This is a genomic window from Pseudonocardia sp. ZF1, assembly GCF_056835605.1.
In genome coordinates, this window is the sequence record NZ_JAJNBY010000001.1 from 1810686 (window position 1) to 2265553 (window position 454868).

Genomic DNA, 454868 nt, shown 5'->3' on the forward strand with positions numbered 1-454868 from the left:
GTCCGCCGCCTGCAGGCGCAGTGGGAGGTCGTCAAGGAGAAGGCGAACAAGACCGGCCCGGGCGCGCCCAAGGCCCCGACGCTCCTCTACGAGGAGCCGGACATGCTGGTCAAGGTCGTCCGCGACCAGTTCAACGAGGACTTCTCGAAGCTGATCGTGTCCGGCGCCGACGCCTGGGACACCGTGTCCGGCTACGTCGGGCACGTCGCGCCCGAGCTCACCGACCGGATGCACCGCCACACCGGCCCGTCCGACGTCTTCACCGAGTACCGGATCGACGAGCAGCTGCTCAAGGCGCTGGACCGCAAGGTCTGGCTGCCCTCGGGCGGCACCCTGGTGATCGACCGGACCGAGGCGATGACCGTCGTCGACGTCAACACCGGCAAGTTCACCGGCTCCGGCGGCAACCTCGAGGAGACCGTCACCCGCAACAACCTGGAGGCGGCCGAGGAGGTCGTCCGCCAGCTGCGGCTGCGTGACATCGGCGGGATCATCGTCGTCGACTTCATCGACATGGTGCTCGAGGCGAACCGGGACCTGGTCCTGCGCCGCCTCACCGAGTGCCTCGCCCGGGACCGCACCCGCCACCAGGTCGCCGAGGTGACCTCGCTCGGCCTGGTCCAGATGACCCGCAAGCGGGTCGGCGGCGGGCTGCTGGAGCACTTCTCCACCACCTGCGAGCACTGCCGCGGGCGGGGCGTGATCGTCTCGACCGACACCGGGCCGGACCACCAGCACGGCCGTTCCGGCAACGGCGCGCAGCACGGGAACGGCTCCGGCAACGGGAACGGCAACGGCGGCGGCTCCGGCAACGGGTCCGGCTCCGGGAACGCCGGCAACGGCGACTCCGACGGCGGCGGGCGTCGCCGTCGTCGCCGCGGCGGCAACGGCAACGGCGAGTCCGGCAACGGCGAGTCCGGCCACGCCGCCTCTGGCAACGGGGACGCCGACCGCCACGACGCCGACCGCCACGCGCCCGACCGCAACGGCTCCGGGCACCGCAACGGTGCCGACCGTGCCGAGGACCGGGACGGCTCCGGCGAGACCGGGCGCGTCGACGCCGCCGCGGGTGCCGCGGCCGTCGCCGCGGGCAGTACCCCGAAGGGCGACGACGGCGCGGCCGCCGGGTCCACCGGGGTTTCCGTCCCGGCCACGGCCGACACCACCGTCACCGACGCCGCACCCGCACCGGCCCCGGCCGACGACGAGACCGTCGTCGCCGAGCCGCGCGGTGAGCTGACCGGTTCGGCCGCCCCGGTGGTCGCCGAGCCCACCGGGGCCCCGCAGGCCGCGACACCGGCCCAGGACGTGGCCCCTGCCCAGGACGTGGCCCCGGAGCCGGCGGGGACGCCCCCTGCCGCCCCGGAGCCCGACGCACCCGCACCGCGCCGCCGCCGGGTCAGCCGCTCCGGCGGCGCCCCGGTCCGCGGTGGTGAGGCGGTGGTCATCACGACCGCCTCGACGCCGGAGGAGTCCGCTCCGCCGGCGGCCACGACGGCACCGGCCGACGCGGGAACGGCGGCCGCTCCGGCCGTCGCCGCGCAGCCGGAGCCCGCCGCGGCCGTCACCCGTACCCGCCGTCCACGCCGGGCGGCCTCCCGTCCGGCGGGTCCGCCCCAGGACGGAGGGTGACGGCGACCCCGGCGGAGAGCACTCCGACGGGGTCGCGTAACCTTGACCGACAGAAGCCACGCCTCTGCACACGACAGTGTTCGGCACGGGGGCCGTGGTGTGCGCGCCGGGGACCGGCGCGAGCTGTGAAAGCCCGAGCGCACCAGATGCGCCCCCGATGTTCAGGAGTCGTGCGTCAGCGATGTACGCGATCGTCAAGACCGGCGGCAAGCAGTACAAGGTGGCCGTCGACGACGTGGTCACCGTCGAGAAGCTCGACGGTGAGCCCGGCGCCGAGATCATTCTGCCCGCCGTTCTGCTCGTCGACGGCGACCAGGTGACCACCGACGCCAGCGGCCTCACCTCCGCGGTGACGGCCACCGTCGTCGAGCAGACCAAGGGTCCGAAGATCCGGATCCACAAGTTCAAGAACAAGACCGGGTACCACAAGCGTCAGGGGCACCGTCAGCCCCTGACGAAGGTCCAGGTCACCGCGATCGGCAAGTAAGGAGCCCGCGTCATGGCACACAAGAAGGGTGCGTCCAGCTCCCGTAACGGTCGCGACTCCAACGCCCAGTACCTGGGTGTGAAGCGTTTCGGCGGCCAGTCGGTCAAGGCCGGCGAGATCCTCATCCGTCAGCGCGGCACCGCCACCCACCCGGGTGTCAACGTCGGGCGCGGCAAGGACGACACGCTTTTCGCCCTCGCCGCCGGGACCGTCGAGTTCGGTTCCAAGCGCGGCCGCAAGACCGTGAACATCGTGCCGGCCGAGGTCTGAGCGACCCGCCAGCACAGCGACGCCGACGGCGGGTCACCCCGGTAACGGGGGGCCCGCCGTTCGTCGTGTCACCACCCACCGCGGCCCCGCCGCGGTTACGACAACGACAGGAGCACCGTCATGTCCCGGTTCGTGGACCGCGTCGTGCTGCACGCGACCGCGGGTGCCGGGGGCAACGGCTGCGCCTCGGTACACCGCGAGAAGTTCAAGCCGCTCGGCGGCCCCGACGGCGGCAACGGCGGCCGGGGCGGCTCGGTCGTGCTCGTCGTCGACGCGGGTGTGCACACGCTGCTCGACTACCACCACCGCCCCCGTGCGGAGGCGAAGAACGGCACGCAGGGGCAGGGTGCGTTCAAGCAGGGCGCGAACGCCCCGGACCTGGAGCTGCGGGTCCCCGACGGCACCGTCGTTCTCGACGCCGGTGGCGAGGTCGTCGCCGACCTGGTCGGTGTCGGCACCCGGTTCGTCGCCGCCGAGGGCGGACGGGGCGGGCTCGGCAACGCCGCGCTGTCCTCCGCCGCCCGCAAGGCCCCCGGCTTCGCGCTGCTCGGTGAGCCCGGCGACGAGGTCGAGCTGACCCTGGAGCTGCGCAGCCTCGCCGACGTCGGCCTCGTCGGGTTCCCCAGCGCCGGCAAGTCCTCGCTGGTGGCGGCCCTGTCCGCGGCCCGCCCGAAGATCGCCGACTACCCGTTCACCACCCTCGTGCCCCAGCTCGGCGTGGTCAGCGCGGGGGACGACACCTTCACCGTCGCCGACGTCCCCGGCCTCATCCCGGGTGCCGCCGAGGGCCGCGGCCTCGGCCTGGAGTTCCTGCGCCACATCGAGCGCTGCTCGGTGCTGGTGCACGTCGTGGACTGCGCGACCTTCGAGACCGAGCGCGACCCGGTGTCCGACATCGAGGCACTGGAGACCGAGCTGGCGCACTACGCCGAGGCTCTCGGCACCAGCGCGCTGGGGGAGCGGATCGACCAGCGCCCGCGCCTGGTCGCGCTCAACAAGATCGACGTCCCGGACGCCGCGGACCTGGTCGACATGGTCCGCGAGGACCTGACCGAGCGCTTCGGCTGGCCGGTGTACGCGATCTCCACCGCGTCCCGGGCCGGGCTGCGGGAGCTGAGCTTCGCGATGGCCGAGCGGGTCGCCGCGGCCCGTGCCGCGCGCCCGGAGGCCGAGCCGAGCCGGATCGTGCTGCGCCCGCGCGCCGTCGACGACACCGGCTTCACCATCACGCCCGACCCGGAGCTCGACGGCGGGTTCATCGTGCGCGGGGAGCGCCCCGAGCGGTGGATCCGCCAGACCGCGTTCGAGAACGACGAGGCCGTCGGCTACCTCGCCGACCGGCTCGCCCGGCTCGGCGTGGAGGAGGCGCTCGCCAAGGCCGGAGCCGTCCCCGGCTGCCCGGTCACCGTCGGCCAGGTCACCTTCGACTGGGAGCCGTCCACCCCGGCCGGCGTCGCCGCCCTGCTCACCGGGCGCGGCACCGACATCCGGCTGGAGGGCAACGACCGGGTCGGCGCCGCCGAGCGCAAGCGCGCCCGGGGCGCGCGCCGGAACCACCTGTCCGACGCCGAGCTCGCCGCGGGCGCCCGCTACTCGTCGGACCACGAGATCGAGGAGTGAGACCCGCGTGAGCACGCGCGCCGCACTGGGTGCGGCGAAGCGGATCGTGGTGAAGGTCGGGTCGTCGTCGCTGACGAGCCTGACCGGTGGTCTCGACCCGGCCCGGCTCGACGCCCTGGTCGACGCCCTGGTGGGGCGTCGCGCCGCCGGTGCGCAGGTCGTGCTCGTCTCCTCGGGGGCGATCGCGGCCGGCCTCGCGCCGCTACAGCTGCGACGCCGGCCGCGTGACCTGGCGACCCAGCAGGCCGCCGCGTCGGTCGGGCAGCTGCTGCTCGCCCACGCCTACTCGGCGTCGTTCGCCCGGCACGGGCAGGGCATCGGGCAGGTGCTGCTCACCGCCGACGACATGATCCGCCGCTCGAACTACCGCAACGCCCAGCGCACCCTGGAGCGGCTGCTGCAGCTCGGGTCGCTTCCGGTGGTCAACGAGAACGACACCGTCGCCACCGCCGAGATCCGGGTGGGCGACAACGACCGGCTCGCCGCGCTCGTCGCGCACATCGTCGGCGCCGACGCGCTCGTGCTGCTCTCCGACGTCGCCGGCCTCTACGACGGCCACCCGCGCGACCCCGGGACGTCGCTGATCACCGAGGTCGACGACCCGGCCGAGCTCGCGGGGGTCAGCGTCACCCGCCCCGGGTCGGGACTGGGCACCGGCGGCATGGCCACCAAGGTCGAGGCGGCCGCGATGGCGTCGGCGGCCGGGATCCCGGTGCTGCTGACCTCCGCCGACCGGATCGCCGATGCCCTGGCCACCACCGAGGACGGCCCGGAGGGCGGCACCGTGTTCCGCGCCGCCGGGACCCGGATGGGTGCCCGCCGGTTCTGGCTGCGGCACGCCGCCGACGTCCGTGGGGCCCTCGACCTCGACGACGGCGCGGTCGAGGCCGTCCGCCGCCGTCGCCGCTCGCTGCTCGCCGCCGGGGTGCACGGCGTGTCCGGTGACTTCGACGCCGGCGACGTCGTCGAGCTGCTCGCCCCCGGTGGACGGGCCATCGCACGGGGTGTCGTCTCCTACGACGCGACCGAGCTGCCGCACATGATCGGCCGCCGGACCCGCGAGCTGCCGCCCGAGCAGCGGCGCGAGCTCGTCCACGCGGACGACCTCGTTCTGCTCTAGACGGCGGCAGGGCACAATGCCCGCATGTCGGCCGACCGCGCCCGTTCCGCGCTGGTCGCGTCCCTGGTCCGCGACGGCCGGGTGCGCACCCCCGCGGTCCGCGCGGCACTGGAGACGGTGCCGCGCCACCTGTTCCTGCCGGCCCTCGACCCCGGCGGGGCCTACGCCGACGTCGCCGTCCCGATCAAGGTCGACGACGGCGTGACGGTCAGCTCGGTCTCCCAGCCGTCGATGGTCGCGATCATGCTGGAACAGCTGGAGGCCGGGCCGGGACACCGGGTGCTGGAGATCGGTGCGGGGGCCGGCTGGAACGCGGCGCTGCTGGCGGAGCTGGTCGGTCCGGACGGGGCCGTGACCACCCTCGACATCGACGACGACCTGGTCGCCGGGGCCCGGGCGAACCTGGACGCCGCCGGGTACGACGACGTCGACGTCGTCGTCGGGGACGGGGCGCTCGGGTACCCGCCCGCGGCGCCCTACGACCGGATCGAGCTGACCGTCGGCTCCACCGGCGTCCGGCCGGAGTGGGCCGCCCAGCTCGCGCCCGGCGGCCGGCTGCTGCTGCCGCTCACGGTGCGCGGCAGCCAGCTGTCGGTGGCGTTCGCCCACACCGCTCCGGGACGGCTGCACTCGCGGTCGGTGCGCAGCTGCGCGTTCGTCCGGCTGCGCGGGGAGGGTGCCGACCCGGGCGCCGAGGTCGCGCTGCCGGACGGCCGGTGGCGGGTGCAGCCCGCCTGCGGCTCCGATGACGCCGACGTCCCGGACCCGCGGGCGCTGGCCCGCGCGACCACGGGTGCGGGCTCCGACCGGCCGGTGGCCGCGGCGGGCACGGTGGCGGATCTGTGGGACGGGCTCGGGCTGTGGTGCGCGGTCGCGGACCCGGGGGTGGTGCGGCTGTTCGGCCCGGCCGAGGGTGGGGCGGCACCGGCGCTGTTCGACCTCGGTGGTGTCCGCGCGACGCTGGGCCTGGTCGCGGGCGACGGGTGCGCGGTGCTGCTGGCGAACCCGGAGGCGACGGTGCGGGCCTGCGGGCCGGACGGTGACCGCGCCGCCGAACGGCTGGCCGGGCTGGTCGCGGGGTGGGTCGACGCGGGCCGGCCGCACGCGGCGGACCTGCGGATCGAGGCGGTCGTCCCGTCGCTCGCCGGTCCCGGTGGCGGTGCGGAGCGCGGGTCCGTTGTGGACCGGGCCGGGCCGGCGGACGTGGTGGTGGACGGCGCGGGTACCCGGCTGACGCTGCGCTGGGGCCCGGCCTCGGCCTGACACGCGGGGACACGGCCCGGAGCCGGGCCCGGGGCGACACGGTCCCGCACCGCTGCGGCGGCGCGGAGCCCGTGGCCCGGTGCCCCGGCCCACCCGGCGTCCCCGGGCGGGCCGCCGGCGGACCCCGCGCCCGCCGGCGGCCGGCCCGCGGTGACCGGGGCACGGTGCTCACCGGGACCGGGTCGTCCGCTTCGGACCCGTCGTCTTCGTCGTGGTCCGCGGCGCCGCGGTCGCCCGGGGTGCCGGGGTCCGCGCGGCGGTGGTCCGCGGTGTGCCCGGGGACCGGGCGACGACCGTGCGGTGGTGGTCGTGGTCGTGGTCGTCGTCGTCGAGCGCGGAGACCGGCACCCACCGCGGCCCGGCCGGTGACACGACCGCCTCGGGCGCCGGGCAGACGGCCGGGTCCACCTCGAGGTAGTCGTCGCCGTCGGCCTCCAGGACCCCGCACACCTGCCGTTCCGGTCCGGTCGAGCAGGCGGTCAGCGGGGCGCCGGCGACGACGACCAGTGCGAGTGCGGAGAGCCAGGTCGCGGTCCGCACGGCTCAGACCTGCTCGACGTCGAAGTTGACCAGACCGCCCTGGATCTCGGTCACGGTCGCGCGGACGTCGATCGAGTCCTCGCCGGAGGTGACGCGGCAGCCGACGGCCTGGCCGGTGGTGGGGGCGAGGTCGCCGTCGCAGGTGGTGGTGTCGATCGGGACGCCGGCGTTCTGCGCGACGAGCGAGCCGACGGTGTCCTGCAGCAGGGCCTTCGGCACCGCGCGGGGCTCGGTGGTGATGTCGAAGGAGACGTTGTCCCCGTCGACGGCGGTGACGGTGACGACCGCGCCGACCGGCTGGCCACCGGAGTGGAACTCGCAGGTCCGGCTCGCCCCGACGGTCGCGTCGAGGTCGGTGGCGCAGTCGGCCTTCCCGTTGTCGAGGGAGACGCCCTGCGCGCCCAGCTTGCTGACGATCTGCTGCTCGACGCTGTCCGCCGGGACGGAGGCGAGGCTGCAGGCCGTGGTGCCGAACAGGACGGTGCCGGTCGCCGCGGCGACCAGGCCGAGCCGGGCGAGGCTGCGCAGGGTGGCGTTCATAGTGTCTCCTCGGGTGGTGGCCCCGGCGGCCCGGGCGGCCGGTGGGGCGAACACCACGAACTCTGCGGTGGGCCACTGGCACTCCACTTGCAGCGGCCTTGCAGGGTCCTGCACGCGGTCCCGCGGAGCGCGGCTCAGGCGCTCCGGCCCACCACCACCCGGGTGGCGACGGTGCCGCCGTCAGCGAGCTCGTCGAGGACCGCGGCGATCGCCGCCCGCCCACCCGCGACGCCCTCGGTGAACGCGGTGGCGTACCGCTCCGCCGAGCCGCCGAGCGCGGCCCGGACCAGGGCGACGTTGCGCTCGGAGTCCTGCGGGTCCATCTCCTCGGGCCGGTAGCCGACCTCGCCGCCGACCGCGGACACCGCCCCCAGCAGCCGGGCGCCCCGCGCTCCGTCGCCGGACTGTCCCAGCGCGCCCGCGAGCGTGTGCACCGCGACCAGCCAGGACGTCACGTCGGGTTCGCCACCGAGGAACCGCACGAGCGACTCCGCCTCGTCCAGCGCAGCCGGATCGCCGCGGTCGAGCAGGGTCTTCACCAGGTGCCAGCGCGAGGACCCGTCGGCGAACCCGTGCCCGGCCCGCCGCGCCACGGCCACCGCGGACCGCAGCACGTCCAGCGCCGTCGCCGTGTCCCCGCCGAGGCGCGCGAGGTGCCCGGCGGCCATCAGCGTCTCGGACTCACCGGGGCCGTCCCCGGCCGCGCGCGAGACCGCGAGTGCCTCGCCCAGCAGGGCCTGCGCGGCCGCCGGGTCGGCCGCCGCGGCCAGGTAGGCGCGGAACGCCAGCCCGCGGGCGACCTTCGTCGGGTGCCGGGCCGGGTCCATCCGTTCCAGCCCGGCGGCGACGTCGGCGGCCGCACCGGCCGGGTCGCCGGCCAGGTAGCGCAGGGGACCGGAGGCGAAGTGCGCCAGCCCGACGGCCTCCGGGTCGGCGTCCGGCCCGGCCGCGGCCAGCGTGGCGGTGGCCCACCCGATGCCCTCGGCGACCCGGCCGAAGCGGTACCAGTACCAGCCCATCGCCCCGGCCAGGCGCAGCGCGTCGTCGACCGCGGCGGCACCGCCGTCGGCCAGCGCGGCACCGAACGCGGCCCGCACGTTCGGCTGCTCGGCGCGGACCCGCCCGAACCAGCGGGCCGCGTCGTGGCCGAGCCACGCGGCGTCGGCCTCGGTGACGACGTCGAGGACCCAGCGCCGGTGCGCGGTGCGGGCCGCGGTGCGCGCGGCGTCGTCGAGCAGGGTGTCGCCGAAGGCCCGCAGGGTCTCCAGCAGCGCGAACCGGCGGGGGCCCGGCGCACCGGTGTCGACGCCGACCAGGGACTTCGCGACGAGCGTGGCCAGCCCGTCGCGGACCGGCACCCCGGCGACGGCGGCGGCCGCGGCCGCGTCGAACCCACCGGTGAACACCGACAGCGCCCCGAACAGCCGCCGGTCGGCCGGGCCGAGGTCGTCGACCGACAGCGCGATGGTGTGCTCCAGGCTCCGGTGCCGGGCGGGGGTGCCCCGGCCGGCCCCCACGAGCAGGGAGAACCGGTCGTCGAGGGCGTCGGCGATCTCCCCGACCGACAGGGTGCGGCTGCGGGCGGCCGCCAGCTCGACGGCCAGCGGGAGCCCGTCGAGCCGGGCGCAGACCTCGGCGACGCGGGCCCGGTCGTCGCCGGTGGGGGCCGCACCGGGGGCCGCGGCCGACGCGCGGTCCAGGAACAGCTGCTCGGCCGCGGCGGAGGACAGCGGCGCGAGCTCCAGCAGCTGCTCACCGGGCAGGTCGACGGGCTCGCGGCTGGTCGCGACCACCCGCACGCCGGGGCACGCGGGCAGCAGCGTGGTGAGCAGCTCGGCGACGGCGTCGAGGACGTGCTCGCAGTTGTCGAGCACCAGCAGGCCGGGGCGGCCGGCCAGGGCGGCGGCGAGCTGGTCGGCGCCCTGGGCGGTGAGCACCCCAGCGGCCTCGGCGACGACCGGGGCGAGCAGCGCGCCGGAGGTCCCCGGGGCGAGGTCGGCGAGCTCGGCCCACCACACCGGACCGCCCGCGTCGGCGGCGAGCGCCAGCGCCACGCGGGTCTTGCCCACCCCGCCGGGGCCGACGACGGTGACGAGCCGGTGGGCGTCGAGGGCGGCGCGCAGCCCGGCGAGGTCGTCGTCGCGGCCGAGCAGCGCCGTCGACGGCACCGGCAGCGGCCTGCGGGTGGTCCCGGCGGCGGGCGCCGGGGCGTCGGCGGCGGGGGCCCGGCGCAGCAGCTCCGGGTCGTGGGCGAGCACCGCCCGCTCGGTCGCGGCGAGGCCGGGCCCCGGGTCGACGCCGAGCTCCTCGGCGAGCAGGTCCCGCGCGGTCCGCAGGACGGCGAGGGCGTCGGCCTGGCGCCCGGCGCGGTAGAGCGCGCGGGCCCGCAGCTCCCACGCGCGCTCGCGCAGGGGGTACTCGGTGGTGAGCGCGGCCAGGTCGTCGAGCAGCGTCACGTCCTCGCCGGTGGCGAGCGCGGCAGCGGCCCGGTCCTCGCGGATCCCGGCGCGCAGCTCGGTCAGCGCGGCCACCTCGGCGGCCAGGAAGGCACGGTCGGCGAGGTCGCCGAACGGGGTGCCGTCGCCGGTGGCCAGCGCCAGGTCCAGCACGGACACCGCCTCGTGCGGGCGTCGCTGCGCCAGCGCGGTCGCGCCGCGGGCGGCGAGCTCGCGCATCGCCCACACGTCGACCTGCTCGGGCCGGACGGCCAGGGCGTAGCCGCCGCTGCCGCGGACCAGCACCGTCGCGGCCCCGCGGGCCGAGCGGCCGGGCTCCAGGACACCGCGCAGCCGGGCGACGTAGGTGTGCAGCGCCTGCTTCGCGGCCGGGGCGGGTTCGGAGTCCCAGACGGCGTCGATGAGCAGGTCCTCGGTGGCCGGACGCCCGGCCGCGACGACGAGCGCGGCGAGCAGTGCCCGCGGGCGCGGCCCGCCGAGCGCCAGGTCGTCGCCGTCACGGCTCGCCCGCACACCACCGAGGACCGAGAGCTGCAGTGACGACGCCTGCGGGGAGACCGCCTCCGCAGGCACGGCAGGACCGGACATACCCCGACCCCACGAAGATGATCCGGATCTCCGGAATCATCTGCTCTGATGATGCGTGGCCGGTCAGCCGCGCGGCTCCAGGTGGACCAGCGGGATCTCCCGGGTGGTGCTGCGCTGGTAGCCGGCGTAGTTGCGGTACTTCCCGGCGATCTGCGGCCAGAGCGTCGCGCGGTCGGCCGGGTCGGCGATCCGGGCGCGCATGGGCACGCGTGGCCCGCCCTGCACGGCGACCTCGACGTCCGGGTCCGCACGCAGGTTGAGGAACCAGGCGGGGTGGCGGTCGTCGCCGCCCCGGGAGGCGACGACGACGTAGCTCCCGTCACCGTGGACCGGTGCCGTGAGCAGCACCGTGCGCGGCTCGCCGGAGCGCCGGCCGCGGGTGGTCAGCTCGACCACGGGCATCCCCATCGCCGAGTGGCCGACCTTCCCACCGGTCAGCCGGATCAGCAGACGGTGGCCCGCGTTCATGGCCTTGAGGGCGATGTCGGGTGGGTTCACGACCCCGAGCCTACCGGCGGGTAGCCGGGCTCGTCAGCTCGTCGCGACCTTCTCCAGCGCGGGCTGCAGCCCGTCGAGCAGCCAGCCCACAGACACCACGTTCGGCGCCTGCAGGGCGATGGCCTGGTCCAGCGTCACCGGTGTGTAGGTGCCCTGCCGCACCGCGCGCACCCGGCGCACCAGCTCGTCGCCCTCGAACCTCGCGCGGTCGCCCGCCCCCGCGAAGGTCATCAGGAGCAGGTCGGCCTCCGACAGCCTGCCGACCTCCTCGTAGGACACCCCCACCGTGCCCGGGGCCAGCGCGTCGCTCGCCGGCGCCTCCCGGAACGACGCCGGCACCTCCAGACCCAGCGACCGCAGGAACACCGTGGACTGGTTCTGCTCGCCGACCACCATCGGCAGGATCTCCCCGCGCGCCTGCCCGTAGAGGTAGGTCCTCCCCGCGAGCCCGGGCAGCCGGTCACGGGTCTCGGCGATGCGGCGGTCCGCCTCGGCGATCAGCGTCTCGACGGCGTCCCCGCGGCCCAGCGCCCGACCGATCTGGCGGGCGTCGTCCTGCATGGAGGAGGTGTACAGGCCCTCGGCGTAGGTGACGGTCGGCGCGATCCGCGACAGGGCCTCGTAGCCCGCCCGGTCGCTGATCTGGAACGCCGAGACCCCGAGGACCAGGTCGGGCCGGAACGCCGCGATCTGCTCCAGCGGCAGCGTCCCGTCGGGCTCGATCGCCAGCACCTCGGGCGGGAGGGGGTCGAGGTAGGGGAGCACGGGACCGCTGTCGCCGGAGCTGCGGACCGCGCCGACGACCGGTGCGCCGACGGCCTGGGCGACGGCCAGGTCGTTCATGCCCAGCGCGACGACCCGCTGCGGGGGTGCGGGCACCGTCGTCTCGCCGAAGGCGTGCCGGACGGTCACCGGGAACGCGGCCCCGTCGGGCGGCGTCGCCGGGGCGGTGCCGGTGCCGCCGGGGGACGCGCCGCAGCCGGTCAGGACCAGGGCCGCACCGAGCAGCGCCGCGAGCAGCGTGGTTCCACGGGGCCTCATCGTTCTCCTCGGATTAGGTGAGGCTCACCTTCTATCAGAGAACGGGCGCGGCGAGGAAGTCTCACCCGGCGGACGGAACTGCTCCGGCCGGCTCCCTGGCCCGGGCGATCTCGATCCTGCCGGTCGGGGAGCGGGGCAGCTCGTCGACGACGACCACGCCGTCGTCCGCCGTGGGGTCCGTGCCTTCCTGGAGTCCCTCGACGACGTCGGGGTGGTCGGCGAGACCGGTTCCGGCAAGTCCACGCCGGCCCGGTCGCTGATCCAGGCGCCGCGCCCGCAGTCGGGCGAGATCGAGTTCCAGGACGTCGACCTGATGGGGCTGCGGCGGCGGGACCTGGTGCGGGCCCGGCGGTCGCTGCAGATGGTCTACCAGGATCCGCTCGGTTCGCTGAACCCGCGCCGGCGGGTCGCCGAGCTGGTCGCCGAGCCACTGGTCGGCTACCGGGGGGCACCGCCGCTGCGCGCCCGCCGCGTCGACGAGCTGATCAGCGTCGGACCGGACGCCTGCGCGGACCGTCTCGTCCCGAAGGACATGATGCGAGCCGTCCTGCACTCGGCGCCGGGCGTCCCCGAGGAGCGGATCGAGATCGGCTATCCCGGCGAGACGCTCGAACCGGGCGGCGAGTGACCGCATGATGGTGCGGTGCACACCGATGTGACGACCGTCCCCGACCGCGACGAGCCGGGAGCGGCCGCGCTCGTCGCGGTGTGTGCGGACGGCCTGGTCCTGCTCGACGCCGACGGCCGGTTCCGTTCGCTGAACCCGGCCGCCCTCCGGCTGCTCGGCCGCCCGGCCGACGAGCTCGTAGGCGTCCGGGCGCCGTTCGTCCCCGCCCCGGTGGGCCCGTGCGGGACGCGGACGGTGCGCTGGACCGGGGCCGACGGGTCGGCCCGCGACCTACGGTACCGGGCCGCGCCGGACGGCACCGGCGGCCTGGCCGTGTGGTTCAGCGACGTCACCGACCTGCTGGCCCGGCAGGAGCGGCTGACCGCGATCGTCCGGGCCGCCTCGGGGGTCGCCGAGGCGGGGTCGCTGGCTCGCACGCTGGACGCCATCGCCCGCGAGATCATCGGCACCGCGCACATCGCGGCCGCCCAGATCCTGGCGGTCGACGACCCGGCGGCCGACCTGCAGGTGCTCGGGATGGCCGGGTTCGGCGCGGCAGCCGACTTCGTCCGGCGGCTGCGGGCCTGCCGGGAGGGCGGCGCGGACATCCGGTTCCTGGAGGCGTACACGCGGGGCGAGGCGGTCGTCGTCCCGCACCGCCGGGCGGCGATCATGGCGGACCCGGCGTGGGAGCCGCTGCACGAGATCATGGACCGGCCGGACTGGGACGGGTTCGTCGCGATGCCGATGGTCGTCCGCGGCACCACCGTCGGCGTGATCAACGCCTACTACGAGCCGGACGAGGCACCGGACCCGTCGTCGCTGGCGTTCCTAGAGGCGATGGCCGCGCACGCCGCCGTCGCCGTGGACACCGCCCGGCTGGTGGCCCGTTCCCGATCCGACGCCCGCACGGCGGAGCGCCGCAGGCTGGCCCGGGACCTGCACGACTCGGTGGTGCAGCAGCTGTTCTCGATACGCATGCAGGTCTCGGCACTGCAGGGTCGCCTGGACCGCTCCGACCCGGACCCGGCCCGCGTGCTGGGCGCCGCGACCGAGCTGTCCGCGATGTCCGCCGACGCGCTGGACGACCTGCGGCTGCTGGTGCGCGAGATGCACCCGGCCGCACCGCGTGACGGTGACCTGGTGGAGGCGGTCCGCACGCACGCCTCCGAGGTGCGGTCCCGGACGGGCCTGCGGGTGGACGTCGTCGCCCCGGAGGACCCGCGGCTGGGCCCAGGGGTCGCCGACGACCTCTACCGGACCGTCCGGGAGGCCCTGCACAACGCCGTCAAGCACGCCGGGGCGGACACGGTGCGGGTGCGGATCGAACGCTGCGACGGCGACCTGGTGGTCGAGGTCGCCGACGACGGGTCCGGGACCCGGCCCGCGGATCCGCCGGCCGGGGTGCCCGGCGGCCTGGGGCTGGTGTCGATGCGTGAGCGGGCCGAACGGTGGGGCGGCGCCTGCTCGGCGGGCCCGCGCCCGGACGGCGGTTGGACGGTCCGGACCGTGCTCCCGGTCGCGGGCCTGGACGAGCAGGAGACCTGAGGTGCCCCGTTCCGCGACGGCCGCGCTGGCCAACGTCGACCTGAACCTGCTGGTGATCCTGCGCGAGCTGTTGCGCGAGCAGAACGTCACCCGGGCGGCCGAGCGGGTCGGGGTGACCCAGCCCGCGGCGAGCGCCGCGCTCGCCCGGCTGCGCAGGCACTTCGACGACGACCTGCTCGAACGCACCCGCGGCCGCTACGTTCTGTCCCCGCTGGGGCGCCGGCTCGCCCTCCAGGTCGAGCCGCTCTGCCTCGGTCTGGAGCGGTTGTTCGCGCCGGAGGAGCCGTTCCGGCCGGAGATCTCCGAGCACGAGTTCACGGTGATGACCACCGACTACGTCCTGGCGGCGATGGGCGAGTCGCTGTCGCGCGTGGTGCACGAGGCCGCACCCGGGGTACGGCTGCACGTCCCGGTCGTGAAGGGCAGGCTGCCCGGCGACCTGCCGGAGACGCTGCGCACGCTGGACGGGATCATCTCCGCGCCGAAGGCCGAGTTCAAGGTCGACGAGCTGTGCGGCCAGGAGCTGTTCCGGGACCGCTGGGTGTGCGTCGTCGACGCGGAGAACCCGGTGCGGGACCGGATCGAGCTGGCCGACCTCGAACGTCTGCCGTGGGTGATCCCGAACCAGCCCGACCCGCAGTACCCGGCGAGCTCCCCGCTCGCGCCCCTGCTCGCGATGCTCGGCACCCGGCCGCGGGTGGCGGTCCGGGTCGACAGCTACGCGGCCACCCCGTGGTTCGTCGCCGGGACCGATCGGGTCGCGGTCATGCAGGGTCGGCTCGCCGCCGGTTTCGCCGACCGTCCCGACCTGCGGATCCTTCCCTGCCCGGGGGACCCGCCGCCGATCGTGGAGATCTTCTGGTGGCACCGGCTGCGCTCCGACGACGCCGCGCACACCTGGCTGCGCGCGATGCTGGACACCGCCTCGCGCTCGTTGCGCCCCGGTCCATAGACGCGGTGGATGATCCGCATCCGAACTTCCTCTTTCCGTCCGGGGTGACCTGCGACATAGCGTCGGGAGCATGCGGATCGTGGTGGCCCGGGTGGACGACTTCCCGCCCGGCGAACGAAGGATCGTGACCCGTGGACGGCGCTCCATCGGGGTCTTCCGGGTCGGTGACCGGTTCTACGCGCTCAACAACCACTGCCCCCACCTGGGCGGACCGTTGTGCCAGGGCCGCACGCAGGCGCGGGTCCGGTCGAGCACACCCGGACGGTACGAGCGCGACGACGAGCACGCCCTGATCGCGTGCCCCTGGCACGGCTGGGAGTACGACCTGGCCACCGGGCAGTCGTTCCTCGGCCCGGGGGAGCCGCCGGCCCGGAGCTACGAGGTGAGTGTCGAGCCCGCCGACGTGTCCACTGCGGAGCCCGCGCCCGGGGAGCGCAGGCCCGGCCCGTTCGTCGCCGAGACCTTCGACGTGACGGTGGAGCGGTTCGGCTCGGGCGACCACGTCGTCGTCGACACCACGCCGCGGCCCGCCCGCACCGTTCCGAGCCAGGGGGAGAGTTCGTGACCACCGCACCCGAGGCGCCCGCGGCGCCGGCCCGCCGGCGTACCGGCTTCACGATCGTCGACACCGACATCCACCCGGCCTGCCCGCCCGGCGAGCTGATGCCGCGCCTGGACCCGGCCGCCCGGCGCCGCTACGAGCTGTTCGGCAGCCGCGTCCCCGCCCCGCCGGACGTCTACCCGCGGGTGCGCAACTCCGGCTACCGGCTGGACGCCTGGCCGGAGGGCGCCTTCCCGGGCAGCGACCTGCAGCTCGTCCGCGACCAGCTGCTCGACGAGTTCGACATCGACCACGGCGTGCTCATCCCGCTGCAGTCGCACAGCTGGGGCGCCGAGACCCCGGAGTTCGCCGCGTCGCTGTGCCGGGCTCTCAACGACTGGGTCGCCGAGTGCTGGCTCGACCGCGAGCCGCGGCTGCGGTCGTCGATCGCGGTGTCGCTGGAGTCCCCGGAGCTGGCCGCGGCGGAGATCCGCAGGCGCTCGGGCGACCCGCGGTTCTGCCAGGTACTGCTGGCCACCGGTGGCGAGTCCGGGTTCGGCAGGCGCCGGTACTGGCCGATCTACGCGGCCGCCGCCGAGGCCGGGTTGCCGATCGCCGCGCACACCGGCGGGCTGGAGCAGCACCGCGGCGCGGGCTGGCCGTCGTTCTACCTCGAGGAGCACGTCTGGAACGGCAACATGATGGGCGCGCTGGTCACCAGCCTGCTCTGCGAGGGCGTGCTCACCGAGTTCCCCGAGCTGCAGGTGGTCTGTGTGGAGGGCGGGCTGGCCTGGGCGGCGCCGTTGATCTGGTCGCTGGACGACGGGTGGGCGGCGCTGCGGGAGGACGTCCCGCACCTGGACCGGCCGCCGTCGGAGATCCTGCGTGAGCACCTGTGGTTCACCACGCAGCCGATCGAGGAGCCGCGCGACCCGGCGGACCTGGCCACGGTGATCCGGCATCTCGGCCTGGGCGAGCGGATCATGTTCGCCTCGGACTACCCGCACTGGGACTTCGACTCGCCGACGGCGGCGCCCCGGCTGTTCCCGGCCGACCTGCGTGAGCCGATCATGGGATCGAACGCCTGCCGGCTCTACGGCCTGCCCGAGCGGGTGGTGTCGTGAGCGCCCCGGTGGTGGGGGTGGTGGTCGACACCGACGTCCACTGTGTCCCGTCGACACTGTCCGACGTGGTCGCGCACATGGACCCCTACTGGCGCGACTACACCGCCGACGGCGGGGTGTCGCTGTCGCCGACCCAGGGCGGCGCCTACCCGCCCGGCATCGGCCCGGGTGGCCGGCCGCTGTCCGAGGTCGGCGAGCTGGGGGAGCGCGTGCTCTCCCCGGACGGCACGGACCTCGCGATCCTGACCTGCACCAGCACCTTCCAGACCAACCGCAACCCGTACTACGAGGCGGCGCTCTGCCGGGCGCTCAACGACTGGCTCCTGGAACGGTGGCAGGCCCACGACCCGCGGCTGCGGGTGGCGATGGTCGTGCCGACCCTCGACGTCGACGCCGCGGTCGCCGAGATCCACCGGATCGGCGACCGGCCGGAGGTCGTCACCGCACTGCTGCCGGTCCGCAACGACACCCGCTGGGGCAACGTCGGGAACCGGCCGGTGCTGCGTGCCGCCGCGGAGCACGGTCTCGTCGTCACCCTGCACGCGTGGGGGCGTGCAGGGCAGGCGCCGTCGTCGAGCGGGATGACCCACAGCTACCTGGAGGACTACCTGGCCAACGGGAACGTCGTCGCGCAGGGGCAGCTGGTGAGCCTGGTGACCGAGGGCGTGTTCGCCGAGCTCCCCGGACTCCGGGTCACCGTCGCCGAGTGCGGCTCGACCTGGCTCCCGACGCTGCTGTGGCGGTTCGACAAGGACTGGAAGGGCGTCTGGCGCGAGGTGCCCTGGGTGGACCGGCCGCCGTCGGAGATCGTCCGTGAGCACGTCCGGTTCACCACGGCGCCGATCCACCTGCCGTCCGACCCGGTGCAGGCCCGGGAGGCGGTCGACCTGCTCGGCCCCGAGCTGCTGATGCACGCCGGGGACCACCCGCACGACCACGGGCCCGGTGCCGACCGGCTCGCGGCCGTGCTGGACGGCGACGAGCTGGCCGCGGTGCGCGGCGGGACGGCCGCCGCGTGGTACCGGCTCGGGTGAGCGGGATCGGGCTGCCGGGGAGCCCGCAGGACGTCCCGACGCCGTCCGGGGGGACCGTGCGGGTCCGGCAGGCGGGGGAGGGCCCGCCGGTGCTGCTGCTGCACGGGTGGCCGCAGACGTCGGTGATGTGGCACCGGGTGGCCCCCGGCCTGCTCGACGGCCGCACCCTGGTGCTGGCGGACCTGCCCGGCTACGGCGACAGCGCACTCCCGGCGGGCGCCGCCGTCGCGGTGTCGGGGAAGCGGACGATGGCCGCCGACCTGGTGGCGGTGATGGCGGCCCTCGGGCACGAGCGGTTCGCCGTCGTCGGGCACGACCGGGGTGCCCGCTGCGCCTACCGGATGGCGCTGGACCACCCCGGCGCGGTGAGCGCGCTGGCGGTGCTGGACGTCCTCCCGACGGCCGACGTGCTGGCCCGCGCCGACGCCGGGTTCGCCCGGGGGGCGTTCCACTGGTTCCTGCTGTCGCAACCGGCGGACCTGGCGGAGCGGCTGGTGGCCGCGGAGCCCGACGCGATCCTCGGACGGGGTCTGGCGGAGGTCTGCGACCCGGCGGCGCTCGCCGCGTACGCGTCGGCGTGGGCGCGCCCGGAGGTGGTGCACGGGATGTGCCAGGACTACCGGGCCGGGTTCGACGTCGACGCCGCCGACGACGAGGCCGACCGCGGCCGGCGCACGATCACCGCGCCGACACTCGTCCTGTGGGGGCGCCGCGGCCCGCTCGGGCGGGCACCGGCGGTGCTGGAGGACTGGCGGGTCTGGGCCCCGGCCGCGACCGGGCGGGCACTGGACGCCGGTCACCTGCTCGCCGAGGAGGCACCCGACGGGGTTCGGGCGGAGCTGGCCGCCTTCCTCCCCACGACCAGCCGGTACCGACTCCGCCACGAGCAACCGGGGAACCCGGGACCGCCACGGATCGCAACGACGCGAGGAGACGTGAGCCATGACCACCACATCCACCAGGAGCGTCCGGGGAGCCCGCCGCGTGGGCCGGACCTGCGCCGCGGTACTGGCCGTCTGTGCGGTACTGGCCGCCTGCGGCGGGAACGACGGGGGTGACGCCGGCGAGCCGGTCACCTTCCTCAACGTGCTGCCGATGGAGAGCCTGTCGTTCGCCCCGGAGATGATCGCCGACACCCGGGGACTGTTCGAGGCGCGCGGGCTGGACGTCACGTTCGAGGCCACCCAGGGCTCCGCTCCGGCGATCCAGACGGTGCTCGCCGGCGGCGCGCAGCTGACCCGGATCGGCGACATCGAGACGATGATCGCCGCCGGTGAACGCAACGCACCGCTGCTCGCGTTCGGCGAGCCGATCCACACCGGCACCATCCGGATGATCTCCACCGAGGCCTCTCCGGTCACCCGGGCCGAGCAGTTCCGCGGCCGGCTCGTCGGGACCCCGTCGGAGGGCGGCACCAGCTCGATCACCCTGGACCTGGTGGCCGGGTCCGCCGGGGTGCCGCCGGAGGAGGTGTCGCGTCAGGTCGTCGGGCTGAGCCCCGGCGTGTTCGACCTCCTGACCTCGGGCCGGGTCGACTCCTACATCGTGTCGCTGGACACCTCCGTGCTGCTCGACCACACCCGCCCCGAGACGGTGGTCTACGACCCGAACCAGGACATCGACGCCGGCGCCCAGATGTACGTCACCTCCGCCGCGCAGATGGCCGACCCGCAGACCCGCGACCGGCTGGAGCGCTACGCCTCCGCCGTCGAGGAGGCCATGCAGTTCATCGTCGACGACGAGGCCAACGGCTTCGCCGAGACGATGCGGCTGATCGACTCCGAGTACGAGGTCCCCGCGCTGGGCGATCCGGACGTGGCGAAGGCCGCGCTGGCCGCCTACGTGGACGCCTACACCTCCGGTGACACGTTGCTGGGGATCTCGCCGCAGCGCTGGCAGGCCGCCTACGACGAGATCGTCGGAATCGGTCAGCTCCCGCCCGGCCTCGACCCGGCCGCCTGGCTGGACACGACCCTGACCCCGGCTCCCGCCCGCTGACCCCGGACCACACCGCCCGCTGCTCCCGCCGCCCGTCCGCCGGTCCGGCCGCGGTGTCCGGGCGCCGAGATGCGGCTCAGCGGGCTCCGGGGTGCCGGGGACCCCGCTGAGCCGCATCTCGGTGACGCTGTACCGAGCCGAGCCGAGCCGAGCCGAGCCGGTCCGGTCAGCAGGCGGCGGCGCGGGTGCGGGCCTCGGCGATCTCCGCGGCGGTGAGCAGCGGCAGCCAGGCCGACTCGCGGGCCGAGCCGACCAGGTTCTGCCGCACCCGCATCAGCGCCACCGGCCGCCCGTCGGGCGCGATCCGCAGGTAGGGCCGCGGGTCGGCGACGCCGAGCGGGCTCCACCCCCGCAGCAGGACGACGTCGCCGACCGCGATCCGGCTGCGGTGCAGCACCTCGGCCCGGTCACGCTCGGAGTGCTCGGTGAGCGTCCCGCCTCCGGCGAGGACCACCCACGCGGTGCACCCCAGGTAGAAGCGCCGCTCCCGGCGGGGCTCCGTGGCATGCCGGGTCACCCGGCCGACCTCGGTCGGGGCGAACGGTGATGCGAGGTGCCGGGACTCCGCCAGCCGCGCGAGGCGCTGTGCGACGTCCGAGGTCACCGGGCGGCGCGCCGGTACGAGGCCGCAGATCCGTCCGTCCGCCGCGGCCTCGGCGCTCAGCGCACGGAGGTCGTCGTCGCCGACGGTCCCGGGCACCACGACGAACCGGCGGCCGAACAGCGAGCCGGGAACCGGGTCGGCGAAGGAGCGGCTCATGGGTGCTCCTCCTCCGGCGGAACGGCGACGGCGCCGAGCCTAGGAGCGGTCTCCGGCCCGGGCGAGCCGCTGCTGACCCGGTCCGGCTACGTCGTTCGTCGCGGTGGCCGCATCCTCCGGCGGACGGGGCACCGCCCGGGACGGCCCGGCCGGGGAAGCGCCGGCCGCCGATCACCCGGCGACGGCCAGCACGAGCGGCAGCACCTCCGGAGCCCCGGCCCGCCGCAGCGCCCGCGCGGCGACCGTCATCGTCCAGCCCGAGTCGACGACGTCGTCGACCAGCAGCACCGGCCCGTCCACCCCGGACAGGTCCGGCACGGTCGCGCTGTCGAGCCCCTCCCACACCGCGGCCAGGCGCTGGGCGGAGTTCTCGGTCGCCGCGGGGCGCTCGCCGGTGGGGGACAGGGTGCCGAGCAGCGGCAGCCTGCCGATCTCGGCGATCCGCCGGGCGAGGTGGTCGAGCTGGTGCGGGCGGGTGCGTGAGCCGATCCCGACCACGCCCACCGGGCGCTGTTCCCAGCCCCACCCGGCGAGCACCCGGACCAGCGCGTCGAGCACGTCGGCCGGCACCGGGTCGTCGCCGCCGGTCACGAGCTCGCGCAGCCGGGTGCCCCACCCGATGTCGGACAGCCGTCCGATCGCCCGGCCGGACGCGGCCTGCTCGCCCGCGCCGATCCTCCCGGACAGCGGGACCCCGATGTCCTTCATCCCGGACGGCCACATCCTCCGCGGCGCGACCTCGATCCCGGGCCGGGTCAGGCGCTCGGCGGCGGCCTGCTCGCCGTCGGCGGACACCTCGTCGGACCAGACGGTGCCGGTGCAGGTGTCGCAGCGCCCGCACGGCGTCGGGTCCGGGTCGTCGAGCTGGCGGCGCAGGAACACCAGCCGGCACTCGGTGGTCGCGATGTAGTCGAGCATCGCCTGCTGCTCGGACCGGCGGGCGGAGTTCACGCGCTCGTGTCGCTCGGTGTCGTAGACCCACTCCTGGCCGGTCGCGACCCAGCCGCCCTTGACCCGCTTCGCAGCGCCGTCGGCGTCGAGGACCTTGAGCAGCATCTCCAGCCGGGTGCGGGACAGGTCGACCCGGGTCTCGATCGAGGCGGTGGACTGCGGCCGGTCCGACAGCACGGCGAGGGTCTGGCGGACCAGCGGCTCGGGCGGGAACGCCAGCGACGCGAAATAGGCCCAGATGTCGCGGTCCTCGCGGCCGGGCAGCAGCACCACCTCGGCCCGGTCCAAGGCACGCCCGGCACGGCCGATCTGCTGGTAGTAGGCGACCGGCGAGGCGGGCGCGCCGAGGTGCACGACGAACCCGAGGTCGGGCTTGTCGAAGCCCATGCCCAGCGCGGAGGTCGCGACCAGGGCCTTCACCCGGTTCTCCATCAGGTCGGACTCGGCGGCCAGGCGGTCCTCGGGGTCGGTGCGCCCGGAGTAGGAGCGCACGGCGACACCGCGCTCGCGCAGGAACTCGGCGACGTCGTCGGCCGCCTGGACGGTGAGCGTGTACACGATCCCGGCGCCGGGCATCTCGTCGAGCCTGGCCGCGAGCCAGGCCAGCCGCCGCGCCGGGCTCGGGAGCCGGACCACCGCCAGGCGCAGCGACTCGCGGTCCAGCGAGCCGCGCAGCACCAGTGTGTCCTGCTGGTCGCGCCCCATGCCGAGCTGCTCGGACACGTCGGTGACGACCCGGTCGTTCGCCGTCGCCGTGGTCGCCAGCACCGGGATCCCCGACGGCAGCTCGGCGATCAGCGTGCGCAGCCGCCGGTAGTCCGGGCGGAAGTCGTGGCCCCAGTCGGAGACGCAGTGCGCCTCGTCGACCACCAGCATCCCCGCGCTCGCCGCCAGCTCCGGCAGCACCCGGTCCCGGAAGTCGGGGTTGTTGAGCCGCTCCGGGGACACGAGCAGCACGTCGACGTCGCCGTTCGCGATGTCGGCGTAGACCGCGTCCCACTCGTCGGCGTTCGCCGAGTTCACCGTGACCGCCACGATCCCGGAGCGGATCGCGGCGTCGATCTGGTTGCGCATCAGCGCCAGCAGCGGCGACACGATCACCGTCGGCCCGGCGCCCTGAGCGCGCAGCAGCGCGGTCGCCACGAAGTAGACCGCGGACTTGCCCCAGCCGGTGCGCTGCACGACCAGCGCGCGGCGGTGCTGGGCGACGAGCGCCTCGATCGCCCTCCACTGGTCCTCGCGCAGCCGGGCCTGCGGGCCGGCCAGCTGCTGCAGGACGGTCTCGGCGCGCTCGCGCAGGTCGGTGCTCGATGCGGTGGTCACGGCACCCATGGTGGACCCGACCCCCGACAACGACCCGACGCGGGCCGCAGGGGTGTGAGCCGGGCCACCCGTCCGACGCGCGGCGGGCCGGGCGTGCAGGATGATCGCGTGTCGTCCGACAGCCCCGCCCACCGCCCGGTCTTCGGCTCCGTGGCGGACGTGACCGCCCGGCTCGCCGATGCCGGCTACCTGGCCTCGACCGCCGTCGCGACGACGGTGTTCCTCGCGGACCGGCTCGGCAAGCCGCTGCTCGTCGAGGGCCCCGCAGGCGTCGGTAAGACCGAGCTGGCCAAGGCCGTGGCCGCGGCGACGGAGTCCGGGCTGGTCCGCCTGCAGTGCTACGAGGGCATCGACGAGGCCCGCGCGCTCTACGAGTGGAACCACGCCAAGCAGCTGCTGCGGATCACCGCCGGTCAGCGCGGTGACGACGGCGCGGACTGGGACGCCACCCGCGACGACGTGTTCTCCGAGGAGTTCCTGCTCCCGCGCCCGCTGCTCACCGCGATCCGGCGCACCGACCCGACCGTGATGCTGATCGACGAGATCGACAAGGCCGACGTCGAGGTCGAGGGCCTGCTGCTGGAGGTCCTGTCCGACTTCCAGGTCTCCATCCCCGAGCTGGGCACGGTCACCGCGAACCGGCGCCCGTTCGTGCTGCTGACCTCGAACTCCACCCGTGAGCTGTCCGAGGCGCTCAAGCGCCGCTGCCTGTTCCTGCACCTGGACTTCCCCGACGCCGACCTGGAGCGGCGGATCGTGCTCACCCGCGTCCCGGAGCTGACCGAGCAGCTCACCGACGCCCTGGTGCGCACCGTGCGGGTGCTGCGCGCGATGGAGCTGCGCAAGGCCCCCAGCGTCGCCGAGACGATCGACTGGGGCCGCACCCTGCTCGCCCTGGGCCTCGACACCCTCGACGACGACGCCGTCCGCGCCACCCTCGGTGTCGTGCTGAAGCACCGCTCGGACGCCGACAAGGCCGCCGCCGAGCTGCGGCTGAACTGAACGGCCCAGTCACGCACCGCTGATTGACTGTCAAGGTCTGCACCCCTATGGAGTGAAGATCGGATCGATCGGGGCACCGGGCGTAACCGGGACGCGTGGCGCGAGTTGTTCCGGTTACACGCTCTCCAGCGACCGGAGGTCCACCGATGACCGCCCTCCCGGAACTGCCCCGCACCGCCCGCCGCCTGCTGCGCGCCGGACTGGCCGCCGGCGCCGTGCTCGCGCTCGGGCTCTCCACCGCCGGCACCGCGTCGGCGCAGGACGGCGCCCCGGACGCCGGCGTGCACCCGGGGGTCATGACCCGTACCGGACCCGAGGGCGCGCAGTGCACCGCGAACTTCGTCTTCACCGACGGGTCCGCGACCTACCTGGGGCAGGCCGCGCACTGCGCGGGCACCGGCGGATCCACCGAGGTGGACGGGTGCGAGGCCGGGTCGCTCCCGCTCGGCACCCCGGTCGAGGTCGAGGGCGCCGCCGCACCGGGCCGGCTCGTGTACTCCTCCTGGCTGAGCATGCAGGAGCGGGGCGAGACCGACCCGGAGACCTGCCGGTTCAACGACTTCGCGCTGGTCGAGCTCAGCCCGGACGACGCCGCTCGCACGAGCCCCACGGTGCCGTTCTACGGCGGCCCGACCGGGGTGGCCGCCGACGGCGTCGCGACCGGCGGGATCGTCTACGGCTACGGCAACTCCTCGCTGCGCCAGGGCGTGCGCGCGCTGAAGCCGAAGACCGGCACCTCGACCGGTACCGGGGGCGGCGGCTGGACGCACACCGTCGTCACCGTCCCGCCCGGCGTGCCCGGTGACTCCGGCTCGGGCTACCTGACCGCCGACGGCCGCGCCCTCGGCGTCCTCTCGACGCTGAACCTGGCTCCGGCTCCCGGCACGAACGGCATCAGCGACCTGCGGAAGATCCTCGACTACGCCAACGGCCCCGGCGGCCACGGCGGAGCACTGCGCCTGGTCGAGGGCGACCGTCCCTTCACCCCGCAGCCGGTGCCGATCGACCCCGCCTTCTAGGCGGAGGACCCCCGCGGTGTGGGACCGCGGTGCACCCCGGCGCTCCGGTCGTGGCTCGGCGGCTCGACCGGAGCGCCGGTGTACGTGCTCGGCGACGACTCCGGAGGGGTCGACCCCGTCCGCACCCGGTAACCCGGACCCGGCGCGACCACCGCGACCTACGCCTGGAGCCTGGGGACGGTGGGCCGGCCACCCTCGCTGATCACGCCCGCGTCACGCATGATGGACCGGTGACGACCCCGCCCGCCACCGCGCTCGCCCCCGAGCACGGCCTGCCCGGGCACCTCGTCGACTTCGTCTCCGCGCTGCGCCGCCACCACGTCGCGGTCGGCCCCGGGGAGACCGTCGACGCGGCCCGCGTGCTCGGCGCCCTGGACCTGCTGCACCGCGACCAGCTGCGGGAGGGGCTCGCCGCGGCGCTGCTGCGCCGCTCCGGGCAGCGCGGCACCTTCGACGCGCTGTTCGACCTGTGGTTCCCGCCCGCGCTGGGCGCCGGGTCGTCCGACGTCGACGTCCCGCGGATCGACGACGAGTCCGGGGAGGGTACCGGCCCGGTCGACGTCGACGCGCTGCGCGAGATCCTCGCCGACCTGCTCCGCGACGGCGACGAGGAGACCCTGCGCGAGCTCGCCCGCGCCGCCGTCGACGCGATCGGGACCTCCGGTGCGGCCGGGCAGGGCGTCCGCGGGCAGACGGCGAAGCCGAACTGGTCGGCCTACCAGGCGCTGGGCGCGCTGTCCCCGGACACGCTGCTCGCCCGGATCCTCGACGGGCTGCGGGAGGAGGGCGACACCGACTTCGTGTCCGAGGTCCGCCGCCGCGAGATCCGCGACCGCATCGCCCGGTTCCGCGACGTCGTCCGGGAGGAGGTCCGTCGCCGCACCGCCGAGCAGCGCGGCCGCGAGCAGATCGCCCGCACCACCACCCCCACCCAGACCGACCAGGTCGACTTCCTCACCGCGAACGCCACCCAGCTCGCCGACCTGCGCCGTACCGTGCAGCCGCTGGCCCGGCGGCTCGCGTCGCGGCTGTCGGCGCGGCGGCGCCGCTCGAACCGCGGCCGGCTCGACCTGCGGCGCACGCTGCGCCGGTCGATGTCCACCGGCGGTGTGCCGATGGACCCGGCGCACAAGGTGCGCCGTCCCGGCCGCCCCGAGCTGGTGCTGCTGTGCGACGTGTCCGGGTCCGTCGCCGGGTTCAGCCACTTCACGTTGCTGCTGGTCCAGGCGCTGCGCGAGCAGTTCTCCAAGGTGCGGGTGTTCGCGTTCATCGAGCGCACCGACGAGGTCACGCACCTGTTCGAACCCGGCGCGGAGCTGTCCGGGGTGATGCAGCGGGTGCTGCGCGAGGCCACGCTCACCGCGTTCGACGGGCACTCCGACTACGGCAGCGCGTTCGGCGACTTCCTGGAGCACCACGGCGACGCGCTCACCCCGAGGACGTCGTTGCTGGTGCTCGGCGACGGCCGCACCAACTACCGCGACCCCAACCTGCGGGCGCTGGCGATGATGGCCGGGCGGGTCCGGCACGCGCACTGGCTCAACCCCGAGCCCGAGCGCAGCTGGGGCTCCGGCGACTCGGCCGCCACCCGCTACGGCGAGGTGCTCCCGATGCACGAGTGCCGTACCGCCGCGCAGCTCACCGACGTCGTCCAGGCGCTGCTGCCGGTCTGATCCTCCGGGCGATCACCCCGGAAGGGCTGACACCGGCGTCGCCGCGTCCTAGATTGCCGGGGTGCAGGAGGTCACGGTCCGGGTCCTCGGCCCGCTCCGTGTGACGGCCGGCGGCGCGGCGATCGAGGTCGGCTCCGGCCGCCGCCGCGAGTTGCTCGCCCGGCTCGCCGCGGCCGGCGGCGAGGTCGTCGCCGTCGACACGCTGGTGGAGGACCTGTGGCAGGGCGCCCCGCCCGCGCAGGCGCACGGCGGGCTGCAGGTCCACGTCTCCCGGCTGCGACGGGTGCTCGAACCCGACCGGTCCCCGCGGGCGGTTCCGACGGTGCTGGTCAGCCGCCCACCCGGCTACGCGCTGGCACTCGGCCCCGACGGGCTCGACACGCGCGCCTTCACCGACCTCCTCGACCGCGCCGCCGCGGCCGCACCGGACCGGGCCGACGCCCTGCTCGGCGAGGCCCTGGCGCTGTGGGACGGTCCCGCCTACGCCGAGTTCGCCGACGCCGCCTGGGCGCGCGCCGAGGCCGAACGCCTCGACGAGCTGCGTCAGGTCGCGGTCGAGCGGCGGGCCCGCGCACGGCTGCGGCTGGGCCGGGCCGACGCCGTCGTCCCGGACCTGACGGCGCTGGCGGGGGAGCACCCGCTGCGCGAGGACGCGGTCGGGCTGCTGGCCGTCGCGCTGTACCGCACCGGCAGGCAGGCCGACGCGCTGGCCGTGCTGGCCCGCACCCGGCGCCTGCTCGCCGCCGAGCTGGGTGTCGACCCCGGCCCCGGGCTGCGCGCGATCGAGGCGGACGTGCTCGCCCACCGCGACCCCGGTGGCGGCACCGGCGGGGGAACCGGTGTCGGTCACGCCGGCCGCGCCGACGCGCCCGCGACCGGGACCGCACCGCGTCCGCCCGGACCGGCGGACACGTCCCCGCGGACCCCGGCCCTGCTCGGACGGGCGGCCGAGCTCGGCAGGCTCACCGCCGCCGCGGAGCGGGCCCGCGGCGGCGGGCAGCTGGTGCTCGTCGCCGCCGACGCGGGCGCGGGCAAGTCCACGCTGCTCGCCGCGTTCGCCGCCGCCGCGACCGCCGACGGCTGGACGGCCGTCACCGGCCGGTGCCCGGAGATCGACGGCGCCCCGCCGGCCTGGGCGTGGCGGGAGATCGTCGACGCGCTCGTCACGGCGCACGACCCGCCCGCCGACCTGGTCGAGCGGCTCGCCCCGCTGCGGTCCCCGGCCGGGCCCGGCGGCGCCGAGGTCACGTTCTGGCTGGCCCGGGCGGTGGTGGAGCTGCTCGCCGTCGCGGGGCGGGAGCGGCCGCTGCTGCTGGTCCTCGACGACCTGCACCGCGCCGAGTCCGAGACCCTCGCCCTGCTGCGCGCGGTCGTCGCCGGGGTCACGGAGCTGCCCGTGCTCGTCGCCGCGGGCCTGCGCCCGGCCGAGGCGGGTGCCGAGCTGCAGGCCGCGCTCGCCGCCCTCGCCGAGCCCACGGCGGACCGCATCGAGCCGGCGCCGATGACCGCGGGCGACGTCGCCGGGATGCTGGACCGGCACGGCGTGCCCGCCGCCGCGCCCGAGCTGGTCGCCCGGATCACCGAACGGACCGGCGGGAACCCGCTCTTCGTCCGCGAGCTGGCCCGCCTCGTCGCCGCCGAGGGCCCGTCCGCCGCGGCCGACGCCGTCCCGGCCGGGGTCCGCGAGGTGCTGCGCCGGCGCCTGGCCCGGCTGCCCGCGATCACCCGCACCGCGCTGGCCCGGGTCTCGGTGCTCGGCCGCGACCTGGACACCGACGACGCCCTCGACCTCGCCGCCACCGCCGACGGCGCCGACCCGCTGGACGCCCTGGAGCCCGCGGTGCTCGGCGGGATGCTGCTCGAACCCGGGCCGGGACGGCTGCGGTTCTCCCACGACCTGGTCCGCGACACCCTCTACGGCGACATCCCGCAGCTGCGGCGCGCCCGGCTGCACGCCGCGGCCCACGCGATCCTCACCCGCAGGCGGCCCGACGACCCGGTCCCGCTGGCCCACCACGCACTCGCCGCCGGGTCCGCCGTCGAGCCGGACCGTGCCCTGGCCGCGGTCCGTGCCGCCGCCGCGGCCGCCGCCGGGTTCGGCTCGCACCGCGAGGCCGCCCGGTTCTACGGCCGCGCCGTCGAGCTCGCCGGACGGGCCGGGACCGGCGTCGACGACGAGCTCGCCCTGCGCTGCGCGCTGGTCGCCGAGCTCGCCCGCGGCGGCGACGGCCACACCGCCCTCACCGAGCGCCGGACCGCCGTCGACCAGGCGACGGCCGCCGCACCGCAGTGGCTCGGCGCCGTCCTGACCAGCTACGACACCCCGGTCAGCTGGACCATCCGGCCGGGCCAGAACATCGACGCCGAGCTGATCGACCTCATCGAGACCGAGCTCGCGGCGACCCCGCCCGACGCCGTCGACCGGCGGGTGCGGCTGCTCGCCGCCCTGGTGTTCGAGATCGAGGGGCACGACGACGACCGGGTCCGCTCCGCCTCGGCGGAGGCCATGGCGCTCACCGGGCGCGGCGTCGACCCGCTGCTGCGCTGCCGGGCGCTCAACGCCCGGTTCTTCGCCGTCCTCGCCCCGGACCTGTGGCACGAGCTGGCCCCGGTGGGGGAGGAGCTGGCCGAGCTCGGCGGCCGGGCCGGGCACGCCGGCTACCGCACGCAGGCCCACCACCTGCAGCTCATGGTCGCCGCCGGCCGCCACGACCTCGACGCGGCGACACGGCACGCGGAGGCCGCCGTCGCCGGGGCCCCGGGCGGCCAGCTGGAGTTCACGCTCGGCTGGGCCTACATCTTCTCGGCGCTGCGCGCACTCGTCGCGGGGGAGCTGGACACCGCCGAGGAGCGCTACTCCGAGCTCGCGACCCGGCTGGTCGGTGCCGGCCAGGTCAACGGGGCGCTGATGGGACTGCTGGGGCGGTTCGTCGTGCGGTACGACCAGGGCCGCCTCGGCGAGCTGGTCCCCGAGCTCGAGGCGCTCCGCGACGCGCTGCCGCCGACCTTCGGTGACTTCCTCGCGCTGGCCCACCTGCACGCGGGCGACCCCGTCCGGGCCCGCGAGGTGTGGGTGCCGGACGCGGAGCTGGCCCGCAGCTACTACTGGCTGATCTGGACCTGCGTGCGCGCCGAGGTGGCGGTCGGCCTGGCCGACCGGGACGTCGCCGCGCGGTACCGGGAGCAGCTGCGCCCGTGGACGGGCACGGTCGCGGGGCTGTCGTCGGGCACGATCGCGCTCGGCCCCACCGACCTGGTGCTCGCCGGTCTGGAGGGGCTGCTCGACCCGGCAGGCGGCGGCCGGGTCCACCACCTGCGCGAGGCCGAGCGGGTCGCGGCGGAGCTGGGTGCCCCGGTGTGGCGCGACCGCGCCCGGCGGCTGCTCCCGGCGGCCGTCGCCGACCACTCGACGGCACCGGCTCCCGGGGCTCAGGACGTGCCGAACACCAGCGCACAGCGCCTGCGGTAGCCGCCGCGCAGCAGCCGCTCCATCAGCACGACCACCGGCCCGGCCTCGCGGCGCATCCCGGCCCACTCCTGCGGGGTGGTCACGGCGACGATCCGCGGCAGCATGAACCGCAGGCCCGGCCCGGACTTCTGCACCTGCGCGACGACGGCGTCCCAGTCGTCGGCGGGCACGTGGCGCTCGATCACCGGGAACAGGTCGCGCTCCTCGGCGTCGAGGTGCTCGTCGATCTCGTCGCGGACGACGGCGAGCCGGTCGGCGAGCACGCCCGCCGCCTGCGCCCGGGCCGGTCCCTGTGACGCGGCGACGACGGCGGCCGCAGCCTCCCGCACCGCGGCGAGCAGCGGGTCGAGGCGGCCGTGGTCGTCGCTGAGCTCGTCCAGGTCGACGGCGTGCCCGGCGTGCCGGGCGATCACCGGCCAGGCGATGTCGTCCTCGGCGGTGTGGTGGCCGTGGATCTCGTGCTCCAGGTGCTCCAGCCAGGTCCGCAGCGCGCGGGCGCGCCGGTCCGGGCAGGGCGCGCCGTCGGCGATCGCGCGGGCGGCGTCGGCGAGCCGGTGCAGGTCGACCCGCATGACGCGGTGGGCGAGGGTGATGCCGACCAGGTCGGCGGTACGGGTGTCGCGGGCGGTGGTCACCGGGATCTCCTACGGGTTCGGGGCGGTCGGTCTCTCGACACCGCAGACGGTGCGCCCACCCGCCGGCCGGGGACTTGCACTTCACTTGTGCCACCGTTCGCCCGGCCCTTGACCGGCCGGCCAACCAAGAGTAGACCGGAGGTATCCCCACAGGGACCTCACAGGAGAAGGTGACTGACGATGGCTGGGACCACTGGTCGTACCTGGCAGCGGTGGCAGGACTGGGCCGCTCTCGTGATCGGTGTGCTGACGGCCCTCTCGCCTCTCGTGACGACGACGAACGCCGCCGCCGCGTGGACGATGGTCGTACTGGGCGTGGTGCTCGCCGCCACGTCGCTCTGGTCGCTCGCCGTGCCCGGCTCGGTGGCGAGCGAATGGGTGCACGGTGTGCTCGGCGTGCTGCTGTTCCTCGCCCCCTGGGTGATGGGCTACAGCGCGCTGACCGGGGCGTCGTGGACGTCCTGGGTGGCGGGCGTCCTCGCGGTCGTCGTGGCGGCCTCGGCGCTGCCCGCGGCGAACGCGGAACACCGCACGCTCGCCATGCACTGACCGTCCGGCAGCACGACGACCAGGTGAGGGGCCGCGACCCGTAGGGGTCGCGGCCCCCGCCGCGTCCGGGAGAGGATCGCACCGTGGACCACGAGCTCGACCCGGACGCACCCGCCCGGGACCGCATCCTCGACGCGGCCGAGGGGCTGTTCGCCGAGCACGGCTTCGACGCGACGCCCACCTCGCGCATCGCCGAGCGTGCCGGGGTGCCGAAGGGGCTGGTGCACTACTACTTCCGCCGCAAGCCCGACCTGCTCGAAGCGCTCGTCGAACGGCTCCCGCACCCGGTGCGCGGGGCGGACGTCGCCGTCGCCGGGGACGTGCTCGCCGGGCTGCGTGCGCTGGTCACCGCGCTGGACCGGGCGCTCGACGCGTCCTCGGTCCTGTCCCACCTGCTGTGGCGCGAGGCCGACACCCACCCGGTCGTCCGGGACGCCCTGCTGCGCCGCTCCGGCGAGCTGGAGGACGCGGTGCACGAGGTGCTGCACACCGGCGGCGGGGCACCGGATCGGATCCGCGGCGCCGCCCGGCTGCTGGCCGCGGCGATCGGGCACCGCTACGCCCTGGACCGGCACGGCGACGACGCCCGCACCGACATGGAGGCCGAGCTGTCCTTCGTCGCCGCGGGCCTGTAGCGGCGCCCCCGGAGCGGGGGTCAGGGCCAGGGGCGCCAGGGCGCGCCGGACTCCTCGTAGCGCGGGACGGTGTGCCTGCGGTCGGCGAGCCGGTGCAGCGCGTGCGCGGCCCACGTCCGCCATCCGACCAGCACCAGTACGACGACGATCAGCCCGGCGGTGAGCGGGCCGGCCCAGCCGAGCGGCCCCGAGGCGTTGACCGCCGCCATGACCAGCGGGCCGAGCAGCGCGAACACCGCGCCCGCGACCTGCGGGAGCCGGGCGTCGGCGAGCACGTCGACGGCGATCAGCCTGCGCTGCTCACCGTCCGGGGTGCCTCCCGAGCGCAGCACCTTCCGTGCGGCCGCGCGGTCGCGCACCAGTCCCATGTCCGGCCCGCGGGACGGGGCGACCCGCACCGGGATCCGCGACGCCGACAGCCACAGCAGCACCACGCCGAGCAGGCTCAGCAGCCCGCCGACGACGATCGCGGCCAGCAGGTGGTCGGCGCGGGCGTGGACGTCGGTGGTGATCGAGTAGACGACGCCGAACCACGCCGCCGCGACCCCGGCCGCGACCCGGCCGATGACGACGGCCCGCAGGGACGGCGGTCGCACGGTCGGCCACGGCCCGGCCGGCGCGACGGCGGCCGGCTCGCCGGGCCGGTCGACGGGACGGCTCTCGGGCACCGGCGGTGCGGGCGGGGACAGCACCGGGCCGGGTGCACCCGGGGGACCCGCGGGCGGCGGGGCCGCGGACTCGTGCAGCCGCTGACGTCCGCCGGGCGCGGGCGGAGGGGCCGGGGCCCGGGCGCGGGGGAGCGGGGGCCGGCGTCGCGGTCGGCCCGGTCGCCGGTGTCCGGAGCACGCATGGTCGCGACGCTACCCGCGGGTCCGGACGCTCCGGCCGGGGTGTCCGGACCCGCGCGACGGGTGCGGCCCCCGGGGCGCCGAACGAGCGATGCGGATCACGCAGAGACGACAATCAGGTCAGGTTAGGCTCGCCTTCCCAAGTCGAAGGAGGCCTGCCGTGCCGCGTGCCGCAGCACCCCTGTCCGCCCGTTCCGTGAGCCGTCGCGGTGTCCTCGCCGGCGCCGCCGGTCTGCTGGTCCTCGCCGGGTGCGGGACCCGGCCGCAGGACGGGCAGGGCGCCGAGGGTGTGGCCGCGGAGGGCTACCCGGTGACGGTGCGGCACGCGCTGGGGGAGACGGTCGTCCCCGACCGGCCGCAGCGCGTCGTCACGCTGAGCGCGGCGAACACCGACGTCGCGCTGGCGATGGGGGTGCTGCCGGTCGCGATCCCGCGCACCGTCTACGGCGGCGACGCCGAGGGTGTGCTGCCCTGGGTGCGCGACGCGATCACCGCGCACGGTGGCGCGTTTCCGCAGGTCATCGGCTCCGACGACCTGTCGGTGACGCCGATCGAGCAGGTCGCTGCGGCCCGGCCGGACCTGGTGCTGGCCACCTACTCGGGGCTGACGCGGGCCGAGTACGACCAGCTGTCCGCGATCGCCCCGACCGTCGCCTACCCCGACGCCCCCTACTCCACCGGCTGGCAGGACCAGACCCGGATCGCCGGTCAGGTGTTCGGCGACCCGGCGCGGGCCCGGCAGCTGATCGACTCCACCGGGCAGCGCCTGCGCACCGCGGCCCAGCGGTACCCGCAGCTGGCGGGCGCCACGTTCGTCTACACCGGCGGGATGGACTCCGGGGCGCTCGGTGTCTTCCGGGCGGGCGACGTCCGCGTCCAGCTGGTCACCGACCTCGGGCTCACCCTGGCGCCCTACGTCGAGCAGAACGCGCCGGGCGGTGGGGAGGTCTACTACACCGTCAGCGGTGAGCTGCTCTCGCGCGTCGAGTCCGACCTCGTCATCGGCTTCTTCGCGACGCCGGCCGAGGAGCAGGCCTTCCGGACCGCGCCCGGCGTCGGGCTGCTGCCGGCGATGGCCCGTGGCGGGTTCGCCCCGGTCGTCGGGGCCGACCGGGTGGTGGCGAGCTCGGCGCCGTCGGTCCTGTCGATCCCGTGGGTGCTCGACGCGTACCTGCCGATCCTGGCCGCCGCCGCCGCTCGCTCGCGCGGCTGATCCGGTCACCCACCTGCCGTAGTCGACATCTGACTATCAGTTATCTCCGCAGGTGACGCGAACGGGTGAATGCGCGTTGCGGGCGCGGTCGCCCCTCGTTGAGTGGGCAAGACCGTTTGCGACGGTCTAACGACCAACCATGGAGGTTGTGAGATGCGGAAGTCCGTTCGCGGCGCGCTCGTCGGCGCAGCGCTGCTCCCCCTGGCCGTCGCGGCGCCCGCCGCGGCCTTCGCCGGCACCACCGGCTACGACGAGGGTGGCAAGGACAAGGGTCACTCGAAGCACGAGGGTGACAAGGACAAGGGCCACCACAAGAAGCACGGTCACCACAAGAAGTGGGACCACAAGAAGCACGACGACAAGAAGCACGACCTCGCGCTGCCGGCCCCGCTGGACAGCGTCGTCGACATGATCACCGGCGCCACCGGCGGCGACCTGCCGTCGGCGCCGGCGACCCCGGTCGGCTGACCGACCCCGGTCCCGCGACGGGCCGGTCCGGACCCTCGAGGGGTGTCCGGACCGGCCCGTCCGCCGTTGCGGGGCCGGTGCCGTACGGGCGGGTCAGATCACCGGCGCCGGGTCCTGCGTCGGTGGGTCCTTCAGGATCGTGTCGCCCTTGACGAACCACGCGACACCGAAGGCGAGGATCGCGACGGCCTCCAGCCAGAACAGGGTGTGGAACCGCTCGGCGACGGCGTCGGGCACCAGTGCCGCGTCCAGTGCGGCCAGCACCAGGCAGATCACGATCGTCGCGCCGCAGACCCGGTAGACGAGGTTGCGGGCGGCCTTGCTCCGCGTCCCGGATCCGCCGCGGGTGAACAGCACCAGGCAGAACCAGGCCAGGCCCGCGAAGAACACCGTCGCCGCGGCCAGGTGGAGGTACCCGACGACGGTCGCCGCCGTCGTCGCCGCGCCGTCGGGCCGGGTGGGCAGCAGTGCGACGGCGATCGCCGCCGTCCCGGTGATGTTGGCGAGCCGGTTGTCCGGCCGCTCGTAGCGGTAGCAGAAGAGGAACACGCCGACCGCGCACAGCGAGCCGACGAACACGTCGCGCATCGGCGAGTAGTAGTAGCGGCTGATGGAGTCCCGCAGCCCGTCGCCGCCGAGGGCCAGGTCGCCCGTCACCAGCACGAACGGGAGCAGGATCCCGATCACGCCGACGGCACGCCGCAGACCCAGGTAGGACAGCACGGCACCGTCGGCACGCGAGGACATGACGAAGATCGTCGCAGAGACGTCGCTCGAACTCTCGTTCGATCGGGCGTAGCGTTCGGGAGGTGGACGTCGGCGGGCAGGCTTCGCTCTTCGCGACCGGGGGTGTGGCCCCGGCGTACCGGCACGAGCTCAGCGGTGGGGCGTGGGTCGACGTCGCGGTCGGCTGGGCCCCCGATGCGGACGAGCTGTTCGCGCTGCTCCGCGCGACCGTGCCGTTCCGCGGCCACCGGCGCCGCATGTACGACCGCGTGGTCGACGAGCCGCGCCTCACTCACCGCTGGGTCCTGCCCGACGACGCGGTGCCCCACCGGCTGCGCGACATGGGCCGGACGCTGGGGGAGCGCTACGGCCACGACTTCACCCAGATCGGCGTGAACCTCTACCGCGACGGCGCCGACGGCGTGGCCTGGCACGGCGATCGGGTCGCCCGCGAGCGGCCCGAGGCCGTCGTCGCGCTGGTCGCCCTCGGCGCGACGCGGCCGCTGCGGCTGCGCCCGACCGGCGGCGGGGCGTCGGTGTCGTTCCCGCTCGCCTCGGGCGACCTGCTGGTCATGGGCGGGACGTGCCAGCGGACCTGGCAGCACAGCGTGCCGAAGGTGGCGCGCAGCGGTCCGCGCATCAGCGTCCAGTTCCGCCACCTGTATCCGGGGATGCCGCCGGGTGGGCGACCGACATAGTCTGCGTCGATGCAGCGCAAGATCGGCGTGATGGGCGGGACGTTCGACCCCGTCCACCACGGCCACCTCGTCGCCGCCAGTGAGGTGGCGGACCGCTTCGCCCTCGACGAGGTGATCTTCGTGCCGACCGGGCGACCGTGGCAGAAGACCGGCCGCGACGTCTCGCCGGCCGAGGACCGCTACCTGATGACGGTCATCGCGACGGCGTCGAACCCCCGGTTCTCGGTCAGCCGCGTCGACGTCGACCGTGACGGCCCCACCTACACCGCGGACACCCTCGCCGACCTGCACGCCACCATGCCCGACGCGCAGCTGTTCTTCATCACCGGCGCCGACGCGCTCCAGCAGATCCTGTCCTGGCGCAAGGTCGACGAGCTGTTCCGCTACGCGCACTTCGTCGGCGTGACCCGGCCCGGGTACGAGCTGGCCGATGGGCACCTGCCCCAGGGGTCGGTGACGACGGTCGAGGTGCCCGCGATGGCGATCTCGTCCAGCGAGTGCCGGGCGCGCGTGGGTGCGGGGCGGCCGGTCTGGTACCTCGTGCCGGACGGGGTGGTGCAGTACATCTCCAAGCGCAGTCTCTACCTGAATCCGGACGTCTGACCTGCGGTTCCTCCCACCGGCACTGCGCCCGAACGGCTCCGTACGGGGCTCGCCGGTCCGTGGGTCGAACTAGCGGACCCTCCTGCGCCTCCCGCGGCCGTGGCGTCGCTGTCCGCGTCGTGGTTCGGCGATGGCGAGTGCGATCTCCCGTGCGGCGTCGTCGACCGCGCGGTCCTCACCGACGTCGACGCTCACGGTGGCCCGCCACCTCCGTGACGACCGGTGCGGCGAGCTCGACTGCGAGCAGCAGGTCATGGAACCGGTGCGGCCGGCCCAGGGTCGCGCGGGTCGCGAGCCGTCCGATCCCCCCGAGGGCCATCAGCCCGGCGAGGAGCCGCATGCGGTCCAGGTTCGGTTCGTCGTCGGCCACTGCGTCGAGCCAGGCGACTCCGTAGCCGGCGAAGACAGGCCCCATGAGGCGGACGTGCGATTCGACCGTCGCGTCGTCGGTCATGCCCGGCTCCCCGCGTGTTCCGCCGACGAGCTGGATCCCACCGATCGCGATGCATGCCCACCCGGTCAGACGTCCCACGGTTCGCAGCGTCGACATGAGGTGATCCTGGCACGAGCGGCGGCAGTGGTCGGACCGGATATCGACGGACCGTAGGGGGAGGCGGGCGTCAGCTGTCCAGGACTGTGCCCGATGTCGACGATCGCAACGGGGTCGATGTACCTGGCTCTCTCATAACTCGCGGACGAGCCGGGCCGGGTTCCCTGCGACGAGAACGCGGTCGGGCACATCCCGCGTCACAACGCTTCCTGCCCCGACCACGGCATCCGCCCCGATGGTCACGTCAGGGCAGACGATGACCCCGGCGCCGAGCCAGGTGTTGCTCGCGATGCTGATGGGGAGAGGACGTTCCCATCCCTCGCGACGGCGGTCACGGTCGTCGACGGGGTGCTGTGCCGTGAGGAGTTGGGTGCGCGGTCCGATGCGGACGTCATCGCCGATGGTGATGGCGGCGTCGTCCATGAAGAGGGCGTCGTGGTTGACGAAAGCGCGGTCGCCGAGCGAGATGTGGGTGCCGTAGCTGCACAGGAAGCGGGGCAGTACCACCACGCCGCCGCCGACGTGTCCGACGATGTCGCGGAGGAGCATGGCGCGTTCGTCGTCGTCATCGGCGCCGGTCGCGTTGAACCGGTCGAGGAGACGCCAGCAGCGACGTCGGTGCTCGGCCAGGTCGGGTTCGTCGAGGTACCAGTCGTTGCGGAGCATGCGTTCCTTGTGCTCGCCCACGCTTCTGATCCTGCGTCCCGAGGGCCTTCGGGTACAAATCCGGTACATGCCGGCCCGGCCGGCGAGGCCCGACGACGACCGGTCACCACCACGGGGCCGGGGACCGCCGGGTGGACGGGAGCTCGGCCGGCCTGTCGGTGCGCCGGGTGTGATCGCCACGGTGGAGGTGCCGGTGCACCTCTGCACCGTGCCCGGGGAGGAGTGCGGATCCTGCCCCATCCGCCCCGGGCGACGGCAAGGTCCCGTCGATCAGTACAGGAGTGCTGTGCGCGCCCCACGCGAGCGCGCTCAGGTACTGATGGACAGGCGACCGGCCGGCCACGCGGCGGGCCTGAACCGGGGTGCGGGTTCAGGTCCGCTGCAGCTCCAGCACCGGGATGGTCCGCTCCGTCGAGCGCTGGTACTCGCCGAACTGCGGCTCCACTGCGACCTGGCGGGCGTAGACCTCGTCCCGCTCGGGACCGGTGACCTCCCGCACCCGCACGGGCAGGGTCTCGGTGCCCAGCTCGACGCGGGTGCCGGGGTTCGCCAGGAGGTTGTGGTACCAGTCCGGGTTGGTGTCGGCGCCGCCCTTACTGGCGAAGATGAAGATCCGCTCGCCGTCGAGGAGCGGGACCAGGGGCGCGATCCGCTCGGTGCCGGACCGGGCTCCCGTGTGGTGCACCAGCAGGAGCGGCTTGCCCTCGAACATGCCGCCCGCCCGTCCTCCGGTCTCCCGGAACTCCTCGATCACGGCGCGGTTCATCGCCGCCAGGTCGAACGGGGCCGACGCGTCACTCATCTCGTGCTCCTCCCACGGGTGTCCGGCGCCGTCGGCACCGCTCCGGTCACCCTCACCCCGTCGTCGGCCATTCCGGCGGGCCGCAACCCGATCGACGGACCCGGCCGCGTCGGGTACCTGGGAGCCGTGGAGCCCGTCGGTTCGTGCGCCTGTCCGACGGGCTCGTGTGCCGGTTCCACCGCGAGGCGTCCGACGCGGACGGGCGACCGGTCCACCGGCGGCCGGACCGGGTCGTGTGGCGCCGGTGGCTCGACGGTGCCGGCTGGTGCGTCGTCGACGGCGAGGGCCGGCCGAACGGGTGGCCGGTCGGCGCACGGGCCCGGGGGAACCGCTATCCGGCCGCCTCCATGGCCACGTCGCTCCCGCGCCACTCCGCCGCCAGCTCCTCCAGCGGCACCCCGAGCGCCTCGCCCAGGCACACGATCGTCCCGAACCCGGGCGACGGCAGCCGTCCGGTCTCGAGCTTGCGCAGCGTCTCGGGGGAGATGCCGGCCGCCCCCGCGACGTCGACCGGGTCGCGGTCGCCCCGGGCCCGGCGCAGCAGCGCGCCGAGACGGCGGCCGGCCTCGATCTGCTCGGGCGTGAGGGGCTGACGGACCATGCGTCGAGCGTAGGGTCGATATTACTGTACCGGCAAGCCGTGACCGTCCGGTATAGTAATACCGTGATCGAACTGAAGACACCGGCCGAGATCGACCGGATGCACACGACCGGCCGGTTCGTCGCCGAGGTGCTCACCGAGGTCGGCCGGATCGCCGACGTCGGTGTGAACCTCCTCGACATCGAGCAGCACGTGCGCGGCATGATCGCCGAACGCGGCGCCGAGTCCTGCTACTGGGACTACGCCCCGTCCTTCGGGCGCGGCCCGTTCCGCAACGTCATCTGTCTGTCCGTCAACGACGCCGTGCTGCACGGGCTCCCGCACGACTACGTGCTGCGCGACGGCGACGTCCTCAGCGCCGACATCGCCGTCAGCATCGACGGCTGGGTCGCGGACTCCGCCCGGACGGTCGTCGTCGGCACGACGGCCGACGAGGGCGACCTCCGCGTCATCCGGGCCACAGAGGACGCCCTGGAGGCCGCGATCGACGCGGCCCGGCCGGGCAACCGGCTCGGCGACATCTCCGCCGCCATCGGCGGGGTCGCCCGCGACTACGGCTACCCGGTCAACACCGAGTTCGGCGGGCACGACCTCGGCCGCACCATGCACGGCGACATCCACATCCCGAACGCCGGGCGGGCCGGTCGCGGCCTGACCCTGCGCCCGGGGCTGACCCTCGCACTCGAGCCCTGGTTCGCACGGACCACCGACAAGATCGTGTTCGACCCGGACGGCTGGACGATCCGCTCCGCCGACGGCTCGCGCACCGCGCATTCCGAGCACACCGTCGCGATCACCGAGGACGGCCCCACGGTGCTGACCCGCCGCGGGAAGGACTGACCGGCCCGTGCGTGTCGCCCTCGACGCACTGACCGTGCCGGTCCCGCCGGCCGACGCCGAGCGGACCCGGGCCTTCTACCGTTCCCGTCCGGCGGGCCGCGGCCCCGCCGACGCCGACGAGCTGCGCGCGGTCCGGGCCGCGGCCGCCACGCCACCGCGCGCGGTGCCGCCCGCGGTGGGGGACACCGCCGTCGCCGACGGCCGTCGGGTGCCGGTGCGGATCTGCCTCCCGCCGGGCACGGCGCGCGGGGTGCTCCTGCAGATCCACGGCGGCGGCTTCTACCTGGGCTCGGCCGCGCGGGACGACGTCGGGAACCGGGCGCTGTCCGAGGCGCTCGGCGTCGCGGTCGTCGCCGTCGACCACCGGCTCGCCCCGGAGCACCCCTGGCCGGCCGCCCCCGACGACTGCGCGACCGCGGCACTGTGGCTGCTCGACCGTGCGCCGGAGCTGTTCGGCACCGACCGGGTCGCGTTCACGGGCGTCTCCGCCGGGGCCACCCTGGCCGTGACGACGCTGCTGCGGCTGCGCGACCGCGGCCTGGCCGACCGTGTCGCCGGGGCCGAGCTGCGGTACGGCACCTACGACCTGAGTGCCCGCACCCCGGCCGGTCGCCGCATCGCCGAGGAGTACTTCCTGCGCGCCTACGCCGGCCACGTCGCCGACCGGACCGTCCCGGACCTCTCCCCGGTGTTCGCCGACCTCACCGTCCTGCCGCCGCTGCTGATGACGGTCGGTACCGACGACGTACTGCTGGAGGACAACCTCGCGATGGCCGCCCGGCTCGCGACGGCCGGGGTCGAGGTCGACCTGCGCGTCCACCCGGGCGTCCCGCACGGCTTCGCCGGGCACGACACCCCGGTCGCCGCAACCGCGCTGCGGTACGCACGGGACTGGCTGTCCGCCCGGATCGACGGCGCGTCCCCGCCGCCCGGCGTGTGACGACCCGACCCCGCACACCGTGCCCCGACCTCGCAGCCACTGCGCGGGCTGCGAGGTCCGGGAAGCCTCTGCGAGGTGCGACGCCGCGACCCGACCGATCACGGTGAGTCATGCAACGCGTGTTCCCGGTCTACGGAAGGTGAGCCCGGTGGGCGGACGTGAGCCACCGTCCGCGACATCGATCTTCCTGCGGCACACGAGAGACGGGAACGCAGTGCCTGCGACCCGGCCCCGCGCGTTACCACCGTATGAACTCCGACGACCTGACCATGCCCATCCTCGACCCCGCCCAGCTCGCCGAGCTGCGCCGCAGCACCGACCCGGCCCCCGCCGAGGCGCCACCGAACGCCGCGGCCTGGCTGCTGATGATGGTGCTGGGACTCGGCATCGTCGTGACGATGCTGGGGCTCGTCGTCGCCTGGAGCTGAGCACGGCCCGGTCGGGATCTTGTGCCACGCGTCACAAGGGAGAAGAGTCGTCCCGGTCCGCGTCTTCGACGGAGCAGGAGCGTGACAGCAGTGACGACCGGGACGACAGCGCAGCCGACGGCGATCGAGAATCCCTACTACACCCACGAGTTCCACGGCGACTACGACCTGATCAGCTTGGGGGAGTTCGCGCTGGAGGAGGGCGGGGTGATCCCCGACCTGCAGCTCGCGGTGGCCACCTTCGGCACGCTGAACGCGGCGAAGGACAACGCGATCCTCGTGACGACCTGGTACTCGGGCACGCACCAGATCTTCCGCGACGTCTACATCGGCCCGGACCACGCGCTGAACCCGGAGCGGTACTTCATCGTCGTGGTCAACCAGATCGGCAACGGTCTGTCGACCAGCCCGCACAACGCCTCGGGCGCCAACGCGGGCATCGCGATGTCGAACTTCCCGCACGTCCGCATCGGCGACGACGTCCGGGCCCAGGAGCAGCTCCTGCGCGAGCACTACGGGATCGACCGGCTCGCGCTGGTCGTCGGGGGCTCGATGGGCGCGCAGCAGACCTACGAGTGGATGGTCCGGTTCCCGCAGAAGGTGCGCCGCGCCGCGCCGATCGCCGGGACCGCGCAGAACACCCCGCACGACTTCCTCTACACGCAGGCCCTGGTCGAGGCGATCACCTCCGACCCCGGCTTCGCCGGCGGCAACTACCGCAGCAACACCGAGGTCGAGGCCGGGCTGAAGCGGCACGCCGGCATCTGGGCGGTGATGGGGTTCTCCACGGAGTTCTGGAAGCAGGAGGTGTGGCGCGCCCTGGAGTTCGAGTCCCGCGAGGCGTTCATGGCCGGCTTCCTGGAGCCGTACTTCACCGCGATGGACCCCAACGACCTGCTGTGCATGGCGTGGAAGTGGCAACGGGGCGACGTCGCCCGCCACACCGGCGGGGACCTCGCCGAGGCGCTCGGGCGCAACGAGTCCGTCGCCCGGGTCATCCCGATCAACGAGGACATGTTCTTCCCGGTCCGTGACCACGAGGCCGAGCTGGAGCTGACCCCGCACGCGACGATCCGCGTCGTCGACGACCTGCTCGGGCACCTCGCCCTGTTCGGCGTCGCGCCCACCTACATGCCGCAGATCGACCAGTACCTGCAGGAGCTGCTCGACAGCCCGGCGTGACCACGGACCCGGACCGTCCCCGACCCGCCCGTTCGGGGACGGTCCGGCGCACTCCGGACACATTCGTGGCAGATACTGCCAACAAATCGTAGGCTGGGGTTCACCACCACGACCCCAGGAGTGTCGATGACCCTCGCCACCGAGCGTCCCCGCCTGCCGTTCACCCGACCGAACCTGCTCGACCTCGCGCCGTTCTACGAGGTCCTGCGCCGCGAGGCACCGATCGCGCCGGTGACCACCCCGGCCGGGGACCCGGCCTGGCTGGTGACCCGGTTCGCCGAGGTCCGCGAGCTGCTCGGGGACAAGCGGTTCGGCCGGTCGCACCCGGAGCCGGAGAAGGCGTCGAGGATCAGCACCGCCGCCGTCCAGGACGGGCCGACCGGCACCTACGAGAACGAGGCGGAGGAGCACGGCCGGATGCGCCGGCTGCTCACCCCGGCGTTCTCCGCCAAGCGGATGCGGACGCTGTCCGGGCACGTGCAGGAGCTCGTCGACGGCTACGTCGACGCGATGGTCGCCGAGCACGACGCCGCGGGCCGGGGTGCCACCGTGGACCTGCACACCCACCTCGCCTTCCCGCTGCCCGTCGCGGTCATCTGCTCGCTGCTCGGCGTCCCCGAGTCCGACGGCGAGTACTTCCGCGCCCTGTCCGACCGGATGGCCACCTTCTCCGGGGAGGACGCCCACGCCGCCCGCGAGGAGTTCGGCCGCTACATGGCCGGGCTCGCCTAGGGCAAGCGCGCCGAGCCGGGCGAGGACGTCATCACCGACCTCGTGCAGGCCCAGGCCGAGGACCCCGGGTTCGGCTACCCGGAGATGGTCCGGCTCTGCGTCGGGCTGCTGTTCGCCGGCCACGAGACCACGGTGAACCGGATCGGGCTCGGCATCCTGTTCCTGATGACCAACCGCGACGAGTGGGACAGGCTCGCCGCGGACCCGGACGGCCGGGTCGACGCCGTCATCGAGGAGGTCATGCGCCTCGGCGCGCCCGGCGACCTGGGGCTGCTGCGCTACGCCCACGAAGACGTGGAGATCGCCGGGGTCACGATCGCGCGCGGCGACGCGGTGATCCTCTCGGTCAACGCCGCCAACCGCGACGTCGACGTCTTCGACCACGCCGAGACCTTCGACCCCGACCGCACCGAGCGCGGGCACGTCGGCTTCGGCCACGGGCCGCACTTCTGCATCGGCGCGAGCCTGGCCCGCACCGAGCTGCGCGCGGTGTTCGCGACGCTCGCCCGCCGGCTCCCCGGGCTGGACCTCGCCGTCGGCATGGACGAGCTCGACGTGCGCACCGACCACATCACCGGCGGCGTCCGCAGCCTGCCGGTCCGCTGGTGAGGGGGGGACCGCGATGAAGGTCGAGGTCGACCAGCACGCGTGCGTCGGCTCGGGACAGTGCCTGCTCACCGCCCCGGACGTGTTCGACCAGCGCGACTCCGACGCCGTCGTCGAGCTGCTCACCGACACCCCGCCGGACGGCCAGGAGCAGGCCGTGCGCAACGCGGCGCGCGGCTGCCCGGCGTCGGCGATCACCGTCGTCGACGGCTGAGCGGAGCGATGAGTCCGGGACGCCTCCGCGGTCGACCCCGGTGTACGACGCACCGACGACCGTGGAGGCATCTCCCGTGCGCACCCTCGCGATCACCCAGAACATCACCCTCGACGGCGCCGTCGAGTTCCTCGGCGACTGGTTCGACCCGACCGCCGGGTCGGGAGGAGACGACGGCGGCGACATGCTGGCCGAGCTGCACCGCCAGGACTCCGCGTCCGACGCGACCCTGCTCGGCCGTCGCACGTTCTGTGACTTCCGCGGCTTCTGGCCCGCGCAGACCGACGACGCCACCGGCATCACCGACTACCTGAACCAGGTCGACAAGTACGTGGTGTCCTCCACGCTGACCGACCCGGAGTGGCAGAACTCGACGATCCTGTCCGGGGACCCGGTGGCCGAGGTGGCGGCGCTCAAGGAGCAGCCGGGCACCGACATCGTGCTGACCGGCAGCATCACGCTCTGCCACACGCTCATCGCCGCCGGGCTCGTCGACGAGTTCCGGCTCTTCCACCACCCCGTGGTCCAGGGTGCCGGCAGGCGGCTGTTCCCCGACGGCTGGAACGCCGAGGGGCTACGGCTCCTCGACGCCCGCTCGTTCGGCGGCGGGATCGTCTACACCGCTCACGCGCCGCGCTGAGCCGTCCGCGCTGCCAGCAGCTCCCGGCCCGGGCCGGACAGCTCCGCGACCGCGTCCGCCCGCCCCGCGGCGGCCATCAGCAGCGCCTCGGCGGGCCCGGCGACCTCCGGCCCGTCACCGTGGCGGAAGTCGAGGTCGGTCGCGACCAGCCGCAGGCCCGCGACCCGCCTGCGGGCGCCCAGCGGCGGTGCCGTCATCGTGAACGGCAGCGCGGCGGCGAGCCGGTCGGCCGGGACGCTGCGGTGCAGCCCGAGCGGGCGGCGGATGTCCTGGTGGTGGATCAGGGCGTCGGTGAGCCCGATCCGCCCGCCGAAGGCGGCGGTGACCCCGCGTGGACGCAGATGCGCCCGTACGGCCGCCACCACCTCGGTGACCGGGCGATCGGCCCACTGCGCGACGACGAGGTCGTTCGGGTCGCGGCCGGTGGCCCGGGCCCGCACCACGGTGCCGAGGAACCCGCGCAGCCCGGCCACGTCGTAGCCGATCAGGTGTGCGACGACGTCGCGCACCCGCCAGCCGGCGCACAGAGAGTCCGACACCCACTGGCCGGGCGTGAGGGTGTCGAGCAGGCCGGCCAGGTCGGCGCGCTCCGCGGCGGCGAGGTCGTGCACCGGGCCGCGCCTCACTGCGCCGTCTCCTCCCGGGAGGCGGCCCGCTCGACGCGGTGCCGCACGTACCGCGACACCACCAGCCCGCCCACGACGGCGACGATCAGCCCGATCCAGGAGAACCGCTTCAGCCAGGTCTCGGCGACGATGCCGAGCAGGTAGATCAGGGCGACCGTGCCGCCCGCCCACAGCACCGCACCGGTGGCGTTAGCCGCGAGGAACGCGGGATAGCGCATCTTCATCGTCCCGGCCAGCGGCCCGGCCAGGATCCGCAGGATCGCCACGAAGCGGCCGAACAGCACCGCCCACACCCCGTGCCGGTCGAAGATGCGGCGGGCGACAGTGAGGTGGGCCGGGCCGAGGTGCTTCGGGAAGCGACGGCCGAGCCGGTCGAGCAGACCGGTGCCGTAGCGGCGCCCGACCGAGTAGCCGATCGAGTCACCGACGATCGCGCCCGCCGTCGCCGACGCCGCGACGGCGACCGGGTCGATGTGGGACCCCGGGCGCGCGGCCAGCAGCGCCGCGCCGACCAGCACGATCTCGCCGGGGAGCGGGACCCCGATGCTCTCCACCCCGACCACACCCGCGCACAGGAAGTAGATCGCGAGCGGGGGGATCGCCATCAGGAGCATGTCGACGTGCACCACTCCATCATGCACACGTTCCGGTGGTGCGGTGACGGCCCGGTGCGGGCATCATGCGCGGGCGTGAGCACACCGCTGGAGCAGGTCTTCCTGGCCGCCCACGACGACCTGCCCCGTGAGGCGCCGGGATCGGAGGAGACGACGGCGCTGCTGCTGCGGCTGGCCGGTGACCTGCCCGAGCGGCCGCGGATCGTCGACATCGGCTGCGGGACGGGCCCCTCGACGCTCCCGCTGGCCGCGGCGACCGGTGGTGAGGTCGTCGCCGTCGATCTGCACGAGCCCTTCCTCCGGCGGCTGCGGACCCGCGCCGCGACGTCCGGGCTGGGGGAGCGGGTGCGTCCGCTCGTCGCGGCGATGGACGACCTCCCGCTGCCCGACGGCGAGGCCGACCTCGTCTGGTCCGAGGGAGCGGCCTACATCATGGGGTTCGACGCCGCGCTGGCCGGCTGGCGGCGCCTGCTCGCCCCGGGCGGTGTGCTGGTCCTCACCGAGGCCGAGTGGACGACCACCGAGCCGTCGCCCGGCGCGCGGGAGTTCTGGGACAGGAGCTACCCGGGGATGCGGACGACCGCGGAGAACGTCGCCGCCGCGGAGCGCGCCGGGTACACGGTGCAGGCGGTCTACCTGCTCCCCGACTCCGACTGGGACGCCTACTACCGGCCGCTGGCCTGCCGGATCGCGACCCTGCGTGAGGACGGCGTCGACCCGGCGGCGCTGGACGAGGTGGGCGACGAGATCGCCGTGCGGGAACGGTTCGGCGCCGAGTACGGCTACACCGGCTACGTCCTGCGTCCGCGCTGACCCGGCGTCCGGACGTGGTCGTACGCCCCCGCACCGACGACGACCTGCCGGGCTGCGTCGCGGTACTGCGTGCCGTGCACGCCGCCGACCGTTACCCGTCGACCTGGCCGGCCGACCCGGCGGCGTTCCTCTCCCCGCCGGGACTGGTCACCGCACTGGTCGTCACGGTGGGGGAGCGGGTCACCGGGCACGCCGCGCTCCTCACCGACGATGTCGACGCCGCGGGCGACTCCGGTGCGCTGCGGCTGACCCGGGTGTTCGTCGACCCGGCGGTCCGTCGTGCCGGACATGCCCGCGCCCTGCTGGCGGGCGTCGCCGCCGCGCTGGCGGCCCGCGGCCGCGACGGGGTTCTCGACGTCGTCGAGTCCGTCCCGGCCGAACGCCTCTACCGGGCGGCCGGCTGGGTCCGCACCGGGACCGCGTCCGCCGGGTGGCGGTTCCCGGACGGCCGCGAGCCGGTCGCCGCGCTCTACCGACTACCGGTCACGCAGCGCCGAAAGGGTGACGACACAGCGCAATAGTCGACCATCGGTCACGCTACGCTGCGCCGATCGGGCTACGGTGATCCTCGTGATCGAGGTCCCCACCCCGACGGTGGCCGGTCTGCTGCTCCGCGCGGTGCCGCAGCCCGTCCGCCGGGACGCCCACGCCGCGATGCACACCCTCGCCCCGTGGGGCGCGGTGTCGGCGCAGCTCGTGCAGGACTCCGGCGGCGGCGTCGCCGACCACGACGTGCACGTCGACGGCGACCCGGTCCACATCCCGTTCCGGACGTCGTTCCCCTGGCCGTCGTCGGCCGTGCTCGCCCGGATGGGCACGCGCCGCCGCGCCGTCGTCGCCGCGTGGATGTCGCGCAGCGAGAACGCCGGGCACCGCCAGCGCGCCGTGCGCGACCTGCTCGGCGTACACGAGGCGTGGGTGGTGCCGTTCGTGGTCGCCCCCTGCGGGGAGTACGTCCACGAGATCGGCGCCGACGTCGACCGGTTCGTCCGCACCGAGCTGGGCCGCCACCCCGTGCTCCGGTACGCCTACGCCCGCTTCGTGCGGGACAACCCGCGCTTCCTGGCCACCACGCGGCACCGCGCGGTGACCTTCCGCCACCTGGACCACCGGTGGCCGCACCGGGGCGACCCGGACCGGACCTACCCGCAGCTCGCGGCGCTCGACGCGCTGTCCGCCCTCGCCTATCGGGGAGGTCAGGACTACCCGGGGGACCCGGCGCCGCCGCGGGTCACCGCGGCGGCGTCCTGAGCGCTCAGGCGGACGGGGCCGCCGCCGTGACCTCCGCGGTGCCGCGGTCCAGCACCACCTCGCCGTCGACGGCGGTCCGGAACGCGACCGTGCCGTCGCCGGTGTCCCACACCGAGACGGTCAGGGACTGCCCGGGCACGACCGGGCGGGTGAACCGGGCGTCCATCGCGACGAGGCGACGGGCGTCGCCGTCGCAGACGGTCGCGACCAGCGCACGCGTGGTGAACCCGTAGGTGCACATGCCGTGCAGGATCGGCCGGTCGAAACCGCCCTTCGCGGCGAACTGCGGGTCGCTGTGCAGCGGGTTGCGGTCCCCGGTCAGCCGGTACAGCAGGGCCTGGCCGGGCGTGGTCCGGTAGGTCACCTCGTGGTCGGGCGCCCGGTCGGGGACGGGGCTCGGCGCGCTGTCACCGCGGGGGCCGCCGAAGCCGCCCTCGCCGCCGAGGAACAACGTCTTCGTGCTGGTCAGCACCGGTTCCCCGGTGCCGGCGTCGACGGCCTCGGCCTCGGTGCGCACCAGCGCCCCGGACCCCTTGTCGAGCACCTCGGTGACCGTCGCGGTCACCCGGACCCGCCCCTCCACCGGCAGCGGGCCGACCACCCGGAACGCCTGCTCGGCGTGCACGACGCGCGAGGCGTCCACGTCACCGAGGTCGACCTTCGCGCCCGCCGTGACGATCTCCGCGAACGACGGCAGCACCGCCGTCCGCACGCCCCCGGTGTTCTCCGTGGTCAGCGACAGCTCGGCGGTGGGGTCCTCACCCCCCGCGCCGACGGCGACCGCGTACAGGAGCACGTCGTCCCGTGCCCACGCGAAGCTGACCGGTTCGCACTGCGTGCCCTCGAGATCGGGCGCCAGGGGCATGGGGAGTCTCCTTCGACGTTCCACCGTGAGGCGGAAACCTATCCCGCCCGGTGCCCGCCGCCCAAGCCCCCGGTGCCCGGCTGACACACTGTCGAGGTCAATCGTGGTCGTGAAGGGAAGAGTGTGGTGACGGCATCACCGGAGGCGGTCGAGCTGGCGAAGGTGGCCGCGGCCGCCGCGGCCGACAAGAAGGCCGTCGACATCGTCGCGCTCGACGTGTCCGACCAGCTCGCGCTGACCGACTGCTTCGTGCTGGCGTCGGCGGCCAACGAGCGTCAGGTCCAGGCCATCGTCGACGAGGTCGAGGAGAAGCTGCGCGAGCGCGGCAGCAAGCCGACCCGGCGCGAGGGCGACAACGACAACGGCTGGGTCCTGCTGGACTTCAACGACATCGTCGTGCACGTCATGCACACCGAGCAGCGCGGCTTCTACGGCCTGGACCGGCTCTGGAAGGACTGCCCGGCGATCGAGGTGCCCGACCCCCAGGGCGCCCCGGACGGCACTGCATGACGCTGCGCCGGGTCACCCTGCTGCGGCACGGGCAGACCGAGTACAACTCCGTCGGCCGGATGCAGGGGCACCTGGACACCCGGCTGACCGACGCCGGGCGCGCGCAGGCCGCGGCCGTCGCGCCGCGGCTCGCGCAGGAACGGTTCGACCGGATCATCACCTCGGACCTGACCCGCGCCCACGACACCGCGACCGCCGTGGCCGAGGCCGTCGGGCTGCCGCTGTCGGTGGACAAGCGGCTGCGGGAGACCCACCTCGGGGACTGGCAGGGACGCACCATCGCCGAGATCGGTGCCGACGACCCGGGCGCGATCGCCGAGTGGCGGTCCGACCCGCGGTTCACCCCGCCCGGCGGGGAGTCCCGGGTCGACGTCGTCGTCCGGTCGCTGCCGGTCGTCGAGGAGCTGGACCTCGAGTACGCCTCCGACCCGGAGGAGCGCTCCGTGCTGCTCGTCGCGCACGGCGGCATGATCGCCGGGATGGTGTGCGGGCTGCTCGACCTGCCGCAGTCGTCCTGGCCGGTGATCGGCGGGCTGGGCAACACCCGCTGGGCCGTCGTCGCCCGTCGTGACGACCACCCCCGCTGGCGCCTGTCGGGGTACAACATCGGTGCCTGACCTGCTGGTCGTCGGGGACTCGCTGGCCTTCCACGGGCCCGAGCGGCCCTGCCCGGCCGACGAGCCGAGGCTGTGGCCCAACATCGCCGCCGCCCGGCTCGGGGGCCGGGCCGAGATCGTCGCGCGTGCCGGGTGGACCGCCCGGCACGCCTGGTCGGCGATCACCGGGGACCCGCGGGTGTGGGCGGCGCTGCCGCGGGTCGGAGCGGTCGTGCTCGGGGTGTCCGGGATGGACTCGCTGCCGTCCCCGCTGCCGACCGCGCTGCGCGAGCTGATCCCGGTGCTGCGGCCCGCCCCGCTGCGCCACGCGGCCCGCAGCGCCTACCGGCGCGCCCAGCCGCGGCTGGCCCCGGCACTGGCGCGGCTGCCCGGCGGGGGCCCGGCGACCCTGCCGCCCCGCCTCACCGCCGCCTACCTGGAACGCTGCCGCGCCGGGGTGCACGCGCTGCGCCCCGGGCTGCCGGTGGTGGCGCTGGCACCGTCGGTGCACCGCGCCGCCGACTACGGCCTGGCCCACCCGCACCGCGCCGCCACCGACGCCGCGATCCACCGCTGGGCGGCCGGCGCCCCGGCGGTGACGGTTCTCGACGTGCCCGCCCTGGTCGGCGAGCACGTCCTCGGTGGACACGGCAACCCCGACGGGCTGCACTGGGGCTGGGCAGGACACGCCGCCGTCGGGGAGGCACTGGCCGGGCTCCTCGCGGCCGCGGGGGACCGGCCGTGACCCTGCTCGGCATCGACCTCGGCACCACCTCGGTCAAGGCGGCGGTGTTCACCGGCGACGGCGTCCGGGTCGCCACGGCCCGGGCCGCCCACCCCACCGCGCGGCCCGCACCCGGGCACGCCGAGCAGGACCCGCACGACTGGTGGTCCGGGCTCACCGAGGTGGTCGGCGCGCTCGGCCCGGCACTGGCCGGGGTGACGGCGGTCGGGGTGTGCGCCCAGGTCAACACCCACCTGTTCGTCGACGACGACGGTGCCCCCGTGCACCCGGCGATCACCTGGCAGGACGGCCGGTGCGGCCCGGTCGCGGCGACCCTGACCGGGCGGCTCACCCCCGCCGACCGGGCCCGGGTCCGGGGCGGGCTGGGCACCGTCGACGCCTCGCACGCGGCCGCCCGCGCCGCCTGGCTCGCCGCGCACCGGCCCGACGCGTGGGCCCGCGCACGGAGGCTGCTCGCCCCCAAGGACTGGCTGCTCGAGCGGCTCACCGGCATCGCCGTGGCCGATCCGTTGTCCTCGACCGGGCTCCTCGGCCCCGACGGCCGGTACCCGGACTGGCTCGACCTGCTGGTCCCCGGGCTGCGCGCGATGCCGGCGCCCCTGGCCGACCCGGCGTCGGTCGCGGGGGAGACCACCGGCGCGGGCGGGCTCCCGGCCGGGCTGCCCGTCGCGGTCGGGACGATGGACGCCTGGGCGGCGCTGCTCGGCGGCGGGATCGCCGCCCCCGGCGACGCGATCGACATCGCGGGCACCTCGGAGGTCCTGGCCCTCGCCGCGACGCCCGGCGGCGGCGCCCCGGGCATCGTCACGTTCCCGTCGTGGCGCGGGCTGCACGTGCACGCCGGGCCCACCCAGGCCGGCGGCGACGCCCTGACCTGGGCGTCCGCGGTGCTCGGCGTCGCACCGGGCGAGCTGTTGGACCGCGCCGCCTGCCCCGACCCGGGCCAGGTCCTGTTCCTGCCCCAGCTCGCCGGGGAACGGGCCCCGCTGTGGGACCCGGACCTGCGAGGGCACTGGCTCGGCGCGGGCTTCGCCACCGGGTCCGCCGAGCTGGGCCGCGCCGTGCTGGAGGGCGTCGCGCACGCCGCCCGGCACGTCCTGGGGCCGCTGGAGGCCGCCGCCGGACGTCGCGCCGACACGATCGCCGCCTGCGGCGGTGGTGCGGCGAGCGACCTCTGGTGCCAGATCAAGGCCGACGTGCTGGACCGGCCGCTGCGCCGCACCGCCGAGCGCGACGCCGGGGTGCTCGGTGCCGCGATGCTCGCCGCGCTCGCGACCGGCGACGCCGCCTCGGTCGGCGAGCTCGCCGGGCGCATGGTGCGCCTCGACCGGGAGTTCACCCCCGACCCGCGCACCCGCGGTCGCCTCGACGACGCGCACGGCCGCTACCTCGCCGCGCAGCGGGCACTGGCACCGCTGTTCCGCCCGACGGGTGGATAGGGTCCGGCCGTGCCCCCCTCGCCGGTCGCCGTGGTCACCGACTCCACCGCCCACCTGCCGCCCGGCGTCGCGGAACGGCGGGGCATCCACGTCGTCCCGCTGGAGGTGCGGCTCGGTGAGCGCACCGCCCGTGACGGTGTCGACGTGTCCGCCGCCGAGCTGATCACCGCCCTCGCCGACCGCACCCTGCTGGTGCAGACCTCGCGCCCGACCCCGGCCGCGTTCGCCGAGCGCTTCACCGCCCTGCTCGACGACGGCGCCCCCGCCGTCGTGGCCGTGCACCTGTCCCGGGAGCTGTCCGGCACCTGGGACGCGGCCCGGCTCGCCGCACAGGAGGTCGCCCCGGACCGGATCCGGGTCGTCGACTCCGGCGCCATCGCGATGGGTCTGGGCTTCGCCGTGCTGGCCGCCGCCGACGCCGCCGGGGCAGGTGCGGCCCCCGAGGACGTCGAGGCCGTGGCCGGTGCCGTCGCCGCACGGGCACGGGTCCTGTTCGCCGTGCAGGACCTGGAACGGCTGCGCCGTGGCGGGCGGATCGGTGCCGCGTCCGCGCTGGTGGGCACGGCCCTGTCGGTCAAGCCGATCCTGCACCTGCGCGACGGCCGGATCGCGCCGCTGGAGAAGGTGCGGACGACCTCGCGCGCGACCGAACGGCTCGTCGCGCTCGCGGTCTCCGCGGCGGGCCTGGGGGCGCACGTCGCCGTGCACCACCTCGGTGCCGAGGACCGGGCCGAGGACATCGCCGATCGGCTGCGCGAACAGCTGCCCGACGCCGCCGGGATGCACGTCTCCGAGGTCGGCGCGGTGATCGGGGCGCACGCGGGACCGGGGCTGGTGGGGGTCGTGGCGGTGCCGGCGGGCTGACCGCCTCGTCGAGGGGGGCCGGCTCCGGCCGCCCTGCCACGGGCCGACGGGCCCCGCCGGTGTGTAGCACGGACCGCCGACGGTCCGGCCCCGTGACGGCCCACGGGATGCCGTCGGTCCCCAAGCGACGGATCCGTCCACAGGCCGGACACCGGCCGGTCGGAACGGGGGTCACGGACCTAGCGTCGGATGCGTGACCAGGACCGACACCGCCCTCGACCCGGCCCGGCGGCTCGCCGGGATCGGGAGGCGCGGGCGGCCGGACACGGTCGCGGACCGGCTCGAACCCCCGACGGTCCCGTTGCCCGCGCTGCCGGTGCCTCCCGGCCCGGCCGGGTCACGCCCCGGACGACCGCCCGCACCCGGGCCACTCCCGCCGCACGATGTCAGCGGTGCCGTTCCGCCGGGTCCGATGCCGTCCGCCTCCCGACGCGACACCCCGCACCGTGCGACACCTGTCCGGCACGCCGACCCCGACGCCTCGCACGGTGCGGGACCGGAGTGGCCCGCCGACCCGCAGGGCGCGAGGCCGGTGTGGACCGCCGACCCCGACGCCGGCCACCCCCTGGCCCTGCTGGCCCGGGGCGACCCCGCCCCGCCCGAGGAGACTCTCGCCGACGACGGCCCGCACGGCGGACGCCCCTCCTGGCTGCGCCGCCGGGCCCAGCGGTGGCTGCCGTCGTCGCTGGCCGGGGCGCGGGTCGACCCGGGCCGCCCCGGTGCGCTCGGTCTGGTGGCGGTGGTGCTCGTCGGTGCGCTCGTCGCAGGGGTGGGGGTGTGGCTCGACCGCCCCACCGTGCAGCCCGTCGGCGGCCTCCCCGAGGTGACGGCGTTGCCCGGCGAGGCAACGGCCGGGCCGACGGACCGGTCGGCGGACGCGGGCGCACCGGCACCCGTCGCGGCGGCCCCGGTCACCGCGGGGCCGCTCGTCGTCAGCGTCGTCGGACGGGTCGCCCGGCCCGGCCTCGTCCGGGTGCCCGACGGCTCGCGCGTCGCCGACGCCCTCGACGCCGCGGGGGGCCCGCTGCCCGAGGTCGACCTCGGCGTGCTCAACCTGGCGCGGCGGCTCGGGGACGGCGAACAGATCGCGGTCGGCGTCCCACCGGCCGCCGACGCCGCCCCGGTCCTGCCCGCCCCGGGCTCCGAGCCCGCGTCGGGCACCGAACCGGGCGCCCCCGCCCCGCCCGGCGCCCCCGGCGGGAAGATCGACCTGAACACCGCGACCGCGTCCGACCTCGACGCCCTGCCCGGCGTCGGCCCGGTCACCGCGAAGAAGATCATCGACTGGCGCAGCGCCAACGGGCGCTTCAGCCGGGTCGAGCAGCTGCGGGAGATCGACGGCATCGGCGAGCGCCGCTTCGCCCAGCTCCAGGAACTGGTGCGGGTGTGAGCCGCGCCGGAGCCCGCCGGGCGGACCCGGTCCACGGGGAGCACGACGACGAGCACGACGAGCAGGCCGAGCGTCCCGCCCCACCCGACCTGCGCCTGGTCCCCGCCGCGCTCGCCACGTGGGCCGCCGTCCTCGCCGGGCTGCTCGGCGGCACCACGGGTGGGATCACCGCCGCCGTCCTCGCGGCGCTCGCCGTGCCGGTCGCGCTGCTCCGCGCCCGGACCAGCGCCCGTGCCGCGGCACCGTCGTCGATCGTGCTCGCCGCGGCCGGGTGCGCCCTCGTCGCGGCCGTCCTGGTCACCGTCCACGCGGCCGCGCTGGCGTCGCACCCGCTGCGGGCACCCGCCGACCGCGGTGCCGCCGCCGAGGTCCGCGTCCGGCTCACCGACGACCCCCGGCTCCTGCGCAGCACCACCGGCGGCGGCGACGAGTCCGGCGCCGCCCGGGCGCTGGCGCTGGTACCCACCGAGCTCGTCACGGCCACCGTCGGCGGGGACCGGGCGACCACCGGCGGGAAGCTCCTGCTCCTGGCCCCGGCGGCGAGCTGGACCGGGCTGCTCCCCGGCCAGGAGGTCTCCGCCGCCGGGCTGCTCATGCCCGCACAGCGCCCCGACCTCACGGTCGCCGTGCTGAAGGTCCGGGGTGCGCCGCAGGACGTGACCGCGCCGCCCTGGTGGCAGACCGGTGCCGGGGCGCTGCGCGACGGCCTGCGCGACGCCGCGGTCTCCGCGCTGCCCGAGGCACCCGCGGGGCTGCTGCCCGGGCTCGCGATCGGGGACACCCGCGCCCAGCTCGCCGAGACCGAGCAGGACTTCCGCACCGCCGGGCTCGCGCATCTCACCGCCGTCTCCGGGGCCAACGTCGCGATCATCACCGGGGCGGTGCTGCTCCTCCTGCGCCTGTTCCGGACCGACCCGCGGATCGCGGCCGCGGCCGCGATGCTGGCACTGGTCGGGTTCGTCGTGCTGGCCCGGCCGTCACCGTCGGTACTGCGGGCGGCGGTCATGGGCGGGGTGGTGCTGATCGCGTTCGCGGCCGGCCGCGCCCGGTCGGCGGTGCCCGCGCTGGCGGTGGCCGTGCTCGGCCTGCTGCTGGCCGCCCCCGCCCTGGCCGTCGACGCCGGGTTCGTGCTCTCCGTCGTCGCCACCGGTGCGCTGGTCCTGCTCGGCCCGGGCTGGACGGCGGCGTTGCGACGGCGCGGGCTGCCGTCCGGACCGGCCGAGGCACTGGTCGTCCCGGTCGCCGCGGCCCTGGCCACTGCGCCGGTGATCGCCGGGCTCAACGGGGGAGTCGGGCTGGTCACCGTGGTGGCGAACCTGCTCGCGGCCCCCGCCGTCGCCCCCGCGACGGTGCTGGGCGTGCTCGGTGCGGTGCTGTCCGCGGTGAGCCCGGCCGCCGCATGGTGCTGCGCCTGGTTGGCGGGACCGTTCGTGTGGTGGCTGGTGGTGGTCGGGGACCGGGCCGCCGCGGTGCCCGGTGCCACCGTGCCGTGGCCCGCGGGGGCGGGCGGCGCGCTGCTGCTCACCGGGGTGCTGGTCGTGCTGCTGGCGATGGGCCGGGTGCCCCGGCTGCGGGCGCTGTTGCTGGCCCTGCTGGTCGGGCTGCTCGTCGTCCTCGTCCCGACCCGGTTCGCGCCGCCCGGATGGCCGCCCGCCGGGTGGCGGATGGTGGCCTGCGACGTCGGTCAGGGCGACGCGCTCGTCCTCGCCACCGGTACCCCCGGGCACGCCGTCCTGGTCGACACCGGGCCGACCGACGACGCCGTCGACACCTGCCTGAACCGGCTCGGCGTCCGGGTCCTGGAGCTCGTGGTCATCACCCATTTCCACGCCGACCACGACGGCGGACTCGCCGGCGCGCTGCGTGGCCGCGCCGCGGGCGGCATCGCCGTCGGGCCGGTACGGGAGCCGGCGTCCGGGCTGCGTGACATCACCCGGCGTGCCGAGGAGGCCGGTGCCCCGGTGGTGGGGCTCGCGCGCGGGATGGCGCTGGGCTGGCCGGAGCTGCGCCTGCAGGTCCTCGGTCCGGTCCACCCGGCCCTGACGGTCGACGGCAGCGACGGGACGGCGGTCAACGACATCTCGCTGCTGCTGCGCGCGACCACCCCGGCCGCGACGATCCTGCTGACCGGCGACGCCGAGCTGGTCGCCCAGGACGACCTGCTCGACTCCGGGGCCGACCTGCGGGCGGACGTGCTGAAGATGCCCCACCACGGGTCCCGCAAGGTGGTCCCGCGGCTGATCACGGCCGTCGCGCCGCGGGCGGCGGTGATCAGCGTCGGCAACGGCAACAGCTACCGGCACCCCAACGCGGAGCTGGTGGACCGGCTCGCCGGGGCAGGGATCGTCGTCGCACGCACCGACCGGTCCGGCGACCTGGCCCTGACCGGCGACGACCCGGCCGGGCTGGCGGTGGTCGCGCGGGGCGACCCCCGTCCGGCGCCCGGCCGGCGGGGCCGGTCAGCCCCGGTTCGCCAGCGCCTCGCGGACCGCGGCGGACGTCGACGGCACGGTCGCCGTCGGGCCGACCTCGCCGGAGACGGCGTCGAGGGTCTTGAGGCCGTCTCCGGTGATCATGAGGACGGTCTCGGCGTCGGGGTCGAGTGCCCCGGCCTCGAGCAGCTTCCTGGTGGTCGCGATGGTGACCCCGCCCGCGGTCTCGGCGAACACGCCCTCGGTGCGGGCCAGGAGCCGGATGCCGGCGACGACCTCCTCGTCGGACACGTGCCCCACCGAGCCGCCGGTGCGGCGCACCGAGTCGAGGACGTACGGACCGTCGGCCGGGTTCCCGATCGCCAGCGAGCGCGCGATGGTGTCCGGCTTCTGCGGCTGGATCACGTCGTGGCCGGCCTCGAAGGCCCGCGCGACCGGCGAGCAGCCGGTGGCCTGGGCGCCGAACACGGTGTACGGGGTGGGCTCGACCAGACCCAGGGTGCCGAGCTCGGTGAACCCCTTGTCGATCTTGGTGAGCTGGGAGCCGGAGGCGACCGGGACGACGACCTGCTGCGGGAGCCGCCAGCCGAGCTGCTCGGCGACCTCGTAGCCCAGGGTCTTCGAACCCTCGGCGTAGTACGGCCGGACGTTGACGTTCACGAACGCCCAGTCCTCGTGCTCGGCGGCCAGCTCGGTGGCGAGCCGGTTGACGTCGTCGTAGTTGCCGTCGACGGCGAGCAGGGTGCCGCCGTAGACGGCGGTGGTGACGATCTTCGCCTGCTCCAGCGAGGACGGGATCAGCACGACCGAGTCCCAGCCCGCGCGGGCGGCCGCGGCGGCGACGGCGTTGGCCAGGTTACCCGTCGAGGGGCAGCACAGCACCGAGAAGCCGAGCTCACGGGCGGCGGCGAGCGCGACGGCGACGACGCGGTCCTTGAACGAGTGCGTCGGGTTGCCCGTGTCGTCCTTGATCCAGATCTTGCGGACGCCGAGCGCGCGGGCCAGGTTGTCGGCCTCGATCAGCCGGGTCAGGCCGGGCTCGGTGTTCGCGTGCTGCTCGACGGTCGACGGCACCGGCAGCAGGTCCTTGTAGCGCCAGATCGACTTCGGCCCGGCCTCGATGGAGGCGCGGGTGACCGTCGGGAACTCGTAGGCGACCTCGAGGGGGCCGAAACAGCGCGGACACGCGAACTCCGCGGCGAGCGGGATCTCGTGGCGGCACTCGCGGCACGCGAGAGCGCGCGCGGAACCGAGGTCGTAGGCGGAGGTGGTTTCGGGCGCAGCAGTGAGAGTCACGAGATCTCCTCATCTGTCCCGCCGGACGTGGCGGGCCGGAATTGGCACCGTGTTCGTCGACGTCCTCGCCACGCGGAATGCGCAGGTCTGGGCGGATCGTCGTGCGACGCCGGTTGCCGGGGCTTCAACGGGCCGTTCCCTCTGCCCCTCTGGATGAGCCATATGCGGTTGTGGTGCTCCGGACGCCGGGCGCCGGAATCGACGACGACCGTACGCGAGCGGGCCGCCCCACCGCCAGACGGCGTCCTCCGGTCGGGACGCGGCTCACCCGTTGTCGGAGGTGTGGGCCACCATGGGGGGTGTGAGCAGCACGAGCGAACCGGGCCCGCTGCAGCTGGTCGTCGGGGACGAGGAGTTCCTGGCCGAGCGGGCGGTGTCCGACCTGGTCCGGCGCGCACGGCAGCGCGATCCGGAGACCGAGCTGCGCCGCTTCCGCACCTCCGAGGTGGCACCCGGCGAGCTGGCCGGGCACCTCAGCCCCTCGCTCTTCGCGGAGGGCAGGGTGATCGTGCTCACCCACGGTCAGGACGCGAACAAGGACATGACCGCCGCCATCGCCGACTACGTGAAGGACCCGGCCGACGGGATCGTGCTCGTGGTCCAGCACGCCGGGGGGGCGAAGGGCAAGGCGGTCCTGGACCTGATGCGCAAGGCCGGGGCGCACACCGTCACCTGCAACCGCATCACCCGCGCCGACGAGCGGTCGGACTTCGTGCGCGACGAGGTCCGCCGGCACGGCGGCACGATCACGCCCGGGGCGCTCGCGGTGCTGGTCGAGGCGGTCGGGTCGGACCTGCGGGAGCTGGCGGCCGCGGCCGGGCAGCTCGTCGCGGACACCGGCGGCGCCGTGGACGAGGCCGGGGTGCGGCGCTACCACCGCGGCCGGGCCGAGTCCTCGGGCTTCGCGGTGGCCGACGCGGCGGTCGCGGGGGACCGGCGGGCGGCGATGGAGGCGCTGCGGTGGGCGCTGGTGCTCGGTGTCCCGCACGTGCTGATCGCCGACGCCCTCGCGGACTCGGTGCGCACCCTGGCCAAGGTCGGCTCGGCCGGGCGGGGCGACCCGAACCGGCTGGCCGGGGAGCTGGGCATGCCGCCCTGGAAGATCCGCAAGGCCCAGCAGACGGTCCGGCAGTGGCGGCCGGAGCAGCTCGCCGTCGCCATCGCGGCGACGGCGCGGGTGAACGCCGACGTCAAGGGCGTCGCCGCGGACGCGGAGTACGCGTTGGAACGGGCCGTACTGGCCGTCGTCTCCGCGCGCACCCCGCGCTGACCCGGCCGGACCCCCGAGCGCTCCGACACCGCCCGGGGCCCGGAAACACGACGACGGCGCCGCCCGGGTGGGGCGGCGCCGTCGTCGGAAGAACCGGGGTGGCTCAGGCCTGGACGTCGTTGAGACGCTTGGCCAGGGCCGACTTGCGGTTCGCCGCCTGGTTCCGGTGGATGACGCCCTTGCCGGCCGCCTTGTCGAGGGCCTTGGCCGCCTTGCGCTGCAGCTCCACGACGTTGTCGGCGCCGGAGTCGGCGGCCTCGCGGAAGTGGCGGATCGCGGTCTTGACCGACGACTTCACCGACTTGTTGCGCTGCCGGCGCTTCTCGTTGGTCTTGACTCGCTTGATCTGCGACTTGATGTTGGCCACGTCTGCCTCTGGTCTTCCTGCCTGCTGGTCGGCTGGTGAGTGTTCTCGTCCGGGTCCGCTCCGGCGGCACCGAACAGCATCACTGGAGAGAGGGTCCAGGCCGTTTCGGGCGAGCACGCCGAGCGCTCGACGCACAAGGTTACCAGCGGCGTCGTCGCGCTCTGTGCCGGGTCACCAGACGCGGTAGGGCAGGAACTTCCCGTTGAGGGTGATCACAGCCCGGTCGCCCTTGGGGTCGGGCACCCGCTGCAGGTCCAGTTCGAAGTCGATGGCCGAGACGATGCCGTCGCCGAACTCCTCGCGGACCAGCTCCGAGATCGTCGTTCCGTACACCTGGACCATTTCCGAGAGCCGGTAGACCAGTGGATCGGTGAGGTCCACCGCGGACGCGCCGCGGACCGGCGGGAGGGTGAGCGCATCGACGACGTCGGGGTCCAGGTCGAGCAGTGAACCGACGGTCTCGGCCTGCTCGCGGGTCAGCGTCTGCTGCCCGAGCAGGGCCGAGGTGGACCACTCGACCGGGTGGCCCAACGCCTCGGCGATCTTGTCCCAGGTGAGGCCCAGCTTCTTCTTGCGGGCCAGCACGACGCGGGCGGCGCCCAGTCGGTCGAGCGGGGGGACGGGGGTGACCGACACGGTGACTCCTCCGGGTGGGGGTGGCTGACCGTTCGATCGTGCGCGATCGGTGGGCGGGCGGCAACGCCGGGACGCGTCGCGTGAACGGCGTGTGACGATCTGCGGTGCCACCACGGCGGTCGCCCGGCCCGACATGGGACGATGGGTCCCAGTGCCCCGAGCCCCGAGTGCCCTGAGCACCCGAAGTGCCCGAAGCCCCACGCATGAGCGAAAGCCGAGTACAGCCGAGTGACGACGTACGCCGACCGCACGTTCACCCCGCCGGAGCGCATCCGGAACTTCTGCATCATCGCCCACATCGACCACGGGAAGTCCACCCTGGCCGACCGGATGCTGCAGGTCACCGGGGTGCTCAGCGCACGTGACGCCCGGGCCCAGTACCTGGACCGGATGGACATCGAGCGCGAGCGCGGCATCACGATCAAGGCGCAGAACGTGCGGCTGCCGTGGACGGCGAAGAACGCCGACGGCGTCGAGACCGAGCACGTGCTGCACCTGATCGACACCCCGGGCCACGTCGACTTCACCTACGAGGTGTCCCGGGCGCTCGAGGCGTGCGAGGGCGCGATCCTGCTGGTCGACGCCGCGCAGGGGATCGAGGCGCAGACCCTGGCCAACCTGTACCTGGCCATGGAGAAGGACCTGCACATCATCCCGGTCCTCAACAAGATCGACCTGCCGGCGGCGGACCCGGAGCGCTACGCCGCGGAGATCGCGCACATCACCGGCTGCGAGCCGGAGGACGTGCTGCGGTGCAGCGCCAAGACCGGTGAGGGTGTGGAGGCGGTGCTGGACGCCGTCATCGCGCAGGTCCCCGCTCCGGTCGGCGACGCCGACGCCCCCGCCCGCGCGATGATCTTCGACTCGGTCTACGACACCTACCGCGGCGTCGTCACCTACATCCGGGTCGTCGACGGCAAGCTCTCGCCGCGCGAGAAGATCAAGATGATGTCCACCGGTGCCGAGCACGAGCTGCTCGAGATCGGGATCGTCTCCCCGGAGCCCAAGCCGTCCGACGGCCTCGGCGTCGGCGAGGTCGGCTACCTCATCACCGGGGTGAAGGACGTCCGTCAGTCCAAGGTCGGCGACACCGTCACGTCCAAGCGCAACGGGGCCACCGCGCCACTGACCGGCTACCGCGAGCCGCAGCCGATGGTCTACTCCGGGCTCTACCCGATCGACGGCTCGCAGTACCCCGACCTGCGTGAGGCGCTGGACAAGCTGCAGCTCAACGACGCCGCGCTCACCTACGAGCCGGAGACCTCGGCCGCGCTGGGCTTCGGCTTCCGCTGCGGCTTCCTCGGCCTGCTGCACCTGGAGATCACCCGCGAGCGGCTCGAGCGCGAGTTCGACCTCGACCTGATCTCCACCGCACCCAACGTCGTCTACCAGGTCACCACCGACGACGGCGAGGAGATCGAGGTGACCAACCCCAGCGACTGGCCGGTGGGCAAGGTCGCCGAGGTCCGCGAGCCGATCACCAAGATCACCATCCTGGCGCCGTCGGAGTTCGTCGGCACCATCATGGAGCTCTGCCAGAGCCGGCGCGGCCAGCTCGGCGGGATGGACTACCTGTCCGAGACCCGCGTCGAGCTGCGCTACACGATGCCGCTCGGCGAGATCATCTTCGACTTCTTCGACAACCTGAAGTCCCGCACGCGCGGCTACGCCAGCCTCGACTACGAGGAGGCCGGCGAGCAGGTGGCCGACCTGGTCAAGGTCGACATCCTGCTGCAGGGCGAGGCCGTCGACGCGTTCTCCGCGATCGTGCACAAGGAGTCGGCGTACTCCTACGGCACCTCGATGGCGACCAAGCTGCGCGAGCTCATCCCGCGCCAGCAGTTCGAGGTGCCGATCCAGGCCGCCGTCGGCGCCCGGATCATCGCCCGGGAGACGATCCGCGCGATCCGCAAGGACGTCCTCGCCAAGTGCTACGGCGGCGACATCTCCCGCAAGCGCAAGCTGCTGGAGAAGCAGAAGGAGGGCAAGAAGCGGATGAAGACGATCGGCCGCGTCGACGTCCCGCAGGAAGCCTTCGTCGCCGCGCTGTCCACCGGCGGCGGGACGGCCACCGAGAAGCCCAAGAAGTAGCTCCCGGACGCGAAGCGGGCCCGACTCCCGGCTGGGGGTCGGGCCCGACGTGTACGTGGTGGGGGCGGGGAGCGCGGGGGCGGTCTACATGACCGAACCCGCCCGGGGCCGGGGATCGGCCCGTCGCACGGCGCGGGCCGGGCGGCGGGGGCACGGCGCGGCGACAGGATGCGCTGCACCCGCTGGCAGACGGACTCGACGACCGTCCGTCCCTCGGCCGACAGGTGCACCAGCACGCGGCGCCGGTCGAGCGGGTCGGCCGACCGGTAGGCCAGCTTCTTCTCGACGAGGCGGTCCACGATCCGGGTGGCCGTGGGGGCGGGCAGCGACGTGTGTCCCGCGACCTCACCCATGCTGCGGCCGGTGCCGCGGGCGAGCATCAACAGGACCCGCCAGCCGTCACGGCTGACGTCCGTCGAGGACGGGTTGGTGGACAGGGCTGTGGCCACGGCGTGGTCGACCCGGTCCAGGAACTCGACGACACCCGCGGCTCCAGGCGTCGGGGCAGCCATGGTGGCAGTCCCCGACGCCCGTCGACTGAAAGGCTCGGTCACGATGACGCACTGTACTTGCCGAACGGGCGAAATCCGACCCTGTCCTGGGCAAACGTCCCCCGAGCGCCGGGCGGTCGTCACGCAGCGATGACCGACAGGCCGACGACCAGCGATTACGTAGACCGCTTGACGTTCACCAACGACATCACGACTGCATCACACCCGGATCACGTAACGCTCTAGCGGGTCAGGACGATCTTCCCCGCCGTGCGCCCCGCGGCCATCGCCTCGAACGCCTCCTTCGCGGAGTCCATCGGCAGTTCTGTCCCGATCTCCGGCGCGATCCCGGCCGTCGCCACGAAGTTCATGAGATCCGCGAGCTCCTGGCGCGTCCCCATGGTCGCGCCGACCACCTCGAGCTGGAGGAAGAACAGCCGCTGCAGGTCCGCGGGCGGGTTCGGACCCGAGGTGGAGCCGCAGACGACGATGCGGCCACCGGGTCGCAGCGCCCGCATGGAGTGCTTCCAGGTGGCCTCGCCGACCGACTCCATGACGGCGTCGACCTTGCCCGGCAGCTTCGCCCCGGACTCGAACGTGGCGTGCGCGCCGAGGCGCTCGGCCAGTGCGCGCTTCTCCTCGTCGCGGCCGGTGACCCACACCTGGAAGCCCGCGGCGCGGCCCAGCTGGACCAGTGCCGTCGAGACGCCGCCGGAGGCGCCCTGGACGAGCACCGTCTGGCCCGGCTGCAGGCCCGACTTGGTGAACAGCATCCGGTACGCGGTCAGCCAGGCGGTGCCCAGGACGGCGCCCTGGCCGGGGGTGAGGCCCTTCGGGGCGGGGACGGCGTTGCGCGCCGGGACGATCACCTTGTCGGCCATCGTGCCCTGGTGGCGCTCGGTGAGCAGGGTGCGCTTCGGGTCGAGCGTCTCGTCGCCGCGCCAGTCAGGGTCGCCGATGATCGGGTAGAGGACGACCTCGGTGCCGTCGTCGAGGGTCCCGGCGCCGTCGCAGCCGAGGATCATGGGGAACTGGTCGGGTTTGATGCCGACCCCGCGCAGCGTCCACAGGTCGTGCATGTTGAGGCTGGCGGCGGAGACGTTGACGGAGACCCAGCCGTCGGGGACCTCCGGGTCGGGCCGCTCGCCCACGACGAGGGAGTCGAGGGGAGCATCGGCGTTGGGCTCCTGCGCATAGACAGCGAACATGGCCCCGAACCTAATGCCTGGGCCCGGGGACTACCGTGTGGAGTGTGCGCACGATCATCGACGGCTGGGACGCGTTCGAGCTGTGGCTCACCGGCCTGCCGTTCGTGGCGCAGGTCGTGTTCGTGACGGTGGTGGTCCTGCCCGCGTGCGCGCTGGTCGCGATCGGTGCCGACCGCGCCACCCGGCGCTTCGACACCCCCCGCGGGCGTCGCGACGGCGGGGCCTGAGCGCTCAGACCGGCTGGGCCGCGAGTGCGGCCAGCGCCTCCGAGCAGCCCGCGTCGACGCGCAGGTCCGCGAGCTCGTCGCCCCGGGTCGCCCCGCGGTTGACGATCACGACCGGCACCTCCGCCCGGTGCGCGGCCCGGACGAACCGCAGCCCCGACATGACGGTGAGCGAGGACCCGGCGACGAGCAGCGCGCCGTCCTCGGGGGTCAGCGCGGCCACCATCGCGTAGCAGCGCGCCACCCGGTCCTTCGGCACGTTCTCCCCGAAGAACACGACGTGCGGTTTGAGGACCCCGCCGCAGGACGCGCACGGCGCGATCCGGAAGCCGTCGGTGATCTCCACCGCGGCGTCGCCGTCGGGGGCCGTCTCGACCTGCGCGCTGTGCGCCTCGGTGAAGCCGGGGTTGAGCGCGGTGAGCCGGGCCTGCAGCGCGTCGCGCGGGGTGATGCGGCGGCAGTCCAGGCAGACGACCTCGTCGATGCGCCCGTGCAGGTCGACCACGCCGCGGCTGCCGGCCACGGAGTGCAGGCCGTCGACGTTCTGGGTGATCAGCCCGTCGACGACGCCCGCCGCCCCCAGTGCGGCCAGCGCGCGGTGCCCGGGATTGGGGTCGGCGCGACGCATCCGGGCCCAGCCGACGTGGCTGCGCGCCCAGTACCGCCGCTGCGCGGGCTCCCCGGACACGAACTCGGAGTAGGTCATCGGGCTGCGCGGTCGTGAGCCCGGGCCGCGGTAGTCCGGGATGCCGGAGTCGGTGGACAGCCCGGCCCCGGTGAGGACGACGAGGCGCCGCCCGGCGAGCAAGTCCAGTGCCGCGCCCGGGTCGGTGCTGACGACGGGGACGCTCATGCCCTCCAGGGTAGGCGCGCCCGGTGGCTCCCCGCCCCTCGGCGGCCCGCCCCACCTCCGCACCTCGCCCCGCCGCCGCGGAGCCCACTTCGCCGAGCCGCAGCAGGACCCCCGCCCGCAGTGGTCGCGGCACACCCCCGTTACCCCCCCGGGGCCTCCGGGCCGTCCTGGCCGAGCCACGGCCCGCTTCGCCCAGTGGCACACCGTGGACCCGTCGGGGCCGGTCCCGGGTCCGTGGTGTGCCACTCGGCGCACGCCGGCGACCGGACCGGTTCGCGATCGCACACCGGCGACGCCGAACGGCCCCGCCCGGCGCGGTGTCCCCGGATCCTGCGTCGGTGGACGTGCCGGGGTGGCCCCTCATCTTCCGTGGCTCGGCCGCCGTCGGCGCGGGCCTCGTAACGGCGCGACGGCTGCAGGGCCCGGCGTTCGTCCGGGTGCTGCCCGACACCTGGGCCGCCCGGCACCTCGTCCCGCTCGGACACGCCGACCGGTGCCGGGCGGTGTTCCGCTGGTCCGGCGGTCGCGGGGTGATCGCGGGATGGGCCGCGGCTGAGCTGTCCGGCGCACCGTGCGCGCCGGCCGGGGCGCCGGTCGACGTGGTACTCCCGGTCCGGGCCCGGGCCCCGGCGGGGGTGCGCGTGCGCCGCGACCGGCTGCACCCCGGTGAGATCGGGTGGTGCGACGGGGTCCGGGTCACCACGCCGCTGCGGACCGCGTTCGACCTGGCCCGGGGTCGCGACGAGACCGCCGCCGTCGTCGCGGTGGACGCGCTGGCGTTCCGGCACGGGTTCGCTCCGGACCTGCTGCTGAACTTCGCGGTCCGCTACCGGGGGCTGCGCGGAGTGGCCGGCGTTCCCGGCGTCCTGGGGCTCGCCGACCGGCGCGCCATGTCCCCGCCCGAGACCCGGCTGCGGTTGCTCCTGGTCCGGGCCGGCCTGCCGCGACCTGAGGTCCAGCACCCGGTGCTCGACGACGCCCGGCGCCGCGCGGTGTGGCTCGATCTCGCCTATCCCGCGCCGCGCGTCGGCATCGAGTACGAGGGCGCCGACCACACCGGCCCCGACCGGGTCCTGCGCGACGCCACGAGGGTGACCCGCCTCGTCGACGCCGGGTGGCGGATCTACCGCTACACCCGGCTCGACCTGCGCGACGAGCCCGGGCGCATCGTCGCGGAGATCGGCCGGGCACTGGACCACGCACCGACGAGTGGTACGCCGTGAACCCGCCCGAGGGGGTCCGAGGTGCCCGGTGTGCCACTCGGCTGTCCGGGCCGGGACGGACCCGGGCCGTGGCGAGCCGGGCCGGCGCGAGGCGAGCCGGGCCTGGTCGAGCCGGAGCGGGCCTGGGCCGGGGGCGCGGGGCTCAGCCCTCCGGCACCCAGGACGGCGTCCGCTTCTCCCCGAAGGCCAGGATGCCCTCCTGCCCCTCCTCGGAGGCGAAGTACGAGGCGGACAGCGTGTTCATCGCGGCGAAGTCGTCGCTCATCGTCGCCGGGCGCTCGCGGCGCAGCATCGCCTTCGCCCCGGCCAGGGCGCCGGGCGCACCGAGGCGCAGCATGCCGGTGTAGCGGGCCACCTCGTCGTCGAGGGTCTCCGCCGGGACGGCGCTGTTGATCAGCCCGACGGCCGCCGCGCGCCGCGCGTCGAAGGTCTCCCCGGTGAGGAAGAGCTCGTGCGCGGCGCGGGCGGACAGCCGGGGCAGCACGGTCACCGAGATGACCGCGGGCACCACCCCGATCCGGACCTCGGAGAACGCGAAGGTGACCGACTCGGCGGCGACGGCGATGTCGCACGCCGCCACGATCCCGACCCCACCGGCGCGGGCCGGGCCCGACAGCCGGGCGACGACCGGCTTGGGGGAGTCCCACAGCGTCGTCAGGATCCGCGGCACCTCGGTGACGCCCTGTTGCTCGGCGCCCGCGCCACGGGACTCCTTGAGGTCCATGCCCGCGCAGAACACCGTGCCGGTGTGGGTCAGCACGATGACCCGCACCGCGTCGTCGGCGATCGCCGCGTCGAGGTGCGCGATCAGCTCCCGGCGCAGCTGCGCCGAGAGTGCGTTGCGGTTGCGCGGGGAGTCCAGGGTGATCGTCGCGATCCCGGCCTCGACGGCCAGGTGGACGAGCTCGGGGGAGTCGACAGTGTCTGCCACCCCCGCAGACTAGGACCTCAGGCCTTCGTCCAGGTGCTGGTGATCGACACCCCGGCCAGGGCGAACAGCTGCGACACCGGGCAGCGGCGCTCGGTCTCCCGGGCCAGCTGCGCGACCTGCTCGTCGGTGCCGTCGGTGGTGATCACGGCGTCGACCCGCAGGTTCTGGAAGGTGGTCTCGCCGTCGCGGTGGGTCCCGGTGGTCATCGTCGTCGGGTTGAAGTCGGCGGCGACGTCGAAGCGCACGTGCTCGATCGTGATGCCGAGCTCCTTCGCGACGATCGAGCTGGTGACCTGGTTGCACGACGACAGCGACGCGAGCGTGTAGGCGAGCGGGCTGGGGTGCTCGTCCTTGCCGCCGAAGGCGGGGTAGGCGTCGGTCTCGATGACGTAGCCGGCGCCGTCGACCGCGACGGTCTGCGCGACGCCGGTGCCCTGGCCGCTGACGGCGAAGGTGACGAGAGGCATGGGTGAACTCCTGTACGAGGGCTGCGGGGGGACGGGGTCAGGAGCAGGGACAGAGGGCCCCGGCCGTCCGGCCCAGGTCGATGTGCAGCCTCCGCACGAGCACGATCACCGGATCAGTGAACCGCACCGAACGGTCGTGCGCGACGTGACGGAGCCGACCGAACCGGCGACGCCCGCGGTCCGATGGGCGCGGTGGCGCCGGTCGCCGGGAGAGGGCTAGGCTCGAAACGGAGTTGGCTCCGTTTACGAGAGGACATGCCGTGAGGATCGGACTGCACATCGCGGACTTCACCTACCCGGCCGGACCGGCGGGCCTGGCCGACGACCTGTCCCGGATCGCCGTCGCGGCCGAGGAGCAGGGCTTCTCCCGGGTGAGCGTCATGGACCACCTCTGGCAGATCCGGCCGGTCGGGCCGGTCGAGACCGACATGCTCGAGGCCTACACCGTGCTCGGCTACCTGGCCGCCCGCACCGAGAAGGTCGACCTGCTGGCCTGGGTGACCGCGGTGACCTACCGCGACCCCGGCCTGCTGGTGAAGGCCGTGACCACCCTGGACGTGCTGTCGAAGGGCCGCGCGATGCTGGGTGTCGGCGCCGCCTGGAACGACGAGGAGGCCACCGGGCTCGGGCTGTTCTTCCCGCCGACCGCGGAGCGGTTCGAACGGCTGGAGGAGACGCTGCGCATCGCCCGTCAGATGTGGAGCGACGACGACGGCCCCTTCGAGGGGACCCACTACCGGCTCGGCGCCACGCTGAACACCCCGCAGCCGCTGCGCAGGCCGTATCCGCCGATCCTGATCGGCGGCGGTGGGGAGCGGAAGACGCTGCGCCTGGTCGCGCAGTACGCCGACGCGTGCAACCTGTTCGGCGGCCCCGAGCTGGAGCGCAAGCTGGACGTGCTGCGCACCCGCTGCGAGGAGGTCGGACGCGACTACGACGAGATCGAGAAGACGGTCATGGCGCGGCTGGACCCGGCCGACCCGAAGGCCGCGGTCGAGGAGCTGCGCGGCTACGCGGCACTCGGTGTGCAGCACGTGCACACGGTGGTGCCGGACGTGGCGACGATCGAGCCGCTGCGGGTGTTCGGGTCGGAGATCATCCCGGCGGCGGCCGAGCTCTGACCCGCGTGGGTCAGCTGCCGGGTTGGCGGGGCATCGTCCGCAGGATCGCCACCTGTTGGTCCAGCTCGGCCGCGATCAGCTCGGCGTGCAGGGCGGCGGAGGCGCCGTCGTGCGCGGCGAGCGCGCGGTGCCGGCGCACCAGGTCGTCGATCGAGTCCAGCAGCCGGTCCACGGTCGAGCGGCCGGCCTGGCGTGCCGGGAGCTCCACGGGTGCGGGAGCCTCGGGCAGGGGGTGAATCAACTCTGCGGTCATGCGACGTTCTCCGTTGAACGTGTCGGGATCGGGGCGTGTCATGCGCAGTCGTTCCTGGTCTCTCGAGCTCCGTTGTACCCGCTTCAACGCGCTTTTACTGCGCGTAGAACAGGGGTGCGACGCAGGACACGGTGACCGGATGCGCCTACGCGGTGACCGGTCGTGATCATGGCCCGTCACCGGCCCGCCGATGCGGTCGGCGGGCGAACGGAGGGTGGTCGTCGCGGCAGCCGTGGAAACAGCGGGTGACGGGACGGTGGCGGTTCGTCGCGACGTCTGTACCCGAACGGGTGACCCGGCCTAGCGTCCGGACCATGATCATTCGACCGGATGCGCGGTCCGGGACGCGTGCCCTGTTCGTCGGGGCACTCGTCGCCGTTCTGGCCGCCCTCGGCCTCGCCCTGCCCGCCGCGGCCGCCGCCGCACCCGCTCCGGCCGTGCCGGCCGCCGTCGCCGCTCCCGTCGCCCCGGCCGCCGTGCCGGGTGAGCAGGAGTCCGGGCTGCCGGTGCGGGCGCTGTCGTCGCTGCCGTCCCAGGCCACCGACACCTACCGGCTGATCCGCTCGGGCGGGCCGTACCCGTACAGCCAGGACGGGACGACCTTCCAGAACCGGGAGGGGATCCTGCCCGCGAAGTCCTCGGGCTACTACCAGGAGCTCACCGTGCCGACCCCCGGCGCGAGCACCCGCGGCGCCCGGCGGATCGTCACCGGATCGGGCGGGGAGTACTACTACACGGCCGACCACTACGCCTCGTTCGTCGTGGTAGACGTCTCGAGGTGAGCACCCTTCCCCGTGAGAGCGCCGGAACCGCCCCCGCCGTCGACGCGGCCCGGGGGCGGGCCGGTGGCTCCGGTCTCGTCGCCGTCGTCGAAGGGGTCGCGGACCGCGCTGCGGTCCTGTCCGCCCTCGGCCGGGCGCTGAGCTTCCCCGAGTACTACGGCCACAACCTCGACGCGCTGGCGGACTGCCTGGGCGATCTGTCCTGGCTGCCCGCCGGACCCGTCGAGCTCGTCGTCGCCGACGGTCCGCTCGCCGCGGCCGACCCCGGCACCCACGCGACGGTCCTGGAGATCCTCGCCGAGGCCGTCGCCGCGACGGCGGGGACCGACCGGCCGCTGCACGTCACCCTGGCCGGCCCGGCCGCCTGACGACCGTGCCGCCACCGGCCCGCGCTCACGGACGGGGTGCGGAATCCCGGAGGCCCGGTGCGGTGTTGAGGCAGGTGGACCGACCGTGGCGGGTGGCCACGGCGAGGGAGGCGACCTACCGTGGCATCCATGGGTCTCCGGCTGGTGAGGCGCAGGCACGTCGACCTGTGCCGCCTGCGGTGGGCGCCGTGAGGGGTCGTCCCCCTCCGCCCGCCGACCCAGGAGCGCCCCGATGTCCCGTAGCCCGCACGCCCCGTCCGTCGTGATCGTCGGCGCCGGCCCCCGAGGGGCCGGCGTGCTGGAGCGCATGGTCGCGAGTGCGCCCGAGCTGCTGTCCGACGCCCTCGCCGGACCCGGCGTCGACGTCCACCTCGTCGATCCGTTCCCGGCCGGGGCGGGCCGCATCTGGCGGCACGCGCAGTCCCCGCTGCTCGCGATGAACTCGATGGCCGCCGACGTCACGATGTGGACCGACTCCTCGGTCGTCTGCGACGGCCCGGTGGCGCCCGGCCCGTCGTTCTGGGACTGGGCGCAGGACCTGCGCGAGCACGGCGACCCGCGGGCCGAGCTCGGACCGGAGCTCGCCGACGAGCTGGCGCAGGTCACGGCGTCGACGTTCCCGTCGCGGCGGCTGCAGAGCCACTACCTCGCCGCGGTGCTGCGCGAGGTCGTCGGCCGGGCGCCGGCCGGGATGCGGGTGCACGTGCACCGCACCACCGCCGAAACCCTCGACGAGACCGACGGCAGGCAGGTCGTGACCCTCGCCGACGGCACCGTCCTGCGCGGCGACGCCGTCGTGCTCGCCTCCGGGCACCTCGACGCCACCCCCACCGACGACGAGATCGCGCTCGCCGCCCGCGCCGACGAGTTCGGCCTGCGCTACCTGCCCCCCGAGCAGACCTCCGACTCCGACCTGTCGGTGATCGCGCCGGGCGAGACCGTGCTGGCCCGCGGGCTGGGGCTGGCGTTCGTCGACCTCGTGGTGCTGTTGTTCGAGGGCCGCGGCGGGCGCTTCGTCCCCGACCCGGACGACGCCGACCCGGGCCGGCTGCGGTACGAGCCGTGCGGGCGGGAGCCGGTGGTCGTCGGCGGGTCCCCGCGCGGCGCGACCTACCACTCCAAGACCCACTACCAGCTACGGGGCGGGCTTCCGCCGCTGCCGCGGTTCCTCGGCCCCGACGTCACCGACGACCTCATCGCCTCCGGCGGCCCGGTCGACGTCGCCACCCGGGTGTGGCCGCTGATGGCCAAGGAGATCGGCTGGGGCTGGTACCACGAGCTGTTCGTCGGCCACCCCGACCGCGTCCGCGCCGGGTGGGACGAGTTCGCCCGGCGGTTCTCCGCCGTCGCGCACGGCTCGCCCGAGGAGGCGGCGCTGATCGCCGAGCTGGTGCCCGACCCGCTCGACCGGCTCGACCTGACCGCGCTGGACCGCCCGCTCGACGGCGTGCACGCCCCGGACCTCGAGGCGCTGCAACCCCTGGTGCGCGAACGCATCGCCGAGGACCTGCGCCAGCACGTCGACGAGCGGCACACCCCGCACCTCGGCGCGTTCGTCGCGATGCTGTCGGTCTACACCGAGACCACCCGCCTGGCCGGGTCCGGGGTGCTCTCGCCGCGCTCGCGGGCGAGGGACATGCCGTGGTGGCAGTCGTTCTTCAACTCGGTCGCGTCCGGCCCACCCGGTTTCCGGGTCCGCCAGATGCTCGCCCTGTCCCGTGCCGGGTACCTGCGGTTCCTCGGCGCCGGGATGAGCGTCGACATCGACGCCGACGGCTTCCACGCCACCAGTACCACCCTGGCCGGGGCGGCGCCGGTGACGACCCGGGTCCTGGTCGACGCCCGGCTGCCCGACCCGAGCGTCTCGCGCACGGTGGACGGGCTGCTGGGTGGCCTGCTCGCCCGCGGCGAGGCCGTCGAGGAGGTCCTCCACGACGACGACGGTGCCCCGCTGCGCAACACCGGCCTGTTGTCGGTCCGTCCGGCCGACGGCGCGCTGCACACCGCGGACGGCGGGGTGCACGAGCGGCGGTTCGCGGTCGGGCCGCACACGACGGTCAAGGTCGCCGGGGCGTTCACCCGGCCCGGGATGAACGCGCAGAGCCTGCGCTACAACGACGCCGTCGCCCGCGCCGTGCTGAGCGCCCTGCCCGGCGCCGCGTCCCGCGCCGTCCCGGCGGCCTGAGCCGTTCCCGGGGGAGCGGGACCTGGTCGGGGTCAGTCGCGGGCGCCGACCGGCTCGGGGACCCGCTCCGGCTCGGCGACGGCCGGGCGGCGGCGCGGCAGCAGGACGACGGTCACGACGAGGGCGGCCGCCGTCGCCACCAGCACCCACGGGCCGGGGACGCCGAGCAGCGCGAGCGCCGAGGCGAGCAGCACCGCGGTCACGACCGGCTTGATGAGCCGGCCGGTGCCCCCGGAGGACAGCCGCGCGCCGAACCACACGCCGGGCAGGGCGCCGACGAGCAGCGCCGCGGCGAGACCGAACTGGACGTCGCCGAAGAACAGGTGCCCGACCGTCGCGGCGGCGACCAGCGGGATCGCCTGCACGATGTCGGTGCCGACCAGCCGCGACGGGTGCAGCTGCGGGTAGGCGAGCAGGAGCATCGCGATGATCAGCGACCCGGCGCCGACCGAGGTCATCCCGACCGCCAGCCCGCCGACGACGCCGATCAGCACCGTCCGCAGCGGGCGGACGTCCACCGGCGCGTCGACGTCGACGGCGTTGCGGCTGCCGCGCCGGTCCATGACCTGCCGGAACAGGGTGGTCAGCACCGAGGCGACCAGCGCGATCCCGATGAACACCTTGAGCCGGTCCTCGACGCCGACGCCCTTCCCGATCATCCCGATGACCACCGCGCCGGCGAACCCGGCGGGGACTGCGCCGAGCACCAGCCACCCGGTGAGCCGCCAGTGCACGGTGCGCCGCCGGGCGTGCACCGCGGCGCCGACCGGCTTCATGACCAGCGAGGTCAGCAGGTCCGAGGAGATCGCGGTGAGCGGGTTGACCTTGAACACCAGGACGAGCAACGGGGTCAGGAGCGCACCGCCGCCCATGCCGGTGAGGCCGACGAGGAAGCCGACGAGCAGGCCGGCGAGCGCGAGCGAGGGGTCGAACATGATCCTGCTTCCTGCGCACGCCGGGCGTGCGGGAGCGTCCGCGACCCGTGGGAGGGGTACGCGGTACGTGGTGGGAGGTCGGTCGGGGAGGTGTCTCAGCCCCGACGACAGAACTCGTCGAACGCGTCGAGCCGGCGCGACGGCCAGAACCGCTCGAGGTGCGCGACGAGGTGCCAGGAGACCGCCGGGTCCGACTCCGCGCGGCGGTCGGACGCGAGGGTCCGGTCGGCGGGGGCGGCGGTCGTGGTCACCCGTCCATGGTGGAACGGATCGAGGGGGTCGACAAGTCGTCGTCCGCTGGTCGGGACGACGGGAAACCTGTCCGGACACGTGGCCGTCGCGGGTCGCTGACCTGCGGGGACGTACCGTGGTGGGCGCCGCTCCGGCGCGTCCGGGTGACCCGGGCCACGACCGCCCGGTCCGGACACCCCGCCCGGCACGACACGGCCCCCGCACCCGGAGCGGGTGCGGGGGCCGTGGACGGCGCGGAGCGGTCAGCCGGCGGCCGGCACCGCCGCGAGCGGGTCGCCCACCAGACCGGCGGCGAGCGTGTTGCCCGTCGGCGGGTCGATCAGCAGGAACCCGCCGGTGGTGCGGACCCGGGCGTAGGAGTCGACCGGCAGCGGGTCGGCGACGCGCAGCGACACCCGGCCGATGTCGTTGATCTCCAGCTTCTCCGGCGCGGCGGCGTAGGACACCGTCTCGGTGTCCAGCCGCGACCCCAGCGCCCCGACGATCACCTGGGTGGTGCGGGTGCCGTGCTTGAGCAGCAGCCGCGCGCCCGGGAGCAGCGGCTTCTCGGCCAGCCAGCACAGCGTCGCGTCGATCTCGGAGGTGACCTCCGGGACGTCGGACGCGGCCGCGATCAGGGCGCCGCGGGGGGCGTCGATGTCGTCGGCGAGCAGCACCGTCACGCTCAGGCCCGCCCCGGCGGCGGCCAGCGGGCCGTCGGCGGTCCGGACCTCGGAGACGGTGGTGCGGTGCCCCTCGGGCAGGACGACGACCTCGTCGCCCGGACGGACGGTGCCCGAGGCGACCTGGCCTGCGTAGCCGCGGTAGTCGTGCAGGTCACCGAGCGAAGCGTCAGCGGAGCGGGACTCGGCACCGTTCCTGGGGCGGATCACGTACTGGACCGGCATCCGGAACGGGGCGTCGGCGTCGGGGCCGTCGACCGGGACCGACTCCAGGTGCTCCAGCAGCGTCGGCCCGGTGTACCAGGACGTGTTCCCGCTGCGGAACGCCACGTTGTCCCCGACCAGCGCGGACACCGGGATGACCTGGACGGCGTCGTCGGTGAAGCCCAGCGAGCGGGTCAGCTCGGTGAACTCGCGCTCGATGTCGGCGATCTTCGCCTGGTCGTACTCGATCAGGTCGATCTTGTTGATCGCCAGGACCAGGCGCGGGACGCGCAGCAGCGACAGCACCGCGGCGTGCCGGCGGGTCTGGGAGACGACGCCGTTGCGGGCGTCGACCAGCAGCACCGCCAGCTCGGCGGTGGACGCGCCGGTGACGGTGTTGCGGGTGTACTGGACGTGGCCCGGGGTGTCGGCGAGGACGAACTCCCGGGTCGGCGTGCCGAAGTAGCGGTAGGCGACGTCGATGGTGATGCCCTGCTCGCGCTCGGCGCGCAGGCCGTCGACGAGCAGCGACAGGTCCGGCGTCGACATCCCCTTGTCGACCGAGGCGCGCTCGACGGCCTCGATCTGGTCGGCCAGCACCGACTTGGTGTCGTAGAGCAGGCGCCCGACCAGGGTGGACTTGCCGTCGTCGACGGAGCCCGCCGTGGCGAAGCGCAGCAGGGACCGGGAGGTGGTGTCGGCAGTGCCCGTCATCAGAAGTAGCCCTCCTTCTTCCGGTCCTCCATCGCGGCCTCGGACAGCCGGTCGTCGGCCCGGGTCGCGCCACGCTCGGTGAGCCGCGACGCGGTGACCTCGGCGATGACCTCGTCGAGGGTGGTGGCGGTGGACTCGACGGCGCCGGTGCACGAGCCGTCGCCCACCGTGCGGTACCGGATGGACCTGCGCTCCAGCCGCTCGCCGTCGCGCGCCCCGCCCCAGGGGCCCTCGGCGAGCCACATGCCGTCGCGCTGGAAGACCTCGCGCTCGTGCGCGTAGTAGATCGACGGCAGCTCGATGCCCTCGCGCCGGATGTAGCGCCAGACGTCGAGCTCGGTCCAGTTGGAGATGGGGAAGACGCGGACGTGCTCACCGGCGGCGTGCCGTCCGTTGTAGAGGTTCCACAGCTCCGGGCGCTGCTTGCGCGGGTCCCAGCGGCCGAACGCGTCGCGCAGGCTCATGATCCGCTCCTTGGCCCGCGCGCGTTCCTCGTCGCGCCGGCCGCCGCCGAACACGGCGTCGAAGCGGTGCTCGGCGATCGCGTCGAGCAGCGGCTGGGTCTGCAGCGGGTTGCGGGTGCCGTCGGCGCGCTCGACGAGCCGCCCGTCGGCGAGGTAGTCCTCGACGCGGGCGACCTCCAGGCGCAGCCCGTGCTGCGCCGCGACCCGGTCCCGGAACTCGATGACCTCCGGGTAGTTGTGCCCGGTGTCGACGTGCAGCAGGCCGAAGGGCACCTTGGCGGGCGCGAACGCCTTGATGGCCAGGTGCACCAGCAGGGTGGAGTCCTTGCCGCCGGAGAACAGGATCACCGGGCGGTCGAACTCACCGGCGACCTCGCGGAACACGTGGATCGCCTCGGACTCCAGCGCGTCGAGCGCGTCCAGGGCCGGGGTCGTGACGGCGGCGGTCACGGCGGTCTCCTCCAGGGTCGTCATGCGTGCAGCCCGCACTCGGTCTTGGCACGCCCGGCCCAGCGGCCGGAGCGGGGGTCCTCGCCGGGCTTCGGCTTCGCGGTGCAGGGCGCGCAGCCGATGCTCGGGTAGCCGGCGTCGACGAGCGGGTTCACCAGGATCCCGTGCTCGGCGATGTAGGCGTCCATGTCCTCGTCGGACCACGCGGCGATCGGGTTGATCTTCACCAGGCCGAACTTCTCGTCGTAGGTGACCAGCGGCGTGTTCGCCCGGGTCGGGGCCTCGACGCGGCGGACGCCGGTGACCCAGGCGTCGTAGCCGGACAGCGTCCGCTCCAGCGGGACGACCTTGCGCAGCGCGCAGCAGCGGTCCGGTTCGCGGGCGAACAGGTCCTTGCCGTACTCGGCGTCCTGCTCGGCGACCGTCTGGTCCGCCTGTGCGTTCACGATGCGCAGCCGCGGGTAGACGGCGTCGACCGCGTCGCGGGTGCCGATGGTCTCCGCGAAGTGGTAGCCGGTCTCCAGGAACAGCACGTCGACGTCCGGCCGGGCCCGCTGGGCCAGGTCGACCAGGACGGCGTCCTGCATGTTGGAGGCGACGATCAGCCGGTCACCGAAGGTCTCCGCGGCCCAGGCGAGCAGCTGCTCGGCGGTCGCGTCCGGGCCCAGCTCGGCGGCACCGCGCTCGGCGGTGGCGCGCAGGTCGGTCTCCAGGGCAACACTCATGATTCCGCTCCCGAGGTCTCGGGGACGCCGATCCCCACGAAGGTCACGACGAAGGTGCGCAGGCAGCCCGCGCACCACCAGGCGGCGCCGGGGACCTTCTCGGACCGCTCGGCCGGGCGCAGGTCCTCCTCGCCGCAGTACGGACAGTGGAACGGCGTGACGCGCCCGCTCACTTCAGGTCCTCCTCGTCGGCCCGCAGGACCCACTGGGCGAACCGCTCGTCGCCGTCGCGCTGCTCGGCGAAGCGGCGCACGACGCGCTCGACGTAGTCACCCAGCTCGGCGCTGGTGACCTTGAGCCCGCGCAGCTTGCGCCCGAAACCGGAGTCCAGCCCCAGCCCGCCGCCCAGGTGGACCTGGAAGCCCTCGACCTGGTTGCCGTCCGCGTCGGTGACGATCTGGCCCTTGAGGCCGATGTCGGCGACCTGGGTGCGGGCGCAGGCGTTCGGGCAGCCGTTGAGGTGCAGCGAGATCGGCACGTCGGGCACGACGTCGGCGAGACGCTTCTCCAGGTCCTCCACCAGCCGGATCGCGCGTTCCTTGGTCTCGACGATCGCGAGCTTGCAGAACTCGATGCCGGTGCAGGCCATCGTGGAACGGCGCCAGGTCGACGGCCGGGCCGGCAGGCCGAGCCGGTTCAGGTCCTCGATCAGCCCGTCGAGCCTGTCGTCGGCCACGTCCAGCACGACGATCTTCTGGTACGGGGTGAACCGGATCCGGTCCGACCCGGCGCGCTCGGCGGCGTCGGCGACGGCGAGCAGCGTCGTGCCCGACACGCGGCCCGACGGCGGGGCGACGCCGACGTAGTTGCGGCCGTCCTTCTGCTTGTGGACGCCGACGTGGTCGATGGGCCGCTCGGGGACCGCCGGGGCGGGGCCGTCGACGAGCTTCCGGCCCAGGTACTCGTCCTCCAGGATCTGGCGGAACTTCTCCGGGCCCCAGTCGGCGATGAGGAACTTGATGCGGGCGCGGTGGCGCAGGCGGCGGTAGCCGTAGTCGCGGAACACCTGGACGACGCCGTGCCACACGTCGGGGACCTCGTCGAGCGGGACCCAGGCGCCGAGCCGCTCGGCGATCCGCGGGTTGGTCGACAGTCCGCCGCCGACCCACAGGTCGAAGCCGGGGCCGTGCTCGGGGTGCTCGACGCCGACGAAGGAGATGTCGTTGATCTCGTGCGCGACGTCCTGCTGCCAGGAGATCGCGGACTTGAACTTGCGCGGCAGGTTCGACAGCTCCCGGTCGCCGATGAAGCGGCGCACGATCTCGTCGATGGCCGGGGTCGGGTCGACCACCTCGTCGGCCGAGACGCCGGCGACCGGGGACCCCATGACCACACGGGGGCAGTCGCCGCAGGCCTCGGTGGTCTGCATGCCCAGCGGCTCGATCAGCTTCCAGATCGCCGGGACGTCCTCGACGCGGATCCAGTGGTACTGGATGTTCTCCCGGTCGGTGACGTCGGCGGTGTCGCGGCCGTAGCGCTGCGAGACCTCACCGAGCGCACGCAGCTGCTCGACCGAGACCGAGCCGCCGTCGAGGCGCACGCGCATCATGAAGTAGGAGTCGTCGAGCTCCTCGGGCTCCAGCGCCGCGGTGCGGCCGCCGTCGATCCCGGGCCTGCGCTGGGTGTAGAGCCCCATCCAGCGGAACCGTCCGCGCAGGTCGGCGGGGTCGATCGAGTCGAAGCCGCGCCGGGCGTAGACGTTCTCGATCCGCGCGCGCACGTTCAGCGGATTGTCGTCGCGCTTGCTGCGCTCGTTGGGGTTCAGCGGTTCGCGGTGGCCGAGCTTCCACTGCCCCTGGCCCTTCGGGCGGCGGGGTGCGGTCTTCGAGGGCGCCATGTGGTGGGTGCTCCGATGTCGGGCGGACCGGGCACACCCCGGCCCGGGACAGGGCACGGAGCGGCCCGGGGCGGTTCGGGAGGGGCCGTCGGGTCAGCGACGACGACAGAGCGCGCTACGGGTCCGGTTCAGGTCCACGTGGCGACGCGCCACGAGGCGGAGACGGAGTGCGGGCACGGATACAGGGTGCCACGGTGTCCGGACCTGCCACAAAGTGATGTTCGCATCCTGGGAGGGGTGGGCGGATAGGTCCGGACGTTCGCCGCGCGGTGTCCGGTTCACCCGGAACCACCGGGGTCACGGGCCCGGTGGAACCCGTCGTCCACCGCGGGGCCCCCGGGTGCCACCCCGTCGCGACCGGCCCGTCCCGCGCGCCCCGGACGTGCCGGGGAGCGGTCCGGGCCCGAGGTGCGCCCGGCACCCACCGGCCCGGCGGTGGCACACTCGCCGGACGTGACCCCCGTGCCGCCGGCCTTCGGGCTCTACGTCCACGTGCCGTTCTGCGCGACCCGCTGCGGCTACTGCGACTTCAACACCTACACCGCCTCCGAGCTCGCGGGCGACGCCGCGTCCCCGGACGGCTGGCTCGCCGCCGCCCGCGCCGAGATCGCGCTCGCCGCCCGCACGGTGGGGGACCGCACCGTGGAGACGGTGTTCGTCGGCGGCGGCACCCCGTCGCTGATCGGCGCCGACCGGCTCGTCGCGATGCTCGACGCGGTCCGCGAGCACCTCCCGCTCGCCGACGACGCCGAGGTCACCACCGAGTCCAACCCCGAGTCGGTCTCGCCGGAGTTCTTCGACCGGCTCCGGGCCGGCGGGTTCACCCGCATCTCGCTGGGCATGCAGTCCGCCGCCCCGCACGTGCTCGCCGTACTGGACCGCACGCACACCCCGGGGCGCGCCGTCGCCGCCGCCCGGGAGGCCCGGGCCGCCGGGTTCGGCCACGTCAACCTGGACCTGATCTACGCCACCCCCGGCGAGACCGACGACGACCTGCGCGCCTCCGCCGACGCCGTCCTCGACGCGGGGGTGGACCACGTCTCGGCCTACGCGCTGATCGTCGAGGACGGCACCGCACTGGCCCGCCGGGTCCGCCGCGGGGAGCTGCCCGCCCCCGATGACGACGTCGCCGCCACTCGCTACGAGCTGCTCGACGCGCGGCTGCGCGACGCCGGGCTGTCCTGGTACGAGGTGTCGAACTGGTCGCTGCCCGGCGCCGAGTGCCGGCACAACCTGGGCTACTGGCGCGACGGCGACTGGTGGGGGATCGGCCCCGGCGCCCACTCCCATCTGGCCGGGACGCGCTGGTGGAACGTCAAGCACCCGGCGCGCTGGGCGGGCGCGCTCGCCGCGGGGGAGACCCCCGAGGGCGGTCGCGAGGAGCTCACCGCGGACGAGCGGCACACCGAGCGGGTCATGCTGCGGCTGCGCCTCGCCGAGGGCATGGCCCTGACCCTGCTGCACGACGGCGGTCGTGCGGCCGCCGCCCGCGCCGTCACCGACGGGCTGCTGGACCCGGCGGCGCACGCCGCGGGCCGCGCGGTGCTGACCGACCGCGGACGGCTGCTGGCCGACCGGGTCGTCACCGACCTGCTGATCGCCGACGACACCCCGGCCGCCGGCACCCCGGCGGGGGCCCGGTGAGCCCGCGCCGCCGGGCGCTGCTGGTCGTCGCCGCACTGCTGGTCGCGCTGGGCGTGGTGGCCGCCGTCGTCGCGGCCCTGCCCGAGGGGGCCCGCGGAGCCGGCGGGCCCGTCGCCCAGGACCGGCCGGGCCCGGTCCTGCTCGTCCCCGGCTACGGCGGCGACCGCACCGGCCTGGAGGTCCTCGCCGGGGCCCTGCGCACCCAGGGCCGCGACGCGCGCGTCCTGGCCCTGGACGGCGACGGCACCGGCGACCTCGACCGGCAGGTGGAGGTCCTGGACCGCGCGGTCACCGTCGCCACCGACGCCGGGGCGCCGTCGGTCGACGTCGTCGGCTACTCCGCGGGCGGCGTCGTCGCGGGGCTGTGGGCGATCCGCGACGACGGCCCGGCGCGGGCCCGGCGGATCGTGTCGATCGGCTCCCCGCTGGCCGGGACGACGGTGGCCGGCTCCGCCGCGGCCGTGGCCCCGGAGGCGTGCCCGCAGGCGTGCCGTCAGCTCGCCCCGGGGTCGGCGCTGCTGGGGGAGCTCGCCGGGGCCGGGATGGTGGTGCCCTGGCTGTCGGTGTGGACCGACCGTGACCAGGTCGTCACCCCGCCGACCTCGGCCCGCCTCGACGGTGCGGTCAACGTGGAGCTGCAGCAGCTGTGCCCGGGCTCGACCGTGGGCCACGGCGGCCTGCCCGCCGACGACGCCGTGATCGGCCTGGTCGTCCGTGCCCTGTCCACCGCACCGATCGACGAGGCCCCGGCCGCCTGCGGCACCCTGCGCGCCGCGGGCTGAGACGGCCCGGCGCGGCGGGCGGTCAGCTCGCGATGTCCTTGGTCGCCAGGTTCGCCCACGCCGCCCCGACGGCGACGGCGACCCAGCCCGCCTGCACCCACGCCCCGGTGCGGGCGGCGTCGTAGAGGACCGGGTCGCGGTAGAGGTCGATCCAGGCCAGCCAGTGCGCCGTCGGCAGGAAGTCGACGAAGGCGGCCGAGGCGTCGAGGGCCTGCAGCGACGCGCTGGTCACCACGACCGCGAGCACCGCCAGCGCCGCCGCGAGCGGGGAGTCGGTCAGGGTGGAGAAGAAGATCCCCAGCGCGCCCAGGGTGAGCATGCACAGCGCCAGGTAGGCCACGGTCAGCCCGGTCCGGGTCGCCAGGTCCACCGGTTCGATCACCGTCCCGGACAGCGACGCGACCGAGCCGGGCCCGGCGTCGACCGGGGGCAGGGTGAGACCGCCGGTGGCGGTGGTGGTGCCGGTGCCGAACACCGCGATCCCCACCGCGTAGGACGTCAGCACCACCAGCGTCACCGCGGTGACCACGAAGAACGCCACCGACACCAGCTTCGCCACCAGCAGCCGCAGCCGCCCGACCGGCCGGATCAGCAGGTAGCGCAGGGTCCCCGCGGCGGCCTCCCCGGCGACGGTGTCCCCGGCGACCACCGCCACGGTGATCGGCAGCAGGATCGGCAGCACCAGCGCCAGCGCGAACGCCGGGAAGATCTGCCCGTTCGTCGCGACCGCGGACAGGAACGCCGGCCCCTGCCCGGGCGGCGGGAGGATCCCGGTGGCCGACACGACCACCGCGACGAGCGCCGGCAGCGCACACAGCAGCAGCCAGCACAGCCACACCCGGGTGCGGCGCAGCAGCAGCGCCAGCTCGACGAGGATCACCGCGCCACCCCCGGCCCGGCCGTCGCCACCCGGTCCGAGCCGTCACCGGTCCGTTCCAGCACCACCTGTTCCAGGGTGCGGCGCTCCGGTTCCAGCGACGCCACCGGCACCCCGGCCCGCACCAGGTGCGCGTTCAGGTCGGCGGGGTCGACGGCGCGGACCACGAGCCGGTCGCCGTCGGCGGACTCCAGCGCCCGGCCGAGCACCCGCGCCGCGGCCGCCGGGGCCGGGGTGCGGACGACGACCCGGCCGGTCGGCGCCCGCAGCTCGTCGAGGTCCTGGGTGAGCACGAGGTGCCCGGCGTCCATCACGCCGACCCGGGTGCACAGCGTCTCCACCTCGGCGAGCAGGTGGCTGGACAGCACCACGGTCGTGCCCCGTTCGTTCAGCGCGGTCAGCAGGGCGCGCATCTCGCCGATGCCCCGCGGGTCCAGGCCGTTGGTCGGTTCGTCGAGCAGCAGCAGCTCCGGTGCGCGCAGCAGCGCCGAGGCGATGCCCAGGCGCTGGCGCATCCCCAGCGAGTAGGCCCGCACCGGGCGGCGGTCGACCCCGCCCAGGCCGACCTGCTCCAGGGCCTCCTGCACGCGTCGTCGCCGGTCGGCGGGCCGGTGCAGCGGGCCGCCCACCGAGCCCGCCGCGTCGAGCAGGGTCAGGTTCGCCCGGCCCGACAGCCCCGGCCATGCGGCGGGGGACTCGACCAGCGCACCGACCCGCGGCAGGACCGTGCGGGCGGCCCGCGGCATCGGCGAGCCCAGCACCTCGATCGACCCCGAGGTGGCGTGCACCAGCCCGAGCAGCATCCGCACCAGCGTCGTCTTGCCGGAGCCGTTCGGGCCCAGCAGCCCGAACCGGGAGCAGGCGGGCACCGCCAGGTCGACGCCGTCGACGGCGGTGACCCGGCCGAACCGCTTGGTCACCGCGTGCGTCGCGACCACCGGGCCGTTCACCGGCGGGTCCCCATCAGCTCGACGGCGGCGGACTCCAGCACACCGGGCCGCACCGTCCCGGCCAGCAGCACCCCGCGCCGCCGCCGACGGGCGACGACCAGGCTGAGCAGGGGCGTCGCCACCCGGGCGGCCGAGCCGCCGGGCAGGCCCGCCACGTCCACCCCGCCCGCGGCGGCCGAGCCGCGCACGATCCCGTCGACGACCTCCGGTGCGGCCGGGACCAGCACGAACCGGCCGACCCCGGTGCCGTACACACCGACCCCGGGCAGCAGCTCGGCGGCCGGGACGTCCCCGGACACCGGCAGCTCCACCCGGTCCCGGCCGGCGAGCCGGTCCGGCGGGGGCACCGCGCCGACCCCGCGCAGCGAGCCGGTCAGGTCGTCGGGACGGGCCCGCACCCGCTCCGCCGACGACGGCGGCGCCGGGACCAGCGCCGCGGCCGGCGGCGCGGCGGCGTCCACCGCCTCGAACGCCGTCTCCAGGAGCGGGCCCGCGCCGTCCCGGGCGGCGATCTCGACCGCGACCGGGAGGGCGCCGTCGCCGACGGGGACCGACCACACGTCGATCCGCCCGGCCAGGCTGTCCGGGTCGGCCGGGGTCACCCGCAGCCCGGCCGCGGCCCGCCCGGCGACCCGCCGTGCCGGCAGCGCCGTCACCGGGTCGTCGGGGGTCGCGCCGAGCAGCCGGCGGGCCAGGTCGGCCGGGGCGAGGTCCGAGGCCCGCGGGAAACGCACCGGGGCGAGCGGGGAGACCGTGGTCAGCCGGTCCGCGCCGTAGTCCCAGATCCGCTCGACCTGTCCGTCGCGGTAGGTGTCGACCTCGCCGACCGGGGTCAGCTCGTCGACCCGCCAGCGGCCCGCGTCGGCGACCTGGACGCGGATCCGGGTGGTCGTGGACAGCAGCCGGGCCGCGGACCCGATCGGCGCGACGGTGGGCAGCCCGAGCCGGCCGGTCGCCGTCGCCAGGCCGGAGTGGGGGACGACACCCGCCAGGATCCGGGCCCGCAGCGCGGCCGGGTCCGGGGTCCCGGCGACGTCGCCGACGGGGAGCCAGCGGTCGGTCGTGCCCACCGCGACCAGGGCGACGGCACCGGCACCGACGAGCAGGGAGCGCCGGCCGAAGCGGCGTGCGGACATCACCCCACCCACCGTGCCACGCCGCGTGCCCCGGCCGCGCGGCCACGACGGCGCCTAGAATGGACGGGGCACACCGGGGGAGGTGCGAGGAGATGAACGCCGACGAGCGGCGGTTCGCCGTGCTGCGGGCCATCGTGGCCGACTACGTGTCGACGCAGGAGCCCGTGGGGTCGAAGGCCATCGTCGACCGGCACAATCTCGGGGTGTCGAGCGCGACGGTGCGCAACGACATGGCCGTCCTCGAGGAGGACGGCCTGATCGCGCAGCCGCACACCAGCGCGGGCCGGATCCCCACCGACAAGGGCTACCGCCAGTTCGTCGACCGGATCTCGCAGGTCAAGCCGCTGTCGTCGGCCGAGAAGCGGGCCGTGCAGACGTTCCTGGACGGCGCCGTCGACCTCGACGACGTGCTGCGCCGCTCGGTGCGGCTGCTCGCGCAGCTGACCCGCCAGGTCGCCGTCGTGCAGTACCCGACGCTCACCCGATCCACGGTCCGCCACCTCGAGGTCGTGCAGCTGACCCCGGCCCGGCTGATGCTGGTGCTGATCACCGACTCCGGGCGCGTCGACCAGCGCGTTGTCGACCTGGGGGACGTGCTCGCCGACGCCGACGTCGCCCGGCTGCGCGAGATCCTCGGCAACGCTCTGGGCGGTCGCAAGCTCGCCGAGGCCTCCGCGGCCGTGGCCGAGCTGCCGGAGACGGCTCCGGAGGACCTGCGCACCCCGCTGCTGCACCTCGCGACGGTGCTCATCGAGACCCTCGTCGAGCACCCCGAGGAGCGGATGGTGCTGGGCGGCACGGCCAACCTGACCCGCAGCCACGCCGACTTCCCCGGCTCGCTGCGCCAGGTCCTGGAGGCCCTGGAGGAGCAGGTCGTGGTCATGCGGCTGCTCGCGGCCTCGCAGGACTCCGGGCTGGTGACGGTCCGGATCGGCGAGGAGAACGAGGCCGAGGACCTGCGCACCGCGTCCGTGGTCACGGTGGGGTACGGATCGGGTACCCCGCTGGGCGGGATGGGCGTCGTCGGGCCGACCCGGATGGACTACCCGGGCACGATCTCGGCGGTGCATGCGGTCGCCCGGTACGTGGGTGAGATCCTGACCGGTCGGTAGACCTTTCATCGTCGTTGTACGTACTTCACTGAGGAAAAGAGCCAGGTGGCACGCGACTACTACGGGATCCTGGGCGTCGAGCGCGGCGCCGACGCCTCGGAGATCAAGCGGGCGTACCGCAAGCTCGCCCGTGAGCTGCACCCGGACGTCAACCCCGACCCCGCGGCACAGGAGCGGTTCCGGGAGGTCAGCGCCGCCTACGAGGTGCTGACCGACCCCGAGAAGCGCCGGGTCGTCGACCTCGGCGGCGACCCCCTCGACGCCCGCGGCGGGGGTGGTGGCGGCGGTGACCCGTTCGCCGGGTTCGGCGGGTTCAGCGACATCATGGACGCGTTCTTCGGCGGCACCGCCGGCGGCGGACGCGGGCGCGGCCCGCGCAGCCGGGTCCAGCCCGGCGCCGACGCGCTGATCCGGATGGAGCTGACGCTGGAGGACTGCGCCGCCGGTGTGCAGCGCGACCTCGCCGTCGACACCGCGGTCCTGTGCACCCAGTGCCAGGGCTCCGGCTGCGCCGAGGGCACCCACCCCACCGCCTGCGACACCTGCGGCGGCTCCGGCGAGATCCAGAGCGTGCAGCGCTCGTTCCTCGGGCAGGTCGTCACCGCACGGCCCTGCCCGACCTGCCGCGGGTTCGGCGAGGTCATCCCCGACCCCTGCCGCCAGTGCGCGGGCGACGGCCGGGTCCGGTCGCGGCGCACCGTCGCCGTCAAGATCCCGGCGGGCGTCGCCGAGGGCATGCGGGTGCGCCTGTCCGGCCAGGGCGAGGTCGGCTCCGGCGGCGGTCCCGCCGGTGACCTCTACGTCGAGGTGGAGGAGGCGCCGCACGAGCTGTTCACCCGCGACGGCGCCGACCTGCACTGCACGCTCCCGCTGCCGATGACCGCGGCCGCGCTCGGCACCACGTTGCCGTTGCCGCTGCTCGACGGCTCGGTCGCCGAGATCGACGTCGAGGCGGGCACCCAGCACGGCACGGTCCGCACGCTGCGCGGCAAGGGCATGCCGCGGCTGCGCTCCACCGGGCGCATCGACGGCCACGGCGACCTCCTGGTGCACGTCGAGGTGGCGGTGCCGACCCGGCTGGACAAGGAGCAGACCGACCTGCTGCGCCGGCTCGCCGAGCTGCGCGGGGAGGAGCAGCCGGACCTGATCGGCGGCTCCCGCAACGGGCACGGCCTGTTCTCCAAGCTGCGCGACAGCTGGACCGGACGCTGACCCGGTGACGACGGCGCCGTTGTTCCTGGTCGACGACGTCGGGTCCCTCCCGGGCCCGGGCTCCGACACGGTGCTCGACGGCCCGGAGGGGCGCCACGCCGCGACCGTGCGACGGCTGCGCCCCGGCGAGGCGCTGGTGCTGTCCGACGGCCGGGGCGGGCTCGCCCGCGCCGAGGTCGTCGACGTCGCCGGGCGGGACGCGCTGACCGTGCGGCTGCACGAGGTGACCCGGGTGCCCGCACCCGCGGTCCGCGTCGTCGTCGCGCAGGCGCTGGTCAAGGGCGACCGCGGCGAGCTCGCCGTGGAGACCGCCACCGAGGCCGGCGCCGACGGGTTCGTCCCCTGGAGGGCGGCCCGCTGCGTCAGCCGCTGGGACGACGGCCCGCGCGGCGCGAAGGCCCTCGAACGCTGGCGGTCCACCGTCCGCGAGGCCGCCAAGCAGGCCCGCCGCCCGTGGCAGCCCGACGTCGCGGGCCCGGTGACCACCGCGCAGCTCGCCGCCCGGGTCGGTGCCGCCGACACCGCGCTGGTGCTGCACGAGTCCGCGGGCGAGGACCTCGCCTCGGTCGCGCTGCCCGCGGCGGGGGAGGTGCTGCTCGCCGTCGGACCGGAGGGCGGCGTCGACGACGCCGAGCTCGACCGCCTCACCGAGGCCGGCGCCGTCCCGGTCCGGATGGGGCCCGAGGTGCTGCGGGCCTCCACCGCGGCCTGCGTCGCGCTCGGCGCGCTCGCCGTGCGCACCGGCCGCTGGGCCCGCTGAGCCCCCTCGCCGACCCGCCCCGGATGCCCCCAGGGGAACTTTCGGGGCTTAGAGCGCTACGAGGGTGACCCTGGGAGCAGGGCACGGAGGGACCGACGCGCGTCACGATCCGGCGAACCGGTCGTCGGGGACCGGGCGCGGGTGTCATCATCCGCCGCGTGAGTGACCACGCTCCCCGGATCGGACGCCGCGCGCTGCTGGCCGGCCTCGCCGCCACCCCGCTGCTCGGCGCCTGCGGCAACGACGCCCCCGCGGCCCCGCGGCGGCCCCCGCGCGACGAGACCGCCCCGCGGACCGAGCGGATGGCCTACGGCGGCCAGCCCGACCAGTTCGGCGAGCTGACCTTCCCGGCGAGCCGGGACCTGCCCCGCGGCACCGTGATCGTCGTGCACGGCGGTTTCTGGCGGGCCGGCACCGACCTCACGATCATGCGCCCGGTCGTCGACGCGCTGGTCGCGGCGGACTTCGCGGTCTGGAACATCGAGTACCGGAAGGTGGGCGCCGGCGGCGGCTGGCCCTCCACCTTCGACGACGTCGCGATGGCCGCCGACCACCTCGCCACCCTGCGCTCCACCCGGCTCGACCTGCGCCGGCTCGTCGTGCTCGGGCACTCGGCGGGCGGACACCTCGCGGGCTGGCTGGCGATGCGCGCGACGCTCGCCCCCGGCGACCCGGGCGCGACGCCCGTGGTCCGCCCGGCCGGGGTGGTCTCGCTGGCCGGGGTGCTCGACCTGGCAGGCGGGACGCTGCTCGGCGACGGGGCCGTCGCCGACCTCGTCGCGGCGACCCCGGGCGCCGACCCGGCCCGCTTCCGGGCGACCAGCCCGCTGGAGGCCGTCCCGCTCGGCGTGCCGTCGGTGTGCGTGCACGGCACCGCCGACGAGGTGGTCCCGCTCTCCCAGAGCGAGGACTTCGTCGCCGCCGCGACGGCCGCCGGTGACCGGTCGGAGCTCGTGCGGGTCGAGGGCGCGAACCACCTGCAGCTCATCGACGTCGCCCACCCCGGCTGGGCCGCCGCGCTGCAGGCCGTGGAACGGCTGAGCACCCCCGCCTGATCCGCGGGGAGAATCCCCGGGTGCCGTCGGCGGTCCGACCGGTACGATCGGTGCAGTCCGGCGACCCGACGTACGAGGCAGGCGAACACACTCTTGACCGGCACCGAACCCGGCCCCACCCCTCGGACCGACGAGCGGTCCGACGTAGCACCGGGCGGGACCGTCCGGTCGAGGATGGCCGTGCCGGACACCGCCCTCCTGTCCCTGCTCGGCTCGCGTGACGACAGCCTGCGCGCCGCCGAGGAGGAGCTGACCGCCGACGTCCACGTCCGCGGCAACGAGCTGACCCTGTCCGGGGACCCGGGCGACGTCGCGTTCGCCGAGCGGGTCTTCACCGAGCTGATCACCCTGGCCGAGCGCGGCCAGCTGGTCGGCGCGGACACCGTGCGCCGCACCGTGCAGATGCTCTCGGCGGAGAACACCGCCGACGAGCGCCTGGGCGAGTCCCCGGCCGAGGTGCTGAGCCTGGACATCCTGTCCCGGCGCGGGAAGACCATCCGGCCCAAGACGCTCAACCAGAAGCGCTACGTCGACGCCATCGACGCGTTCACCATCGTCTTCGGCATCGGCCCGGCCGGTACCGGCAAGACCTACCTGGCGATGGCCAAGGCCGTGCAGGCGCTGCAGGCCAAGCAGGTCAACCGGATCATCCTGACCCGGCCCGCGGTCGAGGCGGGGGAGCGGCTGGGCTACCTGCCCGGCACGCTGTTCGAGAAGATCGACCCGTACCTGCGCCCGCTCTACGACGCGCTGCACGACATGATCGACCCCGAGTCCATCCCGAAGCTGATGGCCGCCGGGACGATCGAGGTCGCGCCGCTGGCCTACATGCGCGGCCGCACCCTCAACGACGCGTTCATCATCCTCGACGAGGCGCAGAACACCACGCCCGAGCAGATGAAGATGTTCCTCACCCGGCTCGGCTTCGGCTCGCGGATCGTGGTGACCGGCGACATCACCCAGGTCGACCTCCCGGGCAACGCCCGGTCCGGCCTGGCCGTCGTGCAGGACATCCTCGACGGCGTCGACGACGTGCACTTCTCCCGGCTCGAGAGCGCCGACGTGGTCCGGCACCGCCTGGTGTCCGACATCGTCGACGCCTACGCCCGGTTCGACGCGTCCGAGCACCGCGCGGCCGCCGTCGGCAACGGCGCACCCCGCAACGGCCCCGCGCGGCGTCCCGACCGGCGGCGGTGACCGGGGGGCGGGTGGCACCGGGACCGTCGGTACGGCCGTCTAGGCTGCCCCCTACATCCGTATCGGCGAGCAGGGGCAGGGCAGCGGCGGCGTGAGCATCGAGGTCGTCAACGAGTCCGGGATCACGGTCGACGAGGCGCAGATCGTGTCGGTCGCCCGGTACGCGCTGGACGCGATGAAGGTGAGCCCGTCCGCCGAGCTGGCGATCACCGCCGTCGGGCTGGACGCGATGGAGGAGCTGCACGTCCGCTGGATGGACGAGCCGGGCCCCACCGACGTCATGGCGTTCCCCATGGACTCCCTGTCCGAGGACACCCGGCGCCCCGACGCGCCGGACCTGGGCCCCGCCCTGCTCGGCGACGTCGTGCTCTGCCCGGCCTTCGCCCGGGACCAGGCGCGCAAGGCCGGGCACACCCTGGCCGACGAGCTGCACCTGCTGACCGTGCACGGCATCCTGCACCTGCTGGGGTACGACCACCTCGAGCCCGAGGACGAGCGCGAGATGTTCGCGCTGCAGAACCGGCTGCTGGTCCGCTGGCGGTCCGACCGGGCCGCCGAGCGCGCCCGGGACGCCCAGAAGCGCAGCGACGACCGCCTGCTCGGTGCCGCCGGCTTCGAGGACGAGTCCGGCCGGTGACCGGTAGACCCACGACCACGTTCTCCGAGGAGCAGAAGTGACCACCGTCTGGCTGATCGTCGCGACGGTCCTGCTCGTGCTGCTGGCCGGGGTGTTCGCCGCCGCGGACTCGGCCCTCATGTCGATCTCGCGGGCCCGGGTGGACGCCGTGGTGCGCGCCGGCCGCGCCGGCGCGAGGGCGCTCGCCGCCGTCGTCGCGGACCGGCCGCGGCACGTCAACCTGCTGATGCTGCTGCGGGTCACCTGCGAGACGGTCGCGATCATCCTGCTGGCCGTCGCGCTCGCGCCGCTGTTCTCCGCCACCTGGATCGGGCTGCTGCTCACCGGCGTTCTCATGGTGCTCGCCAGCTACGTCCTGGTCGGGGTCGGCCCGCGGACGCTGGGCCGCCAGCACCCGTACCGGATCGGGCTGCTGCTCGCGGGCCCGATCCGCGCGATCGGCGTCGTGCTGTCCCCGCTGGCGAAGCTGCTGATCCTGCTGGGCAACGCGATCACCCCGGGCCCCGGTTTCCGCGACGGCCCGTTCTCCACCGAGGTGGAGCTGCGCGAGCTCGTCGACATGGCCAGCAACCGCGGCGTGGTCGACGAGGGCGAGCGCAAGATGATCCACTCGGTGTTCGAGCTGGGGGAGACCCCGGTCCGCGACATCATGGTGCCGCGGCCCGACCTGATCTGGACCGAGCGCGACACCCCGGTGGAGAAGGTGCTGCGCCTGGCGCTCAAGAGCGGCTACTCACGCATCCCGGTGCTCGGCGAGGGCGTGGACGACGTCATCGGCATCGCCTACCTCAAGGACCTGGTCCGGGCCCGCGAGGAGGCCCGGCGCGGGGAGCGCGAGGTCCCGCTGCTCGACATCCTGCGCCCCGCGGCCTTCGTGCCGGACTCCAAGCGCAGCGACGACCTCATGCGCGAGATGCAGCGCACCCGCAACCACATGGCCGTGGTCGTCGACGAGTACGGCGGCACCGCGGGCGTGGTGACGATCGAGGACATCCTGGAGGAGATCGTCGGCGAGATCACCGACGAGTACGACACCGAGGAGGTGCCCGAGGTCGCCGAGGCCTCCGACGGCGCCTTCCGGGTCTCCGCCCGGCTGCCCGCCGAGGACCTCGAGGAGCTGTTCGCCGGCCGGTTCCGCGGCACCCCGCGCGAGGACGAGCTGCACGAGGCGCTGGAGAACGCCGACGTCGACACCGTCGGCGGGCTGCTCGCCCAGCGGCTGGGCAAGGTGCCGCTGCCCGGCGCCACCGCGGAGCTGGACGGCCTGCTGCGGCTGCAGGGCGAGGGCGGCAAGGACGCCCGGGGCCGTGTCCGCATCACCTCGGTGCTGGTCAGCCCGCTGGACCCGGCCGAGACCGAGGACACCGACCACGACGAGCCGCGCGGGGACACCCGGGAGTCCGACGTGCCCGACCACGTCGCGGGCGACCCCACCGAGCACGCCGGCGCCGACCGGCACTGACCTGGCCGCCCCCGCCACGGGGAGCGACCGACGGACGTGACCGTCCCGCCACGGGTGGGACGCGAGGAGGACCTGATGGCTGCCCGCACGACCATCCCCGCGGAGCGTGCCCGGTGACCGGGCTGCCCGCGACACCGCGCTACGACCTGGTCGTCGTCGGCGGTGGGATCGTCGGCCTGGCCACCGCGTACGCCGCCACCCGCAACGGGCTCAGCGTCGCCGTCGTCGAGCGTGAGCAGCGCCTGGCGAACCACCAGACCGGCAACAACTCCAACGTCGTGCACTCCGGGCTGTACTACGCGCCGGGCGGCTACAAGGCCCGCCTGGCCGTCGCCGGGTGTGCCGAGACCATCGCGTTCTGCCGCGAGCACGACCTGCCGCACCAGGTGTGCGGCAAGCTCGTCGTCGCGACCGAGCCCGAGGAGCTGCCCCGGCTCGACGAGCTGGCCCGCCGCGGCGACGTCAACGGCGTGGAGAACCACCGCCTCGACGAGCACGGCATCCGCACCTACGAGCCCGACGTCCGCGGTCTCGCCGCGCTGTGGGTGCCCTCGACCGGCATCACCGACTACCGGCTGGTCGCGGAGAAGCTGGGCGAGCTGGTGGAGAAGAACGGCGGCGAGGTCCACCTGGGCCGCACCGTCACCGGGTTCGCCCGCCGCCCGTCCGACGTCGTCGTGCGCACCACCCGCGGTGACCTGCTCGGCACCCGCGCGGTCGTCTGCGGCGGCCTGCGCTGCGACGAGCTCGCCCGCCTGGCCGGCGCCGATCCCGGGGTGCGGATCGTGCCGTTCCGCGGCGAGTACTCCGGCTTCTCCGAGCGGGCCGCCTCGCTGGTCCGCGGCCTGATCTACCCGGTGCCCGACCCGGCGTTCCCGTTCCTCGGGGTGCACGCCACCCGCGGCATCGACGGCACCGTCCACGCCGGCCCGAACGCCGTGCTCGCGATGGCCCGCGAGGGCTACGACTGGCGCACGGTCAGGCCGAAGGAGCTGCTGGGCACGCTGACCTACCCCGGCATGGTCAAGGTGGCGCGCACGCACTGGCGCTACGGCATCGGCGAGGTCCGCCGCTCGCTGTCGACGCGGGCGATGGTCCGCCAGATCCAGCGGATGCTGCCCGACGTCACCGCCGCCGACCTGCACCCGGCCGGCGCCGGGGTGCGGGCCCAGGCGGTGAAGGCCGACGGCACCCTGGTCGACGACTTCCTGTTCCTCGACCAGGCCGGTCCGGACGGCGCGGGCCGCCCCGGCTCGATCCTGCACGTGCTGAACGCACCGTCCCCGGCGGCGACGGCGGCCCTGCCGATCGGCCGCGAGATCCTCGACCGGCTGGGTGCGGCGTGACCGGCGCACAGCCCGAGGGCTTCCGGTCCGGGTTCGCCTGCTTCGTCGGCAGGCCCAACGCCGGCAAGTCGACGCTGACCAACGCGCTGGTCGGGGAGAAGATCGCGATCACCTCCTCGCGCCCGCAGACCACCCGGCACGCGATCCGCGGGATCGTGCACCGCCCGGACGCCCAGATCGTCCTGGTCGACACCCCGGGGCTGCACCGCCCGCGGACCCTGCTCGGGTCGCGGCTCAACGACCTGGTGCGCGAGACCTGGTCCGAGGTCGACGTCGTCGGGTTCTGCGTGCCCGCGAACGAGAAGGTCGGCAAGGGCGACCGGTTCATCGCCGAGGAGCTGCGGCGGATCGCCGCGCACACCCCGGTGGTCGCCGTCGTCACCAAGACCGACACCGCCCGCCCCGAGCAGGTCGCCGAGCGGCTCACCGAGGTGTCGGCCCTGATGGAGTTCACCGACGTCGTGCCGACCTCGGCGCGGTCGGGCTTCCAGGTGTCGCTGCTCTCGGACCTGCTGGTCGGACTGCTGCCGGAGGGCCCGCAGCTCTACCCGGACGGCGACCTCACCGACGAGCCGACCGACGTGCTCGTCGCCGAGCTCGTGCGGGAGGCGGCGCTGGAGGGCGTGCGCGACGAGCTGCCGCACTCGATCGCCGTCGTCGTCGAGGAGACGATCGAGAAGAAGGACCTCCTGGAGATCTACGCGATCATCTACGTCGAGCGGTCCAGCCAGAAGGGCATCGTGATCGGCAAGGGCGGTGCCCGGCTCAAGCAGGTCGGCAGCGACGCCCGTCGCCAGATCGAGAAGCTGCTGGGCACCCGGGTGCACCTCGACCTGCACGTGAAGATCGCCGAGGACTGGCAGCGGGACCCGAAGCAGCTGCGCAAGCTGGGGTTCTGAGCAGGACCTAGACTGGGTGCGTGGCCCAGCTCTACCGCGACACCGGGATCGTGCTCCGGGTGCAGAAGCTGGGCGAGGCGGACCGGATCATCACGATGCTGACCCGCCGGCACGGCAAGATCCGGGTGGTCGCCAAGGGCGTGCGCCGCACCCGGTCGCGGTGGGGCGCACGGCTGGAGCCGTTCAACCACGTCGACGTCCAGTGCTACACCGGGCGCACGCTGGACGTGGTCACCCAGGCCCAGACCGTCGACGCATTCGCCCCGGCGATCGTCGCGGACTGGTCGGCGTACTCCTGCGGCTGCGCGATCCTGGAGACCGCGGACCGGCTGGTGTCCGAGGAGGGTGAGCCGAGCCTGCGGGTGTACCTGCTGCTGCTCGGCGCCACCCGGGCGCTGGCCGACGGCGCCCGTGAACCGGCCCTGGTGCTCGACGCGTTCCTGCTGCGGGCGATGAGCCACGCGGGGTGGGCGCCGTCGCTGTCGGAGTGCGCGCGCTGCGCCACCCCCGGCCCGCACCGGTCGTTCACCGTCGCCGGGGGCGGCATGGTGTGCCCGCGCTGCCGCCCGCCGGGCTCGGTGACCCCGGCGACCGAGACGGTGGCCCTGCTGTCCGCGCTGCTGCACGGCGACTGGGACACCGCGGACGCCTCGGGCACACCGACCCGGCGTGAGGCCAGCGGCCTGGTCGCGGCGCACCTGCAGTGGCACCTGGAGCGGCAGCTGCGCTCGCTGCCCCTGGTCGACCGCCGCGCCCGGGTCCGGCCCGCCGCCGCCGTCGCACCCGGGGTGCCGGGGCCCGCCCCGGAACCGCCGGACGGCGGAACCGCGACACCCCCGGACGCGCTCCCCGGCTAGTTCGGTCGGACTTGTGTCCGGTGTGGGGTGCCGTGAGCGGGCCGTCCGCTCCGTCGAGCGGTTGACGTACGGGCGTGCCGGCCCTCTCGGTGCCGCCGGTCGCGTCGTACGGGACTTCCGCCGACTCCACCGGGTGATCATCGCTTTCGACGGGCAACCGGTTCCGCCGTCTCGTTACGCTCCTGTGATCGAGGGGACCCCAGCCCCGTCGGAGAGGCAGTCGTGAACCGACCCCACACCCCGCCGCCGGACGACGACCACACCGGTCGCACCCACCGTCTCCCGGCCGCCACGCAGCGCATCCCGGTGCCGCCGACCCAGCAGTTCCCGGTCCGCACCGAGGCGATGCCGGAGTCCCCGCAGGACGGGCCCACCCGCGCGATGCGTCAGGTCCGGGCCCGCACCGAGGACGGCGCGTGGCCGGCCATCCCGATGCTGCCGGTGATCCGGCCCGACGAGTCCGAGCCGATGTCGGAGGCCGACCGGATCCGCGGGCACCGCGGGATGCGCCGGCTGCGCGAGACCATCGAGCGGCTGGAGGACCCGGCCGTGCCGGCCTGGCCGCAGCCCGACCACCGCGACTGAACCCGTCCGCCGTCCCCGACGTAAGGTCGGCGACGTGCCGTTCCAGCCTCCCGCACCGCACCCGTCCGGTGCCCGGCCCCCGGCGATCCCGCCGGAGCTGGTGCCACGCCACGTCGCCCTGGTGATGGACGGCAACGGCCGCTGGGCCAACGCCCGCGGCCTGCCCCGCACGGAGGGCCACAAGCGGGGCGAGGCCTCGCTGATGGACGTCGCCCGCGGCTGCATCGACCTGGGCGTGCGCTGGCTGTCGGCGTACGCGTTCTCCACCGAGAACTGGCGGCGCAGCCCCGACGAGGTCCGGTTCCTGATGGGCTTCAACCGCGACGTGATCCGCCGCCGCGTCGACGAGATGGACGCGATGGGGGTCCGGGTCCGCTGGGCGGGCCGGCGCCCGCGGCTGTGGCGCTCGGTGATCAAGGAGCTGGAGATCGCCGAGGAGCGCACCCGCGGCAACGACGTGCTGAACCTGACCATGTGCGTCAACTACGGCGGCCGCGCCGAGATCGTCGACTCCGTGCGGCAGCTCGCGCGCCTCGCCGCGGAGGGCCGGATCAACCCCGACAAGATCGACGAGCGGATGCTGGCCCGGTACCTCGACGAGCCGGACATGCCCGACGTCGACCTGTTCGTGCGCTCCTCGGGGGAGCAGCGGACGTCGAACTTCCTGCTCTGGCAGAGCGCCTACGCCGAGATGGTCTTCCTGGACACGCTGTTCCCGGACTTCGACCGCCGCCACATCTGGCAGGCGATCGAGATCTACGCGCGCCGGGACCGGCGTTTCGGGGGAGCTTCCGAGCGTCGCGGAGCGGACGCGAGCATCGACACGGCCGCCGCCGCCGTCCCGAACGATGGAGTGACACCGTGACCACCGATGTGATCTCCGGGATGCTCACCACCGCCAAGGGGGCGCTGGAGCGGTTCCACGACGTCACCACCGACGACGACGGCGCGCTGACCTTCGCCCACGGCGGCGTGCTGTGCGTGGTGCAGGGCACCGAGCTGGAGGAGGGTCTGCCCGTCCTCAACCTGACCTGCGTCGTCGCGTGGGACCTGCCGGAGTCCGCCGACCCGGAGCACGACGTGCCGCGCCGGGTCGGCCTCGGGGTGGGGGAGGGCCTGTTCGGCACGCCCCGGGTGGTGCGCGGCGAGCGCGGCTGGGACGTGACCCTGCGCTACGCCTTCCCCGCGGCCGGGCTGGGCGAGGGGCCGATGGGCACCCTGCTGATGCTGGTCGTGTCCTCGGCGTCGAGCATGCGCGCGGAGCTGGTCGAGAGCTGAGACCGCCCGGCCGGGGGCGCACCCCCGGCCGTGGCCCGGTCACTTCTTGCGGTTGGTCCCGAGCTCCTCGGCGATCGGGTTGACCGGGTCGGCGTCCGTGCCGGACTCCGACAGGCCCGAGGCGTTGTGTCCGGTGCGTCGCTGCCGGCGCAGCTGCTCGGTCTCCTCGCGGGTCTCCCCGTCGGTGTCGCCCGCGGTCTGCGCGGCCGGGTCGTCCTCGCGCAGGTCGGTGGCGGAGACCACGGCACCGATCGAGGTGTAGTACTCCTCGGCCGGGACCGCCCGGAGGGCCTCGACCGTCGCGGCGTCGGCGCCGTTGCGCTCGGCGGTCCACGCCAGGTCGTCCTTGGAAGCGGGGAACTCCAGACCGTGCAGGGCGCTGCGGACGGCGTCGGCGGTCGTCGTACGGGCTGTCATGGGTCACCTCTCGTCGTGGACGTTCGGTGACCGGGTAGCCGGTGTGCGGCCGTCCATGCACGGACGGCCGCACCCGTCAGCCGTCGGTGTCCGTGGTCTCCCCGGCGGCGTCCCCGGAGTCGCTGAGGTGCACGATCGGCAGTGCCGCCAGCTGGCCCGCGGTCATCGCGTGCGCCACGCCCAGCACGTCGTTCTGGGCCTTGGTCATCCGCGCGTCCACCAGCCCGGACAGGCGGTAGGCGACCCGGCCGAGCAGCCGCACCGTGGTCTCGTCGACCTGGGGGCGCGGGGTGGAGACGACCGCGACACCGCGCGGGGCGCCGTCGTTGGACTGGGCGACGCCGATCTCGTAGGACTCACGCGGGTTGACGTGCCGCGACGCGTAGTGGTCGCGCAGCGTCGCCATCATGTCGTGGAACCCGGTGACGTCACCCTCGAGCTCCAGGGTGGACAGGTCGTCCTTCGTGAGGGTCTTCGTGCGGCCGGAGAAGCAGCGCACGTAGCCGATCACCGCACCGGTCCACAGTGCCTCGACCAGGGCCGGGTCGGCGGCCACCCGGACCGGACCGGACTCCGGACCGCCGAGCGCGGTCACCAGGTGCTCGCAACACTGCAGCACGTACTGCAGGTCGTCGAACACCGCCGCCAGCTGGGCAAGCTCGCCGGACTCCGGGACGTCGATCCGCCGTACCGTGCCCGGGGCGGGTTGCGTGTCGGTCATCGTTCAGACGCTATCCGGGGTGGCGACGGTCACGGTGTCTCCTTCTGAGACGGTCTGCTAGCTTCGGCGGCGAAGGTCACGAGTGCCAGCGCGAAGCCCCGGCTCGCTGGACGGCAACCCTCCTCCGCGGTGGGGTGCCCCGGGTGATGACCGGGCCGACGCGACACCCGCAGTCGGCAAGCGCGGATCCGTGCGCCACGCCGGGTCCCCGAGATCGGCCGGAGGCCCGATCATGACCCTCGCCCTGTCGCGTCCCGTCCAGCACGCGCTGCCCCGTGTCGTCGGCGCGGACCTCACCGTCCCGCTCGTCGACGGCAGGTGGGCCCGCTACTGCGACCTCGACTCCGCCGCGTCGGCGCCGGCGCTGGAGAGCGTCGCCGCGCACGTCGCGCAGGTGCTGCCCTACCACGGCAGCGTGCACCGCGGCGCCGGCTGGACCTCGAAGGTCTGCACCGCCCTGGTGGAGAACGCCCGCGCCGACGTCGCCCGGTTCGTCCGGGCCCGCGCCGACGACGTCGTGGTGTTCACCCGCAACACCACCGACGCGCTCGGCCTGCTCGCCCGCGCCGTGCCCGGCCCGGTGGTGACCCTCGACCTGGAGCACCACGCGACGCTGCTGGCCTGGCGGGGCGGTACCGGCGGCGCCGAGCACCGGGTCGTGCGGGCCGGCCACGGTATCGCCGCGACCCTCGACGCACTGCGGGCCGAGCTCGCCGCCCGTCCCGACGCCGCGCTGGTCGCGGTCACCGGTGCGTCCAACGTGACCGGCGAGCTCCTCCCGGTCGCCGAGATCGCCCGGATCGCGCACGCCGCGGGCGCCCGGCTGTGCGTCGACGCCGCGCAGCTCGCCCCGCACCGGCGTGTCGACCTGGCCGGGTGGGGCGCGGACTACGTCGCACTGTCCGGGCACAAGCTCTACGCGCCCTACGGTGCCGGGGTCCTCGTCGGCCGCCGGGACTGGCTCGACGCCGCCGAGCCGCACGTCGCGGGCGGGGGAGCGGTCCGGTCGGTCGGCGTCACGGCCGACGACGCCGTCGACGGCCCGGGCGGCACCGTCACCGAGTGGCTGCCCGCGCCGCAGCGCCACGAGGGCGGCACCCCGAACGTGCTCGGCGCCGCCGCGCTGGGCGCGGCCTGCCGCACCCTCGAGGACCTGATCGACGACGCCGTGCCCGCCCACGAGCGCGAGCTCGCCGCCCGGCTGCGCGCGGGCCTGGCGACCGTTCCCGGCCTGCGGATCCTGTCCTGCTTCGACGACGGGCCCGACGCCGACCGCACCGCGACCGTCTCGTTCACCCTCGGCGAGCTGCCCGCCGGCCTCGTCGCGGCGGCGCTGTCCGCCGAGTACGGCATCGGCGTCCGCGACGGGCGGTTCTGCGCGCACCCGCTGCTGGAGCGGCTCACCGGCGGCCGCGATGCGGTGCGCGCCTCGCTGGGCCTGCGCACCGGCTCCTCCGACGTCGACCGGCTGGTCGACGCGCTGACCGACCTGGCGCGGCGCGGTCCGGCCTGGACCTACGCCCTCGTCGACGGCCGGTGGGCGCCCACCCCGGACCCGCGCCCGGCCGACCCGTTCGCCCGGGACCGGGAGCTGCCGGCCGTCCCCGGCTGCGGGGACTGAGCCCCGGGCGTCAACCCGCCGAGCAGCGGCCGCAGAGGCCGAAGATCTCCAGGGTGTGCGACACCTCGGTGAAGCCGTGCTTCTGTGCGACCGACTCGGTCCAGGACTCCACCGCGGGGCCCTCGATCTCGACGGCGGCGCCGCACCGGCGGCACACCAGATGATGGTGGTGGTGTTCGGTCTCGCAGCGCCGGTAGACCGCCTCACCGGACGCGACCCGCAGCACGTCGACCTCGCCGCCGTCGGCGAGGGTCTGCAGCGTCCGGTAGACCGTGGTCAGACCGATGCCCTCACCGGCGCGCCGCAGCTCCTCGTGGATCTCCTGGGCGGACCGGAAGTCCTCCAGACGGTCGAGCAGCGCGGTGACGGCGGCCCGCTGCCGGGTGGCGCGGATGCCGCGCGGCCCGGCGGTGGACCGCTGCGTGATCGTCGCCGCGGTCGTCCGGTCGGTCGTCTCCGTCACGTGTCCTCCTCGACGTGGGCGACGGCGTCCACCACGATGTGTGCCAGGTGGTCGTCCACCAGCGAGTACAGCACCTCACGGCCCTTCCGCTCGCCCTCGACCACCCCGGCGGCCTTGAGGACCCGCAGGTGCTGGCTGATCAGGGGCTGGGTGACCCCGAGCGCGTCCACCAGGTCGTGCACGCACCGGGAGTGTTCCAGCAGCTGCAGGACGATGGCGATCCGGACCGGTGCGGCGAGTGCCCGCAGCAGGTCGCCCGCGGCGGCCAGGGTGCGCGGGTCGCGGGTCGGGCCGGGCTCGGGCGCGGGATGGTGGTCGTCGTCCGCACCCGGGCCGGCTCCCGGTGCGTGCGTGGTCTGGGCTGCGGCAGACATGTGGTGGACCCGTCCGTTCCCCGGAGGCGGCGGCCACACCCCCCGGCGCTGCTGTGCCGTGCCGGCCGCACCCGACATGGTAGGCGTGTTCGTTATCGTCGCGTCGTGCTGCTGGTCTGCCGCTTCCGCGTGTCCCCCTCCGAGGAGGCCGCGTTCACCGCGCGCGCGGCCCGCGCGCTGGAGCTCCTGGCCGCCCGGCCGGGCTGCCGCGGGGGTGAGGCGGGCCGGGCGATCGAGGACGCCGGGCAGTGGGTCCTGACCGTCCGCTTCGACTCCGTCGACGCCTACCGGCGCGCCCTGGGCCCGTTCGAGGTCCGTGAGCACGTGCACCCGCTGCTGGCCGAGGCCGACACGACCACGGAGGCGACCTACGAGTCCCTGATCACGGTGGCCGCCGGCGCCGCCCCCGTCCACCACCCCAGCCTGCTGAGCTGACCCCGACCTCGCACATCGTCCTGCGACCTCGCAGCCGCTGCAGACGGTGCGAGGTCGCAGGGACGATGTGCGAGGTCCGGCGGGGCCGGGTTGTCCACAGCACGCGCTCGACGCCCGGCGCGAGCCGGGACCGTCCACGGCCGGACGGGTGACGGGCTTCCCCCGCTCCCGGTGCACGGCGACGGTGGGGACATGGACCCCGACCCGCGACCGGCGCACGGTTCGCCCGCCCCCGTGCTGCGCCGGGACCTGGTCGCGGCGGGCGTGGGCGACGACGAGCTCCGCAGGCTCCGGGCCTCGGGCCGACTCGTCCGGCTGCGCCGCGGCGCCTACGTCGGAGCCGGTGACCTCGGACGGGTGGAACGACACCGGCAGACGGTGCGTGCGGCGGTCCGCACCCTGTCCCCGGACGCGGTGTTCAGCCACGTCTCGGCGGCCGCGATGCACGGGATCGGGCTGTGGCGGGTCCCGCTCGACCGGGTGGAGGTGACCAGGAACCGGCGCAGCGGTGCGCGGACGGCGCCGTCGGCGCGGGTCCATGCGGCGACGCTCGCCGCGGACGAGATCACCGTCGTCGACGGCGTCCCGGTGACGACGGTCCCGCGCACGGTCGTCGACCTGGCCCGCGCTCTGCCCTTCGTCGTGGCGGTCGCGGTCACCGACGCGGCGCTGCACGCCGGAGCCGTCACCGCCGACGAACTCGCTGCAGCCGTGGCCCGGTCCGCGCGACGTCCCGGTACCCCGGCCGCCCGCCGGGTGCTCGCCGCGGCCGACGGCGGCGCGGACGGCCCGGGGGAGACCCGCAGCAGGCTCCTCCTCCACTCCTGCGGCCTGCCCGCAGCGGCCACCCAGCAGGAGCTGCGGGATCCGGCGGGACGGTTCCTCGGCCGGGTCGACTTCTGGTGGGAGCAGGCCCGGGTGGCGGGGGAGTTCGACGGGCGCATCAAGTACGGCCGGCGGCTCGACCCCGGCGGCGACCTCGAGGAGGTCCTGTGGCGGGAGAAGCTGCGGGAGGACGCGATCCGGGCCGAGGGAGTCGCTGTGGTGCGCTGGGTGTGGGGCGACCTGCGCAGCGCGGCGTCGTTCGCCCCGACCGTCGCCCGCCTGCACCGTGCCCTGGACCGTGCCGCGTGAGCGCTCGACCTCGCAGACCGTTCTGCGACCTCGCAGCCTCTGCGGGGTGTGCGAGGTCGCAGGAACCTGTGCGAGGTCGGCCGGTCGGAGCCACCGCGGCGGGGGTGGGGCGGGGCAGGGGTGGGGATGCATGGCGGGTCGGTAATCTGGGACGCCCCGTATCCGGGGGACCTCCGAACCACCTTCTCTGGAGTGCCGCCAGTGGCCAGCAAGCCCACCTCCGCCAAGATCGAGACCATCGTCGCGCTGACCAAGCGGCGCGGATTCGTCTTCGCCTCCGGTGAGATCTACGGCGGTACCCGGTCGGCGTGGGACTACGGGCCCCTCGGCGTCGAGCTGAAGGACAACATCAAGCGCCAGTGGTGGAAGACCATGGTGACCGGCCGCGACGACGTCGTCGGCCTGGACTCCTCGGTCATCCTGCCGCGCCAGACCTGGGTCGCGTCGGGCCACGTCGGCACCTTCTCCGACCCGCTGGTCGAGTGCGAGTCCTGCCACAAGCGCTACCGCGCCGACCAGCTCGCCGAGGAGTTCGCCGAGCGCAAGGGCCGCGACCCGGAGCAGGCCGACCAGAACGACCTCTCCGAGGTCCCCTGCCCGAACTGCGGCACCCGCGGCCGGTTCACCGCGCCCCGCGAGTTCAACATGATGCTCAAGACGTTCCTCGGCCCGGTGGAGTCCGAGGAGGGGCTGCACTACCTGCGCCCGGAGACCGCGCAGGGCATCTTCGTGAACTTCCTGAACGTGCAGACGACCTCGCGCAAGAAGCCGCCGTTCGGCATCGGTCAGATCGGCAAGAGCTTCCGCAACGAGATCACCCCGGGCAACTTCATCTTCCGCACGCGCGAGTTCGAGCAGATGGAGATGGAGTACTTCGTCGAGCCCGGCAGCGACGAGGAGCTGCACCAGTACTGGATCGACGAGCGCACCCGCTGGTACACCGACCTGGGCATCTCCTCGGAGAACCTGCGGCACTACGAGCACGCCAAGGAGAAGCTCTCCCACTACTCGAAGCGCACCGTCGACATCGAGTACCGGTTCAACTTCACCGGCCAGGAGTGGGGCGAGCTCGAGGGCATCGCGAACCGCACCGACTTCGACCTCACGGCGCACTCGAACCACTCGGGCGTCGACCTGTCGTTCTACGACCAGGCCTCCGACACCCGGTACAAGCCGTACGTGATCGAGCCCGCCGCCGGCGTCGGCCGGTCGATGATGGCCTTCCTCATCGAGGCCTACACCGAGGACGAGGCGCCGAACGCGAAGGGCGGCGTCGACAAGCGCGTCGTGCTGAAGCTCGACCGGCGGCTCGCCCCGGTCAAGGCCGCGGTGCTGCCGCTGTCGCGCAACGCCGACCTGTCGCCGAAGGCGAAGGACCTGGCCGCGCAGCTCCGGAAGAACTGGAACGTCGACTTCGACGACGCCGGCGCCATCGGCCGCCGGTACCGCCGCCAGGACGAGATCGGCACCCCGTTCTGCATCACGGTCGACTTCGACACCCTCACCGACCAGGCGGTGACGATCCGCGAGCGCGACTCGATGGCGCAGGAGCGGGTCGCCCTCGACCAGGTCGAGACCTACCTGGCGACGCGCCTGCTCGGCTGTTGAGCAGGCTCCGGACCGACGAACGCCCCCGCCCGGGACCCGGGCGGGGGCGTTCGTCGTGAGTGGGTCAGCGCCGGTAGGCCAGCAGCTGCACGCCCAGCTCGGACTCGGCGCGGCGCACCTCCTCCAGCTGCTCGGCGGTCAGCGCGGCGTAGGGCGACTCGGGCCGGTAGGCCACGAGCGGGCCGCCGATGCGGTCCTCGAGCTGCTTGAGCCTGGCCAGCGCCGTGTCGTCGAGATCGGCGGGACGCAGCGTCGGAGCGGTCATCACAACCTCCGTGGGTGATCGGGAGGCGACCCAGAGTAGGACCGCCCCGGACCGGGCGCAGCTCGGGTACCCGGTCCGGGGTCGCTCCTACACCGGCTCGGGGAGGAGCCGTTCCACCAGGTCGGAGAGGGTGACGATGCCGACCGGGCGGTCGTCGGACTCCACCAGCGCGAGGTGCGCACGCTGCTCACGCATCGTGTTCACCGCAGTGTGGTACTGCGTGTCCGCCGACAGGGTGAGCACCGGGCGCATCAGGTCCCGGGCCCGGGTCCCCGGGGCCCGCGTCAGGGTGTCGCGGACGTGCACGTACCCGATCGGTGTGTCGCCGTCGCGGACGACCAGCCGGAGGTGACCGGTCCGGCGACAGGTCGCCTGAATGGCGGCGACGTCGTCGTCCGCGGCGACCCCGGAGGGCTCCCGCGCGAGCTCGCCGAGCGGGGTCCGCTCCAGCTCCAGCGCCGTGACCAGCTGGTCACGGCGCCCCTGGTCCAGGGTGCCGGTCTTCGCCGAGTGGTCGACCAGCTGGCGCAGGTCGTCGGCGTTGCGGCCCGAGGCCATCTCGTCCACCGGCTGGACCCCGCACAGCCGCAGGCAGCGGTTGGCGGCACCGTTGAGCAGGAGCAGCACCGGCCGGGCCACCACCATGAACCCGCGCATCGGGATCGCCAGCATGATCGCCGAGCGCTCCGGGTGCGAGATCGCCCAGGACTTCGGCGCCATCTCCCCGACGACCAGGTGCAGGAACGTCACCACGATCAGCGAGATGACGAACGACGCCACCCCGGCGACCCCGGCGGGGATGCCCCAGCCCTCCAGGACCGGGCGCAGCGCGTAGTCCACGGCCGGCTTGCTGATGGCGCCCAGTCCCAGCACACAGAGCGTGATGCCGAGCTGGGACCCGGCGAGCAGCACGGAGATGTCCTTGGAGCTGCGCAGGGCGGCCCGGGCGGCGGCCGAGGTCTGTGCGGCCTCCTCCAGCCGGTAGTTGCGAGCCGCGATCAGGGCGAACTCGATCGCGACGAAGAAGGCGCTCGCCCCGATCAGGACGATGGTCGCGATGATCTGGAAAGCACTCATGCCCGCACCTCCCGCTCGTCGCTGTCCTGCTCGGAACCGGCGATCACCGGTCCGGTCCACTCCAGGCGGACCGCCGACGGGACCCGCCGGTCGACCTCCTGCACCACCAGGCGCAGGGCGCGGTCCTCGTCGTCCGGGCTCTCGGCCGGGATCGTCACGACGACCGCGTCGCCGGCGTCCGGCAGCCGCTGCAGCTCGGCCATCACCAGACCGCCGACGGTCTGGTAGTCGCCCTCGGGCAGCTCGGCGTCGATCAGCCTGCCGACCTCGTCGACGTGCCGGTCACCCGGCACGACCCAGCCGTCGTCGGACCGCAGTGCCTGGTCCGTCCCGGCCTGGTCGTGCTCGTCGGTGATCTCACCGACGAGCTCCTCGGCGACGTCCTCGACGGTGATGACACCGGCGAGGCCGCCGTACTCGTCGAGCACGCAGGCGAGCTCCTCGTCGTCGGCACGCAGCTGGGCCAGCACCTGCGGCAGCGGCAGGGACGAGGGCACCAGCACCGGGGCCCGCATCAGGTCCGACACCAGCACCTGGTCGAACGGCCGGTCGTCGCGGTCGGCGAGGGCCAGCACGTCCTTCAGGCAGACCACGCCCACCAGCTCCAGCGCGTTCTCGGTGTCCGTCGCCTCGGCGGGCGGCCCGAGCACCGGGTACCGCGAGTGCTGGACGGCCATCTGGCCGACCAGGCTCTCGACGGTCGCGTCGGCGCGGACCCACGACACCCGCGGCCGCGGGATCATCGCGGCCCGCGCGGTGCGGTCGCCGAAGTCGACGGCGCGGTCCAGCAGCACCGCGAGCTCCGGGTTGAGGTCACCCGAGTCCTTCGAGTCGTCGATGATCGCCTCGAGGTCGCGCGGGGTGGCCGAGTGCTCGACGTCGTGCACCGGCTCGATCCGCAGCGCGCGCAGCAGCAGGTTGGAAGCCGCGTCGAAGATCCGGATGATCCACCCGAACAGCGCCAGGTAGGTCTTGGTGGACAGCGCCAGCCAGCGGGCCACCGGCTCCGGCCGGGCGATCGCCAGGTTCTTCGGGAACAGCTCGCCGAACACCATCTGGACGACGGTGGCGAACAGCAGCGCGATCACGGTGCCGATCGCGACACCGACGCCGAGCGGGACGTCGACCAGGCCCAGCAGCTCACCGATGCCGTTACCGATCAGCGGCTCGGCGACGTAACCGACCAGCAGACCGGTGACGGTGATGCCGAGCTGGGCGCCCGACAGCATGAACGAGGTGCGACGGGTGATGTCGAGGGCTCGGGACGCTCCGGTGTCGCCCTCGGCCGCACGGGCCTTGAGCCGGGAGCGGTCGACGGCCATGTAGCCGAACTCCTGGGCCACGAAGTAGCCGGTCAGGGCGGTGATCGCGAGGACCACCAGGATGCCCAGGAGGATGCCGAGGATCGTGCCGATCACCGGGAGGTCACCGCCCGGGTCTCGGGCCCGGCCGGGATGTGCACGGCGTGGGCGGGGACGAGGACGATGCGGGGTCGCCGGCCGTCACGGGGACGGTCGGCGCGCGGACTGCAGGTGGGGTCCATGACTCCTGACTCGCGGTCTGATGGGTGTTCGACGCGTACAACGCGTGCCGGAATCGTACGGTTCCGGAACGCAGCCGTCGCGGTGGTCACCCTGTGATAGCCCGAACGGCGGTACCGGTGTTTGGTGCAACGCGGGAGCGGGTCATCCCCGTCCGTGATCACGTCTCGCCTGGAACAGGCCGGTCCGCCCTGGTTCGGGACGGTGATGGGGACCGGGATCGTCGCGGTCGCGACCACCTCGTTCCCGGTGCCGGTGCCGGGCCTGCGCCTCGTGGGGACCGTGCTGTGGCTGCTCGCGGCGGCGTTGCTGGTGGCGCTGGGCGTGCTGGTCGTGCGGGCCGGGGCGGCGCGACGACGGCGTGGTGACCGCCCCGACCCGTCGGACCTGCCGTTCCTCGGTGCACCCGGCCTGGGGATGCTCACCGTCGGCGCGGGGGCGGTCGAGCTCGGTCCCGGCCTGTTCGGCGAGCCGGCCGCGGCCGCACTGAGCTGGACGTTGTGGTCGTCGGGCACCGTGGTGGTGCTGGTCGTCGCGGTGTGGGTGCCGTTCCGCTGGATCAGCAGGCCCGGATCGGCCACCGACCCGGCGCCCGCCTGGATCATGCCGGTGGTCGGGCCGATGGTCGCCGCCGCCGACGGCGCGCTGCTGATCGGACACACCCCGGGCCCGGCTGCGGCGTCGACGATGCTGCTGGTCTGCGTGGCCCTGTTCGGGCTGGGCGTGGTGTCGGCGCTGGCCCTGCTGCCACGGGTGCTGGCCCGGCTCGGCACGGCCGGGCTCGCCCTGGCCGACACCCCGACCGTCGTCATCGTGCTGGGGCCCTTCGGGCAGTCGGTGACGGCGGCGAACCTGCTCGCGGGACAGGCGCAGGGGCTGCTGGCCGAGCCGTTCGCCGGCGTCGCGATCGGTGCGGGACTGCTCTACGGCGCGCCCGCCTGGGGCTTCGCGGTCGGCTGGACGGTGCTGTCGGCGGTGCTGATCGGCCACTCCCTGCGCCGGGGGATGCCCTTCAGCGCCTCCTGGTGGGCGGTGACCTTCCCGTTCGGCACCCTGGTGACCGGCACGAACGCGCTCGCCGCGCGGACGGCGCTGCCCCCGGTCGTCGGGGCGGCGGTGGTGCTGTTCGCGGTACTGGTCCTGGTCTGGATGGTGGTCGCGGCCGCCACCGTGCGGTCGGCACTGTCCGACGTCGCCGACGAGATCGGGCCGGCGCGACGGTCGGTACGGGCCTGACCCCGGACACGGTCCTCGTGGGCGGCGCGCTGTGGCCCGTTCTCAGCTCACCGTCAGGTCCCGTCGCTACCCTGGCTACCGTGAGCACCTCGGCGACCTCCTCCGCGGCACGGCCACCGGCCGACCCCCGTCGTGACCTGGGCGCGGCCCTGCGCCGCTGGGCGGTGACCGGCGGCCCGGGGATCGGCGTCGTCCGGGTGCTCGACCGGCACGGATTCGGCTCCGTCGAGTCCGGCCAGCTGGTCGCGGGCACCACCGACGGCGAGATCGGCGGCCTGCTCTACCTCGGCGCCCTCGACGACTCCGCGCACCCGCTCGCCGCCGAGGCGGCGTCCGGGACGGCCACGGTGCGCGAGGCGCACGTCGGGGAGTCCTCCGCGGTCGCGGCCGGGCTCGCCTGCGCCGGTGGGGCGACGCTGCTCGCCCACCCGCTGCCCGCTGCTCCCGCCGCCGCGCTGGGGGAGGCGCTGGAGGCCGGTCGGCCCGCCGCGCTGCTGTCGGTCGTGGACACCGGCGCGGCCCTCGTGCTGACCGGGCCCGGTCTGGAGGAGTCCACCGGTGACCTCGGCCGGGTCACCGCCGCGGCGGCCGAGCAGGCCCGCGCCCTGCTGCGCCGCGGCGCCACGGCCACCGAGCGGCTCGACGTCGACGGCACCGCGGTCCTGGTCGACCTGCTGGTGCCGGTCCCGTCGGTGCTGGTCGTCGGGGAGGGTGCGCTCGGGGCCGCCCTGCACGCCCAGGCGGGCCTGCTCGGCTGGAGCGCCCGCACCGTCACCACCGTCGACGACGCGCGCGCCGCGGTCGCCGCCTTCACCGAGGCCGACGTGCTGGTGCTGCTCGACCACGACCCGGCCTTCGACGCGGCCCTGCTCGACGGCCTCGCCCACGGCCGCGGGTTCCTCGGGGCGCTCGGGTCGCGGCGCACACAGGCCGCGCGCCGCGAGCGGCTGCTCGCCGCCGGGGTCACCGAGGACGCCCTGGCCGCGGTCCACGGGCCGGTCGGTCTCGACCTCGGTGCCCGCACCCCGGCCGAGACCGCGGTGTCGATCGTCGCCCAGGTCGTGGCGCTGCGCGCCGGGCGCTCGGCGTCGGCGCTCGCCTCCTCCGCCGGTCGGATCGGCGGATGACCGGCACGTCGTCGCGGCGCGGGCTCGGCGGCGCACCGCCGGAGCCCGGTCCGGACCGGCGCACCGTGCGCCGCCCGGTGCGGACCGGCATGACCTGGGGCGCGCGGCTGCTCGTCGGCGGGCTGGTCATGCTCGTCGCGGTGGTCGGGGTGACCGCGCTGCGGGTCTGGCAGGTCGCCCGGGTGGACGACCAGCGCCCCAGTGACGCGGTCGTCGTGCTCGGCGCCGCCCAGTACAACGGCGAGCCCAGCGCGGTGCTGGCCAACCGTCTCAAGCACGCCGAACAGCTGTGGCGCGACGGCGTGGCCCCGCGGATCGTCACCGTCGGCGGCGGGCGGACGGGGGACCGCTACACCGAGGCCGAGGCCAGCCGGGACTGGCTGATCGAGCAGGGCGTGCCGTCCTCGGCGGTCGAGGCCGTGCCCGAGGGCGCGGACACGCTCGGCAGCCTGCAGGCGGTCGCGGCGACCGCGCGGCAGCAGGGCTGGTCCTCGGCGCTGCTGGTGTCCGACCCGTGGCACAGCCTGCGGGCCCGCACCATGGCCCGCGACGCCGGGCTGAAGGCCTACACCTCCCCGACCCGCAGCGGCCCGATCGTGCAGACCCGTGAGACGCAGCTGCGCTACATCTACCGCGAGACCGGTGCCCTGTTGTTCTACGAGCTGACGCACGCCTCGGTCGACACCGCGAGCAGCGGTCTGGGATGAGCGTCCAGCACGCCCCGGCCGATCCGGGTTACACCGCCGCCGACGCCGAGCGCCGCCACCCCGAGGCCCCGAAGGGGTCCGGGCTGGGGGAGCGCGGCCGCGTCGAGCGGCGCAGCCCCTACTCCCGGGACCGGGCCCGGGTGCTGCACTGCGCGGCGCTGCGCCGGCTCGCGGGCAAGACCCAGGTGGTCGGGCCGGGGGAGGGCGCCGAGGTCAGCGGCATCCCGCGGACCCGGCTGACGCACTCGCTGGAGGTCGCCCAGATCGGCCGCGGCGTCGCCGAGGAGCTGGGGCTCGACCCGGACGTCGTCGACGCCGCCGGGCTCGCCCACGACATCGGCCACCCGCCGTTCGGGCACAACGGCGAGCGGGCGCTCGACGTCGCGGGTGCGGAGTGCGGCGGGTTCGAGGGCAACGCCCAGACCCTGCGCATCCTGACCCGCCTGGAGCCGAAGGCCCGCTCCGGCGACGGTCTCGTCCCCGGTGGGCTCAACCTGACCCGGGCGACGCTGGACGCCGCCACCAAGTACCCGTGGGCGCGCCGCGGCGCGGAGCGCAAGTTCGGCGCCTACGCCGACGACCTGCCCGCCCTGGAGTGGCTGCGCGCCGGGGCCCGGCCGGGGGTGCGGAGCATGGAGGCCCAGGTCATGGACTGGGCCGACGACGTGGCCTACTCGGTGCACGACGTCGAGGACGCGGTGCACGCCGGCCGCATGGACCTGGCCGTGCTGTCCTCGCCCGCCGAGCGCGCGGCGCTCGCGGTGGAGGCGTCGCTGCGCTTCGGCGAGGACGAGGGCGCCTGCGCCGAGGCCGCCGCCCGGCTCGACGCGCTGCCGGTGGTCCGCGCGGTCCGCGGGTTCGACGCCGCCACCGCCGCGGGCGACGACCTGGTCGCGATGAAGCGGATGACCTCCGAGCTGGTGGGCCGGTTCGCGCTGGCCGCCACCGACGCGACCCTGGACACCTACGGCGACGCACCGCTGGCCCGGCACCGCGCCGACCTGGTGGTCCCGGTCGTCGCGGCGGCGGAGGTCGTGGTGCTCAAGGCGCTGGCCACCCGCTACGTGATGAGCGACCCGCGGCGGCTGGAGATGCAGTCCCGCCAGCGCGACCTGCTGCACGACCTCGTCGCGGCGTTGTGCGCCCGGGGGCCCGACGCCCTGGACCCGGCCCGCGCGGAGGACTGGGCGGCCGCCCCCGACGACCGGGCGCGGCTGCGCGTCGTGATCGACCAGGTCGCGACGCTGACCGACCCGCAGGCGCACGCCTGGCACCGCACGCTCTGCCGGCCCTGAGACCACACCGGCCCCGGGACGCCGACGGCCCCGCCGGCCGGTCGGACGGCGGGGCCGGGTCGGCAGAGGTCAGCGCAGGGTGATCGCGGGCTTCGCCGCGTCGGCCTCGCTGGTCACGGCGCGGGTCGGGCAGGTCCCGAGGACCCTGTTGATCGCGTCGCGCTCGGCGCCGGTCACCCACAGCTTGTACTTCTTCTTCACCGCGACCTGCCGCGCGACGTAGGCGCAGCGGTAGCGGCTGTCCGGCGGGAGCCAGGTCGCGGCGTCGCCGTCGCTCTTGCGGCCGTTGGTCGGGCCGTCGACCGCGATCAGGTTCAGCGGGTCGTTCCCGATCTTCTCCCGGGTGGCCGCGTCGAGCTGCTGGGCGCCCTTCTGCCAGGCGTCGGACAGCGCGACGACGTGGTCGATCTGCACCTTCTCGCTGGTGCCCTGGCCGCGGGTGAACGCGATGGTGGTGCCGGTGTAGGAGTCGCGCAGCGACCCGGTGAGCACGACGCAGTTGTGCGTGCCGGCCTTGAACGTCTCGCGGTCCATGTCCCGGGCGAGGACCTGGTTGCGCTGGTCGCAGCCGTCGCGGTCGATGTCGGCCCAGGTGCGCCCGAACTGCTGGCGGTTGTAGCCGGTCTTCGGCGCCCGGCCCTTCACGGCCAGCGTCTTCAGCGTCGTCGACGCGCTGCCCGCGGCCGCGCCCTCCACGGTGCCGGGCGTCGCCGGCGCCGCGACACCGACGTCGACGACGCCGGTGTCGAGTGCCGCGTCCAGCACGTCCACGAACGACCCGGGGGATCCGCACCCGGCCATCACCAGCATCGTCGCGAGCAACCCGGCGACCCGCACACCTCGAACACGCACACCGGAGATGTTCGCGAATGCGAACGCCGGAACCACGTCAACACGCCGCGTGTTCGTCACTCAGGGTGAAGAGACTTGCCAGGAAGGGGCCGGTCCGTGCACAGGGTCGGGCCGTCGGTGGGTCCGTGATCACGCTCACCGACCTGCGGTCCATCACTGCCGGGGTGGAACCCGAGCACGCCCGGGCTACGCGTGCTCGTCGCGACGGCGTCGCCGACCGGCCCGCCGCCGGGCCCGGTACGCGGCCGGGCCCGGCGGCGGAGGTCAGGCGTTGATCGCCGGCCGGTCGGAGTCGTGCCCGGACTGCACGGCGATCGTCCGCGGCTTGGCCGCCTCGGCGACGGGGATGCGGATGCGCAGCACCCCGGCGTCGTACGACGCGTGGATGGCGGACGTGTCGAGGTTGTCGCCGAGGAGCAGCTGACGGGCGAACACGCCGTAGGCACGCTCGGAGGCGACCCACTCGACCTGGTCGGTGGTCCCGGTGTGGGTGGGCCGGCGTTCCGCCTTGACCGTCAGGGTGCTGCGCTCGACGGAGAGTTCGACGGCGTCCGGGTCGATGCCGGGCAGGTCGAACTCCACGACGAACTCGTCACCGTGACGCCAGGCGTCCATCGGCATCGCCGCCGGGCGCGACCAGGTGCCGCCGGACTCGAACGCCTGCGTGGCGAGCCGGTCCAGGGCCCGGAACGGGTCGGTACGCAGCAGCATCGTGAACCACTCCCTTCCAGCCGTGCCGGTCCGCGACCGGCCGGCTGTCTCCTCGTCGTCCTTCGTCGGGTCGGTACTCCGGAGAGGAGCTCCGGATATCTCTAGTTATAGCTAGAGATTTTCGGCTGTCAAGGGATCGGGCGGTCGGTGTTGCCGAGCTCGGTCTGCAGCTGCGCGAGCTCCGTGCGGAGACGCTCGATCTCGCGGTGCGCGGCGCCGAGGCGGTCCTCGCTGTCGGCGAGCTCCCCGCGCAGCCGGTCGATCCACGACGCCGACCCCAGCGGGTGTCCCTCGTCCAGCAGGGTGCGCAGGCGGGCGGCCTGCTCCAGCTGGTTGCGCGAGTAGCGGCGGTGCCCGCCCGCGGAGCGGAGCGGATTCACCACGCCCGCGCTGTCCAGGCTGCGCAGGAAGGCGGGCTCGACCTCCAGCAGGTGCGCGGCCTGGCCCATCGCGACGGTCGGGTAGTCGGGGTCGTCGAGTCGGTCCAGTGCCATGGTCGGTCCTCCCTCGCGGTCCGCGGCGCACTCCCGGGCGCCCGGGCCGGTCATCCGTCGACCCCGAGTGTAGCCACTCGGTGGCGAAAATATGACCCGTGCGCTACAGATATGAGAGACGACGATCCGGGAGGAGAGCGTGATGAACGAGAGCAGGGTCCGCACCGACCGTCCCCGGGAGGACGTCCTCCGCGTCCGTGTGGAGGGCGAGCTGGACGCGGCGGCGGGCGCGTCACTGTTGCGTCAGGTCGACGCGCACCTCGCCGTCGCCGGCGCCGGGTGGGCGCCGGTGCGGCACGTCCTCGTCGACCTGGGTACCGGGGTCACCGCGCGCGGGTCGCGGGCGCTGCACCACCTGCGGTACGTGGCGCGGAACCGTGGCCTGGACGTCCGGCTGATCGGCGCCGCACGCGTCGCGCCGCGCATGGTGCCGGGCGCCCGGGCGGTCCTGCACGGGATGCGCAACCACCCGGACCTGGCCTCGGCACTCGCCGAGCTGGAGCCGCCGGCCGTCGTCGCGGCCTGACCGGACCTCGGGTGAGGCTCCCGCCACCCCGGCTTGCCCCGATCGTTAGCACTGCGATGGAGTGAGGGCGTGACCTCCTCGCGTTGGCTCGTCCCGGTGCTGGCCGTGCTCTTCGTCCCGCTGTGGGCGTCCGGCTTCATCGCGGGCAAGATCGCGACCGGGTCGACCGACGTGCCCGCGGTCCTGCTCTGGCGGTTCGTGATCGCGCTGGTCGTGATGCTCGCCGCGGTCGCGGTACTGCGACCGGGCCTGCCGCGCGGCCGGGCCTGGCTGCACCTCGCGGTCACCGCGTTGCTGCTGCAGGTCGGGCAGTTCACCTTCGTCTACAGCGGGCTCGCCTCGGGCGTCCCCGCCGGGCTCTCGAGCCTCATCCTCGGGATGGCGCCGCTGCTGGTCGGGCTGCTCACCCCGTTGCTGCTGTCCACCCGTCTGGGCGTCGGACCGGTGCTGGGCCTGCTGATCGGCGCCACCGGCGTCTACGTCGTGCTGGCCGACGACCTCGGCGCCGGTCTCGGCGGCAACCTCGTCTTCCCGGTGCTGGGCATGCTGTCGCTGGCGGCAGGCACGCTCTACCAGAAGCGGTTCAACGACAGCACGCCCGTGGTGACCAGCGTCGTGGTCCAGATGGCGACCTCGCTGGTCGCGACCCTGGCCGCCTGGCCGTTCCTCGGTGCGGACTGGCTGCCCCGCGCGCCGTCGGGCTGGGCGGCCGTGGCCTTCCTGGGAGTCGTGAACTCGGCGGGCGCCTTCGTGCTGATGTTCGTGCTGCTGCGACGCCGCTCGACGGTATTCGTGTCGTCGCTGCTCAACCTGGTCCCGGCGACGACGGCGCTGGTCGCCGTGCCCGTGCTCGGCGAGCCGCTCACCGTGCAGGCGCTGCTGGGCCTGGGCATCGCCCTGGTCGGCATGTTCGTCGGGCTGGGCCGGGTGCCCGGCCTGCGCGGCCGCCGGGTGGTCGCCGACACGGCCGTCGCCGCCCCGTCCGGTCGGCCCGACGGACACACCGTCGCACCGGCGGCGGGCGGACCGGGGCGCCGGGCCACAGGCGCCTAGACTGGCCCGCGTGGCAGGACGGATCCGGGACGCCGACATCACCGAGGTCCGCAACCGCACGCGGGTCGAGGAGATCGTCGAGGAGTACGTGGCCCTCCGCCGCGCCGGGGCGGGCTCGCTGAAGGGCCTGTGTCCGTTCCACGACGAGAAGTCCCCGTCGTTCACCGTCCGCCCCTCGCACGGCACGTTCCACTGCTTCGGCTGCGGCGAGCACGGCAGCGTCATCGACTTCGTCATGAAGATGGAGGTCATCGGGTTCCCCGAGGCCGTCGAGCGGCTCGCCGAGCGGTGCGGGGTCCGGCTGACCTACGAGGGCGGCGGGTCCTCGGTGCAGCGCGACCGCGGCACCCGCAGCCGCCTGCTGGAGATCAACAAGAAGGCCCAGGCGTTCTACGCGGAGCAGCTGGCCACCCCCGCCGGACGCGCGGGGATGCAGTTCCTCGCCGACCGCGGCTTCGACGCCGCCGCCGCCGAGAAGTTCGGCTGCGGCTACGCCCCGGCCGGCTGGGACACCGTCACCAAGCACCTGCTGTCCCAGGGGTTCGCGCTCGACGAGCTGATCAAGGCCGGCATCTCCAAGGAGGGCAGACGCGGTGCGATCGACCGGTTCCACCGGCGTCTGCTGTGGCCGATCCGCGACCTGGGCGGCGACGTCGTCGGCTTCGGCGCGCGCCGGCTGTTCGACGACGACGGCATCGAGGCCAAGTACCTCAACACCTCCGAGACGCCGGTCTACCGCAAGACCCACGTGCTGTTCGGCCTCGACCAGGCCAAGCGGGAGATCGCGAAGACCCGGCAGGTGGTCGTCGTCGAGGGCTACACCGACGTCATGGCGATGCACCTGGCCGGGGTGACCACGGCGGTCGCGTCCTGTGGGACGGCGTTCGGCACCGAGCACGTCTCGGTCATCCGCCGGCTGATCGGCGACGACTCCTTCGACCGCGGGGAGGTCATCTACACCTTCGACGGCGACGCGGCCGGGCAGAGCGCCGCGATGAAGGCGTTCGAGGGCGACCAGAACTTCGCCGCGCAGACCTTCGTCGCCGTCGCCCCGGACGGCCAGGACCCCTGCGACCTGCGCAACAACCACGGCGATGCCGCCGTGAAGGACCTCGTCGCCCGGCGCGAGCCGCTGTTCGAGTTCGCCATCCGCACCGAGCTGCGCAGCCACGACCTCGCCAGCGCCGAGGGCCGGGTCGCGGCGCTGCAGCGGACCGTCCCCCTGGTCGCGCAGATCAAGCGGGAGGACCTGCGCGACGAGTACGCGCGGCGGCTGGCCGGCTGGGTCGGCTGGGACGACATCGCCGTCGTCGTGCGACGGGTGCGCGAGAGCGCCGGGGTGCCGCCCGAGGGGGGCCGCTCCCGGCGTCGCGCCCCGCTGCCCGCCCCGAGACGTGACGACACCCAGCTGCACCTGCAGCGCGAGGCGCTCAAGGCGGCCCTGCAGATCCCCGGCGTCGTCGGGCCCGGCTTCGACGAGCTGCCCGAGGCCGGGTTCACCCACCCGCAGCTGGCCGCGGTGCACCGGGCGATCATGGCCGCGGGCGGGGTGTGCGCCGGGCTGGACGGGTCGGACTGGCTCGACGCCGTCGTCGCCGAGGGTGCGGGCGACGACGTGAAGCGCCTGGTCAGCGAGCTGGCCGTGGAGAACCTGGAGCTCCCCAAGCGCAACACCGACGAGGTCCGCTACGTCAACGGCGTCCTCGCCGGGGTTCGGCTCGGCCTGGTCGAGCGCGAGATCGCCGACCTCAAGTCGCAGCTGCAGCGCACCAACGCCGAGACCGACCACGACGAGTACATGGACCTGTTCGGCGTGCTCGTCCCGCTGGAGCAGTACAAGATCCAGCTGCGCGAGCAGGCGTCCGGGGTCGCGTCGTGACGGGCTTCTGGGCGCGGCTGCTCGGCCGCGAGCCGGTGCCCGACGCGGTCGCCGACGCCCTCGCCGACTCCGAGGCCGTCGTCGCCACCACGCAGACCCCGGACGGGATGCTCGTGGTCACCTCGTGGGGGATCTGGCCGCCCGGTGGGGAGCGGCTGGGCTGGCACGAGATCGCGAAAGCCACCTGGGACAAGGTCAGCCTGGTCGTGACGCCGACCTCGGCCGAGCAGATCGCCCCCGGCACCGAGCTGCTCACCGACGGGCGCCCGCTGCGGTTCCGCCTCGTCGAACCGGGGAAGGTGCCGCAGGCCGTGCAGGAGCGGGTCACCCAGTCCATCCGCACCCGCAACCGCCGTGAGCTGCCCGGGGGAGGGGTCTGGGTGCTGCAGCGCCGGGTCCCCGGCCGCGACGGGCTGGTGCTGCAGGTCCGGCCCGACCCGGGCACCGACCCGGTCGCCGCCCGGAGGCTGGCGGAGGGCATCGCCGCACGACTCCCGGAGGAACCGTGACCACGACCAGCTGGGACCCGGAGCTCTACCGCGCCTTCGACGACCACCGCTCGCGCCCGTTCCTGGACCTGCTGGCCCGGGTCGGGGAGCCCGACCCCGCGCTGACCCGGGTCGTCGACGCCGGCTGCGGCCCCGGCCACCTGACCGGGCTGCTCGCCCGGCGGTGGCCGACGGCGACGGTCGAGGCGTTCGACTCCTCCCCGGACATGGTCGCCGCGGCCCGCGCCGCCGGCGTCGACGCCACGCAGGTCGACGTGCGCGACTGGACCCCGCCCCGCGACACCGGGGTGCTCGTGACCAACGCGGTGCTGCAGTGGGTGCCGGAGCACCCCGACGTGCTGCGCCGCTGGGTGGCCTCGCTCGCGGCCGGCGCGTGGATCGCGGTGCAGGTCCCCGGCAACTTCGACGCCCCGTCCCACGTGCTGACCCGCGAGGTCGCGACGCTCCCGCAGTGGCGGGACCGGATTCTGCTGCGCGGCACCGAGACCGTGCTCGACCCGCTCGGCTACGCCGACATCCTGGCCGCCGCGGGCGCCGACGTCGACGCCTGGGAGACGACCTACCTGCAGCGGCTCGACGGCGACGACGCGGTCCTGCGCTGGATCTCCGGCACCGCCCTGCGCCCGGTCCGCGACGCCCTCGACGACGACGCCTACGACGCGTTCGTCCGCGAGCTCGCGCCCCGGCTGCGGGCGGCCTACCCGCCGAGCGCCGACGGCGGCACCTGGTTCCCGTTCCGCCGCGTCTTCGCGGTGGCCCGCACACGCTGACCCGCCCGTCCCGTGACCCGGGGACGGGGCACGGGACGGGGCGAGCCCTCAGTGCCCGGTGCTCGGGCCGCCGCGCACCTTGTCGAGCGCACCCTCGACACCCGCCCGCGCGACGCCCGCGGCGCCCTGCACCGCGGGGTGGTCCGCCGCCCGGTGATAGGCACGGACGAGCTGTTCGTAGCGCTCGTGACCGGCTCTGGTGCCGAGGACGTACCCGACGGCGACACCCACGAGGAATTTGACCATTCCCCTCACCTCCGACCGCGACCGTACCCGGCCCGCGGCCGTTGTCCGACCGCCACCCGGATGGGGCTCCGACCTGCGGGAACAGCGGCCGAACGGGGGGTTGCGAGAGGGCTGTCGGGGGTGTTGTAGAGTTCTTCTCGTCGCCGGGAACACCACCCGGAACGGCATGAACGGTCCTCCGTAGCTCAATGGCAGAGCACCCGACTGTTAATCGGGCGGTTATTGGTTCGAGTCCAATCGGAGGAGCATTTCCCCGAGGTCAGACCGTGACCCGGGGTGGCAACTCACGATCGACCCCCAGGAGACCCACACCGATGGGTTCCGGGGGTCGACGTCGTTCCGGCGACCTCCAGGCCCCCTCGCCCCGGTCGTGGCCAGGTGAACCCACGTCTGCCCACACGACCGCGGTGGATCGGACGCGAGAGCGGTCGGAGCCGAGCTGCGATCAGGGGCGGGTGTGCGCGAAGATCATGGCCCCCGGGACGTCCTCATCCGGCCGGATGACGAGGTGGGCGTCGATGGTGAACCCCGCGTCCCGCAGCCGGGCTGCCACCGTGCTCGGCCGGCGGTGGTGGTTCTCGATGGAGACCGGTCGACCCGTGTAGCCCTCGGACGTGTGCCGGGTCTCGTCGCCGACGTGGAAGCCGACGAGCAGCGGTGCTCGGGGTCGCAGCACTCGGTGGAACTGTCCGAACACCCCGGGTAGGGCGTGGTCGGGCACGTGGACGATCGACCAGAACGCCACGAGGCCGGCGACCGAGCCGTCGGCGAGGTCGAGGTCGAGGTCGGTCATCGTCCCCACCTCGAAGCGGAGCCCGGGGTGGTCGCGGCGTGCGATCGCGATCAGCTCGGGTGACAGGTCGATACCGAATGCGTCCACTCCGGCGTCCTGGAGGTGGCGGGTGACGTAGCCGGGGCCGCAGCCGACGTCGGCGACCGGGCCGCCACCGGCCCTGTGCACCGACTCGGCGAACAACCCGAGGCCCGCGCGCAGGTAGGGATTGTCGTCGAGCAGGCCACGGACCTTCTCGGCATATCCGGCGGCGTCGGTGTCGTACGACGAGCGGGTATCGGACAGCCAGGTGTCGGACATGGGCGACACGGTAGGCCGCTCACGAGCAGTTGTGGCGTCGTGCTGCGGACGGGAGGGCAGGAGAGGGAGTGCACCGAGACCGTCACGCGCCGGGAACCGTCGGATCTGGACGGGATCCCGGCGGACAGGGTCGTCCGCCTCGACCGTGAGATCGTCGCCGACGGTATGTGGAGCGCCGCTCGGGAACGGTTCGCCGAGGCCGGTCCGGGGACGACGCTCCGGGTGAGCGAGAACGAGTACCGGTTCAGCAGCCTGTCCATGCGACTGGCGGCGCCACTCCTGCGCGGCGTCTTCCGCCGGCAGTCACGACTGCACATGCAGGACGTCGCGGCATTCGCCGAGCGGGGGGCCGACGTCCGCGAAGCGGAGGGCCGACCGCCGCGCGCGCGAGGGTGCACGGGCCCGCCGGGGCGGTGTAACGCGGTACCGCGGCGATCCGACATCGGGACCGCAACCACCCACACCGGACGTGGAGGACCCCGCGATGTCGACGCTCGTGCTCAAGCTCGCCCAGGCGATCGGGATCGTCGTGCTCGCCGTCCTCGTCGTCGGCACGGTGATCGGCGTCCTGCAGTGGCTCGTGGTCGCCGCCGGTCTGGTCGCGCTGCCGGTGGCGGGCATCTGGTTGTACTCCCGCCTGTCCGGCCGTCCGACGGCGCGCCCCGCGCGGCGGTCGGCCCCGCGGCCCACCCGCGCCGACCGTGCGGTCACGGCCCGTCGGGCCGAGTTGGAGGGCCGGGCGGTCTACGACGCGGTGGGCCGCTGCGGGTGGTGCGGCTCGGGGACACGGCACCAGGACCGGTACGGGTTCCCGGCCACGCCCCTCGCGTTCCACCGCGGCGAGATCGACGCGATGCTGTAGCCGTCTCAGCCCACGTCGCGCGCCCGGAGCGGCGCCTCGTGCGGGTGCATCCGCTGCTCCTCCGGGGACAGTGCCAGGCTGAGGATCCGGGTCGGACGGATCCGGATGATCGCCCTCGACGCCGTCGGCTGCCCCGCCGAGTCCGGCGGCTCGGTCAGCGCCTCGCCTCGTCCGCGGACCTCGACGAACCGCACCCGCCACGGGTCGGTCGAGCTGGAGTCGGGTCGAGGTCAAGCCGCCCGCGCCCGGGCGACGGCGGCACGCGCGTCGGCCAAGGGGACCCCGAGGGTCAGCAGGTGCCCGAGGGCGACGTCGGCCTCGTCGCCGTCCCACCGCCCGTCCTCTGCGGCGTGCTGGTAGGCCATCGACCCCGCCTGCAGCACCTCGGCCAGCACCGGGGCCGTGACGTGCCGGGAGAACACACCGGCCCGCTGCCCGTTCTCCAGCAGCCGGATCATGATCGTGTGGAACGGCGCCATCGCGGCGCGGATCTCGTCGTCGGCGGTCCGGCGGGCCAGCGCGATGACCGGGCCGTAGCGGCGCGACGTGCTCCAGGTACGCAGGAGGGTGGCCGCGAGCTCCCCGGCCGGGTCGGAGGTGTCGGGGTCGACCTCGCCGACCTGCTCGACGAAGTCCGCCGACGCCGCCCGGACGAGCGCGACGACGAGGTCGTGACGGCTGGGGAAGTGGCCGTAGACGGTGCGTCGCACGACGCCGGCGCGGCTCGCGACCTCGTCGAGCGAGGCGTCCGGGTCCTCGCGCAGCACGGCCTGTGCCGCGTCGAGGATCGACCGCCGGTTGCGCTCCCTGGCCGAGAGGCGCCCCTCCATCCCATTCATCACGCGTGCAATTTTGCACGAGACGTGCAATCGTGACCAGGGAGCCCGGTGGACGAGGACAGGACGAGGAGCCGACGATGACGATCGACCACGACACCCGGCCGGTGGTGCTGGACCAGGACTTCTTCGACGATCCCGATGCGCTCTACCGGGAGCTGCGCGACGCGCGTCCCGTCGCCCGTGCGACCGGCCCGAACGGGCTGACGTTCTGGATGATCACCCGCTACGACGACGCCCGCGCCGCGCTGAACGACCCGCGGCTGCGGAAGGACTCCCGGCGGCTGCCCGAGGTGCTGCAGCGGCACGGCGCGACCTCGTTCCGCCAGTTCGCCGACTCGCTCGTCGGGCACATGCTCAACGCCGACCCACCGGACCACACCCGGCTGCGCAAGCTGGTCGGGCGGGCGTTCACCGTCCGCGCGATCGCCCGGCTGCGGCCGCGGATCGAGCAGATCGCCACCGAGCTCGCCGACGCCGCCGAGCAGGCGGGTCCCGAGCTGGACCTGCTGGACCACTTCGCGTTCCCGCTGCCGATGACGGTCATCTCCGAGATCCTCGGCGTCCCGGGGGAGCGGCGCGAGGACTTCCGGCACTGGTCGAACCTGCTGCTCTCCAGCGGCCCCGACGAGGAGCGCGCCGCGGCCGCCGCGTCGATGGCGCAGTTCCTGTCCGAGCTCGTCGCCGACAAGTCCGCCCATCCCGGCGACGACATGCTGTCCGAGATCGTCCGCGCCTCGGAGGACGGCGACTCGCTCAGCTCCACCGAGGTCACCGCGATGGCGTTCCTGCTGCTGGTCGCCGGGCACGAGACCACGGTCAACCTCATCGGCAACGGCATGCTGGCGCTGCTGCGCGACCCCGACCGGCACGCCCGGCTGCGCGCCGACCCCGACCGGGTGCCGCAGGCGGTCGAGGAGTTCCTGCGGTACGACGGACCGGTCAACCTCGCCACGATCCGCTTCACCGACGAGCCCGTCGAGTACTCCGGGGTGACGATCCCGGCCGGCGAGGTCGTGCTGGTCTCACTGATCGGGGCCAACCGCGACCCCGGGCGCTACCCGGACCCGCAGCGGTTCGACCCCGATCGCGACACCTCCGGGCACCTCGCTTTCGGCTACGGCATCCACCACTGCCTCGGCGCCCCGCTGGCCCGCCTCGAGGCCGACGTCGCGTTCCGGACGCTGCTCGCGCGGTTCCCGGACATGGCGCTCGCCGGCGCCCCCGGGCAGTACCGGGAGAGCACGCTGATCCACGCGCTCACGGCGCTCCCGGTGCGCCTGAACGCATGACCGGTACCCGGTTCAGCCCGCGCTGAACTGCTCGTTGCCGATCACCCGGAACAGTTCCAGTCGTCGTCCGGTCTCGCTGCGCGGCGCCGCGGTGAGCACGAGCAGCGCCTGGGACCGGTCCTCGGTGAACAGCGCCTGGCAGTCCACCTCCAGCTCGCCGAGCTCCGGGTGCAGCAGCGTCTTGTGGTCGGCGAACCGGCGCCCGACCTCGTGCAGCTCCCACAGGGCGGCGAACTCGGGGCTGCGCTCCGACAGCACCTCCACCAGCTCCCCGGCCCGCGACCGGGGCCCGAGCATCGCCAGTGCCGCCCGCAGCGTCGCCACCTGCGCGCGGCTCTGGCGGGGCCGGTCGTCGGGCGGGTACATGCGCCGGACGTCCGGGTCGGTGAACCAGCGGAAGACCTCGCTGCGGGCGAGCCCGGTGTGGTGGGTGTGGTCGCCGAAGAGCGCCCGGGCCATGTCGTTCTGCACGAGCGTCTCGCCGAGCACGGTCAGGATCAGGGCGGGGCTGTCGTGCAGCCGGTCCAGCACCCGCAGCAGTGCCGGGGCCACGTGCTCGGACACCGGGCCCGACACCGGCGCGTTGCGGCCCGCGCACCGGAACAGGTAGTCGCGCTCCTCGGTGCCCAGCCGCAGTGCCCGGGCCAGCGACGCCAGCATCTGCTCACTCGGCTGCGGGCCGCGCTGCTGCTCCAGCCGCGTGTAGTAGTCGGTTGACATGACCGCGAGCGTCGCGACCTCCTCGCGGCGCAGCCCCGTCGTGCGCCGGCGCGGCCCGTCGGGGAGCCCGACGTCGCCGGGGCGGAGGCCCGCGCGGTGCCGGCGCAGGAAGTCGGCCAGGGCTGCTCGGTCCACGGCATCGAGTATCCGTGGGCACCCGCCGGGCGACCAGGGACCGGCGATCCCCCGATGACCGGTCTCTGCCGTCCCGTCCGCCGCGCGGCGACGGTGGGGACATGCAGATCACCGGACGCACCGTCTTCATCCCCGGCTCGACGAGCGGCATCGGACTCGCCCTGGCCCTGGCGCTGCACGAGCGCGGCAACACCGTGGTCCTCGGCGGCCGGCGGCGCGACCTGCTCGACGAGCTCGTCGCCGCCCGCCCCGGCCTCGACGCCGTCGAGATCGACACGGCCGACCCGGCGAGCGTCACGACGGCCGTCGCCGAGGTCCTCGACCGGCACCCCGACCTCGACGTGCTCGTCGCGATGGCCGGGATCATGCGGGTCGAGGACTGGCACGGCCCCGAGGGCTTCCTCGCCTCGGCCGAGCAGGTCGTCACCACCAACCTGCTCGGCCCGATCCGGCTGATCGGCGCGCTCGTGGAGCACCTGCGGGGACGGCCGGTCGCGTCGGTGGTCACCGTGTCGTCCGGTCTGGCCTTCGTACCGCTCGCCGCGACGCCCAGCTACAACGCCACCAAGGCCGCGGTGCACATGCTCACCGAGTCGCTGCGCCTGCAGCTCGCCGACACCACCGTCGAGCTCGTCGAGATCGTGCCGCCGTCCGTGGCGACCGAGCTGCTCCCCGGCCAGCGGGACAGCCCGATCGCGATGCCGCTCGACGACTTCGTCGCCGAGGTCCTCGCACTGCTCGAGGCCGGAGCGCCGGGCGGGGAGGTCCTCGTCGAGCGGGTGCTTCCGCTGCGCCGCGCCGAGGCCCGCGGCGAGTACGCCGACGTCGTCGCCCGGCTCAACGCCGCCGACCCGCACTGACCACCACACCGCACCCGACCGTGCACCCGGAACAGGAGACACCCGTGCCTTTCGCCAACCTCAAGGTCCCCGCGGGCCTGCTCGACGCCGACGCCAAGCGCGAGCTCGTCGAGCAGGTCACCGACCTCTACGCCGCCGTCTTCGGCGACGAGGTCCGCGCCAACACCATGGTCCTCGTCGACGAGGTCGCCGACGGCGGCTGGGGCATCCGCGGGCAGGTCCTGACCCTCGCCGACCTGCGGGGACGGTGACCGTCCGGCCCGCCGCCCACCCCGGACGCGGCCCGGTCCCGCGTCCGTCCGGGGTGGGCGGCCCGGCCCGTAGGCTGACCGCGCGACGACGGGGGAGGGCGCCATGACGGCACCGGGCCGGGCTCGGCAGGAACGGATCTACCGCGAGGGCGTCGCCGGCGCCCGGCCCCGGGTCCCGACCGGTCCCGACGAGCTGGAGCGCCGCGGGCGGCGGGCCATGAGCCGGCGCGCCGACGCCTACGTCACCGGCGGCGCGGGCGCCGAGACCACGATGCGCGCCAACCGGGCGGCGTTCGCGCGCCGGGAGATCGTGCCGCGGGTGCTGCGCGACGTCGGCGAGCGCGACCTGACCGTCGAGCTGTTCGGTCGCACGCTGCCCGCCCCGCTGCTCCTCGCCCCGATCGGCGCGCTGGACCTGGTCCGGCGCGGCGCCGACCTCGCCGTCGCCCGCGGGGCCGCGGCCGCCGGGGTCCCGATGGTGATCTCCAACCAGGCAGGGACGCCGATGGAGGACATCGCCGCGGTCGGCGGCCCCACCTGGTTCCAGCTGTACTGGTCCACCTCCGACGAGCTCGTCGACAGCTTCCTGCGCCGCGCCGAGGCCTCTGGCTGCGACGCCGTCGTCGTCACCCTCGACACGACGATGCTCGGCTGGCGCCCCCGCGACCTCGACCTGGGCCACCTGCCCTTCGCCCGCGGCATCGGGATCGCCCAGTACACCTCCGACCCGGTGTTCCGCGGCCTGGTGGAACAGACCCTCGCCGCGCCGTCCACCGGTGCGCCGCCGAAGGTCACCCCGCAGGCCGTGCGCACCCTGCTCGAGATCACCCGCAACGCCCCCGGACGGTTCCGGGACAACCTGCGCTCGCCCGTCCCGCGGGCGGCCGTGGAGACCTTCCTGCGGGTCTACTCGCGACCGCGGCTGTCCTGGGAGGACCTGGCGACCCTGCGCTCGCGGACCCGGCTGCCGATCCTGCTCAAGGGGGTCCTGCACCCCGACGACGCCCGCCGCGCCGCCGACGCCGGTGTGGACGGTGTCGTCGTGTCCAACCACGGGGGCCGCCAGATCGACCACGCGGTCGCCTCGCTGGACGCGCTGCCCGGTGTCGTCGACGCCGTCGGTGACGCGCTGCCGGTGCTGCTCGACTCCGGGGTGCGCACCGGCGCCGACGTCGCGACCGCGGTCCGGCTCGGCGCCCGCGCCGTGCTGCTGGGGCGCCCGTTCGTGCACGGGCTCGCCCTGGACGGGGCCCGTGGCGTCGCGCAGGTGCTGCAGAACGTCGTCGCCGAGCTCGACCTGGTCTGCGGGCTGGCGGGGGCCACCACCCCGGCCGGGATCGAGCTGCGCGAGCGTCCCTGACGGGTCACCCGGCGGTGCGGTCCGGCGCGCCCGGCCGCCCGGGCCGTGGCACCGTCGGATCATGACGCGCACGACGGCCACCCGTACCCGCCAGGACGTCGCCCGCCTCGCGCTCGGCGCGATGTTGGTGTTCGCCGGGACCTCGCACCTCACCGTCGCCCGCCGCGAGTTCCGCGCCCAGGTCCCGCCGTGGGTCCCGATGGACACCGACGACGTCGTGCTGCTCTCCGGGGCCGCCGAGATCGCGCTCGGCGCCGCGCTGGCCGGCCTCCCGAGGGAGCGCCGCCGGGTCGGCGGCCTGGCCGCGGCGTTCTTCACCGCGATCTTCCCGGGCAACGTCTCGCAGTACCGCAACCGCGTCGACGGGTTCGGCCTCGACACCGACACGAAGCGCGCCGCGCGGCTGGCCGGGCAGCCGCTGCTGGTGGCGTGGGCGCTCTACGCGGGAGGGCTGATCCCGCGCCGGTGAGCCGGTGCCGGTCCGCCGCCGGCCGATTGTCATGATCACCGGATGGACGCGATGGTGCGGATCGGGCTCGTCGAGCTCGCGCTCGGCGCGATGCTGGGCTGGGCGGTGGTCGTGTCGGTGACCCGTCCCGACGCGTGTCGGCGGGTCGGGATCGTGGAACCACGCCGGCTGCTGCAGGCGCACCTCGACTTCGTGCTGATGGGGCTGATCCTGGTCGCCGTCGGGCTGGCCGCGCCGGACCTGCCGGGGTGGCTCGTGGCCGTGCTGGTGTTCGGGACGTGGGTCAACCCGGCGCTGTTCCTGCCGATGGCCTGGGGACCGGACGTCGTCCGGCACCCGGTGTTCCGGGTCGTCAGCGGACTGTCCTTCGTCGCGACCAGCGGCGGGCTGGTGCTGGCCGCGATCCTCGGCTGAGCGCGCCGGGGCCCCGGAGAAACGGGCGAACGGGACGCCCGGCGCGACGCGCCGGTACCCGATCGCACGTCGCCTGTAGCACGGCGGGGTCCGGTACGGCTAATGTCCACCCCGTAGGAACCGGCAAGACGCGAGGAGACATCCGGATGCCACAGGGAACCGTCAAGTGGTTCAACGCGGAGAAGGGGTACGGGTTCATCACGCCGGACGGAGGCGGGCAGGACCTGTTCGTCCACTTCAGCGCGATCCAGTCCTCCGGATACCGCAGCCTCGACGAGGGGCAGACCGTGACCTTCGAGGTCACCCAGGGTCAGAAGGGTCCGCAGGCGGACCAGGTCGTTCCCACCTGACCGCCTGATCCGACGCCGACGCCCGGGGTGCTCACGCGAAGCACCCCGGGCGTCGTCGTGTCGGGGGTCAGGACGCCAGGCGGGTCTCCAGCCCGGCGACGACCAGCTCGACGCGGCTCAGCGTCCAGCTGCGCGGCGGGTCGTCGATCCGGTCCCGGAACACCGACCGGATCTGGGCGTCGAACGGCTCGGCCGACTCCAGCACCTGGTCACGCCGGCGCGCGTCCCCGATGCCGGAGGAGTTGGCCGCCAGCCACGGCTGCATTCCCATCTGGATGGCGGTCGAGGCGCCCAGCGCCGCGTCCTCGGCGGTGAAGCCCGCCTCCAGCAGCCGGTCGGTCAGTCGCCGGAACGCCGACATCATCGCGTCGGGGGACTCCGGCAGCCGCACCATCGCGGGGGCGAGGCCCGGGTGCTCGGCCATCACGTCGAACGTCGCCGCCGCGAACGCCAGCATCTGCTCCTGCCACCGGCCCTCGTCGGTCGCGGGGAAGACGTCGTCGGTCACCACGTCGTCCACGAGCGCGGCGACGAGCGCCTCCAGGCTGGGGAAGTGGCGGTAGAACGTGGAGTACTTCACGCCGACCCGGGCGGTCACCGCGCCGACCGTCAGGTCGGAGAAGCCGAGCTCGCGCGCAGCGGCCAGCAGTGTCGCGCGGTCGGTCAGTGGCGGACGGCCGGTGCGCCGTGCCGGTCTGCTCTCGGTCTCGGTCACGCCCGCATGCTACTGCCCGTGCCCACGTCCGGGACAGGCTAGTCGCGGTTGGTCTGACGACTACCTGTGACCTGGCCCATCTCTCGTTCGTTGAGCGGTCGTTCGTTCGGCCGGACGGACGTGCGGTGGTCTCGCAAAGCGGATCGCCCATGACGGAGTGTCACGGCGGGACGGGCGCTCCGGCGACGATCCGGCCCAGGGTGCTCAGGCTCGGCGAGCCGGGGTCCCAGTAGCCGCCGTGCGCGGCGGCGAACGCGGACTCGTCGTTCGGGGTGGCCGGGTCGTCCGGGCGCGGGAGCGCCGACCCGGGGGCCGAGTCGAACACCCGTGCACCGAACCCCGGTGCCGCCGGGTCCGGGCCGTGCAGGAGCCCGGTCGGGGCGAGACCGCGCGAGGTCGCGAAGACCTCGACCCCGGGCACTCGACCGATCGGGTCGTGCCGCGCGGTCGTCGCCCAGACGTGCCCGGGTGCGGTGCCGAGCTCGGAGGCGTGCCCCGCGCCGGTCCCGGGGCTGCCGACGAACACGACGTCGTCGGCGGCGAGGCCGCCCCGGGCGGCGTTCCCGAGCACCGTCGAGCCGTAGGAGTGCCCGACGACGGTCAGGTGGACCGGTCCGGCGTGCCCGGCCCGCAGACCGTCCTGGAAGGACCGCAGGTCCCCGGCGGCGGCGCGGGCGGCAGCGGGGTCCGCAGCCGCGAGCAGGTCCGGGGGAGCGTCGTAGCCGGTCCACAGGACCGCGGCGACGGCACCGTCCGGTGCGGCCGCCCGGGCGGCCGCGCGGGTCGCCTCGACCCGTGCCAGGTCGCCGGGCACCGTGCCCCAGCCCGCGGTCGTCCCGGGGACGTGGGTGAGCACGTGCGCGGCGCGATCCGGGTCGCCGACGGCGAGCACGAGCCGCCCGCCCGTGTCCCCGCGCTCCAGGCGGAGCAGGTACGCGTCGCCGGCGTCCAGGCGTCGGCGGATGGTCTCCAGTCCGGCCGAGGCCCGCCGGGCGCGGTCCGCGCCCGCGGTGTCCCCGGCCCGGTCCAGCAGCGCCGCCCGGGCCCGCAGCCGGGAGAGCTCGGCGTCGAGCAGGACCCGGTTCGCCCGGTCCCGGTCGGCGACCGGCACGCCGTCCAGCCCGCCGACGAGCCCGGACCGGGTGTGCAGCAGCTGCTCCCGGTCGGCCCCGGGCAGCCCGGTCCACCAGGACCGCACGGCGCCGGCGTCCGCACCGGCGGGCGGCGCCGCGGCGGGCGCGACCGGGCGGGACACCGCCGCGGGGGCGGGGCGGAGCGCGTCGAGCGCTGCGGCCGTGGCGTGGTCGGACCGGGTGGCGGCGCCGACGGCGTCGGCCACCGCGGCGGACAGGCGGACCAGGTCCGCCCCGAAGCGGGCGACCAACGCGGGCAGCCGCCACACACCCGGCGGGTGCGCGGCGAGGCCGGCGCACAGTGTGCCGCGCTCGAGGTCGACGACGAACTGCGGGTGCACCGCCAGCGCGGCGACGACGAGCCGGCGCTGGGCGTCGAGTACCTCACCGGCGTGGGTGCCCAGCACCTGCGCGGCGCGGGACGCGGTGCCCGCGTCGGCACGCAGCCTGCGCACCTGCTCGGCGCGGGCGAGCGCGGCCGCGTCGGCGTCGGCGCCGCTCCACGACTCCGGTGCGGAGTGTTCCAGCTCGGCCGCGCGGTCGGACAGGGCCCGGGACACCCCGTCCCAGGTGCCGGCGCGGCGCAGCCACGCGCCGGGGTCGGCGGCCACGAGGTCGCCCAGCGCGGGCCCGGCGCTCACGAGGCGCGTCCGGTGAACGCCACCGCCGCGTCGTCGTCGGCGGCGCGCCAGGCCGCGGCGGCCGCGCGCAGGGCCGACGCCGTCGACGCGGTGTACCCCGCGTGCTCCCGGACGGCCCGCACCATCGCGTCCTCCCAGGCCGCGGCGGCCGCCCCGGCCGCGAAGCCGGGCACCGGCACGGCGGGGCCGACGAGCGCCGCGTCCCCGGTGAGGGCCTCGGCGACGCGGTCGAGCGCCGTGGCGGCGGCGTCGAGCGCGTCCGGGTCGGAGCGCGCCACCCCGCCCGTTGACGGGTGCGGTCCGGGGCGGGCCCGGCCGCTCGTCCACGGCGCTACCGCTGGGTCTCGGTCGTGCACCGCGGCACCTCCGTCGTCGGTGGCGGGCCCGCCCGGCCCGCCCGCGTCGGGGGGAGTGTGCGTGCCGCGCGCCCCCGGCACGGGCGTTCCGGGGAAACCGGCACGGGGCTCTCGATCATGACCGGTCGTCGTGAGACCATCTGCGCCGGTCGGGAGCAGCGGGCCGGGCCCCGAGCGGCGCCCGGCCGGGGAGAGGAGCGTCGTGGTCGGCGTCCAGCGGGTGATGACGGTGTCCACCCCTGCCGAGACGGTGCTCGGTTACCTGGCCGACCACGGGCACAGCGAGATCTGGGACCCCACCGTGCGCTCCAGCACCCGCTCCGACGGCGGCGGCCCGGTCGCGGTCGGCGCCGCCTGGCACACGGTGTCGGTGTGGGGCGGACGGGAGAGCGAGCTCGACCACACGCTGCGGGAGCTGACGGCCGGTCGGGTCGTGTTCGTCGGGGAGAACCCGACGGTCACCGCGACCGAGGAGATCGTCGTCGAGCCGGCCGAGGGCGGGGGGAGCGTCGTGAGCTTCCACGCCCGGGTGCGACTCAAGGGTCTGCTGAAGCTGGCGGCGCCGTTCCTGCGGCGCGAGTTCGAGCGGCACGGCGACGAGCTGGAGCGCACCCTGCCGCCGGTGCTGGAACGCCTGCAGGGGCCCGCGCCGGCCCCGCCGCCGTAGGCCCGCGGCTCAGCGGTCGCGCCAGAACCCCATGCGACGGCTGATCTCACGCCCCGCGGCGACGACCTCCGGGGTGATCCGCTCGATCCGCTCGGCGGAGAGCCGGTAGGCGGGCCCGGACACCGACAGGGCGGCCACCACCGCACCACCGTGGTCCAGCACCGGCGCGGCGACGGCGTTGAGGCCGGTCTCCAACTCCTCCAGCGACCACGCGTACCCGTGCCGGCGGACCCGGCGCAGCTCCTCGACGAGTGTGTCCCGGCCCTGCTCCGGCACAGTGTCCGGCATCGTCCCCGGGTCGTCGAGGACGACCGAGGCGAGGAGCACCTTGCCGCTGGAGGTGTTGTGCATCGGGGTGATCCGGCCGAGCCAGTTGAACGTGGTGACCATCGACGGGCCGCGGGCCTGGTCGACGTTGACCGCCCACCCGCGGTCGGGGATGGCGATGTTGACGGTCTCGCCGAGCCGCTCAGCGAGCGTCTCGCAGACCGGGTGGCCCTGGGTGGTGACCTCCAGGCGCTCGGCGACACGGCCGGCGAGCGGGATCAGCCCGAACCCGAGGCGGTACTTGCCGCGGTCGGCGATCTGCTCGACCAGTCCGCGCTCCTCCAGCGCCCCGAGCAGCCGGAACGCGGTCGACTTGTGGACGTCGAGCGAGGCGGCGAGCTCGCTGACCCCCGCCTCGCTGCGGTCGGCCAGCAGGGTCAGCAGGGTGATGGCCCGGTCGACCGACTGCACCCCGGGCTCCCGTCCGCGCACCGTGTTGCTCATCGCGCAACCCTAACCCCGGCAATCGGTACGTCGCCACGGGGGCGGCCGGAAAGCGTGACCGTCTCCCCGCGCAAGGACGCCGGCCCGGGTTTGCACATCGACCGGTTCCCGGTGAAAGCTCGCGCCGTGCCGAGCCTCTACATCGACGGAAGCTGGACCACCGGGTCCGCCGGGACCGCCCCGGTGGTCAACCCCTACGACGCCTCGACCGTCACCGAGGTCGACCAGGCAGGGCCCGACGACGTCGACCGTGCCGTCGCCGCCGCGCGCCGTGCCTTCGACGACGGGCCGTGGCGGCGGACCACGACCGGCGAGCGCGGTGCGCTCCTCGGGCGGATCGCCGACCTGCTGGTCCGCGACCGGGAGAGGATCGCCCGGCTGGAGACCCTCGACACGGGCAAGACGATCGCGGAGGGCCGCCAGGACGTCGACGACGTCACCGCCGTCTTCCGCTACTACGCGGGGCTCGCCGACAAGGACGCCGGGCGGATCGTCGACACCGGCAACCCGGCGGTGGTGTCGCGGATCGTGCACGAGCCGGTCGGCGTCTGCGCCCTGATCACGCCGTGGAACTACCCGCTGCTGCAGCTGTCCTGGAAGGTCGCCCCGGCGATCGCCGCGGGCAACACCATGGTGATCAAGCCCAGTGAGGTCACCCCGCTCACCTCGATCGTGCTGGTGGAGCTGTGCGAGGAGGTCGGGATCCCGGCCGGCGTGGTGAACATCGTGCTCGGCGACGGGCCGTCGGTCGGTGCCCCGCTGACCGAGCATCCGGACGTGGACATGGTCAGCTTCACCGGCGGCCTGTCGACCGGCCAGAAGATCATCCGTGCGTCGGCCGAGACGGTGAAGCGCACCGCCGTCGAGCTGGGCGGGAAGAACCCGAACATCGTCTTCGCCGACACCGACTTCGAGCTCGCCGTCGACTACGTGATGCTCGCGGTGTTCCTGCACTCCGGCCAGGTCTGCTCCGCGGGGGCCCGGCTGATCATCGAGGACTCGGTCGCCGACGCCGTCGTCGACGAGGTGGTGCGCCGCGCGCAGCTGATCCGGCTCGGCAACGGTCTCACCGACGGCGTCGAGGTCGGCCCGCTGGTCTCCGCCGCGCACCTGGCCAAGATCGAGGACTTCGTCGCGGCCGCCCGTGCCGAGGGCGCCACGATCCGCTGCGGCGGCGCCCGGCCGGACGACCCCGACCTGGCGAACGGCTACTTCTACCTGCCGACGGTCATCACCGACCTGGCGCCGGGATCGCGGCTGATCCGCGAGGAGACCTTCGGCCCGCTGCTGACCGTCGAGCGGTTCCACACCGAGGAGGAGGCCGTCCGCCTGGGCAACGACACCGAGTACGGGCTGGCCGGTGCGGTGTTCACCGCCGACATGGGCCGCGCCCACCGGGTCGCGTCCGCACTGCGCCACGGCACCGTCTGGATCAACGACTTCCACCCTTACTTCCCGGGCGCGGAGTGGGGCGGCATGGGCCGGTCCGGCAACGGCCGCGAGCTGGGACCGACCGGGCTGGCCGAGTACCAGGAGATCAAGCACGTGTGGACCAACACCGCTCCGCAGCCCCAGGGATGGTTCTCGGGCCGCTGAGGCCGCCATGATGACGCGACGCAACGGCCCAGGAGGTCCACGATGACCGTTCCCGAACCGACCCGGCGGGACCCGTCCCCGGACGCGGACGGCGACGGGGGAGGGCTCGCCGAGTTCGGCTACAGCCAGACCCTCGACCGCAGCATCGGCAAGTTCGCCAGCTTCGCGGCCGGGATCAGCTACATCTCGATCCTGACCGGCACGTTCCAGCTGTTCTACTTCGGCTTCGGCACCGGCGGCGCGGCCTACTGGTGGTCCTGGCCGATGGTGTTCGCCGGCCAGTTCATGGTCGCGCTGTCCTTCGCCGAGCTGGCCGGGCGCTACCCGGTCGCCGGGTCGGTCTACAACTGGTCCAAGCAGCTGGCCGGGCCGACGGTGTCCTGGCTGGCCGGCTGGATGATGTTCACCGCCTCGGTGGTGTCGCTGGCCGCGGTCGCACTGGCCGCGCAGCTGACGTTCCCGCAGATCTGGTCGGGCTTCCAGATCATCGGCGACGCCTCCGACGCGGGCGACGCCGCGGTCAACGGCGTGCTGCTCGGGGCGATCCTCATCGTGCTCACCACCGTGATCAACGCGGTCGGTGTCAAGCTGATGGCACGGATCAACTCCACCGGCGTGTTCATCGAGCTGATCGCCGCGGTCGTCATCGTCGTGGCCTTGCTGCTCAGCATCCGTAACCCCGTCTCGGTGCTGTTCGAGACCCCGGCCCCGGCCGCCGGCGGCGGTGGGTACTTCGGCACGTTCCTCGTCGCGGCGCTCGCCTCGGCCTACGTCATGTACGGCTTCGACACCGCCAGCTCGCTCGGCGAGGAGACGGTGGACCCGCGCCGGACGGCCCCGGCGGCGATCCTGCGCGCGGTGGTCGCCTCCTTCGTGCTCGGCGGGCTGATCCTGCTCGGCATCATCCTGGCCGCCCCCGACCTGGCCGACCCGCGCCTGGGCAGCAAGGACGGTGGCGGGCAGATGGTGCTGCTGGAGGTCGCCGGCGGCACGATCGGCCGGATCTTCCTGATCACCATCAGCATCGCGGTGATCGTCTGCCTGCTCGCGGTGCACACCGCCGCGATCCGGCTGATGTTCGCGATGGCCCGGGACAACGCGCTCCCCGCGGGCGCGGTGCTGGCCCGGATCGACCCGAAGCACAAGACGCCGGTCGTCCCGGCGATCGTCGTCGGTGTCGTCGCGGTCCTCATCCTGGTCGCCAACATCGGCGTGCCCGAGGTGTTCACCGCGGTCACCAGCGTGGCGATCATCATGATCTACATCGCGTACCTGCTGGTCACGGTGCCGATGCTGGTCCGGCGACTGCGCGGGCACTGGCCGGACGAGGGTCAGAAGGGGTACTTCTCGCTGGGACGCCTGGGCCTGCCGGTGAACGTGCTGGCGGTGCTGTGGGGCGCGTCGATGGCGATCAACCTGGCCTGGCCCCGTGAGGAGGTCTACGGCACCGGGTGGCTGCGGTTCGTCGCGTTCCTGTTCATCGGCGTCGTCGCGCTGGCCGGGCTGACGTGGTTCCGGCTGCGCGGCCGGCACGGGCTCGGCTGTCTGCCCGAGCACCGGGCGAAGGAGATCGAGCAGGGCATGGGGGAGACGGCATGACCGACCGGTTCGACTACGTCGTGGTGGGGGGCGGCTCGGCGGGCTGCGCGCTCGCGGCGCGGCTCTCCGAGGACCCCGCCGTGCGGGTACTGCTGCTGGAGGCGGGCCCGTCCGACGTCGGCGACCCGAACATCCTGCGGCTCACCGACTGGATGGCGCTGCTCGACTCCGGCTACGACTGGGACTACCCGGTCGAGCCGCAGGAGCGCGGCAACTCCCACATGCGCCACGCCCGCGCGAAGGTCCTCGGCGGCTGCGGCTCGCACAACTCCTGCATCGCCTTCTGGACCCCGCGCGAGGACCTCGACGAGTGGGCCGCGTCCGGCCTGACCGGCTGGTCCGCCGACGAGTGCTGGCCACTGATCCGGCGCCTGGAGACCAACGACGGCGACTGGGACGGCCACGGCCGCTCCGGCCCGGTCAACCTCATGCAGATCCCCGCGAAGGATCCCTGCGGCGACGCCGTGCTGGCCGCCGCCGCGCAGGTCGGTATGCCGACGGTGCGGTTCAACGAGGGCCACACCGTCACCGACGGCGCCGGGTACTTCCAGATCAACTCCTTCCCCGACGGCACCCGCGCCTCGGCCTCGGTGTCCTACCTGCACCCGATCCTGGACTCGCGCCCGAACCTGGAGGTGCGCACCGACTGCTGGGCCTCGCAGGTGCTGTTCGACGGCACCCGCGCCACCGGCGTCGAGTACCAGCGGGGGATCGGCCCCGGCCGTGAGACCGCGCACGCCGAGCGCGAGGTGATCCTCTCCGCGGGGGCGATCGACACCCCGAAGCTGCTGATGCTCTCGGGCATCGGCCCGGGGGAGCACCTGCGCGAGTTCGGCATCGAGGTCCGCTCGGACCTGCCCGGCGTCGGCTCGAACCTCGACGACCACGTCGAGGGCCTGGTCTTCTGGGACGCGGCGAAGCCGATGGTCACCGAGTCGACCCAGTGGTGGGAGATCGGGCTGTTCCACCGCACCGACCCGGCCCTGGACCGGCCGGACCTGATGATGCACTACGGCTCGGTGCCGTTCGACATGAACACGCTGCGCTGGGGCTACCCGACCACCGACAACGGGTTCTGCCTCACCCCGAACGTCACCCGCGGCCGGTCCCGGGGCACCGTGCGGCTGCGCACCCGCGACTTCCGCGACCGGGCCCGGGTCGATCCGCGCTACTTCACCGACCCCGAGGGCCACGACATGCGGGTGATGACCGAGGGCGTCCGGCTGGCCCGCCGCATCGCCGAGCAGCCGCAGCTGAAGGAGTGGATCGCCGCCGAGCTGGCACCCGGCCCGGACGCCGTGACCGACGACGAGCTCGCCGACTACATCACCAAGACCCACAACACCGTCTACCACCCGGCGTGCACCGCACGGATGGGCACCGACGACGACCCGGGCGCCGTCCTGGACCCGCAGCTGCGGGTCCGCGGGGTGCAGGGCCTGCGGGTCGCCGACGCGTCGGCGATGCCGTTCCTGCCGGCGATCAACCCGAACATCACCACGATGATGATCGGGGAGAAGTGCTCGGACCTGGTGCGGGCCGCGCACGCCGGCTGACCGCTCAGCCCTCGCCGACGACCTCCACCGTCGCGTGCAACGGGGTGTCGGCCACGGAGAACCCGAGGTGCAGGTCGTAGGTCCCCGGCTCGGTCGCCCACGTCCCGCCCGCACGGTGGCGGAACGCCCGCCGCGACACGGCCACGGTGGCCATCGTCGTGCCGGGGGCGGCGTCGACGACCGCCCAGCCGGCCAGCCAGCGGGCGGGCCGCTCGACGTCGGAGCCGGGTCGGGACAGGTAGGCCTGCACGACCTGGCGGCCCGCCCGGTGACCGGTGTTGGTCAGGGTGACCGTCACCGCGACCCCGTCGGCCGACCAGGGCCCGGCGACGGCGTCGTCGAGGGCCCAGGTGGTGTAGCCGAGCCCGTGCCCGAAGGGGTACGCCGGCGTCTCGCCGTGGCGCAGCCAGTTGCGGTGCCCGACGTGCACGCCCTCGTCGTAGCGCAGGACGCCGCCGGTCGGGCGCCCGGACAGCACCGAGCGCTCCTCGCCCGTGGCGGGCCAGGTGGTCGGCAGCCGCCCGCCCGGCTCGGCGTGCCCGAGCAGCACGTCGGCGACGGCGTCGCCGAAGCGCTCCCCGCCGAACCAGCCGAGCAGCACCGCGGCCACCTCGTCGCGCCAGGGCAGCAGCACCGGGGCGCCGGAGTTGACCACCACCACGGTGCGCGGGTTGGCCGCGGCGACGGCCCGGACCAGGTCGTCCTGGTGGCCGGGCAGTGCCAGCGAGGTGCGGTCGAAGCCCTCGCTCTCGATCCGGTCGCTGGTCCCGACCACGACGACGGCGACGTCGCAGGCCGCCGCCAGCGCGGCCGCCGCGGCCACCTCGGCCTGCGGGTCGGCGACGACGGTCTCGGTCCCGACGGTGAGCGCGAACAGCGCCATGCCGGCCTCGCCGCCGGACGGACGGAACCGGAACACCAGGTCGACCGGTCCGTCGGTGCCGACCTCCCCGGTCACCGAGGGGGCCTCGAAGATCGCCGCGCCCGGACCCTCGTCGCCGGTCAGGACGGCCTCGGTGTCGAGCACCGCCGTCCCGTCGGCGTGCACCGTCACGTGCCCGACGGCGGCGGCCCCGACCCGGTGCGTCCCGGGCTCGGGTGCCCACCGCGCCGACACCTCGACGGTCTCGGCGTCGTCGGGGATCTCGGCGCCCATCCAGATCAGCGAGGCGCCGAGCCGGTGCTCGCTGCGCAGCGCGGAGCCGTCCGCGGCGCGGAACACCGCGCGCAGTCCGGGTTCCCCGGTGACCGGGTCGGTGACCGTGGCCGGGTCGAAGGGCTGCACGCCCTCGGCGACCTGCGCGCCCAGCCGGTAGCGCACCCGGTCCTCGCCGAGCGCGGCGCGCAGCCCGTCCAGCGGCGCGACGACCGCGGCGGGCCGGACCGTGGCGCTCCCGCCGCCCTGGGTGCGGGCGAGCGCGGCGTTGTGCCCGAGCACCGCGACCGTGCCGAGCGACGAGGCGTCCCACGGCAGCTCGCCGGTGTTGCGGAGCAGGACGCTGCCCGCGGCGGCGAGCCCGCGGGCCACGTCGGCGCCGTCCTCGGCGGCCGGGGCGGCGGGCGGCGTCGGCGCCCCCTCCAGCGCGCCGACCCGGGCGGCCAGACGCAGCAGCCTCCGCAGCTTGCCGTCGACGACGGACTCCTCGACCTCGCCGTCGCGCACCGCGGCGACCAGGCGCTCGCCCCAGGCGCCCACCGGGCCGGGCATCACCAGGTGCTGCTCGGCGCGCGCCGACGCGACCGTGGTGCGCACCGCGCCCCAGTCCGACATCACGAGCCCGTCGAAGCCCCACTCGCCGGTGAGCGGCTCGGCGAGCAGCGGGTTCTCGCTCATCGTCGCCCCGTTGACTCCGTTGTAGGCCGACATCACCGCCCACGCCCCGGCCCGGGTGACGGCCGGTTCGAACGCGGCCAGGTACAGCTCGTGCAGCGCCCGCTCGCCGACCGCGTCGTCCACGGTGAAGCGCTCGGACTCGGCGTCGTTGGCGACGTAGTGCTTCGGTGTCGCGGCGACCCCGTGCGCCTGCAGTCCCTCCACGTAGGCCGCGGCGAGCTCGCCGGTCAGCAGCGGGTCCTCCGACAGCGCCTCGAAGTGGCGGCCGCCGAAGGGGGTGCGGTGCAGGTTGATCGTCGGCCCGAGGACGACGTCGGCGTGCTGCCGGCGGGCCTCGGCGCCCAGGGCCGAGCCGTAGCGGCGGGCGAGTTCCGGGTCCCAGGTCGCCCCCAGCGCCGTCGACGACGGCAGCGACAGCGACGGCGACCGCTCGTCGAAGCTCTCCCCGCGCACCCCGGACGGGCCGTCCGACAGCACCATCCGGCGCAGCCCGATCGCGGGCTCGGCCGGGGTGGACCAGAAGTCGGCCCCGGTCAGCAGCCGGACCTTCGCCTCCAGGTCGAGCCGGGCGATGAGCGTGGTGAGCAGGTCCTCGTCGACGGAAGGCATGGGGCCACCGTACCCGTGAAAACCTAGTGACACTCGGTATTGATGGGCTAGCCTCGGCCGGTGACGACGGCACGCGGGCGCTACGCCAAGGGGCGGCAGCGGCGGGAGCAGATCCTGGACACGGCGCTGGAGGTGTTCGCGACCGGCGGGTTCCACGCGTCGTCGACGAAGGAGATCGCGCGCCGGGTCGGGGTCAGCGAGCCGACCCTGTTCCACTACTTCGGGTCCAAGCAGGCGCTGCTGGTCGCGGTGCTGCAGGCCCGCGACGAGCGCTCCGCCGCCGCGCGCGCCGAGCCCGGGACCGGTCCCGAGGCGTTGCTGGAGACCGTGCGCGACAACGGGTCCGAGCCCGGTCTGGTCCGGCTGTACGCGGTCACCTCGGCCGAGGCGACCGACCCGGGCCACGCCGCCCACGACTGGTTCGCCCGGCGCTACGACCGGCTGCGCACCGCGCTCGCCGCGGAGCTGGAGCCCGGTGCGGATCCCGTTGCGGACGCCGGAACCGGCGCGGCGCCCGCCGGGGAGCTCACCCCGGACCGGGTGGCCCGGCTGCTGGTGGCCGCGGCCGACGGGCTGCAGGTCCAATGGCTGCTCGACCGCCCTCCCGGCGGCGCCCCGGCCGACCCCGCCGACCCCGGCGGGTTCGACATGGCGGCCGACCTGCGTGCCCTCGTCGCGGCGCTCGTCCCGCCGCGGTGACGACGTCCGGGGGCGCTCAGCGGGTCCCGAGCGCGGCGGGCAACTCCCGAGCCGCCTCCACCAGGCTCGGCCCGTACCAGGTCAGCAGCCGCCCGCTGACCAGCGCCGACGGCGCGTCGAACGCCTCGGGCCCGTCGTCGGCGGTGAACAGGTACGGCTCGTCGGGCAGCACGACGAGGTCGTGCTCCGGCAGCGCCGCGGGGTCGATCCGCGGGTAGCGCTCGGGGGAGCCGGCGAGCGCGTTGTCGATCCCGAGCCGTTCCAGCACCGCGCCGGTGAAGGTGTCCGAGCCGACGGCCATCCACGGCCGCCGCCAGATCGGCACGACGGCGCGCCGCCGCGGCGACGCGGGCTCCACGGCCGCCCACAGCTCGCGGGCCTCGCGCAGCCAGCCGGGCTCGCCGAGCCCGCAGGCGGCGAGCAGGCGGCCCAGTGACGCCAGGCCGCCGTCGACGTCGCGGATGTCGGTGACGTAGACCGGCAGCCCCGCGGCGCGCAGCGCGTCCAGGTCGGGGAGGCGGTTCTCCTCCTGGTTGGCGACGACCAGGTCCGGGGCAAGCGCGACGATCCGCTCGACGTCGGGGTTCTTCGTCCCCCGGATCCGTTCCGCGCCGAGGTCGCCGGGGTGGGTGCACCAGTCGGTCGCGCCGACGACGGTGCCGGGCGCGGTCGCCTCCAGTGCCTCGGTCAGCGAGGGCACGATCGACACGACCCGCCGCACGGTGCCCGCGACCGCGACCTCGCGGCCCTCGTCGTCGACCGGTGCCGCAGTCCGCGCAGTCATGGGGTCGACCGTATCCCGGCGGGTCACCCGTGGTCCGCCAGCCACCGTGGCCCGTGCCGGACGACGAACTCCCGCAGGTCCCGCACCGGCGCCGTCGGCCGCGGGTCGGCCGCGTGCACCATCCCCAGCGTCCGGACGGTGTGCGGACTGCGCACCGGCACCTGCACCACGCCCGGCACGTCCGGCCCGGCGGGGAGCAGCGCGACGCCCAGCCCGGCCCCGACCAGGCCGCGCAGCGTCGCCGTCTCCCCGCCCTCGAACGCCCGGCGCGGGCGGAACCCGGCCTGCGCGCACCACGACTCCACCACCCCCTGCAACCCGTAGCCGCGGGCGAACAGCAGGAACGGGTCGTCGGCGACCTCGGCCAGATCTGCGTCACCCGCTCCCGCCAGCCGGTGCCCGGACGGCACCGCGAGGCGCAGCTCCTCCTCGGCCAGCGGGGTCGCGACCAGGCCCGGCTCGTCGGGCACGGGGGAGGTGAGGGCCAGGTCGACCCGGCCGTCGCGGACCCGTTCCAGCAGTGCCGCGTGCGGCACCTGCACCAGCTCGATCCGCACCCGCGGGTGGTGCTCCCGGAACTCCCGCAGGATCCCCGGCACCGCGGAGGTGCCCATCGTCCCGAGGAAGCCGAGCGCGACCCGGCCGGTGACCGGGTCGGCGTCGCCCGCCAGCTCGGCGACGCCCGCACCGAGCTCGGCCAGCGCGGCCTCGGCCCGCGGCAGCAGTGTCCGCCCGGCCGCGGTCAGCGCCAGCCCGCGACCGGACCGGCGGAACAGCGCGACGCCCAGCTCGCCCTCCAGCCGGGCGATCGCCCGCGACAGCGTGGGCTGCGGGACCCCGATCCGCTCCGCGGCGCGGGTGAGGTGACCGTCGTGCGCGACCGCGACGAAGCGGTGCAGCGCCGGCGCCAACGACTCATGCATCGACGCATGATACGTCCACGAAGCATGCATTGGACGCATCCGACGTCGGCACCTACGGTCGTGTGCGATGACAACGACCGAGCGTCCCCCGGCTCCGACCGCCACCCGGCCCGCCCCGCCCCATGAGCGCGGCACCCCCGGCTACCGGCGGCTCGGCATCGCCCTGTGGCTCTCGGGTCTGGCGACGTTCGTGCTGGTCTACAGCGTGCAGGGGCTGCTGCCGACGCTCTCGGTGGAGTTCGGCGTGCCCTCGTCGACGGCCAGCCTGGTCCTGTCGGCGACGACCGGCACCCTCGCCCTCGCCGTACTGCCGCTGTCAGCGCTCACCGAGTCCTGGGGCCGCGCACGGGTCATGACCTGGGCGCTCGCGGCGTCGGCGGTCCTCGCACTGCTCGCCCCGCTGGCGCCCACCTTCGAGACCCTCGTCGTCGTCCGCGGGCTGCAGGGCATCGCCCTCGCGGCGCTGCCCGCCCTGTCGATGGCCCACCTCACCCACGAGGTCGCGCCGCGGCACCTCGGCGGCGCGGTCGGGCTGCTCATCGCCGGCAACACCCTCGGCGGGCTGTCCGGGCGGCTCGTCGCGTCCTGGGTCGCCGAACTCGGCGGCTGGCGGGCCGGGCTCGCCGCCGTCGGTGCGGTCTCGGTGCTCGCGACCGTCGCGTTCCGGCTGCTCCTGCCGCCCGCGACGGCGCCCGCCCCGGCCCGCACCCGGCTGCGCGATCTCGGCGGGCCGCTGCGCCGCCACCTCACCGACCGGGGCCTGCTCTGCCTGTTCGGGATGGCGTTCCTGCTGATGGGCGCGTTCGTGACCGTCTACAACTACCTCGGGTTCCGGCTGCTGGCCCCGCCGTTCTCGCTGCCCGGCACCCTGGTGGGGCTGGTGTTCCTCGGCTACCTCGCCGGCAGCTGGGCCTCCACCGGCGCGGGCAGGCTGGGGGACCGGTTCGGGCGCCGCCCGGTGCTGTGGGTGGCGACGCTGGTCGCGCTCGGCGGGATCTGGGTGACCCTGCCCGACCTGCTCCTCACCACCCTGGCCGGGCTGCTGCTGGTGACCGTCGGCTTCTTCGGCGCCCACTCGGTCGCCAGCTCCTGGGTGGGGCGGCGCTCGGCGATGCTGCCCGGTGCGGTGCCGGCCCAGGCGTCGTCGCTCTACCTGGTCGGCTACTACGCCGGGTCCAGCATCGGCGGCGCCGTCGGCGGGGTCGCCTACGACCACGCCGGCTGGGCGGGCGTCGTCGGCTACGTCAGCGCGCTGCTGGTGGGGGCCCTGGCGCTGGCGCTGGTCCTGCGCCGGACCCCGGCGCCCGCGGTGTGAGACGCGCTTCTCCCCACCTGGAGCAGTGGCCCGGCGCGTCCACCCCGGCGTTGCTCCGTCGGTGCCGCCGCCACTCGACACGCCGTGCCGTGGTGCTCCGCCCGGGTGGTCGACGTCCACGACGGGACCGGACGCTGTCCGGTTCGTCACCCTCATGGACCAGTGCCCCCGTGTCGACGACTCGCCGTGGTCTGTCACGGTGAGGTCTCGCCCCCAGCACCAGACACATCTTCGGAGGAACCCCGATGCGGAAGGCCGGACGCAAGCTCTCCAAGGCTGCGGAGTCGTTCGTCGAGGCGATCGGCATCCTCGGCGGCTGGAACCGCGGCCGTCGACGCAGCCGCCCCCGCCGCTGAGCCGGACGGGCGGCCGACCCGCCCGAGGTGTTTAGCTTGTGGTAAGCACATCATGTCCGGTTCCTCCGGGAAGAGCAGGTGTGCCCACCACGTGACCGACGCCGCCCACGACACCCACCGCCCGGCCGGGGACGGCTCCGCCGGGCCGCCCGGCGACGACCCGCTGCCACGGCGCGTGCCGGTCTTCGCCGTCGTCGGTCTGGCGCTGCTGATGTTCTCCCTCGACGGGACGTCGGTCGCCACCGCGCTGACGACGATCAGCGGCGACCTCGGCGCCGACCTGGCCTGGACCGGCTGGGTCGTGACCGTCGCCGCCGTCGGGCAGATCCTGGCGCTGCCACTGGGCGGCTGGCTGTCCGACCGTTTCGGTGGCCGGCGGATGTTCCTGGCCGGGGTCGCCGTGTTCACGGTGATGTCCGGGCTGAGCGCGCTCAGTCCCTCGATCGGCGTGCTCATCGCCTGCCGGCTGGTGCAGGGACTCGCCGGCGGCGTGATGCTGCCGGCCGCCAACGGGATCGTCGCGCACCAGTTCGGCCGTGACCGGGACCGGGCGCTTGCGCTGTTCACCAGCGTCTTCCCGATCGGCGCGATCCTCGGGCCGCTGGTCGGCGGGCTGGTACTCACCACCTGGACCTGGCACGGCATCTTCCTGGTGAACGTGCCGATCGGGATCCTGCTCGTCGCCGTCGGGCTGGCCCTGGTCGACGACCCTCCGCACCGGCGGACCGCGCGGATCGACGCCGCCGGTATCGCGCTGCTCGTCGTGACCCTGCTGGCCACGATGCTCACCATCACCCGGCTCGGCTCGCCGGGGTCGGGGCCCGGCTGGACCGCCCTGGCCGGGGTGGTCGCGCTGACGGCGGGTGTGGTGTTCATCCGGCACGCCCGGCGACGGCCCGACGCGGTCGTCCCGATGCACCTGCTCGCCGGGCGCGGTCTGGGCATCATGAACGTCACCAACGTCGTCTTCGGCGCCGTGGTGATCGGGTTCTCGGCGACCCTGCCGCTCTACGCCCAGGTCCGCTACGACCTTCCCGCGTTCGTCGCCGGGGCGCTGCTGACCGGCCGCGCGGTCGGCACCATCGTCACCTCGGCGGCCGCGGTCGCGCTGCTGCGCCGGCTGGGCTTCCGGCCGCTGCTGCTCGGTGGCCTGGTCGCCGTCGTCGCCGGGCTGGTGGTCACCGCGGTGGCTCCCCCGTTCGGCGGGCCCACGGTGTGGCTGCTCGCCGGCTCCACCCTGCTCGGGCTGGGCACGGGCCTGTCCGGGCCGGCCGCCAACAACGCCGGCATGCACCTGGTGCCCGACGAGGTCGCCGCGGTGTCCGGGCTGCGCATCATGTTCCGGCAGATGGGTGGGATCGCCGCGGTGTCGGTGCTGACCGCCGCGGTGACCGCCGCCGAGGACCCGGGCGTCGCCGCCGGGATCGCCTACGGGGTGCTGGCGGTGGCGCTCGCGGCGGTCGGCCTGGCGGCCGCGCGGATCCCGAACCGGCGCGGCCGCTGGTGAGGGAGGCGGGGCCGGGTGGACCGGCCCCGCCCGCCGTCACATGTTGCGCCGGTACTGTCCGCCGACCTCGAAGAACGCCGTGGTCAGCTGGCCCAGCGAGCACACCCGCGCGGCCCGCATCAGCTCGTCGAACACGTTGCCGTCACCGGTCGCGACGTCCTGCAGCCGCCGCAGCGCCTGCTCGGCCTCGGTGCGGTGCCGGGACTGGAAGTCCGCGAGCCGGTCGAGCTGGGACTGCTTCTCGGCCTCGGTGGCGCGGGCCAGCTCGATCTCCTGGTGCGCCTCGTCCGGGTCGGCCGGCTTGAGGAAGGTGTTGACGCCGACGATCGGCAGCTCACCGGTGTGCTTGCGGTGCTCGTAGAGCATCGACTCGTCCTGGATCCGGCCGCGCTGGTAGCCGGTCTCCATCGCCCCGAGCACACCGCCACGCTCCGCGATCGACTCGAACTCGCGCAGCACCGCCTCCTCCACGAGGTCGGTGAGCTCGTCCACGACGAACGAGCCCTGCAGGGGGTTCTCGTTCAGCGACAGACCCCACTCCTTGTTGATGATCATCTGGATGGCCATCGCGCGGCGCACCGACTCCTGCGTGGGGGTGGTGACCGCCTCGTCGTAGGCGTTGGTGTGCAGGGAGTTCGCGTTGTCGTAGAGCGCGCAGAGCGCCTGCAGCGTGGTCCTGATGTCGTTGAAGTTCATCTCCTGCGCGTGCAGGGACCGTCCCGAGGTCTGGACGTGGTACTTCAGCTTCTGGGAGCGCTCGTTGGCCCCGTAGCGCTCCTTCATCGCGACCGCCCAGATGCGGCGGGCGACCCGGCCGATCACCGTGTACTCGGCGTCCATGCCGTTGGAGAAGAAGAACGACAGGTTCGGCGCGAAGTCGTCGACCTCCATGCCGCGCGCCAGGTAGCTCTCGACGAAGGTGAACCCGTTCGCGAGGGTGAAGGCGAGCTGGCTGATCGGGTTCGCCCCGGCCTCGGCGATGTGGTAACCGGAGATCGAGACGGAGTAGAAGTTGCGCACCTTGTGCGCGATGAACCACTCCTGGATGTCGGCCATCATCCGCAGCGAGAACTCGGTGGAGAAGATGCAGGTGTTCTGGCCCTGGTCCTCCTTGAGGATGTCGGCCTGCACCGTGCCCCGGACGTTCGCCAGCGCGTAGGCGACGAGCTCGTCGCGCTCGGCCTCGTCGGGCTCGCGGCCCTGCTCGTCGCGGAACCGGTCGACCTGCTGGTCGATCGCGGCGTTGAGGAAGTAGGCGAGGATCGTCGGCGCCGGGCCGTTGATCGTCATCGACACCGAGGTCGTCGGCGAGCACAGGTCGAAGCCGTCGTAGAGGGCCTTGAGGTCGTCCAGGGTCGCGATCGAGACGCCCGAGGTGCCGACCTTGCCGTAGATGTCGGGGCGGGTGTCCGGGTCGTGGCCGTAGAGGGTGACCGAGTCGAACGCCGTCGACAGGCGCTTGGCGTCCGAGCTCTCCGACAGGTACTTGAACCGCCGGTTGGTGCGGAACGGGTCGCCCTCGCCGGCGAACATGCGGGCCGGGTCCTCACCCTCCCGCTTGAACGGGAACACCCCGGCGGTGAAGGGGTAGAAGCCGGGCAGGTTCTCCCGGCGCAGGAAGCGCAGCAGCGCGGCGTCGTCGTCGAACTTCGGCAGCGCGACCCGGCGCACCGGGTTGCCGGACAGCGTCTCGCGGGTCAGCTTCGTGCGGAACTCCTTGTCCCGCACGGTGTAGACGTACTCGTCGCCGGAGTAGTCCTCGACCCGCGACGGCCAGGACTCCAGCAGCTCGGCGGACTCGGCGGGGACCTTCTTCTCGGCGGTGCGCAGCGCCTCGTCGAGGTCGTCGCCGCCGACCAGCTCGGCGGCGGTGCGCAGGTGCTGCGCGGTGCGGGCCGCCCGGGCATGGGTCTCGGTGTCGGCGTGGTAGTCCCGCACCGCACCGGCGATGTCGGCGAGGTAGCGGACCCGCTCCGGCGGGATGACGGCCGCGTAGTCGCTGGAGGTCTTGGTGTCGACGCGGGGGAGACGCCCCTCGCCGACGGTCAGCCCGCCCTCGGCGAGCAGGTCGCGCAGGTGCTGGTAGAGCGCGGTGACGCCGTCGTCGTTGAAGGTGGCGGCCGAGGTGCCGTAGACCGGCATGTCCTCCCAGGTCGCGCCGAACTCCTCACGGTTGCGCACCAGCTGGCGGCCGACGTCGCGCCGGGCGTCCTCGGCGCCGCGGCGCTCGAACTTGTTGATCGCGACGACGTCGGCGAAGTCCAGCATGTCGATCTTCTCGAGCTGGGACGCGGCGCCGAACTCCGGCGTCATCACGTACAGCGAGTGGTCGACGAACGGGACGATGCCCGCGTCGCCCTGGCCGATGCCGGGCGTCTCGACGACCACCAGGTCGAACCCGGCGGAGCGGAGCACCGCGATGGTGTCACCGAGCCGCTCGGGCAGTGAGCCGCCGTCGTTGCCGCGGGTGGCGAGGCTGCGGAAGAAGACCGGGCTGTGACTGCCTCCTGCGCCGGCGGGCCCGGAAGACAGCGCGTTCATCCGGATGCGGTCGCCGAGCAGCGCGCCGCCGCCCTTGCGCCGGGTCGGGTCCACCGCGAGCACCGCGATGCGGAGCTTGTCCTCCTGGTCGAGCCGGAACCGGCGGACCAGCTCGTCGGTCAGCGAGGACTTGCCGGAGCCGCCGGTGCCGGTGATGCCGAGGACCGGGACCGGGCGCTCGGCGGCGGCGACGCGCTCGCGGACCTCCTGGGGCAGTGTCCCGGACTCCGCGAGGGTCAGCGCCCGCGCCAGGGTCGCGGTCTCGCCGGAGAACAGCCCGTCGAACGACGACGGCGGCTGCGCCGCGAGGTCGGTGTCGCACTCACGGATCATGATGTTGATCATTCCGGGGAGGCCCAGGTGCTGGCCGTCCTCGGGGGAGAAGATGCGCGCGACGCCGCGGGAGTGCAGCAGCTCGATCTCCTCGGGGACGATCACGCCGCCGCCCCCGCCGTAGACCCTGATGTGGCCGGCGCCGCGCTCGCGCAGCAGCTCGACCAGGTAGGAGAAGTACTCGACGTGCCCGCCCTGGTAGGACGAGATGGCGACGCCCTGCACGTCCTCCTGGATGGCGGCGGTCACGACCTCGTCGACCGAGCGGTTGTGACCCAGGTGGATCACCTCGGCGCCCTGGCGCTGCAGGATCCGGCGCATGATGTTGATGGCGGCGTCGTGCCCGTCGAACAGGCTGGCCGCGGTCACGAAACGGACCGGGTGCGTGGGGACGTGCAGCTCGGCCTGCGCGTTCGTGTCCGTGCTCATCGGGGACGTTCCTCCCGCCGGGCGGACGGCGGTGTCCCGGCCGGTTTAGTTTGACATCCTAGTATCGGACGTACAAGGAACCCGGCGAGCGTCACAGGGGTCGTACGGTGCGGGTCAGGCCGCGTCGCGTGCCGCGGGCTCCTCGGTGACCGGAGCGGCCTGGTCGCGGACCCGGCGGGCGTGCCGGCCGGTCGGCCAGGAGGCTTCGGGACCGGTCGCTTCGGGCTCGCCCTCGTGCGCGACCAGGTCGTCGTCGGCGGGCGGGGCGGGCTCCACGACGTCGGACAGCACGCGACGCGCCCGGGCGAGCTTGCGCGCCCGCCAGCGCTTCCCGGCCAGCCCGGCGACGAGGCCGAGGGTGGGCAGCAGGATCCCGGAGGCGATGACCAGCACCACGGAGTACGCGGGGAAGGCAGCCACCAGCAGGAAGGCCGTCAACGGCCAGTACAGCAGTGCCCGCCCCGCGCCCCGTCGCGTCCAGTCGCGATGAGGCGGCATGATCCATGCCTACCCGAACTCCGCGATCGTCATGCACGACTCGCCGCAACCCACCCACATGTTCCGCGACCGGGGGTACGAATTCATGACCACGACACCGGACCGCACCGCGGTCGACCCGTACGCCGCCGTCCTCCTCGCGGAGAACGACCGGCTGGCCACCCTCCTGGCGGCGGCCGATCCGGCCACCCCGGTCCCGACCTGCCCGGGCTGGACGCTGCTGCAGCTGCTCCGGCACGTCGGGCGCGGGCACCGGTGGGCGGCCCGGATGGTCGCCACCGGCGCCACCGAGGCCCTCGACCCGCGCGAGGTGCCCGGCGGGAAGCCGCCCGAGGGCGGTCAGGAGGTCGCGGCGCAGTGGCTGCGCGACGGCGCGACCGAGCTGCTCGACGCCGTCGTCGCGGCGGGGCCGACCGCGCCGGTGTGGACCTTCACCGGTCCGCAGCCCTCGGCGTGGTGGGTGCGGCGGCGGCTGCACGAGGCGACGGTGCACCGCGCCGACGCCGCCGTCGCGCTCGGGGCGCCGTTCCCGATCGACCCGCAGGTCGCCGCCGACGGCGTCTCGGAGTGGCTGGGACTGCTCGCCGCCCGCCCCGCCGCCGACGAGCCGCCGCTCGCCGACGGCGCCACGCTGCACCTGCACTCCACCGACGAGGTGCCGGACGCGGCAGGGGAGTGGATGGTGCGCGGCGCGGGCGGGCGCGTGGTCTGGGAGCACGGGCACGGCAAGGGCGACGCCGCCGTCCGCGGCACCGCCGCCGACCTGCTCCGGGGCGTCACCCGTCGTATCCCCGCCGACGACGACCGTCTCCAGGTCCTCGGCGACACCGAGGTCTGGACGGGCTGGCTGGCCCGTACCGGGTACTGACGAGCCGTCACCGAGGCCCCGGTCAGGCCGCCGGGGTGGTCCCCCTCCGCTGCCGGGCCGCCATGGGCGGGGCCTGCGGGGTCAGCACGACCTCGGCCGCGGTGTCGAGCACCGCGGCCGAGCGCGGCCGCTCGAACCGGCACGACGCCCGTCGCCCGTCGGTCTCCAGGGTCGCGACGAGGTTGCCGAACAGCGGACCGGTCGTCCGCTCCCAGGCCACGCCCGCGCTGCCGGCCCCGGTCCGGCGGGTCCAGCGGGTCGTCATCCTGCCCAGCAGCCGCGACCAGGTGATCCGGAACATCACCCGCATCACCGCGGGGACGACGTTGTGCACCGGTGAACAGGTCAGCTGGTGGACCCGGGTGCCCTCCGGGCCGCGACCCGGCCGGTCCCCGGGGGCGTGGGTGTGCACGTCGGCGACCGCGGCGTAGGAGTGGTGGACGTCGCCGGACAGCACCGACACCGTGGCGGGCGGGGCGTCCCCGGCGCGCGGGCGGCACGCCTCGCGGATCAGCTCGGCGAGCCGGGCGAAGGAGTGCCCGAACGCGGGCCAGTGCTCCAGGTCGGCCTCCTGGCGGGCCCACTCGGCGACGGCGGCGACCCGGCCGGAGCCGTTCGCGCCCTTCTCGGTCGCGGCCTCCAGGTCGGAGATGACCTGGGGCATCAGCCAGGGCACCGAGGTGCCCAGGACGAGGTGGTCCACGTCGCCGGGGGCGAGCGCCTTGGCGGAGATCCAGTCGAACTCGGCGTCGGACACCATCCGGCGCGGCGTGGACTCGACGATCCGTCCGTTGCGGGAGTCGATGACGATCAGCCGGGTGCGGCCGAGCTCCCAGCAGAAGGAGAACCGCTCGTCCTTGTGGGTGTCGTCGCCGTCGCCGGTCTCGCGGTCCCACAGGGCGGCCCGCTCGGACAGCAGCGGCCAGACGTCGCCCTCGGCGGCCTGCACCTCCTGCCAGGTCCGGTCGGCGGCGAGCTCGGCGGGGGAGAGATTGCCCAGGTGCTGGTGGACCCAGTAGGAGGCCAGGCCGGAGCGGATGCGCTCGGACCACCAGGGCGTGCGGGCGATCTGCTCGCGCCAGGCGCCGGAGGTGTTCCAGTCGTCGCGGACGTCGTGGTCGTCGAAGATCATCGCGGTGGGGACAGTGGAGAGCATCCACCGCACCTCGGGGTCCGACCAGGTGTCGCGGTAGAGGCCCGAGTACTCGTCGAAGCCGACGATCTCGTCATCGGGCCAGTCCGGGTGCCGCTCCCGCCGCCCGGCGATCCGCCGCCGGGTCTGCGGGGTGAGCTCGTCGGCGTAGACCTGGTCGCCGAGCAGCAGCAGCGTGGTCGGCCAGGTCTCCGGGGGCAGCCCGGCCATCCGGCCGGCGTAGACGTCGAGCGCGTCGAGACCGTACTGCCGGGCCAGCTTCGGGTCGGCCAGCTTCACGTAGCGGCAGGAGCCGAAGACGATCCGCTGGTGGGCCTCGGTGTCCGCGCCGCGCGTCGCGATCAGGCTCGGCGGGAACGGCGAGTGCGGCAGCGGCCAGACCTGCTCGCCGTCGAGGTGGACCTCGTAGGCGGTGCGGGTGCCCGGCGCCAGCCCGGTCACCTGGACCAGGGCGAAGTGGTGGCCCGACACCTCGAAGGTCGCGGCGTCGCAGCCGAGCACCGAGACGCGGCACGGGCCGGAGGTCTGCACCCAGACCAGCGCGCTGGTCTCGTCGACGTGCCGAAGCACCGGTCCGAGCAGGAGTGTCACCCGTCCGAGCGTAGTCGTGCCCCGGCCCGGTCGCGGGGCGAGATCAGGTCTCCTCCAGCGCCAGCAGCCCCGCGCCGATCTTCCCGGCGTCGCCCTTGTAGGTGGCGGGCAGCACCGGCGGGATCGGGCGGACCTCGGGCGGGCCGTAGTGGAACTCCCGGGCCGCCCGGCGGGCCGGCTCGAGCAGCAGTTCGCCGGCGTCGACCAGGCCGCCGCCGATCAGCACGACCTCGAACTCGAAGATCGCGTTGATGCTGGCGATGCCGATCCCCAGCGAGCGCCCGAGCCGCTGGAACAGCGATGCCGCCGTGCTGTCGCCCGCCATCGCGGCCATCGTCACGTGCTGGCCGGTGACCTCGCCCCCGGCCTCCGCGGCCAGGGTCGCGATCATGCCCCGCGGGTCGTGCAGGGCGGCGCTGCGGCCCATCCGGGTCAGCGCGGTCCCCGAGGCGACCGCCTCCAGGCAGCCGTGGTTGCCGCAGCCGCACTGGGGGCCGTCCGGGTTGACGTTCATGTGCCCGACCTCGGCGCCGAGCCCGTGCGGGCCGCGGTAGATCTTCCCGTCGAGCACGATCCCCGCCCCGACGCCGGTGCCGACGGTCAGCAGCACCATGTCGTCGTTGCGGGTCCCGCCGAGCCGGGCCTCGGCCAGACCGGCGACGTTGCCGTCGTTGTCGACGACCACCGGCAGTCCGCACGCGGACTCCAGGAGGCCGCGGACGTCCCAGTTCTCGTAGTTGTTGTTGGGCGCCCAGCGGATCCGGCCGACCGGCCACTCCACGGTCCCCGCGGCACCGACGCCGATCGCGGACACGTCCGCCCCCTCGGCGTCGCCGCGCAGCTCCTCGACCATCTCCCGCAACAGGGTGGTCATCGTGTCCGCATCGGACGTGTCCGGGGTGTTGCGCCGCAGCTCGGCGTGGACCGTGCCATCCTCGCCCACGATCGCTCCGGCGACCTTCGTTCCTCCGATGTCGAGCCCGATGGCCCGCCGTCCGTTCGTCACCCGGGCATGATTGCCATCCCACGGCGGTGACGCCACACCCACCCCGGGTTTGCGGACGGACGAGCCGGGGAAAGGTGCCCCATGCCAGTCTTGCGACGTGTAGCCCGACCCGCCCTCGCGGCCGTGTTCATCTACGGCGGAATCAACGAGCTGCGGAACGCCGACGCGTTGACTTCCGCCGCACAGCCCGTTCTCGACCAGGCCGCCCCGGCCATCGACAAGGTCGTGGAGAACGCCCCGCTGGACCGGCGCCCCGACAACGAGACCCTGGTCAAGGTCGACGCCGGAGTGAAGATCGTGGCGGGCTCGCTGCTCGCCCTGGGCAAGTTCCCCCGCCTGTCGGCCACCGCGCTGGCCGCCTCGCTGGTCCCGACCACCCTGGCCGGGCACCGCTTCTGGGAGGAGACCGACCAGCAGAAGCGCGCCAACGAGCAGATCCACTTCCTGAAGAACGTCGGCCTGCTCGGCGGGCTGCTCATCGCGGCCGCCGACACCCACGGGAAGCCGTCGCATGCCTACCGGACGCGCCGGGCCGCCGAGCGGGCCCAGTCCCGGCTCTCGGGCTCCGGGTCCGACACCGGTGCCCAGCTCGCCGCGGGACTGGCCGGCGCGGGCACCTCGATCGCCGCGGCCGCCGCGGGCAGCCGGGAGAAGCTGGCCGGGGCCGTCGAGGAGTACGGCCCGGCCGTGCGTGAGCGCGCCACCGAGTGGAGCGGCAAGGCCTCCGAGCAGGCCGCGCACCTGTCCGAGGTCGCCTCGGACAAGGCGTCCACCTGGTCCGAGCAGCTCTCGGCCGCCGCCGAGCGCACCTCCCAGGCCGCGCAGAAGCAGGCCAAGGTCGCCGAGAAGCGCGGCGCCAAGCTGGCCAAGGCGGCCGAGAAGCGCGGCGCCCAGCTCGAGAAGGTCGTGGACAAGAAGGGCGCCCGGTACCGCAAGGCCGCCGGGCGCACCGGCGACCGGTGGGTGCGCGAGGCCGAGAAGCGCCGCGTCCGCTGGGAGAAGCAGGCCCGCAAGGCCGCCGCCCGCGCGGAGAAGCGTGCCCCCGAGTACGCCGACCGCTTCTCCACCCTGGTCACCCAGGCCCAGTCGCAGGCCGCGAAGCTCGGCTCGGACCTGGCCGACCGCGCGTCGGTGGCCGGTGCCGAGGCCGCCAAGCAGGCCAAGGCGTCGGCGAAGGACGCGCGCAAGCGCGCCAAGGCCGTCGCCCGCTGACCGACCGCGACCGCCGTCCACGGCCCTCCCGACCGGCTCCGCGCCGGACGGGAGGGCCGTGACGTGTCCGGGGTCAGACCGGGCGCAGCACCTGCAGCTCGCCCGAGTCGAGCGACCGCACCTCGACGACGACCCGGCCGTCCCACAGCGGGGAGCGCAGCGCGTTCGCCATCCGCGTGAACAGCGCCTGGCTGCGTGCGTTGGCCGCCGCCTGGTCGGCGATCAGGTTCGGCATCATCCCGCCGGAGCGCTTGCGCACGGTCTGCGGAAGCGTCGACAGCGTGGTCAGCAGCCGGTGCAGCCGCGCGACGTCGGCGGCCCGTCCCGCGAGGTCGCTCTCGACCAGGGGCCGCAGCGCGGTCAGCGGCCGGTTCGGGGCGCGCAGCAGGTGGTCGGCCGCGGTGAGCAGGATGCGCCGGGCGTCCAGGACGAGTGCCTGGTAGGCGCCGTGCACCGCGGCCGGGAACCCGGTCCAGCCGAGCTTGCCGACCTCACCGAGCGCGTCCCGCAGCGCCAGGCCGGGCGTCCCCGACGGGTCCGCCCCGGCGACGACCCGCTCCCAGCCCGCGATCCAGGCGTGCGTCTGGTGGCGCAGGACCGACAGGTTCGCGACGGCCGTCTCGAGCCCGCGCGACGGGGAGCCGCTGTCGGTCGCGTCGCCGTCGACGACGAGCGAGCCGCGTTCGAGCAGCTCGGTCTGGGCCTCGCGCAGCGACTCCTCGGCCGCGCGGAGCCGCGAGTCCAGCCGCATCACGCACGACGGGGCCAGCTGGTCGACCGCGGCGGTCAGCTCGTCGAGCACCCGGGTCTGGGTGCCCGTCGCGGCGATCTCGGCCGCCGTGGTCAGGGTGAGCAGGCCCAGCCCGGCGCCGTGCCGGTCACCGGGTGCGGTGGGTGCGACCGGCACCAGCGCCGACGACCCGGGGGCCGCCGCGGCCGTCTCGCCGCCGGCCAGGCGCAGCAGCGGCTCGGCGCCGAACGCCTCGGGCAGCGCGAGCCGGAAGGTGAGCCCGGCGGCGGGTGCGCGGCCGGCGTCGGGCGCGAGCCGCCGCGCCAGCTCGCTCGACGCCGACAGCGTCGCCCAGGTGCGGTCGTCGTCGACGGCCGGGGTGGGGGTCCAGCTCAGCAGCAGTGCCGGGCCGGGGGGAGGGGTCCCGTTGCGGAGGGGACGCGGGCCACCGTTGCGTTCGGGGGCGCCGGTCTCCGTTCCGCCGGGCCGCCCGTCGAGCGGGAGCACGATGCCTCGCGGGTCGTCCGGTTGACCGAGCATGTCTCTCCAACGACGTCACGGGCCCCGAGGTCACGAGCCCGGCGGAAGGGGGCGTGTCCATGGTGCCCTGCGCCGTCCGGGCTCCGGCTCTCGCCCCGGGTGCCCGGGTCCGGGTAGAACTCCTGTGTGGGGACCGCATACGTGATCGGCACGTTCGACACCAAGGGCGCCGAGCTGGCGTGGGTGGCCGAGCTGATGGCCGCCGACGGCGCCGACGTGCGCCGGGTGGACGTGTCCACCTCCGGTGCGGCGGGCCCCGGTCCGGACGTCACCGCGGCCGAGGTCGCCGCCTGCCACCCCGGTGGTGCCGACGCGGTGTTCACCGGCGAGCGCGGCAGCGCGGTGGGGGCGATGGCGCAGGCGCTGCGGGCCTTCCTCGCCGGCCGCGCCGACGTCGGCGGTGTCCTCGGGCTCGGCGGCTCGGGCGGGACCGCGCTGGTGACCCCGGCGATGCGCGACCTCCCGGTCGGGGTCCCCAAACTGATGGTCTCCACGGTCGCCTCCGGCGACACCGCGCCCTACGTGGGGGCGAGCGACGTCGCGATGCTGTACACCGTCACCGACGTCGCCGGCCTCAACCGCATCTCACGACGGGTACTGGGCAACGCCGCGCACATGCTGGCCGCCGCCGTCACCGCCCCGCCGCCGGAGACCGGTGCCGACCTGCCCGCCGTGGGGCTGACCATGTTCGGGGTGACCACGCCGCTGGTCACCGCGGTCCGCGAACGGCTCGGCGACGGCGTCGACGCCCTGGTCTTCCACGCCACCGGCTCGGGCGGGCCGTCGATGGAGAAGCTCGTCGACTCCGGCCTGGTCGACTCGGTGCTGGACCTGACCACCACCGAGGTCGCGGACCTGCTCGTCGGAGGGGTGATGGCCTGCGGCCCCGACCGGCTGGACGCGATCGCCCGCTCCGCAGTGCCGTGGGTCGGTTCCTGCGGCGCCCTGGACATGGTCAACTTCGGTGCACGCGCGACCGTCCCGGAACGCTTCGCCGGCCGCCTGTTCCACGAGCACAACGCGAACGTCACCCTGATGCGCACCACCGTCGACGAGAACCGGGAGATCGGGGCCTGGCTGGCGGCGAAGCTGAACGCGCTGACCGGGCCGTGGCGGTTCCTGCTCCCGCTGGGCGGGGTGTCCGCACTGGACGCGCCGGGCGCGGCGTTCCACGATCCCGAGGCCGACGCGGCGCTGTTCGCCGCGATCGAGGCCGGTGTGGACTCCCCGGACGGTGTCCGGCGGGTCGCGCACCACGTCAACGACCCGGAGTTCGCCGACGCGGTGTTCTCGGCCTGGCAGGAGGTACGGCGATGAGGCGGTTCGGCCGCGCGGAGCTGATGGAGCGGTTCGGCGAGATGGCCGCCCGCGGCGAGCCGATCGTCGGCGGCGGCGCGGGCACCGGGTTGTCGGCCAAGTGCGAGGAGGCCGGCGGGATCGACCTCATCGTCATCTACAACTCCGGGCGCTACCGGATGGCGGGCCGCGGCTCGCTCGCCGGGCTACTGGCCTACGGCAACGCCAACGACATCGTCGTCGAGATGGCGGCCGAGGTGCTGCCGGTGGTCCGCCGCACCCCGGTGCTGGCCGGGGTCAACGGCACCGACCCGTTCCTGTTCACCGACCGCTTCCTCGACGAGCTGTCCTCGCTCGGGTTCGCCGGCATCCAGAACTTCCCGACCGTCGGGCTGATCGACGGCACCTTCCGGGCCAACCTGGAGGAGACCGGGATGGGCTACGCCCTGGAGGTCGACCTCGTCGCCGCGGCGCGGGCCAAGGACATGCTCACCACGCCGTACGTCTTCTCCGCCGACGACGCCCGCGCCATGGCCCGGGCCGGCGCCGACATCGTCGTGTGCCACATGGGGCTCACCACCGGCGGCGCGATCGGGGCGGGCACCGCGAAGACCCTCGACGACTGCGTCGCACTCGTCGACGAGTGGGCGCAGGCGGCGCTGGAGGTCCGCGACGACGTGCTCGTCCTCGTCCACGGCGGGCCGGTCGCGATGCCCGCGGACGCCGCGCACGTGCTCCGCTCGGCGAAGGTCTGCCACGGCTTCTACGGGGCCTCGTCGATGGAGCGGCTGCCGACCGAGACCGCGCTGACCGAGCAGACGCGCGCCTTCAAGAACGCGCTGGAGCGGTGATGGCGCGCGGGATGCCCGCCCCGCCGCCCGGCGGGGACTGGCGGCGACGGATGGCGGTGCGCGGGGACAGGGTGTCGCACGCCCTCGCCGCACACGGATGGCTGGTGCTCCTGCTGGCCGGGGCGGCCCTCGGTGTGCTGATCGGGGTGATCGTCGGTATCACGCAGGTGGGGCAGTACCCGGCCGACGAGCTGCTCGGCCGGACGCTGGGCTACGCGATCGCCTCGGCGGTGTTCTGCGCGGTCCCGGCGGTGCTGTTCGTCGGGCTGCCCGCCCAGGCGCTGGCCCGTTCCTACCTGCGCTCCGCGAGTCCCGCCGAGCGCGAGGCCATGCGACGGGCCACCGAGAACGCCCCCGCCTCCCTGCCCGACGGCCTCGTCGCCGGGTCGCGCTGGGCCCGCGCCTACTCCGGCTGCGTCGGCTCGGTGACCGCCTTCCACGGCGTCGTGCGCACGGTGCCCGACGGCCCGGCCAGGGACTGGCTGCACGACATCGGCCGCAACCTCGACGCCGAGCTCGCCGAGGCCCTGCGCACCGCGCGGATGGGGGAGAGCCTGGAGAGCGCGGGCCAGGGCAGCGAGGTGGCCCGCACCGTGGGCGCCCGCCTCGAGGTCGCCCGCACCGCCTTCCACGACACCGCGGAGCTGGCCGCGTCGATCGCGCTGGACCTGCGGGTCGACAGCGGCTTCGACGACGTCCGCGCCCAGCTCGACCAGCTCGCGGCGCAGGCCCCCCACCTGCGCCGGCAGTCCTGACACTCCCGAGGAGGAGTCCCCGATGCCCCGTCCCTACTCCAGTGCCGTGATCACGGCACCGCTGGCCGAGGTGTGGCCGCACGTCCGCGACTTCGGTGGCCTGCACCGCTGGCACCCGGCGATTGCGACCTGCGAGCTGATCCGCGGCGCCTCCGGCAGCGAGATCGGCGCGCAGCGACGCCTGACCCTCGCCGAGGGCGGCGGCACCGTCGTCGAGGAGCTGACCGCACTCGACGAGCGCGGCCACGCCCTCACCTACGAGATCCTCGAGTCGCCGTTCCCGGTGCGCCGCTACGTGTCCACCGTGCGGCTGGCCCCGGTCACCGCGGTCGGGCACACCTTCGGCGAGTGGTGGACCGAGTTCGACGCCGACGGCGCCGACGAGGGCGACCTCGCGGGGCTGTTCGCGAACGGCGTGTTCGGTACGGGCCTGGCGGCGCTGGGGGAGAGGTTCGGCCGGTAGGCCTCACCACCCGCGCAGGTCGACCGCCCAGGTCTCCAGCACCTCGTCGCCGTCGACGAGGTGCATCCGCTCGTGCAGCGCGACGGTCGGGTCGACGTGCGCCGGCACGATCCGCACCCGGTCGCCGGTGCGCGGCGGGGCGTCGGCGGCGAACACCAGGTGCTCGTCGGAGCAGAACCACACGTTCCCACCGGGCACCGTGGGGTTGCCGTGGTCCATGCCGAACGCCTTGAGGCCCGCGTCGGCGACCGCCCAGCCGGGCATGTCGCCGTCGGGTGCGGTCGTCGAGACCACGGTGGACAGCACCGTCAGCGCCTGGCGGAACGGCAGCCCGGCGGCGGTGTAGGCGGTGTCCATCAGCGCGTAGGACCCGGCCTGGATCTCGGTGCAGGCGGTGTTCATCGCGTGCGTGCCGGTGCCGCCGCCGGAGACCACCTCGCCGCCGACGTCGGCGTGCGCGGCCAGCAGCCGGTCGGTGCATTCGGTGGTGAGCCGGGCGCGTTCGGCTGCGTCGTCGAGCATCTGCAGGTGGCCCTCGTAGCCCATCACGCCGCGCACGACGAGCCCGGCGGCGCGGGCGGCGTCGGCGAGCGCCCCGGCCCGCGCGGGCGCGATGCCGCAGCGGGGCAGGCCGATGTTGACGTCGATGAGCACCTCGCGGACGCCGCCGTCGACGGCGGCCCGCAGCGTCTGCTCCGAGTCGATCGCGACGGTGACCCGCGCGCCCGCCCCGACGACGGCGCCGAGCCGGCGGGCGTCGAGCACCTCGTTGGCCAGCAGCAGGTCCGCGCCCAGCCCGGCCGCCGCCATGCCCTCCACCTCCCGCACGGTGGCGCAGGTGAACCCGGTGTGGCCGTGGGCGGCCTGCCGCCGGGCCAGCTCGGTCGTCTTGTGCGCCTTGACGTGCGGGCGCAGCCGCGGGCCGGGCAGCAGCGCGGCCATGCCGGCGAGGTTCGCCTCCAGCGCGGCGGCGTCGACGAGCAGCGCGGGTGTGGTCAGGTCGTCGACGTGCACGGCACTCCCAGGACCCGGTCGAGGTAGGGGTTGCGGAACCGGCCCGCCGGGTCGAGCCGGTCACGTGCGGAGACGAACGCGTCGAACCGCGGGTAGCGGGGGCGCAGCTGCTCCGCGGTGCGGGAGTGCAGCTTGCCCCAGTGCGGCCGTCCGTCCAGTGCGGACAGCACCGACTCGACGGCCCCGAAGTACGCCTCGTACGGGCGTCCCGAGTGGACGTGCACGGCGAGGTAGGCGCTGTCGCGTCCGTACGCAGTGGACAGTGCGATGTCGTCGCCGCCGAGCAGTCGGACCTCCACCGGGAAGGCGACGTCGGCGGCGTGCCGGGCGGCGGCGGCCCGCAGCCCGGCGAACGCCTCGGGCAGCGCTGCCCGCGGCACGGCGTACTCCATCTCCAGGAACCGGACGCGGCGCGGGCTGCAGAACACCGCGTACGACGGGGCCACGTACTCCCCGGCGGCCATCTGCCCGGCCATGACCCGGTTGAGCCGCGGGACCAGCGGCGGGGCGAGCGCGGCGACGCGCTGGACGAGCCCGAACGCGCCGTTGCCGAGCACCTCGTCGCCGACCAGCGCGGCGACCCGGCCGCGCCCGGGCGAGCGTCGTTCCGTCCGGTCGTTCGTCTTGAGCACCGCGGTCGTGGTGTGCGGGAACCAGTAGAACTCGACGTGGTCGTGGCCGGCGGCGAGGTCGTCGAGGCTGTCGAGGACCTCGGCGAGCGGGCGCTCGGACTCGCGGGCGTGCAGGTGGAACGCGGGCACGGTCGCCAGCGTCACCTCGACCAGGACACCGAGCGCCCCGAGCCCGACCCGCGCCAGATCGAACAGGTCGGGGTGGGCGGCCGGGCCCAGCTCGTGGAGCTCCCCGAGCCCGTCGACCAGGCGCAGCCCGCGCACCCCGTCGGCGATGCCGCGGTACCCGGCGCCGGTGCCGTGGGTGCCGGTGGAGATCGCGCCGGCGACGGTCTGGGCCTCGATGTCGCCGAGGTTGGGCAGGGCGCGGCCCCGGGCCCACAGCCACCGGTTCAGCGTGTGCAGGGTGACCCCGGCCGGGACGGTGACGAGCCCGCCGTCGAGCCGGATCGCGGCGGGGTCGGCGGGGACGGTGAGGGCGAGGCCGTCGGGCACGCCGATGCCGGTGAAGGAGTGGCCGCTGCCGAGCGGGCGGATCCGCAGGTCCCTCGCGGCGGCGTCGCGCACCGCCCGGACGACGTCGTCGGCGTCGCGGGCGTGGACCGTCCTGATCGGACGGGTGCGCTGGTTGCCCGCCCAGTTGCGCCACCGGTCCGTCACGCTGCGAGCCTGCGCGGCCCGGCGGGCACGGTCAAGACCGGCACGCGTGTCGGCGCCCCGGCGTCACGGTGTCGCGCGGTTACCCTCCGTGTCCGTTCGGAAGGGGTTGGGGTCACGATGATGGGGCGTACGCACGCGTTGTCGGGCGCGGTGCTGGGGCTCGCGGTCTGCTCGGCGGTCCCGCCGCCACCGGTGCTGGTGCCGGTGGTCGTGGTGGTGTGCGCGCTGGCGGCCTTCGCGCCCGACCTCGACCACCCGTCGAGCGTCGCCGCGCGGTCGCTGCCGCCGGTCACCTGGCTCCTGTGCCGGGCGATCCGGTGGCTGTCCCGGGCGACGACCGGGGTCTCGCACCGTGGCCTGTCGCACTCGCCGGTCTTCGCGGCCGCGGTCGGGCTGCTGGCGTGGTGGGGGACCGGTTTCCTGCTGCCCGGGGAGACGGCGGTCTGGACCGGTGTCGCGGCCGGCGCGGGCTGCTGGGTCGGGGCGATCGGCGACGAGCTGACCTCGAACGGCAACCGGTTCGCCTTCTGGCCGCTGGAGGGGATCCGCTGGCCGCGGGCGCTGCGGTTCCGCACGGGCGGGACGGGGGAGCACGTCGTCGTCGGGCTGCTGGCCGTCACCGGCGTGGCGCTGCTGACCGGGACCTGGGCCTTCTGACAGCACTGCGTTCGACATCGCTCTGTATAGCTGATACATGTAGCTATACAGTCGATACAGGAGGAACGCATGAGTGTGCAGTCGTTGCAGGGCCGGACCGTTCTCGTCGCCGCGGGCGGCAAGAACCTCGGCGGGCTGATCAGCCGCCAGGTCGCCGAGGCGGGGGCGAACGTCGCGATCCACTACAACTCCGCGTCCTCGCGCGCCGAGGCCGAGGAGACGCTGAAGGCGGTCGAGGCAGCGGGTCGCGAAGGGGTGCTCCTCCAGGGCGACCTGACCGTCCCGGCGCAGGTCGAGCGGCTCTTCGCCGACGCGACGGGGTCGCTCGGGCCGATCGACGTCGCCGTCAACGCTGTCGGCAAGGTGCTCCGCAAGCCGATCGTGGACACCACCGAGGCCGAGTACGACGCGATGTTCGACATCAACTCGAAGGCCGCGTACTTCTTCATCAAGGAGGCGGGTCGCAGCCTCGCCGACAACGGCGCGATCATCACCGTCGTCACGTCGCTGCTGGCTGCCTTCACCGACGGCTACTCCACCTACGCCGGTGGCAAGGCCCCGGTCGAGCACTTCACGCGTGCGGCGGCCAAGGAGTTCGCCGACCGCGGGATCTCGGTGAACAACGTCGCCCCCGGCCCGATGGACACGCCGTTCTTCTACCCGGAGGAGACCCCGGAACGGGTCGAGTTCCACAAGTCGATGGCCATGGGCGGGCGGCTCACGAAGATCGAGGACATCGCGCCGATCGTGCGCTTCCTCGCGACCGAGGGGCACTGGATCACCGGTCAGACGATCTTCGCCAACGGCGGCTACACCACGCGCTGAGGGCGGTCCGGTGGGTGCCGGGGCAGGGCGGCGGCCGGCCCGCGGTCCGCGTCCCGGCCCCGGACGGGCGTCCTACAGTGGGCCCGTGGCAGATCAACCGGCCGAGGTCGGGACCCGGGACCGGCTCCTTCGTGCGGCCGCCGACCTCATCGCGGCGTCGCCGGGGGAGACCGTCCCGCTGCGGGCCATCTGCGACGCCGCCGGTGTCCGCCTCCCCACGCTGTACCACTTCTTCGGCAGCAAGGAGGGCCTGCTCGACGCCGTGGTCGAGCACGGGTTCGAGCAGTACCTGTCCGCGAAGCGGGCCCGGGAGTCCAGCGGTGACCCGATCCAGGACATCCGCGACGGGTGGGACGCCCACGTCGAGTTCGGCGTCGCCAACCCGGGCTTCTACGCCCTGATGTACGGGCAGGTCACACCCGGGCGACGGCCGTCCGCCCAGGACGGACCGACCGCCGCCCTGCTCGGCCTGACCCGGGAGGCCGACCGCAGGGGCCGGCTCACCGTGAGCCCGGAGCGCGCCGCGGCCCACGTCCTCGCCGCCAACGTCGGGGTCACCCTGCGGCAGATCATCACCGCGCGCCCGGACCCCGGGCTGTCGGCCGACATGCGCGAGGCCACCCTCGCCGCGATCACCGGTGGGCACGCGGAGCACGCACCCGGCGGGCCGGGGGTCGGCGACGCCGCGGCGGCCCTGCTCGCGTTGCCCGACGACAACGACGTCCTCGGGGCGCCGGAGACGGTGCTGCTCAAGAAGTGGCTGGCCGAGCTCGCGCGGCGGGGGTGAACCTCACCGCCGCCGGAACGTCCGGGCCGGCTTCCCGACCGTCCCGGCGCGGACGTGCCCCGTCTCGACGAGGCCGTCGGCGACCCGGCGGCGGAAGGTGTCCTTCTGCAGGCGTCGTCCCTCGACGGCCTCGTGCACACCCTGCAGTTCCAGCAGCGTGAACTCCTCGCCCGCCAGTCCGGCCGGGTCGGGGGCCGCGGCGTAGCGGTCCCGGGCCCAGCGCACCGCGTGCGCGACGACGAGGTCGTGGTCGTAGGCGAGCGGGTACGGCAGTGTCCCCTCCTCGACCGGGGCGAGGGCGCCGGTCGTGTCCTCGATCCGGTCGTGGCCGACCAGGTCGACGTGCGCCACCGACAGCACCCGGCCGCGCGGGTCGCGGGCGGGGTCGTCGAAGACACGCAGCTGCTCGGGCTCCCGGCCGGTCACGCCGACCTTGTCGCGCAGCGCGCGCAGCGCCGCGTCACGCAGCGTCTCCGTGCCGTCGACGTGCAGGAACGTCCCTGGCAGTGCCGGCAGCCCGCGTGCGTGCGCCCCCGTGCGCTCGTGGACGACGACGGCGAGCCGCCCCCGTGCGTCGAGGGTCAGCAGGGCGACGTCCACGGCCACGGACGGCCGGTCGTAGTCGGTGAGGCGCCTGCCGTGCTCGTCGGTCCATTCCATGCTGGACAGATTAGCGCGAACATGCTCTTATTGGTTAGCGCAGAGTTGATCCAATAGGGGGACGTCATGAACCTGCACGTGGGCAACCCGGTGGTGCTCGGGGCGCCGACCCTGTTCCCGGTCTTCAGCGGTGGGGCCGTGCGCGGCCGCGGCCACGGCCTGGGCGGCGGCCCGCTGCGCGTCGCCGAGCGGGCGGGCACACCGGTGGTCGACCATCCGGTCGTCACGAACCGGGGGCCGCGCCCGGCGTTGCCGACCGAGGCGGAGCTGCTGCCCGGCGGGCGGCAGAACCGGGTGGTCGCCCGGTCCGGGCTGGTCGGGACCGGAGGGTCGGCGGTGGTCGGGGGGACCGCCGTCGACGCCGTCGGGACGAACCCGGCCGACCCGCTGGTGGTGGCGGCGTGAGTACCGTCGCGGACCGGGCCGCCGGGGTGCTGCTGGGCGCGGCGGCGGGCGACGCCCTCGGCGTCCCCTACGAGTACGGCTCCCGCCCGCTCGTCGGTGAGCCCTCGATGCTCGGCGGCGGCCTCGGTGGCTACGCACCGGGCCAGTGGAGTGACGACACCGAGATGAGCTGCGTGATCGCCCGGGTCGCCGCCACCGGCGCCGACCTGCGGACGCCGGACGCGCTCGACGCCGTCGCCGACGGCTTCCTCGCCTGGTTCGCGACCGGCCCGGCCGACGTCGGGATCCAGACCAGGCGGGTGCTCAGCGGCCTCGCGTCCGGCCCGGGATCGGCGGCCCGGATGCGGGCGGCCGCCGCGCGGGTGCACTCCGAGACCGGGCGCACCGCGGGCAACGGCTCCCTGATGCGCACCGCACCGGTCGCGCTCGCCCATCTCGGCGATCCGGAGGCGATCGTCGAGGCCGCGCACGCGGTCAGCGCGCTGACCCACCACGACCCGGTCGCGGGCGAGGCGTGCGTCCTGTGGTGCCTCGCGATCGACCGTGCCGTGCGCACGGGGGAGCTCGACCTGCGCTCCGGGCTGTCCCGGGTCGATCCGCAGTGGACGGTCTGGCTGGACCGGGCCGGGGGGCTCCGGCCGGGCGCCTGGGCCGTCGGGAACGGCTGGGTGGTCGCCGCGCTGCTCGGCGCCCGGTCGGCGGTGGAGGGGGCGGCGACGCTCCCCGACGGCCTGGTCGCGGCCGTGGGCGGGGGAGGGGACACCGACACCGTCGCCGCGATCGCGGGGGCGTTGCTGGGTGGACGGTTCGGTGGTGCCGCGGTGCCCGGGCGGTGGCGGCGTGAGCTGCACGGATGGCCGGGGCTGGGCGGGGAGGACCTGGTCGCGCTCGCCGGGCGGATCGTGTCGGGGCGGTAGCGGGTCCCCGGCCACCGTGGCAGGCCGGGCGGTCACCGGTGCGCCCGCACCACCGGCCGCGGCCGCATCGCGGGCGTGCGGTCGTCGTCGGCCTCGACCTCCTCGACGATCGCGGGCCCGTGCGCAGGCCCCGCCACCCCGAGGAACGGCCGCACGAAGCGCGCGGTCCGCTCCATCACCTCGTCGTGTACGTCGGCGCGCACGGTCGACGGCTGGGCCTGCACGATGATCTCGCCCGCCCACGGCAGGGCGGGGTCGGCCAGCAGGTCGTCGATGATCCGCCCGGTCGAGTGGCCCGCCGGCAGCGGCCGGGACAGCGCGACGCGCGGGACCCCGCGGGCGTAGGTCCAGTACCGGGCCAGCTCGGACACGACGTCGCCGTCCGACGACGGCGGCCTGCCCGACAGCACCCCCACCCCGCGGGCCGCGGCGGCGTCCACGGACGACGGCGTCGCCGTCGCCCACCACACCCGCTGCGCGGCGAGCGCGGGTGGCAGCATCTCCAGCAGGACGTCCAGCGCGGCGACGGTGTCACGGTGCCGGTCGTCGTGGTGACGCCCGAAGCGTCGCGCCGCGTCGGGGTCGGCACCCGCGCCGATGCCGAGCTCCAGGCGTCCGCCGGAGAGCGCGTCCAGCACACCGGCGTCCTCGGCGAGGCGGCGCGGGTCCTCCAGCGGCAGCGCGACGACGGCCGTCCCCAGCCGGATCAGCCGGGTGCGTTCCGCGACGGCTGCCAGCAGGACCAGCGGCGACGGCAGCCGCCCACCGAGATGCCCGTCGTGGTGCTGGGCCACCCAGAACGAGTCGTATCCGAGCTCCTCGGCCCGCTCCGCCAACCGGACCGTCTCGCGGTAGGCGCGTGACGGATCGTCACCGGTGACGTGCGTGAGGTAACCGAGCCGCATGGCGACGCAGCCTAGGCCGGGTCCCCTCCGGCCCTGGCGGAGGACCGGGGTGACGCGGGTGCGGGGTGGCCCGGCTCCGGTACTCTCCGGCTCGCCGCGGCGGTAGCTCAACTGGTCAGAGCAGCGGACTCATAACCCGTCAGGTTGCCGGTTCGAGCCCGGCCCGCCGCACAGCTGTACGTCGTCTGAGCTGCGTAGAAGCCGCATATTCTGATCTCGAACGTCCGGTTCCCGATCATTCTGGGGCGGGTCGGGCACCGTTGCCGTTCAGCGCCTCCACGACGCTCCCTCACTGCGTGACCGCGATCGACGCCTGCCCCGTCAGCTCCGGCAACGCCTCGATCGACACCTGACCCGAGTGCAACTGCCGGGTCGCGGACGTAGGACGCAGATCGTGAACTCGGCCATGCCCCACCTCCGCCCACGCGCACGCGCACGCATCCAGCCACCGAACCCTGTGCCACGAGTCGTAGTCGACGACCTTCCCGACGCGGCCCGCCGGCACCAGCGGGGACCGGCACCGCGACCCCGTCCGGTGCACCGACCCGCACCGCCTGCGGCCCGGCTCGCCGTCGAGGTGCTCGACGAGCCACTGCGGCAGCGGCGCCGACCGCTTCGTGCGGCCCTTCGGGAAGGGTTTCACCCGTGCTCGCCGCCCGCGACGCACAGCTTCGGCAGATCGATCACGCCCGCGCCACCCGGCTCACCCACGCTGCCCGGCCCTGGTCCACGCCGAACTCCCTGAAAGTCGAAACCCCGGGAACCATGCCCCGCCCGTGGACGACCTTCTCTGCGGTCCGTGACGAGACACCTCGCCGCGACGACCGTGGTCATCCCACGCGCGGCGACGTGGACCGCCACATCTCAGAAGAGGAACGACCGTGTCAGACACCCTCGACCCACATGTGCAAGGCGCACCCGGCCCACCGACTACGTCGGTGACACGGGGCGGCTGGTGGTGGTCGGACCTGCGGCCGCTGGTGCTGCGGCTGCACTTCCACGTCGGCCTGTTCGTCGGGCCGTTCATCCTGGTCGCGGCGGTGACGGGGCTGCTCTACACGATCACCCCGCAGCTCGACCAGATCCTCTACCGCGACGCGCTGCACGTCCCGGTCGGCCCGACGCAGCTCGACCTGCGCGACCAGGTGGGTGCCGCCGCGGCCGCCGTCCCGGGCGGCACGGTCACCGAGATCCGCCCGCCGATCGCGCCGGACTCGACCACCCGGGTCACCTTCGACGCCCCCGGGGTCGCCGAGGACTACGCGCGCACCGCGTTCGTCGACCCGTACACCGGGCAGGTCCGCGCGGTGCTCGACACCTACGGCGAATGGCTGCCGGCGCGGGCGTGGATCGACACACTGCACCGCAACCTGCACCTGGGCGACGTCGGGCGGCTGTACTCCGAGCTGGCCGCCAGCTGGCTGTGGGTGCTCGCGGTGTCCGGGCTCGCCCTGTGGGTGGTGCGCCGGCGTCGCCGGGCCCGGGTACGCCGCACGCTGCTGCCCGAGGGCTCGGCCCGCGGACGGGTCCGGATCCGGTCGTGGCACGGCTCGGTCGGGCTGTGGGCCGCGATCGGCATGCTCGTCCTGTCCGCGACAGGACTCACCTGGTCGAACTTCGCCGGTGACAACGTCGGTGCGCTGCGCTCGGCGCTGAGCTGGACGACACCGTCGGTCTCGGACGAGCTGCCCGCGGGCGGCACCGCCGCGGCGGACCCGACGGCGCCGGCGGCCGTCGGGTCGTCCGCAGACCGGGTGCTCGCCGCGGCCCGTGCCGCCGGCATCGCCGACCCGGTCGCGATCACCCCGCCGTCGGAGGCGGGCCGGGCGTGGCAGGTCGGTCAGGTGAAGCGGTCCTGGCCGCTCGCGCAGGACGCGGCGTCGGTCGACCCCTTGTCGGGCGCGATCCTCGACACCGTGCGATGGACGGACTGGCCGTTCATGGCGCAGGCGGCCGAGGTCGGCATCTCGGCGCACATGGGCATCCTGTTCGGCATCGGCAACCAGCTCCTGCTCGTCGCGCTGGCGCTCGGCATCGTGGTCGTCGTGGTCTGGGGCTACCGGATGTGGTGGCTGCGCCGGCCGACTCGCCCGGGCGCCTCGGCCCCCGGCGGATCGCAGCGACCGGGAGTGGTGTCGCTGGCCGTCGTCGGGGCGGTGGCGCTCGGTCTCGGCTTCTTCTTCCCGGTGCTGGGCGTGTCCCTGCTCCTGTTCCTGCTGGTGGACGCCCTCACACAGCAGTTCCGAGGCCGCCGTACGGCACCGGATGCCGCGATGTCCGAGTGATCGGAGGAACCGGGCGGTGGACGCCACCGACCACTGCTGCGACAGACGGTTGTCGCCTCGGGGACCCGGTTGGCCGACGGTGCACGGATGCCGCGGTCCGCGGTCGCGGTGGAGAGGACGCCGCGGCGGGGACGCGAGCCGGACGAGGCCGGAGGGCTACTTCTTCGTCGCGCACTGGCAGGGCTTGCCCTGCTGACAGCCGCAGGTGCAGCTGGGGCCGCAGTTGCAGGACGAGGCGGTCTCGGACATCGGTACCTCCGACGGGACGTGATGGAACATGCGCATCCGATGATATCGAGGTCGGTGTGCTCGAGGTCGAGAGACGACCCGGACGGGTCGGGGCGGGACGGCGATGATGCGCACGATCGGTGTGGTGGTGTTCGACGGAGCAGAGGAGCTCGACTTCGTCGGGCCGTGGGAGGTGTTCACCGCGTCGTCGTTCCTGCGGGAACGGGCGGGCGGCGAACCCGACCGGGTCCTGCTGCTGGCGCAGGAGGTGCGGACACTGCGTTGCGCGAAGGGGCTGCAGGTCGTGCCCGACGCGCGGTTCGCCGACCACGACGCACTCGACGTCGTCGTGGTCCCCGGCGGGCACGGCGCGGACCGCGAGGTCGACAACCCCGTCCTGCTGTCCTGGCTCGCCCGGGTGGCGGAGACCGCGACCTGGACGACCAGCGTCTGCACGGGGGCCTTCCTGCTGCTCGCGAGCGGCGTGGCGCGCGGACACCGGATGGCCACCCACTGGCTGGCGGAGGACGCCCTGGCAGAGCGGGGCGTCGACGTCGACCGGGAGGCACGGTGGGTGGCCGACGGCCGGGTCGTCAGCAGCCAGGGGGTGTCGGCCGGGATCGACATGGCGTTATGGGTGGTCGGGCAGCTGCACGGCCCCGACCACGCCCGGGAGGTCCAGCGCTACATCCAGTACGACCCCGCTCCGCCGTACGCGCAGCCGTGACGGGGAGCGGGACGCGGGCCCACCGCCGGGGGGTCATCCGGCTCTGACCAGCCGCAGGACGGTGTCCGCTCGGGCGAACGGCTCACCGTCGGGTCCGGTGACGATCCCGCGGTCGACGGTCCGCTCGGCCGCGACCGTCCAGACCGCGGGGTCCGGGTCGAGCGCGGCGCGCAGCTCGCCGGGCCCGGGCAGGTCCACGTCGAACGGCGTCCCGGCCATCGACGCGGGGACGCCGGCGTGTCCGACGACCAGGAGGGAGCCGCCGGGGGCGACGGCGTCCAGGGCCCGCCGGAGGATCGCCGTGCGCTGACCGGGCCGTTCGGTGGGCGAGTGCAGGAACTGGGAGCACACCAGGTCGTAGTGCCCGGCCGGGAAGGTCTCGGTGAGGTCGTGGCGCTGCCAGTCGACCTGCACACCCGCTCGCCCGGCGTGGAACTCCGCCCGTCGCAGGACCTCACCGGAGACGTCGACGGCCGTCACCCGCCAGCCGAGCCCGGCCAGCCCGATCGCGTCGCCCCCGGTGCCGCACCCGAGGTCGAGGGCAGCCCCCCGCCGCGGTAGCCGGGAGGCCTCCTCGACGAGCAGCGGATTGGGGGTGGGGATCTCGTCGGGGACATCGAGCCCGCCGTGGAAGGCGTCCCAGTACGTCTGCGGCGTGTCCTCCGGGGAGGGCCACGGCATTCCGGTGTCGGTAGGACGTGTCATGACGGGAACGATGCCGGGCCGCCCAGCAGGTCGACCAGAAGACGTGCCGATCCGGCAAATCCGCACGTGGACCGTCAGGGCCGGGTGCATTCCCGGGCGGCTCCGCTTCACCACGGCCGGGTCCGGCCGGGACCGGGGCCGGGGTGCGTGCGCAGCGGGTCGGTGTGGGCGAGGAGACGCTCCCGAGCTCGGGCGACCCGTGTCCGGATCTCCGCTGCGGTCACGTCGCACACCGTCGCGGCCCGCGCGTAGGTGAGCCCGAGGGACTGGGTCAGGACGAACGCGATCCGCAGGTCCCGAGGCAGCGTCATGACGAGGTCCTGCGGTGATCCCCCGCCGCGGGACACCGACCGGAGACCGAAGGCTCCGTCCTGCTCGGCGACGGTGATCGCGACCTGCAGTACGACCAGCTCTGCATCCTCCTCCGCGCGCAGGGCCGGTGTGACGCCCAGGGCCAGGCGATAGGTCTCCAGCGCCGGCCTCTCGACCGACATGGACCCGGTCAGGCGGGTGAGCAGGGTCTGGACCTGCTGCTGGGTCGTTCGGACCAGTGCTGCGACGGTCTCCGGCGCAGTACCCGCGGCGGCCTCGGCGAGGCGACGGTAGGCCTCCTCGGTGTCGCCGGGCAACGGTCCGCTCATCGCTCGTGCGTTCCGGGAACCGACCGGTCGATGCGGACGACCTGTGCGGTGTGAGCTGTTGCGAGCGGTGCCGGGAGGCCGTGTCCGCGTCGCTCGACGGGGAGGACCGGCCGCAGGACTCCTTCGTCCTCGACCATCTCCGCCGATGTCCGGACTGCCGAGTGGTCGCGGACCGGCTGACGCAGTTGCACGAGGCGTTCCGGTGTCAGGAACCGGCGTCCGGGGTGGACCTGCTGGCCGGGCTGCTCGCGGCTCGCGCCGGTGGCGAACGCGCCTCCCGCCCCTGCTGCGCCGGCACGGGCGCGGTCCTCTACGTGGTCGGCAACGCGGCGTGCGGCTGTATACCGGGGTGCGCCTGTGGCTGTCAGGACGGCGCCCGGTGCCGGTGTGGTCACGAGGTGGCCTGACCGGCGTCCAGCTCGCGCAGCAGCACCCGGGGTGTCCCGGTCACCGGGTCGGCGACGATCGACCCGCCGACCCGGAAGTGCGCCGCGAGCAGGCCGGGGGTCAGCACCTCGGCCGGTGGGCCGACCGCGGCGATGCGGCCCTCGGCCAGGACGGCGACCAGGTCGGCGTACTGCGCGGCGAGGTCGAGCGAGTGCAGCGCCGCGACGACGGTGGTCCCGAGGTCGCGGGCCAGGCGCAGCACCCCGAGCTGGTGGCGGGGGTCGAGGTGGTTGGTCGGCTCGTCGAGTACCAGCACCCGCGGCTGCTGGGCCAGCGCGCGGGCCAGCAGCACCCGCTGCCGTTCCCCGCCGGACAGCTCCGACAGCGGGCGGGCGGCGAACGCGGTGCATCCGGTGCGGTCCAGGGCGTCGGCGACGACGGCGGCGTCACCGGGCCCGGGGCGGCCGAAGGTCCCCAGGTGCGGGGAGCGACCGAGCATGACGGCCTCCCAGGCGGTGAAGTCGAACCCGCCGGTGTCGTCCTGGGTGAGCACCCCGACCGCGCGCGCATTGTCGCGGTGCGCCATCGCGGCCAGGTCGTCGTCGCCGAGGAGCAGGTGCCCGCGCAGCGGCTTGAGCGCCCGGTACAGGGTTTTGAGCAGGGTGGACTTGCCCGATCCGTTGGGCCCGACGAGAGCGAGGACGGCACCGTCGGGGACGGTCAGGGTCGCGTCGTGCACGACCGGGTCCCCGCCGTGGCCGACGCTGACGCCGTCGATCACAAGCCGGGCGCTCACACGCCCACCGCCCCGGTCGCGCTGCGGCGCAGCACCCAGAGGAAGAACGGCACGCCGATCGCCGCGGTGAGGATGCCGATCGGCAGCTCGGTCGGGGCGAGCACGAGCCGGGCGGCCGTGTCGGACCAGACCACGACGAGCGCGCCGAGCAGCACACACACCGGCAGGGTGCGGCGATGGTCGGCGCCGAACAGCAGCCGAGCCAGGTTCGGGACGACGAGACCGACGAACCCGATGCTGCCCGACACCGCCACCACCGCCCCGGTCAGCAGCCCGGTGAGGACGAACAGCACCGCCCGCAGCCGGGTGGGGTCGGTCCCGAGCGCCGACGCGGCGTCCTCGCCGAGGACGAGCAGGTTGACCCGGTTCGCCTGCCACCACAGCGGCACCAGGAGCACGCCGACGATCGCGGCGGACAGTGCGAGCAGGTCCCAGCGGGCCCCGGCCAGGCTGCCGAGCATCCAGAACAGGACCTGCTGCTGGGCGTCGGTGTTGCGGGTGCGCAGCAGCAGGAACGAGGTGACACCGCCCAGGAGCTGCCCGACCGCGACCCCGGCGAGCACCATCCGGGTCGCGTGCAGGCGCCCGCGGACCCGGGACAGGACGAAGACGCCCAGCCCCGTGAGCAGCGCACCCGTGAAGGCCGCGGCGGGCAGCGTGAACAGCCCGGCCGTCGCGGTGCCGATCGTGGTGATGACCAGGACCGCGCCGACCGAGGCCCCCGACGACAGCCCCAGGATGTAGGGGTCGCCGATCGGGTTGCGGACCATGGCCTGCACCAGCAGCCCGGCGACGGCCAGCCCGGCCCCCACGACGACACCGAGCAGCACCCGCGGGGTGCGCAGCTCCCAGACGATGAAGTCCTCGGCCCGGTCGATCCCCGACACACCCCCGGTCAGGTGGGCGGTCACGGCGTCGAGCACCCGGCCGGGCGGGATCGACACCGGGCCGAGTCCGATCGCGACGACGACCGAGGCCAGCAGGGCGAGCAGGAGCCCGGCGAGCACGGCCGCCGGCGGCACCCGGCCGAGCAGGCCGCCGGTCGCGGGGACCGGCCGGGCCGGGGGCGCCACCGGCGCCCGGCCGGTCCCCGCCGCCTCCTCGTGCGTGGTCATCCGGTGCCGTGGATGCCCTTCGCGATGGCGGCGACGGCCTGCCCGTTGAGCACGCTGGGGGACAGGGTGATCGACTGCGGCACGGTGACCAGCCGGTTCTCGCGCACCGCGGTCGTCGAGGCGAGAGCGGGGCTGGACCGGATGGCCGCGGTCAGCTCGGCGTCGCTCTGCGGGGAGAACCCGGTGATCACCACGATCGCCTGCGGGTCGAGCGCGGCGACCTGCTCGGCGGACAGGCTCGCGAAGTCGCTGTCCTGGTCGGCGGCGATGTTCGCCCCGCCGGCGAGGGTGATGATGCCGTTGGCGAGCCCGGAGCCGCCCTGGGTCATCAGCGGCTGGCCGGTCTGCGGAGCCGAGGACAGGGCCAGCACACGCACCGGCGCGGTGCCGGGGGCAGGCGTCGCGGCGGCGACCTGGGCCCTGATCCGGTCGACGAGCTGCGTGCCCTGCGCCTGCGCGCCGAACACGGCCGCGGTCTGCTGGACGAACGTGTAGGTGTCGTCGATGTTCCGCACCGGCGACGGGGTGTCGTCGCAGGCCACCAGGCTGGCCGCGCCGGCCTGCTGCAGCCGCTCCACCGACGGTGTGCCGTCGAAGCCGCCGAAGCTGTAGCTGGAGATCCCGACCACGAGGTCGGGCTTCGCCGCGACGATCGACTCGGTGTTCCCCTGTCCCGGGTCCAGCACCGGGATCGAGTCGAGCTCGGTCCGCTCGGCGCCGGTGAAGGCGGTGAAGAAGTCCGGTGCCGCGGTGCCGACGATCCGCTCGCGCAGACCGAGCTCGGTCAGGATCGCGGCGGCGCCGCCGTCCATCGTGACCACGCGTTCCGGTGCGGCCGCGAGCTGCGGCACCGGGGGGCAGGCGGGTGCGGCTGGGTGCCCGGCACCGCCCGCCGACGACCCGCCCATGTCCATGCCCTCGTGGCCCGCGTGGTCGCCGGCGGCCGGATCGCCGCCGCCACATCCGGCCAGCAGCACGGCCGTGGCGACGGCGGCCAGTGCCGTCGTGACCGCCCGTCGGTGTCGTCGCACCCTCACACGTCCTTCTCGGTGTCGTCGTCGGAACACCTCACCAGTCGGGGTTCGGGAGCCTCCGGTTCCTCCGTTCGTCGTCACGGTTGTGTGATGTGGATCGCGCCATTCGGCCGTAACGCCCGGGAACTCGACCACTCCTGGTCACGACTCGTCACCCGACGGTGTGTGACGGGAGGGTGTGGAATGGCCGGGGGCGCAGCGGCGGAACCCGTCGGCGCGGTACGTGACGACCGGGCGGCGGTCGCGGTCGCGGGACTGCTGTCGTTCGTGGCGATGTTCGACATGAACGTCGTGAACGTGGCACTGCCACGGATCGCGGACGGCTTCGATGCCGATCCCCGGCCCGTCCAGTGGGTGGTGCTGGCCTACGCGATCCCGACCGTGGCGCTGCTGCTGCCCGCGGGCCGCTGGCTGGACCGGGTCGCGGCCCGGCCCGCCCTGCTGCTCGCCGTGGCCGTGTTCGCGGCCGCGAACCTCGCGGCGGTCGTCGCGCCGTCGCTGCCGGTGCTGGTCGGGCTGCGCGCGCTGCAGGGTGTGGGCGGCGCGGTGCTCATGGTGCTGATGCCGGTCCTCGCGATGGCCGCGGTCGCCCCGCAGCGTCGCGGCCGCGCGATGGCGGTGCCCGCGACGGCCGGACCGGTCGGCGGGGTGCTGGGGCCCGCGGTGGGCGGACCGCTGATCGAGCTGGCGGGCTGGCGCGTCGCGTTCCTCCCGGCGGTGCTCGTGTCGCTGGCCGCGGTCGTGCTGGTCCGCCGCTCCCGGATCGTCGCCGGGGTGCTCGCCGGGCCGGACCGCGCGGGGCTGGTCGACGCCACCCTGCTCGTCGCCGGGCTGGGCGTGGTGTGTGCCGTCGCGACCGGGCTGCTCACCGGCCCGGCGGCGGTGACGGTCGCGGTCGTGGCCGGGGTCGCCGCGCTCGTCGCGTGGGGGGCCCGCCCCGGGGCGCGTTCGGTCGCCGCCGCGCTGCGACCCGGTGGCACCGCACCCACCGTGGCCGTGGCCCTGCTCGCCGGGGCGTTCGCGGCCGCGTCCTACCTGGTCGCGGTCGGACTGCAGGCCGGAGGCTCCGGGCCCGCCGCCGCCGGGTTCGTGCTGCTGGCGTTCCCGCTGGGGATGGTCGTGGCCGGGCCGCCCGCGGGACGGCTCGCCGACCGCTTCTCCCCGCGCGCGGTGGCGGTCGCGGGCGTCGCCCTCGCCGCGGTCGGCTTCGCGCTGCTCGCCGCGTTGCCCGACGGGGAGTGGACCCCGGTCGACATCGCCTGGCGGGTGGCGTTGGCCGGACTGGGGACCGGCCTCTACGGCGGCCCCACGCAGGTGCTCGTCCTCGCCGGGGCCGCGCGGGAGCGGATGGCGACGGCGGGAGCCGGCGTGCAGTGCGCCCGCGCACTCGGTTTCGCGGTCGGCCCGGCCGCCGCGGCGCTCGCGTGGAACTCCCACGGCACCGTGCTCGCCACCCGTCCCGCCCTGACCGTCGCGGCCGTCACGGCCGTCGTCGCCGCGCTGCTGCTGATCGGGCACCGCGGCCGTCCCACCACCGAGGAGAACACCTGATGTGTGGCATCGCCGGCCTGGCCGAGCCCGTCCCCGTCGCCGACCCGGCGGGGCTGCGGGCGATCGCCGAGGCCATGACCGCGACCCAGATCCCCCGCGGGCCCGACGCCGGCGGGGTCTGGCACGACGAGCGCGCCGCGCTCGGGCACCGCCGCCTGGCCGTGATCGACATCGACGGCGGTGTCCAGCCGATGCTCGCCGGCAGCGAGGGAACCCGCACCGTCCTGTCCTACTCCGGCGAGGTCTACAACCACCACGAGCTGCGCGCCGAGCTCCGCTCGCGCGGGCACCGGTTCGACACCCGCAGCGACACCGAGGTGGTGCTCGCCGCGTACCGGGAGTGGGGGATCGCCGCGCTGGAGCGGCTGGAGGGGATGTTCGCCGTCGCGGTGTGGGACCAGCCGACCGGGCGGCTCGTGCTGGGCCGCGACCGGCTCGGCGTCAAGCCGCTGTACTGGGCGCGGACCCCGACCGGCGGCGTCGCGTTCGGCTCCGAGCCCAAGGCGCTGTTCGCCCACCCCGGCATCGACCCTGTCGTCGACGTCGAGAGCCTGCGCGAGGGCTACTCGCTGCTGTTCTCGACCTGGCCCGGCGTCTACGCCGACGTGCACGAGGTCGCGCCGGGCGGCTGGCTGGTTGCCGACGCCGACGGCGTCCGCACCGGCCGCTACTGGGAGCTGGAGCTGCACGAGCACACCGACACCTCCGAGGCGACGGCCGAGCGGGTCGCCGCGCTCGTCGAGCGGGCCGCCCGGTCCCGGCTGGAGGCCGACGTCGAGATCTGCAGCCTGCTCTCGGGCGGGCTGGACTCCTCGGTGGTGACCGCGTTCGCCGCCGCAGAGCTGCGCGACCGCCGCGGACCCGACGCGGTCCTGCGCTCCTACGCGGTCGACTACGCCGACCAGGCGCGGGAGTTCACCGGCGACGTGCTGCGTACCGGGCACGACACCCCCTACGCGGCCGAGGCCGGGGCGCACATCGGGACCGACCACTCGGTCACCGTGCTCGACCCGGCGGCGCTGCTCGACCTGGAGCACCGGCGCGCGGTCGTCGCGGCCCGGGACTCGCCGATCGGCGTGGGCGACATGGACACCTCGCTCTACCTGCTGTTCGGCCGGATCCGCGAGCACTCGACGGTGGCGCTGTCCGGGGAGGCCGCCGACGAGGTCTTCGGCGGCTACCCCTGGTTCCACGCCGAGCGCCCGCGGGCCGCGGCGACGTTCCCGTGGTTGCTGGTCACCGGCGACGACGCGGCCGTCCCGCTGCACCCCGACCTCGCCGCCGCCATGCGGATCACCGAGTTCCGCGCCGACACCTACGCCGACGCGCTCACCGCCGTCCCGCACCACGACGACGAGTCACCCGAGCAGCACCGCTCCCGGGAGCTGCAGCACCTGTCGCTCACCAGGTGGGTGCGCCAGCTCCTGCATCGCAAGGACCGGCTGTCGATGGCGCACGGGCTGGAGGTCCGCGTGCCCTACTGCGACCACCGTCTCGTCGAGTACGCGTTCTCGGTCCCGTGGAGCGAACAGACCCGTGACGGACGGGAGAAGTCGCTGCTGCGCAACGCCGGGGCGAAGCACCTGCCCGAGTCGGTGCTGTGGCGGGCCAAGAACCACTACCCGGCCACCCACGACCCCGGCTACACCACCGGGCTGCAGGAGCTGGCCCGCGACGCCCTGACGGTCGACGGCGTCACCGACGTCGTCGACCGCACCCGGATCGACCCGCTGCTCGACGCGCCCGCCGAGGGCCTCGACTGGGGCACCCGGCTGCGCCTGGAGCGGGTCGTCGACCTCGCCCTGTGGCTCGACCACGCCCGTCCCGACCTGCGGATCTGAGAGGACGACGATGATCTCCCACCACGAGACCGAGCCGGTCCCGCTCGTCGGACCGGACTACAAGCGCGACCCCTACCCGCTCTACGCCGAGCTGCGCGGGCGCTGCCCGGTCCACCGGGTGGCGTTCCCGTCCGGTGTGCACGCCTGGCTGGTGACCGGCTACGACGCCGCCCACGCCACCCTGAACGACCGGCGTCTGGGCAAGGACCACCGCCTGGGCAACGACGGGTGGCGGGCCCGGGCGTCGATCATGCCCGAACCGCAGCACTCCCAGCTCCAGGTCCACCTGCTGCACCAGGACCCACCCACCCACACCGTCATGCGACGGCTGGTGACCGAGTCCTTCACCCCGCGGGCAGCCGAGGAACTGCGCCCCCGGCTGCAGGAGATCGCCGACCGGCTCGCCGACGACCTGACGGCCACCGATGAGCCGGTGGACCTGGTCGGCGGGTTCGCCGCCCACTTCCCCTTCGCCGCGCTGGCCCTGGCGATCGGGCTGCCCGAGGAGCTGGCGTCGCGGTTCCGGCGGGAGTGGGGCGGCGTCGTCGCCCCGGTCGGGCCGGCCGACCCGCGCCGCGCCCACTACGAAGGGCTGCTGCACGGGCTCCAGGACTACATCGCCCGTGTCGTCGACGGCGTCCGTGACCTGCCCGGCGGCGGGCTGCTCACCCGCCTCGTCGCGGCCCGCGACGCCGGCGACCTCACCGCGGAGCAGCTCGACTCCATGGTGTTCCAGCTGCTGGTCGCCGGGCAGGAGCCGGTGACCAACCAGATCACCACCGCACTGGTCGCGCTGCTGCACCGTCCCGACGAGCTCGACCGGCTCGCCGCCGATGCGGCGCTGCTGCCGCGGGCGGTGGAGGAGCTGCTGCGCTACGACAGCGCGTTCGAGCTCACCACCTGGCGGTTCCTCGCCGAGACCGACGACCTGCACGGCCGGGAGGTCCCCGCCGGGGACTCGGTGATCGTGTCGCTGTGCGCGGCCAACCGCGACCCGCGTCGCTTCGACCGAGCCGACGAGCTGGTGCTCGACCGCAGCCCCAACCCGCACCTCGCGTTCGGACACGGCATCCACTTCTGTCCCGGTGCCGCACTGGCCCGCGTCGAGCTGCAGGTCGCGTTGGGCACCCTGCTCTCCCGGCTGCCCGGCATGCGGTTCGCCACCGATCCCGCCGCACTCGACTGGACCCCGGCCGTGCTGGGCCGCGGTGTCCGCGCACTGCCCGTGACCCACGACGTGTCGTCGCACGCCCGCTGACCCGACCGACACCCACCACACCGTCGCCACCCCGTGGCGACCCGCCGATCGGAGCATCGTTGATCACCTGTGCCCCGGACCCGGTCGCCGACCGGACCCGCATCGACGCCGTCGTCGAGGACGTCCTCGACATCCTGTTGCGCCACCGGCGCGCCCCCCGCGACGAGCCGGCGCCCGACCGCTCCGCCTTCGCCCCGCAGCGCGCCCAGATCCGGGCCGCCGTCACCGCCGGGACGCCGCTGCGGCTGGTGCTGCCGGCGTTCCCCTGCAAGTCACCGAACCCGGCCAAGGTGCTCGGCAGGCTCCCCGACGCCGGGGAGCGGCTGTCGCTGCACCACCTCGACAGGGTCCGCGCCGAGATCGCCGCCGTGCACGAGCCCGGTGCGCGCGTGCTCGTCTGCTCCGACGGCCATGTCTTCGCCGATCTCATCGGCGTCCCCGACCCGCACGTCGACGACTACGGCGCGGCCCTGCGCGACCTCGCCGCCGCCGAGCGGCTGCCCGGGTTCGAGTTCTTCGACCTCTCCCACGCCTACCCCGGACGCAGCCACGACGAGCGCCGTGCGCTGCTGGACCGGCTGTGGGCCCCGTCGGTGGAGCAGCTGCGGCAGCGCTGCCGTACCGACCCCGCCGAACGCGCGCTCTACCTGGGGATCGTGCGGTTCCTCGTCGAGGACGCGGCCGACCACGAGGGCAGCCGCGCCGCTCTGCAGCGTCGCTCACGGGAGCGCTCCTACCGGGTCGTGGCCCGCAGCAACGCCTGGAGCGCGCTGGTCGCCGACCGCTTCCCCGACGGCGTCCGGCTGTCCATCCACCCGCATCCCGCCGGGTCGTCGAAGCTGGGGGTGCGCCTGGTGCCGGCCGACGACGCCTGGACCACCCCGTGGCATTCCTGCGCGGTCCGGGGACGGGACGGGACCTGGTCCCTCCAGCGGGCCGACCGGGCCCGGATCTCGGGCGGTCTCGTCAGCCGTGCGGGACGACCGGACCACATCGCCTGCGCAGAGATCGACGGTCGGGATGGCCTGTCCCTCCGCGCGTCCTCCGATCCGATGCGGGCATCGCCGGTCGGTACCTCGGAATCCTGACCTGCGGACGCGGACACGCCGACCACGGATCAGACGACCACTCCAGACATGCACTGCGTGGCCTGATCGACCACACGGATTCCCCCACGCCGACGCCTGCGGGTGGGCGAGCACCGTCCGTCCCTGCTGATGATCGAAAAAGCGTTCCAGCAGCGTGAACGTGGATTGCAGACCATGGCCGACCACCATCCCGCACGGGACTCAGGACCCGTCAGGTTGCCGGTTCGAGCCCGGACCGCCGCACTGCGTCGCAGCTCAGGGCGTTGCACCGGCGCGGACGCAGCCCTCAGGTGGATCGAATCCAACGGACCCGACGACAACTGCGCGGGGATCGATCGAGCGGCAGGTGATCGAGTGGCCCGACCACCGTTGCCGATGGGTACACACGGCAGCGTCAAGGTCGCCCGACGGGGGCGACATCACCGGCAGCTACGTCGCCAGGTGCCGGTTCCGGGACTTCGACGGCCGGACCCGGCTGACACGGTGGCCCCCGGGCGGAGTGTGTCGGGCCTGATCTGCGCGAGTCCGCAGGACCCCGCGGTCGCCTCGGTCGTCTACACCCCGGCGGGCGGTACAGCGGTGTCCTTCAGCTGAGGGCCATGCCGTCCGGTGGAAGCGCCGAGTGGGGAAGCCAGACGTGCCGCGTTCTCGGTCAGTATCTCGAGCATCTCCCGGAGGGTGTCCGAGATGTGTGTGGAGCGCCACGCGAGCGCCAGTTCCGTGTGGACGTCGTCGGCCAGCGGAACGTAGTGCACGCCGTCGACGGTGAGCGCGCGTACGGATTCCGGCAGCACGGCCACTCCGCGCCCACCGGCGACGTGCGCGAGCAGTACTGCGGTGTCCGCGGACTCCGCGGTCCGGTGGGGGAGGAATCCGGCCCGCAGGCAGGCCCGGGTGACGATCGCGTCGACGACGGAGTCGCGCACCCCGTACATGACGAAGCCGGAGCGGTTGAGGTCGGTGAGCGTCAGGGACTCACGCCGGGCGAACGGTCCGTCCGGCACGGCGGCGACCATGCGTTCCCGTACCAGGGTCCGGGTGCCGAGGGACCCGTGCCGCGAGGGTGGCCGGATGATTCCGACGTCGACCCTGTTGCCGACCAGCGCCTCCTCCTGGGCAGCGGTGAGCAGACCAGGGACGAAGCGGAGCGCGACGCCGGGTAGCAGCTCCGCGAGCAACCGTCCCATGCGGGGGAGGATGCGGTAGGCGGCGAGGCCCGTCGCGGCAACGGTCAGCACACCACGGTGTCCGACCGCCATCTGGGACAGCCGGTCCTCGGTCGACCCAATGGACGCGAGAATGCCCGGAGCCTCGTCGAACAGCGCTCGACCGGCGGCAGTCAACTCCACGGATCGGGTCGACCGCACGAACAAGGCCGTGCCGAGCTGTGACTCGAATTGACGGATTGCGTGGGTCAGCGGGGACTGGGCAATCTGCAGGCGTGTCGCAGCAGTGCTGAAATGGCGCGTCTCGGCCACTGCGACGAAGTACCTGAGCTGTCGTAGGTCCACGAAGCACCTCCATGGGGACCGTATCTCGGCCCATCCTGCAGCCGCAAAGACTGAATCCTTCTGAAACTAGACCCGGCATCGATCAGTGATGTCCTGGTCGGGGCTAGGTATATGTCGGGGTCCGTTCGGCGGTCAGCGCCGCCGACCAGGATGAAAGCCGCCTGTGCGAGTATTTTACCTGTCCTTGACTCTTGCTTTCGCGCCTGCGCACTATGTGCGCCGACCCCGTTCTTGATGCGAAATCGGGACCGGACCTGCCGGCTGAAGAATCGGATCTCGGCCGGGCAGATCGAAATCATGTCACCGGCGGTGCCGGCACACGGAGGAGTGGACGATGACGTCAGCAGGTCAGGCAAGGGCCGATGAGGGTGAGCCGGATCTGCGGCGCCGCACCATCAGATGGATCGTCGGGCTCGCGCTCGTGGGCTTGATCTTCGACGGGTATGACCTCGTCGTGTACGGCACCCTGGTGCCGATCTTCCTGCGGGACGCGAGCCACATCGGTCCGGTCGACCCGACGTTGGCCGGAGCTCTCGGCAGCTACGCGCTGGTCGGAGTGTTGGTCGGTGCGCTGATGGCGGGGAGCGTGGCGGACATCGTCGGTCGTCGGAAGGTCATGCTGACCGCCTACGCCTGGTTCTCGGTCGGGATGCTCGCGACCGCCTTCACCGCGTCGGCCGGGGCCTTCGGCGTCCTGCGCTTCGTGACGGGTCTCGGGGTAGGGGCTCTGGTCGCCACGACCGGCGCTCTGGTCGCGGAGTTCGCACCGCCCGGCAGGAAGAACCTCTGCAACGCCATCACCTACTCGGGGGTACCGCTGGGGAGCCTCCTCGCCGCGCTGCTCGCCATCCTGCTCCTGCCGGTCATCGGATGGCGCGGGATGCTCCTGATCGGCGGTCTGCCACTGGTCACCCTGCTGCCGCTCGCGCTGCTCAGGATGCCCGAGTCCCCGGCGTGGCTGATGTCGCGGGGACGGGTCGAGGAGGCCGAGAGGACTGCGCGACGCTGCGGCATCCCCCTGGCCGAGATCACGGCACGCCCGACGGACTCGGCAACCTCCGATCAGGAGGCCGACGGTCGGCCCGGTTTCGGCGGACTCTTCCGTGACTATCTGACGCCGACCATCCTGCTGGGGCTGATGAGCGCGGTCGGTCTTCTGCTGGTGTACGCGCTCAACACCTGGTTGCCCGAGCTCATGGGTCGTGCCGGCTTCTCGACGTCGGGCTCCCTCGGATTCCTCCTCGTTCTCAACGGCGGTGCTGTCCTGGGGGCCTTGTTCGCCAGCCGTCTGGCCGACCGTTTCGGGCCCAAGCGGGTGGTCGCGGGAAGCTTCGCGGTCGGGGCCGTTGCCATCGTGCTGATGACGATCGACCTGCCGCTGGGCGCCCTGATGGCCCTTGTCGCCATCGTCGGTCTGGGCACGAGCGGAACCCAGATCCTGATCTACGGCTTCGTCGCCACCTATTACCGGACGAGCGTGCGCAGCGCCGGAGTCGCGTGGTGTGCCGGGTTCGGCCGGCTCGGCGGTGTCGGTGGTCCGTTGGTGGGAGGACTGATGGTGGCCTCCGGGCTCGCGCTCGACTCGATCTTCTACGTACTCGCAGCCCTGGCGGTCGTCGGTGGACTGCTGACCTGGGTGGTTCCGGCGACCCATCGGCCGTCCGTGCGACGGCCGGCGACCCGGGACTCGGCTCCGGTCGCAGGGAACTGATGTCTGATCGGTCGTTTCTGACCATGTCGGTCTCGAATGGGACGCACCGGGTCCGCATCGACGGATTCGGTGCACCCCCTGGGTCAGGACTGGGCATCCACCCAGTGTGCGCAGGAGCGGCACATGCGAACTTGCCTGTGACGCTGCCATCCGGCGCACACCGGAGTGACCACCACGGAGGACCGTCATGACCGAAGACCTCGCGCATCTCGAGACCCTGCTGGAATCGGCCGTCGTCGAGGACCGGGACGCCGGCATCTACCGCGCCAACCGTCGGATCTTCACCGACGAGGAGATCTTCGACCTGGAGATGAAGCACATCTTCGAGGGGAACTGGATCTTTCTCGCGCACGAGAGCCAGCTCCCGAACAATGGTGACTACCTCACCGGTCACATCGGCCGGCAGCCGATTCTCATCACCCGTGACAAGCAGGGTGAACTGCACTGCCTCATCAACGCCTGTGCCCACCGCGGAGCGATGCTCTGCCGGCGTAAGACCGACAACCGACTGACCATCACCTGTCCGTTCCACGGGTGGACCTTCCGCAACGACGGGAAGCTGCTGAAGGTCAAGGAGCCCGACGGGGCCGGCTATCCGGAGAACTTCGCCACCGAGGGATCGCACGACCTGACGAAGGTGGCGCGCTTCGAGTCCTACCGCGGGTTCCTGTTCGGGTCGCTGAACCCCGACGTCGTGCCGCTGGCCGAGCACCTGGGCGACACCACCAAGGTCATCGACATGCTCGTCGACCAGTCCCCGGAGGGCCTGGAGGTGCTGCGCGGCAGCTCGTCCTACACCTTCGACGGGAACTGGAAGGTCCAGGCCGAGAACGGCGCCGACGGCTACCACGTCTCCTCGGTGCACTGGAACTACGCCGCGACCACGTCGCGACGTGGCTCGGGCGAGTCCACGAACGACACCAAGGCGCTCGACGCCGGCGGCTGGGGCAAGTCCGGAGGGGGCTACTGGTCGTACCCCAACGGCCACCTGTGCCTGTGGACGTGGGCGGCGAACCCGCAGGACCGCCCGCTGTGGAGCGAGATGGACACGCTCAAGGAGCAGTTCGGCGACGCCAAGGGCGAGTTCATGGTCAAGGGCAGCCGCAACCTGTGCGTCTACCCGAACGTCTACATCATGGACCAGTTCTCCACCCAGATCCGGATGTTCCGGCCCATCGCGCCGGACAGGACCGAGGTGACGATCTACTGCATCGCACCCAAGGGGGAGAGCGACGCCGCCCGCGCCCACCGGATCCGCCAGTACGAGGACTTCTTCAACGCCTCGGGCATGGCCACCCCGGACGACCTGGAGGAGTTCCGCTCCTGCCAGCTCACCTTCCACGCCACCACTGCGCCGTGGAACGACATGTCCCGCGGAGCCGAGCACTGGCTCACCGGCCCCGACGAGGTCGCCAAGGCCCTCGACATGAACGGCGTGATCTCCGCCGGGGTCAAGAACGAGGACGAGGGCCTCTACCCCGTCCAGCACGGCTACTGGCAGAAGATCATGCGGGCCGCCGCGGCGAAGGAGGCCGCGGGTGACGGGCACGACGCGCACGGGCACGGCTCGCTCACCGCCGAGGACCGTCGTGCCGCGAACGGGGAGGGAGCGGGTGCGAACCGCTCTGTGAACGGCAACGGCTCCGCCAAGGGCAACGGGAGGCGGCGAACGTCCACCGGTTCCGGCAGCACCGCCAGGCGGACCACCCGCGCCACGTCGACGACCGCTGCGGCGAAGGGCTGACACGCGATGACCACCACCGAGAAGCGCAACGGCACCGCCGCACCGGCCACGGGCGGGAAGCTCATCACGCAGAACATGATCGAGCAGTTCCTCTACCGCGAGGCCCGCTACCTCGACGACCGCGAGTTCGAGAAGTGGCTCGAGTGCTACGCCGACGACGTCGTCTACTGGATGCCGTCCTGGGACGACGACGACCGGCTCACCGAGGACCCGCAGCGCGAGATCTCACTGATCTACTACGGCAACAAGGGAGGCCTGGAGGACCGGGTGTTCCGGATCCGGACCGAGCGGTCGTCGGCGACGTCGATCCCCGAGCCGCGGACCAGCCACAACATCTCCAACGTCGAGGTCATCGAGCGCCGAGGTGACCTGGTCGACATCCGGTTCAACTGGCACACCATGTACTTCCGGTACAAGACCATCGACCCGTACTACGGCACGTCGTTCTACACGATCGACTTCTCCGGGGACGCCCCGCTGATCCGCCGCAAGACCGTGGTGCTGAAGAACGACTACATCCACCACGTCGTCGACATCTACCACTTCTAGAAGGGAGGACGGCGATGACCGTCACCGCTGACGCTCCGTCCTCCACCGGTACCGGTACGGCGGCCCACAAGGTCGCGCTGTCGTTCGAGGACGGGGTCACCCGGTTCATCGAGTGCCGCGAGGACCAGAGCGTCGCCGACGCGTCCTATCGGGCCCGGATCAACATTCCCGTCGACTGTTCCGACGGGGCGTGTGGCACCTGCAAGGCCTTCTGCGAGTCCGGCAGCTACGACGGCGGCTCGTACCTGGAGGACGCGCTGACCGACGACGAGGCCGAACAGGGCTACCTGCTGGCCTGCCAGGCCACGCCGCGTTCGGACATGGTCGTGCAGATCGCCACGACCTCGGCCGTCGCGAAGACCTCGGCGGCCACCCACCGGGGCACCGTCACCGCGGTGAACCGTCTGTCGGACACCACCGTCGACCTGCGCATCGAGATCGAGCAGCGCGACAAGCTGGCGTTCCTGCCCGGCCAGTACGTCAACATCGCCGTGCCGGGCACAGAGGTCACCCGGTCGTACTCGTTCTCCAACGGGCCCGACGAGACCGAGCTGAGCTTCCTCGTGAAGATCACGCCCGGCGGCACGATGTCGGAGTACCTCGACCAGCGTGCCGCGGCCGGCGACGAGATCGAGCTGACCGGCCCGCACGGCAGCTTCTTCCTGCGCGAGTCCGAGGCGCCGCTGTTGCTGCTCGCCGGCGGGACCGGGCTGGCCCCGATCCTGTCCATCCTGCGCACGCTGGCGGCCACCGGGAGCGAGCGGCCGGTGCACCTGTTCTACGGCGCGACGACCGACGACGACGTCGTCGAGCTGGACACGCTGCGGGGCCTGGCCGAGAAGACCGGTCTCACCTGGGACTACTGCGTCGCCGACAAGCAGACCGCGGCGCCGAACCAGGGTTACGTGACCGCGCTGATCGAGGCCGAGCACCTGCACCACGGTGACGCCGCGGTGTACCTATGCGGCCCCCCGCCGATGGTGGAGGCGGTGCGGACGTTCTTCTCCGACGAGGGGCACGAGCCGGCCGGATTCTACTTCGAGAAGTTCGCGCTGGCCGCCGCCCCGGACGAGAAGGCGGGGGAGAAGGCCGCCCCCGAGCCCTCGGCCCAGACACCCGACACCGACGGTGCGGAGGCCGAGACCGAGGAACCGGCCGAGCCCGAGACCACCGTGGCCGCGCCGTCCGATGTGGATGGGCACTTCCAGACCCTCGGTGGCCGGGAGGGCCGTGGCATCAACGGGCAGGCCGTCACGATGTTCGGCGACCCCGAGCCCCTGTTCGGCGGGGGCCGGCCGGAGTCGGTCGGGTCCGCCGACGCGGTGTGGCGCATCACCGGTCAGCAGATCAGCGCCGCGTTCGGCGCCGGTGGGGACCTCACCGACCTCGACGACGACGCCGACCTGATCGTCAGCGCGGACGCGCGGTCGATGCAGGCCCAGGAGCTCGGACGCTCCGACGACCTCCGGCCGCTGGTCGAGCCCGCGCCCGCGTCCCGCCCCGCGGAGTCCGTCGTGGTCGCTGCCGACGGCTACGAGATCGGTGAGGAGCACCCGTCGATCCAGAAGTCCGACGCGATCTTCGACGCCCGTCAGGGCCTCGAGCTCGGGGCGCTCGAGCTGGTCATCGGGCGGATCGACAGCCAGCGGATCGCGGGCTACCGGCTGCTCGCCCAGGCGACCGTGCCCTACGTCGACCGGGAGAACGCGCGCTTCACCGACGCGCACACCTACACCGAGACGAACGCCGCGTTCCACGACTACCTGTTCACCCTGACCGGCAACGAGCACCTGCTGCACGCCTACCAGGCACTCGGGGTCAAGGGGGCGATGGCGGAGACGCTGCGGTCCGCGGTGTGGTGCCACCCGGACTGCGCGCAGGACCACCTCGACATCGTCGACGCGTTCGAGGCCGGGGACCGTGACGCCGCGCGGGCCCTGATCGTCGAGCACGCGCAGCACTCCAAGGACACGATGCGTCGCGCCATGCGCGACACCGAGGAACGCCGGCGGCCCCGGTTCGTCACGCCGGGCCGTTTCGCCGGGAAGGTCGTGCTGGTCACCGGCGCGGCACAGGGCATCGGAGAGTGCACGGCCCGGCGCATCGCGGCCGAGGGCGGCACGCTCGTGCTGGCCGACCGCGCCGAGCACGTGCACGAGCTCGCCGACGAACTGGCCGGGGACGGGTCCGAGGAGTCGACGTCGATCGGCGTCACCGCCGACCTGGAGACCTGGGAGGGTGCCTCGGCGGTCGTCGACGCCGCGATCGAACGGTTCGGACGCATCGACGTCTCGATCCACACCGTGGGTGGCACGATCTGGGCCAAGCCGTTCGAGCACTACCCGCCCGAGCAGATCCAGGCCGAGATCAACCGGTCGCTGTGGCCGACCCTGTGGTGCTGCCGCGCGGTCGCCCCGCACATGGTCGAACAGGGTGGCGGGACCATCGTGAACGTCTCCTCGGTGGCCACCCGCGGGCTCAACCGGGTGCCGTACGCGGCGGCGAAGGGCGGGGTCAACGCGATCACCTCGACCCTGGCCCTGGAGCTGGCCCCGCACGGGATCCGGGTCGTGGCCACCGCCCCCGGTGGCACGGACGCCCCGCCGCGACGGACCCCGCGCGGCCCTGCCCCGCAGGACGAGCAGGAACGTGACTGGTACGCCACGATCGTCGAGCAGACGACCGAGTCGTCGCTGATGAAGCGCTACGGCACGCTCGACGAGCAGGCAGCCGCACTCACGTTCCTGGCGTCCGACGAGGCGTCCTACATCACCGGGACGATCCTGCCGGTGGCCGGCGGCGACCTGGGGTGAGCCCGGAGCCGGTGCCGGGACGTCACGTCGCGCGTCCCGGCCCGGTGTCGTGACCACGAGGATCGGATGCATGATGCTGCTCGAAGGGCGTGACACCGTCGTCACCCAGCTGTCCGCGTACCGGCGGCGCGCGGCCACCGCCGCGTGCATGGTCGCGCTGACCGGCCCGCCGGGGTCGGGCAGGACCGCCGTGCTCGACGCCGTCGCACGGACGTCCGACGGCGTGGTGCTCCGCGGACGTGCGGCGCGCTGGGAACGGTCGCGTGCGGGCGGAGTGGTCGCGCAGCTCCTCGGGACGCCGGAGGTGGACGGGACCGCGTTCGAGTGGGCCGAGCGCCTCGCCGGACGGATCGGTGACGGAGCCGGGCTGGTCGTCGTCGACGACGCCCACGAGTCCGATCTGCTGTCGCTCCAGGCGTTGAGCACCTTGGTCGCCCATCATCCCCGGACGACGGTCCTCGTCGTGTTGGCGTTCGACCCCGCCCGCGCGGATCGGGAGCACCACGAGGTCCTGGCACACGCCGAGGGCACCGTGCGCCTCGATCCGCTCGACGTGCGCAGTGTCGCGGCGATCGCCGCCGCGCGTGGTCGCCCGCTGACGCCGCTCACGGCCGAGCGGCTGCGCCGCCACACCCGGGGCAACCCACGCCACGTCACGGCCCTGATCGACGAGGTCGACCCCGACGAGTGGGCGGACCCGTTCCTGCGGCTCCCCCCACCGGCGGCGGTGTCGGTCGCCGTCCGCGCCGAGCTCGATCTGCTCGATGAGAACGCACGCACCCTGGTGGAGGCCGTCTGTGTTCTGGGGGAACGGGTCGAGCTGCACGAGGCGGCCCGTCTCGCCCAGCTCGACGACGTCCTCGGGCCGCTGGGCGAGGCGTCCGCCGCCCGGCTGGTGACCCGGGGCGGTGGGCAGCTGGGACCCACGGTCGGTCCGCCCGATCCCATGGTGCGCGCCGCGGTGCTCGACCACCTCGGCCCCGCCCGCGCCGCCGAGCTCCGGCGGCGCGCCGCCACCCTGGTCGAGCAGCCGGATCGGTGCCTGCGCTACCTCGCCGCCGCCACGACCGGTCGCGACCCGGAACTCGCGGAACGCCTCGACGCACTCTCGGACGAGGCGGCAGCCGACGGCCGGTGGAGCACCGTGGCAGGCCTGCTGCTCGACGCGAGCCGGCTGACCGACGAACGGGCCCGGCGCGAGAGCCGCCTCACCCGGGCCGTCGACGCGATGATCGGCGCCGGAGAGGGTCTGGATGCACAGGCTCTGGTCCCGGTGGTGGAGAGCCTGCGGGAGACGCCGCTGCGCAACGCCGTTCTCGGCTACCTCGCGATCATCGAGGGCAAGGCCGGTGAGGCCGGTGCCCGGCTGAGCCGGGCCTGGGAGCTCACCGATGCCGACGCCGACCCCCGCACCGCTGCACTGGTCGCGCAACGCCATGTGCTCCACGCGCTCGGACGGTGCCGGGGGACCGACATCGTCGACTGGACCGACCGCGTCGCACACCGTGCCGAGCCGGGCTCACCCGAAGCGGTGGAGGCTGCCGCGATCCGGGGTCTCGGACTGGCCGCCTCGGGTGATCCCGCCGGTGCGGCCGAGGCCTACCGGCTGGCCGCCGACCAGATCCGCCACGGCGCCCAGCACCAGCGGATCACGATGGGCCGAGGCTGGCTCGCCGTCGTGACCGACGACGTCGACGAGGCCCGACCGGAGCTGGAGAGCGCCACCCCGACGACCCAGCTGGGCGGCTCGTCCCGCATCTCCCTGTGGGCCTGGGGCTGGCTTGCCCGCGCCCGTTTCCTCGGCGGCGACTGGGACGGCGCGCTCGCCGCGGTGGACGGCGGCCGCGCGCTGGGGGAGCGCACCGGCATCGCCCTGACGATGCCGCTCATCGAGTGGACCGCCGCGCAGGTGCACTCCCTGCGCGGCGAGTCCGACGCCGCCGACCGCGCCGCCCGCCGCAGCGAGTCGTGGGGTACGGCGTACGAGATCATGCGTGTGCCCGCGGTGCTCGCGCGGGCACACATCGCCGAGTCGGCGGCCGACTACGAACGTGTCGTGCGTGTGCTCGCCCCGCTCGACCGGCCCGGCTCCGGTGGATGCCTGGAGGAACCCGGGTGGTGGCCGTGGACGGACGTCTACGCGAACGCCCTGGTGATGACCGGGCGGCTCGACGAGGCAGACCGGTTCCTGCGCCCGCACGAGAGCCGCGCGGCGGAACGCGGCCACCGCTCCACCGCCGCCCGGCTCGGCTACGCCCGCGGCAGGTGGCACGGCGCGCACGGCGACATCGACGCCGCGACGTCGTCGTTCGAGGCGGCCCTGCGCACCCTCGACGGGATGGCGCTGCGCTACGACCGGGCCCGGATCCACTTCGCGTACGGACAGACGCTCCGCAGGGCGGGCAAGCGACGCGATGCCGACACCGTCCTGCTCGTCGCGCGCGAGCTCTTCGACTCCCTCGGGGCGACGACCTACGTCGCGCGGTGCGATCGGGAGGTCCGGGCCGGTGGGATCGGCGCCGGCCGCGACGACCGGGCCGCGGTCGACCTGACGCCACAGGAGACCGCCGTCGCCGAGCTCGTCACCCGCGGTATGGCCAACCGTGAGGTGGCAGCGGAGCTACACGTGTCCACCAAGACCGTGCAGTACCACCTGACCCGCATCTACGCGAAGTTCGGCGTCCGCACCCGGGCCGAGCTCATCGCCCGTCACGACCCCGGGTGAGCCGGCCCGCCCGGGTCCGGCCGATCCGCACTTCTCAGGAAAGGTGCTCATGACGACGACGGATCGTCCCGCTGCGGTGGACCGGTTTGAACGCCCCCCGCTGCCGGTCACACGTCCTGGAAGGGTGTTCCGGGACCTCGGTCCGCAGTACCTGGCGAACGGCCTGATCGGGCTGATCTTCGCGGCGACGGGCCCCGTGGCGGTCATCCTGGCCGTCGGCACGCAGGGCGGCCTCGACCAGGGCCAGATCGCGTCGTGGATCTTCGGGGTCTTCTTCCTCAACGGCGTACTGACCGTCGTCGCCAGCTGGGTGTATCGGCAGCCGCTGGCGTTCCTGTGGACCATCCCCGGCAGCGTGCTGATCGGCCCGGCTCTCGGGCACCTCTCGTGGGCGGAGGTCGTCGGCGCCTACCTGGTGACGGCCGGGGTCGTCCTGGTGCTCGGTCTGAGCGGCTGGATCCGGGTCGCGATGGCGGTGATCCCGATGCCCATCGTCATGGGCATGGTCGCCGGGGTGTTCCTGGGGTTCGGCACCGGTCTCGCCCGGGCGGTCACCGGGGACGTGGCGATCGCCGCGCCGATGGTCGTGGTGTTCCTTCTGCTCACGGCCTGGGCTCCGGCCGCACGGCGGGTTCCACCCGTCGTCGGAGCTCTGGCTGTCGGGGTGCTCGCCGTCGCGGTCACCGGGTCGTTCCGCTATGCGCCCGGCGACGCGGGATGGCTCGCCGCTCCCGTCCTGGTGGCCCCGGCCTGGTCGTGGCAGGCCGTGCTCGAACTCGTCGTCCCGCTGGCCGTCACCGTCGTCGTGGTGCAGAACGGGCAGGGCGTGGCGGTACTGCGCGCCGCGGGGCACGACGTCCCGGTCAACGTCGCGACGGCCCTGTGCGGGATGTGGTCGGCGCTGGCGGCGGCCGTCGGCGCGGTCTCGACCTGCCTCACCGGACCGACGAACGCCCTGCTGACCGTGTCCGGTTCCCGTCAGCGGCAGTACACGGCCGGTATCACCTGCGGTGTGTTGGCGATGGCCTTCGGCGCGCTGGCCCCGCTGTTCACGAACCTGATGCTCGCGGCGCCACCTGCCTTCGTCGCCACCCTGGGTGGGCTGGCGATGCTCAAGGTGCTGCAGGCGGCCTTCGTCGCGGCCTTCGGGCAGCGCTTCACACTCAGCGCGCTGGTCACCTTCGTGGTGACCGCGTCCGGCGTCACGGTGCTGAACATCGGTGGTCCGTTCTGGGGCCTGGTCGTCGGAGTCGCGGTGGCCTGGCTGGTGGAGCGGGAGGACCTCCGCACGTCCGCGGCCTGAGTCGGCGTCCCTACCTCGGACCCGCGGTCCTCCTGACCGAGCTGTCCGCGCGCACCCGGTGGACGGGGGTCGAGGTGTCCTGGACAGCGCGTCGCCGGCCGGTCATCCGGCCGGGCCGGGCCGAGCGGGTGGTGTCGAGGATCGGCTCGGGTCGGCAGGGGACGAGCATTCCGAGGCTCCGGTGTCGTCGGTGGTGGATGTCCCGGGCCGAACGGCGATCGCCGAGCCCGCGGCTCCGAGCAGCCTCCCGGTGAGCGCGAGGACGCGCGCACCGGGCATGTGTGGGGAGCCGTCGTCCGGGTAGACGCACGACCACGGGTTGAGAGACAGCTCGCCGTCCGCCGGGCGCGCACCGTGCGCCCGAACCCGCGCTGGGGGCCGATCATGCACACTCGTGGTCCTGCGACCGCCGACGGTCACCACCCACCCCCGCCGCCCGCCGGGCGTCCGTCGGTGGACCGGCCGGTCGACGGCACGGCCGTGATCCGTACCTCGGGTCGTCTCGACGCGGCAGGTGGTGCCCGGTTGCTGCGCCTGCTCGACGCGCAGATCGAGATGGCCCGCGGCGGCCACCGACGGCTCGACGCCGTCGTCGTCGACATCTCGGCGGTGGACACGATCAGCCGAGGTGGGCCCGAGGCGCTCGCGCACGCCCAGTACGCCTGTTCCCGTCGTCGGATCGACTTCGTGATGGGCGGGGCCGTCGATCTGTGGTCCCTGTCTCCCGCCGCGCGACGGCGGCTGGGTGCGCTCACCTGGTATCCGACCGTCGATCTGGCCGTCGCCTCCATCGGGGGAGGGTCCGCGGACCACCACGGCTGATGGCGGTGCCGCGACGGGTGCACCTCCCGAATCGGAGGGTCCGTCCGGATCCGTACCGGCCGACCCGATCGACCCCGCCGTCCGCGAGGTCATGGCAGAGATCGGTATCGACCGGTACCACGCCTTCCCCGAGCTCCTCACCGCCGACGTCGTCCAGGCCCCGTACGTCGTGATCACCACGGGCTGCGGCGACGCCTGCCCGGTCTTCCCCCGGCACGCGTCACCCCGACCGGCAGCTCGACGACTCCGCGGGCCGTACCGCCGAGCAGGCCCGCCCCGTCCGCGACGACATCGACCCACGGGTCCGAGCCCTGCTCACCGAGCTGACCGCCGACCTCGGCGGACCGACCCGGGCCCCGACCCGGGACGGCCGTGTGCCGGCACCCGCGGGGAGCGGGCACCGGCACACGGAGGTCGGTCGGGGACGCCCCGGTCGCGTGGGTGGGGTCCCTCCCCGACGTCGTCGGGGTCCTGACCGGCGGGGTCAGAACGCCCCGGGCAGGACCAGGACCGCCCACGCGGCGAGCGGGCCGAGGGCCACGATCCCACAGGTGTAGGTGATGACCTGGCGGTAGAAGCGGGTGCGGTCGACACCCCGGGCGTTGGCCAGCACCAGGGCACCGTTGGTGGAGAACGGCGACACGTCGACGATCGTGGTGGAGATGGCCATCGCCGCGATCACGCCCGCCGCGGGCAGCGAACCGGTCAGCAGCAGCGGGATCGCCATCGGGATCACCGCGGTCAGGATCGCCGTCGAGGACGCGAAAGCGGAGGTGATGCCGACGACCAGGCACAGGACCAGGGCCACCAGCAGCGGGGCGCCCAGGTGCACGGCGCCCTCGGACACCCACTCGATCGTCCCCGCGTGCTCCAGCACACCGACGTAGGTGACCATGCCCGCGACCAGCAGGATCGTCGGCCAGCTGATGCCGTCGATCGCCCTGCCGAGGTTGTCGCGGTCCATCAGGGCCAGGACGGCACCGGCGGCCAGGGCCAGGAACCCGATCTGCAGGTGGAAGGCCAGGGCGCCGACGACGAGGCCGACCAGCGCGACGAGCGTGGCGCGCTGCTGCCAGGTCACGACGCGGGGCTGCGTGCGGACCATCGTCGCCACACCGCCGCCCCCGGTGGGCAGCTCGTCGTCGTCGGCGGTCTCGGGCCGCTCGACGAAGCTCTCCTCGCCACGACGGCGCAGCAGCAGGTAGGTGATGCCGCCGAGCAGGGCGTTGAACGCGAGGCTGGCGAAGAACAGCACGGCCTGGGACACGGCGAGGCCGGAGTCGGCGACGATCCCGAAGACCAGCGCCCCGGAGACGGCCATCGGGGAGAAGGCCCCGGCGTGCGCGCCGCAGATGACCATCATGCCGATCATCAGGGGGCTGATGCGGTACTTGAACGCGAAGTTCATGCCGACCGGGACGAGCAGCGCGACGGCGGCCGGGGTGAAGGTGCCGAGCGCGGTGAGCACCGCGGCGACGGCGAACAGCACCCAGGGCACCAGGATCGCGCGGCCCCGCACCAGGCGGATCCCGGCGTCGACGAGCAGGTCGATGGTGCCGTTCAGCTTCGCCACGGAGAACAGGTACGTGACGCCGACGACGGTGATGAACAGCGAGACCGGGAAGCCCTCGAAGATCTCCTTCTCGTCGAGGCCGAGGGCGAACGTCCCGACCACGAACGAGGCGACGAAGGCGAGGATCCCGATGTTGATCGGCAGCATCGTCGCGACGACGAACATGCCGGCCAGGACCAGGACGGAGAGGATTTGGGGTGACATCGTTGTCCTTCGTGACTCGGAGCGGTCCGGGTGTGGGCGGGATCCGGCCGGTGGTGCCGGTCCCGGGGCGGTGTCAGGCGGCGTGCACCACGGCGGTCGGGACGGTGGCGGCGGTCGCGGGCTCCGGCAGGGCCAGGAGCGCGTCCGCGATCCGGCGCGCGGTGCGGCGGACCGCGACCGCGGGCAGACCGTCACGGCTGCCGTGCACGGTGGCGATCACGCCGGCCGGGGTGTCGATCAGCAGGTCCTCCCGCTCCGTCGCGACGAGGTCGTGCAGGACGGTACCGGCGGTGCGGGCCGCAAGGGTGAGCGCGATGCTGCCGGTCACGGCGAGTGCCGGGTGGGTGCGCCCCATCGACAGCATGCGGACGGCCACGTCGGAGCGGCCCGGCGCGCCCTCCGCGACCAGCGCCAGCTTGGGGACGGCGCGGGCGGCGTCGCGCGGGGTGTCCGCCAGGCCCATGCGGACGGCCGCGGCCCGGCGGAGCACGTCCAGCCGGTCCAGCAGGCCCGGCACGGCGTCGATCTCGGCGGGCGACTCGTGCCCGGTGATCCCGACGGCCGCCGCCGGGACGACGACGACCGGGGCGCCGGCGTCGACGAGGGTGACCGGCACGCCGTGCACGACGTCGGCCGGGTTCCCGCTGGGCAGCAGCGACCCGGTCGTGCGACCGGCCGGGTCGACGAACCACATGCGGATGCCGACGCCGGGGGTCGGGACCCCGGGGATGTGCTCGTGGCCCTCCTCGACGACGCGCCCGCCGGGGGTCGGCACCTCCAGCACGATCAGCTGGCCGGTGTTGGTGTTGTGCACGCGGACCTCGGTGACGTCCCCGGTGGGGACGACCCACCCGCGGCGCAGCGCCCACGGCCCGACGACCGCGGAGCAGTTCCCGCAGTTGCTGGTCCGGTCGACCCGGCCGTCGGCGATGCCGACCTGGGCGAAGGTGTAGTCGACGTCCGCGCCGGGGCGGGTGCTTCGGGAGAGGACGACGGCCTTGCTGGTGGTGGACGTCGCGCCGCCGACGCCGTCGATCTGGCGCGGGTCCGGGCTGCCGTAGAGCCGGAGCAGCACCTCGTCGGCGGTGCGGCCGTCGACCCGGAGGTCGTCGGCGTCGAAGACCCAGCACTTGCTGGTCCCACCGCGCATCCACGTGGCGGAGATGTCTCGCATGGCTGCTCCCGGGGTTGCGGCGCGGCCGCCGGGGGTCGGCGACGTCGTCGACGGTGACGCCGACCGACGTGCAGCACAATCACGAGTTGTGGCACCCTCGTGAAGTTCTGCTTCAGGATCGCGAATGCCGGAGCGGAGCGAAGGACTGGCACGACCTCGTGATTGTGCAGTTCATCAGCGTGAAGCAGAACTGCACGACCCCCAGCAGAACGCTGATTCACAGACCCCTCGTCATCGGTCGCTTCGCGCGGCCGACCGGCCCCCGGAGGCCCCCGTGCTCGACGTCCGACGGCTCGCACTGCTCGCCGCGGTGCTCGACTCCGGCTCCATGACCGCGGCCGCCGAACAGCTCGGCTACTCACCGTCGGCGGTGTCCCAGCAGCTGCGCCGGCTGGAGAAGGAGGCCGGCCAGCCGCTGCTGCAGCGCCAGGCCCGCGGGGTGCTCCCCACCGAGGCCGGCGCGGTGCTCGCCGGGCACGCCCGGCACGTGCTGCGCCGCCTCGAGGCCGCCGAGGCGGACCTCGCCGAGCTGGCCGGGCTGCGCCGCGGGACGCTCGCGATCGGTACGTTCCCGACGATCGCGAGCGCGCTGATGCCGCGGGTCGTCAGCCGCTTCCGCCGCCAGTACCCCGACATCCGGCTCGACGTCCGCAGCGCCCGCCACGACGAGCTGATCGCGATGCTGGAGAGCGGCCGGGTCGGGATCTCGCTGCTCTGGGACTACGCCTGGGACCGGGTCGACCCGGCGCAGTTCTCGCTCACCCCGCTGCTCGACGACCCGACCGTCCTCGTCGTCGCCGACGACCACCGCCTCGCCCGCCGTCGCAGCGTCACCATGGCCGAGCTGGCCGACGAGGACTGGATCGTCCGCGCCCACGACCACCCGGTGGCCGAGGTACTGGAACGCAGCTGTCGGGCCGCCGGGTTCTCCCCGCGCATCGCCTTCGAGGCGAACGACTACCAGGAGGCGCAGGCGATGGTCAGCGTCGGCGTCGGGGTGGCGCTGGCCCCGCGGACGGCGGTCAGCGCACCCCGTCCCGACGTGCGGGTGCTCGGCCTCGGACGGGAGGCGCCGTCGCGGCGGGTGCTGCTGGCGCACCGGCCGGACCGGCTGCGGGCGCCGGCGGAGCTGGCGATGCACCAGATGCTGGTCGACGTCGCGCGGGAGTACCAGACGCAGCCGTGAGCCCGGGACGGTCGCACCGGTGTCCCGGTACGTCCTGCGCCGGCGTTCTCAGCGCCGCCACAGCACCGGCGCGGGACAGTTGCGCGGTGAACACCGCCGATGCACAGCAGGCCGCGGGACTCGTCCTGACACTCGGATGGCTGCTCGTCGCGGTCGTCCTGTTCGCCCACCGGGCGGGCCTGGTGACGTCGGGCCCGCTGATCGGTCGCGATGTCCGGGTCCCCGGCCCGTTGCTGTGGGGATCGGGTGCGGCGGTGGCGTTCTACACCGGGCAGGCCGTCGTCGTCGACGCGGTGGAGGACGCCCCGAACCGCATCGTCGCCGGGGCCGACCGGCCGGTGCTGGACTGGATGATCGCCCACCGCACCCCGGACCTGACGGCGCTGATGGAGGCGGTCAGCCGCTACGGGGGTACGAACGGGACGCTGCTGCTCGCGGCGGCGGCCGTCGCCGTCCTGCTGGTGACGCGTCGCTGGTGGGACGCACTGGCCGTCGCCGTCGCGACCGGCGGTGTGGCGGTGCTGGTGCCGACCTTCAAGGACCTCTACGGCCGCACCCGCCCGCCGGTGGCGACCCAGCTGGTCGTCGAGCCCGACCTGTCGCTGCCCTCCGGCCACGCCCTCGGCGCGATCGTCATCATCGGGATCATCGCGGTGGTCCTGGGGCGCGCGGTGCGGTCCACCGGGTGGCGGGTCGTGGTCGGCGCCGTCGCCGCCGCCGCGGTCCTCGTGATCAGCCTCAGCCGGCTATACCTGGGGGTGCACTGGGTCACCGACGTCGCGACCAGCTGGACGCTCGGGGGAGCCTGGCTCGCGGTCGTCGTCACGGGTCTGATGTGGGTGACCGGACGGGGCTCCGACGCACGCGGCCGGACGGCCGGGCGCCCCGGGCCGCCCGTCGCGGGTTGATCGGCTCGACGCGGACGACGCACTCGGTGGACGCGTTCTCGGGGTCCCGGGCCGACGCCGCCGGGCCCGGGCCCTTCGGCCCTTCGCCTCCCCGCCGCCCGCGAGCACCATGGAGACCTCGGGGGGATGCCGTCCACCCGCCGCTGGGGAGCAGGCGGGTGGACGAGGGCCGGGGCCGGCCACACTCAGGGAGTGTGGCCGGCCCCGGTGGTCCCCCGAGCGCCGGGGAACGGCTCTCTCGGATTCCGAGAATGCAGCACGGCGTGAGGTATGTGTTCCGTGCAAGCCGGTCGCGACGATTCTCCGCCGACATTGCTCCGGAAGGCCCTCGAATCCGCATGCCCGGTCCCGAGACCCTCGAGCGAGACGTGCCGGTCACGGAGCCGGAACCTGTCCTGGGAGCCACCGACATGCCGGACGACGACAGGAGACCGCCGACCGGGCGCAGTCGGGCGGGCGCACCGGCCGGGTCCGTGACATGACCGGGCCGCCACGACGGTCGCCGCGGAGGCGACAGGTCCCGGACCTGCGTCTCGTGACCGGGGGCCGCCCGGCCGTGCCGGGGTCCGCCCCCGCCGTCCCGGTGGCCGCCCCGGCCCCCGGCACGGGCCCCGGAGCCGGCGCCGCCGGGCATCGGCGGCCGACCCCGCGGCCGCTCGCCACCCGGCCCCTCGCGGTGGTGCGCCCCGGCCCGGCCCCGCCGGGACGGATCGGCACCACCACGGACGACGTGTCCGGTGCCGACGCGACACTCGACGCGCACCTGGGATGGACGCTGTACCGGGTGCTCGACGGGCTGCGGTTCCCGGTGCCACGCTGGCGCGTCCTCGCGCAGGCCGACGCCTGGGGGGTCGGCGGCAGCCTCCGGCTCTGGCTGACCGACCTCCCCGAGGGCAGCTACGCCGGCGTCCACACCGTCGTCGCGGAGATCCGCCGGAGCCGGCGGACCTCCTGACGGCCGACGGGACGGCCCCGGTGTGCGGCTCCCCGGCGCATCGGGGCGCATCCCGTCCGATGCCCGCCCACCGGTCCCGCACCGTTCGAGGAGCGCGACGCCGAGCTCGGCGGACGGGGCGACCTGGACGTCCCGCACGGCGGGGGCCCGGCTGCGGTGACCGGTCCCGCTGCGGGCCCCGTCGGTGCCGGGCGCCGGGCCCTGACCGGTAACGAAGCGGCGGCCCACGTCGAGTCCGTCGTCGGAGACGACGGTGGGGGTCGGGGTGTGACGAGGTCCTGCGCGGCCGGGCGAGACGTGGCGAACCCGGCGAGGGGGTGGCTGCGCGCCCAGCTCGACCGCGAGGTCGACTGTTCCGTGCACACGCTGCTCGGCGCGATGACCGAGCGGCTGTCGATCGCGGCCGGCAGCGCCGCGACGTTACGGAGGCTCTCCGCGGACGGCGAGTGGCTGTCGCCCGTCGCCGCCCACCACCCCGACCCGGGGATGACCGCGGCCATGACCGCGATCATGGAGGAGACGGCCCCTCGCGCCCGGTCGGGGCTGTGGCGACCGGTCGTCGAGGAGCGCCGCGCCGTCCGCTACCGCGTCGACCCCGCAAGGACTCCCGTCGAGGCGTCCGACGAGCAGGCCCGCTTCCTCGACCGCTTCCCGGTCACGGCGGTGCTCGGCGTCCCGGTGGAGCACGACGGACGGCTGGTGGGTGGGACGGCACTCGTGCGCTACTCCGTCCCACGCCCGTTCGACGACGCGGACGAAGCCCTGCTGGTGGACTTCGCCGCCCGCGCCGGTGTCGTGCTGACGATGCTGGAGGAGTACACGACCCTCGACACCTCCGACGGCTGAGACCGCCGGGCCGGCGACGGCCGCACACCCCCGAGATCGACCACGGTCCGACCGTCCACCGTCCGCTCCCTCCGTACCCCGGACCGGGGCACCGCGGTGGTTCCGCATCCGTCGACGATGACACCGGGGCCGACCCGTGCGGCAGGGTCGTTGGGCCCGGCGGCCCGGGCCCGTGGTGACCGGTGCGGTGACGTCGGCGGTGGCCCGGACCGCAGGCGTCCCGACGGCCCGGCCCGGCGCGACCGTCCGTCGCCGGGCGCGACCTCCGGCCCGGCCGCGGGGGCCCTTCGGCCGGTGCGCGGACGGCGGGCGGCAGGCCAGCGTGGGGGACGAGGGAGGGAGCCCGATGAACGATGCGAACGAGTCCCCCGAGGTGGTCGGTGTCGACGGGTCGGAGTCCGCGCTGAGGGCGGTGCGGTGGGCGGCCCGGGACGCGGCCGCGGCCGGACGCCCCCTGCGCCTGGTCGCGGTGAGTACGGACCCGCCGCCGCTCGCCGACGCCGGACCCGAGGTGTGGGCCGAGCTGAGGGCGGCCACCGTCGCGGCGGCCGAGGACCACCTCCGGGCGGCGGCCGCGGCGGTGGCGCCGCTCCTGCCCCCCGAGCGGGTCGGGACCGTCGTCCGGGACGGGAGACCCGCCGCGGTGCTCGCCGACGAGTCGCGGCACGCCGCGGTCGTCGTGGTCGGCAACCGCGGACGAGGTGGCTTCCGCGGTCTGCTGCTGGGGTCGACGGGTGTCGCGCTGACCGCGTCGGCGCACTGCCCGCTCGTCGTCGTACGGGGGAACGAGGCCGCCGACGGCCCCGTCGTCGTCGGGGTGGACGGGTCGGACGGTTCCGAGGCGGCACTCGCCTACGCCGTCGAGACGGCCGCGCAGCGGCGGACCGCACTGGTCGCCGTCCGAGCCTGGGGGGAGCCGGCCATGGATCCGGCGGTCGCGGTGCTGCTCGACACGGTGGAGCTGCGCCGCGCGCAGGCAGAGGAGCTGGAGCAGGCGGTGGCGCCGCTGCGCGAGAAGTACCCGGACGTACCGGTCACGACGCACGTGACCCACGGCTCGCCCGCGGCGGCCCTGAAGGGGGCCTCGGCCGAGGCGGGGATGGTCGTCGTCGGTGCGCGTGGACGGGGAGGTCTCGCTGGTCTCGTCCTGGGCTCGGTCGCCCAGTCCCTGGTGCACCACGCCGCCTGCCCGGTGGCCGTCGTCCGTCCCGAGGACTCCCGGCGGGTGGCGGGATGACGGGCCCGGCGACGGCCGGCCCCCGCGTCCTGGTCGGCTTCGACGGGTCGCCCGCCGCGATCGCGGCGCTGGGGGTGGCCGCGGACCTGCTGCCCGGCGCCGACGCGACCGTGCTGCACCTGTGGACGCCCCCCTTCGCCGGGGACGTCCTGCGACGACGGCTCGTCGACCGGGCCGGCACCGTCGACGAGCTGATGGAGCTCGTCGAGCAGGAGGGTGCCGCCGAGGCCGGACGAGTGGCACGGCTCGGCTGCGTCGTCGCCCGGGCGGAGGGGTGGACGGCCACGGCACGGGTGGCACGCAGCTACGGCGGCGACGGCCTGCGCTTCGCGGCCGTGGCCCAGGAGAGCGGCGCGGACCTGGTGCTCGTCGGGGCCCGTGGCCTCAGCGGCGTCTCCGCGGTGCTGGACAGCACGACCGACCTCGTCGTCCAGCACAGTCCCGTTCCGGTGCTCGTCGTGCCGTTCCCGATGCTCGTCGACGAACGCGAGCGGGCCCGGACGGGACCGGTGGTCGTCGGGTGGGACGGGTCGCCGGGGGCGGCGCAGGCGCTGCACGAGGCCGAGGCGCTGCTCCCCGGACGGCCCCGGGTCGCCGTCGTCGTCGGCGACGACGATCGGGGCGCGGCGCCGCTCGACGGCGACGGCCGTGGGGTGACCCTGCGGCGGGTGCCGGCCCCGCACCCGGTACCCGGCCCGGCGCGCGCGACCGCCCGCGCCCTGGCCGAGGCGGCCCGCCGGGAGGCGGCGTCGGTCGTCGTGGTGGGGTCCCGGGGGCGGTCCACCTGGCGGACGGAGCTGCTCGGGAGCACGGCGCTGGCCGTGCTGCGGCGCACCCACGTCCCGGTGCTGGTGGTTCCGGCGGCGGCACGGGTCACCCGCGGTGCCGAGCCGGTCGGGTCGGGCGCGGAGAGCGGCTGAGCCGCCCGACCGGCCCCGCCGGGGGCGGGCGTCGGGCGCGCGCGGGGTCAGGGACGGGGCGTCCCCCGCCGGTCGACCTGGTCGACGAGCGCCCGGCGGGGGGTCGCCGGCGGGGGCGCGGCGACGCTCGGCCACCCCACGCGCAGGACGACCTGCGGCGACAGCGAGCCGCCGAGCACGCGGTCGGCCACCGCCTCGGTGGTCCGCGCGACCTCCAGCGGCTCCGTGAGCGGGCACGTGGCGAGCCCGAGCTCCGTCGCCTGGAGCAGGACCGCGCTGAGCGCCTCACCGGCCCGCAGCCGCGCGAGCCGGTCGTCGGAGGACGTGCCGAGCACCAGCAGCGTCGCGCCGTCCTCCCCGTGCGGCGCCGGGGGGAGTTCGGCGCCGGCGAACCGGCGGTGCGGCAGACCCGCACCGGACCCCGACGGCACCGGCACGTTCGCGGCGGGGACGCCGTCGTCGGTGGCACGGCGGCCGGACCACAGGCCGAGTTCGAGGTCGTAGCCGGGCGTGGCGTCGTGCGTGGTCGCGGCCTCCCGGAAGGCGTCGGCCAGCGCCCGCCGCGCGCCGGGATCGTCGACCGGGCGCAGCACGGCGCCGCAGCCGGACGCCCGCCGGCACAGGAGGTCGAGCTGGGCGTCGGTGAGCGGCCAGTCCGTGAAGCGTCGCCGGTCGGTGCGCCGGGCCGGGATCGCCGCCGCGGTGTCGACCGCGGCGGGATCGGGGCTGCGCGTCCCGCCGGTGACGTGCACGGCGGCCACCACCTCCGGGCGCCCGGCGTACGGGAGACGGGTGACGGTGCACCGCAGGCCCAGGCCGGCGAGCGCCACCGTGAGGTGGTGCAGCGCGGCGCCGCAGCTCAGCAGCATGTCCCGGCCGTCGGCGTCGGCCGAGCCCAGCCGGCGTGTCGCATCGGCCTCGAGCTCGATCCCCGTGTCGTCCCACCGCCAGCGCCAGGGCTGGGTGTTGTGCACGGACGGGGCTCGGGCGGCCAGCGTGAGGGCGGCGCGCAACGTTCCGGGGTCGATGGGGGACATGGCAGGCCTTCCGTCGGTGCTCCCCTCCGGGAGCTGCACCCGCCATCCCCCCACCGCCCGGGGCCCGGCGGCAGGGCCACCCCGACCCGGGAACCGCCGCCGTCGGTCACCACGATCGCGGGACCGAGGACCCACCCGCGGCGGGTCGCGCTGCCCTGACCGGCGACCGGGTGGGAGCGGACCCTCGCGCCATGACGACTTCGACGCCCGTTCCCGCCCGCGGTGAGGACTCCCCGGTGCGGATCCAGGCCCGCACCGACGAGCACCTGTCCCGCGGCCTGTGGTTGGTCAAGTGGTTGCTGCTGGTCCCGCACCTGGTGGTGCTCGGCGTGCTCGGCGTCGCGTTCTGGGTGCTGACCGTGGTGGCCCTGTTCGCGGTCCTGGTCACCGGCCGGTACCCGCGGACGCTGTTCGCGTTCAACCTCGGCGTGCTGCGCTGGGGGTGGCGGGTCACCTGGTACGGCTACGGCGGGCTGGGCACCGACCGCTACCCGCGGTTCGCGCTCGACGACCGTCCCGAGGACCCGGCGCGGCTGGACATCGCCTACCCGCAGCAGCTCTCCCGCGGCCTGGTGCTGGTCAAGTGGTGGCTGCTGGCGCTGCCGCACTACGTCGTGCTGGCGCTGCTCGTCGGCGCAGGCGGCACGATCGTGGGCCGTGTCGGCGGGGGTGGGGCCTTCGGCACCGAGGGCGGTGGGCTGCTGTCGCTGCTGGTGCTGTTCGTCGGGGTCCTGCTGCTGTTCACCGGGCGCTACCCGGCCGGTCTGCTGGACCTGGTGACCGGCATCGACCGCTGGGTGCTGCGGGTCGTCGCCTACGCGGCGCTGATGACCGACAGTTACCCGCCGATGCGGCTCGACCAGGGCCCGCAGGACCCGGCCGGACCGTTGCCCGGTGACGGGCCGGACCGGACCACGGCCGCCCCGGCCGCCGGGGCGGCGGAGGGCAGGGGCGGACAGGCCCTGCTCACCCGCCCCGAGGCGCCCCCGGAGCGGGCCGCGGCGGCGCCGCTCGCGCCGCCACCGACCGGGCGTGCGGTGCTGCTGACCGTGGGCGCCTGGGCGCTGCTGCTCGGGCTCGCGGGGGGTGTCGCCGGGGCAGTCGACACCACGGGTACCGGTTCCGTGACCGGCGCGACCGGTCCGGGCGCGACGGCCGTCGCGCTGGTCGCAGGAGGTGTCCTGGCCCTGGCCGGGGCGGTCCTGATCGCCGTCGGCGCCCGCCCGGTCGGCCGGGAGGGTGGGCGACGATGACCGGTGCGGAGCCGCCGGCCCCCGGCGCGGCGGCCGGGGGGCCCGTCGTCGCCGCGGTCGACGGCTCGGACTCGTCCTACGCCGCCGCGCGGTGGGCCACCGAGGAGGCCGCGTGCCGGCAGGTCCCGCTGCTGCTGGTCGCCGCCGTGCCCTGGACGACGTTCCTGCCGGTCGGGCTCCCGCATCTCGGCGAGGAGTACGGCCGCGACGCCATGGTCCGGCACGCCGAACGGTGCCTGGAGCAGGCGGCCGGACCGGCCCGCCGGACTCTCGGCCCGGAACGGGTCGGCTCCGAGGTGCGGGGCGGCTCCGCGGCCGAGGTGCTGTGGGAGGTGTCCGGCACCGCGGGCCTGCTGGTGCTCGGCAGCCGCGGTCGCGGCGGGTTCGCCACGCTGCTCGCCGGGTCGGTCGCGGTCGCCGCGGCCGCGACCGCGCAGTGCCCCGTCGTGGTACACCGGGCACCGGGCGAGCCGGGCGGCCCGGTCGTCGTCGGGGTGCACGACGTCACCGGCCCCGCGCTCGGCTTCGCCGTGGAGCACGCGCTGGCGCACCGGGCGCCGCTGGTCGCGGTGCACGCCTGGTTCGACCACGACATGGACCCCTACACCGCGGAGCTGCTCGCCCGCGACGGCAGGCAGGCCGCCGCCCTGGACGCGGCGGCCGACCGGGTCCGCACCGCGCTCGCGCCGTGGCGGTCCCGGTACCCGGAGCTCGACGCCCGGGAACGGGTCCTGCTGGACAACCCGGCCGGGGCGCTGGTCGGGGAGTCCCCGCGGGCCCGGCTGGTCGTCGTCGGGACGCACGGGCGGGGCGCGCTGTCCGGGGCGCTCCTCGGATCCACCGGTCAGGCGGTCCTGCGGCACGCCGGGTGCCCGGTGGCGGTCGTCGGGGCGCCGGGGATCCGATGACCGGGCCGGTGGACGACGACCTCACGGCGGTGGACCGGTGGTGGCGGACGGCGAACTACCTGGTGGTCGCGCAGATGCACCTGCTGGACAACCCGCTGCCGGCCGAGCCGCTGCTGCCCGGGCACGTCCGGCCGGAACCCCGGGGCCACTGGTCCACGGCCCCGGGCCTCACGTTCTGCTGGGCCCATGTCGCCCGCACCGCCGCCCGGCACGGGACACCGGCGCTGGTCGTCGCCGGACCGGTGCACGCCGGCGCCGCGGTGCGGGCCGCCGCCTGGCTGGAGGGCACCCTCGGCGCCCGCGACCACGGGCTGCGCCGCGACGGCGACGGCCTGCGGGCCCTGGTCCGCGGGTACGGCAGCCCCACCGGCGTCCGGGTCACCACCTCCGCCGCGACGCCCGGGGTGCTGCACCCCACCGACACCCCGGGGCAGGCGCTCGCCCACGCCCAGGGCGCCGCGGACGACAACCCCGGGCTCGTGGTGGCGTGCGTCGTGGGCGACGGCGAGGCCGAGAGCGACCCGTCGGACGCCGCGTGGCAGGCCGGGACGCTGTCCGATCCGGCCACCGACGGCGCCGTGCTGCCGCTGCTGCACCTCGACGGCAGCCGGATCGAGGGCGCGCCGCCGGGGCTGCTCGCCCGGCTCCCGGCCGAGGACCTGCGCAGCCTGCTGCGCGGCCGCGGCTACACGCCCCTCGAGGTGACCGTCGACCCCGACGGTGCCGCCGCGGACGCGCACGCACCGATGGCCGCCGCGCTCGACGAGGCGTGGGACCGGATCGCCGACGCCCGGGCCCGGGCGGCCCGCGGCGCCGCCGCCGTCCGCGACGGGCGGCCGGTCGTCGTGCTGCGCAGCCCGCCGGGCTGGACCGGGCCGCCGGCCGGGGACCCGGCCCCGGCGGGCCGGGCTCCGTCCGGGACGCCCCTGCCGCGGGCCCGCACCGACCCGGAGCAGCGGGCCGCCCTGGAGGGGTGGCTGCGCAGCTACCGCCCCGAGGAGCTGTTCGACGGCCACGGCGCGCCGCGGGTCGCCCCGGTCCCGGCCGCCGCGGGCCGGTGCGTGCCGCCGCCGAGTGCGTGCCCGCAGGCCGACGGCGGCGCCCTCGTGCGGCCGCTGGAGCTGCCGACGGTCCGGACGCACCAGCGCCCGGTGCCGGTCCCCGGGGTCACCGTCGCCGGGGCGACCCGGATGCTCGGCGGCTGGGTCCGCGAGGTGCTCGCGGCCAACCCGGACCGGTTCCGGGTGGTCGCCCCCGGCGGGGTCGCCGACGCCCGTCTCGGCGGGGCGCTGGACGAGGACCGCCCCGACGGAGCCGGGCCGCCCGAGCGGCACCGGGTCCTGGGCGTCGCCTCGGCCCGGGTCTGCCAGGGACGGCTGGAGGGCTACGTGCTGTCCGGCCGCCACGGCCTGGCGGTCCTGCCCGAGGAGCAGGTCCGTGAGGTCGACGCGATGCTCGACGGCTACGCGAGCGTGCTGGCCGAGATCGACACCGTGCCCTGGCGGCGGTCCCCGGCGGCGCTGACGGTGCTGGTGGCCGACCGCAGCGGGGAACGCGGCCCGGACGGGCACGCCGGGCCGGTCCCGGGTCTCGCCGACCACGTGGTGGGGGACGGGCCGTGGGGCGCGCGGCTGTTCCTGCCCCCGGACGGGAACACCCTGCTGTGCGTGATCCGCCGGTGCCTGGGCCCGGGCAGCGGGCTCAACGTCGTCGTCGCGGGGACCGCACCCGGCCCGCAGTGGCTCGACCCCGACGCCGCCGCGGCCCACGTGCGCCGCGGCGGCGGGGTCTGGGAGTGGGCCGGGACCGTCGATCCCGGTGCCCTGCCCGACGTCGTCCTCGCCGGGTGCGGGGCCGCCACCACCGTCGAGGTCGTGGCGGCGGCGTCGCTGCTGCGCGAGCACCTGCCCGGGCTCGCGGTGCGGGTCGTCGACATCGTCGAGCCGGGCCGCCTCGCGACGCCCGCGCAACGGCCCGAGGGGTGGCCCGCGTGCGACCACGACGCGCTGTTCCCGCCCGGGGTCCCGGTCGTCCTGGCCTTCCACGGCCGCCCCGCCCTGATCCACCACCTGCTGGCCCGGCGCCCCGGTCGCGAGCTCTGGCACGTGGCGGGCCGCGGACGGCGGGGCGGCCCGGCGACCCCGTTCGGGGTGCTCGCCCGCGACGGGCTGGACCGCTTCGGGCTGGCGGTCGACGCGCTCGACCGCGTCCCCGGGCTCGCCGTGCGCCGGACGGGCCTGCGGCAGCGGCTGCTGGACCTGCGTGCGGTCTGCCTCGCTCACGCCGACGAGACGGGGGAGGACGCCCCGCTGGTGCGGGACTGGTCCTGGCCGGGGTGAGCCCGCCGGCGGGACCGCCGCAGCTCCTCGGCCTCGACCAGCACCGACGGCACCGCCGCCGCGCCGACCGCGATCGCGAGCTCCGCCGGGCCGAGCGCGACGGTGTGGAACAGCAGGTCCGCACCGGGCAGGTAGACCACGGCGAGCGTCGCGAGCACGCTCGTGGCAGCGGCCACGTACAGGAACGGGTTGGTGCGCACCGGGAGCCGCCACAGCGGCGTGCTGTCCGACCGGGTGGTCAGGGCGAGCCCCAGCTGGCTCAGCGCGAGCGTCACGAACAGCATGGTCTGCCAGGGCCGTCCGGTCGCGGCCGCCGTCGTCGCCACCACCAGCGAGCAGCCGGCGACGACGACGCCGAGCACCGCGGTCTCGACGACCGTGCGCCGGGTGAGGATGCCCTGCCGCGGCGGCTGCGGCGGGCGGGACAGCACGTCGGCCTCGGCCGCCTCGGACCCCATCGCGACCCCCGGCAGCCCGTGGGTCACCAGGTTCACCCACAGGATCTGCGCGGGCAGCAGCGGGAGACCGAGCGCCAGGAAGGGCCCCGCGACCATCACGAGCAGCTCGGCCAGGCCGCCCGCCAGGCCGTAGCGGACGAAGCGGCGCACGTTGTCGGCGACCCGGCGGCCCTCGGCGACGGCGGCCACGATCCGGCCCAGCCCGTCGTCGCCCAGCACGACGTCGGCGGCCTCCTTGGCCACCTCCGTGCCGCGCTCGCCCATCGCGACGCCGACGTCGGCGACCCGCAGCGCCGGGGCGTCGTTGACGCCGTCGCCGGTCATGGCGACGATCTCGCCGGCCGCGCGCAGCGACTCGACGAGCGCCAGCTTCGTGCCGGGGTCCGCACGGGCGTGGACGGCGGGCAGCCCGTCGCGCTCCCCGGTGTCCAGACCGACGGCCGCGGCCACCGCGGCGGCCGTCGCCGGATGGTCACCGGTGATCATCATGGTCCGGACGCCCGCGGTGCGGGCCGCGCCGACCGCGGCCGCGGCGTCGTCGCGGACCGGGTCGTCGAGGCGCAGCAGCCCGGTCTCCTGCGGCCCCGCGCGGACCGCGAGGACCCGCGCCCCGGCCCGTGCCCAGGCGTCGACGACGGCTGCGGCGTCGGCACGTCCGGGCAGCACGACCTCGGGGGCCCCGACGACGACCTCCAGCGGGCCGTCCGGACCGTCGTGGCGGCTGACGGTGCACCGCCGGTGCGCGTCGAACGGGCGCACCGCCGTGCGCGGCCGGCGGGACCGCACCGCACGCAGGTCCAGCCCGGCGCCGGCCGCGGCCCGGGCCACCGCCCCCTCGGTCCCCGGCGTGCCCTCCTCGGCGTCGCCACCCAGCACCGCGGCCTCGAGCACCGCCCGCGCCGGTCCCGCCGGCAGCGGGCCGGTCAGCTCCGTCGTACCGGTGCCCGGGTGCCAGACCGCGGTGCAGGTGATCCGTCCGGTGGTGAGCGTCCCGGTCTTGTCGACGGCGAGCACGGTCACCGACCCCAGCGCCTCCACCGCGGGCAGCGTGCGCACGATGACGCCCAGCCGCGCCATCCGGCGGGTCGCCCCGGCCAGCGCCAGCGCCACGACGGCCGGCAGCGACTCGGGGATCGCCGCGACGGCCAGGCTCAGCGCGGTCAGCACGACCAGCGGCCACGGCTCGCCCCGGGCCAGGCCCGTCACGCCGACCAGTGCGCAGGCCACGACCACCCCGAGCGAGATAGCCCGGCCGAGCCGGGCGAGCCGGCGCTGGAGCGGTGTCGGCGGCGGCCGGCGGCGCTGCAGCAGCACGTCCACCGTGCCGAGCTCGGTCCGCAGCCCGACCGCGGTGACCACCGCCCGCCCGTGACCGCGCACGACGAGCGTGCCGGCGTGCACCACGGTGCTCCGGTCGGCCACCGGGGTGTCCTCCGCGCAGGCCGGGGCGGCCCGGCGGTCCGAGGGCTGCGACTCGCCGGTCAGCGCGGACTCGTCGACCTGCAGGTCGTGGGCCGTCAGCAGCCGGGCGTCGGCGGCCACCACGTCGCCCCGGCCCAGGACGAGCAGGTCACCGACGACGACCTCGGCCGCGGGCACCTCGTGACGGTGCCCGTCGCGGACCACCGTCGCCCGCGGTGCGGCCTGCGCCCGCAGCGCCGCCACGGCCCCGGTGGCGCGACGTTCCTGCGCGACGCCGACCGTCGTGTTCAGGACGACGACCAGCACGATGACGGCCGCGTCGCCGGCGTCACCGACGGCCACGCTCAGCGCCGCCGCGCCCAGCAGCACCAGGATCATGGTCTCCCGCAGCTGGGCGAGGACCGAGGCGGCGAGGCTGCGGTCCAGCCCGGGGGAGGGCCGGTCGGCGTCCGCGACCGCCCGGTCGGCGACCGCTGCCCCGCCGAGCCCCTCGTCGGGGTCGGTCCCCAGCTGCTCCGCGACCGCGACCGCGTCCTGCGCCCACGGGTGGAGCGGTGGCGCGACCGGGGACACGTCACCCGCCACGGGGCTCACGCGCGCAGCAGCGCGGTCTCGCGGACCGGTCCGGCCGATCCGCCGGTCAGCCAGGTCAGGGCGGCGGCGCGCTCCTCCGGGGCGAACACCCGCACCCGCACGGGCCGCAGCGACGACGCGATCCGGCGGGCGGTCGCGTGGGTGTCCGGCGCGGCCAGCACGGCGCAGGACCCGATGCGGGCCAGCCGCGGGACCCGCCGCGGCGCGGACGCCCCGGGCACCGCCGTGTCGGTGGTGTCGGCGACCTGCAGCAGCAGCGGCACCGGACCGGCGACGGCGTTCAGCACCGGGGCCAGGCCGTCCACCAGGTCGGCGAGGGTCACCACCCCGCTCGCAGCCACCCCCACCGTCCCCTCGGGCAGGTCGTCGATGAGCCGCAGCATGGGTGGTCCTCCTCGGGGCGCCGTCCCGGCGACCGTCGCAGGGGTGCGCGTCCGCGGGCAGATCCGGAAGACCGTCGGCGCCCGGCCGAAGGTCCCGCTACGGGGTCCCGGCGCCCCCGACCCGGACCGTCGCCATCATCCCGGCGTCCTCGTGGTCCAGGACGTGGCAGTGCAGGACGGTCCGGCCGGTCGCGCCGGTGAACGCCACCCGCAGCACCACCCGGCCACCGGCGGGCACCGTCACGACGTCCCGCACCGCGCCGTCCGAGCCCGCGGCGTCGAGCACCGTCATCGGCCAGGTGTGCAGGTGCAGCGGGTGCAGCATGGTCCCCGGGTTCTCGACCACCCACTCCTCCACGGTCCCGGGGGCGACGACGAGGTCGTCACGGGCCGGGTCGAACCCGCGACCGTCGATCCCGAAGCCCATGCCCCCGCCGCCCATCGGCGCGGTCAGGGTCAGCACGCGTGTCCGGTCCGGGGGACCCGGTGGCACGACCGGCGCGGACAGCACCGCCGGGGGCGGCGGGGTCGGGGCCGCGGCCCCCGTGACGCGCAGCGTGGCGAGCACGACGGGCCCGGTGCCGGTCGTGCCTGCCGTGCCACCCATCCCCGTGCCGCCCATCCCTCCCATGCCGCCGCGGTCGACGTCCGCGGCGAGCAGGTCGACGTCGCCGGGGGCGTCCGGGGGGCGCACGACGACGTCGGCACGGTTGCCCGGCGCGAGCCGTACCCGGTCGCGGGCGACCGGCCGGGGGAGGAACACCCCGTCGGTCGCGACGTGGACGAGGTCCTGCCCGTCCAGCGACACGTCGAACACCCGCGAGCAGGTCGCGTTGACCAGCCGCCACCGCTGCGAGCGCTGCGGGGCCCCGGCCAGCACCGGCCGCAGCAGCCCGTTGACCAGCACGAGCTCGCCCTCCCGGCCGGCGACCCGGTCCATCGGACCGGCCGCGGCGACCCGGCCGTCGTCGCCCACCGTCGTGTCGGTCACGACGAGGACGTGGTCCTCCGCCGTGCCCAGGTTCGGTCCGCCCTCGACCACGATCGCCCCGACGAGACCGGCGAACACCTGGTCGGCCACCGTCCCGTGGTGGTGCGGGTGGTACCAGAACGTGCCCGCGGGATGGTCGCGCGGGACCCGGATCCGGTAGTCCGCGGTCTCGCCGGGGCCGACCGTGCGGAACGGGTCGTCGCCGCCCGGGTCCGGCGGTACCCGCAGCCCGTGCGTGTGCAGGTTCGTCGGGGTGTCGAGTCCGTTGTGCAGCCGCAGCGCGATCTCGTCGCCGGGGCGCAGGCGCAAGGTCGGGCCCGGGGAGGTCCCGTCGTAGCCGAGGCCGGCACCGGCGACGCCGGCGAGGTCGACCCCGGTGCCCGCCGTCAGCGTGCCCGTGAGGAGGCCGCCGCGCGCCCTGCGCTCCGGCGGGTCGGCGAAGGGGGGCCCGGCCGCAGGCCCGGCCGGGCCGGGTCGCGGCGGGCCCGTGCAGGCGGCGACGCCACCGGCCACACCCGCGGCCGCGGCGAGACCGAGCAGGTGCCGTCGGGAGAACCTCGGCTGACGGGTCACGGTCCGCTCCCTCGGTGTGTGCCTCGCGCCGGAGGGGAGGTCCGGGTCCGGCGGGTGCCGTGTGTCCACCGAGCGTGCGGTCCCCGACGGTCCTCCGGGCAGGTGCGACCGGCCCCGGTGGCCGGGGCCGGAGGTCCCGGTCCGTGGAGCGCCGACGGCGACGGGACCGCCCGGTTCACGCCCCCGCTGCGGGGACCGGCCCCCGGGTACCCGAAGCGGGCCGGGGCGACGCCGGACCGGGGACCTGGGCCCCGTGGCCCGGCCGGAGCAGCGGCCGTGCCGCGGCGGGGACACGTCCGAGCAGGTGGTCGGCGCCGACGACACCGAACACGCACCCCCGCCGACCCACGGTCCGCTCGGCGTGCGGGATCGCCTTCAGACCGGCGAGGGAGGCGGCCGTGACCCCGGTGAGGTCGGCGACGACGGTCCGCGTCGTCCCGCCGTGGGTGTCGACGTGGTGGGCCCACGCGTCGAGCTGGCGCAGCAGGTGGGCGCCGGCCGCGGTGTCGAAGACACCCGAGACGCGCACCCGGTAGGTGTCCGCCCGGGGCGAGTCGGCGGTGAGCAGGTGGTCGTTCATCGAGGATCCTCCGTCGTCGTGGGGCCGTCCCGACGGCCCGGGCGGCGAGTGTCGACCCGGCCCGCCCCGCTCCCCAGGGGCGGAGGTCACGCGACGGGACCGCCGTCCCGCCGCCCGTGCGGGTCCGCCTGCGGGCCGGTCCTCGACCCGCCGTGCCGGGTGAGCGGCACGTGCCACCGGACGACGGTCCCGCAGGCGCCGCCGGGGCCGGCGTGGAACCGTCCGCCCAGCACGCGGGCCCGGGCGGCCATCACGACCAGCCCGATCCCGCCCGCCGGGTTCTCGGGGATCCCGACGCCGTCGTCGGCGACGGTCAGCGTCAGCTCGTCGCCGGTCCGGAGCACCACCGACAACGTGCCCGCCCCCGCGTGGCGGACCACGTTCGTGAGCGCCTCCACGAGGACCGCCCGCAGGTGCACCGAGACGGGCTCGGGCACGGAGCCGACCGGGCCCACCGCCGAGAAGAGCGCCCGCGCGCCGCCGACCTCGCCCGCGCGGGCGGTGAGCTCGCCCAGGTACCCCAGCAGCTCGAGCCCGCCGGGGCGGGCCCTCGACGCGCCCACCGCGCCGTCGCGCGCCACCCGGACGATCTCGTCCAGCTCGTGGACCAGCGCCATCGCGCGGCCCCGGTGCCGTCCGTCGAGCCGGCTCGCCAGGGAGGCGAGCCCGAACCCGAGCGCGGACAGCCGTGGGACCAGGTGGGCGTGCGGGTTCGCGGTCAGGGCCCCGGCCCGCTCGACGGCCGGGTCGAGGCCCCCGGCCACGTCGGGGACCCCTCCGGCCCGGTCGGGAGGCGACCCGGTGGCGGGTGTCGGGTGCCGGACGCCGGTCGCGTCCCGCAGATCACAGACCATCGCTCGGGAGCCTCCCGCCACTGGGCGCCGGCGTCGCCGGGCCGGGCTGCCGGGCGCGCGAGGGCAGTGACCCTGCCCGAGGTCCGCGGCCCGCGCATCCCCAGAACCGGGTACGGGCCGCCGACCGCGGCGCGCTGCCCCGCCCTGTTTCGGTCGGCGGACCGCGGTGTTCGTTCGCCGTCCGGGAACCGGGTCCCGGCCTCCGGCGACGACGTCGCTTGCGTCCTCGGGTGCAGGACGGCAGTGTCGCGGGCCTCCGTGCACCGAGGAGACGGCATGGTCCGCAGCGCGCCGCGTCACCGACGCGACCGGTGGTCGCAGGCTCGGACGTCGATCACCACCACCGACCTCGACCGGGCCCGGGAGCTGGTGCGCGCACTCGGCTACACGGGGCACCACCCACGCCTGTCCGGCCCTGCCCGGCGCTTCGTCCTCGACCTGACCTCGTTCGAGCTCGCCGGGACCGGCGCAGGTCTGGGACCCGTCGGCATCGACCGGATCCACTACGGTGGCCTGCTCCGCGTCGGCTACGAGCCGGACGAGGACAGCGTCGTCATCGGGCAGCTGGTCTCCGGTGCCTACGAGATCGACGACGGACGGAGTACCCGCCGCCTGGCCGCCGGGGACGCGTTCCTGCTGGCCCCCGGGCACGACCGCCGCATCCGGTCCTCCGACAAGTCGGTACGTCTCGTGCGCATCGCCCTGACCACGCTCGGCCGGGTCGCCGCGGACGTCACCGGGATCGCGCCGGGCGGGCTGCGCTTCCACGGTGCGGAGCCGGTGTCTCCCGTGCTGGCCGGTCACTGGGGCGGGACCCTGCGCCGGGTGGCCGCGCAGGTGCTCCTCGGCCCGGACGGGCTGACCGAGCACGTCCTGGTCAGAGCCCAGGCGATCCACGAGCTGTCGCTGGCCGCGCTCGCCGCGTTCCCGAACACGGCCCAGGACCTGCTCGCCGACCCCCACCGGCCGCCGGGCCGGACCGGCCCGGCCGCGCTGCGCCGGGCGATGGCCCTGCTCGACGCGCACGCCCACGAGCCGGTCAGCATGGAGGACATCGCCGAGCGAGCCGGGGTCGGGGTGCGGGCGCTGCAGGCGGCGTTCCGCCGCCACCGCGACCAGACCCCGACCGCCTACCTGCGCCAGGTCCGGCTGAGCCACGCCCACCGGGATCTCCTCGCGGCCGATCCTGCCGACGGCACGACCGTCGCCGCGGTGGCGGCCCGCTGGGGGTTCGGCCACCCCGGCCGGTTCGCCGTCGCCTACCGCGCCGTCTACGGGGTCCCGCCCGGCCACACCCTGCACCGGTAGGCGGAAGCTCAGGTGCTGCGCGACGTGCTCCCCCCACCGCCGGAGCGGGCCCGGAACCGGGTCCGCAGCCGGTGCCACACGCGTCGGCGCTCCAGCAGGCGGTACACCGGCCAGCAGCCCAGGGCGCCGAGCACGAGGGCGTCGCCGGGCCGGCCGAGCGCGAGCAGACCCACCGCCGCGACCAGGCCGAGCGTCGCGGCCGCCGCCGGGAGCAGCCACACCCGCAGGCGTGACGGGTTCCGGAGCCGGCGGGCGAGCCGGGGGGCCTCCGCCGTCAGCTCGTGTTCGATCCGGACCAGCCGCCGTCGTTCGCCCTCGCTCAACATCGTCGTCCCCTCCGCTCGGCCCGGGTCCCGGGAGCTGCGCGCCTTCCGCCGCCGCGACCGGCGACGGTGCGACCCTGCCCAGCGCCGGCCCGGCGCCACCAGGCCCGTAGGTCCCGCGGCCGGGGTACCGGACGGCACCCGCCCGGGAGCCGTCCGGCTCGACGGTGGACGTCGCCGGCGGACCGGCCGGGGCGTCCCGGAGGGTCAGCCCTCCCCGTCGAGCAGGCGCTGACGCGCGAGCCGCTCCACGAGCTCGGGCAGCGCCGGGACGGGTGCCCCGGCGAGGTCGGCCAGCGACCGGCGGACGACGGCGAGGACCCTCCGTCCCGGGAACTCGGGCCGGAGGCGGGCGACGGCCGCGGGGACGACCGCGGCGGGTGCGTGCGGGAACAGGGTCGGACAGCTCGGGGCCACGGAGCTCCTCCGGTCGGCTCGGCGGATCGGAGGGCCCACCGCACCCCGGCCCGACGCGTCCTGCCAGGGCCGTTGGTCCCGCATCGCGGTCGGGACGGTGGTGCCGTGCCCCGAGCACTCCGGCCCTGGCCGGGGCGGGTGGTGCCGGAGAGGCTGGGTGGGCCGCGGGCCCGTGCCCGCGTGCACCGAGACGAGGAGGCAGCCATGCACGTCCGAGACGTCATGCGGACCGGGGTGACCACGGTCCGGGCGGACACCCCGATCGCGGTCGCGGCCCACGTGCTCGTGGGCCGGGGCCACGCCTCGTCCCCGGTGGTCGATGCCGAGGACCGGGTGGTCGGTGTGGTCAGCGAGTCGGACCTGCTGGCCGGCCGGGTGCCGGTCGGCGGCGACCCGGGGGAGATCGACCCGGAGGAGGTCGTCGCCGCCGTGATGACCCACCACCCGTTCACCGCCGGTCCCGACGACGACCTGGCCCTCACCGTGGCCCGGATGCTGGAGAACGGCCTGCGGGCGCTCCCCGTCGAGTCCGGTGGGCGCTGCGTGGGGCTGCTGTCGCGCCACGACGTGCTGCGCGAGGTCGCGCGCGGTTCCCTGCAGTCCGAGGAGCGCTGGCGTGAGCACGCCGGGATGGCGAGCCGTGACCGCGGCTGAGGGCACCCGGGTCGCGCCCGGCGCGACCGGCGGGCCGGGCGTCCGGCCGCTCGCCGGGCTCGGCCGGGCCGACGCGGCCACCGTCGGCGGCAAGGCCGCCGGTCTCGGCGACCTGATCGCGGCCGGATTCGCCGTCCCGCCCGGTTTCGTGGTGACGGCCCCCGCCTACCGCGAGGCGATGCGGGTGGGCGGGGTGCTGGACGCCCTGGACGAGCGCTTCGACCGGCTGCTGGCGCGGGTGGGGGCCGACGAGTCCCGGGACGACACGGGGCCGGACTGCGTGCGCCTGCAGGAGCTCGTCCGCGCCGCCGGCCCGCCGCCCGAGCTGGCCGCGGAGATCCACCGCGCCTACGCCGCACTGGCGGACGGGCCCGGCCCGGTTGCGGTCGCGGTCCGGTCGTCGGCGATCGGTGAGGACAGCGGGGCGCACTCCTTCGCCGGGATCCACTCCAGCTTCACCCACGTCCGGGGCGAGGACGAGCTCGACCGTCGCGTCGTCGACTGCTGGGCGTCGGCTTTCGCACCGCGCGCGCTCGCCTACCGCGCCGGTCGCGGCCTGACGGGCCCACCGGCGGTCGCGGTCGTCGTGCAGCGGATGGTCGAGTCCGACTGCGCCGGGGTGGCGTTCACCGCCGACCCGGTGACCGGCCGTACCGACCGGGTCGTCGTCGAGGCCGCGCTGGGGCTGGGCGAGGTCGTGGTCGGGGGCCTCGTCGAGCCCGACACCTCCGTGTTCTCGCTGCCCGGCCTGGAGCCGGTGTTCGAGCACGTCGGGGTGCAGTCCCACGCCGTCGTACCCGGACCCGACGGCCACGACCGCTCCGTCGCCCTCGACCCGGACCGGGCGTCGGCCCGCGTCCTGACCCCGGAACAGGCGGCCGCGGTGGCCCGGCTCGCGCAGCGGGTGCAGGAGCACTTCGGCGCCCCGCAGGACGTCGAGTGGGCACTGGAGGGCGACACCCTCTACCTGGTGCAGGCCCGCCCGGTGACCACCACTCCCGGGACCGGCAACCACGGCGCCGGGGGCCGGGCGGCCGCCGGCGCCGTCCTGGTCACCGGCGTCGCGGCGGCACCGGGTCGCCGCAGCGGTCCCGCGCGGATCCTGTCCTCACCGGCGGACGGGGCGCAGCTGACGACCGGCGACGTCCTCGTCGCCCCGCGGACCGACCCGGACTGGCTGCCGACGCTGCGCCGCGCGGCCGCGGTGGTGACCGACCACGGGGGCGTCACCTGCCACGCCGCCATCGTCGCCCGCGAGCTGGGCATCCCCTGCGTGGTCGGCAGCCGGACGGCCACCACCGACATCACCCCAGGCCGCCTGGTCACCGTCGACGGGGGCACCGGCACGGTGTCGGCCGGCGCGGTGTCGGCCGGCACGGCCCGGCCGGCCACGGCCGCCGTCGCCCGCCACGCCGCTGCGGCCCCGCCGGAGCCGCTCGCCACCGAGGTGCACGTGAACGTGGCGACCCCGCAGGCGGCGCGGCGCGCCGCCGCCCTCCCCGTCGACGGCGTCGGGCTGCTGCGCGCCGAGATCGCGCTGACCGACGCGCTGCGCGGCCGCCACCCGCTCGCGATGATCGCCGCGGGCGACGCCGAGGAGTTCGTCACCGCGATGGCCGGGGCCGTCGGGGAGGTCGGCGAGGCGTTCCGTCCACGGCCGGTCCTCTACCGGGCGGCCGACCTGCGCAGCAACGAGTTCCGCCTGCTCACCGGCGGCGCCGACCACGAGCCGGTCGAACGGAACCCGATGATCGGCTTCCGCGGCGCCTACCGCTACCTGCGGGAGCCGGAGCTGTTCCGGCTCGAGCTGCGGATGCTCGCCCGGGTCAGGGAGCGCTGCCCGAACGTCCACCTCATGCTGCCGTTCGTGCGGACCCGCTGGGAGCTCGCCGCGGTGCTCGACGTCGTCGACGGCGCCGAGACGGGCCGCGACCGGCTCCTGCAGCGGTGGCTGACCGCCGAGGTGCCGTCGGTCGTGCACTGGCTGCCCGAGTACGTCGCGGCCGGGATCGACGGCGTGTCGATCGGCAGCAACGACCTCACCCAGCTCGTCCTCGGCGTCGACCGGGACTCCGAGCGGCTCGCCGAGCTCTACGACGAGTCCGACCCGGCGGTGCTGGCCGCGATCACGGCGATCGTGGAGCTCGCGGCCCTGTCGGGCGTGCCCAGCTCGCTGTGCGGCCAGGCACCCAGCCGCGACCCCGCATTCGTCCGGCACCTCGTCGAGGCAGGGATCACGGCGGTCTCGGTCGACCCGGACGCCGTCGGCGCGGTGCGGCGGGCGCTCGGCGCGGCCGAACGACGGCTGCTCCTCGACGCCGCGCGCCGCGGTGCGCACTGAGTCGCCGGTGGCGACCGACTGCCCCGCCTGCGGGCCGACGGGCGACGGCTGGTCGGTCTGCTTCCACGGCTTCGACCCGGCCGACGAGGGCCGGCGGGAGGCGCTGTGCACGCTCGGCAACGGCTACCAGGCGGTCCGCGGGGCGGCCGCCGCGGCCTCCGCCGGCGGCCCGCACTACCCGGGCACCTACGCCGCGGGCGTCTACAACCGGCTCGTCGACACCCTCGGCGACCGGGTCGTGGAGAACGAGAGCATGGTCGCCCTGCCGGACTGGACGTGGCTGCGGGCCGGACCGGACGGGACCGACGTCGACCCGTTCGCCCCCGCCGCGCTGCTGGAGAACCGGGCCCTGCTCGACCTGCGCCACGGCGTGCTGACCCGGCTCGTCCGCTACGTCGACGCCGAGGGCAGGCGCACCGCACTGCACGAGCGGCGCCTGGTCCACCGCACCCGCAGGCACGTCGCCGCGACCGAGACCACCGTCGTCGCGGAGAACTGGTCGGGGCGGCTGCGCGTCCGCTCCCGGATCGACGGGGCGGTCGGCAACACCGGCGTCGCGCGGTACCGGGGCCTGGCCGCGCACCACCTGCACACCGAGCGGGTCGACGCACCCCGGCCCGGGACCGTGCTGCTGACGACGCGGACCTCCCGGTCCGACGTCCGTGTCGCGGTCGCGGCCCGGACGCGCGTCCGGCCGGACAGCGCCGCCGCGTCCGTGGTGCGCACCGGCGACGCCGTCGGGTACGACCACGTGCTCGACGTGCCCCGCGGGTCCGCCGTCCGGGTCGAGACCGTCGTGACGCTGGTGACCTCCCGTGACGTCGCCATCGCCGACCCGGCGACCACCGCGCTCGACCTGCTCACCGACGCCCCCGACGTCCCCGCGCTGCTCGAGGAGCAGGCCGTGAGCTGGCGGCACGTGTGGCGGCGGTTCCGCTTCGACCTGGCGGGCACCGGTGTGCCCGACGCCCCGGACACCGCGCGCGACCTGCGGCTGGGGTTGTTCCACGTGCTCCAGGCCGTGTCCCTGCACGCCCTCGACGTCGACGCCGGTGTGCCCGCACGGGGCCTGCACGGCGAGGCCTACCGCGGCCACGTGTTCTGGGACGAGCTGTTCGTGCTCCCGGTGCTGACCCTGCGGATGCCCGAGGTGACCCGGGCCCTGCTGCACTACCGGGTCCGCCGACTCGACGCCGCCCGCCGGGCCGCCCGGGCGACCGGCCGGCGGGGCGCCATGTTCCCGTGGCAGTCCGGCAGCGACGGCCGCGAGGAGAGCCAGAGCCTGCACCTCAACCCGCTGTCGGGCCGCTGGCTGCCCGACGTCAGCGCCCTGCAGAAGCACGTCGGCCTGGCCGTGGCCTACAACGTGTGGCACTACGTGCAGGCGACCGGTGACCGCGACTTCCTGGCCGCGCACGGCGCGGAGGTGATGCTGGAGGTGGCGCGCTACCTCGCGGAGCTGTCGGAGCTCGACCCGGAGCGGGGCCGCTACCGCATCCGCGGGGTGATGGGGCCCGACGAGTTCTCCACCCGCTACCCGGGTGCCGACCGCCCCGGCGTCGACGACAACACCTACACCACGGTGATGGCGGTGTGGCTCTGGCGGCGGGCCCGCGAGTGCCTCGACCTGATCCCGGTCCGGCGCCGCGACGAGCTGCTCGAACAGCTCGGCCTCACCGACCGGGAGCTGCGGTCCTGGGCGGACCGCACCCGGCGGTCCTACGTCCCGATCCGCGCCGACGGCGTGCTGGAGCAGTTCGAGGGCGCGAGCGCGCTGCCCGAGCTGGACTGGGAGCACTACCGCCGCCGCTACGGCGACCTGCAGCGGCTGGACCGCATCCTGGAGGCCGAGGGCCGGTCGGTCGACGACTACCAGGTCACCAAGCAGGCCGACGTACTCATGCTGTTCTACCTGCTGTCCACCGACGAGCTGCGTGAGCTGCTGCACGGGCTGGGCTACCGGCTCCCGGCCGACGCCGTCCGGCGCACGATCGACCACCACCTCGCCCGCACCGTGCACGGGTCCACGCTCAGCTCCCTGGTGCACGCCTGGGTGCTGGCCCGCGCGCACCGCGAGGACGCCCTCGACCACTTCCGGCGGGCCGTGCGCAGCGACCTCGCCGACGTCCAGGGCGGCACCACCGCCGAGGGCGTGCACCTCGGCGCGATGGCCGGGTCGGTCGACCTGCTCCAGCGCTGCTTCGCCGGGGTCGAGGTGCGCGACGGCGCCCTGTGGTTCAACCCGCACTGGCCGCGCGACTCCGGCCGGCTGTCCTTCGAGATCCGCTACCGCGACCTCGTGGTCGACGTCCGGGTGCGCGGCCGCGAGGTGCTGGTCCGCGCGGCGTGCGGCCCCGGCGACCCGATCACGGTGCGGTGCGGCACGACGCGGCGGATCCTGCGTCCCGGGGGGTCGGTGCGGCTGCGCGCCCGGCCCGGGGCACCGGAGGGGGAGCCGGCCCGGGGCCTGTGGCCCCCCGCGGGCGGGGCGCACGGCCCTGGGCCCCGGGGCCGCGTCCCGACACCGTGGTGGAGGCCGGTCGTCGAGTTCCGGCCGTGGAGGAGGAGACCCCGATGAGCTACGCCGAGCAGTGGACGGTCACGATCGACATCAGCGAGGAGCCGGGCCGGACGCGGGCGACCGCCCGGCTGACCACGCGCGACGACACCCGGCTGGTGGGCACCGGTGAGGCCCATCGGCACCCGCGGGACCGGGAGGTCCCGGAGATCGGGGCGGAGCTGGCCGTCGCCCGGGCGCTGGCCGACCTGCAGCACCGGCTGTTCGAGTCCACGGTGTTCGACATCGAGCAGTCCACCGGCGCGCGGGCGCACCTGACGAGCTGACCCGGCCCGATGGACGTCCCGGACCGCCCGGACGGGCCCGGCCCGACGATGCTCGACGCCGTCGGCTGGGCCCTGCGGGCCCCCTCGCTGCACAACAGCCAGCCCTGGCGCTGGCGGGTGGGCGCGGCCGAGGCCGCCCTGTCCGCCGACCCCCTGCGGCGGCTGTACGAGACCGACCCGGACCGCCGCGACCTGCTCGTCAGCTGCGGGGCCTGCCTGCACCACCTGCACGTCGCACTCGCCGCGGCCGGGACGGGGGTGCGCACGGTGCGCCTGCCCGACCCGGAGGACACGGACCTGCTCGCCGTGGTCACGGCCGTCGACGGTCCCGCCGACGCCGCCGAGGCGGACCTGTGGCCCGCGTTGCAGCGCCGGCGCACCGACCGGCGGCGCTACGACGACCGCCCGGTGCCCGCCGCCGTGCTGGAGACGGTGACGGCGGCCGCGCGGCGCCACGGCGCGCTGCTGCTGCCGGTGGCCGGGCAGGCCCGGCGGGCCGAGCTCGACACCGTCCTGGCGCGCGCGGCCGACCAGCAGCGCTGCCGCCCCGGCTACCTGGCCGAGCTGATGACCTGGTCGCACCGCTACGCCGGCGCGCACGACGGGGTCCCCGCATGGGCCCGGCCGACCCGGCCCGCCCCGCGCGGGACCGGTCCCAACCGGGCCTTCCCGGCCGGCCGGCTGACCGGCTCGACGGCGGGACCGGCCGACGGGGGCGTGCTCGCCGTGCTCTGCACCCGCGGCGACGGACCCGAGGACCGGCTGCGGGCGGGCGAGGCGACCAGCGCCGTGCTGCTCACCGCGGTGCGTGCGGGCCTGGCGACCGCGCCGCTGAGCCAGGCGCTCGAGCTGTCGGCGACGCGGTCGGTGCTGGCCCGCGACGTCCTGCACGTCGACGCCCACCCGCAGCTGATCGTGCGGCTCGGCTACCCGGTCGACGAGCGCGAGCTGCCCGCCACCCCCCGGCGCGCACTGTCCGCGGTGCTGGCCCCCTGAGCGTCGCGACCGGGCGCCGGCCCGACGGGGCGCACCAGCACCGGGCACGCGGCCAGACACGCCAGCTCCTCCGGGGTGGAACGCCGGAGCAGCCCGCCCACGTGCGGCCGTGCCCCGACGACCAGCAGGCCGGCGTGCTCGGCGGCCCGGAGCAGCGCCGGCAGGGGACGGTCGTCGACGACCTCGAGCTCGACGTCCACCGCGTCCGAGCGCTCGTCCCAGTGCCGGGCGAGTTCGGCGAACACCGCGGTGACGGCCGGAGCGGAGCCGTGCCCCGGGCGCAGCGCGTGCACGATCCGCAGCACGCCGCCGCGGCGGCGGGCGCAGGCGTGGGCGTCGTGCAGCAGCTCCGCGTCGGTGCGCGGGTACTCCAGACCGACCACGACCGGGCCGGTGCCCTCGGCCGTCGAGGCGTGGACGACGGCGACCGGCACCCGCACCCGGTCCAGGACCCGGCGCAGGACCGGATCGGCCGGTCCGTCCGCCGGGTGCCCCGAGCCGACCGCCCCGAGCACCAGCAACTCGGCGCCGAGAGCCTCGGCCTCCAGCGCAGCGACGGGCGGCTGCTCGACGAGCACGGTCTCCAGCACCACCCCGGGGGCGGCACCGCGGGCGGTCGCCGCCGCACGCGACAGCACCAGGCGGGCGTGCCGGTGCCAGGCCGGCACGTCGCCGGTGTCGTAGTCCGCGGCGTGCACGATCCGCAGCACCCGGTGGCGCGCCAGGGCCTCTCGGGCCGCCCATCGGGCCGTCGCGTGCGACGACGGTGCCCCGATGACGCCGACGACCACCGGCCGCCCGCTCACCGGGCGCCGTCCGCACGGGTCGTCGCCGGCAGCAGCGCGGCCCCCCACTCGCGGGCGCGCTCCAGCTCGCCGGGCCGCAGCGGTCCGTTGCCGCGCACCAGGAACGACCGGGGGGCGCCTGCGGAACGGTAGCCGCGGCGGCCCAGCACCCGCGCCGCGGCGTGGGCCGCCGACCCCGGCACCCATCGCGAGACCCGGGTGTCGGCGCAGACGGTCGCCGGTGCGTCCGGGCCGGCGTCGGGCAACCGGTCGAGCCACTCACGGATCCCGTCCGACGGGGGAGCGGTGGCGCCCTGCCGGACGGCGTCCTCGCGCGTCGCGGGCCGGGTCATGCCGAACGCGTGCGTCGGACCCAGCACCACGAGCAGCTCACCCGGCCGCAGCGGTGTCGAGGGGGTGGGCGGGTCGACGTCGACGTCGCACCCCCGGGCGAGCAGGCCGTCGGCGACGGCCTCGGCCACGGCGCGCGTGGTGCCGAACAGCGACTCCACCACGATCTGTACGTGCACGGCTTCTCCTCGGGTCGTCGGTCACGGCCGCCGGAGCACGGCCCCGGCGGTCGTCGCCGGCGTGCCGGGAGGCTGCGGAGGTCCTCGGCGACCCTGCCGGGGGACGGCGGCCGGGCCCACCCGCGAAGGCCCCGCGACCGGCGGGCCGTTGGTCCCGCGTGGCCACGCCGGGCGCGGCGGGACCGGACGGCCCCGGTTCCGCAGGACGTTCGCCCGGCGCGGCGCCGGCCCGGGGCGCGGACGCTGGGCCCCTCGTCACGAGGAGGGCGTCATGGAGCAGGAGAGGACGGTGCGGGACGACGAGATCGTCGTCGGCACCGACGGGTCGCAGGGCGGCCGGGCGGCGCTCGCCTGGGCGGTCGCCGAGGCCGCCCGCAGCGGCCGGTGGGTACGGGCGGTGCGGGTGTGGGACCCGGCGCCGCTGTTCGCGCCGCCGGCGCCGGTGTTCGTGGTGCGGTCGGTCGTCCGTGAGGACGAGGAACGTGCGCTGGAGAGCGACCTGGCGGAGATCCCGGTGCCCGAGGGGGTGCGGGTGGAGGGCGAGCTGCTCGAGGGTGTCGTCGTCGGTGAGCTCGTGGCGCAGTCGGCGGAGGCCGCCATGCTCGTCGTGGGCAGCCACGGGCACGGACCGCTGGGCCGTGCCGTGCTGGGCTCGGTCAGCGCCGCGTGCGTCCGCCGGGCCGGCTGCCCGGTCGTCGTGGTCACCCCGCGCCGGGCGGCGGTCCTGCTCGGCGCGACGGGAGCGGGGGCGGCCACGGACACTCCCCGGTGACCGACACCCGGTACCGGCCGGCCGGCCCCGCCCCCGGGACCGGCGGGCCCGCCGACCACCCGCCCGCAGGGGGCGTCCCGGACCCCCGGGAGCCCGCGGCCCGGCTCCTGCGGGACCTGCGGTCCGGACCGGCCGGGCTCTCCGGGCGCGACGCGGCGCGGCGGCTCGCCCGGTTCGGGCCGAACACCCCGGCCCGGGCGGAGGCCCGGTCGATCTGGCGGGCACTGCGACGGCAGCTGACCCACCCGCTGGCGGTGCTGCTGCTGGTGGCTGCGGTGCTCGCCGTCGTCGCCGGCACCGCGCAACTGGGCACGGCGATCCTGGTGGTGGTCGTGCTCAACGCCGGGTTCGCGTTCCTGCAGGAGCGCCACGCGGGCCGGGCCGTCGAGGCGCTGGGCCGCTACCTGCCCCCGCACGCCCGGGTCCGCCGTGACGGGACGGTTCGGAGCGTCCCCGCCGCGGAGCTGGTGCCCGGCGACGTGATGCTGCTGGCCGAGGGTGACCGGGTGCCCGCCGACGCCCGGCTGCTGTCGGGCGGCCTGCAGATCGACGCGTCGGCGCTGACCGGGGAGTCGGTCCCCGTCGTCCGCGACGCCTCGGCACCCGACACCGCGGCGAGGGCGCTGGACTCGCCGGTCCTGGTGTTCAGCGGGACCGGGTGCGTCGCCGGCGCGGCCGAGGCCGTCGTGCACGCCACCGGGGCGCACACCGAGATCGGCCGGATCGCGGCGCTCGCCGGAACCCGGCCGACCGACGAGAGCCCGCTCGAACGGCAGGTCCGCCGTGTCGCCCGGCTGATCGCGGCGGTCGCCGTCGGGGTCGGTGTCGCGTTCGTCCCGCTCGGCGTGGTGGCCGGGCTCTCGCTCACCGAGGCCCTGGTGCTCGCGGTCGGCCTGATCGTGGCGAACGTGCCCGAGGGGCTGCTGCCGACGATCACCCTGGCGCTGGCCGTCGGGGTCCGCTCCATGGCCGACCGCGGTGCGCTGGTGAAACGGCTCTCCGCGGTGGAGACCCTCGGCTCGACCACGGTGATCTGCACGGACAAGACCGGCACGCTCACGACCGGCACCATGCGGGTGGTCGACGTCCGCGGTCCGGGCCCCGAGGCGTCGCCGCCCGGGCCCGCGTTCTGGACGGCGCTGGCGCGCTGCAGCACGGCCGACCCGCGCACCGGCGCGGGGGACCCGACCGAGCTCGCCCTGCTGGAGGGGGCGGCGGCCGCCGGTGCCGGCGTGGACGCCGGGGTGCGCGACGCCGAACGGCTGGTCCTCCACGCCTTCGACCCGCACCGGATGCTGATGTCCACCCTGGACCCCGGCCCGGACGGGCCGGTGCTGCACGTCAAGGGCGCCCCCGGCGCGGTGCTGGCGCGCTGCGTGCTGCCCGCCGACCGGCGGGCCGCGGTCGAGGAGGCGGTCGCCGACATGGCCGTGCGGGGTCTGCGGGTCCTCGCCGTGGCCCGCCGCGACCCCGCCGCCGACCCCGCCGCGGCCGACCCCGCCGCCGCCGACCCCGCCGCCGCCGCCGACCCCGCCGCGCGTGACGCCGCGGAGAGCGGCCTGACCCTGCTCGGGCTCGTCGGCCTGCTGGACCCGCCGCGCCCGGAGGCGCCCGCCGCCGTCGCGTCGTGCCACCACGCGGGCATCCGGGTGCACGTCGTCAGCGGCGACGACGGGCGCACGGCCGCCGAGATCGCCCGCCGGGTGGGCATCGGCGCCGACCGGGTCGTGGACGGCCCGGTCCTGGACGCCATGACCGAACCCGAGCTGGAGCGGTTCTTCGCCGGCTCCGGCGAGGTGGTGGTGGCGCGCGCCGTGCCGGAGGCCAAGCTGCGCATCGCCGACGCGCTGCGTGCCCGCGGCGAGGTCGTGGCGATGACCGGGGACGGGGTGAACGACGCGCCCGCACTGCGGCACGCCGACATCGGCGTCGCCATGGGCCGGTCCGGGACCGAGGTGGCCCGCGAGGCCGCGACGCTGGTGCTGACCGACGACGACTTCGCGACCGTCGTCGCCGGGGTCGAGGAGGGCAGGCGGGTCTATGACAACGTGCGCAAGTTCGTCGTCTACATCTTCGGCCACCTGCTGCCCGAGCTCGTGCCGTTCCTGGCGTTCGCGCTCTCCGGTGGGCTGATTCCGCTGCCGATCGGCGTGCTGCAGATCCTCGCGATCGACCTCGGCACGGATCTGCTGCCCGCACTGGCCCTGAGCCGCGAGCCCGCCGAGCCCGGACTGATGGACCGGCCACCGCGCCCGCGGCGCGAGAACGTCATCACCGGCGAGATGCTCCTGCGGGCCTGGGGCCTGATGGGCCCGGTGGCGGCCGTGCTCGCGACCGGGCTCTTCCTGGCCGTCCTCGTGCAGGGCGGGTGGACCCCCGGTGCCGCGACCGGTCCCGGATCGCCGCTGCACACCACCTACCGGCAGGCCACCACCGCGACCTTCGCGGCGATCGTCGCCTGCCAGGTCGGTACGGCGTTCGCCGCCCGCACCCGGCGCGCCTCGCTGCGGTCCGTGGGCATCACGACGAACCGCCTGCTGCTCGGTGCCCTCGCCGCCGAACTCGTCTTCGCCGCGGCCGCGATCTTCCTGCCGGTCGCGAACTCCCTGCTCGGGACCACGCCGCCCCCGGCGTGGGTGTTCGCCTGCCTCCTGCCGATGCCCCTGCTCGTCTGGGGGACCGACGAGGCGTACCGGGCCGTGCGGCGGGCGCGGGAGCCCGCCTGCCTGCACCCCGCATCGCCGGAGGCCGGGTGGTGACCCGGCGACGACCCGGCCCGCGGCACGGCCGCGGGGCGGTGGGCGCGGTTCACGGACAGGCGCACGGCCGGGAGGATGCGGTGACGGCGGTGGGCCGGAGGCGGGGACCGATCGTGGTCGTCGGCCGCGACGAGCTGGACCCGGACGACGTCCGCTGGGCCGCCGACGTCGCCCGCCGGTCGGGGCGGGACCTGCGGCTGGTCGTCGTGGTCCCGCCGCCACGCCGGGCGGTCGGCGGTCCGCCGAACGGGGCCGCCCGGACGGCGATGGCGCGGCGCCTGCTCGACGCGGTCACCGACGAGATCGCGGTCGAGACCGGCGAGGTGGACCTCGAGGCCGAGCTGCGCAGGGACGGCTGGGACCGGGTGCTGAGGGACGAGGCGAGGACCGCCGGGCTCGTCGTGCTGGCCCGGTACGCGTCGTGGCCCGCGCGCCCGCCCGCCGGGTGCCCCGTCGTGCGGGCCGGGCGGGCGTCGCGACGACGGGACCCGGCGCCGGAGTCGGCGACGTTCCACCGGCTGACCGTCGGCGACGCCGCCCCCGGCCCCCTCCCGCAGGCATGACGGCGGCCGGGACCGGGTCGTGGACCCGGCCCCGGCCGCCGTGCCGTGACCGCTCCGGGTCAGCCGGTACTGATCGGGATCATCGTCGCCTCGGCCGGTGCGGGCGGTTCGGGCATCGGCACCCTGATCTCCAGGATGCCGTCGGTGTAGCTCGCCGCGATGTCGTCGGCGACCACACCCTCGGGCAGCTGGAGCACGCGCGACATGGTGCCGCGCCACAGCTCGCGCCTCCGGTAGCCGTCCTCGGACCGCTCCTCCTCGCCGCCCCGCTCCGCCCGTACGGTCAGCAGGCCGTCGGCCACGGTGACCGAGACGTCGGCGGCGGGGTCGACCCCGGGCAGCTCGGCCCGGACGACCAGCGCCCCGTCCTCGACGAACTCGTCGACGCGGATCGCCGCCTCCTCGCGCAGCCGGCCGGCGTACACCGGGCGCCGCACGGGGAACGCGCGGAACCAGTCGTCGACCATCCGTTCCATCTCGGTGAGTGCGCCGGGCAGTGCCCCGGCCCGGCGCGTGATCGTGCTGCTCATCGGACGTCCTCCCTCGTGTGTCCAGGACGCCCCCACCGTGGCCCGCGGGCGCGGACACGACCAGGGACGGTCGGCCCGGTGCCCGCGGCCCGAGGACCCGCACGTCGCGGCGGTCACCGCCGTCGCCGAAGGTCCCGGCCGCCGGGCGCCCTCCGGCCCTGCTCCGCGGCCGGCGCCGTACCTAGCGTCGGCCGCGACCTCAGTTCCCTCCGCCGCAGCCCCACCGGCCCGCCGCCGGTGACCGAGGAGCAGCCGTGAACACGATGCGTGCCGCCGTCGTCCCCGCACTGGGAGCGCCCCTGGAGATCCGGGAGATCCCGGTGCCGGTCCCCGGCCCCGGGCAGGTCCTGGTCCGGATGGAGGCCAGCGGCATCTGCCACACCGACGTCCACGCCGCGCGCGGGGACTGGCCGGTGACGCCCCGCCCGCCGTTCGTCCCCGGGCACGAGGGCATCGGCACCGTCGTGGAGTCGGTGCACGGTCCCCACCACCGGGCGATCGGGCGACGGGTCGCGATCCCGTGGCTCGGGTCGGCCTGCGGCCGGTGTCGCTACTGCGTCAGCGGCCGGGAGACGCTGTGCGAGAGCCAGACCAACAGCGGCTACTCGGTGGACGGCGCGTGGGCCGAGTACGCGGTGGTCGACGAGCGCTTCGCCGTGCCGGTGCCCGACGACATCCCCCCGGTCGAAGCCGCTCCGCTGACCTGCGCCGGGGTCACCACCTACGCGGCGATCCGCAACGCGCGGGTCGCCCCCGACGAACGGGTCGGGGTGTTCGGCATCGGCGGCCTGGGCCACCTGGCCGTCCAGTACGCCCGGCTGGTCGGCGCCTCGGTCGTCGGCGTCGACGTCGAGGACGCCAAGCTCGCACTGGCGACCGGGCTGGGCGCCGACGCCGTGGTGGACGCCCGCACGACCGACCCCGTCGAGGCGATCCACGACCTGGGCGGGCTCGACGTCGCCGTCGCGCTGGCCCCCTCGCCGGACTCCTTCGGGCAGGCACTGCGCTCGCTGCGGCGCGGCGGCAGGCTCGTGTGCGTCGCGCTGCCCGCCGACGGCACGCTGACCGTGCCGATCTTCGACCTCGTGGTGGGCGGGCTGACCGTGCTCGGGTCGATCGTGGGCACCCGCGAGGAGCTGGCCGAGGTCTTCGACCTGCACGCCCGCGGCCGCACCCGGGTGGTCACCGAGACCCGCAAGCTCGACGACGTCAACGCCGCCGTCGACGACCTCCTCGCCGGGCGGGTCCCGGCCCGGCTCGTGATGGAGTTCTGATGGGCGTCCCCGCGTCGGCGACGACCCGGTCGGGGGATCCGTCGGAGCCCGTCGCCGGCCGTGGTCACGACGTCCTGCTGGGTGACGGCCGCCGGGCGGTCGTCCGGCCGCTGGACCGGTCCGACCTGCCTGCGGTGACCGCCCTGCACACCGGTCTCGACACGACCGACCGGCACTTCCGCTACCTGTCCGCCTCGGCCGCCGACCCGCGGCGGACCGCCCGCTCGGTGCTCGCCCCGACCGGTCACGCGGTGGGCGTGTTCGAGGCGGGGGAGCTGCTCGGCGTCGCCCACTACGTGCCCGTCCCGGACGGCTCCACCGCCGAGTTCGCCGTCCTGGTCGCCCCCGCGGCGCGCCACCGCGGTGCCGGGACCCTGCTGATGGAGGCACTCGCCGGGGCCGCGACCGCGGCCGGTCTCGCCACGCTGACCGGGGAGGTGGCCTCCGACAACGCCCCCATGATGCGGGTGCTGACCGACCTCGGGCGCCCGCTGCGGACCCGTCCGGACGGGCCCGTCACCCACGTCCGGCTGGAGACGGGCGACCCCACCCCGCTGTCGGACGACCCGCACTGGTCCCGGGTCTCCGCGGCGTCGGCGATCTCGCTGACCCCGGTGCTCGCCCCGGCCTCGGTCGCGGTCGTCGGGGCCTCACGCCGGCCGGGCACGGTCGGCCGGGCCGTGCTGGACCGGATCCGGCGCGGCGGGTTCGGCGGGCCGCTCGCGGTGGTGAACCCGCGCGGGACGCCGGCCCCGGACCTGCCGTGGGCGGGCACCGTCGGCGAGCTCGGCACCGTGCCGGACCTGGCCGTCCTCTGCGTCCCGGCCGACGCCGTCGTGCCGGTCGCCGAGGACTGCGGCCGGGCCGGGGTCGGCGCGCTGCTCGTGCTCACCTCCGGCGTCACCGGCGCCGACGCCGGCCGGCTCGCCGCGGTCTGCGCACACCACCGGATGCGTCTCGTGGGCCCCAACTGCCTGGGCCTGGTCGACACCGCCCCCGGGGTCGCCCTCGACGCCACGTTCGCCGCCACCGCCCCGGCGGGGGAGATCGGCGTGGCCGCCCAGTCCGGCGGGATCGCCGTCGCGCTGGGCCACGAGCTGGCCGCCGCGGGACTCGGGATCAGCTCGCTGGTCAGCACCGGCGACGCCCTGGACGTCGCGGCCGACGACCTGCTCGCCTGGTGGGCGCACGACGGCCGCACCCGGGGCGCCGTGCTCTACCTGGAATCCGCCCGGCGTCCGCACGAGTTCGCCGCCGTCGCGCGGCGGGCCGCGCGCACGATGCCGGTCGTGGTGATCCCGTCGGGGAGCAGCGACGCCGGGCGGCGGGCCGCGGCGTCCCACACCGCGGCCACGGCGACCCCGCGCACCGCCCGCGACGCGCTGTACCGGCAGGCCGGGCTGCTGCTCGCCCGCGACCCGCGCGAGGCCGTCCAGATGCTCGCCACCCTGCAGAGCGCGCCGCTGCCCGCGGGGCCCCGGGTCGGGATCGTCAGCAACGCGGGCGGCCTGGGCGTGCTCGCCGCCGACGCGTGCACCGACGCCGGGCTGCAGGTCGCCCGGATGGAGGCCGGCACCCGGTTCGCGCTGGCCGGCATCCTGCCCGCGACCGCGGCCGTTGGCGGCCCGGTCGACACGACCGCCGTGGTCGGGGCCCGGGCCTTCGCCCGCGCCGTCACCGTCGTCGCCCACGACCCGGGAGTGGACGCCGTGGTCGTCACCGGGGTGCCCACCGACCTGGGGGACCCGCTCGCGGAGATCGGCGACGCCGCGGGGGAGCCCGTGCCGGTCGTGGTCGTGGCGCCGGGCGGCTCCCGCCCGCGTGACCGGGTCCCGGTCCACGACGACGTGACCTCCGCCGCCGCGGCGGTCGCTGCCGGGGTGCGCCGCGGACACTGGCTCCGGCACGCCGCGGACCCGGTCCCGGCCCTGCTCCGGACCGACACCACCCGGGCCCACGCCGCCGTCGCGGGAGCCGGCGAGGGCTGGCTCGACCCGCTCGGGGTCCTGGAGCTGCTCGGCGCCGCGGGGATCCCCGCGGCGCCGGTGGCGCGGGTGCGCACCGCGGACGGGGCGGTGCAGCGGTGGCGGGCCGCCGGGGGACCGGTCGCGCTCAAGGCCGAGGCCACCGGTCTGCTGCACAAGGCCGCGGCCGGCGGTGTCGTGCTGGACGTGGACTCCGAGGAGGGGGTCCGCGCGGCGGTCGGGCGGTTCGCGGCCCGGTTCGGTGACACCCTGCGCGGGGTCCTGGTCCAGCCCATGGTGTCCGGCGGCGACGAGGTCCTGGTCGGAGCGACCGTCGACGCCGTCGTCGGACCGGTGCTCACGGTGGGCCCCGGGGGGAGCGCCACCGACGCCGTCGGCGGACGGAGCCACCTGCTCGCCGTCGCCTCCCCCGACGACGCCGACGGCGCCGTCGCCGACTCCGCGCTCGGGCCGCGGCTGGCCGCGCAGGGCCGCGCCGCGGTCCGCGACGTGCTGCTGCGGTGGGGCTGGCTGGTGCGGACCGTCCCGCGGGTGGTGGAGGCGGAGATCAACCCGCTGGTCCTGCGACCCGACGGCGGGGGCGGGGTGGGGGCGACGGCGGTCGACGCCCGGATACGGCTGCGCGGCTGAGCGCCCCGGCGACGGGGCCGAGGTGTCCCGCTCCGCGGCCCCTCAGCACCCGACGCCCGCGGACCACGCCGACAGGGCCGCCGACAGGGCAGCTCCGGCCGCGGCGCCGGGGCCGCCCGCGGTGTCGATCCGGACCGCCTCCGGCCACGGGGCGGCGGCGGCCCGCATCCGGGCGGCGACCGTGGCGTCGGCGTCCGACGGCGACGGCCCGCGGGCCGCGATCCGGGCGTCGGCGGTGCGGGGGTCCACCGCGCACCGCAGCTCCACGCACACGGCGTGGTGCCGCGCGGCGAGCGCGCGGGCGGCGAGCCGGTGCTCCGCGGTGGTCCACGACGCGTCGAGGACCACCGACTCGCCCCGCCCCAGCAGCGGACCGGCCGCGTCGAGCAGGGCGGTGTAGACCGCCGCGACCCGCTCGGGTGTGTACCGGCCGGTGCCGTAACCGCCGGTGCCGTGGCTCACGGTGCCGCGGCTGACGGTGCCGCCCCCGGTGCCGTCGTCACCGGTGCCGCTGCCCGGGCGGGCACCGTCGCCGGGACGGCCGCGGTCGAGGTCGTCGCGGATCAGGTCGCTCGACAGCCGCCGGGCGCCGGTCGCCGCGGCCAGTGCCCCGGCGAGGGTGGTCTTGCCGCTGCCGGGCGGCCCACCGACCAGGGCCAGCCGCACCGCACCCGCCTGCAGCCCGCGCAGCCCGAGCGCCGACAGCGCGTCGACCTCGGCGGCCGCGCCGGCGGCGCCCTGGCGGCCCCGCAGCGCCGCGACCTTGGCGCGGACGACGGCCCGGTAGGCCACGAAGTGGTGGAGCAGCGAGTCCGGTGCGTCGTCGCCGGTGCACCGCCGGTACCCGTCGACGAGTGCCCGGGCCGCCCCGGGCATGCCGTGGTGGTCGAGGTCCATGGCCAGGGTCGCCACGTCGTCGAGCACGTCGACCTGGCGCAGGTCGTCGTCGAAGTCGAGGCAGTCCAGCAGCCGCGGGCCGTCGTCGAGGCAGTACACGTCGTCGGCGAGCAGGTCCCCGTGCCCGTCGACCACCCGGGTCTCGCGGAGCCCGAACAGCTCGGTGCGCCCGGCCAGGTAGTCCCGGGCCAGCGTCCGCATCGGGGCCAGCCGATCCCGTACCGCCCGGTCGGCGGTGAGCTCACCGAGCTCGGTGAGGTTGGCCGACCAGCGCGCCGCGAGCGCTGCCGGCCCGGCCCGGCCGGGGTCGCCGCGCGGTGCGCGCCGGTGGGCGTCGGCCACCGCGCGGGCCACCGAGCGGACCAGCTCGTCGCGCTCGTCCGGGCCGGCGCACGACAGCGCCGCGGTCAGGCTCCGGTCCGCCGGCATCCGCCGCATGACCAGGACGGGCTCCGGGGTGGCGCCGTCCGGTGACCGGAAGCTCCCGAGACCCAGGTAGACGTCGGGTGCGAAGCGCCGGTTGAGCTCCAGCTCGCGGGCCAGCGCCCGCCGCCGGAGCGCGGCGCTGCCGAAGTCGCAGTACGGCGTCCGCACCGCCTTCTTCACCTTGTACGCCCGGTCCCCGGCGAGGACGACCAGACCGGTGTGGGTCTCCCGGATCCCGGCCGGCTCGGTGCTCACCGGGTGTCAGGACTCCACCGCGGCCGGCTGCCCGGCAGCCGCCCAGGCGATCGCGGCCTCGACGTCGCGGTGGGCGAAGTGCTTCACGGCCGGGTGCAGCACCGCTCCGGCCAGGGCCGGGGCCACGGTGGGGAGCAGTCCGTCGACGGCGAGCGCGATCCGGTGCACGCGCCGGTGCTCCCGCAGCAGGAACGTGAGGTGCCGGACCATGCCCTCGATGTTCTCCCAGCCCGGGAACGAGGGCGCCACCAGCACCAGCCCGCCGAGCTCGCCGTGGGCGGCGCTCCAGGACTCGATCTCCCGGGTCAGCCGGTCGAAGTCGGCGGCCCGCAGCGGGCGGTCGACGCGTACGACCGCGATGCCGTCGTCCGGGCGCAGGTCGATCGCGAACCCGGCGGCCGGCAGGCCCACCAGCCAGCTCACGGCGCTGTCCTGCTGCGCCTCGGGGAACACCGCCAGCGAGTACGGCGCCACGACGGCCGCGACGCGGCAGGCGATCCGGACGGACTCCCGGTCGCTGACGACCGCGCACCCGTCGAACAGCGGCAGCGCGCGCATGCCGAGCTCGAGGTCCTCCCACACCGCGTCGGGGGTGATGCCGGTGAAGGAGTCGTCGAGCACCGCGACCACCCGCAGCCGTCGACCGGTGGCCGCCGCCGCCGCGACCAGCGGTGCGACGACGTCGTCGTAGTCGGCACGGGTGACGGTGCCGGACACGCGGACGCCGTCGATGCCCGGCGGGAGCCCGTCGATGGTCGAGATCATGGGGTCCTCCTCGTGGTGCCGCCCCGCGGGGCCGTGCCACCACGGTGTCCGTCGCGCCCGGCCCGGAGCAGTACCGAAGGTCCCGTACCGGCCATGTCCGATGCCCCGCCGGGACGGGCGGCCCGGCCCTGCCCGGTGTGCTCCCGCCGGACCACGCTGTCCGCGGGGACGACACGGGGAGGTGGCCCGATGGCGAAGGGCCTGCGCACGGTGTCCACGGCGGACCGGACCCGCCGGCGGGCCCAGCACCTGGAGGACGCCGGCACCGTGCTGCTGGCGGTCCTGCTCGTGCTGGCGGCGGCCGGGTGCTGGGCGGTCGTCACGAGCGTGCACGGGGCGACGACCGACCGGGCGCGGGCCGAGGCCCGGCAGCGGACGGCGACCGAGGCGGTGCTGGTGGACGACATCGCGGCGAGCGGGAGCCGCGTCTCCGGGCAGCCCTACCCGGCCACCGTCCGGTGGACCGGTCACGACGGCCTCCCGCACACCGGTACCACCCGCACGGAGCTGCCCGGCGACGCGGGCGACCGGGTCCGGGTCTGGACGACGGCCGACGACCGGCTGGTGACGGCGCCGGTCACCACGGCCGACGCGGTCGCCGCGGCGGTCATCGCCGGCGTCCTCGTCGCGATCACGGCCGGGGCGACGGTCCTGGGGCTCGGCGCCGGGCTCTACCGGTGGACCGGCCGGCGTTTCGCGCAGGCGTGGGAGGAGGACTGGGCGCGCGTGGAGCCGGTCTGGACCGGACGCGCGCGGCAGTGAACGCGGGCAGCCGCATCCGGGGCCCACACCACCGGACCACACCGGATCACACCGGACCACACGGAGGAGACCATGAGTGCACCCCGATCCTTCCTCGCCGTCGGCGTCGACGGCTCACCGCGCGACCGCACCGCGGTCACCTGGGCCGCGGTGGCCGCCGGGAGCCGGCACCTCCCGCTGCGCCTGCTGCACGCGCAGGGGCGGCGGTTCGACCGGGCCGGTGCGGACGCCGTGAGCGCGGCGGCCGAGCACGCCCGGATCGTCGCGCCCGCGGTGGAGGTGCAGAGCCGGGCACTGACCGGGGACCCGGTCGCGGTCCTGCGCGACCAGAGCCGCGACGCCGTGATGCTCGTCCTGGCCCCGCACACCGGTGAGCCCCTGGAGGCCTTCGGATGGAGCACGGCCGCGGCCCTGACGGCGTCGGCGCCCTGCCCGGTGGTGGCCGTCCCGCCCCGCCGCGGTCCCACCCGGACCGCCGGTGCGGTCGTGGTCGGGGTGGACGGTTCCGAACTCAGCGAGGCCGCCCTCGCCTTCGCCTTCGACCACGCCGCGGCCACGGGGGCCGCGCTCGTCGCCGTGCACGCCTGGCAGGACGCGGGCGGGGACCGGGTGGACGACCGCGGGGGCGGGTTCGGCCGCGTCGAGGCGGAGCAGGCGCAGGAACGCGTACTGGCCGAGGCCCTCGCCGGCTGGACCGAGAAGTACCCCGACGTCCCCGTCCGCCGGATCGTGGCGCACGGTCCCGCGCGGGCGGCGCTGCTGGCCCGGGCGGGCACCGCACAGCTGCTCGTCGTCGGGTCGTCGGGGCGGGCCGGACTGACCGGGCTGCTGCACGGCTCGACGAGCCAGGCGCTGCTCTACGAGCTGCCGTGCCCGCTGGCCGTCGTACGCGCGGACGGTGCCCGGTGAGCGCCACGACGACGGGGCCGCCCCGTGGCCCGGCGGTCCGCAGTGTCCTGCGGTCCCCGGTGGGCGAGGTCGAGTGGGACCGGAGCCTGCGCGACGCCGCCCGTGACCTGGCCGCCGACGAGATCGGCGTCCTGCTCGCCGTGCGTCGGCGCTCGGCGGTCGGCATCGTCTCCGAACGCGACCTGGTGGCGGCGGTCGCCGAGGGTCTCGACCCCGACGACACGGTCGTCGAGGACGCGATGACGACCGAGATCGTCACGGTGGACGTCTCCGCCGCGGTCACGACGGCGGCCGAGGTGATGCTCGAGGCGGGCATCCGGCACCTGCTGGCCACCAGGGACGGGAGCCCCGCGGGGATCGTGTCGATCCGCGACGTCCTGGCCGCCGTCCTGGAGGAACACGGGGCGGGGAACGACGGGACCGGTGATTCTCCGGTCCCGAGAGGCACCGGAGCCGCGTAGTCCGCGTCGCCGACATCTCCCGCGGAACTGCTCCACCCGGCCCACGAGGGCGGGCCCGTCCGACGGCCACCCTGGGACCGTCCTCCCGACCGGCGGGGGAGCGAGGCCGGAGGTGCCCGTGCGCAAGGAACTCGAGATCCGTCTGTGCGAGCGATGCTGGACCCCGATCCCCCCGGACCGGGCCTGTCTCGTCGCCGCCCACCCGGAGCCGGGGCGGCCGCTGCTGCGCCCCGGCCGCAGCTACCGGCACCTGCGCGACGACCCGACCTGCACCGGTGAGCAGTTCGGACCGGACGGCGGGGCGGCCGCATGACCGCGACCGACCTCCGGCCGGTCGCCCGGGGGACGGGTCATGGGCTGCGCCTCGTCGTGCCCGGAGAGCTCCCGGACGGTGCGCCCGCTGTCCCGTGCCCCCCGGTGGCCCCGGCGCGGCCGTCGGGCCGGCGGGTGCCGCCGCAGCCGCCCGAGGTCCTGCTCCGCTCCGTGGGTCCCGTGCTGGCCGGGCTGGCGTTCCCCGCCCAGCGCTGGCAGGTGCTGGCAGAGGCCGACGCCTGGGGCGCGCCCGGTGTGCTGCGCCGGCTCCTGGCCGAGCTGCCCTCCGGCCGGTACGCCGACCTCGACTCGGTGGTCCGCGCCGTCCGGACCGTCCGCCCGCGCCGTCGGGTCCGGTGACGGCGTCGGCAGCGGCACCGACCCACCCGGGCGGAGGGCCGTCAGCCGTCCGTCGGCCGGACGGGGCGCGGCACCTGTCCGCCGCGCACGGCCGTGCGGCTGCGCAGCGCCGAGGTGACGGCCTCCAGCGTGACCGCCACGTCCTGGGCGTGGGCCGAGGCGCCCTCGGCCACCCGGTCGATGCCGCTGACGAGCAGGTCGAGCACGGGACGGACCCGGTCGGAGGCACCGGGGGCGAGGGTCACCAGCGTGCTGCGGCGGTCCGCCGGGTTGGCGACCCGCTCGACGAGTCCCGCCGACTCGAGCTGGTCGACCACGGCCGTGACGCTGGAGGAGGACAGCCCCACCCGGCGGGAGATCGCGCTCGGTGTGCGCGGGCCGCGCAGGACCAGCTCCTCCAGGACGCCCACTCCGCTGGCCCCGACGCCGAGGACCTCGGCCGCGGCCTCCCGGTAGGCCTCGGTGGCCGCGATGACGTCGCGCAGGCGCGCGGCCAGCTTCAGGGTGCGACGGGCGAGCCGCTGCTCGACCGTGACGTCGGCGGTGACCACCATGACGTGGTCGGCGGCGACGCGGACGAAGCGCAGCTCCACCTGCGAGCCCCCGTCCGGCGGGACAGTCACGACGACGCGGGTCCCGGGGTGCAGCGGCCCGAGCCGGTCGGGCCGGGTGGTCAGCATCGCCGACAGCCCGGGGGCGAGCCGGTCGAGCACGGGATGGAGCCGGTCCAGGTCCTCGCCGGGCCGCAGTACGGGGGCGAGCATCCGGACGGCGGCCGGGTTGACCCGGCGCACCCGCCCGTCGTCGTGGGCGCCGACCAGGCCGACGGGACACTGGTAGAAGAACTGCAGCAGGTCCTCGAGCTCGGTCTCCGCGTCGGGCGCCGGGCCGGCCGCGGTCATCGCGGCCTGATCGCCAGGTAACGGCGGCGCCCACCGGCAGCCGCGAGCAGCCGCAGGCGGACCGGGGTCGGACGCATGCGGAAGGTGAAGACGTAGTCCAGCTCCTCGTCGAGGTCGCCGTCGGTCCGGTACCGCTCGGCGACCATGAAATTGTTCAGGCACGGCGCGACGTCGACGAACAGGTCCCGGCCCAGGACCCGCTCCGCGCGGATACCGGCCCGACCGGACTCGTACCGGTTGTAGCCGATGACGCGGTCGTCGGACCGCATCGTGATCACACCGAAGTCGAGCAGGTCGGTGTCGCGGATCTCGTGACCGTCGAGCCATTGCAGCAATGCCGCATCGGAGAACGTCGGCCACTCGTGCGGATCGTCCGGCCACGCCGTCGATGATTTCTCGTCACCTTTCATGGGGTAACGATAGCGTCGAAGAGGTCGGTCGGAACCCATGTGTGCGACCAATTTTCCCGGAAGCGCGCCGAACGGTGACGAAAGGATCGGCAGGGTCCTTCGCGCCAGAGTATTCCGTTCCTGTCTCGGCAGGCCGAAGGTCCTGTAACGGCCCGACCGGCACAGTTCGGATCCTACGGTCGCAGCGGTCACGTCGTACTTTCCGGTCGCCGTACAAATCGTTCCCGACCGTGCCCGGAATCGCGCCCCGCGCAGTTTACGCTGAGGGTGTCCGCGATACCGGTGGACCACGAGGAGAGGGGTTCCCGTGTCCGAGGGAATGATCTGCAGAAGCTCGGGTGGCGTGCCGCTGCGCGCGATGCTGGATATGGCGGACGTGCTGCTGGCCTCACCCGACCGGCGGCTCATCTGCGACCGTCTGGCGGAGGGGCACCGGGCCGACCCCGCGGGCCGGTGCGAGCATCCCGTGCACGCCGACCGACCCGAGGGACACCCGTGCTCGCTGGTGCGCCTGGTGCGGCTGGTCGTCGGCCTCGGCCGGGCGGTCGAGAGCTGCTGACCGCGGGGTGGGGCTCAGACGGGCTCCGTGCTCGGGGCGCCCGAGCCGGGACCGCCCTCCGCCACCCGTCGGGTCAGGTCCCGGGCGACGGTCGCCGGGTCCGCGACCCGCTGGTGCAGCATCGCGGCGATCCGGGCCAGCACGGCGGTGAACTCGCGGACGTGCTCCGGCTGTGCGGAGTGCACCGCGCGCAGGATGTCCTCGGTGAACATGGCGAACATCGCCGCGGTCGTCTGGCGACCGCGCGGCGTCAGCACGACGAGGACGCTGCGCCGGTTGGTGGGGTGCGGCACGCGCTGCGCCAATCCGGCCGCCGTCAGCCGGTCCAGCAGTGTGGTGACGCTCGCCGACGCCACGCCGAGCCGGGTCACCAGTGCGGAAGCGGCCCGCGGTGGTAGAGCTCGCCGAGCGCCGCGGACTCGGTGAGGCCGACGCCGAGCGCGGCGGCCTCCGCGCGCCGGTACTCGTCGCTGGCGACGATGACGTTCCGCAGCTGCACAGCCATCCGGTCCATTGCCGTCCTTCCGACCGGGGCGACGCTAGGCCACCGCGACGGACGGGGTCAGGATCGGACGGCAGGGAAGATCGGGGACCTTCGGCCCGTGGCGGCCGACGCACTCCGGGGTGCCGGTCCGTGCCCGGCCCGACGCACTGGCAACCGACTCAGGCGTGGGTGGAGCGCCCGATGGTCAGGAGCCCCGCGCGCTGCGGGACGGTCTCGGCGACGGCGGAGACTCAGCGTCCGAGCGCGTCCGATGCCGCTGAGGCGGCGTCACGGACCATCTGGATGATCTCGGTGCGGCGGACCTCGTCGACCCGGAACGCCGGGCACGGCGCAGAGATCGCGGCGACGACGTTCCCGTCCTCGTACACCGCTGCAGCAGGTGCCCAGACCCCCTCGTCGATCTCCTCGTTGCTGACCGACCACCCGCGTGCCACGTCGCGTTCGACGTCGTCGAGGAAGACCTCCGGTCCGTTCACCGGGGGCAGCGCGCCGGACTCCAGCGCCTGGTCCAGATAGCGCCGACGGTCCTCCGGAGCGAGGGATCCGAGGAGCAGGCGGACGCTCGCGCCGCGGAGGGCCGGCAGCAGCTGGCCCGGCTCGAAGGACAGTCTGAACCGGCTCGGCGTCTCGATCCTGTGGATGCAGACCGGGGCGCCCTGGACCAGCCGCATCAACAGCACCGACTCCCCGATCCGCTCGGAGAGCCCTCGCATCAGCGGCTCCACGGTGTCCACGATCGGGGCGGCCCGGCGCGCAGACCGCCCGAGGGCGGCCACCCGCATCGACAGGTGGTAACGCCCCCGCGACGCCTCTTCCAGCAACCCCATGTCCCGCAGCAGTGAGACGTAGCGATGCACGGACGGGACCGGGATCGCCAGGGTCTCGGCGAGTTCGCGCACGGATAGCACCGGTCGTTGCTCGGTGAAGGCGAACAGCACCTCCAGAGCCCTCCGGCCACTGTCTGCGCCTCGTGCCGCAGCCATCGTCGTTCCCTCCGTTGACGCCCGTCGGGTGACGCCCTAGTGTCCGTATCGTCAGATGATAGCAAGATATCACACAGCGATAGTAAGGGCAAACATGGGTCTCAGCGAGGTGACACGGTTCCTGCCCGCCACGGCTCGCGCGAGCGTCGCCGTGCCCGGCGGCGGCTCCGAAGTGCAGGAGCTGTCCGTGCCCACGCCCGGCCCGGACTCCGGCTGGCTGCGGGTCGCCGCGTCGGGGGTCTGCGGCACCGACGTCGCGCTGCAGGCCAGGGGAGTCGCCGAGCCGACGGTTCTCGGTCACCACGTGGTCGGGGCGATCGCCGCGGTCGGGGAGAGGGCCGCCGGGCGCTGGGAGGTCGGGCCGGGGTCCCGTGTGGTGGTCGAGGAGTACCTGCCGTGCGGTGCCTGCCCGACGTGTCGTACCGGGCCGTACCGGCTCTGTCCCGAGACCGACATCTGGGGTGGTGGCCGCCGGATCGGGACCGTGCCGGTCGCCGAGGCCCCTGGTCTGTTCGGCGGCAACGCCGAGTACCTCCACCTCCCCGCCAACGCCGTCCTGCACCACCTGCCGGACGCACTCGGCGACGAGTTGGCGACCTGGGTGCTGCCCTATGCCAACGCCCTCGACTGGACGCTCGGTGCGGGCCGGCTGCGCTCCGGCGAGACCGTGGTCGTCCTCGGCCCCGGATACCACGGTGTGGCGGTCGCGGCGGCCGCGCTGGCCGGGGGAGCGGAGCGCGTGATCGTCACCGGACTGCCCTGTGACGCCGAACGGCTGGGCATCGTCGAGACTCTCGGCGCGGTCCCGGTCGTCACCGACGACCCGGCCCGGCTCGAGAGCGAACGCCCTGATCTGGTGGTGGACACCACCGGGGGCGCTCCCGGTGTCGTCGATCCCGCGATGGGGCTGCTCGGCCACGGCGGCCGTCTCGTCCTGACCTCACCCAAGTCGCCCGTAGCGGTCCCGGTCGACACCGCCCTCATGATCCGTCGCGGCGTCTCGGTGCACGGGGTCCGCGGGCGCTCGCCGGAGGCGGTCGGAGCCGCGATCGCAGCCCTGGCCGGCGGCGACTCCCGGCTGGACCGGGTCCCCGTCGCCACGGTCCCTCTCGACGGTGTCGGGGACATGCTGGCCCGGCTCGCCCTCGGCGACGGGCCGCGATCCCCGCACGTCCTTGTCCGTCCTCACCACCACACGACGTCCTGACACCCGGCTGGAAGGAACCACCACCGTGCTGACGCGCGAGCAGAACGAACGACTTATCCGGACCGACCGGGGCACCGAGATGGGCGACCTGCTACGTCGCTACTGGATCCCGGCGTTGCTGACCGAGGAGCTCCCGGAGCCGGACTGCCCCCCGGTGCGGGTGCAGCTGCTCGGGGAACGCCTGATCGCATTCCGGGACAGCGAGGGCAGGCTCGGCCTGCTCGACGAGTTCTGCAGCCACCGGACGGCATCACTGTTCTTCGGCCGCAACGAGGAATGCGGCCTGCGGTGCGCTTACCACGGCTGGAAGTACGACGTCGACGGAAACTGTGTGGACATGCCTTCGGAGCCGCCCGAGAGCAGGTTCCGGGAGAAGATCAAGCAGAAGGCTTATCCGTGCATCGAGCGCGGCGGGGTCGTGTGGACCTACATGGGCCCGGCCGAGCACCGACCCGACCTCCCCGAACTGGAATGGGCGATGTTGCCCGGCTCCCAGGTGTTCGTGTCCAAGCGCCTGCAGGAGACCAACTACATGCAGGCCATGGAGGGAGGCATCGACTCCAGCCACGTGTCGTTCGCGCACCGCTTCAACATGGACGACGACCCCATGCACGCCGGCACCGAGGGCCTGACCTACCTCAAGGCCGACACCCGACCGAAGTTCGAGGTCATCGAGTCCAAAGGCGGTCTGCTGATCGGAGCCCGCCGTAACGTCGACGACGAGCGCTACTACTGGCGCATCACCCAGTGGATCATGCCGTGGTACACGATCATCCCTCCGTTCGGGACTCACAACCCGCTGGGCGCCCACGCCTGGGTACCGATCGACGACGAGACCTGCTGGGCGTGGAGCATCAACTACCACCCCACCCGCGACCTGCGTGACGACGAGCTGGAGTCGATGCGCCGCGGCGACGGGATCCACTCCCGCAACATCCCGGGTACCTTCCGCACGGTCGCGAACAGGTCCAACGACTACCTCATCGACCGTGACGCCCAGCGCGAGAAGCGCAGCTTCTCCGGCGTCGAGGGCATCGCGGCCCAGGACTTCTCCCTGCAGGAGAGCATGGGCCCGATCGTGGACCGCACTAAGGAGCGTCTGGGCACCAGCGACGCCGCGATCATCCTGGCTCGCCGGCGCCTTCTCGCAGCCGCCGAGGACGCCGCCGGAAACACCGCGGACCTGCCCGGCGACGACGCCGAGCACCACAGGGTCCGGTCCGCCTCGGTGCTGCTGCCCAAGTCGGTCCCCTTCCAGGAAGGTGCGCAGGACGCCCTCGTCGTGAAGCCCGGTCAGGACTTCGTCTCCATCTGACCTGTCCCCGGAAAGGAGGGTCGTGCCGATGGCGCCGATCCCCACCCGACGGTCCTACGAAGCGGCCGTTCTGCTGGTTCCGCTCGATCACACCGCCCGGCTCTGGGTCGACGGTCGCGACGACCTCGAGCTCGCCGGCATCACCGTGGCCGGCTCGCAACCGGCCACGGCGTGCACGGACGGAGCCGGCTCCGACACGGGCGGACCACCGGTGGGCAACCCGCTCGAGCACACCGTGCACGCCACCGACGTGGTCGTGTTCCTCACCCACGACCTCGCCCGGGTCGACCGCGACTCGGTCACCCGGATCGGCGACGCCACCAGGGCGAACGGTGTCCTCCTCGGGGCGGTCATCGTGAGACCCGGTGCCCGATGGGACGAGCCGGAGGCGGAACGGTCGGCGACCACGATCCGCGAGGCCGCCGACAGCGTCGTCGTTCTCGGCGACACCCGGTTCACCGCACCCTTCCTTCAGGTCCTGCGCGGCGGTGCCCGTGACGGCGAACCTGCCGGGACACAGTCGTGAACAGCGACGACACGTTCGACGTCCTCGTGACGCAGGCTCGCCACGAAGCGAACGGTGTGCTGTCGCTGCGACTGCGCGGCGCCATCCCCCTCCCGGCCTGGACGGCGGGTTCCCACGTCGATCTGACGCTGCCGTCGGGGCTGGTCCGCCAGTACTCGCTGTGCGGCGACACCGCCGACCCGGACTACACCGTGGCCGTACTCCACGAGGCGGACGGGCGCGGCGGTTCCGCGGAGATCCACACCACCGGCCTGGTAGGGAGACGTCTGCAGATCCGCGGACCCCGTAACCGGTTCGTTCTCGGGCCGGCCACTTCCTACGTGTTCGTCGCGGGTGGCATCGGGATCACCCCGCTGCTCGCGATGATTCGCACCGCCGTCGACGACGGAACGCCCTGGACGCTGCACTACGGCGGCCGGCGGGCGGACACGCTCGCGTTCACCGAGGAGGTGCAGCGGCTCGCGGGCGTGTCGGCAGGAGCAGTCTCCCTGCACAGTGACGACGTCGACGGTCCGCTACCACTTGCGGAGATCCTCGCCGCCGCTCCCGCCGGCGCTGCCGTCTACAGCTGCGGGCCACCCGGCATGCTGCGAGCTCTCGCCGACGTCGCGGAAGCCTCCCGTCCCGAGCTGCCGGTCCGCATCGAACGCTTCGTCGCCGACCCGGGCCCCGACCGTGCGACGGACCCGGTCGCAGACCCGGCCGGTGCCTTCGAGGTCGTGCTGGCCTCCACCGGCGAGACCGTCCCGGTTGCAGCGGGCCGATCGATCCTCGATGCCGTGCGCACGGTCCGCCCCGACGTCATGGCCTCCTGCGAGGAGGGATTCTGTGGGACCTGCGAGACACAGGTCCTCGACGGGACCCCAGTCCACCGGGACACGATCCTGTCCCCACGGGAACGCGCCCGCGGCACCTCGATGATGATCTGTGTCGGCAGCTGCTCGTCGCCACGACTCGTGCTCGACCTCTGACCACGGCCGCACCGTGACCGCATACCTGAACGCGGCGCCGTGTTCCGCCCCCACTCCCACCACGGAGGCTCAACGATGAGCACTGTCCCTGTCAGCCCGGCGGGCACGGCGGCACTGTCGCCCTACCGCTGGGTGGTGCTGTTCGCCTGCTGGCTCTCGTTCACCCTGACGTCGGTCGATCGCTCGACCTGGGGGCCGGCGTCGGTATTCGTCGGTGAGGATCTGGCCGTTCCGCTTGCCAGCCTCGGTGTCTTCGCCACCGCCTACTACGTCGGCTACGTCATCTCGAACGCGCTCGGCGGGGTCGGGACCGACCGACTCGGCGGGCGCTGGATGCTGTCCATCTCGCTGTTCGGCGCCGGCGCGTTCATGACGCTGTTCGGCTCCACCACCTCGGCCACGGTCGGTATCGCGGTCCAGGCCCTGGTCGGTCTCTTCGCCGGGGCCGACTACTCGGCCGGAATTCGGCTTGTGGCCAGTTGGTTCCCCTCGACCCAGCTCGGGCTGCCGATGGGCATCTTCGTCACCGCCACATCACTGGGCACCGCGATCGCCAATTCCGTCGTCCCGGCGATGATCGCCTGGCACGGCTGGGGCACCTCGTACCACTTCTTCGGCGTCGTCTCGATGGTGCTCGCCGTACTGCTCTTCTTCATCCTGCGACCGGGCCCGATGCTCGACCCGGCCGCGGCGGAGGTGCCCCCCGCGAAGGGGCAGCGGTCGGACTCGAGCTGGATCGCGATGCTTGCCAACCGCAACCTGGTACTGACCGCGATCGCAGGCTTCGGCGGGTTCTGGGGGCTCTACGGGTTCATCACCTGGGCCAATGCACTCATGATCAAGGGGCACGGCATCACGCCCGGCACCGCCGGAGCAGTCGTGGCGATCTTCGCGATCACCGCGGTCGTCGTGAAGCCGATCGTCGGCTTCGTCAGCGACCGGTTCTACGGTGGCGCCCGCCGCATGCCCGCCGTCCTCATCCTGGTCCTGTTCGTCGTCACGCTGCTCGTCTTCGGCAACCTCACCTCCGCGACGGCCTTCCTCTGGCTCGCACCGCTGCTGGGCGCCGCCGCCTACGGCTGGACGACGCTGCTCGTGGCGCTGGTGCCGCGGCTGGTGCCCAGTGCCGTCACCGGTACCGCGTCCGGGTTCGCCAACGCGTTCTGGCAGCTCGGCAGCGTCATCGTCCCGCTGGCGGTCGGCGGAGCCTTCGCCGCCACCGGCTCTTTCACCGTCGCGTTCCTGACCCTCGCCGCCGGGCCGGCACTGGGTGCGCTGGTCATGCTCGCGGTCCGTGAGCAACGCCCTGATCCTGCCGGTGTCACCACCGTGGCGCGGCGGGAACGCCTGAACTGACGGAGGGCCACGTCGTGCCGGACCTGAGCAGGCAATGCCGGTCGTAGCGAGACCGGGCGAGCCCGACGAGCCTCGGCGCCGGGTCGTGCGCGGTGGGCCCGGAAGCCGGGCGGAGCGCTCAGCCAGAGGCGGCGACGGTTCCGGCCGCCTCGGCGTCGGAGGTCTCGTAGAGGTCGCGTCGGTAGCGCTCCTTCAGCGTCACCACCGCGACGAAGGTGACCACGGACGTGGCGATGATGTAGAGCGCGACCGACCAGGAGGCACCCGTGCCCGCCAGCAACGCGGTCATGATGAACGGGGCGAGGCCGCCGGCGAACACCGAGGCGAACTGGTAGCCCAGCGAGGCACCCGAGTAGCGGACGTCCGCCGGAAACATCTCGGCGTACAGGGTGGCCTGGGGGCCGTACATCGTCGCGTGGATGGTGAACCCGACCAGCAGGGCGAGGAACACCAGCGGCAGCGATCCGGTGTCGATCAGCAGGAACATCGGGAAGGCCCAGACCGCCATCAGCACCGTGCCGGTCAGGTAGAGCTTCTTGCGCGAGCCCATCCGGTCGGTCAGGCCGCCGAAGAACGGCATCGAGACGACCTGTGTCAGGCCCGCGCCCATGACGCACCACAGGATCGCCGACCGGGACATGCCGACCTGGGTGGTGGCGTAGCTCAGCATCCCGCTGATCAGGATGTAGAAGGTGGCGTTGACGACGAAGAACGCGCCCGCGGCCTGCAGGATCTCGCGCCAGTAGTGCCGCACGGCCTGGACGAGCGGTGCCTTGCGCAGCCCGGCGTCGCGCCGGGACTCCGCCGACCGTTGCTGCAGGTCGTGGAACACCGGGGTGTCCTCGATCTTGAGCTGCACGTAGGCGCCGATCAGGACGAGGGCGAGGCCGGAGAGGAACGGGACGCGCCAACCCCAGGCGACGAACTGCTCCTCGGACAGGATGGTGGTCAGCAGGAGGAAGAAGAGGTTGCCCGCGACCGCTCCTGCGATGGCGCCGGTCTGCACGAGCGACCCGTAGAATCCGCGCCGCTCGACCGGGGCGTGCTCGGTGAGCAGCAGTGCGGCGCCGCCCCATTGGGCGCCGACTCCCAGGCCCTGGACCAGGCGGGCGACCACCAGCAGGACCGGTGCCCAGATCCCGATGGTCGCGTACCCGGGCAGGACGCCGATCGCGAACGTCGCCACGCCCATCAGCAGCATGGCGGCGACCAGCGGGGGCTTGCGGCCGAAGCGATCGCCGACGTGTCCGGCGATGATGCCGCCGAGCGGTCGCGCGACGAAGCCGACGGCGAACGTCGCGAAGGAGGCCAGGGTGCCGGCCACCGGGCTGACCGACGGGAAGAACAGGTGCCCGAACACGAGGGCGGCGGCCGTGGCGTAGATGAGGAAGTCGAACCATTCGAGCGCGGTGGCGAAGACCGCCGCGGCGGCGAGCCGGCCCATCTTCTTCGGGGGTATGTGCTGGTCCATCCGGGTCCACCTCCAGGCCGCAACGGTGCGGCGGTGAGGGTGCCGGGAAACGAGGGCCCCGGCACGAGTACGAACGATCGTTCGTAGAACGCTAGCGACTCGGGTCACACGGAACAAGAGGCATCTCGCCGGGTCGGCCCCCGCGGCGGTCGTCAGTGGGTCAGCGGGGCCTCGAGCAGGGCCAGGGCGTAGCGCGCGTACTGCTCGGCGAGCTGTCCCCGCCCCAGTGCGCCGTCCGGCCGGTACCAGCTCGCGATCGCCGCCACGGCACCGAGGATCGTGCGTGCCGCATCGGCGGCGTAGGGCGTGCGGAAGGCTCCGTCGGTGACGCCCTGGGCGACGATGCGCTCGAAGGCGTCCTGGGTGGCGTCCCGGTCCTCCACCAGCGCGGCGCGGTCCTCGGGGTCCAGGTAGCGGAGCTCGTTGGTCGCCACCAGGGTCGCCGTCTGGTGTTCGACGACGAACCCGACGTGCGCGCGGACCGCCTCGCGCATGCGGGACGGGGCGTCGTCGCCGGCCAGCTCCACGGCCGACAGGACGCGGCCGCGCAGCTCGGCGTTGGCGTGTCGCAGCGCCGCGGCCAGCAGCTTGGACTTCGACGGGAAGTAGTTGTAGAGGTTGGACAGGCTGGTCTCGGCGCCGCGGGCCACATCGCGCATCGAGGCGCCGTTGAACCCCTGGGTGCCGAAGGCGTGGATCGCGGCGTTGAGGATCGCGGCCTCGTTCCGCCGCCCCGTCTCGGCGACCAGGGTCGGGGAACGGTCGTTCATGTCGCTCACGGTAGCGCACGAAGCACGACGCTCCTGCTCTTGACGGGCCGAGAAGCTGCTGATTGCATGGGAGACGTAAGAACGTTCGTTCATGTCGTCGCGAGCTCGTCGGGAACGACGATCGCGACGGCCCGTCGGAGAGGACGGTCGATGAGCACCAGTGCCACCACCGGGTCCCCGGTGCACGCCGGTGGGCCCGGGGCAGGGACGGCCGCGCCCCATTTCGAGGACTTCGAGGTCGGGCAGGTCTACACCGGCCCGGCACGGAGCTTCTCCGCGGCGGTGGTCGCGGCCTTCGCCGAGGTCAGCGGGGACCGGGCCGCGCTGCACACCGAGCACGGCCGGTCCGCCGACGGCCGCCCGCTGGTCCACGGTCCGCTGGGCCTGGCCGGCTTCTTCGGCTGGCACCACGAGCGCGGCCTGTCGGCGCACGTCGAGGCGGCGTTCGACACGCACTGGGACTTCGTGGCGCCGATCCACGTCGGCGACTCGGTCACCTACGAGATGACGGTGACCCGCACCCGTCGCACGTCGGCACTGCGCAACGGTGTCGTCGGCAGGCACGTGGTGGTCCGCAACCAGCACGACGAGGTCGTGCAGGTGGGCCGGACCGCCGCGCTGGTCACGGCGCGCGAGGCGGTCGACGACCGCCGCGCCCGGCTCGGCCGGTCCTTCCCGTCCGTGGAGTGGGCGCGGGCGCTGGCCACCGCGCTCGGCGACTCGGCCGCGTTCACCCGGGCCACCGGGACCTGGGACGGCACCCTCGGCCTGCGCCTCGGCGGCGACCTGGTGGTGTTCCGCGTCTACAAGGGACGGGTGCTCGAGGCCGGGACCCGGACACCGGACGGGCCGACGTTCGTCGTCTCCGCGCCCGACATCGTGTGGGCCGGGCTGCTGACCGGTCCGCGGAACGACTTCACCGAGCGGACCCTGCGCGACGAGTTCGAGGTCGAGGGCAGTGCCTACGAGTACCTGCGGCTGACCGCGGCGGTCGTCGCGCTGGTCGACGAGGCGCGGGCGTTCGCCCGCACGGAGGGGACACGATGAGGGCCGACTACGTCGAGGTGGGCGGGACCCGCGCCTTCGTGCTCGAGGAGGGCGAGGGGCAGCCGGTGCTGTGCCTGCACACGGCGGGCCAGAACGGTGTGCAGTGGCGGGAGGTCCAGCCGCGGCTCGCCGAGCTGGGCTACCGGGTGGTGGTCCCGGACCTGCCCGGGCACGGTCGATCGGAGCCCGCCCCCGACGGCCCGGTGCGGGACCTGGGCGTCTACGCGCAGTGGTGCGAGGAGCTCATGGACCGGCTCGGGATGGACCGGCCCTTCGTGGTCGGCTGTTCCATCGGGGGCGCCATCACCCTGCAGCTCGCGGTGCGCCGCGGCGAGCGCCTGGCCGGCGCCGTCGCGTTGGCGGCGCACGGCGGCACCGACTCGACGATGCTGAGCGTGCGCGGGCTGGAGCGCGAGCTGGTCGACTCGGCCGCGCCCAGCCGCTCGGACCGGACCTACCTCGGCACGCTGGCCGTCGTCGGGCGGCGGGTGGCGGCCGAGCGGGCGGAGCTGATCGCGCGGATGCACCGCCGCGAGGACCCCGAGATCTCCACCAGCGACCTCATCGGCTGGGCCAGCCACGACGTGCTGGCGAAGCTCGACGGCGTGGCCTGCCCGACCCACCTCGTCGTCGGGGACGACGACCTGTGGCTCGACCCCGCGGACGTCCGCCGGGCCGCCGAGCTCATCCCGGACTCCCGCTACACCCTGCTGGAGGGCATCGGGCACTACCCGATGGAGGAGGTCGAGGGCTTCGCCGACGTCCTGCACGGCTGGCTCGGTGAGCTGGGCGCCCGCCGGAGCCGGGGTGCCGCATGACCGGCCGCGTGACCACTCTGTCCGACCTGCTGGCCGACACGGCCGCGGCCGCGCCGGAGAGCACCGTGGTCATAGACGGCGGGCCCGCGCCGCGCCGGGTCACCCGGTCGGAGCTGGTCGCGCGCGTCCTCACGCTGCGCGAGGACCTGCGGGCCCACGGCGTCGGCGAGGGCGACTGCGTGGGCGTGTGGCTGCCGAACTGGTCCGAGTCGCTGGTGGCGCAGTTCGCCGCGGCCGCGCTCGGCGCCCACGTCATCGGCATCAACACCCGTTACGGCGTGGCGGAGGTCGCGCACGTCCTGGACCGGGCCCGGCCGCGGGTGGTGCTGATCGCCCACGACTTCCTCGGCCTGGACCTGCGCGCGCGGCTGCGCGAGGCGGTCGCCGAGGCGGACGTGCCCGCTCCCGGCATCGCCGTCGTGACCGGACCCGGCCGTCCACCCGCCGACGAAGCCGCCGCCGCGACCTACGACGTCGGCGCGGGGGCCTGGGTGCCCAGCCCGCCGTCGGCCGCGGCCGACCCGCAGGCGCTGCGCGGCACCCGGGACGCCCTGGCCGTGGCGTTCACGACCTCCGGCTCGACCGGGATGCCGAAGCTCGCCGCCCACCTCGGCAGCGGCGTGGCCACCCACGCCCGGAACGTCGCCGCCGCGGGCGACTGGGACACCGAGTCGGTCAGCCTGGTCGTGCTGCCGCTGTCCGGGGTCTTCGGCTACGTCCCGGCGCTCGCGGCGATCGCCGCCGGCGGGGCGGCGCTGCTGGAGCCGACGTTCGACGACGACCTGGTCGTGGCCCACATGGGCGAGTTCGGGGTGACGCACCTGGCCTGCGCGGACGACGTGGCCGGGCGGCTGATGGAGAGCCACCGCGCCCACGGCGGCGACCTGTCCGCGTGGCGCCGCCTGCTCATCGGGGACTTCTACGGCAAGTCGATCCAGGTCGCGGAGTGGGCCGAGAAGGAGACCGGCACCCCGACCATGGGGATCTTCGGCTCCAGCGAGCTGTTCTCGCTGCTGTCGTTCTGGCAGGAGCACGACCCGGCGCCCGCGCGCCGGCGGGCGGGTGGTCGACCCGTGTCCCCGGACATCGAGGTACGCGCCGTCGACCCCGTCACGGGCGGGCCGCCGCCCGAGGGCGAGCCCGGCGAGCTGCAGTTCCGCGGCTACGCCGTGGTCGACGGCTACCTCGGTGACACCGACGGCGCGATCCGCGCGCGCTCGTTCACCGAGGACGGCTGGTTCCGCTCCGGCGACCTGGGCACGGTCCACCCGGACGGCGCGTTCGACTACGCGGGCCGGATGGGCGACTCGTTCCGGCTGCGCGGCTTCCTCGTCGAGCCCGCCGAGATCGAGATCCGCCTGGCCGAGCACCCGGATGTGGCCCGGAGCAAGGTCGTCGGCGTCACGGTGGACGGGGACACCAGGGCCGTCGCGTTCGTCGAGGCCGTGCCCGGCAGCACCCCGGACCCGGCCGCGCTGCGGGCCTGGTGTGCCCAGGCGCTCGCGACGTTCAAGGTGCCCGACTCCGTGCACCTCGTCGAGGAGATGCCGACCACCGTCGGCACCAACGGTTCCAAGATCAAGGCCGCCGCGCTGCGCGAGCTCGCGGCGCGGCTGTACAGCACGGAGGTCCCGACGTGAGCCCGTCCGACGTGGTCGTCTGCGACCCGGTGCGCACGCCGGTCGGCGTCGACGGCGGGGTGTTCGCCACCCTGACCGCCGCGGACCTGGCCACCCAGGCGCTGCAGGGGCTGATCGCGCGGACCGGGCTGGGGGAGGGCGACGTCGACGACGTCGTGCTCGGCTACTGCTACCCGACGAGCGAGGCGCCCGCCATCGGCCGGGTCGCCGCCCTGAACGCGGGGCTCGGCGTCGGCGTGGCCGGCATGCAGCTCGACCGCCGCTGCGGCTCCGGGCTGCAGGCCGTCCTCCAGGCGGCGCTGACCGTCGGGCAGGGCTGGGCGGACCTGGTCGTCGCCGGCGGCGTCGAGGCGATGAGCCAGGCCGAGTACTACGCGCTGGGCCTGCAGAAGGGCGTCCGCGGCGACGAGCTGCGGATGGTCAACCGGATCACCCGGGGCCGCACCACCGCGGGCGGGGTGCACTTCCCGGTCCCCGGCGGCATGCTCGAGACCGCCGAGAACCTGCGCGCCGAGTACGCGATCGGCCGCACCGAGCAGGACGAGTTCGCGCTCCGGTCGCAGGAGAAGGCCGTCGCGGCGACGAAGGAGGGCCGGTTCGCCGAGGAGATCGTGCCGGTCACGGTGCCCGGGACCCGCCGCACGCCGGAGACCGTGGTGACCCTCGACGAGCACCCGCGCGCCGGTCTCACCCTGGACGACCTGGCGCGGCTGCGTCCGGTCCGCCGCCACGAGGACCCGGAGGCCACGGTGACCGCGGGCAACGCCTGCGGGCAGAGCGACGGCGCGTCGGTCTGTGTGGTGACCACCGCCGCGCGGGCGGCCGGGCTGGGCCTCACGCCGTTCCTCCGCATCGTGACCTCCGCGTCGGCCGGGGTGCCGCCGCGGACGATGGGGATCGGGCCGGTCCCCGCGGTCGCCACGGCGCTCCAGCGCGCCGAGCTGGGGTTGGCGGACATCGGTCTGATCGAGGTCAACGAGGCGTTCGCGGCCCAGGTCATCGCCTGCCTGCGGGAATGGGGCCTTCCCTCGGACGAGCCGCGGCTCAACGTGAACGGCTCGGGGATCTCCCTCGGTCACCCCGCAGGCGCCACCGGCTGCCGGATCCTCACCACCCTGGCGTACGAGATGCGCCGCCGCGGGAGCCGCTACGGCCTGGAGACGATGTGCATGGGCGGCGGCCAGGGCCTCGCCGCGATCGTCGAGCTCGTCGCGTGAAGGTCCTCTGGGTCCTCGCCCACCCCGAGCCCCGCTCGCTGAACGGTGCGCTGAAGGACGCGGGCGTCGCCGCGCTCGAGCGGGCCGGGCACGAGGTCGTCGTCTCCGACCTGCACGCCATGGCCTGGAACCCGGTGGTCACGGCGGCGGACTACGGCCACGACCCGGACGAGCGGTTCCGGGTCGGGCCGGTGTCGGCCCGGGCCCACGCCGCCGGGACACTCAGCGCGGACGTGCGCGCCGAGCAGGCCGAGGTCGCGGCCGCCGACACGCTCGTCGTCCAGTTCCCGCTGTGGTGGTACGGCATGCCCGCGATCCTCAAGGGCTGGTTCGACCGCGTGTTCCTCAAGGGCTTCGCCTACGGCGTCACCGATCCCGACCATCCCGGCCGCACGCTGCGCTACGGCGAGGGCCCGCTCGCCGGCAAGCGGGCGCTGGTGGTGACCACGGTCGGCGGGCGCGGCCCGGACCTCGGACCCCGCGGCGTCCACGGGCACCTCGACGAGCTGCTCTTCCCCCTGCAGCACGGCACCCTGTTCTACGTCGGCTACGAGGTCCTGCCGCCCGTCGTCGTCACGGGCGCGAACCGGGTGTCCGACGACGAGTTCGCCACGGCCGCGAAGGAGCTGTGCGCGCGGGTGCTCGCCGTCCCGCACACGACCCCGCTGCCGTTCCGCAGGCAGAACGGCGGGGACTACGACGACGACCTCGTCCTGCGCGACCACCTCGCCCCCGGCCGGACCGGGCTCGGCATCCACCTGCGCGAGCGACCCACGGAGACGGACAGATGACCGAACCGTTCCTCACCGAGGACCGCCTGGCGATCCAGGCGATGGCCCGCGACTTCGCGATGAAGGAGGTCCTGCCCGTCGCCAACGAGCTCGATCCCGAGCACGGCGAGATCCCGATGGCCCTGCGGGAGAAGATGGCCGGGCTGGGCTTCTTCGGCATCCTCATCCCGGAGGAGTACGGCGGGCTCGGCCTGGGCCTGTCCGAGTACGCGATCATCGTCGAGGAGCTGGCCCGCGCCTGGATGAGCGTGGCCAGCCTGATCGCCCGCGGGCAGCAGTTCACCGCAGGCTTCGACGCCGACCAGCGCGCCCGCTACCTGCCCGCAATGGCGCGCGGTGAGTTCCTCAGTGCGTTCGCGCTGTCCGAGGCCGAGGCGGGCTCCGACGTCGCGAACCTGAGCTGCCGCGCCGTCCCGGACGGCGATGGCTGGCGGATCACCGGCCAGAAGATGTGGTGCACCTTCGCCGACGGCTCGGACTACCTGCAGGTCTTCGCGCGGACCGAGCCCGTCGACCCCGCGCACCGCTCGCGCGGGGTGACCTGCTTCCTGATGCCGAAGCAGCGGGGCACCCTGCCCGAGGGCGTCACCGGCACCCCGGTCCGCAAGATCGGCTACCACGGCTGGAAGACCTGGGAGCTCGCCTTCGACGGCGCCCGGGCGAGCGAGATCGTCGGCGAACCGGGCACGGGCTTCCGGATCGCCATGGGCGACCTGGACACCGCCCGCATCCACACCGCGGCCCGCGCCATCGGGCTGGCCCGCGGGGCACTGGAGGACTCGATCGCCTACGTCGGTGAGCGGGTCCAGTTCGGCCGCCCGATCGGCGTCAACCAGGGGCTGCGGTTCACGATCGCGGACATGGCGGCGCAGGTCGAGGCCGCGCGGGCCCTGATGTACCAGGTGTGCACCGCGGTCGACGCCGGGCAGCCCAACCCGACGCAGGCCTCGATGGTCAAGCTCGTGGCCTCCGAGATGGCCGAGCGGGTGACCAGCGAGGGCCTGCAGATCCACGGCGGCGCCGGCTACACCACGGACTTCCCGGCCGAACGCTACTGGCGGGACGCGCGGCTCACCAAGATCTTCGAGGGGACGTCGGAGATCCAGCTGCGGATCATCTCCGACGCTCTGCTGGGCAGGACCGACCGTGCCTGAGACGCACCGCTCCTGAGACACACCGCCCGTCGTCCCTCCGCCGCGGCAACCGGATCGGTGGGGTACGCCCACCGATGCACGACGCCCGGTTCGCCATCAGACTGCGCGGTGGGCCAGGGCGCGAGCCGCGGGCCCCGACGGTTCGGCGCCGGCTGGGCCGTGGACCGCTGTCCTGTCAGGCGTCTGCGCGCGAGCTCGGATGCAGCCCAGGCATCCCGGCGGGGCTGCCGTGCGGGATCCACCGGGCCAGCAGGTCCCGACCGAACAGCTCGTCGACGACCATGCAGCCCGCCCCGGTCGGGCCCGCTCGTTCGCCCAGCGACGCCCGCGCGATCTGCAGGTCGCGGGTGGCCAGCGGCAGAGACCGGCGGTAGACCGACTGGCGAACCCCGGCCAACAGCAGATCGCCGGAGGTCCCGACCCGGCCGCCGAGCAGGATCGTCGACGGGTTGAAGAAATTGACGGTGGCCGCCACGGTGTCGCCGACCAGGCGACCGGCACGCGACAACAGCTCGACCGCGACCCGATCGCCGAACTCGGCGGCGCGCACGACGTCGTCGGACGTGATCTCGCCCGCCTTAGCCAGCCGCTCGGTCAGGTGCTCCCCCCGGTTGTCCAGGGCGGCCGCCGTCGCATCCCGTGCCAGTGCGGCGCCGCCCGCGAACGCCTCCAGGCAGCCGACGTTGCCGCAACGGCACACCACCTGCTCCGCGCCGGGGACCGATCCGGTCAACCCGACGTGTCCGATGTCGCCCGCCGAGCCCTGCGCACCGCGGTGCAGCCGTCCGCCGGAGATCAGTCCCGCCCCGATCCCGGTACCGATCTTGACCAGGACCAGGTCCGGGGATCCGACCCCCCGGCCCGCCCGGTACTCGCCCAGCGCCATCAGGTTGACCTCGTTGTCCACGAACGCGGGCGCGTCGTAGCGGGTGGCCAGCCGGTCGCGGACCGGGTAGCCGTCCCAGCCCGGCATGATCGGTGGCGCCACCGGACGGCCGGAGGCGAACTCGACGGGGCCCGGCACCCCCAGACCGACGCCCCAGACGGCGGGAGCGCCCCGGTCGGCGAGCAGCTCGTCGAACAGGCTCTCCACCCGGCTCAGGCTGGCCTCCGGCCCGGTGGCGATGTCCCAGGCGCGACTCCGGTGGTCGACCAGACGTCCGCTCAGGTCGGCCACACCGGCGTCGAATCCGGTCACCCCGAGCGAGGCCACCAGCAGCACCCCCGCATCGGCACGGAAGCGCAGCTCGCGCGGCGCTCGGCCGCCGGTGGACGTGCCGAGGTCGCCTTCGGTCACCAGACCCGCTGCCTCCAGCTGCCCGAGCCGCTGCGAGACGACCGTGCGTCCCAGCCCGGAGCGACGGGCCAGCTCCGGACGTGTGCGCGCGCCGCCGGAACGAACCAGGTCGAGCACGGTGACCAGCGTGTCCAGCTGGTCCGGCGCGACCCCTTGCACGGACGGTCCCACTCGGCGACCTCCTCGTTCCGCCTCGGCCAGGCTTCCGAGGATAGTCCATTGACTTTTGTGTAGATCAAACTTTACTGTCATCGCATCGATCGCAAGTGCGGCGCCGTGGCCGCACCGAAGGAGGTGGGTCGTGCGTCTCGGCTATCACTCGATCACCTGGGGCGGCGTCACCGGCGCCGCGGCCGGGGTGACCAGCGTCAAGGACCTCGTCTACCGGGTCCCCGGAGACATGGACCGGGCGCTGCGCGACATCTCCGCCGCCGGCTACCGGGGCGTCGAGATGTTCGACGGGAACGTGCGCGAGTTCGCCGAGATCCGCGACGACCACCCCGGCTCACTGCACCGGCTGCTCGACGAGACCGGGCTGTCGCTGGTCGGTGTCTACACGGGCGGGAACTTCGTCTACCCCGAGATCCTGCCCGACGAACTGCACCGGGTACGCCGGGCCGCTGAGGACGCCGCCCGGTTCGGCGCGGCACAGCTGGTGGTCGGTGGCGGTGCGCCGCGAGCGCAGGGGATCGCCGACGGCGATCACGACCGGCTCGCCCGGGCCCTCGACACGGTCGCCGGGATCGCGGCGGAACACGGCCTGTCCGCCTGCTACCACCCGCACCTGGGCACGATCGGCCAGTCCCCGGAACAGATCGAGGCCGTGTTCTCCCGGTCCACGATCGGCTTCTGCCCGGACACCGCCCACCTGGCCGCCGGTGGTGGCGACCCGGCCGCGCTCATCCGCCGCCACGCGGACCGGATCCGGCACGTGCACCTCAAGGACCTCGGGTCCGACGGTGCGACGTTCCTGCCGCTCGGCCGCGGCGCGCTCGACCTGGACGGCGTGCTCGCCGCCGTCGCCGAGGTCGGCTACGACGACTGGCTGGTCGTCGAGCTGGACTCCTACGACGGCGACCCGGCCGAGGCGGCCCGGATCAGCCGCGCCTGGCTCGACGACGCGCTGGACCGGGCCGGACTGACCGTGACGACGAGTTGAGACAGGAGCAAGCGATGGCGGACAGGCTCCGCGCCGGGATCATCGGCGCCGGGTTCATCGGCGGCGTGCACGCACACGCCGTCCGGGCGGCCGGGGGCGAGGTGACCCGTGTCGCGGCCTCGCGCCCCGACCGGTCGGAGGAGGCCGCCGTCCGCCTCGGTGCCCGCACCGCCGCCGTGAGCGGCGACGACCTGATCGACGCCGACGACGTCGACGTGGTGCACGTGTGCACCCCGAACTCGACCCACGTCGCCCTGGCCCGCCGGGCGCTGGCCGCGGGCAAGACGGTGGTCTGCGAGAAGCCGCTCGCGACGACGCTGGACGACGCGCGGGCGCTGGTCGCCGCGGCCCGAGGCCGGGTCGCGACGGTGCCCTTCGTCTACCGCTTCCACCCCGCGGCCCGGGAGATCCGGGCCCGGGTCCACGCGGGCGGGGCCGGGCCGCTGCACCTGCTGCACGGTGCCTACCTCCAGGACTGGCAGGCGGCCGGAGCGCCGGCCGGATGGCGCGGCGACGCCGCCGAGGGCGGCGCGCACCGTGCGTTCGCCGACGTCGGTGTGCACTGGTGCGACCTGGTCGAGTTCACCAGCGGGCACCGGATCACCCGCCTGCTCGCCGCGACCGCGGGCGGGGGCACGGCCAGCACCGTCCAGTTCGAGACCGACAGCGGCGCCACCGGCTCGGTCGTGGTCAGCCAGACCGCGCTCGGCCGGCGCAACGCGCTGCGCATCTCCCTCGACGGCGAGCGGGCGGCCTACCGCTTCGACCAGGAGTCGCCCGAACAGCTGTGGATCGGTGACCGCGACGGCGACCGGGTGCTGCACCGCGGCGCGCCCGCGTACTCGCCGGCCGCGGCACGGTACTCACTGCTCCCGCCCGGCCACCCGCAGGGCTACCAGGACTGCTTCAACGCGTTCGTGGCCGACACCTACTCCGCGGTCCACGGCGATGCACCGGACGGGCTGCCCACGTTCGCCGACGGCCTGCGTGCTGCCGCACTGACCGACGCGGTGATCCGCTCGTCGGAGTCCTCGACCTGGGTGGAGGTGCCCTCGTGAAACTCGGAATGCTCACCGCCTGTCTGCCCGATCGGCCGCTGGACGAGATCGCCCGATGGGCCGCGGGAGCGGGCTACGAGGCCCTCGAGGTGGCGGCCTGGCCGGCGATCGGCGACCGGCCGTTCACGGCCAGCCACCTCGACGTCGCCGCGTTCGGCGAGCGCGAGGCCGACACCACGCGCGCGCTGTTCGACGAGCACGGTCTGACGCTGAGCTCGCTGGCGTTCTACGACAACAACCTGCACCCCGACCCGGCTGAACGCGCCGCCGTGCACGCCCACCTCGCGGCCTGCATCGACGCCGCCGCGCTGCTCGGCTGCCCGACCGTCGGGACGTTCGTCGGGCGCCATCCCGGCCGGACGGTGGCGGAGAACCTGCGCGACGCCGAGGAGATCTTCCCACCGCTGGTGGAGCGGGCCGGCGAACACGGCGTCAAGCTGATCGTCGAGAACTGCGTGATGGAGGGCTGGCACCCGGACGGCTACCCGGGCAACCTCGCCTACTCGCCCGAGCTGTGGGAGTGGATGTTCTCGCTCGGGCTCTACCTCAACTACGACCCGAGCCACCTGGTGTGGATGGGCATCGACCCGGTCGAGGCGCTGCGCCCCTACGTCGACCGCGTCCCGCACGCCCAGGCCAAGGACATCCAGCTCTTCCCGGAGCGGCGACACCGCTACGGCTGGCCGGGCAAGGCCGTCGTGCGCGAGGACCCGTTCGACGTCGGCTGGTGGCGTTACCGGGTGCCCGGCCTCGGCGACGTCGACTGGCGCCGGGTCGTCGACACCCTCTACGAGGGCGGCTTCGACGGCGTGCTCTCGGTCGAGCACGAGGACCCCGTCTGGGGCGGCACCGAGGACCGGATCCACACCGGCCTGGAGGTCGCCCACCGCACCCTGCGGCCGCTGATCGTGGCCTGAGCCGCTCGGCGGGGCCCGGCCGGGCCCCGCCTGCACCCCCGCACCTCGGTGAGAAGGGCGGGACGACGGCCGGCCCGCCCGGGGCCGGCCCCCACCCGTGCACTGCCCGCAGCAAAGGAGCTAGGGAGATGAGCGAGACCTTCGACGTCGTCGTGGTCGGCGGCGGGACGGCCGGCTGCATCGTGGCGGCCCGGCTCAGCGAGGACCCCGGCCGGCGGGTGCTGCTGATCGAGGCCGGGCCCGACTACGCCACCGCGGTGCCGGCCGCCGTGCTCGAGGGCCGGGTGGTCCCGATGCGCGGACACGCGGCGGACGTCGACCCCCGCCACGACTGGGGGCTGGCCGCGGAGGGTGCCGGCGGCGCACCGATCTCGGTGCCGCAGGGTCGGCTGATCGGGGGCGGCTCGGCGATCAACGGCATGATCTCGCTCCGCGGTGCGACGGCCGACTTCCGGGAGTGGGCCGAGCGGGGCAACCCGCGCTGGGACTGGGCGCACGTGCTGGCCGCCTACCGTGCGCTGGAGGACGACCCGGCCCCCGGCCCGGACATCCACGGCCGCGGCGGCGCGTTCCCGATCGCACGCGCCGAGGAACACGAGTATGCCCCGCTGCAGGCCGCGTTCGTGCGGAGCTGCCGGGCGCTCGGGGCCGGCTACCAGCCGGACTTCAACGCCCCGGACGCCGAGGGCGTCGGTCCCGCCCCGATGAACCGGGTCGGCACCACCCGGATGTCCACCGCGGCGACCCACCTGGCGCCGGCCCGCGGCCGGCCCGGCCTGACGGTGCGCGGTGACCTCCACGTCCGGCGCGTCGTCCTCCGGGGCACCACCGCGACCGGCGTCGAGCTGACCGACGGCACGGTGATCGACGCGGGCGAGGTGGTGCTCACCGCCGGCGCGATCCAGACCCCGGCCCTGCTGCAGCGCTCCGGGGTGGGCCCGGCGGCGCTGCTGTCCGGGCTGGACGTCCCGGTCGTCGCGGACCTTCCGGTGGGGGAGAACCTGGGCGACCACTTCTCGGTGCCGCTGCTGGCCGCGCCGCGCGAAGGCACCTGGGCTCCGGAGGACTTCAGCCTGCAGACGGTGCTGCGCACCTCGACCGCGGCGCAGCCGGGCGCCCTCGACGCGCAGCTGACCATGTTCACCTACCTCGACGTGTCCACCACCGAGGCCGGCGCGCGGGGGCTGGCCGGCACCGGCGGGACGGGCCACGGCCAGCTCGCCGGGATGGGGTGCGTGCTGAACAAGCCCCGTTCGGTCGGCACGGTCCGGATCACCTCCACCGACGCGACGGTGCTGCCCCGGGTCGCACCGGGCTATCTGACCGAGCAGGTCGACCGGGACGCGATCCGCGAGATCGTCCGGCTCGGCTGGGCCGTCATCACGGGCGAGCCGCTGGCCGGGATGCTGCACGAGCCGATCGGGCTCGACTCGGCCACCGTCGCCGACGACTCCGCCCTGGACGCCGCGATCGAGACCATGACCGCGTCGGGCTACCACTTCACCGGCACCTGCGCCATGGCCCCGGCCGGGCGCGGCGGTGTGGTGGACCAGGACGGGAGGGTGCACGGACTGGACGGGCTGCGGGTCGCGGACGCCTCGGTGATCCCCGTGGAGCCGGCCGCCAACACCATGCTGCCCACCGTGATGACCGCGGAGCGGCTCGCCGCCGCGGCCCGCGGGCGCTCCTTCCCGGAGGCGTCGTGAGCACCCCGGTGGTCGAGATGTCCGGCGTCGCGAAGCGCTTCGGCGGCGTCGTCGCGGTCCGCCACGTCGACCTGGAGCTGTTCCCCGGCGAGGTGCACGCGCTGCTGGGGGAGAACGGTGCCGGCAAGAGCACGCTGGTCAACATGCTGGCGGGCGTGCACCGGCCGGACGCCGGCACGATCGCCGTGGACGGCACCGAGGTGACGATCCCGAACCCGCGCGTCTCGCGGTCCCTGGGCATCTCCGTGGTGCACCAGCACCCGGTGACGTTCCCGGACCTGACGGTGGCCGAGAACATCATGCTGGCCGGTCCCGCGCCCCGCAGGCGCACCCGGCTGCTGGACCGGGGCGCGGTCCGCCGGCACGCCCGCGAGGCACTGGCCCGCCTGGACGTCCGGCTCGACATCTCGGCCGAGGTCAAGCTCCTGTCCGCGGCGGACCAGCAGCTGCTCGAGATCGCCAAGGCACTCGACGCGGACACCCGGCTGCTGGTGCTCGACGAGCCCACCGCGGCGCTGTCCACCCGGGAGGTGGACCGCCTGATGGAGATCATCGCCCGGCTCAAGGCCGACGGCGTCGCGGTGCTGTTCGTCGGCCACCGGCTGAACGAGGTGTTCGCGCTCGCCGACCGGGTGAGCGTCTCGCGCGACGGGGCCACGGTCGTCACCGGTCCGGCGCACGGGTTCACCCCGGAGTCGGCGGTCGGGCACATGGTCGGCCGCTCGGTGGAGACGGTGTTCCCGAAAGCCGACGTCGAGCTCGGGCCGGTACGCCTGGAGGTGCGCGGCCTGGGCAGGCGGGGCGCCTACACCGACGTGTCGTTCACCGCGCGCCGCGGCGAGATCCTCGGCCTGGCCGGGCTGGTCGGCGCGGGTCGGACGGAGATCGCCCGCGGGCTGTTCGGGCTCGAACCGGCCGACACCGGCGAGATCCTGCTCGACGGCACCCCGGTGGACATCGCGACGCCGCAGCAGGCGATGCGCCACGGGATCGCCTACGTACCCGAGGACCGGCAGTCCGAGGGGGTGGTGCTGGAGCACTCGATCGCCTTCAACCTGCCGCTGGCACTGCTGGAGCGACGGCCCCGGTTCGGTCTGCTCTCCCCGCGCGCCGACCGGGCGCTCGTGGACGACTACATCGAGCGGCTCGGCATCCGCACCAGCGGTCCGGACCAGCTGCTCGGCGAGCTGTCCGGGGGCAACCAGCAGAAGGTCGTCATCGCGAAGTGGCTGGCGACCGACCCGTCGGTGCTGATCCTCGACGACCCGACCAAGGGCATCGACGTCGGTGCCAAGGCCGAGGTGCACCGGCTCGTCTCCGAGCTGGCCGGACGCGGCCTGACCATTCTCCTGATCAGCAACGAGCTCGAGGAGCTGCTGTCGGTGTCCGATCGCGTGGTCACGTTCTACCGCGGTGCCCAGGGACCCGGGTTCGACCGGCGTCCGTTCGACGCGGGACAGGTCCTCGCCGCGATGACCGGGCAGGTGGCCGATGTCCACATCTGACACGCGCACCGCGCCGGAGGCGGGACCCACGCCCGGGATCCGGCGTCGGATCCCCCGGGAGGCGGGCCTCGGTGTGGTCCTGGTCGTGCTCGTGGTGTCGTTCGCGACGTTCACACCCCGGTTCGCGACCGGTGACACGTTCGCCCAGATCGGCACCGACCTGGCCATCGTGCTCATCGTCGCGGTCGGCCAGGCCCTCGTGCTGTTCACCCGCAACATCGACGTCTCGGTCGGGTCCACGGTCGGACTCACCGCCTACCTCGCGGCCGGCCTCACCGCAGCCGTCCCCGGGCTGCCGGTGGTGCTGTCCGTGCTGGCCGCCTGCCTGCTCGGGGCGGCCCTGGGAGCGGTCAACGGCGCCCTGGTCGCGACGCTCAAGGTGCCCTCGATCATGGTCACACTGGGCACGCTCTACATCTTCCGCGGGCTCAACTCCGCGTGGGCGGGCAGCTCGCAGATCACCGCGCAGAACCTGCCGGCCTCCTACTCGGCGATCGCCACCGGGACGGTGCTCGGGATCCCGCTGATGGTCCTCTACGCGCTGGCCGTCGCCGCGCTGGCGCACCTGGTCGTCCGGCACACCGTCACCGGTCGGGCGATGCTCGCCGTGGGCAGCGCACCCGCATCGGCCGAACGGACCGGCATCGCCTCGAAGCGGCTGGTGTTCGGGGCCTACACCGCCACCGGGCTGCTCTGCGGCCTCGCCGGGGTCCTCTGGGGCGCCCGCTACGGCACGGTCGAGTCCTCCGTGGCGACCGGCTTCGAGCTCGTCGTCCTGGCCGCCGTCGTCGTCGGCGGCGTCAGCATCACCGGCGGGGTCGGCACCGTCGGCGGGGTCGTGCTGGGCGCCGCGATCCTGTCCGTGATCGGCACCGGACTGGCGCTCGCCGACGTCTCCGCGTTCTGGCTGCAGGCCGTCCAGGGACTGGTGATCATCCTGGCCATCACCCTCGACCTGGTCCTGCGGCGCCGCCTGGAATCCCGAGGAGTGTCCACATGACCGCGCAGACGACCGAGCTGCGACCCGTCGCCACCCCCGCGCGACGACGGCTCCCGACCTGGTTCGGCACCTGGGAGATCACGCTCTCCGCACTGGTGGTCCTGGCCCTGCTGGCCGCCTCGGTCACCAGCCCGTACTTCTTGACCGGCCAGAACTTCTCCATCTCGGCGACCGGCGCGCTCGGGCTGAGCCTGATGGTCGTCCCGATGGCGTGGCTGATGGTCGCCGGGGAGATCGACCTCTCGGTGGCGTCGACGTTCGCGCTCTCCGCGACGGTGTTCGGCCTGGCCGTGTCCGGGGGCCTGGGCACCTGGCCCGCGATCGGGCTGGGTGTGCTGACCGGGGCGCTGGCCGGGCTCGTCAACGGACTGCTCGTGGTGGACGTCGGGCTGCCGTCGCTGATCGTCACGATCGGGACGCTGGGCCTGTACCGCGGACTGTCCTACGTGCTGCTGGAGAACCGGGGCATCAGCGACCTGCCGCCCGGGCTGACCACGTTCGCCCAGGAGAACCTGCCCGGCACCCTGGTGCCCTACGGCTTCGTGGCCTTCGTCGTGTCGGCCGTCGTGGCGGCGGTGCTGATGCACCGCGGAGCGGTGGGCCGGGCCGTGTTCGCGATCGGCAGCAACGCCCGGGTGGCCCGCTTCTCCGGGCTGCGGGTGGGCGCGGTCAAACGTGGCCTGTTCGTGGTCTCCGGCGTCGTGGCCGCGGTGGCGGGCATCGCCTACGCCGGATACGTCAGCACCGTCCGTGCCAGCAACGGCACCGGACTGGAGCTGATCGTGGTGGGCATCGTGCTGATCGGCGGGATCAGCATGTACGGCGGGAAGGGCTCGTTCGTGGGGGTGCTGCTGGCCCTGCTGCTGGTCACGGTCCTCACGAGCTGGATGACGCTGGCCGACGCCGAGACCGCCGTGCAGTACATGGTGACCGGGTTGCTCATGGTCGGCGCGGTCGTCGTGCCCGCGGTGTCCCGGCGGGTGACCGCGTGGCGGGAACGCCGCCGCGCGGCCGGGAGCGTCCGGTGAGGCGCCCCGGCATGGGAGCCGCCGTCGCGCTGGCGACTCTGCTGGCGCTCACCGCGTGCGCGGCCGCCGAGCCGTCCGGACCACCGCCGCCGCGGCCGGTCGCGGACTGCAACCTGACGATGATCCCCAAGAGCACCGACAACCCGTACTTCGCCGCGGTGCGCACCGGGATGGTCGACGCCCAGCGCGAGCTCGGCGGTGACCTGTCGTTCGTCGGCCCCGCGGCCGGCGACGTCACCGGGCAGATCCAGCGCATCCAGAGTGGACGCCAACGCGGGTCCTGCGTGATCGGCATCTCCGCGGTGGACTCGTCGGCGGTCGCCCCGGCGCTGGACGCCGCCCGCGCCCACGGATCGCGGGTCATCAGCTATGACGCCGACGTCAGCGACGGCTCGCGGGGCCTGTTCGTCAACATGGCCACCGCCGACGAGCTCGGCCGCGCCCAGTTCGACATCCTCGCCCGGGCGATGGGCGGCACCGGCGAGTTCGGCATCGTGTCGTCCCAGAGCACGGCCGAGGTGACCAACGGCTGGATCGACGTCATGAAGGCCCAGCTCGCCACACCGCAGTACCGCGGCATGCGCCTGGTCAAGACCTCCTACGGCGACGACGACGCGAAGAAGAGCTACGACGCCGCCGTCGCGCTGCTGCGGGCCCACCCGGACCTGCGGGGGATCATGGCGCCGACCCCGATCGCGATGGAGGCCGCGGTCAAGGCCGCCACCGACCTGGGGGTGGCCGACCGCGTGGTGGTCACCGGGTTGGGCAACCCGGGTAACCAGGCCGAGCTGCTCAAGACCGGCCAGGTCCCGGCCTACGTGCTGTGGAGCCCGCGCGACCTGGGCTACCTGACCTACTACGCGGCCGCCGCCTACACCGCGGGCAAGATCACCGGCCGGGCCGGCGAGACGTTCGACGCCGGGCGTCTCGGGCGCCAGACCGTCGGGCCCGGCGGCGAGATCGTGATGGGCCACCCGATCACGTTCACCCAGGACAACGTCGATCGCTACCTGCGCGACTTCGAGACCACCGGCTGAGCGAGGAGACATGTTCCGCTACACGTACAACACCCTGGCGTACGGCCGGGAGCCGCTGGCCGAGGGGATCGCCCGGCTGGCCCGGTACGGCTACGACGGCGTCGAGCTCGTCGGGGAGCCCGCCGAGCAGGACGTCGGGCAGATCCGCGCCGCGCTGCACCGGCACGGCCTGGTCGCGTCCTCGATCATCAGCATCTTCACGCCGGAACGCGACATCGTGAGCACCGACCCCGCCGTGCGTCGCCGTGCCGTCGACTACGTACGCGGCAACGTCGACCACGCCGCCGCGCTCGGCGCCGAGGTCGTCACGTTCACCCCGACGGCCTGCATGAAGATCGTCCCCGGTGCCGAGCGGGCCCGGGAGTGGCAATGGGCGGTCGAGGCCGCACGTGAGGTCGGCGACCACGCAGGTGAGTGCGGGGTACGCATCACGGTCGAGCCGTGGAACCGCTACGAGACCTATCTGATCAACCGGATGGACCAGGCTGTCGCGTTCGTCGACGAGGTGGCCCGCCCGAGCGTCGGCGTCATGGCCGACACGTTCCACATGGCCATCGAGGAACCCGACATCGCGGCCGCGATCCGCCGTGCCGGGGCACGCCTGACCCACGTGCACCTGGCCGACTCCAACCGCGCCGCGCCCGGGTACGGGCACATCGACTTCCGTCCGATCCTCGCCGCGATCACCGACGTCGGTTACGACGGCTGGATCTCCTACGAGCTGCTGCCCGCGGCCGGGGACGTGTGGGGAGTGCTCTCCGGCGCCGGCGCCCCGGAGTTCGGCGACGCCTACACCGAGGCCGCGATCACCCATACCAAGAAGATCGTCTCCGACCTGAGGACGGTCCGGTGACCCGCCCGTTGGGCCTGAGCACGTTCCTGCTGGCCTCCCCGTTCTCCGACGACGCCGCGCGCCCGGCGTTCGAGCAGGTCGCGGCACTCGGCTACGACCTGGTCGAGGTGTGTGTGGAGGACCCCGGGCGGCTCTCGGCGCCGGCGCTGACCGAGGCCGCCCGGGCGACCGGTCTGGCCGTGGGTGTGTGCGGCGCGTTCGGCCCCGAACGCGATCTCTCGCACGACGATCCAGGGCGGCGCCGGCAGGGGGTGGACTACCTGCGCGGCTGCATCGACCTCGCCGCCGAGGTCGGTTCGCCGCACGTCGCCGGGCCGATGTACGCGACGACCGGCAGGGCCCGGATGCTCCCGCCGGACGAGCGTGCCCGGCAGTTCCGGTGGGCCGCGGACAGCATCCGGGAGGCCGCCGACCACGCCGCGGAGCGCGGCGTCGCGCTGGCGGTCGAACCGCTGAACCGGTTCGAGACCGACCTGGTCAACACCGTCGAGCAGGGCCTGGAGCTGTGCGCCGCCACCGGCCGGGACAACGTCGGCCTGCTGCTGGACACGTTCCACATGAACATCGAGGAGAAGCGCCTGGGCGACGCCGTACGGCTCGCCGGTGACCGGGTGTTCCACGTCCAGGTCGCCGAGAACGACCGGGGGACGCCGGGTAGCGGGCACCTGCCGTGGGCGGAGTTCTTCGACGCGCTCGACGACATCGGCTACCGCGGCCAGGTCGTCGTCGAGTCGTTCCTGCCCACCGTGGCCGAGATCGCCCGCGCCGTGTCGCTGTGGCGCCCGGTCGCGGACTCGCCGCAGGCACTGGCCCGCGACGCGATCGCGTTCCTGCGCTCGGCGGACGTCCGCCGGGCCCGGTCGTGACGGCCCCCGAGCAATGACCACCACCTACGAGGGAGCGAACCCCATGGAGATCGTCGACCACCACGGTGAACGGGTCCGGCACGGCCGGGCCACGGTCAACGGCGTCCGCCTGCACTACCTGACCGCGGGCGAGGGCGAGCCCGTCCTGCTGCTGCACGGGGTGCCCAAGACCTCGTACCACTGGCGGCACGTGATCCCGTTGCTGACCCCGCATCACCGGGTCGTGGTGCCGGACATGCGCGGCCTCGGCGACTCCGAGCACGCCGTCGGCGGCTACGACATGGCGAACGTCGCCGAGGACTTCGCGGAGCTGATGACCGAGCTCGGCCACGACCGCTTCCGGGTGGTCGGCGAGGACTGGGGTGCCGCCGCGGCCTACCAGCTCGCGGCCAACCACCCCGACCGCGTCCAGCAGCTCGTCTACCAGGAGATGATCCTCCCCGGGTTCGGGCTGGAGGACTACTCGTTCCTGACCCCGGACAACGTGCGCAGCTACGTCTGGCTGTGGCACATCAACTTCTACTCCGTGCCCGAGTTCCCCGAGATGCTGATCAGCGGCCACGAGCGGGAGTACTTCTCCTACTTCATGAAGCACGAGACCCACGACCCGTCGGCGATCACCCCCGACGCGCTCGACGAGTACGTGCGCTGCTACTCCTCGCCCGGCGGGGTCCGGTGCATGTGCGAGATCTACCGGGCCACGCTCACCGACGGTGACCAGAACCGGGAGTCCGCGCGGACCCGGCTCCCGATGCCGGTGCTGGCCGTGGGCAGCGAGCACTTCATCGGTGCCGACAACGAGCGGCAGATGCGCGAGGTCGCCGACGACGTCCGCGCGGTGATCCTGCCGTGGGGCCATCAGCTCGCCGAGGAGTCGCCCGCGGAGCTGGCCGGGCACTACCTGCGCTTCTTCGCCGGGGAGACGGCATGAGCTACGCGGTCCGCGACGGCCGGCTCGTCGACCCGGACGGGAACCCGTTCCTGTCCCTCGGCCTCAACCACACCGACGAGGCGGCACTGAAGTTCCCCCGCGCCGTCGACGTATGGCGCGAACGCTACGGGTCGCGGCAGCGCTGGATCCGTGACGGCGTCGTCGCGGATCTGCGCGGGTGGGGATTCAACACACTGGGGTGGACGAGCGAGTACGTCGCGGGCGGCTGGGGCGAGGCGCTGGACTGGTTCGGCGACCCGATCGACCTCAAGCACTCCGAGCAGTGGACCGCTGCCGAGCTGCGCGGCGCGGGGATGCCCTACGTCGCCCAGGTGCGGGTGGCCGAGATCGAGGACTGGAACGGTCACCCGGCGTTCCGGCCGCTCGACGACGACTTCGTCGACTGGTGCGACCACCTGGGCCGCGCGATCGCCGCCGAGCACGCCGACTCGCCGGACCTGCTCGGCTACTTCCTGGTCGACATCCCTGCCTGGTTGCCGCACGCGTCCGGCCGGGACTTCGTCGAGCTCTCCGGCCTGGAGCCGGGTGCACGGGAACGCGCGCTCTACGATGTCGCCAGCCGCTACTACGAGACGATCGCGACGGCCCTCCGCCGCTACGACCCGCACCACCTGATCCTCGGCGACCGGTTCAACGGCAACAAGGGGATCCCGGAGCCGGTGCTGCGGGCGATGGCCCCGCACGTCGACGTCCTGTCCGTGCAGTACTTCACCGAGCCGACCGACGAGTCGCGCCGGGGGATGCACGACGACCTGGCCCGCTGGCGTGCCCAGTGCGGGGACAAGCCGGTGATCGTCGCCGACATCGGGAACTGGACCCCGACCGAGCTCGACCCGCACCGCGAGGGCCTGCCCGACCACGCCGCCCGCGGCGCGGACTACGGCGCCGCGATGGAGGTCCTGCTCGACGAGCCCTGGTTCGCCGGGTGGCACTGGTGCGGCTACGTCGAGAACACCGGTGGGCGCGGCTGGGGGCTCAAGGACCCGTGGGACGAGCCCTACCGGCCGTTGACCGACGCGATCACCGAACACAACCGCCGCGCCGCGGCGTACCGGAAGGGGAACTGAGATGGGACAGCTGGACGGCAAGGTCGCGGTGATCACCGGCGGCGGGCGCGGGCAGGGACGGGCGCACGCGCTCCGCCTCGCCCGCGAGGGCGCCGACATCGTCACCTGCGACATCACCGAGCAGGTGGCCACGGTCCCGTTCGCCACCGGGCGCCCCGGCGACCTCGAGGAGACCGTCGCGCAGGTGGAGGAGCTGGGTCGTCGCTGCATCGCGCTCGAGGGCGACGTGCGCCGCACCGCGGACATGGCCCGGCTGGCCGACACGGCGATGAGCGAGTTCGGCCGCATCGACATCCTGCTGGCCAACGCCGGGATCCTGAGCCTGTCGGACAACACCTGGGAGCTCACCGACGAGGCCTGGGACGACATGATCGACATCAACCTCACCGGCGTGTTCAAGGCCTGCCGGGCGGTGGTCCCGCACATCCGGGCGGGCGGCGACGGCGGCTCGATCGTGATCACGTCGTCGATCGCGGGACTGCGCGGCGTGGCCGGCTGCACGCACTACACGGCGGCCAAGCACGGCATCGTCGGCCTGATGCGCACGCTGGCCACGGAGCTCGCGCCGGAGTCGATCCGGGTGAACACCATCCACCCCACCGGCGTCGCGTCGCCGATGTCGAACAACGACTTCTTCCCGCAGTGGCTGACCGAGCACGAGGAGCTGGGCAACGCCATGCGGTTCAACCTGATGCCGGTGGACGCCCTGGCCGAGACCGACGTGTCCGAGGTCATCGCGTTCCTCTGCTCCGACGCGGGGAGGTGGATCACCGGGACGACCGTCCCCGTGGACGCGGGCTTCCTGCTCAAGTAGGCCGCACCGGTGGTGCTCGGCCACCGCACCGCGCGTCCTGCCGTGGCGTCCCGAGGCCGATCGGGTCGTCGGTGATGGCCTGGTCGACGCAGGCGTCGCCGCCGTGGAGGGCGATGCCGTGCTGGGCCGCCTCGACCGTCAGCGTGGATGGCGCCCCGGCCGGGGCGGTGATCCACGGGGTGGGCGGGCCCGGCGGCTCGGGCCCCCCGGGAGCCACCCGACTCCGCGCCGGGCGGTTCCCGGGGGCACCACCGGCAGCGCTCCGGGTCGAGAGCCCCCGGGAGCAACCGGCGGGGGCGCGTCGTCTCCCGGCACCCGGGGCCGCGGGGACGGGTCAGTAGACCCGCAGCTCCCAGCGGGTGGAGTCGGTGGTGGGGTTGCCGTTCCCGATGCAGGTGAAGGTGGTCGGGGCGCCCGGGGCCGCGTTGACGATCTTCGCACCCTGCTGCTGGCAGACCGTCTTGTTGTTGTAGTAGCCGACCGTCTCCGCGAACGCGGGTGCGGCCACGGCGAGCGATGCGCCCATGGCGATCGCCGCTCCACCGATGAGGATGCCCAGTCGCTTCGTCATCTGCTCTCCTGCCTCGTCGCGGCGTCACCTCCGGGGTGCGCCGCCGGTCGTCGTTGCGGACGGACCGAAGCTAGATCGGTGGTCCCGGGACCCCTCCCGGGACGGGACCGGTCCGGCGCGCGACGACGCCGACGACGTCGGAGGCGGTGACGATGCCGTCGATCCGGTCGCCGTCCGCGACGAGGACGGCGTCCCGCCCGTCGGCCGCCATCGCCGCGGCAGCCGCCGACAGGGGTGCCGAGGACGGCAGTACCGCGACCGGGCCGTGGACCTCGGCGACGGTGAGGACGGCCTGGCCCAGCGGACCCCACTGGGCGGCGACGCCCCGGAGCAGGTCGGACTCGGTCACGAGGCCGATGCAGCGCGGACCTGCGAACACGGGGAGGTGGTGGACGTCGTGGGCCAGCATCAGGTCCAGCGCGGTCCGGACCGGGGTCTGCGGGGTGACCGCGACCAGGCGCGAGGCCACGACCGCGTGCAGCGGCGGGTCGTCGTCGACGGTCTCGGGCGGGGCGTCGAGCCGGAATCGTGTGCGGTCGTCCTGCTGGCCCATCGTGATCCCTCCGTCGGCCGACACGCGCAGCCTGCCCCGCCACGACCCCTGAGGGACGGGCCGGAGGTCCCGCTGCGCCCCTCGGTCCGGCCCCCGCCCCGGGCCACCGACCACCGTCAGTCGATAACGACATCCGCTACTGTTAAGCCGTGTCCCCTCCGTCGTTCGGCGTCATGCTGTTCACCCACCGCTTCCCCGGGCAGAGCGCGACCGAGGTGTTCGCGCTGGCCGCGGACGTCGCGCAGGCGGCCGAGGCACACGGGTTCGCGTCGGTGTGGACCACCGAGCACCACTTCCTGACCGGTTACGGCGTCAACCCCTCCGCGACGACGCTGGCCGCGTTCCTGCTCGGCCGCACCCGGCGGGTGCGGGTCGGCACGGCGGTGACGATCCTGCCGACGCACCCGCCGGTGCACGTCGCGGAGCAGGCGGCGCTGCTCGACCAGCTCTCCGGCGGCCGGTTCGACCTCGGCGTCGGCCGGGCCGGGCCGGTGGTGGACCACGAGGTCCTCGGCACCGGCATCGAGCGGTGGCGCACCGGGCTGCCCGAGGCGCTCGGCCTGGTCCTCGACTCCTTCACCGGGCGGGTGTCCGCCGACTCCGAGCACTACCGGTTCCGCGAGGTCGCACCCGGCCCGGAGCCGTACACGCGTCCGCACCCGCCGGTGCACGTGGCCGCGACCTCGGTCACCGGGGTGGAGCTGGCCGCCCGGCACGGCCTGCCGATGCTGTTCTTCTTCTCCCAGACCGCCGACGAGCAGGCACGGCTGGTCGCCGACTACGAGCAGCTCACCGCAGCGCGGCCGGTGCACGGCACCGCGGCCGGTGCACGGCACCGCGGCCCTGGCCCATGTCACCGACTCGGTCGCCGAGGCCGAACGGGTCGTCCACGAGCGGCTGGCGCCGGTGTTCGCCTCCGGCTACGCCGAGTACGTGATGGTCGAGGAGTACCGCGGCCCGCGGCCCACCCCCGACGAGCTGGCCGCGGGCATCCTCGCCCGCCAGCCGATCGGGCCGCCCGAGCTCTGTGCCCGCCGGCTCGTCGACCTGGTCCGGGGGAGCGGGGCCGGCCGGGTGCTGCTGCACGTCGAGTCCTCCGGCGAGCGCGACGCGGTGCTCGCCAACGTCGAACGCCTCGCGACCGAGGTCCTGCCCGCCGTCCGCACGGAACTGGAGAACGCGTGAACGACACCTACGACGTGGTGGTCGTCGGCGGTGGGCCCGCGGGCCTGTCGGCGACCCTCGTGCTCGGCCGCCAGCGGCGTCGCGTCCTGCTCGTCGACGCCGGCGAGCCGCGCAACGCCCCGGCCGCCGAGATGCACATGTACCTCGGCCGCGACGGCGGGGACCCGGCGCAGCTGCTCGCCGACGGCCGCGCGGAGGTCGACGCCTACCCGACGGTGACCCGCCGGGCGGGCCGGGTCACCGGCGTGCGCGGCGCCCTCGACGACTTCGCCCTCGACCTCGACGACGGCACCGTCGTGCGGGCGCGCCGGCTGCTGCTGGCCGGCGGCCAGGTCGACGAGCCGCTCGACGTGCCCGGGCTGGCGCAGCGGTGGGGCGGCTCGGTGTTCCACTGCCCGTTCTGCCACGGCTACGAGACCACCGGCATGGCGCTCGTGGTGATCGGCAACGGCCTGGCCGGGATGCTCGCCGCCTACGTGCGGGACCGGTTCAGCGACGACGTCGTCCTCGCCACCCACGGCCCCGCCGAGCTGCCCGGCTGGGTCGCGGCGAACCTGGAGGCGGGCGGCGTGCGGGTCGTGGAGTCCCCGATCACGGCGATCGACGGCGACCTCGGCGCACTCGAGCTGCGCTTCGCCGACGGCACCACCCTCGCCCGCGACGGCATCTACCACCGCGCCCCGACCCGCCCCGGCACCGCGCTGGCCGGGAGCCTCGGCGCGACCGTGCTCGACGACGGCACGATCGCCGTCGACGAGTGCGGCCGGACCTCGGTCCCGGGGGTCTCCGCCGCCGGCGACGCGGCCCGGCAGCCCGGGCTGCCCGACGGCGTGACACTGGTGAGCGTGGGCGCCGGGAGCGGCGTCGCCGCGGCGGTGTGGCTGGAGCAGGAGCTGTTCCGGACCGGTCTGCCGGTCGCCCCCGGCCAGGGGTGAGCCCGGCGGGCGCCCCGGACGCGGTCCGGGGCGCCCGGGTCAGTACCGCAGCTCGTCCACCGAGGGGTCGGCGGCCAGCCGGGCGGCCGTCGTCACCGGGTCGAGGACCTCGGCGGCCCGGCCGACCCCGTGCGGGACCCGGCCCGCCAGCACGTCGGTGACGGCGAGCGCGGTGAACGCGCCGGTCAGGGCGAGCGAGTCGGTGGACCGCAGCAGCGTGCGGCGGGCCCCGTCGGCGTAGCGCGCCGACGCGAGCAGGGTGATGGCGACGCCGTGCGCGGCCACGTCGGCGTCGGCGGCGGCGATGACGGCGTCGACGTGCGCCAGCGGGTCGCCCGACGCCCAGGCGGACGCGAGAGTGTCCGGCAGCCCCGGCCCCGGGAACACCGAGTAGGCCCGCAGCTGCGCCGCACCGGTGTCCGCGGCCAGGCGCTCCCTCGACCCGGTCCCCGGGGAGGGGCTGCGCGCCCGCGTCGCGGGCCCCGAGCCGCAGCCGCACCCGGCCCGTCGCGGCCAGTCGACCGGCCGCGGCCCGCCCGGTCGCCCCCGACGCGCCCAGCACGGCGACCAGCGGACGGGGGGCTCCGGCCATCAGGACGCCCGTCCGGCCGCCGCGACCCCGGCGACCGTCGGGTCGGCTCGTGCTCGCCGCGCGCCCGCGCCGGGTGCTGGAGCTGGGCTGCGGCACGGGGATGCTGCTGGAGCGGATCGCCCCGCACGTCGAGGCCTACGTCGGCACCGACATCGCGGGCGACGTCGTCGACCGGCACCGCGCCGCCGCCGCGCCCGGGGTGCGGGTCGTGCGGGGCGCCGCGCACGAGGCCGGCTCGGCCGCCGTCCGGGAGGCGCTCGGCGGGCGGGCACCGGACTGCGTGGTGATCAACTCGGTGACGCAGTGCTTCCCCGACCTCGCCTACCTGACCGAGGTGCTCCGTACCGCGACCGCGATCGTCGCGGCCGGGGGGACGGTCGTCGTCGGCGACGTGCGGCACGCGGGCCTGCACCTGCGGCACTGGCGGGAGACCGTCACCGCCACCGGGCCCGCCCTCGACGACGACACCCTGGCGCGCACCGTCGCCGAGCGCGCCGCGACGGACCGTGAGCTGCTGGTCGACCCGGCCGCCCTCGCCACCGCGGCCCTCGCGGGCGGGCGCCGGATCGCCGTCGCCGTGCACGCCAAGACCCTCACCGACGACACCGAGCTGTCGCGCCACCGGTTCGACGCCGTCCTGCACGTCGACGCAGGACCCTCGCCGGTTCCGCAGGTCCTGGACTGGACCGGCGACCCGCTGGCCGGGACGGAGCCGGTCCTGCTGCGCGGCATCCCCAACGCGCTGCTGCGTCCCGGCCCGCACGCGGTCACCGCGGCCCGGCTGCGCACCGACCTCGCCGGTCACGACGCCGCCGTCCTGCTCGACCCGGACGACCCCGAGCTGCTGGCGGTCGCCCGGCCCGCCGCCGCGGCCGCCCGGCCCGCCGCCGCGGCCGCCCGGCCCGCCGCCGGGCTGGCCGGCCCGGGCCGGGCCCACGAGCCGTTCCCCGCGTTCGTGCGGAGCCGGGTCGGGCCGCTCGCGCGGCGTCTCACCGGCACCGACGCGACGGTCCTGCTGCCCGTCGCCGGGCCGGACGACGTCGCCGCGGCCGACGCCGCGGGCCGGGCCGCGCTGCCCGGCGGCGCACCGGCCGGCGACGCGGGCCCCGCCGACGCGGTCACCCGGCTCGACGCCGTCGCGCTGCGTGCCATGGCCTCGGTGCTCGACGCGGGGGACCCCGACGTCGCCCCGCGGCACGCGTGGCTGGTGCGGCGGTGGCGGGCCGAGCTCGCCGCGCACGGCGACCCCGGGCCGCAGCCGGACGGCGCGCTGCACGCGGCCTGCACCGACCTGGGCTACCCGCCCGCGATGGTAGAGTTCTTCGCCGCCGCCATGGCCCACCTGCCCGCGCTGCTGCGCGACGAGGTGCCGCTGCAGGCGCTGCTGTTCCCCGACGGCGAGATCGCCACGGCCCTGGCGAGCTACCAGGACAACACGATCAACACCTACCTCAACGGGGCGCTGGCCCACCTCGCCGCGACCACCGCACGGACCCGGGCGGAGCCGCTGCGCGTCCTGGAGCTGGGCGGCGGCGTCGGCGGCAGCACCCGCGCCGTCCTCGACGGCCTGGGGGAGGCGCCGGTCGACTATGTGTTCACCGACGTCTCACGGTTCTTCCTCGACCTGGCCGCGACCCGGTTCCCCGGGGTGCGGACCGCGCTGCTCGACGTCACCACAGACCTGGCCGCCCACGACGGCCGCCACGACCTCGTCGTCGCGGCGAACGTCCTGCACAACGCCGTCGACGTCCGCGCGACGCTCGCCGCCGTCCGCGGGGTGCTGGCCCCCGGCGGGGTGCTCGCCCTGGTCGAGTCGACCCGCGAGCACCTCCCGGCGCTGGTGTCGATGCAGTTCCTCATGTCCGCGCGTCCGGGCGCGGCCGCCGCCGGCAGCGGGGACCTGCGCGCCGGCACCGACCGGATCTTCCTGACCGAACGGCAGTGGTGGGCCGAGCTCGCCGCCGCCGGTCTGCGGCCGGTCGCGGCGCTGCCCGGTGACACGGACCCGCTGCGGGCGCTGGGGCAGCAGCTGCTGGTGGCGACGTAGTCACCCCGCCCCGGCGGCGGTACGGCGTGGTGCGGTCACCCCTTCGCGCAGACGCACCCCTGCGAGGACCCACCCGCGATCTTCGCCGAGCAGAACCTCCGGTCGATCGCGTCGTGGTCCTCCCAGGGGTGCGGGCAGACCGGGCACAGCTCGTCCGGGGTGGTGTGGTCGGAGGCGGTCGAGGGGGTCGGGTCGTCCATGGTGGTGGTTCTCCTTCGGGGTTGTCGCCCCGAGCGGACCCGGGGACGGGTCAGCCGGCCGGTGGCCCGGTGGGGCGCCGCAGCGGGGCGCCGACCTCGTGCAGGTGACGGAGGACCTCGGCGTAGGAACGCAGGGGACCGGTCCGGGTGTAGGGCAGGCCGTGGGTGGTGCAGAACTCCTGCACGATCGGCTGAGCGCGGCGCAGGTGCGGGCGCGGCATCCGGGGGAACAGGTGGTGCTCGATCTGGTAGTTCAGGCCGCCCAGCGCGACGTCGAGGACTCGGCCTCCGAGCACGTTGCGCGAGGTCAGCACCTGCTTGTGCAGGTGGTCCAGTCGACGGCCGGCCGGGATGACCGGCATCCCCTTGTGGTTCGGAGCGAACGCCAGGCCCATGTACACGCCCCAGAGCCCCTGGTGCACGACGACGAACGCGACGGCCTGCACCGGCGCGAGGACCCAGAACACCGCCCCCAGGTACCCGACGGCGTGCGCGACGAGCAACGCCGCCTCCAGCCGCGGGCGGGGGACCTCTCGACGCAGGATCGCCCGGACGGCGGTGAGGTGCAGGCTCCACCCCTCCAGGAACAGCAGCGGGAGGAACAGGTACGCCTGGTGGCCGACCATCCATCGGACGGGGCCCCGCGTGGCGGCGGCCTGCTCGGGGCTGAAGGCGAGCACCGGGATGTCGATGTCCGGGTCGTCGTCGGCGTGGTTGGGATGGGCGTGGTGTGCGGTGTGCTGGGTGACCCAGGCACCGTAGCTCAGCCCGACCAGCCCGCCGTGGAGGTAGCCGACGACGTCGTTGGCACGCCGGCCGGCGAAGATCTGACGGTGGCCCGCGTCGTGGCCGATGAAGGCCAGCTGCGTGGTCACGACCGCGAAGAACACCGCGAGCAGCAGCTGCCACCAGGACGGGCCGAGCCACACGAACACCGTGAGGCCGCCGGCGAGCAGGACCGCGTTCGCCGCGAACAGGAGCAGGTAGGTGCGGCGGGCCTCCTGCAGCAGACCCGCCCCGGACACCAGGGCGGCCAGCTCGCCGAACCCGCCCTCCGTCGTCGGACGGGTACGACGGGGGGACGTGCCGGTGGGTGGGGACGTCGTCATGCGTGCTCTCCGATCGACCCTCGGGACACGGGACGAGCGGTCCTCACGACCGCACGGCTCACGCGTCGGAACGAGCCGCCGGGACAGCGACCACGCGGCCTGGCCGGTGCGGGAGCGGCCGGAACCGCACCACGGGACGGCACGGTCACGCCTCCGTAATGTGGCACACCGGTCGCCGGGCCGCACGCCCACGCCCGGTCGCAGCCCGGCCGGGGGCCTCCTCATCAGCCGCGCCGGAAGGCACGGCGGGCCGCCGCCGACAGGGCCGCCCTGCGGCGCTCGTGCACCGCGGCGGCGTCGGCCGGGTCGGCGGTGATCGTGGGGGAGGCGGGGGACCAGGCCGGTGGGAGGCCGATGACCAGGGGTGGACGTCGCGCGCGTCGAGATCGGGGTCGACGAGGCCGTCGGCCTGCGCCGCGCCGGGCTCCGGCCGCCCGGCGGGCGCTCAGCGCTGCCGGACCGGCCGGACGAGGATCTCGTTGACGTCGATCTCGGGGGAGGTGCCGACCGCGTAGGCGACGGCGTCGGCGACGGCCTCCGGTGCGATCGCGTGCCTGCGGTAGACGGCCATGGCGTCGCGGGCGGTCGGGTCGGTGATGCCGGCGGCGAGCTCGGAGGTCACGACACGGGAGACACCGTGGTGACCCGGATGCCCGGCGACGACTCCAGACGCAGGCCCTCGGTGATCGCCCACGCCGCGTGCTTGGTGCCGGCGTAGACCGCCGCCGTCGCGTCCACCTCGTGGGCGCCGACCGAGGCCGTCGTCACGAAGTGGCCCCGGTCCGCGGAGGTGAAGTGCCCCAGGACGGCGTGGATCGTGTGGAGGAGCCCCCGGACGTTCACGTCGACCATGCGGTCCCACTCCTGCACCAGGCCGGCGTCGAGGCGCGACAGCGGCATCACCCCGGCGTTGGCGACGGCGACGTCGATCCACCCGTGCCGGGCGACGACGTCGTCGACGAGCGTGACGAGGGCGTCGCGGTCCACGACGTCGACCGGGTGCGGCTCGACACCGGGCACCTGTGCGGCGAGGTCGGCGAGCCGGTCGGCCCGCCGGGCGGTGGCGATCACGTGGTGGCCGTCGTGGGCGAGCCGGGTGGCGATCGCGCGGCCGATGCCGCTGCTCGCGCCGGTCACCAGGGCCACGGGGGTGGGGTTCGTGTCGGTCATGCCCCCTTCCTACGAGCCGCGGCGACGGCGCGGCAGGGCGCGACGGTCGTGGGAGTGCCGCACCCACCCCGGCCGGCGCGGGGTCGCCTAGGGTCGCGTCCATGGTGGCCACACCGCTCGGCGAGTACCTGCGGACCCTGCGCGCACAGGTGACCCCCGACGCCGTCGGCCTGGTCCCGGCGGGGGTCCGTCGTGTCCCGGGGCTGCGTCGGGAGGAGGTCGCGCTGCTGGCCGGGATGAGCGCCGACTACTACGTGCGGCTGGAGCAGGGCCGCGAGCGGAACCCGTCGGCGCAGGTGCTGGAGGCGCTCGCGGCCGTCCTGCGGCTCGACGACGACGCCCGGATGCACCTGTTCCGGCTGGCGGGTGCGGCGCCGCGGCCCCGGGCCCCGATCGCGGACGAGCGGCTCGACCCGCAACTGGCGGCCCTGCTCGACAGCTGGCCGGGCCTGCCCGCGATCGTCCTCGGCCGCGCCTACGACGTGCTGGGCGCCAACCGGCTCGGGGCGGCGCTCGGGTTCGCCCCCGGGACCAACCTCGTCGAGAAGGTCTTCGGGGACCCGGCCTCCCGCACCTTCTACGCCGACTGGACCGCCGCGGCGGCGAACACCGTCGCCGGGTTCCGGGTGCTGCACGGCCAGGCCCCCGACGCCCCCCGTGTCCGGCAGGTCCTCACGGCGATGCTCGACCGCAGCCCCGAGTTCGCCGAGCACTGGGCCCGGCACGACGCCCGGGGCAAGGGTGCCGAGCACAAGCGGCTGGTGCACCCCGACGTCGGCGCGCTGGACCTGCACCTGCAGTCGTTCGACGTCCGGTCGGCGCCGGGGCAGCAGCTCGTCGTCTACGGGTGCGAGCCGGGGTCGGAGACGGCGGACCGGCTGGAGCTGCTGGGGATCGCCGCCGCGTCCCGCGCCTGACGCCGTCGCCCGCCCCGGGGCCTCAGTGCGCCGCGTCCACCACGTCCTCGCGGGTCAGCCGCCGCCGGAACACCCAGAACGTCCACGCCTGGTAGGCGAGCACGACCGGCGTGACGACCGCGGCCACCCACGTCATGATCGTCAGCGTGTAGGGCGTCGACGCCGCGTTGACCACGGTCAGCGAGAAGGCCGGGTCGGTCGTCGACGGCAGCACGTCCGGGTACAGCGACCCGAACAGCGTCACCGCGACGGCGACGATCGCGACCGTGGTCGCGGTGAACGACCGGCCCGAGCGGCCCCGGACGGCGGCGAGGGTCCCGACGGCCAGCCCGAGGGCCGCGACCAGGACCGGGGCGAGGATCCACGCCGGGGCACCGTCGAGCAGCGTCCAGACCAGGAACACCGCACCCGCCGGGATCGCGCCCAGCCCGGCCGTCACCGCGACGGTGGCGGCGCGCTCGCGCACCGGGCCGTCGGTCTTCAGGGCCAGGAAGGCGGCTCCGTGCAGGGCGAAGACCAGGACCGTTGTGACGCCGCCGAGCAGCGCGTAGGGGTGGAGCAGGGTGAGCAGCGTGCCGGTGAACTCGTGGTCGGCGTCGAGCGGGACACCGTGCACGATGTTCGCCAGCGCCACCCCGAGCAGCAGTGCCGCGGCGAGCGACGAGCCGGTCAGCACGCGGTCCAGCACCGGGGCCCAGCGCGGCTCCTTGGCCCGGTACTCCAGCGCGATCCCGCGCAGGATCAGCGCGACGAGCAGCAGCAGGAACGCCAGGTAGAAGCCGGAGAACAGGCTCGCGTACCACTCGGGGAAGGCGGCGAAGGTCGCCCCGCCCGCGACGAGCAGCCACACCTCGTTGCCGTCCCACACCGGGCCGATCGTGCCGAGCGCGACGCGACGGTCGGTCTCGTCGCGGGCGACGACGGGCAGCAGCATCCCCACCCCGAAGTCGAAGCCCTCCAGGCAGAGGTACCCGGTCCACAGGACCGCGATCAGGACGAACCAGACGTCGATGAGCGCCATGGCGGTCTCCTCCTCAGTAGGTCGCCACGGGGGCGGCGGTGCCGGACGGTTCCGGGACGGCCGGAGCCACAGGGGGCGGCGGACCGGCCTGGACGGCCCGGACGAGCAGGACGACCTCGACGACGGCCAGCGCGCCGTAGAGCAGCGTGAACACGACCAGCGAGGTGAGCACCGACGCCCAGCCGACGCTCGGCGAGACGCCGTCGGCGGTGCGCAGCACGCCGTAGACGACCCAGGGCTGGCGGCCCGCCTCGGTGAAGATCCAGCCCGCGGTGTTCGCGAGCAGCGGTGCGGCCAGACCCAGACCGGCGGCCGGGCCGAACCAGCGCGGCAGCCGCCGAGTGGCCCGCGCACGCCGGGTCAGCCAGAGCCCCGTGACGGCGAGCAGCCCCGCCAGCACCCCGAAACCGATCATGAGCCGGAACATCCAGTAGCTGAGCGGGATGTCCGGTGTGTACAGACCCGGCCCGAACGCGGCGACGGCCTTCTCCTGCAGCTGGTGGATGCCCTCCACCTCGCCGTCCCAGGTGCCGGTGGCCAGGAACGACAGCAGCCGCGGCACCCGCAGGCTCCACAGCTCGCGGGTGCCGTCGAGGGAGCCGACGGTGAACACCGAGAACGACGCCGGCGCGACGGTGTCGTAGAGCGCCTCCGCCGCGGCCATCTTCATCGGCTGCTGCTCGGTCATCAGCCGGGCCTGCAGGTCCCCGGTGAGGACGACGCCGAGGCTCCCGGCCAGCGTCGTCCACAGCCCGACCCGGATCGAGGGACGGAAGACCTCGGGGTGGCGGTCCCGCACCAGGTTCCACGCGCTGATCGCGACCAGGAACATCCCGGCCGTCACCAGGCAGGCGGTCAGGGTGTGCGAGAACGCCCCGACCGCGGTGGAGTTGGTCAGCAGCGCACCGAAGTCGGTCAGCTCCGCCCGGCCGGTCGCGGCGTCCACGGTGGACCCGACCGGGTGCTGCATCCAGGAGTTCGCGGCGAGGATGAAGTAGGCGCTCAGCACCGTGCCGGTCGCGGCCAGCCAGATGCAGGCCAGGTGCACGCCCTTCGACAGCCGGTCCCAGCCGAAGATCCACAGACCGAGGAAGGTGGACTCCAGGAAGAAGGCGAGCAGTCCCTCGATCGCCAGCGGGGCACCGAAGACGTCGCCGACGAAGCGGCTGTAGTCGCTCCAGTTCATCCCGAACTGGAACTCCTGCACGATGCCGGTGACGACGCCCATCGCGAAGTTGATCAGGAAGAGCTTTCCCCAGAACTGCGTCGCGCGCAGCCAGCGGTCGTCGGCGGTGACGAACCAGGTGGTCTGCAGGCCCGCGACGAGCAGGGACAGGCCGATCGTCAGCGGGACGAACAGGAAGTGGTAGACGGTGGTGATCGCGAACTGCCACCGCGCGAGGTCGAGGTTCATCACGCCCCTCCGGAGCCGGCGGGTCCCGTGTGGACCCGTCACCCGATCGTCGTCCGCGCCGGGTGGACGGGGCTCCGGGCGAAGGTCGGCCCGCGGCCCACCGGAGGGCCCGCCGGCCCGGGACGAAGGTCCCGCACCGGCGGGCCGGGTCAGCCCGGGTCGACCAGGTCGGCGGCCGGGCGCCGCGGCGTCGCCGGGACGGGGACCCCGTGGCCCAGGCGCAGGACGACCTGCGGGGGCCGGTCCCGGGCGAGCGAGCGGCGCACCCGCTCCCGCACGTCGGGGATCTCCACCAGCTGGGACACCGGCGAGGCCGACAGGCCCTCGGCGGTCGCGGTCAGCAGCACCCGCGCCATGGCCTCGCCGGCGCGCAGGTCGTCCCGGGGGCCGTCGAGGTGCGAGGTCAGCACCGCGATCAGCGGCGCCGACTCGAACGCGGCCGGCGCGGGCCGCGGGTGGGCGGGGCCGCCGAAGTCCCGGGTCACCCACGGGTGGTTCGGGGCCGGCAGCGGTCCGCCCGCGGAGGCGGGGACACCGTCGTCGTGGCCGCCGTGCCGCCCGGTCCAGGCCGCCATCTCCGCGACGAACGCGGGGTCGGCGGACTGGCGGGCGTGCGCCTCGCGGGCGAGGCGGCCCAGTACGGCGAGGTCGTCCGGGTCGGTCACCAGCTGCAGCCAGGCGCCCTCCTCGTAGGCGGCGCGGGTGAGCGCGGTGCGGGCCGGGGCCGGCACCGGCACGTCGGAGAACGGTCGCCGGTTCGTGTGCCGGCGCGGCACCGCCTCCAGCAGCCGTCGCTGCTCGGGGGTCGGCGGCATCACCGCGCCGCGACGGACCACCGCCAGCAGCTCCGGGTCCGACGGGTCGGGGAGCCGGGTGACGAGCGGGCGGATCCCGGCCCCGGCCAGCGCGAGACGCAGCGAGTACAGCGCCGCCCCGCAGCCGATCCGCAGCTCGCGGTCGGTCGGGTCGGCGACCGGCAGCCGTCGCGCGGGGTCGGCCCGCAGCTCGACGTGGTCGGCGCCGGTCCGGAACCGCCACGGCTGGGCGTTGTGCAGCGACGGCGCCCGACCCGCCGTGGCCAGCACCCGGGCGGTCGTCGCGGCGTCGAGACCGAGGATCGGGGTGACCGGCGCGTCCGCATCGACGGTGTCCATGATGTGCGTCCTTCCCGGGACCGGGCGTTCACCGGTGCCTGCGGGGGCGATGGTCGGCGCTGCCGGTTCCGGTCGGACAGGTGCGAAGGTCCCGGACCCCGACGGCCGTATCGTCGGGGTGGGGCGGCCCGGGACGCGGCCTCCCCGGGGAGGCGGTGCCAGTGACGACCGACGACGCCGGTGACGGGACCGGGGAGATCTCCGGGCTCCTGGCCGGGCTGCGCCTGGACCACCTCATCGCCGAGGTGCAGGAGCGTCTCGCCGAGATCGCCTCCACCCGTCGGCGGACGCAGCGGCTGCTCGACGCGGTGCTCGGGGTCGCGGCCGGCCTGGAGCTGGACACCACGCTGCAGCGGATCGTGCAGTCCGCGGTGGATCTGGTCGACGCCCGCTACGGCGCACTGGGGGTGCTCGCCCCGGACGGCGGCATCGCCCGCTTCATCGACGTCGGGCTGGACGAGGCGACCCGTACCGCTCTGGGGCGCCCGCCCGAGGGCCGTGGTCTGCTCGGCCAGCTGATCGCCGACCCCCGGCCGTTGCGCCTGCACGACCTGTCGGCGCACCCGTCCTCGGTCGGCTTCCCGCCGCACCACCCGCCGATGCGCAGCTTCATCGGCGTCCCCGTGCTGGTCCGTGACTCCGTCTACGGCAATCTCTACCTCACCGAGAAGCGCACCGGCACCGAGTTCACCGCCGACGACGAGCTGATCCTCATGGCGCTCGCCGCCGCCGCCGGGATCGCCGTGCAGAACGCCGACCTGTTCGAGAAGGGCCTGCTCCGGCAGCAGTGGCTGGAGGCGCTGGCCGAGATCCGCGGGGAGGTACTGGCCGGAGCCGACGAGGCCGCGACACTCGGCCTCGTCGCCCGCCGCAGCCTGGAGCTGTCGCGCGCCGACGGGACGTCGATCGCGCTGGGCCCGGACCAGGACGGCGGGTTCCGCGAGGGTGCGACCGCGGGCCGCCCGCCGCTCGTCAGCGGTCCCCAGGACGCGCTGCTGCGCCGGGCCGTCGAGCTCGGCCAGCCGGTCCTGGCCGACATCACCGAGGTCGCGGTCAGCGTCGACGGTGCCCACGGGCCCGTCGTGGCGGTGCCGATGCGGGTCGTGGGAACGGTGCGCGGGGTCCTGGTGGCCCGCCGCGCCGCCGGGGACCCGCCGTTCCGTCCGTCGGAGGTGCCGCTGCTGGTGTCCTTCGCCGACCAGGCGGCGCTGGCCCTGGAGCTGGGGGAGAAGCAACGGACCCAGCGCGAGGTCGCGGTGCTCGCCGACCGCGACCGCATCGCCCGCGACCTGCACGACCACGTCATCCAGCGGCTGTTCGCGGTCGGCCTCACACTGCAGAGCACGTTGCGCCGCGTCGGCGACGACCCCGCGGGCGCGGGCGTGCGCGAACAGGTGGGGCAGGCCGTCGACGAGCTGGACCGCACGGTCCGCGAGATCCGCACCTCGATCTTCGACCTGCACACCGCTGACCAGGACGGCGGCGGTCTGCGACGGCAGCTGCTCGACACCGTCGCGCACGGGACGGCCGCGTCCGGGATCGACACGACCGTCGACACCGCGGGGCCGATCGACACCGTCGTGCCGGCGCACGTCGCCGTGCACCTGCTGGCCGTGGTGCGTGAGGCCGTGTCGAACGCGGTCCGCCACTCCGGTGCGAGCACGCTGCACGTGACCGTCGAGGCCGGGCGTGAGCTGACCGCGGAGGTCGTCGACGACGGCTGCGGCATCGGCCCGACCGACCGGCGCAGCGGGCTGCGCAACATCGCCGACCGCGCGGCCGAACTCGGCGGCACCTCGGTCGCCGAGAGTGTTGCAACCGGTGGCACCCGGCTGCGGTGGCGGGTCCCGCTGGACTGAGCGAGTCAGTGCCCGTGGCGGCGCTCGACCGCGTACACGGCGGCCTCGGTGCGCCGGGAGAACCCGAGCTTGTGCAGGATCGAGGACACGTAGTTCTTCACGGTCTTCTCGGCCAGGTGCAGGGTGGCGCCGATCTGGCGGTTGGTGAGCCCGTCGGCGACGAGCCCGAGGATCCGCTGTTCCTGTGGGCTGAGGGTGTCGTAGCGGGGGTCGGCGTCGGCGTCGGAGCCGCCGGTGCGCAGCCGCTGCAGCACCGCGGCTGTCGCCCGCGGGTCGAGCAGCGAACCCCCGGCGGCGACCGTGCGCACGGCACCCACGAGGTCGACGCCCGCGACCTGCTTGAGCAGGTACCCGGCGGCCCCGGCCATGATCGCGCCGAACAGCGCCTCGTCGTCGGAGTACGAGGTCAGCATCAGACAGGCCGGCGGCGGGACGACCGCGGAGCGCAGGTCGCGGCACACCGAGACGCCGTCGCCGTCGGGCAGCCGGACGTCGAGCAGTGCGACGTCCGGGCGCAGGGCGGGGACGCGGGCGAGGGCCTGCGCCGCGGTCGCGGCCTCGCCGACGATCTCGATGTCGTCCTCCATGCCGAGCAGCTGGGCCAGCCCGCGGCGGACGATCTCGTGGTCGTCGAGCAGGAACACCGAGATCGTCATCGTCGTCCTCCTGGGCCGGGTCGTCGTCGGACCGAGGCTAACCGGCGTTCCGGGCACACCGGGCGGGCCGAAGGTCCCGGCGCCCGGGTGCTCCCCGTCACCGGGACGCCGGCGCGGCAGCCGGTGCGGCGGTCAGTGCAGCAGGACGTCGGCGGGGCTCCGGCGCGGTGTCTCCGGCAGCTCCGCGTCGTCCTGGGCCCGGCCGACGCGCAGCAGCAGCTGCGGGTGGTCGGCGGTGCGCAGGACGTGCCGGGCCAGGTCCGCCCGGGTCCGCGACGTCTCCAGCACCCGCGAGAGCGGGCAGGTCGCGAGACCGAGTGCGGTGGCGGCGAGCAGCACGACCCCGGTCGCCTCCCCGGCGGCGAGCCGGGCCGGGTCGTCGTCGGCGTGGGTGGTCAGCACCATGATGGTGGCCTCGTCGCGGACGGCGGCTCGGGCCGGCAGGGAGCCGCCCGGGAAGCGCACGCCCAGGTCGGGACCCGGCCGCCACGGGGCGCCGCGGGGGAGCGACCCGGCAGCCACCCCGTCGTGGGAACCCGGATAGCGGTGGGTCCAGACCAGCAGCTCGGCGGCCTGGCCGGGGCGGGCACGGATCTCCCGCGCGGCCGTGTCCTCCAGCGCGGCGAGGTGCTCGCGGGCGACCGCGTCGGTCACGGTGTGCAGGGTGGTGCCGTAGCGCGCCGCGTGCTCGCCGAGGACCGCGCGCGCGTGCCGCGAGTCCACGCCCTCGCGGAAGGGCCGCCGGTCGGTGCGACGGCGCGGGATCGCCCGGGCCAGCGCCGCGACGGTGTGGTCGGCGGGGTCCGGGGCCGCCTCGGTGAGCCGGACCGTCGCCAGGTGGTTCCGGTCCCCGGTCGGGAACCGGACGACCTCGTGGCCCGCCTCGAGCGCGGCGAGCGCGACGTGCAGGAAGCCCAGCGCGGACCCGCAGCTGACCAGCAGGTCGCGCCGGTCGGGGTCGGTGTAGGGCAGCCGTCGGTCGGGGTCGGCGTGCAGCTCCAGCCGGTCGGACGTGACCCGCCAGCGCCACGGCTGGGTGTTGTGCACCGAGGGCGCGCGCACCGCCGCCGCGAGCGCACGCCGCAGCACGTCCGGCCCGGACGGCGACGCCGTCACCGCGACACCGCCGCGGCGGCGGGCCCGACCGCCCACTCCCGCCCGCCGTGTGTCCGGGCGGTGTGCAGCCGCACCGGGAGCTCCAGATCCGGCGCCGGAACCGGGTGGGGGTGACCGTCCCCGGCGGGCGCGGCGTCGACCATCCACAGCGGACGGACCCGCAGCACGGTCGCGTGCCGGTGCAGGAACCGGCTCGCGGCGGCGCGGGCCCACGGCCTGCCCCACGCCCCGACGAGCACGACCCCGGCGACCCCGGCGAGCGTGTCCGCGTCGCCCGCCCGGACGAGGAGTGGCCGCAGCCCCTGCACCACCAGCTCGGTACCGATCGCGGCCGCGGTGTCCAGCGACCGCCGGTCGGCACCGGCCAGCGCCACCATCACCGTGAACTGCCCGCGCACCCCGGCCTCGACCATGGTGACCTCCTCCGTCGTCCCCGATCCGATGCTCCGCCGGGCACCGGGTGCAGGGCAGGGCCTGGCGGCACGCCCGGCCCGGCCGAAGGTCCCGCACTACGACTTCGGTCGGAGGCCGTGGCCGTCGGACCGATGTGCGGAGCCGGACGGCGTTCCTAGCGTCCGTCCCGACCGCGACGAGGCACGGGAACGATGCGAGGACGACGGAGCCTCCTACGGGCGACGGTGCCGGCGCTGCTGGCCGGGCTGATCGGTGCGGCGGTCGCCGCACCCGCGGGGGCGGCGGAACCCGCGGCGGGGCCGGAGTGGGGCCCTGCCCCGCGGACGTGGTGGCGCCGCTGGTGGCGCTGCAGTGCACGCAGATCCCGGTGCCGCTGGACCACGGCAGCCCCGACGGCACGCAGATCACGATCACGGTGTCACGGCTGGCGAGCACGAAGCCGGAGAAGCGCCGCGGGATCCTGATCCTGAACCCCGGGGGTCCGGGCGGGTCCGGGCTGGCGTTCGCGAACGACCTGATGAAGCGCGGTCTGCCGGCGAGCGTGCAGGACAGCTACGACATCATCGGGTTCGACACCCGCGGGGTCGGCCACTCGGACCCGGTGAGCTGCGGATTCACCACCGACCAGGACTACATCGGCAACATCCCGCCGTACGCCGCCGACGACGCGGCGGTCCTGCGGACGGCCGAGGTCGCGCGGGAGGTGGCGCAGCGGTGCGCGGCGAACGACCGCAACGGGCACCTGCGGCACGTCACGACCGCCAACGTCGCCCGGGACATAGACCGCATCCGGGCCGCGCTCGGCGAGGAGAAGGCGAGCTTCCTCGGCTTCTCCTACGGGTCGGCGCTCGGGGCGGCCTACGCCTCCCTGTTCCCCGACCGCTCCGACCGCGTCGTACTCGACAGCAACGTCGGTGACACCCACCTCGACCCCGACGGCATCCGCCGCTAGGCACTCGGCGCCGAGGAGACCTTCGGGGACTTCGCCCGCTGGGCCGCCGACCGGCACGGCACCTACGGGCTGGGCGCCACCCCGGAGGAGGTGCGGCAGACCTATCTCCGGCTCGCCGCGCGGCTCGACGACCGGCCGTCGGGCGGGGTCGACGGACGGGTGTTCCGGGCGGCCACCTTCGTCGGTCTGTACGGCCCGACCCTCTACGGCAGCACCGCCGCGGCCCGGCAGTCGCTGCTGTCCGCCGACGCGCCGCCCGCCCCGGCGCCGCCCCCGGGCCCGTCGCCCCAGGACAACGCGTACACGGCGTTCCTCGCCACCACCTGCAACGACGTCGCCTGGCCGCGGGACGCCGCGGCCTACCAGCGGGCGGTGGCGCAGGACCGCGAGCGGTTCCCCGTGTACGGCGCGGCGAGCGCGAACGTGCTGCCCTGCGCCTTCTGGCCGTACGAGCCGGCCGAGCCGCCGGTCCGTGTGCTCGACGAGGGCCCGGCGAACGTGCTGATCGTGCAGAACCGCCACGACCCGGTCACCCCGCTGCGCGGCGGTGAGCTCCTCCGGGAGAAGTTCGGCGACCGGGCCCGGCTCGTCGTCGAGAACGGGAGCGGCCACGGCGTCTACGCCGGCGTCGGGGACACCCCGTGCGCGCTGGGGGTCACGACGTCGTACCTGGTGGACGGGACACTCCCGCCCGACGACGTGGTCTGCCGCTGACCCGCTCGCGACGGCTCGGCAGGCAGCTGTGTGCCGGGCCGCCGGGGCCCTCACCCCAGGAGCGTGAGCAGCCCGGAGAGCTCCAGCGCGTGCCGCGCCGGGCCCGTCGGCACCTCGACCCGCAGCCGGTGCCCGCGGGCGCCCGCCCGGTCGGCGGCCTCGGCGAGCAGGGCGGCGCCGTTGCTCGCGACGTAGGTCGGTCCGTCGAGGACGAGGAGCACCGGCCCGGCGGCGACCAGCTCCAGGAGCCGGTCGCGGATCTCGGCGGCCCCGGCGAGGTCGAGGTCGCCGGCCAGGGTGAGGCGGCGGGCGTCGCCGCTGCGGCCGTCGTCGTGCAGCTCGGTGCGCCGGCGTCCGGGGGAGGGCCGTACGGGCGGCGCGGGCTGCTGCGCCACGGCGGGCGGGCGCGGGTCCGGGTGATCTGCATGCGCACCACGGTGCCCCCGCCCGCCGTGTCGATCTCGGCGGTGGTGGCGATGGCGCGGATCATCTGCAGGCCGCGCCCGCGGTAGCCGGGGTCGGGCGGCGGCGGCCGCCAGCGGCCGGTGTCGGCGACCCGGGCCCGGACACCGTCGTGCGGGGTGTACCCGAGACGCAGGTGCACCTCGCCGGGCGGGTCGAACTCGGCGTAGCCGTGCTCGACGCTGTTGGCGGCGGCCTCGTCGATCGCGCGGACCAGGTCGTCGCCGAGGTCCTCGCCCAGGCCCACGTGGCCGGCCCAGCGCCGGACCCGGCGGCGCATCGCCGGCAGCTCCCGGGCGGACCCGGGGACGGTGAGGTCGATGTCGGGCGGGAGGACGCGGACGCAGACCAGCGCGGCGTCGTCGGTGTGGGCGGCCCCGGCCAGGGCCCGGCCGACGATCTGGTCGGCGAACTGCTCGGGCGGCAGCCCCGCGACCTCGGCGGCGATCCGGGCCAGCCGGTCCAGCCCCTCGTCGACGACCTCGCCGCGGCGCTCGACGAGACCGTCGGTGTAGAGGACCAGCGTCTGCCCGGCCGCGATCGGGGCGACACCCTCGCCGAAGGGCGGCCGGCCGCGGACGCCGAGGACGGGGTTGTGGCCGCCCGCGAGGTAACGGCTGCCGTTCTCGTCGACCACCAGCACGGGCAGGTGCCCGGCCCGCGCCCAGCGCAGCTCCCCGCGGCCGGGGTCGACGACCACGCAGGCCGCCGTCGAGTAGCGGGCACCGGGGATCCAGGTCGCGAACTCGTCCAGCAGCTCCAGCGCGGCCGCGGGGTCGCGGCCCTGCCGGACGGCGCCGGAGAGCACGGTGCGCAGCTGGGCCATCACCGCGGCCGCCGCGACGCCCTGTCCGACGACGTTGCCCACCGACAGCCCGACCCGCCCGTCGCCGAGGTCGACGACGTCGTACCAGTCGCCGCCGGCCTCGGTGCCCGCGGCGCCGGCCTGGTAGCGCACCGCGATCTCCACGGTGTCGAGGTCGGGCAGCCGGGTGGGCAGCAGCGTGCGCTGCAGGGTGTGGGCCACCTCCCGCTCGGCGCGGTAGAGCCGGGCGCGTTCGAGCGCCTGCGCGGCCGGGTCGGTCAGGGCGAGCAGGGTGGCGCGCTCGTTCGGGGTGAGCGGGCGCGGCGTCCCGAACGCGACCGCGATGACGCCGACGGTGCGGGCGGCGGTGACCAGCGGGAGGGTGAAGACGGTCGCGTGGCCGAGGCCGTCGAGCAGGGTGGCGATCTCCGGGTGGCGCTCCCGCCAGTCGGTGCCCGGTTCCAGCCACAGCGCGCGGGCCTGGCGGGCGGTCACCGCCGCCGGCACCGGCGAGGTCAGCGGCACCTCGCGCCACGCCTGCGGGTCGGCGACGCCGTGCAGGGCCAATGCCCGCAGCTGCTGCCCGGCCGGGTCGAGCTCGTAGACCGCGATCCGGCAGGTGCCGAGCAGCGCCGTCAGGTGGGTGACGACGGTCCGGGCCACCTCGGTCGGGTCGGCGGCGGCCGACAGCTGCGCGGTGGCCCGCTGCAGCAGCGCCAGCCGGTCGGCGTTGGCCCGCTCGTCGGCGAGCAGCAGCGCGTTGTCGAGCGCGAGCGCGGCCCGGTCGGCGAGCTCGGTGACGAGCTCGATGTCGTCAGGGGTGTACGGGGTGGTCCGCGGGCCCCGGACCAGCACCACGACAGCCAGCGTCCGGCCGCGCGCGGACAGCGGCACCCCGATCGCGGAGCGTGCGGGGATCGAGGAGCCGGGGACCATCGCGCCGGGGGCGGTGTCGTCCCACAGGACGGCGGCGCCGGTGTCGAGGACCTGGAGGCCGAACGAGGTGTCGGCGGGGCGCTCGTCGAGCGCCTCCTCGGTCGCGGCGTCCGGACCGTACCGGGCGATGCGGACGAGCTGCCCGGCGTCGTCGACGCGGCGGACCGTGCACACGTCGGCCAGCCGGGTCTCGACGAGCAGGGCGGTCAGCCGCCGCAGCCGGTCGTCGACGCCGTCGGAGCCGTCCAGCTCCCGGCTGAGCCGGGCGAGCAGCGTCTGGCGTTCGGACTCGCGGTACCGGGCGTTGATGTCGGTGCCGCTGCCCACCCAGCCGGTGACCGTCCCGTCGGTACCGGTGTGCAGCGGGACGGCGTGCTCGAGGATCCAGCGGAAGGCGCCGTCGGCGCGGCGGAGCCGGTACTCGATCTGCCAGCCCGTCCCGGACGCGAGCGCCGGGGTCACGCGGTCGCGGTAGCGCTGCCGGTCCTGGGGGTGCAGCCCGTCGGTCCAGCCGTCGCCGAGGTCCGCGGGGACCTCCCGGCCGGTGAACTCCTGCCAGCCGGAGTTGACGTAAATCCGCGCGCCGTCCGGGTCCGCGACCCAGATCAGGGCCGGGGCCAGATCGGCCATGGCGGTGAACCGGGCCTCGGCGTCGCGGCGAACCCGCCCCAGCTTCAGGTGGGCGTTGACCCGGGCCACGAGCTCGGCCGCGGAGAACGGCTTCACCAGGTAGTCGTCCGCGCCGGCGCCGAGGCCCTCGATCGCGGCCTCCTCACCGGCCCGGGCGGAGAGCAGCAGGACGGGCACCCCGGCGGTACGACGGTCGCCGCGCAGCGCCGCCAGCAGCTCCATGCCGTCGAGGACCGGCATCATGATGTCGGTGACGACCAGGTCCGGCGGGCGCTCCCGGGCCGCGGTCAGTGCGGACTTCCCGTCCTCGACGAGCTGGACCTCGTAGCGGTCGGCCAATAGCCGCTGCAGGTACTCGCGCATGTCGGCGTTGTCGTCGGCGACGAGGATCCGGCCCGCGGAGACCGGTGCGTCCGCCCCCTCCTCGACGACGGGTGCGGGCGCCGGTGCCGGGCCGGGCAGCCAGCGCAGCGCCTCGCCGACGAACGCCTCCGAGGTCGCGGTTGGTGCGCCGCCCGACGCCGTGTCGGCGACGCGGTCCGGGTCGAGGTGGGCGGTGCCGGTCGGGATCCGGACGGTGAACGTGGTGCCCGCGCCCGCGGTGCTCGCCGCGGTGATCGTCCCCTCGTGCAGGGTGACCAGCTCGCGGGTCATGGCGAGCCCGATGCCCGACCCCTCCGTCGAGCGGGCGCGGGCGCCGGCGATGCGGTGGAACCGCTCGAACAGCCGGGGCAGCTCCTCGGCGGCGATCCCGGCCCCGGTGTCGGCGACGGTCAGCTCGACCGCGTCGTCGCCGTCGGCGCGCAGGGCGACCGCGACGCGGCCGTCCAGGGTGAACTTCAGCGCGTTGGACAGCAGGTTGAGGACGACCTTCTCCCAGGACTCCCGGTCGACGTGGACCGGCCCGGGCAGCGGCGGACAGTCCACCGTGTAGTGCAGCCCGGCGCGCTCCATCGCCGAGCGGAACAGGCTGCTCAGCTCGGTGGTGAAGGCGGCGAGGTCGGTCGGCTCGAACGTGGCGCGCAGCCGTCCGGCCTGCAGCCGGGAGAAGTCGAGCAGCGTGGTGACCAGCCGCCCGAGGCGCAGCGCGTTGCGGTGCACGACGTCGAGCTCCGCGGCGAGCCGGTCGGGCCCCGGCGGGTCGTCGCGCAGCCGCTCGACCGGTCCCATGATCAGCGTCAGGGGCGTGCGGAACTCGTGGCTGACGTTGGAGAAGAAGTCGGTCTTGGCGCGGTCGAGCTCGGCGAGCGCCTCGGCCCGCTCGCGCTCGGCCTCGTAGGCGCCCGCGGCGACCAGCGCGGCCCCGATCTGGCCCGCCAAGAGGTCGACGAAGGCCCGGTAGCGCTCGTCGAAGGTCCGGAACGGGTTCAGCCCGACGACCAGCGCCCCCCGGATCCGGGTCTCGCCCTGCGCCCCGGCGAGCGGGACCAGCACGGCGTGCGACGGCGGCCGGTCCCAGGCGCCGTGGGGCAGGCCCGGCAGGCGGGAGGCCAGGTCCTCGACGACCGCGGTGCCGCCCTCGCGCACCGGGTCGAGCGGCCAGCCGGCCGGATCGGCACCGGGCGCGTCGGCCGCGATGCCCGCAGAGCCGGCGAGCCGGGTCCCGCCGTCCTCGGTGAACTCGTAGACCAGCCCGAACGGCACGTCCTGCGGGTTGCCGGCCAGCGCGCGCCCGACCGCCGCGTACACCTGCGCCCCGGTGCGGGTCGGCCCCAGGTCGGCGGCGAGGTCGCGCAGGGTCTGCATGCGCCGTTCGCTGAGCACGCGGTCGGTGTTCTCGGTGACCACGCACAGCATCCCGGCGACGGCGCCGTCCTCGTGCAGCGGGCTGTAGGAGAAGGTGTGGTAGGTCTCCTCGGGGTGGCCGCTGCGTTCGAGGAACAGCAGGAGGTCCTCGTCCCAGGTGGCCCCGCCGCCGGCGAGCACCGACCCGATCAGCGGGCCGACGTCGTCCCAGACCTCGGCCCACACCTCGCGCGCGGAGCGGCCGAGCGCCGACGGGTGCTTGTCGCGCAGCGTGTCGCCCCGGTAGGCGTCGTTGTAGAACATCGTGAGGTCCGGGCCCCACGCCATCCACATCGAGAACCGGGAGTCGAGCAGCATCCGGACGACGCTGCGCAGGTCCGGTGACCAGCGCTCGGGCGGGCCGAGCGGGTGGGAGGACCAGTCGTGGGCCGCCATCGCGGCGTGGACGTGGTCGGACCGCGTGCTCTCGACCGCGTCGTCGTCGCCGCGCATGAACCACCTCCTCGGCCCCGTCGGGCGGCCGTGGAAAATCTAGCCGACACCGTCCGGACGTGCGCCACTCATCGCCGAGGCGCGACATCATCTGCGGCACCGTCGTCCGGCTCGCGGCCCGGCCGAGGTCCGCGGAGCGGCTCGGCGGCCGACGACCTGCGGCTCCTCCACGAGGTGACCGTGGCCGAGGGGGACGACACCGGGTTCGTCGACGTCGGGTGTCACGACCGGACGGGGTTGTTGCGGGCGGTGGGGGCGTAGCGGCCGGGCCCGCTCAGCTGCCGTCCCAGCCGCAGATCTCACCGGTGCCGGCGTTGCGGGTGGGCTCGTCGGGGTCGGCCGGGAGCGCGGTGCCGTAGGGGCAGGGCTTGAGGCCGTGGACGCCGACCGTGCCGTCGTGGGCCACACCGCGGCCGGTGGCCGGGTCGGTGCAGGGGTAGCCCTCCGCGGGACGGTCGAGGGTGCCCGCGGTGCAACCGGTGGGTGCGGTCCAGGTCGGTTCGGCCACCGGTGGCGTCGTGCTCCGGGGCGCGGCGGCGACGGCGGACGTGTCCTCGCGCCACGGGCCGTCGATGCTCAGCAGGCCCGCGCCGGTGCCGGTGTCGGCCGCGTACCAGCCGAACGTCACCGAGGTCCCGTCCGCGGCGAACCGGAACGAGTCCGATCGCTTCGTGGGGGCGGTCCGCAGCGCCGCCAGGACGTCGCGACGGACGGCGGCGTTGTCCAGGTACTGCTCCGTGCTGATCCAGTCGTCCGAGCCGGTCACGCTGTAGGCGGCCCGGACCGGGTCGAGGTCCCCGGTGTCGAGCGCGAGGTGGACGGTCCGCACGGACTTCGCGATGTCGGCGGGTAGCGGTGTGCCACCCGTGTCGACGAGCACGGGACCGGGCTCCGGAGCCGGCGTCGGGCGTGCCGCCGGGGCGACGACGACCGCGGGGACCGGCGCGGCGGCGGCCACGACCGCCGGAACCGGCGCGCCGTCACCGCGTCCGGCCTCGTAGGCGAGCAGTGTCGTGGAGGCGAGTAGCGAGGTCAGTACCGCAGTGGCGGCGACCGCGCGCAGCCCGGTCCTGCGTCGTGCCGGTCGCCCGGCCCACGTGGCGGTGTGTCCGTGACGATTGTGCACTGCGGCCCCCGATGAACGATGTCGACTACGCCGTCTGTCGTAGCGGGGGCTCGGATGTGAGCAGGTCCTGCGGTACTTCCTCAGAACTGGGGAGGCGTCGTGTCCGGGGAACTCGGATCACGCCGGATCCGCCGAGGCGGACCGTAGATCGGCCAGGACGTCGAGGTAGCCCTCCTCCCCGGCCGCGGCGAGGGCGTGATGAACGGTCTCGAGCAGGGCGACGGTGCATCGAGGTGCGTCACCGCGGCGAGGGCGGGCAGGGCCATCGCCTGGGCGAGTGTCGGCGCTCGTCGGGGGAGGTGACGACCGTGCACGGGACCTTCGGGGTGGCGGCCAGGGCCGCGAGCGCGGTGCTCTCGTCGAGGAACAGCGGCGGCAGCGGAGCCTGGCCGAGGCGGTGGAGGACGTCGCCGATCCAGGCGACCCGGTCCAGGCCCGTACCGGCGATAATGCGCTGCGCGGTCCGGAGGGCCAGCCCGCGCTGCCGGTCCGGTGGCGGTGACGTGAGGTGGTCGGCGAGGTCGTCGTCGACGAGGCCGAGCGTGTACGCGAAATCGATCGAACCGAGTGGTCCGGGCGCTCGCTGCCCGGCCCGACGGAGGTTGAGCTCGATGGCCCGCTGCCGAGCGTGCTCGGGGTCGCGGACCCGGACCGGGACCCGGCCACGACGGACCGTGACGAACAGCGGGTCGGTGTGCATGGCGTGGTCGATGAAGCCGGTCAGGTCGGACGGGTAGGTCGAGGCCAGGGCGCGGTGGCGGCCCAGCGCCGGGTCCCACACCGACAGCGCGGCGCAGCCCGACGACACCAGCGCCACCAGCCCGTCGAGCACGACCGCGGCCGAGCCCGGGGTCCGGCCACCGTTGCGGCGGAAGAAGGCGCCCAGCTCGCGTGCCGTCGCCAGCGCGGTCATGCTCCAGCACGCTAACGGGCACGCGGGGTCCGTCAATCGACCGATTCCCGCAGCCGGTCCGCCGACGGCCTCGCCGAGGCCCTCGACCTCACGCCCGGCCCGGAGCACCTGGAGGCCACGACGCTCGCCTGCGTCGAGCACGGCCGCACGCTGCGTGCCGCGGACCTCTTCGCCGCCGACCGGGTCGTCAACGCCGTCCGCCGGACCGTCGCGGACTTCCACCGCACCTACGACCTGATCCTGACGCCGACGACGCGTCCCTCGGTGCCCGCGGCTGGTACGACCGGATCTTCAGCACCGCCGGGTTCACCGCCCTGTCGAACATGACGGGGAACCCGGCGATCTCGCTGCCGCTGGGGACCTCGGCGGAGGGCTGGCCGGTCGGCGTCCAGCTCGTCGCGCCCTACACGGGCGAGGCGACGCTGCTCGCGCTGGCCGCCGACCTGGAGCGGGCGCTGCCCTGGGCGGACCGCCGCCCCGGGACCGTCGTCGGCTGACCGGGGGCACTCCCGACCGGACCACCGCCGGCGCGCCCACGGCCACCTCGGTAGGAGCACCTCCGTGGTGACCGAGCGGTCGTGGTCGCGCTCGCCGGGACGCTGCCGGACCGGCTGGTGGACCGGCGTCGACGCCGGGGCCGGTCCCGTGTGTCGGACCGGCCACGCCGGGGCCCGCCGGGCACCCTCGGTAGGCTCGGGGTCATGTCCGGAGCGACCGTGAACGACCCCATCGCCGAGCTCATCGCGTGCCGGGACTGCGGCCAGGACTGCCTGCTGCAGGTCGCGGACCTCTGCGCCGACTGCATCGCCCGGATCGGGACCGCCGCCGACGACGCCGACTACCGCGCCTGGCGGACGGAGAACGAGCGCCGCGTGGTCACCGGGGAGCTGACCGGCGCGATCTGACCGGCCGGTCAGCGGACCGCGCTCACTCCCCGGCCGGTCCCGCGGTCGCCGGTGCCGCCGGGTCCCGGCCCAGACCCCGCCCGCGCCGACGCGCTCGCCCTGCATGGGGAACGGGTCCGGCACGGCACCGTCGCCGACGACCGTACCGAGTGGACGACCACCCCGGCGCCGACCACGGTGTCGTCGTCGATCGCGACCAGGGTCTTCCCACTGATCGCGGTGCCGTGGTCGGATCGTGCCGGGACGAACCGCGACACCGAGGCCGGAATGTGCGTGGTCACCGGTCGTAGTCGATGGTCACCTCGTCGGTGGTGGGCCGGGACTGGCAGGTGAGGATCGCGCCGCAGGCCACCTCGTCGTCGGTGAGGGCGTAGTTCTGCTGCATGTGCACCGCGCCGGTGACGACCTGCGCGCGGCAGGTGCCGCAGATGCCGCCCGCGCACAGGTACGGGGCCTCGACCCCGGCCTCGAGTGCGGTCTCCAGCAGCGACGCGGTGCCCCGGCTCCGGGTGACGGTCTCCCGCCCGCCGCGGCGCACGGTGACCACGGCCGGACGGGTCGGGACGGCGTCGCCGTCGTCGCCGGTGGGGGCGACGAAGAACTCCCGGTGGACCCGGTCCGGGGTGACGCCGTGGGCGTCGAGGACGCCGACGAGCTCGTCGAGCATCGGCGGCGGCCCGCAGAGGAACCAGTCCGCGTCGTCCACCGGCAGCGCGGTGAGGTGCTCGGCGAACCGGTCCGCGCCGAGGCGGCCCGGGACGACGGTGCGCGTCGTGCCGTCCGGTGCGGACCCGTCGGCGGACCCGGCGGCACCGGACCGCGAGTGGTGGTGCACGACGGTGAGCCGCCCCCCGGAGCGGCGGACGAGTTCGTCGAGCTCGTCGGCGAACATCGTGTGCTCGGTGTCGCGGTTGGCGTAGAGCAGGACGGCGCGGCGGTCGGGGTCCTCGTCGAGGGCGGCGGTGAGGATCGCGATGACCGGGGTGATGCCGCTGCCCGCGGCGACCGCGGCGACGGTGCGGTCCCCGCTGGGGCCGGCGGGCAGGACGAACTGCCCCGAGGGCGGCGTGACCTCGAGGGTGTCGCCGACGGCGAGCGCGGAGCCCACCCACGTCGAGAACCGTCCGCCGTCGACGCGGCGCACGGCGATGCGCAGCGCCGACCCGTCGGTGGAGCAGATCGAGTAGCTGCGCCGCACGAGCTCGCCGTCGATCCGCGTGCCCACGGTGACATGGCGGCCGGGGCGGTGGGCGAACACGTCGCGCAGCTCGCCGGGCACCTCCAGGGTGACCGCGACCGCGTCCGGGGTGAGCCGGTCCACCGCGGTCACGCGCAGCGGGTGCGGGCGGGTCGGGAGGTCGGCGTCGCGGTCGGTGTGGGAGGTCAGCCGTCGCCACGCCCGGTACTCGGCGGGGGACAGGTCGGAGCCGAGGACCGTCGTGATCGGGACCGGGCGGTCGAGCCAGTCCGACATCGCCCGGCGCCACACGTCCTGGTAGCGGTAGAACGGGACGGTCGGGTGGATGTGGTGGACCAGGTGGTAGTTCTGGCCGAGCATCAACGGGGTGACCAGGCGTTCCCAGCCGACCCGCATGCGGGTCGCGGCGAACCGGTCGGACCGAGCGGTCTCCCCGAGGTCGTGGTGGGGCAGCCAGTCGAACCACCAGGCGAGCAGCGCGATGCCCAGCCGCTGCGGGATCAGGTAGATCACCAGCAGCTCCCAGCCGTGGCCGGTCACCGCCGTCGCGACGAACGCGGAGACCACGACGAGGAACACCACGGCCTGCTCGACGAGCTCGGCCCGCGGCCTGCTCGGGATCCGGGGCAGGTAGAAGCGCACGTACCAGAGGTCGATGGTCATCCAGCGCAGCGGCCAGCTCCACGCCGGGCCCGACTCGGTCCACGCGTCGGGGTCGCGGGAGGTGTCCTCGTTGGTGTTGCGGTGGTGCTCGATGTGCAGGTAACGCAGCATCGGGAACGCGGCCCAGGCCACCACGAACAGCATCGACAGCCGGCCGAGCACCTCGTTGACCCACCGCAGGCGTCCGCCCGCGAGGTGGACGGTCTCGTGCAGCACCGTGAACATCGCGAACGTGACCAGGGCGTGCACCGGCACCGTGACCAGGTAGCGCCACGGGTCGGTCCCGGTCAGGACCAGGGCGGTCGCCCCCACCCAGGCCGCGAGCGAGCCCAGGAACAACGCCAGGGTCGGCAGTGCGACGACGGGGAGCGTGATCCCCGGGGTGGGTACGGGCCGCCCGGGGTCCGCGGGCCGGTCGCCGCCGGCTCCCTCGCGTGTGGTTCCCGCCGCCGTGCTCATGGCTGCCTCCTGACCGGACGGAGCGCGGTCGTCGTCGACCGCCAGTAGGAATAGTTGACAATCACGGGTCATCTGTCAACAGATCAGTCATCGGTGGTTGCTCTGTACAGTGCAGGCGTGGCGGGCTCGGGTGCGTTCCGGCGGGAGCGGCGGGAGGTTCTCCGCACGCGGCTCCTCGACGCCGCGCGGGACATCACGACGGAGTCGGGGTGGTCGTCGCTGACGATGAGCGCCGTCGCCGGGCGTGCGGGAATCAGCCGCCAGCACCTCTACAACGAGATCGGCACCAAGGCGGAGCTGGGCAGCGCGCTGGTGGGCCGCGAGACCGACGGGTTCGTCGCGGTGATGTGCGAACAGATGCGCGCCCACCCCGCGGACGCCGTCGCCGGCGTGGTGGCCGCGGTCCGCGACGTGCTGGAGTACGGGGCGCGCAACGCGCTCCTGACGTCGATCCTCACCGTCGACGAGGGCGTGGGGGAGAGCCTGCTCCCGCTGGTGACGGCCCGGCCCGACGTGGTGCGCGACCGGGCGGCGACGGCGCTGCTGCGCGAGATCTCCGCGCTCCACCCGGCCCTGGCCGGGGTCGCGGACCTGCCCCGGCTCGTCGACGGGGTGGTGCGGCTGGTGGTCAGCCACGCCACGTCACCGGGGGACTCCACCGAGCCGGCGGTCGCGCAGGCCGGGTGGCTGCTCCGCGGCTTCCTCGGCGGCGCCGCCCGGCCGGGCAGGAGCGGGGTCAGCCCCGGCTGAGGACGTCGAACCCGGTCGTGACGACGCCGTCGCCGACGCAGCGCTGGATGTGCGGCCGCGCGACGCCGATCGCGGCGACCCCGGGCACCGAGCCGCCCGCACCGAGCAGCGCCCGCCCGGCGGCCCGTAGGACCGCCGCGCCCCGGCACCGGTGTCCGTCGCGGGGCGCGACCACCGACAGGCACACGCGCTGGCACACCGTGCCGTCGGCCGCGGCACGCGGCGGCGACCAGGTCAGGGCCAGCACGTCCTCGGTCGCGCGCGCGGGCACCGCGTACGACCCGCCGATCCCCGGCAGCGCGACGACGGTCGCGAAGGTGACACCGAGCCGGGTGAGGGCCGGGTCGCCGGCGAGCAGCAGCAGGGTCTGGTCACGGGCGAACTCGGCGGGTCCGACGAGCTGCAGATCCGGCTGGATCATCGGGCCTCCGGGGACGGTCGTCGCTGTGGCCCCGACGGTAGGACGCCCCACCTCAGCCCGCGGACAGCCCTGGGGAAGCCGACGGTAAAAACCGGCCCGCCCCGTCCGATCGCGTCCGCGCGTCGGGCGGGGTCGGCGGAGGACCGCCGGGGCGCCCGTCGCCGGGTCCGGGCGCCCCGGCGGGGCTCAGGCGTGGATGTCCGACGGGTGCGTGGCCAGCGGGGTCACCTGCATCGTCATGTACGGGAACAGCGGCAGGCCCCACAGGATCTCGTGGAGCTGCTCGTTGTCGCGCACCTCGAAGATCGACAGGTTGGCGTACTCGCCGACGCAGCGCCAGATGCTCACCCACTCACCCGAGCGCTGCCACTGCTGCGACCAGGCCTTCTCCCGCGCCAGCAGGTCGGCCCGGGCGTCGGCGTCCATGTCGGCGGGGAGATCGACCTCCATCCGGACGGCGAAGCGGGCCATCAGGCGGGGTCCAGCGCGAAGTCGTAGGTGACCTCGTTGCCGGTGCCGCTCGCGGCCGGGCCGGGCCGCAGGACCAGCTCCGGCTTGACGGCCTGGGCGACGTCGTCGGTGACGTAGTCGCCGCCGTCGAAGTACAGCTGGGTGGTGACCAGCTGCTTCCCGGGTGCGGACACCTTGAGGTGCAGGTGCGCGGGGCGCCACGGGTGCCAGCCGGCCGCGGTGATGAACGCACCGGTCGAGCCGTCGGTCGGGATCTGGTACGGCGCGGGCTGCATGGTGTGGAACGCGAAACGCCCGTCGGCGCCGGTGTGGACGACCGCGCGCAGGTTCCACTCCGGGATGCCCGGGGCGAACTGGGAGTAGTAGCCCTCGTCGTCGGCGTGCCAGAGATCGACCGTCGCGCCGGCGACCGGGGTGCCGTCGAGGTCGGTGACGGTGCCCTGGAACAGCAGCGGGGTGCCCTTCTCGTCGGGACGCATCGGCATCGCGGACCCGGACTCGATGACCGGGGCGCCCGGCACGTAGTACGGGCCCTCGATGGTGCCGACGGCGCCGCGGCGGTCGGCGTTGGCGACCTCCTCCACGACGTGCTCGACGAACACGTCGAGGAACAGCGGCCACTCGCCGTCGGCGCCGACCTGGATCAGCCACGCCTTGAGCGCGTCGTACTCGGCGTAGGTCACCTCGTGCTTGCGGATGACCTCGTGCAGGGCCTGCAGCGTGTCGGTGGCGATGGCGGACACCCGGGCCGGGTCGGCGGCGGCGCCGATGCGCTCCTTCTTCGCGAAGGTGGCGGTGGCGTTCGCGCCGGAGCCGGCGGCGGTGGCGGTCTCGGACATGTCTCTCTCCTGTGGTGGGGCGGTACTCAGGTGTCGGTGCGGTAGTGGGCGAGCTTGTCGGGATCGACGTCGACGCCGATCCCGGGCCCGCCGGGGACGCGCAGCTCGCCGCCGCTGATCCGCAGCGGCTCGGTGAGCAGGTCGTCGCTCATGTCGAGGTAGTTCGACAGCTCCCCGGCGCGGGCGCTGGTGTGGCGGTGCGCCGCGCCGAAGGCGACCGTGCAGGCGGTGCCGAGCTGACCGTCGACCTGATTGCCCATGACCACCTCGGTGCCGAGTCCCTCGCACAGGTGCAGCACCCGCTGCGAGCCGGTGAACCCGGTCCGCGCGGTCTTGATGCTGATCATGGTGGCGGCGCCGTCGAGCAGCTCGCGGGTCACCTCGCCGGGTCGGGTTGCGGACTCGTCGGCGACGGTCGGGACGGTGGTGCGGGCGGTGAGCCAGCGTCGCCCGAGCACCTGGTCGGCGGGCATGAGCTCCTCGGACAAGGTCAGGCCGAGGTCGGCCATCTCGTCCAGGGCCCGCGCCGCCTCCGACGCGGTCCAGCCGCGGTTGCCGTCGACGTAGAGCTCCACGTCGGGGCCCAGCGCCTCGCGCAGCGCCCGGCAGGCGCCGGTGTCCAGCGCGACGGGGCGGCGGCCGACCTTGACCTTGAAGGTGGTGACGCCGTGCTCGTCGCGCATCCGCTGCGCCTCGGCGACCATCACGTCGTCGGGGGCGAAGCCGACCATGTGCGAGACCCGCATCCGGTCGGTGTATCCGCCGAGCAGCTCGGAGACGCCGACGCCGAGCCGGCGCCCGATGACGTCCCAGACGGCCATGTCGATCGCGGCCTTCGCGGTGGGGTTGCCGATCGTGCGGTCCAGGACGGCGTGGATCCGTTCCCGCTCGAACACGCTCAGGCCCACGATCTCCGGGGCGAACACGGTGTCGACCACAGCGCGGATGGAGGCCTGGGTCTCGCCGTAGGTGTAGGGGCGGGGCGGGGCCTCGGCGACGCCGACGACGCCGTCCTCGGCGTGCACCCGCACCAGCACGTGGTCGGCGGTGTGCACCTCGCCGGAGGCGAACCGCAGCGGTTTGCGGTAGGGCACGGCGAACGGGATCGCCTCGACGGCCACGATCTTCACTGCGGTCCTCCGGGGACGGTGGCGGGGCGGGGGTCCAGCTCGTGGGCGCGCTCGGCGAGCACGTCGAGCAGCCGGACGAGGGCGGGGGAGTCGTCGTCGGTGCGCCAGGCCAGGGCCAGGTCGACGCGCAGTTCGCGGTCCAGGTCGGCGTAGACGACGCCCTCGGTGCCCAGGGCGCGCACCGACTCGGGCAGCAACGCGACCCCGGCACCGGCGGCGACGTGGGTGAGCAGGATGGGGGTGTCGCGGGCCTCGGTGCGGCGCCGCGGGAGGAACCCGGAGTCCAGGCAGCCCTGGGTGGCGACCGAGTCGACCACCGACCCGGGGGCGCCGTAGGCGACGAAGTCGTCGCCGCGCAGCTCGGCCAGCGCGACCGTCCCGGCCCCGGCGAGCCGGTGCGTGGCCGGCAGCGCCGCGAGGAGCCGTTCCTGGGCGATCGGGCGGACCGACATCTCCGGGCGCACCACCGGCGGGCGCAGCACGGCGAGGTCGATGCGGCGCTCGTCGAGCGCGTCCTCCTGGGCGGCGGTGAGGAGCCCGGGCAGGAACCGCAGCGAGACGCCCGGCATCCGGCGGGCGGCGACCCGGGCCAGCCGCGGCAGCAGCCGGTAGGCGGCGAGGTCGGTGGCACCCACGGTCACCACGCCCTCGGTGCCCGCGGCGACCTGCTCGACGCGGCGGCGCGCGTCCTCGACGCCGGCGAGGATCCGCCGCGCGTCCTCCAGCAGCGACGTCCCCGCCGGGGTCAGGTCGACCCGGCGGGTGGTGCGCTCGAACAGGGTGGCGCCGACCTGGCTCTCCAGCTGACGGATGGCCTGGGAGAGCGGGGACTGGGCCATGTGCAGCCGCTCGGCGGCGCGGCCGAAGTGCCGCGTCTCCGCGACCGCCACGAAGTAGCGGAGCTGCCGCAGATCCATTCCCGTCACCTCCCTCGCATCCGGCGCGTGATCTGACGGTAGGCGCGCGACTCTGTAGACACAAAGACCGGAAAGGGTCCGATTCAGAGGTGAATCAGCTGAATCCCGGGTCAGGCCGGTACGGGCCGGGTGCCGGCCCGCGCGTCCACGCCGTGGATCCAGGTCAACCACGGGTCCAGCCCGGTCAGCCCCGCGTTGCGGGCGTCGGCCGCCGGGCCGTCGGGCAGGTGCAGCAGTCCGCTGGTGACCAGCGAGCTGCGCTGGATCGACCGGGTCCGCGCCCGGCGCAGCCGCTGGTAGCGGTCGAACACCGCGGTGTGGCCGCCGTCGAGCGCACCGGGGGCGGCGAGCAGGTCGGCGAGCACGGCCGCGTCCTCGATGGACTGGTTCGCGCCCTGACCGTGGTGCGGCAGCATCGTGTGCACGGCGTCGCCGAGCAGGACGACGCGGCCGCGGGACCAGCGCGTCATCGGGGGAAGCGTGTACAGCGGCCAGCGCGGGGACTGCGGCACCGCCGTCAGCATCTGCACGACGCCCGGGGACCAGCCGTCGAAGGCCCGCGCCAGAGTGCCGGGGTCGGTGTCGGTCGGCCCGGTCTCGCCCGTCCACGGGTCGGGGCCCTCCAGCACCGCGAAGAAGTTGATCTGCTCGGCGTGCGGGCCGATCGCGTAGTGCAGCACGTGCGCATCCGGGCCCATCCAGAACTGGATCGCGCCGGGGTCGGGCAGCAGCGGGGCGTCGGCGACGTCGACGATCCCGCGGAAGGCCGACGTCCCGGTGTAGCGGGGGCGGGCCGCGGGGTCGACGACCGAGCGCACCCGGGAGTGCACCCCGTCCGCACCGACGACGACCGGGCCCCGGACGCGCTCCCCGGAGGCGAGGGTGACCGTCCCGTCCGGGTCGACCGCGGTCACCTCGCAGCCGAGCCGCACCATCCCGGCGGGACAGGCGCCGGCGAGTACCCGCTGGAACTCGGCGCGGTGGATGCCCAGGTAGGGGGCGCCGAAGCGGCGCCGGTAGCTGCCGTCGGAGCCGACCGGGAAGGCGGTCACCCGCTCGTCGTCGCGCCAGCCGCGGTGGATGAGCGCGGTCGGCTGGGCGGACACCATCTCCAGCTCGCCCAGCAGGCCGAGCTCGTCCAGCGGGCGCAGCCCGTTCGCCGACAGCGCGACGGCGGCGCCGACCTCGCGCAGCTCGGCCGCCCGCTCGAGCACGGTGACCCGGACGCCGCGGGCGTGCAGCGAGAGGGCCAGCGAGAGGCCCCCGATCCCGGCACCGACGATCACCACTGATTCGTCCATGACTCTGATCCTGACACGGATACCGAGGGGGTATCTCTCCACGGATCGTCTCAGTCGGGACCCCTTTCGGCACGACCCGCACGGCCTCTTCTCCGGGCCCCGCCGGTCCGCCAGGCTCACCCGCCGGGGGCCGTTTCCCCGTTCCGACCTCGACGAGGAGTGAGCGATGTCCGAGACGTTCGTGCTGGTGACTGGTGCCTGGCACGGGGGCTGGGCCTGGCGCCCGGTCGCCGAGCGGCTGCGTGCGGCGGGGCACCGCGTGCTGACCCCCACCCTGCCGGGGCTGCACGACGGTGACGACCCGACCCGCGACCGGCTGTCCGACACCGTGGACGCGGTCGTCGACCTGATCGAGTCGCACGACCTGACCGACGTGACTCTCGTCGGGCACAGCTGGGGCGGCTACGTGATCACCGGTGCCGCGCACCGGGTCTCCCCCCCGGCTGCGCAAGCTCGTCTACTGGAGCGCGTTCGTGCCCGCCGCGGGCCGCTCGCTCAACGACGAGGTGCCCCCGCAGTACCGCGAGCTGTTCGAGGGCCAGGCCGCCGCCTCGGGCGACAACTCCGTGGCGCTGCCGTTCGAGGTGTGGCAGGGCGCATTCATGAACGACGCCGACGAGCCGGTCCAGCGCCTGGTGCACGAGCTCCTGGTGCCGCAGCCGCTGCAGTACTTCACCGAGACCGTGGAACCGATCGACCCGGCGACGCTCGGGGTGCCGGTGGCCTACGTGCTCTCGACCGAGGACGTCGCGCTGCCGCCCGGCGAGTACGGCTGGGACCGCTTCCCGCAGCGGCTCGGGGTCACCCCGGTCACCGTGCCGGGCAGCCACGAGGGCTGCTTCACCCGCCCCGACGCCCTGGCCGAGGCCCTGCTGAAGGCCTGACCCCCGCCGCCGCGCGCCCCACCCCGCCGTCGCGCACGAACGGGCCTCTCGTACGGAAGGTTCGTACGAGGGGCCCGTTCGCGCGGATCCGGGGGTCAGCCGGTCGGGGACTCCTGCGCGCCGTCACCGGGCGCCGGGTCCTGGCCGAGCTGGTTCGGCGGGAACCGCAGGGGCGGGAGCTCCTGCAGCGGCGCCTGCGGGGCGTTGCCCACCTCCGGCGGGAGCGGCGTGCCCTGCGCCGGGTTGCCGAGCGGCGCCAGCGGGTCGGCGGGCGCGTCCCGGAGAGGTCGCCGTCCGCGATCGCGCGCTTCTGGTTCCGGTAGGGCGCCTCGAAGGGCTCGTGGAACCGGAAGGCCGCGTCGGAGAACGCCGACGGCGTCGGGTCGCCGACGACGGCGCCGCCGGGGTGCGTCGCGTCCGCGGTGACCTGCGGAGGAGGTCGGCGTCGGCGTCGCTGTCCCACAGCCCGGTCGCGGCGGCGAGTCGCTGCGCCCCGTCGGCGGGGTCCCACGCGGAGTGCGGCACGCGGATCCCGACCTGGCGCCGCTCGACGTCGACGTGCACCTGTGGTGCGTCGGGGTGGGGCCGCCCGGTGGGCGCGTCGACGATGTCGCCCCCGCTGCCGTGCACCGTCACGAACAGCCGGGCCGGCATGACGGTGTTCGCGCCGTGCGGGGCCTCGCGCGGGGTGTCCGAGCCGCCGAGCGCGAGGGTCAGACCGAGCAGCCCGGTGACGTGCGACGACGACTTATCGTTAGCCCGAATGGACTAGGATCGTCCGGATCTGGTTCGGCCAGCATGGTTCTCCTGGTGTAGAAAAAACGTGAGCTGACACGAGGAGCGACCGTGCCGAAGCGGGTGGACCACGAGCAGCGCCGGGGCGAGATCGCCGACGCCGCCTGGCGGCTGATCGCCGAGCGCGGTCCGGACGCGGTCACGCTGCGGGAGGTCAGCGCGGCACTGGGGGTTGCCCACGGGGCGCCGGCGCACTACTTCGCCGGCCGCGCCGCGATCGTGGAGTGCGCGTTCCGGCGGGCCCTCGACGACCTCGACGCCCGGGTGGCGCGGCGTGCGGCCGGGCTGTCCGGGGTGGCGGCGCTGCACGTGTTCTGCGAGGAGATCATCGCGCACACCGGGACGCCGTTCGCCCGGGTCGCGGCGTCCGGCCCCGGGCCGGCCGCGGTCCTCGCGGAGGTGACCGCGCGGTGGCGGACCCGGCTGGCGGCCCGGATCGAGGAGGGCCGGCGGGCGGGCGGGATCGTCGCCCCGGCCCCCGACGGGGTGCTGGTGGAGCAGCTGCTGGCCCTGCTCCACGGGGTGCAGGCACTGGCCGAGCCGGGGTCCGGCGGAGCGGGGACGTCGCCGGGGTCGGGCGGAGCGGGGGCGGCGCCGGGCGAGGTGGTGGCCGCGTTCCTCGCGGGGCTCGGCGGCGGCGCGGCCCGGGCTGGGACCGCCGGGCCGGGCGGGGTCCCGCCGGCAGCCGGGGCGCGGTCACCGGGCCGGGCGGCGGTCGCACGGGGCGGGGCCGACAACAGCATGGGCAGCGTGGACGGCAGCGGGAACGGCAGCGGGAACGGCGCGGACGGGTTCCTCGCCTTCACCGACGTCGCGCTCGCCCGCGCCGGCGATCGGCTCCCCGGTACCGACCGCGAGGCCATGGCGCTGGTGCTGAACCTGCACCGGATCGCCGGCTCCCTGGTCTACGACCTCGAGTCGACCGTGCACCGCCCCGCCGGATGGAGCTGGTCGGCGTTCCGGCTGCTGTTCACGCTGTGGGTCGCGGGCGGGCAGGAGGCGGGCCGGGCGGCGGAGCTGTGCGGGATGAGCCGGGCCGCGGTGTCCAGCCTGGCCAACACCCTCGCCGCCGGTGAGCTGGTCCGGCGCACGCCCACCGCCGGGGACCGGCGGACCGTGCACCTGTCGCTGACCGACGCGGGGACCGACCGGCTGGTCGCCGCGTTCGGCACCCACAACCGCCGTGAGTCGGAGTGGGCGGCGCTGCTCGGCGCCGACGACCTCGCCGCCCTGAACACTCTGCTCGTCCGCCTCGCCCGGGCGGCGCACCGGGCGGACTGGATCAACCGGCGGACCTGAACTGAACTACTCGGCGCGCGCCGCCGGATCGGCCCTGGCGCCGGGCGGCGCGGCCCTCTACGGTCCTGCCAAGTGATTCAACCTTTGATCGTCGGGCGTGCCCGGCCGGTCGGAGGTCCCGACGACGGGTCGCCGCGGTCGCCGCCCGTCTTCCGGCTCCGAGAGGACACCCGCCGTGGCCAAGCCCTTCGCCTCCTCCGCCGACACCGCCGCCAAGGAGCAGACCCTCGAGGTGCTCGCGGACGGCGTCTACGCCCTCACCGCCGAGGGCGACCCGAACATCGGCGCGATCGAGGGGGAGGACTTCGTCGTCTGCTTCGAGGCCCTCGCCACCCCGGTCGCCGCCCGGAAGTGGCTCGCGATGCTGCGCGAGCACACCGACAAGCCGGTCCGGTACCTCGTGCTGTCGCACTACCACGCGGTCCGGGTGCTGGGCGCGAGCGCGTTCGACGCGCAGACCGTCGTCGCGCACGAGACGACCGCGGCCCTGATCGCCGAGCGTGGCATGGAGGACTGGGCCTCGGAGTTCGCGCGGATGCCGCGGCTGGCCGAGGCCGCCGACTCCGTGCCCGGACTCACCTGGCCGACGCTCACCTTCGCCGACCGTCTCACCCTCGACCTGGGCGGTGACCGCGGCGAGCTGGTGCTGCAGTTCCACGGCCGCGGCCACACCGAGGGCGACATCACCGCCTGGCTGCCGCGGCACCGGATCCTGTTCGCCGGTGACCTCGTGGAGGCCCGGGCCGCGCTCTACACCGGCGACGCGTTCCACCGCGACTGGGCGGGCGGCACCCTCGACCGGCTCGCCGCGCTCGGCGCCGAGCAGCTCGTCGGCGGGCGCGGCGCGGTCAGCCGCGTCCGCGCCGAGGTCGACGCCGCGATCGCCCAGACCCGCGGGTTCCTGCAGGTCATGATCCGGGAGGTCGGCGCGGTGCAGGGGCGCGGCGGCACGCTGAAGGAGGCGTTCGAGGCGACCCACGCCGCACTCGTCGACGACTACGGGCACTGGCCGATCTTCGAGCACTGTCTGCCGTTCGACGTCTCCCGGCTGTGGGACGAGCTGTCCGGTGTGGAGCGTCCGGTGATCTGGACCGCGGAACGCGACCAGGAGGTCTGGGCCCGGCTGCAGGGCTGAGGCACCGGCGAGGGGAGGGAACCCATGTCGACGCCCGCCGCGCCGGCCTGGCCGTCGTCGCCCGTCCTGGTGCTCGGCGCCGGGCCGGTCGGGCAGACCACCGCGCTGCTGCTGGCCCGCCACGGCGTCCCGACGGTCGTGCTGGACCGCCGCCCGGAGCGGGACCGGGCCGGGTCGAAGGCGATCTGTCAGCAGCGCGACGTACTCGACGTCTGGGAGTCCGTCGGCGCCGGGCGCCGGATCGCCGACGAGGGCGTCACCTGGACCACCGCGCGCACCTTCCACCGCGACACCGAGCTGTTCGCCCACACCTTCGCCGAGCCGGGGCGGCCCGCGTTTCCGCCGTTCGTGAACCTCTCGCAGGCCCGGACCGAGCAGATCCTCGACGAGCGGATCGCTGACGAGGCCCTGGTGGACCTGCGCTGGGGGCACGACGTCGTCGGCGTGGAGCAGTCCGCCGACGGTGTCGCCGTCACCCTCGACGGCGGTGGACGGGTCGCGGGGAGCTTCGTGGTCGTCTGTGCCGGTGCCCGCGGCGAGGCGCTGCGCGAGTTGCTCGGGGTCACCTTCGAGGGCACCAGCTTCGACGACCGTTTCCTGATCTGCGACGTCCGCGCCGACCTCCCGGGGTGGGCCACCGAGCGCCGCTTCCACTTCGACCCGGCCGCGAACCCGGGCCGCCAGGTGCTGGTCCACCCCTGTCCGGACTCGACGTTCCGGATCGACTGGCAGGTCCCGGCCGGGTACGACCTCGACGCCGAGACCGCGTCCGGCGCGCTGGACGCCCGGATCCGCGCGGTCATCGGGGACGTCGACCACGAGGTGGTCTGGTCCTCGGTCTACCGGTTCCACTCGCGCGTGGTGGACCGGATGCGGTGCGGCCGGGTGCTGCTGGCGGGCGACGCGGCACACCTGGTGTCCCCGTTCGGTGCCCGCGGGCTGAACTCCGGCGTCGCCGACGCCGAGAACGCCGCCTGGAAGATCGCCTGGGTCGGCCGCGGCTGGGCGCCGGAGGAGCTCCTGGAGAGCTACCACGCCGAGCGGCACGCGGCCGCCCGGGAGAACGTCGCCGTCACGACCGCGACGATGGACTTCCTGGTCCCGCGGGACGCGGAGCGGGTGCGGGCCCGCGCCGAGGTCCTCGCCGCGGCGGCGACCGACCCCGCGGCCCGGGCGCGGGTCGACTCGGGCCGGCTGGCCGAGCCGTTCTGGTACGCCGACTCCGCCCTGACCACCGCCGACGCGCGTCGCCCGTTCGCCGGGCGCCCCGCCCGCGGCGAGGTCCCGCCCGCGGGACCGGGGGTGCTCGTCCCGGACGCCCCGGTGCGCTCCCCGGCCGGTCCGGGACGGCTGCGCGCGCTGGCCCGCGACGGGTTCCTGCTGCTCACCGGCCCACTGGCGGACGCGGACGCGGTCGCCGCAGCGGCGGCCGGTGCGCCCGGCCCGGTCCGGGTGCTCGCCCTCGCCGAGCTGGACGGCCGCACGGGCACCGGAGCCCTCGACGAGGACGGGGACGAGGACGGAGACGGGGACGGAGACGGACGCGGTCCGACGGTGACGGCCGCCCTGGCCGCCCGGCCCGACGAGGTATGGCTGCTCCGCCCGGACGCCCACGTCGCCGCCGTGCTCGCCGCCCCGTCCCGCGACGACGTCGCGGCCGCCCTCGCCCGCGCGACCGCCCGCGGCACGCCACCGCCACCGCCACCGCCACCGCCACGGACACGGACATCGAACGGACCGGAGGAGGGCCACGATGGCGTACTACAGGCGAGCCGGTGACGTCCCGCCGAAGCGGCACACCCAGCACCGGCGTCCCGACGGGACGCTCTACTACGAGGAGCTGATGGGGGAGGAGGGCTTCTCCTCGGACTCCTCGCTGCTCTACCACGCGGGCGTCCCGTCGGCGATCGTCGACGCCACCCCCTGGGACCCGGGCGACCAGTCGCTGACCGACAACCGGCCGCTCCTCCCGCGCCACCTGCGGCTGCACGACCTCGGCACCCCGGACTGGAAGTCGGTCGACGTCGTGACCGGGCGCCGGCTGGTGCTCGGCAACGCCGACGTGCGGATCTCCTACGTCGTGGCGGGGGAGACCAGCCCGCTCTACCGCAACGCCGTCGGCGACGAGGTCGTCTACCTGGAGTCCGGGGCGGCGATCGTGGAGACCGTGTTCGGGGCGCTGGACGTGGCCGGGGGCGACTACGTCGTCCTCCCGCGGGCGACGACCCACCGCTGGGTCCCCACCGGGTCCGAGCCGCTGCGCGCCTACGCGATCGAGGCGTCGTCGCACGTCGCCCCGCCCAAGCGGTACCTGTCGCGCTACGGCCAGCTGCTCGAGCACGCCCCGTACTGCGAGCGCGACCTGCACGGACCGGGGGCGCCGCTGCTCGTCGAGCAGACCGACGTCGAGGTGCTGGTGAAGCACCGCGGCGGGCCCGACGGGATCACCGGCACCCGCTACGTGGTGCCCACCCACCCGTTCGACGTCGTCGGCTGGGACGGCTGCCTGTACCCGTACACGTTCAACGTCGCCGACTTCGAGCCGATCACCGGCCGCGTGCACCAGCCGCCGCCGGTGCACCAGGTCTTCGAGGGCTCCGGCTTCGTGATCTGCAACTTCGTGCCGCGCAAGGTCGACTACCACCCGCTCGCCGTGCCGGTGCCCTACTACCACGCCAATGTGGACTCCGACGAGGTCATGTTCTACTGCGGCGGCGACTACGAGGCCCGCAAGGGCTCCGGGATCGGGCAGGGGTCGATCTCGCTGCACCCGGGCGGGCACAGCCACGGCCCGCAGCCCGGCGCGGTCGAGCGGGCGCTCGGCGCGGAGTCCTTCGACGAGCTCGCGGTCATGGTCGACACGTTCCGGCCGCTGGCCCTCGGTGAGGGCGGACGGGCCTGCGAGGACCCGTCGTACGCGTGGAGCTGGGCGGGGCGCGGTCCGGCCCGGTGACCGGGCCGACCGCTCACCGGGCGGGGACGAGCACCGGCACCAGCCGTACCAGCACGACCAGGGCGACGAGTTCGACCAGGGTCTGGGTGACGACGGCGAGCGGGGCGAGGGCGAGCGCGCCGGGCAGCGCCAGCGCGAGCGGCAGGACGACCAGCGAGTTGCGGGTCGTCACCGAGAACACCACCGCCCGGGTGGCCGGCACGTCCAGGCGGGCCACCCGGGCGGTGAGCAGACCGATCACCACGGCCGCGACGACGAACGCCAGGTAGAGCGGCACCAGCCGCACCAGGGTGAGCGCCTGCGCCCCGACGGCGGCGATCTGCGAGCCCACGACCGCGGTCAGGGTCGCCGCCATCAGCGGCACCATCGCCCCGGCGACGGCGCCCTCGACACGGGCTGCGCGGCCGGTCGGGCGCCGTCGTCGCAGGCCCTGGACCAGGGCCGCCGCGGCCAGCGGGGCCAGGACCAGCACGAGGAACGCGTGCAGGAACGGCCCGGCCTCGACCACGGCGAGGACCTCCGGTCCGGCCGCGAGCCACAGGTAGCCGGGCAGCAGGAGCATCTGCGCGACCATCAGCAGCGGCGTCGCGGCGAGCATCTGCGCGCGGGCGCCGCCGGCGAGCCCGGTGAACACGACGACGTAGTCGATGCACGGCGTCAGCAGCACGAGCAGGACGCCCACGAGCAGGCCGCGGTCGTCGGCGACCCATCGCGACAGTCCGATCGCGACCGGCGGGACCACCACGGCGTTCGCCACCAGCACGACGACCGGGAATCGGGTGCCGGTCAGGGCCCGCACGAGGTCGACGAGCGGGACCGCGAGGAACGTCGCGAACAGCAGCAGCGCGAGCAGCGGGGTGACCGACGCGGCGAGCGCGGGCGCGACCCGCGGCGCGAGGAGACCGAGGAGCGCCCCGGCGAGGATCGCGGCCAGGTACAGCGCGACCTGGTGGCGGTCCCACCAGGCGACGAGCCGGCTCAGTCGGTGCCCCCGGCCGAGCGGTACGCCGACTGCACGGCCGGGCCGAGGTCGGCGCCGTAGGAGACGTCGGGGGAGTCCCCGCCCTGCTGGTAGCCACCGGTGACGGCCAGGATCTCCGAGTCGTCCGGGCCGGTCGGCCACGGGCCGCCGCTGGAACCCTGGTCGAGGCCGGGCCGGTCGAGCTGCCACTGGTCCTCGTCGAGCGTCCCAGCGGTGCCGGACACCGTCGTCGCGTCCGCGTCCGCGTCCGCGTCGCCGTCGGCGACGCAGTGCGCGGCGGTGACGACGAGGTCGCCGGTGGTGGACTCGACCACCGAGGCGGAGCAGAAGTGGTCACCGGGGTCCTCGGCCGGCCCGTCGAACAGGGCGCCGGTCGCGGGCCGCGCGAGCGCGGCGCCGAGCAGCCCGGGGACGTGCCACCGCGGGCGGGAGGGGCCGTGGCCGGGCCGGGTGTTGGTCCGCACGTCCACCTCCCACGCTCGTCCCGCTGACCGGATCAACGGTAGAGGGCACTCCTGTGATCCGTCGGCCGGACCGCTGTGGACGCGCTGCGAATCCCGGTCCGGTCGGTGGTCGGCCCCGCCCGCGGGCGGACCGGTGGCCGGTGTCCGACGACGGTCCGGCGTGTCCGTCCGCGTGTCGTCGTTGCGTCGACGGTGGGAGCCGACGGTGCCCCGACCGGCTCATCTGGTGATGCTCCGAGTGGTTCATCAGCTCTGATGAGGTCGTGTAGCGACCGTGGCCGCCGCCACGACACAGGGGCCGTCGGGAGCGCAGAGGCCCCGGCGACGACGGCTCGGGGACGGGCGGAGCGGTGGAGGCAGTCATGGCGCGTCGGATCGGGGAGCACGGAGCACGGGTGGGCGGACGGCGCCTGCTGGCGGCCGCGCTGGTGGCGGCGGTCGGGTTCGTCCCGCTCGTCGCCGGGACCGCCGCCGCCGCCGACGGCGTCCGGGTCTCCGACGGCCAGATCCCGGTGTGCGGCGCGACGGTGAGCCCGACCGGGTACTGCACGGCCGTCCGCAACGCCGGTACGGCCGCCGTCGTCGACGATGCCAGGGCCCGCACCGGGCGCGGCTACCTGCGCCTGGACACCCCCGGCGGCGGTGACAAGGTCACCGTGTACGCCCAGGCCTTCGACGGGCGCAAGCTCTCGGAGATCACCGACCTCGAGTACCAGACCCTCGTCGAGCAGGTGGGCGGCCCGCAGCAGGCACCCGCCCTGAACATCCCGGTCAACCCGATGAAGGACGGCTCGACCTTCACGACCCTGGTGTTCGAGCCGGTCTACACCGGAACCGCCCCGGTGCAGACCGGGGCGTGGCAGACGTGGCCCGCGTCGAGCACCCCCGCGGGCAGCGGCGGCTGGTGGGCCAGCGGCAGCATCACCGGCACCGGCACGCCCAACCGGTACGGCTTCGACACCTACACCGCCGACTTCGCCGCGGTGAAGGCCGCGCTGCCCGACGCCGTCGTCATCGGCGGGATCGGGATCAACCAGGGCAGCGGCAACCCGGGGCTGCGCTCGGGCGTCGACAACCTGCGGATCAACGGCACCACGGTGGACTTCGACAACCCGGTCGTCCCGACCGCGCTCGCCGCAACCGGCGGCAACGGGCAGAGCGCCCAGGTCCGCACCGTCTTCGCCCAGCCGCTGTCGGCCACCCTCACCGGAGCGGGCAACGCCCCGGTGGCGGGCCAGGACGTCACCTTCACGGTGACCGGCGGCAGCGCCGCCTTCCCCGGCGGGGCCACCGCCACCGCCACCACCGGCGCCGACGGCGTCGCCACCGGCCCGGCACTGTCCGCCGGTGACACCGCGGGCCCGGTGACGGTCACCGCCACCGCCGGCACGATGAGCACCACGTTCGCCCTCACCGTGACCCCCGCGCCGGTGATCCCGCGGGAGGCCGACCTCTCGATCAGGCTCGGCGTGCCGGGCACGATGAAGGCGGGCACCACCGCCCCCGTCACCGTGACCATCCGCAACGCGGGCCCGGCCGGCGCGACCCGGGTCGCCGGTGCCGTCACCCTCCCGACCGGTCTGCGGGCCACCGCGTCCCAGGGCGGGATCGTCAGCGGCGGCCGCAGCGTCGCCTACCTGGTCCCGAGCATCGCCGCGGGCACCGAGCGGACCTTCACGATCACCGTGACCGTGGACCGCACGGCGGCCGGGGTGCGGACCCTCGACGCGGGCGTCGCCCCGTCGCAGGTCCGTGACCCGAAGCTCGCCAACAACGCCACACGGGTGACCACGACCGTCGTGCGCTGACCCCGGGGCCCCGGCGGGCGGGTCGCGGCGCACGGGGTGCCGCGACCCGCCCGTCACCCGTTCCCGGGTCCGGATCTGATACGTCTGTGCGTACCGGCCGCCCCTGCCGGGGTGCGGTGGGCCGGCGACGAACGGGAGTGGCATGGACGCGGACGTGATCGTCGTCGGGGCCGGGCTGGCCGGTCTGGTCGCCACCCACGAGCTGACCCGGCGGGGCCGCCGGGTCGCCGTCGTCGACCAGGAGGGGCCGGTCGACCTGGGCGGGCAGGCGTGGTGGTCCTTCGGCGGCATCTTCCTCGTCGACAGCCCCGAGCAGCGCCGCATGCGGGTGCACGACTCGGTCGAGCTGGCCTGGAGCGACTGGCAGGGCAGCGCCGGCTTCGACCGCCTCGACGACGAGGACACCCACGCCGCGCGCTGGGCCCGCGCCTACGTCGAGTTCGCCGCGGGGGAGAAGCGCTCCTACCTCACCGAGCTGGGCATCTCCTTCCTCCCCACGGTCGGCTGGGCCGAGCGCGGCGACCTCACCGCCACCGGCCACGGCAATTCCGTGCCCCGCTTCCACGTGAGCTGGGGGACCGGTACGGGCGTCGTCGGACCGTTCGTCGACTCCGCCCTGCGCGCCGCCGAGGCCGGGCTGGTGACCTTCCACCACCGGCACCGCGTCGACGGGCTGGTCCGCACCGACGGCGCCGTCACCGGCGTCCGCGGCGCCGTCCTCGCCCCGGACGACTCGCCGCGCGGCGCACCCAGCAACCGCGACGTGACCAGGGAGTTCACCCTCTCCGCGCCCGCGGTCGTCCTGGCCACCGGCGGGATCGGCGCGAACCACGAGATGGTCCGCCGGTACTGGCCCGAGCGGATGGGCACCCCGCCGTCGTCGATGATCACCGGGGTGCCCGCCCATGTGGACGGCCGGATGCTCGACATCGCCGCCGACGCGGGTGTGCGGCTGGTCAACCGCGACCGCATGTGGCACTACACCGAGGGCGTCGTGAACTGGGACCCGGTCTGGCCCGGCCACGCCATCCGCATCCTGCCCGGGCCGTCGTCGATGTGGTTCGACGCGCTGGGGCGGCGGCTGCCCGCGCCGTACCTGCCCGGCTACGACACCCTCGGCACCCTGCGCCACCTGCGCACCACCCCGGACATCGCGCCCTACGACCACTCCTGGTTCGTGCTCACCCAGAAGATCGTCGAGAAGGAGTTCGCGCTGTCGGGCTCCGAGCAGAACCCCGACATCACCTCCGGTCGCCGCAGCGCCTTCCTCCGCGAACGGCTGCTCAGCCGGGGTGCGCCCGGCCCGGTCGAGGCGTTCACGACCCACGGGGAGGACTTCGTCGTCGCCGACACCCTCGACGAGCTCGTCGCGGGGATGAACGCCCTCACCGACGCCCCGCCGCTCGACCCGGCCCTGATCCGCGGCCAGATCGAGGCCCGTGACCGGCAGCTGGCCCACCCCTACAGCAAGGACGCCCAGGTCCAGGGCATCCACAACGCCCGCCGCTCGCTCGGTGACCGGATCGGGCGGGTCGCGGCGCCGCACCGGATCCTCGACCCCGCCGCCGGTCCGCTGATCGGGGTGAAGCTGCACGTGCTGACCCGCAAGACCCTCGGCGGGATCCAGACCGACCTCGACTCCCGCGCCCTCGACGCCCACGGCGAACCGATCCCCGGGCTCTACGCGGCGGGGGAGGCCGCCGGGTTCGGCGGGGGCGGGGTGCACGGGTACAACGCGCTGGAGGGCACGTTCCTCGGTGGCTGCATCTTCTCCGGCCGGGCCGCCGGCCGGAGCCTGGCGGGAACCGCCTGAACCCGGTCTCTCACTGAGCGAGAGTCGCCTTCCCGGACGGTGGCCTCGCGACGGATGCTCGGCTCCTCGACGACGAGGGGAGCAGCGGTGACCGGTGCCGAGAACCGCACGGTCCGGGTGGCGGGCCGCCACCGGGAGTCCGACGGCGTGGTGTCGCTGGAGCTGGTCGCCGCCGACGGCGGGCGGCTGCCGGACTGGACCCCCGGTGCGCACGTCGACCTCGTCCTGCCCGGCGGGCACACCCGCCAGTACTCGCTGTGCGGGGACCGGTGGGACGCCCACCGCTACCGCGTCGCCGTACTGCGCGAGCCCGCCGGACGCGGCGGCTCGGCCTGGGTCCACGACCGCCTCGCGGTCGGGGACGAGATCGGTCTCGGCGGGCCGCGCAACAACTTCCCGCTGGTCCCGGCCCCGCGCTACCTGTTCGTCGCGGGCGGCATCGGGATCACCCCGATCCTGCCGATGATCACCACGGCGGACCTGCTCGGCGCGGACTGGGCGCTGCTCTACGGCGGCCGTACCCGCGCATCGATGGCGTTCACCCGTGAGCTCGCGGTCCACGGGGACCGGGTCCGGATCGTCCCGCAGGACGAGCACGGCCTGCTCGACCTCCCCGGCTTCCTGGGGTGGCCCACCCCGGACACCCGGGTGTACGGCTGCGGTCCCGCCCCGCTGCTCGCGGCGCTGGCCGAGACCACGGCCGGGTGGCCGTCGCACACGGTGCGGACCGAGCGCTTCGTCCCGCGCGCGACCGGCCCGGTCCGCGACACCGCCTTCGCGGTCCACCTCGCCCGCCGCGGGACCGAGGTGACCGTGCCGCCCGGGCGCAGCGTGCTCGACGCGGTCGCCGACGCCGGCGTCGACGTCCTGTCCTCCTGCAGGCAGGGCACCTGCGGGACCTGCGAGACGACCGTGCTGGCGGGCGAGCCGGACCACCGCGACTCCGTCCTCGACGACGACGAGCGCGCCGCCGCCGACTGCATGCTCGTCTGCGTCTCGCGCTCGCACGGCCCACGGCTGGTCCTCGACCTCTGACCCCGGCCCCGCAACGACGGAAGGCGACGCCCATGACGGCCGCGCTCGACCACCTGCCCACCACCGACGTCGACCCGTTCGCCCCCGATGTCCTCACCGACCCGCTCGGGTTCCACGAGGAGCTCCGCGCCGCGGGCCCGCTGGTCCGGCTCACCCGCTACGACGTGCTCGCCCTCGGCCGCTACACCGATGTCCGGGCCGCGCTGGTCGACTGGCAGTCCTTCCGTTCCGGGGCCGGGGTCGGGATGCTGAACTTCCACACCGAACCACCGTGGCGGCCGCCGTCGCTGCTGCTGGAGGCCGATCCGCCGCACCACGACGCGCCCCGCCGCGTGCTCGGGAAGGTCCTCGGCCCCCGGGCGTTGCGCGTGCTGCGGGAGCGCTGGGCGGCCGACGCCGAGATCCTCGTCGACAAGGTGCTGGCCGGCGGGTACGAGTTCGACGCCGTCCCCGCCGTCGCCGAGGCGTTCCCGCTGCGCGTGTTCCCCGACGCCGTCGGGCTACCCGAGCAGGGCCGGGAGAACCTGCTGCCCTACGGCGACCTGCTGTTCAACGCCTTCGGCCCGCGCAACGCGCTGCTGGAGGAGAAGCTTCCGCGGCTCGGGGAGCTCTCGGCCTGGGTGAACGCCCAGTGCGCCCGCGACGCCCTGGCCGGGGAGGGGTTCGGTGCCGACATCTGGGCCGCCGCCGACCGCGGCGACATCACCGCCGAGCAGGCTCCGCTGGTCGTGCGGTCGCTCCTGTCGGCCGGGGTCGACACCACCGTCACCGGGCTCGCGGCGGTGCTGCACGCCGTCGCCCGGTACCCGGATCAGTGGGCGCGGCTGCGCGCCGACCCCGGGCTCGCCCGGGTCGCGTTCGACGAGGCGGTCCGCTGGGAGTCACCGGTCCAGACCTTCTTCCGCACGACGGCGACCGACACCGAGCTCGCCGGTGTGCGGGTCCCGGCCGGGCGCAAGGTGCTGATGTTCCTCGGCTCGGCGAACCGGGACCCTCGGCACTGGGGCCCCGGCGCGGGCACCTTCGACCTCGACCGTGACCCGTCGGGCCACGTCGGGTTCGGGATGGGGCTGCACCAGTGCGTCGGCCAGCACGTCGCCCGGCTGGAGGCCGAGGCGGTGCTGGCCGCGCTCGCCGCGCGGGTCGCGACGATCACCCCCGCCGGGCCACCGCGCCGACGGCCGAACAACACCATGCGCGCCTGGGCGTCGATGCCGCTGCGGGTCACGCCGGCCTAGGTGGTGGTGGGATCGGACAGGTGTCGCAGGCGCTCGGCGCTGGCGACGAAGTCCGCGACCAGCGGGTGCGCGGCCAACCGGGGCCAGGCCAGCGTGATCGGTACCCGTGGCGAGTCGGAGACGAGCCGGTAGCGGATCTGCGGGTGGGTGTAGAGCCGCCCGGTGGACGCGGGGGTGAGCCCGACGCCCCGCCCGGCCGCGATCGCCTCCATCCATTCGTCGACGTTCCGCACACGCACGACGGTGTCCGGGCGCCGGGCCGGCTCCCAGAGATCGAGCGTGGTCGTGCCCGACACCACGTTGATCACGATCGCCTCGTCGGCGAGGTCGTCCAGCACCACGGTCCCGCCGTCCACCAGCCGGTGGTCCGCCGGCAGGGCCACGACGCGGGGCTCGTCGGCGAGCACCAGCGTCCCGAACCGGGGGTCACCGGGGTCACCCGGCAGGAAACCCACGTGCGTACGCCCGTCTGCCAGACCGGCCACGGTGTCGTCGTAACGCCGGATCTCCACCGTCACGTCCGGGTGGGCACGTTCGAAGTCGCGCACGATCGGCGCGGTGTACTCGGCCGTGGAGCCCCAGGTGAAGCCGACCCGCAGGGTGGGAGGTGCGCCGGTCGCGGCGCCGACCGCCTCGTCGAGCGCCGCCAGCACCCGGTGCACGTGTGGCAGGACCTGCTGACCGGCGGCGGTCAACTGCACCGTCCGGCGGTTCCGTGCCAGGAGCGTGGTGCCGAGCAGTCGTTCCAGCGAGGCGACGGTGCGGCTCAGAGCAGGCTGGGTGATCCGGAGATGGTGCGCAGCGCGGGTGAAGTTCCGCTCCCGGGCCACGGCCACGAAGGCGCGGAGATGCCGGAACTCCACTCCGTGCTCCGCAGGAATCTCTGTCATGCACCGGAAGCATAAGCGGTGCTGAAACGGCATTTCATCCCGCATGGTCGACCGGCCTAGCGTCGGTGTCAGCGCGCTGATCCGACGAGGAGAAGCCGAGCCGACGACGAGAGGACGGAACCGACGATGGTCTCCTTCCACGGGGTGATCCCGGCGCATCTGCTCCCGTTCACCGACGACCTGCAGATCGACGAGACCAACCTCCGCCGCCACCTGCGTGCGCTGCTCGACGTCGAGGGCGTCGCGGGCATCACGACCAACGCGCACGCCTCCGAGGTGGCCACGCTGACCGCGGACGAGCAGCGCCGCCAGCTCGACATCGTCCTCGACGAGGTCGCCGGGCGGGTCCCGGTCATCTCCGGGGTGTACCAGGACGGCTCGGCCAAGGCCGCGCGGATCGCCGCGGATGCCGAAGCCGCCGGAGCCGACGGGCTGCTCGTGTTCCCCACAGTCGTGTTCGAGGGCGGCGCACAGCTGCGCCCGGAGATGGCGGTGAGCCACTACGCCACGATCGCGGATGCCACGTCGCTCCCGATGATCGCGTTCGTCTACCCGGCGACGTCGGGACTCCGGCTGGACACCGACACGCTGGTCCGGATCTGTTCCGAGATCGACAGCGTGGTCGCGGTGAAGGAGTGGTCGAACGACATCGTCGCCTACGAGCGCAACCTGCGGGCGCTGCGAGCGCTGGACCGGCCGGTGTCGTTGCTGTCCAGCTTCAGCCGCTCGCTGCTCGCCTCCCTGGTGCTCGGCGCCGACGGGATCCTCTCCGGGCACGGCAGCGTCGTCGTGGACCTGCAGGTGGAGCTGTTCCGCGCGGTGGAGAAGCAGGACCTGGGTGAGGCACGCCGGGTCTGGGACCGCATCCAGCCCTTCGCCGAGGCCTGCTACGCGGATCCGTTCCTGGACGGGCACAACCGGATGAAGGTGGCGCTGGCGCAGCTGGGCCGGATCGACGCCGCGCACGTCCGCCCACCCCTGCAGCCGGTGCCCGACACCGAGCGGGCCACGCTGCGGGCGGCCGTCGAGCGGGCGGAGCTGCCCCGTGGCTGAGGTCCCCGGCCTGTTCGACCCGATCGAGATCGGGGGCGTGCGGCTCCGCAACCGCACGCTGCTGCCCTCGATGACCACCCGCCTCGCGGACGACGCCGGGCACGTCACCGAGGCGACGCTCGCCTACTACCGGGCCCGCGCCGACGGTGGTGTCGGCCTGGTCACCGTCGAGATGGCCTCACCCGAGATCGCCGGCAAGCACCGGTTCCGCGAGCTGGGCATCTACGACGACATGTTCCTGCCCGGCCTGCGCCGGCTGGTGGACACGCTGCACGAGGCCGGGGCGCGGGCGTCGATCCAGCTCGGGCACGGCGGCAGCCGGGCGCGGTCCGTCGTTTCCGGCACCACCCCCGTGGCGCCGTCGGCGGTGCCCACCCCGGTCTTCGAGATCGACGCCGAGCTCGCCGTCCCGGAAGCCATGTCGGCCGCCCGGATCCGCGAGACGGTCGACGCCTACGTGGCCGCGGCGGCCCGCGCACAGCGGGCCGGGTTCGACATGGTCGAGCTGCACGGCGCACACGGCTACCTGATCTCGCAGTTCCTGTCCCCGCTGGAGAACACCCGCTCCGACGCCTACGGCGGGTCGCTGGAGAACCGGGCACGGTTCGGGCTGGAGATCCTGCGCCGCATCAAGTCCGAGGTCCCGGGCCTGCCGGTGATCTTCCGGATCGGGGTGGAGGACTTCTTCCCGGGGGGGCTCACCGCCGACGAGGGCATGCAGGTCGGCCGGTGGGCGGAGCAGAACGGTGCCGACGCGGTCAGCGTGACCGCCGGGCACTACCGCTCCCTGCCCGCCGCCGAGCGGATGATCCCACCGATGGCGTACCCCGCGGCGACGTTCGTCGAGTACGCGGCACGGATGAAGCAGCTCGTCGACGTCCCGGTGATCGGGGTCGGGCGGCTCGGCGACCCCGACCTCGCCGCCCGCGCCGTGGCCGACGGCAAGCTCGACATCGTGGCCCTGGGCCGCCCGCTGATCGCGGACCCGCGCTGGGTGGCCAAGGCGCAGGCCGGAGTCCCCGTCCGGCGTTGCCTGGCCTGCAACCACTGCATCACGAACATGCGCTCCGGCGCGCAGCTGTCCTGTGTGGTCAACCCGGCGACCGGCCGGGAGGACGTCTACGCCGGCACGAGCGCCCCGGGAGGCCGCCGGATCGTGGTGCTCGGCGCCGGACCGGCCGGGCTGACCTACGCCTCCCAGGTCGCCGAGGGCAACGACGTCACGGTGATCGACAGGGCGGAGCGCCCCGGCGGGGCGTTCCGGCTCACCGGGCTCGCCCCACGGTTCAACGACGTCGCCGCGGCCGAACCGACGTTCACCGCCTACATCGACGAGCTGGAACGGACCTGCCGGCTCGGCGGCGTCCGGTTCCGCTACGGCTCCGAAGCCGCCGGTGACGACCTGCGCGGCGCCGACCTGGTGGTCGTGGCCACCGGCGCGCACTACCGGTTCGGCCTCGGCGCCGTCGTCCCCCGACTGCTGCGCACCCGTGCCGCCCGCTCGCGGGCGGCTGCCCGCCTGTTCGCCTCCCCGCGGATCCGGGACGCGCTCTACTACCGGCTCCGCACCGGACGCGGCGCCGAACTGGCCCGCCGACTGCCCGTCGACCCCGGGAGCACGGTGCTCGTCGTTGGCGACGCCGCCCGGGCCGGCAAGGCCCGCGAGGCCATCACCAGCGCCTTCGACGCCGCCCTGGCGCCCAGCGCTCGATCCGCCCCCACCCCCTGACATCGATCGACAAGAGGTCCCGTGCCATGACAGAGCCGTCAGTGAGCGCAGTACACGCACCACCGGGCAACCGGCGGCAGAGCAGCAAGGTCGCCTTCGCCAGCCTGATCGGCACCACCGTCGAGTGGTACGACTTCTACATCTACGGCACCGCCGCAGCGCTGGTGTTCCCGAAACTGTTCTTCCCCGAGTTCTCGCCGGGTGCGGGCCTGCTCGCCTCGCTGTCCACCTACGCGGTGGGCTTCGCCGCCCGCCCGCTCGGCGGCATCGTGTTCGGTCACTACGGCGACCGGGTCGGCCGCAAGAAGATGCTGGTGGTCTCGCTGCTCGCGATGGGCCTCGGGACCCTGGCGATGGGTCTGGTCCCCGGCTTCGCCGAGATCGGCATCCTGGCCCCGGTCCTCATCGTGGCGCTCCGGTTCGTGCAGGGCGTCGCCGTCGGCGGCGAATGGGGCGGTGCGGTGCTGATGGCCGTGGAGCACGCGCCGCCCGGCAGAGCAGGCTGGTACGGGTCGTGGCCGCAGGTCGGCAGCCCGCTCGGGCTCGTGCTGTCCACCGCGGCGTTCTCCGCGGTGAGCAGCCTGCCCGACGAGGACTTCCTGTCCTGGGGCTGGCGGGTGCCGTTCCTGGCCAGCGCGCTGCTCATCGTCGTCGGGCTCGTCGTGCGGCTGCGGCTGATGGAGTCCCCGGTGTTCGCGCAGATGCAGTCGGCCGGGGAGACCGCACGGCTGCCCGTGCGCGACGCACTGGCCCGGCACCCGGGCAGTGTGCTCGGCGCCGCCGGCGCGTTCATCGTGATCAACACGGTCTTCTACCTGGTCACCGTGCTCGGGCTGTCCTGGGCCACGTCGCACCTGGGCATCCCGCGCGGCACGTTCCTCGCCGCCGTCCTGGTCGCCGCCGTGATCATGTGCGGCACCGTCCCGCTGTTCGGCGCGCTGTCGGACCGGGTCGGCCGACGACCGGTGTTCGCGGCCGGGGCGATCCTGGTGGCGGTGTTCGCGTTCCCGCTGTTCTGGCTGATCGAGACGATGTCGACACCGCTGCTGTTCCTCGGTGTCATCGTGATCATGGGCATCGGGCACCCGTTGATGTACGGGCCGCAGGCGGCGCTGTACTCGGAGATGTTCCCGCCCGCGCTCCGCTACTCGGGTGCCTCCCTGGGTTACCAGATCGGCGGCATGCTCGGCGGGCTGGTCCCGCTCGTGGCCAGCGCACTGCTGGTCGCCTACGACCAGGCGTCCTGGCCGATGGCCGCGCTCCTCGTCGCCACCGCCGTGATCAGCCTGGCGTCCCTGCTCACCATGCGGGCCCGGTACGCCGACCACACCACCGGGGAGGTCGCGTCGTGACCGCACTCGATCTCACCGGTCGCACCGCCGCCGTCACCGGCGCGGCCCGCGGCATCGGCCGGGCCATCGCCACGGCGCTGGCCGACGCCGGGGCCCGGGTGGCGGTGATCGACAAGGACGCCGACGGCGCGCGGTTGGTCGCCGAGGAGCTCGGCGGCGTCCCGGTGTCGGCCGACCTCACCGACGCCGACGCCGTCGACCGGGCGTTCGCCGAGGTCGTCGAGCGGCTCGGGGCACCCGAGGTGTTCGTCAACAACGCCGGCATCCTGCGGGCCGGTGACCTGGTCACCTCCGCCGTCGAGGACTGGGACGCCCAGTTCGCCGTCAACACCCGGGCGGCGTTCCTGTCGGTGCGCGCCGCGGCGGGCCACATGCGTGCCCGCGGCGGGCCCGGCTCGATCGTCGTGGTCACCTCGAACTGTGCCCGGACCCCGCGGATGGACCTGGGTGCGTACTGCGCGTCCAAGGCGGCCACGGACATGATGGCCCGCTGCCTGGCGCTGGAACTCGCCGCCGAGCAGATCCGGGTCAACACGCTGTGCCCCGGCTCCTGCGACACCGAGCTGCAACGCGCCCAGTGGCGTGAGCTCGGCGTCGGCCCGGAGCGCCAGATCCACGGTGACCCCGCGAAGTACCGCACCGGCATCCCGATGGGACGTCTCACCACCCCGCAGGACGTCGCCGACCTGGCCCTGGTGCTCGCCTCGGACACCAGCCGGTTCGTCACCGGGCAGTCCTGGCACGTCGACGGAGGACAGACCCTGCCATGACCGACACCACCACCGACCCCCGCGCGGACTTCGCCGGGCTGACCGCCGTCGTCACCGGCGGGGCCTCCGGCATCGGCGCAGCCACGGCGGCCCTGTTCGCGGCGCGCGGCGCCCGGGTCGCCGTGCTCGACCTCGATCCGGGCGATGTGCCGAGCCCGCTGCTCGGCGTGCGCGCCGACGTCACCGACGACGACTCCGTCACCGCCGCCGTCGACGAGGTCATGACGGCGTTCGGCCGGATCGACATCCTGGTCAACAACGCCGGTGTCGGCGCGGCCGGCACCGTCGAGGCCAACGACCTCGACGAGTGGCGTCGGGTTCTCGACGTGAACCTGCTCGGGCTGGTGCGCACGACCAGGGCCGCGCTACCCGCACTGCGCCGCGCGGGCTCGGCCTCGGTCGTGAACGTCGGCTCCATCGTGGCCACCGCCGGACTGCCCGACCGGGCGTTGTACTCGGCGAGCAAGGGGGCCGTGCTGTCCCTGACGCGGGCCATGGCCGCCGACCACGTCCGCGACGGCATCCGCGTCAACTGCGTGTGCCCCGGCACCGTGGACACCCCGTGGATCGGCCGGCTGCTCGACGCCGCCGCCGACCCCGACACCGAGCTCGCGGCGTTGCGCAGCCGCCAGCCGACCGGGGGCCTCGTGGGGATGGAGGAGGTCGCGCGGGCCATCCTCCACCTCGCCGACCCGCACCAGCGCTCTCTCACCGGCGCCGTCCTGGCGGTCGACGGCGGGATGTCGGGCCTCCGCGTCCCGCAGGGCTGAGCCACGGGGCGGTATCCGTCCGACGGTCCGTACGGGGCACCCGCGACGACGGGCCCGGGCCGGCCCGCCCGTCGCGGCGTCACGGGCAGGTGATCGCCACCGGGCCGCGTGACCGGGGAGGCACCCTGGGGCAGACTCGACCCGTGGTCGGGGGCGAACCGGTGCTGGCCCGGGCGGTGCGGATCCTGTCGGTGTTCGAGCCCGGGCGGGCCGAGCTGGGCGTCGCCGAGATCGCCCGCGCCTCGGGGCTGCACGTCGCGACCGCGTCACGGCTGGTCGGGCAGCTCGTCGAGCAGGGGCTGCTCACCCGCACCGGCTCCGGGCGGCTGCGGATCGGGATGCGGCTGTGGGAGCTGGGGCAGGGGGCGTCGCCGACGCTGACCCTGCGGGCCGCGGCCCTGCCGTTCCTCGGGGACCTGCACGCGGTCGTCGGGCACCACGTGCAGCTGGGTGTCCTCGACGGCGACGAGGTCATCTTCCTGGAGCGGCTCTCCGCGCCCGGGGCGGTGGTCAACCTGACCCGGATCGCCGGGCGGCTGCCGCTGCACGTCTCGTCGTCGGGGCTGGTGCTGCTCGCCCACGCGCCGCCCGAGCAGCAGGAACGGGTGCTCGCGGCGCCCCTGGAACGACGGACGCCCGCCACGGTGACCGACCCGGACCGGCTGCGGGTGCTGCTCGCCCGTGTCCGGCGCGACGGGTACGTCGTCACCGACGGGCACGTCCATCCGGACGCGACGGGCGTCGCCGTCCCGGTCCGCGGGCGCGACGGGGCCGTGGTCGCCGCGCTGTCGACGGTGCAGCCGCACGACGGCCGGGCGCGCACGCTCGTCCCCGCCCTGCGCGCCGCGGCCCACGGCATCGCCCGGGCGCACGGCGGGGGAGACCCCGTGCCCTGAGTGCGCTCAGCCGAGGAACTTCTCCACCACCGCGTCGAACGCGGCCGGGTTCTCCAGGAACACGAAGTGCGAGTTCGCCTCGTCGGGCCCGAACACGTGCAGCACCGCGCCGGGGACACGGTCGGCGATCCAACGCTGCGACTCCGGGCTCACGTGGCTGCCCTCGCACCCGAGGACCAGTGTCGGGACGTCGATCCGGGGGAGCACGTCGCGCCAGTCCTGTGCGCAGTGGTCGAACAGCAGCGGTACCCCGGCGTGGGCGGGGGTGTGGGTGATCTCCCGGGCGACCAGGGACCAGACGTCGTCGGCGGGGGTGCCGGAGAACATCGAGCGGACGAACGCCTCCCGCACCGTGTCCCCGTCGGGGCCGGCGAGGCTGCCGGCGAGGTCCAGCAGGCCGCCGACGTCGAAGATGGCGCCCGACCCGGCCTGCTCCTGCGCCGACATCCACGGCACCGCGGCGACGGCCGCGGGCTGGTCGACCAGCACCAGCCGGCCGATCCGGCCCGTGCCGTGGGTGTCGATGTGGCTCCACAGCACCGAGGCGCCCATGGACCAGCCGAGCAGGTCGGCACGGTCGAGACCGAGGTGGTCGAGCAGCTCGACCAGGTCCTGCGCGAGCCGGGCGATGCGGTAGCCGTGGTGCGGCTTGTCCGAGACGCCGTGCCCGCGCTGGTCGTAGGTGACCACGCGGCGCCGCGCGCCGAGGCCGGTGAGCTGGTGGGCGAACATCGCCTGGGTCTGGCCCCAGCCGTGCAGCATCACCAGCGGGACGCCCTCCCCGCCGGAGTCGCGGTAGTCGAGCGTCACACCGTCGGCGGTGGTGAAGGTGGGCATCGGTGTCCTCCTCGGGTCCGCGGAGGAGTCTGGGCCGCAGTGGCGCCGGTCACCACCGCCGGTGGTCGAGGGATCAGGCCGGTGTGTGCTCCGTCTGTCGAAGCTCCCGGCCGGGTGCCGGGTGCCGGGCCGCGACGACGTCGAGCGCGACCAGCCCCAGGTGCAGCGCCAGCCGGGTCGCGCCGTCGGAGACGTCGAGACCGGTGAGCCGGGTGACCCGGTCGAGCCGGTAGTAGAGCGAGGTGCGGTGGATGTGCAGGCGGGCGGCCGCGGCCGGGCCGTTGCCCGCCTCGTCGAGGTAGGCGCGGACGGTGGCCACCAGCCGTCCGTCGGGGTCGGCGGCACGCAGCCGGCGCACCTCGTCGGGGACCACGTCGTCGGTCAGCAGGGCCGGCGGGAGAGCGAGCAGCGGGCCGAGCGCCCCGAGCCCGGCCCACCGGGCGACCGGGGGCCGGAGCCCGAGCTCGGCGGCCGTGCACGCGGTCCGGGCCCGCGTCACCGACCCGGCCAGCAGCTCCGGTGCGGGGGCCGGATCGCCGATCCCGGCGACGCAGCGGAAGCGGCCGTGGGCCAGCTCGCCGACGCGATCGACGACCCGGCGCACCCGCGCGGGGAGGTCCTCGGAGCCGGGCGTCGGCGGCGCGGCGAGCAGGACCGCGGTGCCGCCGGCGACGGCGGTGAGCCACCCGTCGGTCCCGTCGCGGCGGCGCCCGGACAGGGCCGTACGCAGGGCGATCCCGGCGTGTTCGTGGTACCCGTCCGCCCCGGGCACCGCGACGACGACGGCCGTCGCGCCCGGCTCCGGCGCCCGGCCCGCCGTGGTGAGGGCGGCCGCCGCCCGGACCCGGGCCACCGGGTCGTCGCCGACGAGGTCGAGCACCCGGCGCTCGTCCTCGCGGGCCGCGTCGGCGGTGCGCGCCAGGTCCTGCAGCGACAGTGCCAGCTGCTCGGCGACCGCGGTGATGCGCCCGAGCTCGCCGGTGGTCAGCGAGCCGTCGGCGTCCATCACCATCAGCAGAGCCAGCAGCCGGCCCTCCCAGCGGACCGGGACGCACACCCGGGCGTGCATGCCCAGCTCGTCGCTGGCCGGGATGATCCCGGGACGGGTCCAGGACAGCACACCGTGGGCGAGCACGTAGCCGCGGACGCGGGGCTCCGCGCCGCGGTTGAGCACCGCCGCGACGCGGGTGGGGTCCGCGTCGCCGTAGTGCGCGCCGGCGTAGAGGACCTGCACGGCGGGGTCGTCGACGACGACCGACCGGGACAGCTCCTCGGCGAGCCGGTCGATCAGCGCCGTCGCCACGTCACCGAGCACCCGGCGATCCTACAGACGGAGCACACCGCGGCCGCCGTGTTCGTCGGCGGACGGTGTCGGCCGCGCGCACCGCGGGCGCACCGTGGCCGGAAGCAGGGGACGGCGCGGCAGGGCACGACGAGGCGGGGAGGGTCCGGTGCGGGATCTGGAGGGCCGGGTGGCGGTGGTGTTCGGCGCGGGGTCGGGCGGGCGGGGGACGAGCAACGGCGAGGCCGCGGCGCTGGCCTACGCCGGGGCCGGTGCGGTCGTCGCCGCGGTCGACCGCGACACCGCCGAGGCCGCCCGGGTGGCGGGGGAGATCACCCGAGCCGGTGGTGCGGCACTGGCGGTCACCGCCGACGTCACCGACGAGGACGACGTCGCCCGCGCCGTCGCCGCGGTCGTGGACACCCTCGGGGTGCCGCACGTACTGCACAACAACGTCGGCGCCGCGGTGCTCGGTGAGGTCGTCGACCTCGACCTCGCCGGGTGGAACCGGGCGCTCGCGCTGAACCTGACCAGCGCCTACCTGACCTGCCGGCACACGCTGCCGTACATGCGCGCCGCCGGTCGCGGGGCGATCGTGAACGTGTCGTCGCTGGCCGCGATCCGCGACACCGGCTACGTCTACCCCGCCTACAGCGCGGCCAAGGCGGGTGTCGACCAGCTGACCGTGTCGCTGGCGCTGACCTACGCCCGCGACGGGATCCGCGCCAACGCGGTGCTGCCCGGCCTGATCGACACCCCGATGGTGCGCGAGCAGGTCGTCGACGACCCCGGCGCGCTGGCCGCCCGGCACGAGGTGAGCCCCACCGGCCGGATGGGCTCCCCGCACGACGTCGCCCAGGCCGCGCTGTTCCTCGCGTCGGACCGCGCCGCCTACGTCAACGGGGTCTGTCTACCGGTCGACGGCGGGCTGTCCGCACGGTCGCGGTGAGGCCCGGCGCTCAGGCCCCGGCGCCCGCGCCGACCGGCACCGGGCGCAGGGTCAGCGGCAGCAGGTCGCGGACCTCGGCGCGCAGGGTGTCCAACGCGTGCGGGTCGTCGCCGGTGAGGAACCCCAGCAGGGCCTGCTGGAACACGCCGTCGACCATCCCGTAGGCGGCGTGCGGGCTCAGCGCGACCGCGGTGCCGGTGAGGTCGGCGTAACGGGTGACGACCCGCCACACCATGTCCTCCAGGGTGCGGTCGATCTGCCCGACGGCCTCGCGCAGGTTCGGCTCGAACATGCTCTGGGCGCGCAGGTCGTACCAGAGGCGGTGCATCGGGGCCTCGTCGACGATCGTCTCGCACAGCTTGTCCGCGAACGCGGTGACCAGGCCGTCGGCCGTCGTCGCGTCGGCGACGGCGCCGTCGTAGCGGGTCACGCACACCGCCTTGTACTGCCGCACGCAGTAGACGATCAGCTCCAGCTTGTCGGCGAAGTAGTAGTGCACGACGCCGTGGCTGTACGGGGAGTTCTGCGCGATCTCGCGCAGCGACGCCCGGGCGTAGCCGAGCTCGCCCAGGGTCTGCAGGGCCGAGTCCGCCAGCGCTCGGCGGCGCGCGTCGTGCTTGTCGACCGGGTTCGCCCGTGCCACGCGGCCCCCTCCCGTCGTCCGCCGGGAGCCACTGTAACCGACCGCTGCGTCTCCGACGCCGTCGTTCTGGACGCCCGCCCGACGATATCTTGACAACTGGTCAGAGATCGCGGCAGGGTGTGGCCCACATCACCGATCGACACTGGAGTCGCCGTGACGCAGATCGACCTGACCGGACGCACCGTGCTCGTGACCGGGGGCGCACAGGGGCTGGGCGAGGGGATGGCCCGCGCGCTGGCCGACTCGGGCGGCCGGGTCGTCGTCGCCGACCTGCAGGACGAGGCGGGCGGCACGCTCGCGAAGTCCCTGGGGGAGCAGCACGGGTTCGTGCACCTGGACGTCACCGACGACGCCTCGTGGACCGCCGCGGTCGCCGAGACCGTGGAGCGGTTCGGCGGCCTCGACGTCGTCGTCAACAACGCGGGCGTCGAGGTCACCCAGCTGCTCGTCGACACCGAGCCCGACGACGTCCGCCGGATGCTCGAGGTCAACCTGCTCGGCACGATGCTCGGCATCAAGCACGCCTTCCGTGCCATGCGCCCGGGTGGTGCGGCGGGCCGCGGCGGAGCCGTGATCAACGTGGCCTCGGTCGCCGCGACCATCGCGTTCCCCTCCATCGGCGGCTACTCCGCGACCAAGTCCGGGGTCGACCGGCTCACCCGGGTCGCGGCGATGGAGTCGGGCAAGCTCGGCTACGGGGTGCGGGTCAACTGCGTGTACCCCGGGCTCGTCCCGACCGCGATGGGGCAGAAGCTCGCCGTCGAGACCGCCGGGCTCGGGCTGTTCGAGAGCCCGGAGGCCGCGGTCGGCGCGGTGGTCGAGCTGACCCCGTCGGGCCGGCTCGGCGAGGTCGCCGACATCGCCGACGCGGTCGCCTTCCTGGCCTCCGACGCCGCCCGGTTCGTCAACGGCGCCGGGCTGCCGGTCGACGGCGGCATGGGCATGTGACCCGCCGGGTCCCCGCCGCCCGGGATCACCGGTCCCGGGCGGCGAGGACCTCGTCGAGCACCACGGTGGCGCGGAACCCGCACAGCACCAGGATGTGCAGCAGGTAGAGCCACAGCGCCAGCGCCGACACCGTCCCGACCACGGGGAGCCCGGCGAACGGTGCCGACCACTCGATCGGGATGGCCAGGAACAGCAGGAAACCCTGCAGGAACCCGGCCAGCACCGACCCGGTGCCGAACGCGCCGAGCACCAGCGCGCGCCGGCCCAGCCGCCCCGGCCCGACCAGCCCGAACACCGCGAGCAGCGCGGTCGACAGCGTCACCCACACCACGTGGAACGCCACGACGACGCCCCACACCAGCGACCAGCCACCCGCGGCGTAGAGCGGACCGACGTAGGGAGCCGCGCCCAGCACGACCAGCACGAGGAACGGCGCGACCGCCGCGACCCCCAGCAGCCCGGCGCGGCCGCGCCAGCCGGTGAGCCGGTCGCGGGCTGCGGACATCTGGACGAACGCGCGGCGCAGGCCCTCGCCGTAGAGGCTGGCCGGGAACAGCACGACCAGCGCCTGCCACCAGGCCATCGACAGCGACACCGCGGCCAGTGTGCGCAGCGCCTCGGGCGTGCCGTGCCCGCCGGGGAGCCCGCCGATCGCCGCGTCCATCGCCGTGGTCACCGTCTCCGGCCCGGCCAGCGCACCGACGCCCCACAGCGCGACCATCGTCAGCGGCACCAGCCCGATCACCCCGAAGTAGGTCGCACCGGCGGCCCACAGCGCGATGTCGCTGCCGGGGAAGGTGTTCCCGAGCCGGCGGGCGAGGGTGCGGGCCCGGTTCACGGCGCGCCCCCGCTGCGGCGCTGGCACGCTGGTCCGATGACGACCGGGGACGACGACGGCTGGTCGGTCCTGCACGGCGGCATCCGGCCCTCCCCGGTGGTACGCGGCTGGCTCCGGATGGTGCGGGTCCTCTCCGCGGGCCCGGTGGCCCGGGTCCCGCCGGACGTGCTGTCGGCGTCCGGCGTGGTCGTGCTGGCCGGGGCGTGGGCGGTCGCGCTCGCCGGGGCGCCGTGGACGGCGGCGGCGGCTCTGCTCGTCGTCGCCGCGGGGGTGCTCGACGGCCTCGACGGCGCCGTCGCGCTGCGCACCGGGCGGGCCCGGCCGCTGGGTGCGGTGGTCGACGCCGTCGCCGACCGCCTCGGGGACCTGCTGCTCGGGGCGGTGCTGGTCGCGCTCGGCGCCGCGCCCGGCTGGGTCCTCGCGGCGCTCGCGCTGGTGTTCGTGCACGAGTTCCTGCGGGCCCGCGCGCAGTCGGTCGGCATGCCGGGGGTGGGCGCGGTGACCGTCGCCGAGCGGCCGACCCGGCTGGTCGTGGTCGCCCTGCCCGCACTCGGTGCGGCGGTGCTCCCGGCCGGCCCGCCGCTGGTCGGGGTGTCGTGGGGGACCGTCTTCGCCCTCACCTGGACGGTCCTGGGTGCGATCGGGCTGGCGCAGCTCGCGGTGGGCGTGGTCCGGACGACCCCGCCGCGGTTCCCGGGGTCCCCGCCGGGCCGATGAGCCCGGCGACGATCTCGGCCGACATCAGCACCAGCGGGATGCCGCCGCCCGGGTGCGCGGACCCGCCCACCAGGTAGAGGCCCGGCACCGGGCCGCGGTTGGCGGGCCGGCGCAGCGCGGCCCGGGGGCCGTGCGAGGCGGTGCCGTAGATCGCGCCGCCCGGCGAACCGGTGCGCCGCTCCAGCTCGGCCGGGGTCAGGACCTCGGCGAACCGCAGGCGGTCGCGCACGTCGGTGCCGCGGGCGGCGAGCACGCCGAGCACCCGGTCCCGGTAGCGCTCCGCGAGCCCGGGGGCGTCCCAGTCGACACCGCGCCCCGGGGCGTGCAGGGGTGCGTTGACCAGCACGAACCAGCCCTCGGAGGCGTCGTCGGGGCGCAGCGCCGGGTCGTCGGGGGCGTGCACGTACACCGTCGGGTCGGGCACCGGGCGGGGCTCGCGACCGAAGATCGCGTCGAACTCGGCGTGCTGGTCGCGCGGGAACCAGACCCGGTGCGCCGGCCCTGGCTCCCGGCCGGACAGCCCGAGCAGCAGCACGAACCCGGCGGTCGAGCGGGGCGTGCGGCGCAGCCGCCTGCGGGCCCGGCGCGCGACGTCGCGGGGGAGCAGCCGCTCGTGCAGCACGTGCGCGTCGACCCCGGAGACGACGACGTCGGCGCGCACCTCGCGGCCCCCGGCCCGGACCCCGGCGGCCCGGCCGCGCTCCACGAGGACCTCGTCGACGGCCGTGCCCGGGTGCAGCGTGACGCCGAGGGCGAGGCAGCGGTCCACGACGGCGTCGACGATGCGGCGCAGCCCGCCCGGCACCCACCACGCGCCGAACTCCTGCTCGACGAAGGCGGTCACCGCCAGCACCGCCGGTGTGCGACGCGGGTCGGAACCGGAGTAGGTGGCGTAGCGGTTCAGCCAGGTCCGCAGCCGCGGGTCGGGCAGCAGCCGCGCGCCCAGCCCGTCGAGGGTCCGCCACGGCGCGACCGCGCGCAGGTCGGCCGGGCGGGCGCTCATCCGGACGAGCGCGGCCGTGGTGAGCGGGCGGCGCAGGACCGGCTCGCCGACGAGGTCCCACAGGCGTCGCGAGTGCTCGTGCAGCGCCGCCCAGGACGCGCCGGCGCCGTCGCCCAGGGCGGCGTCGAGGGCGGCCGGGACCGCGGCCGCGGCGTGCGGCAGGTCCAGCCGCGTGCCGTCGGCGAAGACGTGGCCGCAGGCCGGGTCGACCGGCGTGACCGGCAGGTCCGCGGGACCGCCGGTCGCGGCGAACAGGTCGTCGAGCAGGTCCGGCATCGTGAGCAGCGACGGGCCGGTGTCGAAGGTGAACCCGTCCCGGGTGACGACGCCGAGCTTCCCGCCCGGGGTGTCGGCCCGCTCGAACACGGTGACCGCGTGCCCGGCGGCGGCCAGCCGCGCCGCCGCCGCGAGCCCGCCCAGCCCGGCGCCGACCACCACGACCCGGCTCACAGCGCACGCCCCTTCCAGCTCAGCGTGCCGCGCAGCCTGCCCGCCCACGAGGACGCGAGCAGCCCGAGCAGGGCCAGCACCGACACCGGGTGGGCGAGCGCGTCGACCGCGCCGCCGCCCGACGGCCCGGTGACCCACCGCGCGGCGGGCACCCGCCCGGCGACGGCGGCGGCGTACCCGAGCAGCCCGGTCCGCGACCCGGTCAGCGCGGCGAGCGCGGGCAGCACGTAGACCAGCACCAGCCCGGCGCCGACCGCGACCGCCCCGGCGGGCGAGCCGAACGCCGCCCACAGCGACTTGCGGTAGCCCGCCCGCAGCTCCGCGCCGGTCGCGTACATCCGGCAGGACGCGACCTGCGACCCGTCGGCGATGCCGGTCCGGCCCCCGGCGGCGCGGACCGCCCGGGCCAACCCGATGTCGTCGAGGACGGCGCCCGACACCGCGGCCCAGCCGCCCGCCCGGGCCAGTGCGGCCGCCTCGACCAGCAGGAACTGCCCGTTCGCGACGGCCATCGACCCCCGTCCGGACCGTTCCGCTACGGCCAGCGGCAGCGTCGTCAGCCACGACCAGGCCAGCAGCGGTTGCACCAGCCGGCCGAGCGGGCCGGAGGCGACCTGCCGCGGCCACGGGCACAGCAGGTCCAGCGGCCGGTCCCGGTCGCGCAGCAGCGCCACCGCGGCGGCGACGGCGTGCGGGACGAGGACGACGTCGGCGTCGACGAAGACGAGGACCTCACCGCGGGCGGCCGCGGCCAGCGCGGCACAGGCGTGCGGTTTGCCCAGCACCCCGGGCGGGGGCGGGGTGCCGGTGAGCACCCGTAGCCGGGGGTCGCCGCCGGCCGCGGTACGGACGACGGCGGCGGTCCCGTCGGTGGAGCCGTCGTCGAGGACGAGGATCTCGACGTCGGCCAGCCCGCGCTGCCCGGTCAGCGCCCGCACGGTCGGCGCGATCCGGTGTGCCTCGTCGCGGGCCGGGACCAGCACCGACACCGGCACGGTCACCGTGGGCGGCGCGGCGGGCGGGCGTCGCAGCCCGGCCCGGTTCACCCAGGCCTGCACCGTCCCGGCCGCGGCGAGGACGGACCCGGCGGCCACGAGCGGACGGACGGCGCGCAGCGGCCGGCGGAGGAGCACGCAGGCGACCCTACGGAGGGGGCGGCCCGGCCGCGCGACGTCGCCGCGGCCGCGGACGACGCGCGGGTGTGCCCGGGTGGTGGCACCGTGGGACCACCCCCGACCGGACCGTGTGGAGGTTCCCGCGTGGCGTTGGCCGCTGCCCCCCGGGCACTGCGCACGACCCTGCCCGCCTGGGTGCTGGTCGCCGGAGCGGTGACCGTCCAGATCCTCTACCCGCTCACCCCCGCCCCGCTGCGGACGTCGGTGACGGTGCTGAGCGTCGCGGTGTTCTTCCTGGCCGCGGTCGCCGACGTCGTCCGGGTGCACGGCACCCGGGGCGGGCTGGTGCTGCTCGGCGTCGCGGGCGGCGGGGGACTGGTCGCGGAGTCCGTCGGGCTGGCCACGGGGTGGCCGTTCGGCGCCTACGCCTACACCGGGACCCTCGGCGCCGAGGTGGCCGGTGTCCCGCTGGTCGTGCCGATGGCCTGGGCGATGATGGCGTGGCCCGCGCTGGTCGTGGGCAGGGCGCTGGCCCGGCGCGGGGCGGGGACCGTCGCCGTCGGTGCGTTCGCCCTGGCCGCCTGGGACGTGTTCCTCGACCCGCAGATGGTCGACGCGGGCCACTGGGTGTGGGCGCGCCCCGACCCGGGTCTCCCGCTGGTGCCCGGCATCCCGCTGACCAACTACGCCGGCTGGCTGGTCGTCTCGCTGCTGATCGTCGGGACGCTGCACCGTGCGCTGCCCGGCGGCCCCCGGCGCTCGGGGCCCGCGGCCGCGCTGTACCTGTGGGTCTACGCCTCCTCGGTGCTCGCCCACCTGGTGTTCTTCGGCCTGCCCGGCTCGGCCCTGGTCGGCGGGGTGCTGATGGGGCTGGTCGCGGTCCCGTACGCGCTCGTCCTGCGCCGCGACCGCGCCGCCCACCGCCCCGGGACCCGCCACCGCGGTGCCCACGACTCCGCTGCCCACGACTCCGCTGCCCACGGCTCCGCTGCCCACGGCTCCGCTGCCCACGGCTCCGCTGCCCACGGCTCCGCTGCCCACGGCTCCGCTGCCCGCCACCCCGGCGGACACGGTCCGCACGTCCGTCCCGGAGGGACCCTGTGACCGACCCGCTGCGGCGCCGCGCCGCACCGCTGCGCATGCGCCGACGACGGCTGGTGACACCCGACCCGCTGCTGCCGCGTGCGGTGCCCGCCGGGTCGGAGGCGGTCGTCGTCGGGGGCGGGATCGCCGGGGTGTCCGCGGCGGTGGTGCTGGCCGAACGCGGGGTGCGGGTCACCCTGCTCGAGGCGGCCGACCACCTCGGCGGACGGCTCGGGGCCTGGCCGCACACCCTCTCCGACGGCACCGTCGCGCAGGTCGAGCACGGCTTCCACGCCTTCTTCCGGCAGTACTACACCTGGCGGTCGATCCTGCGCCGCGCCGACCCGCAGCTGTCGTTCCTGCGCCCGGTCGGGAACTACCCGGTGATCTCCGCGCGGTGGCCCGACGAGGACCTGTCGGGACTGCCCGCCGCCCCGCCGTTCAACCTGCTCGCGCTGGCGCTGCGCAGCAGGAGCCTGTCGCGGCGCGAGCTCACCTCCGCCGACCCCGACGCCGGACGCGCCCTGCTGGCCTACGACCGGGCCACCACCACGACCGAGCTCGACGGCGTCGACGCCGCGTCGTTCCTCGACCGGCTCGGGATGACCGAGCGCACCCGCAGCATGCTGTTCGAGGCGTTCGCCCGGTCGTTCTTCTGCAACCAGGGCGACCTGTCCGCCGCCGAGCTCGTCGCGATGTTCCACTACTACTTCCTCGGCAACCCCGAGGGCATCGCCTTCGACGCCCCGTGCACCGACCACGCCACCGCCGTGTGGCAGCCGCTGTGGCGCCACCTGACCTCCCTCGGGGCGCAGGTCCGCACCGGGGCGCGGGTCACCGCGGTGCACCCCGACGGCGCAGGCTGGCGGGTCGAGGGCCCCGGGGCGACCACCACCCGGCACCTCGTGCTCGCCCTCGACCCGGGTGCGCTGCGCGCGCTGGTCACCGGCTCACCCGGGCTGGCGACGACGGCGCCGCGGCTGCACGCGCAGTGTGCGGCGCTGCGCGTCGCGCCCCCGTTCGCGGTCAGCAGGCTGTGGCTGGACCGCGACGTCGACCCGGGACGGGCGGTGTTCAGTGCCGTCAGCGGGCAGCCGACCCTGGACTCGGTCACCGTCTACTCCCGGCTGGAGGAGCCCTCGGCCCGGTGGGCCGCCGGGACCGGCGGGTCGGTGGTGGAGCTGCACTCCTACTCCTGCGCCGAGCCCGACGCGGCGTCCGCCGCGGCCGCGCTGCGCGCCGAGCTGGCCGTGCTGTGGCCCGAGACCGCGGACGCGACCGTCCTCGACCGGTACGACCGGCTGGAGGCCACCGCGCCCGCGTTCCCGCCCGGGACGGCGGGCACCCGGCCGGGGGTGCGGACCGACGCGCGCGGCCTGCGGGTGGCCGGTGACTTCGTGGAGACGCCCTACCTCGCCGGGCTGATGGAGCGCTCGTCGATGTCGGGGGTGCTCGCCGCGAACGACGTGCTCGCCGAGCTGGGGGCGGCCGCCGAACCGGTCGACGGGATCCCGCAGCGCGGGCTGCTCGCCGGCGTCCCGGCGCTGCGCGGGGCCCGCGGACGCCACGCCGCGACCCGCTGACCGCGGCCGTGCGGGTCGCGTCGCTGAACCTCGCCTCCGGACGTGGGGCGGACGGGCGGTACCTGACCGGCCCCGCGCTCGGGGCGGCCGTCGCCGGGGTGGGCGCCGACGTCGTCGCGGTGCAGGAGGTCGACACCGGCCAGTCCCGCTCGGCGGGCGACGACCAGCCGTCGCTGCTCGCGGCCGGGCTCGGTGCCGTGGACTGGCGCTGCGCCGCGACCATGCACGGCGAGCCGCGTCCGGACCCGCTGCCGTCGTGGACCCCGCTCGACCCCCCGGTCCTGCGCGGTCCCGGCGACCCCGCGCCCGGGCCGCGCTACGGCGTCGCGCTGTTCTCCCGGCTCCCGGTGCGCCGCTGGCACGTGCTGGGGTTCGAGGCCGGCCGGGCCCGGCTGCCGGTGCCGGTGCCCGCCCCCGGCGGGGGGACCCGGCTCGCCTGGTTCCTCGACGAGCCGCGCGCCGCCGTCGCCGCGGAGCTGGGGACGCTCACGGTGGTGGCGACCCATCTGTCGTTCGCCCCGCCGACGGCGGTCCGCCAGCTCCGGGCGCTGCGGCGCTGGGCGGCGGGGCTGCCCGGGCCGGTGGTCGTCGCCGGGGACCTGAACCTGCCCGGCTCGCTCCCCGCGACGGTGACCGGCGGCCGGCGGCTCGTCGACGGGCGGACGTTCCCGGCGGCGACGCCGCGCGCCCAGCTCGACCACCTGATCGCGCTCGGCCGCCTGACCGGGCGGGACCCGGCCGTGCTGCAGCTCGACGTCGGTGACCACCGCGCCGTCGCCGCGACGGTCGGGCCCGGCTGAGCCCTCAGCCGTTCGCGGGCGGGTCGGCGCGCGAGCGGGCCGGCCGGCGCCGGGCCAGGACGACCCCGGTCAGCACGACGACCCCGAGCCCGGCCACCGAGACCAGGAACGGCAGCGACCCGGGGTCGGTGCCGAACGCGCCGACCGCGACCAGCGCCGTCGTGCCCGGGGTGACCCCCAGGACGGTGCCGAGGAGGTAGTGCCGGAACCGGACCGCGGTCAGCCCCCACAGCAGGTTCAGCACCGAGTACGGCAGGACCGGCGCGAGCCGGACCCCCACCACGGCCAGGAGGCCGCGACGGCGTACCAGGTCGTCGACCACCGCCATCCGCTCCGCGCCCCGGCCCGAGCGGTCCACCAGCCGCAGCACCGTGTCCCGGCCCAGCCGCCGCGCCAGGGCGAACCCGACCGCCGCGCCGACGAACTTCCCGGCGAGCGTGGCGGGCAGCCCCTCGCCGAACCCGAACAGCACCCCACCGAGCACGGCGAGCAGGCTGACCGGCACCGGGGTGAGCGACAGCCCGGCGTACAGCGCCGCCCACAGCAGCGGTCCCGCCCATCCGGTCCCGGCCAGGCCGTCACGGAGCTGCTCCACCGAGGGCACCCCGACGGCGACCGCGACGCCGACCGCGACACCCACCAGCGCCACGAGCAGGACGGGACGCCAGAGGCGGGCGACGACGGGCCCGGTCACCGGGCTCCGGCGGGCGGTCGGGGCCCGGCGGCCCGGGGGATCTCCGGTGCGGTCGGCATCGTCGTGAGTATCCCCGCCGCGGCGCCGGCCCGCCGGGGAGCGGACCGCACCCTGGACACCCGGTGTCGGCGACGGCTACGGTGACGGGCCGGGTCCGTCGACCGTGACGACTCCGGTCCAGCTCGACACATCTTCGGGCGACGCCTCCTCGGAGCCGTCGCCGTTCGGCCGTCCGGTACAGCTCAGTGCCCCGACGGCACCACGGGCCGACCGTCCCGCAGCGGGACCGGCCCCACCTCCCTCCTGGCGGACCCATGACCGCGCCCACGCCATCCCGTCGTCTCCTCCTCGTCCCCGAGCCCGAGCCCACTCACGCCGGCCCGCAGGTCGAGGTCGGGTGCGGTCCCGCCGCGACCGTCGTCATCGGCGTGTCCGGCGACCTCGACCTCGCCACCGGACCCGCGGTCGAGGTGCGCGTGCTCGCCGCCGTCGACCTCGCGGTGGGTGGCCGGGTCGTACTCGACCTCAACGCCGTCCGTTTCCTCGGACTGCGCGGGGTCACGATCCTGCGCGCGGCCGCCGACCGCGCCCGTGCCCACGGGACCGCGGTCGTGGTGGTACTGGACCCGGCGGCGCCTGCGGCCCGGGTCCTGAGGCTGGTGCCCTCCCTCGGTCTCACCGTGGTCGCGGTCGACACCCCGGTGGCCGACGCGTCCTGACCGGGCGGGTGCCGGCGTCGCCGCTCCACGCCCCCGGTGCCACCGGCGGAGTCAGCGGGGCGCCGGGGTCTGCCGCGGGGCCGTCGGCGACGTGGGCAGCGGCGGTGCGGCGGGGGCGTCGAACCAGGGCTCGTCCGGGATCGACGGGTCCGGCGTCTCCCGGACCGCCGGGTCCCCGACGCCGTCGGTGGCCTGCACCGGTCGGGTCGCGCCGAGGTAGTCGTCGCCGCGCCACCGGTACCAGGAGGTCTGCACCGGCAGCCCGAACGTCGGAGCGCTCACCATCCGGTCCTGCCCGACGAACAGTCCGACGTGGTGGACCTTGTCGACGGTGCCGTAGAAGACCAGGTCACCCGGGCGCAGCGGGGAGCCGGCCGGGACCCGCGGGCCGCGGCGGTACTGGGCGTGCGCGGTCCGTGGCAGGACGACGCCGGCCTTGCCGTAGGCGAACGCGGTCAGCCCGGAGCAGTCGAAGCCGCGGTCGCCGTTCTCCGGCCCGTTGCCGCCCCACACGAACGGCAGCCGATCTGGCGCAGTGCGACCTCGACCGCGGTGGCCGCACGCTGCTCGGGCGTCGCCGCCGGCCCGGCCGCGGCCACACCGCCGGTGACCAGCAGCAGGACCACGGCGGCGAGCATCGTCGCGAACGGGGACCGAAGCGGCACGGCGTTCCTCCCGGTCGCCCGCGGTCGGCGGGTGCGACGGGGCCACCGGGCGGTGACCTGCGCCGAACCTAGGGACGGGACCGCGGCGACCGGAAGCGGAAGCGATCGAGCGGGTGAACGGGGTGACCCGGTCGGTGCCGCGTGGGTCCGGGGACCGGCGCGGGCCACCGACCGGGGCGGGTCAGCCCAGGCCCGGGATGCCCGGCATCTGCGGGAGCACCGGTGTCGAGGCGAACAGGTCGAGGTACATTCCGCCGGAGACCAGCAGCCCCAGGACGCCGAGCACCAGGCCGCCGAGGGCGACCGGCCGGACCCAGGCGCCCGCGGCGGGCCGGGCGGCGGGGCCGAGGACCAGGACGAGCCCGACGAGGACCGCGACCAGCGCGACGACGCCGTTGACCACGGCGGCGACGTCCCAGGGCGCGCCGTAGAAGGACTCGATGGTGTCGCCCGGGCCGCCGGTCGCGGCCTGGATCTGCCCGACGAGCGACTCGCGCTCGCGCAGCATGTCGCCCACCGAGGTGCCGGTCAGCGAGGCGAGACCGAGCCCCGCGGCGACGACGGCGCCCGCACCGGCGAGGCCACCGCCGGAGGCGGTGTCGGCCGGGGGCCCGGCGGGGGTGGCGGCCGCGGTGCGCACGGGGGCGGCGCGGCCGGTGCCGGCGTCGTCGGTGGCCGCGCCCGCGGCCGCGGTGGAGCCGGTCGCGGTGCCGTCGGTGGCGGTGGAGCCCGCCGTGGTGGAGCCGGTGGCGGTGGAGCCCGCCGTGGTGGAGCCGGTGGCGGTGGAGCCCGCCGTGGTGGAGCCGGTGGCCGTCGTGCCGGTGGCCGCGCCGTCGGCGGCGTCGGTGGCGGTCGTGGCGGGGCCGTCGGCGGTCGCCCGGTCCGTCGCGACGGAGCCGGCCGCATCGTCGGTCTCCGGGGTACCGGTCGCCGTGCTGCCGTCCGTGGGCCTGCTCGTGTCGGAAGCCATGGGCCGCACCGTACGCGAGGTCAAGATCGCCGTGACGGCCCCCCACCTGGGCGGATACGCCGTCGTGTCCGTTCCGCCGGGCCTGTCACCGGATGGGGGGCGGTGACCGGTCGCTACTCGACGGTCGCGCCGGCCGCGGTCCGGCCGGCGGGTTCGCCGGTGCCGGCGAGCACGGTGACACCGTCCGCGGGGGACCCGGCCCCGACCCGTCGCACGGGGCCGTCGCGCAGCCCGGACAGCACGACCTCGATCCGGGCCAGCACCGCCGTGCGGGTGCGTCCGTCGACACCGACGACGTCGACGACCACCGTGCCGAGCGCCGCCGAACCCGACGCCGCCCACTGCCCGGACCAGCCGAGCACGATGCCCGGCCCCGCGGGCGGGGGCGCGGACCCGACGGAGCGGTGGTCGAACCCGAGGGTCCGCAGGACCGGGTCGGCGGTGAGGGCGTCGCGGATCCGCTGGTCGGGCGTCGTGGTCATGCGGGCCTCCCGGTGCCGACCGTCGTCGATCATGTCCGGTACCGACGGTAGGGAGCCCGTGTGCCACGGGGAATGAGGTGGAGGTTAGGAGGAGGTAAGCGATCGGCCGTCCCGGACAGGTTCCAGCGGCAGCAGCAGGGTGACCACCGACGGCGACCGGCGGGCGGTGAGCCGTCCGCCCTCGGCCTCGGCGAGCCGCCGGGCGAGGGCGACCCCGAGGCCGCGCCGGCCGTCGCTGCCCGACAGGTCCTCCTCGGCCACCCCGGGCCCCTCGTCGGCGACGTCGACGGCCACGGCGTCCGGCCCGGCCTCCCGCGCGGTCAGCGCGACCGCACCGGCCCCGTGCTGGACGGCGTTGTCGAGCAGCGCGGCGACGATCTGGCGGACCGCCGCGGCGGAGGCGGGCGGGTCGGGCAGGGCGCCGTCGCGGGACACCGAGAACGACCGCCCGGCGCGGGACAGCCGGTCGCCCCACTCGGCCTGCGCCTCGTCGAAGAGCCGGGCGAGGTCGACCGGAACGGCGTCACGGCTGCGTTCGCGGGCGAGCAGCAGCAGCTCGTCGATGGTGCGCTCCAGCCGGTCGACCGAGGCCAGCCCGTCCTCCACGGTCGCGGGCCGGAGCAGCGCCGGGTCGTCGAGCGCGGACTCCAGCCGCAGCCGCAGCCCGGCCAGCGGCGTCCGCAGCTGGTGCGAGGCCTCCGCGGAGAACGCCCGCTCGCGGGCCAGCAGGTCGTCGAGGCGGCCCGCGGTGTGGCCGAGCGCGGACCCGACGCGGTCGAGCTCCCCGATGCCGGTGGGCGCGGGACGGACCCCGAAGTCGCCCTCGCCGAGCCGGGCCGCGTCGCGGGCCATCGACTCCAGCGGCGCCGACAGGTGCGCGGCCAGGCGCATCGCGAGCGCCCACACCGCGACCAGCACCAGCCCGGCCAGCGCGACCATGCCGAGGTAGAGCGGTACGAGCGAGGACCACACCGCCGAGTTCGGGCGGGCCGCGCGCACCACCCCGACGACGTCGTCGCCGTCGGTCACCGGGGACACCGCGACGAGCTGCCCCGGCGGGGACGACGACAGACCCCGGTCCAGGACCCGGTCGACGCCCTCGTCGCCCTCCGGCGGGCCGTCGCCGGTGGTGCGGTCGCCGTCGGAGTCGTAGAGCGCGACGGCGGTGTCGTCGTCGCGACCGTCGGGCAGCCGGGCCGGGACCCGGTCGTGGACGACGTCGTCATAGACCGAGCGGGCGGCGAAGTCCGCGATGCGCTGCAGCGACTCGCGCTGCTGGGCGACGGTGTAGCGCTCCAGCCCGGCGGCCAGCGGGACCCCGAACAGCACCAGCGTCACCCCGACCGCCACGAGGGTGAGGCGCACGATGCGGCGTCTCACCGGAGGCCCCCGGGCAGCTCCAGGCGGTACCCGTGCCCGCGCAGGGTGGTGATCAGCGGGACCCGGGGGCCGTCGTGCGCGGCGAGGTGGCGGCGCACCGCGGCCACGTGCACGTCGAGGGTCTTGGTGGAGCCGAACCAGTGCGCGTCCCACACGTCGGTCATCAGCACCTCGCGGCTCAGCGCGGTGCCCGGGTCGGTCGCGAGCCGGGCGAGCAGGTCGAACTCGCGGGTGCGCAGGACCAGCTCCCGCCCGGCGACGGTGGCGCGGCGCGCCCCGGTGTCGACGCGCAGGTCCCCGACCTCCAGCACGTCCCCGGTGCGGTCGCCGCCGGCGCGCCGCAGGTGCGCCCGGATCCTGGCGAGCAGCTCGGCCAGGCGTACCGGCTTGGTCAGGTAGTCGTCGGCGCCGGCCTCCAGGCCGAGTACCACGTCCATCTCCGCGGTCCGGGCGGTCAGCACGACCAGCACCGCGTCGGGGCGCAGCGTGCGCAGCCGACGGCACACCTCGACGCCGTCGAGGTCGGGCAGCCCGAGGTCGAGCAGGACGAGGTCGAACGGGGCGTGCTCGGCCGCCGCGAGCGCCGGGCCGCCCGCCTGCTCCCACCGGACGTCGTAGCCGTGCCCGGTCAGGCTGCCGCGCAGGACGTCACCGATCGTGCGGTCGTCCTCGACGAGCAGGATGCGGGCGTTCACCGGCCCGATCATCGTCCCTCCGCCCGGGCCGCCGCACCCCGTGCGGCCTAGGAACCGCCGTAGGGCGGCTCACCCGTCTCCGGGACGAGCACCGGGGTGTCCTCGTCGAGGGTCTCGCCGCGGAAGAACGGCCGCAGCCGCACCGCGCAGGCCAGCATCAGCGGTACACCGAGCGCGATCATGCCGACGCCGATCACGAACACCCCGCCGACCGGACCGAAGGAGGTCTCGCCGTAGGCCGGGTCGAGCATGTCGACCGAGCTCTGCACGAACGCCCACACCATGACCACGCCGCCGAGCAGCGGCAGCAGACCGCGCAGCAGCAGGTCGCGTGGCGAGCGGAGCAGGGTGCGCCGGAAGTACCAGACGCAGGCGAAGGCGGTGATGCCGTAGTAGAACGCCACGGCCAGGCCGAGCGAGGCGACGGTGTCGAGCAGCGCGTCGGAGCTGACCAGCCCCAGCACCAGGTAGAACAGCACCGCGGACAGCCCCATGACGACGGTGGCGAACCCGGGCGTCGCGTAGCGGGGGTGGACGCTGCCGAAGCGGCGCGGGACCGCCCCGTAGACGGCCATCGCCAGCGCGCCGCGCGCGGTGGGCAGGATCGTGGTCTGGGTCGACGACGCCGCCGACACCGCGACGGTCAGCAGCAGCACCGCGGTGAGCACCGAGCCGCCCATCGGGGCGCCGAGCAGGGTGAGCACGTCCTCGGAGTGCTCGGGGTTCGCCAGGCCGATCCCGGTGTCGCCGAACCCTGCGTAGGACTGCAGCGCGACCGCGACGACGACGTAGATCGCCAGCAGGATCACGGTGGCCAGCAGCGCGGCCCGGCCCGGGGTGCTGGTCGAGCCGCGGGTCTCCTCGCCGACGGCCAGACAGGCGTCCCAGCCCCAGTAGACGAAGATGCAGAGGATCAGCGCCTGCGCGGCGGCGGAGCCGGAGATCCCGGTCGGGTCGAACCAGCTCCAGCTCGGCAGCACGGCCTGCGGGCCGGCGTCGCCGGAGTACACGAGCCACAGCGCCCCGGCGGCCAGGACGGCGAGCACCACGATCTGGAAGACGATCAGCGCGTTCTGGAACCGCTCGGACAGCACGATCCCGCGGTGGCTGACCCAGGTCATGACCAGGATGAACAGCACCCCGACGCCGACCTTGACCAGCGTGTTATCCGCGGCGGCGACGAACCCGAGCGCGCGCAGGGTGTACACGGCGGCGATCTCGGCGACGTTGGCCAGCACGATGATCGCCGACACCGCGACGCCCCAGCCGCCCATCCACCCGACCCACGGCCCGAAGGCCTTGGTGCCCCAGGTGAACGTCGTCCCGCAGTCGGGCACGGCGCGGTTCAGCTCGCGGTAGGCGACGGCGACGAACAGCATCGGCACGAACGCGACGAGGAACATCGCGGGCGCCTTCTCACCGACGGCGAGGACGACGTAGCCGAGCGTCGCGGCCAGGCTGTAGGCCGGTGCGGTGGCACCGAGCCCGATGACGGTGTTGCCCCACAGGCCCAGCGCTCCGGTGCGGAGACCCTTCGGGCCGGCCTCCACGACGGGGGGCGGTGCGGCGGCGGTCAACCGCCGTTCTCGGCGGTGAGGATGGTCAGCACGGTGGTCGTTCCCCGTCTCGTCGGCTCCCGCCCGGGCCGGCGGCGGCACACAGGATGCGGCACGGACGCGCCCGAACGGAAACAGCGGTGTCGCGTCTCACGCCGCGACCCCGCCGGGGTCAGAACTGCCGGTGCGGCGTGCCCCGCACGCTGAACCAGTAGGCACCCGCCTCGGCGCCCGAGATCCCGGTGCGGACCTCCGCGGTGGCCGGACGGCCGAAACGGCGCCGGATCGCCTTGCGGGCCGTCTTCTCGATGCGGGCGGCGAGCCGCTCCGGCTCGGAGCACCCGGACATGGTCAGCACGGCGACGAAGGCGTACCGGGCGGGTCCGCGCCGCGGCCAGGGGCCGGTGCCGTCGGCCAGGGACAGCTCGACGGTCATCGGACGCTTGCGGTGCGTGTACAGGGCGCGGGTCAGCTCGGCCTCCACGACGTCCGCCTCGACGCCCGCGGGTGCCTCGACCCGGACGACCGCCATCACGGCGTTCGCCGCGGCCCCACCTGTCACCACGGTCACGGTCTCGGACTCCTTCCGGGTGCGCGTCACCCTCGACGGAACGCGCATCACGGACATTCATCCCCGGTCCCGGGGGGTCTAAACAAGGGCTTGACCGAGAAAGAGGCGTCAGGATCACGAAAATCGCTCATCGTGTCACCCGTTCGAGCACCTCCAGGACGTGCTCGTAGTCACGCCCGGTAGCGCGGCTCATGCCGAGCTCGCAGGTCCGGTTGCAGGAGGCGTGGGCGTCGGCGTCGACCCCGGCGAGCTCCCAGGCCTGCGGTGCGGTGGCCGCCGCGGTCAGCTCCGGGTGCAGCATCCCGCGGTCCCCGGCGAACCCGCAGCAGCTCCACGAGTCGGGGACGACGACGTCGTCGGCGACGGCCCCGGCCAGGCGCCGCAGCGGGTCGAGCAGGCCGAGCTGGGTGGCCGAGCAGGTCGGGTGCAGCACGAGCCGGGCCAGCCGGGCGGACACGGTGAGCGCGGGCAGGATCCGGTCGGCGGTGAACTCGACGGCGTCGAGGACCCGCAGGCCGCGGTAGCGCTCGGGGCCGGACGCGACCATCACCCGCAGCCCCTCGGTGCACGACGACGCGTCGGACACCACCGGGACCGCCCCGGCGCGGGTCGTCGTCCACAGCGCGGGCAGGACCCGCTCGGCCATCGCGGCGGCGCCGTCGGTGAGCCCCTTGGACTTCCACGGCGTGCCACAGCACAGCGACCCCAGGCCCGCGGGTGCGCTCGCCCGCAGGCCCGCCCGCGCGCAGAGCCGGGCGAACGCCTCGCCCGCGCCGGTGCCCGCCGAACCGAACATGGCGCCGGTACAGGAGGAGAACAGGACGAGGTCGGCGTCGGTGGACACGAGCCCGCCGGGGACCCGGTTCCCGCCGCCGCGGGGCAGGTCGGGGCTCCACTGCGGGACCTGCTCGGGGTCGGCGACCCGGCGCAGCGCGGCCGAGACGGGTGCGGCGCCGGGTACGGCCCGCGCGAGGGTGAGGGCCAGCCCGGCGGCCCGGGTGGTGGCGCCCCAGTGCTTCGCCGCGAGGGTCCAGCCCGCGCCCGCGGCGCCGTGATCGCGTTCGCCGCGCAGCCGTCGCACCAGGTCGCCGGTGTTGATCAGGACCGGGCAGGCGGTGCCGCACATGCCGTCGACGGCGCAGGTGTCGACGCCGTCGTAGGCGTAGTCGGCCTCCAGCTCGGCGAGCAGGGCCTCGTCGCCCGCGGCCCGGGCGGCGGCCATCTCGCGGCGCAGCACGATCCGCTGCCGCGGGGTGGTGGTCAGGTCACGGCTGGGGCAGACCGGCTCGCAGAACCCGCACTCCACGCAGCGGTCCACCTCGGACTCGACGGCCGGGGCGGACTTGAGTCCGGCCAGGTGCGCGGTCGGGTCGTCGTCGAGGACGACGCCGGGGGAGAGGATCCCCTGCGGGTCGCAGAGCCGCTTGATCTCCTGCATGACCTCGTAGAGCTCGTCGCCGTACTGGCGGCGGACGAACGGCGACATCATCCGGCCGGTGCCGTGCTCGGCCTTGAGCGTCCCGCCGTGGGCCAGCACGAGGTCGACCATGTCGTCGGTGAACCGGCCGAAGCGGTCCCGGCCGCCCGCCGTGCCCGAGTCGTCGAGGTCCTCGGTGAGCATGAAGTGGACGTTGCCGTCCTTGGCGTGCCCGAAGATCACGGCGTGGTCGTAGTCGTGCTTCGCGAACAGCGCGATGAGGCCCTCGCAGGTCGCGAGCAGATCCGGGACGGGGACGGCGACGTCCTCCAGCAGCGCCGCGGTGCCCGGCGGGCGGGCGCCCGCGACCTTGGCGTAGAGCGCCTTGCGCAGCTTCCACAGCCCAGCCTTCGCGACCGGGTCCGCGGACAGCTCCCGCGGGCCCCGCAGCGGCAGCCCGGAGATCAGCCCGGAGGCGTCCCCGGCGAGCTGGGTGACCTCCTCGACGGTGTGCCCGCGGTACTCCACGAGGAACGCGGCGTGCTCGTCGACGGTCAGTGCCCGCAGCCGCGGGTCGGCGTCGGTGTCGCCCTGTCCGACCAGCAGCGACGTGGCGTCCAGCAGCTCGATCGTCGCGGCGCCGGAGTCCACCAGGCCGGGCAGCGCGCGGTTGGCGGCGGCGAGGTCGTCGAACACCAGCAGCCCGGTGCGGGTGTGGGCGAGCACCGGGAGGGTGCGCATGGTGATCGAGGCGAGGAACGCCAGCGTCCCCTCCGAGCCGACGAGCAGCCGGGCCAGGATCTGCACCGGGTCGTGGTGGTCGAGGAAGGAGTTCAGGCCGTAGCCCATGGTGTTCTTCAGCGAGAACTGGCGCTCGATCTCGGTGCGCAGCGCCGCGTCGCCGCGGAGCCGGTCGCGCAGCCGCGCCAGACCCGCCCACAGCCGGGGCTCGCGGGCGCGCAGCTCGTCGTCGGCGCCGGGGGCACCGGTGTCCAGGGTGGTGCCCGAGGGCAGGACGAGCTCGACGGAGTCCAGCAGCGCGTAGCTGTTCGCGGCGGTGCCGCAGGCCATGCCCGAGGAGTTGTTCGCGACGACCCCGCCGAGGGTGCAGGCGACCTCGCTGGCCGGGTCCGGGCCGAGCATCCGGCCGTACCGGGCCAGGCGGGTGTTGACCGAGCGCACCGTCGCGCCCGGCCCGACCCGCACCCGGGCGCCGTCGTCCTCGATCTCGATGCCGCGGAAGTGGCGGCGGACGTCGACGAGGATGCCGTCGGTGACGGCCTGGCCGGACAGGCTCGTCCCGCCGGAGCGGAAGGTCACCGGCACCCCGCCCGCGGCGCGGAACAGCGCGGCGACCTCGGCGGCGCTCGACGCCGTCACCACCGCGGCCGGGGTGCGGGCGAAGTGCGACGCGTCGTGCGCCATCCGGAGCCGGTCGATCGCCCGGGTGGCGACGGCGGCGGGGCGGACCGCGGCGGCGAGCCGGTCGTGCAGGGCGTGCACGGCCGGGCGGCCTGCCGGGTCGGTGGGCGGTGTCTCCGCGGGCGATCCGGTGAGGGTCACGGTGGTACTCCTGGCGTGTGGTGGGACGCGCGTGCACCCACCCTGCCCCAGGGTCAGCCCCGTGCCGAGGGGAAGTTCGGGGGACGCTTCTCGCGCAGCGCGGCGGCGCCCTCCACCACGTCGGGGCCCATGAAGGTCAACATCTCGTAGGCGGCGGACTGCTCGAAGGCCGGTCCGGCGCTGCGCAGCCACGAGTTCAGTGCCCGCTTGGTGAGCCGGATGGCCTGCTGGGAGCCGGTGCCCAGGGCGTGCGCGACCCGCAGTGCCTCGTCGAGGACCTGCTCGCGCGGCACCGCCTTGGCGACCATCCCGAGCCGCTCGGCCTCGGCGCCGGTGACCATCTCGCCGGTCAGCAGGTAGTAGCGGGCCTTCGCCATGCCGGCCAGCAGCGGCCAGATGATCGCGGCGTGGTCCCCGGCGGCGACGCCGAGCCTCACGTGGCCGTCGCCCAGCTTCGCGTCCTCGGCGGCGATCGCGATGTCGGCGAGCAGCGCGACGACCACCCCGGCCCCGACGGCGACCCCGTTGATCGCCGACACGACCGGCTTCTCGCAGTCGATGATGTTCCAGACCAGGTCGGACATCTCCCGGAGCATGTGTGCGACGCGCTCGTGGTCGCCTGCCATCCGCTCGACCATGCCGAGGTCCCCGCCCGCGGAGAACGCCCTCCCGGCCCCGGTGATCACCGCGACCCGGGTGGCGGCGTCGGACGACACGTCCCGCCAGACCCGCGCGAGCTCGCCGTGCAGGACCTCGTCGGCGGCGTTGTACTTCGCCGGGTTGTCGATGGTGATGAGCAGGACGCCGTCGTCGCGGCGCTCGAACCGCAGCTGGGTGTAGGAGCTCGGGTCGAGGGTCATGGGGGTCCTCCCGGGGGCTGCGGTCAGAGCATGGACAGGCCGCCGCTGACGCTGACGGTCTGCCCGGTGAGGTAGTCGGCGTCGGGGGAGGCGAGGAAGGCGACGGCGGCGGCGACGTCCTCGGGGCGGGCCAGGCGGCGGAACGGGATCGCCTTCACCAGGGCGTCGCGCAGCCGGTCGTTCCCCTCGACGACGTCGGCGAACAGCGCCGTGTCGGTGGGCCCGGGGCACACGCAGTTGACGTTGACACCGTGCCGGGCGACCTCGCGGGCGAGGGTCTTGGTGAACGCGATGACCCCGCCCTTGGCGGCGGAGTAGACCGCCTCGCCGCTGGACCCGACGCGGCCCGCCTCGGAGGCGAGGTTCACCACCGTCCCGGAGCCCTGCGCGATCAGGTGCGGGACGACGGCGTGCGCGGTGTGCAGCACCCCGAACAGGTTGATCCGCACGATCCGGTCCCAGTCGGCCGGGTCGGAGTCGACGAACGCGCCGACCTTGTCCCAGCCGGCGTTGTTGATCAGCACGTCGATCCGGCCGAGGTCGCCGCGGACCCGCTCGACGGTGTCGCGCACGGCGTCGGGGTCGGCGACGTCGAGGGCGTACGCGGTCCCGGCCCCGCCCAGCTCCGCGGCGGTCGCGGCGGCGGTGTCACCGTCGAGGTCGGTCACCGCGACCCGGGCGCCCTCCCCGGCGAGCCGCAGTGCGGTGGCGCGGCCGATGCCGCGCCCGGCCCCGGTGACGAGCACCGTCCGGTCGTCCATCCTGCCCACGGGCCGGTCCACCTCCTGGTCGCCGACACCGGTGTCGGACCCCGCCCACCATGACGACACCGGCCCCCATGGTCAATCTCCGCCGGCGGGTCCGTGCCGTCGGGCCGGGTCAGCGCACCACGGGCAGCGGGCCGGAGGGCCGGTCGAAGAACAGCGGGAGGGTCTCCTCGCGCGGGTCGGGGGTCCGGGGGAGGATCCCGGTCGTGGGCTCGTCGTCCTCCTGCGGACGGCGCATCCGCGGGAGGACGCCGGTCGTGGGCTCGGGCTCCCCGGACGGCGGGCGCATCCGCGGCAGGACGCCCGTGGGCGGCTCGGCCCCGTCGGCGGGTTCCCCGGCGGGCCGCACGGCGGGCACCGCGTCCGGTCGCACGCCGGGCTCCCCGGTGGTCGCGGTGGCGGGTGCCGTCGCGTGTCCCGCGGAGTCGGCCGCGGCGCGGCAGTCGGTGAGCAGCTCCCGCACGTCGTCGGTCACCGCGTGCCCGGCGCCGAGCACCCGCTCGGCGATCTCGAGCGTCGCGGCGAGCAGGCCGGCCGCGCCGCGCAGGTCGCCGGTCTCGGCACGGGCGAGCGCCAGCGCGGCCCGGGACGCGATCGTGCAGGGGTGGGACCCGCCGAGCACCCGCGCCCGCCGGGTGATCACGTCCTCGTGCCGGCGGACCGCCTCCTCGGCGTCGCCGGTCACCCGGTGGGCCGCGGCCAGGGCGTCGGCGGCCGCGAGCGACGCCGGGTGGTCCGGGCCCAGCAGCGCCTCGCGGGCGGCGAGGTTGCGGGTGGCGATCTCCAGCCCGCCGGCGTGGTCGTAGCCCAGCAGCAGCGCGACGGCGAGGCTCCCCTCGGCGACGAGCGTGTCGGCGTCGTCCGGGCCGAGGTCGCGACGGGCGGTGGTGAGGACCTGCTGGACGCGACGGGTCGCGTCCAGCAGCGCGGGCATGTCGCCGCTGCGTCCCGCGGCGCGCACGTCGGTCGCGGCGCGGTCGTGACGGGACCGCAGGGCCTCGCGCAGGGGGTCGGCGGTCGTCGTCGACCGGTCCGCACCGTGGTGCGGGACGGTCACTCGCCGGTCGGCCACGGACACCCGACCTCCCCTCCTCACCGCGACGAGCAGTCCGGACTCACCCGGACGGCCCACTGAATCGTGACCGAACGTACCTGTAACCGGCGGTATCGCGCGCTCCGGACGCGCATCCGAGGCGAAGGCCACCCTTACCGATCACTGTGCGTCGCAGGAGGCGCACCGACGGTCCGAGGCCGGCGGACCCGTCCGGACGCAGTCACCCGGCCGTGCGGTCCCTGCCCCCGGACGGGTGCACGTCCGCCGCGGTGCCTGGAGTGCGGTGTCCGGGGGCTCGACAATCGCGCGCACGCCATGCGGAGAGGGGGCCTCGTGTCGGGGCAGGGGGACGCCGACCACACCGATGGTGAGGTCGCGGACGACGCAGGGGCGGTGAGGCGTCGAGACACCGGCGCCGACCCCGCCACCGGAGACCCAGCGGGACGGCCCGCGCGCCGACCGCCCCGGCCGCCGCCTCCGCGGCCCCCGCTGCGGCCGACCTCGCCGTTCCTGGGGGTGGCGCCACCCGTCGCACCGCCCGCGGACGAGCCCGCTCCTCCGGGCATCGAGGCCTTCGGGGCGGGAGGGACGCGACCCCGGGCGGTGCCCGGTGCTCCGGCCCCTGCCGACCCGGTGTCCGCGGCCCCGGGCGCCGCAACGCCGGCCCCGGCAACCCCGGACCCGGCGACCTTCGCTCCGGCAGGCCCGGCGCCGGACGCCGCAGCGCCGGACGCCCTCGCACCCGACGCCGACGACCCGGCGTCCGCCGTGGCGGTGTCGGCCGTGCCGACGCCGGCCCACCCGGCTACCGCGCCGGGGTCCGTCGACCCGGGCCCGCAGGCGCCGGATCCGGACGTGGAGCCGTCGGGTGCTGTCGTGCCGGACGGTGCGCCCCCGGGCGCCGCGACGACGGATCCCCCGGTGCCGGACAGCGGTTCCCCCACGCCGGCCGGCCGGCCGACGGCGCCGGACAGCTGCTCCACCGGATCGGGCAGCGGTTCCACGGGATCGGGCAGCGGTTCCACGGGACCGGACAGCGGGACGACGGTGCCCGCCGACCCGGACCCGATCCCGTCGACCGGGAGCGAGGCATCGGCGGCCGCCGCGCCGGACGGCACCGGGACGGGCGCGACCGTGGCGACGGCCGTCCCGGCCCCCGACGCGATCCCGCCCCGGCCGCCCACGACCGGCCCCGACCCGACCCTGCACGGTGTCCCCGCGGTCACGCCGCGCCCGATCCCCCGGCTCACGGCCGTGGTGCTGGTCGGGTCGCTGCTCGCGGCCGCCGGTGCGGCCGCGGGCGCGGTCGCCCTGGCCTCCCAGCAGAGCGACGGCGCAGGCTGGCCCGGCGCGACCGACCCGACGGCGGTGACCCGCCCGGACGGGGTGACCGCCGGCCTCCCGGGGGCCCCGGCTCCTCTCGTCCCGGTGCCCGAGGGCTCCTCCGGGGCCGCGGAGCGCGACCGGGCCGTGTCGCCGGAGCCGCGCCGCACCGACCCGGACACCGACCGCGCGTCCCGCCCGGACCCGTCCGCGGGCCCGGGGGAGCGGCGGGCCGATCCCACGGCACCGCGCCCGGCGCCGGGCGTCGGCCGTACCCCGTCGGCACCCGCCGCTCCGCCGGCACCGGATGCACCGGCCCCGGGCGGCCCTGCGGCCCCGGGCGGCCCGGGTAGCCCGGTCGCTCCGGCGCCCGGCGGTTCCGGGACCGTCCCGGCAGAGCCCGGCGCCCCGGCCGGGGGTGCGCCCCCGGGGGCGCCCGGCACCCCACCGGGCGGTTCGGACCCGGGCGGGCCCGTCACACCCGGTGCGGGCACGAACCCGTCGGACCCCGGCGGCTCCGGCGCGGGTCAGCCCTCCGACGGCGGCGCGGGACCCGGCACCGCGCCGGGTCCCGAGCCCACGGCGGGATCCGGTCCCACCTCGGGTCCGGGCACCGCACCGGGATCGGGGTCGGGATCCGGCCCGGGTACCGGGAACGGTGCCCCGGACGCGACCGGCACCGGGCCGGACGAGGGCGCGGGCAGCGGCGGCCCGTCGACCGGCACCCCGCAGGCGGGCAACGTCGACAGCCGCGGCAGGGACGGCGGCGGCAGGGACGGCGACAACAGGACCGGCGTCGACAGCGGCAGCACCGGCGGCCGCGGCACCACGACCCCATCAGGATCCTGAGTCCGGAGGGCCGACGGACGTGCGGCGGCGGGCGACTCGGCCCGCCGCCGGCACTTGTTCCCGCGGGACGGCGGTGTGCCCGCGGCGTGCGCAGGGCCTGCAGGTGCAGCCGGCGCACCGTGACCGGGCGCGACGACCATCACGGAGGAGGGGTCGTCCACGAGGGCGGCCCTAGGACCGTGGTCGGACAGCGCAGATCGTTCCCCGCTCCGACGCGCCCGGGCCGCCCCGGCCCGCACCGTTGCCGCATGACCACGACAGACCGGGCCCCCGTCCCACCGTCGAAACCACCCGCCGGACCGCACAGCGGGTCGTGGCCGCGCGGCCGGCACCGTCCCGGCCGGCACCGTCCCGGGCGCGCCCGGGTGGCCGGTGTCGACGCCGCCCGCGGCCTCGCCGTGCTCGGCATGATCGTCGCGCACGTCGCCGTCGCCGCGGGGTCGTCCTGGCTGGTCCAGGCGGTGAACGGGCGCGCGGCGGTGCTGTTCGCGGTGCTCGGCGGGGTGTCGCCGGCCCTGATGGCCGCGCCCGTCCTCGCCGCGCCGTCCGCGCGGAACCGGGTGTGGCTGCGTCGCCGGATCGCGGTCCGCGGACTGCTCCTGGTGGTCCTCGGGCTGCTCCTGGCCGAGGTCAGCAGCGGGCCGATGGTCATCCTCGTCGTCTACGGGGTGCTGTTCTGGCTGCTCCTGCCGGTGCTGTTCGCCCCGGCCCGGGCGCTGGCGGTCGCCGCCGCGGTCGGGGCGGTCGCCGGGCCGCTGCTGTCCTGGGTGCTGCGCGCCCGGTTCGGGTCCCCGGCCGACGCCGACGGGCGGACGGTGCTCGGCGCGACCGTGCACCTGTCCGACCTCACCTCGCCCGCCGGGCTCGTGCACGCGCTCGACACGGTGCTGCTCAGCGGTGCCTACCCGGTCCTGACCTGGATGCCGTTCCTGCTGCTCGGGATGGCGGTCGGCCGGCTCGACCTGCGTACGGCGGGCACCCGGCTGGTCGCCGGCGGGGCCGCCGGTGCGGTGCTCGGCTACGGCGGGTCCTGGCTGGCGCTGGACGTCCTGGGCGGCCGCGACGCGCTCCTCGCGTCGGTCGCGCCCGTCGCCGACCGGCTCGGTGTGCCCGCCGAGCTCGCGCTGCAGCTGCTCGGTGGCAGCGCCCTGGGCACGGTCGCCACCACCACACCCGCCTGGCTGCTCGCCGCGACCCCGCACAGCGGCAGCCCGTTCGACGTCGTCGGGGCGGCCGGGGTCGCCGTCGCCGTGCTCGGCCTGTGTCTGCTCACCGCCCGGTACGGGGGCCGTCTGCTCGCCCCGCTCACGGCGACCGGAGCGCTCGCGCTGACCCTCTACGCCGGGCACATCGCGCTGCTCGCCTCGCTCGGCGGGTGGCCGCAGACCGCGCCGTGGGCGGCGACGGCGCTGGTCGCGGTCCTGGCCGTGGCCTCCGCGTGGGCCTGGCGCGGGCTCGTCGGGCGCGGTCCGCTGGAGGCGCTGGTGCACAGCGTCTCCGTGCGCGCGGCCGGTTCTCCGCCCACGGTCGGAGACCGGGGATCGGACCCCGCTCCGATGCCCGGCGGGTCCGCGGCGCGGGAGGCTCGGGACATGCAGAACGGCACGACGGGCCGCGCGCCCGACACGATCGGGTACCGGGGATCATCGGACCCGGTGCGGGAGGAGGCGCGATGAGCATCGCGACACGGATGCGGGACTCCCTGCGCCGGCTGCCCGCACTCCGGTCGAGCCCGTCGGAGGCGCCCACGCTCGTCGAGCGGGCCGTCGCCCTCGGGCGGCGCAACCCCGTCGTCGTCGACGCCGTGCTGGCCGCGCTGCTCATCTGGGTCGCGGTCAGCTGGACCCTCGAGGGCAAGGGTGTCCGCTCGGACATGCGGATCGAGGCGCTCGTCGTCTCGGTGCTGGCGGCACTTCCGGTGCCGCTGCGCCGCGTGTACCCGATGCCCGCCGCGATCGCGACCGCGGTCGTCGCGCTGGTCTGCTCCTTCGCGCTGCCCGGCACGATGGCCGCGTTCCTGCTGCCGTCGCTGGTCATGGGGTACTCGGCCGTGGCCTACGGGCCCCGCTGGGCCGGCTGGCTGGCGCTGGTCGTGCTCACGGTCGGGGTGTTCGGACCGTTCGTGGCGCGCGGTCCCGCGGCGCTGTTCGCCTCCCCGGACATGACCCCGCTGGTGGTACTGGCCCTGTTCGGCGCGATGGCGACGGTCCCGCTGCTGGTGTGGCTGCTCGGGTCGCTGCGCCGTGCCGCCCACCGCCGCACCCTGGACCTGCGCGAACGCAACCGGCTGCTGGAGGAGAGCCGCCGCCAGGAGGTCCGTCTCGAGCTGCTGGCCGAGCGGTCGCGGATCTCCCGCGAGGTGCACGACGTCGTCGCCCACTCGTTGTCCGGGATCATCGCCCAGGCCGACGGCGGCCAGTTCGCCGCGCAGCGCGACCCGGCGAAGGCCGTCGAGGTGCTCTCCGGCATCGCGTCGACGGGCCGGTCCGCGCTGTCCGACGTCCGCGGCCTGCTGTCGATGCTGCGCGACACCGGCCCGGACGACGACTCCGACACCGACCCGGCGCGTCCGCAGCCCGGCGCCGGCGACGTCCCCGCACTCGTCGAGCAGGTCCGCACCGGCGGGCTGCCGGTGGACCTGCGGACCGTCGGCACCCCGCGGGAGCTCCCGACCGGTCCCGGCCTGACCGTCTACCGGATCGTGCAGGAGTCGCTGACCAACGTCATCAAGCACGCGGGGACCGGCGTGCCCACCCACGTCGAGCTGCGGTGGACCACCGACGAGCTGACCGTGCGCGTCCACGACGAGGGCGCCCGCGGCCCCGTCCCCACCCCGCCGCGCGGCGGGCACGGCCTGACCGGCATGCGGGAGCGCGCCGCCCTGCACGGCGGCTCGGTCGAGGCCGGACGGCGCGCCGACGGCGGCTGGACGGTCCGGCTGCGCCTGCCCCTCACACCCCCGGCCCGAGGAGAACGGTGAACCCCGTACGACTGATGCTCGTCGACGACCAGGAGCTGGTCCGCACCGGCTTCGCGATGGTGCTCGACTCGTGCGACGACCTCGCCGTCGTCGCCCAGGCCGGTGACGGCGAGGCCGCGCTCGCCGAGCTGGGCCGCACCGAGGTCGACGTCGTGCTGATGGACGTGCGGATGCCCCGCCTCGACGGCATCGCCGCCACCCGCCGGGTCGTCGCCGAGCACCCCGGGGTGCGGGTCCTGGTGCTCACCACCTTCGACCTCGACGAGTCCGTCACCGAGGCCATCGCCGCCGGTGCCAGCGGCTTCCTGCTCAAGGACGTGTCCCCGCAGGACCTCATCGAGGCCGTCCGCACCGTGCACCGCGGCGACTCGGTCGTCGACCCCGTCTCCACCCGGCGGCTGCTGCGCGCCACCCGGCCGCTGCTCACCGCGCCCGAGCCGGCCGCCGCGGAGCCGTCGGTGGACGCCGTCGCCGCGCTCGCCGACCTGACCCCGCGGGAGCGGGAGGTGCTCGTCCTCGTCGGCAACGGCCGGTCCAACGCCGAGATCCGGGCCGACCTCGTCGTCTCCGAGGCGACGGTGAAGACCCACATCGGGCACCTGCTCGCCAAGACGCAGTCGCGTGACCGGGTGCAGCTCGTCGCGCTGGCGTTCCGGGCGGGTCTGGTCAGCTGAGCGGCGTGGTGAAGCCGGGGTGGTCGCGCAGGTTGACCTGGTCGCAGGTCAGCGCGAACGCGTCGACCTCCTCCGCCGACGGCCGCGTCGCCCGCGCCGCGAACTCCGCCAGCCCCCGGAAGTAGCGCTCCCGCGGTGCGCCGGGCACGAACAGGATGAGGAACCGCGCGTCGCTGTCCGGGCCGGTGCGGAACGCGTGCACCCCCCGGTGCGGGACGTGCACCAGGTCGCCCGGCCCGGCCTCGGTCCAGGTGTCGCCGGTCATGACCCGCAGTGCGCCGTCGAGGACGTAGAAGCTCTCGGTGAACCCGGTGTGCAGGTGCGGCAGCGCGCCCGGGGAGTCCGCCGGGATCCACGACTCGAACAGCCCGAACCCGCCACCGACCTCCGCGCCGGGTGCGGCGAACCGGGTCCACGAGCCGGTCGGTGAGGTCACGGCGCGTTCGGTGGTCGCGGCGGGGCGCCACACCGCGCCGGGCTCGGGGAAGCTCACGCACCGACCGTAGCGGCCCGGCGACCGGGCGTCCCGGCGCGGCCGGCCGGTCGCCACCCACGCGGGCCGTGGGGGAGCACCGGGGCGGCGAGGGCCCCTCGGTATCGTCGTGGGCGCTGCCGGAGGCGTCCGGCCGTGGTCGGAGCGGAGAGTGGGGTGAGGCACGTGCGCGTCCTCGCCCCGATGGCGTTGCTGGTCCTGGCCCTGGTGCTGTGCGCGGGCCCCGCCGTCGCGACCGCCCCGGGCGCCCACGGCACCACCCCGGCGGTCGTCGTCGGCTCGGACTGCTCGCAGCACCCGCTCACGCTGATGCACGCGGGGGACTGCGAGCAGGCCCCCCGCCGCGACGACGACGTGCCCGTCCCGTCGCTGCTGCCGGTCGCCGTGGTCGCCGTCCTGGCGGCCGGGCACACCGGCACCGCGCCGCCCGCCGCACCGGAACGGACGCTGTGCGCGCCGTCGCCGGTGGAGCACCTCTGCGTGGACCGCAACTGAGGCGTGCGGTCACCCCGCCACCGCGTCCCCGCACCCGTTCCGACCCGGCCACCGCGCCGGGCCCCGTGGAGGAAGACTCCCGATGACCCGCAACGTCAAGATCTCCCTGGCCGTCGTCGGCGCGTTCGCGCTGATCGTCGCCGCGCTGCTGTTCGCGACGCGGCCCGGCACCCCGGAGACCGGCGCCGCCGCCGGTGCGCCCGACACCCTCGTCACCGCCGACGCCGCCCGCCTCAACGACGCCCCGAACGCCTCGGCCACCCTGGTCGAGTTCGCCGACTTCCAGTGCCCCGCCTGCGGCCAGGTCCAGCCGATCATGGACCAGCTGGTGCAGCAGTACGGCGACCGCGTGCAGTTCGTGTTCCGCAACTTCCCGCTGCCGATGCACCAGAACGCCGAGGCCGCCGCGCTCGCCGGTGAGGCGGCCCGCGCCCAGGGCGCGTTCCACCCGATGTACGAGCGCCTGTTCCAGACCCAGCGCGACTGGTCCGAGTCCCCGGACGCGGCGACGGTGTTCCGCGGCTACGCCCAGGACCTCGGCCTCGACCTGAACGCCTACGACGCCGCCGTCGCCGACCCGGCGACCGCCGCGAAGATCCAGGCCGACAAGGACGCCGGGCTCGCCGCCGGCGTCGAGGGCACCCCGACGATCTTCGTCAACGGTGAGAAGGTGCAGCTCCGCTCGGTGCAGGACATCACCGACGCCCTCGACGCCGCGGTGAACCGGTGAGCGTCCCCGCCGCGGCGCGGACCGAGGAGTTCTCCCGCGTCACCACCGGCGCCCCGGCCGTGCCGGGGCCGGTGCCGCGGTTCCTGCCGTGGCTGCTCGTCGTCGGCGGCGCGCTGGGGCTGATCTCGGCGTTCACGCTGACCGTCGAGCGCATCGAGCTGCTGATCGACCCGGCCTACACGCCGTCGTGCAGCATCAACCCGGTGCTGTCCTGCGGGTCGGTCATGACGACCCCGCAGGCGGCGTTCTTCGGGTTCCCGAACCCGCTGCTCGGGATCGGGGCGTTCGCGGTCGTGGTGACGACGGGTGCGGCCCTGCTGGCCGGGGCCCGCTTCCCGCGCTGGTGGTGGGTGGGGCTGACGGCCGGGTCCGCGCTCGGCGTCGTCTTCGTGCACTACCTGATCGTCCAGAGCCTGTACCGGATCGGCGCGCTCTGCCCGTACTGCATGGTCGTGTGGGCCGTGACGATCCCGATCTTCTGGTACTCGCTGCTCGCGACCCTGGACGCCCTCGGCGGCGGCGCGCGTGCGCTGCACGCCCGGATCACCGGCTACCACGCGGTGCCGGTGGTGCTGTGGTTCCTGGTGGTCGTCGGGCTGATCCTGCAGCGCTTCTGGACCTACTGGTCCTCGCTGCTCTGAACCGGCCCGCGGGGCCGGGGACGTGCGTCCCCGGCCCCGCGACGGTCAGCGCTCGCCGGTGGTCCGTTCCTCCGCGACCCGCTCCCGGGCCGGCGGCTCCCCGGCGGGCCGCTCCTCGAGGGCCCGGTCCTCGGAGCGCGCCGCGCCGTCCTCGCGGGTCTGGCTCAGCTCGGACCTCAGGATGCGGGTGGACCGGCCCACCGAGCGGGCCAGGTCGGGCAGCTTCTTCGCGCCGAACAGCAGCACGACGACCAGCAGGACGACGAGCAGCTGGGTCGGTCCGGGTGGGGTCATCGGATCCTCTCCTTCTCCTGCCGGGCGTCCGCGGCGCGGATCCCCAGCACGTGACGCAGGTACAGCGGCCGCGTCGCGGCCACACACGACAGGAACGGCAGCACGACGGCCGCCAGCAGCGGCCACACCGCGGGCGGTGGCGCCGCCATCCCGAACAGGGGGGCGAGCGGGGTGAACGGCACCGCCAGCCCGGCCAGGACCACGGCCGTCACCGTCGCCACCACCGGCCGCGCGGCGCGCCCGGCCCGGGTCCGCAGCAGGAGCAGCACCAGTACCTGGGACAGCACCCCCTCCATGAACCAGACGGCCTGGAACACCGCCTGCTCCTGCGGGGTGTCCAGGCCCAGGAAGCGCCACACCGCCCAGAAGGTGACCAGGTCGAACGCCGAGGCCAGCGGCCCGAGGACCGCCATGAACCACAGCATCCCGCGGGTGTCCCAGCGCCGGGGCCGCGCCGTCCAGCCCGGCTCGACCCGGTCGAACGACAGCGACAGCGCGGCCACCCCGAACAGCACGCCCTGCAGCAGCAGCTGCGCGGGCAGCAGCGGCAGGAACGGCAGCACCGCCGAGGCGACCAGCACCGACAGGGCGTTGCCGACGTTCAGCGCCGCGGTCACGGTCAGGTAGCGGGTGGCGCGGCCCAGGGTCCGCCTGCCCTCCTCGACCGCGGAGACGACGACGTCGGGGCTGCGGTCGGCCAGCACGATGTCCGCGGCCGCCCGGGCGGCGGGCACCGCTCCGTCGACGCCGATCCCGACGTCGGCGATCCGCAGCGCGCCGACGTCGTTGAGGCCGTCGCCGAGGAACCCGACGGTGTGCCCGCGGGCCTGCAGCGCGGCGACGACCCGCTCCTTCTGCAACGGCCCGAGCCGGGTGAACAGGGTGATGCGCGCCACCGCCCGGGCCAGCGCGACGTCGTTGAGGGCATCGAGCCCGGCGCCGTCGAGCACCCCGGTGACCGCGATCCCGGCCCGCGCGCACACCTGCTCGGCGACAGCGGTGTCGTCGCCGGTCAGGACCTTCACCGCGACGCCCTGCTCGGCGAAGCGCTCCACCGCGCGGGCCGCGGACTCCCGCACCGGGTCGACCATCCCGACGAAGCCCAGCAGCAGCAGGTCGCGCTCGGGGTCGTCGTCGTCACCGGCGCCGAGCGGACGCAGCAGCGGTGTCCGACGGGTGGCGACGGCGACGACCCGCAGCCCGGTCGCGCGGTGCCCGGCCGCGGCGTCGGCGGCCGCGGCCCGCAGCGACGCGGTCAGCTCCATGGCCCCGCCGTCGCGGGCGACCCGGGTGCAGCGGGGGAGCACGGTGTCCGGGTCGCCCCGCACGATCACCAGCTCACCGGGGTCGTGCGCGTCGCGCAGCACCATCGCCGAGCGCCGCCGGGAATGGTCGAAGGGCAGCTCCTCGACCCGGGTGAGCAGGCCGTGGGCCAGCAGCGCCGACCCGTCCCGGTCGGCGGCGGACACCGCGTCGTCGAGGCCGTCGCGCGGGGTGGTCTGGAAGCGCACCGCGACCGCGGCCGCGTCGGCCGGGGCGGGGTCGGGACGACCGTCGACGTCGACGGAGTGGGTGAACACCACCCGGTCCTCGGTGAGCGTGCCGGTCTTGTCCAGGCAGGCGACGTCGATCGAGCCGAGGTCGTGGATGGCCTCCGGGCGGGTCACCAGCACCCCGGACTCGCGCAGCCGGTACGCGCCGCGCAACAGCGTGGTCCCGACGATCAGCGGCAGCAGCTCCGGGGCCAGGCCGACCGTCACGACGACGGCGAACAGCAGCGCCTGCCGCACGTCACCGGACACCTCGACGTTCACCAGCAGCACCAGCGGCGCCGCGAGCAGCATGCAGCGCACCAGCGCCCGGCGCACCGACCGCAGACCCCGGTCCACCTCGGACTCCGGACGGGGACGGCGGCCGCGCCCGGCCAGCTCCTCGGTGTGGGTGTGCGCCCCGGTGGCCAGCACGACCGCCGTCGCGGTGCCGCGGACCACGGTGCTCCCGGCGAACAGCAGCGCCGGGTGCGCGGTGACCGGGCCGTCGTCGGTCCCCGCCCGCGACGACCGTCGCCGCGGCGCCGGGCGCGGCTCGCGTGACGACGGCGGTGCCTTCGCCACCGGCAGCAGCTCCCCGGACAGCGACGACTGGTCGACCAGCAGGTCCCGGGCGTGCAGCAGCCGCGCGTCGGCCGGGACGGGGTCGCCCGCGCCGAGCAGCACGACGTCGCCGGGCACCAGGTCCTCCGGCGGCACCTCGCTGTCGCGCGGTGCGGTCCCGGGGGCCGGGCGGCGGCGGACCGTCACGGTGGTCGCGGCGTGCGCGCGCAGCTCCCGCGACAGCCGGTCGCCGCGGGCGGCGTGCCACAGGCGCAGCCCGACGCCGAGCGCGGCGACGACGAGCACCAGCGTCGCGCTGCCGGGGCTGCCCGCGACGGCGAGCAGCACCCCGAGCACGGTCATCAGGCCGGAGAACGGGCCGGCGAGCGCGCGGCGGGCCCACACGGCCGCGCCCGGGCGCCGGACGGCATCGGTGGCGTTGTCGCCGTGGGCGTGCAGGCGTAGTGCGGCGGTGTCCTCGCACAGTCCGCGGCGCGCGGACTCCAGGCCCCGGAGCAGCGCGAACGCGTCGGCGCCCGCCCAGTGCCGCAGCGCGGGCTCGCCGGGCGTGACGGGCGGATCGGCCGGCGGGGGCGGTGGCCGCGCCGCGGCACCGTCGCGCCCGATCGTCCGGTCCAACGGTGCCCCTCCGGTCCCCGGCACCGCGTCCGGCGCCGCCCGGTACGGTAACAGTTGCGTAAGTGACGCAACTGTCTGGAGGCCCGGTGGAGACCGCCCCCGAGGACCCGCAGCCCCTCGACCCCGAGCTGCTGGCCGACGCGGCCGCGGCGTTCGGGATGCTCGCCGCGACCTCGCGGCTGCAGATCGTCTGGCTGCTCGCCGACGGCCCGCGCGACGTCGGCACCCTCGCGACGACCCTCGGCCAGCCGGTGGCGACGGTGAGCCAGCACCTGGCGAAGCTCAAGCTCGCCGGGCTGGTCCGCGCCCGCCGCGAGGGCCGCCACCAGATCTACGTCATCGCGGACGCCGGCATGGTCGAGGTGGTCCGGACCGTGGTGGCCGCGCAGGAGCGCAGGCGGGAGCCGGACGCCGTGCGCGGGCGGGGGATCGTGTGACGCCGCCGCCGGGTCCGGTGCCCCCGGACCGTCCGCGTCCGGACCGGGCCGGCGCACCCTGTGTCCCCGGCGTCCCGCCGGCTCCGGGCGCGCCGCGGACCGGGACCCGGGGTGCGGCGCCGCGGGACACCCGGTCGCCGGGCGCGTGGCCCCGTTCCGGCGGCCCGCCGGCGGCGCGCCCCGGCGCCCCGGCCGGTCCCCGTCCGTCGCGCGCGGTCCCCGGTGCTCCGTCGGGCGGCCCGGCCCGGCCCGGCGATCGGCCCGCGTCGGCCGGCCCGCGGGCCCGGCCCGCCGACCCCGGCGCCCGCCCCACCACCCCCGATGCGCCCGGTCGCCCCCTGGCCGCGCGCCGAGCAGGGCGCCCCCGCCCCGCGGCGGCACCGCGTCCGCGGCCTCGTCGCGGCACTGTCGGTCGCGGTCTTCCTCGCCACCGGCGCCGGCTGGGCCATGGTCGGCGGCACCAGCGGTCTGACCACCGCGGACGTGACCGGACCGCACGTCGCCGACGGCGCGACCGACATCCTGCTGGTCGGCAGCGACTCCCGGGTCGACGCCCGCGGCAACCCGCTGCCCCGCGAGGTCCTCGACGCCCTGGACGCGGGCGACGCCGACGGCCAGGACAACACCGACACCCTGATGCTGGTCCGCATCCCGGACGACCCCGACCTCGGCGCCTCCGCGGTGTCGATCCCGCGCGACTCCTGGGTCGACGTCCCCGGCCTCGGCAACCACAAGATCAACTCTGCGCTGGCGCGCGGGGCGGCGATCGCCCGGCCGGACCTGATCCGGCGGGGGCTGAGCGGGCCGGACCTGGAGCGGGAGGCCAACGCCGCGGGCAGCAGGCTGCTCGTGCGCACCGTCGAGGAGCTCACCGGCGTCTCGATCGACCACTACGCCCAGGTCAACCTGGCCGGGTTCGCCGAGATCACCCGCGCGCTCGGCGGCGTCCCGGTGTGCCTCAGGGCCCCGGTGCGCGACAGCTACTCCGGCGCGGACTTCGCCGCGGGCCCGCAGACCGTGCAGGGCGCCCAGGCCCTGCAGTTCGTCCGGCAGCGGCACGGCCTGCCCGAGGGGGACCTCGACCGGGTCCGTCGCCAGCAGGCGTTCCTCGCAGGGCTGACCCACCGGCTCCTGTCGGCGGGCACCCTCACCGACCCGACGGCCGTCGCCGACCTGATGCAGGCGGTCAACGGTGCCGTCGTGCTCGACCAGGGCTGGGACCTCACCTCGATGCTCGCCCACGCGGCGCAGCTGCGCGGTGACCGGGTCACCTTCCGCACCATCCCCACCGGCCGGGCCGACTACCGGACCGGCAGCGAGGGCGTCGCGGTGAAGGTCGACCCGGGGCAGGTCACGGCGTTCTTCGCCGGGCTGACCGCGCCCGGGGCACCGGCCGATCCCGGTGACGGCGACGACGCGGACACCGCCGCGCCGGCGGCACCGGCCCCGACGGAGAGCGGGACCGGACGGGCCGCGGCGCCCCGGGGTGACCCGACCCCGGCCGCCGACACCCAGCCCGAGCTGACCGCCGACGGGGTGCCCTGCGTCGACTGACGCGGCCCCGTCACCCCGGCCGAGGAGCCTCCCATCACCGAGATCATCGACTTCCTGACCTCCGTCCCGTTGTGGGTGGTGGTGCTCGTCGCGGGGCTGGTCACCCTCGGCGAGACCACGATCGGCGTCGGGCTGGTCCTGCCCGGCGAGACCGTGCTCATCGCCGCCGCGATGGCCGTTCCGGACGTCCCGGCCGCGGTGCTGGTCACCGGCGTGGTCGCGGTCGCCGCCGCCTGCGGCGACGCGATCGGCTACGCGATCGGCCGCCGTTTCGGCCCGCGGCTGCGCGAGTCGCGGATCATCGGCCGGATGGGCCGCGACGCCTGGGACGACGCCGCCCGCACCCTGCGCCGCTGGGGTCCGTGGGCGGTGCTCGGCGCCCGGTTCCTGCCGGTGGTGCGCACGATGACCCCGGCCGCGGCGGGGGCGTCCGGGCTGCCGCTGCGGCGGTTCCTGCCCGCCGTCGTCGTCGGGGCGACGGTCTGGTCGGCCGTGCACGTGACCGCCGGGTTCCTGCTGCGCGAGGCCGCCGAGCAGTTCGAGAAGGCCTTCGGGATCGCCGGCTGGGTGGTCCTGGCGGTCGTGGTCGTCGCCGGCGTCGGCGGGTGGCGGGTGCGGCGTCGTCGCGCCGAGGCCCGCCGGGCCGCCGCCCGCGAGACCGTCGCCGCCCTGGCCGAGGAGCGCCGCGACGCCGCCTGACGCCGGTCGTGCCGCACCGGGTGCGGGCCCGGACCGGCGACGGCAGGATGGCCGGGGTGAAGGCAGTGAGCTACTCCCGTGAGGGCACCGCCCGCGACGTCCTGACCGTCGGTGAGATCGACACCCCGCAGCCCGGCCCGGGCCAGGTCCGGGTCCGGGTCCGCATCTCGGCGGTCAACCCGACCGACACCAAGACCCGCGACGGCACCACGTCACGGCCCTTCGACGGGGTCCGCGTCCCGCACCAGGACGGCGTGGGCGAGATCGACGCCGTGGGGGAGGGGGTCGACCCGTCCCGGGTCGGGCAGCGGGTCTGGACCTGGCTCGCGTCGCCGGGCGGTGCCGGCGGCGCCGCGCTCGCCGAGTGGGGCACCTGCGCGCAGTACACGGTGCTGCCGGCCGAGCAGGCCACCGTGCTGCCCGACGGCGCGCCGGACGACCTCGGCGCCTGCCTGGGCGTCCCGGCGATGACCGCCTACCACTGCCTGTTCGCCGACGGCCCGGTCGCCGGACGGACGGTGCTGGTCACCGGCGGTGCGGGCGCGGTCGGGCACTACGGCATCCAGCTCGCCCGCTGGGCCGGGGCGACCGTGGTGACCACCGTGTCCGGTCCGGAGAAGGCCGAGCTGGCCCGGGCCGCCGGCGCGCACCACGTCGTCAACTACCGCGACGGCGACCCCGGCGCCGCGATCCTCGACGCCGCCGGACCGGTCGACCGGATCGTCGAGGTCTCGCTCGCCCAGAACCTGGCGCAGGACCTCGCGGTGCTGCGCAACGGGGGCGCTGTCGTCTCCTACGCCGCCACCCCGCAGGACCCGTCGATCCCGGTCCGCGCGCTGGTGGGGGCGAACGCGGTGCTGCGGTTCGCGCTGCTCTACACCGTGCCCCGCCCGGTGCTGGCCGACGCGGCCCACGGGCTGGGCGTGGCGGCCGCGCACGGAGCGCTGACCCCGCTGCCGGTCACCCGGTTCGGGATCGACGACGTCGTCGCCGCGCACGAGGCCGTCGAGGCGGGGACGACGGGCAAGGTCGTGGTCGACCTCTGACCGGTTCCGGTCGGCCACCCCCGCCGGTCCGGCGCGCCCTCAGCGCCGGATCGGCGGGTTCCGGTCGCGCCGGGCCAGCAGCACGGCGGCCCCCGCCGCGACGACGACGAGCCCGGCCAGCAGCAGCGACCAGCCCAGGATCGACGGCGCGTTCGGATCGGTCGAGATCACCGAGGCGTTGATCTGCGAGACCTCACCGGGGACGAACTCCCAGGTGACGGTGCCGCCGTCGGTCTCGCCGTCGGACTCGACGACCTCGCCGGGAAAGCTCATCGCGAGCCGCACGTCGGCCCGGTCCACCGGCATCGTGGTCAGGTCGGCCCGGCCCTGCACGGCGATCCGCTCCCCGACCCGGCGCAGCTCCAGGTTCGCCCGTCCCGACGCGTTCCCGCCGAGCAGGTTCAGCTGCGAGACCTGGGCGAAGGTCAGGTTCTCGAAGGCCGCACGGGTGCCGACGAAGCCGTCCTGGTCGTACGGCGACAGCTCGACATCGCCCGCGAGGTCGGCCGGGACCTCCAGCTGCGGGCCGCGGCCGTCCGGCGCGCCCTCGGGCGTCGCGACGACGATCGTGCCGTCGACGGTGTCGTCCGGCTGCACGGCCAGGGCCACCTGGACCCGGGTGCAGCCGGTCAGCGTGAGGAGGGCCAGCACCGCGAGCAGCACGAGCGCACGCGTCCGGGATCGACGGCGTGCGGGTGGCGCGGTGCGGTGCGACGGCATGGCGTCATCGTGCCACCCGGGCACGACGGTCCCGGCGTCACTCGGGGGCGTGTGTCGGGTGATCCGTGGGGAGCAGCGGCAGCTCGCGCCCGAGCACGGCGAACGGGCGCGGGTCCCCGGTGAACAGGTGCTCGCGCAGCACGTCGACGAACCCGGCACGACGGTAGAGCCGCCACGCCCGGCCGGGCGTGGCGCGACCGTACTCGGGGGTGGACAGCAGCATCCGGGCCCGGGCGGCGTCGCGGGCCAGCGCCCGCAGCAGCGACTCGCCGATGCCCGAGCCCTGGGCCTGCGGGTGGACGTGCAGCTCGGTCAGCTCGAAGTAGTCGGTCAGCCAGTCGGCGCTCACGGCCCCGGGCTCCCCGCGACGGGCGCGCAGCCCGCGCCGGACCTCCTCGAACCACCACTGCCCGGGGCCGCCCCAGTAGCCGTAGCCGATGCCGGTGAGCCGGTCCTGCGCGTCGAGCCAGCCGACCGAGCGCCAGCCCGGCCGGTAGGAGTGCTCGAGCCACAGCGAGCGGCGCTGGCGTGCGGTCGACCGCGGGTAGCCCATCGCGGTGACGTAGACGTCGATCGCCTCGCCCAGCCGGTCGGCGAAGTCGCTGCGGCCGAGGCCGACCAGGCGCGCACGCGACGGTGCGGCGGTCACCGCGAGCACCGGCCCCGGTGGGGACCGCACGCCCGCGCCGGGGCGGGGTCGGTGTCCGGGTACATGCCCCCATCACACCACGTCCGGCCGGTCCCGGCGGGTCCGGACCGGGCACCCCGCCGCGGTGCCGGTGGGTGAGTGGCGCCACCCGGTCGCCCGACTTGACGCGACGATCGAACACGCGTTCTACTGACGTATGTCGAACGCGCGTTCGACGCCGGGGCGTCCGGTGGGCGGAGTGGGGGAAGCACCCCGTCGCCGGGCGTCCCGGAGACCGATTCCGGTGGTGGGAACCGAGGCCCGGCCACCGGGTGGAGGGCGTGGTGATGCCAGTGGGCGGCTTCTCGCGTTTGTTCCGGTCCCGCCAGCCGGCGGCGATCGACGTGCGCTGGCAGAACGGTGAGCCGGTCGAGTTCTCGCGGCGTCCGTCGCGCCGCGGGGAACATTTCCTGGTCACCGGGGTTCGAGACCAGTGGATCGAGGAGTCCCCGTGGCCGTTCCCGTCGCCGATGCCGGTGGGCGGGGACCGGCTGAGCTGTTGGCGGGTGCTCGCCCGGTCGGTGCAGGACCCGCAGGAGCCGCCGCGCGAGGTGGTGCTGCGGATGCGGTCCGGTCCGGGCGTGTGGGACCTGGTGAAGGTCGACTGAGAGGTGCGGGAGATGCGGGAGGTGCGCGTGCGGAGCAGGACGATGGAACTGGACCTGGCGCTGCCGTCGCCGCGGTCCGCCGGGGCGCGACGGCCGGGCGACGCCCCGGCGGGCGCCGCGCGGCCGGAGCGGCGGTCCGGCCGGGTGCGGCCGGTCGCCGACGGGTTGTGGCCGCTGGACTGCGGCGCGGCCCGGGGCACGGGACGGGGCGCCGCCGACCGTACGGGGGCCGCCGCCGGGGCGGCGCCGTCCCGGCGGGGGAGCGGCCGGACCGGTGCGGACCCGGCCGGGACCGGGTGCACCGGCCGGCCGGGCCGGGCCGGGGAGACCGGCGCCGCCGGCCGGTCCGGGCAGGTGGTCCCCCTGCCGGGCGCACCCGTGCCGTCGGACGGGGGCGCGGCCCGGCCGGCCGGGCCGGTGCCCCTCCGGTCGCCCGCGCCCGCCCCGCCGTCGCGGGACGCGCTCGGGCTGCTGCGCCAGGCCGCCGAGCAGCTCGCCGAGGCGCACCGGGAGACCGAGCCGCTGCGCCGCTACCCGGCCGCCTACCTCGCCGCGCTGCGTGCCGGGGCGGCGGTGCTGGCGATGCGGGCCCGGCCCCGGACCCGCCGGGGCGCCCCGCGCGACGTCTGGCGGCTCCTCGCCGAGGTCGCTCCGGAGCTGGAGGAGTGGGCGGCGTTCTTCGCCGGGTGCTCGCGGCTGCGGATCGAGGCCGAGGTCGGGATCGGGCGGCACGTCGACCGGCGCGCCGCCGACGACCTGCTGCGCCAGGCCGAGCAGTTCGTGACCCGGGTGCAGCTGCTGCTGCCCCGGTGAGGTCCGTCCGCCGGGGCGGCGGGCCGCACGGGGGAGCGGATCGGCGGACGGAGGAGAACGCGAGCGGACGGGGCCGAGGAGCGGGCCGGGAGGGGCCGGTCAGGCCGAGGCGGCGGGGCGCGAGGCGCTGCGCAGCACCCGGCCCAGCAGCGCGGTGAACACCGCGGAGATCTCCCGGGCGCCCGGGGTGTCCCAGGCCTGGATCGGCAGGCAGGCGCCCTGGGCCTGCTGGACCGCCGAGCGGTCGGGCAGGACGCTGTTGAACACCAGGGGGCCGAAGAGCTCGCGCAGCTCCGAGATCCGGAACTCGTGCTCGGTGTTGCGCGGCCGCACCCGGTTGACCAGCACACCCAGCGGCTGAAGCCGGTCGTTGGACCGCTCGCGCTCGGTCTGGACCGCGTCGAACGCGCGCTGCACGCCGGACACCGAGAACATCGTCGGGTCGGTCACCAGGATCGCCCGGTCCGCGGCGGACAGCGCGCTGCGGGTCAGCTGCCCCAGCGACGGCGGGCAGTCCACGATCACCAGCCGGTAGCGCTCCTCGGCGTGCTCGGAGCCACCGGAGTCGTCGGTGATCAGCTCACCGGCCAGCCGCTGCAGGGCGCGGTCCAGCCGGTACAGCTGCGCCGCCCCCGGGTCGGGGTGGTTGTGCCGCTCGGTCTGCTCCGCGCCGACCAGCACGTCGAGGCCCTCGCCCCACGCCGACGGCGCGATGGCCCGTTCGACGACTGCGCGGCGCGGCTCGTCCAGCACGTCGGCGACGGTCGCCGTGGTGGGCTCCGGGTCGAGCGCGGTGGTGGCGTTGGCCTGCGGGTCGAGATCCACCACGAGGGTGGAGACGCCGTGCCGCTGCGCCGCGCCGGCCAGACCCAGTGCGACCGTGGTCTTGCCGACGCCACCCTTGAGACTGAGCGTGGCGACGACCTGCACCCACCCAACTTACCGTGCGGTCCGGCACGGTCGCCGAGCGGAGTGCCGGTGATCGTCGGGCGCCCGGTCGTGGGCGTCCCGCCGGGCGGGCGGGCCGGGCACCGGCGGGGGCCACTAGTCTCGGTGCCGTGGGATCGCCGACACGCGAGCAGGCCGGAGCAGCGCGCGGGGCCGCCGTGTTCCGGGTGCTGGACAGGGAGATCGACCGTGTCCGCCGGGACACCGGGGCCGCGCCCCGGGTGCTCGACGTCGGCGGGGGCAGCGGCACCTGGGCGGTGCCGCTGGCGATCGCCGGCTGCGCGGTGACCGTCGTCGACACCAGTCCCAACGCGCTGGCGACGCTGGCCCGGCGCGCCGGTGAAGCCGGCGTGACCGACCGGATCACCCCGGTGAACGGCGACGTCGACACCCTCGCCGAGGTCGCCCCGGCCGACGGCGCCGACCTCGTGCTGGGACACGGGCTGCTCGAGGTCGTCGACGGCCCGGGCCGGGTGCTCGCCGCGCTCGCCGCGGCCGCCGCCCCGGGCGGGGCGGTGTCGGTGCTCACGGTGGGGCGCTACGGCGCGTTCATCGGGCGGCTGGCCACCGGCCGGCTCGCCGAGGCCCGTGCCCTGCTCACCGACCCCGAGGGCCGCACCGGTACCGACGACCGGCTGCTGCGCCGGTTCGACGCGCACCGGCTGCAGGAGCTCACCGCCGGGACCGGACGGCTGCGGACCGAGATCCTGCAGGGCGACGGCACCCTCGAGGCGTGGCTGCCCGGCCCCGGCCAGGAGGGCGAGGCGGCGGGCCGCGACGAGCGCGACGAGCTGGACGCGCTCGCGTCGCAGGTCGGCGCCCTCGCCGAGGTCGCCCCGCGGTTGCATCTGCTCGCCCGGCGGTACTGACACCCGTCCCCGCCGCCGGTGTCCGACGGTCGCCGTCCGGCTGCCGTCGGTGACCGGTCGTCCGGCGTTCACCCGGCTGCCCACCCCCGTCCGGGTGGGTCTGCGACAGTCCGGGTGAGCGACGACACGCCGCGCCACGCCGCCCGCTCGACGATCAGCCGAGCGGGTTGGACGGTCCGGGTGGTCGCGGCACGATTCGCCTCGTACTCTGGACATCAGACGCCCAGGTTGGGGCGCCCGTCGTACCGGCCGGGGCGAGGAGGCCCGGGCTGAATGCGGCCTACCGTCCGATTACGTGTGCCGGAGGTGAAGGCATGCCGCTCTCCGAGCACGAGCAGCGCCTGCTCGAACAGATCGAACGCGCCCTCTACCAGGAGGACCCCAAGTTCGCGTCCTCGGTCAGCGGTAGCCGGCGGAGCAAGCCCGCCCGGCGCCGCCGGATCCAGGGCGCCGTCCTGTTCGTGGTGGGCCTCGTGCTGCTCGTCGCCGGGATCCCCTTCCGGGCACTCTGGCTCGGCGACCTGCCGATCCTGAGCATCGTCGGCTTCCTCGCCATGCTCGGCGGCGCGCTGCTGGCGGTCACCTCGATCGGCGCCCGTCGCGGCGGCGAGGAGACGACCGGTCAGGGCGGGGCCGCCCCGAAGGACAAGCAGTCCGGCGAGAGCGGCGGTGGCTTCACCGGCCGTATGGAGGAGCGCTTCCGGCGCCGTTTCGAGCAGGAGTGACACGGGGCGGCCCACGTGGCCGCCCGTACGACACCCGGCGGGGCGGGACACCGATGCGGTGGCCCGCCCCGCCGTCGTGTGTCCGGCGCCGGCCGTCCGCTGTACCGGCGTCGGGCCCGGGTGTCACCGGGGACGGGAGCCCGGCGATCGGGACCGGCCCGCGCCGTCCGACGGCCGCCGGCCGGACGACACCGCCGGCCGGACGACACCGCCGGCCGGACGACACCGCCGGCCGGACGACACCGCCGGCCGGACGACACCGCCGGCCGGGCGACGCCGCCGGCCGATGCCGCCGACCGGACGATGCCGCCGACCGGACGACGCCCCCGATCGGATGCCGGGCGCTGATCCGGGGTGCCGGGGGCTGCGAACCCCGTGCCGCGGTGGGCGGGTCGGCCGCGCGCGCTGGGCGGGGCGGCCGTGCGCGCCGGGCGCGTCAGCCGCGCTCGGCAGGTTCCCCGGCCGTGTCGGCGGCGCCGTCGTCGGCCGTCGGGTCGTCGTCGGACGGGCGGCGCCCGCGCCGGACCGCCTCCGGCACCACCGAGGCAGGCAGCACCCGTGCCCGCAACGACGTCCCGCCGGCCGCGATCGCCGTCCGCACCTCGTCCACCAGGCCGTCGAGCGTGCCGGGCTCGGGCAGCATCCCGCCGTACCAGCTCGCCTCGACCCGGCCCGCCAGCTCCCGCAGCGCCTCGGCGGGGCGCCCGGACAGGCCGTGCCGCTCGGTGATGCGGTCGGCGGCCGCGCGGACGGTGTCCCCGGGCGGCACCGGGACCCCGTGGTCGCGGGAGGCGGCCAGGACCTCGTCCCATGCCGCCGCCGCAGCGCCGTCGCCGCCCGCCCGGGCCAGCCCGGCCCGGCGGGAGTACTGGTGCCGGCGCCACAGGCCCGGGGTCAGCACGACCGCGAGCACCGCGGCCGCCAGCAGCAGCGCCACGACCAGCGGCCACCACGACCCGGTCGCGGCCGTCGGCCGGTCGGCCGCCTGCTCCTCGGTGGGCGGAGGCTCCGGGGTGGGGCCACCGGCCTCGGGGGGCGGCGGCGTCGCGGACGGCTCGGGCTGCGGGGTCTGCTCGGCGGCGGGCGTGCCGCCGTCCTGCTCCCGGGCCTGCTGGACATAGGCCGGGTCGATGGTGCGGCCGTCGGCGAGCGGGGTCGGGTCGAAGGTCATCCAGCCGTAGCCGGGGAACCACGCCTCGACCCAGGCGTGGGCGTCCTCGGTGGTGATCGTGCGGGCCCCGGAACCGTCGGCGTCGCCTGCGGTGAAACCGACCGCCACCCGGGCCGGGACGTCGACGGCGCGCAGCATGACCGCCATCGCCGAGGCGTACTGCTCGCAGTAGCCGGTCCGGCCGCGGGTCAGGAAGTCGACCAGGGCGTCGCCGTTGCCACCCGGCGCGGTCGCCAGGCTGTAGGTGAACGGGGAGCCGGGCCCGGTGAAGTGGTCCTCCAGCGCCATCGCCCGGTCGAACGGCGTCGTGGCCCCGGCGGTCACCTCCCGGGCGATCGCGGTGACCCGTGGGTCGACACCGTCGGTGTCGAGGTAGGACCGGTCGACCGTGGTCGGCCCGGACGCCGCGCGCAGCTGGTCGGCCGACGGCTCCGGCAGCCGCATCGACTGGGTCCAGCCGTCCTCGGACTGTGCGCGCTCGCTGTAGACGATGCCGCCGTCGGCGTCGTAGGCCCAGCTCGGTGAGTTCACCGCGATCCGGGTCGGGTCGCCGAACACCGGCAGCCAGTAGTCGCGGAAGCCCAGGTTGTCGACCTGCACGTCCTGGGACGCGGCCGGCCCGGACGTCGACGGCGGCAGCGGCCCGGTCAGCGGCACGCCCGGCAGCGGGCGCCCCGCCTTCCAGCCCTCCTGCGGCACGTAGGACTGCAGGGTGAGCGCGCGCAGGTAGGTCGGGGTCTGCAGACCCCGGACGCTGAACAGCGGGCGCGGCTCGCTGCGGGTCAGCTGTCCGCGCAGCGAGGTGAACGGGTTCAGCCCGATCGAGCCGTCGGCGTCGCCCCCGGTCCCGCCGGTGGCGTCGAAGCGTCCCGAGGTTCCCACCGACGATGCCAGCAGTCCCGCCAGCAGCGAGCCCACGACGGCGACCGCGACGACCGCGGCCCCGGCCGGGATCTGCCGCAGCCGGTCCGGGCGCAGGAGCAGCAGCACGCCGTAGCCGAGCGTCGCCGCGACCACGGTCCACCAGGGCAGCAGGTCCGGCTGCAGCGCCGTCGGCACCGCGAACACCACCAGCAGCGGCACCCCGGCCGCGGCCGGGGCGGCCACGGTCACCGCGAGCCCGAACACCGCGATCGCGATCGTGCCGAACCCGAGGGTGACCAGCAGCAGGATCTCCGGGCTCGCCGCGACCGGCGGCAGCCCGCTGTCGATCTGCTGCCCGGCCCCGCCGAGCAGGCCCGACAGCTCGCCGAACGCCGACGGCCCGGGGAGCACCCCGAGCACGCCGCTGCCGGTGAACCACGCGGTCACCAGCAGGACCAGGGCCAGCAGCTGGCCGGGCGCGACCAGCCAGGCCCGCAGCGGCAGCAGCAGGCCGCCGACCAGCGAGACCAGCACGACCGCGACGGCGGCGTGGGCGAACCAGGTCGCGCCCTGCACGACCGAGCTCATCGCCGTCCCGGCGAGCAGCACCGCGACGACCGTCGCGACCGGTCCCAGCACGACCGTCCAGGCCGGGGCACCCGGCGTCCGGCCCGCGGGTGCGGCATCGGGGACGGGCGCGGCGGGCTGCGGCGCGGGCCGGACGGGGGGCCGGGTCGGCGCGCTCATCCGGTCGCCCCCGCGATACCGGGCGAGCCGCAGGCGTCCGCCCAGGCCCGCTGGACGGTCATGTCGGAGGTGACGACGGTGGCGTGCCACCCGGCACGGCGGAGCGCGGCCGCCGCGACCGACGCCGGGCGGGACCGCGTCGCGGCCGACCAGGTGTCGACGTCGAGGACGACGGCGTGCCCGCCGCGCGGCCAGGCCGAGACCAGCGCGGTGACGTCCTGCGGCGCGGTCCCGCCGAGCACCGCGAGCACACCCTCCGGGTGCCCGGGCCCGGGGCCGGGCGCGGTGAACCCGGTGCTCGCCGAGGGCCGCAGCACCGCGAGCGACTCCAGCCGCGGGGGGACGGCGTCCGCACCGGTCACACCGGGCGGCACGTCGCCGACGGCCTCGCCGGACTCGTCGACGAGCGCGACGGCCTCGCCGCGCTGCAGCAGGTGCACCGCGACGCTCGCGGTGAACGCCACCGCCCACTCCAGGCTGGAGGCGGGCCCGTGCCCGCGGTGGGCGCTGTCGCGCCGGTCGATCAGCAGGGTCACCCCGGACGGGTCGGGACGGTCGTCGAGGCGGACCATCAGCTCGTCGCGCCGGGCGCTGGAGCGCCAGTGCACACGGCGCAGCTCGTCGCCCTGGCGGTAGGGGCGGATCAGCACGTCCGGGGTGCCGGGGCCGGGACGGCTGCCGCCCTCGGCGCCGCGCCCGGCGGCGGTGGAGGTCAGGGCCGGGCGCCCGGTCAGCGGGGTGACCCGGGGGAGGACCAGCAGCCGGTCGGCGGGGAGCAGGTCGTGGCGGAACTCGGCGAGGCCGAGCGCGTCGGTGCCGCGACCGCGCAGCGGACCGATCCGGTACGCGCCGCGGACCGCGGGCCGCACCGGGTAGCCGACCCGGGCACCGCGCCGGCCGAGCCGGTGCACGGTGAACCGCGGCGGGTAACGGTCGGCGGGACCGGCGGCGTCGGGCACGTGGTCGGCGATCCGCAGTGCGCCCAGCAGGGCGCCGCCGGCGATCCGCAGCAGCACCGTGCCGCCGCTGCCCGCCTCCAGCCGCGCCGGCTCCAGGGTGCGCCCGACCTGCAGCGAGCGGCGCGACCGCAGCGCGACGACGAGTGCCAGCAGCGGCAGGAACAGCACGAACGCGCCGATCCGGACGAGGTCGCGCTCGTCGAGCGCGATCGCCGAGACGACCATCGCGGCGCCGCCGGCGAGCAGGCAGCGCCCGCGCACGGTCAGCCCGGCCCGCCGTTCCCGGCGCGGCGCGCCGCCGGCCGCGAGCGGCGCCGACGACCCGGGTGCCGCCGGGGCACCGGGCTCGGTGGGAGCCGGTGGCCCGGACGGCGGCGCGGTCGGCGCCATCTCAGCCCCGCGGCGGGGACGGCACCGCGACCCGCGCGACGGCGGCCCGCACCAGGTCCGCCGGTGTCCGGCGGGCCGCGACCCCCTCGGGGCCCAGCACCAGCCGGTGCGCGAGGACGGGGACGGCCACGGCCTGGACGTCGTCGGGCACGACGTAGCCGCGCCCGGCGGTCGCCGCCCAGGCGCGGGCGGCCCGCAGCAGGTGCAGGGTCGCGCGCGGCGACGCGCCGAGGCGGACCTCGGGCAGCCGTCGCGTCGCCCCGACGACCTCGACGCAGTAGCGGCGCACCTCCGCCGCGGTGTGCAGGCCGCGGACCCCGGCGATCATCGACCGCAGCGTGCGCAGGTCGGTCACCGGCCGCAGCCGCTCCAGCGGGTCGGTCGAGCCGTGCTCCTCGAGCATCGCCAGCTCGGCCGCCGGGTCGGGGTAGCCGACCGAGACGCGGATCGTGAACCGGTCCTGCTGGGCCTCGGGGAGCGGGTAGGTGCCGTCCATCTCCACCGGGTTCTGGGTGGCGACGACCATGAACGGGTCACCCAGCGGGTAGGTGCCGCCGTCGACGGTGACCTGGTGCTCGGCCATGCACTCCAGCAGTGCCGACTGGGTCTTGGGCGACGCACGGTTGATCTCGTCGGCGATCACGACGTTGGCGAACACCGGGCCGGGCCGGAACTCGAACTCCGAGGTCTGCCGGTTGTAGACCGACGAGCCGGTGATGTCGCCGGGCAGCAGGTCCGGGGTGAACTGCACCCGGCTCACCGCCCCGTCGACGGCCCGGGCGAGTGCCTTGGCCAGCGTGGTCTTGCCGACGCCCGGCACGTCCTCGACGAGCAGGTGCCCCTCGGCGAGCATCGCGACCAGGGCCAGCCGGATGGTGTCGGGCTTGCCGACGATGATCCGGGCCATCGCGGCGGCGATCCGGCCCGCCGCGTCGGCGACGGCGACGGCGTCCATCGGCTCGGGCGCGTAACCGGGGTGCGCACCGCTGGCCTCGGCCCGGCGGAGGGGACCACCGGACGGCGACGGGACGGGTGGCACGGAGGGCGCGGACGGCGCGCTCGACGACAACGGGCCTCCTCAGGAGACGGCTCGGGTGACCCCAGTCTGTCAAACGTCCCCCGATCGGGACCGGGCGCCGCCACCCGCCTCGCCCCGCTGCTCCGTACGGCCGGACGCGGAGCGCTCCGGGGCTCGCCGGCGGCCCCGGGCGGGAGGTCCCCCACGAGGTCCCCCCACGGCGCCCCACGGTGGTTCCCCACGCCGCTCCACCGCGCGTCCGTCGATCCCCCCACCGCGCCCCACCGTCCTTGACCTGGGAAAACATCGGAAACCGTCCCTGACCTGGGACGACGCCGGTGGGGGAGCGGTGGGGCGCAGGTGCGGCCGGAGCGGCCGGAAACGGCCTCCGGGCGTCGCGCGACCGGGTGGCGCGTCGCGTGCCCCCACCGCGCCCCACCGTCCTTGACCTGGGAAAACATCGGATGAACGGTCGAAGATCCACCCGTCTCGGGTTGACGGTGGGTGAGTGTGGGGTAGTGTGGTGATCGCTGGGGCGAACAGGGGTCCCAGGTGGAGGTGGGGTCGGTGTTCCTCGGCACCTACACCCCGAAGCTGGACGACAAGGGGCGGCTCACGCTGCCCGCGAAATTCCGCGACGAGTTGCGAGGCGGCTGCATGATCACGAAAGGGCAGGACCACTGCCTCTACGTGTTCACCCGTGACGCCTTCACCGAGATGGCGCGCAAGATCGCCGCGGCCCCGCTGACGAACGAGTCGGCGCGGGTGTTCCAGCGGAACCTCTTCTCGGGCACCGACGAGCAGAACCCCGACGGCCAGGGCCGGATCGCGATCCAGTCCGAGCTGCGCCGGTACGCCGGACTGTCCAAGGACTGCGTGGTGATCGGCGCGTTCACGCGCGCCGAGATCTGGGACGCGCAGGCCTGGCAGGAGTACCAGGAGCGGCACGAGGACGAGTTCGCCAAGGCCCAGGAGGAGGTTCTGCCCGGGCTGTTCTGAGTTCCGCTGGCGGGCGGGACGACGGACGGCGGCAGTACCTGAGCAGGACAGCACGACCGACAGCGGACGACACCACCGTCGCCGCCCCGACCCGGGTGCCGTGATCGAGTCGGCCCTGGCACACCTTCCCCGGTGCCAGGTCCGTCTCGGCACGGCCCCCGGGTGGGGACGGCGCCGGCGCCCACCCCGACTGGGGAGTTCGGGTGGCGCGGTGGCGCCCGCGCGTCTTCGGGCGTGGAGCGGACCGGTTGTGGGAGCCGGCACGCCACACCCACGGACATCGACCCACCCGGTCCCGGCCCCCGTGGCCGGGACCGGGTACGGCCGCCGCACCGGCGGCCCGCACGACACGCACGCACCACACGGGGACGGACGGCGCACCGGGGGGTGGGACGTGGACGGTACTTCCGGCGACGGCGCCACCCCGCGCGACGAGCGCGCGCCCGGTGACCGGCACACCCCGGTCCTGCTGGAGCGCGTCTCCGAGCTGCTCGACCCCGCACTGCGCGACCGCGACGCCGTCTACGTGGACGCCACCCTCGGCATGGGCGGCCACGCGGCGGCGCTGCTGGCCGCGCACCCCCGGCTGACCGTCGTCGGCATGGACCGCGACCCGCAGGCCCTCGAGCTCGCGGGCCGCAGGCTGGCCGCCTACGGCGACCGGCTGCACCGGGTGCACACCGTCTACGACGACGTCGCCGGCGCGCTGGAGCAGGCGGGCGTGTCCGCCGCCGACGGCATCCTGTTCGACCTGGGCGTCTCCTCGCTCCAGCTCGACGAGGACGCCCGCGGCTTCTCCTACTCCCGCGACGCCGACCTCGACATGCGGATGGACCCGACCACCGGGCCGACCGCCGCCGACGTCCTGAACTCCTACACCGCCGGCGAGCTGCGCCGGATCCTGCGGGAGTACGGCGAGGAGCGGTTCGCCGGACCGATCGCCAACGCGATCGTCCGGACCCGGGAGAAGCGCCCGTTCACCCGCAGCACCGAGCTCGTCGAGCTGCTCTACGGCGTGGTCCCGGCCGCGTCCCGACGCACCGGCGGGCACCCGGCGAAGCGGACCTTCCAGGCCCTGCGCATCGAGGTGAACCGCGAGCTCGAGGTCCTGCGCGACGCGCTGCCCGCGGCACTGGACGCGCTCGCCCCGGGCGGGCGGATCGTCGTCCTGTCCTACCACTCGCTGGAGGACCGGATCACCAAGCGCGTGCTCGCCGAGCGCGTCCGCTCGCGGACCCCGGTGGACCTGCCGGTGGAGCTCCCCGGACACGGACCGGAGTTCCGGCTGCTCAGCCGGGGCTCCGAGCAGGCGTCCGACCCCGAGATCGCCCGCAACCCCCGGGCCGCCCCGGTACGGCTGCGCGCGGCGGAACGCGTGGAGGACGGGCCGTGAGCACCCGTGGCACGGACCCGAGCACGCAGGCAGCACCGGCACGGCGGAGAGGCAGGAACCCCCGATGAGCACACCCGTCATCGAGCGCCCGGGCACCCCGGGCGGTGGCCGGGCACGGCCCGACACCCGCCAGAGCCGTCGTACCGCGGCACCTCCGCGGATCCCGGCCCAGCGCGGCCCCGGCGACGCCCGACGGGTGGCCGACCAGCGCCGCCGCAGCGCGGCCAGGGAGAACACCGGCCGCGCGAAGTTCGTGCTGGTCGTGATGGTCCTGCTGGTCTCGGGCCTGATCGCGACGCTGTGGCTGTCGACCGCCGCGGCGGCCGACTCCTACGCGCTGCAGGCGGCCCGGGAGCGGACCGCGTCGCTCACCGAGCAGTCCGAGGCGCTCCGCAAGGAGGTCACGGTGCTGCAGAGCCCCGGCTCGCTCGCCGACCGCGCCGCGGCCCAGGGCATGGTCCGGGTGACCGACCCGGCACGCCTGGTCGTCGCACCGGACGGACGCGTCGACGTCGTCGGGGAGCCGAGTGCCGCCGTCGCCGCGGCGCCGCCCGCCCCGCCCGCCGCCGACGCACCGGCCCCGCCCGCGCAGCAGGCGCAGCAGCCGGGCGCGGCCACCACCGACCCGGCGGCCGAGGGCGGTGACGCCGCTCCGGGCGCCGCCGCGGGTGGCGCCGCCGGTGCCGGTGAGGGCACCGAGCACGAGGTCCCGGCCGACACCCGGGCGGCGGGCGGGAACTGATGGTCTACGCGCCGCCGCGCCCCCGGCCGCGGGGGCAGGGTCCGCGGGGCGGCCGGCGCCGGTCCCCGGCCGACGACCCACGGTTCCGGCTGCGCCTGGCCTGGGTGGCGCTGGCCGCCCTGCTGCTGGTGTCCGGGGCGAAGCTCGTCGTCGTCCAGACGGTGCAGGCGGGCACGCTGACCGCGGACGCGGAGAAGCAGCGCGCCAGCCGGATCGTCATCCCGGCCGAGCGCGGCGCGATCAGCGACCGCAACGGCGCCGTGCTGGCGTTCTCCACCGAGTCCAAGGCGCTCGTCACCAACCCGCGCCTGATCAACACCACCAAGGGCGCGGACGCGGTCGCCTACAAGAACCGGATGGCCGACGCCGTCGCCGCGGTGACCCACGGCGACCCCGAGGAGCTGAAGCGGGCGCTGAACAGCGACCGCGGCTACGTCGTGATGGCCACCGCGGTCGACCCCGGGCCCGCCCGTGACCTGCGCACACAGTTCCCGGAGATCGCCGAGGAGAGCCGCGAGGCGCGCCAGTACCCCAACGGGACGCTGGCCTCGAACATCATCGGCGCCGCGACCTGGAGCGCCGACGCGCAGAAGCTGATCGGCCGGATCGGCCTGGAGTCCTCCGACGACGGGCTGCTCGCCGGTCGCGACGGCTTCCAGATCGCCGACACCGCCGAGGGCAGCGGCACCGTCATCCCCGGCAGCGTGCGCTCCGAGCAGGCCGCGGTGTCCGGCTCCGACGTGCAGCTGACGATCGACTCCGACCTGCAGTTCCAGGTGCAGCGGATGCTCGCCGACTACGCGGGCCGCGCCGAGGCGCGCAGCGGCTCGGCCGTCGTCCTCGACCGGGCCACCGGGCAGGTGCTCGCGCTCGCCGACAACACCTCGTTCGACCCGGCCCAGCTGCTGTCCGCGGACCCGAACTCGCTGGGCAACAAGGGCGTCACCACGCCCTTCGAGCCCGGCTCGGTCAACAAGGTCGTCACCATGGCCGCCGCACTGGAGGCCGGCGTCGCCAAGCCCGACGACGTGCTCGACGTGCCCGGCAGCATCGAGGTCGCCGACCGCACGATCAAGGACGCCTGGGCGCACGGCGTCGACCGCTACACGCTGACCGGCGTGCTGGCGAAGTCCTCCAACGTCGGCACCCTGATGACCGCGCAGAAGGTCGGCGAGGACCGCTTCTCGGACATGCTCGCGAAGATGGGCATCGGGCAGAAGACCGGTGTCGGGCTGCCCGGCGAGAGCGGCGGACGGGTCCCGGCCCGTGCGACCTGGTCCGGCTCGACCTTCGGCAACCTGCCGATCGGGCAGGGCCTGTCGATGACGGTCCTGCAGATGGCCGGGATGTACCAGGCCATCGCCAACGACGGCGTCCGGGTCCCGCCGCGGATCGTCGCCGCGACGACCGGCCCGGACGGCGTCCGGGTGCCGACCGAGGCGCCCGAGCCGGTGCAGGTGATGTCGCCGCAGACCGCGCAGACCCTGCGGACGATGCTCACCGCCGTCACCCAGAAGGCGCACGGCCAGTCCGGAACCGGGCCCGCCGCCGCCGTGCCCGGCTACGAGGTGGCGGGCAAGACCGGCACCGCCCAGCAGGTGGACCCGGCGACCGGGGCCTACTCGCGCTCCCAGTACTGGATCACCTTCGCCGGGATGCTCCCGGCCCAGGACCCGCGGTTCGTGATCGGGATCATGCTCGACGCCCCGAAGGGCGGGACGAGCGCGGCGCCGCTGTTCCACGACATCGCCTCCTACCTGGCCCAGCGCGACGCCGTGCCGGTCCAGACCGTGCCGCAGCCGGTGCAGACCCTGCAGATCAGGTGACGGCGCGGCCGGGTGCGGTCCGGCTGCGTCGGACGGTCCCGGCCACTGCTCACCCGTACGGGTGCCGTCCGGGCCGCCGTGCACCCCGCCCGACGAGCCGCCCACCGGCCCGGAACCTGCGCCGGATGGCCGTATCCGGCTCGTCGGACGACCGTGTGCCGGTCGTCGTTCCGCCGCCCGCCGCGACCGCCTCCGCGAGCGGTCGCGGGCGCCTGACCGGGACGAGGGGCGGCCCGCGGCGGTCGGTAACCTCCGGCCCTGTGCCCGACCTCCACACCGCAGCCACCGCCCGCTCCCGGAGCGCCGGCGGATCCGCGCTCGGCGGCGGGCCGGGTGGTGTGCAGGGCGACCGGACGGGGACGGGTGACGTGGCGGGATCCCTCGAGTCGCTGCCGGACCGCCCGTCGCAGGTGCGCCCGGTCGACGTCGCCCTGCTCAGGCGGCTTGCCGGCGCCGAGCTGAACCCGCGCACCGCGGGCAGCGGGCCCGGCCCGCTGCTCGACCCCGCGGCCGGACCGCACACCGTCACCGGCGCCACCCTGCGGGCGGGCTCGGTGCGCCCCGGCGACCTGTTCGCGGCCCTGCCCGGCGCCCGCGCCCACGGCGCCGACTTCGCCGCACAGGCCGTCGCCTCGGGCGCCGGCGCGATCCTCACCGACGGCGCGGGCGCGGACCGCGCCGAGATCCGGCACTCCCGGCTCCCGGTGCTGGTGCACCCGAACCCGCGCGAGGTCCTCGGCCCGGTCTCGGCCGCCGTCTACGGCGAGCCCACCGCCCGTCTGCGGGTGCTCGGCGTGACCGGCACCTCGGGCAAGACGACCGTCGCCCACCTGCTGGAGGCGGGCCTGACCGCCGCCGGGAGGGCCACCGGTCTGCTCGGCACCGTGCGGACCCGGGTCCAGGTCCCCGGCCACCCGGCCCGGGCACTGCCCAGCGCGTTCACCACCCCCGAGGCACCGGACCTGCAGGCGCTGTTCGCGGTCATGGTCGAGGCCGGCGTGACCGACGTGGCCATGGAGGTCTCCAGTCACGCGCTCGCGCTCGGCCGGGTCGGCGGGTCCCGGTTCACGGCCGGGGCCTTCACCAACCTGTCCCAGGACCACCTGGACTTCCACCCCACGATGACCGACTACTTCGAGGCCAAGGCCCGGCTGTTCGGCGGCGGCGGGGCGGGCGTGGAGGCCGCGCGGCACGGCGTCGTCTGCGTCGACGACGAGTGGGGCCGCCGGCTGGCGGCCCGCCACCGGGACGCGGTCACCGTCTCCTCCGACCCGCGCGGCGCGCCCGCCACCTGGACGGTCCGCGACCTCACCGCCCACCCCGACGGCACCCAGACCTTCACCGCGGTCGGCCCCGGCGGGCTCGCGGTGCCGGTCACGCTGAGCCTGCCCGGCCGCTACAACGTCGCGAACGCGCTCGTCGCGCTGGCCGTGCTCGACGCCGACGGGATCGACCCCGAGGTGGCCGCGGCCGGGTTCGCCCGGGCGTCGGTGCCGGGCCGGATGCAGCGCGTCGACGCCGGTCAGCCCTGGCTGGGCGTGGTCGACTACGCGCACAAGCCGGCCGCCGTCGCCGCGCTGCTGGACGCGCTGCGCCGCCAGGTCCGCCCGCACGCGCGGGTGATCACCGTGCTCGGCTGCGGCGGGGACCGCGACACCGGCAAGCGCCCGCTGATGGGCGCCGCGGCCGCGATCCGGTCCGACGTGCTCGTCGTGACCGACGACAACCCCCGCAGCGAGGAGCCCGGCGCGATCCGCCGCGCGATGCTCGACGGCGCGTTCGGCGAGCCCGCCCGCGGTGACGTCATCGAGATCGGCGACCGGCGCAGCGCGATCGTCTACGCGGTCCGCTCGGCCCGCCCGGGCGACGCGGTGGTGGTCGCCGGCAAGGGCCACGAGGCCGGCCAGGAGATCAACGGCGTCAAGTACCCGTTCGACGACACCGACGAGCTGGTGGCGGCGATCCGGGCGGCGACGTGACGCGCCGCGGGGCGGCAGGGCAGGGCGTGCCGGCACCCGGCACGGACCGCGCACGGGCAGGAGGACGGATCGGACCGGTGGAGGCGAGCGGGCGATGATCGAGATGACGCCGGCGGAGATCGCGGCCGTGACCGGCGGCCGCTTGCACCGCATCGACGAGGAGGCCGCCGCCGTGCCGGTCACCGCCGTCGAGTTCGACTCCCGGAGGGTCGGGCCGGGCGGGCTGTTCCTGGCGCTGCCGGGGGAGCGGGCCGACGGCCACGACTTCGCCGCGCAGGCCGTCACCCGCGGTGCGACCGCGGTGCTGGCGGGCCGCGAGGTCGACGCCCCCGCGGTCGTCGTGCCGCCGGTCGAGGTCCGCGACAGCCACACCTACCTCGGTGCGGTCGACCCCGACGGGACCGGCGCCGCCGTCCTGGCCGGGCTGGGGCGCCTCGCCCGGCACGTGCTGGGCGCCCTGCCGGGCCTCGCCGTCGTCGGCGTGACCGGGTCGGCGGGCAAGACCTCCACCAAGGACCTGCTGGCCGCGGTGCTGTCCCCGCTGGGGCCGACCGTCGCGCCGCCGGAGTCGTTCAACAACGAGCTCGGGACGCCGTACACGGCGCTGCGCGCGGACGCGGGCACCCGCAACCTCGTGCTGGAGTTCTCCGCCCGCGGGATCGGCCACATCGCCGCGCTGTGCGCGGTCGCGCCACCGCGGATCGGGGTCGTCCTCAACGTCGGCTCCGCCCACCTCGGCGAGTTCGGCTCCCGCGCCGCGATCGCCACGGCGAAGGGCGAGCTCGTCGAGGCGCTGCCACCGGGTGACCTGCCCGGCGGGCGGGGCGGCGTCGCCGTCCTCAACGCCGACGACGAGCTGGTCGCCGCCATGGCGACCCGCACCCCCGCCCGGGTCGTCACCTTCGGACGCGCCGCGGACGCGCACGTGCGGGCCACCGACGTCACCCTGACCGCGGGCCGGGCGTCGTTCCGGCTGGTCACCCCGGCCGGGTCGGCCGACGTCGCGCTGCGGCTGGTGGGGGAGCACCAGGTCTCCAACGCGCTCGCCGCCGCCGCGGTCGCCCTCGAGCTGGGCGGCACCCCGGACGGGATCGCGGCGGCGCTGTCCGCCGCGACACCGGCGTCGCGCTGGCGGATGGAGGTCACCGACCGCGCCGACGGGGTGACCGTCGTCAACGACGCCTACAACGCCAACCCCGAGTCCGTCCGCGCCGCGATCACCGCGCTCGGGCAGATCGCCGGCCCGGACCGCCGGGCCTGGGCGGTGCTCGGCCCGATGGCCGAGATCGGCGACGGCGCGGCCGCCGAGCACGCCGCGGCAGCGGAGAACGCCCGCGCCGCCGGGGCCCGGGTGGTCGCCGTCGGCGCACCCGACTACGGGCCCGGCGCCGAGCACGTCGCCGACGTGCCCGCCGCCCTGACCCTGCTGCGGGAGCGGACCCGGCCCGGCGACGTCGTGCTGGTCAAGGCCTCCCGCAGCGCCGGGCTGGAGCGGCTCGCCGCCGGCCTGCTGACGACCGAGGGAATGGTGTGCCGGTGAGGGGCCTGTTCCTGGCCGCGGGTCTCGCGCTCGCGGTGTCGATCCTGCTCACCCCGTACCTGATCCGCTTCTTCGCGCGGCAGGGCTTCGGGCAGGAGATCCGCGAGGAGGGCCCGCAGAGCCACCAGTCCAAGCGCGGTACGCCGACGATGGGCGGCGTGGCGATCCTGCTCGCCATCTGGGTGGGCTACCTGGGCTCGCACGCGTTCACCCGGGAGCCGATCACGGCCTCGGCGCTGCTGGTGCTGTTCCTGACCACCGCGCTGGGCGTCGTCGGGTTCCTCGACGACTTCCTCAAGATCCGTCGCCAGCGCAACCTCGGACTGAACAAGACCTCCAAGATCGTCGGCCAGGTCCTGACCGCGACGATCTTCGGTGTGCTCGCGGTGCGCTTCGTGAACGAGCGCAACCTCGCGCCCGCCTCGGAGAGCCTGTCGTTCGTCCGCGACATCACGGTGCTGAGCTTCGGCGTCGTCGGGTTCGTGCTGCTGTGCAACCTGATCGTCGCCGCCTGGTCGAACGCGGTGAACCTCACCGACGGCCTCGACGGCCTGGCCGCCGGTACCGCCGCGATGGTGCTCGGCACCTACGTGATCATCGCGTTCTGGCAGTTCCGCAACAACTGCGCGATCGCCGCGACCGCGGGCTGCTACGAGGTCCGCGACCCGCTCGACGTCGGCCTGGTCGCCGCCGCCGCGATGGGCGGCTGCATCGGGTTCCTCTGGTGGAACGCCGCCCCGGCCCGCATCTTCATGGGCGACACCGGGTCGCTCGCGCTGGGCGGCCTGCTCGCCGGGCTGTCCATGGTGACCCGCACCGAGCTGCTGCTCGTCGTCATCGGCGGCGTGTTCGTCGTCGAGGCGCTGTCGGTGTCGCTGCAGATCATCGTGTTCCGCACCTCGCGCCGCCGGCTGTTCCGGATGGCGCCGTTCCACCACCACTTCGAGCTCGCCGGATGGGCCGAGACGACCGTCATCATCCGGTTCTGGCTGCTCGCCGCGATCTGCGCGGCGATGGGGCTGGGCATCTTCTACTCCGAGTGGCTGTCCATGTCGGGTTCCGGGTGAGCCGCCCGTTCGGCGGGGACCCGGTCCTGGTCGCGGGGGCCGGTGTCTCCGGTCTCGCGGCCGCGACGGCCCTGGTGGATGCGGGGGCCCGGGTGCTCCTGTCCGACGACCGCGCCGACGCGCTGGCCGCGCTGCCCGACGGCGTCGAGCCGTGGCGTGGCGGCGGGATCCCCGAGGGGGTCCGCACCGTCGTCACCTCGCCCGGGCGCCGGCCGGACCACCCGCTGGTCGCCGAGGCCACCGGGCTCGGCGTCGAGGTCATCGGGGAGCCCGAGCTCGCCTGGCGGCTCGGCGCGCTGCGCGACACACCGCCGTCGTGGCTGGTCGTGACCGGCACCAACGGCAAGACCACCACCACCGAGATGCTCGCCGCGATCCTCGCGCGCGCCGGGGTCGACGCCGTCGCCTGCGGCAACATCGGCCACCCGGTGGTCACCGCGGTCGCGGAGGGCCACGCGGTGCTCGCGGTCGAGCTGTCGAGCTTCCAGCTGCACTGGTCGCCGTCGGTGCGCCCGGCCGCGGGCGTGGTGCTCAACGTCGCCGAGGACCACCTGGACTGGCACGGCGGGACGGACGCCTACGCCGCGGCCAAGGCACGCGCGCTGCTGGGTGACGTCGCGGTCGGCGGGGTCGACGACCCCGTGGCCGCACGGCTGCTCGGGGAGTCCCCGGCGCCGCGACGCGTCGGGGTCACCCTCGGCCCGCCCGGACCGGACCAGCTCGGCGTCGCCGACGGGGTGCTGACCGACCGCGCGTTCGGCGGCGGGGCTCTGCTGGCGGCCGACGCCGTCGTCCCCCCGGGGCCGCCCGGGATCACCGACGCGCTCGCCGCGGCCGCGCTGGCCCGCGCGCACGGTGTGGACCCGGAGCACATCGGCGCCGCCCTGGCGGCGTTCACCCCCGGCCCGCACCGCAGCGCCCCGGCCGGCGAGCACGCCGGTGTCACCTACCTCGACGACTCCAAGGCGACCAACCCGCACGCCGCCGGGGCCGCGCTGGCCGCCGTCGCCGCCCGGCGGCCCGGTGCCCGCGCCGTCTGGGTGGTCGGCGGGCTGCTCAAGGGGGTCGACCCGGCCGAGCTCGGCAGGCTCGCCGCCGCGCACGCCGAGCGGCTGGCGGGGATCGTCGTGATCGGGACGGACCGGACACCGATCGTCGAGGCGCTGACGCGACACGCGCCCGGCCTCCCGGTCGAGGAGGTCGCGCCGGGACACGATGGTCCGATGGCGCCCTCCGACCCGCAGGACCCGATGCCGGCCGCGGTCCGCCGCGCATCCGGCCTGGCCCGCCCCGGCGACGTCGTGCTGCTCGCCCCGGCGGCCGCCTCGATGGACCAGTTCCGCGACTACGCCCACCGCGGCGACGCGTTCGCCGCCGCCGTCGCCGGCCTGGCCGCCGCCGGGGTGTCCCGGTGAGCCCGGCCGCGCCGGACCGCACGCTCGGCCAGGCCGCCGTGACCGGCACCCGCGGGGCCGTGCGGCGGCTGCGGCGCTGGCTGCGCCGCCCGCTGACCTCGCTGCACCTGATCCTCGGCGTCTTCGGGCTGCTGACCCTGTTCGGGCTGGTGATGGTGCTGTCCGCGTCGTCGGTCGGCGACGGCTCGTCGTACTCGGTGTTCACCCGTCAGCTGATGTTCTGCGCGGTCGGGCTGGTGCTGTTCTACGTGGGCCTGCGGGTCCCCCCGCGTCGCCTGCGCGCCGCGGCACCGGTGCTGCTGATCATCGGCCTGGTCGCGCTGGTCCTGGTGCTGATCCCGGGGATCGGTGCGCTGCGCGGCGGCGCCCGGTCCTGGTTCGCGTTCGGGCCGGTCTCGCTGCAGCCGTCGGAGGGCGTGAAGATCGCGCTGACGCTGTGGGGCGCCCACGTGCTCGCCGCCCGCCGTGCCGTGATGCACCGCTGGAAGCACGCCCTCAACCCGGTCGTCCCGGTGACGCTGGTGATCTTCACGCTGCTCGTCCTGGAGCCCGACCTCGGCATGACGATCTCGGTCGGGATCATCATGCTGGCGCTGCTGTACTTCGGCGGCGCCCCGGTGAAGCTGCTCGCGCTGATCGCGGGCGGCGGCCTGGCCGGCGCGGTGATCCTCGGGCTGACCGCCGGGTACCGGGCCAGCCGGATCACGGCGTTCCTGTCGTCGTCGGCGGACCCGCTGGGCCCGGCCTACCAGGCGACGCAGGCGCTGTACGCGCTCGCCGACGGCGGCCTGTTCGGCGTCGGTCTCGGTCAGGGCCGGGCGAAGTGGGACTACCTGCCCAACGCCCACAACGACTTCATCTTCGCGATCATCGGCGAGGAGCTGGGCCTGGTCGGCGCGGGTGCGGTACTCGCGCTCTTCGCGACGCTGGCCTACACCGGCATGCGGATCGCCGCCCGCAACACCGACCCGTGGCTGCGGATCGTCGTCGCGACGTCGACGGCGGGCATGGTCGTGCAGGCGTCGATCAACATCGGGTACGTCGTGGGACTGCTGCCGGTGACCGGGCTGCAGCTCCCGCTGATCTCCTCCGGCGGTTCCTCGCTGGTGGTGACCATGTTCCTGTTCGGGCTGCTCACGAACGCGGCCCGGCACGAGCCGGAGGCGGTCGCCGCGCTCCGGAAGGACGGGCAGGGGCGGCTGGCGAAGCTGCTGCGCCTGCCGTTGCCGCAGCCCTACCGCGCACCGGCACCGGTGTCGCGGTGGGCGGCGCGTTAGGGCGCTCCCACTCCGGGTGGGAGCGGACACGACGGACGACGCAAGGGGCACGAGAGCGTGACGGGTACGGATCAGACCGGCGGGAACGACGGCACCGGCTCGGGCCGGGAGCCCGGCCGGCGTCCGACCATGGGCGGCCGCGCCCCCGGGCCCCACGAGGTCCGGCCGGACGGTGTGGTCTTCGGCGCCCCGGACGGGGCGGGCGGCACGGGCGGTCGCCCGGCCTGGCCCACGGAGTCCCCGTCGGGTGCGGACCTGTTCGGTGTCTCCGCTGCTCCGGAGTCCGCGTCGGCGCAGGTCCCCGCGTCGCAGCCGTCCGTCGAGCCGGGTCCGCGTGGTCCGCAGCGGTTGCCCGGTACCGGGTGGGACCCGCATGCGCAGTCCCGCCGCCCGGGTGGCGCCCCGCGCAGCGGTGACGGGCCGCAGGGGACGAACGGCGTCGCGCACGGCGACCGCGGCGCGGCCCGGCCGGCGAACGGCGCCGCGCACGAGGACCTCGGGCCCGACGGCGCCGACCGCCACGACGGCCCGCGCACCGACGGCCCGCGGAACGGCGTCGCACGCAACGGTGCCGACCGCCACGACGCCCCGCACGACGGTGACCCGCGCAACGGCACTCCGCAGAACGGCACTCCGCAGAACGGCACTCCGCAGAACGGCGCCCCCCGCAACGGCGGCTCCCGGAACGGCGCACCGGGCAACGGTGTCCCGCGCGGCGCGGCCGAGGGGGACCAGGGTGCTCCGCAGGGCCCGAACGGCGTGTCCCACGGCCCGGACGGCGTCGCCCCGGACGGTGGCCCGCGCGGCCTGAACGGCGCACCGCGCCCCGCCGACGACGCCGGACAGCAGCCGGGCGGCCTGCCGCGCCGCCGGCCCGGGGGACCGGTGCCGCCCGGAGCGATGCCGGCGCGTCCCGGCGCGGCCGACGACCTGTTCACCCCCCGCGGGAGCACCGGACGCAGCGGCCCGGACCCGACCCGGTCCGGCGCCCAGGCGAACGGCGTGCCGCGCACCGGCCCGGGGGAGGACGGCCCCACCGCCGGCCCCGCACCCGCCGGTCCGGGGCCGCACGTCCCCGGCGCGCCGGGGACGGACACCGGCCCCACCGTCGCCGCCACCGGCCCGGACCCGGTCGACACGACCGGACCGGACGCCGGGACGGGCCCGCAGCAGCCCGTCGCCGACGGCCGGGACACCGCAGCGGCCGAGGACCCCACGGCGACCGACCCCGGGCGGAGCGCCCCGCAGCGGACCGGCCCGCAGCAGCCCCGGCGGACCGGCCCGGCGACCCCGGGGCCGGAGTCCACCGGATCCACCCCGGCCCGCCGGGAGCAGGCGGCCGGCGAACCGCCGACCGTCGCGCACCCCGCGGGCGACGCCGCCGGGCTCCCGGCCGCCGCCTCGGCGGACACCCCGTCGGGCACCGGGTGGCAGCAGGCCCGGACCCCGTCGGCCCCGCAGCAGCGCCCGGCGCAGCCCGGCGAGCGTGAGCACGCCGGCGTCACCGCCACCGGTCCGCAGAGCGGGCCCGAGCCGGGCGCGCTGTCGGCGACCGGTCCCCGTGGCCCGGTACCCCCGCACGGCAGGTTCGCCCCCGGTCCGTACGCGCCCGGACGTCCCGGCGCCGGTCCCCACGGCCCCGTCCCCGGTGGCCCCGGCCCGCAGCAGTTCGGGCGTCCCGGCCCCGCGGGCCCGAACGCCCTGACCGGCACCGGCCCGCACCACCCCGCCGCCGGACAGCAGGGCCCCGGACAGCAGGGCCCCGGACAGCAGGGCCCCGGACAGCAGGGCCCCGGAGCACAGGGCCCGGGCACCGCCCGCCCGCGTCCGCAGGGTCCCGGATCGCAGGCGCCGGGTCAGCAGGGCCCCGCACGTCAGGGGCCCGGGTACGCGGGCCCCGGCCGCCCGGGTCCCGCGGGAACCGGCCCGTTCCGCCCGGTCGGCCCGGGCGGGTTCGGTCCGGCCACCCCCGGCCCGTACGGCCCCGGCGGACCCGGTGCACCCGGCCGGCAGGGCCCCGGTGGTCCGGTCACCCCCGGACCGCAGGGCCCGGGTGCCCCCCAGGGCCCCGGCGGCCCGCAGCCGCACGGCCTCCAGGGACCCGGCCCCCAGGGACCCGGCCCCCAGCCGAACGGCCCGCAGCAGAACCCGCAGGGCGACGGCGTGCCCGGGCCCGGCGTGCCCGGACCCACCGGCCCCGACGCGACCCGCACCTTCGGCCCCGCCACCACGCGACCCGCGGGGGAGCAGGCGCCGGCGCCGGTGCGGGGCGGCCTGTCGGTCGTCGTCGCCGGGGGTGGGTCGGCCGGGCACATCGAGCCCGCGCTGGCCGTCGCCGACGCGATCCGGCGGCTCGTCCCGGGAGCCCGGGTCACCGCGCTCGGCACCGAGAAGGGCCTCGACACCCAGCTGATCCCGGCCCGCGGCTACCCGCTCGAGCTGATCCCGCCGGTGCCGCTGCCCCGCAAGCCCACCGCCGACCTGTTCAAGCTCCCCGGCAACGTCCGGGGCGCGGTGAAGCGGGTCCGTGAGGTGCTCGAGGCGGCCGAGGCCGACGTCGTCGTCGGGTTCGGCGGGTTCGTCTCGCTGCCCGCCTACCTCGGCGCCCGCGGCCGGGTGCCGATCGTCGTGCACGAGGCGAACGCCCGCGCCGGGCTCGCGAACAAGGTCGGTGCGCGGTTCGCCTCCGCCGTCTGCGTCGCGGTGCCCGGCACCGGACTCGCGAACGAGGAGGTGGTCGGGATGCCGCTGCGCCGCTCGATCACCACTCTGGACCGGGCGTCGCTGCGGCCGGAGGCCCGGACGCACTTCAACCTCCCGCCGCACGGACCGGTGCTGCTGGTCTTCGGCGGCTCCCAGGGCGCCCGGACCCTGAACGACGCGGTCGCCGAGTCCCTGCCCGCCTTCACCGAGCGGGGCATCTCGGTCCTGCACGCGTACGGGAAGAACGGCACCCCCGCCGACCCGCGGCCCGGCTACGTGCCGGTGCCCTACATCGAGCGGATGGACCTCGCCTACGCCGCCGCGGACGTCGTCCTCGGCCGGTCCGGCATGACCACCGTCGCCGAGCTCACCGCCGTCGGGCTGCCCGCGGTGTACGTGCCGCTGCCGCACGGCAACGGTGAGCAGGCGCTCAACGCCCGCCCGGTCGTCGAGGCCGGGGGCGGCAAGCTCGTGCAGGACGAGGACATGAACGGCGACCGCGCGATCGACGAGCTGATGCCGATGCTCACCGACCCCGACCTGGCCCTCGCGATGGGCCGCCGCGCCCGCGCCGCCGGGCACGGCGAGGCCGACGAGAGGATCGCCCGCATCGTCATGGAGGTGGCGGGCCGGTGAGCGTGCTCTCCGACCACGTCCACCTCATCGGGATCGGCGGCGCCGGGATGAGCGGGATCGCGCGGATCCTGCTCGCCCGCGGAGCGACCGTCTCCGGGTCCGACGCGCGGGACTCCCGCACGGTCACCGCGCTGCGCGCGCTCGGCGCACGCGTCGAGACCGGGCACGACGCCGGCCACCTGCGCCACGACGGCGAGACCCCGCCGACCGTGGTCGTCTCCACCGCGATCCGGGAGACCAACCCGGAGCTGGCCGCCGCCCGCGAGCGCGGCTACGACGTCGTCCACCGGGCGGTCGCACTGGCCGCGCTCACCGAGGGACGGCGGCTGGTCGCCGTCGCCGGGACGCACGGCAAGACCTCGACGACGTCGATGGTCACCGTCGCCCTGCAGCACGCCGGGGCCGACCCGTCGTTCGCGATCGGCGGCGACCTGTCGGTGTCCGGGTCGGGCGCCCACCACGGCAGCGGCGACGTGTTCGTCGTCGAGGCCGACGAGAGCGACGGCTCGTTCACCGCGTTCGCCCCGTCGGTCGCGATCGTCACCAACGTCGAGCCCGACCACCTCGACCACCACGGCGACGAGGCCGCCTACCGGGCGGTGTTCGAGCGGTTCCTGGAACGGCTCGTCCCCGGCGCCACGCTGGTCGCCTGCGCCGACGACCCGGGGTCCGCCGAGGTCGCGGTGCGGGCGGAGGAGTCGGGCGTCACCGTGCTGCGCTACGGCCGCACCGCGACCGGCCCGCACGACGCCCGGCTGCTCGAGTTCACCCCGGACGGCACCGGCTGCCGTGCGCGGTTCCGCACCGGCGACGCCGAGCACGAGCTCACCCTCGGCGTCCCGGGCGAGCACATGGTCCTCAACGCGCTCGGTGCGTTCCTCGCCGGCGTCGCCGTCGGGACCGACCCGGCCGTGCTGCTGGAGGGCCTCGCCGGGTTCGGCGGGGTGCAGCGCCGGTTCGAGTTCAAGGGCCGCGCCCGCGGCGTGTCGGTCTACGACGACTACGCTCACCACCCCACCGAGGTCGCCGCCACCCTGCGCGCCGCCCGCGAGGCCGCGCCGGTCCGCGACGGGCGACGCGGCCGCGTCCTGGTCGCGTTCCAGCCGCACCTGTACTCCCGCACCCGGCTGTTCGCCGCCGAGTTCGGCGCGTCGCTGTCGCTGGCGGACGAGGTGATGGTGCTCGACGTCTACGGTGCCCGGGAGGATCCCGAACCCGGCGTCGGTCCGGCGCTCATCTCCGACGCGGTGACGTTGCCGGCCGGGCGGGTGCACCGAGCCCCCTCGTGGGAGCGGACACCCGCGGCGATCGCCGCGCTCGCGACCGACGGCGACGTCGTGATCACCATGGGCGCCGGTGACGTCACCGCGCTCGGGCCGGAGATCCTGCGGGAGCTCGCCGGCGAGGGGTGAGCGCGCGACACAGCGGGGGCACGATGAGCAGCGACGAGCAGGACACCGGCGACGACCGGGCCCGGGACGGTGCCCGCTCGCCGGGCCGCCGTGACCCCGAGCAGGAGCGCCGCGCCGCCGAGCGCGCCCGGCGCATCCGGGAGCGCCGCGCCGCCGAACGCCGCGCCGCCGCCGGGACCCCCGCCGCCGACGGCCACGACCAGCCCGACGAGCCCGACGAGCCCGGGGAGGCCGGCGACCGGGCCGCCGACACCGACGAGGTGGCCGGCCCGGCGGGCCGGGGGAGCGGGCGCGGCGCGGCTGCCGCGGTCCGGGAGCGCACGGCGGCCCGCGCGGCCGAACGGTCCCGCAGCCGCGACCCGCGCTACCGGCGCCGTCGCCTCGTCGCCCTGCTGGCCACCGCCGCCGTCGTGCTCCTCGGGGTGTCCGCGGCCGGCTGGTGGGCGCTGGGCCGGTACGGCCCCCCGGTGGCCACCGTGCGGGTCGACGGCACCCGCCAGATCCCCGTCCGCGACGTCGAGGACGCCGCGGGCGACCAGACCGGTGTCCCGCTCGCCGCGGTCGACACCGACGGCGTCGCCGCCCGCGTGTCGGCCATCCCCGGCGTCGCCGCGGTGGAGGTCGACCGGTCCTGGCCGGACACCCTGGTGGTGGCCGTGACCGAACGCACCCCGGCCGCGCTGCTCGACACCCCGGACGGGCCGAAGCTCGTCGACGTCACCGGGTTCGTCTACCGCGACGCCCCGCCCGACGTCCGGCTGCCCCGGCTCCAGCTGCCGCGCGTCGCCCCGGACGACCCCGCCACCCTCGCCGCGGTCGGCGTCCTGCAGGCACTGCCGGTCCCGGTCCGCGACCAGGTGCAGACGCTGTCGCTCGGCGGGGGCGGATCCACCTTCGAGCTGGGGCTCACCGAGGACCGGCGGGTCCTGTGGGGCCCGTGGCCGGACACCGACCGGACCGCCGCCCGGGCCCGGGTCCTCGGACCGGTGCTGCAGCGCGAGGGCGCCGTCTACGACGTCTCCAGCCCGTCGCTGGTCACCGTCCGGCAGCGCTGACCCGCCGCACCCGGCCAGATCGTCGCGGTGGGTGACCGTCCGACGACCGTGCGGGTTTCCACCGGCGGCGAGGTCGAACCACCCGGGCGGGGTGTTGTCGTCGTGCGGCGCGCCTGCTGGACCCGGGCACCGCACTCCACTTAGCGTGCGCACCCGAAGGCCCGGGGCACCCGGAGCTTGACCCACCCCAACCCCGGACCCCGAGCGACTGGAAGGTGCCGCGCATGACGCCCCCGCACAACTACCTGGCAGTGATCAAGGTGGTCGGCATCGGTGGCGGCGGCGTCAACGCCGTCAACCGGATGATCGAGGTCGGCCTCAAGGGCGTCGAGTTCATCGCGGTGAACACCGACGCCCAGGCCCTCCTCATGTCCGACGCCGACGTGAAGCTCGACATCGGTCGTGAGCTGACCCGCGGCCTCGGTGCCGGCGCCAACCCCGAGGTCGGGGGCAAGGCCGCCGAGGACCACGCCGAGGAGATCGAGGAGGTCCTCAAGGGGGCCGACATGGTCTTCGTCACCGCGGGCGAGGGCGGCGGCACCGGCACCGGCGGCGCACCCGTCGTCGCGTCGATCGCCCGCAAGCTCGGCGCGCTGACCATCGGTGTCGTCACCCGCCCGTTCACCTTCGAGGGGCGCCGCCGCGCCGGGCAGGCCGAGGAGGGCATCCAGGCGCTCCGCAACGAATGCGACACCCTCATCGTCATCCCGAACGACCGGCTCCTGCAGCTCGGCGACGTCGGCGTCTCGCTGATGGACGCCTTCCGCTCCGCCGACGAGGTGCTCCTCTCCGGTGTCCAGGGCATCACCAACCTGATCACCACCCCCGGCCTGATCAACCTCGACTTCGCCGACGTCAAGTCGGTCATGTCCGGGGCCGGGTCGGCGCTGATGGGAATAGGGTCCGCACGCGGCGAGGGCCGTGCGGTGCAGGCCGCCGAGAAGGCGATCAACTCGCCGCTGCTCGAGGCGTCGATGGACGGCGCGCAGGGCGTGCTGCTGTCGATCGCGGGCGGCTCGGACCTCGGTCTGTTCGAGATCCACGAGGCGGCGTCGCTGGTCCAGGAGGCCGCGCACCCCGAGGCGAACATCATCTTCGGCACCGTGATCGACGACTCGCTCGGTGACGAGGTGCGGGTCACCGTGATAGCGGCCGGCTTCGAGGGCGGCACACCGACCCACAAGAAGCTCGAGCCCGCCGTGTTCTCCCGCGGCACCCAGAAGTCCACCGAGCCCGCACCGCAGGCCGCGCCGCCGCAGCAGGCCGAGCAGACCCAGCAGCACCAGACCCAGCAGCACCAGACCCAGCAGCACCAGGGCCAGCAACCGCAGGGCCAGTCCCGCTGGGCCGCGACGACTGCGACCACCCCGTCGGCGCCGCACCTGCCCGCCACGGCGCACGCCCCCGAGCGCACCGGGACGCTGCCGCCCGCGCAGCCCACCGCCCCGGCCCCGCGCCAGGGCGACACCCAGCACCACGGCGGCGACGGCGCGGCCGTCCCGAGCGGTCCGATGTCCGCGCCGGCCTCGCCGACGTCGGCCCCGGCCCAGCACGGGACCGTCGGCGGGAACCCCGCGGCGCGTCCGGCCGAGCCGGTCGAGGACGAGGTGGACGTCCCGCCGTTCATGCGGCGCTGACCCGCGTGCCGGACTCACCGACGCCGGCCACGGCGGCCCGCGCGGGCGGCACCCGCCGCGCGCGGATCCGCCGGGTCACCACCACCCGGGCCGGTGGCCGGTCCGAGGGCCCGTTCACCTCGTTCAACCTGTCGTCGGGGGTCGGGGACGACCCGGCCGCGGTGACCGGGAACCGGGCCCGCGTCGTGCGTGAGCTCGGCCTGTCCGGACTGGTGTTCCTGAACCAGGTCCACGGCCGCGACGTCGCCGTGCTGCGCGAGCCCCCGCGGGCCCGCCCCGGCACCGGTGGTGTCGCCCCGGACATCGCCGACGTCGACGCCGTCGTCACCGACGTGCCGCTGCTCGGCGTCGCGGTGCTCGCGGCCGACTGCGTACCGGTGCTGCTCGGCGACCCGGTCGCCGGCGTCGTCGGGGCCGCCCACGCGGGCCGCGTCGGCGCGGCCGCGGGCGTCGTCGACGCCGTCGTGACCGAGATGACCGCACTGGGCGCGCAGCCCGCACGGCTGGAGGTCCTGCTCGGGCCGTCGGTCTGCGGCCGCTGCTACGAGGTGCCCCCGGCCATGCGCGCCGAGGTCGACGCCGCGCTGCCGGGCAGCGCGTCCACCACCCGCACCGGCACCGCCGGCCTGGACCTGCGCGCCGGGCTCACCCGCCGCCTCGCCGACCTCGGCGTCACGAAGGTCGCGACCGACCCGCGCTGCACCGTCGAGGACCCGGACCTGTTCAGCCACCGCCGCGACGGCCGCTGCGGCCGCCAGGCCGGGATCACCTGGCTCGACCCGCGCTGACCGGCGGCCCGGTCCGGCGATCCACGCCACGCGGGGCTCGCGGGCGCCCCCGCGGGCGGGAACGATGGACGCCGTGTCCGATCCCCGCACCCCCACCGCCGACCGCGTCGGCGAACTGACCGACCGACTGGCCGCCGTCCGCGAGCGGGTGGCCGAGGCCTGCCGCGCCGCCGGCCGCGACCCCTCCGAGGTCGGGCTGCTCGCCGTCACCAAGACGATCCCGGCCGCCGACGTGGCCGCGCTGGTCGACCTCGGGCTGGACGCCTTCGCCGAGAACCGCGCGCAGGAGGCGGCGTCCAAGGTGGACGAGGTCCGGGCGCTGCGCCCGGACGCCTCCCCGGACTGGTTCTTCGTCGGCGGGCTGCAGCGGAACAAGGTACGGACGGTGCTCCCGTGGGTGACACGGATCGACTCCGTCGACTCGCCCCGGCTGGCCCGCGCGATCGACAAGGAGGTCGCGAAGGCCCGCGACGCGGGGGAGCGCGGCGGCCCGCTGCCGGTGCTCGTGCAGTACAGCGTCGACGGCGACGCCGACCGCGGCGGCGTCGCCCCGGAGGGGCTCGTCGAGCTGACGGACCTGGTCACGGAGCTGCCGGGGCTGGAACTGGCCGGGCTGATGGCCGTCGCGCCGCTGGGCTGGGAGCCCGGTGCGGCGTTCGAGCGGATCGCCGAGGCGCACCGGGAGACCGTCGGGCGGCACCCCGGGGCGACGGTCCTGTCCGCCGGGATGAGCGGGGACCTGGAGTCGGCGATCGGTCACGGATCGACGGTGGTGCGTGTCGGTACGGCCCTTGTGGGGGATCGGCGGATAGCCTCCGAGTAATCGCTGGTGGGTGTGGGTACTGAGCAGGTGGCGGAGACCGCACCGTCGGCGAGACCGTCGCCAGAACGCGGGGTGCGCGTGCGGTTGGGACGCGTACGGAGTCGAGCAGTACTGCGAGGGGACAGCGGATGAGCGCGATGTACCGGCTGAAGGCGTACTTCGGCATGGTCCCGGCCGACGAGATGGACTATGTGGACGAACCGGATCACTACCGGGGCGGCCACGAGCACCACGCCGGCCCGCGCGGTGACCGTTGGTCCGCCGGGGCCGGTCGGTTCGCCGACCAGGCGTCCTACGACGGCGACCGCTACGAGACCGCGGTCCGCTACGAGGACGGATGGGGCGCCCGCCCGGCGCGGGAGGCACTCCGTCCGGCGCGCGCCGTGCGGCAGGATCCGCGCGGCGAGCGGGAGACGCTCGGGCTGGTCCCGGAGCGCGGGAACCTTCCCACTCCCCTCGGAGGCGGCCCCGGAGCGGCCGTCCGCGGGGCGCTGGCGATGGACCCGGAGACCCTCCGGGGTCCGGCACGCGAGGAGCGGAACGAGCCCGTCGTGGCCCCCGCGCCGGTGCCGGAGCAGCGCGACCGGGCGGCCGCGGGACCGGCGTCGATCACGACGCTGCACCCCCGCAGCTACAACGAGGCCCGCACCATCGGTGAGCGCTACCGCGACGGTGTGCCCGTCATCATGAACCTCACGGATCTGGACGGCGCGGCAGCGAAACGCCTGGTGGACTTCGCCGCGGGCCTGGCGTTCGCCCTGCGCGGGAGCATCGACAAGGTCACCGATCGGGTGTTCCTTCTCACGCCGGCCGACGTCGAGGTCTCCGCGGACGACGCGCGGAGGCTCGCCGAGCGCGGAGCTTTCCGACAGGATTGAGTCGTGGCCGACCCGATCCTGACGCTGATCTATTACGTCCTGTTCTTCTTCTGGCTGCTGCTCGCGGCCCGCATCGTCGTCGAGATGGTCCGGTCGTTCGCGCGCCAGTGGCGACCCGCCGGAGCGCCCGCCGTGGCGCTCGAGGTCGTCTTCACCGTGACCGACCCTCCGGTCAAGTTGCTGCGGAGAGTGATCCCTGTGGTCCGTATCGGAGGCGTAGGACTGGACCTGTCGATTATGGTTCTGTTGCTGGTGGTGTTCATCTCGATGAGCGCCGTCAGATCACAGCTCCTGGGATGAGCCCCAGTCACCCGGGAGTGCCGCCGAGGACCGCATGAGGTGATCCGATGCCGCTGACGCCCGCCGACGTTCATAACGTCGCGTTCAGCAAACCCCCGATCGGGAAGCGGGGTTACAACGAGGACGAGGTCGACGCCTTCCTCGATCTGGTCGAGGCCGAACTGGCCCGGCTGATCGGGGAGAACGACGACCTGCGCGACCAGGTCGCGCAGCTGGAGCAGCGTCTCGGCGATGCCGAGGCCGACCTGGAGGAGGCACGGAGCCAGCCGGCTCCGGCGCAGACCCAGGCCCTGGCCGCCTCCCCGTCGCCGATGGGCCGTGGTGCGGGTGCTCCCGCTCCGCAGCTGGCCGGTGCCGGCCCCGCCGATGCCGACGGCGGTGACCACCACGTGCAGGCCGCCAAGGTCCTGGGCCTCGCCCAGGAGATGGCGGACCGCCTGACCGCGGAGGCCAAGAACGAGGCCGACACGATGCTGTCGGACGCCCGGAACAAGTCCGAGCAGCTCCTGTCGGACGCCCGGACGAAGGCCGACGGCCTGGTCAACGACGCGCGCTCGCGTGCCGAGACCATGCTCAACGACGCCCGCACGCGGGCCGAGACGCTCGAGCGCCAGTCGCGCGAGAAGGCGTCCGGCCTGGTCAGTGAGGCCGAGCGCAAGCAGAACGAGATCATGGGCGCCATCCAGCGCGACAAGTCCGTTCTGGAGAAGAAGATCGACGAGCTCCGGACCTTCGAGCGGGAGTACCGCACCCGTCTGAAGACCTACCTGGAGTCGCAGCTGCGTGACCTGGAGGGTCGCGGTTCGGCTGCCCCGTCGGACGGCACCGGTGCCACCAGGTCGGGCTCGAACGGCGGGTACGCCGCCTCCGGGTACGGCCAGCGGGCCGACACCGGGAGCTGACCGCCCCACGGCGCCTCCGAGGTGCCGGGGACGACCGACGACGACCGGGTAGCGGACAGGTGCCGCTGCCGACCGACGGAGTTCGCCGATGCTGGTGCTGGTCCTGATCCTCGTGGTCATCGCGCTGGTGCTGCTGCTCGCAGGATGGTTCCTGCACGTGGTGGCACTGGCGTGGACATCGGTGGTCATCAGCCTGATCGCGGGCCTGGTGCTCGCCTACGACTGGTGGCAGACCCGTGCCGCGGTGAAGGCCGGTGACCGGGCGGAGGCCGACGCCTCCGGTCGTGGCACCGGTGCCCCCGCGGCGCCGGACCGGGCCGACCGGGCCGACATGGAGGCGCGCTACGGCGCCGACATGGAGCCCGCGACGCAGGTCCTGCCGGTCGTCCGGCCGGACAGCGGCGCGGCCTCGGGTACGCCCGAGGCGGCGCAGAACGCGACCGACCAGACCATCCAGATGCCGGTTGTCAGGCCGTCCGGCTCTGCGGAGGGACCGCCCGGCGCATCTCGATCGGGTGGACTTTCGTCACGCACGGTGACTGAATCCGGTGCCGAGGACGAGGCCGACCCGAGTGGGGTGGCCGCGTCGCACGCGGGCGCCCCGGCGGGACCGGACGGGGAGGACGGTGCGGGTCGTGGCGGCGACCCGGCACGGTCCGACCCAGGCGAACCCGGCACCGCGGAACCGCCCGCCGAGGCGACGACGCGGGCGACGGACTCGCGGCCGACCGGAACCGACGCCGCCGGCACGACGTCGGCCGTGACGGCGGCAGCCGCAGGCGCGGTCGCCGCCGGGACGGCCGGTGCCGTGGCAGCCGGCCGCGACGGCGGGTCGGGCGCCGACCCGGCAGCACGTTCCGGTGCCGACGACCCGGGCTTCGGCTCGGGGTCGGGCACCGGCTCGGGCGCCGACGGCATGGGAGGTGCCGGCACGGGCACCCCGCCCGCCGCCGGATCCGACCGGCCGGACAGCCCGGAGGGCCGGTCCGGCCCCTCCGACGCGACCACCGCGACCCGTACCCCGGGAACGGCAGACACGACCACCGCGAACGGCGCTCCGGGAGCGGCGGACGCCACCACGGCGGACCACGTCCCGGGGGCGGCGGACGCGACTATTGCGACCCGCACCCCCGGAGCGGCCGACGCCACCACGGCGACCCGCGCCGCGGGCGCAGCCGGCGGTCCGGACGCGGGCAGCCCCGGCGGACCGGTCGGAGCGGGCGGCTCGTCCGGCGCAGGCCTTCCCGACGCCGCTGGCCCCGTGGGCGCCGCGGCCGCCGGATCCGGGGCCCCGGCCGACGACGACCGGGCCGGGACACCGGCGGGCACGCCCGCCGGAGCCGGCGTGGACACGAACGGCACCCCGGCCGACGCCGTCGGGGCCGACGCGCCCACCGGGACCGACGGCGACTCCCCGGAGGAGCCGCGCGACCCGACCCTCGCCGCACTCGCCGCGCGCCTGCCCGACGAGGTGCTCGTCATCGACGAACACCCCCGGTACCACGTGCAGACCTGCCGGGCCCTCACCGGTCGCCCGGTGATCCCGCTGCCGGTCAGCGAGGCCGTCGAGCTCGGGTTCACCCCGTGCGGCTGGTGCGCACCGAACCGGACCCTCGGCGACCGCCACCCCGCCCAGGCCCGCTGACCAGCAGCGCGGCGCGCCCCACGGAATAACGGGGTGCGACCGCGCGCTACCCTGGTTCCACAGGCACCGATCCGGCCATCACCGGGGAGCCTCCGGAAGAAACGGCCCCGGGCCGGAGTAGAACCGGACGGGTGCGGCCCGTCATCGCCGTCGAAAGAGAGGCCCGTGCACCCGTGCACGGGCAAGCGGGGTGGTACCGCGGCCCGGCTCTCCAGAGCCGTCGTCGTCCCCGTGCGAAGCGAGAGCACGCACGAGGAGCGACACACGTGAGCGGCTATCCCGACGTCCCGGCGCACCCGTCGTTCCCGACGCTCGAGCAGGACGTGCTCGCGTCGTGGGACACCGACGACACCTTCCGCGCCTCCGTCGACCGGCGCGCCGCCGGCGAGAACGGGGCCGACGAGTACGTCTTCTACGACGGTCCGCCCTTCGCCAACGGCCTCCCGCACTACGGTCACCTGCTGACCGGTTACGTCAAGGACGTCGTCCCGCGGTACCGCACCATGCGCGGCCACCGGGTCGAGCGCCGCTTCGGCTGGGACACCCACGGCCTGCCCGCCGAGGTCGAGACCGAGAACCAGCTCGGCATCAAGCACAAGTCCGAGATCGACGAGATGGGCGTCGCCGCGTTCAACGAGGCGTGCCGTACGTCCGTGCTGCGCTACACCGGCGAGTGGCGCGACTACGTGACCCGCCAGGCCCGCTGGGTCGACTTCGACAACGACTACAAGACCCTGGACCTGGACTACATGGAGTCCGTCCTCTGGGCGTTCAAGTCGCTGTGGGACAAGGGTCTCGTCTACTCCGGCTTCCGGGTGCTCTGGTACTGCTGGCGCTGCGAGACACCGCTCAGCGCCACCGAGACCAAGATGGACGACGTCTACACCGACCGGCAGGACCCGGCCGTCACCGTCGGGCTGCGCCTGTCGACGCCGGACCGCCCGGAGACCGACGGCGCCCTCGCCCTGGTCTGGACGACCACTCCGTGGACCCTGCCGTCGAACCTCGCCGTGGCCGTGCACCCCGACGTCGACTACGTGGTCGTGGAGGCGAACTCCGAGCGCTGGCTGCTCGCGGAGGCCCGGGTCGCCGCGTACGCCCGCGAGCTGGGGGAGGAGCCGCCGGTCCTGGCGCGGGTGACGGGGTCGGACCTGCTCGGCGCGAGCTACACCCCGCCGTTCGACTTCTTCACCGGCCGCGAGAACGCCCACCGCGTGCTCGCCGCGGACTACGTCACCACCGAGGACGGCACCGGGCTGGTCCACATCGCCCCCGCCTTCGGTGAGGAGGACAAGGAGGTCACCGACGCGGCCGGCATCGAGGTCGTCAACCCGGTCGACTCCCGCGGCGAGTTCACCACCGAGGTCCCGCCGTACGCCGGCATGCAGGTGTTCGACGCGAACCCGCAGGTCATCCGCGACCTCAAGGACGGCAACGCGCACGCGCAGGGCGTCCTGCTGCGCCACGAGACCTACGACCACCCGTACCCGCACTGCTGGCGCTGCGGCAACGCGTTGATCCAGCGCGCCGTCGACTCCTGGTTCGTGCGCGTCACCCAATTCCGGGACCGGATGGTCGAGCTCAATCAGGAGATCGACTGGACGCCCGCGCACGTGCGCGACGGCCAGTTCGGCAAGTGGCTGGAGGGCGCCCGCGACTGGGGCATCTCCCGCAACCGCTACTGGGGCAGCCCGATCCCGGTGTGGCAGTCCGACGACCCGCGCTACCCGCGCACCGACGTCTACGGCTCGCTCGACGAGATCGAGCGCGACTTCGGCGTGCGCCCGACCGACCTGCACCGGCCCTACGTCGACCAGCTGACCCGGCCCAACCCGGACGACCCGACCGGGCGCTCGACCATGCGCCGGGTGCCGGAGGTGCTCGACTGCTGGTTCGAGTCCGGCTCGATGCCGTTCGCGCAGGTCCACTACCCGTTCGAGAACCGCGACTGGTTCGAGCACCACTACCCGGGCGACTTCATCGTCGAGTACAACGGCCAGACCCGCGGCTGGTTCTACACGCTGCACGTGCTGGCCACCGCCCTGTTCGACCGGCCCGCGTTCCGCAACTGCGTCGCGCACGGCATCGTCCTGGGCGACGACGGCGCGAAGATGTCCAAGTCGCGCAAGAACTATCCCGACGTCAACGAGGTATTCGACCGCGACGGCAGCGACGCCATGCGGTGGTTCCTCATGGCGAGCCCGATCCTGCGCGGCGGCAACCTCGTCGTCACCGAGCAGGGCATCCGCGAGGGCGTCCGCCAGGCGATCCTGCCGCTGTGGAACACCTGGTACTTCCTGTCGCTCTACGCCGGCGGGGAGCGCGGCACGTTCCGCACCGACAGCCCGCACGTCCTCGACCGGTACGTGCTGGCCAAGACCGCCGACCTCGTCGACGGCGTCACCGCGGCGATGGACGCCTACGACATCGCCGGGGCCTGCGACCGCATCCGCGACCACGCCGAGACCCTCACCAACTGGTACGTCCGGCGGTCCCGGGAGCGGTTCTGGTCCGGGGACGCGGCCGTGCGGCAGGACGCCGTCGACACCCTGCACACCGTGCTGGAGGTGACCTGCCGGGTCGCGGCGCCGCTGCTGCCGCTGACCACCGAGGCCATCTGGCGCGGTCTCACGGGGGAGCGGTCGGTGCACCTCACCGACTGGCCCGCCGGGTCCGACCCGTCGGTCTCGCAGCGCGAGGCCGGAGCCGGGCTGCCGCACGACGCCGGTCTCGTCGCCGAGATGGACCGGATCCGGCAGGTCGCGAGCGCGGCGCTGTCGCTGCGCAAGTCCGCGAAGGTGCGGGTGCGCCAGCCGCTGCCCGCGCTGACCGTCGCCGCGAGCGACGCCACGGCGCTGGAGGACTTCACCGGGCTGCTCGCCGACGAGGTCAACGTCCGCTCGGTCGAGCTGACCGACGACGTCGCCACGCACGGCCGGTTCGAGATCGCCGTCAACGCCCGGGTCGCCGGACCGCGCCTGGGCAAGGACGTCCAGACCTGCATCCGCGCGGTCAAGGCGGGGGAATGGTCCCAGGAGGGCGACACCGTCGTGGCCGCGGGGATCGCGCTGCAGCCGGGCGAGTTCACCGAGAAGCTCGTCGCCGCCGACCCGGAGCGGACCCAGGCCCTTCCCGGGAACGCGGGGCTCGTCGTCCTCGACACCACGGTGACGCCGGAGCTGGCCGCGGAGGGCACCGCCCGCGACGTCGTGCGCGTCGTGCAGCAGGCCCGCCGTGACGCGGGTCTGGACGTGTCCGACCGGATCGCGCTGACCCTCGACGGGCCGGACGCGGTGCTCGACGCCGTCCGGACCCACGAGGCGTTCGTCGCCGGGGAGGTGCTGGCGACCTCGGTCGCCTACGGCGCCGCCGGGGACGGCGGGTCGAGCGGGCAGGTCGTCGGCCCCGACGGCGCGTCGGTCACGCTGTCGGCCGCGGTCGCCCGGGCCTGACCGGTACCGGCGCCGACCACCGCTCAGGGGCGGGGTGCCACCGTGAGACGGACGCGGTGGTCGGCGCCGGAGACCGGGGTGACCTCGACGGTCGCCGGGACCCCGTCGACCCGGCACGCGACCGTCGCGCCCTCGGGCACCGGCGGGCAGCGCGGGGACAGGAGCACCGCGTCGTGGCCCGCGGCGCGCAGCGGGTCGCGCACGGCGAACATCAGGACCCCGGCCAGCGTGTCGGTCCCGGTCGGGCCGGGGCCGAGGCCGGGGACGACCACGTCCAGCTCCGCGACGCCGTCGGCGGACACCGGGAAGTCCCAGCGGGTCCGCACGACCTCCTGCGGGGTGGACCCGCGGGCGCCCTCCACCCGCGTCCCGTCGACGCGCACGGTGCCCCAGCCGTGGCGGTCCTCGTCGTCGTGCATCCGGCAGCCGAGGACCGGGTCGTCGCCGTCCAGGACCGGGCAGTCGGCGGTGCCGCCGGAGTGCTCCCGGCCCGTCGCCGCCTCGACCAGCAGCGCCGCGCCCTCGGCCGGCGACGGCAGCGGTTCGCGCTGCGACCACAGCACCAGCGCGGTCGGGAGACCACGACGACGACGGTGAGCGGCAGCCACCACCGGGGCGGGCGGGGTCGATCGGGCACGGGGACGGCCTGCCTGGCCGACCGGGACCGGCCGGAACTCCGCAGAACCACCGGGCCCTATCCTCACCCCATGGGTGACGCGGCGGAACGGTGGCGGGAACGCCAGCTCGGCCGCGGGATCCCCGACCACGTCCTCCGGTACGCCCCCGCCGACCCGTGGACCCACGACCCCGCCGACTTCACCCCGCCCGCGGAGCCGGCCGACACGCCGTCGCACCGGGCGGCGCGGGCGATCGCCGAGCGTGCCGCCGCGTGGACCTGCGCCGGGGCGTCGGTGCTCGACGTCGGCTGCGGGGGCGGGGACGCCGCGTTCGGCGCGGCGTGGCCCGAGCCGTCGCCGGTGGCGCGGGTGGTCGGCGTCGACCGGCAGGCCGACATGCTGGCGGTGTTCGCCGCGGCGGCCCGCGCCCGGGACCTGCCCCACGGCACCGTGCACGGCAGCTGGCCCGACGCGGCCGGGGACGCCGGACGGCACGACGTCGTCGTCTGCCACCACGTCCTGCACAACGTCGTCGACCTGCCCCCGTTCCTCGCCGCGTTGACCGGCGCCGTCCGCACCCGCGGCGGGATCGGCGGCGTCGTGGTCGAGATGCTGACCGAGCACCCGCTGGCCTGGCTGGACCCGCTGTGGGAGCGCTTCCACGACGTGGTCCGGCCGCCGTCGGCGACCCACGACGACGCCGTCGCGGTGCTGCGCGAGGAGCAGGGCGTCGACCCGGAGGTGCTGACCTGGACCCGTGCGGCCCGCCTGCCGCACGACGCCGCCTGGGTCACCCGCCGGCTCTGCCTGCCCGCCGACCGCGTCGAGGCGGTCGCCGCCGCGCTGGTGGACCTCCCGCCGCGGCGCACCGACGCCGTCACCCTGACCTGGTCGCCCTGAGCAGGGGGCCCCGGTGAGTCTGGAACTGCTGCTCGGCATCTCCGCGGGGGTGCTGCTGCTCGGCGTGCTCGCGGTGCGCGTCTCGGTGCGGCTCGGCCTGCCGTCGCTGCTGCTCTACCTGGGCATCGGCGTGCTGCTCGGCGAGTCCGTGCTGGGCATCCGGTTCGACGACACCGGCCTCACCGAGTCCCTCGGCCTCACCGCGCTCGTGCTGATCCTCACCGAGGGCGGGCTCACCACCCGCTGGTCGGCGGTGCGGCCCGCGCTCGGGCTCGGGCTGCTGCTGTCGACGCTGTCGGTGCTGGTGTCGATCGCCGTCGCGGGCGGGCTGCTGCACCTGCTGCTCGACCTGGAGTGGCGCACCGCGCTGCTGTGGGGCGCGGTGCTGTCCTCCACCGACGCCGCAGCGGTGTTCTCCGTGCTGCGCGGGGTCGCCGTCCCGCAACGGCTCGCCGGGACCCTGGAGCTCGAGTCCGGGATGAACGACGCGCCGGTGGTGATCGCCGTCGTCGTCCTGGCCGGGACCGAGGCCATCAGCTGGACGACGCCGCTGCTGGTCGTCTATGAGCTCGTCGCGGGCGCCGTCGTCGGTGTGCTGCTCGGGCTGGGCGCGGCCTGGGCGCTGCGCCGCGCCGCGCTGCCCTCGACCGGCCTGTACCCGCTCGCGGCGATCGCGTCCTGCCTGCTGGCCTTCGCCGCCGGGCAGGGTGTGCACGCCTCGGGGTTGCTCGCCACCTACTGCGCCGCGCTGGTGCTGGGCAACTCCCGACTGCCGCACCGCAGCGGTGTCGTCTCCTTCGCCGAGGGCACCGGGTGGATCGCCCAGATCGGGCTGTTCGTGCTGCTCGGCCTGTACGCGGTGCCCGAGCGGCTGCCCGCCGCCGTGGTGCCCGCGCTGATCTGCGCGGCGGTCGTCCTGCTCGCCGCGCGGCCGCTGTCGGTGGCCGCCGCCGCACTGCCGTTCCGGGTGCCCTGGCGCGAACAGGCGTTCCTGTCCTGGGCGGGGCTGCGCGGAGCCGTGCCGATCGTGCTCGCCCTCGTCGCGGTCACCGAGGGCGGCGGCCAGAACCAACGCCTGGTCGACGTCGTGTTCGTGCTGGTCGTGCTGCTCACCCTGGTCCAGGGCACCAGCCTGCCCTGGGTGGCGCGGCTGCTCGGGGTGGTCTCGCGCACCGACACCCGCGGCGTCGAGGTCGACGCCGCCCCGCTCGACGAGGTCGACGCCGAGCTCCTGCAGGTGAAGGTGCCCCCCGGGTCCCGGCTGCACGGCGTCTACCTGCGCGAGCTGCGGCTGCCCCGCGGGGCCACGGTCAGCCTGGTCGTACGCGACGCCGAGGCGTTCTCCCCGGGCGGGGACACCCGGCTGCGCGAGGGGGACCAGTTCCTCGTCGTCAGTACCCGGGACAACCGGGAGGACACCGAACAGCGGATCCGCGACGTCGACCGCGGCGGCAAGCTGGTCCGCTGGCACGAGGGCCGGGGCCGGCCGAGCGGGCGGGCGGGCTGACCGGCCGGTCGGCGGTGTCGGGGCGACCCGCATAATCACGGGTGTGAGTGCCGACCCCCCACCCCCCACCGCGCCGATCGACCCCGCCGTACGACGGCGCGGTGTGGCGCTGCTGGCGGGCATCGCCGCGGTGTGGCTGGCGCTCGACCTCGTCACCAAGGTCGCCGCCGTCGCCACGCTGGAGGGGCAGCGGCCGGTCACCGTGATCGACGGGTTCTTCTACCTCACGCTGCTGCGCAACCCGGGCGCCGCCTGGTCCATGGCCACCGGCTACACCTGGGTGCTGACGATCGTCGCCGTGGTGGTCGTCGGCGTGATCATCCGGATCGCGCGGCGGCTCGCCTCGACCGGCTGGGCGATCGGCCTCGGCCTGGTCCTCGGCGGCGCGCTGGGCAACCTGGTCGACCGGTTCTTCCGCGCACCCGGACCGATGCGCGGGCACGTCGTGGACATGCTGGCCTTCTTCTCCCCGGACGGGAGCGTCTTCCCCGTGTTCAACATCGCCGACACCGGCATCGTGTGCGGCGGCATCCTGCTGGTGCTGATGGCCGTGCGCGGCATCGAGATCGACGGGAGCCGCGAACGTGGGTGAGGTACGCAGCATGCCGGTGCCCGACGGGCTGGACGGCATGCGGATCGACGCCGGGCTGTCCCGGCTGCTGGGCCTGTCCCGGACCGTCGTCGCGACCCTGGCCGAGTCCGGCCGGATCTCGGTCGACGGCCGCGAGGCCGGCAAGTCCGACCGGCTGCCCGGCGGGTCCTGGCTGGAGGTCGAGCTGCCCGACGCGCCGGCGCCCGCGGTCATCGAGGGCCCGGCGGAGGTCGTCGCGGGCCTGACGGTGCTGCACTCCGACGACGACATCGTCGTCGTCGACAAGCCGGTCGGGGTGGCCGCGCACGCCTCCCCGGGCTGGACCGGTCCGACCGTGACCGGCGGGCTCGCCGCGCTCGGGTTCCGGCTGTCCACCTCCGGCGCCGCCGAGCGGCAGGGCATCGTGCACCGGCTCGACGTCGGCACCACCGGGGTGATGGTCGTCGCCACCTCCGAGCACGCCTACACCGAGCTCAAGCGGGCCTTCAAGGAACGCACCGTCGACAAGCGCTACCACGCCGTCGTGCAGGGGCACCCGGACCCGTCGTCGGGCACGATCGACGCCCCGATCGACCGGCACCCGCGCCACGACTACCGGTTCGCGGTGATGCAGAGCGGCAAGCCCAGCGTCACCCACTACGACACCATCGAGGCGTTCCGCTCGGCGAGCCTGCTCGACGTGCACCTGGAGACCGGGCGCACCCACCAGATCCGGGTGCACTTCTCCGCACTGCGCCACCCCTGCGTCGGCGACATCACCTACGGCGCCGACCCGACGCTGGCCAAGCGGGTCGGGCTGTCCCGGCAGTGGCTGCACGCCCGCACGCTCGGGTTCGCCCACCCCGCCGACGGGCGGCACGTCGAGTTCACCAGCCCCTACCCGGCCGACCTCGACGCGGCGCTGGACGTCCTGCGGGACTGACGCGTGACCGGTCTGAGCACCCGGGCCCTGGCGTGGATCGCCGCGGCGATGGCGGTGGTGTTCCTCGGTGCGCTCTGGGCCGCCGGGTCCGGTCCGCCGGCCGGGCCCCCGGCGGCGACGGGGTCGGTGCGGCTGGGCCCCGACCCCGGCCAGGACGTCGCCGGCTACCTCGCCGGGCTGCCCGCGACACTGCCTGCACCGGGGGTGTCCGTGCCTGCGCTCGTGCAGTTCACCCGCCCGCTGGCCCCGTCCGACGCCGCGGCCGCGGGCTCCGGCACGACGACCACGACCGCGGTGTTCCGGGTGCCGTTCGACCGGGTGCAGACCGCGCTGCGGTTCGAGCCGGTCACCGGCACCGGGGACCCGGCGGCCGCGCTCGGCGTCGCCCGGGAGCGGGCCGCCCACGCCGCCGAGGCCGACGCCGACCGCGCCGTCCGCGACGGTGGGGGAGCGGCCACCCCGGAGGCCCGCGCGGCACTGACCCGGCGGGCCGCCGTGGCCGCGGCCGAGCGACGCGCGCTCGCCGACCCGGGCTGCGCCTGCGTGGTCGGGCTGGTCGTGACCGCCGACCGGGCCGGGCTCGAGGCGCTCGCCGCGCGCCCGGGCGTGCGCGGCGTGCAGGCCGCGCCGGCCGGGACCGGCGCACCGGAGCTCGCACTGTCGCCGCTGCTGCCCGAGCAGACCACCACCGCGAGCCCGCCGCCCGACGACGGCCCCGTCCCCTGAGCCGCGCGCGTCCCCGAGCCGCGTTCCCGGCCCTCGTCAGACCCGGCCCTCGTCAGGTCCCGGCCCTCGTCCGACCCGGGCCCCGGCCGGCCGCGGGCCTCGTCCGGCCTCGCGGTCTCCGGCCGGCCCCCGGCCTCCGGGCGGCCCCCGGGCTTCCGCCCGCCCGTGCCCGGCCCCGTCCGGCCGCGCGGCCCTGGTCGCCCCGGCTGCCCGCCCATGATCAGCACGAGTGAGCCGATCGGTGCCGGATGTGGCACCGATCGCTGCACGGACGTCGATCACGTTATCGCGGCTCCGGTCCCCGCCCGGCAGCCCGGCCATGATCGCCGTGATGGAGGTGATCGGTGCCGGACGTGGCACCGATCGCTGCACGCGTGCCGATCATGAGCCCGACGGGGCCCGAGGTCGGCGGACCCCCTGACCGCAGTGCACGACGGTGCACGACCGTCGCTGCCGCTGGTCCCGGGGACCGGTCAGCCCAGCACCCCGCGCTCACGCAGCACCCGCACGGCCCGGGCGGCGCCCTCCCAGCGGTGGGCGTCCCAGCCGTGCGCGGACGCGGCACGGACGTTGTCGACGCGGTCGTCGAAGAACAGCACCTGCTCCGGTGTGGTGCCGAACTCGACGTCGGCGCGCCGGAAGATGTCCTGCGACGGTTTCGCGGCGCCCACGTCGGCGGAGAACAGCAACCGGTCGAACGGGCTGCTCCAGGCCGCGGCGCGCACCGCGGAGGCCAGCCCGCGCGGTGCGTTGGACAGCACGGCGAGGCGCACCCGGGCCCGCGCGAGGTCGGCGATCAGCATCGACGACGACGGCGGCAGCGTCGACCAGAACGTGACGTCCACCCGCTCGGCGGCGTCGATCCGGGCGCGCTCGGGTGCCAGGCCCAGGTCGGCGCAGACGGCGGTCCAGTAGCGGTCCGGCGGGTCGCCCAGGTCGTGTCGGGCGCGGTGGCGCCAGTACGCCTCGCGCAGCACGGGTTCGGGTACGGCGAACACTCCGGCCAGCCGGCGCTCCAGGCCCGCGGACGGCACCAGCACCTCACCGAGGTCGAACACCACGGTGCCGGGCGGCGTCGTCGGCTCGGGGGCGGTGGGCATCGTGGCCCGACCCTAACCCGCCGCCGGACCGTCCGCGACACGCCGTCGTCCGGGGTGGACAGGGGGTGAGCAGGCCCGACACGCGGAGCCCGATCGTGCCCGGCCGCCGTCGCCGGAACCGTCGGACCCCACCGTTACGCTGGGGCCCTCACCGATCCGGTCGGTCCGGACCCGCAGGGTCCACCGGCTCCGGCGAGCGGGCCCCGCCAGGTCCGCGCACCGGCGCCGATGCCCCTGCCCGTCCGCGCCGCCGGCCCGGTGTCGGCACGTCCGCCCCGACGGGCGTGCGCACCAGCGGAGGTCCGCGCCGTCCCAGCGGCGCGGGAGAGGAGCGCGGGACACACATGGGAAGTGCCGGATCCGGGAGTCGCTCCTTCGTCCATCTGCACACGCACACCGAGTTCTCGATGCTGGACGGTGCCGCCCGGCTCGACGACCTGTTCTCCGAGGCCGCCAAGCACGAGATGCCGGCCATCGCGATGACCGACCACGGCAACGTCTACGGCGCCTTCGAGTTCTGGCGCAAGGCGAAGGCGCACGACGTCAAGCCGATCATCGGCATGGAGGGCTACCTCGCGCCCGGGTCGCGGCACGAGCGCAAGCGCACCGCGCTGGGCAACGGCAGCGAGAACAACCCCGACCTCATGTACACCCACATGACGCTGCTCGCGGAGAACACGGAGGGGATGCACAACCTCTTCCGGCTCTCCTCGCTGGCCAGCCTCGAGGGCTACTACTACAAGCCGCGTATGGACCGCGAGCTGCTGGAGAAGTACGGCAAGGGCCTGATCGCGACGACGGGCTGCCCGTCCGGCGAGGTCGCGCGCCTGCTCCAGCAGCACGACTTCGACGCCGCCTGCCAGGCCGCGAGCGACTACCGCGACATCTTCGGGAAGGACAACTTCTTCCTGGAGCTGATGGACCACGGCATCGAGATCGAGAAGCGGGTCCAGGAGGACCTGTTCCGGCTCAAGGACAAGCTCGACCTGCCCGGCCTCGCGACGAACGACCTGCACTACACCTACCCGGACGACACCAAGGCGCACGAGGTGCTCCTGTGCGTCCAGACCGGCAAGACCCTCGCGGACCCGAACCGGTTCAAGTTCGACGCGCAGGACTTCTACCTCAAGTCCGCCGCCGAGATGCGCCAGCTCTGGGACCCGATCCACCCCGAGGCCTGCGACAACACGCTGCTCGTCGCCGAGCGCTGCAACATCGACTTCACCACCGGCCAGGACCTCCAGCCCAAGGCACCCGTCCCCGAGGGGGAGACCGAGGAGTCCTGGCTGATCAAGGAGGTCGAGCGGGGACTGCACATGCGGTTCCCCGACGGCGTCACCGAGAAGTACCGGCAGCAGGCCAACTACGAGGTCGGCGTCATCATCAAGATGGGCTACCCCGGCTACTTCCTGGTGACCGCGGACCTCATCCAGCACGCCAAGTCCGTCGGCATCCGCTGCGGCCCCGGCCGTGGCTCGGCGGCGGGCTCGCTGGTCGCCTACGTCCTGGGCATCACCGACCTCGACCCGATCCGGCACAAGCTGATCTTCGAGCGGTTCCTCAACCCCGACCGCGTCTCGATGCCCGACATCGACATGGACTTCGACGAGCGCCGGCGCGGCGAGATGATCCGCTACGTCACCGAGAAGTACGGCGAGGACCGGATCGCGCAGATCATCACCTACTCCACGATCAAGGCGAAGGCCGCGATCAAGGACTCGGCGCGGGTGCTCTACGGCCAGCCCGGCTACTCCGTCGCCGACCGCATCTCCAAGGCCATGCCGCCCGCGGTGATGGGCAAGGACATCCCGCTGTCGGGCATCTTCGACCCGTCGCACAAGCGGTACTCCGAGGCGACCGAGGTCCGCGCCCTCTACGAGGCGGACCCGCAGGTCAAGGAGATCATCGACACCGCGCGGGGCCTCGAGGGACTGAAGCGGCAGTGGGGTGTGCACGCCGCGGGCGTGATCATGTCCTCGACGCCGTTGATCGACGTGATCCCGATCCAGCGCCGCGAGTCCGACGGCGCGATCATCACGCAGTTCGACATGGGCGTCTGCGAGACCATCGGCCTGCTGAAGATGGACTTCCTGGGGCTGCGCAACCTCACCATCCTCGACGACGCCCTGGAGAACATCGAGCTCAACGGCAAGCCCGCCGTCGACCTGGACAAGGTCGAGCTCGACGACCGGAAGACCTACGAGCTGCTCTCCCGCGGCGACACCCTCGGCGTGTTCCAGCTCGACGGCGGCCCGATGCGGGACCTGCTCCGCCGCATGGCGCCCAGCGAGTTCGAGCACATCTCCGCGGTCGGCGCGCTGTACCGCCCGGGCCCGATGGGTGCGAACGCGCACAACGACTACGCCGACCGCAAGAACGGCCGGCAGGAGATCACGCCGATCCACCCGGAGCTGGCCGAGCCGCTCAAGGACGTCCTCGGTGAGACCTTCGGCCTGATCGTGTACCAGGAACAGGTCATGTCCATCGCGCAGGTGCTGGCGGGCTACACGCTCGGCCAGGCGGACCTGCTCCGCCGCGCGATGGGCAAGAAGAAGAAGGAGATCCTGGACAAGGAGTACGCCGGCTTCGCCCAGGGCATGAAGGACAACGGCTACTCCGCGGCCGCGGTCAAGACGCTCTGGGACATCCTGCTCCCGTTCTCCGACTACGCCTTCAACCGCGCCCACTCCGCCGCCTACGGCGTGGTGTCGTACTGGACGGCCTACCTCAAGGCGAACTACCCGGCCGAGTACATGGCCGGCGTGCTCACCTCGGTGCGCGACGACAAGGACAAGGCCGCGGTCTACCTGGCGGAGTGCCGCCGGATGGGCATCACGGTCCTCCCGCCCGACGTCAACGACTCGGTGCGCAACTTCGCCCCGGTCGGCGACGACATCCGCTTCGGCCTCGGCGGCATCCGCAACGTCGGGCACAACGTCGTCGACGCGATCGTCGCCGCGCGGCGGGAGAAGGGGAACTTCGTCGACTTCTCCGACTTCCTGCGCAAGGTCGACGCGGTCGTCTGCAACAAGAAGGTCGTCGAGTCGCTGATCAAGGCGGGCGCGTTCGACTCGCTCGGCCACTCCCGCAAGGGCCTGCTGCTCGTGCACGCCGACGCCATCGACGCGGTGATGAGCACCAAGAAGGCCGCCTCGATGGGCCAGTTCGACCTGTTCGGCTCGCTGGACGGGCCGGGCGAGGGCGACGACGGCGGTCTCGGTGGCATCTTCGACGTGAAGGTGCCCGACGAGGAGTGGGACACCAAGCACAAGCTCGCCGTCGAGCGGGAGATGCTCGGCCTCTACGTGTCCGGGCACCCGTTGCAGGGCCTCGAGCAGGCGCTCGCCGCGAAGTCCGACACCTCGATCGCCGACATCGTCGAGGGCTCGGTCGCCGAGGGTGCGCAGGTCACGGTCGGCGGCATCCTCGCCAACGTCAACCGCCGGGTGAACAAGAACGGCGAGCCGTGGGCGTCGGCGCAGATCGAGGACCTCGCCGGCGGCATCGAGGTGCTGTTCTTCCCGCGGGCGTACCAGGTGGTCGGCGTCGACGTCGCCGAGGACGCGATCGTGCTGGTCAAGGCGCGGGTCAACAAGCGCGACGACCGCGTCTCGCTGATCGCGAACGACCTCGCGGTGCCCGAGCTGGCCACCGGCGAGGCCGGGCTGCCGATCCGGGTCAGCCTGCGCACCGACCAGTGCACCCCCGAGCGCGTCGCGAAGCTCAAGGAGGTGCTGACCCACCACCCCGGTACCTCCGAGGTGCACCTGACCCTGGTCTACGGCACCAAGATGACCGCCTTGCGGCTGGACGACTCGCTCAAGGTCATGCACACCTCGGCGCTGATGGGGGACCTGAAGGCCCTGCTCGGCCCCGGCTGCCTCGGCGGCTGACCGCCCACACCCCTCCCCGGGCGTCCACACCCGTGCCACGGGTGCGGACACCGGGCCACGGGTGTGGGTGCGGCGCCGACCGGTCCGTGCCGCCGGCGCGCGACGGGCGGCCCGGGTGCGGCGGGGTGTCGCGGTGGGCAGGGCTCAGGCCCGGCGGGCCAGGTCGGCCCAGGCGGCGCGGGCGGGGGCGTTCCAGCGCTCGTGCAGCGTGGTGAACAGCTCCGCCGCGCGGGACCCGGCCCACTGCTCGGGCAGCAGCTCGGCGGGCAGCTCGGGGTCCAGGAACGGGAACCGTCGCCAGGCGTGGACCAGGCGGACCTGGCGGGCCAGGACGTCGCCGTCGCCGTCGCCGCCGTCGTCGGTGGCGGGCCCGGCGGCGCCCGGGGCCGAGGTGGCGGCGGCCGCGCAGGACGCGGCGGAGACCGCGTCGAGGTGGGGGCCGAACTCGTCGAGGAACTCCGAGTAGGCCCGTTCCACGACGTCGAGGTCCCAGGCCTGGGCCACGATGTCGTCGGCGCGGCCGATGCCGCCGTAGTGCCCGACGAAGGAGTACCCGGACCCGGCGAGGTCGAGCTCGTCGAGCACCGCCGCGACGCGGGCCTCCTTGCCGGGGTCGGGGCTGACCCACACCCCGGGGGCGGGGGAGCCCAGCCCGGCCCAGGCCAGCCGGGTGCGCAGCCGGTGGCGCAGGCGTCGGCGCGACTCCGGGACCGAGGCGAGCAGGACCAGCCAGCGGCCGTCCCAGCCGGTCGTCGGACGGCCGAAGCCGTAGATGCGGGCGGCGCCGTCGGACAGCAGCTCCGACCCGGCGGGGGTGAGCGACCAGCGGACCCGGCGGCCGTCGCGGTCGGAGGTCAGCAGGCCCTCGCCCGCGGTGCGGGCCAGCGCCTGGCGGGCCGACTTGGCCTCCACCCCGAGCGCGCCCAGCACGTCGAGCAGGGCCCGGGTCCAGACCGGTTCCCCGGCCGGGAGGACGAACTCGCCCAGCACGGTGAGCAGCAACGATCGTGCGGAGGTCTGCCCGAGCTCGCGACGGCGCAGGGCCGACCCGTCGGGCCCCTCCGGCTCGTACACGGAGTCGGGCGTGGCCATGGTCGGGCCAGCGTAGAGGGTCGGCACTAGCGTGGGCGTCCGTGACCACCGCAGGCCCCGGGCGTGTCCCGGACCCGACCCTCTCCGGATCCCCGCTCGACACGGGGGCACTGCTCGCCACCGACCGGGACCACGTCTGGCACCCCTACGCGCCGATGCCGGCGACCCGGGCGCCGATCGTCGTGGAGTCCGCGCAGGGGGTGCGGCTGAGGCTGCCCGACGGCCGTGAGCTCGTCGACGGGATGTCGTCGTGGTGGTCGGCCATCCACGGCTACCGCCACCCGCGGCTCGACGCGGCGGTGCGCGACCAGCTCGGCCGGATGAGCCACGTGATGTTCGGCGGTCTGACCCACGGCCCGGCCGTCGACCTGGCCCGGCTGCTCGTGGACGTCAGCCCGGAGGGGCTGGAGCACGTGTTCCTGGCCGACTCCGGATCGGTGTCGGTCGAGGTCGCCATCAAGATGTGCCTGCAGTACTGGCGGTCCCGCGGCCGCCCCGGCAAGCACCGGCTGATGACGTGGCGGCGCGGCTACCACGGCGACACCTTCGGCGCGATGAGCGTCTGCGACCCCGACGGCGGCATGCACTCGCTCTGGTCCGACGTCCTCCCGCAGCAGGTGTTCGCCGACGCCCCGCCCGAGGACTTCACCCACGACTACGTCGCCCACCTCGCCGAGCTCGTCGAGACCCACGCCGACGAGCTGGCCGCGGTGGTCGTCGAGCCGGTGGTGCAGGGCGCCGGGGGGATGCGCTTCCACGACCCCCGCTACCTGCACGTGCTGCGCGAGCTGTGCCACGCCCACGACGTGCTGCTCGTGTTCGACGAGATCGCCACCGGCTTCGGCCGCACCGGCGAGCTGTTCGCCGCCGACCACGCCGCCGTCGCCCCGGACGTGATGTGCGTCGGCAAGGCGCTGACCGGCGGCTACCTGACGATGGCCGCGACCCTGTGCAGCACCCGGGTGGCCCGCGGCATCACCGACGGCGAGGCCGGGGTGCTCATGCACGGGCCGACGTTCATGGGCAACCCGCTCGCCGCCGCCGTCGCCCACGCCTCGGTGTCGCTGCTGCTCGAACGCGACTGGCGGCGCGAGGTGAAGGACGTCGCCGCCGGGCTGCGCGCCGGGCTGGCCCCCGCCCGGTCGCTGCCGGGCGTGCGGGAGGTCCGGATCCTGGGCGCGATCGGTGTCGTCGAGATGGCCGAGGAGGTCGACGTCGCCGCCGCGACCGCCGCCGCGGTGCTCGCCGGGGTCTGGCTACGGCCCTTCCGCAACCTCGTCTACGCGATGCCACCGTTCGTCAGCACCCGCGACGACGTGGCGCTGATCACCGCCGGGATGCGGGCCGCAGCCCTTGCCGGGCAGCGGGATCAGCGCTGAGTTCGTGATCCGGACCACCGATCCGGTGGACTTCGGTGTGTTCCACCTCACGTTACGCAGAGGTGTACGGCGCTGACCGGGCGTTTCGTCGTGGACGTCCGAAACGATGAGAAGCGTTCTCATCATGATCCGTTTCCGTGGTCGGGGTGAAACGGTGTCGGCCGGTCGCATTCGTCCGGTCGGCCGCACCCGCTCCGCCGGTCGCGCATCGCGCGACCCGCCCCTGTCGACCGCACCGTCGCGGTCCGGCGCCCCCCACGGACCGATACGGAGGATCCGGTGCCCACGCACAGTCACTCCAGCACCACCAGCCCCACGAGTAACTCCGAACACCGCGTGCAGGACCACGAGCACGCCCCGGCCGAGTCCGGCCGCGGTGAGCACTCGCCGCCGGGCGGCTCCTGGTTCGGCCGCACGTTCCCGCACGCCCGGGCGGACTTCTCCGCCTCGATCGTCGTGTTCCTCGTGGCGGTGCCCCTGTCGCTGGGCATCGCCGTCGCCTCCGGCGCCCCGATCCTGGCCGGCCTCATCGCCGCCGTCGTCGGTGCCGTCGTCGCCGGTCTGCTCGGCGGCTCCAAGCTCCAGGTCTCCGGCCCCGCCGCCGGTCTGACCGTCATCGTCGCCGAGCTGGTCAACACCTTCGGCTGGCAGGTCACCACGCTGATCACCGCGGGCGCCGGTGTCCTGCAGATCGTCTTCGGGCTGACCCGGCTGTCCCGGTTCGCCCAGGCCATCCCGCCCGCCGTCGTGCACGGCATGCTCGCGGGCATCGGCGCCACCATCGCCCTCGGCCAGCTGAACGTCGTGTTCGGTGGTCAGGCGCAGACCGGTGGCGTCAACTCGATCGCCGCGCTGCCCGGCGCGATCGCGAACCTGTCCTGGCCCGCGCTGCTCCTCGGCGGCATCGTCATCGCGATCATGCTGACCTGGAACCGGCTGCCCGCGAAGGTGACCGTCGTCCCGGCCGCGCTGGTCGCGATCGTCACGGCCACCGTCGTCTCCCTCGCCTTCGCCGACGTCGTCCGGGTGCAGCTGGGGGGCTCGCTCCTGGACGCGCTGTCGCTGCCCGCGCTGCCGGAGTCGAACTGGGGCGGCGTGCTGTTCGGCATGCTGACCATCGCGCTGATCGCGAGCGTCGAGTCGCTGCTGTCCGCCGTCGCGGTGGAGCGCATGAGGCCCGGGACCCGCACCGACACCGACCGCGAGCTGCTCGGCCAGGGTGCGGCCAACACCGTCTCCGGCATGATCGGCGGCCTGCCCATCACCGGCGTGATCGTCCGGTCCGCCGCGAACGTCAAGGCCGGTGCCGAGACCCGCGCGTCGGCGGTGCTGCACGGCGTCTGGATCGCGTTGTTCGCGATCGTGCTGATCGGCGTCATCGAGCTCATCCCGATGGCCGCGCTGGCCGGTCTGCTGGTCATGATGGGTGTCGGGCTGGTCAAGCCGGCCGAGATCCGCACCGCGCGGCAGCACGGTGAGCTGGTCATCTACGCCGCCACCCTGCTCGGCGTCGTGTTCCTGAACCTGCTCGAGGGCGTCGTCCTCGGGCTGGTCCTGGCCGGGCTGATGCTGCTCTGGCGCGCCGTCCGGTCCCGCCCGCACCTGGAGCAGGCCGACGACGGCAGCTGCGAGCTCGTCGTCGAGGGCTCGCTGAGCTTCCTGGCCGTGCCGCGGCTGTCCCGCGAGCTGAACTCCGTCCCGCGCGGCTGCGACGTCACCGTCCGGCTGGTCACCGACTACCTCGACCACGCCGCCTACGACCACCTGCTCGCCTGGAAGGCCCGCCACGAGGGCACCGGCGCCACCGTGACCGTGATCGAGCCCGAGCAGGCCCGCCGCGCCACCGCGCCCGGCGCCGGCTTCCTGACCTGGGGCGAGTGGCAGGGCAGGGAGACCGAGGGGCGTGCGTCGGGGACGCTGATGGCGGGCGTCGCCGCGTACCACGACAACACCTCCGAGGCGATCCTCCCGACCATGACCGGGCTCGCCGACGGGCAGTCCCCGTCCGCGATGATGATCACCTGCGCGGACTCCCGGGTGCTGCCGCACGTCATCACCCACAGCGGCCCGGGCGACGTGTTCACCGTGCAGAACGTCGGCAACCTCGTCGTCGGGCCCGGCACCGCGGCCGCCGTCGAGTTCGCGACCGGCACCCTCGACGTCCCGATCGTCGCCGTCTGCGGCCACTCCGGCTGCGGCGCGATGCAGGGGCTGCTCGCCGGCGGCGCGAGCGGGGACTCCGCGCTCGGCCAGTGGCTGCGCGAGGCGCGGCCGGTGCTGCGCGCCTACGAGAACGGTCACCCGGTCGCCGTCGCCGCCGCGCGGGACGGATTCGGCGAGGCCGACCAGCTGGCGATGGTGAACGTCGCGATGCAGCTGGAGATGCTGCGGGCGCAGGACTCCGGCGCCGAGGTGCTGGGCCTGTTCTACGACATCCGCAGCGCCCGTGTGCTCGTCCTCGACGAGGCCGCGGGCCGGTTCGTCGAGCCCCGCGCCGACCTCGGCGCCGGGGGCTCGGACCTCGACCGGATCGCCGCCGGACACGGGCACGGGGCCACCGCCGCCGCCCGCCGGCTGCTGAAGGTCTGAGCCCGCGCATCCGGGAACAATCCGCACCCACGACGTCGTTGGGGACCGTATGGCCACCGTGGAACTGACCACCGACAACTTCGACGACGTCGTGGGTGCGCCCGGGACGACCGTGCTCATCGACTTCTGGGCGTCCTGGTGCGGGCCGTGCACCCAGTTCGCCCCCGTCTACGACGCCGCCTCCGAGAAGCACCAGGACGTGACCTTCGGCAAGGTCGACACCGAGGCCCAGCAGGCGCTGGCCGGCGCGTTCGGGATCTCCTCGATCCCGACCGTGATGGCCGTCCGCGACGGCGTGGTGCTCTACTCCGAGCCGGGCGCGCTGCCCGCCGAGGCCCTCGAGGACCTCATCGGTCAGGTGAAGGCGGTCGACATGGACGAGGTCCGTGCCGCCGTCGCCGAGCAGGAGAAGCAGCAGGGCGAGGCGCCGCAGGCCTGACCCGGCGTCCGCACGACCCCCGGAGCCCCGCACACCCCAGGGTGGGCGGGGCTCCGTCGTGCCTAGGGTGTGGGCGTGACCGGCCCCGACCCGACGCCGCCCGGACCCCGCCCGCTGGCCTGGCTCGACACCCACGCCCGCGCCCGAACCGAGGCCGGTCTGCGCCGCAGGCTGTCCCCGCGTCCGGCCGGTCCCGCGGGCGGGCCCGCGCTCGACCTCGCCGGCAACGACTACCTCGGGCTCTCGACCGACCCGCGGGTCGTCGCCGGGGCGACCGCGGCGCTGCGCACCTGGGGCGCGGGCGCCACCGGGTCACGGCTGGTCACCGGCTCGACCGCGCTGCACGCCGAGCTGGAGGCCGAGCTCGCCGCGTTCTGCGGCCACGACGACGCCCTGGTGTTCTCCTCCGGCTACACCGCCAACCTCGGGGTGGTCACCGCGCTCACCGGACCCGGCGCGCTGATCGTGTCCGACGCCGCCGCGCACGCCTCCCTGGTCGACGCCTGCCGGCTCTCCCGGGCCCGGGTGGTCGTCGTGCCGCACGCCGACGTCGACGCCGTCGACGCCGCGCTGGCCGCCCGCACCGAGACCCGCGCGCTCGTCGTCACCGACTCGGTCGGCTCCGCCGACGGCGACCTCGCCCCGCTCGCCGCGCTGCACCGGGTCTGCCGGGCCCGCGGCGCGGTGCTGCTCGCCGACGAGGCCCACGGGCTCGGCGTACGCGGTCCGGGCGGGCGCGGCCTGCTCGCCGAGACCGGGCTGGCCGGGGCGGACGACGTCGTCGCCACCGTGACCCTGTCCAAGGCGCTCGGCAGCCAGGGCGGTGCGGTGCTCGGCCCGGCCGCGGTCACCGCGCACCTGGTCGACTCCGCGCGCCCGTTCATCTTCGACACCGGCCTCGCCCCCGCCGCGACGGGCGCGGCGCTGGCCGCGCTGCGGGTGCTCGCCTCCGAGCCCGAGCGGGCCGCGGACGTGCTGCGGGTCGCCGGTGCGCTCGCCGCCGCCTGCGACGCGGCGGTGCCGGTGTCCGCGGTCGTCCCGGTGGTGCTGGGCGAGCCCGGCCCCGCGGTCGCCGCGGCCGCCGCCTGCCTGCGGCGCGGTCTGCGGGTGGGCTGCTTCCGGCCGCCGTCGGTCCCGCCGGGCACCTCCCGGCTCCGGCTCACCGCCCGTGCCGGGCTGACCGGGGCGCAGCTGTCGTTCGCGACCGGCGTGCTCGCCGAGGTGCTCGCCGACGCCCGGACGGGGGCCCGGGCGTGACCGGGCGGTTCGTGGTCGTCACCGGCACCGGCACCGGGGTCGGCAAGACCGTCGCCACCGCCGCGCTGGCCGCCGTCGCGGTCGCGGCGGGGGAGCGGGTGGCGGTGCTCAAGCCCGCCCAGACCGGGGTCGGCCCGGACGACCCCGGCGACGTCGACGAGGTCGCCCGCCTCGTCCCCGAGGTCACCACCCGGGAGCTGGCCCGCTACCCCGACCCGCTGGCCCCGGCGACCGCGGCCCGGCGCTGCGGGGCGCGCCCGGTGACCCCGGAGCAGGCCGCGGCGACCGCGCGGACGCTGGCCGACCACCACGACCTCGTCCTCGTCGAAGGTGCGGGTGGGCTGCTGGTCCGGTTCACCGACGAGGGCGGCACCCTCGCCGACGTCGCCCGGCTGCTCGGCGCACCGGTCGTGGTGGTCGCGGCGGCCGGGCTCGGCACGCTCAACCACACCGCGCTCACCGTCGAGGCGCTCCGGGTGCGCGGCCTGACCTGCGCGGGGATCGTGATCGGATCCTGGCCGGCGGAGCCGGACCTGGCCGAGCGCTGCAACCTCCAGGACCTGCCGATGATCACCCGGGTGCTGGTCCGGGGCCTGCTGCCCGAGGGCCTCGGACGGGTGACGCCGGACCGTTTCGCCGCGGTGGCCCGGGACACACTGGGTCCGATCCAGCCGGGTGACTGGCAGGATCCACGGGCATGACGACCGCCCGGACCGACGTCCTCACCGTCGCGCGCGACCAGGTCCTCGACCAGGGTCGCGGCCTCACCGTCACCCAGGTGCGCGAGGTGCTCGACCTGCCCGACGACCGTCTCGACGACCTGCTCGAGCTGGCCCACGAGGTGCGGATGCGCTGGTGCGGGCCGGACGTCGAGGTCGAGGGGATCATCTCGCTCAAGACCGGCGGATGCCCGGAGGACTGTCACTTCTGCTCCCAGTCGGGCCTGTTCGCGTCGCCGGTGCGCTCGGCCTGGCTGGACATCCCGATGCTCGTCGAGGCCGCCAAACAGACCGCGAAGACCGGGGCCACCGAGTTCTGCATCGTCGCCGCCGTCCGCGGGCCCGACGAGCGGCTCATGTCCCAGGTCGCCGCCGGCATCGCGGCGATCCGGGACGAGGTCGACATCAACATCGCCTGCTCGCTGGGGATGCTCACGGCCGAGCAGGTCGGCGAGCTCGCCGCGATGGGCGTGCACCGCTACAACCACAACCTCGAGACCGCCCGCAGCCACTTCCCGAACGTGGTCACCACCCACACCTGGGAGGAGCGCTGGGGCACCCTGCGCATGGTCCGTGAGGCCGGCATGGAGGTGTGCTGCGGCGGCATCGTCGGGATGGGGGAGACCCTGGACCAGCGCGCCGAGTTCGCCGGGCAGCTCGCCGAGCTGGAGCCCGACGAGGTGCCGCTGAACTTCCTCAACCCGCGCCCGGGCACCCCGTTCGGGGACCTGGAGCCGATGTCCGGGCCGGACGCGCTGCGCACCGTCGCCGCGTTCCGCCTGGCGCTGCCGCGCACGATCCTGCGCTTCGCCGGTGGCCGCGAGATCACCCTCGGCGACCTGGGCGCCCGCAAGGGCCTGCTCGGCGGGATCAACGCGGTGATCGTCGGGAACTACCTGACGACGCTGGGGCGTCCCGCCGAGTCCGACATCGACCTGCTCGGCGAGCTGGAGATGCCGATCAAGGCCCTCAACGAGACGCTGTGACGGCGCCGGTGGGCACGCCGACCCGCGAGGACGGGGGCCGGTACTGCGACCAGTGCGGGTCGCCGGACTCCGCGGCCGGGCACGACCGGTGCGCGGCGCGGCGCGAGCTGGAGCCGCCGCGGTTCTGCCCGGACTGCGCACGGCGGATGGTGGTGCAGGTCCACCCGGTCGGCTGGACGGCCCGGTGCAGCCGGCACGGCGAGCGCACCTCGCCCTGACCCGCCGCCGCGCGCGGCCCCCGCGGTGGCGGGGGCCGCGCCGGTGTCCGCGCGGGTCAGCGCTTGATCAGGACCTTCAGCGCCTCGCGGTCGTTCATCGCGCGGTAGCCGTCGGGGACCTCGTCGAGGCCGATGGTGCGGTCGAAGACCCGTCCGGGCTGGATACGGCCCTCCAGCACGTCGGGCAGCAACTCCTCGATGTAGGCGCGCGCCGGGGCGACGCCACCGTGCACGCCGACGTTGCGCATGAACTCGCCGACGCCGAGCGGGATGTCGGAGTACTGCGAGACGCCGACGCGGCCGACCAGCCTGCCGTCCTTCGTCACGTCGATGGCGGTGCGGATCGCCTCCACGTAGCCGACGCACTCCAGCGCGGCGTCCACGCCGTCGCCGCCGGTCAGCTCGCGCACCTTCTCGACCGCCTCGTCGCCGCGCTCGGCCACGACGTCGGTGGCGCCGAACTCGCGGCCCAGGTCGGTGCGGTCGGTGTGCCTGCCGAGCAGGATGATCCGCTCGGCGCCGAGGCGCTTCGCCGCGAGCACCGCGCACAGCCCGACCGCGCCGTCGCCGACGACGGCCACGGTGTCCCCGCGGCGCACCCGCGCCGAGACCGCGGCGTGGTGGCCGGTGGAGAACACGTCGGACAGGGTGAGCATCGACGCGAGCAGCGCGTCGTCCGGCTCGCCCGGCATCGGGACCAGGGTGCCGTCGGCGAACGGGACGCGCACCGCCTCGCCCTGGCCGCCGTCGGTGCCGTCGGAGCCCCAGCCGCCGCCGTGCCGGCACGAGGTCTGCAGCCCCTGCGCGCAGAAGTCGCAGGTGTTGTCGGCCCAGACGAACGGTGCGACGACGAGCTGGCCCGCCGTGCGGTTCCGCACCCCGGACCCGACCTCCTCGATCACGCCGAGGAACTCGTGGCCGATCCGGTCGCCCTGCGGGTTGTCGTCGGCCGAGTTGTACGGCCACAGGTCGCTGCCGCAGATGCACGAGCGCAGCACGCGCACGATCGCATCGGTGTCGTCACGGATGACCGGGTCCGGTACGTCGGACGAGACCCGGATGTCGTGCGTGCCGTGGATCAGAGTCGCCTTCATGCCCCCGGACTTCCCGTATGCGGAACCGTTCATGCGCGCCCGGTGGTCGTGACGTGCCGCACGTGCGGCAGGCTTGGCGGCATGGCGATCAACTGGGGCTCGGTGCTGCGCAAGGCCGCGGATCTGGCGGTGCAGTTCCTGAAGGACTCGAAGAAGGACGGACAGGCCCCGCGGCGCGGCCACGACGGCGGCGCCCGGCCCGGCCCGCCGCCGACGGCCGGGCGGGTGCGCACCGCGCCCACCGGCGACCGCGCCCGGGAGGTCGCCTACGCCCCCGAGCCCGACGGCGCCGCGGACCCCGGCGAGATCGTCTGGACCTGGGTGCCCTACGAGGAGGACGCGAGCCAGGGCAAGGACCGGCCGCTGCTCGTCGTCGGGCGCTCGGGTGGCGAGCTGCTCGGGCTGATGCTGTCCAGCCAGGACAAGCGGGCCCACGACCCGGACTGGGTCGGGATCGGCTCCGGCGCCTGGGACCGCGAGGGCCGCGACTCCTACATCCGGCTCGACCGGGTGCTGGAGGTCGAGGAGCACGGCATCCGCCGGGAGGGTGCGGTGCTGGACCGGGCGCGGTTCGACCGGGTCGCGGACGAGCTGCGGTCGCGCTACGGCTGGCGCTGAAACCCGGGTGCGCCCGTGCGGGCGCACCCGGTAAGGTCGCCGTCATCATGAGGCACTGACGACCCCCTCGACCGCGGACGCGGCACACGCCCCTGCGGTCCTCCTCCGTCTCCACCGGAGTCGTCGTCATGTCATCGACCGAGCAGGTCCACGCCGTCACCGCCCGCGGGCTGGTCCGTGCCCACGCCGCCCGCGCCGGCCGTCCGCCGGTGCTCGACGGCGTCGACCTCGTCGCCGGGCCGGGCACCCGGGTCGGCCTGATCGGGGAGAACGGCTCGGGCAAGTCCACACTGCTGCGGCTGCTCGCCGGCGTCGACACCCCGGACGGCGGGACGCTCACGGTCCCCGCGGACCGGGTGTACCTGCCGCAGGAACCCGACCTGGGCGACGGGGGGACCGTCGGCGACCTGCTCGACGCGGCGCTGCGCCCGCTGCACGACGCCGTCGCCGAGCTGGAGCGCCTGGCCGCCGGTCTGGCCGACGGCAGCGGCGCCGCCGCCTACGACCGGGTGCTGGCCTGGGCGATCGCCCACGACGCGTGGGACGCCGACCGGCGCGCCGAGGTCACCGCGGGCACGCTCGGTGTCGCCGACCTGGAGCGGGACCGGCCGGTCGCGACCCTGTCCGGGGGCGAGCGCACCCGGCTCGCGATGGCCGCCGCCCTGGTCCGCCGCCCCGCGGTGCTGCTGCTCGACGAACCCACCAACCACCTCGACGACGCCGCCCTGGAGCTGCTGGAACGCTCGCTGGTGGAGCTGCCCGGCGTCGTCGTCGCGGCGAGCCACGACCGCACCTTCCTCGACCGGGTCTGCACCGAACTGCTCGACCTCGACGCCGGCGAGCTCGGCACCGACGGGTACGGCGGGCGCCGGTTCGGCGGCTCGTTCATCGAGTACCTCGACGCCGCCGCGGCGAGCCGCCGCCGCTGGGAGGAGCGCTTCGCCGCGGAGCAGGAGGAGATCGCCGCGCTGCGGGAGAAGGCGCGGGCCGGGCTGTCGACGATCGCCCCCGGGCGCGGCCCGCGCGACAACGACAAGTTCATCCACGCCTTCAAGGGGGCGGGCGTCGAACGCACCCGGGCCCGCCGGGTCCACGACGCGCAGCGCCGCCTGGAGGTCGCCGAGCGCGAGGCGGTCCGCAGGCCGCCCCGGCCGCTGGAGTTCGCCGGGCACCTCACCGGCGACGCCCCGGCCGGCGGGCTCGCCGTGAGCGTGCGGGACCTGCGGGTCGACGGCAGGCTGCGGCTCGACCTGCTCGACCTGGCCGTGGGGGAGAAGCTGCTGGTCACCGGCCCCAACGGGGCCGGGAAGTCGACCCTGCTGGCGGTCCTGCACGCCGACCTCGCTCCGGACGCGGGCACCGTGGACGTCCGGGCGCGCCGGGTCGGCCTGCTGGCCCAGGACCCCGACGTCGGCCCGCCCGACCGCAGCGCCGCGGCCGCCTACGCCGAGGCCGTCGGCGTGGAGCGGGCGGAGACCGTCCCGCTGCGCGAGCTGGGGCTGCTGCACCCGCGCGAGCACGGCACCGCGGTCGGAGAGCTCAGCCTCGGCCAGCGGCGGCGGCTGGCCCTGGCCGTCGTCGTCGCCGACGCCCCGGACCTGCTGCTGCTCGACGAGCCGACCAACCACGTCTCGCTGCGGCTGGCCGGGGAGCTGGAGTCGGCGCTCGGCACTGCGCCGGGGACGGTCGTCGTCACCTCGCACGACCGGTGGCTGCGCCGGCGCTGGGAGGGGCCGCACCTCGCCGTCGGCGGGTGAGCTCAGTTCGGGCTGTGCTCGTCGGGGAACGACCCGAGCGGCGCGGGCACCGCCCGCAGGGTCTCCAGCAGGCCGCGCTCGCGGGCGAGCAGCCTGCGGATCTCCCGGAGCCGCTGCACCGCGCTGGTCTGCTCCAGCAGGAGCTGGCGGTCGCCCAGGGGCAGCAGGCAGTCCCCGGCCAGCAGGTGCGCGAGGTCGGCGGTGGGGGTGTCGTCGGCGGGCTCGGACCAGTCACCGGTCCGCCACGCGGTGTCGCAGTACTCGCGGTGCGCCGCGCGGGCGGACCGCTCCAGCATCGCCACCAGCCGCGGGTCGGCCTCGTCGCCGGTGTCGTCGGGCAGGAACTCGACCTCGCCGCAGAGGTAGGAGTGCGAGCCCGCGTCGAGGTCGAGCAGCCGGAAGCGGCGGGCCCCGCGGGTGACGACGTCGTAGCGGCCGTCGGGCAGCCGGCGGGCGTCGATGAGCACCGCGGTGCAGCCCACGGCGTGCATCCCGGCGGCCCCGGAACGGTCCGGCGAATGGCCCTCGCGCACCGCGACGACACCGAACTCGCGGTCGTGGACGGCACCGGTGAGCAGGTCGACGGTGAGCTGGCGGTAGCGGGGCTCGAAGATGTGGAGGGGAAGCGCCGCACCCGGCATCAGCACCGTCCCCAGCGGGAACAGCGGGAGCATGGCGGACACCGGCTCACGGTAGTACGCCGTCGCGGGGCCCGCCGGGTCGCGCAGGTGGCCGGAGCACGGCGAACGCGTCGGTGACCCGCATCCCGCGGTCGGTGAACCGGAAGACCGCGGCCGGGCGGCCGCCGGAACGGCCCGACGGGACGACCTCCCCGGTGGGCTCCAGCAGGCCGCGACGGGTGAGGACGCGCTGCAGGTTCGTCGCCGAGACCTCGTGGCCCAGCGCGGCCACGTAGTGCTCGCGCAGGGTCGAGATCGTGAACTCCGCGGGGGCGAGCGCGAACCCGAGGTTGGTGTAGGAGAGCTTGGCGCGCAGGCGGTCCCGCCCCGCCGCGACGATCGCGGCGTGGTCGAACGCGGTCGCGGGCAGGTCCTCGACGTCGTGCCACGCCGTGTCCCCGGGCAGCTCGGGGTCCGCGTCGGAGGGGACCAGGCCGAGGAACGCGGTGGCGATGCGGCGCTCCCCGGACACCCGGGCCGGGTCGGAGAAGACCGACAGCTGCTCGACGTGGGCGACCTCGCGGACGTCGACCTTCTCGGCGAGCTGGCGGCGCACGGAGGTCTCGACGTCCTCGTCGGGGCCCAGGGTGCCGCCGGGCAGCGCCCAGCGTCCGGCGTCCGGGTCCAGGGCCCGCTGCCAGAGCAGGGCGCCCGCCCGGCCCTCCCGGATCCTGAGCACGACGGCGAGGACCTCGTGCAGGGCGGGTGGCGGTGTCACGGGGCCAGCCTAGGGCGGACCGGCCGCGGCACCGGGACGTGACGGCGGGGTGTCCGTCGGGTGAGGTCCCGGTCACGACGGAGGTGCCGGTGGCGCGCGACCGGTGCTACCATCCGATCAGTTTCCGCCCGCTAGGCGAAAACCCGACACGGCCCGGGAGGGCGCAATGACCGGAACGCTGACGGCACCCGGCGGCACGGGGACCGACCCCGGCTGGGCCGACGAGGTGCGTGCGCTGGCCCGCGAGCGGGACGCGGTCCTGCTGGCGCACAACTACCAGCTGCCCGAGATCCAGGACGTCGCCGACCACGTGGGGGACTCGCTCGCGCTGTCCCGGATCGCGGCCGAGTCCCAGGCGTCGACGATCGTGTTCTGCGGCGTGCACTTCATGGCCGAGACCGCCAAGATCCTCAGCCCGGACAAGACCGTGCTGATCCCCGACGCGCGGGCCGGCTGCTCGCTGGCCGACTCGATCACCGCCGACCAGCTGCGGGAGTGGAAGGCCGAGCACCCGGGCGCCGTTGTCGTCTCCTACGTCAACACCACCGCCGCGGTGAAGGCCGAGACCGACATCTGCTGCACCTCCTCCAACGCCGTCGAGGTCGTCGACTCGATCCCGCGTGACCGCGAGGTGCTCTTCCTGCCCGACCAGTTCCTCGGCGCGCACGTCCGGCGCACCCTTGAGCGGGAGAACATGCACGTCTGGGCCGGGGAGTGCCACGTGCACGCCGGCATCAACGGCAAGCAGCTCACCGAGCGGGCCGCGGCCCACCCCGGCGCCGACCTGTTCGTGCACCCCGAGTGCGGCTGCGCGACCTCGGCGCTCTACCTGGCGGGCACCGGCGCGGTGCCCGCCGAGCAGGTCAGGATCCTCTCCACCGGCGGCATGATCGACGCCGCCCGCGCCACCGGCGCGACGGAGGTGCTCGTCGCGACCGAGGTCGGGATGCTGCACCAGCTGCGCCTGGCCGCCCCGGAGATCGCGTTCCGCGCGGTGAACGAGAACGCGTCCTGCCCCTACATGAAGATGATCACCGCCGAGGCGCTGCTGCGGTCGGTCCGCGAGGGCACCGACGAGGTCCACGTCGACCCCGACCTCGCCGCGCGCGGCCGCGCCGCCGTGCAGCGGATGATCGAGATCGGTCAGCCGGGAGGTGGGGAGTGACGGCGCGGGGGGTGAGCTGGGAGGCCGGCGCCGACCTGGTCGTCGTCGGGTCCGGGGTGGCCGGGCTGACCGCCGCGCTCGACGCGGCCGCGGCCGGGCTGCGCGTCGTGGTGGTCACAAAGGACGGCATCGGCGAGGGCTCCACCCGCTGGGCGCAGGGCGGGGTGGCCGTCGTGCTCGGCGACGTCGCGGGGGACTCGCTCGACTCCCACGTCGCCGACACGGTCGCCGCGGGCGGCGGGCTGAACGACGTCGCCGCGGTCGGGACGATCGTGCGCGCCGGACCGGACGCGGTGCGCAGGCTGTGCGGCCGCGGCGCCCTGTTCGACCGGAGCGGGGACCGCCCCGCGCGGACCCGGGAGGGTGGCCACTCGGCGTACCGGGTGGTCCACGCCGGGGGTGACGCGACCGGCGCGGAGATCGAGCGCGCCCTGGTCGCCGCCACCCGCTCGGCGCAGCTCACCGTGCTCGACGGGCACGTCGCCGCCGAGGTGCTGCGTGACGCCGGCCGGGTCGCCGGCCTCACGGTGCTCGACGCCCACGGTCGCGCCGGGGTGCTGTCCGCGCCCGCGGTGCTGCTCGCGACCGGCGGCTACGGCCAGCTCTACGCCTCCACCACCAACCCGGGCACCTCCACCGGCGACGGCGTCGCGCTCGCCCTGCGCGCCGGTGCGGTCGCCGCGGACCTGGAGTTCGTGCAGTTCCACCCGACCGTGCTGTGGACCGGGCCCGGCAGCGGCACCGCCGGGCGCCGCCCGCTGGTGACCGAGGCCGTCCGCGGCGAGGGCGCGGTCCTGCGCGACCGGGCCGGCACCGCGTTCATGGCCGGGGTCCACCCGCGGGCCGACCTCGCCCCGCGCGACGTCGTCGCCGCGGCGATCACCCGCCGGATGGCCGAGACCGGCAGCGCGTGCGCCTGGCTCGACGCCACCGCGCTCGACGGGTTCGCCGCACGGTTCCCGACCGTGTACGCGTCCTGCCGGGCCGCCGGGATCGACCCGCTGACCGAGCCGATCCCGGTGACCCCCGCCGCGCACTACGCCTGTGGCGGCGTCGTCACCGACACGTCCGGGCGGACCGGGGTGCCGGGCCTCTACGCCGCGGGCGAGGTCGCCCGGACGGGGCTGCACGGGGCGAACCGGCTGGCGTCGAACTCGCTGCTGGAGGGACTGGTCGTGGGGGAGCGGGTGGTCCGCGCGGTGCTCGCCGACGCGGGCCCGACCGGGGTGCCGACCCCGGCCGCGACGGTCCCGGCGCTGCCGGTGGCCGACCGCGCCGTGGTGCAGCGGGCGATGTCGGTGAGCGCCGGGATCGGCCGCGACGCCGCCGGGCTCGCCGGGGCGTCGGACGCGATCGAGGCCGTCACCGCCACCGCGGTCCCGGCCGGCCGCGCCGCGGTCGAGGACGCCGCGCTCACCCTGGTCGCCCAGGCCGTGCTGGCCGCGGCCGGTACCCGCCGGGAGACCCGCGGCTGCCACGTGCGCACCGACTTCCCGGACCGGGACGACACCTACCAGCGCTCGTCGCTGCGGGTGCGGGTCGACGCCACGGGACGGCCGGTCGTCGTGGCCGGCGAGACGCTGGCGGGTGTCGCATGAGCACCGTCGCCGCCGGGGTCGGCGGGGTCACCGAGGTCGGCGTCCCCGACCCCGACGACCTGCTGCGCGTCGTGCGCACCGCGCTGGAGGAGGACCTGCGGTACGGCCCGGACGCGACGACGGCGGCGACCGTGCCCGCCGGGGCCGTGGCGACCGCGTCGTTCACCCCGCGGGCCGACGGGGTGCTCGCCGGGCTCCCGGCCGCCCGCGCCGTGCTCGACGAGGTGCTGGGCGCGGGCGGGTACGCGGTGCTCGCCGGGGCCGCCGACGGTGACCGGCTCACCGCCGGGACCCCGGCGCTCACGGTGCGGGCCCCGGTCCGCGGACTGCTCACCGCCGAGCGCACGGCGCTGAACCTGCTCACGCACCTGTCCGGGATCGCTACGGCCACCCGCGCCTGGGTGGACGCCGTCGACGGCACCGGGGCCCGGATCCGGGACACCCGCAAGACGCTGCCGGGCCTGCGGCTGCTGGAGAAGTACGCCGTGCGGTGCGGCGGCGGGGTGAACCACCGGCTCGGGCTGGGCGACGCGGTGCTGATCAAGGACAACCACGTCGCGGCGGCCGGGTCGGTGTCCGCGGCGCTGGCCGCGGCCCGCGCGCTCGCCCCGGACCTGCCGTGCGAGGTGGAGGTCGACTCGCTCGACCAGCTCGACGAGGTCCTGGAGCTCGCCGCCGAGCTGGTGCTGCTGGACAACTTCACCGTCGCGGAGACGGCCGAGGCGGTACGGCGGCGCGGGGACCGGGCGACGCTGCTGGAGTCCTCCGGCGGGCTGGCACCGGGCAGCGCCCGGGACTACGCGGCCACCGGCGTGGACTTCCTCGCCGTCGGCGGGCTGACCCACTCGGTGACCGCGCTGGACCTGGGGCTCGACCTGGGGTGAGCACGGCCGGCCGGCACGCCCGGGCCCCGTCACGGAGGGGTCCGCGGCGTGCCACCTCGGGCCGGGCACCCTCAGGCGAGCAGCCGGGGCTGGGCGGGGGCGGGGAAGCGGGCGGAGAACCGGGCGTCGCCGAGGAACTCGCGCAGCCGTCGCGCCGCGGCCGCCACCTCGGTCCGCGCCCGGTCCGCGACCGGCGTGAGCAGCAGGGTCGCGATCCCGCCGTCCGGGCGCTGCACCCAGGTCCCGACGATCCGCCCGTCCACCCAGACCGTCGGCCCGCCGTTGCCGTTGCGGTCGAACAGCTCCGGTGCCACCTCGGCGGGCAGGTACCAGTCGCGGGCCTTCCAGCCCATCGTCGACGGGTCGAGGCTCGGCAGCAGCGCCACCGACGGCCCGGGGTCGGGGACCGGGTCCAGGTCGTCGGGGAGCAGGAACCCGGTGCCCCCGCCGTCGAGGGTCACCTCGACCGCGCCGACGTCGGCCAGCGCCGTCGTGGTGGTGGCGACGGTCCAGCCCGCCCACCACCGCAGGTCGTCGCGGCGGACCGGCCCGAACGCCCGCAGCTGGGCGCGGGCCAGCCCGGCCGCGGCGACGCGACGGGCGTCACCGTCCGGGCCGGGGGCGGGGCCGATCCCGCCGGGGACCCAGGCGTCGGCCGCGGCCCATCGGTACTGGCCGTTGATCCACGTCCCGATCGGCCGGGTCCGCAGCACCCGGCCCTCGAACCCGAGCACCAGCAGCACCCGGGTGTGGGCGGGCTGCGGGCCCCCACCGGGCAGGACGAGCCGCTGCGCGGCGAGCTCGGGCAGTGCGCGGGCGACGTCGCGGGCGGCGGTGGGACCCCGTTCGGCGAGGACCTCCAGGACCTGCCCGGCGGCCTCGGCGTACCACGCCCCGGGGTCGGCGTGGCCGGCCGCGGCGGCCTGGCGCAGCAGGTCGCGGCGCTGGACGGCGGCGACGTCGACGGTGGCGGCGTGGTGGGCGAGCGCGGCGTGGGCGTGGCCGAACACCCAGAGCGTGCGGCGCATCGCGTGGTGGCGCAGCAGCGTGCGGTCGGTGTGCAGCGCGGCGTCGACCGGGGCGAGCGACGGGGCCGCCATCCGCGCGGCCGCCGACAGGTACACCGTGACCGGGTCGGTGGAGTGCAGCGCGACCAGGTCGTCGCTGATCGCGACGACGTCGTCGGTGCGGGTGTGCGGGGCGAGCCGGTGCCGGGTCACCAGCCGGGCCCGGCGTTCGGCGTCGCTCACGTGGCGGGTCACGCCGCGGAGACTGCCACGGCCCACCGACGGCGAGGACGTGGCTCACCCCGCCGGGATGGGACCGTGTCGGACCCCCGCCGTACCCTGGGGTCATGCTCCGCCGCCTCGACCTGCGAGCCGAACCGCTGCCCCGTCCGGCCACCCTGCGCGGCATGATGCCGCGCGCCGAGCTGGACATCGACGCCGCTCTGGAGCGTGCCCGCCCGCTGGTGGAGGACGTGCGCGACCGCGGCGCCGCCGCCGCGCTGGACGCCACCGAGCGCTTCGACCGGGTCCGTCCGGCGACCGTGCGCGTCCCGGCCGAGGCGATCTCCGCCGCCCTGCGCGACCTCGACCCGGACGTGCGCGCGGCGCTGGAGACCTCGATCGAGCGCGCCCGGATCGTGCACGCCGAGCAGCGCAGGCCCGACGTGGTCACCCAGGTCGTCCCCGGCGGCACCGTCACCGAGCGGTTCGTCCCGGTCCGCCGGGTCGGGCTCTACGCCCCGGGCGGGCTGGCGGTTTACCCGTCGAGCGTGGTCATGAACGTGGTCCCGGCGCAGGCGGCCGGCGTGGAGTCGCTGGTCGTCGCCTCCCCGGCGCAGGCGGAGTTCGGCGGACGCCCGCACCCGACGATCCTGGCGGCGGCCGCGCTGCTCGGCGTCGACGAGGTGTGGGCCGTCGGCGGCGCCCAGTGCGTCGCGCTGCTGGCCTACGGCGGCACCGACACCGACGGCGCCGAGCTGGAGCCGGTCGACATGGTCACCGGCCCCGGCAACGTCTACGTCACCGCGGCCAAGCGGATGCTGCGCGGCCTGGTCGGGATCGACGCCGAGGCCGGCACCACCGAGATCGCGATCCTCGCCGACGACACCGCGGACGCCGCGCACGTCGCCGCGGACCTCGTCTCGCAGGCCGAACACGACCCGAACGCCGCATCGGTGCTGGTCACGACCTCCGACGCGCTGGTGGAGCGGGTCGAGGCCGAGCTGGAGACCCGGGTCGGCGCGACCAAGCACACCGAGCGGGTGCGCACCGCGCTGACCGGGCCGCAGTCCGGGGTCATCCTGGTGTCCTCGACCGCCGACGGGGTCGCCGTCGTCGACGCCTACGCCGCCGAGCACCTGGAGATCCAGACCGCCGACTCCGCGGGCGACGCGGCGAAGGTCCGCAACGCGGGCGCGATCTTCGTCGGGGCCTGGTCGCCGGTGTCGCTGGGCGACTACTGCGCCGGGTCGAACCACGTGCTCCCGACCGGGGGCTGCGCGCGACACTCCGGCGGGCTGTCGACGGCGACGTTCCTGCGCGGTATCCACGTCGTCGACTACGGCCGCGCGGCGCTGGCCGAGGTCGCCGGCCGGGTCGTGACCCTGGCGAACGCCGAGGACCTGCCCGCCCACGGCGAGGCCGTGACCGCCCGGTTCGAGGGGGCCGGGGCGTGACCGCCGGTTCGACGGTCCGGCTCGCGGACCTGCCGCTGCGCGAGGACCTGCGCGGGAAGAGCCCCTACGGCGCGCCGCAGCTCGACGTCGCGGTGCGGCTCAACACCAACGAGAACCCGTACCCGCCGCCGCCCGAGCTGGTCGCCGACGTCGCGGCCTCGGTGGAGGAGGCGGCCCGTGAGCTGCACCGGTACCCCGACCGCGACCTCGTCGCGCTGCGGGGCGACCTCGCCGCCTACCTGTCCCGGCAGACCGGGGTCGAGCTGACCACGGCGAACCTGTGGGCCGCGAACGGGTCCAACGAGATCCTCCAGCAGATCCTGCAGACCTTCGGCGGTCCCGGCCGCACCGCGCTCGGCTTCGTGCCCAGCTACTCGATGCACCCGATCCTCGCCTCCGGTACGCAGACCGAGTTCGTCCCGGTGCCGCGCCGCGACGACTTCACCCTCGACGTCGACGCCGCCGTCACCGTCCTGGCCGGGAAGGCCCCGGACGTCACGTTCGTGACCAGCCCGAACAACCCGACCGGGCAGTCGATCGCCCCGGACGACCTGGCCCGGCTGGTCGACGCCGCCCCCGGGATGGTCGTCGTCGACGAGGCCTACGCCGAGTTCGCCGAGGCCACCGGCCGCCCGAGCGCCACGACCCTGCTGGCGACGCACGGCCACAAGCTCGTGGTCTCCCGCACGATGAGCAAGGCGTTCGCCTTCGCCGGCGGTCGGCTGGGCTACCTCGCCGCCGCGCCCGCGGTGATCGACGCACTCCAGCTCGTGCGGCTGCCGTACCACCTGTCGGTGCTGTCGCAGGCCGCCGCGCGGGCCGCGCTCCGCCACGCCGAGGCCACCCTCGGCTCGGTGGCGCTGCTCGCCGCCGAGCGCGACCGGATCTCCGGCGAGCTGGCCGCCGCCGGCTACGACGTCGTCGCCTCCGACGCCAACTTCATCCTCTTCGGACGCTTCGCCGACGCCGGCCGCGCCTGGAAGGGGTTCCTCGACCAGGGCGTGCTGATCCGCGACGTCGGCATCCCCGAGCGGCTGCGGGTCACCGTGGGCACGCCGGAGGAGAACGACGCCTTCCTCGCCGCCGCCACCGACCTCGCCACCAAGGAGCTGTTGTGACGACCGACAAGGTGAGCCGCATCGGACGCGTCGAACGCGTCACCAAGGAGACCCGGATCGTCGTCGAGATCGACCTCGACGGCACCGGGCGCACCGACATCGCCACCAAGGTCCCGTTCTTCGACCACATGCTCGACGCGTTCGGCAAGCACGGCAGCTTCGACCTGTCCGTGCACGCCGAGGGCGACATCGAGATCGACTCCCACCACACCGTGGAGGACGTCGCGATCGTGCTGGGGCAGGCGATCCGCCAGGCGCTGGGGGACAAGAAGGGCATCCGCCGCTTCGGCGACGCCTGGATCCCGATGGACGAGGCGCTGGCCCAGGCCGTCGTCGACGTCTCCGGCCGCCCCTACACCGTGTGCACCGGCGAGCCGGAGATGATGCGCGGCTTCGTCGTCGGCGGGCACTACCCGACCGTGCTGAACAAGCACGTGTTCGAGTCCCTGGCCTTCCACGGGCACCTCGCCCTGCACGTCCGGGTGCTCGACGGCCGCGACCCGCACCACATCACCGAGGCCGAGTTCAAGGCCGTCGCCCGCGCGCTGCGGGCCGCGACCGAGCCCGACCCGCGGGTCACCGGCGTGCCGTCCACCAAGGGCGCCCTCTGACGGAATGTTGAGCCCTCAACTTCTGTTGCAGAGGGCATGACGAAGATCGGGTTCCTGTCGTTCGGGCACCACGGGGAGGTCCCCGGGTCCCGGACCCCCACCGCCGCCGACGCGCTGCGCCAGACCGTGGAGCTGGCGCGCGCCGCGGAGGACATCGGCATCGACGGCGCCTTCGTGCGCGTGCACCACTTCGAGCGCCAGCTGGCCGCGCCGTTCCCGCTGCTCGCAGCGATCGCGGCGACCACCAGCCGGATCGAGATGGGCACCGGCGTGATCGACATGCGCTACGAGAACCCGCTCTACATGGCCGAGGAGGCCGCCGCGACCGACCTGCTCTCCGGCGGGCGGCTGCAGCTCGGCGTGAGCCGGGGGTCGCCCGAGATCGCGCTGAACGGTGCCGAGGCCTTCGGGTACCGGCCCGCCGACGGGCAGACCCACGCCGACGCCGCCCGCGCCAAGGCCGAGGTGTTTCTCGCCGCGATCCGCGGTGCCGGGGTGGCGCCCGCCGACCCGTCCCGCACCCGCGGGCGGCACGTCGCGCTGCCGGTGCAGCCGCAGTCCCCGGGCCTCGGCGACCGGATCTGGTGGGGCGCGGGCACCCGGGCCACCGCCGAGTGGGCCGCGACCCAGGGCATGAACCTGCAGAGCTCGACGCTGCTCACCGAGGACACCGGCGAGTCGTTCGACCGGCTGCAGGCCGAGCAGATCCTGCGCTACCGCGAGGCCTGGGCCGCCGCCGGGCACGAGCGCACCCCGCTGGTGTCGGTGTCGCGCAGCGTCATCCCGGTCACGACCGACCTCGACCGCCGCTACTTCGGTGAGCGCGGCGAGGACGACCAGGTCGGGATCCTCGACGGCGCCCGGTCCCGGTTCGGCCGCAGCTACGTCGGTGACCCGGACCGGATCGCCGCCGAGCTCGCCGAGGACGCCGCGGTGCGGGAGGCGGACTACGTGCTGTTCACCGTGCCCAACCAGCTCGGTGTCGAGTACAACGCGCACCTGCTGCGCTCGATCGCCGAGCGGGTCGCCCCGGCGATCGGCTGGGCGCCGGCCGGTCACCAGGTGGCGGCGGCGGTCCCCAGCAGCTGAGGCGGGCCGGGCAGCGGCGCGGGCCGGCCGTCGAACTCCAGCGGGAGCACGGGTTCGACGAGCCGGCCCATCGGCCCGTCGACGGCGTGCGTGGCGATGGTCGCCGTACCGGGCCGGGGGAGGTCCGCGACCTCCGCCGCGGTGAACATCCCGAGCCCCCGGACCCAGGTGCAGACCCCGGCGAGGGTGACCCGCACCCGCCACGAGCCGCCCTCGACGGCGCGCCGGCGCAGCGCCGCGAGCACCCCGGCGGCACCGAGCCAGGCGGCGAGGTAGTCGTTGAGCAGGTGCGTCGGCGGTAGCGACGGGGTGCCGTCCCGGCCCTCCTCGACCGCGAAGCCGGTCGCGGAGCAGGCCAGCTGCTCGAACCCGCCGCGCGCGGCCCACGGCCCGTCGGCGCCCCAGCAGTGCAGGTCCAGGGCGACGATCCCGGGCCGGAGCGCCGCCAGGTCCTCCGGTCCGAAGCCCCGGGCGGCGGTGCCCCGGTAGGCGTTGACGAACACGTCCGCCCCGCCCACCAGGTCGCGCAGCGTCGCCGCCTGCGCCGGGTCCCGCAGGTCCAGCCAGGCGTTGCGCTTCCCGCCGCCGGTCAGCGCGACCATCGCGAGCGGGTCGGGCAGGTCCGGGCGGGACACGTGCAGGACGTCCGCGCCGAACGTGCCGAGCAGCTTGGCCGCGACCGGCCCGGCGATGACGTGGGTGTCGTCGAGCACCCGCGGCCGGTCCGGGACCGGCTCCGGCGCCGCGTCGCCGATCCGCTCCACCTCGACGACCGGGCGCCCGGCCAGGTGGCGGCCCGCCGGGTGCGCGGCCCACCGGTCGGCACTCCGGACGGCCGCGGCCACCCCGCCCGCCGCGCACACCGCGTCCTCCAGGTCGACCGCGCGCCACCGGGCGGCCTCCTCGGCGATCCGCGGCCGCAGCGGCGGACAGTCCAGCACCCGGCAGACGGCGTCGCGCTGGTGCGGGTAGGTGGTGATCAGGAAGATCCACCCGTCGGTGGTGCGGACGAAGCCGTTGTTGGCCAGCGCGGTCGGGTCCTCGGCGACGGACTGCACGTCGACCCCGCCGAGGGTGGTGAGGAACGGGGCGCGCAGGGTGTCGATCGCGTCGGCCGCCCGCACCCGGATCTCGCGGGGTGCGCCGCCGGAGTCCTCGGCGAGCCCCGCGACCTGCAGCCCGAACGCCCCGACCGCCGCGGACATCGCGTCGGCGAGACGGTGCACCGACGGCGTGAGCGGATCCGAGCCGGTCACCCGCAGCGTCGAACGCACCGGGGGAGCGTCCGGCAGCAAGGTCGCCGCCGTATCGGCGGCGGAGGGGAACCGTGCGGGCGGGGTCGTCGTGGTCATGGCTCCAGCCTGCGACGGGACGGCGGTTCTCTCCACGCCCTCCGTATATCCGTAGACTCGGTCGGGTGTCCGGACCCGTCGCCTCCGCCCGCGCGGTCGGCCGGGCCGACCGCATCCTGGAGCTGGTCGCGACCGCTGCGACACCACCGTCGGTGACCGCGGTGGCCCGCGCACTCGACCTGCCGCTCAGCTCCACCGCGGATCTGCTGCGTGAGCTGCGGGCAACCGGCTGGGTACGGCTGCGGGGGCGCGGCCACGTCCTGGGCCACCGGCCGTACGTGCTGGGGCTGCTCGCCGGGGTGGGCCCGCCGACCGCGCTCACGCACACCGATCTCGACGCGCTCAGCCGCGCCGCCCGGGCCCCCGTGGCGCTCGCCGTGCTGGTCGGCGGGCAGGTGCGCTACGTCGACCACGCCGGTCCTCGGGCCCCCGACCGGCTGCAACGGGTGACCCACGACCACCGGCCCCGCCCACCGCTGCGCACCGCGGCGGGACGGCTTCTGCTGGCCCTGGGCGATCCCGAGGAGTCCGCCCGCGGGCTGGCCGGGGTCGACGACCCGCCGGCGGTCGCGGCCTACCTCGCCGAGCGACCGGAGATCGTCCGTACCCGGCTGGCCCGCAGCGACGGGCTGGCGGACCCGGCGATCCGCGCCGTCGCCGTCCCGGTGGAGGAGGGCGGGGAGACGGTCGCGGCGGCGGTGCTCACCGGCACCCGGCGGGGCCGGGCCGACCGCAGCGTCACCCTGGACCGCGCCGCGGCCCGGCTGGCCGCCGCCCTCGCGGCCCGGGGGACGCAGGCGTCCTGGGGTGCGCCCGTGGCCGGACCCACTGGGGCGAGCACCCACCTGCAGCCGCCGCGGGCGCTCGTCATCCCCGACGATGTCGGGCTGTCCGGCACCGGCACCCGGCGCACCCCCGGGCTCCACCGCGAGGCGGTGGCGACGCCGGCGGGCATCGGCATCGACCACCACGTGCGGCTGGAGAAGGGACGCGACACCACACCGTAGGCCCAGGTCGCCACTGCTCGCCCGCGTCCTGCAGCTCGACACCGCGGTCACGGCCCACTCGCACGGGCCGGTCCGGCCGGAGGGAGGCCGGAAACCCCGGTCCGGCTGGGGAGGTGCCCGAGGGCAGCCGGTTGCTGCTCGACGCCGTCGAGCGCGCGCAGCAACCGGACCGGGACCGCGAGGCCGCGACGCTGGTGGTCGAGTCGCGGCCTCGCGGTCCCGACCTCGCGACGCCCGCCGTCGCCGCCCGGCTCCGAGGAACTGTCGGTGGCGAGCGCGACGTTCCGCGAGGTCCGGCGATGCCACGACGTCGGCCTGCTCACCGGCGTCGTCGTGCTGGGCGTACCCGCGGCCCGGGGCCCTGGCGCTGCGCCGGGTCGACCACCCGGTTCCGTGCCCCCGGGCCACCCGGCGGCGACGACACCGACCGCCTCGCCGACCTCACTCCCCGTTGATTGCGGGTTCGCGCGGAGATCCGCCCCTCGCGCGCGTCCGGACGCACGCGGACGGAGGATCTGCGCGCGGACCGCTGATCACCGGGTGGGGCACTGTGAGGACCCCGAACGGCGGGGCCTGTGCACCCGCCCCCGGCCGGGCCGGGCTGGTGGGGCCGGCACCGCCCCCCGGACGAGCGACACCCGGTGAGCCGAGGCACCGTGGTCCGTGGCCAGGTCCTGTGCCCGGTGTCGTGGCCACCGAGCTCCACAGCCGCCAGGGACCCGACCTGGGCGCCGTCCCGAGGATGTCGTCACCGCCGGTCTGCGGGGGCCGGCTCGAGCTCGGCGAGGTGGTGTGCGCCCGGGTGTCGAGGACGCGGTCCTGCTCCGGTCGCGGCCGAGGCGGGGCTTGCCGCGTTCGCCGGACAGAGCACGGAACGGCGACGCGCTACCGCGCGGTCTGACCCCGTACCCGGCGGCACGATCATCGGTACTCGAGCGCCGTCGCCGGTCGGCCCGAGCAGCGCACAGGTACCGATGATCACGGCGCCGCCCCCGGGCCGCGGGGAGCCGCGCGGGGCGGCGACTACGCTGGTCGCGTGGCACGCATCGTCGTCCTCGACTACGGCTCCGGGAACCTGCGCTCCGCCGAGCGCGCCCTCGAACGCGTCGGCGCGGACGTCACCGTGACGTCCGACTTCGACGCGGCGACCGAGGCCGACGGTCTCGTCGTCCCCGGAGTGGGCGCCTTCGCGGCGTGCATGCAGGGCCTGCACGCGGTCCGCGGCCCGCAGATCATCGGGCGCCGCCTCGCCGGTGGCCGCCCGGTCCTCGGCATCTGCGTCGGCATGCAGGTGATGTTCGAGCGTGGCGTCGAGTTCGACGAGGACACCGAGGGCTGCGGCGAGTGGCCCGGCACGGTCGAGCGGATCCAGGCCGACGTGCTGCCGCACATGGGCTGGAACACCGTCCGGACCCCGCAGGACAGCACCCTGTTTGCCGGGCTCGACGCCGACACCCGCTTCTACTTCGTGCACTCGTTCGGCGTCCGTCGCTGGACCCTGGAGCCCTCGCACGCGATCGCCCCGCCGAAGGTCACCTGGACCCACCACGGCGAGGACGTCGTCGCCGCGGTGGAGAACGGGCCGCTGTCGGCGACCCAGTTCCACCCGGAGAAGTCCGGCGACGCCGGCGCCGCGGTCCTGGAGAACTGGCTGCGCTCGGTCAAGGGCTGAGCCGGGGGCGGCGTCGGGGGGGCGAGCGGGCCGTTCCGCGGGACGCGCCTCAGCCCAGCGCGTACTCCCCGGAACGCAGGTCGAAGGTCACCGTCCGCCTGTCCGAGCGCAGCGCCTCGAGCACCTGCCCGACGAGCGTCGCGACGTCGGAACCGGCCCTGATGCCGGACGGCACCGTCCCGGCGACGGCGCGGTCGGCGAGCCCGGTCTCGATGTGCGGCGGCCGCACGTCGAGCACCCGCACCCCCTGCTTGCGCAGGCCACCGCGGGTCGCGGTCAGCCACGCCGACAGCGCCGCCTTCGACGCCGAGTAGGCCGCCATCCCCGGCGTCGGCACGTCGGCCAGGATCGCCGAGATCATCGCGAGGGTGCCACCGGAGTCGGTGAGGTGCGGGAGGGCGGCCCGGCCGATCGCCATCGGCGCCTGCGCGTTGACCGTCAGCAGGTGCTCGGTGACGACGTCGTTCTCCGACTCCTCCCCGAACCCGGCCACCCCGATCGCCACGAACACCAGGTCCAGCCCGCCCAGGGCGTCCGCCGCCTCGTCGACGACGGCGGCACAGCGCTCGAGGTCGAGTGCGTCGAGCGTGAACGTGGGCTCGCCGTCGGCCCCGGAGGGATCGGTGCGGCCCGCCAGCGCGAGCGTCGCGCCCTGGTCGCGCAGCGCCTCGGTGAGCGCGCCGCCCAGCACACCCGTCGCCCCGACCACCAGCGTCCGCGCCCCGGAGAGTTCCATGATCCGACGGTAGGGCGAACCGGCGACGGCCGCGCGTTCACCGCTGGCAGCGCGGGCACCACCAGGTCTGGCGACCGTGCGGGGTGCGCTCCGGCGCCGCGAACGCCACCGCGGTCCCGCAGCGCAGACAGGGCCGCCGGTAGCGGCCGTAGACGAAGTGCCGCGGCCGGACCCGGCCGGTGGTGTTCTGCGCGGGGTTGCGGACGACCGCGTCGCGCAGCAGCGCGCGGCCGCGCCCGAGGAGTGCGCCGGGGTCGGAGACCGCGGAACACTCCCGCCACGGGGAGATCCGCTCCAGGAACAGCAGCTCCTGGGCCCACATGTTCCCCAGCCCGGCGACGACGCGCTGGTCCAGCAGCGCCGCCAGCACCGCCCGGCCGGGGTCGGCGCGCAGCCGGGCGAGGGCCGCGTCGCCGTCGAAGGTGTCGCCGAGCAGGTCCGGGCCCAGGTGCCCGACGACGGTGTGCTCGTCGCGGGTCGGGAGCACCGCCAGCACCGGCAGCCCGATCCCGGCCAGGGTGCGGCCGTCGACGAGCTGCAGCGCGATCCGCAGGTCGGCCGCGACGGCGCGGGGGAGCCGCCTCCCGGGCCGCAGCACCGACCACCGCCCGGACATCCGCAGGTGCGAGTGCACGGTCCAGCCGCCCGCGGTGCGGGCCAGCAGGTGCTTGCCGCGCGGCACCCAGCCGGTGATCTCCTCCCCGGCGAGGTCGGCGCCGGCGAAGCGGGGGTGGCGCACGTCGGAGCGTGCGATCACCGCGCCCGCGGTGGCCGCGTCCAGCCGCGCCGCGAGCCGGAAGATGCTGTCCCCCTCGGCCACCCCCGGAGGCTACGAGCGGCGCGGATACCCTGGCGCGGTGAGCTTCACGTTGCTTCCCGCGGTGGACGTCGTCGACGGGCAGGCCGTCCGGCTGGTGCAGGGCGAGGCCGGCACCGAGACCGGCTACGGCTCGCCCCTGGACGCTGCCCTGAACTGGCAGGCCGGCGGCGCCGAGTGGGTCCATCTGGTCGATCTCGACGCGGCGTTCGGCCGCGGCTCGAACGCCGAGCTGCTGGCCGAGGTGGTCGGGAAGCTCGACCTGCGGGTCGAGCTGTCCGGCGGCATCCGCGACGACGAGTCCCTGGAGCGCGCGCTGTCCACCGGCGCGGCCCGGCTCAACCTCGGCACCGCGGCGCTGGAGCAGCCCGACTGGTGCCGCCGGGTCCTCGCCGAGCACGGCGAGAAGATCGCGATCGGGCTCGACGTCAAGATGATCGACGGCCGGCGCCGGGTCGCGGGGCGCGGCTGGACCTCCGACGGCGGCGACCTGTGGGAGGTCCTCGCCCGCCTCGACGCCGACGGCGCCACCCGCTACATCGTCACCGACGTCTCCAAGGACGGCACCCTGCAGGGCCCGAACGTCGAGCTGCTCACCGAGGTCGCGCAGGCCACGACCGCGCCGGTCATCGCGTCGGGGGGGATCTCGGAGGTGTCCGACCTGACCCGGCTCGCCGAGGTCGCCGCGACCGGCGTGAACATCGAGGGCTCGATCATCGGCAAGGCGCTCTACGCCGGCCGGTTCACCCTGCCCGAGGCCCTGGCGGCCGTGCGGGCGGTGAGCGCCTGATGGGCGTCGCGGTCCGCGTCATCCCCTGCCTGGACGTCGACGCCGGGCGCGTGGTGAAGGGCGTCAACTTCAAGGAGCTCCGCGATGCGGGCGACCCGGTCGAGATGGCGCGGGTCTACGACGCCGAGGGCGCCGACGAGCTGACCTTCCTCGACGTCACCGCGTCGTCGTCGGAGCGCGGCACCATGATCGACGTGGTGCGCCGCACCGCCGAGCAGGTGTTCATCCCGCTGACCGTCGGCGGCGGCATCCGCACCCCCGACGACGTCGACCGGATGCTCCGCGCGGGCGCGGACAAGGTCTCGGTGAACACCGCCGCGATCGCCCGGCCCACGCTGCTGCACGAGATGTCGCGGCGCTTCGGCAGCCAGTGCATCGTGCTGTCGGTGGACGCCCGCCGGGTGCCGGAGGGGGAGAAGCCGCAGCCGTCGGGCTGGGAGGTCACCACGCACGGCGGGCGCCGGTCCGCCGGGATCGACGCCGTCGAGTGGGCCGAGCGCGGCCAGGAGCTCGGCGTCGGGGAGATCCTGCTGAACTCGATGGACGCCGACGGCACACGGGCCGGGTTCGACCTGGACATGCTGACCGCGGTCCGGAAGGTGGTCGACGTCCCGGTGATCGCCTCCGGTGGTGCCGGCGCGGTCGAGCACTTCGCCCCGGCCGTGCGGGCCGGAGCGGACGCGGTGCTGGCCGCGAGCGTGTTCCACTTCGGGCAGCTGCGGATCGGCCAGGTCAAGGACGCGCTGCGGGGCGAGGGGGTCGAGATCCGATGACCGCACAGAGCGTGCGCCTGTCCGCGGCCGAGTCCGCGCTGGACCCGGCGGTCGCGGCCCGCCTCAAGCGCGACGCCGACGGCCTGGTCTGCGCCGTCGTGCAGTCCCGCGCCGGCGAGGTGCTGATGGTCGGCTGGATGGACGACGAGGCGCTGCACCGCACCCTGACCACCGGCCGGGGGACCTACTGGTCACGGTCGCGGCAGGAGTACTGGGTCAAGGGCGGCACGTCGGGGCACGTGCAGCACGTGCACGAGGTCCGGCTGGACTGCGACGGCGACGCGGTGCTCGTCGTCGTCGACCAGGAGGGGCCGGCCTGTCACACCGGGACCCGGACCTGCTTCGACTCCGACGTCCTGCTCGCCGGGAGCTGAGCGCGCGCCCGGTCAGGGGTGCGCCGGGGGCATCGGCGGGGGAGCGGGCTGTGGTGTGCTCGTCACCCACCGGATGCCTGCGGTGATCGCGTGCCCGCCCGCTCGCACGACCGTCCGCTCGGCCACCGGCAGCCACGGCAGCCGCAGCGGCAGCCGCGTCCAGCGCGGCATCAGCCCCACCGACGCGGCGGCCAGCACCGCGTACGGCACCCGCGCGGAGAGCGGCAGCGGCGGCTCCCACAACAGGAACCGGGCGGCGTCGCGCGCCTCGGGGGTGCCGGCCAGCTCGGGCCGGTACCCGTCGAGCTGCGCCTTCAGCTCCGCGGTGGACTCCGGCGGGTCGGGCACGCCCAGCTCACGGGCGACGCGTGCGGCGTCGGCGACATAGGCGTCGCGGCCCGCGGCGTCCAGCGGTGCGCTGCCGTAGCGGTCGTGCGCGGTGAGGAAGCTGTCGATCTCGGCGATGTGCACCCATCGCAGCAGATGCGGGTCCGACGCCGAGTAGGGGCGCCCGTCCGGCGCGGTCCCGCGGACGTGGACGTGCGCCCGCCTGATCCGGGCGATCACCCGCTCGGCCTCCTCGGCCGGGCCGAACGTGGTCGCGGCCAGGAAGTAGGAGGTGCGCTGCAGCCGTCCCCACGGGTCGCCCCGGAACCCGGAGTGCCCGGCGACCCCGGCCATGGCCAGCGGGTGCAGCGACTGCAGCAGCAGCGCCCGCAGCCCGCCGACGAACATCGACGCGTCGCCGTGCACCGTGCGGATCGCGGCGTCCTCGGGGAACCAGCGCGGGCCCTCGGCGCCGAGCACGCGGGCCCGGCGGCCGGAGCCCTCGTCCCCGGCGACCCGGCTGAACACCGCCGACCCGGCCCGCGAGCGCAGGGCCGCGAGCCGGTCGGTGACGGCGTCGGGGAGCCGGGCGGACAGATCGACCATGACCCCAGTGTGCGGTCGTGCCCCGGCGGCGGCCACCGGGTCGGGTGCCTCCGGCGGTCCCGAGGGCAGGACGGCTGCGGCAGTCGGGTGACAGTCCTGCTCCCGGGGTGGCGCGCTCACCGGCCGCTCGGCGAGGCGATGCGGGGACACGCCGACGGGCGCGGTAGGACGGTGACCGGCGTACGGAGGGGAGCGATGACGAGCGACGCGACGGTCGGCGTCCTGCTGGTCGACGACGAGGAGCTGATCCGCACCGGGCTGCGCGCGGTGCTCGAGGCCGACCCCGGCATCACCGTCCTCGGCGAGGCCGCCGACGGCGCCGAGGTCCCCGGGCTGGTCGCCCGGCTGCGGCCGGACGTCGTGCTGATGGACGTCCGGATGCCCGCGGTCGACGGCATCACCGCCACCCGGGCGCTGCTGCGCAGGCCCCACCCACCGCGGGTGCTGGTGCTCACCACGTTCGGCCACGACCGGCACGTCCTGGACGCGTTGCGCGCCGGGGCCGGTGGCTTCCTGCTGAAGCGGACCCCGCCGCGCGACGTGGTGCGGGCCGTGCACACCGTCGCCGCGGGGGAGTCGCTGCTGTTCCCGGCGGCGGTGCGTGAGCTCGTGGCCGGGTTCGCCGCCGACGACGGCGACCGGCTCGCCTCCGCCGGGCTGACCGCGCGCGAGGGCGAGGTGCTGCGCCTGGTGGCGTGCGGGCTGTCCAACGCCGAGATCGCGGAGGAGCTGGTGCTGGGCGTGGAGACGGTCAAGACCCACGTCGCCGCGGTGCTGGCCAAGACCGGGTCGCGGGACCGGACCCAGGCCGTCGTCGCCGCCTACTCCTCGGGGTTCGTCGACCCCAGGTTCCCGGTCAGGTAGCGCTGCACGGTCGGCCCGACCGCGGCGACGACGTCCTCGCGCGGCGCCGAGGCCAGCGGCTCCAGCCGCACCACGTAGCGCATCATGCCGAGCCCGATCAGCTGGGAGCCGACGAGCGCGCCCCGCTCGTCGGGCCGGTCGGGGGAGTGCGCCCGGGTGACCGGGCGCAGGATCGCGCCGCCGACGAACTCACGCAGCATCCGGGCCGCGATGTCGTGACCCGCGACGCTGCGCAGCACCGCCGCCATCGGGGCGCCGCCGCCGGTGTCCCAGACCGTCAGGAACCCCCGCACGATCCGCTCGCCGACCCGGTCGGCGGGGCCGTCCAGCACCATCCGCCGGACCTGTGCGGGGTCGACCGGCAGGTCCAGCGCGGCGAGGAACAGCTTCTCCTTGCCGCCGAACCAGTGGTTCACCATGGCCGGGTCCACCCCGGCCCGTTCGGCGATCCGGCGGACCGTGGCGCCGTCGAAGCCGCGGTCGGCGAACTCGGCGCGGGCGGCCGCGAGCAGCCCGGCCCGGGTGTCCGCGCCGCCGGACCGGCGGCCACGACGCCGTGGCGACGCCCCCGGGCCCGGGGGTGCGGTGGCGCTCGGTTCGGTCATGCGCCCCATCCTCACCCGCGCGAGGGCGGCCGTCACTGCTCGGGGACAATGAGTCGCATGACCCAGCGGACCCAGAACGCATCCGGTGGCGCGACGACGACCGGGGCCCCCGCGGCTCCCGCGGTCGCCGCCCTGGGCGCGGTGAGCCCCACCCGTGAGGAGTTCCGGGAGCTGGCGCGCGCGCACCGGGTCATCCCGGTGACCCGGCGGCTGCTGGCCGACGACGAGACCCCGGTCGGGGTCTACCGCAAGCTCGCGGGCGGGACCGCGGGCACGTTCCTGCTGGAGTCCGCCGAGAACGGTCGGTCCTGGTCGCGGTGGTCGTTCGTCGGGGCCCGCAGCGCCGCCGCGCTCACCGCCGTCGACGGCGAGCTGGTCTGGACCGGGGAGGTGCCCGACGGCCTGCCCACCACCGGCGACCCGCTCGACGCGCTGCGCACCGTGGTCACCGAGCTGCACTCCGAGCCGCTGCCCGGGCTCCCGCCGCTGACCGGCGGCATGGTCGGCTACCTCGGCTACGACATCGTCCGCCGCGTCGAGCGCATCGCGGACCCGAACGACCCGGCCGTCGACGACCTGGCGCTGCCCGAGCTGGTCATGCTGCTGGCCACCGACCTGGCCGCGCTCGACCACCACGAGGGCACCGTCACCCTGATCGCGAACGCGATCAACTGGGACGCCACCGACGAGCGCGTCGACCAGGCCTACGACGACGCCGTCGCCCGGCTGGACCGGATGACCGGCGAGCTCGACGTGCCCGCGCCCAGCTCGGTCGCGGTGTACACCCCGACCCGCCCGGAGTTCCTCCGCCGGCGCACCCCCGAGCAGCACCACGCCGCGATCGAGGACGCCAAGGAGCAGATCCGCGCCGGCGAGGCGTTCCAGATCGTGCTCTCGCAGCGCTTCGAGATGGAGTGCGACGCCGACCCGCTCGAGGTCTACCGGATCCTGCGCACCACGAACCCGAGTCCGTACATGTACCTGCTGCGTCTCGACGACGCGGCGGGCGGGCCGCCGTTCTCCATCGTCGGGTCCAGCCCGGAGGCGCTGGTCAGCGTGCTCGACGGGCGTGCCACCACGCACCCCATCGCGGGCACCCGCTGGCGCGGCGCGACCGACGAGGAGGACCAGCTCCTGGAGAAGGAGCTGCGCGGCGACGAGAAGGAGCGCGCCGAGCACCTGATGCTCGTCGACCTCGGTCGCAACGACCTCGGCCGGGTGTGCGAGCCCGGCACGGTGACCGTGCGGAACTTCTTCGAGATCGAGCGCTACAGCCACGTCATGCACCTGGTGTCGACGGTGACCGGGCTGCTGCGCGGCGACCGCACCGCGTTCGACGCCGTCGTCGCCTGCTTCCCGGCCGGCACCCTGTCCGGGGCGCCGAAGGTGCGGGCCATGCAGGTCATCGACCGGCTGGAGCCGACCCGGCGCGGTCAGTACGGCGGCATCGTCGGCTACCTCGACTTCGCGGGCAACGCCGACACCGCGATCGCCATCCGCACCGCGATGATCCGCAACGGGACCGCGTACGTGCAGGCGGGCGGTGGGATCGTCGCCGACTCCGACCCGGCCGCGGAGGACATGGAGTGCCTGAACAAGGCCCGGGCGGTGCTCTCGGCCGTCGCCGCGGCCGGGTCCATGTCACCCCCGCCGGTCCCGGGCAGCGCGTGACGGCGCCCGGCGACGACGGCGCCGCCGCGCCCACGGCGGGCCGCACCGACCGGCGGGCACTCGGCCTGACCGTGCTCGGCCTGCTGCTCGGCGCCGGTGCGCTGTGGGGTGCCGGTGCGGCCGAGTGGTTCGTGCTGGAGGTGCCCACCGCGACCCGCGGCACCGTCGAGCTCGGCGCCACCGGCGCGCAGCTGCAGCCCGCCGTCACCGCGGTCGCGGCGCTGCTGGTGGCGGCCGTCGCCGCGCTGGTCGCACTGTCCGGCATCGCCCGCCGCGTGCTGGGCGTGCTGGTCGGGCTCGCCGGGGCGGCCGCGGTGGTGCTGACCCTGCGGCTGGTCGCCGTGCCGCCGTCGGCGGTGGAGCTGGCCTCCGCCCGTTCCGGGCTGACCGCCCCGAACGCCCCCGCGGGCTCCGGCGCGGTCTCGGCCACGCCGTGGCCCTGGCTGGCCGTCGCCGGCGGGGTCGTCGCGCTCGCCGCGGCGGTGCTGCTGGTGGTCCGCGAGCCGCGGCTGCCGCGGCTCGGCGCCCGGTACGCCGCACCCGGGACGCAGGCGGCCACGACACCGGCCGACCCCGACCGGGCGGCCTGGGAACGGCTCGATGCCGGCGGCGACCCGACCGTCGGCCCGCGTGAGGGGGAGAACTAGCATGACCTCGACGTCCGGGCGACGCGCGAGCGGAGGAGGAGTCGGCCCTGTGAGCACTACGGGCACTGCCGGTACTGCCGGACATCCGAACGGGACACCGGGTCGCGTACCCAGCGTCCTCGAGTCCATCGTGGACGGGGTCCGGGAGGACCTCGCCGAGCGCGAGAGCGTCGTCGACCTCGCCGAGATCAAACGGCGGGCCGCGGCCGCGCCGCCGCCGCGGGACGCGATGGCGGCCCTGCGCGAGCCGGGTGTCGGCGTCATCGCCGAGGTGAAGCGGGCCAGCCCGTCGAAGGGGTCGCTCGCCGACATCCCCGATCCGGCCGACCTCGCCGAGGCCTACTCCGCCAACGGCGCGCGGGTGATCAGCGTGCTCACCGAGCAGCGCCGCTTCGGCGGCTCGCTGGCCGACTTCGACGCCGTCCGCGCCCGGGTCGACACCCCGCTGCTGCGCAAGGACTTCGTCGTCACGCCGTACCAGGTGCACGAGGCCCGTGCGCACGGCGCGGACGTCGTGCTGCTGATCGTCGCCGCGCTGGAGCAGCCGGTGCTCGCCTCGCTGCTGGACCGCATCGAGTCCCTCGGTATGACCCCGCTGGTCGAGGTGCACACCGAGGAGGAGTGCGACCGCGCCCTGGAGGCCGGCGCCACCCTGATCGGCGTGAACGCCCGCAACCTGCACACCCTCGAGGTGAACCGGTCGGTCTTCGGTGAGATCGCCCCCGGGCTGCCGTCGCACGTGCTCAAGGTCGCCGAGTCCGGTGTCCGTGGCCCCGGTGACCTGCTCACCTACGCGGGCTGGGGTGCGGACGCGGTGCTGGTCGGCGAGGGCCTGGTGACCAGCGGTGACCCGGCGGCCGCGGTGCGCGGGCTGGTCGCGGCCGGGTTCCACCCGTCCTGCAGCCGCAACGGCGGCTGAGCCGTGCTCGTCACGCTCGCCACCGTCCTGCCCGCCGCGCTCCCGGCCTCGATCCCGAGCCCGGACCGCGGTGTCTGGCACCTCGGCCCGGTCCCGATCCGGGCGTACGCGCTGTGCATCATCGCCGGCATCGCGGTCGCCCTGTGGTGGGGCGAGCGTCGGCTGCAGGCGCGCGGCGGGCGGGCCGGGACGGTGCTCGACGTCGCGGTGTGGGCGGTGCCGTTCGGCCTGCTCGGCGGGCGGCTCTACCACGTCGCCACCGACTGGCGGACCTACTTCGGCCCCGGCGGCAACCCGTGGGGTGCGCTGGAGATCTGGAACGGCGGGCTCGGGATCTGGGGCGCCATCGCGCTCGGCGGGGTCGGGGCCTGGATCGGCTGCCGCCGCCACGGCGTCCCGCTGCCGCTGTTCGCCGACGCGGTCGCGCCCGGCATCATCGTCGCCCAGGCGATCGGGCGGCTCGGGAACTGGTTCAACCAGGAGCTCTACGGCGGCCCGACCACGCTGCCCTGGGGTCTGGAGATCTACCGCCGGGTCGACCCCGCGACCGGGCTGGACGACCCGCTCGGCGGCGTCGCGCTCGACCCCACGCCGATCGCGGTCGTGCACCCCACCTTCCTCTACGAGCTGCTGTGGAACCTCGTCGTCGCCGCGCTGATCGTGCTGGCCGACCGCCGGTTCCGGCTCGGCCACGGCAAGGTGTTCGCGCTCTACGTCGCGGGCTACACCCTCGGCCGGTTCTTCATCGAGCTCATGCGCACGGATCCGGCGACCCGCGTGTTCGGCGACGTCCGGATCAACGTCGTCGTCTCGGCCGTCGTGTTCGTCGGGGCGGTGCTCTACGTCGCGTTCGCCCGGCGCGGCCGCGAGGAGTTCGTCGCGCCCGAGCCGGAGGACACCACCGCTCCCGGGGAGCAGGGCACGCCCCAGGAGCGCGAGGACGCGTGAGCGCGTTCGCGGGCTTCGGCGACGGCGCCGTCGAGTTCTACGACGGCCTGCTCGCCGACAACTCCCGGGCGTACTGGACCGACCAGCGCGAGGTCTACGAGAGCGACGTCCGCGGCCCGATGACGGCGCTGCTCGCCGACCTCGAACCGGAGTTCGGGGCGGGCAAGGTGTTCCGGCCCTACCGCGACGTGCGCTTCGCCGCGGACAAGACGCCGTACAAGACCCACTGCGGCGGCTTCGCCGAGCCGTTCTACGTCGAGGTGTCCGCGGACGGGATGCTCGCCGCGGGCGGCTACTACCACATGGCGCCCGACCAGCTGACCCGCTACCGCGAGAGCGTCGACGACCAGCGCCGCGGCGAGGACCTGCGGGCCCGGCTCGACACCGCCCGCGCCGCCGGGCTCACCGTCGACGGCGCGACGCTCAAGACCCGCCCGCGCGGCACCGACCCCGGCCATCCGCGGCTCGACCTGCTGCGGCACAAGGGGCTCTACGTGTCGCGGAACTGGCCGCCGGACGACGTGCTGCACGGCCCGCGGGCCCGGGACCGGGTCCGCACGGTGTGGCGGGCCTCCCGCCCGGTCACCGAGTGGCTCGACGACCACGTCGGTCCCAGCGAGCTCCCGCGCCGCTGACCCGCCGCGGCCGTGCCGCCGCCGCGCTGTCGCCGCGCCGCGCCGTGCCGCGCCGCGCCGCGCCGTGCCGCGCCGTGCCGCTGCCGCGCTGTCGCCGGGCCGAGTCACCGTGCCGCGCCGACGGTCCGGGCGGCGCCGGACGGGTTTCCGTGACACGGTCGACAACCTGCGCGGTGATCCGGACGACGGCCGGGGTACGAACACCGCGGACGGGCCGACGCGGTCCGGGTCGACGCACGGGGGAGTGGGCATGGGAGTGCAGGGGCAGACGCGGGGCCGGCGCAGCCGTGACGGGCTGCTGGCGCTGGTGACGGCGGCGTTCGTCGTCGCCGGGTGCACCGCCGCCGGGCCCGCCACCGCGCCGCCGCCCGCCGGGGCGCTGTCCCAGCAGGTCACGGGCGCCGCGACCGGCGAGGCCGCGGTGCCGCACCTGCGGGCCCTGGAACGCATCGCCGACGACAACGGCGGCAACCGCGCCGCCGGGACCCCCGGCTACGACGCGACGGTCGACTACGTCGCCGGCGTGCTGCGCGACGCCGGGTTCGACGTCACCACCCCCACCTACGACGCCGGGGACGGCCGCGAGCTGCGCAACGTCGTCGCCCGCACCCGCGGCGGCGACCCCGCCCGGATCGTGCTCGCCGGCGCCCACCTCGACTCCGTGCGGGCCGGCCCCGGCATCAACGACGACGGCAGCGGCATCGCCGGGCTGCTCGCCGCGGCGACCGCGCTCGGCCCGCAGCCGGGCGTCGGCGCCACCGTCTCCTTCGGGTTCTGGGGCTCGGAGGAGGACGACCTGCAGGGCTCGACCGGCTACGTGCGGTCCCTGTCGGAGGAGGAGCGCGAGCACCACCTGCTCTACCTCAACGCCGACATGCTCGGCTCACCCAACGGCGGCTACTTCGTGCAGGGCGGCCGCGGCGAGGACGACGAGGAGCGGGGCCCGTCCGGGTCCGGCGTCGTCGCCTCGGTGCTGGCCGAGGAGCTGGCCGCGGCGGGCGCCCCGCAGCCCGAGACCATCGGCCTCTACGGCGACGACGACGGCCCCTTCGCCGAGGTCGGCATCCCGGTCGCGGGCGCGGTCACCGGCGACGAGGACACCAAGTCCCGCTCCCAGGCCCAGCTCTGGGGCGGTGAGGCGGGCCGGGCCTACGACGGCTGCTACCACTCGGCCTGCGACCGGATCGGCAACGTCGACACCGTGAAGCTGGACCGCTACACCCGTGCGATCGCGGCGACCCTGGCCCGTTTCGCCGACGCCACCCAGCGCCCCTCCGGCTGAGCCGACCGACCGGCCCCACGGGCGGCCGTGGGGACCGGCTCCGGCTCAGAGCCGCGACGACGTCTCGCGGTCCGGCCGGCGGCGCGCCACCAGCACGGCCAGCCCCACCCCGAGCGCCGCCCCGGCGACGTCGACGAGTGCGTCGAGGACGTCCCCGCTGCGCCCGATCGGCAGCAGCGCCTGCGCCAGCTCCGACGCCGCGGCGTAGACGACGAGCCCGCCCAGCAGCGGCCACACCCGGATCCCGGCGGCCCGCCCGGTCCACGCCAGCAGCGCGAACAGCAGCAGGTGGACGACCTTGTCGGTGCCCGGAGGCGCCGTCGGGACCCCGGACGCCGGGGTGAACAGGACCACCAGGCTCAGCAGGACCGACAGGACGAACGGCTGGACGCGCACACCCCCAGTCTGCTCCACCGGTGACCGCCGGGATGAACACCGTCGGACCGGACGCCGACAGGCCGGGTTCCGATCGTCCTGATCGTTCCAGACAGCGCTACCCTGATAGCCGTGACACGTCGAACCAAGATCGTCTGCACCATCGGACCGGCCACGGCGACCCCGGACCGGATCCGTGACCTCGTGGAGGCGGGCATGGACGTGGCCCGGCTCAACTTCAGTCACGGGGACCGCGCCGACCACAAGCGCGTCTACGACATGGTCCGCGCCGCCGCCGACTCGACCGGGCGCGCCGTCGGCATCCTCGCCGACCTGCAGGGCCCGAAGATCCGGCTCGGCCGCTTCACCGACGGGCCCACCGAGTGGGCGACCGGCGAGGAGGTGCGGATCACGGTCGACGACGTGGCCGGCACCCCCGACCGGGTCTCCACCACCTACAAGGGCCTCGCCCAGGACGCCCAGGTCGACGACCGGATGCTCGTCGACGACGGCAAGGTCGGCCTGCGGGTCGTCGCCGTCGACGGCAACGACGTGGTCTGCCGGGTCACCGAGGGCGGCCCCGTCTCGGACAACAAGGGCCTGTCGCTGCCCGGCATGAACATCTCGGTGCCCGCGTTGTCGGACAAGGACATCGCGGACCTCGAGTTCGCGATGTCGCTGCGGGTCGACGTCGTCGCGCTGTCGTTCGTGCGCAGCCCCGCCGACATCGACCTCGTCCACAAGATCATGGACAACACCGGTGCCGGCCGCGTCCCGGTGATCGCGAAGCTGGAGAAGCCGGAGGCCGTCGACAACCTCGAGGCCGTCGTGCTCGCCTTCGACGGCATCATGGTCGCCCGCGGTGACCTGGGCGTGGAGCTGCCGCTGCAGAACGTGCCGCTGGTGCAGAAGCGCGCGGTGCAGATCGCGCGGGAGAACGCCAAGCCGGTCATCGTCGCGACCCAGATGCTGGAGTCGATGATCACCAGCTCGCGCCCGACCCGCGCCGAGGCCTCCGACGTCGCGAACGCCGTCCTCGACGGCACCGACGCCGTGATGCTGTCCGGTGAGACCAGCGTCGGCCGCTACCCGATCAAGACCGTGCGGACGATGGCCGAGATCGTCGAGGCCGTCGAGGCGGGCCCGGCCGACGTGCCGCCGCTCAACCACGTGCCCCGCACCAAGCGTGGCGTGCTGTCCTACGCCGCCCGCGACATCGGCGAGCGTCTCTCGGCGCGGGCGCTGGTCGCGTTCTCCCAGTCCGGTGACACCGTGC

Annotated in this window: 426 protein-coding genes, 2 tRNA genes, 8 pseudogenes and 2 riboswitches (2 of these 438 cut by a window edge); of the genes and pseudogenes, 272 read left to right on the forward strand and 164 right to left on the reverse strand. The window is 75.2% G+C overall.

Annotated elements, in window-relative coordinates; all coding sequences use genetic code 11:
• From ZF1_RS08975 to ZF1_RS09000, 6 genes are all read left to right on the forward strand, one after another.
• On the forward strand, positions 1–1632 hold the 3' end of the coding sequence (locus ZF1_RS08975) for a translation initiation factor IF-2 N-terminal domain-containing protein (protein ID WP_482636980.1). It extends 1734 nt beyond the left edge of the window; the window shows 1632 of its 3366 coding nt (coding positions 1735–3366); its start codon lies off the left edge, out of view; it ends in the stop codon at positions 1630–1632.
• A 181-nt stretch (positions 1633–1813) separates the two neighbouring features.
• On the forward strand, positions 1814–2119 hold the full coding sequence (gene rplU / locus ZF1_RS08980; protein ID WP_482636981.1) for a 50S ribosomal protein L21: 306 nt from the start codon (positions 1814–1816) through the stop codon (positions 2117–2119).
• Between the two features lie 12 nt (positions 2120–2131).
• Positions 2132–2389, forward strand: a complete 258-nt coding sequence (gene rpmA, locus ZF1_RS08985) for a 50S ribosomal protein L27 (protein ID WP_020624745.1) — start codon at positions 2132–2134, stop codon at positions 2387–2389.
• 120 nt (positions 2390–2509) lie between these two features.
• Positions 2510–4009 (forward strand): GTPase ObgE, encoded by a 1500-nt coding sequence (obgE, locus tag ZF1_RS08990; protein ID WP_073578058.1) that lies wholly within the window; start codon positions 2510–2512, stop codon positions 4007–4009.
• Between the two features lie 7 nt (positions 4010–4016).
• Entirely contained in the window at positions 4017–5129 is a 1113-nt protein-coding gene (gene proB, locus ZF1_RS08995; protein ID WP_482636982.1) for a glutamate 5-kinase, read from the forward strand.
• A 24-nt stretch (positions 5130–5153) separates the two neighbouring features.
• The gene (locus ZF1_RS09000; protein WP_179760646.1) at positions 5154–6392 is read left to right on the forward strand and encodes a methyltransferase domain-containing protein; all 1239 of its coding nucleotides are present in this window, start codon (positions 5154–5156) and stop codon (positions 6390–6392) included.
• 168 nt (positions 6393–6560) lie between these two features.
• Here the strand turns inward: ZF1_RS09000 and ZF1_RS09005 are convergent, their stop codons facing one another.
• From ZF1_RS09005 to ZF1_RS09025, 5 genes are all read right to left on the reverse strand, one after another.
• Positions 6561–6932, reverse strand: coding sequence for a hypothetical protein (locus ZF1_RS09005; RefSeq protein ID WP_482636983.1), 372 nt, complete (start codon positions 6930–6932; stop codon positions 6561–6563).
• A 3-nt stretch (positions 6933–6935) separates the two neighbouring features.
• Positions 6936–7472, reverse strand: a complete 537-nt coding sequence (locus ZF1_RS09010) for a DUF4333 domain-containing protein (protein WP_482636984.1) — start codon at positions 7470–7472, stop codon at positions 6936–6938.
• A gap of 134 nt (positions 7473–7606) precedes the next feature.
• Positions 7607–10501 (reverse strand): ATP-binding protein, encoded by a 2895-nt coding sequence (locus tag ZF1_RS09015; protein WP_482636985.1) that lies wholly within the window; start codon positions 10499–10501, stop codon positions 7607–7609.
• Positions 10502–10579: 78 nt separating this feature from the next.
• Entirely contained in the window at positions 10580–10984 is a 405-nt protein-coding gene (locus tag ZF1_RS09020; RefSeq protein ID WP_062404411.1) for a nitroreductase/quinone reductase family protein, read from the reverse strand.
• A gap of 63 nt (positions 10985–11047) precedes the next feature.
• Entirely contained in the window at positions 11048–12055 is a 1008-nt protein-coding gene (locus tag ZF1_RS09025) for an ABC transporter substrate-binding protein (RefSeq protein WP_073578053.1), read from the reverse strand.
• Positions 12056–12266: 211 nt separating this feature from the next.
• Between ZF1_RS09025 and ZF1_RS09030 the strand changes: the two genes are divergently transcribed.
• The 8 genes from ZF1_RS09030 to ZF1_RS09065 all read left to right on the forward strand — a co-directional run bounded on the left by ZF1_RS09030 (position 12267) and on the right by ZF1_RS09065 (position 19859).
• Entirely contained in the window at positions 12267–12683 is a 417-nt protein-coding gene (locus ZF1_RS09030; RefSeq protein ID WP_073578052.1) for an ATP-binding cassette domain-containing protein, read from the forward strand.
• A 15-nt stretch (positions 12684–12698) separates the two neighbouring features.
• The gene (locus ZF1_RS09035; RefSeq protein WP_073578051.1) at positions 12699–14210 is read left to right on the forward strand and encodes a sensor histidine kinase; all 1512 of its coding nucleotides are present in this window, start codon (positions 12699–12701) and stop codon (positions 14208–14210) included.
• 1 nt (position 14211) lies between these two features.
• Positions 14212–15162, forward strand: coding sequence for a LysR family transcriptional regulator (locus tag ZF1_RS09040; RefSeq protein ID WP_073578050.1), 951 nt, complete (start codon positions 14212–14214; stop codon positions 15160–15162).
• A gap of 70 nt (positions 15163–15232) precedes the next feature.
• Complete coding sequence (locus tag ZF1_RS09045) at positions 15233–15727, forward strand: Rieske (2Fe-2S) protein (protein WP_073578049.1); 495 nt, start codon at positions 15233–15235, stop codon at positions 15725–15727.
• Positions 15724–16827 (forward strand): amidohydrolase family protein, encoded by a 1104-nt coding sequence (locus tag ZF1_RS09050; RefSeq protein ID WP_073578048.1) that lies wholly within the window; start codon positions 15724–15726, stop codon positions 16825–16827. The genes ZF1_RS09045 and ZF1_RS09050 overlap by 4 nt, the downstream gene beginning before the upstream one ends.
• Positions 16824–17861: an amidohydrolase family protein gene (locus tag ZF1_RS09055; RefSeq protein ID WP_073578047.1), complete on the forward strand. Its 1038-nt coding sequence runs from the start codon at positions 16824–16826 to the stop codon at positions 17859–17861. Before ZF1_RS09050 ends, ZF1_RS09055 begins: the two co-directional genes overlap by 4 nt.
• A complete protein-coding gene (locus ZF1_RS09060) occupies positions 17858–18919 on the forward strand; it encodes an alpha/beta fold hydrolase (protein ID WP_482636986.1) in 1062 nt (353 codons plus the stop codon). The genes ZF1_RS09055 and ZF1_RS09060 overlap by 4 nt, the downstream gene beginning before the upstream one ends.
• Positions 18846–19859: an ABC transporter substrate-binding protein gene (locus ZF1_RS09065; protein ID WP_073578045.1), complete on the forward strand. Its 1014-nt coding sequence runs from the start codon at positions 18846–18848 to the stop codon at positions 19857–19859. The genes ZF1_RS09060 and ZF1_RS09065 overlap by 74 nt, the downstream gene beginning before the upstream one ends.
• A 166-nt stretch (positions 19860–20025) precedes the next feature.
• Here the strand turns inward: ZF1_RS09065 and ZF1_RS09070 are convergent, their stop codons facing one another.
• Positions 20026–20619 carry a hypothetical protein gene (locus ZF1_RS09070; RefSeq protein ID WP_482636987.1) on the reverse strand — a complete coding sequence of 198 codons (594 nt, stop codon included), beginning with the start codon at positions 20617–20619 and terminating at the stop codon, positions 20026–20028.
• Positions 20620–20790: 171 nt separating this feature from the next.
• Positions 20791–22893 (reverse strand): RecQ family ATP-dependent DNA helicase, encoded by a 2103-nt coding sequence (locus ZF1_RS09075; RefSeq protein WP_482636988.1) that lies wholly within the window; start codon positions 22891–22893, stop codon positions 20791–20793.
• Positions 22894–23001: 108 nt separating this feature from the next.
• Here ZF1_RS09075 and ZF1_RS09080 point away from each other — a divergent pair, with 108 nt between their 5' ends.
• The 4 genes from ZF1_RS09080 (at position 23002) to ZF1_RS09095 (ending at position 30056) form a co-directional block, all read left to right on the forward strand.
• A complete protein-coding gene (locus tag ZF1_RS09080) occupies positions 23002–23895 on the forward strand; it encodes an AAA family ATPase (protein WP_482636989.1) in 894 nt (297 codons plus the stop codon).
• A 146-nt stretch (positions 23896–24041) separates the two neighbouring features.
• Complete coding sequence (locus ZF1_RS09085) at positions 24042–24914, forward strand: serine protease (RefSeq protein WP_083659065.1); 873 nt, start codon at positions 24042–24044, stop codon at positions 24912–24914.
• 230 nt (positions 24915–25144) lie between these two features.
• Positions 25145–26587 (forward strand): vWA domain-containing protein, encoded by a 1443-nt coding sequence (locus tag ZF1_RS09090; RefSeq protein ID WP_073578042.1) that lies wholly within the window; start codon positions 25145–25147, stop codon positions 26585–26587.
• Positions 26588–26648: 61 nt separating this feature from the next.
• Positions 26649–30056 carry an ATP-binding protein gene (locus ZF1_RS09095; protein ID WP_482636990.1) on the forward strand — a complete coding sequence of 1136 codons (3408 nt, stop codon included), beginning with the start codon at positions 26649–26651 and terminating at the stop codon, positions 30054–30056.
• Here ZF1_RS09095 and ZF1_RS09100 read toward each other — a convergent pair.
• Complete coding sequence (locus ZF1_RS09100) at positions 30017–30691, reverse strand: hemerythrin domain-containing protein (RefSeq protein WP_179760614.1); 675 nt, start codon at positions 30689–30691, stop codon at positions 30017–30019. The genes ZF1_RS09095 and ZF1_RS09100 overlap by 40 nt on opposite strands.
• Positions 30692–30871: 180 nt before the next feature.
• On the opposite strand from ZF1_RS09100, the gene ZF1_RS09105 reads away from it, so the two are divergent.
• Both ZF1_RS09105 and ZF1_RS09110 read left to right on the forward strand, forming a co-directional pair.
• Positions 30872–31240, forward strand: coding sequence for an SPW repeat domain-containing protein (locus tag ZF1_RS09105; RefSeq protein ID WP_179760613.1), 369 nt, complete (start codon positions 30872–30874; stop codon positions 31238–31240).
• Between the two features lie 83 nt (positions 31241–31323).
• On the forward strand, positions 31324–31875 hold the full coding sequence (locus ZF1_RS09110; protein WP_073578039.1) for a TetR/AcrR family transcriptional regulator: 552 nt from the start codon (positions 31324–31326) through the stop codon (positions 31873–31875).
• A gap of 20 nt (positions 31876–31895) precedes the next feature.
• On the opposite strand, the gene ZF1_RS09115 is transcribed toward ZF1_RS09110, so the two are convergent.
• Positions 31896–32567 carry a hypothetical protein gene (locus ZF1_RS09115; protein WP_482636991.1) on the reverse strand — a complete coding sequence of 224 codons (672 nt, stop codon included), beginning with the start codon at positions 32565–32567 and terminating at the stop codon, positions 31896–31898.
• Positions 32568–32883: 316 nt separating this feature from the next.
• Between ZF1_RS09115 and ZF1_RS09120 the strand changes: the two genes are divergently transcribed.
• Together ZF1_RS09120 and ZF1_RS09125 are read left to right on the forward strand one after the other, a co-directional pair.
• On the forward strand, positions 32884–33936 hold the full coding sequence (locus tag ZF1_RS09120) for an ABC transporter substrate-binding protein (RefSeq protein ID WP_482636992.1): 1053 nt from the start codon (positions 32884–32886) through the stop codon (positions 33934–33936).
• A gap of 153 nt (positions 33937–34089) precedes the next feature.
• Entirely contained in the window at positions 34090–34404 is a 315-nt protein-coding gene (locus tag ZF1_RS09125) for a hypothetical protein (protein ID WP_100880087.1), read from the forward strand.
• A 93-nt stretch (positions 34405–34497) separates the two neighbouring features.
• Here ZF1_RS09125 and ZF1_RS09130 read toward each other — a convergent pair whose 3' ends face one another.
• A complete protein-coding gene (locus ZF1_RS09130) occupies positions 34498–35151 on the reverse strand; it encodes a hypothetical protein (RefSeq protein WP_073578036.1) in 654 nt (217 codons plus the stop codon).
• A 62-nt stretch (positions 35152–35213) separates the two neighbouring features.
• Here ZF1_RS09130 and ZF1_RS09135 point away from each other — a divergent pair, with 62 nt between their 5' ends.
• Together ZF1_RS09135 and nadD are read left to right on the forward strand one after the other, a co-directional pair.
• Positions 35214–35828 carry an alpha-ketoglutarate-dependent dioxygenase AlkB gene (locus ZF1_RS09135; RefSeq protein ID WP_179760608.1) on the forward strand — a complete coding sequence of 205 codons (615 nt, stop codon included), beginning with the start codon at positions 35214–35216 and terminating at the stop codon, positions 35826–35828.
• A 9-nt stretch (positions 35829–35837) separates the two neighbouring features.
• Complete coding sequence (gene nadD, locus ZF1_RS09140) at positions 35838–36431, forward strand: nicotinate-nucleotide adenylyltransferase (RefSeq protein ID WP_179760607.1); 594 nt, start codon at positions 35838–35840, stop codon at positions 36429–36431.
• Positions 36432–36606: 175 nt separating this feature from the next.
• On the opposite strand, the gene ZF1_RS09145 is transcribed toward nadD, so the two are convergent.
• The 4 genes from ZF1_RS09145 to ZF1_RS09160 all read right to left on the reverse strand — a co-directional run bounded on the left by ZF1_RS09145 (position 36607) and on the right by ZF1_RS09160 (position 39050).
• On the reverse strand, positions 36607–36981 hold the full coding sequence (locus ZF1_RS09145; protein WP_482636993.1) for a DUF4345 domain-containing protein: 375 nt from the start codon (positions 36979–36981) through the stop codon (positions 36607–36609).
• Between the two features lie 132 nt (positions 36982–37113).
• Positions 37114–37668, reverse strand: coding sequence for a sugar O-acetyltransferase (locus tag ZF1_RS09150; RefSeq protein ID WP_476654221.1), 555 nt, complete (start codon positions 37666–37668; stop codon positions 37114–37116).
• Between the two features lie 349 nt (positions 37669–38017).
• Positions 38018–38449, reverse strand: coding sequence for a nitroreductase family deazaflavin-dependent oxidoreductase (locus ZF1_RS09155; RefSeq protein WP_482636994.1), 432 nt, complete (start codon positions 38447–38449; stop codon positions 38018–38020).
• A 331-nt stretch (positions 38450–38780) separates the two neighbouring features.
• On the reverse strand, positions 38781–39050 hold the full coding sequence (locus ZF1_RS09160) for a helix-turn-helix domain-containing protein (RefSeq protein WP_346105396.1): 270 nt from the start codon (positions 39048–39050) through the stop codon (positions 38781–38783).
• A 63-nt stretch (positions 39051–39113) separates the two neighbouring features.
• Here ZF1_RS09160 and map point away from each other — a divergent pair, with 63 nt between their 5' ends.
• From map to ZF1_RS09195, 7 genes and pseudogenes are all read left to right on the forward strand, one after another.
• Positions 39114–39890: a type I methionyl aminopeptidase gene (gene map, locus ZF1_RS09165; protein WP_476654223.1), complete on the forward strand. Its 777-nt coding sequence runs from the start codon at positions 39114–39116 to the stop codon at positions 39888–39890.
• Between the two features lie 7 nt (positions 39891–39897).
• A complete protein-coding gene (locus tag ZF1_RS09170) occupies positions 39898–40830 on the forward strand; it encodes an alpha/beta hydrolase (protein ID WP_482636995.1) in 933 nt (310 codons plus the stop codon).
• 248 nt (positions 40831–41078) lie between these two features.
• Positions 41079–41258, forward strand: a complete 180-nt coding sequence (locus tag ZF1_RS09175) for a hypothetical protein (RefSeq protein WP_482636996.1) — start codon at positions 41079–41081, stop codon at positions 41256–41258.
• An 81-nt stretch (positions 41259–41339) separates the two neighbouring features.
• Positions 41340–42440, forward strand: coding sequence for an alpha/beta fold hydrolase (locus tag ZF1_RS09180; protein ID WP_301549177.1), 1101 nt, complete (start codon positions 41340–41342; stop codon positions 42438–42440).
• Positions 42441–42566: 126 nt separating this feature from the next.
• Positions 42567–43781: pseudogene (locus ZF1_RS09185) on the forward strand (cytochrome P450).
• A 13-nt stretch (positions 43782–43794) separates the two neighbouring features.
• Entirely contained in the window at positions 43795–43992 is a 198-nt protein-coding gene (locus ZF1_RS09190) for a ferredoxin (protein WP_062404434.1), read from the forward strand.
• A gap of 76 nt (positions 43993–44068) precedes the next feature.
• Positions 44069–44632: a dihydrofolate reductase family protein gene (locus ZF1_RS09195; protein WP_346105387.1), complete on the forward strand. Its 564-nt coding sequence runs from the start codon at positions 44069–44071 to the stop codon at positions 44630–44632.
• On the opposite strand, the gene ZF1_RS09200 is transcribed toward ZF1_RS09195, so the two are convergent.
• Entirely contained in the window at positions 44617–45258 is a 642-nt protein-coding gene (locus tag ZF1_RS09200) for a maleylpyruvate isomerase family mycothiol-dependent enzyme (protein WP_251784683.1), read from the reverse strand. The two genes, ZF1_RS09195 and ZF1_RS09200, sit on opposite strands and share 16 nt — an antisense overlap.
• A complete protein-coding gene (locus ZF1_RS09205; RefSeq protein WP_405418426.1) occupies positions 45255–45884 on the reverse strand; it encodes a DedA family protein in 630 nt (209 codons plus the stop codon). Before ZF1_RS09205 ends, ZF1_RS09200 begins: the two co-directional genes overlap by 4 nt.
• 63 nt (positions 45885–45947) lie before the next feature.
• Between ZF1_RS09205 and ZF1_RS09210 the strand changes: the two genes are divergently transcribed.
• Genes ZF1_RS09210 through ZF1_RS09220 form a run of 3 tightly spaced genes read left to right on the forward strand, consistent with a single transcriptional unit; the run spans position 45948 to position 47936 of the window.
• On the forward strand, positions 45948–46685 hold the full coding sequence (locus tag ZF1_RS09210; RefSeq protein WP_073578028.1) for a class I SAM-dependent methyltransferase: 738 nt from the start codon (positions 45948–45950) through the stop codon (positions 46683–46685).
• A 14-nt stretch (positions 46686–46699) separates the two neighbouring features.
• Positions 46700–47206, forward strand: a complete 507-nt coding sequence (locus ZF1_RS09215) for a GNAT family N-acetyltransferase (protein ID WP_405418422.1) — start codon at positions 46700–46702, stop codon at positions 47204–47206.
• A 49-nt stretch (positions 47207–47255) separates the two neighbouring features.
• The gene (locus ZF1_RS09220) at positions 47256–47936 is read left to right on the forward strand and encodes a hypothetical protein (RefSeq protein WP_251784675.1); all 681 of its coding nucleotides are present in this window, start codon (positions 47256–47258) and stop codon (positions 47934–47936) included.
• 4 nt (positions 47937–47940) lie between these two features.
• Here ZF1_RS09220 and ZF1_RS09225 read toward each other — a convergent pair whose 3' ends face one another.
• Positions 47941–48801, reverse strand: coding sequence for a MaoC family dehydratase (locus tag ZF1_RS09225; protein WP_251784674.1), 861 nt, complete (start codon positions 48799–48801; stop codon positions 47941–47943).
• A gap of 126 nt (positions 48802–48927) precedes the next feature.
• Here ZF1_RS09225 and rsfS point away from each other — a divergent pair, with 126 nt between their 5' ends.
• The 7 genes and pseudogenes from rsfS to ZF1_RS09260 all read left to right on the forward strand — a co-directional run.
• Positions 48928–49311, forward strand: a complete 384-nt coding sequence (rsfS, locus tag ZF1_RS09230) for a ribosome silencing factor (protein ID WP_062401418.1) — start codon at positions 48928–48930, stop codon at positions 49309–49311.
• The gene (locus ZF1_RS09235; RefSeq protein WP_208825198.1) at positions 49308–49928 is read left to right on the forward strand and encodes a histidine phosphatase family protein; all 621 of its coding nucleotides are present in this window, start codon (positions 49308–49310) and stop codon (positions 49926–49928) included. The genes rsfS and ZF1_RS09235 overlap by 4 nt, the downstream gene beginning before the upstream one ends.
• Positions 49921–50652, forward strand: coding sequence for a diglucosylglycerate octanoyltransferase (gene octT, locus ZF1_RS09240; RefSeq protein WP_062401422.1), 732 nt, complete (start codon positions 49921–49923; stop codon positions 50650–50652). Before ZF1_RS09235 ends, octT begins: the two co-directional genes overlap by 8 nt.
• A complete protein-coding gene (locus ZF1_RS09245; protein WP_482636997.1) occupies positions 50649–52091 on the forward strand; it encodes a xylulokinase in 1443 nt (480 codons plus the stop codon). The genes octT and ZF1_RS09245 overlap by 4 nt, the downstream gene beginning before the upstream one ends.
• A 9-nt stretch (positions 52092–52100) precedes the next feature.
• Positions 52101–52955, forward strand: coding sequence for a DegV family protein (locus tag ZF1_RS09250; protein ID WP_482636998.1), 855 nt, complete (start codon positions 52101–52103; stop codon positions 52953–52955).
• 193 nt (positions 52956–53148) lie between these two features.
• Positions 53149–54345, forward strand: a complete 1197-nt coding sequence (locus ZF1_RS09255) for a ComEA family DNA-binding protein (RefSeq protein ID WP_482636999.1) — start codon at positions 53149–53151, stop codon at positions 54343–54345.
• 593 nt (positions 54346–54938) lie between these two features.
• Positions 54939–56564 (forward strand): annotated as a pseudogene (locus ZF1_RS09260) (ComEC/Rec2 family competence protein); the annotation flags it as partial.
• 240 nt (positions 56565–56804) lie between these two features.
• Here ZF1_RS09260 and thrC read toward each other — a convergent pair.
• The gene (gene thrC, locus ZF1_RS09265) at positions 56805–58073 is read right to left on the reverse strand and encodes a threonine synthase (RefSeq protein ID WP_073578019.1); all 1269 of its coding nucleotides are present in this window, start codon (positions 58071–58073) and stop codon (positions 56805–56807) included.
• A 6-nt stretch (positions 58074–58079) separates the two neighbouring features.
• A riboswitch (SAM riboswitch) is annotated at positions 58080–58233 on the reverse strand.
• Positions 58234–58365: 132 nt separating this feature from the next.
• Between thrC and holA the strand changes: the two genes are divergently transcribed.
• A complete protein-coding gene (gene holA, locus ZF1_RS09270; protein ID WP_482637000.1) occupies positions 58366–59343 on the forward strand; it encodes a DNA polymerase III subunit delta in 978 nt (325 codons plus the stop codon).
• A 103-nt stretch (positions 59344–59446) separates the two neighbouring features.
• Here the strand turns inward: holA and rpsT are convergent, their stop codons facing one another.
• Both rpsT and cynS read right to left on the reverse strand, forming a co-directional pair.
• Positions 59447–59710 (reverse strand): 30S ribosomal protein S20, encoded by a 264-nt coding sequence (rpsT, locus tag ZF1_RS09275; RefSeq protein WP_062401442.1) that lies wholly within the window; start codon positions 59708–59710, stop codon positions 59447–59449.
• A 171-nt stretch (positions 59711–59881) separates the two neighbouring features.
• Complete coding sequence (gene cynS, locus ZF1_RS09280; protein ID WP_482637001.1) at positions 59882–60346, reverse strand: cyanase; 465 nt, start codon at positions 60344–60346, stop codon at positions 59882–59884.
• Positions 60347–60574: 228 nt separating this feature from the next.
• Here cynS and lepA point away from each other — a divergent pair, with 228 nt between their 5' ends.
• Complete coding sequence (gene lepA / locus ZF1_RS09285; protein WP_062401443.1) at positions 60575–62437, forward strand: translation elongation factor 4; 1863 nt, start codon at positions 60575–60577, stop codon at positions 62435–62437.
• A 245-nt stretch (positions 62438–62682) separates the two neighbouring features.
• On the opposite strand, the pseudogene ZF1_RS09290 reads toward lepA, so the two are convergent.
• Together ZF1_RS09290 and ZF1_RS09295 are read right to left on the reverse strand one after the other, a co-directional pair.
• Positions 62683–62949, reverse strand: a pseudogene (locus tag ZF1_RS09290) (MarR family winged helix-turn-helix transcriptional regulator); the annotation flags it as partial.
• A 221-nt stretch (positions 62950–63170) separates the two neighbouring features.
• A complete protein-coding gene (locus ZF1_RS09295; protein ID WP_251784669.1) occupies positions 63171–64136 on the reverse strand; it encodes a zinc-binding dehydrogenase in 966 nt (321 codons plus the stop codon).
• Positions 64137–64180: 44 nt separating this feature from the next.
• Between ZF1_RS09295 and ZF1_RS09300 the strand changes: the two genes are divergently transcribed.
• Positions 64181–64363 (forward strand): hypothetical protein, encoded by a 183-nt coding sequence (locus ZF1_RS09300; RefSeq protein WP_062401450.1) that lies wholly within the window; start codon positions 64181–64183, stop codon positions 64361–64363.
• 4 nt (positions 64364–64367) lie between these two features.
• Here the strand turns inward: ZF1_RS09300 and ZF1_RS09305 are convergent, their stop codons facing one another.
• Entirely contained in the window at positions 64368–65213 is an 846-nt protein-coding gene (locus ZF1_RS09305) for an NAD-dependent protein deacetylase (RefSeq protein ID WP_405418406.1), read from the reverse strand.
• A gap of 338 nt (positions 65214–65551) precedes the next feature.
• Between ZF1_RS09305 and ZF1_RS09310 the strand changes: the two genes are divergently transcribed.
• Entirely contained in the window at positions 65552–66436 is an 885-nt protein-coding gene (locus tag ZF1_RS09310) for an endonuclease domain-containing protein (protein ID WP_405418404.1), read from the forward strand.
• Between the two features lie 142 nt (positions 66437–66578).
• Here ZF1_RS09310 and ZF1_RS09315 read toward each other — a convergent pair whose 3' ends face one another.
• The 3 genes from ZF1_RS09315 to ZF1_RS09325 are packed head-to-tail and all read right to left on the reverse strand — an operon-like array spanning position 66579 to position 68114.
• The gene (locus ZF1_RS09315; protein WP_405418402.1) at positions 66579–67367 is read right to left on the reverse strand and encodes an enoyl-CoA hydratase-related protein; all 789 of its coding nucleotides are present in this window, start codon (positions 67365–67367) and stop codon (positions 66579–66581) included.
• Between the two features lie 17 nt (positions 67368–67384).
• On the reverse strand, positions 67385–67834 hold the full coding sequence (locus tag ZF1_RS09320) for an OsmC family protein (protein WP_073578011.1): 450 nt from the start codon (positions 67832–67834) through the stop codon (positions 67385–67387).
• 37 nt (positions 67835–67871) lie between these two features.
• Positions 67872–68114, reverse strand: coding sequence for a putative leader peptide (locus tag ZF1_RS09325; protein WP_482637002.1), 243 nt, complete (start codon positions 68112–68114; stop codon positions 67872–67874).
• Here ZF1_RS09325 and ZF1_RS09330 point away from each other — a divergent pair.
• Positions 68095–68955, forward strand: a complete 861-nt coding sequence (locus ZF1_RS09330; RefSeq protein WP_251784666.1) for an LLM class F420-dependent oxidoreductase — start codon at positions 68095–68097, stop codon at positions 68953–68955. The two genes, ZF1_RS09325 and ZF1_RS09330, sit on opposite strands and share 20 nt — an antisense overlap.
• 10 nt (positions 68956–68965) lie before the next feature.
• Here the strand turns inward: ZF1_RS09330 and ZF1_RS09335 are convergent, their stop codons facing one another.
• A complete protein-coding gene (locus ZF1_RS09335; RefSeq protein WP_482637003.1) occupies positions 68966–69208 on the reverse strand; it encodes a hypothetical protein in 243 nt (80 codons plus the stop codon).
• Between the two features lie 314 nt (positions 69209–69522).
• Between ZF1_RS09335 and ZF1_RS09340 the strand changes: the two genes are divergently transcribed.
• The 3 genes from ZF1_RS09340 to ZF1_RS09350 all read left to right on the forward strand — a co-directional run bounded on the left by ZF1_RS09340 (position 69523) and on the right by ZF1_RS09350 (position 72543).
• Entirely contained in the window at positions 69523–69990 is a 468-nt protein-coding gene (locus tag ZF1_RS09340; RefSeq protein WP_482637004.1) for a guanyl-specific ribonuclease, read from the forward strand.
• Positions 69987–70358, forward strand: a complete 372-nt coding sequence (locus ZF1_RS09345; RefSeq protein ID WP_208824770.1) for a barstar family protein — start codon at positions 69987–69989, stop codon at positions 70356–70358. The genes ZF1_RS09340 and ZF1_RS09345 overlap by 4 nt, the downstream gene beginning before the upstream one ends.
• Positions 70359–70590: 232 nt before the next feature.
• Entirely contained in the window at positions 70591–72543 is a 1953-nt protein-coding gene (locus ZF1_RS09350) for an FAD/NAD(P)-binding protein (RefSeq protein ID WP_482637005.1), read from the forward strand.
• Positions 72544–72575: 32 nt separating this feature from the next.
• Here ZF1_RS09350 and ZF1_RS09355 read toward each other — a convergent pair whose 3' ends face one another.
• The 7 genes from ZF1_RS09355 to ZF1_RS09385 all read right to left on the reverse strand — a co-directional run bounded on the left by ZF1_RS09355 (position 72576) and on the right by ZF1_RS09385 (position 78786).
• The gene (locus ZF1_RS09355) at positions 72576–73478 is read right to left on the reverse strand and encodes a sulfite exporter TauE/SafE family protein (RefSeq protein WP_251784662.1); all 903 of its coding nucleotides are present in this window, start codon (positions 73476–73478) and stop codon (positions 72576–72578) included.
• A 95-nt stretch (positions 73479–73573) separates the two neighbouring features.
• Positions 73574–73729, reverse strand: coding sequence for a hypothetical protein (locus ZF1_RS09360; protein WP_482637006.1), 156 nt, complete (start codon positions 73727–73729; stop codon positions 73574–73576).
• A gap of 243 nt (positions 73730–73972) precedes the next feature.
• Positions 73973–75310 carry a sulfate adenylyltransferase subunit 1 gene (locus ZF1_RS09365; protein ID WP_346105347.1) on the reverse strand — a complete coding sequence of 446 codons (1338 nt, stop codon included), beginning with the start codon at positions 75308–75310 and terminating at the stop codon, positions 73973–73975.
• A complete protein-coding gene (gene cysD / locus ZF1_RS09370) occupies positions 75310–76248 on the reverse strand; it encodes a sulfate adenylyltransferase subunit CysD (protein ID WP_208824758.1) in 939 nt (312 codons plus the stop codon). Before cysD ends, ZF1_RS09365 begins: the two co-directional genes overlap by 1 nt.
• Positions 76245–76949 carry a phosphoadenylyl-sulfate reductase gene (locus ZF1_RS09375; protein ID WP_251784658.1) on the reverse strand — a complete coding sequence of 235 codons (705 nt, stop codon included), beginning with the start codon at positions 76947–76949 and terminating at the stop codon, positions 76245–76247. The genes cysD and ZF1_RS09375 overlap by 4 nt, the downstream gene beginning before the upstream one ends.
• Positions 76946–77122 (reverse strand): hypothetical protein, encoded by a 177-nt coding sequence (locus tag ZF1_RS09380; RefSeq protein WP_062401491.1) that lies wholly within the window; start codon positions 77120–77122, stop codon positions 76946–76948. The genes ZF1_RS09375 and ZF1_RS09380 overlap by 4 nt, the downstream gene beginning before the upstream one ends.
• The gene (locus ZF1_RS09385) at positions 77119–78786 is read right to left on the reverse strand and encodes a nitrite/sulfite reductase (RefSeq protein WP_482637007.1); all 1668 of its coding nucleotides are present in this window, start codon (positions 78784–78786) and stop codon (positions 77119–77121) included. Before ZF1_RS09385 ends, ZF1_RS09380 begins: the two co-directional genes overlap by 4 nt.
• 453 nt (positions 78787–79239) lie before the next feature.
• Between ZF1_RS09385 and hemW the strand changes: the two genes are divergently transcribed.
• Both hemW and ZF1_RS09395 read left to right on the forward strand, forming a co-directional pair.
• Positions 79240–80430, forward strand: a complete 1191-nt coding sequence (gene hemW / locus ZF1_RS09390) for a radical SAM family heme chaperone HemW (protein ID WP_482637008.1) — start codon at positions 79240–79242, stop codon at positions 80428–80430.
• Entirely contained in the window at positions 80427–81212 is a 786-nt protein-coding gene (locus ZF1_RS09395; protein ID WP_482637009.1) for a lipase, read from the forward strand. The genes hemW and ZF1_RS09395 overlap by 4 nt, the downstream gene beginning before the upstream one ends.
• A gap of 22 nt (positions 81213–81234) precedes the next feature.
• Here the strand turns inward: ZF1_RS09395 and ZF1_RS09400 are convergent, their stop codons facing one another.
• From ZF1_RS09400 to ZF1_RS09410, 3 genes are read right to left on the reverse strand one after another with little or no spacing between them, the layout of a single operon-like run.
• The gene (locus ZF1_RS09400; RefSeq protein ID WP_062401494.1) at positions 81235–82092 is read right to left on the reverse strand and encodes an ABC transporter permease; all 858 of its coding nucleotides are present in this window, start codon (positions 82090–82092) and stop codon (positions 81235–81237) included.
• Positions 82089–83039, reverse strand: coding sequence for an ABC transporter ATP-binding protein (locus tag ZF1_RS09405; RefSeq protein ID WP_482637010.1), 951 nt, complete (start codon positions 83037–83039; stop codon positions 82089–82091). The genes ZF1_RS09400 and ZF1_RS09405 overlap by 4 nt, the downstream gene beginning before the upstream one ends.
• Complete coding sequence (locus tag ZF1_RS09410) at positions 83036–84175, reverse strand: hypothetical protein (protein WP_482637011.1); 1140 nt, start codon at positions 84173–84175, stop codon at positions 83036–83038. The genes ZF1_RS09405 and ZF1_RS09410 overlap by 4 nt, the downstream gene beginning before the upstream one ends.
• A gap of 92 nt (positions 84176–84267) precedes the next feature.
• Between ZF1_RS09410 and hrcA the strand changes: the two genes are divergently transcribed.
• From hrcA to ZF1_RS09475, 13 genes are all read left to right on the forward strand, one after another.
• On the forward strand, positions 84268–85287 hold the full coding sequence (gene hrcA / locus ZF1_RS09415) for a heat-inducible transcriptional repressor HrcA (protein ID WP_208824747.1): 1020 nt from the start codon (positions 84268–84270) through the stop codon (positions 85285–85287).
• A 45-nt stretch (positions 85288–85332) separates the two neighbouring features.
• Complete coding sequence (gene dnaJ / locus ZF1_RS09420) at positions 85333–86499, forward strand: molecular chaperone DnaJ (protein WP_161151755.1); 1167 nt, start codon at positions 85333–85335, stop codon at positions 86497–86499.
• Between the two features lie 4 nt (positions 86500–86503).
• Positions 86504–87259: a 16S rRNA (uracil(1498)-N(3))-methyltransferase gene (locus ZF1_RS09425; protein ID WP_482637012.1), complete on the forward strand. Its 756-nt coding sequence runs from the start codon at positions 86504–86506 to the stop codon at positions 87257–87259.
• 158 nt (positions 87260–87417) lie between these two features.
• Positions 87418–88314: an alpha/beta hydrolase family protein gene (locus ZF1_RS09430; RefSeq protein WP_226369564.1), complete on the forward strand. Its 897-nt coding sequence runs from the start codon at positions 87418–87420 to the stop codon at positions 88312–88314.
• 93 nt (positions 88315–88407) lie between these two features.
• On the forward strand, positions 88408–89511 hold the full coding sequence (locus ZF1_RS09435) for a PhoH family protein (RefSeq protein ID WP_405418373.1): 1104 nt from the start codon (positions 88408–88410) through the stop codon (positions 89509–89511).
• Positions 89512–89602: 91 nt separating this feature from the next.
• Positions 89603–90148, forward strand: coding sequence for an rRNA maturation RNase YbeY (gene ybeY, locus ZF1_RS09440; protein WP_251784650.1), 546 nt, complete (start codon positions 89603–89605; stop codon positions 90146–90148).
• Positions 90149–90185: 37 nt separating this feature from the next.
• Positions 90186–91610, forward strand: coding sequence for a hemolysin family protein (locus tag ZF1_RS09445; RefSeq protein ID WP_482637013.1), 1425 nt, complete (start codon positions 90186–90188; stop codon positions 91608–91610).
• A gap of 113 nt (positions 91611–91723) precedes the next feature.
• Entirely contained in the window at positions 91724–92956 is a 1233-nt protein-coding gene (lhgO, locus tag ZF1_RS09450; protein ID WP_482637014.1) for an L-2-hydroxyglutarate oxidase, read from the forward strand.
• Positions 92953–93855 carry a GTPase Era gene (gene era, locus ZF1_RS09455; RefSeq protein ID WP_482637015.1) on the forward strand — a complete coding sequence of 301 codons (903 nt, stop codon included), beginning with the start codon at positions 92953–92955 and terminating at the stop codon, positions 93853–93855. Before lhgO ends, era begins: the two co-directional genes overlap by 4 nt.
• Positions 93856–93875: 20 nt before the next feature.
• Positions 93876–94712 carry a DNA repair protein RecO gene (gene recO, locus ZF1_RS09460; protein ID WP_251784648.1) on the forward strand — a complete coding sequence of 279 codons (837 nt, stop codon included), beginning with the start codon at positions 93876–93878 and terminating at the stop codon, positions 94710–94712.
• A gap of 222 nt (positions 94713–94934) precedes the next feature.
• Complete coding sequence (locus tag ZF1_RS09465) at positions 94935–95297, forward strand: hypothetical protein (RefSeq protein ID WP_062401510.1); 363 nt, start codon at positions 94935–94937, stop codon at positions 95295–95297.
• 34 nt (positions 95298–95331) lie between these two features.
• On the forward strand, positions 95332–96162 hold the full coding sequence (locus tag ZF1_RS09470) for an isoprenyl transferase (RefSeq protein ID WP_476654247.1): 831 nt from the start codon (positions 95332–95334) through the stop codon (positions 96160–96162).
• A gap of 20 nt (positions 96163–96182) precedes the next feature.
• Positions 96183–96575 carry a hypothetical protein gene (locus ZF1_RS09475; RefSeq protein WP_062404463.1) on the forward strand — a complete coding sequence of 131 codons (393 nt, stop codon included), beginning with the start codon at positions 96183–96185 and terminating at the stop codon, positions 96573–96575.
• A gap of 39 nt (positions 96576–96614) precedes the next feature.
• On the opposite strand, the gene ZF1_RS09480 is transcribed toward ZF1_RS09475, so the two are convergent.
• Together ZF1_RS09480 and ZF1_RS09485 are read right to left on the reverse strand one after the other, a co-directional pair.
• Positions 96615–96992: a DUF2795 domain-containing protein gene (locus ZF1_RS09480; RefSeq protein ID WP_083659055.1), complete on the reverse strand. Its 378-nt coding sequence runs from the start codon at positions 96990–96992 to the stop codon at positions 96615–96617.
• Between the two features lie 76 nt (positions 96993–97068).
• Entirely contained in the window at positions 97069–97713 is a 645-nt protein-coding gene (locus tag ZF1_RS09485; protein WP_476654248.1) for a hypothetical protein, read from the reverse strand.
• Between the two features lie 74 nt (positions 97714–97787).
• Positions 97788–97902, forward strand: a riboswitch (SAM riboswitch).
• Between the two features lie 43 nt (positions 97903–97945).
• Between ZF1_RS09485 and ZF1_RS09490 the strand changes: the two genes are divergently transcribed.
• Positions 97946–99334, forward strand: coding sequence for an aminotransferase class V-fold PLP-dependent enzyme (locus ZF1_RS09490; protein ID WP_476654249.1), 1389 nt, complete (start codon positions 97946–97948; stop codon positions 99332–99334).
• A 10-nt stretch (positions 99335–99344) separates the two neighbouring features.
• On the opposite strand, the gene ZF1_RS09495 is transcribed toward ZF1_RS09490, so the two are convergent.
• Positions 99345–99797: a Fur family transcriptional regulator gene (locus tag ZF1_RS09495; RefSeq protein ID WP_373324130.1), complete on the reverse strand. Its 453-nt coding sequence runs from the start codon at positions 99795–99797 to the stop codon at positions 99345–99347.
• Positions 99794–100171 (reverse strand): ArsR/SmtB family transcription factor, encoded by a 378-nt coding sequence (locus ZF1_RS09500; RefSeq protein ID WP_020624590.1) that lies wholly within the window; start codon positions 100169–100171, stop codon positions 99794–99796. Before ZF1_RS09500 ends, ZF1_RS09495 begins: the two co-directional genes overlap by 4 nt.
• A 105-nt stretch (positions 100172–100276) precedes the next feature.
• Here ZF1_RS09500 and ZF1_RS09505 point away from each other — a divergent pair, with 105 nt between their 5' ends.
• The 3 genes from ZF1_RS09505 to ZF1_RS09515 all read left to right on the forward strand — a co-directional run bounded on the left by ZF1_RS09505 (position 100277) and on the right by ZF1_RS09515 (position 103348).
• A complete protein-coding gene (locus ZF1_RS09505; RefSeq protein ID WP_346105315.1) occupies positions 100277–100606 on the forward strand; it encodes an antibiotic biosynthesis monooxygenase in 330 nt (109 codons plus the stop codon).
• A 192-nt stretch (positions 100607–100798) separates the two neighbouring features.
• The gene (locus tag ZF1_RS09510; protein WP_405418361.1) at positions 100799–101740 is read left to right on the forward strand and encodes a type IV toxin-antitoxin system AbiEi family antitoxin domain-containing protein; all 942 of its coding nucleotides are present in this window, start codon (positions 100799–100801) and stop codon (positions 101738–101740) included.
• A 201-nt stretch (positions 101741–101941) separates the two neighbouring features.
• Entirely contained in the window at positions 101942–103348 is a 1407-nt protein-coding gene (locus ZF1_RS09515) for a glycine--tRNA ligase (protein ID WP_062401525.1), read from the forward strand.
• 64 nt (positions 103349–103412) lie between these two features.
• On the opposite strand, the gene ZF1_RS09520 is transcribed toward ZF1_RS09515, so the two are convergent.
• The 3 genes from ZF1_RS09520 to ZF1_RS09530 all read right to left on the reverse strand — a co-directional run bounded on the left by ZF1_RS09520 (position 103413) and on the right by ZF1_RS09530 (position 106108).
• Positions 103413–103613 carry a hypothetical protein gene (locus ZF1_RS09520; protein ID WP_073577983.1) on the reverse strand — a complete coding sequence of 67 codons (201 nt, stop codon included), beginning with the start codon at positions 103611–103613 and terminating at the stop codon, positions 103413–103415.
• An 87-nt stretch (positions 103614–103700) separates the two neighbouring features.
• Positions 103701–104690, reverse strand: a complete 990-nt coding sequence (locus tag ZF1_RS09525; protein ID WP_208824226.1) for a CNNM domain-containing protein — start codon at positions 104688–104690, stop codon at positions 103701–103703.
• Entirely contained in the window at positions 104687–106108 is a 1422-nt protein-coding gene (locus ZF1_RS09530; RefSeq protein ID WP_405418358.1) for a hemolysin family protein, read from the reverse strand. Before ZF1_RS09530 ends, ZF1_RS09525 begins: the two co-directional genes overlap by 4 nt.
• A 279-nt stretch (positions 106109–106387) precedes the next feature.
• Here ZF1_RS09530 and ZF1_RS09535 point away from each other — a divergent pair, with 279 nt between their 5' ends.
• The 4 genes from ZF1_RS09535 (at position 106388) to ZF1_RS09550 (ending at position 110596) form a co-directional block, all read left to right on the forward strand.
• Positions 106388–107467, forward strand: a complete 1080-nt coding sequence (locus ZF1_RS09535; protein WP_482637016.1) for an SLAC1 family transporter — start codon at positions 106388–106390, stop codon at positions 107465–107467.
• Positions 107468–107547: 80 nt separating this feature from the next.
• Entirely contained in the window at positions 107548–108594 is a 1047-nt protein-coding gene (locus ZF1_RS09540; protein WP_482637017.1) for an XdhC family protein, read from the forward strand.
• An 89-nt stretch (positions 108595–108683) separates the two neighbouring features.
• Positions 108684–109301: a YdcF family protein gene (locus ZF1_RS09545; RefSeq protein WP_062404469.1), complete on the forward strand. Its 618-nt coding sequence runs from the start codon at positions 108684–108686 to the stop codon at positions 109299–109301.
• Positions 109298–110596: a deoxyguanosinetriphosphate triphosphohydrolase gene (locus ZF1_RS09550; protein WP_482637018.1), complete on the forward strand. Its 1299-nt coding sequence runs from the start codon at positions 109298–109300 to the stop codon at positions 110594–110596. The genes ZF1_RS09545 and ZF1_RS09550 overlap by 4 nt, the downstream gene beginning before the upstream one ends.
• A gap of 69 nt (positions 110597–110665) precedes the next feature.
• On the opposite strand, the gene ZF1_RS09555 is transcribed toward ZF1_RS09550, so the two are convergent.
• The 3 genes from ZF1_RS09555 to ZF1_RS09565 form a co-directional block, all read right to left on the reverse strand.
• Positions 110666–111448 carry an HNH endonuclease family protein gene (locus ZF1_RS09555; protein WP_482637019.1) on the reverse strand — a complete coding sequence of 261 codons (783 nt, stop codon included), beginning with the start codon at positions 111446–111448 and terminating at the stop codon, positions 110666–110668.
• 264 nt (positions 111449–111712) lie between these two features.
• Positions 111713–112159 carry an Hsp20/alpha crystallin family protein gene (locus ZF1_RS09560; RefSeq protein ID WP_337830078.1) on the reverse strand — a complete coding sequence of 149 codons (447 nt, stop codon included), beginning with the start codon at positions 112157–112159 and terminating at the stop codon, positions 111713–111715.
• A gap of 128 nt (positions 112160–112287) precedes the next feature.
• Positions 112288–112653 (reverse strand): helix-turn-helix domain-containing protein, encoded by a 366-nt coding sequence (locus tag ZF1_RS09565; RefSeq protein WP_482637020.1) that lies wholly within the window; start codon positions 112651–112653, stop codon positions 112288–112290.
• Between the two features lie 142 nt (positions 112654–112795).
• Between ZF1_RS09565 and ZF1_RS09570 the strand changes: the two genes are divergently transcribed.
• The 5 genes from ZF1_RS09570 to ZF1_RS09590 all read left to right on the forward strand — a co-directional run bounded on the left by ZF1_RS09570 (position 112796) and on the right by ZF1_RS09590 (position 117390).
• Positions 112796–113179 (forward strand): STAS domain-containing protein, encoded by a 384-nt coding sequence (locus ZF1_RS09570; protein WP_482637021.1) that lies wholly within the window; start codon positions 112796–112798, stop codon positions 113177–113179.
• Positions 113180–113248: 69 nt separating this feature from the next.
• Positions 113249–114232 (forward strand): DMT family transporter, encoded by a 984-nt coding sequence (locus ZF1_RS09575; protein WP_482637022.1) that lies wholly within the window; start codon positions 113249–113251, stop codon positions 114230–114232.
• Between the two features lie 10 nt (positions 114233–114242).
• On the forward strand, positions 114243–116111 hold the full coding sequence (gene dnaG / locus ZF1_RS09580) for a DNA primase (RefSeq protein ID WP_405418342.1): 1869 nt from the start codon (positions 114243–114245) through the stop codon (positions 116109–116111).
• Positions 116108–116620, forward strand: coding sequence for a hypothetical protein (locus ZF1_RS09585; RefSeq protein ID WP_482637023.1), 513 nt, complete (start codon positions 116108–116110; stop codon positions 116618–116620). Before dnaG ends, ZF1_RS09585 begins: the two co-directional genes overlap by 4 nt.
• On the forward strand, positions 116617–117390 hold the full coding sequence (locus tag ZF1_RS09590; RefSeq protein ID WP_482637024.1) for a trans-aconitate 2-methyltransferase: 774 nt from the start codon (positions 116617–116619) through the stop codon (positions 117388–117390). The genes ZF1_RS09585 and ZF1_RS09590 overlap by 4 nt, the downstream gene beginning before the upstream one ends.
• Before the next feature lie 48 nt (positions 117391–117438).
• Here the strand turns inward: ZF1_RS09590 and ZF1_RS09595 are convergent, their stop codons facing one another.
• Entirely contained in the window at positions 117439–117636 is a 198-nt protein-coding gene (locus ZF1_RS09595) for a hypothetical protein (protein WP_405418337.1), read from the reverse strand.
• Between the two features lie 174 nt (positions 117637–117810).
• On the opposite strand from ZF1_RS09595, the gene ZF1_RS09600 reads away from it, so the two are divergent.
• Positions 117811–117882, forward strand: a tRNA-Asn gene (locus tag ZF1_RS09600).
• Positions 117883–118081: 199 nt separating this feature from the next.
• On the opposite strand, the gene ZF1_RS09605 is transcribed toward ZF1_RS09600, so the two are convergent.
• Entirely contained in the window at positions 118082–118729 is a 648-nt protein-coding gene (locus ZF1_RS09605) for a class I SAM-dependent methyltransferase (protein WP_405418310.1), read from the reverse strand.
• A gap of 484 nt (positions 118730–119213) precedes the next feature.
• Here ZF1_RS09605 and ZF1_RS09610 point away from each other — a divergent pair, with 484 nt between their 5' ends.
• On the forward strand, positions 119214–119591 hold the full coding sequence (locus ZF1_RS09610; protein ID WP_482637025.1) for a hypothetical protein: 378 nt from the start codon (positions 119214–119216) through the stop codon (positions 119589–119591).
• A gap of 5 nt (positions 119592–119596) precedes the next feature.
• Here ZF1_RS09610 and ZF1_RS09615 read toward each other — a convergent pair whose 3' ends face one another.
• Both ZF1_RS09615 and ZF1_RS09620 read right to left on the reverse strand, forming a co-directional pair.
• Positions 119597–119785: a hypothetical protein gene (locus ZF1_RS09615; RefSeq protein ID WP_476654271.1), complete on the reverse strand. Its 189-nt coding sequence runs from the start codon at positions 119783–119785 to the stop codon at positions 119597–119599.
• A gap of 36 nt (positions 119786–119821) precedes the next feature.
• Positions 119822–120430, reverse strand: a complete 609-nt coding sequence (locus tag ZF1_RS09620) for a TetR/AcrR family transcriptional regulator (RefSeq protein WP_482638689.1) — start codon at positions 120428–120430, stop codon at positions 119822–119824.
• A gap of 77 nt (positions 120431–120507) precedes the next feature.
• On the opposite strand from ZF1_RS09620, the gene ZF1_RS09625 reads away from it, so the two are divergent.
• The gene (locus ZF1_RS09625) at positions 120508–121719 is read left to right on the forward strand and encodes a cytochrome P450 family protein (protein ID WP_178375466.1); all 1212 of its coding nucleotides are present in this window, start codon (positions 120508–120510) and stop codon (positions 121717–121719) included.
• Between the two features lie 12 nt (positions 121720–121731).
• Here ZF1_RS09625 and ZF1_RS09630 read toward each other — a convergent pair whose 3' ends face one another.
• On the reverse strand, positions 121732–122574 hold the full coding sequence (locus tag ZF1_RS09630) for a helix-turn-helix transcriptional regulator (protein ID WP_482637026.1): 843 nt from the start codon (positions 122572–122574) through the stop codon (positions 121732–121734).
• Between the two features lie 101 nt (positions 122575–122675).
• Here ZF1_RS09630 and ZF1_RS09635 point away from each other — a divergent pair, with 101 nt between their 5' ends.
• The 6 genes from ZF1_RS09635 to ZF1_RS09660 all read left to right on the forward strand — a co-directional run bounded on the left by ZF1_RS09635 (position 122676) and on the right by ZF1_RS09660 (position 126278).
• Positions 122676–123434: an SDR family oxidoreductase gene (locus ZF1_RS09635; RefSeq protein WP_482637027.1), complete on the forward strand. Its 759-nt coding sequence runs from the start codon at positions 122676–122678 to the stop codon at positions 123432–123434.
• A 44-nt stretch (positions 123435–123478) separates the two neighbouring features.
• Positions 123479–123685, forward strand: a complete 207-nt coding sequence (locus tag ZF1_RS09640; RefSeq protein ID WP_346105245.1) for a tautomerase family protein — start codon at positions 123479–123481, stop codon at positions 123683–123685.
• Between the two features lie 103 nt (positions 123686–123788).
• Positions 123789–125045 carry an alpha-hydroxy-acid oxidizing protein gene (locus ZF1_RS09645; protein ID WP_405418297.1) on the forward strand — a complete coding sequence of 419 codons (1257 nt, stop codon included), beginning with the start codon at positions 123789–123791 and terminating at the stop codon, positions 125043–125045.
• Positions 125046–125106: 61 nt separating this feature from the next.
• The gene (locus ZF1_RS09650) at positions 125107–125514 is read left to right on the forward strand and encodes a DoxX family protein (protein WP_482637028.1); all 408 of its coding nucleotides are present in this window, start codon (positions 125107–125109) and stop codon (positions 125512–125514) included.
• 42 nt (positions 125515–125556) lie between these two features.
• Positions 125557–125928, forward strand: a complete 372-nt coding sequence (locus tag ZF1_RS09655) for a hypothetical protein (protein ID WP_482637029.1) — start codon at positions 125557–125559, stop codon at positions 125926–125928.
• A 146-nt stretch (positions 125929–126074) separates the two neighbouring features.
• The gene (locus ZF1_RS09660) at positions 126075–126278 is read left to right on the forward strand and encodes a cold-shock protein (protein WP_020624259.1); all 204 of its coding nucleotides are present in this window, start codon (positions 126075–126077) and stop codon (positions 126276–126278) included.
• A 67-nt stretch (positions 126279–126345) separates the two neighbouring features.
• Here ZF1_RS09660 and ZF1_RS09665 read toward each other — a convergent pair whose 3' ends face one another.
• The 3 genes from ZF1_RS09665 to ZF1_RS09675 form a co-directional block, all read right to left on the reverse strand.
• Positions 126346–126993: a TetR/AcrR family transcriptional regulator gene (locus ZF1_RS09665; RefSeq protein WP_482637030.1), complete on the reverse strand. Its 648-nt coding sequence runs from the start codon at positions 126991–126993 to the stop codon at positions 126346–126348.
• 160 nt (positions 126994–127153) lie between these two features.
• On the reverse strand, positions 127154–128767 hold the full coding sequence (locus ZF1_RS09670) for an alpha/beta hydrolase (RefSeq protein ID WP_482637031.1): 1614 nt from the start codon (positions 128765–128767) through the stop codon (positions 127154–127156).
• A complete protein-coding gene (locus tag ZF1_RS09675) occupies positions 128764–129045 on the reverse strand; it encodes a hypothetical protein (RefSeq protein WP_482637032.1) in 282 nt (93 codons plus the stop codon). The genes ZF1_RS09670 and ZF1_RS09675 overlap by 4 nt, the downstream gene beginning before the upstream one ends.
• 280 nt (positions 129046–129325) lie before the next feature.
• Between ZF1_RS09675 and ZF1_RS09680 the strand changes: the two genes are divergently transcribed.
• Positions 129326–129790: an SRPBCC family protein gene (locus ZF1_RS09680; RefSeq protein ID WP_073574048.1), complete on the forward strand. Its 465-nt coding sequence runs from the start codon at positions 129326–129328 to the stop codon at positions 129788–129790.
• Between the two features lie 9 nt (positions 129791–129799).
• Here ZF1_RS09680 and ZF1_RS09685 read toward each other — a convergent pair whose 3' ends face one another.
• Positions 129800–130561 carry an IclR family transcriptional regulator gene (locus ZF1_RS09685; protein ID WP_174525552.1) on the reverse strand — a complete coding sequence of 254 codons (762 nt, stop codon included), beginning with the start codon at positions 130559–130561 and terminating at the stop codon, positions 129800–129802.
• A 126-nt stretch (positions 130562–130687) separates the two neighbouring features.
• Here ZF1_RS09685 and ZF1_RS09690 point away from each other — a divergent pair, with 126 nt between their 5' ends.
• Genes ZF1_RS09690 through ZF1_RS09700 form a run of 3 tightly spaced genes read left to right on the forward strand, consistent with a single transcriptional unit; the run spans position 130688 to position 135312 of the window.
• Positions 130688–132157 carry an aldehyde dehydrogenase family protein gene (locus ZF1_RS09690; protein WP_482637033.1) on the forward strand — a complete coding sequence of 490 codons (1470 nt, stop codon included), beginning with the start codon at positions 130688–130690 and terminating at the stop codon, positions 132155–132157.
• Positions 132158–132199: 42 nt separating this feature from the next.
• A complete protein-coding gene (locus ZF1_RS09695; RefSeq protein ID WP_482637034.1) occupies positions 132200–133756 on the forward strand; it encodes an APC family permease in 1557 nt (518 codons plus the stop codon).
• A complete protein-coding gene (locus tag ZF1_RS09700; RefSeq protein ID WP_482637035.1) occupies positions 133753–135312 on the forward strand; it encodes a GMC family oxidoreductase in 1560 nt (519 codons plus the stop codon). Before ZF1_RS09695 ends, ZF1_RS09700 begins: the two co-directional genes overlap by 4 nt.
• A 4-nt stretch (positions 135313–135316) precedes the next feature.
• On the opposite strand, the gene ZF1_RS09705 is transcribed toward ZF1_RS09700, so the two are convergent.
• Positions 135317–137755 carry a glycoside hydrolase family 3 C-terminal domain-containing protein gene (locus ZF1_RS09705; protein ID WP_482637036.1) on the reverse strand — a complete coding sequence of 813 codons (2439 nt, stop codon included), beginning with the start codon at positions 137753–137755 and terminating at the stop codon, positions 135317–135319.
• Between the two features lie 60 nt (positions 137756–137815).
• Here ZF1_RS09705 and ZF1_RS09710 point away from each other — a divergent pair, with 60 nt between their 5' ends.
• Positions 137816–138454 carry a TetR/AcrR family transcriptional regulator gene (locus ZF1_RS09710; protein ID WP_482637037.1) on the forward strand — a complete coding sequence of 213 codons (639 nt, stop codon included), beginning with the start codon at positions 137816–137818 and terminating at the stop codon, positions 138452–138454.
• A 16-nt stretch (positions 138455–138470) separates the two neighbouring features.
• On the opposite strand, the gene ZF1_RS09715 is transcribed toward ZF1_RS09710, so the two are convergent.
• Both ZF1_RS09715 and ZF1_RS09720 read right to left on the reverse strand, forming a co-directional pair.
• On the reverse strand, positions 138471–139238 hold the full coding sequence (locus tag ZF1_RS09715) for a helical backbone metal receptor (RefSeq protein ID WP_482637038.1): 768 nt from the start codon (positions 139236–139238) through the stop codon (positions 138471–138473).
• Positions 139239–139261: 23 nt separating this feature from the next.
• Positions 139262–140161: a LysR family transcriptional regulator gene (locus tag ZF1_RS09720; protein ID WP_482637039.1), complete on the reverse strand. Its 900-nt coding sequence runs from the start codon at positions 140159–140161 to the stop codon at positions 139262–139264.
• 67 nt (positions 140162–140228) lie between these two features.
• Here ZF1_RS09720 and ZF1_RS09725 point away from each other — a divergent pair, with 67 nt between their 5' ends.
• Together ZF1_RS09725 and ZF1_RS09730 are read left to right on the forward strand one after the other, a co-directional pair.
• Entirely contained in the window at positions 140229–141476 is a 1248-nt protein-coding gene (locus ZF1_RS09725; protein ID WP_062401638.1) for an MFS transporter, read from the forward strand.
• Positions 141477–141923: 447 nt separating this feature from the next.
• Positions 141924–143339: an MFS transporter gene (locus ZF1_RS09730; protein WP_482637040.1), complete on the forward strand. Its 1416-nt coding sequence runs from the start codon at positions 141924–141926 to the stop codon at positions 143337–143339.
• A gap of 36 nt (positions 143340–143375) precedes the next feature.
• Here ZF1_RS09730 and icmF read toward each other — a convergent pair whose 3' ends face one another.
• Together icmF and ZF1_RS09740 are read right to left on the reverse strand one after the other, a co-directional pair.
• On the reverse strand, positions 143376–146642 hold the full coding sequence (icmF, locus tag ZF1_RS09735; protein ID WP_482637041.1) for a fused isobutyryl-CoA mutase/GTPase IcmF: 3267 nt from the start codon (positions 146640–146642) through the stop codon (positions 143376–143378).
• A 114-nt stretch (positions 146643–146756) separates the two neighbouring features.
• The gene (locus ZF1_RS09740; protein ID WP_482637042.1) at positions 146757–147140 is read right to left on the reverse strand and encodes a hypothetical protein; all 384 of its coding nucleotides are present in this window, start codon (positions 147138–147140) and stop codon (positions 146757–146759) included.
• Between ZF1_RS09740 and ZF1_RS09745 the strand changes: the two genes are divergently transcribed.
• Positions 147139–148008 (forward strand): maleylpyruvate isomerase family mycothiol-dependent enzyme, encoded by an 870-nt coding sequence (locus tag ZF1_RS09745; RefSeq protein ID WP_482637043.1) that lies wholly within the window; start codon positions 147139–147141, stop codon positions 148006–148008. The genes ZF1_RS09740 and ZF1_RS09745 overlap by 2 nt on opposite strands.
• 22 nt (positions 148009–148030) lie before the next feature.
• Here the strand turns inward: ZF1_RS09745 and ZF1_RS09750 are convergent, their stop codons facing one another.
• Entirely contained in the window at positions 148031–149752 is a 1722-nt protein-coding gene (locus tag ZF1_RS09750) for an alkaline phosphatase D family protein (protein WP_482637044.1), read from the reverse strand.
• A gap of 43 nt (positions 149753–149795) precedes the next feature.
• A complete protein-coding gene (locus tag ZF1_RS09755) occupies positions 149796–150758 on the reverse strand; it encodes an ROK family protein (protein ID WP_482637045.1) in 963 nt (320 codons plus the stop codon).
• A 123-nt stretch (positions 150759–150881) separates the two neighbouring features.
• Here ZF1_RS09755 and ZF1_RS09760 point away from each other — a divergent pair, with 123 nt between their 5' ends.
• A complete protein-coding gene (locus ZF1_RS09760) occupies positions 150882–151970 on the forward strand; it encodes a DoxX family protein (protein ID WP_482637046.1) in 1089 nt (362 codons plus the stop codon).
• 73 nt (positions 151971–152043) lie between these two features.
• Here the strand turns inward: ZF1_RS09760 and ZF1_RS09765 are convergent, their stop codons facing one another.
• On the reverse strand, positions 152044–153240 hold the full coding sequence (locus ZF1_RS09765) for a hypothetical protein (protein ID WP_482637047.1): 1197 nt from the start codon (positions 153238–153240) through the stop codon (positions 152044–152046).
• A gap of 126 nt (positions 153241–153366) precedes the next feature.
• Between ZF1_RS09765 and ZF1_RS09770 the strand changes: the two genes are divergently transcribed.
• Genes ZF1_RS09770 through ZF1_RS09785 form a run of 4 tightly spaced genes read left to right on the forward strand, consistent with a single transcriptional unit; the run spans position 153367 to position 156605 of the window.
• On the forward strand, positions 153367–154557 hold the full coding sequence (locus ZF1_RS09770) for a Tm-1-like ATP-binding domain-containing protein (RefSeq protein WP_482637048.1): 1191 nt from the start codon (positions 153367–153369) through the stop codon (positions 154555–154557).
• Complete coding sequence (locus ZF1_RS09775) at positions 154554–155387, forward strand: phosphoenolpyruvate hydrolase family protein (RefSeq protein ID WP_482637049.1); 834 nt, start codon at positions 154554–154556, stop codon at positions 155385–155387. Before ZF1_RS09770 ends, ZF1_RS09775 begins: the two co-directional genes overlap by 4 nt.
• Complete coding sequence (locus ZF1_RS09780; RefSeq protein ID WP_482637050.1) at positions 155387–156142, forward strand: hypothetical protein; 756 nt, start codon at positions 155387–155389, stop codon at positions 156140–156142. The genes ZF1_RS09775 and ZF1_RS09780 overlap by 1 nt, the downstream gene beginning before the upstream one ends.
• A 22-nt stretch (positions 156143–156164) precedes the next feature.
• A complete protein-coding gene (locus ZF1_RS09785) occupies positions 156165–156605 on the forward strand; it encodes an SRPBCC family protein (protein ID WP_208825978.1) in 441 nt (146 codons plus the stop codon).
• A 3-nt stretch (positions 156606–156608) separates the two neighbouring features.
• On the opposite strand, the gene ZF1_RS09790 is transcribed toward ZF1_RS09785, so the two are convergent.
• Positions 156609–157619, reverse strand: coding sequence for an alanine racemase (locus ZF1_RS09790; RefSeq protein ID WP_482637051.1), 1011 nt, complete (start codon positions 157617–157619; stop codon positions 156609–156611).
• Positions 157601–158911: a D-arabinono-1,4-lactone oxidase gene (locus tag ZF1_RS09795; RefSeq protein ID WP_482637052.1), complete on the reverse strand. Its 1311-nt coding sequence runs from the start codon at positions 158909–158911 to the stop codon at positions 157601–157603. Before ZF1_RS09795 ends, ZF1_RS09790 begins: the two co-directional genes overlap by 19 nt.
• Positions 158912–159031: 120 nt before the next feature.
• Between ZF1_RS09795 and ZF1_RS09800 the strand changes: the two genes are divergently transcribed.
• From ZF1_RS09800 to ZF1_RS09810, 3 genes are all read left to right on the forward strand, one after another.
• Positions 159032–159568 carry a metal-dependent hydrolase gene (locus ZF1_RS09800; protein WP_482637053.1) on the forward strand — a complete coding sequence of 179 codons (537 nt, stop codon included), beginning with the start codon at positions 159032–159034 and terminating at the stop codon, positions 159566–159568.
• A 69-nt stretch (positions 159569–159637) separates the two neighbouring features.
• Positions 159638–160393 (forward strand): SDR family oxidoreductase, encoded by a 756-nt coding sequence (locus tag ZF1_RS09805; RefSeq protein ID WP_357546315.1) that lies wholly within the window; start codon positions 159638–159640, stop codon positions 160391–160393.
• 85 nt (positions 160394–160478) lie between these two features.
• Positions 160479–161180, forward strand: a complete 702-nt coding sequence (locus ZF1_RS09810) for a TetR/AcrR family transcriptional regulator (RefSeq protein WP_482637054.1) — start codon at positions 160479–160481, stop codon at positions 161178–161180.
• Between the two features lie 3 nt (positions 161181–161183).
• Here the strand turns inward: ZF1_RS09810 and ZF1_RS09815 are convergent, their stop codons facing one another.
• A complete protein-coding gene (locus tag ZF1_RS09815; RefSeq protein WP_482637055.1) occupies positions 161184–161840 on the reverse strand; it encodes an NUDIX hydrolase in 657 nt (218 codons plus the stop codon).
• 66 nt (positions 161841–161906) lie between these two features.
• On the opposite strand from ZF1_RS09815, the gene ZF1_RS09820 reads away from it, so the two are divergent.
• Both ZF1_RS09820 and ZF1_RS09825 read left to right on the forward strand, forming a co-directional pair.
• A complete protein-coding gene (locus ZF1_RS09820; RefSeq protein WP_482637056.1) occupies positions 161907–162245 on the forward strand; it encodes an ARPP-1 family domain-containing protein in 339 nt (112 codons plus the stop codon).
• Positions 162242–163162 (forward strand): ADP-ribosylglycohydrolase family protein, encoded by a 921-nt coding sequence (locus tag ZF1_RS09825; protein ID WP_482637057.1) that lies wholly within the window; start codon positions 162242–162244, stop codon positions 163160–163162. Before ZF1_RS09820 ends, ZF1_RS09825 begins: the two co-directional genes overlap by 4 nt.
• A 32-nt stretch (positions 163163–163194) precedes the next feature.
• Here ZF1_RS09825 and ZF1_RS09830 read toward each other — a convergent pair whose 3' ends face one another.
• Positions 163195–164067 (reverse strand): LLM class flavin-dependent oxidoreductase, encoded by an 873-nt coding sequence (locus tag ZF1_RS09830; RefSeq protein WP_482637058.1) that lies wholly within the window; start codon positions 164065–164067, stop codon positions 163195–163197.
• 96 nt (positions 164068–164163) lie between these two features.
• Between ZF1_RS09830 and ZF1_RS09835 the strand changes: the two genes are divergently transcribed.
• The 3 genes from ZF1_RS09835 (at position 164164) to ZF1_RS09845 (ending at position 167307) form a co-directional block, all read left to right on the forward strand.
• Positions 164164–164238: transfer RNA gene (locus ZF1_RS09835), tRNA-Ile, on the forward strand.
• 767 nt (positions 164239–165005) lie between these two features.
• Positions 165006–166352 carry a PepSY-associated TM helix domain-containing protein gene (locus ZF1_RS09840; RefSeq protein WP_482637059.1) on the forward strand — a complete coding sequence of 449 codons (1347 nt, stop codon included), beginning with the start codon at positions 165006–165008 and terminating at the stop codon, positions 166350–166352.
• A 352-nt stretch (positions 166353–166704) separates the two neighbouring features.
• Positions 166705–167307 carry a DJ-1/PfpI family protein gene (locus tag ZF1_RS09845; RefSeq protein WP_482637060.1) on the forward strand — a complete coding sequence of 201 codons (603 nt, stop codon included), beginning with the start codon at positions 166705–166707 and terminating at the stop codon, positions 167305–167307.
• Positions 167308–167340: 33 nt separating this feature from the next.
• Here ZF1_RS09845 and ZF1_RS09850 read toward each other — a convergent pair whose 3' ends face one another.
• From ZF1_RS09850 to ZF1_RS09870, 5 genes are all read right to left on the reverse strand, one after another.
• The gene (locus tag ZF1_RS09850) at positions 167341–168012 is read right to left on the reverse strand and encodes a class I SAM-dependent methyltransferase (protein ID WP_482637061.1); all 672 of its coding nucleotides are present in this window, start codon (positions 168010–168012) and stop codon (positions 167341–167343) included.
• Between the two features lie 107 nt (positions 168013–168119).
• Positions 168120–168653 carry a sigma factor-like helix-turn-helix DNA-binding protein gene (locus ZF1_RS09855; RefSeq protein ID WP_482637062.1) on the reverse strand — a complete coding sequence of 178 codons (534 nt, stop codon included), beginning with the start codon at positions 168651–168653 and terminating at the stop codon, positions 168120–168122.
• A gap of 391 nt (positions 168654–169044) precedes the next feature.
• Positions 169045–169836, reverse strand: coding sequence for an ABC transporter ATP-binding protein (locus tag ZF1_RS09860; protein ID WP_482637063.1), 792 nt, complete (start codon positions 169834–169836; stop codon positions 169045–169047).
• A complete protein-coding gene (locus ZF1_RS09865; RefSeq protein ID WP_482637064.1) occupies positions 169833–170951 on the reverse strand; it encodes a FecCD family ABC transporter permease in 1119 nt (372 codons plus the stop codon). Before ZF1_RS09865 ends, ZF1_RS09860 begins: the two co-directional genes overlap by 4 nt.
• Complete coding sequence (locus ZF1_RS09870) at positions 170948–171982, reverse strand: ABC transporter substrate-binding protein (protein WP_482637065.1); 1035 nt, start codon at positions 171980–171982, stop codon at positions 170948–170950. The genes ZF1_RS09865 and ZF1_RS09870 overlap by 4 nt, the downstream gene beginning before the upstream one ends.
• A gap of 186 nt (positions 171983–172168) precedes the next feature.
• Between ZF1_RS09870 and ZF1_RS09875 the strand changes: the two genes are divergently transcribed.
• Genes ZF1_RS09875 through ZF1_RS09890 form a run of 4 tightly spaced genes read left to right on the forward strand, consistent with a single transcriptional unit; the run spans position 172169 to position 177723 of the window.
• Positions 172169–173536, forward strand: coding sequence for an MFS transporter (locus ZF1_RS09875; RefSeq protein WP_482637066.1), 1368 nt, complete (start codon positions 172169–172171; stop codon positions 173534–173536).
• The gene (gene asnB, locus ZF1_RS09880; protein ID WP_482637067.1) at positions 173536–175377 is read left to right on the forward strand and encodes an asparagine synthase (glutamine-hydrolyzing); all 1842 of its coding nucleotides are present in this window, start codon (positions 173536–173538) and stop codon (positions 175375–175377) included. The genes ZF1_RS09875 and asnB overlap by 1 nt, the downstream gene beginning before the upstream one ends.
• 10 nt (positions 175378–175387) lie before the next feature.
• The gene (locus ZF1_RS09885) at positions 175388–176635 is read left to right on the forward strand and encodes a cytochrome P450 family protein (RefSeq protein ID WP_482637068.1); all 1248 of its coding nucleotides are present in this window, start codon (positions 175388–175390) and stop codon (positions 176633–176635) included.
• A gap of 59 nt (positions 176636–176694) precedes the next feature.
• A complete protein-coding gene (locus ZF1_RS09890) occupies positions 176695–177723 on the forward strand; it encodes an L-tyrosine/L-tryptophan isonitrile synthase family protein (RefSeq protein WP_482637069.1) in 1029 nt (342 codons plus the stop codon).
• 554 nt (positions 177724–178277) lie between these two features.
• Here ZF1_RS09890 and ZF1_RS09895 read toward each other — a convergent pair.
• The gene (locus ZF1_RS09895; protein ID WP_482637070.1) at positions 178278–179234 is read right to left on the reverse strand and encodes a LysR substrate-binding domain-containing protein; all 957 of its coding nucleotides are present in this window, start codon (positions 179232–179234) and stop codon (positions 178278–178280) included.
• A 334-nt stretch (positions 179235–179568) separates the two neighbouring features.
• On the opposite strand from ZF1_RS09895, the gene ZF1_RS09900 reads away from it, so the two are divergent.
• The 8 genes and pseudogenes from ZF1_RS09900 to ZF1_RS09935 all read left to right on the forward strand — a co-directional run.
• The gene (locus ZF1_RS09900; protein ID WP_482637071.1) at positions 179569–180945 is read left to right on the forward strand and encodes an MFS transporter; all 1377 of its coding nucleotides are present in this window, start codon (positions 179569–179571) and stop codon (positions 180943–180945) included.
• Between the two features lie 187 nt (positions 180946–181132).
• Positions 181133–182689: a benzoate 1,2-dioxygenase large subunit gene (gene benA, locus ZF1_RS09905; protein WP_482637072.1), complete on the forward strand. Its 1557-nt coding sequence runs from the start codon at positions 181133–181135 to the stop codon at positions 182687–182689.
• 6 nt (positions 182690–182695) lie between these two features.
• A complete protein-coding gene (gene benB / locus ZF1_RS09910) occupies positions 182696–183238 on the forward strand; it encodes a benzoate 1,2-dioxygenase small subunit (RefSeq protein WP_178376405.1) in 543 nt (180 codons plus the stop codon).
• Between the two features lie 14 nt (positions 183239–183252).
• Positions 183253–186051 carry a benzoate 1,2-dioxygenase electron transfer component BenC gene (benC, locus tag ZF1_RS09915; RefSeq protein ID WP_482637073.1) on the forward strand — a complete coding sequence of 933 codons (2799 nt, stop codon included), beginning with the start codon at positions 183253–183255 and terminating at the stop codon, positions 186049–186051.
• A 70-nt stretch (positions 186052–186121) separates the two neighbouring features.
• Positions 186122–188776, forward strand: a complete 2655-nt coding sequence (locus tag ZF1_RS09920) for a helix-turn-helix transcriptional regulator (protein ID WP_482637074.1) — start codon at positions 186122–186124, stop codon at positions 188774–188776.
• Between the two features lie 124 nt (positions 188777–188900).
• Positions 188901–190079 carry a benzoate/H(+) symporter BenE family transporter gene (locus tag ZF1_RS09925; protein WP_482637075.1) on the forward strand — a complete coding sequence of 393 codons (1179 nt, stop codon included), beginning with the start codon at positions 188901–188903 and terminating at the stop codon, positions 190077–190079.
• Between the two features lie 453 nt (positions 190080–190532).
• Positions 190533–190901 carry an STAS domain-containing protein gene (locus tag ZF1_RS09930; RefSeq protein WP_482637076.1) on the forward strand — a complete coding sequence of 123 codons (369 nt, stop codon included), beginning with the start codon at positions 190533–190535 and terminating at the stop codon, positions 190899–190901.
• A 43-nt stretch (positions 190902–190944) separates the two neighbouring features.
• A pseudogene (locus ZF1_RS09935) lies at positions 190945–191227 on the forward strand (low molecular weight phosphatase family protein); the annotation flags it as partial.
• Between the two features lie 158 nt (positions 191228–191385).
• On the opposite strand, the gene ZF1_RS09940 reads toward ZF1_RS09935, so the two are convergent.
• Entirely contained in the window at positions 191386–192678 is a 1293-nt protein-coding gene (locus tag ZF1_RS09940; protein ID WP_482637077.1) for an SLC13 family permease, read from the reverse strand.
• 73 nt (positions 192679–192751) lie between these two features.
• Entirely contained in the window at positions 192752–193852 is a 1101-nt protein-coding gene (locus ZF1_RS09945; RefSeq protein ID WP_482637078.1) for a PrpF domain-containing protein, read from the reverse strand.
• A 274-nt stretch (positions 193853–194126) separates the two neighbouring features.
• Here ZF1_RS09945 and ZF1_RS09950 point away from each other — a divergent pair, with 274 nt between their 5' ends.
• The 6 genes from ZF1_RS09950 (at position 194127) to ZF1_RS09975 (ending at position 199904) form a co-directional block, all read left to right on the forward strand.
• Positions 194127–195038 carry a LysR family transcriptional regulator gene (locus ZF1_RS09950; protein WP_073574019.1) on the forward strand — a complete coding sequence of 304 codons (912 nt, stop codon included), beginning with the start codon at positions 194127–194129 and terminating at the stop codon, positions 195036–195038.
• Between the two features lie 86 nt (positions 195039–195124).
• Positions 195125–195946, forward strand: a complete 822-nt coding sequence (locus tag ZF1_RS09955; protein WP_482637079.1) for a phosphatase PAP2 family protein — start codon at positions 195125–195127, stop codon at positions 195944–195946.
• 535 nt (positions 195947–196481) lie between these two features.
• Complete coding sequence (locus ZF1_RS09960) at positions 196482–196901, forward strand: hypothetical protein (RefSeq protein WP_482637080.1); 420 nt, start codon at positions 196482–196484, stop codon at positions 196899–196901.
• Positions 196902–197168: 267 nt separating this feature from the next.
• The gene (locus ZF1_RS09965; protein WP_482637081.1) at positions 197169–197747 is read left to right on the forward strand and encodes a GAF domain-containing protein; all 579 of its coding nucleotides are present in this window, start codon (positions 197169–197171) and stop codon (positions 197745–197747) included.
• A gap of 346 nt (positions 197748–198093) precedes the next feature.
• The gene (locus ZF1_RS09970) at positions 198094–198984 is read left to right on the forward strand and encodes a universal stress protein (protein ID WP_482637082.1); all 891 of its coding nucleotides are present in this window, start codon (positions 198094–198096) and stop codon (positions 198982–198984) included.
• On the forward strand, positions 198981–199904 hold the full coding sequence (locus ZF1_RS09975) for a universal stress protein (RefSeq protein WP_482637083.1): 924 nt from the start codon (positions 198981–198983) through the stop codon (positions 199902–199904). The genes ZF1_RS09970 and ZF1_RS09975 overlap by 4 nt, the downstream gene beginning before the upstream one ends.
• Before the next feature lie 47 nt (positions 199905–199951).
• On the opposite strand, the gene ZF1_RS09980 is transcribed toward ZF1_RS09975, so the two are convergent.
• The gene (locus tag ZF1_RS09980) at positions 199952–200941 is read right to left on the reverse strand and encodes an Acg family FMN-binding oxidoreductase (RefSeq protein WP_357546366.1); all 990 of its coding nucleotides are present in this window, start codon (positions 200939–200941) and stop codon (positions 199952–199954) included.
• Positions 200942–201132: 191 nt separating this feature from the next.
• On the opposite strand from ZF1_RS09980, the gene ZF1_RS09985 reads away from it, so the two are divergent.
• Genes ZF1_RS09985 through ZF1_RS09995 form a run of 3 tightly spaced genes read left to right on the forward strand, consistent with a single transcriptional unit; the run spans position 201133 to position 205441 of the window.
• Positions 201133–202194, forward strand: coding sequence for a DUF4389 domain-containing protein (locus tag ZF1_RS09985; RefSeq protein ID WP_482637084.1), 1062 nt, complete (start codon positions 201133–201135; stop codon positions 202192–202194).
• Positions 202191–203102, forward strand: coding sequence for a universal stress protein (locus ZF1_RS09990; RefSeq protein ID WP_482637085.1), 912 nt, complete (start codon positions 202191–202193; stop codon positions 203100–203102). Before ZF1_RS09985 ends, ZF1_RS09990 begins: the two co-directional genes overlap by 4 nt.
• 8 nt (positions 203103–203110) lie before the next feature.
• Positions 203111–205441, forward strand: a complete 2331-nt coding sequence (locus ZF1_RS09995; protein ID WP_482637086.1) for a phosphoketolase family protein — start codon at positions 203111–203113, stop codon at positions 205439–205441.
• Here ZF1_RS09995 and ZF1_RS10000 read toward each other — a convergent pair.
• The 5 genes from ZF1_RS10000 to ZF1_RS10020 all read right to left on the reverse strand — a co-directional run bounded on the left by ZF1_RS10000 (position 205381) and on the right by ZF1_RS10020 (position 211206).
• The gene (locus ZF1_RS10000) at positions 205381–207915 is read right to left on the reverse strand and encodes a cation-translocating P-type ATPase (protein ID WP_482637087.1); all 2535 of its coding nucleotides are present in this window, start codon (positions 207913–207915) and stop codon (positions 205381–205383) included. The genes ZF1_RS09995 and ZF1_RS10000 overlap by 61 nt on opposite strands.
• Positions 207912–208298, reverse strand: coding sequence for a SpoIIAA family protein (locus ZF1_RS10005; RefSeq protein ID WP_482637088.1), 387 nt, complete (start codon positions 208296–208298; stop codon positions 207912–207914). The genes ZF1_RS10000 and ZF1_RS10005 overlap by 4 nt, the downstream gene beginning before the upstream one ends.
• A gap of 97 nt (positions 208299–208395) precedes the next feature.
• Positions 208396–209862, reverse strand: coding sequence for a multicopper oxidase family protein (locus tag ZF1_RS10010; protein ID WP_482637089.1), 1467 nt, complete (start codon positions 209860–209862; stop codon positions 208396–208398).
• Between the two features lie 175 nt (positions 209863–210037).
• Positions 210038–210442: an STAS domain-containing protein gene (locus tag ZF1_RS10015; RefSeq protein WP_482637090.1), complete on the reverse strand. Its 405-nt coding sequence runs from the start codon at positions 210440–210442 to the stop codon at positions 210038–210040.
• 86 nt (positions 210443–210528) lie between these two features.
• Positions 210529–211206 carry a sensor histidine kinase gene (locus ZF1_RS10020; RefSeq protein ID WP_482637091.1) on the reverse strand — a complete coding sequence of 226 codons (678 nt, stop codon included), beginning with the start codon at positions 211204–211206 and terminating at the stop codon, positions 210529–210531.
• A 366-nt stretch (positions 211207–211572) separates the two neighbouring features.
• Between ZF1_RS10020 and ZF1_RS10025 the strand changes: the two genes are divergently transcribed.
• On the forward strand, positions 211573–212604 hold the full coding sequence (locus tag ZF1_RS10025) for a helix-turn-helix transcriptional regulator (RefSeq protein WP_482637092.1): 1032 nt from the start codon (positions 211573–211575) through the stop codon (positions 212602–212604).
• Positions 212605–212612: 8 nt separating this feature from the next.
• On the opposite strand, the gene ZF1_RS10030 is transcribed toward ZF1_RS10025, so the two are convergent.
• Together ZF1_RS10030 and ZF1_RS10035 are read right to left on the reverse strand one after the other, a co-directional pair.
• Positions 212613–212930: a DUF3040 domain-containing protein gene (locus ZF1_RS10030; RefSeq protein ID WP_253069016.1), complete on the reverse strand. Its 318-nt coding sequence runs from the start codon at positions 212928–212930 to the stop codon at positions 212613–212615.
• Between the two features lie 204 nt (positions 212931–213134).
• On the reverse strand, positions 213135–213344 hold the full coding sequence (locus tag ZF1_RS10035) for a hypothetical protein (RefSeq protein ID WP_482637093.1): 210 nt from the start codon (positions 213342–213344) through the stop codon (positions 213135–213137).
• A gap of 204 nt (positions 213345–213548) precedes the next feature.
• Between ZF1_RS10035 and ZF1_RS10040 the strand changes: the two genes are divergently transcribed.
• From ZF1_RS10040 to ZF1_RS10060, 5 genes are read left to right on the forward strand one after another with little or no spacing between them, the layout of a single operon-like run.
• A complete protein-coding gene (locus ZF1_RS10040) occupies positions 213549–213998 on the forward strand; it encodes a CBS domain-containing protein (protein WP_062401809.1) in 450 nt (149 codons plus the stop codon).
• Positions 213985–216339 carry a phosphoenolpyruvate synthase gene (gene ppsA, locus ZF1_RS10045; RefSeq protein WP_482637094.1) on the forward strand — a complete coding sequence of 785 codons (2355 nt, stop codon included), beginning with the start codon at positions 213985–213987 and terminating at the stop codon, positions 216337–216339. Before ZF1_RS10040 ends, ppsA begins: the two co-directional genes overlap by 14 nt.
• A gap of 7 nt (positions 216340–216346) precedes the next feature.
• Entirely contained in the window at positions 216347–218917 is a 2571-nt protein-coding gene (locus ZF1_RS10050) for a glycoside hydrolase family 65 protein (protein WP_482637095.1), read from the forward strand.
• Positions 218914–219183 (forward strand): DUF1876 domain-containing protein, encoded by a 270-nt coding sequence (locus tag ZF1_RS10055; protein ID WP_482637096.1) that lies wholly within the window; start codon positions 218914–218916, stop codon positions 219181–219183. Before ZF1_RS10050 ends, ZF1_RS10055 begins: the two co-directional genes overlap by 4 nt.
• Positions 219184–219192: 9 nt before the next feature.
• Complete coding sequence (locus ZF1_RS10060) at positions 219193–220179, forward strand: Acg family FMN-binding oxidoreductase (RefSeq protein ID WP_482637097.1); 987 nt, start codon at positions 219193–219195, stop codon at positions 220177–220179.
• On the opposite strand, the gene ZF1_RS10065 is transcribed toward ZF1_RS10060, so the two are convergent.
• Positions 220110–220985 (reverse strand): universal stress protein, encoded by an 876-nt coding sequence (locus ZF1_RS10065; protein WP_482637098.1) that lies wholly within the window; start codon positions 220983–220985, stop codon positions 220110–220112. The two genes, ZF1_RS10060 and ZF1_RS10065, sit on opposite strands and share 70 nt — an antisense overlap.
• Positions 220982–221494, reverse strand: coding sequence for a hypothetical protein (locus ZF1_RS10070; protein WP_482637099.1), 513 nt, complete (start codon positions 221492–221494; stop codon positions 220982–220984). The genes ZF1_RS10065 and ZF1_RS10070 overlap by 4 nt, the downstream gene beginning before the upstream one ends.
• Before the next feature lie 271 nt (positions 221495–221765).
• Between ZF1_RS10070 and ZF1_RS10075 the strand changes: the two genes are divergently transcribed.
• The 3 genes from ZF1_RS10075 (at position 221766) to ZF1_RS10085 (ending at position 225588) form a co-directional block, all read left to right on the forward strand.
• Positions 221766–222266 carry a universal stress protein gene (locus tag ZF1_RS10075; protein ID WP_062401823.1) on the forward strand — a complete coding sequence of 167 codons (501 nt, stop codon included), beginning with the start codon at positions 221766–221768 and terminating at the stop codon, positions 222264–222266.
• Positions 222263–225025 carry a cation-translocating P-type ATPase gene (locus ZF1_RS10080; protein ID WP_482637100.1) on the forward strand — a complete coding sequence of 921 codons (2763 nt, stop codon included), beginning with the start codon at positions 222263–222265 and terminating at the stop codon, positions 225023–225025. Before ZF1_RS10075 ends, ZF1_RS10080 begins: the two co-directional genes overlap by 4 nt.
• 113 nt (positions 225026–225138) lie before the next feature.
• Positions 225139–225588 (forward strand): hypothetical protein, encoded by a 450-nt coding sequence (locus ZF1_RS10085; RefSeq protein ID WP_482637101.1) that lies wholly within the window; start codon positions 225139–225141, stop codon positions 225586–225588.
• 59 nt (positions 225589–225647) lie between these two features.
• Here ZF1_RS10085 and ZF1_RS10090 read toward each other — a convergent pair whose 3' ends face one another.
• Positions 225648–226118, reverse strand: coding sequence for an Hsp20/alpha crystallin family protein (locus ZF1_RS10090; protein WP_062401829.1), 471 nt, complete (start codon positions 226116–226118; stop codon positions 225648–225650).
• 263 nt (positions 226119–226381) lie between these two features.
• Between ZF1_RS10090 and ZF1_RS10095 the strand changes: the two genes are divergently transcribed.
• Both ZF1_RS10095 and ZF1_RS10100 read left to right on the forward strand, forming a co-directional pair.
• On the forward strand, positions 226382–227392 hold the full coding sequence (locus ZF1_RS10095; RefSeq protein ID WP_482638690.1) for a zinc-dependent alcohol dehydrogenase: 1011 nt from the start codon (positions 226382–226384) through the stop codon (positions 227390–227392).
• Positions 227392–230007: a bifunctional acetate--CoA ligase family protein/GNAT family N-acetyltransferase gene (locus ZF1_RS10100; protein ID WP_482637102.1), complete on the forward strand. Its 2616-nt coding sequence runs from the start codon at positions 227392–227394 to the stop codon at positions 230005–230007. The genes ZF1_RS10095 and ZF1_RS10100 overlap by 1 nt, the downstream gene beginning before the upstream one ends.
• 42 nt (positions 230008–230049) lie before the next feature.
• Here ZF1_RS10100 and ZF1_RS10105 read toward each other — a convergent pair whose 3' ends face one another.
• The gene (locus ZF1_RS10105; RefSeq protein WP_482637103.1) at positions 230050–231585 is read right to left on the reverse strand and encodes a bifunctional aminoglycoside phosphotransferase/ATP-binding protein; all 1536 of its coding nucleotides are present in this window, start codon (positions 231583–231585) and stop codon (positions 230050–230052) included.
• A gap of 6 nt (positions 231586–231591) precedes the next feature.
• Entirely contained in the window at positions 231592–232350 is a 759-nt protein-coding gene (locus ZF1_RS10110) for a SpoIIAA family protein (protein WP_482637104.1), read from the reverse strand.
• Between the two features lie 189 nt (positions 232351–232539).
• On the opposite strand from ZF1_RS10110, the gene ZF1_RS10115 reads away from it, so the two are divergent.
• The 5 genes from ZF1_RS10115 (at position 232540) to ZF1_RS10135 (ending at position 235154) form a co-directional block, all read left to right on the forward strand.
• On the forward strand, positions 232540–233112 hold the full coding sequence (locus ZF1_RS10115) for an Rv1733c family protein (RefSeq protein WP_482637105.1): 573 nt from the start codon (positions 232540–232542) through the stop codon (positions 233110–233112).
• A 72-nt stretch (positions 233113–233184) separates the two neighbouring features.
• Positions 233185–234021 (forward strand): universal stress protein, encoded by an 837-nt coding sequence (locus ZF1_RS10120; RefSeq protein WP_482637106.1) that lies wholly within the window; start codon positions 233185–233187, stop codon positions 234019–234021.
• The gene (locus tag ZF1_RS10125; RefSeq protein ID WP_482637107.1) at positions 234018–234482 is read left to right on the forward strand and encodes a CBS domain-containing protein; all 465 of its coding nucleotides are present in this window, start codon (positions 234018–234020) and stop codon (positions 234480–234482) included. Before ZF1_RS10120 ends, ZF1_RS10125 begins: the two co-directional genes overlap by 4 nt.
• Positions 234483–234600: 118 nt before the next feature.
• Entirely contained in the window at positions 234601–234795 is a 195-nt protein-coding gene (locus ZF1_RS10130; protein WP_251784538.1) for a hypothetical protein, read from the forward strand.
• A 104-nt stretch (positions 234796–234899) separates the two neighbouring features.
• Complete coding sequence (locus ZF1_RS10135) at positions 234900–235154, forward strand: DUF2795 domain-containing protein (RefSeq protein WP_482637108.1); 255 nt, start codon at positions 234900–234902, stop codon at positions 235152–235154.
• A 41-nt stretch (positions 235155–235195) separates the two neighbouring features.
• On the opposite strand, the gene ZF1_RS10140 is transcribed toward ZF1_RS10135, so the two are convergent.
• Positions 235196–236056: a MarR family winged helix-turn-helix transcriptional regulator gene (locus tag ZF1_RS10140; protein WP_482637109.1), complete on the reverse strand. Its 861-nt coding sequence runs from the start codon at positions 236054–236056 to the stop codon at positions 235196–235198.
• A complete protein-coding gene (locus tag ZF1_RS10145) occupies positions 236053–236466 on the reverse strand; it encodes a hypothetical protein (RefSeq protein WP_482637110.1) in 414 nt (137 codons plus the stop codon). Before ZF1_RS10145 ends, ZF1_RS10140 begins: the two co-directional genes overlap by 4 nt.
• Positions 236467–236773: 307 nt before the next feature.
• Here ZF1_RS10145 and ZF1_RS10150 point away from each other — a divergent pair, with 307 nt between their 5' ends.
• A complete protein-coding gene (locus ZF1_RS10150; RefSeq protein WP_482637111.1) occupies positions 236774–237025 on the forward strand; it encodes a hypothetical protein in 252 nt (83 codons plus the stop codon).
• A 14-nt stretch (positions 237026–237039) separates the two neighbouring features.
• On the opposite strand, the gene ZF1_RS10155 is transcribed toward ZF1_RS10150, so the two are convergent.
• The 3 genes from ZF1_RS10155 to ZF1_RS10165 all read right to left on the reverse strand — a co-directional run bounded on the left by ZF1_RS10155 (position 237040) and on the right by ZF1_RS10165 (position 238513).
• Complete coding sequence (locus tag ZF1_RS10155; protein ID WP_482637112.1) at positions 237040–237381, reverse strand: MarR family winged helix-turn-helix transcriptional regulator; 342 nt, start codon at positions 237379–237381, stop codon at positions 237040–237042.
• Between the two features lie 11 nt (positions 237382–237392).
• Entirely contained in the window at positions 237393–237539 is a 147-nt protein-coding gene (locus ZF1_RS10160; RefSeq protein ID WP_482637113.1) for a hypothetical protein, read from the reverse strand.
• Positions 237540–237760: 221 nt separating this feature from the next.
• On the reverse strand, positions 237761–238513 hold the full coding sequence (locus tag ZF1_RS10165; protein WP_482637114.1) for an IclR family transcriptional regulator: 753 nt from the start codon (positions 238511–238513) through the stop codon (positions 237761–237763).
• A 94-nt stretch (positions 238514–238607) separates the two neighbouring features.
• Between ZF1_RS10165 and ZF1_RS10170 the strand changes: the two genes are divergently transcribed.
• The 5 genes from ZF1_RS10170 (at position 238608) to ZF1_RS10190 (ending at position 243888) form a co-directional block, all read left to right on the forward strand.
• Positions 238608–239720, forward strand: coding sequence for an alcohol dehydrogenase catalytic domain-containing protein (locus ZF1_RS10170; RefSeq protein ID WP_482637115.1), 1113 nt, complete (start codon positions 238608–238610; stop codon positions 239718–239720).
• Between the two features lie 25 nt (positions 239721–239745).
• On the forward strand, positions 239746–241035 hold the full coding sequence (locus ZF1_RS10175) for a Rieske 2Fe-2S domain-containing protein (protein WP_482637116.1): 1290 nt from the start codon (positions 239746–239748) through the stop codon (positions 241033–241035).
• Positions 241036–241063: 28 nt separating this feature from the next.
• Entirely contained in the window at positions 241064–241561 is a 498-nt protein-coding gene (locus tag ZF1_RS10180; protein WP_482637117.1) for a hypothetical protein, read from the forward strand.
• Complete coding sequence (locus ZF1_RS10185; RefSeq protein ID WP_337826336.1) at positions 241558–242532, forward strand: PDR/VanB family oxidoreductase; 975 nt, start codon at positions 241558–241560, stop codon at positions 242530–242532. The genes ZF1_RS10180 and ZF1_RS10185 overlap by 4 nt, the downstream gene beginning before the upstream one ends.
• Before the next feature lie 75 nt (positions 242533–242607).
• Complete coding sequence (locus ZF1_RS10190) at positions 242608–243888, forward strand: MFS transporter (protein ID WP_482637118.1); 1281 nt, start codon at positions 242608–242610, stop codon at positions 243886–243888.
• A gap of 118 nt (positions 243889–244006) precedes the next feature.
• Here the strand turns inward: ZF1_RS10190 and ZF1_RS10195 are convergent, their stop codons facing one another.
• Together ZF1_RS10195 and ZF1_RS10200 are read right to left on the reverse strand one after the other, a co-directional pair.
• Entirely contained in the window at positions 244007–245359 is a 1353-nt protein-coding gene (locus tag ZF1_RS10195; protein WP_482637119.1) for an MFS transporter, read from the reverse strand.
• A gap of 152 nt (positions 245360–245511) precedes the next feature.
• Positions 245512–246129: a TetR/AcrR family transcriptional regulator gene (locus tag ZF1_RS10200; protein WP_308818747.1), complete on the reverse strand. Its 618-nt coding sequence runs from the start codon at positions 246127–246129 to the stop codon at positions 245512–245514.
• A gap of 150 nt (positions 246130–246279) precedes the next feature.
• On the opposite strand from ZF1_RS10200, the gene ZF1_RS10205 reads away from it, so the two are divergent.
• Genes ZF1_RS10205 through ZF1_RS10230 form a run of 6 tightly spaced genes read left to right on the forward strand, consistent with a single transcriptional unit; the run spans position 246280 to position 252796 of the window.
• Entirely contained in the window at positions 246280–247176 is an 897-nt protein-coding gene (locus ZF1_RS10205; protein WP_482637120.1) for a hotdog family protein, read from the forward strand.
• On the forward strand, positions 247173–247994 hold the full coding sequence (locus ZF1_RS10210; protein ID WP_482637121.1) for an alpha/beta fold hydrolase: 822 nt from the start codon (positions 247173–247175) through the stop codon (positions 247992–247994). Before ZF1_RS10205 ends, ZF1_RS10210 begins: the two co-directional genes overlap by 4 nt.
• A gap of 8 nt (positions 247995–248002) precedes the next feature.
• Positions 248003–249634, forward strand: a complete 1632-nt coding sequence (locus ZF1_RS10215) for an AMP-binding protein (RefSeq protein WP_482637122.1) — start codon at positions 248003–248005, stop codon at positions 249632–249634.
• Positions 249631–250851 (forward strand): acetyl-CoA C-acetyltransferase, encoded by a 1221-nt coding sequence (locus ZF1_RS10220; RefSeq protein WP_482637123.1) that lies wholly within the window; start codon positions 249631–249633, stop codon positions 250849–250851. Before ZF1_RS10215 ends, ZF1_RS10220 begins: the two co-directional genes overlap by 4 nt.
• Positions 250848–251642: an NAD(P)H-dependent oxidoreductase gene (locus ZF1_RS10225; protein WP_482637124.1), complete on the forward strand. Its 795-nt coding sequence runs from the start codon at positions 250848–250850 to the stop codon at positions 251640–251642. Before ZF1_RS10220 ends, ZF1_RS10225 begins: the two co-directional genes overlap by 4 nt.
• Entirely contained in the window at positions 251639–252796 is a 1158-nt protein-coding gene (locus tag ZF1_RS10230) for an acyl-CoA dehydrogenase family protein (RefSeq protein WP_482637125.1), read from the forward strand. The genes ZF1_RS10225 and ZF1_RS10230 overlap by 4 nt, the downstream gene beginning before the upstream one ends.
• A 175-nt stretch (positions 252797–252971) precedes the next feature.
• Here ZF1_RS10230 and ZF1_RS10235 read toward each other — a convergent pair whose 3' ends face one another.
• Positions 252972–254252 (reverse strand): ROK family transcriptional regulator, encoded by a 1281-nt coding sequence (locus tag ZF1_RS10235; RefSeq protein WP_482637126.1) that lies wholly within the window; start codon positions 254250–254252, stop codon positions 252972–252974.
• Positions 254253–254394: 142 nt separating this feature from the next.
• Between ZF1_RS10235 and ZF1_RS10240 the strand changes: the two genes are divergently transcribed.
• From ZF1_RS10240 to ZF1_RS10300, 13 genes are all read left to right on the forward strand, one after another.
• Positions 254395–255252: a sugar phosphate isomerase/epimerase family protein gene (locus ZF1_RS10240; protein ID WP_405418145.1), complete on the forward strand. Its 858-nt coding sequence runs from the start codon at positions 254395–254397 to the stop codon at positions 255250–255252.
• A gap of 14 nt (positions 255253–255266) precedes the next feature.
• Entirely contained in the window at positions 255267–256310 is a 1044-nt protein-coding gene (locus tag ZF1_RS10245) for a Gfo/Idh/MocA family protein (RefSeq protein WP_379673479.1), read from the forward strand.
• Positions 256307–257227, forward strand: a complete 921-nt coding sequence (locus tag ZF1_RS10250; RefSeq protein WP_179760435.1) for a sugar phosphate isomerase/epimerase family protein — start codon at positions 256307–256309, stop codon at positions 257225–257227. The genes ZF1_RS10245 and ZF1_RS10250 overlap by 4 nt, the downstream gene beginning before the upstream one ends.
• Positions 257228–257355: 128 nt before the next feature.
• Positions 257356–258933 (forward strand): GMC family oxidoreductase, encoded by a 1578-nt coding sequence (locus ZF1_RS10255; protein WP_379673477.1) that lies wholly within the window; start codon positions 257356–257358, stop codon positions 258931–258933.
• Positions 258930–260438, forward strand: a complete 1509-nt coding sequence (locus ZF1_RS10260; protein ID WP_482637127.1) for a sugar ABC transporter ATP-binding protein — start codon at positions 258930–258932, stop codon at positions 260436–260438. The genes ZF1_RS10255 and ZF1_RS10260 overlap by 4 nt, the downstream gene beginning before the upstream one ends.
• Entirely contained in the window at positions 260425–261438 is a 1014-nt protein-coding gene (locus ZF1_RS10265) for an ABC transporter permease (protein WP_482637128.1), read from the forward strand. The genes ZF1_RS10260 and ZF1_RS10265 overlap by 14 nt, the downstream gene beginning before the upstream one ends.
• Positions 261435–262466, forward strand: coding sequence for an ABC transporter permease (locus ZF1_RS10270; protein WP_482637129.1), 1032 nt, complete (start codon positions 261435–261437; stop codon positions 262464–262466). The genes ZF1_RS10265 and ZF1_RS10270 overlap by 4 nt, the downstream gene beginning before the upstream one ends.
• Positions 262463–263503: a rhamnose ABC transporter substrate-binding protein gene (locus tag ZF1_RS10275; protein ID WP_482637130.1), complete on the forward strand. Its 1041-nt coding sequence runs from the start codon at positions 262463–262465 to the stop codon at positions 263501–263503. The genes ZF1_RS10270 and ZF1_RS10275 overlap by 4 nt, the downstream gene beginning before the upstream one ends.
• Before the next feature lie 10 nt (positions 263504–263513).
• Positions 263514–264356 (forward strand): TIM barrel protein, encoded by an 843-nt coding sequence (locus tag ZF1_RS10280; RefSeq protein ID WP_482637131.1) that lies wholly within the window; start codon positions 263514–263516, stop codon positions 264354–264356.
• Positions 264353–265222: a sugar phosphate isomerase/epimerase family protein gene (locus tag ZF1_RS10285; RefSeq protein WP_482637132.1), complete on the forward strand. Its 870-nt coding sequence runs from the start codon at positions 264353–264355 to the stop codon at positions 265220–265222. The genes ZF1_RS10280 and ZF1_RS10285 overlap by 4 nt, the downstream gene beginning before the upstream one ends.
• Before the next feature lie 43 nt (positions 265223–265265).
• Positions 265266–266153 carry an alpha/beta fold hydrolase gene (locus ZF1_RS10290; protein WP_073574096.1) on the forward strand — a complete coding sequence of 296 codons (888 nt, stop codon included), beginning with the start codon at positions 265266–265268 and terminating at the stop codon, positions 266151–266153.
• Complete coding sequence (locus tag ZF1_RS10295) at positions 266150–267241, forward strand: agarase (protein ID WP_482637133.1); 1092 nt, start codon at positions 266150–266152, stop codon at positions 267239–267241. The genes ZF1_RS10290 and ZF1_RS10295 overlap by 4 nt, the downstream gene beginning before the upstream one ends.
• Position 267242: 1 nt before the next feature.
• Entirely contained in the window at positions 267243–268055 is an 813-nt protein-coding gene (locus tag ZF1_RS10300; protein WP_208824916.1) for a mycofactocin-coupled SDR family oxidoreductase, read from the forward strand.
• A gap of 334 nt (positions 268056–268389) precedes the next feature.
• Here the strand turns inward: ZF1_RS10300 and ZF1_RS10305 are convergent, their stop codons facing one another.
• Together ZF1_RS10305 and ZF1_RS10310 are read right to left on the reverse strand one after the other, a co-directional pair.
• Complete coding sequence (locus ZF1_RS10305) at positions 268390–268626, reverse strand: hypothetical protein (RefSeq protein ID WP_251784525.1); 237 nt, start codon at positions 268624–268626, stop codon at positions 268390–268392.
• Positions 268627–268696: 70 nt separating this feature from the next.
• Complete coding sequence (locus ZF1_RS10310) at positions 268697–269179, reverse strand: CBS domain-containing protein (protein WP_251784524.1); 483 nt, start codon at positions 269177–269179, stop codon at positions 268697–268699.
• A gap of 173 nt (positions 269180–269352) precedes the next feature.
• Here ZF1_RS10310 and ZF1_RS10315 point away from each other — a divergent pair.
• The 3 genes and pseudogenes from ZF1_RS10315 to ZF1_RS10325 all read left to right on the forward strand — a co-directional run.
• Positions 269353–269922, forward strand: a pseudogene (locus tag ZF1_RS10315) (LLM class flavin-dependent oxidoreductase); the annotation flags it as partial.
• Between the two features lie 82 nt (positions 269923–270004).
• Positions 270005–270364 carry a hypothetical protein gene (locus tag ZF1_RS10320; RefSeq protein ID WP_482638763.1) on the forward strand — a complete coding sequence of 120 codons (360 nt, stop codon included), beginning with the start codon at positions 270005–270007 and terminating at the stop codon, positions 270362–270364.
• On the forward strand, positions 270361–271299 hold the full coding sequence (locus ZF1_RS10325) for an NAD(P)/FAD-dependent oxidoreductase (RefSeq protein ID WP_208824926.1): 939 nt from the start codon (positions 270361–270363) through the stop codon (positions 271297–271299). Before ZF1_RS10320 ends, ZF1_RS10325 begins: the two co-directional genes overlap by 4 nt.
• Before the next feature lie 39 nt (positions 271300–271338).
• Here the strand turns inward: ZF1_RS10325 and ZF1_RS10330 are convergent, their stop codons facing one another.
• Positions 271339–271686, reverse strand: coding sequence for a hypothetical protein (locus tag ZF1_RS10330; protein ID WP_482637134.1), 348 nt, complete (start codon positions 271684–271686; stop codon positions 271339–271341).
• Positions 271687–271940: 254 nt separating this feature from the next.
• On the opposite strand from ZF1_RS10330, the gene ZF1_RS10335 reads away from it, so the two are divergent.
• Positions 271941–273938: a methyltransferase gene (locus ZF1_RS10335; RefSeq protein WP_482637135.1), complete on the forward strand. Its 1998-nt coding sequence runs from the start codon at positions 271941–271943 to the stop codon at positions 273936–273938.
• Between the two features lie 35 nt (positions 273939–273973).
• Here ZF1_RS10335 and ZF1_RS10340 read toward each other — a convergent pair whose 3' ends face one another.
• The 4 genes from ZF1_RS10340 to ZF1_RS10355 form a co-directional block, all read right to left on the reverse strand.
• Positions 273974–274138, reverse strand: coding sequence for an RGCVC family protein (locus ZF1_RS10340; RefSeq protein WP_251784515.1), 165 nt, complete (start codon positions 274136–274138; stop codon positions 273974–273976).
• A gap of 50 nt (positions 274139–274188) precedes the next feature.
• The gene (locus ZF1_RS10345; RefSeq protein ID WP_405418118.1) at positions 274189–275247 is read right to left on the reverse strand and encodes a fatty acid desaturase family protein; all 1059 of its coding nucleotides are present in this window, start codon (positions 275245–275247) and stop codon (positions 274189–274191) included.
• A gap of 445 nt (positions 275248–275692) precedes the next feature.
• Positions 275693–275869, reverse strand: coding sequence for a hypothetical protein (locus tag ZF1_RS10350; RefSeq protein ID WP_482637136.1), 177 nt, complete (start codon positions 275867–275869; stop codon positions 275693–275695).
• Complete coding sequence (locus ZF1_RS10355) at positions 275866–276417, reverse strand: SDR family oxidoreductase (protein WP_482637137.1); 552 nt, start codon at positions 276415–276417, stop codon at positions 275866–275868. Before ZF1_RS10355 ends, ZF1_RS10350 begins: the two co-directional genes overlap by 4 nt.
• A gap of 101 nt (positions 276418–276518) precedes the next feature.
• Here ZF1_RS10355 and ZF1_RS10360 point away from each other — a divergent pair, with 101 nt between their 5' ends.
• A complete protein-coding gene (locus ZF1_RS10360; RefSeq protein WP_482637138.1) occupies positions 276519–277334 on the forward strand; it encodes a helix-turn-helix domain-containing protein in 816 nt (271 codons plus the stop codon).
• Between the two features lie 22 nt (positions 277335–277356).
• Here ZF1_RS10360 and cydB read toward each other — a convergent pair whose 3' ends face one another.
• The 3 genes from cydB to ZF1_RS10375 form a co-directional block, all read right to left on the reverse strand.
• Entirely contained in the window at positions 277357–278355 is a 999-nt protein-coding gene (gene cydB, locus ZF1_RS10365; RefSeq protein WP_405418112.1) for a cytochrome d ubiquinol oxidase subunit II, read from the reverse strand.
• A 13-nt stretch (positions 278356–278368) separates the two neighbouring features.
• Positions 278369–279769, reverse strand: coding sequence for a cytochrome ubiquinol oxidase subunit I (locus tag ZF1_RS10370; protein WP_405418110.1), 1401 nt, complete (start codon positions 279767–279769; stop codon positions 278369–278371).
• A 149-nt stretch (positions 279770–279918) separates the two neighbouring features.
• The gene (locus ZF1_RS10375) at positions 279919–280923 is read right to left on the reverse strand and encodes an Acg family FMN-binding oxidoreductase (RefSeq protein WP_405418108.1); all 1005 of its coding nucleotides are present in this window, start codon (positions 280921–280923) and stop codon (positions 279919–279921) included.
• A gap of 161 nt (positions 280924–281084) precedes the next feature.
• On the opposite strand from ZF1_RS10375, the gene ZF1_RS10380 reads away from it, so the two are divergent.
• Positions 281085–282782, forward strand: a complete 1698-nt coding sequence (locus tag ZF1_RS10380) for a GAF domain-containing sensor histidine kinase (protein WP_482637139.1) — start codon at positions 281085–281087, stop codon at positions 282780–282782.
• A gap of 5 nt (positions 282783–282787) precedes the next feature.
• On the opposite strand, the gene ZF1_RS10385 is transcribed toward ZF1_RS10380, so the two are convergent.
• The 3 genes from ZF1_RS10385 to ZF1_RS10395 form a co-directional block, all read right to left on the reverse strand.
• Positions 282788–283438 (reverse strand): response regulator, encoded by a 651-nt coding sequence (locus tag ZF1_RS10385; RefSeq protein ID WP_346104498.1) that lies wholly within the window; start codon positions 283436–283438, stop codon positions 282788–282790.
• Positions 283439–283570: 132 nt separating this feature from the next.
• Entirely contained in the window at positions 283571–284554 is a 984-nt protein-coding gene (locus ZF1_RS10390) for an Acg family FMN-binding oxidoreductase (RefSeq protein WP_482637140.1), read from the reverse strand.
• Positions 284551–284967: a hypothetical protein gene (locus ZF1_RS10395; protein WP_482637141.1), complete on the reverse strand. Its 417-nt coding sequence runs from the start codon at positions 284965–284967 to the stop codon at positions 284551–284553. The genes ZF1_RS10390 and ZF1_RS10395 overlap by 4 nt, the downstream gene beginning before the upstream one ends.
• Positions 284968–285293: 326 nt before the next feature.
• Between ZF1_RS10395 and ZF1_RS10400 the strand changes: the two genes are divergently transcribed.
• Positions 285294–285920 carry an alpha/beta fold hydrolase gene (locus ZF1_RS10400; protein WP_482637142.1) on the forward strand — a complete coding sequence of 209 codons (627 nt, stop codon included), beginning with the start codon at positions 285294–285296 and terminating at the stop codon, positions 285918–285920.
• 90 nt (positions 285921–286010) lie between these two features.
• Entirely contained in the window at positions 286011–286634 is a 624-nt protein-coding gene (locus ZF1_RS10405) for an alpha/beta hydrolase (protein ID WP_482637143.1), read from the forward strand.
• A 50-nt stretch (positions 286635–286684) separates the two neighbouring features.
• Here the strand turns inward: ZF1_RS10405 and ZF1_RS10410 are convergent, their stop codons facing one another.
• The 4 genes and pseudogenes from ZF1_RS10410 to ZF1_RS10425 all read right to left on the reverse strand — a co-directional run bounded on the left by ZF1_RS10410 (position 286685) and on the right by ZF1_RS10425 (position 293744).
• Positions 286685–287029 carry an STAS domain-containing protein gene (locus tag ZF1_RS10410; RefSeq protein ID WP_482638691.1) on the reverse strand — a complete coding sequence of 115 codons (345 nt, stop codon included), beginning with the start codon at positions 287027–287029 and terminating at the stop codon, positions 286685–286687.
• 38 nt (positions 287030–287067) lie between these two features.
• Positions 287068–291705: pseudogene (locus tag ZF1_RS10415) on the reverse strand (SpoIIE family protein phosphatase); the annotation flags it as partial.
• A gap of 274 nt (positions 291706–291979) precedes the next feature.
• Positions 291980–292831, reverse strand: a complete 852-nt coding sequence (locus ZF1_RS10420) for a hypothetical protein (protein WP_482637144.1) — start codon at positions 292829–292831, stop codon at positions 291980–291982.
• A gap of 238 nt (positions 292832–293069) precedes the next feature.
• A complete protein-coding gene (locus ZF1_RS10425; protein WP_482637145.1) occupies positions 293070–293744 on the reverse strand; it encodes a hypothetical protein in 675 nt (224 codons plus the stop codon).
• 323 nt (positions 293745–294067) lie between these two features.
• On the opposite strand from ZF1_RS10425, the gene ZF1_RS10430 reads away from it, so the two are divergent.
• Positions 294068–294241 carry an amidase family protein gene (locus ZF1_RS10430; protein WP_482637146.1) on the forward strand — a complete coding sequence of 58 codons (174 nt, stop codon included), beginning with the start codon at positions 294068–294070 and terminating at the stop codon, positions 294239–294241.
• Positions 294242–294445: 204 nt separating this feature from the next.
• Positions 294446–294649 carry a hypothetical protein gene (locus tag ZF1_RS10435; RefSeq protein ID WP_139282678.1) on the forward strand — a complete coding sequence of 68 codons (204 nt, stop codon included), beginning with the start codon at positions 294446–294448 and terminating at the stop codon, positions 294647–294649.
• A 277-nt stretch (positions 294650–294926) separates the two neighbouring features.
• Here ZF1_RS10435 and ZF1_RS10440 read toward each other — a convergent pair whose 3' ends face one another.
• Positions 294927–296969 (reverse strand): fatty acid desaturase, encoded by a 2043-nt coding sequence (locus ZF1_RS10440; protein ID WP_405418095.1) that lies wholly within the window; start codon positions 296967–296969, stop codon positions 294927–294929.
• Positions 296970–297086: 117 nt separating this feature from the next.
• Between ZF1_RS10440 and ZF1_RS10445 the strand changes: the two genes are divergently transcribed.
• On the forward strand, positions 297087–297719 hold the full coding sequence (locus ZF1_RS10445) for a TetR/AcrR family transcriptional regulator (protein ID WP_482637147.1): 633 nt from the start codon (positions 297087–297089) through the stop codon (positions 297717–297719).
• Here the strand turns inward: ZF1_RS10445 and ZF1_RS10450 are convergent.
• The 6 genes from ZF1_RS10450 to ZF1_RS10475 form a co-directional block, all read right to left on the reverse strand.
• Positions 297706–298140 (reverse strand): hypothetical protein, encoded by a 435-nt coding sequence (locus tag ZF1_RS10450; protein ID WP_482637148.1) that lies wholly within the window; start codon positions 298138–298140, stop codon positions 297706–297708. The two genes, ZF1_RS10445 and ZF1_RS10450, sit on opposite strands and share 14 nt — an antisense overlap.
• 186 nt (positions 298141–298326) lie before the next feature.
• Complete coding sequence (locus ZF1_RS10455) at positions 298327–298611, reverse strand: muconolactone Delta-isomerase family protein (RefSeq protein WP_178375327.1); 285 nt, start codon at positions 298609–298611, stop codon at positions 298327–298329.
• The gene (gene catA / locus ZF1_RS10460) at positions 298611–299450 is read right to left on the reverse strand and encodes a catechol 1,2-dioxygenase (protein WP_482637149.1); all 840 of its coding nucleotides are present in this window, start codon (positions 299448–299450) and stop codon (positions 298611–298613) included. The genes ZF1_RS10455 and catA overlap by 1 nt, the downstream gene beginning before the upstream one ends.
• Before the next feature lie 26 nt (positions 299451–299476).
• Complete coding sequence (locus ZF1_RS10465; RefSeq protein ID WP_073573971.1) at positions 299477–300580, reverse strand: mandelate racemase/muconate lactonizing enzyme family protein; 1104 nt, start codon at positions 300578–300580, stop codon at positions 299477–299479.
• Complete coding sequence (locus tag ZF1_RS10470) at positions 300577–301497, reverse strand: LysR family transcriptional regulator (RefSeq protein ID WP_062401995.1); 921 nt, start codon at positions 301495–301497, stop codon at positions 300577–300579. Before ZF1_RS10470 ends, ZF1_RS10465 begins: the two co-directional genes overlap by 4 nt.
• A 110-nt stretch (positions 301498–301607) precedes the next feature.
• Positions 301608–302798: an FAD-dependent monooxygenase gene (locus ZF1_RS10475; protein WP_357437982.1), complete on the reverse strand. Its 1191-nt coding sequence runs from the start codon at positions 302796–302798 to the stop codon at positions 301608–301610.
• Positions 302799–302964: 166 nt separating this feature from the next.
• On the opposite strand from ZF1_RS10475, the pseudogene ZF1_RS10480 reads away from it, so the two are divergent.
• The 5 genes and pseudogenes from ZF1_RS10480 to ZF1_RS10500 all read left to right on the forward strand — a co-directional run.
• Positions 302965–303462: pseudogene (locus ZF1_RS10480) on the forward strand (alpha/beta fold hydrolase); the annotation flags it as partial.
• Between the two features lie 1066 nt (positions 303463–304528).
• Positions 304529–305776 carry a TetR family transcriptional regulator gene (locus ZF1_RS10485; protein ID WP_357437984.1) on the forward strand — a complete coding sequence of 416 codons (1248 nt, stop codon included), beginning with the start codon at positions 304529–304531 and terminating at the stop codon, positions 305774–305776.
• A 175-nt stretch (positions 305777–305951) separates the two neighbouring features.
• A complete protein-coding gene (locus ZF1_RS10490; RefSeq protein WP_073573968.1) occupies positions 305952–306911 on the forward strand; it encodes an MBL fold metallo-hydrolase in 960 nt (319 codons plus the stop codon).
• A gap of 24 nt (positions 306912–306935) precedes the next feature.
• Positions 306936–308690 (forward strand): FAD-dependent monooxygenase, encoded by a 1755-nt coding sequence (locus ZF1_RS10495; protein ID WP_357437987.1) that lies wholly within the window; start codon positions 306936–306938, stop codon positions 308688–308690.
• Entirely contained in the window at positions 308665–309864 is a 1200-nt protein-coding gene (locus ZF1_RS10500) for a homogentisate 1,2-dioxygenase (RefSeq protein WP_073573966.1), read from the forward strand. The genes ZF1_RS10495 and ZF1_RS10500 overlap by 26 nt, the downstream gene beginning before the upstream one ends.
• A gap of 13 nt (positions 309865–309877) precedes the next feature.
• Here ZF1_RS10500 and ZF1_RS10505 read toward each other — a convergent pair whose 3' ends face one another.
• Together ZF1_RS10505 and ZF1_RS10510 are read right to left on the reverse strand one after the other, a co-directional pair.
• The gene (locus tag ZF1_RS10505; RefSeq protein ID WP_073574092.1) at positions 309878–310846 is read right to left on the reverse strand and encodes an arsenic resistance protein; all 969 of its coding nucleotides are present in this window, start codon (positions 310844–310846) and stop codon (positions 309878–309880) included.
• Complete coding sequence (locus ZF1_RS10510) at positions 310843–311316, reverse strand: hypothetical protein (protein WP_357437990.1); 474 nt, start codon at positions 311314–311316, stop codon at positions 310843–310845. Before ZF1_RS10510 ends, ZF1_RS10505 begins: the two co-directional genes overlap by 4 nt.
• 389 nt (positions 311317–311705) lie before the next feature.
• Between ZF1_RS10510 and ZF1_RS10515 the strand changes: the two genes are divergently transcribed.
• From ZF1_RS10515 to ZF1_RS10530, 4 genes are all read left to right on the forward strand, one after another.
• Complete coding sequence (locus tag ZF1_RS10515; protein WP_482637150.1) at positions 311706–313118, forward strand: hypothetical protein; 1413 nt, start codon at positions 311706–311708, stop codon at positions 313116–313118.
• Positions 313119–313260: 142 nt separating this feature from the next.
• Positions 313261–314931 carry an FAD-binding dehydrogenase gene (locus ZF1_RS10520; protein ID WP_357437996.1) on the forward strand — a complete coding sequence of 557 codons (1671 nt, stop codon included), beginning with the start codon at positions 313261–313263 and terminating at the stop codon, positions 314929–314931.
• Between the two features lie 87 nt (positions 314932–315018).
• Positions 315019–315966, forward strand: a complete 948-nt coding sequence (locus ZF1_RS10525) for a PDR/VanB family oxidoreductase (protein WP_350589954.1) — start codon at positions 315019–315021, stop codon at positions 315964–315966.
• 32 nt (positions 315967–315998) lie between these two features.
• Entirely contained in the window at positions 315999–317204 is a 1206-nt protein-coding gene (locus ZF1_RS10530) for a cytochrome P450 (protein WP_357437999.1), read from the forward strand.
• On the opposite strand, the gene ZF1_RS10535 is transcribed toward ZF1_RS10530, so the two are convergent.
• Positions 317201–318094 carry a LysR family transcriptional regulator gene (locus ZF1_RS10535; RefSeq protein WP_073573960.1) on the reverse strand — a complete coding sequence of 298 codons (894 nt, stop codon included), beginning with the start codon at positions 318092–318094 and terminating at the stop codon, positions 317201–317203. The genes ZF1_RS10530 and ZF1_RS10535 overlap by 4 nt on opposite strands.
• A gap of 126 nt (positions 318095–318220) precedes the next feature.
• Between ZF1_RS10535 and ZF1_RS10540 the strand changes: the two genes are divergently transcribed.
• The 6 genes from ZF1_RS10540 (at position 318221) to ZF1_RS10565 (ending at position 324664) form a co-directional block, all read left to right on the forward strand.
• Complete coding sequence (locus tag ZF1_RS10540) at positions 318221–319147, forward strand: dihydrodipicolinate synthase family protein (RefSeq protein ID WP_073573959.1); 927 nt, start codon at positions 318221–318223, stop codon at positions 319145–319147.
• Positions 319140–320876, forward strand: coding sequence for an oxidoreductase (locus ZF1_RS10545; protein ID WP_100880210.1), 1737 nt, complete (start codon positions 319140–319142; stop codon positions 320874–320876). Before ZF1_RS10540 ends, ZF1_RS10545 begins: the two co-directional genes overlap by 8 nt.
• A gap of 41 nt (positions 320877–320917) precedes the next feature.
• Entirely contained in the window at positions 320918–322228 is a 1311-nt protein-coding gene (locus tag ZF1_RS10550) for an MFS transporter (protein WP_208623071.1), read from the forward strand.
• Positions 322225–322998: an SDR family NAD(P)-dependent oxidoreductase gene (locus ZF1_RS10555; protein WP_100880211.1), complete on the forward strand. Its 774-nt coding sequence runs from the start codon at positions 322225–322227 to the stop codon at positions 322996–322998. The genes ZF1_RS10550 and ZF1_RS10555 overlap by 4 nt, the downstream gene beginning before the upstream one ends.
• The gene (locus tag ZF1_RS10560) at positions 322995–323768 is read left to right on the forward strand and encodes an SDR family NAD(P)-dependent oxidoreductase (protein ID WP_073573955.1); all 774 of its coding nucleotides are present in this window, start codon (positions 322995–322997) and stop codon (positions 323766–323768) included. Before ZF1_RS10555 ends, ZF1_RS10560 begins: the two co-directional genes overlap by 4 nt.
• A 143-nt stretch (positions 323769–323911) precedes the next feature.
• Entirely contained in the window at positions 323912–324664 is a 753-nt protein-coding gene (locus ZF1_RS10565) for an IclR family transcriptional regulator (RefSeq protein ID WP_482637151.1), read from the forward strand.
• 6 nt (positions 324665–324670) lie between these two features.
• Here the strand turns inward: ZF1_RS10565 and ZF1_RS10570 are convergent, their stop codons facing one another.
• Complete coding sequence (locus tag ZF1_RS10570; protein WP_405418054.1) at positions 324671–325501, reverse strand: alpha/beta fold hydrolase; 831 nt, start codon at positions 325499–325501, stop codon at positions 324671–324673.
• A 73-nt stretch (positions 325502–325574) separates the two neighbouring features.
• Positions 325575–326816 (reverse strand): PucR family transcriptional regulator, encoded by a 1242-nt coding sequence (locus tag ZF1_RS10575; RefSeq protein WP_482637152.1) that lies wholly within the window; start codon positions 326814–326816, stop codon positions 325575–325577.
• A gap of 136 nt (positions 326817–326952) precedes the next feature.
• Between ZF1_RS10575 and ZF1_RS10580 the strand changes: the two genes are divergently transcribed.
• A complete protein-coding gene (locus ZF1_RS10580; RefSeq protein WP_482637153.1) occupies positions 326953–327732 on the forward strand; it encodes an SDR family NAD(P)-dependent oxidoreductase in 780 nt (259 codons plus the stop codon).
• A gap of 10 nt (positions 327733–327742) precedes the next feature.
• On the opposite strand, the gene ZF1_RS10585 is transcribed toward ZF1_RS10580, so the two are convergent.
• Positions 327743–328375, reverse strand: a complete 633-nt coding sequence (locus tag ZF1_RS10585) for a TetR/AcrR family transcriptional regulator (protein WP_251784475.1) — start codon at positions 328373–328375, stop codon at positions 327743–327745.
• A 153-nt stretch (positions 328376–328528) separates the two neighbouring features.
• Here ZF1_RS10585 and ZF1_RS10590 point away from each other — a divergent pair, with 153 nt between their 5' ends.
• Entirely contained in the window at positions 328529–329323 is a 795-nt protein-coding gene (locus tag ZF1_RS10590; RefSeq protein WP_062402044.1) for an SDR family NAD(P)-dependent oxidoreductase, read from the forward strand.
• 25 nt (positions 329324–329348) lie between these two features.
• Here the strand turns inward: ZF1_RS10590 and ZF1_RS10595 are convergent, their stop codons facing one another.
• Positions 329349–330161 carry a YhjD/YihY/BrkB family envelope integrity protein gene (locus tag ZF1_RS10595; protein WP_482637154.1) on the reverse strand — a complete coding sequence of 271 codons (813 nt, stop codon included), beginning with the start codon at positions 330159–330161 and terminating at the stop codon, positions 329349–329351.
• Positions 330162–330197: 36 nt separating this feature from the next.
• Here ZF1_RS10595 and ZF1_RS10600 point away from each other — a divergent pair, with 36 nt between their 5' ends.
• On the forward strand, positions 330198–330878 hold the full coding sequence (locus ZF1_RS10600; protein ID WP_482637155.1) for a CDP-alcohol phosphatidyltransferase family protein: 681 nt from the start codon (positions 330198–330200) through the stop codon (positions 330876–330878).
• Here ZF1_RS10600 and ZF1_RS10605 read toward each other — a convergent pair.
• Together ZF1_RS10605 and ZF1_RS10610 are read right to left on the reverse strand one after the other, a co-directional pair.
• The gene (locus ZF1_RS10605; RefSeq protein ID WP_405418042.1) at positions 330778–332331 is read right to left on the reverse strand and encodes a phytoene desaturase family protein; all 1554 of its coding nucleotides are present in this window, start codon (positions 332329–332331) and stop codon (positions 330778–330780) included. The two genes, ZF1_RS10600 and ZF1_RS10605, sit on opposite strands and share 101 nt — an antisense overlap.
• A complete protein-coding gene (locus ZF1_RS10610) occupies positions 332328–333464 on the reverse strand; it encodes a glycosyltransferase family 2 protein (RefSeq protein WP_482637156.1) in 1137 nt (378 codons plus the stop codon). Before ZF1_RS10610 ends, ZF1_RS10605 begins: the two co-directional genes overlap by 4 nt.
• 126 nt (positions 333465–333590) lie before the next feature.
• Here ZF1_RS10610 and ZF1_RS10615 point away from each other — a divergent pair, with 126 nt between their 5' ends.
• Genes ZF1_RS10615 through ZF1_RS10625 form a run of 3 tightly spaced genes read left to right on the forward strand, consistent with a single transcriptional unit; the run spans position 333591 to position 336912 of the window.
• Positions 333591–334550 (forward strand): carotenoid biosynthesis protein, encoded by a 960-nt coding sequence (locus tag ZF1_RS10615; protein WP_482637157.1) that lies wholly within the window; start codon positions 333591–333593, stop codon positions 334548–334550.
• Positions 334547–336112 carry an FAD-dependent oxidoreductase gene (locus ZF1_RS10620; protein ID WP_482637158.1) on the forward strand — a complete coding sequence of 522 codons (1566 nt, stop codon included), beginning with the start codon at positions 334547–334549 and terminating at the stop codon, positions 336110–336112. Before ZF1_RS10615 ends, ZF1_RS10620 begins: the two co-directional genes overlap by 4 nt.
• Positions 336113–336120: 8 nt before the next feature.
• The gene (locus tag ZF1_RS10625) at positions 336121–336912 is read left to right on the forward strand and encodes an endonuclease/exonuclease/phosphatase family protein (RefSeq protein WP_482637159.1); all 792 of its coding nucleotides are present in this window, start codon (positions 336121–336123) and stop codon (positions 336910–336912) included.
• 4 nt (positions 336913–336916) lie between these two features.
• Here ZF1_RS10625 and ZF1_RS10630 read toward each other — a convergent pair whose 3' ends face one another.
• A complete protein-coding gene (locus ZF1_RS10630; RefSeq protein WP_482637160.1) occupies positions 336917–337606 on the reverse strand; it encodes a TVP38/TMEM64 family protein in 690 nt (229 codons plus the stop codon).
• Positions 337607–337920: 314 nt separating this feature from the next.
• Here ZF1_RS10630 and ZF1_RS10635 point away from each other — a divergent pair, with 314 nt between their 5' ends.
• Positions 337921–338325 carry an STAS domain-containing protein gene (locus ZF1_RS10635; RefSeq protein ID WP_405418026.1) on the forward strand — a complete coding sequence of 135 codons (405 nt, stop codon included), beginning with the start codon at positions 337921–337923 and terminating at the stop codon, positions 338323–338325.
• Between the two features lie 198 nt (positions 338326–338523).
• Here the strand turns inward: ZF1_RS10635 and ZF1_RS10640 are convergent.
• The 11 genes and pseudogenes from ZF1_RS10640 to ZF1_RS10690 all read right to left on the reverse strand — a co-directional run.
• Positions 338524–338889 (reverse strand): annotated as a pseudogene (locus tag ZF1_RS10640) (C40 family peptidase); the annotation flags it as partial.
• Between the two features lie 282 nt (positions 338890–339171).
• The gene (locus ZF1_RS10645) at positions 339172–339960 is read right to left on the reverse strand and encodes a hypothetical protein (RefSeq protein WP_482637161.1); all 789 of its coding nucleotides are present in this window, start codon (positions 339958–339960) and stop codon (positions 339172–339174) included.
• Positions 339961–340073: 113 nt separating this feature from the next.
• A complete protein-coding gene (locus tag ZF1_RS10650) occupies positions 340074–340442 on the reverse strand; it encodes a hypothetical protein (RefSeq protein ID WP_482637162.1) in 369 nt (122 codons plus the stop codon).
• 84 nt (positions 340443–340526) lie between these two features.
• Complete coding sequence (locus ZF1_RS10655) at positions 340527–341822, reverse strand: sensor histidine kinase (protein ID WP_482637163.1); 1296 nt, start codon at positions 341820–341822, stop codon at positions 340527–340529.
• A complete protein-coding gene (locus ZF1_RS10660; RefSeq protein WP_482637164.1) occupies positions 341819–342529 on the reverse strand; it encodes a response regulator transcription factor in 711 nt (236 codons plus the stop codon). The genes ZF1_RS10655 and ZF1_RS10660 overlap by 4 nt, the downstream gene beginning before the upstream one ends.
• A gap of 35 nt (positions 342530–342564) precedes the next feature.
• Complete coding sequence (locus ZF1_RS10665) at positions 342565–344094, reverse strand: APC family permease (RefSeq protein ID WP_482637165.1); 1530 nt, start codon at positions 344092–344094, stop codon at positions 342565–342567.
• A gap of 151 nt (positions 344095–344245) precedes the next feature.
• The gene (locus tag ZF1_RS10670) at positions 344246–344644 is read right to left on the reverse strand and encodes a hypothetical protein (RefSeq protein WP_208824489.1); all 399 of its coding nucleotides are present in this window, start codon (positions 344642–344644) and stop codon (positions 344246–344248) included.
• Between the two features lie 127 nt (positions 344645–344771).
• The gene (locus tag ZF1_RS10675) at positions 344772–347624 is read right to left on the reverse strand and encodes an FAD-binding and (Fe-S)-binding domain-containing protein (protein WP_482637166.1); all 2853 of its coding nucleotides are present in this window, start codon (positions 347622–347624) and stop codon (positions 344772–344774) included.
• 53 nt (positions 347625–347677) lie between these two features.
• Positions 347678–348484, reverse strand: a complete 807-nt coding sequence (locus ZF1_RS10680; protein ID WP_062402079.1) for an enoyl-CoA hydratase/isomerase family protein — start codon at positions 348482–348484, stop codon at positions 347678–347680.
• 23 nt (positions 348485–348507) lie between these two features.
• A complete protein-coding gene (locus ZF1_RS10685; protein ID WP_482638692.1) occupies positions 348508–349245 on the reverse strand; it encodes an SDR family NAD(P)-dependent oxidoreductase in 738 nt (245 codons plus the stop codon).
• Positions 349246–349363: 118 nt separating this feature from the next.
• A complete protein-coding gene (locus tag ZF1_RS10690; protein ID WP_482637167.1) occupies positions 349364–350323 on the reverse strand; it encodes a tetratricopeptide repeat protein in 960 nt (319 codons plus the stop codon).
• Positions 350324–351352: 1029 nt separating this feature from the next.
• Between ZF1_RS10690 and ZF1_RS10695 the strand changes: the two genes are divergently transcribed.
• The 4 genes from ZF1_RS10695 to ZF1_RS10710 all read left to right on the forward strand — a co-directional run bounded on the left by ZF1_RS10695 (position 351353) and on the right by ZF1_RS10710 (position 356131).
• Complete coding sequence (locus ZF1_RS10695) at positions 351353–352477, forward strand: hypothetical protein (RefSeq protein ID WP_482637168.1); 1125 nt, start codon at positions 351353–351355, stop codon at positions 352475–352477.
• A 248-nt stretch (positions 352478–352725) separates the two neighbouring features.
• The gene (locus ZF1_RS10700) at positions 352726–354153 is read left to right on the forward strand and encodes a DUF418 domain-containing protein (protein WP_482637169.1); all 1428 of its coding nucleotides are present in this window, start codon (positions 352726–352728) and stop codon (positions 354151–354153) included.
• The gene (locus tag ZF1_RS10705) at positions 354150–355457 is read left to right on the forward strand and encodes a sensor histidine kinase (protein WP_405418003.1); all 1308 of its coding nucleotides are present in this window, start codon (positions 354150–354152) and stop codon (positions 355455–355457) included. Before ZF1_RS10700 ends, ZF1_RS10705 begins: the two co-directional genes overlap by 4 nt.
• Positions 355454–356131, forward strand: coding sequence for a response regulator transcription factor (locus ZF1_RS10710; protein ID WP_224402914.1), 678 nt, complete (start codon positions 355454–355456; stop codon positions 356129–356131). The genes ZF1_RS10705 and ZF1_RS10710 overlap by 4 nt, the downstream gene beginning before the upstream one ends.
• Here the strand turns inward: ZF1_RS10710 and ZF1_RS10715 are convergent.
• Complete coding sequence (locus ZF1_RS10715) at positions 356124–356624, reverse strand: cupin domain-containing protein (protein WP_482637170.1); 501 nt, start codon at positions 356622–356624, stop codon at positions 356124–356126. The genes ZF1_RS10710 and ZF1_RS10715 overlap by 8 nt on opposite strands.
• A gap of 156 nt (positions 356625–356780) precedes the next feature.
• Here ZF1_RS10715 and ZF1_RS10720 point away from each other — a divergent pair, with 156 nt between their 5' ends.
• The 3 genes from ZF1_RS10720 to ZF1_RS10730 all read left to right on the forward strand — a co-directional run bounded on the left by ZF1_RS10720 (position 356781) and on the right by ZF1_RS10730 (position 358490).
• The gene (locus ZF1_RS10720; protein ID WP_208824504.1) at positions 356781–357119 is read left to right on the forward strand and encodes a hypothetical protein; all 339 of its coding nucleotides are present in this window, start codon (positions 356781–356783) and stop codon (positions 357117–357119) included.
• Positions 357120–357201: 82 nt separating this feature from the next.
• Positions 357202–357849 (forward strand): DsbA family protein, encoded by a 648-nt coding sequence (locus ZF1_RS10725; RefSeq protein ID WP_208824505.1) that lies wholly within the window; start codon positions 357202–357204, stop codon positions 357847–357849.
• Positions 357846–358490 (forward strand): vitamin K epoxide reductase family protein, encoded by a 645-nt coding sequence (locus ZF1_RS10730; protein WP_374107504.1) that lies wholly within the window; start codon positions 357846–357848, stop codon positions 358488–358490. Before ZF1_RS10725 ends, ZF1_RS10730 begins: the two co-directional genes overlap by 4 nt.
• Positions 358491–358535: 45 nt before the next feature.
• Here the strand turns inward: ZF1_RS10730 and tatA are convergent, their stop codons facing one another.
• Complete coding sequence (tatA, locus tag ZF1_RS10735; RefSeq protein WP_482637171.1) at positions 358536–358784, reverse strand: twin-arginine translocase TatA/TatE family subunit; 249 nt, start codon at positions 358782–358784, stop codon at positions 358536–358538.
• Entirely contained in the window at positions 358781–361516 is a 2736-nt protein-coding gene (gene mgtA, locus ZF1_RS10740; RefSeq protein WP_482637172.1) for a magnesium-translocating P-type ATPase, read from the reverse strand. The genes tatA and mgtA overlap by 4 nt, the downstream gene beginning before the upstream one ends.
• Positions 361517–361602: 86 nt before the next feature.
• Between mgtA and ZF1_RS10745 the strand changes: the two genes are divergently transcribed.
• The 4 genes from ZF1_RS10745 (at position 361603) to ZF1_RS10760 (ending at position 365252) form a co-directional block, all read left to right on the forward strand.
• On the forward strand, positions 361603–361953 hold the full coding sequence (locus ZF1_RS10745) for an ArsR/SmtB family transcription factor (protein ID WP_251784452.1): 351 nt from the start codon (positions 361603–361605) through the stop codon (positions 361951–361953).
• Between the two features lie 321 nt (positions 361954–362274).
• A complete protein-coding gene (locus tag ZF1_RS10750) occupies positions 362275–363507 on the forward strand; it encodes an LCP family protein (protein ID WP_482637173.1) in 1233 nt (410 codons plus the stop codon).
• A gap of 78 nt (positions 363508–363585) precedes the next feature.
• The gene (locus ZF1_RS10755; protein ID WP_405417988.1) at positions 363586–364206 is read left to right on the forward strand and encodes a DedA family protein; all 621 of its coding nucleotides are present in this window, start codon (positions 363586–363588) and stop codon (positions 364204–364206) included.
• A 56-nt stretch (positions 364207–364262) separates the two neighbouring features.
• Positions 364263–365252, forward strand: a complete 990-nt coding sequence (locus tag ZF1_RS10760) for an NADPH:quinone reductase (protein ID WP_482637174.1) — start codon at positions 364263–364265, stop codon at positions 365250–365252.
• Between the two features lie 39 nt (positions 365253–365291).
• On the opposite strand, the gene ZF1_RS10765 is transcribed toward ZF1_RS10760, so the two are convergent.
• Entirely contained in the window at positions 365292–365972 is a 681-nt protein-coding gene (locus tag ZF1_RS10765) for an LppM family (lipo)protein (RefSeq protein WP_482637175.1), read from the reverse strand.
• Between the two features lie 37 nt (positions 365973–366009).
• Positions 366010–366621 (reverse strand): GNAT family N-acetyltransferase, encoded by a 612-nt coding sequence (locus ZF1_RS10770; protein WP_062404536.1) that lies wholly within the window; start codon positions 366619–366621, stop codon positions 366010–366012.
• A gap of 326 nt (positions 366622–366947) precedes the next feature.
• Between ZF1_RS10770 and ZF1_RS10775 the strand changes: the two genes are divergently transcribed.
• The gene (locus tag ZF1_RS10775; RefSeq protein ID WP_051050348.1) at positions 366948–367268 is read left to right on the forward strand and encodes a hypothetical protein; all 321 of its coding nucleotides are present in this window, start codon (positions 366948–366950) and stop codon (positions 367266–367268) included.
• Positions 367269–367310: 42 nt separating this feature from the next.
• Positions 367311–368081 (forward strand): SAV_6107 family HEPN domain-containing protein, encoded by a 771-nt coding sequence (locus tag ZF1_RS10780; protein ID WP_482637176.1) that lies wholly within the window; start codon positions 367311–367313, stop codon positions 368079–368081.
• Between the two features lie 99 nt (positions 368082–368180).
• On the opposite strand, the gene ZF1_RS10785 is transcribed toward ZF1_RS10780, so the two are convergent.
• The gene (locus tag ZF1_RS10785; protein ID WP_073573930.1) at positions 368181–369011 is read right to left on the reverse strand and encodes a ParA family protein; all 831 of its coding nucleotides are present in this window, start codon (positions 369009–369011) and stop codon (positions 368181–368183) included.
• Positions 369012–369139: 128 nt separating this feature from the next.
• Here ZF1_RS10785 and ZF1_RS10790 point away from each other — a divergent pair, with 128 nt between their 5' ends.
• Positions 369140–369898 (forward strand): class I SAM-dependent methyltransferase, encoded by a 759-nt coding sequence (locus ZF1_RS10790; RefSeq protein WP_308819803.1) that lies wholly within the window; start codon positions 369140–369142, stop codon positions 369896–369898.
• Between the two features lie 314 nt (positions 369899–370212).
• On the forward strand, positions 370213–370623 hold the full coding sequence (locus tag ZF1_RS10795; RefSeq protein ID WP_100880227.1) for a DUF3040 domain-containing protein: 411 nt from the start codon (positions 370213–370215) through the stop codon (positions 370621–370623).
• A gap of 436 nt (positions 370624–371059) precedes the next feature.
• On the opposite strand, the gene ZF1_RS10800 is transcribed toward ZF1_RS10795, so the two are convergent.
• Genes ZF1_RS10800 through ZF1_RS10810 form a run of 3 tightly spaced genes read right to left on the reverse strand, consistent with a single transcriptional unit; the run spans position 371060 to position 375709 of the window.
• Positions 371060–373405: a transglutaminase TgpA family protein gene (locus ZF1_RS10800; RefSeq protein ID WP_476654367.1), complete on the reverse strand. Its 2346-nt coding sequence runs from the start codon at positions 373403–373405 to the stop codon at positions 371060–371062.
• Positions 373402–374754, reverse strand: a complete 1353-nt coding sequence (locus tag ZF1_RS10805) for a DUF58 domain-containing protein (RefSeq protein ID WP_208827051.1) — start codon at positions 374752–374754, stop codon at positions 373402–373404. Before ZF1_RS10805 ends, ZF1_RS10800 begins: the two co-directional genes overlap by 4 nt.
• A gap of 1 nt (position 374755) precedes the next feature.
• Positions 374756–375709, reverse strand: a complete 954-nt coding sequence (locus ZF1_RS10810) for an AAA family ATPase (protein WP_062402153.1) — start codon at positions 375707–375709, stop codon at positions 374756–374758.
• Between the two features lie 630 nt (positions 375710–376339).
• Between ZF1_RS10810 and mraZ the strand changes: the two genes are divergently transcribed.
• The 20 genes from mraZ to ileS all read left to right on the forward strand — a co-directional run bounded on the left by mraZ (position 376340) and on the right by ileS (position 404241).
• Positions 376340–376771, forward strand: a complete 432-nt coding sequence (gene mraZ, locus ZF1_RS10815; protein ID WP_043276508.1) for a division/cell wall cluster transcriptional repressor MraZ — start codon at positions 376340–376342, stop codon at positions 376769–376771.
• A 394-nt stretch (positions 376772–377165) separates the two neighbouring features.
• Entirely contained in the window at positions 377166–378164 is a 999-nt protein-coding gene (gene rsmH, locus ZF1_RS10820; RefSeq protein ID WP_482637177.1) for a 16S rRNA (cytosine(1402)-N(4))-methyltransferase RsmH, read from the forward strand.
• 64 nt (positions 378165–378228) lie between these two features.
• Positions 378229–378906, forward strand: coding sequence for a cell division protein FtsL (ftsL, locus tag ZF1_RS10825; protein ID WP_405417971.1), 678 nt, complete (start codon positions 378229–378231; stop codon positions 378904–378906).
• Positions 378906–380732, forward strand: a complete 1827-nt coding sequence (locus ZF1_RS10830; protein ID WP_482637178.1) for a peptidoglycan D,D-transpeptidase FtsI family protein — start codon at positions 378906–378908, stop codon at positions 380730–380732. Before ftsL ends, ZF1_RS10830 begins: the two co-directional genes overlap by 1 nt.
• Before the next feature lie 368 nt (positions 380733–381100).
• Positions 381101–382711, forward strand: a complete 1611-nt coding sequence (locus tag ZF1_RS10835; protein WP_482637179.1) for a UDP-N-acetylmuramoyl-L-alanyl-D-glutamate--2,6-diaminopimelate ligase — start codon at positions 381101–381103, stop codon at positions 382709–382711.
• A gap of 94 nt (positions 382712–382805) precedes the next feature.
• Complete coding sequence (locus ZF1_RS10840) at positions 382806–384251, forward strand: UDP-N-acetylmuramoyl-tripeptide--D-alanyl-D-alanine ligase (RefSeq protein WP_405417966.1); 1446 nt, start codon at positions 382806–382808, stop codon at positions 384249–384251.
• On the forward strand, positions 384248–385318 hold the full coding sequence (mraY, locus tag ZF1_RS10845; RefSeq protein ID WP_062404548.1) for a phospho-N-acetylmuramoyl-pentapeptide-transferase: 1071 nt from the start codon (positions 384248–384250) through the stop codon (positions 385316–385318). The genes ZF1_RS10840 and mraY overlap by 4 nt, the downstream gene beginning before the upstream one ends.
• Complete coding sequence (gene murD / locus ZF1_RS10850) at positions 385315–386733, forward strand: UDP-N-acetylmuramoyl-L-alanine--D-glutamate ligase (protein ID WP_482637180.1); 1419 nt, start codon at positions 385315–385317, stop codon at positions 386731–386733. Before mraY ends, murD begins: the two co-directional genes overlap by 4 nt.
• Positions 386730–388010, forward strand: coding sequence for a putative lipid II flippase FtsW (gene ftsW, locus ZF1_RS10855; RefSeq protein ID WP_482637181.1), 1281 nt, complete (start codon positions 386730–386732; stop codon positions 388008–388010). The genes murD and ftsW overlap by 4 nt, the downstream gene beginning before the upstream one ends.
• A gap of 2262 nt (positions 388011–390272) precedes the next feature.
• On the forward strand, positions 390273–391349 hold the full coding sequence (locus ZF1_RS10860) for a UDP-N-acetylglucosamine--N-acetylmuramyl-(pentapeptide) pyrophosphoryl-undecaprenol N-acetylglucosamine transferase (protein WP_208820799.1): 1077 nt from the start codon (positions 390273–390275) through the stop codon (positions 391347–391349).
• A 47-nt stretch (positions 391350–391396) separates the two neighbouring features.
• Entirely contained in the window at positions 391397–392761 is a 1365-nt protein-coding gene (gene murC, locus ZF1_RS10865) for a UDP-N-acetylmuramate--L-alanine ligase (protein WP_405421885.1), read from the forward strand.
• Positions 392762–392784: 23 nt separating this feature from the next.
• Positions 392785–393816, forward strand: a complete 1032-nt coding sequence (locus ZF1_RS10870; protein ID WP_482637182.1) for a cell division protein FtsQ/DivIB — start codon at positions 392785–392787, stop codon at positions 393814–393816.
• 224 nt (positions 393817–394040) lie between these two features.
• Entirely contained in the window at positions 394041–395453 is a 1413-nt protein-coding gene (gene ftsZ / locus ZF1_RS10875) for a cell division protein FtsZ (protein ID WP_482637183.1), read from the forward strand.
• A 5-nt stretch (positions 395454–395458) separates the two neighbouring features.
• The gene (gene pgeF / locus ZF1_RS10880; RefSeq protein WP_405417959.1) at positions 395459–396241 is read left to right on the forward strand and encodes a peptidoglycan editing factor PgeF; all 783 of its coding nucleotides are present in this window, start codon (positions 395459–395461) and stop codon (positions 396239–396241) included.
• Positions 396242–396305: 64 nt separating this feature from the next.
• A complete protein-coding gene (locus ZF1_RS10885; RefSeq protein ID WP_379673153.1) occupies positions 396306–397064 on the forward strand; it encodes a YggS family pyridoxal phosphate-dependent enzyme in 759 nt (252 codons plus the stop codon).
• A 128-nt stretch (positions 397065–397192) separates the two neighbouring features.
• A complete protein-coding gene (locus ZF1_RS10890) occupies positions 397193–397942 on the forward strand; it encodes a cell division protein SepF (RefSeq protein WP_073573918.1) in 750 nt (249 codons plus the stop codon).
• A 3-nt stretch (positions 397943–397945) separates the two neighbouring features.
• Positions 397946–398242, forward strand: a complete 297-nt coding sequence (locus ZF1_RS10895; RefSeq protein WP_373324230.1) for a YggT family protein — start codon at positions 397946–397948, stop codon at positions 398240–398242.
• Between the two features lie 47 nt (positions 398243–398289).
• The gene (gene wag31 / locus ZF1_RS10900; RefSeq protein WP_073573917.1) at positions 398290–399144 is read left to right on the forward strand and encodes a DivIVA-like cell division protein Wag31; all 855 of its coding nucleotides are present in this window, start codon (positions 398290–398292) and stop codon (positions 399142–399144) included.
• Between the two features lie 88 nt (positions 399145–399232).
• A complete protein-coding gene (locus tag ZF1_RS10905) occupies positions 399233–400789 on the forward strand; it encodes a hypothetical protein (RefSeq protein ID WP_357438018.1) in 1557 nt (518 codons plus the stop codon).
• A 266-nt stretch (positions 400790–401055) separates the two neighbouring features.
• Positions 401056–404241, forward strand: a complete 3186-nt coding sequence (gene ileS / locus ZF1_RS10910; protein ID WP_357438021.1) for an isoleucine--tRNA ligase — start codon at positions 401056–401058, stop codon at positions 404239–404241.
• A gap of 23 nt (positions 404242–404264) precedes the next feature.
• Here the strand turns inward: ileS and ZF1_RS10915 are convergent, their stop codons facing one another.
• On the reverse strand, positions 404265–404849 hold the full coding sequence (locus ZF1_RS10915; RefSeq protein ID WP_357438024.1) for a hypothetical protein: 585 nt from the start codon (positions 404847–404849) through the stop codon (positions 404265–404267).
• A 99-nt stretch (positions 404850–404948) separates the two neighbouring features.
• On the opposite strand from ZF1_RS10915, the gene ZF1_RS10920 reads away from it, so the two are divergent.
• Genes ZF1_RS10920 through ZF1_RS10940 form a run of 5 tightly spaced genes read left to right on the forward strand, consistent with a single transcriptional unit; the run spans position 404949 to position 409505 of the window.
• Positions 404949–405758, forward strand: coding sequence for a methyltransferase domain-containing protein (locus ZF1_RS10920; RefSeq protein WP_482637184.1), 810 nt, complete (start codon positions 404949–404951; stop codon positions 405756–405758).
• 13 nt (positions 405759–405771) lie between these two features.
• Positions 405772–407265 carry a potassium/proton antiporter gene (locus tag ZF1_RS10925; RefSeq protein ID WP_405417951.1) on the forward strand — a complete coding sequence of 498 codons (1494 nt, stop codon included), beginning with the start codon at positions 405772–405774 and terminating at the stop codon, positions 407263–407265.
• 43 nt (positions 407266–407308) lie between these two features.
• Positions 407309–407857, forward strand: coding sequence for a signal peptidase II (gene lspA, locus ZF1_RS10930; protein ID WP_357438027.1), 549 nt, complete (start codon positions 407309–407311; stop codon positions 407855–407857).
• Between the two features lie 10 nt (positions 407858–407867).
• Positions 407868–408779 (forward strand): RluA family pseudouridine synthase, encoded by a 912-nt coding sequence (locus tag ZF1_RS10935; protein ID WP_062404557.1) that lies wholly within the window; start codon positions 407868–407870, stop codon positions 408777–408779.
• Between the two features lie 3 nt (positions 408780–408782).
• On the forward strand, positions 408783–409505 hold the full coding sequence (locus ZF1_RS10940; protein WP_482637185.1) for a hypothetical protein: 723 nt from the start codon (positions 408783–408785) through the stop codon (positions 409503–409505).
• Positions 409506–409978: 473 nt separating this feature from the next.
• Here ZF1_RS10940 and ZF1_RS10945 read toward each other — a convergent pair whose 3' ends face one another.
• The gene (locus ZF1_RS10945) at positions 409979–410605 is read right to left on the reverse strand and encodes an HAD-IA family hydrolase (RefSeq protein WP_405417947.1); all 627 of its coding nucleotides are present in this window, start codon (positions 410603–410605) and stop codon (positions 409979–409981) included.
• A 344-nt stretch (positions 410606–410949) separates the two neighbouring features.
• On the opposite strand from ZF1_RS10945, the gene dnaE reads away from it, so the two are divergent.
• On the forward strand, positions 410950–414498 hold the full coding sequence (gene dnaE / locus ZF1_RS10950; protein ID WP_346108998.1) for a DNA polymerase III subunit alpha: 3549 nt from the start codon (positions 410950–410952) through the stop codon (positions 414496–414498).
• A gap of 144 nt (positions 414499–414642) precedes the next feature.
• On the opposite strand, the gene ZF1_RS10955 is transcribed toward dnaE, so the two are convergent.
• On the reverse strand, positions 414643–415590 hold the full coding sequence (locus ZF1_RS10955; protein WP_482637186.1) for a PaaX family transcriptional regulator: 948 nt from the start codon (positions 415588–415590) through the stop codon (positions 414643–414645).
• 41 nt (positions 415591–415631) lie between these two features.
• Here ZF1_RS10955 and ZF1_RS10960 point away from each other — a divergent pair, with 41 nt between their 5' ends.
• From ZF1_RS10960 to bsaP, 7 genes are all read left to right on the forward strand, one after another.
• Entirely contained in the window at positions 415632–416969 is a 1338-nt protein-coding gene (locus ZF1_RS10960) for an adenosylmethionine--8-amino-7-oxononanoate transaminase (RefSeq protein WP_224402893.1), read from the forward strand.
• 279 nt (positions 416970–417248) lie between these two features.
• Positions 417249–419558 carry a SulP family inorganic anion transporter gene (locus tag ZF1_RS10965; RefSeq protein WP_482637187.1) on the forward strand — a complete coding sequence of 770 codons (2310 nt, stop codon included), beginning with the start codon at positions 417249–417251 and terminating at the stop codon, positions 419556–419558.
• A 49-nt stretch (positions 419559–419607) separates the two neighbouring features.
• The gene (locus ZF1_RS10970) at positions 419608–419997 is read left to right on the forward strand and encodes a thioredoxin family protein (RefSeq protein ID WP_020623876.1); all 390 of its coding nucleotides are present in this window, start codon (positions 419608–419610) and stop codon (positions 419995–419997) included.
• Between the two features lie 75 nt (positions 419998–420072).
• Positions 420073–421254, forward strand: a complete 1182-nt coding sequence (locus tag ZF1_RS10975) for an 8-amino-7-oxononanoate synthase (RefSeq protein ID WP_482637188.1) — start codon at positions 420073–420075, stop codon at positions 421252–421254.
• Positions 421251–421955, forward strand: a complete 705-nt coding sequence (gene bioD, locus ZF1_RS10980) for a dethiobiotin synthase (RefSeq protein ID WP_482637189.1) — start codon at positions 421251–421253, stop codon at positions 421953–421955. The genes ZF1_RS10975 and bioD overlap by 4 nt, the downstream gene beginning before the upstream one ends.
• The gene (bioB, locus tag ZF1_RS10985) at positions 421952–422959 is read left to right on the forward strand and encodes a biotin synthase BioB (RefSeq protein ID WP_405417938.1); all 1008 of its coding nucleotides are present in this window, start codon (positions 421952–421954) and stop codon (positions 422957–422959) included. The genes bioD and bioB overlap by 4 nt, the downstream gene beginning before the upstream one ends.
• Positions 422956–423177, forward strand: coding sequence for a biotin synthase auxiliary protein BsaP (gene bsaP, locus ZF1_RS10990; RefSeq protein WP_405417936.1), 222 nt, complete (start codon positions 422956–422958; stop codon positions 423175–423177). The genes bioB and bsaP overlap by 4 nt, the downstream gene beginning before the upstream one ends.
• 56 nt (positions 423178–423233) lie before the next feature.
• Here the strand turns inward: bsaP and ZF1_RS10995 are convergent, their stop codons facing one another.
• The gene (locus ZF1_RS10995) at positions 423234–424271 is read right to left on the reverse strand and encodes a zinc-dependent alcohol dehydrogenase family protein (RefSeq protein WP_482637190.1); all 1038 of its coding nucleotides are present in this window, start codon (positions 424269–424271) and stop codon (positions 423234–423236) included.
• Between the two features lie 81 nt (positions 424272–424352).
• Between ZF1_RS10995 and ZF1_RS11000 the strand changes: the two genes are divergently transcribed.
• Positions 424353–424889 carry a type II toxin-antitoxin system PemK/MazF family toxin gene (locus ZF1_RS11000; protein ID WP_405417935.1) on the forward strand — a complete coding sequence of 179 codons (537 nt, stop codon included), beginning with the start codon at positions 424353–424355 and terminating at the stop codon, positions 424887–424889.
• 128 nt (positions 424890–425017) lie between these two features.
• Entirely contained in the window at positions 425018–426646 is a 1629-nt protein-coding gene (locus tag ZF1_RS11005; protein WP_482637191.1) for an ABC-F family ATP-binding cassette domain-containing protein, read from the forward strand.
• 2 nt (positions 426647–426648) lie between these two features.
• Here the strand turns inward: ZF1_RS11005 and ZF1_RS11010 are convergent, their stop codons facing one another.
• Positions 426649–427320, reverse strand: a complete 672-nt coding sequence (locus tag ZF1_RS11010; protein ID WP_405421879.1) for an LON peptidase substrate-binding domain-containing protein — start codon at positions 427318–427320, stop codon at positions 426649–426651.
• A 13-nt stretch (positions 427321–427333) separates the two neighbouring features.
• Positions 427334–428044: an NUDIX hydrolase gene (locus ZF1_RS11015; protein WP_308215869.1), complete on the reverse strand. Its 711-nt coding sequence runs from the start codon at positions 428042–428044 to the stop codon at positions 427334–427336.
• A gap of 166 nt (positions 428045–428210) precedes the next feature.
• Here ZF1_RS11015 and nadA point away from each other — a divergent pair, with 166 nt between their 5' ends.
• From nadA to nadC, 3 genes are read left to right on the forward strand one after another with little or no spacing between them, the layout of a single operon-like run.
• Entirely contained in the window at positions 428211–429209 is a 999-nt protein-coding gene (nadA, locus tag ZF1_RS11020; protein WP_062402227.1) for a quinolinate synthase NadA, read from the forward strand.
• 11 nt (positions 429210–429220) lie between these two features.
• Positions 429221–430807 (forward strand): L-aspartate oxidase, encoded by a 1587-nt coding sequence (locus tag ZF1_RS11025; protein ID WP_482637192.1) that lies wholly within the window; start codon positions 429221–429223, stop codon positions 430805–430807.
• Positions 430804–431691 (forward strand): carboxylating nicotinate-nucleotide diphosphorylase, encoded by an 888-nt coding sequence (gene nadC, locus ZF1_RS11030; RefSeq protein WP_405417928.1) that lies wholly within the window; start codon positions 430804–430806, stop codon positions 431689–431691. The genes ZF1_RS11025 and nadC overlap by 4 nt, the downstream gene beginning before the upstream one ends.
• A gap of 71 nt (positions 431692–431762) precedes the next feature.
• Here nadC and ZF1_RS11035 read toward each other — a convergent pair whose 3' ends face one another.
• Entirely contained in the window at positions 431763–432953 is a 1191-nt protein-coding gene (locus tag ZF1_RS11035; protein ID WP_482637193.1) for a winged helix DNA-binding domain-containing protein, read from the reverse strand.
• Between the two features lie 92 nt (positions 432954–433045).
• Here ZF1_RS11035 and hisD point away from each other — a divergent pair, with 92 nt between their 5' ends.
• From hisD to ZF1_RS11055, 4 genes are read left to right on the forward strand one after another with little or no spacing between them, the layout of a single operon-like run.
• Entirely contained in the window at positions 433046–434374 is a 1329-nt protein-coding gene (gene hisD, locus ZF1_RS11040; RefSeq protein ID WP_476654393.1) for a histidinol dehydrogenase, read from the forward strand.
• Positions 434371–435492 (forward strand): histidinol-phosphate transaminase, encoded by a 1122-nt coding sequence (locus ZF1_RS11045; RefSeq protein ID WP_346109024.1) that lies wholly within the window; start codon positions 434371–434373, stop codon positions 435490–435492. The genes hisD and ZF1_RS11045 overlap by 4 nt, the downstream gene beginning before the upstream one ends.
• Positions 435493–435503: 11 nt before the next feature.
• Positions 435504–436103 (forward strand): imidazoleglycerol-phosphate dehydratase HisB, encoded by a 600-nt coding sequence (hisB, locus tag ZF1_RS11050; RefSeq protein WP_062404576.1) that lies wholly within the window; start codon positions 435504–435506, stop codon positions 436101–436103.
• A gap of 36 nt (positions 436104–436139) precedes the next feature.
• Complete coding sequence (locus tag ZF1_RS11055; protein WP_178375225.1) at positions 436140–437192, forward strand: LLM class flavin-dependent oxidoreductase; 1053 nt, start codon at positions 436140–436142, stop codon at positions 437190–437192.
• On the opposite strand, the gene ZF1_RS11060 is transcribed toward ZF1_RS11055, so the two are convergent.
• Entirely contained in the window at positions 437159–438544 is a 1386-nt protein-coding gene (locus tag ZF1_RS11060; protein WP_482637194.1) for a CoA transferase, read from the reverse strand. The two genes, ZF1_RS11055 and ZF1_RS11060, sit on opposite strands and share 34 nt — an antisense overlap.
• 65 nt (positions 438545–438609) lie before the next feature.
• Here ZF1_RS11060 and ZF1_RS11065 point away from each other — a divergent pair, with 65 nt between their 5' ends.
• Together ZF1_RS11065 and hisH are read left to right on the forward strand one after the other, a co-directional pair.
• The gene (locus ZF1_RS11065; protein ID WP_482637195.1) at positions 438610–439551 is read left to right on the forward strand and encodes a helix-turn-helix domain-containing protein; all 942 of its coding nucleotides are present in this window, start codon (positions 438610–438612) and stop codon (positions 439549–439551) included.
• 1036 nt (positions 439552–440587) lie between these two features.
• Positions 440588–441223 carry an imidazole glycerol phosphate synthase subunit HisH gene (gene hisH / locus ZF1_RS11070; protein ID WP_226356270.1) on the forward strand — a complete coding sequence of 212 codons (636 nt, stop codon included), beginning with the start codon at positions 440588–440590 and terminating at the stop codon, positions 441221–441223.
• 49 nt (positions 441224–441272) lie between these two features.
• Here the strand turns inward: hisH and ZF1_RS11075 are convergent, their stop codons facing one another.
• Both ZF1_RS11075 and ZF1_RS11080 read right to left on the reverse strand, forming a co-directional pair.
• Complete coding sequence (locus ZF1_RS11075) at positions 441273–441959, reverse strand: SDR family NAD(P)-dependent oxidoreductase (protein ID WP_482637196.1); 687 nt, start codon at positions 441957–441959, stop codon at positions 441273–441275.
• Positions 441960–441996: 37 nt separating this feature from the next.
• Entirely contained in the window at positions 441997–442779 is a 783-nt protein-coding gene (locus ZF1_RS11080; RefSeq protein WP_482637197.1) for a DNA-formamidopyrimidine glycosylase family protein, read from the reverse strand.
• A gap of 37 nt (positions 442780–442816) precedes the next feature.
• Between ZF1_RS11080 and priA the strand changes: the two genes are divergently transcribed.
• The 3 genes from priA to hisI are packed head-to-tail and all read left to right on the forward strand — an operon-like array spanning position 442817 to position 444713.
• Positions 442817–443566 carry a bifunctional 1-(5-phosphoribosyl)-5-((5-phosphoribosylamino)methylideneamino)imidazole-4-carboxamide isomerase/phosphoribosylanthranilate isomerase PriA gene (gene priA, locus ZF1_RS11085; RefSeq protein WP_482637198.1) on the forward strand — a complete coding sequence of 250 codons (750 nt, stop codon included), beginning with the start codon at positions 442817–442819 and terminating at the stop codon, positions 443564–443566.
• Positions 443566–444339: an imidazole glycerol phosphate synthase subunit HisF gene (hisF, locus tag ZF1_RS11090; protein ID WP_251786043.1), complete on the forward strand. Its 774-nt coding sequence runs from the start codon at positions 443566–443568 to the stop codon at positions 444337–444339. The genes priA and hisF overlap by 1 nt, the downstream gene beginning before the upstream one ends.
• Positions 444336–444713: a phosphoribosyl-AMP cyclohydrolase gene (gene hisI / locus ZF1_RS11095; protein ID WP_251786045.1), complete on the forward strand. Its 378-nt coding sequence runs from the start codon at positions 444336–444338 to the stop codon at positions 444711–444713. Before hisF ends, hisI begins: the two co-directional genes overlap by 4 nt.
• A 12-nt stretch (positions 444714–444725) precedes the next feature.
• Here the strand turns inward: hisI and ZF1_RS11100 are convergent, their stop codons facing one another.
• Entirely contained in the window at positions 444726–445646 is a 921-nt protein-coding gene (locus tag ZF1_RS11100) for an oxygenase MpaB family protein (RefSeq protein WP_405417906.1), read from the reverse strand.
• A gap of 195 nt (positions 445647–445841) precedes the next feature.
• Here ZF1_RS11100 and ZF1_RS11105 point away from each other — a divergent pair, with 195 nt between their 5' ends.
• Entirely contained in the window at positions 445842–446510 is a 669-nt protein-coding gene (locus tag ZF1_RS11105; RefSeq protein WP_251786053.1) for a response regulator, read from the forward strand.
• Here the strand turns inward: ZF1_RS11105 and ZF1_RS11110 are convergent.
• On the reverse strand, positions 446468–447115 hold the full coding sequence (locus ZF1_RS11110) for a TetR/AcrR family transcriptional regulator (RefSeq protein WP_251786055.1): 648 nt from the start codon (positions 447113–447115) through the stop codon (positions 446468–446470). The genes ZF1_RS11105 and ZF1_RS11110 overlap by 43 nt on opposite strands.
• 57 nt (positions 447116–447172) lie before the next feature.
• Here ZF1_RS11110 and ZF1_RS11115 point away from each other — a divergent pair, with 57 nt between their 5' ends.
• The 6 genes from ZF1_RS11115 (at position 447173) to ZF1_RS11140 (ending at position 453217) form a co-directional block, all read left to right on the forward strand.
• Positions 447173–448786 carry an anthranilate synthase component I gene (locus ZF1_RS11115; RefSeq protein WP_482637199.1) on the forward strand — a complete coding sequence of 538 codons (1614 nt, stop codon included), beginning with the start codon at positions 447173–447175 and terminating at the stop codon, positions 448784–448786.
• The gene (locus ZF1_RS11120; RefSeq protein ID WP_083658010.1) at positions 448783–449433 is read left to right on the forward strand and encodes a Trp biosynthesis-associated membrane protein; all 651 of its coding nucleotides are present in this window, start codon (positions 448783–448785) and stop codon (positions 449431–449433) included. The genes ZF1_RS11115 and ZF1_RS11120 overlap by 4 nt, the downstream gene beginning before the upstream one ends.
• A gap of 49 nt (positions 449434–449482) precedes the next feature.
• Positions 449483–450352 carry an indole-3-glycerol phosphate synthase TrpC gene (gene trpC, locus ZF1_RS11125; protein ID WP_308215870.1) on the forward strand — a complete coding sequence of 290 codons (870 nt, stop codon included), beginning with the start codon at positions 449483–449485 and terminating at the stop codon, positions 450350–450352.
• Between the two features lie 3 nt (positions 450353–450355).
• A complete protein-coding gene (gene lgt / locus ZF1_RS11130) occupies positions 450356–451300 on the forward strand; it encodes a prolipoprotein diacylglyceryl transferase (RefSeq protein ID WP_100880275.1) in 945 nt (314 codons plus the stop codon).
• Positions 451297–451935, forward strand: a complete 639-nt coding sequence (locus ZF1_RS11135; RefSeq protein ID WP_482637200.1) for a DUF2461 domain-containing protein — start codon at positions 451297–451299, stop codon at positions 451933–451935. The genes lgt and ZF1_RS11135 overlap by 4 nt, the downstream gene beginning before the upstream one ends.
• Positions 451936–452185: 250 nt before the next feature.
• Positions 452186–453217 carry a M28 family peptidase gene (locus ZF1_RS11140; RefSeq protein WP_482637201.1) on the forward strand — a complete coding sequence of 344 codons (1032 nt, stop codon included), beginning with the start codon at positions 452186–452188 and terminating at the stop codon, positions 453215–453217.
• A 45-nt stretch (positions 453218–453262) separates the two neighbouring features.
• On the opposite strand, the gene ZF1_RS11145 is transcribed toward ZF1_RS11140, so the two are convergent.
• Positions 453263–453613 carry a VanZ family protein gene (locus ZF1_RS11145; protein ID WP_482637202.1) on the reverse strand — a complete coding sequence of 117 codons (351 nt, stop codon included), beginning with the start codon at positions 453611–453613 and terminating at the stop codon, positions 453263–453265.
• Positions 453614–453724: 111 nt separating this feature from the next.
• Between ZF1_RS11145 and pyk the strand changes: the two genes are divergently transcribed.
• Positions 453725–454868: the 5' portion of a pyruvate kinase gene (gene pyk, locus ZF1_RS11150; RefSeq protein WP_251786066.1), read on the forward strand. The gene runs 281 nt beyond the window's last position; the window shows 1144 of its 1425 coding nt (coding positions 1–1144); its start codon is at positions 453725–453727; the stop codon falls past the right edge of the window.

What these genes read in the sequence shown, in the direction of transcription:
- rplU (WP_482636981.1), top strand. Translation starts at nt 1,814, where the DNA reads ATGTACGCGATCGTCAAGACCGGCGGCAAGCAGTACAAGGTGGCCGTC.
- rpmA (WP_020624745.1), top strand. Translation starts at nt 2,132, where the DNA reads ATGGCACACAAGAAGGGTGCGTCCAGCTCCCGTAACGGTCGCGACTCC.
- obgE (WP_073578058.1), top strand. Translation starts at nt 2,510, where the DNA reads ATGTCCCGGTTCGTGGACCGCGTCGTGCTGCACGCGACCGCGGGTGCC.
- ZF1_RS09000 (WP_179760646.1), top strand. Translation starts at nt 5,154, where the DNA reads ATGTCGGCCGACCGCGCCCGTTCCGCGCTGGTCGCGTCCCTGGTCCGC.
- ZF1_RS09010 (WP_482636984.1), bottom strand. Translation starts at nt 7,472, where the DNA reads ATGAACGCCACCCTGCGCAGCCTCGCCCGGCTCGGCCTGGTCGCCGCG.
- ZF1_RS09020 (WP_062404411.1), bottom strand. Translation starts at nt 10,984, where the DNA reads ATGAACGCGGGCCACCGTCTGCTGATCCGGCTGACCGGTGGGAAGGTC.
- ZF1_RS09025 (WP_073578053.1), bottom strand. Translation starts at nt 12,055, where the DNA reads ATGAGGCCCCGTGGAACCACGCTGCTCGCGGCGCTGCTCGGTGCGGCC.
- ZF1_RS09045 (WP_073578049.1), top strand. Translation starts at nt 15,233, where the DNA reads ATGCGGATCGTGGTGGCCCGGGTGGACGACTTCCCGCCCGGCGAACGA.
- ZF1_RS09070 (WP_482636987.1), bottom strand. Translation starts at nt 20,619, where the DNA reads ATGAGCCGCTCCTTCGCCGACCCGGTTCCCGGCTCGCTGTTCGGCCGC.
- ZF1_RS09085 (WP_083659065.1), top strand. Translation starts at nt 24,042, where the DNA reads ATGACCGCCCTCCCGGAACTGCCCCGCACCGCCCGCCGCCTGCTGCGC.
- ZF1_RS09105 (WP_179760613.1), top strand. Translation starts at nt 30,872, where the DNA reads ATGGCTGGGACCACTGGTCGTACCTGGCAGCGGTGGCAGGACTGGGCC.
- ZF1_RS09125 (WP_100880087.1), top strand. Translation starts at nt 34,090, where the DNA reads ATGCGGAAGTCCGTTCGCGGCGCGCTCGTCGGCGCAGCGCTGCTCCCC.
- ZF1_RS09130 (WP_073578036.1), bottom strand. Translation starts at nt 35,151, where the DNA reads ATGTCCTCGCGTGCCGACGGTGCCGTGCTGTCCTACCTGGGTCTGCGG.
- nadD (WP_179760607.1), top strand. Translation starts at nt 35,838, where the DNA reads ATGCAGCGCAAGATCGGCGTGATGGGCGGGACGTTCGACCCCGTCCAC.
- ZF1_RS09145 (WP_482636993.1), bottom strand. Translation starts at nt 36,981, where the DNA reads ATGTCGACGCTGCGAACCGTGGGACGTCTGACCGGGTGGGCATGCATC.
- ZF1_RS09155 (WP_482636994.1), bottom strand. Translation starts at nt 38,449, where the DNA reads ATGAGTGACGCGTCGGCCCCGTTCGACCTGGCGGCGATGAACCGCGCC.
- ZF1_RS09160 (WP_346105396.1), bottom strand. Translation starts at nt 39,050, where the DNA reads ATGGTCCGTCAGCCCCTCACGCCCGAGCAGATCGAGGCCGGCCGCCGT.
- ZF1_RS09175 (WP_482636996.1), top strand. Translation starts at nt 41,079, where the DNA reads ATGAACTCCGACGACCTGACCATGCCCATCCTCGACCCCGCCCAGCTC.
- ZF1_RS09190 (WP_062404434.1), top strand. Translation starts at nt 43,795, where the DNA reads ATGAAGGTCGAGGTCGACCAGCACGCGTGCGTCGGCTCGGGACAGTGC.
- ZF1_RS09225 (WP_251784674.1), bottom strand. Translation starts at nt 48,801, where the DNA reads ATGCCCCTGGCGCCCGATCTCGAGGGCACGCAGTGCGAACCGGTCAGC.
- ZF1_RS09235 (WP_208825198.1), top strand. Translation starts at nt 49,308, where the DNA reads ATGACGCTGCGCCGGGTCACCCTGCTGCGGCACGGGCAGACCGAGTAC.
- holA (WP_482637000.1), top strand. Translation starts at nt 58,366, where the DNA reads ATGGGGGGTGTGAGCAGCACGAGCGAACCGGGCCCGCTGCAGCTGGTC.
- ZF1_RS09295 (WP_251784669.1), bottom strand. Translation starts at nt 64,136, where the DNA reads ATGTTCGCTGTCTATGCGCAGGAGCCCAACGCCGATGCTCCCCTCGAC.
- ZF1_RS09305 (WP_405418406.1), bottom strand. Translation starts at nt 65,213, where the DNA reads ATGAGCGTCCCCGTCGTCAGCACCGACCCGGGCGCGGCACTGGACTTG.
- ZF1_RS09320 (WP_073578011.1), bottom strand. Translation starts at nt 67,834, where the DNA reads ATGCCTCTCGTCACCTTCGCCGTCAGCGGCCAGGGCACCGGCGTCGCG.
- ZF1_RS09325 (WP_482637002.1), bottom strand. Translation starts at nt 68,114, where the DNA reads ATGTGCAGTCCGATCCTCACGGCATGTCCTCTCGTAAACGGAGCCAAC.
- ZF1_RS09335 (WP_482637003.1), bottom strand. Translation starts at nt 69,208, where the DNA reads ATGACCGCAGAGTTGATTCACCCCCTGCCCGAGGCTCCCGCACCCGTG.
- ZF1_RS09340 (WP_482637004.1), top strand. Translation starts at nt 69,523, where the DNA reads ATGATCATTCGACCGGATGCGCGGTCCGGGACGCGTGCCCTGTTCGTC.
- ZF1_RS09350 (WP_482637005.1), top strand. Translation starts at nt 70,591, where the DNA reads ATGTCCCGTAGCCCGCACGCCCCGTCCGTCGTGATCGTCGGCGCCGGC.
- ZF1_RS09355 (WP_251784662.1), bottom strand. Translation starts at nt 73,478, where the DNA reads ATGTTCGACCCCTCGCTCGCGCTCGCCGGCCTGCTCGTCGGCTTCCTC.
- ZF1_RS09365 (WP_346105347.1), bottom strand. Translation starts at nt 75,310, where the DNA reads ATGACGGGCACTGCCGACACCACCTCCCGGTCCCTGCTGCGCTTCGCC.
- cysD (WP_208824758.1), bottom strand. Translation starts at nt 76,248, where the DNA reads ATGACGACCCTGGAGGAGACCGCCGTGACCGCCGCCGTCACGACCCCG.
- ZF1_RS09375 (WP_251784658.1), bottom strand. Translation starts at nt 76,949, where the DNA reads ATGAGTGTTGCCCTGGAGACCGACCTGCGCGCCACCGCCGAGCGCGGT.
- ZF1_RS09385 (WP_482637007.1), bottom strand. Translation starts at nt 78,786, where the DNA reads ATGGCGCCCTCGAAGACCGCACCCCGCCGCCCGAAGGGCCAGGGGCAG.
- ZF1_RS09410 (WP_482637011.1), bottom strand. Translation starts at nt 84,175, where the DNA reads ATGTCCGCACGCCGCTTCGGCCGGCGCTCCCTGCTCGTCGGTGCCGGT.
- hrcA (WP_208824747.1), top strand. Translation starts at nt 84,268, where the DNA reads ATGAACGCCGACGAGCGGCGGTTCGCCGTGCTGCGGGCCATCGTGGCC.
- ZF1_RS09475 (WP_062404463.1), top strand. Translation starts at nt 96,183, where the DNA reads ATGCTCACCACCGCCAAGGGGGCGCTGGAGCGGTTCCACGACGTCACC.
- ZF1_RS09480 (WP_083659055.1), bottom strand. Translation starts at nt 96,992, where the DNA reads ATGACAGCCCGTACGACGACCGCCGACGCCGTCCGCAGCGCCCTGCAC.
- ZF1_RS09485 (WP_476654248.1), bottom strand. Translation starts at nt 97,713, where the DNA reads ATGACCGACACGCAACCCGCCCCGGGCACGGTACGGCGGATCGACGTC.
- ZF1_RS09490 (WP_476654249.1), top strand. Translation starts at nt 97,946, where the DNA reads ATGACCCTCGCCCTGTCGCGTCCCGTCCAGCACGCGCTGCCCCGTGTC.
- ZF1_RS09500 (WP_020624590.1), bottom strand. Translation starts at nt 100,171, where the DNA reads ATGTCTGCCGCAGCCCAGACCACGCACGCACCGGGAGCCGGCCCGGGT.
- ZF1_RS09510 (WP_405418361.1), top strand. Translation starts at nt 100,799, where the DNA reads ATGGACCCCGACCCGCGACCGGCGCACGGTTCGCCCGCCCCCGTGCTG.
- ZF1_RS09520 (WP_073577983.1), bottom strand. Translation starts at nt 103,613, where the DNA reads ATGACCGCTCCGACGCTGCGTCCCGCCGATCTCGACGACACGGCGCTG.
- ZF1_RS09525 (WP_208824226.1), bottom strand. Translation starts at nt 104,690, where the DNA reads ATGAGTGCTTTCCAGATCATCGCGACCATCGTCCTGATCGGGGCGAGC.
- ZF1_RS09545 (WP_062404469.1), top strand. Translation starts at nt 108,684, where the DNA reads ATGACCTGGGGCGCGCGGCTGCTCGTCGGCGGGCTGGTCATGCTCGTC.
- ZF1_RS09550 (WP_482637018.1), top strand. Translation starts at nt 109,298, where the DNA reads ATGAGCGTCCAGCACGCCCCGGCCGATCCGGGTTACACCGCCGCCGAC.
- ZF1_RS09560 (WP_337830078.1), bottom strand. Translation starts at nt 112,159, where the DNA reads ATGCTGCTGCGTACCGACCCGTTCCGGGCCCTGGACCGGCTCGCCACG.
- ZF1_RS09565 (WP_482637020.1), bottom strand. Translation starts at nt 112,653, where the DNA reads ATGGCACTGGACCGACTCGACGACCCCGACTACCCGACCGTCGCGATG.
- ZF1_RS09570 (WP_482637021.1), top strand. Translation starts at nt 112,796, where the DNA reads ATGAACGAGAGCAGGGTCCGCACCGACCGTCCCCGGGAGGACGTCCTC.
- ZF1_RS09595 (WP_405418337.1), bottom strand. Translation starts at nt 117,636, where the DNA reads ATGGTCAAATTCCTCGTGGGTGTCGCCGTCGGGTACGTCCTCGGCACC.
- ZF1_RS09605 (WP_405418310.1), bottom strand. Translation starts at nt 118,729, where the DNA reads ATGTCCGACACCTGGCTGTCCGATACCCGCTCGTCGTACGACACCGAC.
- ZF1_RS09610 (WP_482637025.1), top strand. Translation starts at nt 119,214, where the DNA reads ATGTCGACGCTCGTGCTCAAGCTCGCCCAGGCGATCGGGATCGTCGTG.
- ZF1_RS09620 (WP_482638689.1), bottom strand. Translation starts at nt 120,430, where the DNA reads ATGAATGGGATGGAGGGGCGCCTCTCGGCCAGGGAGCGCAACCGGCGG.
- ZF1_RS09625 (WP_178375466.1), top strand. Translation starts at nt 120,508, where the DNA reads ATGACGATCGACCACGACACCCGGCCGGTGGTGCTGGACCAGGACTTC.
- ZF1_RS09635 (WP_482637027.1), top strand. Translation starts at nt 122,676, where the DNA reads ATGCAGATCACCGGACGCACCGTCTTCATCCCCGGCTCGACGAGCGGC.
- ZF1_RS09645 (WP_405418297.1), top strand. Translation starts at nt 123,789, where the DNA reads ATGACGGCACCGGGCCGGGCTCGGCAGGAACGGATCTACCGCGAGGGC.
- ZF1_RS09650 (WP_482637028.1), top strand. Translation starts at nt 125,107, where the DNA reads ATGACGCGCACGACGGCCACCCGTACCCGCCAGGACGTCGCCCGCCTC.
- ZF1_RS09655 (WP_482637029.1), top strand. Translation starts at nt 125,557, where the DNA reads ATGGACGCGATGGTGCGGATCGGGCTCGTCGAGCTCGCGCTCGGCGCG.
- ZF1_RS09660 (WP_020624259.1), top strand. Translation starts at nt 126,075, where the DNA reads ATGCCACAGGGAACCGTCAAGTGGTTCAACGCGGAGAAGGGGTACGGG.
- ZF1_RS09685 (WP_174525552.1), bottom strand. Translation starts at nt 130,561, where the DNA reads ATGAGCAACACGGTGCGCGGACGGGAGCCCGGGGTGCAGTCGGTCGAC.
- ZF1_RS09695 (WP_482637034.1), top strand. Translation starts at nt 132,200, where the DNA reads ATGACCGTTCCCGAACCGACCCGGCGGGACCCGTCCCCGGACGCGGAC.
- ZF1_RS09700 (WP_482637035.1), top strand. Translation starts at nt 133,753, where the DNA reads ATGACCGACCGGTTCGACTACGTCGTGGTGGGGGGCGGCTCGGCGGGC.
- ZF1_RS09705 (WP_482637036.1), bottom strand. Translation starts at nt 137,755, where the DNA reads ATGCCTTCCGTCGACGAGGACCTGCTCACCACGCTCATCGCCCGGCTC.
- ZF1_RS09715 (WP_482637038.1), bottom strand. Translation starts at nt 139,238, where the DNA reads ATGACTGCGCGGACTGCGGCACCGGTCGACGACGAGGGCCGCGAGGTC.
- ZF1_RS09720 (WP_482637039.1), bottom strand. Translation starts at nt 140,161, where the DNA reads ATGCATGAGTCGTTGGCGCCGGCGCTGCACCGCTTCGTCGCGGTCGCG.
- ZF1_RS09725 (WP_062401638.1), top strand. Translation starts at nt 140,229, where the DNA reads ATGACAACGACCGAGCGTCCCCCGGCTCCGACCGCCACCCGGCCCGCC.
- icmF (WP_482637041.1), bottom strand. Translation starts at nt 146,642, where the DNA reads ATGAGCACGGACACGAACGCGCAGGCCGAGCTGCACGTCCCCACGCAC.
- ZF1_RS09745 (WP_482637043.1), top strand. Translation starts at nt 147,139, where the DNA reads ATGATCCATGCCTACCCGAACTCCGCGATCGTCATGCACGACTCGCCG.
- ZF1_RS09740 (WP_482637042.1), bottom strand. Translation starts at nt 147,140, where the DNA reads ATGCCGCCTCATCGCGACTGGACGCGACGGGGCGCGGGGCGGGCACTG.
- ZF1_RS09765 (WP_482637047.1), bottom strand. Translation starts at nt 153,240, where the DNA reads ATGCTCGGTCAACCGGACGACCCGCGAGGCATCGTGCTCCCGCTCGAC.
- ZF1_RS09775 (WP_482637049.1), top strand. Translation starts at nt 154,554, where the DNA reads ATGAGGCGGTTCGGCCGCGCGGAGCTGATGGAGCGGTTCGGCGAGATG.
- ZF1_RS09780 (WP_482637050.1), top strand. Translation starts at nt 155,387, where the DNA reads ATGGCGCGCGGGATGCCCGCCCCGCCGCCCGGCGGGGACTGGCGGCGA.
- ZF1_RS09785 (WP_208825978.1), top strand. Translation starts at nt 156,165, where the DNA reads ATGCCCCGTCCCTACTCCAGTGCCGTGATCACGGCACCGCTGGCCGAG.
- ZF1_RS09800 (WP_482637053.1), top strand. Translation starts at nt 159,032, where the DNA reads ATGGGGCGTACGCACGCGTTGTCGGGCGCGGTGCTGGGGCTCGCGGTC.
- ZF1_RS09805 (WP_357546315.1), top strand. Translation starts at nt 159,638, where the DNA reads ATGAGTGTGCAGTCGTTGCAGGGCCGGACCGTTCTCGTCGCCGCGGGC.
- ZF1_RS09815 (WP_482637055.1), bottom strand. Translation starts at nt 161,840, where the DNA reads ATGGAATGGACCGACGAGCACGGCAGGCGCCTCACCGACTACGACCGG.
- ZF1_RS09820 (WP_482637056.1), top strand. Translation starts at nt 161,907, where the DNA reads ATGAACCTGCACGTGGGCAACCCGGTGGTGCTCGGGGCGCCGACCCTG.
- ZF1_RS09830 (WP_482637058.1), bottom strand. Translation starts at nt 164,067, where the DNA reads ATGCGGCTCGGTTACCTCACGCACGTCACCGGTGACGATCCGTCACGC.
- ZF1_RS09845 (WP_482637060.1), top strand. Translation starts at nt 166,705, where the DNA reads ATGATGCGCACGATCGGTGTGGTGGTGTTCGACGGAGCAGAGGAGCTC.
- ZF1_RS09850 (WP_482637061.1), bottom strand. Translation starts at nt 168,012, where the DNA reads ATGACACGTCCTACCGACACCGGAATGCCGTGGCCCTCCCCGGAGGAC.
- ZF1_RS09855 (WP_482637062.1), bottom strand. Translation starts at nt 168,653, where the DNA reads ATGAGCGGACCGTTGCCCGGCGACACCGAGGAGGCCTACCGTCGCCTC.
- ZF1_RS09865 (WP_482637064.1), bottom strand. Translation starts at nt 170,951, where the DNA reads ATGACCACGCACGAGGAGGCGGCGGGGACCGGCCGGGCGCCGGTGGCG.
- ZF1_RS09875 (WP_482637066.1), top strand. Translation starts at nt 172,169, where the DNA reads ATGGCCGGGGGCGCAGCGGCGGAACCCGTCGGCGCGGTACGTGACGAC.
- asnB (WP_482637067.1), top strand. Translation starts at nt 173,536, where the DNA reads ATGTGTGGCATCGCCGGCCTGGCCGAGCCCGTCCCCGTCGCCGACCCG.
- ZF1_RS09885 (WP_482637068.1), top strand. Translation starts at nt 175,388, where the DNA reads ATGATCTCCCACCACGAGACCGAGCCGGTCCCGCTCGTCGGACCGGAC.
- ZF1_RS09900 (WP_482637071.1), top strand. Translation starts at nt 179,569, where the DNA reads ATGACGTCAGCAGGTCAGGCAAGGGCCGATGAGGGTGAGCCGGATCTG.
- benA (WP_482637072.1), top strand. Translation starts at nt 181,133, where the DNA reads ATGACCGAAGACCTCGCGCATCTCGAGACCCTGCTGGAATCGGCCGTC.
- benB (WP_178376405.1), top strand. Translation starts at nt 182,696, where the DNA reads ATGACCACCACCGAGAAGCGCAACGGCACCGCCGCACCGGCCACGGGC.
- benC (WP_482637073.1), top strand. Translation starts at nt 183,253, where the DNA reads ATGACCGTCACCGCTGACGCTCCGTCCTCCACCGGTACCGGTACGGCG.
- ZF1_RS09920 (WP_482637074.1), top strand. Translation starts at nt 186,122, where the DNA reads ATGATGCTGCTCGAAGGGCGTGACACCGTCGTCACCCAGCTGTCCGCG.
- ZF1_RS09940 (WP_482637077.1), bottom strand. Translation starts at nt 192,678, where the DNA reads ATGTCACCCCAAATCCTCTCCGTCCTGGTCCTGGCCGGCATGTTCGTC.
- ZF1_RS09945 (WP_482637078.1), bottom strand. Translation starts at nt 193,852, where the DNA reads ATGCGAGACATCTCCGCCACGTGGATGCGCGGTGGGACCAGCAAGTGC.
- ZF1_RS09970 (WP_482637082.1), top strand. Translation starts at nt 198,094, where the DNA reads ATGAACGATGCGAACGAGTCCCCCGAGGTGGTCGGTGTCGACGGGTCG.
- ZF1_RS09975 (WP_482637083.1), top strand. Translation starts at nt 198,981, where the DNA reads ATGACGGGCCCGGCGACGGCCGGCCCCCGCGTCCTGGTCGGCTTCGAC.
- ZF1_RS09980 (WP_357546366.1), bottom strand. Translation starts at nt 200,941, where the DNA reads ATGTCCCCCATCGACCCCGGAACGTTGCGCGCCGCCCTCACGCTGGCC.
- ZF1_RS09985 (WP_482637084.1), top strand. Translation starts at nt 201,133, where the DNA reads ATGACGACTTCGACGCCCGTTCCCGCCCGCGGTGAGGACTCCCCGGTG.
- ZF1_RS09990 (WP_482637085.1), top strand. Translation starts at nt 202,191, where the DNA reads ATGACCGGTGCGGAGCCGCCGGCCCCCGGCGCGGCGGCCGGGGGGCCC.
- ZF1_RS10005 (WP_482637088.1), bottom strand. Translation starts at nt 208,298, where the DNA reads ATGCTGCGGCTCATCGACGACCTGCCCGAGGGGACGGTGGGGGTGGCT.
- ZF1_RS10015 (WP_482637090.1), bottom strand. Translation starts at nt 210,442, where the DNA reads ATGAACGACCACCTGCTCACCGCCGACTCGCCCCGGGCGGACACCTAC.
- ZF1_RS10025 (WP_482637092.1), top strand. Translation starts at nt 211,573, where the DNA reads ATGGTCCGCAGCGCGCCGCGTCACCGACGCGACCGGTGGTCGCAGGCT.
- ZF1_RS10030 (WP_253069016.1), bottom strand. Translation starts at nt 212,930, where the DNA reads ATGTTGAGCGAGGGCGAACGACGGCGGCTGGTCCGGATCGAACACGAG.
- ZF1_RS10040 (WP_062401809.1), top strand. Translation starts at nt 213,549, where the DNA reads ATGCACGTCCGAGACGTCATGCGGACCGGGGTGACCACGGTCCGGGCG.
- ZF1_RS10055 (WP_482637096.1), top strand. Translation starts at nt 218,914, where the DNA reads ATGAGCTACGCCGAGCAGTGGACGGTCACGATCGACATCAGCGAGGAG.
- ZF1_RS10060 (WP_482637097.1), top strand. Translation starts at nt 219,193, where the DNA reads ATGGACGTCCCGGACCGCCCGGACGGGCCCGGCCCGACGATGCTCGAC.
- ZF1_RS10075 (WP_062401823.1), top strand. Translation starts at nt 221,766, where the DNA reads ATGGAGCAGGAGAGGACGGTGCGGGACGACGAGATCGTCGTCGGCACC.
- ZF1_RS10090 (WP_062401829.1), bottom strand. Translation starts at nt 226,118, where the DNA reads ATGAGCAGCACGATCACGCGCCGGGCCGGGGCACTGCCCGGCGCACTC.
- ZF1_RS10095 (WP_482638690.1), top strand. Translation starts at nt 226,382, where the DNA reads ATGCGTGCCGCCGTCGTCCCCGCACTGGGAGCGCCCCTGGAGATCCGG.
- ZF1_RS10100 (WP_482637102.1), top strand. Translation starts at nt 227,392, where the DNA reads ATGGGCGTCCCCGCGTCGGCGACGACCCGGTCGGGGGATCCGTCGGAG.
- ZF1_RS10110 (WP_482637104.1), bottom strand. Translation starts at nt 232,350, where the DNA reads ATGATCTCGACCATCGACGGGCTCCCGCCGGGCATCGACGGCGTCCGC.
- ZF1_RS10115 (WP_482637105.1), top strand. Translation starts at nt 232,540, where the DNA reads ATGGCGAAGGGCCTGCGCACGGTGTCCACGGCGGACCGGACCCGCCGG.
- ZF1_RS10120 (WP_482637106.1), top strand. Translation starts at nt 233,185, where the DNA reads ATGAGTGCACCCCGATCCTTCCTCGCCGTCGGCGTCGACGGCTCACCG.
- ZF1_RS10140 (WP_482637109.1), bottom strand. Translation starts at nt 236,056, where the DNA reads ATGACCGCGGCCGGCCCGGCGCCCGACGCGGAGACCGAGCTCGAGGAC.
- ZF1_RS10145 (WP_482637110.1), bottom strand. Translation starts at nt 236,466, where the DNA reads ATGAAAGGTGACGAGAAATCATCGACGGCGTGGCCGGACGATCCGCAC.
- ZF1_RS10160 (WP_482637113.1), bottom strand. Translation starts at nt 237,539, where the DNA reads ATGGACCGGATGGCTGTGCAGCTGCGGAACGTCATCGTCGCCAGCGAC.
- ZF1_RS10165 (WP_482637114.1), bottom strand. Translation starts at nt 238,513, where the DNA reads ATGGCTGCGGCACGAGGCGCAGACAGTGGCCGGAGGGCTCTGGAGGTG.
- ZF1_RS10170 (WP_482637115.1), top strand. Translation starts at nt 238,608, where the DNA reads ATGGGTCTCAGCGAGGTGACACGGTTCCTGCCCGCCACGGCTCGCGCG.
- ZF1_RS10180 (WP_482637117.1), top strand. Translation starts at nt 241,064, where the DNA reads ATGGCGCCGATCCCCACCCGACGGTCCTACGAAGCGGCCGTTCTGCTG.
- ZF1_RS10190 (WP_482637118.1), top strand. Translation starts at nt 242,608, where the DNA reads ATGAGCACTGTCCCTGTCAGCCCGGCGGGCACGGCGGCACTGTCGCCC.
- ZF1_RS10195 (WP_482637119.1), bottom strand. Translation starts at nt 245,359, where the DNA reads ATGGACCAGCACATACCCCCGAAGAAGATGGGCCGGCTCGCCGCCGCG.
- ZF1_RS10200 (WP_308818747.1), bottom strand. Translation starts at nt 246,129, where the DNA reads ATGAACGACCGTTCCCCGACCCTGGTCGCCGAGACGGGGCGGCGGAAC.
- ZF1_RS10205 (WP_482637120.1), top strand. Translation starts at nt 246,280, where the DNA reads ATGAGCACCAGTGCCACCACCGGGTCCCCGGTGCACGCCGGTGGGCCC.
- ZF1_RS10210 (WP_482637121.1), top strand. Translation starts at nt 247,173, where the DNA reads ATGAGGGCCGACTACGTCGAGGTGGGCGGGACCCGCGCCTTCGTGCTC.
- ZF1_RS10230 (WP_482637125.1), top strand. Translation starts at nt 251,639, where the DNA reads ATGACCGAACCGTTCCTCACCGAGGACCGCCTGGCGATCCAGGCGATG.
- ZF1_RS10245 (WP_379673479.1), top strand. Translation starts at nt 255,267, where the DNA reads ATGGCGGACAGGCTCCGCGCCGGGATCATCGGCGCCGGGTTCATCGGC.
- ZF1_RS10255 (WP_379673477.1), top strand. Translation starts at nt 257,356, where the DNA reads ATGAGCGAGACCTTCGACGTCGTCGTGGTCGGCGGCGGGACGGCCGGC.
- ZF1_RS10265 (WP_482637128.1), top strand. Translation starts at nt 260,425, where the DNA reads ATGTCCACATCTGACACGCGCACCGCGCCGGAGGCGGGACCCACGCCC.
- ZF1_RS10270 (WP_482637129.1), top strand. Translation starts at nt 261,435, where the DNA reads ATGACCGCGCAGACGACCGAGCTGCGACCCGTCGCCACCCCCGCGCGA.
- ZF1_RS10280 (WP_482637131.1), top strand. Translation starts at nt 263,514, where the DNA reads ATGTTCCGCTACACGTACAACACCCTGGCGTACGGCCGGGAGCCGCTG.
- ZF1_RS10290 (WP_073574096.1), top strand. Translation starts at nt 265,266, where the DNA reads ATGGAGATCGTCGACCACCACGGTGAACGGGTCCGGCACGGCCGGGCC.
- ZF1_RS10295 (WP_482637133.1), top strand. Translation starts at nt 266,150, where the DNA reads ATGAGCTACGCGGTCCGCGACGGCCGGCTCGTCGACCCGGACGGGAAC.
- ZF1_RS10300 (WP_208824916.1), top strand. Translation starts at nt 267,243, where the DNA reads ATGGGACAGCTGGACGGCAAGGTCGCGGTGATCACCGGCGGCGGGCGC.
- ZF1_RS10305 (WP_251784525.1), bottom strand. Translation starts at nt 268,626, where the DNA reads ATGACGAAGCGACTGGGCATCCTCATCGGTGGAGCGGCGATCGCCATG.
- ZF1_RS10310 (WP_251784524.1), bottom strand. Translation starts at nt 269,179, where the DNA reads ATGGGCCAGCAGGACGACCGCACACGATTCCGGCTCGACGCCCCGCCC.
- ZF1_RS10340 (WP_251784515.1), bottom strand. Translation starts at nt 274,138, where the DNA reads ATGGACGACCCGACCCCCTCGACCGCCTCCGACCACACCACCCCGGAC.
- ZF1_RS10345 (WP_405418118.1), bottom strand. Translation starts at nt 275,247, where the DNA reads ATGACGACGTCCCCACCCACCGGCACGTCCCCCCGTCGTACCCGTCCG.
- ZF1_RS10355 (WP_482637137.1), bottom strand. Translation starts at nt 276,417, where the DNA reads ATGACCGACACGAACCCCACCCCCGTGGCCCTGGTGACCGGCGCGAGC.
- ZF1_RS10360 (WP_482637138.1), top strand. Translation starts at nt 276,519, where the DNA reads ATGGTGGCCACACCGCTCGGCGAGTACCTGCGGACCCTGCGCGCACAG.
- cydB (WP_405418112.1), bottom strand. Translation starts at nt 278,355, where the DNA reads ATGGCGCTCATCGACGTCTGGTTCGTCCTGATCGCGGTCCTGTGGACC.
- ZF1_RS10370 (WP_405418110.1), bottom strand. Translation starts at nt 279,769, where the DNA reads ATGAACCTCGACCTCGCGCGGTGGCAGTTCGCGATCACCACCGTCTAC.
- ZF1_RS10375 (WP_405418108.1), bottom strand. Translation starts at nt 280,923, where the DNA reads ATGGACACCGTCGATGCGGACGCGCCGGTCACCCCGATCCTCGGTCTC.
- ZF1_RS10385 (WP_346104498.1), bottom strand. Translation starts at nt 283,438, where the DNA reads ATGACGATCTCGGTGTTCCTGCTCGACGACCACGAGATCGTCCGCCGC.
- ZF1_RS10395 (WP_482637141.1), bottom strand. Translation starts at nt 284,967, where the DNA reads ATGGTCGAGGCCGGGGTGCGCGGGCAGTTCACGGTGATGGTGGCGCTG.
- ZF1_RS10425 (WP_482637145.1), bottom strand. Translation starts at nt 293,744, where the DNA reads ATGACCGCGCTGGCGACGGCACGCGAGCTGGGCGCCTTCTTCCGCCGC.
- ZF1_RS10430 (WP_482637146.1), top strand. Translation starts at nt 294,068, where the DNA reads ATGACGGGGAACCCGGCGATCTCGCTGCCGCTGGGGACCTCGGCGGAG.
- ZF1_RS10435 (WP_139282678.1), top strand. Translation starts at nt 294,446, where the DNA reads ATGTCCGGAGCGACCGTGAACGACCCCATCGCCGAGCTCATCGCGTGC.
- ZF1_RS10440 (WP_405418095.1), bottom strand. Translation starts at nt 296,969, where the DNA reads ATGAGCACGGCGGCGGGAACCACACGCGAGGGAGCCGGCGGCGACCGG.
- ZF1_RS10450 (WP_482637148.1), bottom strand. Translation starts at nt 298,140, where the DNA reads ATGATCCAGCCGGATCTGCAGCTCGTCGGACCCGCCGAGTTCGCCCGT.
- ZF1_RS10455 (WP_178375327.1), bottom strand. Translation starts at nt 298,611, where the DNA reads ATGGCCCGCTTCGCCGTCCGGATGGAGGTCGATCTCCCCGCCGACATG.
- catA (WP_482637149.1), bottom strand. Translation starts at nt 299,450, where the DNA reads ATGTCCGAGACCGCCACCGCCGCCGGCTCCGGCGCGAACGCCACCGCC.
- ZF1_RS10470 (WP_062401995.1), bottom strand. Translation starts at nt 301,497, where the DNA reads ATGGATCTGCGGCAGCTCCGCTACTTCGTGGCGGTCGCGGAGACGCGG.
- ZF1_RS10475 (WP_357437982.1), bottom strand. Translation starts at nt 302,798, where the DNA reads ATGGACGAATCAGTGGTGATCGTCGGTGCCGGGATCGGGGGCCTCTCG.
- ZF1_RS10495 (WP_357437987.1), top strand. Translation starts at nt 306,936, where the DNA reads ATGTCGACGCCCGCCGCGCCGGCCTGGCCGTCGTCGCCCGTCCTGGTG.
- ZF1_RS10500 (WP_073573966.1), top strand. Translation starts at nt 308,665, where the DNA reads ATGGCGTACTACAGGCGAGCCGGTGACGTCCCGCCGAAGCGGCACACC.
- ZF1_RS10520 (WP_357437996.1), top strand. Translation starts at nt 313,261, where the DNA reads ATGGACGCGGACGTGATCGTCGTCGGGGCCGGGCTGGCCGGTCTGGTC.
- ZF1_RS10530 (WP_357437999.1), top strand. Translation starts at nt 315,999, where the DNA reads ATGACGGCCGCGCTCGACCACCTGCCCACCACCGACGTCGACCCGTTC.
- ZF1_RS10535 (WP_073573960.1), bottom strand. Translation starts at nt 318,094, where the DNA reads ATGACAGAGATTCCTGCGGAGCACGGAGTGGAGTTCCGGCATCTCCGC.
- ZF1_RS10540 (WP_073573959.1), top strand. Translation starts at nt 318,221, where the DNA reads ATGGTCTCCTTCCACGGGGTGATCCCGGCGCATCTGCTCCCGTTCACC.
- ZF1_RS10560 (WP_073573955.1), top strand. Translation starts at nt 322,995, where the DNA reads ATGACCGACACCACCACCGACCCCCGCGCGGACTTCGCCGGGCTGACC.
- ZF1_RS10570 (WP_405418054.1), bottom strand. Translation starts at nt 325,501, where the DNA reads ATGCCCACCTTCACCACCGCCGACGGTGTGACGCTCGACTACCGCGAC.
- ZF1_RS10600 (WP_482637155.1), top strand. Translation starts at nt 330,198, where the DNA reads ATGACGACCGGGGACGACGACGGCTGGTCGGTCCTGCACGGCGGCATC.
- ZF1_RS10635 (WP_405418026.1), top strand. Translation starts at nt 337,921, where the DNA reads ATGACCGCGCCCACGCCATCCCGTCGTCTCCTCCTCGTCCCCGAGCCC.
- ZF1_RS10645 (WP_482637161.1), bottom strand. Translation starts at nt 339,960, where the DNA reads ATGGCTTCCGACACGAGCAGGCCCACGGACGGCAGCACGGCGACCGGT.
- ZF1_RS10650 (WP_482637162.1), bottom strand. Translation starts at nt 340,442, where the DNA reads ATGACCACGACGCCCGACCAGCGGATCCGCGACGCCCTCACCGCCGAC.
- ZF1_RS10660 (WP_482637164.1), bottom strand. Translation starts at nt 342,529, where the DNA reads ATGATCGGGCCGGTGAACGCCCGCATCCTGCTCGTCGAGGACGACCGC.
- ZF1_RS10680 (WP_062402079.1), bottom strand. Translation starts at nt 348,484, where the DNA reads ATGACCCTCGACCCGAGCTCCTACACCCAGCTGCGGTTCGAGCGCCGC.
- ZF1_RS10685 (WP_482638692.1), bottom strand. Translation starts at nt 349,245, where the DNA reads ATGGACGACCGGACGGTGCTCGTCACCGGGGCCGGGCGCGGCATCGGC.
- ZF1_RS10700 (WP_482637169.1), top strand. Translation starts at nt 352,726, where the DNA reads ATGACCACGACAGACCGGGCCCCCGTCCCACCGTCGAAACCACCCGCC.
- ZF1_RS10705 (WP_405418003.1), top strand. Translation starts at nt 354,150, where the DNA reads ATGAGCATCGCGACACGGATGCGGGACTCCCTGCGCCGGCTGCCCGCA.
- ZF1_RS10725 (WP_208824505.1), top strand. Translation starts at nt 357,202, where the DNA reads ATGACCCGCAACGTCAAGATCTCCCTGGCCGTCGTCGGCGCGTTCGCG.
- tatA (WP_482637171.1), bottom strand. Translation starts at nt 358,784, where the DNA reads ATGACCCCACCCGGACCGACCCAGCTGCTCGTCGTCCTGCTGGTCGTC.
- ZF1_RS10750 (WP_482637173.1), top strand. Translation starts at nt 362,275, where the DNA reads ATGCGCCCGGTCGCCCCCTGGCCGCGCGCCGAGCAGGGCGCCCCCGCC.
- ZF1_RS10765 (WP_482637175.1), bottom strand. Translation starts at nt 365,972, where the DNA reads ATGCCGTCGCACCGCACCGCGCCACCCGCACGCCGTCGATCCCGGACG.
- ZF1_RS10775 (WP_051050348.1), top strand. Translation starts at nt 366,948, where the DNA reads ATGCCAGTGGGCGGCTTCTCGCGTTTGTTCCGGTCCCGCCAGCCGGCG.
- ZF1_RS10780 (WP_482637176.1), top strand. Translation starts at nt 367,311, where the DNA reads ATGGAACTGGACCTGGCGCTGCCGTCGCCGCGGTCCGCCGGGGCGCGA.
- ZF1_RS10795 (WP_100880227.1), top strand. Translation starts at nt 370,213, where the DNA reads ATGCCGCTCTCCGAGCACGAGCAGCGCCTGCTCGAACAGATCGAACGC.
- ZF1_RS10800 (WP_476654367.1), bottom strand. Translation starts at nt 373,405, where the DNA reads ATGAGCGCGCCGACCCGGCCCCCCGTCCGGCCCGCGCCGCAGCCCGCC.
- ZF1_RS10805 (WP_208827051.1), bottom strand. Translation starts at nt 374,754, where the DNA reads ATGGCGCCGACCGCGCCGCCGTCCGGGCCACCGGCTCCCACCGAGCCC.
- ZF1_RS10810 (WP_062402153.1), bottom strand. Translation starts at nt 375,709, where the DNA reads ATGGACGCCGTCGCCGTCGCCGACGCGGCGGGCCGGATCGCCGCCGCG.
- ftsL (WP_405417971.1), top strand. Translation starts at nt 378,229, where the DNA reads ATGAGCACACCCGTCATCGAGCGCCCGGGCACCCCGGGCGGTGGCCGG.
- ZF1_RS10830 (WP_482637178.1), top strand. Translation starts at nt 378,906, where the DNA reads ATGGTCTACGCGCCGCCGCGCCCCCGGCCGCGGGGGCAGGGTCCGCGG.
- ZF1_RS10840 (WP_405417966.1), top strand. Translation starts at nt 382,806, where the DNA reads ATGATCGAGATGACGCCGGCGGAGATCGCGGCCGTGACCGGCGGCCGC.
- murC (WP_405421885.1), top strand. Translation starts at nt 391,397, where the DNA reads ATGAGCGGGATCGCGCGGATCCTGCTCGCCCGCGGAGCGACCGTCTCC.
- ZF1_RS10870 (WP_482637182.1), top strand. Translation starts at nt 392,785, where the DNA reads ATGAGCAGCGACGAGCAGGACACCGGCGACGACCGGGCCCGGGACGGT.
- ftsZ (WP_482637183.1), top strand. Translation starts at nt 394,041, where the DNA reads ATGACGCCCCCGCACAACTACCTGGCAGTGATCAAGGTGGTCGGCATC.
- ZF1_RS10885 (WP_379673153.1), top strand. Translation starts at nt 396,306, where the DNA reads ATGGACGCCGTGTCCGATCCCCGCACCCCCACCGCCGACCGCGTCGGC.
- ZF1_RS10890 (WP_073573918.1), top strand. Translation starts at nt 397,193, where the DNA reads ATGAGCGCGATGTACCGGCTGAAGGCGTACTTCGGCATGGTCCCGGCC.
- wag31 (WP_073573917.1), top strand. Translation starts at nt 398,290, where the DNA reads ATGCCGCTGACGCCCGCCGACGTTCATAACGTCGCGTTCAGCAAACCC.
- ZF1_RS10905 (WP_357438018.1), top strand. Translation starts at nt 399,233, where the DNA reads ATGCTGGTGCTGGTCCTGATCCTCGTGGTCATCGCGCTGGTGCTGCTG.
- ZF1_RS10920 (WP_482637184.1), top strand. Translation starts at nt 404,949, where the DNA reads ATGGGTGACGCGGCGGAACGGTGGCGGGAACGCCAGCTCGGCCGCGGG.
- ZF1_RS10935 (WP_062404557.1), top strand. Translation starts at nt 407,868, where the DNA reads ATGCCGGTGCCCGACGGGCTGGACGGCATGCGGATCGACGCCGGGCTG.
- ZF1_RS10945 (WP_405417947.1), bottom strand. Translation starts at nt 410,605, where the DNA reads ATGCCCACCGCCCCCGAGCCGACGACGCCGCCCGGCACCGTGGTGTTC.
- dnaE (WP_346108998.1), top strand. Translation starts at nt 410,950, where the DNA reads ATGGGAAGTGCCGGATCCGGGAGTCGCTCCTTCGTCCATCTGCACACG.
- ZF1_RS10955 (WP_482637186.1), bottom strand. Translation starts at nt 415,590, where the DNA reads ATGGCCACGCCCGACTCCGTGTACGAGCCGGAGGGGCCCGACGGGTCG.
- ZF1_RS10970 (WP_020623876.1), top strand. Translation starts at nt 419,608, where the DNA reads ATGGCCACCGTGGAACTGACCACCGACAACTTCGACGACGTCGTGGGT.
- bioB (WP_405417938.1), top strand. Translation starts at nt 421,952, where the DNA reads ATGACGACCGCCCGGACCGACGTCCTCACCGTCGCGCGCGACCAGGTC.
- ZF1_RS10995 (WP_482637190.1), bottom strand. Translation starts at nt 424,271, where the DNA reads ATGAAGGCGACTCTGATCCACGGCACGCACGACATCCGGGTCTCGTCC.
- ZF1_RS11000 (WP_405417935.1), top strand. Translation starts at nt 424,353, where the DNA reads ATGGCGATCAACTGGGGCTCGGTGCTGCGCAAGGCCGCGGATCTGGCG.
- ZF1_RS11005 (WP_482637191.1), top strand. Translation starts at nt 425,018, where the DNA reads ATGTCATCGACCGAGCAGGTCCACGCCGTCACCGCCCGCGGGCTGGTC.
- ZF1_RS11010 (WP_405421879.1), bottom strand. Translation starts at nt 427,320, where the DNA reads ATGCTCCCGCTGTTCCCGCTGGGGACGGTGCTGATGCCGGGTGCGGCG.
- nadA (WP_062402227.1), top strand. Translation starts at nt 428,211, where the DNA reads ATGACCGGAACGCTGACGGCACCCGGCGGCACGGGGACCGACCCCGGC.
- nadC (WP_405417928.1), top strand. Translation starts at nt 430,804, where the DNA reads ATGAGCACCGTCGCCGCCGGGGTCGGCGGGGTCACCGAGGTCGGCGTC.
- hisD (WP_476654393.1), top strand. Translation starts at nt 433,046, where the DNA reads ATGCTCCGCCGCCTCGACCTGCGAGCCGAACCGCTGCCCCGTCCGGCC.
- ZF1_RS11055 (WP_178375225.1), top strand. Translation starts at nt 436,140, where the DNA reads ATGACGAAGATCGGGTTCCTGTCGTTCGGGCACCACGGGGAGGTCCCC.
- ZF1_RS11060 (WP_482637194.1), bottom strand. Translation starts at nt 438,544, where the DNA reads ATGACCACGACGACCCCGCCCGCACGGTTCCCCTCCGCCGCCGATACG.
- ZF1_RS11075 (WP_482637196.1), bottom strand. Translation starts at nt 441,959, where the DNA reads ATGGAACTCTCCGGGGCGCGGACGCTGGTGGTCGGGGCGACGGGTGTG.
- hisF (WP_251786043.1), top strand. Translation starts at nt 443,566, where the DNA reads ATGGGCGTCGCGGTCCGCGTCATCCCCTGCCTGGACGTCGACGCCGGG.
- hisI (WP_251786045.1), top strand. Translation starts at nt 444,336, where the DNA reads ATGACCGCACAGAGCGTGCGCCTGTCCGCGGCCGAGTCCGCGCTGGAC.
- ZF1_RS11100 (WP_405417906.1), bottom strand. Translation starts at nt 445,646, where the DNA reads ATGGTCGATCTGTCCGCCCGGCTCCCCGACGCCGTCACCGACCGGCTC.
- ZF1_RS11105 (WP_251786053.1), top strand. Translation starts at nt 445,842, where the DNA reads ATGACGAGCGACGCGACGGTCGGCGTCCTGCTGGTCGACGACGAGGAG.
- ZF1_RS11110 (WP_251786055.1), bottom strand. Translation starts at nt 447,115, where the DNA reads ATGACCGAACCGAGCGCCACCGCACCCCCGGGCCCGGGGGCGTCGCCA.
- ZF1_RS11115 (WP_482637199.1), top strand. Translation starts at nt 447,173, where the DNA reads ATGACCCAGCGGACCCAGAACGCATCCGGTGGCGCGACGACGACCGGG.
- ZF1_RS11140 (WP_482637201.1), top strand. Translation starts at nt 452,186, where the DNA reads ATGGGAGTGCAGGGGCAGACGCGGGGCCGGCGCAGCCGTGACGGGCTG.